This window comes from Pseudomonas sp. B21-059, assembly GCF_026016285.1.
Taxonomy (GTDB): domain Bacteria; phylum Pseudomonadota; class Gammaproteobacteria; order Pseudomonadales; family Pseudomonadaceae; genus Aquipseudomonas; species Aquipseudomonas danubii.
Map to the genome: position 1 here is coordinate 3949217 of NZ_CP087201.1, position 461373 is coordinate 4410589.

The following is a 461373-nucleotide window of genomic DNA, read 5'->3' on the forward strand; positions in this document are numbered from 1 at the left end:
AGACGGGCGCCCCCTCGCGCGGCCCCCAATCAGACCAAACTTTCGGCTCGATCCAGGTTCTCAAAGAAGATGACCCCAACCAGAAAGTCATTGGCGCGGTTATCTTTTACTTCTTCGTCTTCAAGGACAAGGAATCCGCTGACAAGGTCATTAATGTCCTGAACACGCCCGGTCCTTGGGCCGTGGATTGAAAGCGATCACTGCACCTCATATCAAATGAGATGAACGCGCCCTACCGCCCACCACGATACTTACCACCTCTAGGGTAATTGGATTATCCCCTTTAAAGATACACATAAAAAAGGAATAAGACATATGGCAACTACACTTGTTTTAGTCGAACGCACCGATGGTCAACGTCGCAACGTGGCCCTGGATCTGAACGCCTCATTAACGGCAACCCGCGAGGTTCTGACCAGCAAAGAGCTTATGACCTCCGCCGATGATTTTCTTCTCCGCGGCGCCCCGGTCGATCGGGATGACGAAGACGACGTGCACTTGTCGGCCTTGGTCGGCGCCGATGGCTCCGGCACGCTCATGATTGGCGTGGCGTCGACGGGCCTGGAGGATCCGGACAAGACGGTGGACCGTTACAATCATCTCACCACCAGCCAAAAGCTGGCCCTGTTCAACGAGATTGAAATCTATCGGGGCATCACGGCGGCGGAAGACAAGGGGTTTTATCGGACCTTCAAGCCCTGTATCGCCTCATGGAACGCCAACCAGCTCCCCGCGTCGACCAAGCCCACCTACATGAGCGAGAACCGCGTCATATCCACCTTTTCCGAGGTGGGGAACACCTTGGCCCTGACCACTTCCGACAAAAGCTCGGTATCGGTGACAACCCCCATCGGCGGAGGCCAGACCGACTTCTCCTATGCCCAATCCCATACGACGACATCGAAAAAAGTAAAACAGTACCTGCTTGGCAAGTACATGGTGAATAAGGTCGCCCTCTCCCAAGAGCGCGCGAACCTCGTCCTGGTTTCCGATTTCGAAAGCGCCATCGCCACGGCCATCTCGCCAAGCTACGAAATTGACGCCTATGTCAACTTGATCGAAACCTTGAACAGCCGCGGCTACTATGTCGCTCGGACCTTCACCCTGGGCGGCATGCTGGTCAGCGAGGAAAACGCCGAGGTATCGGAATACACGGAATCCCGGTCGGAGGAAAAGGAGTTCTCGGTCGGCTTCAAGTTGGCCATCAAGGGCTTCGGTGGTGGCTCGGACTACACCCATAGCGAAGGCCATGAGGAATCGGAATCGAATATCAGCAAGTACGAGAATACGTCCCTGACCAAGATTGGCGGATCCGTCACCGCGAACACCTATGATGCTTGGACGGAATCATTGAAACCCGCCATCAATTGGGACGTGATCGATCACATGGAACTCTACCCGACCCTGGCGCTTCTCAGGGATATGCGGGTGGCGCGACGTTGCCTGAAATTGATGGATGAATATCATACCTATGATACGGTCAGAAACCGGCAGACGGTGATCGATATTGGCAAGTATACGACCCGCGTGCAGCAGATTCTGTTCACCAACGGGTGATGAACCGCGCCGGTTTTGCCGGGGGCTGATTGCTCTTCGTGAAGGGGGGCTATGGCTGGAGTTTCCAGAGCGGTGCAGTGGTTTGCTTCGGCCTGCGCAGGCGGGATGCTTCCGATGGACCGAAGCACCTCATCTCGCCGCGCTTTGTGTACAGAGCAAGAGCCTTTGCGGGACTTGCAGAAGCATTCTGCGAGGACAGCGGCCGGGTTAGATGTTGACGCATCTGGCCCGACCGCTCCTTTTCACTTCGTTGAAACGATTTCTTTGATGTAGCTCTGGCAGGCCGCCAAAGCGATCAATCCTTGGTCACCGTCTCCGGCGATGGTGACAATTCGTTGAGCAGCCGCTGGGGCAAGTTCGGCTCGCGCTCTTCCATGAACCACGCCGCAGGTGCCGGCGGTGGCTGACATCCCACCGCTACCACCCGAGGCAGCGGTGTTTTCGCCTTGCCCTTCTTGCCGCCGTTGCACTCGACCGTGGTGCTCCACCCGGACTGGGTGAATACCTGCTCGACCGAGTCCACCAGGTACTCGCCATCGAGGCCGACCTTGAAGCCCCGGGCATTGATCATGCGTTCAGCGAATAGATCGGTTCGGCCGGGCATCTCCAGGCGTACACCGGCGGTGCTGCGGTTGAATGCCGCCAGACGGGCCTTGGCGGCCTGCTCGGCAGCGAACTTGTTCGGGTAGATGTGGCGATCGGTGTGCACCGGCGGCAGGCCGTCCGGTGAGTCATCGTTGCCCAGGTCGACGACCCGCAGCTTTCCGCTCTTCTTGTCCTGGTGCTTGGTCTGCACCGCCTTGTGGGTGCTTTTGTCCCCCAGTCGGAACTGATAGCGGCTCACGTCGCGGCGAGTGATGGTGACAGGACCAAGGGCCTTGCCGCTGGCGCTCTGCCCGGCCTGCCGAGGCAGCACCAGCAGCTTGCCGTCGGCCACCTTGGCCGTGCAGTCGTACTGCTTGGCCAGGCGGGTAATGAAGCTGAAGTCGGATTCATTGAGCTGATCGACCCGGGGCACCTTGGTGGTCACCGGGCACACCGGTTGCCAGCCATTGCGGGTCGCCACATCGTGCACGATCTGCTGCAGCGGGACGTTTTCCCAGCTCCCGCTGCGGGTGGTCTTGCCACTACCGCGCATGTCGCTGGCCTTGCCCCGGATCTCGATAGAATCAGGCGGGCCCGTCACCACGACCTCGTCCACCGTGTAGCGCCCAAGGCGGGTCAGTGACTGACCGGTGTAGCCCATGAACACCTCGATGCTCGCGCCCCGGTTGGGCAGCGCCACAGCGCCGTCGCGGTCGTCGATGCGCAGCTCAAACTCGTCAGACTCCATGCCGGGCTTGTCAGAGGTACGCAGGGTCAACAGCCGGTCATTGATCAGTGCGGTGATGTTCTTACCGTCCGCAACGATTCGGAATACAGGCGTCATGCAGTAAACCTCCCTCCTAGGTGACACAGCGACCGGGACTTCTTAGAATCCCCGGCCGCCGTCCCTACAGGAGTTGATAAAGTGAAAAAGATTTTCGGATTGACGCTGTGCCTACTGAGCGCTTCGATGGCCCAGGCAGAGCAGAAACTGCGTGTTATAGACTTGAGTGACGATGCGCCCGTGAGCGCAGAGGCTGCAGAGCGCGGCAGGCAGGCCATTGCAGCCCAAGAAGCCGCCAAGAAGATCAAGCCCAAGGAAGCCCGCGACTTCCTAAAACGTCTCAACAAGACCGTTGAGAAGGGGCAAACCATGGCTGCGTCCGGCACCATGGATGACGAGCAAGCTCGCGACCAGGCCATTGCCCTGAAGAAGCTAAGGGACGAAGCCGATCGCTTTGGAACACTATTTGCCCCCTTCGCTAAATGCCGCTTGGCCGCACTCAATGCCGAAAGCTCCTGGCAAGGAATGATTTCCCAGGACGCCCGGGAGTACTCCAATGACCATATGTCCTACCTATCCGCAGCCAAGGAATGCGCCAAGGCCGCCGGCTAATACCACAGCTGCAGTGCGGCATGGGTCACCGCCAGCAGCTCAGACAGCACGACAAGCACCCAGCCCGGAACGGCTGGGGCTTATCGGCCAGACTCTGATCGGCATACTGTACTAACAAGTGTTGTGCTGATCGAAACGTGAAGTAATTAACTCTCAAGCGCCGCAAACGCCTCACAATTCCATCCCCCATCCTTTTAACGTACCCAGCTATCAAACCTGTCATTTCGTTGATTCGTGAACTTGCGAAACTTGTGCCTACCTGAAGCTCGTCCGACTCCATCCCAAACTCATCCGAGGTGCGTAGAGCTAACAGACGGTCACTTATTAGGACCAGAATATCTCGACCATCGACAACGATCCGAAATATCGAACACATAAGTAAAACTCTAAAAAAGCCCCGCGAATGGCGGGGCTTATTGGTAAAAGTACAAACTAAAATTAGGAGCGCTTTTAAAAATTCATCCAAATCAAGAAAAGTCAAAAATCAGCGCATAGCTTTTATTATAAACAATACTTTAACGAGCAGCTTCTGCGCGACGACAAAAAACTGGCGACCTTTTCAAGTTCTTTTCAACAGCACAATATTCCAAGGCTGACTCCAAGCCAAATCGCCGAAAAGTTATATTATAAGGCAACTCACCTAAATCACCGGTAAGCAACCTCTCATATTCAACATCTTTCATACCATCCAAGTTATACTCCATAATCAACCCGTTAGTATATCTAGTCGGTCCCCCTGGAGCAGATACCTGTAGCTGAGATTGAAATATAACTTTCGAATACTTATCAAGACCTGTGCCTTTAATAGCAACTAGTGCCTTTTTCGTTGAAGAAAACGTTCTCAGAACCCAACCTTCTCCATCATGAGTATATTTCGGCTTATATGTAACTCTAATCCAGTTATCGCCAACAAAAACATCAGCCAGCTCATCACTTGCAACAGTGATCCGATGAATCAGCAGCAATTTGGCTTTCAGCTCATTACTCGCACCGGCAGGATACTCAGGCTCGCTCGCAAGCTTCCTATCAGTTACCCATGACAAAACTCCTACCAATACAGCAATAATTAATATTACCCGCCCTGGGGTTATTATTTTCTTGTTACTCATCAGCAATATCCCTATCCGATCTAAAAAACGGGCGCATGTTACCAACAATGCCTCTGTATTTCCTTCCTTATGCCCAAAGCTGCACCACGGTCTCAGCATCGGCCGGCAAATCCGGCAGCACAATCAACACGCCAGCCCGGAACGGCTGGGGCTCATCGGCCAGCCCCTGGTTGGCATCGAGCACCGCTTCGACACTGCCATTCAAGTGCCCGTAATACTGGTGACACAGGGTGTCCAGCAGATCCCCGTCAGACGTTCTGCATGTCGTCGCCATAGCTCACGAACTCCATTGAAAAGCCCTGCTTACGCGGGATGCCCCCGGCCAGCAGGTAGCTCTGTTCTTCCTCAAGGCTGGTCATGCACCAGGTGCCCAGCACTTCGCCATAGCCCGTGGTCAGGCTCAGCGGCTGCAGCCGTCGCCCGATGCTACGCAGTTTTTGCAACTGACCCAGCCCCCCCCCCTTGAACCCAGGAAACACCCCACCCTTGCGGGTGATCTTGTCGTCGCCCTGCCCCACTGCCTGCTGCGCGATGCTGCGGGTCAGGTGTTCCTGGCCAGCCCAGCGGAACCCCGCCAGACGACGCAATTCTTCAAAGGCTGCAGTGTCAAGGTTGAAGTAGTACGGCTGTCCGCCAGTCTTAAGCGGGTGGATGATCAGCAAGTGCGGGAACGGCTTCACCGCCTCGGCCGCCGGGGTGCCCAAGTTAACGAATGATCCAGTCGGAAGGATGTTGCCCAAGGAAGGACTGACTTGCCCTCCGATCCGGTTGATCGCAGCGCTGGCCTTGGCGGTCTGCTCCTGCAGCGTACCGAGGCGCTACTGGATCTGCCCCACCGCCGTCACCGCCTGGCTGTGCTTAGCCAACACCTCGCCGACAACGGACTGCACGGTGATGCGGCGCAGGGTCCGCTGGAGCTTGGCGCCCATCTCAAGCCCCACAAACGGGATGTTCTCCAGCTCCGAGGCGGCACCGGTAATCTCGCTAATGGCTCCGTTCAGTCGGGTCAGCATCCATCCGCACTGCTGCGGCCCGCCTCCCAATCTGAATACCGCAATGACAGAGCACTCAGACAACTCACAGCCAAAACGCTCAACATCTCACGCTCAATGCAGGGAGATTTTTCTTAAATTCGACGCTAAAACCCGCGATCTGCAGAAGCGATCCAAAAATTTGCGGAAGTGATTGCCCAAATCCCAGACAATAAAAAACCCCGTAGACGTTAATCTAAGGGGTTTTCAAGGATGGAGGCCGAGGTCGGCGAACCGGCGTAGGCGGATTTGCAATCCAGATAAAATTTCATGTTTTTCAGTTAGTTAGTGATAGATCCGTTCCGCAAATGCCAGCGCCTAGAAAGACTGTAACCCACGGCCTACGCGGGTCGTGATTTTGATTGCGGAACTGATTTCACTGCGCCCTTAGCGGTTCAGAGCCCAGTGACAGTCGCAGTCCTCAAGGCTCCTCTACCCCTCCTCCTGAATCCTGCAAGCTCAATCAATCCGATCTGGATATTGGGTCTAGTCACGACGTAACTTCAGTGGGAATTCCGCCATCTGGACGGAACCATTGGGACTGGTTGCGTCGACAGAGGTATGACCGACTTGCGAGTCCCCATTTCAGACCCAAGCGAAGAAGTTTACTTCTATGACAATCTCGGAGGGTAAACCTTCATGGTAAAAGACACGTGCCATAAGCTGATTGAAATGGTTGCTTCCAATTAACGTGCTCCCCCCTCATGGGCCAAGACGGCGCCCCGCAAACTCCATTAGATGACCGACAGGAACCGACCAAAAACAGGAGCTGTAGAGCCCCCCCAACTTGCTATGCTTTCCCGGCGCATATCCTGATCAGCTTTTCAAAGCGGCAATCTCATGATGCCGGCATTACACTGCTGGACTCTGCGCAACTGGAGAAAATCACCAAATTGCCTACTCAAGAATTACTGAAGTAAATTTTCGAGGTGCGTCTTCAATGAAATGGCCACCTCAAAGTTTTTGGATATTACAAATTTATCTAAGACACGATCATCGCACCCACTTTTTTTAACTTCAACTTTCAGAGCCTTATGCAATTTTTTTCCAACTATAGTTTTAGGCCCAATCGCTCCAAGCTGCTCCCATAACTCTTCAGTTATTACACCGCCACCATCTTCGTACAGAGTACGTATAGTCAATTTGCGCTTTTCTTTAAATATTTTTTTCGCGCCTTCTCCACAAGCATCTACAGCTGCATTTAGCCATTTTCTAGCCTGCTCCTCTTCAACCGAAAATACGGAGGCTAAATACTCTGGCTGACAAAAATACGCTTCGGCATCTACAAAATCCGTCACCCAGACACCCACATCTTTAGTGTCATAGCGAGACACCCATAAAGCAACGTCCTGCTCAGTCATAAAGTCTCGATCTCGATGGATTAGCACCTTCATTCCAAAGTTATTATCACCAATAAAACCTTTCAGAAGCGAATTTTTGGGTAAGTTGTCAATGCCAAAACACCTGCACACGGCAACTTGTCTGTACAAGCTAGGCCACTGTCGAAGTATCGAGATTATGGGTTGAGCATCCTCATCCTCGACAAAGAAAAGTATTTTTTTATCGAGGCCTCCCCAGCCAAGCAAGGCCGTGATAACTTCATCATCTTCATTTACAACCTCTCCGTCTCTCAGCCATAACAACTTTGAGCGATGGGACGCTGCCCTTGCTATATTAGGACTATGTGTAGATAAGATCACTTGAATATTGAAGTCTCCGGCCGCACGTTCAAGAGCCTCGATAAGCCTTTCTTGCTTGTCTGGATGGAGGTGAGCATCTGGCTCATCGATCAATAAAAGTTTTGGCCTGAATAGGATGAGGTAAGCAAAAATCTGAACAACCTGTAATATTCCAGTTGCAGCACTTTCTAATGGGCGCTTCTCCACGCCCAATCGTTCGTCCACAAACATTGCGTTGATATGAAAATCTTCGCGTTCATCAAATGCCGTTTCGATCTCGACTCCAGGGTGAACCATCTGAACAAGCTGGCTGAGTTTCTGTATCCGTTGCGCAGCATAGCTGGTATCGTCCTCTCCTGGCTGCCGGCTTGCTAAGTTAAAAAGTACGTTACGTAGCACCCCTCCTGCATCACCGCTAGCGGCCTGCCGTCTGAGGAGGGGCTGAACTAAAATTGTTTCCTTCTCTGCAAGCCCTGCAAGCCCCGGAATATATGCGGTAATTAACTCTGTTCTTTGTTTGAAGGGAGTTACGGCTACGCCGCCATCTATACTCACTGATACACCGCTTCTATTTCTAGCTGCCCATATCTTCACGCTGGCCAAAGAGCTAGCTTCGTCCTCTTTTTCGGAAATTATAAAATTAACGAGAGTAGGATCGCTATCTCTAGCAGAGGAAAGCTCGCTTTTATGAGCAGTTTTGAGTGGCTCGCTGGAGGGGGAATAGTCCAAGCGGTCAAATGAAATAACTTCTGACTGCTTTCTTGGCTCGATGTAGCTTGCAGCTCGGGCAGCCCAATGTATTGCTTGTAGCGCCGAAGATTTTCCAGAGCCGTTCGGACCTACCAGTATAGTTACGTCCGCCAAGGGTAACCTTAAGCTCTTTATCGCCTTAAAGTTTTTAATCTCTACTACTGAAAGCTTCGACCATCGATCTGCCTTAGCGATTTCTTCACTATTGTCACCATTGAATGCTATAAGACTTGAAATATCCGCGGGCTCGGAAACTTCTGCAGGAGATAGGCGCTGCACAAATATTTTCTTTTTTCGCACCTCAACAGAGATCGACTTACTTCCAGCAATACGCAAAGTTGAAGTCTTCTTATTCGACGACGGTCTTTCTCCGCGAGCACTACCCCTCCTGCTAGAGCTTTTCAAGTAGCCTAGAAGAATAATTTTGTCCTGATCTGATACGACATCATTCGCTTCGGTATGATTTAGACCTGCACTAGCCAGTTGCTCGAGAAACCGCTCTACAGAAACCCCAACCTCGTTTGCCAACTCAGCAACTGTAAAATCAGACATAAACAGATAGTTCCATTATTAGTTTATTTGCATCTTGCAGTAATTTCCTAGTATTCAGTGAAATGCATACAGTCTATGAACAAGCGGATTCTTAGCCTTTCGACAATAACCCAGCATCATCGCAGTGTCTAGGCATCAAAAACCGGAGCGAGAGTAGCTTGCATCATACCCACTTGCGCAAAATGTATGAGTTAGTGAGACTCATTGAAGATATGCTCGTCGAACAACTACACGTTGTGGTACTTGGAGATGATCGCTTTGATGGCGTAGATAAGTCAGTCTACTCGCATCATTAAGCCAATTTTTTCCTGAGAGAAAGCGTCGTTCCGAGCTAGCCACCGGTCGATTTTTAACGCTGTTCGCGATTGTCCGAATTGGGTCGAAAAGAAAGAATCATACGCCGATTGTGCTCGGGTATTAACGCAAAAAAGCCCTACAGCCCCGAGAAATAAGGGCTGTAGGGCTTTTTTGACAAAGCTAGAGATAGTGCCACTTGGCATTAAATGGCATTGATTGGCGTACGGATTGCCCCATTTTTGCCCCATGTGGCGGCGATTATGAGTTTGATCCAGTCTGCACGGCTGAATGGCCATGATCCGTATGCCTATCTCAAAGATGTGCTGATGCGGCTGCCCACGATCACAGAAGGGACCGTATCTGGATTGTGGCCGACGCCAACGGCTTCGGACGGGAAAGGCAGCGTTCTACCAGAGACCGCCAGGAAGAGAGCCGAAAAGTCTTCGCGGGGTGTACGCCTGCCCGAGCACTTAACCCTTCTGGGCTTGCTGCCTGGAGGGAGGCACAACCCCGAGTTCAGCGAGTGGTTGATGGACTGGCCATTGCAATGGACAGACATCGCGCCATTGGAAATGGCCAAGTTCCGCGAGTGGCAGCAACAGCTTTTTATGCACTTTCCAAGTGAGGTGGCCGCATGACCACTAACAACGCCCTAAATACAGTTAACGCACTGCAGAGTGAAACACTTGACCAGGACGAACTGCACACCATTACCGGGTTATCAGCTCCCGTCCAAACAAATCCAATGGCTGACCAACAACCATTGGGAGTTTGTTCTGACCGGTGCACGGCGACCCATCGTTGGCCGGGTTTACGCCAGGATGAAGTTAGCTGGAGTTAAACCCTCTGCAGCTAGTGCCGTGACTGAAGTTTGGTCGCTCAACCTTGCGAATGTGAGCTGACCCGTGCGCAAGAGAACCACAGCCAACCGCGACCTGCCGCCACGCATGGTGCGCCGTATCAGAAAGGGCAAGAACGGCCAGATCTGGACGGCGTACTACTACGACGGCAGGGACGCCGCCGGCAAACGCAAGGAGATCCCGCTGGGCACCGACCTCGATCAGGCCAAGGTGGAATGGGCCAGGCTGGAGCACAGAGCACCACCCAAGCCCAACCACCTGATGAGCTACGTGTTCGATCGGTACGAAAAGGAGATCATCCCCGGCAAATCGATCCGCACCCAGTCGGACAACCGCAAGGAACTCAAGCAGCTCAGGAGAGCCTTTGAGAACGCACCTATCGAGTCGATCACCCCCCAGGTGATCGCCCAGTACCGCGATGCCAGAACCGCCAAGGTCCGGGCCAATCGAGAAATCGCCCTGCTCTCTCACGCGTTCACCATTGCCCGAGAGTGGGGCCTGACCGACAAAGCCAACCCGTGCTTCGGCGTTCGCCGTAACAAGGAAAAACCCAGGGACTACTACGCCGGCGAGACCGTATGGAATGCGGTCTACGCCGAGGCAGTGCAGGAGCTGAAGGACGCGATGGACCTGGCCTACCTGACCGGCCAACGCCCCGCAGACGTGCTCAAGATCGCCGCCACCGACCTGAACAACGGCTTCTTACTGATAGGCCAGGGCAAGACCGAAAAACGCCTGCGCCTGCGCCTGGAGGTAGAAGGCGTCCAGTCAGGTTTGAGCGCCTTTATCAAGGATCTACAGGAGCGTAGGAGCATCAACGGCATCAGGACCTCGACGCTGATCACCAACACGTCGGGACTACGAATGAGCCAGCAGATGCTGCGCAACCGCTGGGACGATGCACGGGAGACGGCTGCCATCAAAGCTGCGGCCGGTGGTGATCCGGCACTGGCGTTCAGCATTCGGCAATTTCAGTTCAAGGACATTCGGCCGAAGGCGGCTAGTGAGATTGAGCTGACGCATGCAAGTCGGTTGCTTGGGCACTCGACCGAGGAGATGACCAAGAAGGTCTATCGGCGAGTTGGAGAAATCGTTAAACCTACAAAATAGCCGCGTGCTACCAAGATCATGATTGGAAGCAAACAGCCAGAAGCGGCTGTTCGAAAGTGCTCTTTTATACAAAAATTGCAAGTCAAGGCTGCCGTAGTCTGCACCTCAATGTATCGGCTGTTCGACAGTCAGAACGCCTGCCATCTCAAGCAGTAACTCGCGCACTGCGACTTGGTCTTGCTGCGCAAGAGCGCGATCAACCGAGCAAACAGCGTGAGTGCGCCGCATCTGGTTGGCGTTCCTTGCCAGATTAGTTGCGGCACGGACACGCACTTCCGCAGAAGGAGCGCCTTCGCTAGCGAGCATCTCACGAAACCGAGCCTTGAGCACAGTCATGGCCCCGTGGGTCCCCTCGTCAATCGCCAGGGCGGTCAACGCTTTGATCGACGCTTCCAAAATCCCCCAACCAGTTTCGTGTCTTCCACCCTTCTTTGCCCATGCTATCAAGAGCTTTTGGCATCTTTCATAGAACTCCAAACAGTCCTGCTGATATCCGTTCGAAGCTGCCTCAAAAAGGCTCTCGGTAACGGAGTAGTTTTCGGCAAAAATTACGGATTCCCTATCGTCTGGGAGCCATGACAACATCGAAACAAGCCAGAAAGCATGCCTCCTCAGGTTGTCCCTCAGGTGTTCCGTACAGGCAGGTGCGTTCGATAGTGCGTTCAGTAACTCAGAGATCCCAACAATCCAACCGACGGCATCAAAGGTAAAGGAGGACCGCTTCTGTATGGCAAGCAGGAGAAGCTCCTTCTGCGGGATATAGATCTGATCTGCCCAACTCTCGATATTGTGGATAATTTCGCTGGCACGCACATTGTCCGCGGAAGCTCCCAATAGCTGATTGACCAGCAATTTGAGCCTTTGCAGGAGTGAAGAAGCGCTTGTGCTAGAAAAGTAGGGGCCAAGTGTATTTCGGTGCCTGGAGCCTAGTGGCGTGTCGGGCGTCTCCAGAAATCGTTTCGCTGCTTCGGTCACAGCAGAACGCAATTGGCTTACGGGGTAGCCGAGTTCGTTCTTTCCCTTTACCAACAGGTCATAGGTGAAGTCTGCAAGCTGCTCAAATGCGGTCAGCGTGACTGGTTGATGACTTGTTTTGAGTACGCCGACATAGGAAAGGGATGCGATCTTCTCTGCCATACCGACAATCTCGGTCGGGCTGGTGTGGTCAAGCGAAATTTTTGACGCGCGCCCCATCAATCGGATGCCCTCCATCATGAGGTCAGGCATGTTGTGCGAAATGACGGACTCAATAGCGGACTCCATGTAGCCGGATGCAAGTAGCGCGTGGTGCTTACGCCGGTCTCGGCCCGGATACTCGATCCGCAGATACACTCCATAGAGTCGCTCAATGGCACGCAGCGTGCTTTCCGCCAAACGCTCGTCCCCCCTCGCTAACGCGGCCTGCATCGTTTGCCGAAGTTGCTCTAACGAGGTGTTGATGAAGCCGTCGGTAGAGCCTGGCGTCTCGAAGAAAGGATTGACTCCGACGAAAGTACCGCGCTTCGCTTCGCAATAAGCGACGTTAATCAGCATCATGTGCATGAACGCTGAATCCGTAACCTCGTAGTCGCCCTGTTCCGCGAAGCGCTTTGCATAAGAAATGGCGTAGTGGATCGCTTGCCCCGCGGATACGGTCCAGTATGCGTTGTCTTGGTAAAACCGTGCCTTAGGGGCGTTGAAATGGAATTCTTCGTCAGCGTCAAAGATGGCCGTCTGCCGCTCCTCCCTTATCAGGATTGCGGCTTTGTCTGCCAACCGGCTCCATCTTTGCAAGTCCCGCTGAATCACCCTCGACATGATCGTGAGTTGCTCGATCGGATTAATGAGCTGGAGAGCTCGCCGGTATGCGTAAAGAAACAGCAGTACAATCACGGCGATTCCCCAGATCGCTGTAATGATCGCAGGAATGGCCCAGGTTCCGTCTGGAATCAGCGACGTCCCAGCGACGACTATCGCCGTTAGGAAAGATCCGAGAAACGAACCGAGCAACCTCGTGTCGGAACTTAACTGCCTGAACAAGCCATGCGGCATGCGCTCCACATTAGTCTGCATCGCGAAAACGACGAGCGAGAACGCAATAGCTGCGGCTCCGATCAGCGCTGCTCCTGTGCCGCCCAGCAGACTCCTGAGCGCGGCTAAGCTCTCTTGACTACTGAAATAACCTCCGGCCACGCACTGTAGAAACGGCATCGAGAACACACTAAAAAGCACCGCAGTCAGCAGAGTAAGCACTGCAAACTTCAATCCATGACGCAGCCGCCAGTGTTCCAGTCGGATCTTGAGCTGATGCAAGCGCAGCACATTAGCTGCGTAAGCCTTCTTTAATCGAAGGTGTAGCTTTTGTAGCTTCACCCACTAGTTCCTTGATTTTAGAAACATACATAGACTCCATTCCTCTATCATGGCTGAAGAGTATCTGCTCATTTTGCTGTGAGCGGCGAGTCTGTGAAAACCGAGTCAGAGTGTCTCCCCCAACAATCCGTTGGAGTCTAAGGCGGACAAATTTGGACTTCCACAACTGGCTGAAAGCGGTCGCGCCCAAAAAACGCAATCTGAATGCTGACATGCTTAGAAACTAAGGAAGTTTATGCCAACAAGAGCATTTACTTTTCACTCAATCTAGCCTTGTGCGAGCTCAGCACAAATCCACGCAAGTGGGTCAGTGCTGCCATTTCAGGATCAAGACCACGCAGAGTAGTTGTCCGCTGGCTGCCATCAGGAAGATAAACGACCAAATCGTCTCCTTGAACTATGTAGTAGCTGGTATACGTCACACCCTCATGCTCAAAACTAATTTCTTCTTCCATTTACAGCTCCTGAATTAAAGACTGCTCAACCGTGCGGTCAATATTTCCCTGTCTGCATCATCATCCAGCACATGCATTCTGCGGTGGCAGTTGGGGCAAAGCGCAGCAGTGTTCTCCACCGTATCGGCCCCGCCTTTTACAAGCCAAACAATGTGGTGCGTCTCCAGAAAAGGGGCTCCGTCTTTCTTGTTGAACGGTGCAGCTTCTTGGCACAAGTCACACCGCCCCTTGGATCTGCGCTTGGCATGCTCCGCGACCCAGGCTGAACGTTGATGCTGGATAACTTTGGCACTGCGCTTTCCGACACTGATCCGCCCCTGTCGCCGAGCAAGCGCCTCCACCTCCGCATCACTCAACTTACGAGCCTGCTTCTCCTTCACCTGGTTTAGCTGTTGCAGCGTGGAATCTGGTATGGCCGGCAGAGCACCTGACTTCAGGCGAAGCGGGAATATCCATACAGAGCGCTCCCGCCCCTTAACGTCAGGCTGCCTCTCCTGATAAGGCTCATCAGCCAGCTCCACCTCAGCCATGTAGGTATAGGTTTTAGCAGTGAATACCTCGAACAGATGCACGGATACGCCGTTGGCACGAGACTCATTCAGCGTTCTGTTTTGGTTAAATTCCAGCGACTGATCACCCTGCTGACCCATACCGGTGTAGTGCAGCACATCATTAACCCAGCGATCGTCATAAATGGACGCCACATGGTTCGAAACGATGACGAGGGTGTTAGTACGATTTGAGCGGCGCATCCCACCTTGCGGACTGCATTGAAACAACTGCGTCAGATCGTCGTTATTGAGATTAGAGCCTGGGACTGGAGGAACAAAATTAACCATATGTTCGGATGATCTCTTCAGCAATTGGAACATCAGCAGGAGCAAGGTCGTATTGCAGCAATTCGCAAGGGCTTACCCACTCGACCAGGTCATGTACCTGCAGAACAAATTGGGTGGATTGCAAAACGACGCTGACGGCGATCAGTTCGATCGTGCCGCCGGGATAGGTATAAATCGAAGAAGTGAGAATCTCGCCGGCGTCGGACTCAACACCCAACTCTTCAAGTAGTTCGCGGGTGATACAGTCCTGCGGTGTTTCGCCATGCTCAAGCTTGCCGCCAGGAAACTCCCACATGCCTGCCAGCTTCTGGCCTGGAGCTCTGCGTGTGATAAGAATTTTCCCGCCGAGATGTACGACCGCGGCAGCTACTGGTGCTTTCATAGCGCGATTCCTTATCGCCAAGTCAGAAAGATCCGTAGGAACGAAGGGAAAACATCTTAGCCGAGAACCATCACCAGTCCGCACTCCGAGAAGGGAAATGCTCTTCAGTGCGATGCCAAAAACAGGCGAGTTGCGGAAGTGATCTAAAAAACTGCGGAAGCGATTGCCCAAATCCCAGGCAATAAAAAACCCCGTAGACGTTAATCTACGGGGTTTTCAAGGGTGGAGGCCGAGGTCGGAATCGAACCGGCGTAGGCGGATTTGCAATCCGCTGCATAACCATTTTGCTACTCGGCCCCAAATGTCCAATGCCTGAAAAACAACACTGGCCACATACAAACTAGAACGGTTTTCGAGATCAACCTCATCTCGCAACTCTTTGATTTCTAAAGAGTTTTTCCGTTTCCTCGCTGAGGAATGGTCGCAATTATGGACATGTTTTCCATTCCTGGCAACTCCTATTCGATATTTTTTCTGCCGGGCTGTTTCTACAGGTTTCCGGGCGGGCAAATACGCCTCGAAGTCGCCGACGGGGCTGGATGATTGCATAAATCAAGTCCGATAGCTCGCCCTTGCCTGTTCCTCGCTCACCTACCCGATCGGGTTATGGCGTGTGTGCGGCCGCTCGCGGACAGTAGCGCCAACGGCTCGACCCGGGCTCCTCCCATCAGGTTCAAGGCGGAATTCCAGCATGCGTACAGCATTCCCTGCGGTGTTTGGCGTGGTTCTGATAGTGGCGGCAGCCTGGGTGCAGGCCGAGGAGCCCGCAAGCAAGACGCTGCGGCTGTACAACTGGTCGGACTATATCGGCGAGAACACCCTCGCCGGCTTCGAGAAGGCCAGCGGCATCAAGGTGATCTACGACACCTTCGACTCCTATGAAACCGTTCAGGGCAAGTTGCTGCCCGGGCGCTCCGGCTACGATCTGGTGGTACTCAATGCGGCGCTAGTGCCGCCCTTGATCAAGGCGCAGGTATTCCAGCCGCTGAACAAGCAGTGGTTGCCCAGTTGGCAGAATCTCGATCCCCAGGTGCTGACAAGCCTGGAGAACTACGACGCCGGGGTGCAGTACTCGGCGCCCTATACCTGGGGCAGCAATGGGGTGACCTATAACGTCGACAAGATCCGTGAGCGGATGCCGGACGCGCCCATTGGTTCCCTGGCAATGCTGTTCGATCCCAAGGTGGTGTCGCGCTTCGCTGATTGCGGAGTGACGCTGCAGGACTCGCCCACGGACATTCTGCCGCTGGTGCTGGCCTGGCTGGGGCGCAACCCCAATAGCGCCGAGCCTGCAGATCTCAAGGCCGCGCAAGATGCCTTGATGGCCATACGACCCTATATCCGCAAGTTCGACTCCACCAGCTACCTCAATGGCCTGGCCAATGGCGACCTGTGCCTGAGTGCGACCTGGTCCGGCGATTACGCCACCGCCCAGGCCCGGGCCAATGAAGCGGGGGCACCGGTCAAGCTCGACTATTTCATTCCCAAAGAAGGTTCGCTGATCTGGTTCGACAACTTCTACATTCCCGCCGATGCGCCGAATGTGGCCAATGCCCATGCCTTTATCGAATACCTGTTGCAGCCGCAGGTGATGGCCGAGGTCAGCGACTACATCCGCTATGCCAATGCCAACCTCAAGGCCACCCCGCTGCTCGCTGCCGAGGTGCGTGACAACCCGGCGATCTACCCCGATGCCCAGACCCGGGAGCGACTGTTCACCCAGAAAATCCAGTCTCCCGCCAGCACCCGCCTGATCACCCGCACCTGGAACATGGTGAAGATCGGCAAGTGATCCATGCCTACCCATTCCACGGACGTTGCGTCCAATGGTTCAACCCGAGGTGAAGCCCATGGCCATCCAACCCGAAGCCTTTTTTCAACAGTTCGACGACCCACAACTGGTGGCCGCCGACAAGGCCCATTACATGCACGGCTTTCATATGTTCGACGAGCACCGCGAGCAGGGCTCGCTGAACATCGCTGCCGGTGACGGTGCCTATATCTATGACACCGCCGGCCGGCGCTACCTGGATGCGGTCGGCGGCATGTGGTGCACCAACATCGGCCTGGGCCGCGAGGAAATGGCCGAAGCGATTGCCGATCAGGTAAGGCAGTTGGCCTACTCCAATCCGTTCTGCGACATGGCCAATGTCAGCGCCATCCAGCTCTGTGAAAAACTCGCCAGCCTGGCACCGGGGGACCTGAACCACGTGTTCCTCACCACTGGCGGCTCCACTGCAGTAGACACCGCCTACCGCCTGGTGCAGTTCTATCAGAACAGTCGTGGCAAACATGAGAAGAAGCATGTGATCTCGCGGATCAATGCGTACCACGGCTCGACCTTCCTGACCATGTCCATCGGCAACAAGGCCGCCGACCGAGCTCCCGAATTCGACTTCATGAGCGACCTGTTTCACCACATCTCCTGCCCCAACTACTACCGTGCCCCGGCAGGTATGAGCGAGGCGGATTTCCTCGATTTTCTGGTGGCCGAGTTCGAGGACAAGATCCTCACCATCGGCCCGGACAAGGTGGCCGCCTTCTTCGCCGAACCCATCATGGGCTCAGGCGGAGTGATCATTCCGCCCGAGGGCTATCACCGGCGGATGTGGGAAATCTGCCAACGCTACGACCTGCTGTATGTCGCCGATGAGGTGGTGACCTCGTTCGGTCGCCTGGGCACCTTTTTCGCCTCCCAGGACGTGTTCGGCATGCAGCCGGACATCATCACCACCGCCAAGGGCCTGACCTCGGGCTACCTGCCCCTGGGGGCCTGCATTTTCTCCGAACGCATCTGGCAGGTGATCGGCGAGCCGGGCAAGGGCCGTTGCTTCACCCACGGCTTCACCTACAGCGGGCACCCAGTCAGTTGCGTCGCGGCGCTGAAGAACATCGAGATCATCGAGCGGGAAAACCTGCTGGCCCATGTCGAGGAGGTGGGGGTCTACATGGAGCAACGCCTGCAGACCCTGGCGCAGTTGCCCCTGGTCGGCAATGTACGCTGCAAGCGGCTGATGGCCTGCGTCGAGTTCGTCGCCGACAAGCACAGCAAGAGCCTGTTGCCGGAGGCCCTGAACATTGCCGAACGCATCCACCTGCGAGCCCAGGCCAAGGGCTTGCTGGTGCGTCCCATCGGCCATCTCAACGTCATGTCGCCACCGTTGATCATCACCCGTGCGCAGATCGACGAAATCGTCGATACCTTGCGCGAATGCATCCTCGAGGCTGCAGCCGAGCTGCGCCGTGACGGCCAGTACCTGGGTTGATGAATCGACAACGGGCACCGACAGCACTGCGAATCGGGGTCTTACCCGGCCTGCGCCCGGCAGTTAAACTGCCGGGCATGAGCGCATCTGCCAATCCCCCCAACGCCCCACTCTCCCTCGATGCCCTGCAGGCCTGGCATGCCGGCTTGGCCAAGGCATTCGACAGCGTGGACGATGAGGCCTTCCTCAGCCATCTGGCGGCAGCGCTGAATGCCCTGACCCCCATCGAATCCATGATGATCAGCCTGGAACGCAAAGGCTTGCCACCCCAGTTGCTGCATGAGCAAGGCATTGTCGGCGCGTACCGCGACGAGATCATCAACCGCTATTTCTCCCGCGGCTACCTGCTCGACCCCTTTTGCCTGGCGGTGGAAAACGGTCTGGCGGAAGGTTTCTACCACCTCTCGGAAATCGCCCCGGACGACTTCTTCGCCAGCGAGTACTACAAGACCTACTACCTCAAGACCGGGGGCGCCGAAGACAGTTACTACATCGTCGACCTCGACCCGCACAGCAAGATTTCCCTGTGCATGTTCCAAGGCTTGAGTGGTGCACGCTTCGCCAGCGAACCCTTGGCGCTACTGCGGGCGGTGGAGCCGCTGGTGCGCGAGCTGATCCGTCGTTTCGGCAGTGCCGGCGGCCTGCAGCAACTGGTGCGGCACGCGACTCAGGGTTCGCTGCCGGCCCAGGCACCGGCCGACCTCAACCAACAGATCGAAGCCGCCTTCATGAGCTTCGGCACTCCGCTACTGACGGTGCGTGAACGGGAGATCGCCCACCTGATCCTGCGCGGTCACTCGGTGAAATCCACGGCCAAGGTGTTGGAAATCTCTCCGGAAACCGTGCGCATGCACCGTAAGAATCTCTATACCAAGCTGACCATCAGTTCCCAGGCGGAGCTGTTTTCGTTGTTTATCGACTGGCTGACCCAGCGCCCTCAAGCCCCCGCCCATTGAGCCGACGGGTGTGTCCAGCTCGCCGCCGCCCCGGCAACGCCGTCAGATCCCGGAAATCGGACCAGGGCCTGCACAGCTTGTGCAGGCCCTTTTTTCCTCAGTGCATCAGTGATGCATTCAACGGGCCGCCCAGGCGTTGAAGCGCTGCTCCAGCTCCTCGCCATGGTCGACCCAGAACGCCGCATCCACCGCCCGCGCGCCCCGCAGGTTGGCCTCGTAGGTCGGCAGTTGCTGCTGCACCGCCTCAGGCAACAGGGGCAGTGCCTGACGATGCACCGGTCCATAGGGAATGTTCTGCGAGAACACCTTCTGCGCCTGGGGCTGGCTGGCGAACAGGATGAAATCTTCGGCCAGGGCCTTGTTCGGCGAGCCTTTGACTACCGCCCAGTACTCCGGATCGTACAGGCTCTGGGGCCAGAGGATACTCAACTGCATGCCCTCCTTCTGGGCCATGGCAATGCGTCCGTTGTAGGCCGCGCTCATCACCACATCACCGGCCACCAGCCATTGCGGAGGTTGAGCCCCGGCTTCCCACCACTGGATGTAGGGCTTGATCTGATCCAGCTTGGCGAAGGCCCGGGTCACGCCTTGCGGGGTGTTGAGCACCTGATACAACTGGGCCGGCGCCACACCGTCCGCCAGCAGGGCGATTTCCAGGGTGTACTTGGCGCTCTTGCGCAAACCGCGCTTGCCGGGGAAGTCCTTGAGGTTCCAGAAGTCGGCCCAGGACCCGGGCGCCTTGGCCAGCTTTTGCGGAGCAAAGGCCATGACCATTGACCAGACGTAGGTGGCCACGCCGCACTCGCTCAGGGTGCCCGGGACGAACTGCGCCGGATCACCAAAGCGAGCCAGGTCCAAAGGTTCGAACAAGCCCTCGTCACAGCCGCGCAACAGCTCCGGGCTCTCCACTTCGACCACATCCCAGCTGGTCTTGCCGACATCGACCATGGCCTTGATCTTCGACAGTTCACCGTTGTACTCCCCCGCCACCACCCGGGCCGCCCCGCTCTGGTTGAAGGGTTGGAAATAGGCTTTTTCCTGAGCCTGTTTGGTGGCTCCGCCAAAGGAAATGACGGTGAGGTTCTGCGGTTGGGCCCAAGCCCCGGTGCACAGCAGAACCCACGACAATGCAACGCCGCAACGCAAGGTGTTGGACATAAAACCCATCCTCAAGAAAGCCGGCTCGCCCGCACGAACCCGCACAGCAGGAGCCTGGAAGCGACCGTATTCACGGGCGGTACTGCACCAGGCACTACGAGTCTTGGTCAGCGGTGCAAGGCGCCTGGCAGCACAGGCCAGGTAGCCGGATCGTCACCGTTGCGGGCTCTGTGGCCCCGTTCGCTTGGAGTGTTTGCAACCGGTCCGGGGTGAGCGGACGCGGTCTTGCTCGAATGGCGGTTCATCGCTTGCTCCCTGTTGTTTTTGTAGGAAGAACAAATCGATCGGCAGTGCATCGCCGCAGGCGCCCGTGGCAGTCGGGCAGGCGTATGCAGGGGTTCATTGTTTCCATAACCCGGAACGTTGCGAAACGAGGTTTTTGTGAGGCACAGGCAAGGGAAAAGCTGCTTTGCGGGAAGCTGCTGCAGGTTTTCGCAGGGATCATCAGCCCTGCAGCGAACGCCGCAGGACAGGCAAACAAAACACCCCGCAAGCGCCTAACGCTTGCAGGGTGCAATGGCCGGTCATGTGCCGGCAGGCTTGAGCATCAGTCCAGCACGACCAGCAACCCCGAGATCACCCCGATGCCCATCACCGCGGAGAGCAGCATGCTGCTGGAGACCTCCGTCTCATAGGTCTTGTAGCGCGACGCCAGGATGAAAACGTTAACCGCCACCGGCAGCGCCGCCATGATCACCGCAATCTTGATCAGAAAGTCGCTGAGGCCAAACACATACCGGGCGGAAACGAACACCAGCACCGGCAGCACCACCACCTTCAACAGTGCCAGCGCCAGGGCGTCGCCCTTGATCAGGCTCTGATTGCGATGCACGGCAAAGGCGGCGCCCAGGGCTACCAGGGCCAAAGGTCCGGTGGCGTTGGTCATCTGCGTGGCGAAAATCTGCAGCGGACTGGGCAACTGCCATTGCAGGACAATGAACAGCACGGCCAGCAGCACCGCTAGGATCAGCGGGTTGGTGACAATGGAGCGGGTCGTGGTGAGCAGCACGCGGCCGATATCCGGCTTGGCCTGCACCTCCTGTTGCGCGGTGAGCTCCATGATCAATGCGCCACCCGCCAGGATCACCAGGTTATCGGCCATGGTGATCATCAACGTTGGCAAGGCCGCCTCATCGCCAAAAGCCATGACCATCAGGGGCAAGCCCATGTACCCCACTACCCCCGAGATGGACGACAACCCACGCAGGCCGGCTACGCGCCCATTGCCGCCCCAGATCAGCCAGCCACCTACCGCAGCGATGATGAAGGTCACCAGGCAAGCCAGGTAGTAGGCGCTGAGCAGCCCCCAATCCAGCTCGCCATGGTCCCGAGTGCCCAGGGTCTTGATGAAAATGAAGCATGGCAGGAACAGCCAGAACACGACGCCCACCAGGCCCTTTACCGTTTCCTTGCCGATGACCCCGATCCGCACTATCCAATAGCCGGCGAAGATCATGGCAAACAAGGGCATCACCACCGTAAAGACCTTATCCATGAGCAGCATGCCCCCGAACAATCCACCGTTCGGCATACTGCGCCAGTTGCCGGGGGGTGTAGGTCGAGGCGCGGTAGAAATCCATCACCCCGCCCATGACCCGCCGATAGTGGGACTCGATGTCCTTCATCGAGGCCCGCATCTCCACTTTCAGGCTCTCCACTATGGGCCACAGGTCCGCATCGGCCATCGTCGCCACATTCAGCCCTGCCGTTGAATAGTGTCTCAGGGCCTGGCGAATGGTTTGCGGATGCAGGCCGACATAGTTGACGAAGTAACTCTTCTCATCCTGAGTTTCAAGAAAGTCCGGAATATTCAGAACACCGTAATTGGAAAGTGTTTCCAACTTGCCACTCACCGGCCGATAAACACTGGGCACTTGCAAGAAGGCGTCTTCACACTGATGAGCTGCATCGATCAACTTATCCAGATCAAGTTCACAGGAGCCCAGAGTTATATTATTGGTCTTGCACAACTTGACCACTTGTTCCAAGGGCGCAATACCCGATCTATTGCCAAAACCGGCGAGCGCCCCTTCAACCATCTGAAAGCCCGAGTGAATGGCTTGCATGGTATTGGCAAGGGCCAGTCCGTTGTCGTTATGGGCATGCAGGCAAAACACCAGCCGGGGTAATCCTTGACCAGCTTCGAACACAGCCACTGGGTCACATGGGGCTGCAGCGAGCCCACCGAATCGTTGATCCTGATGATCTCCACCCCCAGGCTGGCAGCCCAGTCGATTTGCCGGCAGATTTCGCCATAGCGCTGCTCAGACACGCCCTGGCGAAAATTATTGAGCACGCTGGCCTTGAATCGGACGGCACCGATGCTGCGGAACGCCTCGATGGCCCGCTCGAACTCCCGCTTGCCCTGTCTGTAGGTGATCATGCCGAAGCTGAACACGGTGTCGGCGATCCACTGGCGATGTTGCTGGCGGGACTGGAAGTTAGCGAAAGCAGTCTCCCAGCAGTTGAGCAGAATGATGAAGGTAGCGCGGGTATCGGCGGGCAGTTCATGGGCTTCCCGGGCCTGATGCAGACGGTCCCAGACCAGCGGCTCTTCAGGCCCGCAGCCCACCACGAAATCTCTCAAACCTGCTGCTGCCATGGACTTGAGAAGCGCCACCTTGGCGTCCACGGAAATGGGAAAGGCCGTGCGTTCAATTCCTTCCCGAAGGGTTTCATCCACTAGATAGGGGACCGAATAATCACGATAGCGAATTCCACTTTCAGCCGTCATTGTCCTGCTCCTTGGCGGTTCGATTATTGTTATACCCACTTAGGTTTAAACCTTGAACAACTCCAATAGCCGCCACACCATATAACACCAACTAAAAAACACAACCCAAGACAATCCTTAAAAAATCCAGAAACAAACAATGACAAATAAACAGAAAAAAGTGCCTTGACACAAACCCCATAAAACAAAAGAAAAACAATACTCCGCTTTAAATAAACACCCGTTTCAACTTCAATATTTCAGCCTGCAAACAACCGACATTTTTCGCACCCACTCCCTCACCTTGAATCCCCCCTTTGCCCGGGCCTGGCCCAACCCAGCCTGCCGGCCACCCTCAGGGAAGGCTAGAATCCCTCCACCTTCCCCATGCGATTCGACGAGACCCGCTCATGAGCTTCGATTTCGATACCCTGCATCCGCGCCAGGGCACCGGCAGCACCAAGTGGAGCCGCTACCCCGAGGACGTCCTGCCCATGTGGGTGGCGGACATGGACTTTGCCGTGGCGGACAGCATTCTCCAGGCCTTGCACCAACGCCTCGAGCACCCGCTGCTGGGCTACAGCGTGGCCCGGGATGAACTGCGCGAAGCCGTGGTCGCCGACCTCTGGAACAAGTACGCCTGGCGCGTGCAGCCCGACGAGTTGATCTTCCTGCCCGGGGTCGAGCCCGGGTTCAACATGGCCCTGCACGCCTTCGTCCAGCCCGGGCAAACAGTGCTGGTACAGACCCCCAACTACCGCCCGCTGCGCATGGCCCCGGACAACTGGCGCCTGGACAAGGTCGAAGTGCCGTTCCAGCTCACCGAGCAAGGCACCTATGTCACCCCCATGGACGCACTGCGCCAGGCCTTGCAAGGTGCTGGGGCGATGCTCCTGAGCAACCCCCACAATCCCTTGGGCAAGGTCTTCCCCCGGGAAGAACTGCAAGCCGTGGCCAACGCCTGCCTGGACCAGGGCGCACTGATCATTTCCGACGAGATCCATGCCCAGCTGTGCTTCGACGGACGCCGGCATATTCCCACCGCGTCCCTGAGCCCGGAGATCGCCCGGCGCACCATCACCCTGATGTCGGCGAGCAAGGCCTACAACATCGCCGGGATGAAGACCTGCTTCGCCATCGTCCAGGACCCGGCCACCCGCCTGGCCTTCAACAACGCCCGCGCCGGCATGGTGGACAGCGTCAGCCCCCTGGGCCTGGAGGCGACCCACGCCGCCCTGACCCACGGCGGCCCCTGGCTCCAGGCGCTGCTCGGCTACCTGCAAGCCAACCGCGACTACCTGCTGCACGCGGTGCAGACCCGCCTGCCGGGCATCCGCATGCATGCGCCCCAGGGCACTTACCTGGCCTGGCTCGACTGCAGCGAGCTGGGGCTGGACGATCCCCACGGCTATTTCCTCAAGGAAGCCAAGGTCGGCCTCAGCGCCGGACTCGAGTTCGGTGACGACTGCGGGCAATTCGTGCGCCTGAACTTCGGTTGCCCCCGTGCCTTGCTGGAAGAAGGCATCCAACGCATGGAGCAAAGCCTGCAGCGACGCTGAGCCAGGCGGCTCGGAACCCTCGCCGGGATCAGGGCCCGACAGCCTCTGTACCGCAGCCGATCAGCGGCTGCGGCCATCAGGTCGACGCAGGCGCCAGCTCAGAAGGACAGCGGATAGCTGACGATCAGCCGGGTCTGGTCGAAGTCACTGCTGAAGCTGCGCCGGGTGGTCGCGTTGTTCAGCCGCAGGTTGAGGTTTTTCAGACGACCGTTTTGCAGGGTGTAGCCCAGCTCGGTGTCCCGCTCCCACTCCTGACCGTCGTTGCCGAACCGGGTCGTGGCACTGTCGCCACGGCCATAGCGCACCATGGCCAGCAACCCGGGAATGCCGGCGGCGGCAAAATCGTAGTCGTAGCGCAGTTGCCAGGAACGCTCGCCGGCATTGCTGAAGTTGCCGTTGAACATGTCGTTGCCCAGGGTCCGTCCACTGCTGCCATAGACCGACATCCACGGGCTGTCACCGCTGACTTTCTGCCATCCCAGGTACAAGGCATGTCCAGCACGGGAGGCAGAAAACAGGCCATAGGCGGTGTGACTGTCGACCTTGCCGATGCGCGCGCGACCCTCCTCGCGGTCGATGAAATAACCCAGGTTGGCCCCCAGCACCCAGTCGCCTACCGGCTGCTTATGCAGCACGTTGAAGTAGCTCTGCCGATAGATATCCTCCAGCTGCGAATGCCAGACACCCAACAGTGTGCGCTGCTGATTGAAGCGGTACTCGGCACCGGCATAGTTGAAACCATCGGACTTCACCCCGGGGGCCGCCCAGGCCGCAAGGTCCTGCATGTCCGAAGAGTCGCGCAGGCTGACCGCACGGTATTGCCCGGCCTGCAGGCCCAGCCCGGAGATCTCCCGGGACACCAGCATCGCCCCGCGAAAGGTCTGGGGCAGCAGGCGTCCGTCGTCATAACGCAGCAATGGAACATCCGGCAGCAACTCCCCCACCTTCAGTTCAGTGGCCGAAATCCGAGCCTTCAAGGCCGCCCCGGCGCGCCCGAAGTTGTCGGCCGCCCGCCCGTCATCGTGCACTGGCAGCAACTGCGAGCCACTGACCCCACGGCCGCTGTCGAGCTTGAGACCGAACAAGCCAATGGCGTCCAGACCAACCCCCACGGTGCCCGGGGTGTAGCCGGAACTGAACTTGAAAATAAAGCCCTGGGCCCACTCCTCCACGTGCCCCTTGGGCGCATCGTGATCGCGAAAGTCCCGATTGAAGTAGTAGTTGCGCAACAGCAGATCGCTCCGGGCGCCCTCGACAAATCCGCTGTCATCGGCCCAGCAAGCGCCACACAGTCCCAGTGACAAAGAGGCCCCGAACAGGGAGCGGCAAAGCATTGGCTGACGGTCGTTCATTATTATTGTTCTCCGTTTTTTTGGCGCAGCCGTACCCCGACAGGCCGTTGCCGGTCTGTGCGTCAAGGATGCGCAGAAAACCCGGCCAGGACGGCCGGGGGTCATTCAGGGCACTGGGTCAGAAGGGGTACTGACGCGGCCGATGCTGCAGGCTGATCCACTGATCCCGGGTGAACTCGTCGATGGCCCAGTCGCCGTTGAAGCGGCCCAGCCCGGAGTTCTTCTCGCCCCCGAACGGCGCATTGGCTTCGTCGTTCACCGGTACATCGTTGATATGGGTCATGCCGGCCCGCACCTGGCGGGCAAAGTTCACCCCGCGCTCCAGGTTGCGGGTAAACACGGCGCTGGACAGGCCGAACTCGCTGGCATTGGCCAACTCCAGGGCATGGGCTTCATCCCGGGCCCGCAGCAGCCCCACCAGAGGCCCGAAGATTTCATTGCGGGCCAGATCCATGTCGGCGCGAACCTCGCCATACACATGGGGCGCCAGCAGGTTGCCGCTGACTCCGCCTTCGTACAGCGGCTCGGCCCCCTCTTCTCGGGCCAGGGCGATCTTGTCCTGCAAGCCTTGCAGTTGTCGGGCATTGATCACCGGGCCGATCACCGTTTCCAGCGATTGCGGATCGCCGACCTTGAGCTGCCTGACCCGCGCCACGAAGCGCTCGGCAAAGGCGTCATACAGCGACTGGTCAACGATGATCCGGTTGATCGCCATGCAGATCTGCCCCTGGTGCAGGAACTTGCCAAACACCGCGGCATTCACCGCTTGCTCAAGGTCGGCGTCGTCCAGCACCACGAACGGGCTGTTGCCTCCCAGCTCCAGGGCCACAGGCTTGAGGTGCTCGCCGCCACTGGCGATACGGCCTATGCCGCGCCCCACCGGAGTCGAGCCGGTAAAGGTGATCAGGGAAGGCACCGGGTGCTCGACGAAGGCATCGCCGATCTCGCTGCCGGCCCCCACCACCACACTGAACACCCCGGCGGGCAAGCCTGCCTCTTCGAAGATCCGCGCCAGCAACAGGCCACCGCACACCGGCGTATCACTGGCCGGCTTGACCACCACCGCATTGCCCAAGGCCAGGGCCGGCGCGATGGATCGCTGGGTCAGGTGCAGCGGGAAGTTCCACGGGCTGATCACCCCCACGACCCCCAGGGCGCTGCGATAGACCCGGCTTTCCTTGCCCGGGACATCGGACTCGACAATGCGCCCATGAACCCGCGCCGGAAACGACGCCGACTCCAGGGTGATGGCCCGCGCCGCGCCCCACTCGGCCAGCGCCTTGATTCGGGTACTGCCGGATTCGCGAATGATCCAGTCGACGATCTCTTCCTGGCGCTGGTCGAAGATCGCCACCGCCCGATGCAGCACCGCCGCCCGCTCCGACGGGCCGAGCGCGGCCCATTGCGGCTGCACTTGCGCGGCTTTCGCGTAGGCGGCATCCAGGTCACTGCGGTTGGCCTGGACCACTTCCAGCAACAACGAACCGTCGAACGGATTGCTCACCGCCAGGGTTTTGCCCGCAGCGCCGATGCGCCAGGTTCCGGCGATGGGTTGCAGATGCAGATCGCAATAGACAGCTTTGGAATCGCTCATGACACACCTCTTCAAATAACAGCAGTCAAATAACAGCAATCAAATACCCCTGTTTGCGGCGGCTGATCCCTCCCCCAACCGCAGGAGCCGGCTTGCCAGCGAAAGCGTCCTCAAGCCCCACACAAGACTCGCGCGCCCTTCGCCAGCAAACCGGCTCCTACATTCGGGCTTCGATCAGGCGCAGCAGCCCGAGCAGGGTTTCGGTGTGGGGCACGGCAATACCGGCCTGCCGTGCCCGAGCCAGCACCTCACCGTTGATCGCGCCGATCTCCGTCGCTCTGCCGGCCAGCACGTCCTGCAACATGGACGGTTTGTGATCCCGGTGATTGGCCATGGCGAACGCCACCGAGTCCAGGCAACGCTGCTCATCCACCGCCACCCCGGCCGCCCGAGCCACCGCCAGCACCTCCAGGACCATGTGCCTGGCCAGGGCTACGCCCTCGGGCGCGGCTCCCAGTTGCCCCACCGTACAACCACTGGCGGCGCACAGGCTGTTCAAGGCGGCGTTGAACGCCACCTTTTCCCAGATCGAGGTCCAGACGTCCCGGTCCACCCGGCATTGCAGTCCCGCGCCATCGAGCACCTGGGCAACCTGGCTGGCGCCCCGAGACGCCCCCCCTTCCAGCCCCAGGACCCGGACCACGCCCTCACCATGGGAGCGCACATGCCCAGGCCCCAACAGATCGGCGGGCCAGTTGGTCATGCCGATCAGCACCCGTTCCCGGGCGACGTGACGGCTGACCGCCTCGGCATTGCCCAGGCCGTTCTGCAAGGTCAGCACCAGGGTTTGCGCGCCGATATGGCCAGCCGCGCTGCGCAATGCACGCTCGGTATGCAGGGTCTTGGTGAACACCAGCAACAGATCCGCGTGCCCGGGGGCCTGCTCCGGACGGCACGCCGCGAGGCCGTCGATGCGCCGGTCGCCGCTATCGGTCTCCAGGCGCAAGCCCTGGCGGCGGATGGCCTCAAGGTGCCGCTCGTCAATATCCAGCAGCCTGACCTTCTGCCCGCTTTCTGCCAGCAGGCCGCCGAACAGCGAGCCCATGGCGCCCGCTCCCAGGATGGAAATATTCATCGAATTGCCCTTCTCAAGATCATTGTTCACCGGCCAGGCCCTCCCTGTGTGGCGAGGCACTCATGCCGCTCCCGGCCTGCGCCGGGGAATGTGCCGACGCACGATCAGCAGGGCGATCAGGGCCAGCACCATCACCGAGCCCAGCAACGTCAGGTAGCCCTGTGCCCCGCCCTGAGTGATCACCGTGGCGCCGGCGAAGGCACTGAGAATCGCTCCAAGGCGGCCAAAGGCCAGGGCCGAGGCGGTGCCAGTGGCACGTACCCCAGTGGGATAGATAAAGGCACACAGGGCATACAAGGTGGATTGCACGGCGTTGACGAACAGGCCATGCACGCCGATGCCGAAAATCAGCAAGCTGGTGTTCTGGTGGATGTCCACCGCCTGCAAAGTGAAGGCGCTGGCCGCGCCCCCGGCGCAACAGATCGCCAGCGGCCAGAACGACCCCCAGCGGGTCATGGCCACCGCGCAAACCAGCGCCCCGATCACCCCGCCCAGGTTGTAGGCGGTGAGGCCGGAGCTGGCCACCGCCAGCGGCAGCCCCGTGGACTGCAGCATGGTGGGCAACCAGCTGAAGGCGCTGTAGACCGCAGTCAGGCACATGAAGAACGCCACCCACACGGCCAGGGTGTCGCGGCCGTAGCCGATGGCGAACAAGGCACGAAAACCGCCCTGCTGCTCGCTCTTCTGCTCCAGGGCATCGGTATAGCGAACGCCCTCGGCCATGGGCCGCCCCATGCGCCCCAGCAAGGCGCTCAACTCACCCCAGCGCTGGGGCCGACGGGCCAGGAAACGTGGCGATTCCGGCAGTGTCGCCAAGAGCAAGAAACCGAAGACGATGGGCAGGCTGCCGCCGAGGAAAAACAGTGTGCGCCAGCCATACACCGGCAACACCTGGGAGGCGAACAAGCCGGCGAGCATTCCGCCCAGGGGCACGCAGACAATCGTGGCGGTCACCGCCAGGGTGCGGCGGCGCGCCGGGGTGAACTCCGCGGTCATGGTGGTGGCACTGGGCAATGCCCCGCCAATGCCCAGCCCGGCGATAAACCGCAGCACGGCCACCGCCAGCGCATCCGGTGCCAGGCCAATGGCACAAGTCGCGGTGCCGAACACAAAGACACTGGCGATCACCGCCATGCGCCGTCCGAACCGGTCGGCGAACAGACCGGCACAGGCACTGCCAATGCCCATGCCGATCAGCCCGGCCGCCACCGCCGGCGCGAAGGCTTCGCGGGTGATGCCCCACTCCTTGATCATCAGCGGTATGGCAAAGCCGATGAGCTGCCCGTCGAAGCCGTCCATGACGATGGACAGCGCGGCCAACAGCACCACGATCTTCTGCATGCGGGTATAGGGGCCCTCATCCAGCAAGGTGCCGATATCGGCGTTGCCGGATACGGGACGCACTGGCAGGGAGGCTCCCCCCAGCACTTGGCTGACGGATGTCGTGTTCATAACCACCTCTTTTTATTGTTGTGGTGTATCCGCAGGCTTTGTACGAAAAGCCTCGATACTCGGTGATGCTGCGTTGAAAACGGCTGGCGCCGCCGGGCCCCGTGCCCGGCGGCGATGGCACCCTCAGGGTTCGATGGTCAGGGTCGGCACCTCGATCAGCACCGGGCGCTTGCCCGCCAGCGCTGCGCTGAAAGCCTCGGCGAATGCCTCACGGGTCGTGGCCTGCACGGCGTGCACGCCATAACCGCGGCCGATGGCGCAGAAGTCCAGGCCGGGCACATCCAGCCCCGGTGCGTCATCGACCTGCAGGACATCGGCGAACCAGCGCAAGGCGCCGTAGGTGCCGTTCTTGAGGATGATGAACACCACCGGAATCTGGTACTGGGCCGCGGTCCACAGCGCGGTGATGCCGTAGTTGGCCGAGCCGTCGCCGATGATGCCGATCACCCGACGTTCGGGGCGGGCCAGTTGCACCCCCACCGCCGCCGGCAGGCCAAAACCCAGGCCCCCTGCCGCCGGAAAGAAATAGCTGCCGGGCTCGCTCATCTCCACCCGCTGCCAGAAGGCGCCCACCGTGGACGTGGACTCCTTGACGTAGATTGCATCCCTGGGGGCCAGCTCGTTGATCACATCGAACACGGTTTCCGGACGCAGCAACCCACCCTGTTCCTGGATCGGCGTTGGCCGCGCCAAGGCCTGGGGCGGCTGGCGATCGCTGTCCGGCAAGGCCCAGACCAGGGCCTGCAGGGTTTCGGCGATGTCCCCCACCAGCGCATCACCCATGGGCGCCCGGGCCGCTTCACCGGCATCGCAGGTGATGTGCAGCAACTGCGTGCCGTCAGGCAGGTAGTCTCCCGGCGCGTACTGGTGATAACGGAACACCGGGGCGCCCACGACCAGGATCAGGTCATGGGCGGCCAGGCAGCGGCTGATGCCGGCAATGGCCGCCGGCAGCACCCCGCGAAAACTCGGGTGGCGAGTTGGAAACGGGCAACGGGACGCGGAAGGCGCCACCCAGGCCGTCATCCGCAGTTTCTCCGCCAACTGCACCGCCAGCGCGTTGCTCTGGCTGCCGTCCACATCCGGCCCCAGCACCAGCACCGGGTTGCGCGCCGCCACCAGACGCTGCACCAGGCTGCGCAGTTGCGCCGCCGAAGGCAGCCCGGCGCTGGCCACCTGGCGCCGCGCCAGGTGCTCGACCCCAGCCGGTGCGGCGCGGGCCCAATCGTCATAGGGAATCGACAGATACACCGGGCCCTTGGGCGCCTGGTTGGCCAGGTGAATGGCCTGGCTCAAGGCCCGAGGCACGTCCTCGGCACAGGCCGGCTCATGGCTCCATTTGACCAGGGGCTTGGGCAACTGCGGCGCATCGACGTTGGCCAGCATCGCCTCGACACCGATCATCGACCGCACCTGCTGGCCGGCGGTGATCACCAATGGGCTGTGGGAGTACCAGGCATTGGTCAGCGCGCCCATGCCATTGCCGGTGCCGGCGGCCGCATGCAGGTTGACGAAAGCCGGCTTGCCACTGGCCAGGGCGAAGCCGTCGGCCATGCCCACGACGGCGCCTTCATGCAGGCCGAGGATGTAGCGAAAGTCTTCGGGAAAGCCCTTGAGAAAGGGCAACTCGTTGGAACCCGGATTGCCGAACACGGTGGTCAGGCCCTGTTGCCGGAGAATGTCGTAGGAGGCGCTATGGACGGTTTGCATAAAGACCCTTGCCGCTGCTTTTTTAGAATTTGAGTGACTCTTGCAGCCGCCGCCAGATTGATCAAATTGATACTATCTCTATCAAAAATAAGACCCGTCTATATCCGTGAGGCACCATGAGCCACATCGATCTGAACCTGATCCGTACCTTCGTCACTCTCTACGAGGCCCGCAGCGTGACCCTGGCTGCCGAGCGCCTGTTCGTCACCCAGCCCTCGGTCAGCTACGGCCTGGCACGGCTGCGGGAGCTGTTCGACGATGCCCTGTTCAGCCGCACCCGCGACGGCATCCAGCCGACCCATCTGGCCGATGAGCTGTACCGGGGGTTCAGTGAGTCCCTGACGCGGATTGAAAATGCCGTGCACAGCACCCGCCGCTTCGACCCGGCCACCACCGAGCGGCGCTTTCGCATTGCCCTTTCGGACCTCGGGGAAATGGGCTTTCTGCCGCTGATCCTCGCGCGTCTGAACCGCGAGGCGCCGGAGGCCGAAGTGGAGGTGCTGCCCTTGCAGGTGGACCAGGCCGGGGACTGGTTGAGCAGCGGCAAGGTGGACGCCCTGATCTGCCGCAAGAACGTGCCCGGGGCCCGCAGCCAGGTGCTGATTCGCGAACGTTACGTGTGCCTGCTCAGCGATCGCCATCCACGGATCGACGAGCTATTGAGCCTGGAGCAGTTCCTCGCCGAGCGGCACATCGCCGTGACCCGGGCCACCGGCCACGGCAGCGTCGAAGACGTCCTCAAGCAGATGAACCTGCAGCGCCGGATCAGCCTGCATGTGCCGCACTTCTCGGTGCTGCCCAAGGTCTTGCCCGGCACCGAGCTGCTGGCGGTACTGCCGGCGCAGATCGCCCGGCTGTTCACCCTGGAGGGCGGCCTGAAACAGCTTGAACTGCCGTTCCCGGTGGGCGAGTTCGAAGTGTCCCTGCACTGGCACCCCAACAGCGACAGTTCCGCCGCCCTGCGCTGGTTCTGCCAGACGGTGGCCGGCGCCATCATCGACGGTCAGATGTGAGCCCAGCACAGGGAATCAACTGCGAAACGGATTAGGCTCCATCAGAACGTCAGGCAGATTTTCCCTAGGTGCGCGCCCGAGGCTTCATGGGCGAAGGCCTTGGCGATCTCGGCCAGGGGGAAGGTGCTGTCGATGATTGGCTTGATCCCCGTCGCCTCCAGGCCACGAATCATCTCCACCTGTTGCTGGCGACTGCCGACGATCAGGCCCTGCAGGCGCTGCTGCTTGGCCATCAGCGCCGCGGTCGGCACCGGTCCGGCCCAACCGGTGAGCACGCCGATCAGGGCGATATGCCCGCCGATACGGCAAGCGGTGATGGACTGCGGCAAGGTGCCCGGGCCGCCGACTTCCACCACATGGTCGACGCCTCGGCCGCCAGTCAGCTTGAGCACTTCGTTGCCCCATTCAGGCTGGGTGCGGTAGTTGAGGGTGTGGTCGGCGCCCAGCTCGCGAACCTTGGCCAGCTTGGCGTCCGACGAAGAGGTGGCAATCACCGTAGCGCCCATGGCCTTGGCCAGTTGCAGGGCGAAGATCGACACGCCGCCGGTGCCCAGTACCAACACGGTTTCCCCGGCCTTGAGCCCGCCGTCCACCACCAGGGCACGCCAGGCCGTGAGACCGGCGGTGGTCAGGGTCGCCGCTTCGGCATGGCTGTAGCCCTTGGGCGCATGGGTGAACCAGTGGCTGGGCTGGATCACCACTTCACGGGCATAACCGTCGACGCCATCGCCCGGGGTGGTGCTGAAGTCGGCGATGGCCGGGCCGCCATCGTGCCAATGGGGGAAGAAGCACGACACCACCGCATCACCGACCTTGAACTCGCTGACGCCCTCGCCCACCGCCTCCACCACCCCGGCGCCGTCGGCCATGGGAATCCGCCCATCGGCGGTGGGCAGCGCGCCGGTGACCACGGCGTAGTCGTGGAAATTCAGGGAACAGGCATGCAGACGCACGCGGATCTGCCCGGCGCCGGGTTGCCCGGGATCGGCCAGTTCCACGATTTTAAGGTTGTCCAGGGATGCCGGCAGGCTGAGCTTGATGGCTTGCATGGGATGCTTCTCCACAGATCGATAATCATCAGGGGGCTAACCCTACCACCAATACCGGCTATCTGTAGCCGCTGCCGAAGGCTGCGAACGGCTGCGCAGGAGACGCAGGTTTTCAGTGCCGCTAGAGGCTCGGCTCGGGACTGCCAAGCAAGGCCCTGCGGGCCTTTGCGCAGCTTCGCGGGCTCAGCAGCGGCTACAACGCTCAGCGAGTTCCGGCGTGCTCCGCCCGCCTGGCTCGCACAAAACACTGCTCGGTCACCGCCGCGCCCCACTGCTCGCCCACCTGCTCCTGCACCAGGACGAAACCCTGTTGCTCATACAGCGTGCGCGCCGCATCCAGACCCTTGAAGGTCCACAAGCGGGTGGCTGTAAAACCCCACTGGTCACAGAACCCCAGGGCCTCGACCAGCAGCCGTCGGCCCAAACCCTGGCCACGCGCCGAATCATCGAGGATGAAGCAACGCAGGATCGCCTCGCCGTCCGCGCCCTCCCCGTCAATGGCGATGGAACCAACAATCCGCTCACCCTGCAGCGCCACCCAGACCTGATTGCGCGGGTTGTGCAAACGTCCCATCAGCTCAGCCATGTCCGCTGCCACCAGGCTTTCAAAGGCCTGGCCGAAACCGGCGCGGGCGGCGTAGTAGCAGGCATGCATTTCGGCAATACGGCCAATCACCCCCGGTCTATAGCCACGAGCGATGGACCAGCACGCGGGCGGCTCGGGCGCCTCGCCCAGGCGCACCGCACGCAGTGCCCGGGCGTAGTCGGCGATGCCCGTCGAGGCGCAAAGCTGCTGGTCCGCGCTCAGGTGCACCAGTGCTGCGGCCACCTGGGCCTGGGCAAAACGGTCGATACCGCTCAGGGTCTGGCGTCCCTGGGCGGTGAGGTGCAGGCGCTTCGAGCGGGCATCCTGTGCATCGGCCTGTTCGCGGATCTCGCCGGCCTCCACCAGCTTGCGCACCAGACGACTGACGCTGGATTTTTCCAGCCCCAGCAGCGTCACCAGATCGCCAGCGGTCAAGGCATTGCCCTGGCCGATCTCCAGCAACGCATGCACTGCCGAGGGCGAGTAGTCGGTGGCGGCCAGGGTGCTGTGCATGAAGCCCAGCTCACGGACCATCTGCCGGGAAGCCTGGCGCAATTGCGGGATGAAACCTGCGGATGGGCTCGACATGAAGGTGACCTCTCTCGTGGAATATTTAGTTGCAACCTACAACTATATGACAGACAAGCCCCGCGTGCTCGGGCCCTGGCCGGCAGCGATAAAAACTTGAGCGCCCACTAATGAGAAGCATTACCATAAACACCCTTTTCGCCCGCCTCGGTCCCGGAACCCCTATCGATGGTGCCCAACTCTTCGCTACAGCACGCCGTGGGCGAGCTCTACGTCCAGCATCACAACTGGGTGGTGCAACTGCTGCGACGCAAGCTCGGTAACCAGGACCAGGCCATGGACCTGGCACAGGACACCTTCCTGCGGATTCTGCGCAGCGAACAACTGCCGGTACTGCGTGAACCCCGGGCCTATCTGAACACCGTGGCCAGCCGACTGTGCGGCCAGTATTTCCGCCGCCAGGCCCTGGAGCGGGCCTACCTTGAATCCCTGGCGCAGTTGGAACCGCAACACCAGCCCTCACCGGAAGCCCGCCTGCTGGTGCTCGAAGCCCTGGACGCCGTGGGTCAGGTGCTGGACGGTCTGGGCCATCGGGTGCGGGACGTGTTTCTGCTGTCCCAGCTCGAAGGCCTGACCTACCCGCAGATTGCCGAGCGCCTGCAGCTCTCGGTCAACGTGGTACAGAAAGCCATGCTCAAGGCCTACCGCCACTGCTATGCGGCGGTGTACCCGGCATGAGCGCCTTTAAGCCCATGGACGATCAGGGCGCGGTGGACCACCGCGTACTGGACCAGGCCCTGGAATGGCTGGTGCTCCTGCAGTCGGGCACCAGCAGCGCCGAGCAACAGGCCGGGTGCCTGGCCTGGCGCCGGGCCGACCCGCAACATGAATTGGCCTGGCAACGCCTGGCCGGACTCGGGCAGGACCTGCGCGACAGCACCCGCAGCCTGCCCGCCGCTCGCACCCGGCAGTTGCTCCAGGCCCGCAGCCACCCTTCGCGGCGCACCTTGCTCAAGGGCGTCGTCGGCCTTGGAGTGGTGGCCGCCAGCAGTTGGAGCGTGCGCGAGCGGCTGCTGTTGCCGCAGTTGTTCAGCGACTACCACACCGCCACCGGCGAACGCCGCCAACTGCAACTGGCGGTCGGCACGGCGCTGCAGCTGGACACCCGCACCACTCTGGATCTTCAGGACCGTGTGCAAGGACCGCAACTACGGCTCAACAGTGGACGCCTGCTGCTGACCCTGGGCAACGCGGCGCCAGTGCGGGTCGTCACCGCCGAAGCCAGGATCCACCTGGCACCGCTGTCGCAGTTGATGGTCAGCGTCGGCTTGCCGGGACACCGCGGCACCCGGGTGCAACTGCTGAGCGGCAGTGCCTCGGTCAGCCTGGGTCAGGGGCCCGGACAGGTCCTGGGCCCGCGCCAGCAGGTGGACATCGAGCAACGCATGAGCCCCGTAACGCCAGTGGCCGCCGCAGCCAGCGCCTGGACCCAGGGCCTGCTGATCGCCGAACGCATGCCATTGGCCGAGGTGATCGCCGAACTCGACCGCTATCGTCCGGGCCTGCTGCGCTGCGCCGCCGAGGTCGCCGGGCTGCGGGTGTCCGGTTCGTTCTCCCTCGACCAGCCGGACGCCAGCCTCAACTTGCTGGCCCGAACCCTGCCCATTCGCATTCAGCGGGTCATGGGCTATTGGGCCTCAGTGACGGCGGCCTGATTTTTTTCCAGGAAGGCGGCAGTTTTTCCAATCTCACGCATCAAGACCAGGGAAGAAGCTGGAAAACAGCTCAGCGCCAACCCTTCCCAACCCATGGACTTTCTTATGCACATCCGCCTCACGCCCCTTGCCGCGGCCCTGCGCCCGTTCCTCATCGGCCTGTCGATCGCCAGCACCAGCCTGCCGCTGCTGGCCGCCGAGGCCAACGCCGAAGTGGCTGACAGCCAGCGCCACGACTACGCAATCGCCCCAGGCAACCTGGATCAGGTACTGGGCGCCTTCGGCCAGCAATCCGGGGCCATGATCGCCGTCGATGCCAGCCTCAGCGCCGGCAAGCACAGCCCAGGCCTGAGCGGCCGCTTCGCCATCGGTGAAGGCCTGCAACGCCTGCTGGCGCCCCTGGGCCTGCAAGCGGTGGCCGAAGGGGCGGGCTATCGAGTGCTCAGGGCCGGCGGCGAACGCGTGGAACTCGGCACCACCACCGTCAGCACCAACCAGTTGGGAACCATCACCGAAGGCTCCGGCTCCTACACCCCCGGCACCATCGCCACCGCCACCCGGTTGGTGCTGACACCCCGGGAAACCCCGCAGTCGATCTCGGTGGTCACCCGCCAGGCCATGGACGATTTCGGCCTCAACTCCATCGACGACGTGATGCGCCATACCCCGGGCATCACCGTGGCCACCTACGACAGTGACCGCACCAGCTACTTCTCTCGCGGCTTTGCCATTCAGAACTTCCAGTACGACGGGATTCCGATCCTGCAGGACGCGCAGTACTCCTCGGGCCACACCCTCACCGACACGGTGATCTACGACCGCGTGGAAATACTCAAGGGCGCCACCGGCCTGCTCACCGGTGCCGGTGGCCCCGGCGGCACCATCAACATGGTGCGCAAGAAACCCACCGCCGAATTCGCCGGGCATATCGACCTGGGGGCCGGTTCCTGGGACAACTACCGCTCGCAGGTCGATGTCAGTGGCCCCCTGACCGACAGCGGCAATGTCCGCGGACGGATGGTCGCCGCCTATCAGGACAAGAAATCCTTCCTTGACCACTACCAGCGCCAGACCAGCGTCTACTACGGCATCCTGGAGTTCGACCTGTCACCGGACACCCTGCTGACCGTCGGCGCCGACTATCAGGACAACGACCCCAAGGGTTCCAGCTGGTCGGGCAGCAGCTCGCTGTACGACTCCAAGGGCAATGCCATCAGCACCTCGCGCTCCTACAACAACGGCGCGAGCTGGAGCCGCTGGTCGCAATACACCCGTACCGCGTTCACCACCCTGGAGCACAGCTTTGCCAACGGCTGGGTGGCCAAGGCCCAGTACAACCACCAGATCAATGGCTACAACGCCCCCTTGGGTTCGTTGATGTCGCCCAATGCCGAGACCGGCATCGCCTCGCTGCTGACCCGCAAGTACACCGGCGAGACCGTCAGCGACAGCGGCGACCTCTACGCCACGGGCCCCTTCGACCTGCTGGGGCGCGAGCATCAGCTGGTGGTCGGGGCCTCGATCTCCAACTCGCACTGGAAAGGCCGGGACTTCACCAGCGCCACCAATCACAACAATTTCTACGACTACTTCAACTGGGACGGGCACAGCCCCAAGCCCGATTGGGGCCGCATCACCAAAAAGAACGACGAGACCACCCGCCAGAGTGCCGGCTACATGACCGCGCGCTTTAGCCTCAACGATGATCTTTCGTTGCTGCTGGGCAGCCGGGTCAACAACTACGAGGTCAGCGGCACCAGCCGGACCAAGGACACCGGCAAGGTCATTCCCTACGCCGGGGTGGTCTACGACCTCGACCAGAACTTCTCCGTCTATGCCAGCTATACCGAGATCTACCTGCCCCAGGACGACTACCGCGACCGCAACGACAAGGTGCTCAAGCCCGACGAAGGCACCAACTACGAGGTGGGCCTCAAGGGCGAGTTCTTCGACGGTCGCCTGAACTCCAGCCTGGCCTACTTCGAGGTGCATGAAGAAAACCGGCCCGTGGATGACCTGGCCTATAACGCCAACCCCACCACCCCCGGGCTGGACTATGCCTCCAAGGGCATCAAGTCCAAGGCCAAGGGTTATGAAGCGGAAATCTCCGGAGAGCTCGCCCCCGGCTGGCAGCTGCAGGCCGGTTACACCCACAAGATCATTCGCGACCAGAGCGGGGCCAAGGTCTCCACCTGGGAACCGGAAGATCAGGTCAACCTCTACACCAGCTACAAACTGACCGGCAGCCTGGACAAGCTGACCCTGGGCAGCGGCGTCCGCTGGCAGGGCACCGGGTGGAAGATACTCAGCAACTACGGCAAGGGCACCGAGGAAAAATTCGCCCAGGACCCTTACTGGCTGGTGGATCTGATGGCCCGCTACCAGATCACCGAGAACGTCTCGGCCACCCTCAACGTCAACAACCTGTTCGACAAGAAGTACTTCACCAACATCGGCTTCTACAACTCGTCGTACTACGGCGACCCGCGGAATGTGATGCTCAGCACTCGCTGGAACTTCTAAAGCAGCCCCTCGTCGTGGCCCGTCCCACCAGCGGCTGGCCACGACGTCTGTTACCCCTCCCCCCGTAGCATTTTCTAACCTTTGCCGCCGACCGCTGCGCTGAAAATGAGTGCCGTCATCCCGGCACATCTGTTAAAAACGCGCTGTCGTCCGTCCTGTGGTGAAGCCCTGCATGTCCCCATCCCTGTCCCAGCGCCTGCGCCGTCGCTGGTTTGCGCTGCTGTGCCTGGCCACACTGATCGTCGGCCTGCCGGTGAGCTGTGCGGTGCTCGAACACAAGGAGCGCCAACTGGTGTTTCGCATCGAGCCGGGCAACGCCGGCTGGTATCGCGGTCTGCCCAGCACAGTGCAGGAACTGCAACTCAAACCGCAAAGCTTCAAGCCCGGACAGAACATCCACGCCTGGTGGTGGCCGGCCAAACGCGCCGATGCCCCGGCGATCCTCTACCTGCACGGCGTGCGCTGGAACCTCACCGGCCAGTTGTTTCGCATCGAGCAACTGCACGCCCTGGGCTACTCGGTGCTGGCCATCGATTACCGGGGGTTCGGCCAGAGCCATGGCGACCTGCCCTCGGAAAGCAGCGTGTATGAAGACGCGCGCGTCGCCTGGGAGCGGCTCAAGGTGCTGCAACCCGATGCCAGCAAACGCCTGATCTACGGCCACTCCCTGGGAGGGGCGGTGGCCATCGACCTGGCTGCCGAACTGGGGCGCAATGCTGCCGCCGAAAAGACCCCGATTGCCGCTCGCGGGCTGATCGTCGAATCCACCTTCACCACCCTGGCCGATGCCGCTGCCGCAGCGACCAAGACCTCGCTGCCGGTACGCTGGCTGCTGTCACAGAAGTTCGACTCCATCGACAAGATCGGCGACATCGGCATGCCGCTGCTAGTGGTGCACGGCCTCAACGACGACTACGTACCGCCGCGCCTGAGCCAGCAACTGTTCAAGGCCGCCCTGGAGCCGAAGAAACTGCTGCTGGTGCCCGGCGGCACCCACAACAACAGCATGCGCCTGGCGGGCAAGGACTACGGCCAGGCGATCAATGCCCTGCTGCGGACCAGGCCGGCGTCCAGCATCGCCGGCCCGGCAGCGGTCACGGTGCCCACTGGCTGAACCTGCAGACCAGGGCTCCAAGCGCTCGCCAGGCAAGGCCCTGTGTACCGAACGCGGCCCGGCCTTTTCGCAGCTTCGCAGGCTCAGCAGCGGCTACAGGAAACCCTCTGTGTAGCCGCTGCCGCAGGCTGCGCAAGGCACCGAAGGGGCCTCGGCGCCCTCAGGATCGCTGCGAGCCTGCGCCAGCGTCTACAAGGCGCTTTGTCCGGCGCTCACTGCCACGCTCGGCAAGGCCGCTGGCGGACACAACGCGTCGCCAATGGTGCGCAACTTCAGGCAGGTTTCCTGGTACTCACTCGCTGGGTCCGACTCGCCCACAATCCCGCAGCCGGCAAACAGGTGCGCCTGGTTGCCGCGAATCAAGGCCGAGCGCAGGGCCACGGCAAATTCGCCATCACCCTCGGCGTTGAGCCAGCCCACCGGGGCGGCGTACCAGCCACGGTCCAGTTGCTCATGCTCGCGGATATACCCCAGGGCCTTGGCCCGAGGCAGGCCGCCCACCGCCGGGGTCGGGTGCAGGGCGTCGACCAGTTGCAGCAGGTCCACCTGGGGCCGCAACCGCCCCAGCACCGGGGTCAGCAGGTGCTGGACGTGGGCCAGGCGGTGCAGTTGCGGCTGCGCAGGAATCTCCAGCATGGCGCAATAGGGCTGCAGCGCTTCGCGCAGGGTCTGCACCACCAGGGCGTGCTCGTGGCGATCCTTGGCGCTGTCCATCAGGCCCTGGCCCAGTTCGGCGTCCTGTTGCTCGTGCTGACCGCGGGCGCAGGTGCCGGCCAGGGCCACGGTGCTCAAGGTGCCCCGGGCCACGCGCACCAGACGTTCGGGGGTGGCGCCGAGGAAGCAACTGTCGCCGCGGCTGAAGGCAAACAGAAAGGCCTGGGGATAGGCCGCCCTGAGGTTCTCCAGCAAGGGGCCGCAGGGAATGCTGCGCGGGGCCCGCAAGCAGACTTCCCGGGCCAGCACCACTTTGCTCAGTTCACCGGCGTTGATCCGGCCGATGGCGCCGGCGACGGTGGCCTGCCACTGCTCGGCGCCCAGGGCGTCGTCGTCCTGCCGGGTGCCCACCGGCACCTGCAGTGACGGTGCATGGGCGTAGCGGACCTGCAGCAGGTTCCATTCCGCCGCAAGGCCGGCAGCGCAATGGGCCACATCGGCGCCCGGCTCGATCCACAGGCTGAACAGCCAGTGCTGCTGTTCGCCTTCGCGCAACAACAGAATCCGTGGCAGCACCAGGGAGGTGGCGACGAACGACTGCCACTGGGTACTGCGCGGCGCCTGGGGATCGAAGGCGAAGCCGCCGCACAGATAAGCCTTGCGCGGGCCGACCTGATGGGCCTGCTCCAGCAGTTGGCGCCAGGCCTGGGTACTGGCGGCAAAGCGCTCGGCGGCCGGCGGGCTGATTTCCTCGGTGCAGCCGAACCCGGCCAGGGCCAGAGCGCCCTGGTCGCTGGACCAGAACAGGCTCTGGCCGAACACCTGACGGTTGGCGGCAAACAGCCGCAGTGGCTCCAGGCGCTCGGCGGCCAGGCTGAACACCACCAGTACCGCGCGACTCTTGCGCCGAGCCTGGGCCTCGCCTTCACGCAGGGCCTGGGTCAGCCCGGACAGGCACGACTCATTCATTACCGACTCCTTGCTCAAGCCCGCGCTGAACGCGCCAGTGGCGCACTTGCTGGGCGATGTTCCAGTGGATGATCTGGGCAAACAGCGGCACCACGAACATCGGGTCCAGGTCCGCCTGCTCCGCCCATTGCTGACGCTGCGGGAGCATCGCCGCAACCCGCTCCGGCGCGGCGATGCTGTCCTGGGTCGGCTTGAATTGCGCGGCCGCCTTGACGTAGGCCAGGCGCTGGCCGAGGGCCTGGATGATCTGCTGGTCCAGGGTGTCGATCGCCCAGCGGATGTCTTCCAGGGCGCTGCATTGCTCGGGGGTTTTCATGTTGATGACTACCAAGGGAAAATTCACGGGGTCGAGGGCCAGCAGTGCCACGGCTGCTCGCCGTGGCCGGCCAGCAGCCGGGTCAGGTGCCGCAGCACTTCGGCCTGCTGCTCGCGCAGATAGAAGTGAGCACCGGGGAAACTCTGGAAGTCGGTGACCTGGGCGCTGACCTCGGCCCAGGCATAGGCTTCGTCCGCATCGACTTCCGGGTCCTGGCCCCCCAGGCACACGCTCAGGGGCAGGTCCAGGGCGCGGCCGATGTCGCCGCGATAGGACTCGATCAGCCGATAGTCGTTACGCAGTGCCGGCAGGTACAGGTCCCGCAGCGTCGGGTCGTCCAACAGGGACGGCGCACCATCGGACAGGCGCCGTACATCCGCCAGCAACGCCTCGTCCGACCCCAGGTGCAGCTCGCTGTGGCGCTGGCGATGGGGCGCCGGGTGTGCCGACACAATCAGGCGCTGAGGGGCCGAGCCTTGCTGCTGCATGCGCCCCGCCACTTCATAGGCCAGGGCCGCGCCCATGCTGTGGCCGAACAGCACCAGGGGCCGGTCCACCAGGTCCGACAGGGCCCGGGTGATAGTGCCCGCCATCCACTCCAGGCTGCCGGGCCAGGTCTCGTTGAGGCGCTCTTCACGCCCCGGGTACTGCACGCTGATCAACTCGATATCGGCGGGCAACCCCGCCCGCCAGTCATTGAAAAAACTCGCGCTGCCCCCGGCATGGGGCAGGCACACCAGCCGGCAGCGCGGCGGTTGCGGCTGCGGGTAACGGCGCAGCCAGGCACTGGGAGCCTTTCTCACAGCACACCCTCCTCTAGCTCGGCCAGTGGGTTACCGACGCTGTGGCCCAGGCTGACCCGGGTGTCCGGCAACCACTGACAGACCTGCTCCAGGCAGGCTTGGGCATCCAGCACCTGGGCCGCGTAATGCAGGCCTTGGGGCAATAGCTGCCAATGCAGCGCGCAAAACGCCGCGACGCTGCCGGTCAACCGCGAACCGTCTCCGGCACGCAACCAGGCACTGGCCTGCTGCGGGCGGCCATCACGCAGGCCGTCGACCTCCACCGCCAGCAGTTGGTATGGCCGCCGTCCGGCGACATCCAGGGCACTGGCCTGGACCAGCGCGGCGATGTTCTGCGGCGTGTTGCGCGCCTCTGGCGCCGAGCCCTGGATACGCTGCAAAGTCGCCGCCAGTTGCCCGCCCTCGAACAGGTTGAAGCCCTGTCCATGGGGCACTTGCAGGTCACTGAACAAGCGCTGCTGCTCGGTGCTCAGGTAGGGATAGGCCTGTACCCCGGCCACCGGCAGCCAGTCCCGTTGCAGAGGCTGCCGGGCGCTGCCCGTGCTGCGCTCCACCTGTCCCTCGCGCCAGCCGCACTGGGCCTGGCCGAAGCCATTGCCCAGGCTCAGCAGGAAGTCCTCGGCGGCCGTGACGGACAGCCGTCCCAGGCCGCCGGCATAGCAGCGCATCTCGTCGACTCGCTGGAAGGACTGCGCCAGCAACCGCGGAAACACCCCCGACAGCCCCGGCAGCATGCCCGCCGACAACAGCACCCGGCGCCCTGCGGGCACTTGACCGGCCAGACGCTCGTGCACCGGGTCGTCGCCGCCCACATCCAGGTAATCGGCGCCCGCCGCCAGCGCGGCCCGGGCCACCCGATCGAGAATCCGGTAGCTGGGCCCGGCGCAGTTGATCACCAGGGTGCAGCCGGCGCAAAAGCTGGCCAGGCTTTGCTCATCCCACAGGTCCAGGGCGCGCACGTCGGCGCACGCCCCCAACTGCTGGTTCAACTGCTCGGCCTGCTGACGGTCGCGTCCGCCCAGGCGCAAGGCAAGCCTGGGTGCCAGCAGTTGCGCCACCTGACGGCCGACGCTGCCATACGCGCCGACCAGACCAATGAGCGCCCCACTCATGCCGCCACCTCGGCGGCGTCGAAGGCCCGGGCCACGGCTTGCACCTGGGGCTGCTGCATGCAACTGAAGTGATCCCCGGGCACATCCACCACCCGCAGTTCGCCCAGGCACAGGGCCTGCCAGTAAGCGCTCATGTCGCGGTGCATGCCCGGCAGCACCTGGACCTCGCCGCTCTGGCGAATGAACAGCAAGTCGCCCTGATACGGCGTGGCCTCATGCAGGGCCACCGCCGCCAGACTGTGACGCAACACCTGCAATTGCTCGCGCAGCCAGTCCAGGTCACTCAACTGCGAACCGGCGTGGCGCATGGCTTCGGCAATCGCCTGCAGGCGCTGCTCGGGGGTCTTCTCTGCCAGGCGCCGCAGACAGGCCAGGGCCGAGGTGCATTGGCCATCGTCGCTCAAGGCCAACAGCGAACCCTGGGGCACCCGTCCTGGGGTCTGGGCCAGGACCCGGGCGATGCTGCGCTCCATGGCCTGCTCGTCCTCGGGATACCCCAGCACCAGCGGATCGGCCTGCATCACCCGGGCGAACACGTACTCGGCCAAGAGGTCGTCCTCGATCATGAACGGCACCCGGTAGCTGCTGATCACGCTCAGCTGCAGCACCTCGATGGAACGCGCCGCCAGGCATGCCGCCAGTTCGGTGGCCAGCAACCCGCCCAGGCAGTAGCCGACGATGCTCACCTGGCGCCGGCCTTCGGCCTGCAGGGTGTCGGCATAGCGCTCGGCCAACCGGCGAATCGCCGTGGCCGGCTCCAGCGCCAGATACCCCGGCACGTCGTTGAGCACCAACCCTTCCAGGGGCGCGTCTTCCCCCAGGGCAGCGAACAGCGCGCGATACGGCGCCAGGGTGCCGCTGCCATCGTGGACGAAGATCCGCGTCGGGCCCTGCACCTTGTCGCTGATGCGCACCAGCGGTGAATCGCCTTGCCCACCCTGCCCGCGCAGGTAGTCGGCCAGGGCCGCCACGGTGGGCTGGTTGATCAACTGCCGCAGCAAGTCGCTCCAGGGCAACTGCCGGGCCTGGGGCAAGGCTTCGCGCAGGCGACCCACCACTTGCGCCACCAGCAACGAGTCGCCGCCCAGTTCGAAGAAGCCCTGCTCGCGGCCCACCGCCGGCACCCGCAACAGGGTCTGCCAGACCTCGGCGATGCTGCGTTCCAGATCGTCCACCGGCGCCGCGCCGCTGTTGACCTGTTGCTCGGGCCCGGCCATGCCGATCCGGGCCAGGGCCTGGCGGTCGACCTTGCCGTTGGCGGTCAGGGGCATCTCATCGAGGATCTGCCAGTCCGCCGGGATCATGTAGTCCGGCAGACGCTGGGCCAGATGGGCACGCAGTGGCTCGGGCTCCAGGGTCTGGCGCTCGCTCTTGAAGCGGGTGATGAACAGGTGCTGACCGATCTGCGACATGGCGTCATCGGCCTTGGGCAGGCACAGCGGGGTTTCGCCCCCGGCCTCCAGCAGCAACTGCTGCCACTGCTCGCGCCGGATGAAGGTGGTGTCCAGTTCCGCACGGAAATCCTCGAACGCGGTCAGGCCTTCCTTGAATTCCATGGAGGCCATGATCTGGTAAGTGTCGCGGGTGGCCTCGATGAAGATCAGCCAGCCGCCCGGGGCCAGCATCTCCCGCAGCCGCGCCAGCACCCGGCTGGCATGCCGCGAGTTGTGCAGCACGTTGGCGCAGAGAATCACGTCCAGGGAGTTGGCGGCCACGCCCTGGGTCCAGTGGTCCTGGTTGAGGTCGAACAGCCCGTAGCTGACCCAGGGATAGGCGGCGAAATGTTCCCGGGCCTCGTTGAGGAAGAACTGCGACAGGTCGGTGAACTGGTAGTTCACCGGCAGGCCGTCCAGGGCCGGGATCAAATCGGCGCTGGTGCCGCCGACCCCGGCGCCGATTTCCAGCAGGCGCAGGCGCTGACCGGCAGGACGCTGGCGGATGATCTCCTGCACCGCGGCGCACACCGCCTGGTTCAGGTACTGGCTGATCAGGTTCTTGCGGTAGGCGCCCTCGGCGGTATCGGTACGGCCCTCGGGGAACAGCAGGTGCAGCGGGTCCAGCTGGTCGCTCATCAGCGCCGGCAGTTGCTCCTGGCTCTCGCGCAGATAACGCAGGACCTCGGCGCCCCAGCCTACGCAAGGCTCCAAGGCTTCGATGCGCTGCCACAGCTGAAGGTATTCCTCGCGCTGCACCCGCAGGTCCGAGTAGCCACCGGACTGCCGGTCATGCTGCACCAGCCCTTCTTGGGCCAGGGCCTGCAACCAGCGCCGGATCAAGCGCTGGTTGCGCGGCGCGACCTCGCTCAAGGCCCACACTTCTTCCAGGGAGTGACGCTGCCCCGCCTGCTGGAACAGCCCGGGACGCTGTAGGGCCAGGCCCATGGACAGCAGCGCGGCGCGCTCGACACAGGCCGACATCTCGCTGACCAGGGCATCGCTCAGGTCACCGCGCACGGCCTGGGCCGCGGCCTGGGTACGCGCCTCCAGCTGCTCCGGCCAGGCCAGCGGCATGTCCCGCAAACTGGCCCGCAGACAGGCCTGCAGCCGCCGTTCGAAGGCCCCTTCGCCTGCGGCCACCACCACCGCGGACTCCACATGGGGATGGCTGAGCAGTGCACTTTCCACCTCCGCCAACTCGATGCGATGACCGCGCACCTTGACCTGGAAATCCTCGCGACCAAGGAACTCGATCAGGCCATCTTCCCGGTAGCGGCCCAGGTCGCCGGTGCGGTACAGGCGCTCGCCGCTGCGAGGGTGATCGACAAAGCGCTCGGCGGTTTTCTCGGCATCCCCCAGGTAACCCAGGGCCAGGCCGCTACCGGCGATGTACAGCTCGCCGGCCACCCCTTGAGGACGGTCGCGGCCCTGCTCGTCGAGGACCATGAAGCGCTGGTTGGCCAGGGGCGCGCCGTAAGGAATGCTGCGCCACTGCGGATCGACCTGGGTGATCGGATAGTAGATCGACCAGATGGCCGCTTCCGTGGCCCCCCCGAGGCTGATCAGCCGCAACTGCGGCAACAGCTGGGCAGCCTCCGCCGGCAGGTTCAGGGGAATCCAGTCCCCCGACAGCAGCGCCAGGCGCAAGGCTCCGGGGGCCATCGACGGCACCGCCTGCAGGTAGTGGGTAAGCATCTGCAATTGCGCCGGCACCGAGTTCCACAGCGTGACCCCGTGCTCCCGGGCACACGCCGCCCAGTGCGAAGGATCGGCGCGGCGTTGCGGGTCGGGCAGCACCAGGGCGCCGCCCACGGCCAGCAGGCCGAAGAGGTCATACACCGACAGGTCGAAGCCCAGGCTGGCCAGGGCCAGGACCCGATCCTCGGCGCCGATGGCAAAGCGCTGGTTGATGTCGACGATGGTATTGAGCGCCGCCTGATGGCTGATCATCACGCCCTTGGGCACCCCGGTGGAGCCGGAGGTATAGATCACGTAGGCCAGCTGCTGCGGATCGATGTCCAGCACCGACAACGGAGCTTGCGCCGCCAGCGGGCCCTGATCGACCTGGATCACCTGGATCACCCGCGCCGGCCAGCACAACTCATCGCTCAACCAGGACTGACTGAGCACCCGGCCGACCTCGGCGTTATCCAGGATCAACTGGCGCCGGGCCTCGGGCTGGTTGGTGTCCAGGGGCAGATAGGCCGCCCCCGCCCGCAGAATGCCCAGCACCGCGATCACCTGCTCCAGGCCCTTGTCCATGCACACCGCGACCCGCTCTCCCGGCTGGCAGCCGGCGTTCAGCAGGGCCTCGGCCACGGCTTCGGCGCGTCCGGCCAGCTCGCCGTAGCTCAGTTGCCCGGCACCCTGGATCAAGGCCACACGCTGGGGCGCAGCAGCTGCCTGACGCCAGAACGGCTCATGCAACCCGCCGGTGGGCAACGGCGCCGCTGTCTGGTTCACCAGCTCGCGTTGCAGGCGCTGGGCCGCCGGCAATTCCAGGCAATCGTCCAGGGTCCAGGCCGAGGGTTCCCGGGCCAGGCGCTTGAGCAGCCGTTCAAAGGTATCGAACAAGTCGTCGAGCAGCGCCTCGCTGAATACCCCTTCGCGAATGTCCCAGTTGATCGCCAGGCCGTTGTCCCGTTCGCTGACCTGGCAATCGATCAGCACCTGGGGCGTCTGGCTGATGCCGAACACCAGCTCGGCCCCTGGCATGAAGGCCCCGCCGCCGCTTTCGCCACCAGCGCCCAGGGTGCTGGTGAAGGCGTACGGCATCAGCGCCGCATCCTGGCCCTTGCGCCGCGCCAGCTCGCGCAGCACTTCGATGCCCGAGCACAGGCGATGGTCCATGTCCTGCCACAGCCGCTCCTGCAACTGCTGGCTGCGCTGGCCGAAACTGCCCCCTTGCAGGGTCTGCACTTCCAGCAGTTCCACCGAGCTGAAATCCCCCACCAAGCGGTCGACCTGAGGGTGCAGGGATAGGCGATTGAGCAGGGTCAGGCTCAGGCAGAAGTGTCCGCGCCGACTCCAGCGGCCCAGGGTTTCGGCATAGGCCGAGAGAATCGCCGCCGACACGCCGACCCCGGCGGCGGCCGCATTCAGGCGCAGGGCGTTGCAGTCCCGCGCTTCCAGGCTCATGGCCCGGCGCTGGAAGCGTGGCCCGGTGGGTGCCCCCAGCAACGGCAGCTCCGGTGCCCCCGGCAGGCTGTCGACCCGCGCCCACCAGTAGTCACGGTCGCGCTGGTAGCGCGGTTGCTCGCGCAGGCGCCGCTCGCCCAGCACGTAGTCGCGGAAGCTGATCTGCGCCGGGGCCGGCAGGGCCTCACCGCGGTACAGCTGCTGCAACTCGGCCAGCAGCATGCGCACGCTCTGGTAGTCGCACACCAGCAGGTCCACCGACAGGTGCAGGCGCGAGGTGTCGCGGCCCTGGCTCACGCACAATTCGATCAAGGGCCATTGCTGAGGCGTGGCGCGGCGCAGTTCCATGCGCTCGCGCAGGGCCTGCAAGGCACTGCCGTCGTCCTGGCTCAGGTCGTGGTTCGCAATGGCGTAATGGGGCACCTGGGGCAGGATGCGCTGGTAGCCCTCCTCCAGCACCACGGCGCGGAGCATCTCGTGACGGGCGATCAGCTGGTTCCAGGCCTGTTCCAGACGCAGCGGGTCGAGGTCCTGCTGGGCGAACTCCAGATAACCGTGACAGGCCACGCCGCCAAAGCTGAAGGCCGTGGTGCGGCCCAGCAGATAGGCCGCCTGCACATCGGTCAGCGGGAAGGGTTCTTCCCGGGCCGGCAGGTCGGCCTCCAGGGTCGGCATCTGCGCCGCCTGCAGCTGTTGCAGCAGCGCGTCCTTGTGTTGCCGAAGTTGCTGCAGGCGCGCGTCGTCCATGACCCCGGCCGGGGCCCGATAACGCAGGCGGCCCTGTTCTTCCCAGAGCTCCACGCCCAGTTGTTGCAGATCCTGTTGCAGTTGCTGCAGCGTCATAACACGCCCTCCACCATTGCGTTCTGAGTGACGGGCCGCTGTTCCCGGCGCGAGGCGAGCAACTGCCCCTGCAGGGCCACGGTGGCCGCGTTGAAAAAGTCCTTGAGCGACAGTTCCAGCTGGAACTGCCGAGCGATGCGTTCGATCAAGCGGGCGGCCAGCAGGCTGTTGCCACCCAAGGCGAAAAAGCCCTGGTGCCGGCCCACCTGTGGCACCTCCAGCAACTCCTGCCAAAGGGCGGCCACGGCCTCTTCCCACTCCCCTTGAGGAGGCTCGGCGCTGTGCGGCGCGATGCCGCGCCGCTGCTCCTGCAGCAGCCACAGCAAGGCCGCGCGATCGACCTTGCCGTTGCTGCTCAGCGGCAGCTCGGCCAGGGTCAGCCAGCTGTCCGGGAGCATGTGTTCGGGCAGCCATTGGCCCAGCCACTGCCGCAGGGCCTGGGTCGAGGGCAGCGGCTCATGGGCCACCAGCACCACCGCCAGCTGCGGCTCGCTGCCGGGCAGCACCAGGCTCAGGGCACGGCTGATGGCCGGGTGGCGCTCCAGGGCCAGGTCGATTTCCGCCAGTTCGATGCGAAAGCCGCGGACCTTGACCTGATGGTCCAGGCGTCCGAGGAACTCCAGGGTGCCGTCGGCCCAGTAGCGACCCTGGTCGCCGGTGCGGTACCAGCGCCCGCCGTCATGCTCGACAAAGCGCTGGGCACTCAGGCTGGGCAGGCCGCGATAGCCCGCGGCAACCCCGGCGCCGCCGATCCACAGCTCGCCGGGCACCCAGTCCGGGCAATCCCGGCCCTGGCTGTCCACCACCCGAAAGCACTGGTTGTCCAGGGGCCGGCCATAAGGGATCGAACGCCAGTGCCCGGGCACCGCGTCCACGTCCTGGCAGTTCGACCAGATCGCCGCCTCGGTGGCGCCGCCCAGGGCCACGAACTGCAGCTCACGCCCCGCCGCCTCTCGCAAACGGCGTGGCAGGTCGAGGCCGACCCAGTCCCCGGAAACCATGGCCAGGCGCAACGACGCCAGGCCGCCAGCGTCCCGTACCTGCAAGGTCAGCATGTCCAGCAGCGCCGGCACCGAGTTCCACAGGGTGACCCGCTGTTCGCGGATCAGGCGCAGCCATTCCTGAGGCTCCTTGCGCAAAGCGTCGGCCGGCAGTACCAGGGCGCCACCGACACTCAAGAGGCCGAACAGGTCGTACACCGACAGGTCGAAATCCAGGGCCGAGACGCCCAGCATCCGATCCTCGGCGCTGACCCGATAACGCCGGTTGAGCGCCTCGATGGTGTTCATCGCCGCCTGGTGCGACAGCTCCACCCCCTTGGGTTCACCGGTGGTGCCGGAGGTGAAGATCACATACGCCAGGGCATCCGCCGCAAGCGGCAAAGGCTGCGCCAGGGCGGCTGCCGGGCGCGCCTGGGCCAGGGTCACCACCCGCAGTGCGGCGAGCCAGATGCCGCCGTCGCGGTGAGCCGTGTCGGTGAGTACCACGCGCACCCCGGCACGCTGATAGATCATGTCGCGTCGGGCCGGTGGCTGCTCGATGCCCACCGGCACGTAGACCGCGCCGGCCGCGAGAATCCCCAGCACCGCGATCACTTGTTCGCGGCCCTTGGGCAGGGTGATCGCCACCGCCTCGCCGGGCTGTACGCCCCACTCCACCAGGGCGCCCGCCAGTTGCAGGGCTTGCCGGGCCAGCTCGGCATAACTCAGCTGGCCCTGGTCACAGATCAGCGCCAGCCGCTCGGGATGGGCCTCGGCCTGCTGGAAGAAACCCTGGTGCAACAGCCGGGCCGGGGTCGCGTGCCGGCAGTCGTTGACCGCGCTGCGCACCCGCTGCTGGTCGGCCGGCAGGGGCAACGGCGCCACCTGTTGCCAGTCATGCTCGCAAAGCCACAGCAGCAGATTGCGATAGGCCTCGAACATCTGCTCCAGCAGGCCCTCGGGGAACAGCCCCTGCACCGCGTCCCAGTTCAGCAGCAGGCCGTCGGCCATGGGGTAGCTCTGGTGATCCAGCCACACCTGGGGCGTCTGCGACAACGCCCAGCCGGGCTCGCCCAGTTGCTGGCGGCAAGTGTCATCGACAAAGGCCGGGCCCAGGTTGCAGGCAAACACCACCGGCGCCCCCTGACCGCCGCCCTGACGCAGGCGCGCACGCTCGCGCAGCACCTCGACCCCGGGCCAGGCGCTGTGGGCGATATCCCGGTGCAACTGAGCCTGCAGCGCCAGGGCCTGCTGGCAGAAATCCAGGGGCTGGCGCTGATCCACTTCCAGCAGCACCAGATTGGAGAAGTCCGCCAGCAGGTGGGGCACGCAAGGGTGCAATTCCTGACGGTTGAACAGCGGCACGTTGAGCAGGAAATGCTGACTGGCACTCCAGCGCCCCAGCACCTGGGCATAGGCGCAGGCCAGCACGCTGGCCAGGGTCAGGCCGTGCTGCCGGCCCTTGTGCTCCAGGGCCTGCAACTGGCCTTTATCCAGGCGCATGGCCAGACGCTGGAAGCGTGGCCTACCCAGTTGCTGCGGCTCCCGGGCCAGGGGCAATTGCGGGCCGTCGGGCAACTCCTCCAGGCGCGGCAGCCAGTAGTCCCGGGCCGCCGCCAGTTGCGGCGCCCGGGCCGCCTGCTCGGCTTTCAGGTAATGGGCAAAGTCCCACTCCAGCACCGGCAGTTGCTGTTCGAGACCGGCATGGATCAGGGCCAGATCTCGCAGCAGGATGCCGATGCTCAGGACATCCGCCACCAGCAGGTCGATGTTCAGGTGCAGACGGCTACGGCCTTCGGGCAGCAGGCTCAGTTGCACATCGAAGACTTCCCCGCTGCTGACCTCCAGGCAGCGGTGCGACAGTTGCTCACGGATCTGCTCAAGGGCCTCGGCGACGCCCACACGGGACGCCTGGCGCAGGTCGTGGACGGTCAGCCCGGGCCAGGGGCTGTGGGGCAGGATGCGCTGGCAGGTTTCATTGATGAAACAGGCCCGCAGCATCGGGTGGCGCTGGCACAGGCGGCGCACGGCCTGCTCCAGGCGCTGGGGTTCCAGGCCCTGGCCATCCAGTTCCTGATACAGGTGGCAACCCACGCCCCCCAGGGGCATGCCCGGATCGCGACCGAACCAGTAGGCCTGCTGCAACGGACTCAGGGCAAAATCGCCGCTCTCCGGGGCGCTGGAAGGGGCGCTGGCCACAGCCTGCAGACGCGGCGCCGCAAGGCCGCGACGGGCCTCGATCAGCGCCCACCAGGCGTCCAGGGTCGGCTGCTGGATGAGTTCGGCAAAACTCAGGGTCACGCCCTCGGCGGCCAGCAACGCCGGCAGGCGCATGATGCTCACCGAATCGAGACCCTGCTCGATCAGCGAAACATCCGCCTCAAGCTCCTCGGGCGCGTAGTCGAGCAGCCGGGCTATGCCCGCGCAGAGGCCTTGGGGTGAATGACTCAGGCCGGCGTGCGCTGGATGAGCGCGTGCCAGTGCTGGGTTATCAGTCATGGTGGACGGTCCTATGGGGTACGGAAGGGGTAGGTCGCAAGCGCCAGCGATTGATCGCCTCGCGCTCGTGGAACAGTTCGCGATAACGGCCGGTAGCCGCCATCAGTTGGGCATGGGTGCCGCGCTGGGCCAGGCGGCCCTGGTCCAGCAGAAGGATCTGCGCGGCATGAGGGGCCAGGGTCGGCTTGTGGGTCACCAGCAGCACCGTGTGCTTGCGCGCCAGTTGCAGCAGGCTGCGGTTGACCCGCGCCTCGCTGATGGCGTCCAGGGCGGCGGTGGGTTCATCCAGCAGGATCAGCGTGGCGTCCTTGAGCATGACCCGGGCCAGGGCCAGGCACTGGCGTTCGCCACCGGAGAGGCTGACACCGCCCTCGCCCACCCGGGTCTGCCAGCCCTGGGGCAGGCGCTGGGCCAGGCGGTCAAGGCCGGTGGCGTGGGCGGCGGCCATCAGTTGTGCCTCACTGGCCTCGGGGCGGCCCAGGCGCAGGTTGTCCAGCAGGCTGGCGGCCAGCGGCGGACAGTCCTGGAACATCAGGGCAATGTCCTGGTCGCGCTGCCGGGCCGAGAGCTGGCGCAGGTCCACGCCCCCCAGCAGGATGGCGCCGCTGCTGACATCGCAAAAGCGCGCCAGCAAGCGCAACAGGCTCGACTTGCCGGAGCCCGAGGCCCCCACCAGCAGGTTCAGGGAGCCCGGTTCCAGCTCGAAGCTGATGTCCTGCAGCAGCGCTCGGCCCTGGCGCACCAGCCCCAGCTCCCGCACCTCGACCCGTTGCCCCTGCGGCGTCTGGGGCTCGCTCGGCTCCGGCAGGGGCGGCAGGTTCAGCAACTGGCACAGGCTGTCCACGCCGTGGCGGGTCTGGCGCAAGGTGGTGCCCAGATTGACCAAGGCACCCATGGGCTCCACCAGGCAAGTGGCGAGCACCGCCAGGGCCAGGTACTGCACGGCCCCGAGACTGCCACCGAGGACCGCGTAGAGCCCGCACAGCAACACAGCGGTGTAGCCGGCCTGGAGCACCACCACCAGCCCCAGGGCCGCCGGAAAAGTGCGCCAATGGGCCCGGCGCTGGGCCTGACGCTGTTGCTGCAAAGCCTCGCCCAGCAGGCTGAAGCCTTCACCGTTGCGCCCGCTGGAGCGCAACAGCGGCTGCTGCCGCAGGAACTCCAGGACCCGCGCCGCCGCTTCGCCGGCCGCCGCTTCGCTGAGGCGCTCGGCCTGCCCGCCCCAACGCACGCCCCAGTGATAGAACAACAGCAGCAGGGGCACACTGGCCAAGGCGGCCAGGGCCATGGAGCGGTCGTAGAAAAACAGCGCCAGCAGCAACGCCAGGGGTGTGAGCAAGGCGTTGGCCATGGGCTGCAGCAGGTGCGCCGGGGCACTCATGATCTGCGCCACGGTGTGGGTCACCATGCGGTTGAGTTCGGCGCCGCGCCGCTCGACGAACCACTCCAGGGGCAGGCGCGCCAACTGCTGGCCGATGCGCAGGTTCAGCGACTGCGCGGCCGCCGCCCCGGCCCTGTAGCCGGCCAGCTGGGCATGGCGGCGCAACCCCAGGCACAGCCCGGCGAACCCGGTAAAAGCCCCAGCCCAGATCCAGGGCGCCTTGCCCGACGCGGCGTCGAAGACCCCGGCAAACGCCATGGGCAGCAAGGCCAGCGCCAGGCCCTGGGCCAAGGCACTGCCCGCCATGGCCAGCAGCGCCCGGCGCAGCAGGCCGGCTTCCTTGGGCTGCAAGCTGCGTAACAGGGCAGCGATCATGACAGGGCCCTCGTCAACGGGGCCGCGCCAAACTGCTCCGCCGCCCACAGCCCGGCATACACCCCCTGCTGATCCAGCAGGGCCTGGTGCCGACCGCACTCGCGCAATTGCCCGCCCTGGAGCACGGCGATCTGGTCGGCGTCCTGAATGCTGCTCAAGCGATGGGCGATCACCAGCACCGTGCGCCCCGCCGCCAACCGCGACAGCGCCTGCTGGATCGCCGCTTCCGATTGCGGATCGCTGGCCGCGGTGGCCTCGTCGAGCACCAGGATCGGTGCCTGGCTGAGCATGGCCCGGGCAATGCCCAGGCGCTGGACCTCGCCGCCGGACAACTGCACGCCGGTGCCCAGCAGGGTGTCATAGCCCTTGGGCAAGGCGCAGATGCGTTCGTGGATCTGCGCGGCCCGAGCCGCCTCTTCGACCTCTGCGAGGCTGGCCTCGGGGCGCCCCAGGCGCAGGTTATCGAGGACGCTGGCGCGCAGCAGACGCACCTCTTGAAAGACAAAGGCCACCTGGCGATACAGGGTCGCGCCGTCCATGTCCCGCAGGTCGACACCGCCGATGCGGATCGCCCCGGCGCTGACATCGGCAAAGCGCGCAAGCAAGGTGGCCAGGGTGGATTTGCCGGCCCCGGAATCCCCCACCAGGGCGGTCAGGGTGCCGGGCTGCAGGCGCAGATCGATGCCCCGCAGCACCTGAGTGCCGTCGGGGTAGCTGAAGTCCACAGAATCGAAGGTCACCAGGGCGCCTTCGGGCTCTCGGGAGAACGCCGGCTGCGCCAGCACCGGCGTGCTCAGTACCGCGCTGATGCGCTGCGCCGCCGCCCGACCCTGGACCAGGGAGTCGGCGCCATGGCCCAGGGCCGCCACCGGCGCCGCCAGGGCCGGGCCCAGCAAGGCAAACGCCAGCAACTGCGCCGGCTGCAACCAGCCGCCGGCAATCAGCGCCACCCCGCCCACCAGCACCAGAGCCAGCACCAGCAGAGGCGAGAGCAGCACTTCGACACTGGCCCCCAGGCCGGCCCAGCGCTCGACCCACTGGGAGAAGAAACGGCCGAAATCCTCTACGGCCTGGAAAAAGTCGTCCTGCACCCGCTCCACCCGGCCAAAGGATTTGACCATGGCGATGCTCTGCACAAAGTTCAGGGTCGCCGTCGACAGCGCGCCCATGGCCGCGCCCAAGCGCTGGCGCTCGGCGTGGTACGCCGGGGTACGCATCACCCGCAGGCGCCACAGCGCAACCAGCGGCGGCGCCAGCACCACCAGGGTCATGGGCAGGCTCACCGTCAACAGGTAGATCAGGCTGGCCAAGGGCACCACCAGGGCCGCCACCAGATTGTTGGGCAGGTGCGCCACCAACTGATGCAGGGCGCCGACATCCTCCAGCAACACCCGCTCGGCGGTTTGCCGCTGCCCATCCAGCCAGGCCAGGGGCACCCGCGCCAGATGGGCAGCGATGCGCTGGCGCAGATGGCGCTGCAGGTCACTGTCGGCCAGATGGGTGATCTGCAACCCCGCCGCCAGCCCCAACAGACGCAGGAGCAAGGCCCCGCCCCCGGCCAGCAGCCAGAAGCCAGCGCGGTCCACGTCCAGCTCACCCGCCAGCAGCAGCGGCGCCAGTTCGGCCACGGCGATCAGCGGCAGCAGGCCCACCAGCGCCGCCAGCACCTGCAGCAGCATCGCCGCCAGCAGACGCCCGCGCACCGGTTGCAACAGTTCAGTCAATCCTGGTTGTTCAGCCACGGGCATCAGTTCCCACCCGGGTTTGGGCCTCAGCACCGAAGTACAAGGCCTGAATGGCCTCACGCAGGTGTTTGCGGCTGACCTTGCCGACCCCGGTCTGGGGAAAGGCCGGGATGAACTCGAAGCGATCCGGCAGCTTGAAGGCCGCCAGGCCCTGGGCCCGCAGATGGCGCAGCAGTTCCACAGCCCGGGGCGCCTGGCCACGGGCAATGACGAAGGCGCAGGTGCGCTCGCCGAGGAAGGCATCGGGCATCGCCACCAGGGCGATGTCGGCCACCGCCGGATGGCTCAGCAACAGGTTCTCCACTTCTTCGGCGGCGATCTTCTCGCCGCCGCGGTTGATCAGGTCCTTGTCCCGCCCTTCCACCATCAGGTAGCCGTCGGCGGTGAGCTGCACCCGGTCACCGGTGCGATAGAAGCCGTCGGCGGTGAAGGCCTGGGCATTGTGCTCGGGATAGCGGTAATAGCCGCGGATGGTGTAGGGGCCACGGGTCAGCAACTGGCCCACCTGCCCCACCGGGACGGGCTGGTCCTGCTCGTCCACCACGCGGATTTCGTCCGCCGGCGACAGGGGCCGACCCTGGGTGTGCAGCACCCGCTGGGGCGGGTCTTGCGGGTCGGTGTAGCAGATCAGCCCTTCGGCCATGCCGAACACTTGCTGCAGGCGGCAACCGAGCACCGGTTCGATACGCCGCGCGGCCTCGAAACTGAGCTTGGCCCCGCCCACCTGCAATAGCTGCAACGACGAAAGACCCCGTCCGCGAGCCTGGGCTGCCTCCATCCAGACCAGGGCCAGGGGCGGCACCAGGGCGGTATGGGTCACGGCTTCGCGCTCGATCAGTTCGAAACAGACCTCCGGGCTTGGCGAGTGGCCGAGCACCACGCGCCCGCCGACCGACAAGGTGCCCATGAACCCCGGGCAGCACATGGGAAAGTTGTGGGCCATGGGCAGCACCGCCAGGTACACGCTGGCACTGGACAAACCGCAGCGCTCGACGCTGGCCCGCAGGTTGTAGAGGTATTCGTTGTGCCGCCGCGGGATCAGCTTGGGAATCCCGGTGGAGCCGCCGGACAACTGGAAGCAGGCCACGGCATCGGCACTCGGCGCCGGGAAAGCCGGCGACGGGGCCGGGTCATACAGGCCATCAAGGGCAGTGAATTCCTCGGCCTCGCCGGCCACTATCACCCACTCCAGGTGCGGATGACCGGCCTTGAGATCCCGGGCCATGGCCCGGTAATCGAAGCCGGCGTCACAGTCGGTGCACAGGTAGGCCCGGGCCTGGGCGAATTCGCAGAAACGACCGATCTCCAGATGCCGGTGCGCCGGCAAAGCGAAGATCGGCCGCACGCCGAGGCGGTACAGGGCAAAGCAGGTTTCGACGAAAGCGCTGCGATTGGGCAATTGCAGGACCACATTGTCCCCGGCCCGCAAGCCCAGGCGGTACAGGCCGGCGGCCAGTTGATCGACCCGCAGGTCCAACTGCCGATAGCTCAGGCGCTGTTCGCCATCGGTCAGCGCCTCGCGCTCGGCAAAAGCCTGGGCCGCCACCCGCAGCAGGTCGCCAAAGGTTTCCTCGCGCCAGTAACCGGCCTGGCGGTAGCGCTGGGCAAACGCCTCGGGCCAAGAGGGGCAATCCTGCAGATCATCGAAAGTGGACATGCTGTCTCCTGAGTTTTTTGACGCAAAAAGCGGCCCTGGACCTGAGGTGCCAGGCCCTTGGAATGAACGGGAAAACGTCGTCAGCGCGGAAGGAAATGAAGCTCCACAGGCGCTCCTGCGGTGCTGTTGCGTGGGGTGTCGTCCATGAAGGGCTGCCGTGCTTGCAAATGAGAGTGATTATTAACCGGCAATTTCCAAGGCCCGGCAATCGGCAGGACATTCGTTTGCGCGGCTTTTTCTTTTGATTGCGCGGCGCGGCCCCGGCAGGCCCTGACAGGACGGGGCTGGAAAGCTAAAGGATAATCATTCTTAATTACAGGGGCGGATTTTCCTGATAGCTTATGGCCTCTTTTTCGGGTTCACAGGGAGTTCGCCATGCTCAGCCCCCACGCTGCGCCGCAGCCTGTCCAAAGGGATTTCACCCTGCAGTTTCCCAATCCGCAGCACGCCGGCACGGCGGCGGTGGTGCCGGAAATCACCTTGTCCACCGGGACTGTGCTGATGGACAGCCAGATGTGGATGCAAGAGCCGCTCTGGCAAGGTTTGAAAATCATCCTGGTGCTCAGCGGCCAGCTCAATTGCCGGGTCGAGGGCCAGCCGGAAGTGGAAATTCGCGGCCCGACCCTGTGCGCCGTGGCCAACCAGGGCGAGCACTGCGGCGACCACCTGTTCGCCCGTGGCGTACCGGTGCGCTACACCACGGTGCAGCTGGACTTCCCGTCGATCCGCAATGCCGGCCTGGAACCCGAGCGCCTGCTGGACCCGCGAGGCGGCGGGCCGATGCTGTTCTGCCAGCCGGCCAGCAAGCCACTGCTGGCCCTGGCCCAGCAAATCTTCACCTGCCCACTGCAAGGCCCGACCCGCTCCTTCTACCTGGGAGGCAAGGCCCTGGAGCTCACCGCCCTGGGGGTCGAGGGCATCCTCGCCCATGCCGAGTCGCGGCCGCTGCAGGACAGCCCCGGCAGCGCGGCGGACATCGAACGTATCCACGCCGCTCGGGACCTGCTGCTCAACTCATTGCAGGACTCGCCGTCGCTGTCGGAGCTGTCGCGTCAGGTGGGTCTGAATCCGCGCAAGCTCACCGCCGGCTTTCGCCAGGTGTTCGGCACCAGCGTCTATGCCTACCTGCAGGAGCAGCGCCTGGGCGAGGCTTACCGTTTGCTGGCCAGTGGCGAGACCAATGTCTCCAGCGCGGCCTATCGGGTCGGCTACAGCCCGGCGCATTTCTCCACCGCCTTTCGCAAGCGCTTCGGGGTTTCGCCCAAGTCCCTGCGCTGAGTCCGGCGCGCTTGCCCTTGACCTTGCCCCGCCGTACCGCAAACGAAAGAAATGATCGCTCAAGCCAAAGTTTTAGGCCCTAACCCATGCTCACAAATGAGATACGTTTGCATTCTCATTTAATCCCCATCACGGAGTGAAGCATGGGCACCAGCGTTGCGCACCGAAACACCTCAGGTTGGCCAGTCGATTCTGCAGTTCCTCGCCCGCCCCTGCGCCGCAGTCCGCTGGCGTGCCTGATCCACGGCCTGGCCCTGGGCCTGTCGTTGACCCAGGCTGGTAGCGCGCTGGCCGCGGACGCCGAGCGCGAGCCGCAGCAGCCGCTGACCCTGGACACCAGCGTGATCAGCGCCACCCAGGTCGACTCCCCTACTGGCCAGCAAAGCGGCTACGTGGCCAAGCGCAGCCTCAGCGGGACCAAGACCGATGCCTCGTTGAGTGAGATTCCCCAGTCGATTTCCGTGATCACCCGCGACCAGATGGATGCCCAGCAGGTGCAGTCGGTGAACGAGGCGCTGCGCTACACCGCCGGGGTGCAGGCCAATACCACCGCCGCCAGCCAGCGTTTCGACACGATCTCGATCCGCGGTTTCGACGTCACCACCGGCATGCTCCGCGATGGCCTCAAGGGCAACACCGCCCAGGCCTGGCCCAAGGTCGAAGCCTATGGCCTGGAACGCATCGATGTGCTCAAGGGCCCGGCCTCGGTGCTGTTCGGCCAGAACTCGCCGGGGGGCGTGGTCAACCAGATCAGCAAGCGCCCGCTGGAGCAGCCCTTCCATGAAGTGCAGATCCAGGGCGGCAGCTTCGACCGGGCCCAGGGCCAGTTCGACTTCAGCGGCCCGCTGGACGATGAGGGGCAGTTCCTCTACCGCCTGGTAGGCCTGGAGCGCGACAGCGGCACCCAGTTCGATCACATCAAGGACGACAAGCAGTACTTCGCGCCCTCCTTCACCTGGAAGCCCAACGACGACACCCGCCTGACCCTGCTGGCCGACTACACCCAGGATGCGTTCGGCGCGCCCAGGGTGTCCCTGCCGGCCCAAGGCACCCTGCTCGGCAACCCCAATGGCAAGCTCAAGCACAACGTCTTCCTCGATGAACCGGGGCTGGACAACGACCGCACCCAGTACTCACTGGGCTACTTGCTGGAGCAGCGTCTGAACGATGTCTGGAGCCTCAATTCCAGCGCCCGCTACGGCCACGTCAACCTGCTGACCAACACCGCCAGCGGCATGTCCCTGGCCCCGGACCTGCGCACCTTGAACCGCGCCGCCTATCGCTTCCGCATCGTCGGCGACACCTACTCCCTGGACAACAACCTCCAGGCCCGCTGGAACCTGGGCAATACGCACATGGTGTCGCTTTTGGGGGTCGACTACCGGCGCACCCGCGAGGACTACTACCTGCGCGGCGGCGCTGCCTCGTCCATCGACATCTACAACCCGGTGCATGGCGGCGTGTTCAACCCCAGCACGCCGTTCACCAACACCGTGCAGCGCGCCGATCAGGTCGGGGTCTACGCCCAGCAGCAGTTCACCTTCGACGAGCATTGGGTGCTCAGCGTCGGTGGCCGCCAGGACCGCTCCAGCGCCCGTACCGATAACCGCATGAACGACAGCGGCAGCAAGCAGAACGACGAGAAGTTCACCTACCGCACCGGCCTGGTGTACCTGGCGGACAACGGCCTGGCGCCGTACATCAGCTACTCCACGTCCTTCGACCCGGTACTGGGCACCAACTTCTACGGCACGCCGTACAAGCCCACCAGCGCCAAGCAATCGGAAGTGGGGGTCAAGTACCAGCCACCGGGGATCGACAGCTACATCACCCTGTCGCTGTTTGACCTGACCCAGGAAAACGTCAAGACCGCCGACCCGGCCCAACGCCTGAACACCCTGCAGACCGGCGAAGTGAACGTGCGCGGCATCGAGCTTGAAGGCAAGGCCAGCCTGGCCCGGGGCCTGGACCTGCTGGCGGCGCTGACCTACAACGACGCCGAGGTGAGCAAGAGCAACAACCCGCAGGAGAAAGGCCAGCGCCCCACCGACACCCCGGAAAAGATGGCCTCGCTGTGGGCCGACTACACCCTGCCCGAAGGCCCGCTCGGCGGCCTCGGCTTTGGCGCCGGCGTGCGCTACATCGGGTCTACCCAAGCCGACGCCGCCAACACCGTCAGCGTGCCCTCCTACACCCTGCTGGACGCGGCGGTGCACTACGACTTCGACAAGCTGATCCCGGCGGCCAAGGGCCTGCGCCTGGCGGTGAACGCCACCAACCTCACCGACAAGCGCTACTACGAAGGCTGCTCGCTGACCAATTGCAGCGCCGGTTATGACCGCAGCGTCATCGCCAGCCTGCGCTACCGCTGGTAAGCCGCCGATGCTGCCCATGCGTGAACTCTGGCTGCGGCTGCATCGCTGGCTGGCCCTGAGCCTGGGGCTGCTCCTGGCGTTACTGGGCCTGAGCGGCGCCTTGCTGGAGCTCAAGGGACCGATCCTGCGCTGGGAGGTCGGTGCAACGATGCTGCAACTGGCCCCCGGCGAGCACGGCACGCGGCTGGAACAGGACGCCTGGATCAAGGCCGCCTCCGACGCCTACCCGCAGTTGCACAAAGTCTTCGGCGCAGCCCCTCCGCGCCAGGGCTTTCTCGAATCGGACAACGTGATCGTCTTCGGTGCCCTCAAGGAGCGTCCCGGCACCGGCATCGCCATGATCGATCCCTACAACGGCGCGCCCCGGGGCTTCTTCGTCTTCGAGGACCTGTGGCTGGCCAAGCTGGTGGCGCTGCACCGCAGCCTGCTGTTGCCGCAGGCCTGGGGCTCGACCCTGGTGCTGGTGTGCGGCCTGGTGCTGCTGGGCTCCCTGGGCAGCGGCCTGTACCTGTGGTGGCCGGGCCGTCGCAGCTGGTGGAAAGCCGCCAGCCTGCGCCCCGGTAGCCAGGGTACCCGGCGCCTGCGCGAATGGCACAACCTCGCCGCCGCGTGGCTGAGCCTGCCCCTGCTGCTGATCGCCGCCAGCGGTGCCTGGCTCGCGCGCCCGGAGCTGTTTGGCTGGCTCACAGCCACGCCGATGGCGGTCAAGCCGCTGTTCTCCGCCGCCCACGGGCATTTGCTGCTGGGCACACCCGGCGCCTGGCTGGCTTTTCTCTGCGGTATTTCGTTACCCCTGCTGTACATCACCGGCCTGTTGTTGTGGTGGCGCAAGCGCCTCGCTCGCCGGGCCGTTCAATCGTTCAAGGAAACCTTACATGACACACCGTGATTTCTTGCGCCGCGCCCAGCGCGGGCTCTTGCTCGGCCTGCTGCCCCTGGGCCTGCTGTGGGCCGCCACGGCCAGCGCCGCGACCCTCACCGATCTGGCCGGACGCCAGGTCCAGGTGCCGGACAAGGTCGAACACATCCTCCTGGGGGAAGGCCGGATGATCTATTCCCTGTCGCTGCTCGAAGGCCAGAACCCCTTCGCCCGTCTCGCCGGTTGGCAAGGGGACTTTCGCGGCCTCGACGTGCAGGGCTACGAGGCCTACCACAAGGCCTTTCCCGAGGCGGACAAGGTGCCGCTGGTAGGCGGCACGTCCGCCGAAACCTTCAGCGTCGAAAAGGCCCTGGCGGTGCACCCGGACCTGGCGATCATGGCCCTGAGCGGCGGCCACGGGCCCAGCCCCGACAGCGAAGCGGTGAAGCAGCTGGAAGCGGCTGGGGTGGCGGTGATCTTCGTCGACTTCAGCGACCATCCCCTGAGCAACACCGTGCCCAGCATGCGCCTGCTGGGCCAAGCCCTGGGCCGTGAACAGCAGGCCGAGGCGTTCATCGCCTTCTACCAGCAGTCCCTGGCCCGGGTCAGCGACACCCTGGCCAAGGCAGGCAAGGTCCAGCAGCCGAAGATCTTCGTCGACATGCTCGCCGGCTTGCAGGATTGCTGCGGCTCCCCGGGCACCGGCAACTTCGGCGAAATGATCAAGCTGGCGGGCGGGCGCAACATCGCCGACGGGCGCATTCCCGGGCCCATTGGCGTGCTCAACGTGGAGTACATCCTTTCCAGCGATCCGGATGTGTACGTGGCCACCGGGGTGTTCGCTGCCGGCCAGGGCGGCGTGACCCTGGGTTATTCCGCCACCCTGCAACAGGCTCGGGACAGCCTGCGCCAGGCCGCCCAGCGCCCGCCGCTGAACGAGTTGCGGGCGGTGCGCGAGGGCAATGTGCATGGCCTGTGGCACATTTTCTATGACTCGCCGGAGCACCTGATCGCGGTCCAGGCCCTGGCCAAGTGGCTGCACCCGGAGCTGTTCAAGGACCTGGACCCGGACCAGACCCGCCGCGAGCTGTACCAGCGCTTCATGCCGATTCCCGCCAGCGGCGTGTTCGCTACGAGCCTGCAACCATGACCCAGGCTGCCACCGACGTGCAGCAGCGCGTTGCCTCAGGGCATTACCAAAGACGCCATGGCCGCCGGGTGCTGCTGTTGTCCGCTCTGGCCCTGGCCTTGCTGCTGTCCCTGGCCCTGGACATCACCACCGGGCCTTCGGGCATGAGCCTCTCGCGCCTGCTGCAGGTGCTCTGGGACCCGGGCTCGATGCCCCGGGTCGAGGCGGTGATCGTGTGGAACGTGCGCCTGCCCTACGCCCTGATGGCGGTGCTGGTGGGTGCCGCCCTGGCCCTGGCCGGAGCGGAGATGCAGACCGTGCTCGACAACCCCCTGGCCAGCCCCTTCACCCTCGGCGTGTCCGCCGCCGCAGCCTTTGGCGCGGCCCTGGCCATTGTCCTGGGCCTGGGCCTTCCCGGGGTGCCGGCGCAGTACCTGATCTCGGCCAATGCCTTCCTGTTTGCCCTGGCCTCGGTGGCCTTGCTCTACCTGCTGGCGCGCTGGCGTGGCTTCGGCGTGGAAAGCCTGGTGCTGTTCGGCATCGCCCTGGTGTTCGCCTTCAACGCCCTGGTGGCCCTGCTGCAATTCGTCGCCACCCAGGACAGCCTGCAGCAACTGGTGTTCTGGACCCTGGGCAGCCTGGCCCGGGCCTCCTGGGAAAAACTCGGGGTGCTGGCCGTAGCGCTGTTGCTATGCCTGCCGTTTTCCCTGCGCCAGAGCTGGGCCCTGACCGCCCTGACCCTGGGCGAGGAACGGGCCCGCAGCTTCGGCATCGACGTCGGCCGCCTGCGCCTGCTGGCGCTGCTGCGCATCAGCCTGCTGTCGGCCCTGGCGGTGTCCTTTGTCGGCACCATCGGTTTTATCGGCCTGATCGCCCCGCACATCGCCCGGCTGCTGGTGGGCGAGGACCATCGGCTGTTCCTGCCGGCCAGCGTGCTCAGCGGCGGGCTGATCCTGTCCATGGCCTCCATCGCCAGCAAGGCCCTGATCCCCGGGGTGCTGGTGCCGGTGGGCATCGTCACCGCCCTGGTGGGCATTCCGTTTTTCATGGCCATCGTCATGCGCAACCGCCGAGGTGTCCTGTGAGCCTTAACGCCCCCTCGACGCCCGGGCTGTGCACAGCCGGCCTGAACATGCATTACGGCAGCCACCAGGTACTGCGCGACGTGAGCCTGCCGCCCCTGGCCCCCGGCACCCTGACCGCGCTGATCGGCCCCAACGCGGCGGGCAAATCGACCCTGCTGCGGGGCATCGCCGGGTTGCAGAAAACCACCGGGCAGGTGCTGCTCGATGGCGTCGACCTCAACCGCCTGCCCCAGGTCGAGCGCGCGCAACACATCGTCTACCTGCCCCAGAGCCTGCCGGAACGCACGCGCCTGTGCGCCTTCGAAGCGGTGCTCAGCGCGGCCATGGCCGGGCATCGCGGTGCCGGCTTCGCCCCCGGCCGACCCAGCGCCGCGGTGCTGCACGGGGTCGAACAGGTGCTCCGGGACCTGGACCTCACCGCCCTGGCCGACCGTCCCATCGATGCCCTCTCCGGCGGCCAGCGCCAGTTGGTGGGGCTGGCCCAGGCCCTGGTGCGCCAGCCTCGGGTACTGCTGCTGGACGAACCCACCAGCGCCCTGGACCTGTACCACCAGTGCCAGGTGGTGGAGGCCATTACCCGGGCCACCCGCGAACGCCAGTTGATCACCCTGGTGGTGGTCCACGACATCAACCTGGCCCTGGGTTTCAGCCAGCAGGTGGTGGTCCTGCACAACGGCCGTCTGGCCGCCGCCGGACCGGCCCTGGAGGTGATCAACCAACAGCTGCTGCGCGACGTCTATGGCGTCGACGGGCGGCTGGAACAGGTGCGCGGTCGACCGCTGGTGATGGTCGACGGCCGCCTGCCCTTTCACTCAGCCCTGGGATAAACCATGACCCACTCACAACAGTTGCCCCTCGACACCCTGGACACGCCCCAGGCCGCCCCGGCCTTCGACCTGCGTCCGCTGTTGGTGGCCAACCTGGCCTGCACCATGGCGATGATGGCCTTTGTCTCGCTGATCGGTCCCATCGCACGGATTCTTGGCCTGGCCACCTGGCAAGCGGGCATGGCGGTGACCGTCTCCGGGGTGATCTGGATGCTCCTGGCCCGGCCCTGGGGCCGGGCCAGTGACCGCCTGGGCCGACGGCAGATCCTGCTGCTGGGCACCGGCGGCTTCACCCTGGCCTTTCTCGCCCTGAGCCTATTCATCGACCTGGCGCTGCACGCCCTGCCCTCGGCCATCCTGGCCTTTGCCGGGCTGCTGCTGGGACGCGGCCTGATCGGGGTGTTCTACGCGGCGATTCCGGTGGGCGGCTACGCGCTGATCGCCGACAACATCGAGCCCGAGCACCGGGCCCGGGCCATGGCCTCGCTGGGGGCGGCCAACGCTTGCGGCCTGGTCCTGGGCCCGGCGATTGCCGCGCTGCTGGCCCGCTACAGCCTGAGCCTGCCGTTCTATGTGCTGGCACTGCTGCCGCTGCTGGGCTTCGCCTTCCTCAAGGCGCGGCTGCCGCGTCAGGAGCTGCACCTCAAGCAACCGCCCAAGTCGGTGAGCCTGACGGACCCGCGCCTGCGCCGGCCGCTGCTGGTGGCGTTTGTCTCGATGCTGTGCGTGGCCATGGCGCAGATCACCGTCGGCTTCTTCGCCCTCGACCGCCTGGGCATGGGTCCGGCGGAGGCGGCGCAGACCGCCGGTGTCGCCCTGACCCTGGTGGGGCTGGCGTTGATTGCCTCGCAACTGCTGGTGCGCAAGCTGGAGTGGCCGCCACTGCGGATGATCCGCGTCGGCGCCCTGGTGGCCGCAATGGGCTTTGCCGCGAGCATCCTCGCCGCTCACGCCTGGGTGCTGTGGCTGGGGTTCTTTGTCTCGGCCGCCGGCATGGGCTGGATCTTCCCCTCCTTCGCTGCCCTGGCCAGCAACGCAGTGGACGCTGCCGAGCAAGGCGCCACCGCCGGTTCAGTCGGTGCCGCCCAGGGCCTGGGGGTGGTGGTCGGGCCCTTGGCGGGCACCCTGATCTACGCGGTGGAGCCGCGCCTGCCCTACCTGCTGGCGGCGTTGCTGTTGTTGCTGGTGGCCTGCTGGCCTGAAACCCGACGCCGCTGACCTTGGCGGGCGAACGGCTTGGGCGGCATTCCGACATAGCGCTCGCAAAGATCTGCAAGACAAAACAGGTTCGGTGGTCGATCGCCAAGCAAGGCCCGCAGGGCCTTTTCGCAGCTTCGCCGGGGCTCAGCAGCGGCTACACATGACAAAGGCAGCGCGGTCCCTGTAGCCGCTGCCGAGCCTGTGGCGAGGCTGCGAAAAGGTCCGCAGGACCTTGCCTGGCAATCTCCCGCCGAACCTCTATCGGCCTCAAGATCGCCGCGTCTGCCAGGTCACAATGCCGTCCGTTCGCAGCCTGCGGCAGCGGCTACACGTTGCTGCGGGCCATGCGCCGCAGGGCCAGGCTGTAGAGCAGCAAGGCCAGGCCCGCCAGGGCGCCGCCCGCCAGCCCGACATAGGCAAAACCCAACTGTCCGCCGACCCAGCTGCCCAGCAACGCACCACCGCCGATGCCGATGTTGTAGATCCCGGAGAACATCGCCATCGCCACGTCGGTGGCGTCCGACGCCAGCACCAGCACCTTGGATTGCAGGGCCAGGCCGAAGCCCATGATCGCCATGCCCCAGACCACGCTCAGCACCACCAGTGACCAGACATGGCCGTTGAGGGGCAACAGCAGGCTCAGGCACAGCGCCAGCAGGGTCACCGCCGTCAGCAGGAAGCCCTGGGGACTGTGGCGGTGCAACCAGCTGAACAGCAGCGAGCCGATGATCCCGGCACCGCCGAACACCAGCAGGATCAGGGTCACCACATCGCCCCCCAGGCCCGCCGCTACCTTGATGAACGGCTCGATGTAGCTGTAGGCGGTGAACTGCGCGGTGACCACCAGGGCCGTCAGCCCGTAGATCGCCACCAGCGCCGGGCGTTTGAACAGCAGCGGCAGGCTGCGCAGGGAGCCGGAGTTCTGGCTGGGCAGCAGCGGCAAGGTGCGGATCAACCACAGCACCAGCAAGCCGGCCATGGCCGCGATCACGCCGAAAGTGGTACGCCAACCCAGGGCCTCGCCCAGCAGGCGCCCCAGGGGAATGCCCAGGACCATGGCCAGGGAAGTGCCGGTGGCCAGCAGGCCCAGGGCCTGCACTTGCTTGCCCGGCGGCGCCAGGCGCACCGCCAGTGACGCGGTGATGGACCAGAACAGGGCATGGGCCAGGGCCACGCCGATGCGGCTGAGCATCAACAGGCCGAAGCTGTTGGCCAGGCTGGACAGCACATGGCTGACGATGAACAGCCCGAACAGCACCGTAAGCAACCGGCGCCGCTCGACGTTGCGGGTCAGCAGCATCACCGGCAGCGAGGTCAGGGACACGATCCAGGCGTAGATGGTCAGCATCAGCCCGACCCGCGCGGTAGGCAGGTCGAAGCTGGCGCCGATGGCGCTGAGCAGCCCCACCGGCACGAATTCCGTCGTGTTGAAGACAAAGGCCGCCAGCGCCAACGCGATGACCGGCTGCCAGTTACCTTGAGGTGTAGCCGCGGAGTTGCTCATGGGCGGGTCGTAATACTCTATCGATGATCGAACAGGTCCAGGACCCGATAAAAATGCACAACCCGGGCCAGGAACCATGACCGGGGGCTGCCCTCTTGCGCAGCTGGCGCGCGGTGTCGCTGCCTGTTTTTTGCGCGACACAGGCTGGCAGGCGCCTGGTCAGTTGCCCTGCGCCGCCTCAAAGACCGTCATGGCCAGCGCCACCCCTTTGAGCAGGCGCGCCTGGGGGACCCCGTCCCGGGCCTGAACCGACAGCCCGTGCAGCACCGTAGAGTAATAATCCCCCAGGGAAGTTGCATCGGTGTGTGCCGGCAGTTCGCCGGACTGCACCGCCGCTTCCAGGCGCTGGATGATGCTCGCGGTACGGGCCCGGCGATGCTCGGCCAGCCACTCACGCACGCCGTCGTTGTCGCTGGAGCAGTTCACCGCCGAGGACACCACCATGCAGCCCTGGGGATGACCGGCCCGGGTGTAGAGCGCCACCGCCTCCTTGAGCATGCGCTCGATGGCGACATAGGCGCTGGCTTCGCCCAGGGCCTGGTCGGCAAAACCGCCCTCGTGGCTTTCATAGAGTTCGATGGCCTCGCGAAACAGCGCCTCCTTGGAACCGAAGGCGGCGTAGATCCGCGCCGAGGCGATCCCCAGGGCCGCCACCAGATCGGCCATGGAGGTGGTTTCAAATCCACGGGCCCAGAACAGCTCAAGCGCTTGGCGCAACGCCTGGTTGCGATCGAATTCGCGGGGTCTTCCAGCCATGGGGGTCGGGTATCTCGTCAGGACAAGGAAACTGACCGGCAGGGGCCGGTCAGTGGGTTGGCGCAAGGCGCCGCGACGAAATGATATTAGATTTGCACCAGCCCCGGCCATTTTCCATGGCCCGGGACCGCCTGCCCTTTCTTCAGTCGGCGCCCTCCTGAAGAAAGGGCAGCAGGTGAGCGAGGAACTCCTCCGGCGCCTCTTCCATGATGAAGTGCCCGCAGTCGGGCACGATGGCGCCACGCAGATCCGTGGCGTGGCCCTGCAGGGTCAGCAAGGGCGCATCGTTGGTGGCGTGCTCGGCGCCAATGGCCAGCACCGGCATTGCCAGCGGTCGCTGCGCGCGCAACTGATTCTGGCGCACGGTCTCGGGAATCGCCCGGTAGTAGGCAAAACCCGCACGCAGGCCGCCCGGCGCCGCGTAGGCCTCGATATAGACCTCGGCGGCCACCGCCTCGCGGCGATGGGACCAGTGATCGAAGATGTAATTCAGGTAGGCCCGCTCGCGTCCGGCGATCAAGGCTTCCGGCAAATCACGCAGCTGGTTGAACATGAAGTGCCAGAGAAAGATGTTCTGCTCTGGCGCGACGAAGATCGGCGGCGCCGCCGCCAGCCCCGGGATCACCGCTTCGGTCAGCGCCAGGCGCTCCACCGCCTGCGGATGATCGCTGGCCAGGGCGTAGGCGATCCACATGCCGACGTCGTGGCCGACCACGCTGTAGCGCTCGAAGCCCAACTGCCCCATCACCTGGTGCAGCACCCCGGCCACATGGCCGGTGTCGTAGCCCTGCTCCGGGCGGTCGGAGTGGCCGCTGCCCGGCGGGTCCACAGCAATGGCCTGGAAGCCCCGGGCAGCCAGGGCCTGGATCACTTCGCGCCAGGCGTACCAGGTCTGCGGCCAGCCGGGAATCAGCAGCACCGGCCGGCCCGTGCCGGCGCTGACACAGTGGATGCGCTGGCCGTCGATGCGCACATAGCGATGGGTCAGGCCGCCAGTGTCGGCCTGGGTGTTGTCGGTGAATGCAGTCATGGGGGTTCTCTTGATGAAGGGTTCAGGCAATGCCGAGCATGCGGTTGATCTGTTGGCGGTCGATCCCGGCCCCGGCGAAGTCGTCGAAGATCCGCTCGGTGACCTGGATCATGTGGCGGTTGATGAACTCGACACCTTCCCGGGCGCCGTCCTCCTGATCCTTGAGGCAGCACTCCCACTCCAGGGTCGCCCAGCCCGGGTAGTCGTATTGCGCCAGCTTGGCAAAGATCCCCTTGAAGTCGACCTGGCCGTCGCCCAGGGAACGGAAGCGCCCGGCCCGCTCGACCCAGGAACTGTAGCCGCCGTAGATGCCCTGGCGGCCGCTGGGATTGAACTCGGCATCCTTGACGTGAAACATGCGGATGCGCTCGTGGTAGATGTCCAGGTAACTCAGGTAGTCCAACTGCTGCAGCACGAAATGGCTGGGGTCGAAGAGGATGTTGCAGCGCGGGTGACGGTCGACCAATTCATAGAAGCGTTCGAAGCTGGTGCCATCGTGCAGGTCCTCGCTGGGATGGATCTCGTAGCACAGGTTGACCCCCTGCTCGTCGCACACATCGAGGATCGGCCGCCAGCGTCGCGCCAGCTCCTCGAAAGCGGCCTCGATCAAACCTTCTGGACGTTGCGGAAAGGGAAACAGATAAGGCCAGGCCAGGGACCCGGAAAAGGTGCCCATGTCACCGAGCCCCAGGCGGCGCGAGGCCTTGGCCGCCAGCTTCATCTGCTCTATGGCCCAGGCTGTTCTGGCTTGGGGATTGCCCCGCAGCGCCTGGGGCGCGAAGTTGTCGCACATTGCGTCGTAGGCCGGATGCACCGCCACCAGCTGGCCGAAGATATGGCTGGTCAGCTCACTGATCACCAGACCCTTTTGCGCCAACTGACCCTTGAGGTCATCGCAGTAATCCTGGCTGTCCGCCGCGGTGGCGACGTCGAACAGACGCGCATCCCAGGCAGGAATCTGCAGTGCCTTGAAACCCAGATCAGCAGCCCACTGGGCAATGCCCGACAGGCTGTTGAAGGGGGCGCTATCGGCACTGAACTGTGCCAGGTGCAGGCTGGGGCCCTTGAGGGTTTTCATCGAATTGCTCCCTATTCTTTGTTGGTCGACAAAGAATAGGGAGCAGCTGTTGCCACGTCAATCATCGGTGTGCGGAAAATGCTTTGGGGGCGGGCTGATCACCGGTAGCAGCTGGCTTGCCAGGGATGGCGCCGTTCTGCAAACGCGAACGCGCCGGGTACATGAACGGGAAGCGCATGGCGCTCTCCACACACTCGCCAGCTCGCACACGTTCAGTTGTTGGTTTCGCCTATCAATGAGTCCTGCGGGCAATAGCCTTCTACAACTGAATGAACAGCACATCATGAATGTGACTAAAGACTCAGTGAAATCAATTCATTACCCCTCAATTAATAGCCCAGCATAAACTGCAGCTCAATGATCGATAGCTTAGAAACACCACTAAGCAAAAGAACCTAGCAATAACATTGGAAAGTACAGAGAACCGATAAATAAACTCAGGTTCCATCTCGGAAACCAGGACGCCATGAACAAAGAGCTTACATTTACCATCAAAAGCATTTGCTTCGACGAAAATTATCACCCCTCCGAAAACACCCGTATCACTACCAATTTCGCTAACTTGGCCCGTGGCAAAAGCCGCCAAGACAACTTGCGCAACACGTTGAAAATGATTGACAACCGCTTCAATGCCTTGGCGCATTGGGACAACCCCAAAGGCGATCGTTACGCTGTCGAACTTGAAATCGTTTCCGTTGAAATGGACATTGATACTGAAAACAGTGGCAACGCCATCCCTTTGATTGAAATACTGAAAACGAACATTTTCGACCGAAAGACCAATGAGCGCCTGGAAGGCATTGTCGGAAACAACTTCTCCTCTTACGTACGAGATTATGACTTTAGCGTTCTGTTATTGAACCACAACAAGGACCAGCCAGAATTCAGCACTCCCGACAACTTTGGAGAGCTGCATGGAAAGCTGTTCAAGCACTTCATCCACTCAAGCGCCTACAAAGAAAACTTTAGCAAACCACCGGTTATTTGCCTCAGTGTTTCCAGCAGCCGAACCTATCATCGGACTGAGAACCAGCACCCTGTCTTGGGTTTTGAATACCAGCAGGATGAATATTCTTTAACCGATGATTACTTCAAGAAGATGGGATTGAAAGTTCGCTACTTCATGCCTGCAAACAGCGTTGCGCCTTTGGCTTTCTATTTCGTCGGCGACTTGCTCAGTGACTACACCAATCTTGAGTTGATCAGCACCATCAGCACGATGGACACCTTCCAGAAGATTTACCGCCCTGAAATCTACAATGCCAATTCTGCGGCAGGAAAATCCTATCAACCAAGTCTGAAGCACCAGGATTACTCACTGACTCGTATCGTCTATGACCGAGAGGAACGTAGCCGCCTAGCTATTGAGCAGGGGCAGTTTGTTGAGGAGAACTTCATCAAGCCGTACCAGGCCATCCTTGAGCAGTGGTCCGCCCATTGCGCTCTTTGACTCATTGAAATCACAAGGCCATTGATGATGAAAAAACTGTTACCCACCTCAACTGCCGGCAGCTTGCCTAAACCCTCCTGGCTTGCACAACCTGAAACACTGTGGTCGCCCTGGAAGTTGCAAGGCGAGGAATTGGTCGAGGGCAAACACGATGCTTTACGTTTGTCACTGCAGGAACAACAACAGGCCGGTATTGATATCGTCAGTGATGGCGAACAAACGCGCCAACACTTTGTCACTACCTTTATTGAACACCTCAGCGGCGTTGATTTTGCAAAACGTGAAACCGTTAGAATTCGTGATCGCTATGATGCGAGCGTGCCAACGGTGGTGGGTGCTGTTGCTCGGCAAAAACCGGTATTTGTTGAAGATGCCAAGTTTTTACGTCAGCAAACCAAACAACCCATAAAATGGGCGCTGCCAGGCCCCATGACCATGATCGACACGCTTTATGACAGCCATTATAAAAGTCGCGAAAAACTGGCTTGGGAATTCGCCAAGATCCTCAATCAGGAAGCCCGAGAGTTAGAGGCTGCCGGTGTGGATATCATCCAGTTTGATGAGCCCGCCTTTAACGTTTTCTTTGATGAGGTGAATGATTGGGGAGTGGCCACCCTGGAAAGGGCCATTGAAGGCCTCAAGTGTGAAACGGCGGTCCATATTTGCTATGGCTACGGTATCAAGGCCAACACAGATTGGAAAAAGACTCTGGGATCAGAGTGGCGACAATATGAAGAGGCTTTCCCCAAGCTGCAAAAATCCAGTATCGATATAGTCTCGCTGGAATGTCACAACTCTCATGTCCCAATGGATCTCATTGAACTCATCAGAGGCAAAAAAGTGATGGTCGGGGCCATTGACGTGGCCTCCAACACCATTGAAACACCAGAGGAAGTGGCCAATACCCTACGCAAAGCACTGCAGTTCGTAGAGGCCGACAAACTCTATCCATGCACCAACTGTGGCATGGCGCCATTAGCTCGTGGAGTGGCAAGAGGCAAGCTAAAGGCGTTAAGCGCTGGTGCAGACATTATCCGAAGAGAACTCTCGAACCCGTGCTGAGCTGAAGCCGGAAATGCTGTGCGGGAGGATTGAAGCAGTGGATTAAAAAGTTACCGGGCTGCTTCAGGCCCTCCTCGACACTTTCGAGCAGCACCCGATATTTAGGACCCTCCATGTCACTTCCCAGAACGGCTATCGAGCCATTGAGCTTTCGCGAAGCGCTCGGGCACTACGCATCCGGTATCACGGTGATTACCTCGCAGGTTGCTGGCGAGCCGATCGGCTTTACCTGCCAGTCGTTTTATAGCGTGTCGATGAGCCCGCCACTGGTGTCATTCAGCGTCATGTCCGGCTCGGCCAGCTATCCCAAGATTCGCCAGGCGGGGCGATTCGCGGTCAATATCCTGTCCGGTGAGCAGGTCAGGATTTCCAACCAGTTCGCTCGCAAAGGCACGGACAAGTGGCATGGCGTCCAATGGCAGGAATCGCCGCTGGGTAATCCGATCATTGCCGGCAGCCTGCATTGGCTGGATTGTGAAATTCACGCCGAACACGCCGCAGGTGATCACCTGATCGTGATTGGTGAAGTGAAAGCGTTGAACCTGCAACAAGCGGCGGCTGCGCAGCCATTGCTGTATTTCAAAGGGCAGTATTGCAACCTCGCAGCCCATGGCTCGGTTTGAAGCCTTGAGCTGCGCGGTGCTCTTTCGCTGAGGGCCTGTTGCAGGCCACTGGCTTGCTTGCAAATCAGACAGACGCGGTTACCGCAGCCTCTTGGCGATAGTGCCGATCCACGACGCCGCCGATAGCCGCCAAACGGCCGCACCTCCCTCCTTACTCTTGTACCGGAATCTGCCGCAACGGCTTCACCGACTTGAAGGAAAAGCTCGAGTAGATTTCCTTTACCGCCGGCAGGGTCTGCAGCACCTCTCGGGCAAATTCGCCGAAGGACTCCAGGTCCTTGGCCAGCACCTCGAGAAGAAAGTCATAGCGCCCGGAGACGTTGTGGCAGGCGATGATTTCCGGGATTTCCAGCAGCCGCTGCTCGAAAGCCCGAGCCGTCTCCCGGGAATGGGACTCCATCATCACGCTGACAAAGGCAGTGACCCCATAGCCCAGCGCCTTGGGCGAGAGGATCGCCTGGTAGCCGGTGATCACCCCGCTCTCTTCCAGCAACTTGACCCGGCGCCAGCACGGCGAGGTGGTGAGGGCCACGCTGTCCGCCAGCTCGGCATTGGTCAGCCGGGCATTGTCTTGCAGGGCAATCAGCAGGGCTTTGTCCGTACGATCCAGGCTCTGGGGCATGTTTTGCCTCTTTATCTTGTTTTTATGATGATTTATTCCAATCAAGTGCTTTTTTTGGAGCCAGATTAGAATTTATTGCGCCGGATTTGAGCATAGCATTAGGGAAAATCCGAGAGTGTTCACCATGAACAATAAAAACAGTGACCTTGGTTTTTCCACCCGAGCCATCCACCACGGCTATAACCCTCAGGAGCATCAGGGCGCGCTGATTCCGCCGATCTACCTGACCTCCACCTTTACCTTCGCCACCACCGAATATGGCGCTGGCTGCTTTGCCGGCGAAGAACCCGGCTACTTCTACACCCGCATCGGCAACCCGACCCTGGCGTTGCTGGAAGCGCGCATGGCGGCCCTGGAAAATGGCGAGGCCGCAGTGGCCTTCGGTTCCGGCATGGGCGCCATTGCCGCCACCTTGTGGACCCTGCTGCGCCCCACCGACGAAATCATCGTCTGCCGGACCTTGTATGGCTGCACCTTCGCGCTCCTGCACCACGGTCTGGCCGAGTTCGGGGTCAAGGTGCGCCATGTGGACATGAGCGATCTGGGCAACCTGCGGGCCGCCATCAGCCCGGCCACACGCATGATCTATTGCGAGTCCCCGGCCAATCCCAACATGCAACTGGTGGACATTGCCGCCGTGGCCGAAATCGCCCGCCAGCATCCGCGCATCACCTTTGCCGTGGACAACACCTATTGCACCCCTTACCTGCAGCGTCCACTGGAGCTGGGGGCCGATCTGGTGGTGCATTCGGCGACCAAATACCTCAACGGCCACGGTGACATCACCGCCGGTATCGTGGTCACCCGCCAGAGCCTGGCGGAGCGCATTCGCCTGCAGGGCCTGAAGGACCTCACCGGCGCCGTGCTTTCGCCGCAGGACGCCTTTCTCCTCATGCGCGGCCTCAAGACCCTGGCCCTGCGCATGGAGCGCCACTGTAGCAACGCCCAGATCATCGCCGAGTACCTGCAAGAGCATCCGCGGGTGCAGTGGGTCGCCTACCCCGGCCTGCCGTCCTTCGCGCAATACAGCCTGGCGCAACAGCAGATGAAATTGCCCGGCGGCATGCTCGCCTTTGAACTCAAGGGCGGCCTGGCCACCGGCAGCCGCTTCATGAACGCCCTGCAACTGTTCAGTCGCGCAGTGAGCCTGGGGGACGCCGAGTCCCTGGCCCAGCACCCGGCGAGCATGACCCATTCCACCTACACCCCGGAAGAACGGGCCGAACACGGCATTGCCGAAGGCCTGGTGCGCCTGTCGGTGGGCCTGGAAGACATCGCCGACCTGCTGGCCGATCTCGCCCAGGCCCTGGATGCCTGTGTCGAACCCGCGGCGCCGCTACCGGCCGTCGAGGCCGTGGCCAGGATCGGCAAGGCCCTTCCTTGAGCCGGGTCAACGCCGTTCCGGGCTGTCCGGTCTACAACCCCGAGTTGCCGATGCGCCGCTGCCTGCGGCGCATCATGCATCCAAGCAACACCCGCAACACCCTTTGAATCGTTACCCACAGGAGTGGAACAACATATGAGTCGTATCAATAACAAAGCCACCCAACTGCTCAGCGCCATGATCCTTGCCGGTCTCGCCTGCCATTCCCTGGCAGCCGACAGCATCCGGATCGGCATCGCCGGGGCCAAGACCGGCCCGGTGGCGCAATACGGTGACATGCAGTTCAGCGGCGCGCGCATGGCCATCGAGCAGATCAACGCCAAGGGTGGCGTCGACGGCAAGCAACTGGTGGCCGTGGAATACGACGATGCCTGCGACCCCAAGCAAGCGGTGGCCGTGGCCAACAAAGTGGTGAATGACGGCGTCAAGTTCGTGGTCGGGCACCTGTGCTCCAGCTCCACTCAGCCGGCGTCCGACATCTACGAAGATGAAGGCATCGTGATGATCACCCCGGCGGCCACCAGCCCGGAGCTGACGGCCCGGGGCTACAAGATGGTGTTCCGCACCATCGGCCTGGACAACGCCCAGGGCCCGGCGGCGGCACGCTACATCGCCCAGCTGAAACCGACCAATGTGGCGGTGCTGCACGACAAGCAGCAGTACGGTGAAGGCATCGCCAGCTCGGTCAAGGACATCCTCGGCAAGGAAGGCATCAAGGTCGCGATGTTCGAAGGCATCAACGTCGGCGAGCGCGACTACTCATCGATCCTGGCCAAGCTCAAGCAGGCCAATGTCGATTTCGTGTACTTCGGCGGCTACCACCCGGAAATGGGCCTGCTGCTGCGCCAGGCCAAGGAAAAGGGCCTGACCGCGCGCTTCATGGGCCCTGAAGGCGTAGGCAACGACTCGATCTCGCAGATCGCCAAGGACGCTTCCGAAGGCATGCTGGTGACCCTGCCCAAGTCCTTCGACCAGGACCCGGCCAACAAGTCCCTGGTGGAAGCCTTCGAAGCCAAGAAGGAAAACCCCAGCGGCCCGTTCGTGCTGCCGTCCTACTCGGCCGTGGAAGTGATTGCCGGGGGCATCGCCGCGGCCAAGAGCGAAGACCCGGAGAAAGTCGCCGAGGCGATCCACAAAGGCACCTTCAAGACCCCCACCGGCGACCTGAGCTTCGACGAGAAAGGCGACCTCAAGGACTTCAAGTTCGTGGTCTATGAATGGCATTACGGCAAGCCCAAGAGCGTAGCGGCAGAAAGCGCCGGGCTGTAAGCCGGTAACGGCGCGCCGCTCCTCCCCGGGGAGCGGCGTCCCGCTGGCGTCAAAAAAAACAATAACCTCAAACAAAACAGGGTCTTAGAGCAAAAAACTTTACTACTCCGCCCCCCCGCAAAAATAATACCCTACTTATCAACTTGGGAATAACCACCCCACAACAGCAACTAAGACCTGTTACCGCAACACTTCAAGCATGCTGTAAATCCGCCAAAACCCAGACTAGACAAGCAATACTTTCGGCGTAGATCGTTAGCACGCTTAGTTACTTGACAATGAACTTACGATTCCGAAAATCCGAACTCAAAAGCCTGCACCCTGCCTGAACATCCCGCCTTCACCCCCGCCGCCGTTGGACATAACGCCCTGAACCGAGCGACAACCAGCAACACTGTGAAAGACTTCCCTCTTGAAATCTCTTAGCCAAATAGTCAACTACCTGCTAATAGACACCCCCTCCGTTAATTACCACCAAACAACTTGAAATAACATTTGCACACTAAATTCACTTTTGTTTATTGTGCGCCTACGCACTTGCTAGCCTATTAGTAAGAGACGGATTCCCGGCGTCAAAAACTTGTTCAAGGAGAAAAGAACGTGGATCCTTTTATCGGAGAAATTCGCTTGTTCCCCTGGGGCTGGGCACCTGAGGGTTGGCTCCCTTGCGAGGGCCAGGTTCTACCCATCAACACCCACGTGGCGCTGGCTTCCCTACTGGGCAGAACCTATGGCGGTGACGGCAGTACGACGTTCGGCCTGCCGGATCTGCGTGGCCGGGTCGCTCTGGGGCAGAACTACAGGGCCTCCACTGTCGATCCGATCATGGATGTGCACGCGCTGGGCACCAAAGGCGGTAGCGAAACCGTGACGATGCCGCAAAACTCGGTGGCAAAGCATAACCACGCCACGCACGTCTCCAACGATCCGGGCAACGATGACCCGGGCGGCAATATTCCCGCTGTCAGCTCGAACACCAAGGGGGTCCCGGCAAAACCGACCTATACCCCGGCAACCGGCACTCTGATCGCCCTCAACAGCGCGACCGTCACCCCAACGCCAGGCATGCCCATGCCGAATGTGCAGCCCTCCATCGTGGGCTATTTCTGCATCGCTACGACGGGCATCTACCCGCCGCGCCAGTAACGGCTGTCTACAGACCCTCAAGCAAGGAAACTGACATGTCTGAAGCTTTCGTCGGAGAAATCCGCATGTTCGCCGGCAACTATGCGCCAGAGAATTGGGCGTTCTGTGACGGTTCGCTGATGCCCATCAGCAACTTCCAGGTCCTCTACTCGTTACTGGGCACCCTGTACGGCGGCAACGGCAGCACCAACTTCGGTCTCCCGGACTACCGTGGCCGGCTCCCCGTGGGCCAAGGCGCCGGCACCGGACTGACCCCAAGGACACTAACGCAGAAGTTTGGCGTGGAAACCGTGACCATGAGGCCGGAAAACACTGCCCCCCACACCCATGGCTTTATGGTGAGCGCCCAAGATGCCACGTCGCCGGTCCCATCCCCAGCCGCAACGGCCAATAGCATGACCTTTGGCAAATTCCCGGGCGCGGGGATCATCACCGGACTGTACAGCGCAGGAACCGGAACATCCGTCACCGTTGCGATGAACCCGCAGTTTCTCGACTCGGCACTGACCCCGAGCGGTGGCGCCACGACCCCCCACAGCAACCTGATGGGTTCGTTGGCGATCAACTACATCATTTGCCTGGTCGGCCTCTATCCGACCCGACAGCAGTGACCCCCTCACTCAATCTGGAATGACCGATCATGGACGCTTTTACCGGTGAAATCAGACTGTTCCCCTACAACTTCGTCCCGCAAAACTGGGCGTACTGCGATGGCTCGCTCATCACCGTCCAGCAGAATCCAGCCCTCTATTCGGTGATTGGCAACCTGTATGGCGGCACTCCCGGACAGAACTTCAATCTGCCCAATCTCAACGGGCGCGTGGCCATGGGGGCCGGGCCCGGCCCCGGGCTGACCGACAGGCCCGTTGGCACGGCCGTGGGAGCCGACCGGATAACCATGGTGGCCAGCAACTTCGCCCCGCATACCCATCAGGTGTTGGCCAAGGACGGCAGCGAATCGGCGGCCGCTCTGGATATTCCCAACAACACCGCCTACCTGGCACAACCGCGCAACGTCCGCCTGTACAACAACACCGCACCAACGGCGACAAACCAGACACTGGCGGCCACCACGGTGGGCGACACCGGTAGCGGCGCAACGTCGACGGCCTTGCGCAACACCATGCAACCCTTCCAGACACTGTCCTACTGCATCTGCCTGGATGGCGAGTACCCGATCAGAAGCTCATGACTCACATCACCGCTCTCCATTTGCCGGCAGGCAACGTGGCTGTACTGCGCAAGCAGAACAGCCATGACCTGGGATTTCTCCAGGCGCTGTACGCCTCACGCCGCTGGGCCGAAGTCAGTGCAGTGCCTGGCTGGAACGACGCCCAGCGCCGGGCTTTCCTGCACTCCCAGGCCGAGCTGCAACGCCAGCATTATGAAAAACACTTTCCCGCCGCGGACTTTCTGATCGTCGAACAGGCCGGCAGCCCGATCGGGCGCCTGTGTGTGCAGTACGCGGCCGACGATGTGCGCATTGTCGATATTGCCCTGCTACCGGACTGGCATGGCCGGGGCATCGGCACCCAGTTGCTGCGCACGGTACTGGCCAAGGCCGACGCCCAGCGTCAGAGCTGCAGCCTGAGCGTCGAACAGGGCAGCCGTGCCCGCCGGCTGTATGAGCGGCTGGGCTTCCGGGCCGGTGCCGACAGTGGCCTGTACACCCAAATGCAGCGTCCCGCGCGGATGGCCGCCCGGGAAGAGATCGACAGTCCCTGAGCATCAAGTAATACCTGCCCCCCAAGGGGCCGGCTGTAGCCGTGCTGTAACCGCTGGACCTTTATCAACACTTACGCTGGACACGACCCTCAAACCGGTCGCAAGGCAGGAAGCCCTCATGAGAACACCGCTGACCGCGCCAGGTAACTGGCTGACACGCCCGCTGATTTCACTGTTTCTGTTGCTGGTCATGCTGAGCATGAGCAGCCAGGCCATGGCGGTTGCCCCCGTGATCACCAACCCGGCCTCCGGCAGCACCTTGCCCACCATCGCGGTGGGTCAGAGCATGAGCATCACCATCAGCTCTGTCGGCGGCACCATGCCCCTGGACCGCTGGGTGGAGTGCGACGCCAACGATCCTGACTACGATGGTGTGACCCCCTGCCTGCCACCGGGCCTGATCCTCGATGCGTCCCCCGGCAGCGCGACCACGGTGTTGCACGGCACCCCGACCACCGCCGGTAACTACACCTTCAGCATCACCCTCAATGACGGCAACAACGATGGCGGGGTCGCCACCTACAACCTGCTGGTCACCAGCTCCGCGACTCCGACCCTGACCTCGGTCACCCCGAACACCGGCAGCACCGCAGGCGCCACCTCCGTCACCCTTACCGGCACCAATTTTACCGGCGCCACAGCGGTGAGCTTTGGCGGGACAGCCGCCACCGGTTACATCGTCAACAACGCCACCACCATCACCGCCACCACCCCGGCCCATGCTGCAGGGGCGGTCAACGTTGCAGTCACCACACCGGGGGGCAGCGCCACCCTGACCAATGGCTATACCTACGCCGTGCCGGCCCCTACCGTCGGCCCGGTCAGCGCCACGGTGGCGGCCAACAGCAGCGCCAACCCGATCACCCTGAGCCTCAGCGGCGGCGCGGCCACCAGCGTCGCCGTGGCCAGCGCGGCCAGCCATGGCACCGCCACCGCCAGCGGCACCAGCATCACCTACACCCCGACCGCCGGTTTCTCCGGTTCCGACAGTTTTACCTACACCGCCACCAACACCAGCGGCACTTCCAGCCCGGCAACGGTGACCATCACCGTCACCCCGCCGACCCTGGCGATAACGCCGACGACGCTGCCCGACGGTACCCAGGGCGCAGCCTACAGCCAGACCCTGAGCGCCACCGGCGGTACCGCGCCGTACACCTACGCGATCAGCGCCGGCAGCTTGCCGGCCGGCCTGAGCCTGAACACCAGCACAGGCGTGATCAGCGGCACGCCGAGCGCCAGTGGCACCAGCAACCTGACCGTCACCGCCACTGACGCCAACAGCGCCACCGGTTCCCGCGCCTACAGTCTGGTGATCAACGGCCTGGCGCCGGTTGCCAACGCCGTCAGCGCCACCGTCGCGGCCAACAGCAGCGCCAACCCGATCACTTTGAACATCACCGGCGGCGCTGCCACCAGCGTCGCCGTGGCCAGTGCAGCCAGCCATGGCACCGCCAGCGCCAGCGGCACCAGCATCACCTACACCCCGACCGCCGGTTTCTCCGGTTCCGACAGCTTCACCTACACCGCCACCAACGCCAGCGGCACTTCCAGCCCGGCCACGGTGACCATCACCGTCAGCGCGCCGAGCATCGTCCTCAGCCCCGGCTCCCTGAGCAACGGCACCGTCGGCACGGCCTACAGCGCCAGCCTCAGTGCTTCGGGCGGCGCCGCGCCCTACAGCTACGCCATCACCGCCGGCACCCTGCCGACCGGCCTGAGCCTGAACACCAGCACCGGTGCAATCAGCGGCACGCCGAGCGCCAGCGGCACCTTCAACCTGACCATCACCGCCACTGATGCCAACAGCGCCACCGGCTCCCAGGCCTATTCCATCACCATCGGCGCCCAGGCACCGGTGGCAGGCGCCGTCAGCGCCACGGTGGCGGCCAACAGCAGCGCCAACCCGATCACCCTCAACCTCAGCGGTGGCGCCGCCACCAGCGTGGCCGTGGCCAGCGCGGCCAGCCATGGCACCGCCACCGCCAGCGGCACCAGCATCACCTACACCCCGACTGCCGGTTTCTCCGGTTCCGACAGCTTCACCTACACCGCCACCAACGCCAGCGGCACCTCCAGCCCGGCTACGGTGACCATCACCGTCAGCGCGCCGAGCATCGTCTTGAGCCCCGGCTCCCTGAGCAACGGCACCGTCGGCACGGCCTACAGCGCCAGCCTCAGTGCTTCGGGCGGCGCCGCGCCCTACAGCTACACCATCACCGCCGGCACCCTGCCGACCGGCCTGAGCCTGAACACCAGCACCGGTGCAATCAGCGGTACGCCGAGCGCCAGCGGCACCTTCAACCTGACCATCACCGCCACTGACGCCAACAGCGCCACCGGCTCCCAGGCCTATTCCATCACCATCGGCGCCCAGGCACCGGTGGCAGGCGCCGTCAGCGCCACGGTGGCGGCCAACAGCAGCGCCAACCCGATCACCCTCAACCTCAGCGGTGGCGCCGCCACCAGCGTGGCCGTCGCCAGTGCGGCCAGCCATGGCACCGCCAGCGCCAGCGGCACCAGCATCACCTACACCCCGACCGCCGGCTTCTCCGGCGCCGACAGCTTCACCTACACCGCCACCAACGCCAGTGGCACTTCCAGCCCGGCCACGGTGACCATCACCGTCAGCGCGCCGACCCTGGTGCTGACCCCAGCCTCCCTCGGCGCCGGTACCGCGGGCAGTGCCTACAGCGCGACTCTTAGCGTCTCCGGCGGCACGGCGCCCTACAGCTACAGCATCAGCAGCGGCAGCCTGCCGGCGGGCCTGAGCCTGAACACCGCCAGCGGCTTGATCAGCGGTACGCCCAGCACCAGCGGCACTGCCAACCTGACCATCACCGCCACCGATGCCAACGGCGCTACCGGCTCCCAGGCCTACTCGATCACCATCGCCGCGGTGGCAATCAGCGTGCCCGCCTCCAGCCAGATCCTCGCTGCGGGCCAGTCGGCCACCGTCGACCTGACCCAAGGCGCCACCGGCGGTCCATTCACCCAGGCCGTCCTGGGCTCGGTCACCCCGGCCTCGGCCGGCCGGGCGAGGATGATGGGCCCGTTCTCGATGCGCTTCGTACCGTCGGCCGCTTTCGCCGGCACCGCGATCGTCAGCTTCAGCCTGCAAAACGGCAGCGGCTCCAGCGCCTCGAGCACCATCACCTTCACCATCCAGGAACGTTCGGACCCCACCAAGGACGCCGAAGTGATTGGCCTGCTCAACGCCCAGACCCGGGCCGCGGAACGCTTTGCCAGCACCCAGATGGACAACTTCAACCGGCGTCTGGAGCAACTGCACCAGATCAGTTGCGACCGCAATTCGTTCAACGCCAGCCTGCGCAAGGAAGGCCGCGAAGTGCCGCTGGGCGAGATCGCCAAGGCCGTCCAGGACCAACTGGGGGCCTCGGCCAACCAGACCGAGCAGGAAAAACGCGAAGCCGCTGCCGCCCTCAAAGACAATTGCCAACAGGATGCCCTGGCGTTCTGGAGCGACGGCTTCGTCAACGTCGGCTCGACCCACGCACGGGGCGCCCGGGACAACAGCTTTACCACCCTGGGCCTGAGCGCCGGGGTCGACTATCGCCTGTCGCCCACGGCCGTTGCCGGGATCGGTTTCGGCTACGGCAACGACCGCAGTGACATCGGCAAGAACCACACCCGCAGCGACGCGGACGCCATCGGCATCGCCACCTACCTGAGCCTGAACCTGGCCCCGCAGGTGTATGTCGACGGCCTGCTGGGCTACAACCGCATCAGCTTCGACTCACGCCGCTACATCACCGGCAGTGCCGATGACTATGCCCGTGGCTCGCGGGATGCCGACCAGTTGTTCGCCTCCCTGACCGCCAGCTACGAGTACCGCCAGGGTCCGTTGTCGCTGACCCCTTACAGCCGCCTGAATGCCAGCACCACCCGCCTGGACGCCTACCGTGAAAGTGGCGGCGGCATTTATGGCCTGTCCTACGACGAGCAGCGCCAGCAGAACTTCACCTCCTACCTCGGCGTGCGCTCGGGCTACGACCTGATGACCCCTATCGGTGTGGTCACGCCCAAGGTCGGCCTGGCCTGGGGCCACAACTTCAGTAACAGCAGTGACTACAAGATGCGCTACACCGACCAGGGCGACGAAGGCACCCTGTACCGGCTCAAACCCGATGCCCTGGACAGCGATTTCGCCAGCCTGGACATGGGGGTGGACTTCAACCTAGGACGCGCCTGGCAACTGGGCGTCTCGTACAAGACCGCCCTGGGCTCGGACGAACGCAACGACACCTTCCGCCTGGGTCTCAACGGTAAGTTCTGAACCCTGGCCACAGATTAGTGGCCCAGGGCTAAACCCCACAGATGGAAATGGCTCCCCTTGAGCCACGACAACAAAACAACACCCCGCCAGAGTCCGACTCTGGCGGGGTGTTGTGTTTTAACAGCGCCGACAAGCGCTCGATCCAGCAGCAGTCCTCAGGCCGTCGGCAGTTGCCCGGCCTCGATTTCCTGGGTCGTGCGCTCCACCGCGCGCCGGGTCTTGTCGATCAACTCATCGATATCACCGCGGGTGGCCACCAGGGCCGGGGCCATGATCATCCGCCCGAAGGTCGAGCGAATGATCACGCCTTCTTCGAAGCCCAGGGTGCGACAGCGCCAGGCGATGTCGTTCTCGTTGGCAAAGCGTTTGCGCGTGGCCTTGTCCTCGGCGAACTGCAGGGCCGCCACCAGCCCGGTGCCCTGGATCTCGCCAATCAGCGGATGCTTGCCGAACACTTCGCGCAGGCATTGCTGCAGGTAGGGACCGGTGTCGTTCTTGACCTGGCTCACCACGCCTTCATCGCGCAGGGCCTTGAGGTTGGCGATGGCCACGGCGGCCGCCACCGGGTGCCCGGAATAGGTCAGGCCATGGGCGAACACCCCGCCCTGCTCCACCAGCACCTGGGCGATGCGTTTGCTCAGCACCAGGCCGCCCATGGGGATGTAGCCCGAGGTCAGGCCCTTGGCGATCGACAGGGTATCGGGCTCGAAACCGAAGTGCTGGTGGGCGAACCATTCGCCAGTACGGCCGAAACCACCGATCACTTCGTCGGCACACAGCAGCACGTCGTACTGGCGACAGATGCGCTGGATCTCCGGCCAGTAGCTGTCCGGCGGGAAGATCATGCCGCCCGCGCCCTGGAACGGCTCGGCGATGAAACCGGCGACGTTCTCGGCCCCCAGTTCGAGGATTTTTTCTTCCAGCTGGCGGGCGCAGCGCAGACCGAATTCGGCGGGCGTCAGGTTGCCTTCGTGGGCGAACCAGTAAGGCTCGTCGATATGCGCCACGTCCGGGATCAAGCCACCCATGTCGTGCATGAACTTCATCCCGCCCAGGGCGGTGGCCGCCAGGGTCGAGCCGTGATAGCCGTTCCAGCGGCCGATCATCACCTTCTTCTGTGGCTGGCCGAGGATCTGCCAGTAGCGGCGCACGCTACGGATCAGCACCTCGTTGGCCTCGGAACCGGAGTTGGTGTAGATGGCGTGGCTGTAGTGCCCCGGCAGCAGGCTGAACAGCAACTCCGACAGCTCCACCACCGCCGGGTGGGTGGTGTGGAAGAACATGTTGTAGTACGGCAGCTGTTCCAGCTGGGCGCTGGCGGCGGCCGCCAGGTCCTTGCGGCCGTAGCCGAGGTTGGTGCACCACAGGCCGGACATGCCGTCCAGGTAGCGCTTGCCGTCGTTGTCCCACAGGTGCAGGCCCTGGCCACGGACGATGACCCGCGGGCCTTCGGCATTCAGCGCCTTCTGGTCGAGAAAGGCATGGATATGGTGCGCGGCGTCGGCGGCCTGGTAGTCCTGGGTACTGCGTTGCGGGGCGTTGTCTGGCTGAGGGTTGGAAGCACTCATGGTCATTCTCCTGCACAGCAAGTGGGTTCAAGGGAAGAGGTTGCAGCGGGCCCCGGTTCGAGGGGCAACAGCGGCTCGGGAACAAACAGTGGCTTGCGCATCACCAGCTTGATCCAGAGCACGGCGATCACCGAGATCACCCCGAGCACCACCCCGGCGCTGCCGAAGATCCGCGCGGTCATCTGCGGCGACGGTGAGACGTGATAGATCGCAAACAGCATGCCGACGATGCCCAGCACCTGAGGCCAGGGGTAGAAGGGTGAACGGAACGGCCGTGGCGCCTCGGGGTAGCGACGCCGCAGGGCGATCACGTCGATGTGCACGATGATGTAGGCCAAGAGCCAGGCCAGGGCCGCGGCCAACAGCAGCAGGCTGATGGAATCCGGGTCCTGGCCCAGCAGCAGGATCGGCAGGCCCGTGAGGGCGGCAATGAACAGCACCGCCACCCAGGGCGTACGGGTGCGCGGACTCAGGCGCTTGAACTGGGGAAAGGCCTGGCCGTTCTGCGCCATGCCGTAGAGCATGCGCGGCAGCGCCGCCAGGGACGAATTGACCGTGCTGCAGGTCGCGGTGATCACCGCGCCCACCAGGAACAGCTTGCCGGCCTCACCGAACACCGAGGTGGCGAAAAGGAAATGCGGCAGCGGGTTGCTCGCCAGTTGCTCCCGGGGAATGCACAGCAGTGCGCCGAGGCAATACAGAGTGATCACCAGGAAAATGATGCTCAGGCCAATGATCATCGAGCGCGGGATATTGCGTTCCGGGTTGCGGGTTTCCTCCACCAGCGGGCAGACGAACTCGGCACCGACAAAGCCCCAGATGGCCATCGCGGCCAACGCCAGCGCCCCCACTTCCATCGGGTTCCAGCCCTGATCCAGCGGCAGTTGCAGATCCGCCTGCGCGCTGCCGATGGCGCCCAGGCCCAGGGTCAGCAGAATCACCACCATCACCACCGCCAGGACCGTCTGCAGCTTGGCGAAGACGTCAATGCCCAGCAGATTGAGCAAGGTGAAGGTGCCCAGCACGCCATAGGCCACCAGCATCGGCGGCAGCGCGCCGGGGTAGACCTTGCCGATGATCAGGTCCAGGAGCAGCAGTTCGGCGGACAGGGCGAACATCGCCACCACCATGTAGCCGGAGAAGGTGGCGAGGATCGCCGGGAAGTGCCCGATGGCCACTTCGGTGTAGCTGCTCAAGCTGCCGGCCCGAGGCACCATCAACGCCAGCTCGGAAAAGGACAGCGCGTAGGTCAGGGCCATCAGATAGGCCAGCAGCAGGGGCATGAAGAAGCCCAGCCCGGCCATCCCCGCCCCTTGCAGCATCAGCACCATCACCCCCTGGGACACCACCAGGCCGACGGCCACCGAGACCAGCGAACCCAGGCCCAGGACCCGGCGCAAACCGCCGCGTTGCAAGGGGCTTGCGGCCCCGATGGAGACACTTGCAGTCATGGCACACACTCCGATTTTTATTGTTGTGGGCCTGCCGCCGAAGCGGCAGGTAAAGACGCGCTCTGACGGCGCGGCACTGGACCTGGCGAGCAGGTCGCAAGGCATGGCTCAGCGCAACTGGAACCAGGTGGTTTTCAGTTGGGTGTACTTGTCGAAAGCGTGCAGCGACAGGTCGCGACCAAACCCCGATTGCCGACCGCCGCCAAAGGGCACGGTGACGTCCAGGGCGTCCACGGTGTTCACCGACACGGTGCCGGCCCGCAGTTGCCGGGCCACCCGGTGGGCACGGTTGAGGTCATCGCTCCACAGCGACGCCGCCAGGCCATAGACGCTGTCGTTGGCCAACGCTACAGCCTGTTCCTCGTGGTCAAAGGCGGTCACCGCCAGCACTGGGCCAAACAGCTCTTCGCGGAACAGGGTCATCTGGCGATCCACGCCAGTGAAAATGGTCGGTTCGATGTAGTTGTCGCTGCCATCGATGATCAGTTGCCGGCCGCCGCACGCCAGCTCGGCGCCCTGCTCCCGGGCGCCCTTGATATAGCCCATGACGCTGGCGGTCTGACGGGCATCGACCATGGCCCCGGCACGGCTGGCCGGGTCCAGGGGATTGCCCGGCCGCCAGTCCCGAGCCTTGGCTTGCAGGCGTTCGACGAACTGGTCATGAATGCTACGTTCCACCAGCAGCCGCGAGTTGGCCGAACACACCTCGCCCTGGTTGAAGAAGATGCCAAAGGCGGCTTTTTCCGCGGCCAGGTCCAGGTCCTGGCAGTCGGCGAACACCAGGTTCGGGCTCTTGCCGCCACATTCCAGCCAGACCTGCTTGAGGTTGGATTGGGCCGAATACTGCATGAAATACTTGCCCACTTCGGTGGAGCCGGTGAACACCAGGCAATCCACATCCGGGTGCAGGCCCAGGGCGCGACCGGCCTCGACGCCCAGGCCCGGCACCACGTTGAGCACCCCTTCCGGCAACCCGGCCTCGAGGGCCAATTCGGCCAGGCGCAGGGCCGAGAACGGCGACTGCTCGGCGGGCTTGAGCACCACCGAGTTGCCCACCGCCAGGGCCGGTGCCAGCTTCCAGGCCGCCATGTCCAGGGGGAAGTTCCAGGGCACCACGGCGCCGATCACCCCCAAGGCTTCACGGCTGATGCTGGCGTGGCTGGTGCGGGCGCCGGGGGCCACCTGATCGTAGAGCTTGTCGACGCTTTCGGCGTACCAGGCGAAGACGTTGGCGGCGCCGGGCACGTCAATGTTCCAGGCATCCATCACCGGCTTGCCCATGTTCAGGGATTCCAGCAGGGCCAGCTCCTCGCGGTGGGCGAGCATCAACTCGGCCAGACGCAGCAGTACCTTCTTGCGTTCCACCGGGGCCATGCGCGCCCAGGGCCCATGGTCGAAGGCCCGGCGCGCGGCGGCCACCGCCAGGTCCACCTCGGCGGCGCCACAGGCGCTGACCCGGGCCAAGCGTTGATTGGTGGCGGGGTTGATGGCATCGAACGTGGCGCCGGACTGGGCGGACAACCGTTGGCCGCCGATCAGCGCCTGGTCAATGAATGTTTGCCGGGCAGCTCGCTGCTGCCAGTAACCGAGATCGAACACGCTGCACTCCCTCGTCGACCGTTGTAACGGCCTGGTTGTTAGGTAGGTAGGGAGGATGGTGCGTCACCGCGAGCGAGAGGAAAAATACTAAAAATATGCTCCGGCACCATGAAAAAGCTCTGTAGCCAAGGCCCTGGGCCGGGCCGCACAAACGCCAACGCCCAGGCCATCCGGGAGATGGCCTGGGGCGTGAAACGGAGCCCGTCAACCGCTGGGCAAGCTCAGGTCGGACGCTCCAGCCAATCCCCCAGGCGCCGCAGCATGGCGTCGCAGGCGTGCAACTGCTCAAGGCTGATGAACTCGTCCGGCTTGTGCCCCTGGTCCATGCTGCCCGGGCCACAGACCACCGTAGGGATACCGGCCTGATGAAACAGCCCGCCCTCGGTGCCGAACGCCACAGTGCCGAACGCCCGCGAACCACTGAGCAGTGCCAGCAGTTCGGCGGCCTCGCTGTCGGCGGCGGTGGCCAGCCCGGGGTAGGCGCTCAAGGGTTGCAGGGCGATCCCGGTGTCGGCCTGTACCGCCTGCATCTGCGGCAGCAATTGGTCTTGGGCATAACGCTGCAGTTCATCCACCACCGCCTGGGCATCGAACTCCGGCAGGGTGCGCACCTCGAAATCGAACTCGCAGTCCGCCGGCACGATGTTCAGCGCCCGGCCGCCCTTGATGGTGCCGGTCTGCACCGTGGAGAACGGCGGATCGAAGCGCGGGTCGTGGTGTTCGGGACGGGCCAGTTGGCCGCCGATCTCCCCCAGCTTGCCGATCAGCCGCGCCGCGTACTCGATGGCGTTGACCCCGTAGGGCGCATAGGCCGAATGACAGGCCGCGCCACGCACCTGGCAACGCATGGCCAGCTTGCCCTTGTGGCCCAGCACCGGGCGCAGTTCGGTGGGCTCGCCGATCAGGCACAGCAATGGCTTGTGCGGGCGCTGCTGCAATCGTTCGAGCATCGGCCGCACGCCCAGGCAGCCCACCTCCTCGTCGTAGGAAAAGGCCAGGTGGATCGGTATGCGCAGCTCTCGCCGGACCAAGCCCGGCACCGCCGCCAGCACCGAGGCGATAAAGCCCTTCATGTCAGCGGTGCCACGGCCGTACAGGCGCCCTTCCCGCTCGCTCAAGACAAACGGCTCGACGCTCCAGGCCTGGCCATCCACCGGCACCACGTCGGTGTGCCCGGACAGCACCACACCGCTGCGATCGCTGGGGCCGATGCTGGCAAACAGATTGGCCTTGGTGCGCTGCGGGTTGTAGATCAGCTCGCTGTCCACCCCATGACTCATCAGGTAGTCGCGGATAAAACCGATCAGCTCCAGGTTGGAGTCGCGGCTGACCGTGGCAAAACCCACCAGCCGCGCCAGCAGCTCGCGGCTCGAATGCTCACTCATTGCCCGGCACTCCGTAGCTGGGCGCCGCCGTGGGGTCCAGTGCCCGGGTCAGGTAGTCCTGCATCTGCGGCCGATAAGCCTGCCAGAGACCGGCCAACTGACCGATGGGGTCTTCATCGGCCCAGTCCACCCGCAGGTCGACGATGGGCCAGGTCAGGTCGTCTACCACGCTCAGCGCCGCCGAGTGCACCGGCCCCGCCTCGCCCCCGGCAGCCATCGCCGCGTGCATGGCCGCCAGCAGGCGCTCGACGAGAATGCCCGGCGTCTGTTCGAACGCCTCGACCATGGCCTCGATCACTCCTGTGCCCGCCAGCAGGTTGCCGGCGGCCACGCATTGTTCGCCCGCCACCGCGTTGTGCAGGCCCAGGGCTTGCTGGCCACTGAACAGCGCCGTGCGCCCCTGGCCGTCGATCACCGTCACCTGGCGGTACTGGCTCCAGCCGTTGCTGCCCAGGGCCTTGTCCAGGGCCGTGCCGGGATCGAGCTTGTGGTTCTCCAGCAGGTCGAGAATCTGCGGCCCCAGGGCCGGCAGGGTCACGTTCTGGGTGGCCACCGCCCCCACTCCCGCTCGCACCCAGGGGCAACGAGCGCCGACGGCGATGCTCGACGAACTGATGGCGATGCCCAACTGGCCGGTTTCGGCACAGCGGCCAACGATGGAAAAAGTCATGGCAACTCCTTGGCCCACTGGGCCTGCATGGACGCTCGACTCGGCGCCGCTGGAAACAACCGCACAGGGGTCACTCGGGAATGACCGCGATCACGTCGATTTCCATGAGCCACTGCGGCTGGCCGAGGGCCGAGACCACCAGGCCAGTGGAAATCGGGAATACGCCCTTGAGCCACTTGCCCACCTCCTGATAGACCGGCTCGCGGTAACGCGGGTCGGTGAGGTAGGTGGTGGTCTTGACGATATGGGACAGGTCGCTGCCGGCTTCTTCCAGCAGTTGCTTGACGTTTTTCATCGCCTGTTCGGCCTGGGCTCGCGGGTCGCCGAGGCCCACCAGCCGACCGTCGAAATCAGTGCCGACCTGACCGCGCACATACACCGTGTTGCCGGCACGCACCGCCTGGCACAGGTCATTGTCCAGGGACTGGTTGGGATAGGTGTCCTTGGTGTTGAACATGCGAATACGGGTATGAGTAGGCATCAGTGGGCTCCCACGCTGTCGAGGTTGTGGATCGGTGTCTCTGGTTGCGCTGAAGTCTGCGTCGAGGACTGCCGGGCTTGGCTGTAGGCCAGGTATTTGCGCTGGGTCGCGATGTGATCGGCGACGTGCTTGGCGTCGTGCCAGACGCCCCAGATAAAGGAGGAACCCCGACGCGACAGCCAGGGCAGGCCGAGGAAATAGACCCCGGGCTCGCGGGACACACCGCGCTGGTGCAGGGGCTTGCCCTGTTCGCTGAAGGTGTCCACCTGCAGCCAGGAAAAGTCCACGGCATAGCCGGTGGCCCAGATGATCGAGGTGATCCCCGCCTCCAGCAGGTCCAGCTGCAGGATCGGCTGCTTCACGCACTGCGGATCAGGGACACGCTGCCGAGCCTCGGGCTCCGGCGGCAGGTCGAGGCCGTTGCGGGCGATATAGGCATCGGCCGCGTCCAGCAGCGCCAGGTAGTTCTCGTCGCCTCGGGCCAGGTTGTCCACCAGGTCAGCCCGGAAGGTCACGCGTTCACCGTCGAAGGCCTGGGTCAGCCCCACCAGGGTGATGCCTTGATGGGCCAGGGCGCGGAAGTCGATGGTCTGGCCGCCGCGGGCACCACTGACAGCAATGGTCACGTGCTCCCGGCCCGGTTTGGCAATCTCCGCATCCCACTCCCCCAGCACCCCGAGCCACCAGCAGAAGTCCCGGCCACGGTAGGCCCGCGGCGGACGGTCATGGGCGCCCACCGACAGGTAGACCTGGCGCCCCGCTCGCTGCAGCTCATCGGCGATCTGCACGCCGGAGGAACCCGCCCCCACCACCAGCACCGCACCCGCCGGCAGTTGCTGCGGATTGCGGTAGGCGGCGGAATGGATCTGCTCAACCCGTGCATCCTTGGGCGCAATCGGCGGAATCACCGGGCGCTGGAAAGGTCCGGTGGCGGCCACCACGCGCTGGGCCTGGATCACCCCCTCGGAGGTCTCGACGGTGAAGCCGGGGCGTCCGACATTGCGCTGCACCTTGCGCACTTCCACACCGGTGCGGATCGGCGCATTGAACTGGCGGGCATAGGCCTCGAAGTAGTCCGCCACCTGATCCTTGGCCGGGAAGGCATCGGCAGGGGTATCGAATTCCAGGCCGGGAAAGCGGTCATGCCAGGCCGGCCCGTTGGCCACCAGCGAGTCCCAGCGTCCGGTGCGCCAGGCCTCGGCGATGCGGCTGCGCTCCAGCACCAGATGGGGCACCCCGAGCTTGCTCAGGTGTTCGCTCATGGCCACGCCGGCCTGGCCCGCGCCGACCACCAAGGTATCCACTTGTATTTGTTCTACGGTCATGTGTGTGTCCTTCTGCAAGACGAAGGGCGTCAGCGCAAGCGCTGGACACCTGGTTCAGAACCCGGGTGTGAGTCGGATGCAGCAGATGGTGCGACAGACGTCGGCGAAGGAAAATGACTAAAAATGTGCTCCCTGGATAAGAAAAAACGAGGCAGCACGAGGGCCTGCGGCCCAGGGTTGCACGAGGCCGGACTGTGATCGGGGACGTCCGGGCGTTAACCCGCGGCCATCAGACTGATCAGTTTGGCCGTTCAGATGATTACCCGGCGAAAATGCATTTCCGTGCTTTCGATCTGCAGGCACTGAGGGCACAATGCCTACCTTTTTGGCTGGCCCTGCCGGAGACCCTGAAATGATCAAGACGCCGTACTACCTCATCGACAAGCAGAAGCTTTTGAGCAACATGCAGAAGATCGCCTACGTGCGCGAGCAGTCCGGCGCCAAGGCCCTGCTGGCCCTCAAGTGCTTCGCCACCTGGTCGGTGTTCGACCTGATGCAGCAGTACATGGACGGCACCACCTCCTCGTCGCTGTACGAGCTCAAGCTCGGCCGGCAGAAGTTCGCAGGCGAAACCCATGCCTACAGCGTGGCCTGGGCCGACGATGAGATCGAGGACATGCTCGCCAACTGCGACAAGATCATCTTCAACTCCATCAGCCAGCTGCAGCGCTTTGCCGATGCCTCCAGCGGCAAGGTCCGCGGCCTGCGGGTCAACCCCCAGGTGAGCAGCTCGGACTACCTGCTGGCCGACCCGGCGCGCCCGTTCAGCCGCCTGGGCGAGTGGGACCCGGCGAAGATCGAAGGCGTGATCGAACAGATCTCCGGCTTCATGTTCCACAACAACTGCGAGAACGGCGACTTCGGCCTGTTCGACCAGATGTTGACCACCATCGAAGAGCGCTTCGGCCACCTGCTGCACAAGGTCGAATGGGTCAGCCTCGGCGGCGGCATTCACTTCACCGGCGAGGACTACGCCCTGGACGCCTTCTGCGCGCGCCTCAAGGCTTTCTCCGAGAAGTACGGCGTGCAGGTCTACCTGGAGCCGGGCGAAGCCGCCATCACCCAGAGCGCGTCCCTGGAAGTGACCGTGCTCGACACCCTGTACAACGGCAAGCACCTGGCGGTGGTGGACAGTTCCATCGAAGCCCACATGCTCGACCTGCTGATTTATCGCTTGAACGCCAAGCTGTCACCAAGCACGGGTGAACATACCTACATGGTGTGTGGCAAATCCTGCCTGGCCGGGGACATCTTCGGCGAATACCAATTTGATCGTCCGCTGGCCATCGGCGATCGACTGTCGTTCATCGACGCTGCGGGTTACACCATGGTCAAGAAAAACTGGTTCAACGGTCTGAAAATGCCGTCCATTGTCGTGAAACAACTCGATGGCAGCATCGACGTGGTGCGCGAGTTTGGTTTCGAAGACTACCTGTCCAGCCTTTCCTGAGCGGACAGACACGAGGAGAAGTAAATAAATTGAAGAAGAATGTTCTTATCATTGGTGCAGGAGGTGTCGCCAAGGTGGTGGCCCACAAGTGCGCGCAGCACAACGACGAACTCGGTCGTATTGCTATCGCGTCGCGCAACATCTCCAAATGCCAGGCCATCATCGACAGCGTCAAGGCCAAGGGCAGCCTCAAACAGCCCGCTGAAATAAAAGCCTTCGCCCTCAACGCGCTGGACATCGAAGCGACCAAGGCGCTGATCCGCGAAACCGAATCGCAGATCGTCATCAACGTCGGCTCCGCGTTCCTCAACATGTCGGTGCTGCGTGCCTGCATCGATACCGGTGTGGCCTACCTGGACACCGCGATCCACGAAGAGCCGGGCAAGATCTGCGAGACCCCACCCTGGTACGGCAACTACGAGTGGAAGCACCTCGAGGAATGCCAGGAGAAGAAAGTCACCGCCATTCTCGGCGTGGGCTTCGATCCGGGCGTGGTCAACGCCTATGCCGCCCTGGCCAAGCAAGAACATTTCGACCGCATTGATTCCATCGACATTCTCGACGTCAATGCCGGTTCCCACGGCAAATACTTCGCCACCAATTTCGACCCGGAAATCAACTTCCGCGAATTCACCGGACAGGTGTGGAGCTGGCAGGACAGCCAGTGGACCAGCAACACCATGTTCGAAGTCAAGCGTACCGACGACCTGCCCGTGGTCGGCTCGCAGAACCTGTACCTGACCGGCCACGACGAAGTGCACTCGCTGTCGAAAAACCTCGACGTGCCCAACGTGCGCTTCTGGATGAGCTTCGGCGAGCACTACATCAACGTGTTTACCGTGCTGCGCAACCTCGGCCTGCTCTCCGAGCAACCGGTCAAGACCGCCGAAGGCCTGGAAGTGGTGCCGCTCAAAGTGGTCAAGGCCGTGCTGCCTGATCCGGCCTCCCTGGCCCCGGGCTACACCGGCAAGACCTGCATCGGTGACCTGGTCAAGGGCACCAAGGATGGCCAGCCGCGCGAAGTCTTCATCTACAACGTGGCTGACCACGAAGAAGCCTACGCCGAGACTGACAGCCAGGGCATTTCCTACACCGCCGGTGTACCGCCAGTGGCTGCCGCCCTGCTGGTCGCCCGTGGCGAGTGGGACGTGCAACGCATGGTCAACGTTGAGGAGCTGGCGGCCAAGCCGTTCCTCAAGGCGCTGGACGTGATGGGCCTGCCGACCCGCATCAAGGACGAGCATGGCGACCGTCCTTGGGACGCCGCCATCTGATCCTGCCCCACCCACAGCGGGCGCCGACCCAGGCGCCCGCTGTTCCCCGCCCTGCAACATCTTTCGTTTGTGCGCCGCTTTTGCATTTCTGTGCGACAGATCCCACATCCGGGACTCCCGCCGCCCTCCTTCGTAGTGTTAGCTTGGGAACGTTTCTGTCTGAAACATCAGACACTTCCCACTCATCACCTGCAAAGGAATGCCCTCAACAATGGATTTTTCTCTCAAGCACCTGGCTGCGGCCACCCTGATGCTCGCCAGCCTGTCCGCGTTTTCCAACGCCGCCCAGGCCAATATCACCCCGCAACAGAGCGCGGCCATCCTCAAGTCCTTCAGTGACCACTCGGTCAGCGACTTCCGTCAGTTCCTCGGCAGCCTGGCCAAGAGCGAAGCGGGCAAGGACGCCAACCTGGGCCCGGCCATCAGCGCCTTTCTCGACAACAAGAGCCTGTCCGCCGAACAGCAGAACGAAATCCATCGCCTGCTGGGCCTCTACGCCCGGGTGAAGTACGGCAAGGCCGCCACCGAGACCCTGCGTGAACTGGTGGCCATTCCCACCTTCAACATCGACGGTGTGCCGCAGTACAAGAACCCCGAGTTTCTCAAGATCGCCGAGAAGATCCAGGGCCTGGCCAAGGCCTTCAACCTGAACTTTCGCAACATCGACAACCGGGTCTACGAGATCTCCCTGGACGGCACCGGCGACGAAGTGGTCGGCATCCACGCCCACGCCGACGTGGTGCCGGTGACCCCGGAAAACTGGGTGCTGGAAGACGGCACCCGCCTCGACCCGTTCAAGGTCACCCTGATCGGCGACCGCATGTACGGCCGCGGCACCGAGGACGACAAGAACGGCATCGTGGTCGCGCTCTACGCCATGAAGATCATCAAGGAAGAGAAGCTGCCCCTGGCGCGCAACTTCAAACTGCTGGTGGACACCACCGAGGAAACCAGCGGCGACGCCATCCCCTACTACTTCGAACGCAACCCGACGCCCAACTACAACCTGGCGCTGGATGGCGGCTACCCGGTGGTGATCGCCGAGAAAGGCTACGGCACGGTGATGGCGACCTTTGCCCGGCGTGCCGCCGAAGGCAAGGGCGCGGAAATGACCGGGCTGACCGGTGGCCTGGCCACCAACCAGATTCCTTCCACCTCGGTGGCCACCTTCAAGACCGACACCCCCGCCGAACTGGTGGCCAGCCTGCAGCAAGCCGGTGCCGCCTATGCCAAGGCCAACGGCGGCAACTTCCAGGTCACCGCCAAGGTGGTGGACAAGGATGTGCAGTTGACCGTCACCGGCGTGTCCGCCCACTCCTCCGAACCCGAGTCCGGGGTCAACCCGGTGGCGCGGATGCTGGACTTCATCAACAGCCTCGACGGCAAGATCGCTCTCAAGCACAACGCGTTCACCGACGGTGCCCGCTACGCCGCCGACAACTGGGGCCTGGACTACCTGGGGAACAAGCTGGGCATCGGTTTCGCCGACGCCTTCATGGGCCCGCTGACCACCTCCCCGACCTTCGTCGGCGTGGATGACAAAGCCTTCAAGCTGGCGGTCAACCTGCGAGTGCCCAAGGGCAAGACCCCGGACGTGCTGAAGGCTGAAATCACCGACAAGCTGGCGGCCTGGAGCAAGAAGACCCAGGTGGCGGTGACGCTCGACACCTCCATCGCCGCACCGATGTACCGCAACCCCGAAGGCGAATGGGTCAAGGCCTTGCTGGCGGTGGCCAGCGAGAACCTGGGCATGCAACACCAGTTCGGCACCTCCGCCGGTGCCACCTCGGTGCATGAACTGCCCAACGGCGTGCAATTCGGCCTGGCGCGGCCCGAAGTCAAGTACACCGGCCACACCGACAACGAGTTCAAGACCGTGGACCAGTTCCTCCTGGACTTGCAGATCGTCACCGAGATGGTCGGGCGTATCGGGCAACTGCCCAAGCTTTGACACACCTGTCGGACCCGCTGCAATGGCGGGTCCGATGACCTTGTTCCGATTGATTGCCCAGCGCCTTCTATACTCCCCTCCCATAAGCCATTCGGCATTTTCCTGTCCATTTTTCCGAACGTCATCAAGGCCCAGCCAAGCGTTTGCGAGGCCGTCAGTGGGTCACGGAGAGTTCAATGAACAAGCTGGGTGTCCTCCTGCTGGCCTGCACCGTCGGCCTACTGGCGCTGCTTGCGCCCCTGTCGCTGTCCCTCTACCTGGCCCAAAGCCAGGGCCGTGAAGCGGTCATGTCCTCGTTGCACGAGGTGGCCAACGACGTTCTGGAGCGTGCCCGCCTGCAGCGCGCGCAGATCAATGCCGCCATCAGCCAGCTCAACCAGCAACCTCCTCAAGCCTTCTGTTCCAGCCAACAGCTCCAAGACATGCACAGACTGGTACTGGGCTATCGCCACATCGTGGGCATGGCCGGCATGGCCGGCTCGACGCTGCTGTGCAACACCCTGCAAGCCCAAACCGAACCCCTGGCGTTGGGCGCTTTTTCGGGCCCGGACCCCAGCGGCCTGCGCTTCTGGAACAAAGTACAACTGCCCGGTCTGCCGGATCAGGTGTTTGCCGTGGTGGCCCGGGACAACTACGCCGCCATCATTCACCCCGACTTTGCCCTGGACCTGCTGAATCAGCAGTCATCGGTGTCCAGCGCCTTCCTGCAAACCCGGCTGCGCAGCATCATCGGCCAGCGCGGCGTGGTGAAGGAGCAATGGGTACAGCGCTACAGCGGCGATGGCAAAGCGCTGGAATTCGAAGATGACGGCTACTTCGTCGTCATTGTGCCGGCGTCCAACAGCGAAACCGCGGCATTGGCCGCCCAATCCTCATCGGTGGTGGCCGAGCGGGTACGGCGCCTCGCGCTGATCATCGCGCCTTTGGGACTGGTGCTGGGCCTGCTGTTGGCCGCTCTGGTCGCCTATCTGGCCCGGCGCCGCCTGTCCCTGAAGGGGGAGTTGCAAGCGGCCTTGGAACGCGACGAGTTTTTCATCGAGTACCAGCCCATCATCGACTTGCACAATGGCCGCTGCGTCGGTGCCGAGGCCCTGGCGCGCTGGCGCACCCAGGGCGGCAAGCTGATCAGCCCCAGTGTCTTCATCCCCATGGCCGAAGCCAACGGACTGATCCAGCGCATCACCGCCCGGGTCATGGAAATCGTGGTGCGCGATGCCGCGGAACTGCTGCGCGCCGATGAACGCCTGCACATCGCCATCAACCTTTCCAGCGAGGATCTGAAGACTCAGGACGCCGAACAGCGCTTGAAGAAACTCTCCGAAGAAGCCGGCATGGGACCGCGCAGCCTGATGGTGGAAATCACCGAGCGCGGCCTGATGGACCCCGACAAGTCCCGCGCCGTACTACTGGCGGTCAGGGCCAACGGTTTCCAGGTGGCCATCGACGACTTCGGCACCGGTCATTCCAGCCTGTCGTACCTGGCCACCTATGAGTTGGACTACCTGAAGATCGACAAGATGTTTGTCGACACCCTGGGCACCGACGCCCCCACCAGCCTGGTGACGATGCACATCATCGAACTGGCCCGCTCCCTGGGCCTGCAGATGATTGCCGAGGGCGTCGAAAATCCGCTCCAGCGCGACATTTTGCGCAAACATGGCGTGCAGTATGCCCAAGGCTGGCTGTTCGGCCGCCCGATGAGCATTCAGCAACTGCGGGAGTTCATCGATCAGCATCCGGGGGATGGGACCGGGGACGTCGCAGAGAGTCAGGCCGCCGGCGGCTTCAACGCCGGGTAGCTGACATCCCGCAGTACCCCGATGTAGCCGCCATAGAGATTCGCCGCAGGCAGCAACTGCCGCGCTGCCAGTTGTTCATGCAGGCGGCGCAAATGGTAGAACGGCACGCGTACATAGAGGTGATGCTCGATGTGGTAGTGAATCCCATGGGGGCCGAAGAAGAAGGTCTGCCCGTTCGGACGCACGATGCTGCGGGCGTTCTGGCTCTGGTCAGCATGAGCGGGCAAGCCGGCGTGCTCCATCAGCGCCCGGACCCGGCCCATCAAGGGCAGCAAAGTGATGGCCGGCAACAACCACAAACCCAGGTAGAGCCAGGGGTGCCCGAACGCACTCAGCAAGCCGAACAGCACGCCGTTGGCCAGCAGCATTGAACAGGTCTCCCAGGACACCTGCCTCGCAGACTTGTCGACCTTGGGCATGATGGTGCGGTAATCACCCCGGGCAAATTTGCAGGCACTGATGAAGTAGCCCACCCCAAACAGGTCCGCCAGCAAGCGCCTGGCCAGCTTGCCCCGAGGCAGCGGGTAGTCCCCCATGCCAAACACCGCCATCACCGGGTCGTCATGCAGCATCGGCTGCCGGTGGTGCTTCAGGTGGCCGGCGCGGTAGGTGGCCATGGAAAGAAACAGCGGGCCAGCCGCCAACAGCTGACCCACGCCATCATTGAGTGCCTGCCGGCGCAGGAGCAGGCCGTGGGCACTCTCATGCATGATCACCGCCAGGGCCAACTGGCTGCGGGCAATGATCAGCGCCGCCAACAGGTAGGTGACCGGGTGCGGCCAGCGTGCGGCACAGACCAACGCGGCAGCGATCAGCAGCCAGTCGGCCAGCAGCGCCAGCATCCCGATCCAGGGCTTGAGGACAAACAGCTCGGCGGCCGGGACAAAGGCCTTGAGCGCCTGATTGTCGCCGGCGCGGGCATTAGGCTGGGACACGGGCATGGGTTCCTTGTCGTTGGGTGGCCAGGGCGCAGGCCAGGGCCAGCAGGAGGCCGCCTGCGACATCCAGCAACGTGTGTTGCTTGAGGGTCAGGGTCGACAGGCAGATCAACAGGCCGGTGATGCCGATCAGCCATTTGCCAGGGTGGGACCAGAGCGCACGGCAGGCCAGGCACGTTACCGCCACATGCAGGCTGGGACAGCCGTTGGACGCCAGGTCCAGCTGCCACATGCGGCTCAGGCGCTGATGCAAAAAGGCATTGTCGAGGTTGCCAAGATCGGGCCTGGGCAAGTGTTCGGGGAACAGCCAGAAACACAGGAGGGCAATGGCGAAAGCCATCCCCGTGGCGTTCTTGAACATCCTGAACGCTTCGGCACTGGCGTAGGTCGCCGCCAGCAGCACGAAGGGAAAGAACAGCACGTACAGCCACCAGGACTGGGCAATGAAAGGAATCCATTCATCCAGCGGCGTGACCCAGGTGTAGCGCGGCGTGATCAGTCGCTGCACGCCGATGAAAATGCTCAGGCCCAGCAACAGGCCCAGCAGCGCAACCAGCGTCTGTCGATAGCTGGCTCTCGGGGTCGGGCTGGGCAAGGGATTGCTCATGGCTGCTCGCTTAGTGGATGCAAGAGTGGATCACGGCCCACAGCGGCGTGTTCACAGGCTGAGCAGGCGGCTGACCCAGGCGTCGATCCGCCCCTGGGCCCGCGCCCGACCGGCAGCCGCTGTCGACTCGGCCCCCGCCGCTGCGGTCAATTGCTGCGCCGCTGCAGCCACCTGGCGGCGAAAATCCGCGGCATCGCCGCGCCAGGTCACCACCCGATGCAGCAGCTGTAGCTGGGCGGCACGCGCCGCATTGCTGGTCTGCTCGGGCTGATCGCTGAGCACCAGGATGATCGGCCGCTGATAGACCCGAGCGATGGACAGTGCCGCCATGCCCGGCGCTGACACTATCAGCCGGGCCTGGGCGGCGCGGCTGGCCCAGTGCGGGTCGACCCCGAGCCAGCCATGGCGCCCGGCATAGCCCTCGCCCACCCGATGCGCGTCCAGGCCGGCGTCCTCCAGGCCCGCACCCAAGGCATCGGCCAGGCTGGGCTCGCTGAAATGCGGATTGAGGTACACCGCAGCCCCGGGGGCCGCAGGTTCCGGCATCACCGCCGCCAGGGCCACCGGAGTCGGCAGGCGATACAGCAACGGCGCCTGGGCGTCGTCCACTTCATAGGCGAAATCATGCTCGATGCGGGCTCGCGCCGCGTTGATCTGGCGGTCGACAATCCAACCGAACAACCGCCCGAACTGCCGCGGCCACATGCCCGCGAAATTGTTCAGCAGTGCCACCTTGAGGCTCGCGCCGTACACGTGCACGACCTTGCGTCGCCATCCCGGCAGCATGCCCATGTACAGCAGCGCCGGATGGAAGGAGTCGTTGATCACCAGATCCACACTGCGCAACCTGCGCCCCAGACGCAGAATGTCCCGCAGCATCCGCCCGGGACGAAACAGGTAATGGGCGACATTGCGATTGGTGGCTTGGCGCAGCATGTTCTGCTCGCTGTCGAACTGCACCGCATAGTGCGTGGACAGCAGCTCGGCCTCGATGCCGAAGCGTTGCAGAAAGTGCTGCCCCTGCTCCGAGGTCGTCAGCACCTCGACCTGGGCCCCCGCCTCGCGCAGGGCATGCACCAGCAACTGCGCACGCATCAGGTGGCCACGGGCATCGGCGGTCGCCAGATAAAGAATCCGTTTACTCATCGGGCCGCGCTGCCCACACCGCCCAGGACCCAACCGGCGACGTACATGGCCAGGGCACCGGTCACGCCGAAACTGACATCCACTGCGCGAATGTCCTTGAGCAACAGGTCCAGGTGTACAAACTCATGGGGCGCGACGATGCGGCGCAAGGTGTTCTCGCACAAGCGCACGTGGGCCTTCTCGTCGGTCAGGACCCGCGACAGCAACGGATACAGCTCATGCCCGGTGCCGATCACCGCACAGTGGCGGCTCAATACCCGCTGGGCCATCTGCTCGGCACAGAGCCCGGTGGCGTAGGCCGGCACCAGCAGGCCATGCTCGAAATGTGCCGCATAGCGATGGGCCAGGCGCTGCCAGCGGCGGATCTTGCGCCGGCTGAGCCAGTCCGGTTCCAGGCGCACCGAGCCGTCGTCGCCCAGGCCGCGCAAAGCGTCGGCAAACAGCGTCACATGGCGACGCTCATCGGCCAGGTGCTGTTGTACCTGACGCTCAAGCCAGGGCGGCGACTGGGGGAGCAAGTCTTCCAGCAGCGTGCGCTCGGTGGCGTCTTCGCCGGCCAGGTACATGCGCAACAACAAGCGCTCCCCGTGGGGGCTACGGTGCAGGCGTCGCAGCGCAGCGCGCTTGATGCGATCCACCAGGCGCGCCTGCACCGCCCCCAGGCCCTGGGCCTGAGGCATGCTCAGGCAGCTGAAGTCCGCCTCGGTGGCGACTGCTTCACCCCCACTCATTGCGCAGGCTGCGGGGCAGTGGCGGATACCGTGGCTACCTGCTGGCTGCGATGCCAGGCCAGGATCAGGCCGATAAAGCTGTCACGCATAAAGGCCGTTCCGGACGCCCCGGCATTGGCAAAGGGTTGTTCATGGCCGTTGTAACGCAGGTAGCCCTTGCCGTTGACCGCCCCCAACTCGAGGACGTCGCGCTTGTTCAGGCCGCGTTGGCGTACCTCCTTGAGCAGAGGACTGTCTTCGAGGCCGAACACGAACAATTGGCGCTGAACCACCCACAACGGAATCTGGCCGCTCAGGGCCTGCAGGTTAAGGTTCCAGGTGCCCGTTGCCAGCAACGCATCCAGTTCGCCAGTGCCCGGTTGCGCCGCGGTGAAGCTGGCACGCATCACCGACTTGGACAGTCGTCCGACACCCAGGCCGATGGTGATGTCGTCGGCCGCCGGGTTCTGAGCATCGCTGGGACGCACGACCACGAAGTAGCTGGCCACTCGTGCGGCGATTGACGGCTGTGCCAGGACCTTGCGCGCCTGCTCGGCGGTGAACAGCACACGCTCGCCGGCGCCTTCACGGACGCTGATCTGATAGGGGTCGAGGACGATGTCGCGGAACTTGCCGCGCACGGGCGAGTGCACATAGGTGTCGGACTTCCACTTCGTGCCCGAGCGCCGCAACAGCACCTGCAGGCTCAGCGGCACGCGCTGGCCATCGGCGGCGATGCCACTGCCGTGCAGCAGCACGTCGCCGATCACCGTCTTGCTGTCATGGTGGTCGTCAGCGCCAATCACGATGGCGTGGGTTTGCGGGTCGACGCTGGCCTGGGCATCTGCCACATCCAGGGCAATCCGGTTGCAGTCGCGGTCGGTGCTGCGGGTGACGGTCGCGCAGCCACTGTCCGAGGCGAAGTGAAACACCCCGCGACCACTGAACTCGGAAGGCGCGGCATTGGCCTGGCCGCTCAAAGCCAGCAATGCCAGGCAGGCCAGGGAGTAGCCGAATGAAGCGAGCGAAGGTGTTTTCATGGGGAAGTCCTGTGGGCACGCAGCCTGCGTGCGACGATACGGCGCGACGGGGGTCAATCCAGGTTGCGGTGATACGACAAGGCTTCACTGTGAGCGGCGCTGCGGCGCCCGACACTGATGCCCATGCCACGCACCACAGCGCCGGCGGTGTCGAGCAACGACATGCCGATGACCACCAGCATCGCCCCAAGACGTCGGAGCCCGCGCAAGGGCGGCAAGTCCTGATGGTTGAGGGCCCGCAGGCTGTAGCCGAGGCGCCCGAGCATCACGCACAGAGGGCCGATCGGACCACTGCGCCCAAGCCATTGCAGCCAGCCCGGCATATAGGCACGGACCAGATAGGGGGTCAGGCCGACGCTGTCACCGCCCCTGAGCCAGCGCAGCTTGAGCACTTCGCCCTGGCTGTCGGGCAGTCGATGCTCGGTATGGGCGCCTGGCGCATAGACCACCGCCACGCCCGCCGCTTGCAAGCGCAGGCCCATGACCTGGCAATGGGCGCGATAGATGCCATCGAGCGGCTCATAGCGATATTGCTCGAAGGTGTCACAGCGAAAGGCCACGTTGTTGGCGTAGAAATTACGCGTGGCGCCGCGGCGCAAGGGGCTGGGGAAGTACATGAAGTCGATGGCGGTCAGGGCACTGCCGGCGACGCTGGGCGCATAACTGGTACGCCCGGCAACCGCCAATGGCGCGTCGTCCTCGGCGAAAGGCACGAGCAACTGCTCCAGCCAATGGCTACAGGGAATGCAATCGGCATCAGCAAAGACCACGTACTGGCAGCGCCCCTGGTCGACCGCGTCGAAACCGACATTCTTGGCATCGTAGTAACCGGTGAGGGTATCGATCTCGACGAAGTCCAGCTCTCGTCCGGCCAGTGCACACAGGGCCTGGCGCGCCACAGGATCGAGGCCATCGTGGGTGATGACCCACTGGGCCAAGCTCTGGGGTGGCAGGCTCTGCAGGGCAAGGCGTGCGATCAGCCGCTTGAGGCTGTTCAAGGCCTCCTGTGCATCCTTGCCGCCACGCAGGTTGTTGGTCTCCAACACCAGCGCGGTATGGGCTGCGATACCCACCAGGCGCTCGCGCCTATCGCTGCCGGGAGGCAGCTGCGACGTCCTGGTTGTCATTGCTTGGCTATCCATTTCACTGAATCTCTGAAAAAAGCGCGGCCACCCGGGGGCGCGACGGGCGCAATCACAGCATTATTCCCGAGATTATTCAAACGCCAAGTGCGCCCCGTGTGATGGCCAACGCAGTCGCTTGCCCCCGCTGCGATTCGAGGCCCCGGATTCTTCAGGAGCACCATTGAAGTGCCCCCCACATAGCCGCTGGAATCTGTCCTGATGGAGCGATTGGATAAGGTATTCTTCGGCACGAATCAGCTATCACTACTCTCGGACACGTTCGAGCGGGCGGAGTCCATGGGCATGAAACAGCATCACCCCGAAGTCTTTCACAAGATCACCATCCTCCTGAAACAGGACGATGACGGTTACCCACCCGTCGCTGCCGAATCCCTTTGGGGCATCAAACAAGGCGAAACGACCTACATCGTCGACAACACGCCCTATTACATTTATGGACTCAGCAAAGGCGACCTGATTGATACGCGACAGGAAAACAACGAGCTGATCGCTACCGTCGTTATTCAACAAGGAGGCCACTCCACCCTCAGAGTCTTCGCTGAAAATGCACAGGACAAAGCCAACATCATCAAGACACTGCAACAGTTGGGTGCCCAGTGTTCAGTGAGTCATAGCCTGTCGCTCTTCTCGGTTGATATAGCGCCAGAGTGCCGCTTCGAACCTATAGACGCCTACCTTTGCTCGATCGCTGACGATGACCAGATTGCCTATGAAGACGCCTGCCTGCAGCATCACGGGATCGACTTCGCACGACAATCGCAATGCTCATCCCTGGCATCGTTACCACGCATGACCCATTGAGCGGTCAGCTCAGCAGAAGGCAAGCGCCACGGCACTCTATGGCCCGGCCTGAGAAGCCGTGACCGTGGCTCATCGATCAGCGCCAGCCCCCCTGCGCTCTTGAACACTTCGACGCCGTTACCCGGCTAACACGCCGCGCTTGCTTTGGGACCGCTCGCGATCAGGCTGGCGCCACACGCGGTCTTCATACCGTCAAGGGCCACTGCAATACCACCGACATCCAACAGGGCACTGCCTTCTGCAATAGGAAACACCCCTTTGCACAACGGGCACGCAACCTTGTGCCCGACACCCGCCATGGGTTTACCGTTCAAGTCGGTCTGGCTGAATGCCTCAATGACAGAACCGCCATGACTGGTACTGTCCCCAAGTCGAATAATGTCCATGTCCACTCCTTAGCGACCTTAAAGGTCATCCATCCAATTGTCCTTGGGCCTCAGCTCGGCCAGAAACTCTTCCAGCGTGTAGTCCTCTTCCACAACCGGCCTCCGCGATGCGGCAGGAGCAACTGGTGCAGGGTTTACCGGGGCGCCGTCGTCACTACTGGCGGTCTGCGGCATCAACCTCACACCAAAATACTGATTAGCCGGTTTTTTTCCCGGTGTCGGCGAGGTGATGGCAATAATCGTCGCCTGATCTTGACGGCGCATGGGCACGACCACGCTGGTATCGGCGTTCAAATAACTGGCCATAGTGGCCAAAGCGATCCCCACGAACGGCGAGGCGGCGCCGGTATCGCCCAGGCGCTGGGTCAGGTCGTAGCCCTCGCGGGAGTCGAGCAGGTCCAGAGAGCTGCGAGCAGCCGTCAGCGCAGGAAGCAATTCGGCCAGTGGCGTGCTGTTCAGGCCGCCGTCGTAGAACACCCGGGCTGCTGGTGTAACGGCATCAGTGGCTTTGCTCCAGCCAGCGGCCAGTTGAGCGGTCAAGGCTTCGCGCTTGAGGCGCTCGCCGTTATCCGGGCGCTGCAGGGAAACCGTGACCGGGCGATGAATCCGGGCCAGTACTGGCAAGGCGTCCCACTGTTCAAAAGCGCGCTCGGTCCAAGGTTGCGGGATGAATTCCGAAGGTTGGAATTCGAAAGCAGGTTTACGCCAGCCCCAACCGGTGAATTCGGGGTCGATCTTGTTCTTGTTGACCTTGGTGAAGGGAGCGTAATAGCGCAGCCACTCGACACGTTCGGGGCGACCGACGACTAGGGCGACCATTGAGTCGGTGAGCTCCCCAGGTTGACGAGGGCCGGTTCCAAGTCCTATTGGCTTATTGCCTTTCGTTGTCAATGACAACGCCATGTTGAAGCCTTCATTGACGTACACCAGCAGCGCCGGGAGGTCTGGGTGCTGTTCGAATAGTTGGAACAGGGACTCCATGACGCCCTCGGGGGTGTCGTTGCAGACAATGCCGTCCTGTAAGTTACGAATACGATGCCAATGTAGTCCAGCAGGGGTTCGCATGTCGTTGACCATCACAGATAAACTCTCTTGAGTTTCTTCGGGCGTAAAGCGTAGTTTGGGGGCTTTTGAGTCCCAACCTCGAACCACAGTGACGGTAGGAATCGGCCATTTCTCCAGAAAGTCCCTGAGCCCTAACTCAAGTGCATCGGCTTCACGTTTTTCAGAGGCCGTGTCTTTGTCGTCAGCAGTGACTGGGTACTTATTTGGATCCATGGGCAAGATACTGCCTACGTGCAGTGACTCCGTTTGCTTCGCACTCTGCTCTTGCAAAGCCTGCCAGGTCTGCCCTTGACGAAATACATCCAGGCTTATGCCGATGCTGAGCACATCCAGGGTTTCTAGACGAGGTGAGGTAGTCGGTGCTTGGTAGCGAGTATCAGCAGACATATCAGCGGTCTTCTTGGTTAGAGGGTAGGCAGGCACGGGCGTCGCTGGGTTGGCAAAACAGCGGGTCAGCGTTAATGGAGATTGCGCGGCCAACGTTGAAAAACTGACCAGCAGCAGGCAGGCAATGCTCAAACTGGTAAATATCGAGCGCATCAGATTACTTCGCCTCCCTGGCGAATAGGCTTGCCAGCTTTTCGCTCCGCCAAGGTCTGCGAGAACACCAAAGAGGGCATGTCGTTCACGACCGTGGTTGGTAGCGTGCCAGTTGTGCGGTACGTCACTGTAGAGACGATCAGATCGCGGTCTTTATCGGTCTCCGCTCGAAGGAAGGTCTGTACAGCTTCGTCTGGAAGATCATTATCTAAATCTGAATCAGCCTGTGCCCTTCCTTTGGCCCGCTTGCTCCTCCAATCCAACCGCCAATCCGCCACCCGACACAAATACGCATAAAACGTCACATCATCCACGCTCTCCCCCGCCCCTATCGCCACGTCATACGCCAGCACTCGCCGGCTATGTTCAGGGTTGTTTGGAATGGCCGAGTGGAAAGACAGCGCCTCTTCGTGCTCCTTGTCCTTGCCGCCACTTTGCAAGCGCATGCGTGCCTCGTAGGGAGTTTCCGAACGCGTCACCAGCACCTTGCCGTCATCGGTCGCTCGGGCGGCAAACACGTGGGTGGTTTCAGATATCTCCTTGCCTTCGTTGAGGGCCTTTTGAACGCTGCCAATGTCGCGTCCGTGCTTGAAGGCGACGGCCTCGTCGATCGCCTCCAGCCGGGTGTGCCGGGTGCTTTCGGGGTCCAGGCTTTATTGCTGATCGCAATCGCGGCGTCGATGGGCGCCAGTTTGTCCTTGATCTGATAGACACCGCTGTTGGAGTCCGCTCCCGGCATGACCACTGTGCCATCGGCGTCAAAGTTGGTTTCAACGGGCACTGGCAATAACGGTGCGGTCAGCATCACCGACTTCCCTTGCTCAAGGGAGGCGCGGGCCACGGACATCTGCTGCAGGCAAGGCAGACCGGTGTCTTCCCAGGTGTCCTCCCCCTGAAGCAGCAATGGGTAGGCATGGGGCGGCGTGTGCAAACCGATCAGTTCCTTTTCGCCACCGCGCTTGCGCAGGGTAAAGATTCGCTGGTGGAAACTCAGCGGTAAGGTCCGGCGCAGGGGCTTGCCATACAGCTGCTCGTCAACGCCCTGCCAGCCGATTCCCTGGACGTTGGCCAGGCCAACGGTCTGGTCCTGCGGGGTGAAATACAGGTAGACACTGCCTCGGTTATCGCGCTCGTTGAAGGCAATGCGCTTGGCGTCAATCGTGGTTTCGCAGGCGCTGCCACCGCTCCAGCCAGGCCCGCCAATAGCGCCATAACCCTGGCAGTTCTTGAGGGCAATACTCGTCAAGGCCGGGTACGGATTGGGCGCTGCGGCAATGAACTTCAGGATCGCGTCAAGGGTCGCCAGGCGGGCCTCGGCCGTCTGCTGCGCGCCGAAGCCCTGAAGCTTCTCCATGTTGGGTTCGCGCAGGCTGTAGGGCGAGTTGATCATCACCACGCCGTCGGCCGGCCGCACCTTGTCTTCATTGAGAAAGGCATGGGCCAATAACGTGATGAGCGTGCCTTGGCTGTGGCCCACCACATTCACCGTGTCGTTGGGGTAGCGCTTGCGGATGATCCTGATCAGCATCGCCAGACGCATCGCCGCCAGCACCATATAGCGGCGTCCAGGCGCGGAGAACAATGGGTGAGTCAGCTCTCCGGCAAACAGATCCAGGGAAATGAAACCAAACAGCTTGCCGTTGAAACCCTTGCCCCACATGTCCGGCAGGTTGGTGGTGGCATTGACGAAGTGCCCACCCTCCAGGGTGCCCGCCTTGTCCAGGCGGTTTCTGTTGCGATCCATCCACTCGCCGTGGGGCGCATCCTTGATGATGTGCCGCTCTTCCTCGCGAAAGCCCCAGTAGAACGGAATGACCACGCTGCGGGCGTCGGTGCCGTTGGACGCCGCGGCGAACTTGCGTCGGTAGTACACCGCGTCGGGGTTGCTGGCCTTGCCCTCATCGTCCTCGGGCAAGCTGTAGCCGGCCGGACGCAGAAAGCCCGGATTGCTCACGCCATTGGGCAGGGTCGGCGACATGTCCAGGCGCTCGTTGAGCCCCTCGCACAGGCCGCGCTCGATGCGCTCGTAGCAGCCGGCAAGGTCGTTGACGCCATGCACCACGATGGTCACGCAGGGCTTGGGCGGCGGCGCGATCAGGTGTACGTCGCCACCGCCCGGCATAGTGATTGCCTGGCCGGTGCAAATGGTCCTGGTGCGAAGCGCGTCGTTCATCGTGCAGTTCCTCCTTGATGGCATCGATAGCGAGCTTCCAGGCCTCGCCACGGGGTTACATCCAATCAATATCAGCGGCGAGACTTACGCTCTTCGGCATTTCTTCGAGCCAGGCAGAGCGTCGGATCCTGGATTTGCCACACGCCGTCGTCTTCTATCACGCAAAACTCCAAGAAGGTGCTAGAGACCGTCTGTTTGTGCCAGCGACTGCGCTCATTGAAGTAAATACCAAGGTTGTAACTGCCTCCCGGCTGCAACGCTTCGGGGTTCATCGTTCTGACAACCGCACCTGGGTAGTCCCCTAACAACACTATTCGGGATTGAATCCACCCATCAGGAAGATCAATGTCCCATAGCGTTTCGTAACACTTGCTGGCGGTCCGACGGCAGAGAAATACATGAGTGATTTCTAGATTTTTGGTGTTGGCCAACAAAAGTCCAAGGTCTGCCACTGGGCGCCCGAGTTCCATCATCACGGGAATATCCGGAGGACGCTTGGACACGGCCTCTGCTACTGATGGCATGAACAACGCAACACACAACGCAGCCCGTATCGAGTACCTCATGATTCAGTACCCAAGCGAAAAATTGTCCAGCACTCGATGAAACTGCGCCTGTGCCTCGATGTATCCCAAATCCGGGCCCTGGTAGTAGTCACGCACATGTCGCCTTGCTGCTCGTTGTTGAACTTCTTGAGCGCTTGCCCTGATAGCCACACCGTTCATTGGCGCGTTCCTTGTTGTTCGGCGATTCTTCGGGCTCGGCAATCTTTCCGGGATAGGACTTGCAAGGCGCCCGTTTTTCTTTCCAGACAAAACTCGGTAACCGTGTTGTCAACGGTCTGCTGATGCCGTCGGCTCCGCTCGTTAAAGTTAATAAAAAGGTTGTAACTGCCTCCTGGTTGTAAAGCCTCCTTTCTGAGCACTCTTACGATGGCTCCCGAATAGTCGCCAAGCAAAGTGATTTCCGGCTGCTGCCAGCCAGCAGGAAGATCAATGTCCCATATCGTTTCAGCGCAGCGCAGCGCAGTAAGGCGACAGAGAAACACATGTGTAATCTCTACATTGTTGGTTCCAGCCAGCAAGGGCCGAAGATCAACAACAGGCTGGTTATCCTTGATCAATACAGGGGTTGCTGGCGGCATTTTGGAAATGGCATGGACAGGCGTTGTAATCAGGACCGTTGTCATGAGTAAAAGAGATAATTGTTTTTTCATGACTTAGTACCCTGCCGGAAAGTTTTTTAATGTGGATGCAAATTTGGCTATCGGCTCAGCTGTCCCTTTAATCATTGCCATAAAGTAGTCGCGGACGATGTCGCCTTGCTGCTCGATATTGAAGTCTTTGAGAGTTTTTCCTGGCTCTAGGTGGTAAGCGTATTGATTGCTTACCAAAAATTGTTTTACCTGTTGATAGGCACCCACTAACAGTACGTTCACTCCGTGTTGGTGTTGCCAGACATGAGTCATTTCGTGAATGAAGAATCCCTGTGATTCCGGCTCCTCAAGGCTCCAGTCGGAAACGCCACGCAAGCTTTCTCCAAAGTAAATATGCCCATTGGGTGAAATGGCATAAGTTGCCCCCTGCCACGGCACATAGTCCTCATCACGCAAGCGCACCTTGTCGTAATCGATAGAGTCGCCAAACACACGTTTCGCCAGAGTGATTTCTCCCTCCGTCAGGGCCCGCCCTTTTTCACTATCCGGTTCGGAGAAAACCTTTGCCACGAGAGCGACCGCTCCCACTGCTGCAGCGGCCGTAACCAGCGGCTTGCTCGAACGCTTCATGCTCACCTTGGCAATACTCATGGCATCTTTCTGCAGCAGCTGCGTTGCGCCTTGCGCATCGGTCACGCCTTCGACGATTTCGCCATTGGCCAGGGTGATCGTGTAGGGCACGTTGGGCATGGCCGACTGACCATCGATCTGTTTGAGCATGAAGCGCCGCTGGGTATCGCCCACGTTGAAGTTCGGCAACTGCGCCGCAAGACTGGCCCCGCCCACGAGGCTGTGCTTGGCCGCCTTGACCGTAAAATTCCCCGGCATGCCCAGCTCGATATTGCCGCCCTTGAGCGTCAGGTAGGCCCCGCCGCACATCAGGGTGATGTGCTCCTTGGCAGACACCAGCACGTGCTGCTGGCCCGCGCTGACCTCCACACTCTGATCCGCCTCCAGGCGAATGCTGTTCTGTTGCGCCTGCAGCAGCATCGGCCCCTGGTGGGTGATGTGGCGCATCTCGCCGCTCTGGGCGAACAGGCCCAGGTCGCTACCGGCATTGACCACGAATTTCTGTCCCGAGGTGAGCTGCTGATTCTGCTGGGCGACGCTGTCGATATGCTCGCCCGCCGCCAGGGTGACGCTCTTGGGCGATACCGCGGCGATGCCCGCCTGGCCACTCAGGGCAATGGCCGGGTTGCCGCCGTTGCTCTGCTGCGACTCGTCGTTGGCGCCATGCCCCAGGTCGCGCACCGCTTCGCTGAGGGTTTTCTGTGGCTCGGTGTCGTGCCCGACGCCTTGATGGTCTTCGGCATAGTCGCCCAGCCCCTTGGCCAGTTGCAGCGCGGCTTCCAGCACCTGGATGGCGGCGCCACGCTGCAGTTGCCCGGCATTGGCCTGCAGTTGCGCTTCGGTGCTGAGCAGCAGCCCTTTGGCCGCGCGCAAGGCGCCGTGCTCGTCGGTGCGCAGTTCAAAGCCTTCGCCACGGGGTGCGCCCCCTTCAGGCCGGGGATGGGTCAGGTACCCCAGGTGCAAGGCGCTGCTGCCGTGGTCGCTCATCAAGGCCGCACTGATCTGCTGGGTGGTGTCATCGATGCGCAGTTCGTTGGCCCGGCTGCCCTTGTGTTCCTTGCTCTTGAGGGTGTTGAGCGTCTTGTGATCCGGCAGGCGGTAGGGCGGCATGTGGCTGGCCCGGTAGGTGCGTCCGGTGATGATCGGCTGGTCACAGTCGCCATCCAGGTAGTCGACTATGACTTCCTGGCCAATGCGCGGGATTGCCATATGGCCCCACTGCGCCCCCGCCCAGTTCTGTGAGACCCGGACCCAGCAGGAGCTGAAGCCGTTGTGCTTGCCCTCGCGGTCCCAGGGGAACTGAATTTTCACCCGGCCATATTCGTCAGTGTGGATTTCCTCGCCTTCCGGGCCTACCACTGTGGCTATCTGCGGGCCGTCAATGACCGGCTTGGGCAGTGGTCTCGGGCGCCATTCGCAGTCCTCGGCAATGATCTGGGCGCTGAAGTCGTAACTCACGCCCATCTCGGCACCGGCAGCCTCCTCTTGCTGGCTGGCGTGCTGTATCCCTTTGTGGATGATGCGCACCGAGCGCCACCAGCGGTTGAAGTCACCCCGTGGGTGCCCGGTCAGTTGGAAGGAAAACCCAGGAATCAACCGCGGATCATCCCCTTCCACCGTCGCCACCCGGGCATCGCGACGATGGCCCAACAGGCGGTTTTGGGTGAAGGGTTGGCCGACGGCGCTGCTCTTGTAGCGGCCTGGGTAATCGTAGCGCTCATAGCGCTGGGCCTGATGCTCAAGGTCATCGCCGAGCTGTCGCTGCTGCTGGTCGAAGGCCGGGCGCTTGAAGCTGTAGTCACGCTGCGTCTGCTCGGCGGTACGCACGTTTTCCGTGTAGCTGAAGGCGTACAGCACCGGTTGCGGGGCATCCCCGGCCGGTTGGGTGGAGTACAGCACCGGCCCGCCCTGGATGCGCTCCTGGACGTACAACTTGTCACCCTGGACCAGGGTGTGGGCGTTGGCATCGTGTTTGAAGAAATAGAACAGGCCTTCCTCGGTGGACAGGCGGTCGAACAGATAGAGGTCGGTATCACCGGCCTGGACGCAGTATTCACGCGGCGCATGCGGGGTGTGGATGTAGGGCTGGTAATCAAGAACGCCGTGCTCGTCCAACACCGACTTGAGGATCTCGGGCACCGTTTTCTGCTGAAAAATACGCCAGTCGGAGCTCAGGGCAAGGCGTGCCAGTTGCGGCTCCACCAGCAGGCGGTAACGGGTGCGGCGAAACCCGGTTTTACCCTGGGTGAAGCTGCTGACCAAGCCGTGGACATGCCGCACCTGCAGGCCGCCCTGCCAGATCGTCAGCAAGGCCGGCTGGTCGAGGATCTGGCCAAAATCGATGGCACCGTTGTCGCTGGCCAGTTCGAGCGTCAGGCGAAAAGGCTCGGACAAGGCTTCTTCCAGGGTGAACTCGACGACCTCGAACGCCACCTGTGCGGTCAGCACGGAAAACGTGAACTGCAAATCCCTTTGGCGCATGACACACATCTCCACTTAGAGAACCATTGGCCTTCCGAGCCCGACGAAAAAGACCGGAACCCTCCCCACTCACGGGCTATCTTCTGCATCGCGACATCCAGCGCGATATCCAGGACGGTTGCGCGCCCAGCGCCTCACGCAGTGCCTGAAGGCCGCCGCTACGTTCCTCCACATTGAAGGCCAACGCCGCTCGCAGGGCGGGCCAGCAATGCCCCGGAAGATGCTTGGGCGCCTGCAGGGTGCGCTCCAGTCGCTGATCACGCGCCTGGGTCGACGGCAAGCCTCGGAAGGGATGCTTGCCAGAGGCCAGTTCAAAGATCACGCAAGCAACGGCATACAGATCGGCAGCGGCCGACAAGGCACCGCCCTCCAGCAATTCGGGGGCAGCGTAGCCCGGCGTCCAGGCATTGAAGCGACTGCGGCTCAAGTGAGGCAGGCCAGGCAAGACACCTACCTCGGCCTGACCCAGGCCGAAGTCGAACAGGCGCACGCCCTCTTCACCGAGCATCACGTTGCTCGGTTTCAGATCCCCATGCAGCACGCCGCGCCCGTGGCTGTAAGCCAGGGCGTCAAGCAGCGGCACGGCCACCTCCTGCAAGGCTGTCCACGGCAGGCCCGTCGGGTGCTCGCAGAGCAGCTTGTCCAGCGTCAGCCCGCGCATCAGCTCCATGGTGATGAACGCACAGTGACATTGGGCATCCACTTCAAAGCTGTGCAAACGCACGATGTTCGGGTGGCGCAAGCGGCGCGTCAGGGCAAACTCGCTATACAGCACCAGGCCCGCATCCGGCGACTCGGAAAACTCCTCGCTCAACACCTTGAGGGCGATGTAGGGGTCGGGGTCGCCAAACTGTTCATGCAGCAGGTCGCGCGCGCGATAAACCGTGCCCATGCCTCCAGCACCGAGCAGCCGCTCAAGACGATAGCGACCCGCCAGCAATCGCGGCAGCGTACCTACCGGCGCAGTTTGCGCAGGTTTGGCTTTGCCACGCTTTCGCGCCCGGCTGCGGCCCTTGCCCCTGGGACGCGCCACGGCAGGCGCAGCAGGTGGGGGTTTGACGAAGGCGAAATAGGTCAGGTCGCCGGCCTCAGCCTCACCGGCCAGGATGCGCTGCATATCGGGCTTCATATCCGTCATTGGCGGATCACCACGGCCGTCAGGTTGTCTCTGGCTGCGCCGCGCAATGCCCCTTCAAACAGGCGCTCCAGGGCAATCCGTGGCGACGCAAGGCTCAGCGCCCGGCCCAAGGCATCTCCGCTAAGTCCTTGGTAAAGACCATCGCTGCACAGCAGAAAAACATCGCCCGCATGGACCTCGAACTCCAGCACATCCAGGGCCAACCGCTCGCTGGCGCCCACCGCACGAGTCAGGGCATTGGCGTCGGGATGAGCACTGGCCTGCTCCGGGCTCATCCGCTGCTCGTCCACCAATTGCTGCCTCAGCGAGTGATCCTTGGACAGTTGATACAGGCACTGCCCACGCCACAGATAACAGCGGCTGTCGCCCGCCCAGATACAGGCCGCGCGGTTGCCTTGCAGCAACAGCGCCACCACGGTGCTGCCAACAATGCTGTCTTGGCGCCCCACACTGACCGTCAACTCCTGGCCAAGGCGCCGGTTGAGCCAGTGCAGGCATTGGCGCAAGTCATTGAGCCGCCCCTCGAAACTGTCATGCAGCGACAGCTCCGCCAGGCTGGCGACAATCAGCTGGCTGGCAACATCTCCGCACTGGTGACCGCCCATGCCATCGGCGACCACCCAGAGCCCCTGCTCCGGGCTATCGAGAAAGGCATCTTCATTGCGCAGCCGCACCTTGCCCGGGTCGGTCCGTGCGGCGCTGCGCCAGGTGCCGGCAACCGACATCAGAGCTGCGCCGGCATACGGAATGAGCGCAGCACGCCCATGTCGAACGGATTCGGCGTGCGCTGGCTCAGCAGCAGATAGTTGGCACGCAAGCCACCCAGCTCAGCCTTGAGTACCAGCACATCACGACCGGTCAGGTATTCGGTCTGCATCAGGTCGAGCAGACGGAACAACGACCAGGGCCCGGTGTTCTTCTCGATACCGATGGGCCGGCCGACCATCTTGTCCAACACCAGGCTGGCACGCCCTTCTTCAGCATCGGTGGGCCACTTGAAGGACATCGGCACAATAGGGCCATGCCGGTATTCCAGTTGCCGGTTGCCAAAACGGAACTCGGCACGACTCACCGCAGGGTCGAGGGTGTAGGGCTCAAGCCTGAACTGCACCTGGGGCTCGGCCGGGTTCTCGGCGAAGAATCCCTGGCGAATCACTTGCGCGGCGACCATCTGCTCAAGGTACGCCTTGTTGATCGGCAGGCTTTGGCCGTCGATGCTGCGCAAGCGGTAGCTACCCGGATCACCACTGACGAAAGGTCGTATGTAAGTGTCGAAGAAGCGCTCGGCGATGCCCTGAGCCTTGAAGAACTCGCGAAAATCGTTGATGGCCACATCGCTGGTGCTATGGGCATTGAACGGATAGCGCTTGCGGATCGCCTTACCGTAGAAACTGTACAGCTCGCTCTGGTATCGCTGGTTGAGGTACTGGTACGAATCATTGAGCACCAGGCGCCAGGCGTCCTCGGCCAGCGTGTTGAACCACAGGCTCACCGGACGCGGCAGGCGCACCGAGGCATTGCGCAGGCTGCTCAGGGCATCGCGCTGGCCGCTCATGCGCGCCTTGGCCATTTCAAAGGCAGCCTGATCAGGCTGGCTGGCCCGCGCCAGGCTGGACAACTGCAGCTGCAGGTCGTTGATTGCCAGCAACGCCGGGGTCAGGTCCGCCGCCGGGCCGTTGTTGTCGTCCAGCAAGCGGTGCAGCGGTTCGAAGCGACGTTGCAGCGCCTTCTTCGCCGTATCCGGCAGACTCTTGGCCAGGGCCTGGCGGGCCTTACCTGCGACAGCGGCCAGCCCCTCGCCCTGCGCACCCGGCGCTGCATCCCCGGCCTTGCCTGCCTGCGCCGTCTCGTCGGCAGGCTCCAGCACGCTCTGGAAGCGGGTGTTCTCCCGGATCTCCACCAGCAATTGCAAGAGCGGCGAGTTGGCCGCGGTCAGACTGGCCAGTTGTTCGGCCCCATCGCCAGCATCGTTGAACGGCGGCAGGCTGACCCGACCCAGGGCTTCGCTCCAGTGGTTGGCGTAGTCGCGAAAGTACAGTTGCTCCAGCTCGACCATCAGCCGACGCAGATCCATGCCACTGATTCCCGAACCTTCGCCCAGCACCCAGTTGTCACGCAGGATATCGGTGACCAGCGCCGTGCCCTGGATCGAAAAATACTGCTGATAACCCTGCTGGGTATAAAAACCCGGGATCACATAGTCAGTGCCGACAAACAGATTGCCTTGTGGCCCCAGGTGCTGGCTCAAACGGTATTGCGGCAAGCTGCGAGCCTGCTCGCGCAGCACTCGGTAGACCACGTTGGCCAACGATTCGCTGCGCAACACCTGACGGGCCTGGCTCACCAGAGCCTCGTTGAGCGGATAGCTGAATGGCAATTGGAGCAGGCGTTCGAAGTGTCCATTCAGACCGTTCTGCAAGGCGCTGTTGCCGGCGTAGCGGCTCGACCATTCTCGCGCCACCCAGTCCTTGAGCAAGGACGGATCACGGCGATCCTGCAGGTTCAGCATCAGATACGCGCGCAAGCTGTTGAGCAGGCGTTCGCGATCGCGCATGTTGGCGCGAACCTGCCCTTCGAGCATCTGCGCAACCCTTGGCAACAGTTGCTCCTGCAACTCACGCTCATAGGCACGCAAGAGCACCGGACGACTGACATCGCCTTGATACAGCCCGACACGCTCATGCAGCGCCACCTCGCCCCCGGGCGCAAAGACCTGGGTGGCCGCATAACGAGTGTCGAGGGGTTTGAGCAGGGCCTGCGCGTCATCCCGCGCACTCAAGGCCGCGCGTTGCTCACTCCAGCTCTGCGCCAGTGAACGCAGTTGCTCCAGGCGCCCGTGGTTGGCCGAGAAGCTCCCGGCCCACAGCATGCCAAACACCGCCAGGGCCGCCAGGGCGCCCACGTACAGGGCGCGCTGGCCCCAGTGAATGCGTCGGCGCTCGCGTTGGTCCAGGCCGGCCAAATCGGCCTCGGGAAAAATCACCCGGCTCAACAGGTGATGAATAAAGCGCGAGCGACCGCCGCGCAGGGTCGGCAGGACGGCAGCCGACATGCCCAGGGTCGCGCCGATACTGGCCGTGTCTTGATCGAGCTGTTCGATCAGGTGCGGCGCACTGGTCAGGTAGAAGCCCCGCAGCTGGCTGGGCCGCTGATAGCGGTTGCCGGTGAATGCCATGTCGACGAACAGGCACAAGCGCTCTCCGATCTGTCCCAATTGGTGTGGGAAGTCGAGAATGCGCCCACGCCGCTGGGTGTCTCGCTCCTGATGCATGCGCATGATCACCTGGCTGTTCAAGCGCCGCAGCAACTCCTCGAACTCCTGGCGAAGAACTGCCACATCGGTGCCGCTTTGTTCCTTGCCAAAGCTGGCGCCGAGTACCTGATCGCTTTCCTCACGGCTCATGTGATCAAAGAACTCGTCAAACCCCGCCAGTTGGTCGGCCTTGCTGAGCACCAGGTAGACCGGGACATCGACATGCAATTTCTGATGAACATCCTGCAAGCGCATACGCACCTGCTGCGCCAGAGTCTCCAGTTCCTGCTCGTCGGCGCTCAGCAGTGCCGCTACCGGAACCGTCACCAGCACACCATTGAGCGGGCGGCCACGACGTCGCTTGCGCAACAGACCCAGCAAGGTGTTCCAGGCACTGGCGTCGACGTCGGCGGCGCCTTGGCTCAGGTAGCGGCCGGCCGTGTCGATCAGCACGCCATGTTCGGCGAAGTACCAGTCGCAGTGACGGGTGCCGCTGGTGTCGCGGGTCAGCTTGCGGCCCATTTTGTTGAGTGGAAACTCCAGGCCCGAAAAGTCCAGCAGGCTGGTCTTGCCGCTGCCTTGTGGACCGAGCAGCAGGTACCAGGGCAGGTCACTGCGCCAACGCTCGCTGCGACCGCGGTACAGGCTTGAGGTCTTGAGGGTGCGCAGCGCGTCCTTGAAGCGCTCATGGAGCTCTTTGTGCTCTTGGTCGATCAACTCGTCGCGCTGCATGCGCTCTTGTCCGGCCTCGCTGTCCTCGACGGCTTTCTTGCGGACACCGGCGCGCCAGCTGACAAAGACCATCGCCAGGCCCCAGATCAGGAACAACGCACTGATGGTCAGCAGACGCGAGGTTGCGCTGGCCCAGAACTTGTTGTCGTTGACGGCCAGTAGCGGCCCGACGAACCACACCAGCAATGCCACACTCAGCACCAACAGCAGCGTCCAGACCCAGGTCTGACGCAGCAAGGCGCCGGCTTTCTTGAAGAAGTTTTTCATCACACGTCCCTGTCTTACTGCTGGGGCTGGACCACCACCGGGTCAAGCGGTTGATACGTCTGCAACAGGCTTTCGCGCTGCTGGCCCAGCACCCAGGCAAACCCCGAGTACATCACCAGCAGGCAAACCACGGTGAACAGCGCAACCATCCACCCCGGCACAATGCGCACCAGGCTGCGACGCTGATCGCCGAGCCCTTCCCAATGTGGCGACAGCTCACGAGGCACATCGCCACGCAGCTGGCGGATCTGCCGGTACAAGGCGTCGCGAATCCCCTCAAGCTCGAGCACGCCGCGGGGAATGACCCGGTACTTGCCCTCGAACCCCAACGACAGGCACAGGTACATCAGCTCCAGCATCGGCAGATGCTTGACCGGGTTCTTCGACAGCCGATCCAGCAGTTGGAAGAACTTTTCGCCGCCGAAGGTTTCGTTGTGAAAGCTGCTGAGCAGACTCATTTGCGACCACTGGCTTTCATTGCCCCAAGAGGTGCTCACCACCGCCTCGTCGACTACGGTGCACAGCACATAGCGGGCGGCCATCACCTGGCTGCTCAGCGCACCGTCCTGCAGGGCTCGCGCGTCGAACTGCCTGAGGCCGGCACTCAGGCGCGTATTGAGTGCACGCAAGTCTTCAGCCGCCTCGCTGTGCTTGAGGCGAACCACTTCCGACAGCAGGTCGGACGCCGCCGCCACGAGCGGGTTGAGGCTGACGCTGAAGGATTGCGCAGGGCCCAGGCGTGCGGCATAGATCATCCGTTCCTCTAACTGCTCGAAACGCGGGGGATCGGCGAAGTCGGTCAGCGGGTTGCGCGCCGGGCCATGCCCAAGGCGGTCAAGCAAAACGGTTTTATCGTCCTGAGGGTGTTCCAGATCCTTGATCATGTCGTTCAGTTCCTGATGGCCCAGAATTTCAGTTCAAGCTCGGCGAACTCACCGGAGACGTGGAAGGCGAAACCGCCCGAACGCTCCAGTTGCGCCAAGTCCTCGGGACTGAGGTCGAGGATGAAATAGGTCTTGTTGGAGTGGAATGCGATCTGTCGCGGCGCCACCGGCAAGGGCCGGACCTTGATCCCCGGCAGATGCAGGTTGACCAGTTGCCGAATGCTTTCCACCGGCCCGACCTTGAGGTGCGACGGCAAGCGATGACGCAGTTCTTCAGAGTCGCAGTTGGCACTGGCCGCAAGCACGAACGAGGCCGACTCCAACAGCTTGTGATCATGCAGCGGCGACACCAGCACCCCGTACTGACGGGCCTGCAGCACCAGTTCGATGGCGTGCTGCTCAAGCACCATCGACAGTACCTGGCGAATGGCGTCCATCAGTTTGCGAAAGCTCGCCCCCTGGTCGCTGTGCTGATAGCGGCTGTCCAGCCGAGGGCGCTTGCTGTCACTGGCGAAAGTCGCCAGCTCCCCGAGCATGACCAGCAGCGAGCGATAGAGCTCCTCCGGATGGACATGTTCAAGATCCAGGTAATGGCGCAACAGCAGTTCGGTGCGGTTGATCAGTTGCAGCATCATGAAGTCGCCCACCTCGGCACCACCGACCTTGCCGTTGGAGCGAATCCGCTCGGCGATGGTGTCCCCCCGATGACTGAGCATGCTGATGATCTCTTTCAGGCACGAAAGCAGATAGGTGCTGGCATGGGTGTGCAGGAAGGTCGGCACGAAATCCGGATCGAGGCTGATCACGCCATCGGAGGTGGCATCCAGCACTTCACAGACTTTCAACTTCACGTAGGCCTGCCCGCTCTGCTGCTCGCCCAGGAGCAGACGGAAGTCCGGACGGGCACAGCTGAGCTGGCTGCTGGAATCATCACCGGCGTTGGAGTCGGCGATTTCCGCCTCGTAGACGATGTAGCGCGCCAGCACATCGGATTGCTCTGCGCGCCGCGCTTCGATGTGGTTGCCCGTGACCAGCGGCAAAGCCAGGTAGACCGGGGTGCTCCCCGTGTTGGGCGGTACATCCAGGGCCAGTGGCTCGGTATCGTCCCCCAGCTCGAACAGGCTGCCGTCCGGCAAGATACCGGAGGCCCGGCTGATCACCAGCTTGCCCATGTTGAGAAACTGCAGATCGATCTCCAGCGCCAGAAATCCCCAACTGTAACTACCCAGCAGCTGGGTACGGGTTTTCATCTGGTAATCGTAGTAACGATCGTTGTGCTGGAAATGCTGAGGCCGCAGCAACATGCCTTCCTGCCAAATGATTTTATGCACGTTCATCAATTGTCATCCGCTTGGGTGGACACATCGTTGCTGTTGCGGATGCCGGACTGGTCGAGGATCAGGCCGACCTCGGTCACCTCCTGCGGGGTGAGCTGCACCACATAACGCCACTGGCTTTCCGGCAAATCACGATAAGCCGCAAGCACGCCGACGAAACGGCTCCCGTCCTCGACCCGCAACTTGAATTCGAGGCTTTCCCCCGGACGCAACTCCAGCTCTTCACTGGCCACCAGATCCGGTGCCAGGGACTCCCTGGCGCGCTCGTAGAGACTGAAGAAGTCGGCGTTCTCGAACGCGACGGGATGCTTGAGTTCCATCAACCGCACCACGATCGGCGACGCACGCCCATTGAGGTCGGGGTTGAGCCGGTCGCTGGCACTGAGCTTCAGGTTCAGCTTGGTCAGGGTCGAATACGGCGACATCGATGCGCAGCCGGTCAACAGCGCCAAGGCCATGAGCAGCATCAGGACCTTGAGTAATGGGTGGGTACGGCGAGACATGCAGGTCATCCTTGATCATCGAGGTGGAGGGTGGAGATCAGGCGGATCTGCTCTTCATAGGCCTGAGCAAAATCCCGCGCCAGCAGGCGCTCGTTCCAGTCGTCGTCCTGACACAGCGCCTGGTGATAGCGGCGGTACGCTCGCCAGCGGCTACCGGAAGTCGCCAGCAACGGTTGCTGGCCATCGCGCTCGAAACGTAGCGTCAGCTGTTGCGGCGAAAAGTGTTCGAGGGTGCTACGCACTGCGGCGCGGCTGGCGCTGAGCAGCGCCACCTGGTGCGCCTGCAGGTCGCGAAAAGCGCGGGAAATCGCCTGCTCGGCAGACAATTGCCCTGGCTTGTGGTCCAGCAGCAGGATGCCCAGTAGCGCTTCGCAATCCACGGCGAACTTGAGCGGGTTCTGACTGTTGCCTTGGGCCGAGGTGAGGGCCAGGCGCAACTCGTTTTTCAGCTCGCTACGGGTTCGCAAGCTCTGCTGCAAGCCCCCCATGCTCTGCTTGAACAGCCCCGCGACATTGACTGCCAAGGCCTCGCGCTGATCGTTATCGAGCGCCTGCAGATCCACCCCCAGGACCGCGCCAAAACGCGCCCAGAAAGCCTCACTTTGGCAGGCCGGCGCCTTGGGCTCGGGTAGCGCCTGCGGCTCGGGGGGGGCCACCAGTTCCGGGACCAACAGGCATTCCCTATCGATGCGGGCATAGTCAGCTCGCTGCCCAGGCTCCTGGTGTGGCACATCAAGCGCGCTCAGCTCGTCAAGCTCTGCCCCACTGTGTTCCTGCTGGTCCAATGCGTTGAGCGGGTCGAGGTCTATGAATGCGTTATCCGGAATGATGCTGCCGGCCGCTTGTGGACGACCGGCTTCAACGGCGAAGGCCTCCGGGGCTTGCACCAGGCGTGCACGGATCTCGAAATCCCCCAGCAGGTAGACACTGCCCTGCTCGATACGCTGGGCTTGGCCCTTGCGCAGACGCGCGCCACTGCCAAGGTCCTGAATACCGTTGCTGCTGGTATCGGTGAGGAAAAACTGGCCATCGCGATAGCTGACCAGCGCATGATGGTTGGACAGATGACGGTTGCTATCCGGAATCTGCCACTCGCAATCCCCTGCCCGGCCGATGGTGCCACCCGCCCGCCTGAAAGTTTTGCTGCTCAAGTCCGCCGGCACGAATTGCTTGGCATTGAGCACTTCAAAAACCAGTTCCATGATGCTGCTCCTTGCGCTCACTTGCCGCGATTGACCGCCTGCGGATCACCCAGCGGGCGATAGGTGTCATCGTTGAATTTGTAATTGCCGCTGCAGGCGCCGAGGCCGACCACAACAACCAGGGTCAAGAGGACGGCTTGCCAGTGACGAACAGACATCAGAAGGTCTCCATAGGTAGACAGTGCACAAAACGCCCTCCCTTGCAGGCGCGCCCAGAAGTACGAAAAACCAGCCAAGGCTGCATGCCTCGCTAGACCACAAAGTCGTCAAGATTGATGTTCAGGCGCCCCAGGCGGTACAGCAGCGTGCGACGGGGCAATCCCAGCTCCCGGGCCGCCAGGGTCTGATTGCCGTCGTTCTTGCGCAGGCAATCGAGCAACAGGTGGCGTTCGACTTTTTCCAACTGCTCGCGCAGGTTCAGCCCCGGCTCTTCGGGCATGACTTCAACGTTCAGGGAGAAATGCTCGGCCATCAGTTCACCGTCTTCACAGAGCAGCACTGCACGCTCCACCAGCCCCTTGAGCTCGCGCACGTTGCCTGGAAAGGCGTAACCGGACAGATGATTGAGGGCCGTCGGCGACCAGCTCACCGGGTCCTTTTGCAGGAAGGCACAGGCCTTGTCGGCGAAATGCCGGGCCAGGTCGAGAATGTCGCCTTCACGCTGTCGCAAAGCTGGCAACTCGATGGGGAACTGAGCCAGGCGGTAATACAGGTCCTCACGGAACTTGCCTTCGCCCACCAGCGCCGCCAGATCGCGGTGGGTGGCGGCGATGATGCGCACGTCGATGGTGTGCGTGTCGTTGGAGCCCAACGGGCGGATCTCGCCGTCCTGCAGGACCCGAAGCAGTTTGGCTTGCAGGGACAGCGGCATGTCGCCGATTTCGTCCAGCAACAGAGTGCCGCCATTGGCCGCATCAAACAGTCCGGGGCGATCGCGGTCAGCGCCCGTGAACGCACCCTTGCGATAACCGAACAACTCGCTTTCCAGCAGGTTTTCCGGAAACGCCGCGCAGTTCTGCACCACAAATGCCTGGGAACGACGCGGGCCGTAATCATGAATGGCACGCGCCACCACTTCCTTGCCGGTACCGGTTTCGCCACGCAGCAACACGGTGTAAGGGCTGTGCAGGACCTTGCTGATCAACTGATAGGCCTGGCGCATCGCCGGACTGGTGCCGATCAGGCCATAACCACTGGTGATGACCTCGGGGGGCAGAAGCGGCGCAGGCTCGCCCGCGGGCAGGCGCAAACGCTGGAGCAACGCCCATTGTCCAAGGACAAACGCCCCCAGTTGGCCCAACGACTGGGCAAAGGCTTGCAGGTCTTGCTGTTGCGGGCTGGCACACAACAGCAAGCCTTCGACAGCCTTGCGCGCGTTGACCAGCGGTACGCATAACAGTGACTGCCACGCAGCGCTGTGCACGGGCAGGAAGCTGGTGTCGTGGAGGCTGTGGTTCAGACCCACCAGGCTCACCACCCGGTTCTGGCACAGGGCAAACTGCAGTAGCTGCTCACCGCTGTAATCGCTCGGCAGGCTGATCACTTCCCGCGGTTGTAAAAGGCCGCCGAGGCATTCAGCGCGCAGTTGCAGGCAGCTATGGGTGGCATCGAGCAGATACAGCTGACTCAGTTCACAGCCAGTGAGCTGTGCTGCGCCTCGCACAAAGTCTTCAAGCAGCACAGCGCCTTCCACCGCCCGGGACAAAGCGGAAAATTGCGCCAGCAGTGCCTCTGCATAGGCCAGCGGCTGCGGCACCCGAGTGAACATGACGCCCACCTCAGGTGAACTCGCAGGCCACGCCACCGCTGCTATCGAGCGTTGCGTACACACGTTTGAGGTTCTCGCCGGTGGCCATGGCCGCCAGCAGGCGGTCGGCCACCAACGGCAGGACGTGCAGGTCGAGCAAGTAGTCGATCAGGCGTGCACCGCTTTCGCTCTGAGTACAGCGTTCGGCCAAGTGATCGACCAACGCCTGGCAGTGGCTGAACTCCAGCTGCCGAGCGTTCAGCCGCTCACCCAGTCGCGCCAACTTGATTTCGATCAGTTCACGCAGCACCGGGCCACTCACCGGGTAGTAAGGCACCACGCGCATACGTGCCAGCAGCGCCGGTTTGAAATGCTTGCTCAATACCGGACGGATCGTCTGCTCCAGGGTGTCGACACTCGGGCGCTCGCCGTTCTCGCATAGCGCGCTGATCCTCTCGCTGCCCAGGTTCGAGGTCATCAGTATCAGCGTGTTGCGAAAATCGATCTCACGCCCTTCGCCATCGTTGGCCACGCCCTTGTCGAAGATCTGATAGAACAGGTTGAGCACATCCGGATCGGCTTTCTCGACTTCATCGAGCAGCACCACGGAGTAGGGTTTTTGCCGCACCGCTTCGGTGAGCATGCCGCCTTCGCCATAGCCGACATAACCCGGCGGAGCGCCAATCAAGCGTGAAACGGTGTGTTTCTCCTGGAACTCGGACATGTTGATGGTGGTGATGAAACGCTCACCGCCATACAGCAGGTCTGCCAGGGCCAGGGCGGTTTCGGTCTTGCCCACACCGCTGGGGCCCACCAGGAGAAATACGCCGACTGGTGCGTCTGGTTTATTCAGGCCTGCGGCCACGGCACGCATCGAACGATCCAGAACCTGTACCGCCTGGTCCTGACCGCGAATACGGGCACTCAGGTCAGTGGCGAAACTCGCCACCTTGGCGTTGTGCTCACGGGCCAGTTGCGCCAGCGGTACGCCGGTCCAGGCGCTGATGACTTCAGCCACCAGGCGTGGACAGACCTCGAAGCTGACCAGCCGCTCCCGGGTTTGCGCATCGCTCAGGGCGCGATGGGTGTCGTTGAGTGCCGACTCCAGCTCCACCACGCCAGGCCCGGCTTGTACATCAGTCTCCCGGCCGGCATCCGGCGAGCCTTCGCTGTCTTGTGTCGAGCGCAGGGGGCTGGCGTCGCGGGCCCTGGCCAATTGCACACGTAACTGCAGCAGGCGCTCGGCCAATGTGCGTTGCTCATGCCAGAGTGTTTCCAGGGCCTGCTGTTGCTCCGCGGCATCGGCCAGCCGCGCTTCCAGGCTGTCCAGGACCTCCTGGTCGATCTTCAGTCCGGCTTCGGCATCGCGCCGCAGAGCCTGGCACTGACGCCGTCCCTCAGCACACTCGCCACGCAGACGCTCCAGACGCTCAGGCGCCGCTGCAAGGCTGATGCGAACCCGGGCACAGGCGGTGTCGAGGACATCGACGGCCTTGTCCGGCAACTGGCGCCCGGCGAGGTAGCGGGCCGAGAGCTCGGCGGCGGCCACCACTGCGTCATCACGCAGGTAGATACCGTGGCTCTTCTCATAGACCTGGGCCAGGCCTCGCAGAATGGTCACCGCCTCGGCAACGGTGGGTTCGTGCAATTGCACGGGTTGGAAACGCCGGGCCAGGGCCGGATCTTTCTCGAAGTATTTTTTGTATTCGCTCCAGGTGGTGGCCGCAATGGTCCGTAGCTCACCGCGGGCCAGGGCCGGCTTGAGCAGGTTGGCCGCATCGGAGCCTCCGGCATTGCCGCCCGCGCCGATCAGGGTATGAGCCTCATCGATGAACAGGATGATAGGTTTGGGCGAGGCTTTGACCTCGTCAATCACCCCTTTGAGGCGCCGCTCGAATTCACCTTTGACGCTGGCGCCCGCTTGCAGCAGCCCCATGTCCAGCGAGAGCAGCTCAATGTCCTTGAGCACGGGCGGTACTTCTCCGGCGGCGATGCGCGAGGCCAGGCCTTCGACGACCGCGGTTTTACCGACACCGGCCTCACCGACCACAATCGGGTTGTTCTTGCGGCGACGGGCGAGGATGTCGACCATCTGCCGGATCGCATCGTCGCGGCACAGCACCGGGTCGAGCTGGCCGTCTCGCGCCTGTTGGGTGAGGTTATGAGTGAAACGCTGCAACAGCGACTCCCCCGCTGCCGCCGGCCCGCCGCCGGAGGTTCGTTGCTGTTGTGACAGGGCAAAATCCTTCAGGCGTTCGATGTCCAGCTTCGCCAGCAACGGCTGGTAGCGACTGCCGGCATAACGCATCGGGTTGCGCAGCAAGGCCAGAATCAAGGCCGCCTGCTCGACCTGGCTTTGACCCAGTTCAAGATTGGCCACCAGCAATGCGTCCTGCAGCCACTGCACCAGTTCCGGAGCGAACACCGGGCTGCGCGAGCCGCTATCGCCGACTTGCGATTGCAGTGCCTCAATCAACTCGCCGGCCTCGACTTGCGCGTCCTGCAACGCCCGGGCAAGCAGACCCTGGGGACGCTCCAGCAAACCCAGCAGCAGGTCTTCGACCAGCACCTTGTTGCCGCCACGGGCGACGCAGCGCTCAGCGGAACGCTCCAGGTCGCGGCGGGTTTCAGCGTCCAGTGCCTGGATAAGTTGTTGCAGGTCTAGGTTGATCATGGGTCATCTGTCCTTAATGAATTTTGCTGCCCAGGGTCACCACGCCGTCGGCCTTTTCATGACCGAGCCAACTGGTCCACCCCAGACGACAAGTGTTCTGTTCACCGATGCACAGTTCGCGGATTTCCTCCTGGCGCAGCACCAGGCGAATGTCGTAGTCCAGCGGATCGCGCAGGGTGAACCGCACCAGCGCGCACAAGGGCTGGTAACCGAATCCGATCGGCAGGAACTCGTGGAAGCGTTGCCAGTCGAGCTGGCTGATATGAATGCGGAACTTGCCGCTGCGGTCGCGCACCCGCTCGCCCAGTACCAGGTCCTCAGCGAGCAGGCTGTTGGCCTGCCCCAGGCAATTGCGCTGCTCGTCGAGAATCTCTACCCGGCGCTCGATGCACTGCTCGATCACCAGGTCTGCGTGCTTGAAGTAGTAGCGCAGCACCGCCTCGATCAGCGCCGCCGAATGGGCGCGCAAGCTGAGCAATCCCAGGTATGGCAGCAAGCGTTTCCAGTTCAGTTCCTTGGCCTTGCGGATCTCTTCGCCACCCAGGCCGATCAAGGCAAACAAATGAGCTGAAAACGGGTCCAGGGCACCACTCTTGAAGCTGGCGCGGTAGCGGTATTTACTCCAGATCGGCAGCATCAGGCGTTGCAGGCGGTGATGGAACAGATCGAGGAAGTTGCGTGTCGGGTTGCCCTCCTCGCCATCGCCCAGGGCCTGCTCGCCATAGAAGGCCGGCAAGGGCGAGCCCGCGCCAAACAACCCGATCAGGTTGAAACGCAAACGTGCACGCATCTGGCCGCGCTCTTCAAAAAACTCCACGCGATCAACATCGCTGCCAGGGAAACCCAGGCTCGGATTGGCCTGGAACTCCAACTGATCGTAGAGTTCCTCTTCACTCAGGTACGGATGGGCATCACGCAAGCGATCGACGACCAACAGTACGGCCTGAAACAGCGAATACTCTCGTATTACCGTGCTCAGTCTGCTTAAAGCAGGGGCTGCAGCCCCATGCGTGGAGCCCATTTGTACACCTCTCCCTGTGTACTTTTTACCCGCAGCTCATGGTAGGAATTGAGACTGGCGTAAAGAGCAAAAAACTCGTTAAGAACCGACGCGAAAACGAACAGGTCGCCTTCACCGATATAGCCTTGGGGATCGATACTCAGCTCGGTGCGCAATCCACGCAGCGGCAAGCCTCGGTGCAGGCGGTCGACGTGCTCGTGACGTATCGACTTGAGCCCGCCCAGCAAACGCTTGCTGACCTTCTCCAGATGCTGGTCGTAGTAGCGTGGCAAGTCGTAGGTTTCGAGGATCACCTTCAACGCATCGACGTTGGCCAGCGACAGATAGTTGAGCGACATGTTGCTGATGAGCTTCCACAGAAAATCGCGGTTCAGCGGCGGCGCGTAGCTCGACGTGACCGGTGTGATATTGCGGAAGCTGAGAAACTCCGGGGTTTCCTCGCACAACTGGTTGATGTCGCCGAGCTTGAGCCGACGCGGCAGGTTCTGGTTGGTGCACATCAGCTCGATCGACAGGGTTTCCTGAGCATCGGTGTGACGGATGCCGAAGCTCAGGTAGGTATCGAGGCCGTCGTGCAGCAATGATGAGCGCTGGCGAATGCTGTAGTGCGGACGGCTGTGGGGCACGTCGAAGCTCGGATCATGCTCGAACGACTCGAAGGGTACATACGCCTGATAACCCAGGCCGCCCGGCTTCCAGCCGGTGACGCTTTCAATGGAAAACACGCCGCAATGTTCCAGTTCGTACTTGGCCGGCAGCAGCAGGTACTCGTCCTGCTTGCCGTCGAGACGAATCGGCAAGGCATCGTGCTTGAACAGGTTGACGATAGGCGTGCAGTAGAGCTTCACGTTGTCCAGTGTCGGACGCAGACGTTGCACCCCACTGTTGCGAATATCGAAGCGCAACTCCAAACCGTGCATGCGCTGAAGGATGTCTTGGGCCAACCTCTGCAGCAGATCCAGACCACTGAGATCGACAAACAGGAACTTATCCTGGAGCGCAAAATACTCCTGCAAATAGCGATAACCGCGGAAGGTATTCAGCGGGTACGGGATCAAGGCCTCTTCTTCAGCAAAGCCCACAGGCTGTACACGATTGCCCGGTATCTTGAAGGACATCCCAACGCCGTTGACTCCGGCCAGCGGCTCGCCGTCCACCCCCAACGGCACCAGCTCGATGCCTTCAAGGTTGCGCAGCAGGCTGAGGTAAAGCATCTGACTGATGTAGCGCTCACCGGCCAGGTGCAGGCGCAGACGCTCCAGGTTCAGTTCACCAATATGACCGTCGCAACTCATTTCCAGACGCAGGCTCAACAGTGCACCGTCACCCTTGACCGAGTAACTCAATGCCTTCAGATCCAGAGGCAGCACATCGGTCGGATAGCAGGTGCGAAATCGGCAGCAGACATCATCGATGGGCTTGCTCTCTACCGGCGTATCTCGCGGTATGCGCTGGGCGGGTCCGGACTGCTGCAGGGGGTCGAACTGCAAGATGCTGAACGCTGGCAATGGCCGCATGTAGTTCGGCCACAGCAGGTGCATCAGCGAGTGGCTCAGCTCGGGCAGTTCGTCGTCGAGCTTCTGGCGCAGACGTCCCGTCAGAAACGCAAACCCTTCGAGCAGGCGCTCCACATCCGGGTCTCGTCCGGCCTCCCCCAGAAAAGGTGCCAAGGCCGGACTGCGCTCGGCAAAACGACGGCCCAGCTGGCGCAGCGCGGTAAGCTCACTTTGGTAGTAGTGGTTAAAGGACATGGGCTCAGTGCCTGGTAGTAAGAGTCATGGATCACTGCGGTGGAACGCGTTGCCAGTAGCCGCGCCGCGTTACCCCACTCTCCAAAGATCCCTGCCGTGTTCGCGGCGCGTACCGGATAGCCAACAAAGGTCGTGGCCTGGGCAGCCAACAACCCGGCTGGCGCAGACTGCGTGGTTTGCTGTCATCGTCGTCTCCTTAACTGACCTTGACTTGCCCGCTGCCATCCAGGCGGGCGGAAAAACTGACCTGACGCTTGATCCCTTCCACCTCAAGCAAGCCTTCAATGCTGAACGCCAGCTTGAGCGGGTCATGATCACGCGGCAGAGAAACAACACGCACCTGACTGAGCCGCGGCTCGTAGGCTTCGATGAAGTGCTCGATGGCCAAGCGGGCCTGGCTCAGGGCATCGTGCAAGCTCAAGCGCATGTCGTTGAGATCGGGCAACCCGTAGTCGGAAAGCGTTTGCACGCTCCCCGCACGGGTGCTGAGCATCTTGCCCAGATGGGCAGCCACCGATGCCATCGCGCCGACCTCGCGGCTCCAGCCGACACGCTGGTCGGCCTCTGCGCTCAGGCGTTCAAACAGGCTGCCGTATCCGCTCATGACCTGGCTCCCGGTTACTCTTTATCCAGTTTGCCAACCAGAGAAAGCGTGAAGTCGGCCCCCATGTACTTGAAGTGCGGGCGCACGTTCAGGCTCACGCGATACCAGCCCGGCTCGCCTTCCACATCGCTGACGATGATCTGCGCAGCGCGCAGCGGACGACGGCCACGGACTTCGGCACTGGGGTTTTCCTGGTCAGCCACGTACTGACGGATCCATTTATTGAGCTCCAGCTCAAGATCGGTACGCTCCTTCCATGAGCCGAGCTGTTCACGCTGCAGCACCTTCAGGTAGTGAGCCAGGCGGTTGACGATCATCATGTAGGGCAGTTGGGTGCCAAGCTTGTAGTTCAGCTCCGCCGTCTTGCCTTCAGCGCTGATGCCAAAGAACTTCGGCTTCTGTACCGAGTTGGCAGAGAAGAACGCGGCGTTGTCACTGCCCTTGCGCATGGTCAGGGAGATGAAGCCCTCCTCGGCCAATTCGTACTCACGACGATCTGAAACCAGCACTTCAGTCGGGATCTTGGTTTCGATTTCACCCATGCTTTCGAAATGGTGCAGCGGCAAGTCTTCCACCGCGCCACCGCTCTGCGGACCGATGATGTTCGGGCACCAGCGGAACTTGGCGAAGCTGTCGGTCAACTTGGTGCCGAACGCATACGCGGTATTGCCCCACAGGTAGTGCTCGTGGTTGTTGGCAACGGTTTCCTTGTAGACGAAGGACTTGACCGGGTTTTCTTCCGGATCATAGGGATTGCGCAGCAGGAACCGCGGCAAGGTCAGGGCAATGTAGCGAGAGTCTTCCGATTGCCGGAAACTCTGCCACTTGGCAAATTGCGGGCCTTCGAAATGATCCTTCAGATCCTTCAGGTCCGGCAGGCCAGTGAAGCTTTCCAGGCCAAAGAAGTTCGGGCCTGCGGCGGCAATGAACGGCGCATGTGACATGCAGGCAACGCTGGAGACGTACTGCATCAACTTCACGTCAGGAGAACTGGGCGACATGAAGTAGTTGGCGATGATAGCGCCGACTGGCTGGCCACCAAACTGGCCGTACTCCGCGGTGTAGATGTGTTTGTAAAGGCCGGCCTGCATCACTTCCGGCGAATCTTCGAAGTCGTCCAGCAGGTCCTGCTTGGAGACGTTGAGGATTTCTATCTTGATGTTTTCACGGAAATTGGTGCGTTCCACCAGTAACTGCAGCCCCCGCCAGGCGGACTCCAGCGACTGAAAGTCTTCGTGGTGGAGAATCTCATCCATCTGCTGGCTGAGCTTGGCATCGATCTCGGCGATCATGCGATCGACCATGGCCTTCTTGACCGGCTCGCCGCTGTTCTGCGGCTTGAGCAGCTCCTCGATGAAGGCTGACACTCCGCGCTTGGCGATATCGTAGGCTTCGTCGTTCGGAGTCAGACGGGTTTCGGCGATGATGCCGTCGAGAATGCTGTACTCGCTGCTCTCGTTGCTTTGGTGTTGCGCGGCACGGGTAGTCATGTGTTGTGGCTTCCTTGTCTGATGGGTCAGGCGTCTGGGGCGGCGGCGTTCAGGCCCAGCTCACCGAGCACGCGAACGCGGGATTCGTCGTCGGCGAGAACGCCTTCGATGGCTTTGCGAAACGCAGGTGCATTACCCAGAGGCCCCTTGAGTGCCACCAAGGCATCGCGCAGCTCCATCAGCTTTTTCAACTCGGGCACCTGCTCTACCAAGCTGGCCGGGTTGAAGTCCTTCATCGAGCTGACCCGCAGACTGACCGCCAGCTCATCAGCGTCACTGTCCTCCTGAAGACGGTTAGGCACGCTGAGCGTCAGACTCAGATCCTGCTTGGCCAAGACTTCGTCGAAGGTCATTTTGTCGATACTGATCGGCTTGCGATCTTCCACCTTGCGTTCATCCGGACGCTGGGTGTAATCGCCGATCGCCAGCAGTTTCAGCGGTAGCTCAATCTCCTCCTGGGCTCCGCCGGTCGCGGGTTTGAAGGTGACGTTGATGCGTTCCTTAGGGGCTACAGAGCCTTCTTTGGCCATGGTCCTTTCCTTGCGATTGTCGGCCCGTGGGCCTATTCGAGTACCACCTCGAGGTCGAGATGGCACAGCCTGCGATAAATCTCTTCCTTGCGTTCTCGCACTGCGTGGTTCTGCGGCAACAACTCACAGCAGCTATGCAGGAGGTGCAGCACTTCCAACGCAAGATCCGGCTCCCAGGCGTGCAAGCCTGAGTTCTGCAATTCTTGATCAAGGGTTTCCAGCTGGGTCTTGGCCAGCTCGTACTTCTTGGCGATGAAACACAGCCGCGCCAGGCTGAAATGCCAGAAGAACCTCACGCGACCGCCACGCGCACTCTGCAGGCCTGGCTTGAGTACTTGCACCGCCGCCTTGAGGCCATCCTTGCGCAGGATCGGCAAGACCTCTTCCAGGGCCTCCTCCCAAATCGGCTGGCTGGAGCTGGCGTCGACCTGACGCGGTGCGCTGGTGGCGGATAGGTGAGGCATGACATGGGCGCTGATCCAGCTTCGAGTGGCCGGATCGGCGAAGGGAGTGCCGTCGTGAAAGCGCAACTCCACCACTCCCGGCAGACGCTGCAGCAAGAGCGCAAAGTGAAATTCGACTTCACGCATGGCCTGATCGGCGTTCAACGCTTGCAAGCACTCCCAAACCATGCGCTGCCCGTCGAACCAAAAGGGTGCCCTGGACAGGCTGGCTTCGAGCTCCAGCAACAAATCAGCGAACTGACCACCGGCAAAGCGTTCCTGGTAAGCCTTGAGTTTGTCCCCTGGCAGCCCTCGCAATGCCGTGACCTGTTCAGCGTTACGCTCCGGGACACTATCGATGGGCAACCACAGCATGGTGCGGTTCAGGCGCAGGGAGCGCATGTCGGTAGCCTTCTGTTTGAGCCACCAGGCGCACAGAGGTCGGGCATGCTCCTGCAGCGCACGCAGGACCCTCTGAGCATCCTTTTCGTTATCGATCGACGAGGCCGATGAGAAGAGCTGGGTCGCTGCCTGCTTGACCTGTGCTACCACCGTGCCGACGGCGCCTGGCTCTGGCTGATGCTCGACGGCACGCTGGATCATGCTCGACAGCCGCCGACAGATGGGCAGCAACAAAGGAGCGTCATCGCCAAGATGCTGGGTCAGTACTGCATCAAGCTTTTCCAGATTCAGCACCAATCGACGAAACAGCGGTAACTGTTCCTTGATCGCGATGTTTTCGCTTAACGCCTGCTCCAGTCGAGGCACCAGCCAACTGATGGCGGCACCACGGGTACGCAGTTTATTGGGGTGGACCTCGACCCAATGCTGTTCACACAGGTACTGCAAGAGGCTGGAACCCGCCAGCAATCCTGCGAAGGACTCGCGCTGATACAGCGCCCAAGTGAGCCAGGCGGCCACCCGCAGATCCTTGGACTGCACACGTAGCAGGTTTTCACTGTTTTCAAGAACTTTCAGCCAGTCGATCTGACCGCTTTCATGCATGGACTGGGCTTTGGCCAGCTCGTTTTCAAGGGCTTCGTATTCACTCGAAAAGCGAACATCCGCGCCCGCAAAACTCTCTTTGGAAATAGAGACTTTGGCGATCTCAAGATAATGAGCAGACAGTTTATTTGAGTAGTTCATCCATGACCTGTTTAAAGCTTTGCCGCAGAACAAATGGCTAGAGCTTTAAAAATATAACCCCTAACCCATAAGTATTAATTTAAGAAAAATCCTAAACTTACGAGAATAATTCCCTTACCGTTTCAATTTTTCCTACAAGCGCACTCCGCGCTAGGACCTTTGTTACCGGCCTTTTCGCTGATGCAGTGCCGTCACGATGCATTGCCACAGATATATACCTCCATTAACCATGCTGTATCAGAAAGTAAAATCGGGGCGAGACAACCTTATTCAGCTAACGGCGCACCGAGAGAGAAATATAATTAGTTCATATTTATCAACAACATAAGAAAATTACTTAGAAACCAAAACACAACCTCCTTTAAAGGTCGCGCCCAACAAGAGGAACACTCGGCTCAAGGTGTAACTCCCTGAAATAGCGGTACAACAGCTTCCAAAAAAATGGAAACTGCTCGGCGATTCATTATGAGAGTGCTGGCTTTGCGTTGTTGTAGCACCGGACATGGGCCATGTTTTTACTTACCCAAAATGGTCCTGATGTGTTGTTTGATCATGGCGTTTGAATGTTGGACGGAGCCCTAGGCCTAAACATCACCGTTCTTAATTGAGGGCAGCTTTTAGGCTCAGAAGTTTCAACTGACTTTACAGACCGGTCTCATATTAGCGTTTGCGCACGCTTTGCCAGGTTGAGCGCCATCTTGCATCCGAGCCAGGCAAGGTGCGGGTCAGGCCTCTCTAAAGCTTAAGGATGAGTCTATGTTCGCGTCAGTCGACACTGCACATTTTGTGCTGTCCATCCCTGCCGTTCGCCACGACTTCAAGGGGCTGGCCTTCAAGGGTTGCGAAGCCATCTGCGAGCTGTATGCGATCCGTATCGAGCTGATTTCGGACAACCCTAGGCTTTGTACGAAAACCCTTGATACTCGGTGATGCTGCGTTGAAAACGGTCTCGTGCGCGAGTCCGATCGGAAGGCTCATTTACACCCCGTAAAGTCGAACGCGACCCCGGCCGTTCCTCGACCGTTTTCGCCTTGCCTGACCTTCGTCTTGAAACTTTCGGACAGAGCCTAATGTCGAGCTGAAAAGCCTACTCAACCAACCGGCGTTCTTGTAGTTCGGCCTGGACGGTGAAGGCATCCACAGCCTGATCAACAATCATCGAAATCGGCGACTGCGGTAAATGCATGACCCGCTATGCCAGCGAGAAACTTGGCCATGAGGCAATCTGATCAGCCGCGCATCGAAAACGCCCTCGGCCTTCCCAGCCAGACCTACAACTTCCATACCAACCAGATCGGCACACCGCAGGAAATGACCGATGTCGGAGGACTCGAGGTGTCGCGCGTACTACAAAGCATGAGGAGAACGTTATCGCAGAATCGGATGGAGCAGAATCTGTGTTTTCAGGGAGGATCACGTTTGGGAAAGAGGACTGAACTATAGAACCTTCAGTAAGACGATCCCGCGGTGGGGCGATTTCCCACGCAAGGTCCGATTGAGTTGATGGGCGGGGATAACCTAAATCGGTATGCGCCGACAACAAACCGTATTCAGCACTTGACCAGATTTGAGCGTTTGAAACGTACTCAATTCTGGACTTAAACGCACTGGATGGTGCTGGATTTGAGTGAAAACCACAGAAACGAAAAAAGGACCCGGAGGTCCTTTTTTCGATCGCAGTAGAAATCAACTGAATTCTACAACGCTATATTTGGAGCGGGAAACGAGACTCGAACTCGCGACCCCGACCTTGGCAAGGTCGTGCTCTACCAACTGAGCTATTCCCGCATCGTCTTGGTGTTGCGCATTCTATAGAAATCCGAATGCGCGTCAAGCCTTTGATTCAAAAATACTTATTTTTTCTCGTTGTCGATTTTCAGATGCGGCCAAGCGGCCCGCAGATACTGCAGCATCGACCACAAGGTTAGCCCCGCCGCTACCAGCAGCAAGGCATAGCCCACCAAGACCCAGAAGCTGAAGTCCGAAGGGTTGGCCAGGAGGATCACCAGCGCCAGCATCTGCGCTGCTGTTTTCCATTTGCCCATATTGGACACTGCCACCTGGGCCCGGGCGCCAAGTTCGGCCATCCATTCGCGCAGTGCCGAAACAACAATCTCGCGGCCGATGATCACGGCTGCCGGCAAGGTCAACCACAGGTTGCCGTGCTCTTGCACCAGCAGCACCAGAGCCACCGCCACCATCAGCTTGTCGGCTACAGGGTCGAGGAACGCGCCAAACGGCGTGCTCTGCTGCAGGCGTCGCGCCAGGTAGCCATCTAACCAGTCAGTGGCAGCCGCGAAGGCAAAGACTGAACTGGCCGCCATGTAGCTCCAGCTATAGGGCAAATAGAACAGCAATATGAAAATCGGGATGAGCAGGACGCGTAGAACGGTGATCAGATTAGGGATATTCATCGGCACAACTGGCTACGAGGTGATTGGGCATTCTACTCGCTGTGCAGGTTTGCATAAATCAACTCTGCGAGCTTTTTACTGATTCCCGGTGCTTTGGCTATCTCGTCGATGCTGGCACGAGACAGTTCTTGCAATCCACCAAAATGTTTAAGAAGGTCCCGCCGACGCTTCGGGCCAACGCCCGCCACCCCTTCCAGGGTCGAGGTACGCCGGGTCTTGCCACGTCGAGCACGGTGACCGGTGATCGCGAAGCGGTGAGCCTCATCGCGGATTTGCTGAATCAGGTGTAACGCCGGTGAGTCGCCTTTGAGGGTGAACTCGTGGGCGGCGTCATTCAGGTACAAGGTCTCGAAACCCGCCTTGCGGGTCGCCCCCTTGGCTACGCCGAGGAGGATAAGGTCCGGTACCGCCAGTTCATTGAGCACGTCGCGAGCCATGGACAACTGCCCCTTGCCGCCATCCACCAGAAGGATATCCGGCAGCTTGCCTTCGCCTTCCTTGAGCTTGCTGAAGCGCCGGGTAAGAGCCTGATGCATGGCCGCATAGTCGTCGCCGGCAGTGACACCTTCAATGTTGTAACGTCGGTAATCGGATTTAAGTGGCCCTTCCGGGCCGAACACCACACAGGAAGCCACAGTCGCCTCGCCGCTGGAATGGCTGATGTCGTAGCACTCCAGGCGCTGCGGTGGCTCGTCCAGGTTCAGAACTTCAGCCAGGGCTTCAAAGCGCGCGGCTACGTGCTGGCGGTTGGCCAAGCGTGCACTCAGAGCCTGTTCGGCATTGGTCACCGCCAGTTGCTGCCAGCGGGCACGGGTGCCACGGACCCGGTGACTGATGGTCAGCTCGCGGCCCCGCAGTTCGTAAATGGCGGCGACCAGCGTCGGAAAGTCTTCGTGCACCACGTTGACGATCAACTCCGCAGGCAGATCGCGCTCAGGACTGCTGACAAAATACTGACCCAGAAAGGCCGACATGACTTGCGCCACGTCTTCCTCGATGCCCACCTGGGGAAAGAAGTTCTTGCTACCCAGCACCCGACCGCCACGCACGCTGATCAGGTGCACGCAGGCGCCACCCGGGTTGACGAAGGCCGCGACCACATCCACATCACCGGTGCCACCTTCCATGCTTTGCTGGTCCTGGACTCGGCGCAGCAGGGAAATCTGGTCCCGCAACTCAGCGGCCTTTTCAAAATCCAGAGTGCCGGCGGCCGCCTCCATGGCACTGGAAAGTTCGTCGGTCAAGGCATTGCTACGACCCTCCAGGAACATGACCGAGTGGCGCACGTCTTCGGCATAGATCTCGGGTTCCACCAGACCGACGCAAGGTGCCTTGCAGCGTTTGATCTGGTACTGCAGGCAGGGCCGCGTGCGGTTTTTGTAATAGCTGTCCTCGCACTGGCGAACCATGAAGGTCTTCTGCAACAGGCTGAGGCTTTCACGAATGGCACCGGCACTGGGGTATGGCCCAAAATACTTGCCCTTGTGCTTCTTCGCCCCGCGATGGATGCTGAAACGCGGAAAATCGCCATCCGAAAGAAACACATAGGGATAGGACTTATCGTCGCGCAAGAGAATGTTGTAGGGCGGCCGCCACTCCTTGATCAGCGTCTGCTCCAGCAGCAGCGCTTCGGTCTCGTTGGCGGTAATGGTGGTTTCGATCTGCGCGATACGCGCCACCAGGGCTGCGGTCTTCGGTGCCTGGCCGGTCTTGCGGAAATAGCTGGACAGCCGGTTTTTCAGATTCTTGGCTTTGCCCACGTAAAGCAGGCGTGCATCGCTGTCGAACATGCGATACACGCCGGGACGGCCACTGCAGGTAGAAAGAAAAGCACTGGGATCAAACAGGTCAGTCATTTCAGAGGCTGGCATCAACCATGCCATGACGAACCGCCAGCAGCGTCAACTCGACATCACTACTGATCGACAGCTTCTCGAAAATACGATAGCGGTAGGTGTTCACGGTTTTCGGCGACAGGCACAACTTGTCGGAGATGATCTGCACCTTCTGGCAACCGACAATCATCAGCGCAATCTGAATTTCCCGCTCCGACAAGGCATCGAACGGGGAATCACTGGAAGGCTGGAACGATTTGAACACCAGTTGCTGAGCAATCTGCGGGCTGATGTAGCGCTGACCAGCAAAAACCAGGCGAATGGCCTGAACCATTTCATTGAGGCCCGCGCCCTTGGTCAGGTAGCCCGCCGCACCGGCCTGCAGCAACCGCGTCGGAAAAGGATCTTCCTCGCAGACAGTCACCGCCACGACCTTGATATCCGGATGACTGCGCAGCAATTTGCGCGTGGCCTCAAGGCCGCCGATCCCGGGCATCTTTACGTCCATCAGGACCACATCGGGCTTCAACTCCCGAGCCTTGAGCAGGGATTCTTCCCCTGACTCCGCCTGCCCGACTACTTGCAGGCCATCGATGTCAGCCAACATTCGTGTAATGCCCGTACGAACGAGATCATGGTCATCGACTACTAGCACCCTAATCAAGCAGACACCTCGCGATTTGGTCTTTATAGGTTGCCGGATACCTTAGCAAAAAGCGACGTACAAACCTAATCACAAGCGCTATATAAAAAACATCGGCAAGCGATAAGAGACGCCGCCAACCAGAAGCAAGAAAACGCTCTGGCTTCAGGGCTCGGCGATCAGGGGCTTTTTGCGCAGACTCTGGATCTACGACAACTCGCCAGGGTCCTGGTCAGACGAAAGATTGCCCTCTGATCGTCCTTGAACAGTACCCTCCAGCAATTTGAACGGTTTTGAACTATGCCCGGTATCCGCATTGCCGCACAAGCCAAGCCAGGCGCGAACTTCAAGGTAAATCGGTTCAACACTTTTCCCACTGGCAGAGGCTCGATCCCGCGCATACCTTCCCACCTCTGGCGGGCTGCAAGAACAGCAAATGGGATTGAACCCACAAGGTTGCGCTCAATTGCCGCAGGAGCCTTCCAGAGGATCTGAGGCGCATGAGCATTCCATCCGCAAAAAGCACTCCTCCTCACCCACCACCTTCAACCCCACCCGCTCGTATAGACGCTGTGCCGGGTTGCCTTTGAACACTGTCAGACGCAACAAGCCCCGCCGCTCCGAGCGGGCCTTTTCCATCACCTGCAACAGCGTCCAGGCTCCGGCTCCCTGCCCCCGCCACGCCTCCAGTACGTGCAACTCACGGATATAGACGGCGCGCAGGTCCCTGCTCAGGCTGACAAACCCCAAAACCTCGGCTCCCGAGCAAATCAAAAGATTCTCGCGACCGCCCCACGCCACATCAAACGCCTCGTCAAGCCACAACAGATCATTGCGAATGTAGTAGCGCAGCATCGTGGAACGCGTCAGATCCCGGGCGAAGGCCAAATCCGCCTCAGCCGCCGGACGCAATTGAAAGGCGCTCATCAACCCGCAACCGCCCGCGCTTCGACCCGCCATTGCCCTCCATCGCGCCGGGCGATCAGCAGCGCTTCGCCGACACCTTCCACAGCACCCAGCAATTGTCCCTGGGCGCCCCAGATTGCGCTGCGCCCGGCACAGGACCAGCCGCCGCTGGGGCCGCCATGGTTGGCCATCAGCACCAGAATCCCGTGGTCCCGGGCATATCCTTGCAACAGAGCACTGTCGACGGCATACCCGCCTTCACTGATCAACACCCCGGCGGCGTAGATGCCGGCGCCAGCGTCCACCGCAGCCTGCACATGGCTGGCATGACAGAAATCCGCGCATACCGCCAAGGCCAGGACCTCATTCCCCAACTGCAACGGCACACCACCGCTACCCGGAGCAAAAAACCGCTCCTCTCCAGGGTGCAGATGCTGCTTGCTATAAACCGCCAGCGAGCCGTCCGCCCCCAGCACCAGTGCGCCAATCAGCACCGGTCCATCGACGGACAAGCGAATCGGCATGCCCACCACCGTCGTCAGCTTCAACTCGCGGGCCAGATTGCGCAGTGGCTGCAGCCGCGGGGAGTCGGGCGGCAGCGCCAGTTCAGCGACCAACTGCGGTTCATAACCAGTCAGGGACAGCTCAGGAAACACCAGCAACTGCACCCCCTGCTGCGCTGCCAACCCCATCAAATGCTGATGTCGGGCCAGATTCGCCGACAAGTCTCCAGCAATGGACACCGATTGGGCGGCAGCGAGGGTCAGCACGGTCATGAACGTTCCTTGGCGAGACAACGAGAGGCAGCGGCGAGTGTGGCATAAATCCTCTCACGGCTTAATCCATGGCTCATTGCATCAGCTTCCATAGAAATTACTGATTGAATCGCGGCCCCGGCCTCTAGTAAGCTCGCCCCACTTCACGGAGAAACTCATGTTGTCCCAGACCCTTTCCCTGCATCGCCACACCGCCAGCGCACTGCGTTCGGTTGCGGCTGCTCGGGTCGACGGCACCAGCGCTCCGGCGAGCTTTTATTTTGGGTATTGGTTTAGCCACTGGCGCGCCTGATACCCAACCGGCGCCCACTTTAACGGGTCGCCTACCAGAGAATTCTCAACCCCCGGTCGGCCTCCCGACCGGGGGTTTTGTTTTTTCAGGCCCAACGTTTTTAACCACGACTTTCAGCAACACACCGAACTTACCGAGGATTTGCCCCATGAACTACGCCACCTATTACCGCTACGACATGTTCTCCACCTGGCGATTTAGCAGCCTCCGCTCGGGACAGCCTGCCGCCTCCGATCGGTCACCTTCCGGTGGCAATTGCACACTTGTGGCCAGTACGGCCAATTGTCGAACACCCCAGTAGGGCCGCGCGCGGGACATCACCCGCCGCCCGCCCAGGAAGACCGAACATGAACTCGTCCGTATCCGCTCTGCCCCTGTCCGCCCAAGTCAGCGCCAACGAAACCCTGACCCAGCGCCTGCCCAGCTCTCTGGAGCTCAAGCAGCAATTGCCCCTGTCACTGGCCCTGAGCCAGCAGGTCGCCAACCACCGCCTGGCGATACGCGCCATTCTCGAAGGACAAGACCACCGCCTGCTGGTAGTCGTCGGTCCCTGCTCCATCCATGACCCGCAATCAGCCCTGGAATACGCCGCCAACCTGGCCCGCCTGGCCGAAGAGGTGAGCGACCAGATGCTCCTGGTGATGCGTGCCTACGTCGAAAAGCCCCGCACCACCGTGGGCTGGAAAGGCCTGGCCTACGACCCGGACCTGGATGGCAGCGACGACATGGCCGGCGGCCTGACCCTGTCCCGGGAGCTGATGCGCGAAATGCTGCGCCTGGGCCTGCCGATTGCCACCGAATTGCTGCAGCCCATGGCCGCCGGCTACTTCGACGACCTGTTGAGCTGGGTCGCCATTGGCGCCCGCACCACCGAATCGCAGATCCACCGCGAGATGGCCAGCGGCCTGGAGATGCCCGTAGGCTTCAAGAACGGCACCGACGGCGGCGTCGCCATCGCCTGTGATGCCATGCGTTCGGCTGCCCACCCCCACCGCCATTTCGGCGTCGACAGCCAGGGCCATCCGGCGATCATCCAGACTCCGGGCAACCCCAACACTCATCTGGTATTGCGCGGCGGCCACAGCGGCTCGAACTACGACCGCCAAAGCGTGGCCCAGGTCCAGCGCGACCTGCACAAGCTGAAGATACCGGCGCGGATCATGGTGGACTGCAGCCACGCCAACAGCGGCAAGGACCCACTGCGCCAACCGGCCGTATTCAACGACGTACTGGAGCAACGCCTGCAGGGCGACACTTCGCTGATGGGGGTGATGCTGGAAAGCCACCTGTTCGAAGGCTGCCAGCCACTGAGCGGCCAGCTGCGCTACGGCGTCTCGGTGACCGACGGCTGCCTGGGCTGGAGCGCGACCGAGCAATTGCTGCGCAATGCCGCGCAACAACTGCAGCACGCACACAAGGTCGCTGCCGTCCCCGCCTGACTGCCCCTGCTGCAGGCACTGGCTTGCCAGCGAAGACGTCCCCAAGAGCAGCGACTTCTTCGCCAGCAAGCCGGCTTCTGTAACACCTGCCGCGCCCGCAGGAGCGTGGCAGCCCGCGAAGGCGCCAGACGGCAACGCCTTGAAGGAACTTTGAGAAGAAATAGCCACCTGAATCCGGTAGGCTCTCAACTTTCTTGAAAGGAGCAACATCCATGGCCAAAGCCACTGCCCGTCACATCCTGGTTGCCAGCGAAGCCAAGTGCAACGAACTCAAAGCCGAGATCGAAGCCGGCGCCGACTTCGCCGAAGTCGCGAAAAAGAACTCCACCTGCCCGTCCAGCCGTGACGGCGGCAACCTGGGCTCCTTCGGCCCGGGCCAGATGGTCAAGGAATTCGATACCGTGGTGTTCAGCGCTCCCGTGAACGTCGTGCAAGGTCCGGTGAAAACCCAGTTCGGTTACCACCTGCTGGAAGTCACCAGCCGCCAGGACTGATCCCCTCGCGACTGCGTCTGCTCAACGGCCCGCCTCCTGGTGGGCCGTTGTGTTTGTGAAAGCGGCTGGCCAGTCACGCGCCGCTAGCGTACAAATCGTGGTCATCGATCACCCGGCTCGTAAGGCTGACAATGCGACTGCTTTTCCCCACCGTGCTTTTCACCGTCCTGTTGCTGGGGGCCACGGGTGCCCAGGCGGCCCCGCAACACGCCATGACCGTCTACGGCGAACCAGCCAAGTACCCCCAGGGCTTCAGCCACTTCGACTACGTCAATCCCCTGGCCCCCAAAGGCGGGACCCTGCGCCGCTCGGCCATCGAGATCGGGCGCTTCGACCACGTTCTGCCTTATATAGACAAAGGCATCGGCGTGTCCCAGCTCGACGGCCTGGTCTATTCGCCCCTGGCCCTGCGCTCCCTGGATGAGCCCTACACCGTCTACGGTCTGGTGGCCGAAAAGATGGAGCGCGCTGAAGACGGCCTGTGGCTGCGTTTCTACCTCAACCCCAAGGCGCGCTTTGCCGACGGCACCGCGATCACCGCCGAGGACGTGCGCTACAGCTATGACCTGCTGATGACCCAGGGCAGCATGCGCTACCGCACCCAGTTCGAAGACGTCAAAGGCGTCACCGTGGAATCGCCACGAGTGGTGCGCTTCGACTTCAAAAGCAATGAAAACCGCACCCTGCCCCTGGATATCGCGACCCTGCCGGTGTTCCCCGAACACTGGTGGAAGAGTCGCGACTTCGCGGGTGGCGGCGGTTACGAAGCCCCCCTGGGCAGTGGCCCCTATCGCGTGGCCAAAGTGGATTCGGGCAACAGCATCACCTTCGCCCGCAACCCCGACTGGTGGGGCAAGGACCTGCCGGTCAGCCGCGGCTTGTACAACTTCGATCATTTCAGCGTCGAGTACTTCGGCGACATCGATGTCGCCCGCCAGGTGCTGCGCGGCGGCGCCTACGACTACAACCGCGAGTTCTCCGCCACCGGCTATTCCATCGGCTACGACAGTCCGGCCCTGAACGACGGCCGCCTGCAAAAGGCCCACCTGGCTCAGTCGGCGCCGCAACCGGCCCAGGGCTATGTGTTCAATCTCGACCGGCCGGTGTTCCAGGACCGCCGGGTGCGCCAGGCCCTGGCCCTGCTCTGGGACTTCGAATGGAGCAACCGGCAGATGATGCGCAACCTCTACATCCGCCAGCAGAGCTTCTTCTCCAACACGCCCCTGGCCGCCCGCAGCCTGCCGGACGCCGAGGAGCTGAAGATCCTCGAACCCCTGCGCGGACAGATCCCCGACGAAGTCTTCACCCAGGTTTTCCAAGCGCCAAAAACCGACGGCAGCGGCGTGATCCGCGACAAGCAACTGCAAGCCCTGGCCCTGCTGGAACAGGCCGGCTGGAAAGCCGAAGGCGACAAACTGGTCAACGCCGAAGGCGAGCCCCTGAGTTTCACCTTCCTCATCACCCAAGGTTCCATCGAGCGCCTGCTGCTGCCCTACAAGCGCAACCTGGCGCAGATCGGCATCAGCCTGAACATCCGCCGCATCGACTCCTCGCAGTACGTCAACCGCCTGATGGCCCGGGACTACGACATGATCGTCACCGGCTACCCGGTGACCACTTCGCCGGGCATGGAGCTGTACAACTACTTCGGTTCGGCGGCGGCCAACGATCCGGGCTCCAACAACTACATGGTGCTCAAGAACCCGGCAGTGGACCGCCTGCTCAACGGCCTGGTGAAGGCCACCAGCCAGCCGGAGATGCTGCGCTACGCCCACGCCCTGGACCGGGTGCTGCAGTGGAACTACTACTGGATCGCCAACTACTACCCGCCCGGCACCTCCACGGTGTGGTGGAACCGCTTCGGCATCCCCAAGGTGCCGGCAAGCAACGACGAAGCCATCGAAAGCTGGTGGGAAGTCAGCAGCACCGCGCTGACCAATGAACAAATGGCCGCCGAGCTGATCCGCCGTGGCAAACCCGGAGGACGCCACTGATGCTGGCCTACATTCTGCGGCGCCTGCTGCTGATCATTCCGACCCTGCTGATCATCCTCCTGGTCAACTTCGTCATCGTCCAGGCGGCCCCCGGCGGCCCGGTGGAACAGGCCATCGCCCGCCTGCAAGGCATTGGTGGTGGCGGCAGCGTCGGCGGCTCCGCCGATGCCATGAGCAGCAGCGGCTCCCGGGCCAGCCGCGGGCTCGATCCCAAGCTGATCCAGGACATCGAAAAACAGTACGGCTTCGACAAGCCGGCCCATGAACGCCTGTGGCTGATGCTCAAGAACTACGCCCAACTGGACTTCGGCAAGAGCTTCTTCCGCGGCGCCACGGTCACCGACCTGATCCTGGAGAAAATGCCGGTGACCATTTCCCTCGGTCTCTGGGCGACCTTGATCACCTACCTGGTGTCGATCCCCCTGGGGATTCGCAAGGCCGTGCACCACGGCAGCCATTTCGACATCTGGAGCAGCACCGCGATCATCATCGGCTACGCCATGCCGGCCTTTCTGTTCGCCATGTTCCTGATCGTGCTGTTCGCTGGCGGCACCTCGCTGAACTGGTTCCCGGTACGCGGCCTGGTCTCGGACAACTTCGAACAGCTAAGTACCCTGGGCAAGATCGCCGACTACTTCTGGCACCTGGTATTGCCGGTCAGCTCCCTGGTGATCGGTGGCTTCGCCACCCTGACCATCCTCACCAAGAACTCCTTCCTCAACGAGATCACCCGCCAGTACGTGGTCACCGCCCGGGCCAAGGGCCTGAGCGAGCGCCGCGTGCTCTATGGCCACGTGTTCCGCAACGCCATGCTGCTGGTGGTCTCGGGGATTCCCCAGGCCTTTATCAGCGTGTTTTTCGCCGGTTCCTTGCTGATCGAGGTGATCTTCTCCCTCGACGGCCTGGGGCGCATGAGCTACGAGGCGGCGGTGTCCCGGGATTATCCGGTGGTGTTCGGTTCGCTGTTCATCTTCACCCTGTTTGGCCTCCTGATAAAACTCATCGGCGACCTGTGCTACACCCTGGTCGACCCGCGTATCGACTTCGCCGCGAGGAATGCCTGATGCTCAAGCTTTCTCCCGTCGCCCGTCGACGCTTGGACCGCTTCAAGAAAAACCGCCGCGGCTGGTGGTCGCTGTGGCTGTTCATCGGCCTGTTCATCCTGACCCTGGGCGGCGAGCTGATCGCCAACGACAAACCCCTGGTGGTCAGTTACCAGGGCTCGCTGTACTTCCCGGTGTTCAAGCGCTACACCGAGCAGGAATTCGGCGGCCAACTGCCGTTCCAGGCCGACTATCGCAGCGATTACGTGCAGCAGCTGATCCGCAAGGACGGTGGCTGGCTGCTGTTCCCGCCGATCCCCTTCAGCGAAGACACGCCCAACTACGACCTGACCCAGCCGGCCCCCAGCCCACCGAGCCAGGTCAACTGGCTGGGCACCGACGACCAGGCCCGGGATGTGGCCGCGCGGGTGATCTACGGCGCCCGGGTATCGATCCTGTTCGCCCTGGCGCTGACCGCCATCAGCGCCCTGATCGGCATCGCCGCCGGCGCCCTGCAAGGCTATTACGGCGGCTGGGTCGACCTCTTGGGCCAGCGCCTGCTGGAAGTCTGGTCCGGGCTGCCGGTGCTCTACCTGCTGATCATCCTCTCGGGCTTCGTCGAGCCGAACTTCTGGTGGCTGCTGGGAATCATGGCGCTGTTTTCCTGGCTGGCTCTGGTGGACGTGGTGCGCGCCGAGTTCCTCCGTGGGCGCAACCTGGAATACGTCAAGGCCGCCCGGGCCCTGGGCCTGAGCGACCGCAAGGTGATCCTGCGGCACATCCTGCCCAATGCCATGAACGCCACCCTGAGCTACCTGCCGTTCATCCTCACCGGCGCCATCTCGACCCTCACCGCCCTGGACTTCCTCGGCTTCGGCATGCCTGCGGGCAGCGCTTCCCTGGGCGAACTGATCGGCCAGGGCAAGCAGAACCTGCAGGCGCCATGGCTGGGGCTGACGGCGTTTTTCACCCTGGCGCTGATCCTTTCGCTGCTGGTGTTTATCGGCGAAGCGTTGCGCGATGCCTTTGATCCACGATCTTGAAGCGGACTGTAGAAATGCCTGACAACCTTATCGAAATCCGCCAGCTCAAGGTCACCTTCGGCGAGCAGACCGTGGTCCGCGACCTGAGCCTGGACATCCGCCCCGGCGAATGCCTGGCCCTGGTGGGCGAGTCCGGCTCGGGCAAGTCGGTGACCGCCCACTCGATCCTGCAACTGCTGCCGCAGACCGGCTGTAGCAGCTCCGGCAGCGTGCGCTACCGCGGCCAGGAGCTGATGGGCTGCGATCCGGCAACCCTGCAAAAACTGCGGGGCAACCGCATCGCCATGATCTTCCAAGAGCCCATGACCTCCCTCAACCCGCTGCACAGCGTGGAGAAGCAGATCGGCGAAACCCTGCTCCTGCACCGGGGACTGGGGGGCAAGGAGGCCCAGGCGCGAATTCTCGAACTGCTGGAACTGGTGGGCATCCAGAAACCCAAGGAGCGACTCAAGGCCTACCCGCACCAGCTTTCCGGCGGCCAGCGCCAGCGGGTGATGATCGCCATGGCCCTGGCCTGCGAGCCGGAGCTGCTGATTGCCGACGAACCCACCACAGCCCTGGACGTGACCGTGCAGCGCAAGATCCTGCTGCTGCTCAAATCCCTGCAACAGCGCCTGGGCATGTCTCTGTTGCTGATCAGCCACGACCTCAACCTGGTGCGGCGCATCGCCCAGCGGGTGTGCGTGATGAAGGCTGGAGAGATCGTCGAGCAGGCCGACTGCGACACCCTGTTCAACGCCCCACAACACCCCTACAGCTGCGAACTGCTGCACGCCGAGCCCGAGGGCCGACCGTTGTGCCGCGACAGCCGCGAAACCGTGCTGGAAGTGAACAATCTCAGCGTTGACTTCCAGATAGGCGGCGGCCTGTTCCGGCGCAAGGAATACCTGCGGGCAGTGGACGACATCAGCCTCAGCGTGGAGCAAGGCAAGACCCTGGGCATCGTCGGCGAGTCCGGCTCGGGCAAGTCCACCCTGGGCCAGGCGATCCTGCGGCTGCTGGATTCCCAAGGCAGCATCCGCTTCCAGGGCCAGGCCCTGGATAGCCTCAACCAGAAGCAACTGCGGCCCTGGCGCAAGCAGATGCAGGTGGTGTTCCAGGACCCCTTCGGCAGCCTCAGCCCGCGCATGTCGGTGGCGCAGATCATCAGCGAAGGCCTGGAAGTGCACAGCCAGTACGACGCCCGCCAATGCGACGAACAGGTGATCCGCGCCCTGGAGGAAGTCGGCCTCGACCCCGGCAGCCGCCACCGCTACCCCCACGAGTTCTCCGGCGGCCAACGCCAGCGCATCGCCATTGCCCGGGCCCTGGTGCTCAAACCGGCGCTGATCCTGCTGGACGAACCGACCTCGGCCCTGGACCGCACCGTGCAGAAACAGGTGGTGGCCCTGCTGCGCCAGTTGCAGGAAAAGTACGGCCTGACCTACCTGTTCATCAGCCATGATTTGGCGGTGGTGCGGGCCCTGGCCCACGACATGATCGTGATCAAGGACGGCCAGGTGGTGGAGCGCGGCGCCAGCCATGAAGTATTCGCCAACCCGCAACACCCCTACACCCAGGAACTGCTGGCCGCCGCCCACCCCGGCTGACCCAAGGGCCCCTTCGCCGGCAAGCCGGCTCCTACACGGGCGAACACATTCACCGCCACCGTAGGAGCTGGCTTGCCAGCGAAGACGTCCGCAAGACCACCACACCGCCCGAGGCCCCCTTCGCCGGCAAGCCGGTTCCTACAAATCGGGCATAATCCCTGCGCCCATTTTCAGGATGCCGCCATGAACGACAGCGAAAGCCTCAAGGATTACCAGCGTGTGCGCCAACTGGCGATCCGTTCGCTGTTCGAGATCATCGAGCAGTCCAGCGAAGGCACGGTGATCGTCGATCGCGACGCCAATATCGTCTGGATGAACGAGCGCTACGCCCGGCGCTTCGGCCTGGAATCGGCGGCCTTCGCCATCGGCAAGCCCTGCGAAAGCGTGATCCCCGGCAGCCTGCTGCGGGAAGTGGTACGCACCGGCCGCCCGATCCTGCTGGACATGCAGGACACCCCCAAGGAACCGCTGGTGGTGATGCGCCTGCCGATCCACGACGCCGCCGGCACAGTGATCGGCGCCATCGGCTTTGCCCTGTTCGACGAATTGCGCAGCCTGTCGCCGATGCTCAAGCGCTACCTGAGCATGCAGGAAGAATTGGCCTCCACCCGCTCTCTGTTGCGGGCCCGGCAGACCAAGTACAACTTCGCCCATTTCATCGGCACCAGCGCCGCCAGCCTGGAAGTCAAACGCCGGGCCCGACGCAGCGCCAGCGCCGAATCCCCGGTACTGCTGCAAGGCGAGACCGGCACCGGCAAGGAACTGCTGGCCCAGGCCATTCATGCCGCGTCGCCCCGAGCCCACAAGCCCTTTGTCAGCATCAACAGCGCGGCGATTCCCGAGGCGCTGCTGGAGGCGGAGTTCTTCGGCACCGCCCCTGGGGCCTTCACCGGCGCCGACCGCAAGGGCCGCGCCGGCAAGTTGCAGATCGCCCAGGGCGGCACCCTGTTCCTCGATGAAATCGGCGACATGCCCCTGCCCCTGCAAAGCAAGTTGCTGCGAGTGCTGCAGGAAAAAGAGTTCGAGCCGGTGGGCTCCAACGAAGTGATTCATAGCGATGTGCGGGTGATCGCCGCCACCTCCTCCGACCTGGAAGCGGCGATCAAGCGCGGCGAGTTCCGGGCCGACCTGTACTACCGGCTCAACGTGCTGCCCATCCAGGTGCCGGCCCTGCGCGAACGCCTGGACGATCTGCCGGCCCTGAGCGAAGGGATTCTCGAAGAGCTGCGCAGCCAGCATGAACTGGATCGCGAAGCCCTGGCCCTGCTGGCGCAACATGCCTGGCCGGGGAATATCCGCGAACTGCGCAACGTGCTGGAGCGCGCGGCGCTGCTCAGCGACGACCTGATACTCAATGCTGCGGACATTCGCGCGGCGATTGGCAGCTTCAGCCCGGTGCAACGCAATGCGGCCCCGGTGCCGGCCGAGTCGCCGAACCAGGACACCTTCGCCGCCGCCCGGGAGCGATTCGATCGGCAATTGATCAGCACCACCCTGGCGCAATGCGCCGGCAAGGTGGATGAAGCGGCCCGACGCCTGGGGCTGGGGCGCTCGACGCTGTACAAGAAGATGGCGGCGCTGGGAATCGCCGAGTCTCAATAACGAGACATAAATCCCGGTTTAGAGATAGCTGCTTTTGTCGCGAGGGGTTTACTCCCACTGGGCCGGACAGTGCCCCCAAACCCTTTGATTGCGGTCTTTCTGATACAACCCGACGGCCAGCCTGGGGAGTGCCGCGCACTCCAGCGGGAGCCTGCACTTTCGACTCACTGTCTCTATTTGGAGAATAAAATCTGGACAACACTCAAAAAAATAAAAAATACTCATATATCTCAATGACTTATCCATTTGGCACAGTTCTCGCTATAACGCTCTCCACACGCAACACCCGACAAAAATAACAATCCTGGAGAGACACACCATGAGTGTGATCATTGCCTTGGCAGCCCTGGCGCTGCTGATGCTGGCTGCCTACCGTGGCTACAGCGTTATCCTCTTTGCCCCCATCGCCGCCCTCGGCGCGGTGCTGCTCACCGATCCCTCTGCCGTGGCGCCCGCCTTTACCGGGGTGTTCATGGAGAAGATGGTCGGCTTCATCAAACTGTATTTCCCGGTATTCCTGCTGGGCGCGGTGTTCGGCAAGCTGATCGAGCTGTCGGGCTTTTCCCGCTCCATCGTCGCCGCCGCGATCCGCCTGCTGGGCACCCGCCAGGCGATACTGGTGATCGTTTTGGTCTGCGCCCTGCTGACCTACGGCGGGGTTTCGCTGTTCGTGGTGGTGTTCGCGGTCTACCCGTTCGCCGCCGAGATGTTCCGCCAGAGCAATATCCCCAAGCGCCTGATCCCGGCCACCATCGCCTTGGGTGCATTCTCCTTCACCATGGATGCGCTACCCGGCACCCCGCAGATCCAGAACATCATCCCCAGCACCTTCTTCAACACCACCGCCTGGGCCGCGCCCTGGCTGGGAGTGATCGGTACCATTTTCGTGTTCTGCGCCGGCATGCTGTTCCTCCAGCGCCAGCGCAACAAGGCGCAGAAGGCCGGTGAAGGCTACGGCACCGAGCTGCGCAACGAGCCGGAAACCGCCGAAGACCTGAAGCTACCCAACCCCTGGCTGGCGCTGTCGCCGCTGCTGCTGGTGGGCATCATGAACCTGCTGTTCACCCACTGGATTCCCCAGTGGTACGGCAAGACCCACAGCCTCAGCCTGCCGGGCATGGCGGCGCCGGTCACCAGTGAAATCGCCAAGCTGACCGCCATCTGGGCGGTGCAGGCTGCGTTGCTGGTGGGCATTGTGATGGTGCTGGTGTGCGGCTACTCGGCGATTCGCAGCAAGCTCGCCGAAGGCAGCAAAAGCGCGGTCAGCGGCGCCTTGCTGGCCGCCATGAACACCGCCTCTGAATACGGTTTCGGTGCGGTAATCGCCTCCCTGCCAGGGTTTCTGGTGCTGGCGGACTGGCTGAAAAACATTCCCAACCCACTGGTCAACGAAGCCATTACCGTGACCCTGCTGGCGGGCATCACCGGCTCGGCCTCGGGAGGCATGAGCATCGCCCTGGCGGCCATGTCCGAAAGCTTCATCAGCGCCGCCCATGCCGCCAACATCCCCCTGGAAGTGCTGCATCGGGTGGCCTCCATGGCCAGCGGCGGCATGGACACCCTGCCCCACAACGGCGCGGTGATCACCCTGCTGGCAGTCACCGGGCTGACCCACCGCGAAGCCTACAAGGACATTTTCTGCATCACCCTGATCAAGACCCTGGCGGTCTTCGTCGTCATCGCCACTTTCTACGCCACCGGCATTGTGTGAGGTATTCATGACCACTCTTTCTGGCAAGACCGCCCTGGTCACCGGCTCCACCAGCGGCATTGGCCTGGGCATCGCCCTGGTCCTGGCCAAGGCCGGGGCCAAGCTGATTCTCAACGGCTTTGGCGATGCCTCGAAGGCCATCGCCGAGGTCGCACAAGTCGGCGGCCAGGTCGGCCATCACCCGGCGGACGTCAGCGACCCGGCACAGATCGCCGAACTGTTCGCCTACGCCGAACGGGAGTTTGGCGGCGTCGATATCCTGGTGAACAACGCCGGCATCCAGCACGTGGCGGCGGTGGAGGAATTCCCCGTGGAGCGCTGGGATTCGATCATCGCCATCAACCTGTCCTCAGTGTTCCACAGCACCCGCCTGGGGCTGCCGGGGATGCGTGCCAAGGGCTGGGGACGGATCGTCAATATCGCCTCGGTGCACGGCCAGGTGGGTTCGGTGGGCAAGGCCGCCTACGTCGCGGCCAAGCACGGGGTGATCGGCCTGACCAAGGTGGTGGGCCTGGAAACCGCCACCAGCAACGTCACCTGCAACGCCATCTGCCCCGGCTGGGTGCTGACCCCGCTGGTGCAGAAGCAGATCGACGACCGGGTAGCGGCCGGGGCTGACCCGCAACAGGCCCAGCATGATCTGCTGGCGGAAAAGCAGCCGTCCCTGGAATTCGTCACCCCGTCGCAACTGGGCGAGCTGGTGCTATTTTTGTGCAGCGAAGCCGGCGCCCAGGTGCGTGGCGCAGCGTGGAATATCGATGGCGGGTGGTTGGCGCAATAACCCCACGCCCTGCATCCGGCATTAAAATCGGTTTGCGTGCAATTCAAGAAAAATAAGAGGCATCCCATGTCCGAAATACTCTGGCAACCCAGCGCCGAGCGTATCAGCAAGACCCGTATGGAAGCCTTCCGGCGCCTGGTCAACCACCGTCACGACCTCAACCTGGCCGACTTTCCCGCCCTGCACCAGTGGAGCATCGACCAGCGAGAAAGCTTCTGGCAGGCCATCGTCGACTTCTTCGAGGTCAGCTTTCACCAGCCCGCTGAATCTGTGCTGCGCGAAGGCCCGCAAATGCCCAGCGCCCAATGGTTTCCAGGGGCCACGCTGAACTTCGCCGAGCACCTGCTCAAGCGCCGGGACGACGCCGTGGCGGTGGTGGCAATTAACGAGAACGGCCAGCGCGAACCACTGACCTACGCCGAACTGGCGGCCCAGGTCGCCGGCCTGCAGCGCAGCCTGCGGGCTGCCGGGGTCGGCCTCGGCGACCGAGTTGCCGCCTGCATGCCCAACACCTGGCAGACCCTGGTGGGCATGCTGGCCAGCACCAGCCTCGGCGCGGTGTGGTCCAGCTGTTCGCCGGATTTCGGCACCCAGGGGGTGATCGACCGTTTTGGCCAGATCGAACCCAAGGTGCTGATCACCTGCGCCGGCTATCGCTACGCCGGCAAGGACATCGACCAGACCGCCAAGGTCAACGAGATCCTTGAGCGCCTGCCGTCCCTGGAGCAGTTGCTCATCGTGCCCTACGCCCGTCCGCAGACGCGGGTCGAGGACTACCGTACCCAGGCCCGGATCAGCCTCTGGGACAACTTCTATCAGCCCGGCGGCGAACCCGAATTCGTCCCGGTGCCCTTCGCCCATCCGCTGTACATCCTCTATTCCAGCGGCACCACCGGGGTGCCCAAGTGCATCGTCCACGGCGCTGGCGGGGTCTTGCTGCAGCACCTCAAGGAACACGGCCTGCACGCTGATCTCGGGCCCGGCGAGCGATTGTTCTACTACACCACCTGCGGCTGGATGATGTGGAACTGGCTGGTCTCGGCCCTGGCCACCGGCGCCAGCCTGGTGCTCTACGACGGATCGCCCTTCCATCCCACCAACGAGCGCCTGATCGACCTGATCGATAGCGAAGGCATCAGCGTCTTCGGCACCAGCCCCAAGTACCTGGCCGCCCTGGAAAAGGCCGGCAGCCGACCGCGCCTCAGCCACCGCCTGGACAGCCTCAAGACCCTACTCTGCACCGGCTCGCCGCTGTCGCCACAGAGCTACGACTACGTGTACCGCGAGATCAAAAGCGACCTGTGCCTGGCCTCGATGTCCGGCGGCACCGACATCGTCGCCTGCTTCCTCGCCGGCAACCCGATCCAGCCGGTGCGCCGAGGCGAGATGCAGGGCAAGAGCCTGGGCATGGCCATCGAAGTGTGGAACGACCAGGGCCAGCCGGTGACCGGCGAAAAAGGCGAACTGGTGTGCACCCGGCACTTTCCGAGCATTCCGGTGAGCCTGTGGCACGACCCGGACCAGAGCAAGCTCAAGGCCTCGTACTTCAGCCTGTTTCCCGGGGTCTGGGCCCAGGGCGACTACGCCGAACAGCTGCCCCATGGCGGCTGGCTGATTCACGGACGCTCGGATGCGGTGCTCAACCCGGGTGGAGTGCGGATTGGCACCGCGGAAATCTACCGCCAGGTGGAGAAACTGGAACAGGTGCTGGAAAGCCTGGCCATCGGCCAGAGCTGGGAACATGACGTGCGGGTGGTGCTGTTCGTACGCCTGCAGGATGGCGTGGTGCTCGATGAGCCGTTGCAGGAGCGGATTCGCCAGGTGATCCGCAGCAACACCACGCCGCGCCATGTGCCGGCGAAGATCCTCGCAGTGACCGACATTCCCCGGACCATCAGCGGCAAGATCGTGGAGTTGGCGGTGCGCAATGTGGTGCATGGCCTGCCGGTGAAGAATACCGACGCCCTGGCCAACCCCGAAGCCCTGGAGCAGTTCCGCGACCGCGAGGAATTGCGCCACTGACGACGGCCAACCACCGCCGGCGCAGCCCTTCGCGACGCAGGACCTGTAGCCGCTGCCGAGCCCGCGAGGCTGCGCAAAGGGCCGCAGGACCTTCAGCGATCTCAAGAGCAGCGCTTCCTGCGACGCAGTGCCGCCCAGAGCGTTCGCAGCCTGCGGCAGCGGCTACAGAGACCGTTCAGCCCCTCTAGACTGGTCATCTGCCGCAAAAGCAGGTGAAAATAACCCCGCCAGAAACACCTACAATCCATCCGTTTGAATATGCACGGCATGTCCATGCGACTTTTCCAGTACGCGAGCCATGACCTTGCCGCGTAACACCGCTGCGCCCAGGACACACCCGAGATGAATGCCCCCCACTCCGGCAGCGAAGCCGCCCACCTGATAGCCCGTCTGGACTGGTCCGCCACGGCCCTCGGTGAATCCGGCCACTGGCCCCAGAGCCTGCGCACCGCCGTGGACATCGTGATCCATTCGCCGATGCCGATGTTGCTGCTGTGGGGCTCCGAGCTGACCCAGATCTACAACGACGGCTTCGCCCTGCTGGCAGGCAACAAGCACCCCCAGGCCTTCGGCCAGCCGGCGCACCTGATCTGGCCAGAGCTGATGGACTTCACCGACCCGGTCTACCGCGCGGTGCTCAACGGCCAGGTGCGCAGCTTCAGCGAGCAGCGCTTCAGCCTGCAACGCAGCGACGGCACTGCACACGACCTGTGGCTGGACCTGACCTACAGCCCGATCCGCGATGAACGCGGCGACGTTGCCGGAATCCTGGTGACCGCCATCGAGACCAACGAGCGCCGGCGCATCGCCCTCGAACTGCAGCAGCGCTCCGACGATAGCCTGCGGGCCCAGCACGAGACCGAGGAGCGCCTGCAACTGGCCCTGGCGGCCACCGATGCGGTGGGCACCTGGGATTGGGACATTGGCGAAGATCGCTTTATCGCCGATACCCATTTTGCCCAGCTGCACAGCGTCGACCCGCAGCTATCCCGACAACTGCCCATCAGTGAGTACCTCAAAGGCGTGCACCCGGAAGACCGGGCCATGGTGGCCCGGAGCATCAAGCACTGCATCACCCAGGGCAGCGAATACGCCGAGGAATACCGCCTGCAACTGGCCGACGGCCAGGTGCGCTGGGTGTTCGCCCGGGGTCGCTGCTACAAGGATCACCACGGCCGGCCGACGCGCTTTCTCGGCGCCGCCCTGGACCTGACCGAACGCAAGCAGATGGAGCAAGCACTGCGCCAGAGCCAGACCGAACTGCAACTGATCATCAACGCCATGCCAGTGCTGATCGGTTATGTCGACCACGAAGAGCGCTTTCGCCTGAACAACAGCGCTTATCTGGACTGGTACGGCCTGACCCCGCAGGAGCTGTACGGCAAGACCATCCGCGAAGTGGTGGGCGACGAGATCTACGCCACCCGCGCCGAGAACATTGCCGCCGCATTGGCGGGCAAGCCTTGCAGCTTCGAAGCCAACTCGCCCCACCGCGACGGCCGCCCGCGCCACGCCCTGATGAAGTACCTGCCCCGCCATGGCGCCGACGGTGCCATCAACGGTTTCTACATTTTCGTCATCGATGAAACCGAGCGCAGACAGACCGAGGAGGCTCTGCGCAACCTCAACGAAACCCTGGAAGAACGGGTCAACCGCCGCACCGAGGCGCTGGCCGCCGTCAACCAGCGCCTGCAAAACGAAATGTTCGAGCGCGAACGCGCCGAGGACGCCCTGCGCCACGCGCAGAAGATGGAGGCTGTGGGCCAGCTCACTGGCGGCATCGCTCACGACTTCAACAACATGCTCACCGGCATCATCGGCAGCCTGGACCTGATGCAGCGCTACATCGACAACGGCCGCAGCGATGAGATCGGTCGTTTCACCGAAGCCGCCATGTCCTCGGCCAAACGTGCCGCGTCCCTGACCCACCGCCTGCTGGCCTTCTCCCGACGCCAGTCCCTGGACCGCCAGCCCCTGGACCCGAACCAGCTGGTGCGCTCGCTGCAGGAGCTGTTCAACCACACCAAGGGCGAACACATCCAGCTGCAGATGCAACTGGCGGACGAGGTGTGGCCGGTAAACACCGATGCCAGCCAGCTGGAAAACGCCTTGCTCAATCTGGTGATCAACGCCCGCGACGCCATGCCCGACGGCGGCCGACTGCTGATCGAGACCGCCAACAGTTACCTCGACGGCAGCGACATCAGCACCCTGGAGCCGGTCAAGGCCGGCGACTACGTGATGCTGGGGGTCAGCGACAACGGCGCCGGCATGAGCCCACGGATTCTGGCCAAGGCCTTCGACCCCTTCTTCACCACCAAGCCCATCGGCCAGGGCACGGGCCTCGGGCTGTCGATGATCTATGGTTTTGCCCAGCAGTCCGGCGGCCACGTGACCATCAGCAGCGAGCCGGGCCAGGGCACCTGTGTGCGCCTGTACCTGCCGCGCCTGCACAGCGCGCCCCTGGAACCGCTGCAACCCACGGGCAGCAGCGAGGCGCCCCAGGCCATGGCCGGGGAAAGCGTGATGGTGGTGGAGGACGACCCGGCGGTGCGCATGCTGGTGCTCAACGTCCTCAGCGAACTGGGCTACCGCGCCATCGAGGCCGAGGATGCACGCAGCGCCCTGCCGTTGCTGGAGTCGCCACTGCGCGTCGACCTGCTGGTGACCGACGTCGGCCTGCCGGGCATGAACGGCCGACAACTGGCGGAAATCGCCCGCCAACAGCGCCCGGGGCTCAAGGTACTGTTCATGACCGGCTACGCGGAAAAGGCCGCCGAGCGCCAGGGCTTTCTGGAGCCGGGCATGGACCTGATGGCCAAGCCGTTTTCCATCGAAGAACTGGCGCAGAAGATTCGCCAGATGATCGGCCGCGAGTCCTGAATTCAGGCATAATCCGCGGCCGCCGATTTCCCGCTACAAGGTCACGCCATCATGAAAGCCCAAGCCCGCCACATCCTGGTGAAAACCGCCGAAGAAGCCGAGCAGCTCAAGCAGCGCATCGCCAAGGGCGAAGCCTTCGACGTGCTGGCCAAGAAATACTCCACCTGCCCGTCGGGCAAGCGCGGCGGCGACCTGGGGGAAGTGCGTCCGGGGCAGATGGTCGGCGCCATTGATCAGGTGATTTTCAAGAAGCCCCTGCGCACCGTGCACGGCCCGATCAAGAGCAAATTCGGCTATCACCTGGTGCAGGTGTTCTTCCGCGACTGACCACTCAAGCCCCGCTCTGTGGGAGCTGGCGTGCCAGCCGAAGCGCCCGCAACCGGCAAAGGCCTGTTCGTCGGCCAGCCGGCTCCTACAACGCGGGCTCCCGGGGAAGCAACGCCCCGGGATGCTGAATCACCCGACTCGCCAATCGATGCCCGGCCTCTGCGGCCTGCACCGGGCTGCCGCCGCGCAAACGACAGGCCAGATAAGCCGCGCTGAAGGAGTCTCCCGCCGCCGTGGTGTCCACCACCTGCGCCACTGGCAGCGCCGGTATCTCATGACTCTCGCCGCCGCAACGCACCAGGCACGAATCCGCCCCGCGCTTGACCACCACCTCGGCAATGTTCGGGTAGGCCGCGAACACGCCATGGGCATAGTCATGGCCAAACAGCGCCTGCTCGTCCTCCAGGGTCAACAGCGCCAGATCCACATGCTCCAGTACCTGCAGATAGGCCGCTCGCGCCTGCTCCACCGAGGCCCAGAGCCTTGGCCGATAGTTGTTGTCAAACACGATCTGCGCCCGACGGATGCGCGCTTCCACCAGCAGGTCAATCAGCTTTTTGCGTCCCACCTCCCCGAGCACCGCCAGGGTGATGCCGCTGAAATACAACACATCGTAATCGCACAAGTCCGCCAGGATCGGCCCCGCCGCCGCGGTGTTGAAGCAGTCTCGTACCGCCGCCTCATTGCGCCAATACAGAAAACGCCGCTCCCCCCGGGCATCGGTCTGAATGCAATACAACCCCGGCAAACGCCCGGGCAGGCGCTGAACCTTTCCCAGGCCGATACCCTCCTGCGCCCAGCTCTGGCACATGGCATCGCTGAAGCTGTCGTAGCCCAGGGCAGTCACGTAATCCACCTGCGCCTGCTGCCCGAGCTCCCGGCACAGATACACCGCAGTGTTCAAGGTATCGCCACCAAAGCTCTGTTGCAGACTGCCGTCGTGACGCTGTTGCAGCTCGATCATGCATTCGCCAATGGCGGCAATGCGCTGCTTCCCGTTCATATTCTTGACCTCCCCTCAAAGCACACACCACCTTGTAGAACCTGGCTTGCCAACGAAAGCGCCCTCAGAGTTGCGCCCTAACCCAGGGTCTGTTCGTCGGCGGGCCGGCTGCTACGTTCAGAAGCAGGTTTCCAGACTCTCGATCACCTGCAGGCGCTCATCCACCAGCAAACCGGTGCGCCACTTGTCGAAGGTCAGGCACGGGTGCGATGTACCAAAGGAAATGATGTCGCCAATACGCAGCTCCACTCCCGGCGCCACGGTGAGAAACGCGTGCTGATCCATCACCGCCGTCACCTTGCACGCCCCCACATCATCACTGGCGCCGGCCTCGGCTCCCGCGCGGTAACGCCGCAGCGGCACCGGCAAGCCAGCGTCATAGGCGACATCGCGCTTGCCCAGGGCCACCACCGCAAACCCCGGCTCCGGCAGCGACTGCACATGGGCCCAGACCTCCATCGCCGGACGCAGGCCTTCGTGCAGATCACTGCGTCGATCCAACACACAGCACTGAGCCTCTTTGTAGATGCCGTGGTCATGGGCGACATAACTGCCCGGACGCAGCACGCTGAGGAAACGCCCCTTGGCGTTATGGGTCTCGAAGGACTCGGCGATCAGGTCGTACCAGGCCGAACCCGAAGCGGTGATGATCGGCCGCTCGATGGCAAACAAACCATCGTTGTGCAGATCCACCGCCAGACGCACCAGGGAATCGGCAAACTGGCGAATGCCACTGATGGCCTGGTCGCCGTGGATCACCCCTTCGTAACCTTCGATACCGCACAACGCCAAAGCTGGCTGCGCCTGGATCGCCTTGGCCAGGGCCAGTACTTCCTGCTCGCTGCGGCAACCGCAACGACCGCCCACCACGCCGTACTCGATCATCACCTTGAGGGTGACGCCACGCTGGGCAAAAAACGCCCCCAGATCGGCCACGTTGTCCGGGTGATCCACCATGCAATAGAAATCGAAATCCGCGTCCGCCAACAGCTCGGCGATCAGCGCCATGTTCGGCGCCCCCACCAGTTGGTTGGCCATCAACACCCGGCGCGCGCCATGGGCGTAGGCGGCGCGAGTCTGTACTGCCGTGGCCAGGGTGATGCCCCAGGCGCCGGCGTCCAACTGCCGCTGAAACAGCGCGGGCATCATGCTGGTCTTGCCGTGGGGCGCCAGCTCGGCGCCGCTGTCACTGACAAACTTCTGCATCCAGCGAATGTTGTGTTCCAGCGCCTCGCGGTGCAGCACCAGGGCCGGCAGGCTGACGTCGCTCAGCAGACTCGCGCCGATAGCAGCGGCGCCCTTTTCCACCAGGGTCAGATTCAAAGCAGAAGACATGTTGGCACTCCTTATCAAGGCGGCTGCGCACAGCCGCGACAAAGTCATCAATCGTTGATACGCCGGGCCAGGCGGTTGGCGCTGTCGATCAGCACCCGGCGATAGTCCTGGTAATGGCTCTGCGCATCGGCCCTGGGCGCGACGATGCACAGGGTGCAGATGCACACCCCGTGCTCATCGCGCACCGGCGCGGCAAAACAATGGGTGAAGGTGTCGGCGACGCTGTCGAAGGAAAAGAACCCCTCCTCGGTGGCCTGACGGATTTCCTTGAGAAAGGTCTCCAGCGGCAGCCGCTCACCATTAGGCAGCATGAAGTCCTGGTCATCGATCATCTCAACGATCTGCTCATCGCTCATATGCCCCAACAGCAACCGCCCGGAAGCGGTCCAGGGGATCGGCGCGTTCTCGCCAATGTCCGAGGTAATGCGGAAATTCCGCTCGCCCTCCTTCATCAGCGCCACGGTGTATTTGCGCCCGTTGAGCAGGCACATCTGCGCGGTTTCCCGGGTCTGGCTGACAATTTCCTGCAACGCCTGATCAGCCTCGCGGCTCAGATCGAAATGGCGCAAATGAGCCTGCCCGAGAAAATACAGCTGGCGGCCCAGATACACATGACCGTCCTTGCCCACCGGCTCCAGAACCCGCCGCTCCAGCAAGGACGCCACCAACTCATAAACCGTGGACTTGGGACTGCCAATGCCCTTGGCGATATCGTTGGGCCGCAGCGGCTGACCGATCTCCTTGAGGAAATCGAGAATATCGAACGCCCGATCCAGGCCCTTGGCCCGGCGCTTGATGCTGTCTTCAGTCATCTACCCACCCCTATGCAAAACACAATTCCTGTAGCCGCTGCCGCAGGCTGCGAACGCCCTGAGCGACACGCCGTCGCAGGGGCCGCAGCGATCTCATCACCCTGCGCCCGCGTTGCGGTCGATCGCAGCCTCGCCCAGGCTCGGCAGCGGCTACAGAAGCGCACTCAAGGCTTCTTCTTGTAGGCCACACAATCGATCTCGACCTTGCAGTCCACCATCATGCTGGCCTGCACACAGGCCCGGGCCGGCGCGTGTTCGGGCTTGAAGTACTCGCCGAACACCTTGTTGAAACTCCAGAAATCCCGCGGGTCTTCCAGCCACACGCCAACCCGCACCACATCCTCCAGGCCGTACCCGGCCTCTTCGAGAATGGCCAGCAGATTGCGCATCGTCTGATGCGTCTGCTCGACGATCCCACCGTGAATGATCTCGCCATCCAGCGCCGGCACCTGGCCGGATACATGCAGCCAGCCATCGGCTTCGACGGCACGAGCGAAAGGACGCGGCTGGCCACCGCCTGCGGTGCTGCCGGTGCCGTAACGGGTGATGCTCATGAGAGATTCTCCTGGTTGAAGGTTGGCCATCTTGACGGCCATGCCCAAGAACGCTGTCCCACTCACCGTGCGTTGCTGCGCAGTCAATACCGCAGAAAACAACGATGGCCTGGAAAACGCCAAGGCTCTAAACAAAGAAACTCCGCCTAAAGAATTCCGCTACAGCGGAATAAAATATGAAATAACGGAATTCGTGCCCGAGTGTGCCATGGAGAACAAAGGAGATAACAGGGGGAATGGCAAAACTTTCCGCAACGAGGAATGAGAGAGTATTAGAAACAGTCGTCAGGCTATGTCAGGCATTTCTGTATTTGCGGAGAGCACGCTCAAGTGACTTGTGACGACGCTCGCCACCCTCTACATCCCGTTGCGTCGCGGCAGCCCGCGACCGGGTTTGGTCGTTCGAATATCCATGTGTTGCACGTGGCGGAACAACAAGCGCTGCAACTGCCGGAGCAGTAACCCAAGGCACAGCCAAGGCTCCCGCTCTGCTTTGCCTTGGCTTTTGATCCTAAGCGCCCCGTTAACCACGATGGCCGAACGCAGGCATTGAGCCGTGGGCTAACCCGGCAGGACGCCGGGTTAGCCGCCATCCGGCCAGGGACGGCCGGTGGCGGCGGCCCACGGATCAATGCCGGAGAGAGGGAATGCCGAGCCTCGGCGAGGCACCGAGTGGAGGGGCAAGACTTTTTGGTTCCTTTTGTGTCGTTTGACAAAAGGGACTCGCCGTAAGGGCGAAACCGCCAGTGGCCACACCCAAAGCAACGGATATGTACACCTGCCAAATCGGGGACTCAGGTTTACGCGCGCCGAAACGCCAGCCGATCGACCGAGAGCAAGCTCCCTCGCCACAGAGCTTGTGTTGCCATGGCTGACAACTGGGTGACAGCGCAGCAACCGCCACCTACAACACCCAATCCATCGGTGTCCTCGATGCCGCTTTCGCTGGCAAGCCAGCGCCTACACAAGAAGCCCCATCGTGGGTGTCACCCCCGTGCCTGACCCAGACTGTTACCCATGTGGGCAAACGACTTCCCCCATGGAAAGCCTGGCACCCACAAGCCATCAATCAAAGTCAGCAACGCACAACACCCACCAAAGATTCCGCGCCCCCTGGCAGGCGACATAGGCAGAAGAAATAGTCGAATCCCTGGTCAACTCAGACCAATCGGAACTATCGAACCGATACACCACCAGCTCGGAAAACGGAGCCGGAAACACCGCCTCCAGCGCCTCATCCACCAACTTCCGAGCGTTGGCCAGGCTCAATCCACGGGTCGCGTGATGACACCCGCCCCGCAGCACCACCGCCAGCAACGAGCCCTCGAACTCATATCGATTCAACACGGAAAAGGGCCCGAACTCAGGCTCGATCTGCCCAATAGCCGTCGACCTGGCGAGGTTGCTGAAACGTTCCAGAAACTCGGCCAGTCGCGTTCTCTCATCCAACGCCTTGATTGAAGGATCTGGCTTGAAGAAGCTGGACACCACCTCGCCGCATTCAGCAAGCACGGCAAGCAGTTCGACAAGGGGTTGCTTGTCGACGACGAACTCGCTGGCACCGGTAAATGGCACTACAGCATCGCGCTTCAGACTTTCATCTTGATTCATGATCGAGCACCCGACTTTGGCCACAAACAGGCAATCACCAGAGCGACTACCGTGCCCTGGGCTTTTGCGGCCGCAGATAAAAACCAGAAATAAGCGCAATCAGCACCAGCATCAACGCCAGGCTGGGATCACCTTTAGGCAGCATGAATTGATAAAGGCCGGCGCCCATCAAGAGCATCGACCCCATGCACAACACAAACCAAACAGCTTTTTTAACCCGCTTCACGATCTGATGACGTCCCTTCCACAGATAACTTCAACGGCACCACTCAAATCGAACAGGCCGGGGGGACGACAATGTATCGGCCGCACTGTTGCACGGCAAACCCGAAAACCATCCCCGCCCCACAGCTCCTTCGTGCTTACGCCTTGAAGGTCAAGATCGGCGAAAACCGCGCCATCACCGATACCGTCCCTTCTTCCACCTGGGAACGAATCACCTGGCCAATTTCCTTGTAGGCCCCTGGCGCCTCTTCGATCATCCGCTCTTCCTTGGTGGTGATGCACTCCACCCCCTGCAAACCGAGGAAAGCCTTGTCCTTCTTGGCCTTGAACACAATCTCGCTGCGCGACATCGAGCGCCCGGCGCCGTGACTGGCCGAACGCAGCCAGCGCTCATTGCCCAGCCCGGTGAGCAGGTAGGAGTCATGCCCCATGCTTCCCGGAATCAGCAGCGGCTGCCCGGCATAGGCCGGTGTCGCGCCTTTGCGATGCACATTGCCGCCCTCTTCGCGCAGCACGATGTTGTGCGGCACATCGACAATCAGCGGCGCTTCGATGCCCGCGCCAAACACTTGCCGGGTACGCTGGCGGACCATTTCCGCGATCAGCGCGCGGTTGGCGTCGGCGTAATGGGCGGCGCTGTGCATGGCCAGCAGGTACTCATCAGCCATCTCGCCGAACAGGGCGAAGATCTTCGAGTCGGGATGCTTGATCCCTTCTGGCCACAGGGCCTTGGCCTTGTCCATCCAGCGTCGCCCCACATAGAAGCCCACGTCCCGGGAGCCGGTGTGAATCATCATCACCACCTGCCCCACGGACAGGCCCTGAGCAAAGCAGGCCTGACGATCCACCAACTCGGTGACCACCTGGATCTCGACAAAGTGGTTGCCGCCGCCCAGGGAGCCCAGGCCCGGGTCGCGGAGGATTTTCCGCGAGCGGTCCTGCAGGGCTTCAGGCGCATAGTCGGCGCTGCCGCGGGCGAACGACGACTCATGCAGGCCCGACAGCTCTCGCTGCAATTGGGCGAAATCCGCCCCGGCGAACAGCCCGATGGGGTCCTGCTGCTGCACCTGGGCCCAGAAGTCACCCAGTCCCGCTTGAAACAGCGCGGTCATGGCCGTTGGGCTGGTGGGAATGTTGCGCGTACCCTCCAGCAAATCACCACGTACCAGGGCGGTCCACTTGGCTTTCTGGGCCATGAACTGTTCGTAGTTCAGCCCCAGCTTGTGCAGGCGCATGCCGCAATTGATGTCGGTGCCGATGGCTTGCGGCACCACCATGTCGTGGCTGGTGACAATCACACTGCCCACCGGAATCGGGCTGCCGGTGTGAAAGTCCGGCGTGGCGCAGGCGCACTTCACTTCACCGCCATGGGGATGGGCGACCTTGGCGAAATCCATCAGTTGGAGGATGGCTTTCTCTTCGATGGCAAAGCTATCGGGCAGCAGCAGATCCACCTTGAGCCCGGCGTCATTGATCGAAGAGATAGAGAGGGAATTGGAATTCAGGCGTTCGATGGCCACCCCGGAACGGGCGAGCTTGTGCTGAATTCTTTTCAGAGGAGTCTTGGTCATTTTCAACTGCTTTTCTTGGACGCAACAAAACAACCACCCTTTTGGTGGCTGGAATTGTCTGGTCAGCAGCGAAACTTAGACGGCGCGGATAATGGGGAATGACGGCGTGGATGTAAAGAGCCGGGGAGCAATTATTTGACGAGGCGCCTGCCTGGCGACGTGACGTCAGCGTGGCTTCGGCCCGCCTTTCCACGGCGTGTAAAACATGCTGGCATGGATCGGCGGCACCTTGCCCTGCTCGAGCGCAAAACCCAGTATCTGCCCTGGATCCTAAGGCCGCTCGCTGGTTGAAAGCCAACGACAATTGCCGGCGATGACCATCGCTCCTCCAAGCCGGCGATTGTCGCCAAAGCTGTAAAAGCTTCTCCAGGTGCCCGGCAAAAACGGGTTACCCTGGCGCTCCCCACCCGCTCATCGCCCCAAGCAAGGAAGCTCCATGACCCGCGCCATCACTATCATCTGCGACAACTTCGCCGACTGGGAAACCGCCCTGATCAACGCCACCGGCCGTGGCTACTATGGCTTCGACTGCCGTTACGCTTCCCCCAAGGGCGCTATCGTGACCTCCATGGGCGGCCTGCGGGTGACCCCGGACCTGGCGTTGGAAGACATTCGTCTGGACGAAGTGGATCTGCTGATGGTTTGCGGCGGGAGCGTCTGGCAAAGCGACAAGGCGCCGGACATCGGCGACCTGCTGCGCGCCGCCCAGGCACGCCACCTTGTGATCGCCGGCATTTGCGACGGCACCCGCGAATTGGCTCGGGCCGGGGTGCTGGACGCGGTGAAGCACACCTCCAATTCGGCGGCCAACCTGCTGGCAGTCGGTTATGCCGGCGCCGCGCACTACCAGGATGTGCCCCACGCGGTAGCGGACCAGCGCGTGATCACCGCTCCAGGCAGCGCGCCGGTGAGTTTCATGGCGCAGATTCTCGGCACCCTGGGCATCAACGACGACAACCTTCGCGCCTACCTCGGCATGCATGCCGCCGAGCACCAGCAGAAGATCTGACCTCTCCCTTGTAGGAGCCGGCTTGCCGGCGAAAGCGATCTCACGGCCGCCTTCGCTGGCAAGCCAGCTCCTACGGAAGGTGGTGGGTGGGGCGGCAGTGCGGGCATGTAGCCGTGGACTATTTCACCAGTCGAAAATCCCGGTGGCCCAACCAAGCCGCAAAGTCCGCGGCGCTGAAAATGCTCTCACCCTCATGCTCGATGATCGCCAGCCCCGCCAGAAATTCGGCATCCCGAGTGTAGGTATGGATACTGGCGCAGAAGGCCACCACGCCATCCAGACGACGGACCAACGCCAGCGCCGCCTGTCCTAGTCGTTGGTGATCCAACTGATCTTTATCCATGGCCGCCAGGCTCAGGATGCCTTCAGGGAGCCATCCAAGCTCCCCGGCCAGCCCGGCATATTCCGCCAGTTCCTCCGGATAGTCGGCCCCCAGCGCGCAAAGCATGGGACTGCCTTCAATAAAGAACGCCCCCCTACCCGCCCAGGGCTGATCTGCAACCTCGGCCAAGCAGGCGCGCACCAGGCTTTCGACCAAGCCATCGATCTTGCGCGGCAACAGCACCCTGACAGTTGGCCCGGACATTGATTGATTTTCTCCAGCGGACCGCCTCCGCATGATAGGGAGCGGCAAGACATGGTGGATTGCATCCGCTTCGATGCCCCGGAGCAGATCACTTCATTCATCGGACCGAGAGCATACAGACAGCAACAGACGTGTACAAAAACCTGTGCCACATTGATGCGACTCAACGCCTGGAGCCATTGACCGCCAACCAGCTCCAGGCATTTGTCCCAAACGCCCTGGCTGGACAAGAGCAGTTCCCGCTGCTTTGATTCAACCTTCGTTCCGATCGCATCGCACCCAAGGAGGGGAACATGCCTTTTAAAGTCGTGATGGTTTTCGGTACACGCCCTGAAGCCATCAAGATGGCGCCACTGGCCAGGGTGCTAAAACACTGGCCAGGTCTGCAACTGCACATTTGCTCCACCGGTCAGCACCGGGACATGCTCAAGCAGGTACTGGACTCCTTCGAGCTGCAAGTCGACAAAGACCTGGAAGTGATGACCCAGGGCCAGTCCCTCAACGGCCTCTCGCAGCAACTGCTGATCCATCTGGATACCACCTTCGAACGCCTGCAACCGGACATCGTCCTGGTGCATGGCGATACCACCACCAGCTTTATCGCCGCCCTCGCCGCTTTCCACCGCCAGTTGCCCATCGGCCATGTCGAAGCCGGGCTGCGTACCGGCAACCTCAGGGCGCCCTGGCCCGAGGAAGCCAATCGGCGCCTGACCGGAGTCATCGCCGACCTGCACTTCGCTCCGACCGCCGAGGCCCGGACCAACCTGCTGCGGGAAAACGTGCCCGCCGACACCATCGAGGTCACCGGCAACACGGGGGTCGATGCGCTGCTGTGGATGCGGCATCACCAGCAACAGACCCAGTGGCGCCCCGCCGCCGATTCGCCCCTGGCGGTGCTGGAACACCAGCGGCGCATGGTGCTGATTACCGGCCATCGCCGGGAGAATTTCGGCGACGGTTTGCACAACATCTGCGAAGCCGTGGCGACCTTGGCCCGGCGCTACCCGGACGTGCAATTCGTGTACCCCGTGCACCTCAATCCGCAGGTGCAGAGTGCGGTCTATGGCGTGCTCTCGGACACGCCCAACATCTACCTGATAGCGCCTCAGGACTATCAGCATTTCGTCTGGCTGATGGGGCGCTCGCACCTCATCCTCAGCGACTCCGGCGGCATCCAGGAAGAAGCACCGGCCATCGGCAAGCCGCTACTGGTACTGCGGGACGTTACCGAACGGCCACCGGAACCAGAGGGCGGCACCGTGTTGCTGGTGGGCACCGACCGCGAACGCATCGTGCACCATGCCAGCGAACTGCTGGACGATGCCGAGCTCTATGCCCGCATGAGCCGAGCACACAGCCCCTATGGCGACGGCCATGCCAGTGAACGCATCGCTCGCCGCCTGTACACCTGGCTGGAGGCAAAAGCCCTGCGTGGCAGGGCATGAATCTGGGCCTGAACCTCTGCGCTCAAGCCACGCAACGGCATAGCACCTTGCAGCGCCAACTCCAGGATTTCTCCCGTCAGGCAGGCACCTGCCGAGACAGCTGGACCTGGGTCACGCGGCGCTCTTCCACCGCCATCACCTGAATGTTCCAGCCCTCCCATTCCAAGCGGTCGCCCTTGACCGGCAGACGGTCCAGCAGGCTCATCACCAGCCCGGCCAGGGTCTGGTAGTCCTCGGTAGGCTCGGCGCCAAAGCCGGTACGCTGGCGCACCTGGGGCAGGTTCAAGGCACCATTGACCAGGAACCCACCCTCTTGCTCCACCACATCCGGCCCTTCGACCTCGCTGGCATCCGGCAGCTCGCCGGCAATGGATTCGAGAATGTCGGTCATGGTCAGGATGCCCATGAAGTCGCCAAACTCGTTGATCACGAAGGCGATGTGGGTCGACGCCTTGCGCATCTGTTCCAGGGCGTTGAGGATCGAAAAACTGTCCAGCAGGTTGATGGTCTTGCGCGCCAGGTGCTCAAGGTTCGGCTCGTTGCCGGCCAGGTATTCCTTGAGCAACTCCTTCTTGTGCACGAAGCCCAGCGGCTCATCCACCGCCCCATCGCGAATCAGCGGCAGGCGCGAATAGGACGAGTGCATCAACTTGGTCCGGATGCTCTCCGGGCTGTCCGTCAGGTCGATGGAGTCGACCTCGGCCCGCACCGTCATCAGCGTACGGATCGGCCGCTCCGCCAACTGCAGTACGCCGCTGATCATCACCCGTTCGCGGCGGTCGAACAGCTCGCTGCTCGGTGCATCACCGTCTTCCAGCAAATCGGCGATTTCCTCACCCACCTCTTCTGCCGCCAGCTTGCGGCCACCCAGCAGGCGCATCACTGCATAGGCCGTGCGCTCACGCATCGGGCGCAGGCCCTGCATGGACTTCTTGCGGCGGGCCCGGGCGATCTGGTTGAACACCTCGATCAGAATCGAGAAGCCGATGGCCGCGTACAGGTAGCCCTTGGGAATATGGAAGCCCAGGCCTTCGGCGGTCAGGCTGAAGCCGATCATCATCAAAAAGCCCAGGCACAGCATGATCACTGTCGGGTGTTCGTTGACGAAACGGGTCAGCGGCTTGCTGGCGACGATCATCACACCGATGGAAACCACCACCGCGATCATCATCACCGACAGATGTTCCACCATGCCCACGGCGGTAATCACCGCATCCAGGGAAAACACTGCGTCAAGCACCACAATCTGCGCCACGATCGGCCAGAACAAGGCGTAGGTCGCACTGCCGGCCCGCTGACTGACATGACCCTCCAGGCGTTCGTGCAGCTCCATGGTGGCCTTGAACAACAGGAACACACCACCGAACAGCATGATCAGGTCGCGGCCGGAAAAGCTCTTGTCGAACACCTCGAACAGCGGCTGGGTCAGGGTCACCATCCAGGAGATGCTGGCCAGCAGGCCCAGGCGCATCAGCAATGCCAGGGACAGGCCGATCAAGCGGGCGCGGTCACGCTGCTCCGGCGGCAGCTTGTCCGCGAGGATGGCGATAAACACCAGGTTGTCGATGCCCAGCACCAGCTCCAGAACAATCAGGGTCAAAAGGCCAAGCCAGGCCGTGGGGTCTGCGATCCATTCCATAACGACGACTCAAGTTCTCCAGAAAATTCAAACGGCCAGGCGCGACGAAGCACCAAGGTGCAGGACAGGTGCAACCTGGGTGACGGGCTGGTCAGTGCGGGAAGTGGCAAAGGCCGGGGACGTGCGGCCGGGAGAATGACTGCCTGAGCGTCTGCGTCTCAATGGGGCCGGATGGCGCGAGAAGTCATGGGGCAAAGCGAAGAAAGAGCGCCGACTGGGGGGCTCCGAGAGCGTGTTCATGCAAGTCCTGAGTGAAAAAACGGATTTGGAGGTTACAGGGGCAGCGGCACTTTTCCCCAGCGGGAAATCATTACAAAAGTTTATCCGCCCCCCCTCAAACCGCCTACACCCGCTCGGCAATCTCGATGAGGTTCAAGTCCGGGTCCCGCAGGTACACCGAGCGGATCGGTCCCGTGGCTCCGGTGCGCGCCACCGGGCCTTCGATGATCGGCCAGTTGACTCGGCGCAGATGGGCAATCACCTGCTCCAGCGGCACGCTGGCGATAAAGCACAGGTCCAGCGCTCCCGGTACCGGCAGGTGGGCCTTGGGTTCGAATTCCTGGCCACGCACATGCAGGTTGATCTTCTGTTGGCCGTACTTGAAGGCCTTGCGCCCGCCGGCAAAGGTTTGCAGTTGCATGCCTAGCACCCGAACGTAAAAGTCCTCGGCGGCCACAGGATCGATGGTGGTCAGTACCAGGTGGTCAAGGTGGTCGATCATCGAGGACGCAGCTCCTGAAGGAATAGAAATAGCCCGGCGGATTATGCTCGCCGGGCGCAGTGCTGAACATGCCGTATCAGGCCGAACGCCGGTACTCGCGCTTGACCTGGTCGATGTAGCGCACCACCGCCGGCGCCTGCTCGAAACGCCGGTAAATCAGCGACAGCCAGGACGACGCCGAACTGCCGCCGATCGGCCGGTACACCACATGGGGCAGGCTCAAATGCCCCACCACCGATTCGGGCACCACCGCCACGCCCTGCCCCAGGGAAACCAGGGCCAGCACCGCCACCAGGCCGCCGGGCTGGGCACCGAGCTTGGGGGCATAGGCCCCCTGGGCCGCCACTTGCAAGGTGCCGCTGATCTGCTCAGGAAGGATGAAGGTTTCATTGAGCAGGTGCTCGGAGGCGATCTGCGGCAGCCGGCACAGCCAGGACTCGGCGGACAGCGCCAGGACAAACCCCTCGGCGTCCAGGCGAATGGCCTCCACGCCGTCGGGCAGGGTCATGGGCGAACGAATGTAGCCGACGTCCAGGCGTCCGTCGGCAATCCGCGCCGGCAGGGTTGCCATCGGACACTCGCGCACATTCAGGCTGACGTCCGGGCAGTCGCGGCTGAAGCTCTGCACCTGCTTCTGCAACAACCCGGAATACACCGCCGAGGCCACATAGCCCAGCTCGATGTGGCCGATCTCTCCGCGCCCGGCGCGCTGGGCGTTGCGCTGGGCGAACTCGAACTGGCGCACCGTGGCTTCGGCTTCCAGGAGCAAAGTGGCACCGGCCTCGGTGAGACTGACCTCGCGCTGCTGGCGCAAAAACAGCCGCGTACCGAGGGTCTTCTCCATGTCCTGGATCTGTCGGCTCAAGGTCGGCGGGGCAATCCCCAGTTGCTCGGCCGCGCGGGTAAAATTGCGCTGCCGGGCCACCGCCAGGAAGTAGCGAAAGTGACGAATTTCCATAAAAGGCATTAGCTCAAAGGTAACGAACTGACCGCCAGCAGCTAACAAAGACCCACAAAGGCCGGGATAAGCTGAGCGGACCTTCACAGTAGAGAGCCTTTGCCATGCGCGTCAAACCCCTGATTCTGGCAATGATCGCCTGCTGCTGCCTGCAGAGCGCCGTGGCCGCAGAGATCCAAGCCAACGTTGCCCACAAAGCAATCCTGCCTTTGAACAGCCCCCCAATCCCGCTCAAGGCCGGCCAGCAAACCACCCAGGCCAAAGGCTGCCCCTGTGCAGTGGTCATCCTCGATGACGGGGTACCGGTGGTGGCGAGCATCGAACTGACAGCACCGTCCATCCTCAGTCGGCGGACAGCGCCATGAGCCGCCTCATCAATCCCCGCCTGACCCTGCTGACTGCTTCCGGGGTCTGCTCGCTGATCGTCCTGGACACCAACATCGTCGCCGTGGCCCTGCCGAGCATCGCCCGCGACCTGGGGGCCAACTTCGCCGATATCGAATGGGTGGTCAGTGCCTACATGCTGGCCTTCGCCGCCCTGCTGCTGCCGGCGGGCAGCCTGGCGGACCGCTTCGGACGCAAGAGGACCCTGCTCTGCGGCCTGGGCCTGTTCATCCTTGCCTCCCTGGGCTGCGGCGCCGCCCCCAACGCCCTGCTGCTCGACCTCGCTCGGGCCCTCAAAGGCGTGGGCGCGGCGCTGCTTCTAACCTCGGCCCTGGCCTCCATCGGCCATACCTTCCATGACGAAGCGGAACGGGCCAAGGCCTGGGCCTTCTGGGGGGCCTGCATGGGCATGGCCATGACCGCTGCGCCCACGGTCGGCGGCTTGATCACCGAATACTTCGGCTGGCGCTGGATCTTCTACTTCAACCTGCCGGTAGGCGCCCTGCTGCTGTGGAGCGTGCTGCGCAACGTGCCGGAATCCCGGGATACCCAGGCGGCGCGCCTGGACCCCTGGGGCAGCCTGGCCTTCAGCGCCAGCCTGCTGTGCCTGATCTGGGGCCTGATCGAAGCCAACCGCATCGGCTGGAGCCACCCAGCCACCTCCACCCGCCTGTTGGCCGGAGTGGCGCTGCTGGGGCTGTTCGTGCTGATCGAGCGCCTGCAACGCCGGCCCATGGTCGATCTGCAACTGTTTCGCCATCCGCGGTTCATCGGCGCCCTGCTGGGCATGTTCGCCTACGCCGGCTGTGCCCAGGTGATGATGACCCTGCTGCCCTTCTACTTGCAGAACGGTCTGGGCTTCTCCGCCATTGCCTCAGGCCTGGGCATGCTGCCCTTTGCCCTGACCATGCTGATCTGCCCACGCATCGGTGCCCGCCTTGCCGGGCGCTACAGCCCCGCCGCCCTGATGGCCGCCGGGCTGACCCTGGTGGGCTGCGGCAATCTGCTCAGTGCCTGGGCGGTGCATGCCGGGGGCTACCTGAGCTTCGCGGCGGCGATTGCCGTGACCGGTGCCGGGGCCGGCCTGCTCAACGGCGACACGCAGAAAAACATCATGGCCTGCGTGCCCCGGGAACGCACCGGCATGGCCTCGGGCATGAGCACCACCATGCGCTTCAGCGCCATCATGCTGGCCATCGGCGTGTTCGGTGCGCTATTGGCCAGCCATACCCTGCAACGGCTGCAAGGCAGCCTCAGCCAGGTGCCCGGGCCTTGGCTGGCCCAGGCGCCGGACATCGCCTCGCGGGTGGTGGCCGGGGATATGCAGGGCGCCTTGGCGAGCCTGCCGGAAAGCACCCGCGCCCTGGTTGAACCCCTGGCCCAGCAAGCCTTTGTCGGCGGTTTCGGGTTGGTACTGACGGTGGCAGGCATTCTCGCCCTGCTGGGGGCCCTGGTGGTGGGCCGGTTGATGCGCAACCCCCTGCCCCAGGCCCAAGGCCTGGTGCTGAAAACCCAATGAAGCATGGGGATGCCGATTGGCTCTCTGGGCCGCCGCCAAGGTGGGCAGCGGCCCGCTGCTTGCAATTTCAGAACAATAAACAAATGGCTTGAACAACAAATGGCCGGCTAAGGTACGGCCTTCAGCAGACGAGGTCAGTGTGAAGCCTACAAACGTGATTGTGGTCGGTGCCGGCATTGTCGGTGCATCCATCGCCTACCACCTGGCCAGACAGGGCGCGCAGGTCACGGTAGTCGAGCAAGCCAGTCCCGGTTCCGGGGTCACTCGCCATTCCTTTGCCTGGATCAACCCACACGGCGAATTCCCGGCAGCCGCTCGGCCGCTGCGCTCCCTGGCGCTGGCGGACTATCGACGCCTGCAGCAGGAGTTGCCCCAGTTGCAGATTCAATGGACCGGAGCACTGACTTATGCCGAAACCGGCCCGGACTCGACAGACACCGATACCCAGGGGCCGATGTCGTCCGCCCATTGGATCGACCGTGACCGGATCGGTGAACTTGAACCCAATCTGCAGGAACTACCGCAACGAGCCCGGTACGCCCACGGCGAAGGCAGCCTCGACCCGGTAGCCACCACCCAGACGCTGCTCGAAGGGGCCCGGGCCCACGGCGCCCGGGTGCTTACCCAGACGCCGGTACAGGGGTTGCTGGTGGAGGGCCGGCGCGTGCTCGGCATCACCACTGCGGCCGGGCCTTACCTAGCCGAGCACATCGTCCTGGCAGCGGGCTGCGCCACCCCTGCCCTGTTGGCGCCCCTGGGAATCCAGCTGCCGGTGCAGGCCTCGCCGTCGATCCTGATCCGCTTCGATGCCCCGCGCGGCCTGGTCAAGACCCTGGTTTCCAACAGCCTGCTGGAGATTCGCGAAGCGGCGGACGGCAGCCTGCTGGCGGCGGAAGACTACATCGACGACAGCGGTCCTCAAGGGCCCGAGGCCATAGCGCAGCAAGCCATGGCCACGATCCGCCGCCTGTTCCGCGGCGCCGAGAAGATAGCCCTGCGCAGCGTTGAGGTCGGTCAACGCCCAATGCCCTGTGATCAGTTGCCGATCATTGGCCCGAGCCAGCAGTGCCTGGGCCTGTACCTGGCGGTGATGCATGCCGGGGTGACCCTGGCGCCCACCGTCGGCCGCCTGGTCAGCCAGGAGTTGCTGCTGGGCCAATGCTCTGCCGAGCTTGCCTCGTGCCGCCCGGCACGTCTGGGCTGACGGGGTTCAGCGGGCTCGTCATCGGGTGTCCGTTCTTCGAATCAAGCCACCCGTGAGCTTGAGCCGGGTCATGACCTGAGTGGCTCAGCCATCCCTGGCTCCTGGTTGCGGACAGCAAAGTCAGGTCCGGAAATTTCAAGCGACTTTCCAGACTCATCCCATATTAGTTTTTGCGCACCCTTTGCTAGGTTGAGCGCCACTTTGCACCCGGGCCAGGTACGGCGCGGGTCTGGCCTCTCTCACGCTTAAGGATGAGCCTATGTTCGCGCCGGCCGACACTGCGCATTTCGTGCTGTCCATCCCTGCCGTTCGCCACGACTTCAAGGTGCTGGCCTTCAAGGGCCGCGAAGCCATCAGCGAGCTGTATGCGATCCACATCGAGCTAGTTTCGGACAACCCCAACGTCGATCTGGAAAGCCTGCTCAACCAGCCGGCGTTCCTGCAGTTCGGCCTCAAGGGTGAAGGCATCCACGGCCTGATCGACGACATCGAAATCGGCGACAGCGGCAAGCGCATGACCCGCTATCACCTGATCCTGCGTCCTCACCTTTATCAGTTGCAGCACCGCCACAACCAACGGGTCTATCAGAACCTGACGGTGCCGCAGATCATTGCCAAGGTGCTCAAGGAACACGGCATCCTCGCCGACCAATACCGCTTCAACATTGCTCCCAAGCCTTCAGTACCCAGGGTGTATTGCGTGCAATACGGGGAGACGGATTTCCAGTTTGTGCAACGCCTGTGCTTTGAAGACGGCATTCACTGGCACCACGAACACAGCCTCGACCAGCACCTGCTGGTATTTTCCGACAACCAGACCGACTACCCGATCCTCGCCACCGCGCGCTATCAGCAAGGCAGTGGCCTGGCCGCCGAAGACCCGGTGGTCAGCCATTTCGCGGTGCGTTTCAGCACCCGCACCAGCCAGGTGGTGCGCCGCGACTACAACCTGAAAAAGCCCGACCCGCGCAGCGCCTCCAGCGGCGCCCCGCTCGATCCGGTGCCCAGCACCCTGCACAGCTGCGCACAGAGCGAGGCGCTACCAATCCTTGAGGACTATCGCTACCCGGGCCGCTACAGCACCGGCGCGGTGGGCCAGCAACTGAGCCAGATCGCCCTTGAAGGCCATCGCACCGATTACCAGTTGGCCAAGGGGCAGAGCGATCTGTCGAGCTTTCGCTGCGGCCATCTGGTCACCCTCAGCGAGCATCCGCGCGGCGAATACAACCAGATGTGGCTGCTGGTCAGCGTTGAGCATGAGGGTCGACAACCGCAGGTGCTGGAAGAGTCGGTCACCAGCGACGAGCGCCACGGCGGCTTTACCCAGGGTTACCGTAACCGCTTCAGCGCCATCCCCTGGGACACCTTCTTTCGGCCGCAAGAGCCCGCCCCCAAGCCCCGCCTGAGCAGCCAGACCGCGCTGGTGACCGGTCCTGCCGGTGAGGAAATCTGGTGTGACGAATTCTCACGGATAAAGATTCAATTTCATTGGGACCGCGAAGGCGAGCGCAACGAGTTCTCCAGCTGCTGGGTGCGGGTGGCCACCAGTTGGGCCGGTGAAGGCTTTGGCCACGTGATCATCCCGCGGATCGGCATGGAAGTGCTGGTCAGCTTTATCGGCGGTGATCCCGAACAGCCCTTGGTGACCGGCTGCGTACCGAACCAGCACACGCCCGTGCCTTATCCGTTGCCTGCAAACAAGACCCGCAGCGTGTTCAAGACCCGCAGCAGCCTGGGCGGCAATGGCTCCAACGAGTTGCGCATCGAGGACAAAAAGGGCGCCGAAGAGATCTACGTCCACGCGGAGAGGGATCAGAACATCGAAGTCGAACACGACGAAACCCACTGGGTGGGACGTGATCGCACCAAGACCATCGACCGCCACGAACGTGATCGCATCAAGCGCAACTGGTCGATCAATGTCGACTGCTTCAAGACCGAGACCATCAACCTGGCCTCTCTGCAAAACGTCGGGCTGGCCAAGATGATGAACATCGGCACGGTCTACAGCCAGAACGTCGGCCTGCACATGAACACCCTGGTGGGAATCAACCAGAGCACCCAGGTGGGCCGTAGCCAGAGCACGGTGGTGGGCACGTCCTACAGCCTCAAGGTCGGCGATGGCAGCGTGCAAAGTGCCGCACCGCCTGCGGGTGAGGAGCCTGCGCCGGAGGCCAGCGGACCAGGATCGAGCATCAAGCTGGACGGTGAAAGCATCACCTTGCAGGTCGGACGCTCGAAAGTGGTGATCACCGATGCCGGGATCTACCTCGACGGACCGGACATTCATCTGGTGGCAGGCAACACGGTCAACGCCGATGCCCCCGCAGACGTGCACCTCAACAGCGGCACCGCACAACCGGCGCCGAACCTGCCGGTGGACGCCGAAACCACCCAGCTCAAAGGCCTGGATGTGACCGATGCCATGCCGCTCTTGATCGACGGTAGCTGGTGATGGGTGTCATCCACATCGAGAACCACACCGGGCTGCCACACCTGCTGTATGAAAAAACCACCCCGGCGGGCGTGCCCATGGACATCCTGGTGATTCGCGGCACCTTTGATTTTGCGCAGGGCTTGGCCATGCCCTTGAGTGCAGATCAGAGCGCGATTGTCCTCGGCGATCGCTTCGATGGACCGATAGCCACTTTTCCCTTGCAGGCGGTGATCGCCGAAGAAGGCGATCTGCTGTTGGGCAAGCCCGGCACCGATGTGCTGCTGCAAGGCAGCGTGCACAGTGCTGAGGGGCAGTGGCGCACGAACTGGCCGGTCGAGGTGCAGGTCGGAGCTGTGCGCAAGAACTTGCAGGTCCATGGTCCGCGCACCGTGCACAAGGGGCTGATGGGCTGGACGCTGAGTGCCCCCGATAAAGTGGAAAAGGTCACGCTGGATTACCGCCTGGCGTTTGGCGGCTGCTTCTACGACCCCGAGCCATCACCCGGGCAGACGCCGATTCCCAGCGTCAGCTACCCCAGCAACACAGCCGGTTGTGGCTGGCTGCCGAGCGCGGCTGAATTGAACACCCTGGAGGCTTCGGTGCGCCAACGCATCGAGGCACAGATCGCGCAGTTGGACAGCCTGCCCGCCCCTCAGATTGAAGACCCAGCACATCCCTACAAAGCCCCCTCGCAGCGTTTGCAGCCCGTGGGCCTGACCGCGCTGGCGCGCTGGTGGCAGCCGCGCGTGGGCTTGCAAGGCACGCTGGACGCGCAATGGTTCGCTGAACGCTATCCACTGCTGCCGGACGACTTCGACCCACGCTTTTACCAGAGCGCCCCGGCCGATCAGGTGGCCGTGCCCTATCTGACCGGTGATGAGAGCGTGCGGCTCAAGGGCTGCCTGAGCGAGGGCGACTACCTCATGCATTTGCCCGGAGTTGCACCGCTGGTGGTGTGTGAAAGCACGGACGCTGAGCCCTTCGTCAGCGTGCCGGTGCTCGACACCCTGCGCCTTGACCTGGACCAGCGCCAGGCCGTGCTGCTGTGGCGCCTGCCCGTGACGGCGGGTATCAGCCAGATAACCATGGCGCTGGTTGGCACCGCCGCGTTGCCAGGGAAGGCTTGAACATGACGGACAGATTGACGATCTCCGACAGCGCCGATGATGCGGCAGCGGAACAACGCTTGATGGATGAGCGCAGGCTCAGTGAGTTGCAGCAGCTGAAAGCTGAGCTGGACGCGCAAAAAGCCGCCGCCACTCAAGCGGTAGCCGCCGAGTCGGCGCCGGTGGATAGGGACGCGGCCGCCACCGCCAAAGGGGGCAGCAAGCGCCACGTCGCCCATGACAGCAGTGAATGGCAAGCCGTGTGCAGTGTGCCGGACTTCTGCTGGGTCGGACCGGTGGTGGTGGCTTTCGACTCGTTCGCGACATTGGACAGACCGGTGCTGGCTTCCAGCGACGTCAAGGCCCGTGGCACCAAGGTCTATCGGCTGGGGGACCTCTTCAATCAGGTCCAGGCCGATGCCGGCGCCCATGTGGTGGCCGGTACCTCGCTGGGCGCGGGCAACGTCAAGCTGCTGGAGGGCCACGGCAACGTCAAGGTCAATGGCCTGCCGCTGGCCCGGCATGACAGCGCCTGCCTGATCAACTGCAACGCCGCCGGTGTAGGCGGCACCCTGGGCAAGATTGTGACAACGGCCCAGTCGGCCACTGCGGCTGCCAGCGAGACGAGTGACCTGGCCCCTCCCGGAGAACGCACCAGCGAACGCCTGCAAGCATTGGAGGCCGAGCGCGAAGCCCTGAAACAGCAGCAACTCGACATCGATGGGCTGGATAAGTACATCGATTTTGACGGCTGGAACAAAAGCGCCGATGAAGGCATCGCCAGCATCAAGCAAGGGGCGGTGCTGGGCTCGACGCCCATGGGTCCGCTGATTGCCCATTACTTTCCGGCGGTAGCGGACGCCGATGCGCAAGTCACTCGTGGCGTGACCGGGTTTGCCAAAGACACGGTCATGGGAATCGGCGAACTGGCCTACACCGGGGCCAAGCATCAAGCCAAGAGCCTGCAGAGCAACTACACCGCCGATGGTCTGCGCGGCCGTGCCTTGGATGCGCAGATCCTCGCGGAGAACATGCGCCTGGGCAACATCACCCCGGGGACTGTCGGAACAAGCATCAGCAACGGAGCCAAGGCCGTGGGTTCTGCCTTGGTCAAACCAGTCACCGATGCCTGGTCCAAGGGCAATCACATCGAGGCCGTGACCCGGGCGGGCGTGGAGATCCTGACCTTGCCCTGGACGCTGTTCAAGGCAGGCAAGGCTGCGGAAGCGGCCAAAGCCGCCAATGCCTTGAAAAACGCCAACCGCACTGAAACCGTCGCCCATGCCGGCGACGGCGTTCACGTCAGACCCCAAGGTGCCGCCCACGGCAGCGCAGAAGACGTGAAAACCGGGAGGACCTCCGACAGCGGCAAAAACTGCGAAACCAGCAAATGCAGTCTTGAAGGCGAGCCGGTGGACGTCGCTACCGGTGACTACCTGCAAACCTGGCCAGTGCTGGAGATCCCCGGCAGCCTCCCGCTGAAACTCTCGCGCCTGTATCGCTCGCGGGCAGACTTTCGCGGGCTATTTGGGTGGAAATGGGCGGACGATTGGTCCCAGCACCTGGTGCTCGATCACCAGCGCATTACCTATCACACGGTCGACGGCAGCACCCTGGACTACGAGGCGCCGGACGACGAAGTCCAGGCCCATAACCGACGTAACGGGCGCTACCTGCTCAGCGGCCAACGTTCGGGCACCTTGCGCCTGTATGACCGCGCGACCCAGCAAACCCTGAGCTTTGCCCACAGCCCGAACCACACTCGCCCCCTGACCGCGATCGAAGACAGCAACGGCAACCGCATCCGCTTTATCTACGGTCCACAGCAGCGGTTGCAGCGCGTCGAACACAGCGACGGCTATCAGTTGCACATCGAGCTCAGCAGCACAGGCCATCTGACAGGCATCACCCTGCACGACGGCGAACAACACCCGCGCCGCTTGCTCAGTTGCCGCTATGAGCAACACAGCATGCTGACCGACTGCGCCAGCCATCAGTTCGGCACCCTGTATCACGCTTACGACAACGCCGGCCACATGACCCAGTGGCACGACACCGACAAGACCCATTTCCACATTGCCTACGACGCCAAAGGGCGAGTCATTCGCACCCATGCCGACAGCGGGCATTACACCGACCGCTTCGAGTACCACGAGGCCAACCGCTGCACCGACTACCACGACGCTGAAGGCGGTAGCAGCCGGCACTACTACAACAGCGACTTCCTGGTGGTGCGCAAAATCGATGCGCTGGGCCACGAATGGCTGACCGAGTGGGACGAATACACCAACAAGGTCGCCACCACCGACCCTCTGGGTCGCACCACCACCTACCGCTACAGCGACTTCGGCGAGCTGCTGACTCAGATCAACCCGGACGGCACCCGGCACACCTTTGACTACAACACCCAAGGCCTGCTGACACGCTACGTCGCCGCCGACGGTGTCACCTGGCAAATGAAGTACGACGCCCAGAGCAACCTCAGCAGCGTCAAAGACCCCGATGGGCGTACCACCACTTACCAACACGGGGCCCATGGCGAGTTGCTGAGCCTGACCTGGCCGGAGGGCACCCAGACCCTTTACCGCTACGACCGCAAACAGCGCCTGAGCGAAATCCAGCAACCGGACGGCCAGATCAGCCGCGTACAGCTGGACACCCTGGGCCGCCCTCTCCAGCAGCAAGACGCGCTGGGCCAGATCACCCGTTATGCCTACCACAGCCAGCACGCCCATCCCCGAGGTTCCCTCAGCGGCGTGACCCTGGCCGATGGCACCGAACAACACTGGGCTTACGACAGCGAACACCGACTGGCCAGCTTCATCGATGGCGAAGGTCATCGCACCCGCTACGCCTACGGCGCCTTCGACCTGCTGGAAAAGCTCACCTACCCCGGCGGGCAAAGCCTGGCCCTGGGCTACGACAGACTCACCCGCTTGACCCGCCTGACCAATGGCGTCGGCGACGTGTATCAATACGCCTACGACAAGGCCGGGCGCTTGATCGCCGAACGCGACTTCGCCGGCACCCTCACCCGCTATTGCTACAACGCCGTCGGTTGGCTCAGCGAAAAACACTGCGCCGACGGCGCCCGCGTGGCCTATCACTACGACATCGCCAGTGCGCGCCTGCTGAACATCGCTCACTACCGGGCCAACGGCGAACTGAGCGAACAGACCGAGTTCAACTACAACGACGTCGGACACCTGATCCGCGTCAACAGCCCGGGCGCCCGTATCGAATACCAACGCGACGCCGTGGGCCGCCTGCTCAGCGAACGCATCAATGGCCGCCTGATCGAACACCAGTACGACCCCGCCAGGGGCATGCCCATCGGCCAGCAAGCCGGTGCCATCGCCGAACAGGCCAACGCCCAGGAAGCCTTCGCCGCGCTGCCCCAGGTGCAGTGGCAGCACGACCGCAATGGCGGCCTGGCGCAACTGCTGATCGCCGGCCATGCACCGCTGCAGATCAGCCGCGACGCCCTGGGCCGCGACATTCAGCGCACTAGCGCCGCCGGCTTCAACCTGCATCAGCACTACAACAGCCTCAGCTTGCTGACCGAGCAAAAGGCCGGCGCAGCAGCGACCTCCTTTGTCGAACGCCACTACCGCTACGACAAAGCCTTCAACCCGATCCAGATCGACGACAACCGCTGGGGCCAGAGCCAGTACCGCTACAACGCCAACCAGCAACTGATCGCCGCCCACCTGGGCCAGGGCCAGCCGCAGCAATGGCTCTACGACAACGCCCTCAACCTGCTCAGCGAAGGGCAGATCCACAGCGCAAAGGGCATGGGCGTCAAGGCCGAGCAAAAAGGCGGGCGCGTGGTCAAATCCGGGGCCAACCGCTACCGCTACGACCCCTGCGGCCGCCTGGCCGAAAAAATCGTCGACCGCCACGGCTTCCGCCCCCAGCGCTGGCAATACCGCTGGAACAGCGACAACCGCCTCACCGACCTCTACACCCCCAACAACGAACACTGGCGCTACGAGTACGACGCCTTTGGCCGCCGCACGCGCAAGTTCAACTTCAGCCGCAGCAACAAACGCAACTCGATCTACGCCCACAGCGAACAACACATCATCGGCGAGGAATACCTGTGGAGCGGCGAACAACTGCTCGAAGCCGCGCCCATCTACGCCGACGGCACCGTCGCCTTCGAACACGCCACCCGCTGGAGCTACGCCCCGGGTGGCATCACCCCGCTGGCGCAACAACAAGGCGACAAACTCTGGTACATCGTCACCGACCACCTCGGCACGCCCCGAGAGCTACTGGACGAAAGCGGCCAACTGGGCTGGAGCAATAGCCCCAACGTCTGGGGCCAGTCACGGCTATGGCAAGCCGCGAATGACGAGTTCGCCAGCAGCAACGTGGTGCCGATCAACAAGACCACCTGCCCGATTCGCTTTCCGGGCCAGTACTACGACGAAGAGAGTGGGCTGCACTACAATCGGCACCGATACTACGATCCGGAGACGGCGCAGTATTTGAGTCCGGATCCGATAGGACTCGCGGGTGGGATTCGGCCGCAGGGGTATGTGGATAATCCGTTGAGTTGGGTTGATCCACTGGGGCTGGCTGGGTGTAGTGCATATAAAGGAAAACTCAGTAGCAAAGCTTCCGAAATGAAGCCATTAGTTAGAGGAAGTAAAGAATGGAATCAAGCGATAAAAGATTCGAAAATCGCTCTTGCTAATGGTGATAAATTCCAGGTTAAAGTGCAGTCAAGTACTGACGCAAAAGCATTTTTACAAGAGTCTCAAGGCAACATGAACCGTTATAAAGCCCATACACAAAGTGCACGTGCTGATGGTATTCCAAAGTACCCTAAAGGTTATGAACAACATATGGGGCCGGAAGGCGGATTCGGCGACTCACCACATATCAAGTGGTACAATAATGAAACGGATGGTCATATTTTCTATGATATACCGAATTAATGATGAAAAATAATTATTCATTTGAGCTTCTTACGAGAAAGGAAATCTACTCTGGCTCGAACAAGAGTGATTTGTTCTTTTCTATGTTGGAGTTAACCAAGTGTGGTACTGTATACCCAGTGGATACGTTTGTCGAGCTGGAAGATAAACTGCCTGACAATCAATATTACATCGCCCACAATCTTGTTTTTCGCAAAGGAAAAAAGGTTTTATTTAATGGTGAATTAGTCGTTTCATACAGGAACGATTTGATTGATTTTTTAGCAAAATCAATCGAAAGCAATGACTTGAGGAATCTATTGATATCACCAGTTTTCGATGAGTCCCCCAGTTATGTTGTATCTATTAATGATGAGTCTTTTTATTTTTTCATATAAACTGTAACCAATAAAATGCCGGTGGATTATTTTACACTTTCCGGCATTTCTATTTATAGCCTTGAAGGATTTAAAATATCCATATGTTTAGTTACTTTTGCCCGATTCACCACCTGACAGGGCATCACGCTGATATCCAGCGGTTGCCCGGTCAGGCAGCTTTGTGTCAGCCAGTCAACGCCGACATGCGGCTGAGCGCCCACCTACAATAATAACCGTTTAATCTCCGCCTCATCGGTGGCAAAGGTAATTATCAGTCCATTCCGGAACTTTTCTATCTTAAATACAGCGCCGGGCGTAAACCCTGCTCTAATAACATCCTCACCATCGATAATCAGCTAGAAAATAAACTCATCGGCGGTGGTGCCTGTTATATTAACGCCGTTCATACATGATCCCCACCTGAATAATTAATCTACCCTGTTCAATATTCACCATTACTGGCTGGCCAGTTAAAAAACCGTGCTACTCCAAACCAATACCCCTTAATAATCAGTTGTGGTGCGGGCTTTTTAGTGCCGCCATTGGGGCAATAACCCCCCCCGGCAATAACGTTCTGCTTTAGCCGATTTATTTATAGCAGCGTCTGACTTAGAATCGTGCTTAGCCATAGTAACTACCTCGTTTAGTTACTTGTGGTGAGCGGGGTTGTTGTACTGAGAACACTTCAATTGGGCCAGGGCCAGCCACAACAGTGGTGCTACGACAACGCCCTCAACCTGCTCAGCGAAGGCCAGATCCACAGCGCCAAGGGCATGGGCATCCATGCCGAACAACAAGGCGGGCGCGTGGTCAAGTCCGGGGCCAACCGCTACCGCTACGACGCCTGCGGCCGCCTGGCCGAGAAAATCGTCGACCGCCACGGCTTCCGCCCCCAGCGCTGGCAATACCGCTGGAACAGCGACAACCGCCTCACCGACCTCTACACCCCCAACAACGAACACTGGCGCTACGAGTACGACGCCTTTGGCCGTCGCACGCGCAAGTTCAACTTCAGCCGCAGCAACAAACGCAACTCGATCTACGCCCACAGCGAACAACACATCATCGGCGAGGAATACCTGTGGAGCGGTGAACAACTGCTCGAAGCCGCGCCCATCTACGCCGACGGCACCGTCGCCTTCGAACACGCCACCCGCTGGAGCTACGCCCCGGGCGGCATCACCCCGCTGGCGCAACAGCAAGGCGAAAAACTCTGGTACATCGTCACCGACCACCTCGGCACGCCCCGAGAGCTACTGGACGAAAGCGGCCAACTGGGCTGGAGCAATAGCCCCAACGTCTGGGGCCAGGCACGGCTATGGCAAGCCGCGAATGACGAGTTCGCCAGCAGCAACGTGGTGCCGATCAACAAGACCACCTGCCCGATTTGCTTTCCGGGTCAGTACTACGACGAAGAAAGCGGCCTGCACTACAATCGGCACCGGTACTACGATCCGGAGACGGCGCAGTATTTGAGTCCGGATCCGCTGGGGCTCGCGGGTGGGGTTAGGCCGCAGGGGTATGTGCATAATCCTTTGAGCTGGGTTGACCCGCTAGGTTTGGCTGGAGATTGTATTGATAAGCCAGATCACGGCGCGGGTAAAAGCTCGAAGAAGTATGGGCACGCTCGAAGTGAACATGGCTCGCAAAGAAAAGCTCAAGAATTGATGGACCGAGCTAAAAACCCTAAAGATCCGAAGCCGCAGGGTCATTTTAGTGAAAATAGAATGATTGAAGAAGCATTTGAAAAAGCCCCAACAACACCTGGAGTTCATGACGTACACGTATCAAAACAATCGAACGCTTACTATCCGGACGGAACAACAAAAACAACAAACATAGTTAGAGCTATAATAAGCGAAAGAAAGGGACCCACTACCGCATACCCTTACGTACTTGGCGATTAAAACATGAAAATTATTTTAGAAATAAAAAACAAAAAAACACCAGGCGAAGCTGATGAGTTCATTGATGAAGAATTAACTCCATTCCAATACCACCTAGAAGAATTAAGGCAATACATTGATGGTGAGATTACTTTAGAGCTGAACAGCAAGCACAAGATATACCTCGACATATACCCTGACCTGACTGTCAATTTCGAAGAAATTGTAGATTCGATTCAAAGGGCAAAGTCAGGATGGATTGGAAAAGATTATATTTGGTTCTGCGAGCAAGGTCGCGACACTTACTTACACTATACAATTGACGAAACCCTAATCGGCCTCTCATATACAGAGGGCAATGAAATCAGCAAAGGCAAAGGAGATAAGCCAGCACCTAGCTTCAAGGTAAAAATAAAAAAAACAAACTACGTGAATGAGTGGGAAAAATTATTCCTACATATCTCAAGATTATTTAAAGAAAAACCAGGAAAAACAATAAAGATGCCATGGCAAAATAAGTTCCGGCAAACTAATAATCATTGACTACGACGCCACACATAAAAACACAAGAACTCAACCCCCTGAAATTTTATATAAATCAATCTGTGAACACAAAGAGCTTATGAATACTATAGCTCTATCTCTATTAGACAGAATAGAAGAGAAAATCTACTGGCGCGACCTCATTCTAAAATCTTAAGGAAATAGATTTTTAATCTTCCCTTAAAATAAGCACAGTTATTTTTACTTAAACCGTTCTATAATCAACATTATATCCAATAGATATCTATCAACCTGACAAAATTAAATAAATGACCTCATCGATTTTGGAGCCAAGTAAAAACACCACCTTACCTTATAGCGATACGACGTGTATCGCAGACGGAAATTATTGAAAAACAACTAATCGACTTGTTGTATTTTTATTTTTGACACCACATAAATAAATTTATAACTATCAGTTCAAGCGTGTACAACATCCAGCGCAGCACCGCCGGCTTCAATCTGCAACAGCACTACAACCACCTCAGCTTGCTGACCGAGCAAAGCCGCGCCCATCTACACCAACGGCGCCATCGTCTTTGAACAGATCCCCCACAAGAACTCCACCCTCCTCGGCCACTCCCTTACCATCCGCCAGCCCCCACCTAAAGAGTTCGTAAAGACTGCCCGGCCGCCACTGACCCAGCCAGGCAAATGCGCTTCAATTCTCCTTGAGCCAAGCCTGAAACGCCCGGAGAAGCCCATGAGTAAGCTTGCCCGCTATCTGCAGGTCGAGGACATCCTCCTCGACGTCAATGTCTCGAACAAACAGCGCCTGTTCGATCAGGTTGGCCAGCATCTTCAAGAGACCCGGCAACTGCCCGGCGATTGGGTCACGGCCAGTCTGTGGCGCCGGGAACTGGCCGCCAGTACCGCCATCGGCGATGGTGTGGCCGTGCCCCATGCGCGGCTCGCCGAGCTCGACAGCATCCATGCGCTGTACCTGCGGCCGCAGACCGCCATGGCCTTTGCCGCCCCCGACCAGCAGCCGGTGAGCGATATCCTCGTGCTGCTGGTGCCCGCCCCCGCCGATCAGCAACACCTGGAACTGCTGGCGGACACTGCCCGGCTATTCTCCAATCCACGCTTTCGTCAGGCGCTGCTGCGGTGCCACGATGCGTCGCAGGTCAAGCAACTGGTTGACCACTGGTAGTCCCCCAAAGGTCCTGGTCCGAGGTGCTGGCCAGGTGGTGGGGCTTCCAGGTCTAAAATGCTCGCCTCAAAAGGCTGCAAGAAGGCCCCGACTGTCCGTTACCAGCATGCGGCCCGAGGCTATTGCCCCGTCACCTTCCTGAAGCGCAGATTGCGCGCCACGCTGCTGGTCAACACGGCACCCTCCTCGGCAAAGCTGATCACCCCCAGTTCACCGGCGCGAAAGCGCTCCGTCGTCAGCGGCTGCAAAGGGTAGCTGTGCTGGCCGATACGTACGTAGAGCTTGCCTTGCCGGGGGTAGACCTTGAGCTGTCCGGGGCTGGTTTGCAGTGCGTAGAGGCCGACATAACGACGAATATCCTCGGGTTTCCAAGCCGAGGCCAGGACGTAGGTCGAGGCCGGGTTGTTGCTGACGATCCGTGCCCCCGGTGCCGCCGCGAGATAGATCGGGATGCCGTCGTTGTCCGCCACCATCAGTTGATCGCTCTGGCGGAGCAACGGCAGGACCTCATGAAAGGTGTCCAGGACAAACCCCTTGCCGGTGCGTTGCAGCTGGAACTGATGACCGAGATCATCCAGGTAGGTGCCGGCCACCAAGGTATTCAAGAACGCCTTGGGCACCGCCTTGATGCTCGGCGGCGGCGCCGGAATGCCCGTGTCCCGGGGCAACCAGGACGGGCCCAGCAGGACATCCAGCAAGCGATGCCCGCGCTCCGACGCCTCCCCTTCCGTGCTGTTGCACAGGACCACAGTGGCCACATCCAGCTTCGGGTACCAGGCCACATCGGTGCTGAAACCGGCCCAACTGCCGCTGTGGGACACCTCTTGCAGGCCCCGATAACTGCGGTTGGCCAGGCCCATGCCGTAATAGCCCGGGTCACCGTCGTTGAAGGGCTCGGTCTGGCGCATCTTCTCCACCAGCGCCGTGCCCCCGACCCGCCCCGTGGACAGGTTGCGCAACCACAGCATCAGGTCCGCCACAGTGCTGTGCACCTGACCGTCGCCGGTCTGTTCCCAGCGGGCGTCCACGGCTTCGGGGCCCTTGGACGGCTCGTCCTGTTCATAGCCCTGGGCCAGGTTCGGCAACTGCACCGGGTACTGATCGACAATGCTCGAGCGACTCATGCCCAGGGGCTCGAACAGATGGGCTCGACTGTAGTCCTTGAGGGGCATGCCGGCGGCTCGCTCGGCGATGCTCGACAACAGTACATAACCGCTGTTGCTGTAGCTGAATTCGCTGCCGGGGGGAAACATCAGGGCGTTCTGCTTGAACAGCAGATCCAGGGCCTGTTGCTGGGTGAAGCGCTGGGTCAGGGGAATCCCCGCCAACTCCGCCAGCAGCATGTAGTCCTGCAGGCCCGAGGTGTGGTGCAGCAGATGACGGATCTGGATGCCCTCGGCATAGGCCGGCAGCTCCGGCACAAAGCGCCGGATCGAGTCATCCAGATCCAGGCGGCCTTGGGCTTCGAGCTCAAGGATGGCAAAACCGGTGAACTGCTTGGACACCGAGGCCAGGTTGAACAGGGTATCGGCCTGGATCGCCCGGCCCGTGGCCAGGTCGGCAGCGCCGTACTCTGCGCTCCAGATCGTTTTGGCGCCGCGCATCACCCCGGCGGCGCAACCGGGCTGGTCAGGCTTGATGTCGTCGAACACCTCGTGAAACGCCAGAGGCTCGGTGGCATGGGCCAGGGGCATCGCGCCCAAAGTGCTGATCAGCAAGGTTGCAAGCATGGAACGCATGGGGGTTTTCCTCTGGTCACGTCGATCCTTCAGGCTCCTTGGGAGGCTCCTCGGAAGGCGCACCAGTATCCCCATGGCAAACATTGGAATCTGTCTGCAGTCAGTGATTTTCTGTGAATAAACGTGCAGGGATATGAGGCGCTGCAGGCCCGGGAACAAAGCCTGCAAAAATGCCGTTATCATCCACCGCTCGAACGCCATCCTCACCGCGTCCCTCGACCCGGCCCCACTTTCACTCGATGGAACCTGCCATGCACCTGCTGTATCCCAGCGACCCGTTCGCCCCCAAACGCCCGGACGAGCACTACCTGGACGAGTACGAGGCGGTGCTGGCCGCTGGCCTGAACGCCTCGCTGTTCTCTTTCGAGGATTTCGAAAGCGGCCGTTTCAAGGCTTCCCCGGCCCTGCCAGCCGACGAGCCAGTGCTCTACCGCGGCTGGATGTTGACGCCCGAGGGCTACGGCGCACTGCTCGAGCACTTGCACGCCAAGGACGCCAAGGAGTTCACCTCCCAGGCCCACTACCGGCACTGCCATCACCTGCCAGAGTGGTATCCGCTGCTGGCCCGGTACACCAGCGAGACCCGGGTACTGGCGCCCGACACCGACTTTATCCAGGCACTGGCAGACCTGAACTGGCCGGGTTATTTCATCAAGGACTACGTCAAGTCGCTGAACACCGGCAGCGGCAGCCTGGTGGATTCGCCGGCAGACATAGCCCCATTGGTAGAGCGCATGCGTCAGTATCGCGGCCAGATCGAGGGAGGCATCTGTGTCCGGCGCCGGGAGGACTACCTGGAGGACAGCGAACGGCGCTACTTCGTGCTCAACGGCAAGGCCCATGCTGCACAAGGCGAGGTGCCGGCACTGGTGAGCGAGTGTGCTGCGCTGATCGACAGCCGGTTTTTTTCGGTGGATGTGGTCTTGCGGGCCGACGGCGTGCTGCGTCTGGTGGAACTGGGAGACGGTCAGGTATCGGACCGCAAGGAGTGGTCGGCGCAGCGCTTTGCCGCCATGCTCGGCGCTGCCGACTGAGCACTGCGCAGCGCAGCAAGCACCGCAGCCCCGCTTCAAAAGCGCCCTCAAGCCCCTGCTGCGCCTGCTGGGGCTGTTCGATCCGCTGCTGCGGGAGATGGTGGAGATGCACTACCTGATCAGCTCGCCGCTGATCCTCGATGACTCGGCCCTGCAAGGCTTGATCGGGCCCATCGCCAAGACGTCCTATGCCGAAGGCGTGCGCCGGGCCTTGCAGGCGGCGCACAACGCCCGACAGCCGTGAAGTCGCCTAGAAGACGGCCACCTGATCAGCGGAGAATTCCAGTAACCGGGGTTCGACTCAACGAGCCGGTGCCGGGGCAATCGCCAGGCGACTGGTGGCCTTGATCTCCCGCAGCGCCAGGCTCGACTGGATCGAGGCGATGCCCGGCTGGCGCCTGAGCACCTGCTCGACAAAATCGCTGTAGCTGTCCAGGTCCTGGGCCAGCACCTGCAACAGGTAGTCGGCGTCACCGGTGATCTTGTGGCAGGCCTGGACCTCGGGCAGACGCATGATCACCGCCTCGAAGTCATCCGGAGTCTGGTCGGAGTGGGTGGCAAAACGCACATGCACGAAGGCCATGATGTCCAGCCCCAGCAGGCGCCGGTCGAGGTTGGCCTGGTAATCCTTGATCACCCCCTCCTCTTCCATGCGTTTGCGCCGGCGCCAGCAGGGGGTGAGGCTCAGGGACAGGCGCTCGCTGAGTTCGGCGTTGGAAATGCTCGCGTCCTGCTGCAACAGGGCGAGGATTGCCAGGTCGGTTTCGTCCAGGGACACCCTTCGAGTCATTTTTTTCACAAGTAGCCACTCAATGGAAAAATATTACCCAAAACTCTAATTCCATCAGAACAAAAAGCAAAGAAGTCGCAGCCATGCCGGAACAAACTATTTGCACCGGACAACAACAATGGATGCGTTCAGCATGCTTACCGTCTTCAGCGAATCCCACCGCCTGCACCACGGCACCGAGTTGAAGGATGGGGTGCTCAAGCCCTCCTTCGAGCAACCCAGCCGAGCCGATACGGTCCGCGACCGGGTCAGGCACGTGGGGCTTGGCGACATCATCGTCCCCCGCCGTTTCGACCGCTCCTGCTACGTCGCCGCCCACAGCGAACGCTACGTGACCTTCCTGGAAAGCGCCTGGAGCGAATGGCGCGCCACCGGCCGCAGCCACGACGCCCTGCCCCTGGTGTGGCCGGTACGCGACCTGGCCAACCAGCAGGTGCCGGAGTTCATCGACGGCAAGCTGGGCTTCTTCGCCATGGATGCCGGCTCGCCCATCACCGCCACCACCTGGAATGCCGTGCGCACCAGCGCCGATATTGCCCTCACCGGCCTGGCGCTGATCGACGAAGGCCAGGACAGCGCCTTTGCCCTGTGCCGTCCGCCGGGCCATCACGCGGCACGGGAATACATGGGGGGCTACTGCTACCTGAACAACGCCGCCATTGCCGCGCAACACGCCGTGACCCGGGGCGCGAAACGCGTAGCGGTGCTGGACGTGGACTTCCACCACGGCAACGGCACCCAGAACATTTTCTACCAGCGTGATGACGTCCTGTTCGTCTCGCTGCACGGCGATCCGGCGGTCTCCTACCCCTACTACTCGGGGTTCGCCGCGGAGCGTGGGGCCGGCGCCGGCGAAGGCTGCAACCTGAACTTCCCCCTGCCCCGAGGCACCACCTGGCAGCGCTACCGGGAAGCACTGATCCAGGCCTGCGCCCGGCTTCGCGAGTTCTCCCCGGAGCTGCTGGTGGTGTCCCTGGGCGTCGACACCTTCAAGGACGATCCCATCAGCCACTTCCTTCTGGAAAGCGAGGATTTCCTCGGCATGGGCCAGGTCATCGCCGGCGTGGGCGTACCCACGTTGTTCGTCATGGAGGGCGGCTACATGGTGGATGAGATCGGCATCAACGCGGTCAATGTGCTCCACGGCCATGCCAACCGCTAATGCACCAGCGTCGCACTGCCCAGCAGTTTTCAACGTTCTGACCGAGAGGGAAAAGACATGACCTTGTTCATCGATGTGGATCACGCAGCGGACCTGTATTCACGCCTGGGCATAGGCCGGGCGATCCGGGAAATGGCCGGCTACATCCAGGCCGACTACCAGCGCTGGCAAGCCTTCGAGAAATCCCCGCGCACCGCCAATCACTCCGCCACTGGCGTCATCGAGCTGATGCCCGCCGACGATGGCCAGCAGTACGCGTTCAAGTACGTCAATGGCCACCCCGGCAATCCCGCCCGGCACCTGCTGACGGTGATGGCTTTCGGCGTGCTGGCCCAGGTCGACAGCGGCTACCCGGTGCTGCTCAGCGAGCTGACCCTGACCACCGCGATGCGCACCGCCGCCACTTCAGCGCTGGTGGCACAATCCCTGGCCCGCAAGGACGCCCGCCGCATGGCGCTCATCGGCAACGGCGCCCAGAGTGAATTCCAGGCCATCGCCTTTCATGAAATGCTCGGCATCAGCGAGCTGCGGATCTTCGACATCGACGTCGAAGCCTCCCACAAGCTCAAGCACAACCTGCAGGCCTGGCCGGGGCTCGAGGTGCGCATCGCCGACTCGGTGGCCGATGCGGTCAAGGGCGCGGACATCGTGACCACGGTCACCGCGGACAAGGCCTACGCCACCATCCTCACCCCCGAACTGATCGAGCCAGGCATGCACCTCAACGCCGTGGGCGGCGATTGCCCGGGCAAGACCGAGCTGCACGCGGACATCCTGCGCAACGCCCGGGTGATCGTCGAATTCGAACCCCAGACCCGCATCGAAGGCGATATCCAGCAGATGCCGGCGCACTTCCCGGTCACCGAGTACTTCCGCATTGCCCAGGGCCTGGCGCCGGGCCGCGAGCATGAGGCCCAGGTCACGGTGTTCGACTCGGTGGGTTTCGCCCTGGAAGACTTCGCGTCCCTGCGCTACCTGCATGACCTGGCACGCCAGCACGGCATCGGCGAGCAGATTCAGCTGGTGCCCACGCCGGCCAATATCAAGGACCTGTACCAGTTGCTGCAACAGCGCCCCGCCCCCCTGGCGACGGCACCACGACGGATCACCGCCGGCTGAAAGAGCGCTCCTGTGGCCCATGAACAGGGAACCGGCCTGGTGCCCCTGTTCACGGGCAATACCTGACCCGGCTGCACCACAACAATCACAGACCGCAGCCCCCCAACGACCTTCCACTGCCAAAACTCGACAACTATAAAATCAAGAGGTTTTGTGATGATTCCAGATACCTTCGGGGCCTGCGAGCACCCGACGCTGCAACGCACCCTGCATAACCGTCATATCCAGCTCATGGCCATGGGCGGCGCCATCGGCACCGGGCTGTTCATGGGCTCGGGCAAGATCATCGCCATGTCCGGCACCTCGATCATCCTGATCTACATGATCATCGGCCTGTTCGTGTACCTGGTGATGCGCGCCATGGGCGAGCTGCTGCTGTCGAACCTGAACTTCAAGAGCTTTGCCGATTTCGCCGGTGCCTATCTGGGGCCCCAGGCGGCGTTCTTCCTCGGCTGGTCCTACTGGCTGAGCTGGAGTGTCGCGGTGGTGGGCGATGCCGTGGTGGTGGGCGGTTTCTTCCAGTACTGGTTCCCCGATGTACCGGCCTGGGTTCCCGCCATCGCCATGATGCTGACCCTGTTCGCCCTCAACGTGCTGACGGTGAAACTGTTCGGCGAGGTGGAGTTCTGGTTCGCCATCATCAAGATCATCGCCGTGGTCACTCTGATCGCGGTGAGCCTGGTGCTGATCGCCACCGCCTTTGTCTCGCCGTCCGGGGTGAGCGCCTCCCTGAACCACCTGCTGGACCGCCAGGCCGCCTTTCCCAACGGCCTGCTGGGCTTCTTCGCCGGTTTCCAGATGGCGATCTTCTCCTTTGCCGGCACCGAGCTGATCGGCACCGCCGCGGCGGAGACCCGCGACCCGCGCCGGACCCTGCCCAAGGCCATCAACGCGATTCCGCTGCGCATCATCCTGTTCTATGTGCTGGCCCTGGCATGCATCATCGCCGTGACCTCCTGGCAGCAGGTGTCGCCGAGCAAGAGCCCGTTCGTGGAGTTGTTCCTGATCGCCGGCTTCCCGGCTGCGGCGGGCATCGTCAATTTCGTGGTGCTGACCTCCGCGGCTTCCTCGGCCAACAGCGGCGTGTTCTCCGCCAGTCGCATGCTCTTCGGCCTGGCGGACCAGGGCAACGCACCACGCGTGTTCAAACGCCTGTCAGGGCATAGCGTGCCGGTGATCAGCCTGGCCTTCACCAGCCTGCTGATGCTGCTGGGGGTGCTGTTGCTGTACGTGGTTCCGGAGGTGATGACCGCCTTCACCCTGGTGTCGACGGTGTCGGCGATCCTGGTGATCTTCACCTGGTCGACCATCCTCGCGTCCTACATCGCCTACCGCAAAAAGCACCCTGAACTGCACGCCGGTTCCCAGTACAAGATGCCGGGCGGCGTGCCCATGGCCTGGTTCGCCCTGGCGTTCCTGCTGTTCGTCCTGGCCTTGCTGGCCCTGCGCCCGGATACCCGCCTGGCCCTGTGCGTGATGCCGGCGTGGTTCGTCTGGCTGGCCATTGCCTATCGCCTGACGGCCGGGCGCAAGGGGCGGACACCAGTGCAAGCGGCGGCGCAATACCGCTGAGGCGCGAGCCTGAAAGACTTGGCCAGGGAGCGGCCCTGTCGGAGCCCGGTCCTGCGTGCAAAAGCATCGACAGAGCCCCCCTCGTCTTGTTCTACTCCCGCCGCCATCGCCGTTGCCAGGGAGTGCTCACATGCAAGTCGCAGGACCCACCTTTGAAGAGGTGTTCAGGAAAAACCTCAAACGCGTCCTCAACTACTGGAGCCAGATCGGCACCGTCATCGGCCTGAGCGCCGCCGCGCTGGGGCTGTTCAGCCTGTACATGTACACCCGGGCCATCGGCCGCACCGACCTGTTCATGGCCTCCATCGATGCCAGATCGGCGCTGGTGGTCTGGCTGGTCATGGTGCTGTTTCTCATGCTGATCTACTTGCTGCTGCTTACGGTCACCACCCTGCTGTTCGGGCTGGCAAACGATGTGTTTCGCAACACTCCAGAACACATGAACGATGTGGTGGTATGGCTGACCTTGCCGGTCCTGGCAGGCTTCCTGACCCTGATCGTGCTCAGCTACTACGTGCATCTGGGTGAGGCACTGGCGTCGCTGATACTGGTGGCGGTGGTGGTACTGGTGACAGCGCTGGTGATGTCACGCCCCGCGTTCAAACGCGTGATCCACAGCAGTCTGGAGAAACACCCCGCTGCGGGCAGGGGCACCTGGGGTGGCCTGTTCGTGACCCTGACACTCTGCCTGCTGGGCACGGTGATCTCGGGGATCTTCACCAGCCTGCTGATCATCAATGCCTACAACAACGAAGTGTCCAATGACTCGCCACACTTACCGGCCTTGTTGAACTTCCTGGGGCTGCTCTTCTCCTTGCTGCCCATCGTGTTCTTCTACTGCAAGGCCGGTAGTCCCTACAAACGGGTCTTCTATGCCCTGATGTGCACCCTGCTCCTGACCGCAGCCTTTCTTCTGGTGCTGCCCGGAGCCATGAGCCAGATCACCTACAAGGCCGCCGGCAGCCTGGATGTGCGTCAGGACGGAATCGAACGATTCGTGCTGCACGATGACCTCGAACTGCATGACCTGGACCCACTGATGTGGAACACCCGCCAGACCTCTGAGCGGCGCCTGGAAGTTCAAGGCTTTCAACTCTTCTCTTTCGGCGAGGCCCTGTTGATCTGCCCCAAGGGGCTGCGCAACCTGGCGCTGAACCAGATGCACCGCTATACCCGCACCTGCATCAGGACCCGCAACAGCGCGGTAACCCGCAAGCCGGCAAAACCGCTGTATGGCCAAAACCGCGCCTGTGCCGGTGCCGCGCCACCGGCGGCATGCTGGAAACCCCAAGGCTCCTGAATCCCCCCAACTGCTGAACCCCCAGGCCGCAGGCTCAGGGCGCCGGGTTGACCATCAACGAGGGTGCCAGGCTGTCTTGGTTCTGCAAGCCAGGAGCGCAGGCGACAAAGTCCTCCTTGCGCAGCACCACCAGGGCAATCAGGGACACCACCCCGGTGGCCACGTAGAAATACCAGGGCGAGGTGATGTCTCCGGTGAGCTTGATCAGCCAGGTGGAGATCAGCGGTGCACTGCCACCGAACACCGCCACGGGAATGTTGTAGGCCACGGCAATCCCGGTGGAGCGGATGCGGGTCGGCAGCAGTTCGCTCATCAGGGCATAGGTCGAGGAGGCGTAGAGTCCGAACAGGATCGCCACCGCCATCAGCGGCCAGAACAGCGTGGCCGGGGTGGCGTTGGGCGCCGACTTGAAGAACCAGTACATGGCCAGGGTGGCCAGGGTGCCGATCACCATCAGGAACGGCTTGCGTCCGTAGCGGTCGGTGAAGGCGCCGCCCAGGGGCATGACCAGCGCCGCCGAGAGGCTGGCGACGAACACATAGAGCAAGGTAGTGCCGCTGTCGAACTTGAGGGTGTTGGACATGTAGGTCGAGGCGAAGGTCAGCACCAGGTAAAAGATCGAGCTGTGCAGGGTGATGATGAAGAACACCAGGGCAATCGAGCGCTTCCACTGCCAGACCTCCCGCAGCGGTGCCTTGGAGGTCTCTCCGGCGTGCACCAGGGCCAGGAACTCCGGGCTGTCTTCGAGCTTCAGGCGGATGTACAGCGAGATGAACCCCAGGGGGCCGGCGATCAGGAACGGAATTCGCCAGCCCCAGTCCTGCATCAACTCGGCCCCCAGGGCCCAGGTCATGCCATTGGCCACGGCGCCGCCCAGCAACAGGCCGAGCACCGCGGTGACCATCAGCCAGCAGGTGGCGAAGCCCCGGCGCCCGGGCCCGGCGTACTCGGAAATGAAGCTGGTGATGGTGCCGATCTCGCCTCCGGCGGAAAACCCCTGCACGCAGCGGATCAGCACCAGGAGGATCGGCGCGGCGATGCCGATGCTGGCGTAGGTCGGCAGCAGGCCCAGCAGGCAGGTGGAACCGGCCATCAGCATCAGTACGGTGATCAGGGTCTTGCGCCGCCCGATCTTGTCCGCCAGGGGGCCGAAGAACAGCCCGCCCAGGGGACGGATGAAAAAGCTCAGGGCAAAGGCCGCAAAGCTCGCCAAGAGGCTGCTGGTGGGGTCATCGGAGACGAAGAACGCCTTGCCGATGTACAGCGCCAGGAACCCATAGACGCCGTAGTCGTACCACTCGATCAAGTGGCCCGAGGTCGCGCCGATAAAGGCCCGGCGCCGCTGGCGCTGGGGGTTGCAAGAGGTCATGTCCATGTTGGGAGACTCCTGTCGTATTGCTGTCCATGGAAAAAATCTTTCAGAGGTCGGCGATGGACCCTGTGGGGTCCTGCAACCACTGGCGCAAGCGGGTCTTGAGAATCTTGCCGTAGCTGTTCTTGGGCAGCTCGCGGCAAAACAGGTATTTCCTGGGCTTCTTGAACGAGGCCATGCGGGTCACGAACCATTGGTTGAGTGCCTGAGCATCGAGGCCGCCTGGGCAGCGCAGCACCACGAAAGCCACCACCGACTCGCCCCACTCGGCATCCGCCTGCCCCACCACGCAGACCTCGAACACCCCGGGATGCTGCATCAGCACCTCTTCCACCTCCCGTGGGTAGATATTGCTGCCGCCGGAAATGATCACGTCCTTGGAGCGGTCCGTGAGGGTCAGCAACCCGCGACTGTCGAGAAAGCCGATATCGCCGGTGAGCAACCAGCCGTCCACCAGGGTCGCCTGAGTAGCTGATGGGTTGTCCCAGTAGCCGTGCATCACCGGGGCCCCGCGCACAGCGATTTCCCCGGGTTCGCCGGGGCCCAGGCGCTGTCCATCGGCATCGACTATCCGCACCTCCACACAGGACTGCGGCCGCCCCACCGAGGCCGCGATTGCGGGCCAGTCGGGGTGCTCGCGGTCGGCGATCTGCTCCCGGGACAGGGCGCTGATGGTCATCGGACACTCGCCCTGGCCGTAGATCTGCACCAACCGCGGGCCGAAGGTATCCAGGGCCTGGCCCAGGTCCGCCAGGTACATGGGGGCCCCACCGTAGACAAGGGTCTTGATCCCCGCGCCGTCATAGCCTTGCTGCCGGGCCTGCTCGACCATGCGCTTGACCATGGTCGGGGCGGCAAACAGGCTGACCTGCCCCAGTTCCTGCGCCAACCCGAACAGCTCCTGCGCATCGAACCCCCGTGACTCCGGCACCACATGCCGGGCCCCGCAGCGCACGTGAATGAAGTTGTAGAGCCCGGCCCCGTGAGACATCGGCGCGGCATAGACCACCGCATCAGTGGCCTGCACCGGGTCCACATCCAGCGGGTAGCACAGCGACATGGCCATCAGGTTGCCGTGCGACAGCATCACCCCCTTGGAACGGCCGGTGGTGCCCGAGGTGTAAAACAGCCAGGCCAGATCATCGTCCCTGCGCGGACAGGGCTCCAGCAGCTCGTGGTCCGGGGCTGGCGCCGGCGCGGGGCTGGCGTAACCGGGCAACTCGCGGCAGTTGTCCGGCAAGTCCTTAAGCTCGAAAGTCCGCCCGCTGTCGGTATAGATCGCCCGAGCCCCGGCGTTGCCGACGATCCAGGCCGCCTCCCGCGGATGCAGCTTGCTGTTGACCGGCACCGCCACCGCCCCGCTCCACCAGATGGCGTAGAGCAGTTCCAGGTAGTCGCAACTGTTCTTCATCAGCAACGCCACCCGCTCCCCCGGGGCGATGCCATGGCCGTGGCGCAACTGCAGGGCCCGAGCCCGGACCCGGGTTGCGAAGTCCTGATAGTCGGCCACCTGGCGGCAGCCCTCGAACAACGCTGGACGCTGAGGCCAGCGTTGAGCCGCATCCAGCAGCCAATGAGCGATGTTCATGCTCAGGTCCTGACCGCTTGCAGGACCGAGGCGTAGTTGGCCACCGCCATCCCGCCCATGTTGAACAGCAAGCCGAACTCGGCACGGGGCACGCCCAGGCCAATGGGCTCGCCGATCAATTGGCGAAAGCCCAGGGCATGCATCGAGACCCCGGTGGCGCCCACCGGGTGGCCCTTGGCCTTGAGCCCACCGGACAGGTTGACCGGCAAACGACCGCCCTGGCGCACGATGCCCTCATCCAGCGCCCGATGGCCTTCGCCCTTGGGCGCCAGGCCCATGGCCTCGTAGATCAACAGCTCGGCGATGGTGAAGCAGTCATGGACCTCGGCGAAGTTCATGTCCCCCAGGCTCACCCCGGCCTCGCGCAAGGCGCCGTGGATGGCCCGCTGCGGGCCGTCGAAGGCGAGGATGTCGCGACTGGCCATCGGCAGCAGGTCATTGACCTGGCTCAGGGAGCGGATCGCCACCTCGCGCCGGAACGAGCGGGCGCGCTGCGGTGACGCCAGGACAATGGCCGCCGCGCCGTCACTGATCAGCGAGCAGTCGGTGAGGCGCAGCGACGGCGCGATCAGCGGATTGCTCTGGGACACATTGTTGCAATGCTCGAAGTCCATCGGCCGATGCATCTGCGCCAGCGGGTTGGCCATGGCATTGGCGTGGTTCTTCACCGCAATCGCCGCCATCGAGGCCAGCGGGCTGTGGTAGCGCTCGGTGTACTGCTGCGCGACCCGGGCAAACAGCTGCGCAAAGCTCAGGCCGGCCTCCTGCGGATCATTTTGGTAACCGGCTCCGGCCAGGGCTTGGGTGACCTCGGCGGTGGAGTTGCCGGTCATCTTTTCCGCCCCCACCACCAGCACCAGTTCAGCGGCGCCGCTGCGGATCGCGTTGACCCCGGCCTGAATCCCCGCCGAGCCCGAGGCGCAGGCGTTCTCGCAGCGGGTGGCCGGTTTGAAGCGCAATTGCGGGTCGGCCTGCAGCATCAGCGAGGCCGGGAAACCGTCCGGCACCAGGCCTGAGTTGAAGTGTCCGAGGAACAGGGCGTCGATCTCGGCGGCGTCAATCGCAGCATCCGCCAGGGCTTCACGAGTGACCTGGACAATCAGGTCCTCGAGGGTCGAACCCTGCAGACGGCCGAAAGACGTGTGGGCAGCAGCAACAATGGATACGGAAGCATGGGTCATGGTGATTTTCTTCTGTGCTTGAAGCGGGCATTCCATACAATGGCGAGCGCCGAAATCAGACGCTAGTTGGGGCAACTACGTACAGCAGTAAGTAGTACCCCGCTCGCCAGAGCGGCGCACCGACTTCCACGAGGCAGGATGCCCCATGACCGTATATGCCCAGCAGCTCCAGGACCTCGAGCGCCTGGCCTTTCAGGTTTCACCCGCACCGCAGTTGATCACCGGGCATCGGCGCATGCTCGATTGCAACCAGGCCTTCCTGCGCCTGTTCGGCTATGAGCGCGAACAGCTGCTGGATCACCTGACCCTGTTGCTGTATCCCTCCCAGGCCGATTACCAGAGCATTGGCGAACGCAGCGAACACTGGCTGCGCAACGGCCAGGGCGCGTCCTACACGGACGAACGCTTTATGCAGCACCGCAACGGCGAAGTGTTCTGGGCCCGGGCCCACGGCTTTTCCCTGACCCCGGACGATCCGTTCGGGCTGATGATCTGGCACTTCGAACGCCTGGACCGGCCGTTGGCGCCGACCGTGCGCCTGACCCCTCGCGAGCGGGAAATTTCCCTGCACATCGTCAACGGCCTGACCTGCAAGGAAGTGGCGCGCAAACTGGCGATTTCCCATCGCACGGTGGAGGTGCACCGCGCGCGCCTGATGAAGAAGCTGCAGGCCAAGAACAGCGCCGAGCTGGTGTCGAAGATCATCTACATCCGTTGAAGCGCCACCCAGCGGCGCCTGCCGCTAAGCCAGCAGCTCGCTGGCGCTCATGCGCAGCAGACGCGAAGCCCCCAGCGTGGTGCCCTGCAGTGATTCACCCGCAAACAGCAGCTGATTGGCAGCGGCCATTTCGGCGCTTCTGTTGGCGACGAGCTCGTAGGTCTTGCGCGGCAGCACCTCGCTCCAGCCGTTTTCAAAGGTGTCGTAGGCAAGGGTCAGCGCGGCGGTGAAGTAGTGCTGGCCGGCCACCGGAACCCGGACCTCTTCACCCTTCTCATCCAGGGCGATGAAGTGGTTGGGCAGGTGTTTCACCCCCAGGCGCTTGAGCACGATCCAGGCCAGGGCCGATGGCACGAAGGCGTTGAGTTTTTCCGCGGCGATGGCCGAGTAGCCACGCGCCTGCAGCAGTTGGACGATGTCGTCCTCGCTGGCCTCGGGGTGGTCGGCCATCAACCCCAGGGTATCGAGTACGCCCTGATGGGCATTGGCGTGATCCAGGCAGCAGCTGCAGTCCGGCGAGTGCGAATCGTCATGCATGATCGGTCGATGATCCCTATCGGTCTTGGTGAGGGGGCGCAGGATAAACCCTGCGCCCGCCTCTCCACCAGCAAGCGCCGGTTACTTGATGACGATGGGGTTCACCGGTGCCCCGCTGCCGCCGACGATCTTCAACGGCGCGGCGGTGTAGAGGAAGGTCCACTGGCCGTCGGCGGCGCAATCCTCGGCCAGGTCTTCGAGCAGCACGATCTCGGTGAAGGCGATCCCCAGGTTGCGCATCAACGCGCAGTGCAGCGGAATCTGCACCCCGGACACCGGGTCGGTGATCACTTCGTTGGCGATGGTGTCGGTCACCAGATTGGGGATTTCCATCTGGTTGAACCAGTCCACCAGTTCGCGACTGTAGGTCAGCCCCGGCTCCACCAGGTCCTTGAAGAACTCGGTCTTGCCGTATTCGTAGAAGGCGCCCATGGAACCGGTGCGGATGATCAGGATGTCGCGCTTCTCGATGGCCACGCCCTGGGCCTTGGCGGCGGCCAGCAGGTCCAGGTGATTGAAGGTTTCGCCGCGGCCCAGGTACTTCTTGCCGCGGTGCCGGGCCATGTCGATCAGCACCGCGCGACCCACCACGCCGCGCTCGGCAATCGGCAGCACGCTGGCCTTGGCCATGCCGCCGACGGTGCTGCTGGCGTCGTAGCCGTTCCACAACTGGTTGTCGTACCAGGCGTGGCCCAGGGCGTCGTACTGGGTCGAGCCCTGCAGTTGCATGAAGATCACGTCGTCGCAGTACTCGGCACCCCCGGTCATGGACGGCTGCTTGCCGGCCTGATAGTGGCTGCGGTCCAGGGTGTTGAAGCGCATCGAGGGGTTGCGCGCCGGCCACATCGGGTCGCCGCCGGGGTGGCCGATCTGCACCTGCAGGGTGAAGGTCTTGCCCTGGCGCACCGCAGCAACACCGCGCAGCACCTCGGCCTGTTGCAGGTAGTTGAGGGCGCCGACCTCGTCGTCCGGGCCCCACTTGCCCCAGTTCTTTGGCAGGCCTTCAAGCAGCTGCTTGGTATTGGGGTGGCTGGTGTTGTTATCGATCCCACACATGTCGAATGCACTCCATTGATTGGGTTGAAACGGGCGAAAATGCCCGCAGGGCCTTGCTTGGGTGATCAACCGTCAAGCCCCGGCGCCCGCTGGAACTTTGCGGCCCTGCGGGCCGTTCGCAGCCTGCGGCAGCGGCTACACCAGCCCGGATTGACACTGGCTGTAGCCGCTGCCGAGCCACGGCGAGGCTGCGAAAAGGCCCGCAGGGCCTTGCCCGGCGATCAACCGTCAACCCCAGGCGCCCGCTGGAACTTTGCGGCCCTGCGGGCCGTTCGCAGCCTGCGGCAGCGGCTACACCAGTCCGGATTGACATTGGCTGTAGCCGCTGCCGAGCCACGGCGAGGCTGCGAAAAGGCCCGCAGGGCCTTGCCTGGCGATCAACCGTCAAGCCCCGGCGCCCGCTGGAACTTTGCGGCCCTGCGGGCCGTTCGCAGCCTGCGGCAGCGGCTACACAAAGCACGGATTACCCGCGGGCCTGGAGGGTTTTACAGATCATCACACGCAACGTCCACCATCCACTTCCAGGCAGGTGCCAGTGATGAACGCGGCTTCGTCGGAGGCCAGGTACAGGCAGGCGTTGGCCACGTCCTGGGGGGTGGAGAAGCGCCCCAGGGGAATGCTCGCCATGAATTTCTGGCGGTTCTCCGGGGTGTCCGGCACGCCCATGAACTCACTGAGCAGGGCCGTGGCGCCGACCACCGGGTTGACGCAGTTGACACGGATGTTGTCCGGCCCGAGCTCGGCGGCCATGGTCTTGCTCATCACTACCACCGCGCCCTTGCTGCCGTTGTACCAGACCAGCCCCGGGCGCGGCCGGATCGCCGCGGTGGAGGCAATGTTGATGAACACCCCGCCGCCCTGACCGCGAAAATGCGGCACGAAGTACTTGGCGCTCAGATAGATGCTCTTCACGTTGACCGCAAACACCCGGTCGAACTCGGCCTCGTCCACTTCCAGCATCGGCCGGTTGCGATGGGTGGTGCCGGCGTTGTTGACCACGATGTCCAGGCCGCCGTAGTGCTCCAGGGTATTGCGCAGCAAGGCGCCAACGCTGGCGTCCTGGGCCACGTTGACCTCGATGAAGTGGGCCTGGCCGCCGGCGGCGCGGATCTCGTCCACCACCCGCTGGCCGCCCGTGGCGTTCATGTCGGCGACGATGACCCGGGCGCCCTGCTGGGCGAAGGTCTTGGCGATGCCCTCACCAAAGCCGGAACCGGCGCCGGTGACGATGGCAGTCTTGTTGGCTAGACGCATGGGAGTGACTCCTGTTTTTGTTGTTATGGGCCGCCGTCGTGGCGGCCATCAGTCGTGACGAATGGCGATGGTCTTCAAGGTGGTGAAACCCAGCAGCGCCTCGAAGCCCTTCTCCCGGCCATACCCGCTGGCCTTGACCCCGCCGAAGGGCAGTTCGACACCGCCACCGGCGCCGTAGTTGTTGATGAACACCTGGCCGCAGCGCAGCTTGTGGGCCATGCGCAATTGCCGCGCGCCGTCGCGGGTCCAGACCCCGGCCACCAGGCCGAAGGCGCTGTCGTTAGCCAGGCGAATGGCTTCGGCTTCGTCCTCGAAGGGCAGCACCGCCAGCACCGGGCCGAACACTTCCTCCCGGGCCAGACGGCTGTCTGGCGGCACATCGCGAAACAGCACCGCCTCCTGGAAATAGCCGCCGTTGCCGGCCTCGGGCACCACCTGCCCGCGCGCCGCCACCGGGATACCGGCGGCCTCGGCTTCGCGGACGAATTCGCGCACCTGGCGCAGTTGCTTCTGATTGATCAGCGGGCCCATGTCCAGGTCCAGCTCCGAGGGCCCGGCGCGCAGTTGGCCAAAGCACTGGGCCAGGCGTTCCAGCAGCGGTTCATAGAGGCTGCGCTGCACCAGCAGGCGGCTGCCGGCGGAACAGGTCTGGCCGCAGTTCTGCACGATGGCGTTGATCAGCACCGGCAGCGCCCGCTCCACATCAGCGTCGGCAAACACGATCTGCGGCGACTTGCCCCCCAGCTCCAGGGTTACCGGGCAATGGCGTTCGGCGGCGGCCTTGGCCACCAGTGCGCCGGTGCCGGTGGAACCGGTAAAGGAGATATGCGCGATGCCAGGATGGGCGCACAACGCGGCGCCGGCTTCGTGGCCATAGCCGCTCACCACGTTGATCGTGCCTGCCGGGAAGCCGACCTTGGCCGCCAGTTCCGCCAGGCGCAGCAGCGACAGGCTGGCGTCCTCGGCGGGCTTGACCACACAGGCGTTGCCCGCCGCCAGGGCGGCGCCGATGCTGCGGCCGAAGATCTGCATCGGGTAGTTCCAGGGAATGATGTGCCCGGTGACGCCGTGGGGCTCGCGCACCGTGAGCACGGTGTAGCCGGCCTGATAGGGCAAGGTGTCGCCATGGAGTTTGTCGGCGGCCCCGGCGTAGTACTCGAAGTAGCGCGCCAGGGCGGTGGCGTCGGCTCGGGCCACCTTCAGCGCCTTGCCGGTGTCCCGGGCCTCGATCTGCGCCAGCTCTTCATGGTGCTCCAGCACTGCGTGTCCCAGGCGGGCCAGCAGGCGCCCACGCTCCAGGGCGCAAAGGCTGCCCCAGGGCCCGTCGAAGTTGTCCCCCAGGGCCCGTTGCGCGGCCTGCACCGCCAGGTCGATGTCCTCGGCGGTGCCCCGGGCGATGTGCGCATAGGCGATGCCGGTGCTGGGGTCGAGTACGGGAATGTCCTCGGCCCAGGACGAGGCTTGCCATTGGTTGTCGATGTAGTGTTCGAGGCTCATGTTCATCAGTTCCTGTTTCCAGCCAGACATTCGGCTATGGCCCGCCCGACTTCCACGGTACTGGCATTGCCGCCCATTTCCCGGGTGCGCGGGCCTTCGGCGAGCACCGTCTCGATGCTGGCGACAATCGCTGCCGCGGCCCGCTGGTAGAGCTCATCCCCCTGCCCCAGGTGCTCGATCATCAGCGCCGCCGACCAGATCTGACCAATCGGGTTGGCCACCCCCAGCCCGGCGATATCTGGCGCCGAGCCATGCACCGGTTCGAACAGCGAAGGGTACAGACGCTCGGGGTTGAGGTTGGCCGAGGGCGCGATGCCGATGGTGCCGGTGCAGGCCGGTCCCAGGTCGGAGAGGATGTCGCCGAACAGATTGGAGGCCACCACCACATCGAACCAGTCCGGGTGCTGGACGAAGTGCGCGCAGAGAATGTCGATGTGGAACTTGCGCGTCTCGACCTGGGGATAGGCCTTGGCCAGCGCCTCCACCCGCTCGTCCCAGAACGGCATGGTGATGGCGATGCCATTGGACTTGGTGGCCGCCACCAGGTTACGCCGGGGACGGCGGCTGGCCAGCTCGAAGGCGTACTTCACCACCCGGTCCACGCCGTGACGGGAAAACACCGACTCCTGCAAGGCAATCTCCCGCGGGGTGCCCTCCCACATCCGCCCACCGACGCTGGAGTACTCGCCTTCGGTGTTTTCCCGCACCACGATGAAATCGATGTCCCCCGGCACCCGTCCGGCCAGCGGGCACGGCACCCCGGGCATCAGGCGCACCGGACGGATATTCACGTATTGGTCGAACTGGCGGCGGATCTTCAGCAGCGAATCCCAGACCGCAATATGGTCGGGGACGATGTCCGGGGCGCCGACGGCGCCGAAGAAGATCGCCTCGTGGTCGCCGATCTGCTCGGCCCAGTCCTCGGGCATCATGCTGCCGTGGGCCTGGTAGTGCTCGCTGCACCAGTTGAAATGATCGAACTGAAGATCGATGCCGAAGCGCCGGCTGACGGCTTCCAGCACGCGCAGGCCTTCGGGAACCACTTCGCGGCCGATGCCGTCACCGGCGATCACCGCGATGCGATGGGGAGGTTTTACAGCGGGATTGATCCTGGACAAGCCGTATCTCCTGGTCTGACGTGTTGTTGTTATCGAGGCAGGTCAAGCGCACGGGCGAGCCCATTCTGGGCACGGGGAAGCGCCCAGGGGAATTGCTCATTGTGGAAACCGCCTTCGCAAAATTCGAAGGCTCGCGGCGCCAAGCTGCCAGGGGGCCGCGACTAGAGCGGCGGCGCCGCGCTGCGATCGCAGTCAGCCAGGTAGTCGAAGAGCTCGCGGCTGGCCAGGGAAGGTTGCTCCCGGCGTCGGCACAGGAACATCTGACGATCGGCCCAGGGGTCGTCGATTTCGATAAAACGCAAGGCCATCTCCTTGCGAAAGATCTGCACCGCGCCCTGGGGCAACACCCCCACGCCCTGCCCGGCGGCGATCAGCCGGCACACCGCCTCGAAGCTGCGCACCTGCACTCGCAGGCGCAGGGGCATGCTCACCGCAGCCGCAGCCTCGGTGATCAACGGAGTGATGGCGGCGTTGTCTTCCAGACCGACGAAGTCGTAGCCCAGCAAGTCCTGGAAGCGCGCATGGCTCATCTTGAACGGATGAGCCTGGGGCACGATCAGGCACAGGCGGTCACGGCAATAGGGCTTGAAGTACAGGTCCCGGGCCTGGGGCAAGGTGGTGACGATGCCCACATCGGCGATGCCGTCGCGCACCGCCAGAAGAATCTCGCGGCTGCGCTCTTCGCGAATGTCCACGCGAATCCCCGGGTGCAGGTCGCTCCACTGGGTCAACTGCCGGGGCAGTTCCTGGCTCATCGCCGAGCTGTTGGCGTACAGGCTGACCCGGCCGGTGGCGCCCTTGGCAAAGTCGGCCAGGTCAGCGTGCATCACATCCACCGCCCGCAGGAGGCTGCGTGCATGTTCGGCCAGGGCCTGCCCCGCCGCCGTCGGCTGCACCCCGGTGGAGGTGCGGGTCAGCAGCGCCACCTTGAAGTGTTGCTCCAGCAGCGACAGACGCCGGCTGGCGGCCGACAGCGACAGGTGCGACTGCTCGGCGGCCCGGGACAGGTTGCCCAGGGTCAGGGCCTTGAGAAACAGCTCGATGGAAGTCAGGTCCGGAGACATGGCGGAGTCCTTGTGCGCAGTGCGTGAAAACTACGCAGTTGGCGCCGCCCTGTCCAACGCTGCTGCGACGCTTCAAGCCCCTCGCAGAGCGCCCCGCCAGCAGGCCCGTATATTGTCCGACAATAATCGTAAAAGCCCCGTATACACAGGCCGAAACATGCACTAATGGCAAACTGGCATTTCGCCAAAACTGGACAATACTGGTCGCGACGGACCTCCCTGTCCGCCTCCCAGCGAAAAGGACTTCAGCATGAAACCTCAAGAACTCGAACTCGATGTCGCGGTGGTCGGTGGGGGTGTGTCCGGCACCTACAGCGCCTGGCGCCTGCAGCATGAACAAGGTGAAAAACTGCGTATCGGCCTGTTCGAATACGGCGACCGCATCGGCGGCCGGCTGTTCAGCATCAACCTGCCGGGGCTGCCCAACGTGGTCGCGGAAGTCGGCGGCATGCGCTATATCCCCGGCCCCACCGGCCATGTGCTGGTAGACAGCCTGGTCAAGCAGTTGCGCCTGCCAAGCCAGAAATTCCCCATGGGCGCGCCGCCCCCGGTGGGCTCGCTGAACAACCTGTTCTACCTGCGGGGCAAGCGCTTTCGTTATCGCGACTTCAAGGAAGCGCCACACAAGATCCCCTACGACCTGGCCTGGTCCGAGCGCGGCTTCGGCCCCGAGGACCTGCAAGTCAAGGTGATGAACTACGTCTACCCGGGCTTCGACCAGCTCAGCCTGTGCCAGCAGATGCAGGTCAAGGTGTTCGGCAAGGAAATCTGGCGCTACGGCTTCTGGGACCTGCTGTACCGGGTCATGAGCAATGAGGGCTACCAGTTCATGAAGGACGCCGGCGGCTACGACGCCAACGTCGCCAACGCCAGCGCAGTCACCCAGCTGCCCGCCACCGAATACAGCGACGACACCGAGTTCCTCACCCTGACCAAGGGTTTCCAGAGCCTGCCCCTGACCCTGGAGGCCAAGTTCCGCAAGCTGCCGGGAATCTTGCCCGGCGCCCAACGCGTGCAGATGAACCAGCGCCTGGTGCAGATCAGCTACGCCAAGGACCGCGACTTCCCCTATCGCCTGCATTTCCAGAGCACCGTCACCGAACAGGGCAGCACCCGGGACATCGACGGCAGCCAGGTGGTCAAGGCGAAGCAGATCATCCTGGCCATGCCCCGTCGTGCCCTGGAGCTGATCGATGCGCCGCTGTTCGACGATCCCTGGCTCAAGGAGAACCTCGGCTCGGTGCTGATGCAGTCGGCGTTCAAGCTGTTTCTGGCCTACGAACAGCCCTGGTGGCGTAGCCTCGGGCTGGTGGCCGGGCGCTCGGTCACCGACCTGCCGGTGCGCCAGGTCTACTACATGGGCACCGAGTGCGAACAGCCCGGCGGCCAGCCGAATCTCAACTCGCTGTTGATGGCCTCCTACAACGACATCGGCACCGTGCCCTTCTGGAAAGGCCTCGAAGGCGGTGCGCCCTTTGTCGGCCATGTGCCGGCCAGCCTCGCCGGGCAGTTGCAAGCCGCAGCAGTGGTGCCCAAAAGCGAGTTCCAGGTCAGCGACGAAATGGTCCGGGTGGCGCAGATGCAAGTCACTCAACTGCATGACCAGGTGGAGCTGCCACGTCCCTATTCGGCGGTCTACCACGCCTGGGATGCCGATCCCTATGGCGGCGGCTGGCACGAATGGAAGGCCAACTACCGGATCGACCAGATCCTGTGCCGCATGCGCAAACCGGTGGCCGACCAGCAGATCCATATCGTCGGCGAGGCCTACTCCATGGGCCAGGGCTGGGTGGAAGGCGCGCTGACCGTGGCCGAGTCGACCCTGCAGGATTTCTTTGGCCTCAAGCGCCCCAACTGGCTGCCCAAGGACTATGCCCTGCTGCCGGTGCCGACCCCGGACGGCTGCACCCTGCCCGGCGACCAGCCGCTGCCCTGCCAGAACTGCGCCAAGACCCTGGACGGCGTCACCCAGTTCGCCTACGAGGGGATCGCCCATGGCCAGCAATGACCCCTTCAGCGTCGCCGACTACCTGCTGACCCGCCTGCAGCAACTGGGCCTGACCAAGGTGTTCCAGGTGCCGGGGGACTACGTCTCGCACTTCATGTCGGCCCTGGACGACTTCGACGGCATCGACGCGGTGGGCGAAGTCAACGAGATGGCCGCCGCCTACGCGGCCGACGGCTATGCCCGTTACACCGGGATCGGCGCGGTATCGCTGCAATACAGCGTCGGCACCTTCAGTGCCCTGAATGCCATTGCCGGCGCCTATGTCGAACGCAATCCGCTGGTGCTGATCAGCGCCAGCCCGTCGGCGCAGAACCGTGACCTGATCTGGTCCCAGGATGTGCTGTTCCACCACTCCACAGGTGATCTGGATGTGGGCCGCAAGGTCTTCGAGCCGGTGACCGTGGCCAGCCTGATTCTTGACGACAGCCTGCGCGCCCCGGCGCTGATCGACGAGGCGCTGGTCAAGGCCATCAGCGAGCGCCGGCCGATCTACCTGGAAGCCTGGCAGAACGTCTGGGGCGAACCTTGCCCGCGCCCTCAGGGCGAACTGCAACCGCTGCCCGCCCGCTGCGACGAGGACTCGATGCGCGCCGCCATCGAGGCCAGCCTGCTGCGCCTGGGCAGCGCCCGCTCGCCGCTGATCATGCTCGGCATCGAGGTGGCCCGCTGCGGCCTGCAGGAGCAGGTAATGCGCCTGATCGAGGCCAGCGGCCTGCCCTTCACCACCAGCCTGGAAGCCAAGACCGTGGTCGACGAAAGTCACCCGCAGTTCATCGGCACCTACGCCGGCACCGCTTCGCGCCTGTGGACCCAGGCTTTCATGCAGGACGTGGACTGCATCCTCGCCCTGGGGGTGATCTTCACCGACGACTACCTGCAACTGCTGAACCAGGACTTCAGCCGGATCATCCTGGTCAACAGCCAACTGGCCCGCACCGGCCTGCAGTACTACCCCCACGTACCGCTGCCGGAGTACGTGCAACGGCTGCTGGGGGCCCTGGGCCTGGACAGCGACTACCCCCTGCGCAACCACGTTCCTGAACCCGCGCGCCCGCCGCTGCTGCAACAGGGCGCACCCGACGATGCACTGGGTTATGACCTGTTCCTGGAGATACTCGACGGTTTTGCCCGGCAACAGAACCTGTGGCCGGGCAGCAGCCTGATCCTCGGTGAAAGCTCGGCCCTGTATGCCGCCAGCAACATCAACGGCCTGCCTCGGGACAGCTTTGTCGCCGATGCCATCTGGGGTTCCCTGGGCCATGAAACCGGCTGCGCCCTGGGGGTGGCCATGGGCAGCGGTCGGCGGCCGATCGTGGTGGCCGGCGACGGCGGCTTCATGATGATCTGCCAGTCGCTGTCGACCCTGGCACGCAACCGGATCAACGCCCTGGTGTTCGTCATGAGCAACGAGGTCTACGCCATCGAACAGGCGTTCGTCGATATCGATGCCTTCGAACCCGGCGGCCAGTTCGCCCCGTTCGACACCCTGCCGACCTGGGACTACCTGGCCCTGGCCAAGGGGTTTGGCGCCGAGGGTTTCAAGGTCTCGACCCGGGCCGGGCTGGAACAGTTGCTGCCGCAACTGCTGCAGATCAAGGACCGCCCGGCGCTGATCCAGGTGGTGATTCCCCGGCAGGACCTGGCACCGCAGATCAAGCGCCTGGCCAAGCCGGACGGCCCGTCGTTCGTCGCCCGTCACAGCCACGACAACGACAACGACAACGACTGAACCCTCGCGCTGCAGGAGCCGGCTTGCCAGCCCACACCTCGGCAAGCCGGCTCCAACCCAGCGTTTCCTGCAAGGAGCAACACAGCATGGACGTCCCCTTCCTGCGCTCGACCCTGGCCGCCGGCCTGCTGCTGGCCAGCGCCAGCGCCCTGGCCCACACCATGAACCACGGCAGCGATGAACACAGTGGCGGCTTCACCCCGGTGCCGCCGGACACGCCCTACCTGCAAGTGCTGCACAAGTGCGTCAGCCCCCAGGACACCGAGGGCGACCAACTGCTCTCGGGCCTGGGCGGCACCCGTTACCCCCTGGTCAGCCTCAAGCAGCCGGAGCAGGTCCAGGCCTTCTACAGCCAGGGCATGGCCCTGCAATACGGTTTCAATTTCTCCGCGGCGATCCGCGCCTTCTACCAGGCCAGCCGCTTCGACGAAGGCTCGGCCATGCCCTATTGGGGCATCGCGCTGTCGGCCAACTCCAACATCAACAGTGTCGCCACCACCGGTTGCAACCAGTTGGCCTACCGCTCGGTTCAGATCGCCCTGGAGCACGCCAGCGCCCGGCTCAAGGACAGCGCCGCACAAGCCACCTTCAGCCAGCGTCAGTTGCAGCGCGAGGTGGACTACGCCAAGGCGCTGCTGAGCCTGTATAGCGAAAAGGACGGCCAGGTCAGCCTTGGCGATGAGGGCAACAAGCGCTACGCCGACGCCATGAAAAAACTGTCGGAAGACTACTTTGACGACCTGGATGCCGCGACCCTGTACGCCGACGCCCTGCTCAGCCGCGACCCGTGGAAATGGTGGGACGGCACCGAGGCCGTATCCAATCAGGTCAAGCCGACCGACGCCGCCTACGAGGCCCTGCAAGTGCTCAACCGGGTGCTGGTCCAGGACCAGCAGCACACCGGGGCCAATCACTTCTACATCCACGCCATCGAGGAATCACCCTTCCCCGACAGCGGCCTGCCCATGGCCAATCGCTTCCGCGACCAGAACCCGGCCATCGGCCATCTGGTGCACATGGCCTCGCACATCTACCAGCGCACCGGCAACAACAACCTGGCCAGCGTGGCCAACTACACCGCCGTCTCGGTGGACCGCGCCTACGCCCATCAGGTCCAGCCGCAAAGCCCCTACGCCTTGCACTACCTGGGGCACAACATCCACTTCCTGACCTGGACCCTGTCCATCGAAGGCCGGCAGAACGAATCCATGAACATGGCCGAGGAACTGGTGGAGAACACCACCCGCTACGCGGCCGTGCCCTTCCTTTGCCAGCAGTACCCCGAAGAGCTCAAGACCAAGAGCGACTACTTCTACGCGGTGCCCTACTACTTCGCCGTGCGCTTCGAGGACTGGGACGCCCTGGCACGGATCGAACCGAAGATCGACGCCGGCCTGGCCACCCTCAACCAGACCTGCCGCGAGGCCAACCAGGGAACGGACAAGCCCTGGCAGGACTTGACCAAGCCCTACACCCAACTGATGAAGGCCTATGCCCTGGCGTACCGGCAACTGAGCGCCCAGAACCTGAACCAGGACCAGGCCCGCGATGCCCTCAAGGGTTTCTGGCAGGCGGTCGCCGCCTCGCCCCAGCCCCTGACCGGCAAGGACGCCCTGCAATATGGCAACAATCCCGCGCTGCAGCTGCTGCGCATCGCCAACCTGACCCTGCTCGACCGCGCCCTGACCCGTGCCGTCGGCCCACTGGATCTCGCAGCCCTCAAAAACCTGGGCAACCAGGTATTCAACAACGCCAAAGAGGGCCTCAACGCTGACCTGCAGGCCCTGACCGGCAATGCCGGCGAGCAGCAGATTGCCGCCTGGCGCAAGGCGGTGGAGGTGCAAGACGCCCTGGCCTACAACGAGCCGCCGGACTGGTACTACACCCTGCGCGAGTCCCTGGGTTATGCCTTGCTGGCGCAGAAACGCTATACCGAGGCGGAACAGGTGTTTCGTGAGGATCTGGCGGGCAACCGCCTCAGCGGCCGCTCCCTCAACGGCCTGAAGCTGAGCCTGGAAAACCAGCCCGGCAAACAGGTCCCGGCGTTGCTCGAAGAACAACTGCAAACCGCCTGGCGCAATGCCACGGTGAGCCCGGCGCCGCGGTTGTAGGCCTGAGGCAAAGGCTACCAGGGGCGGGATCGCAACCGCGGGCGACCCTGCCCCTGGGCAACCTCAGGCAACGACTAGGACAAACCCCGCGGATGACGAGGCCAGGGCCAGTACCAGCGCAAGCCCCGAGGCCGCAACAGGCGTTCGTAGAGCATCCACAGCATGCCCAGCAGCATCAGCGCCACATGCCCCTGCTCCAGCAGCACCGGCAACAGCATCAGCGGCCAGCAGGAACCTACGCACCAAGCCCCGGCGGACAGGCCAAAACCCAGGCAGTCCCTCAGATAGCCCAGGCCAAAGGCACAGATCCGCGGCTGCCGGTGGCACTGGTTCAGGCAATGTTGCTTGAACGGCGAGGCCTGCCAGACCAGGCACAACAGCAACACGGCGAAAAAACCCTGCCACGCACTCAGGCCGAACCACACCCGGACCGCCACCACCAGCCCCATCAGCACCACGCCTGCCAGGCTCCAGACCGCGCCGAAGCCCAGCACGAACAGGGCAACGCCCTGCCAACGCTTGCGCCGCAAGCTACGGTGCCAGACGTAGAGCAAGGGCTGCACCAACAGCAGTGGCAGCATGGCAAGCAGCATCAGCCACCAGCCCTGCAACAATTGCTGCGGTGGATTGAACAGCAACGCCTGCTCGATGCCCCGCCAGCCCAAGGCATAACCGGACAACGACAGGCTGCCGCAGAACGCCGGAATCGACAGCATCGCCGTCGACCCCAGCAACCACCCCCACCCCACCAGGCTGATCAGCAGCAACCAGGGACGCGGGTTCTGGCCCAAGGGTCGCAGGCCACGTAGCACGCCCCTCAACCGCCCAGCCGGGTGAGGCTGACCCGCGCTACCGTGATCTGGTCCTCGGCAGGCACCGCCGCCCTGGACACCAGGCGGATATTCAACTGATCCGCCGAGGTGATACCCCCCAGGTGCAGGGCATCGATGATATCGGTGATCTCGAACACCTCGGTGATGCCGTGCCCGCCGTGCTCGTGGTCGGTACGACTGGCATCGCTCACGCCGAACAACGACAAGACCCCGGCCCGCAGCTCCGGATGCTGAGCCGGATCGGCATCGGCCGGCAGGTTGACATAGACCTCCAGCAACACCGCATCGCTGTTGCCGCGAATATTCTCCAGGTTGAGAAATACCCGGTCCGGCGGCGTGAAGCTGGCCGCGAACAGGTTCGACTTCAGGCTGCTGAACACCTGTTGCGCGCCCTGCTTGTCCAGTTGCACTGAGGTCTGCACCGAGTGCCCGACGATTTCCAGCGGCGCACGATTGGCCCCTATCACTTCTGTTTCCGGTTCCTTGGCCATCAATGCTCCGCTGGCGCTGAAGTTCTGCAATTGATCGGTTGCCAGCCCCAGGCGCTGCAAGCGCTGGTGCAGACGGTTGCCCTGGCTCTTGGCGGGAGCCGTGGTGTCGTATCGATAGTTGAGCCTGGGCGCCAGGGTATCGAGCACCTCCGCCACCTTGAATTTCCATGGTTCGCCATCGACCTGGGGCACGATAAAGGGCCGGCTCAGTTTGTCGGGGCCGTTGTACCAGTTGGACTTGTCGGGGTTGCTGTGCTCCTCGGGGCTGTCCAGCCAGACCTGCCACAAGCGGTCGATATTGGCATGATGCAGCCAGAAGATCGGGTCCAGCGCGGCGGTATTGGGATAGCTCATCAGGCCACGAACCGTATACCGAGAACCGTCGGGAGCGGTTCGCACCTGATCGCGGCCACCGACTTCGGTATGCACGACGTTGTGCGGGCACGACTCCAGGCCGCCTGTGACACCGCTTCTAAGCAGGGTTTTCGGGGTACCGCCAAAGCCGGGCGGGCTGCCTTCGCTGCCGCCCTCGTACCTCGGGTCGTCCAGACAGCCGAGACCGATCAGGCTGCCATCGAGCACGACGTTGCCGTCGCCCAAAAGGCCAAAGCGCTTTTCAACATACAGCGGGTTGGGCCCCTCATTGTTTGGCAGGGTCTTGGCGGCAAAGCACGCGGGCAGGTGCAGGGACTGCTGCCCCTCGTTGTAATTCCAGTAAGGCAGCGCCCAATCCTTGGGACCACCCAGCTGGACGACCACATCGCGGACGATCTGTTCGAAGGACGCCAGGTAACCGCGGTGCCAGGGCAGGAAGAACCAGTTGCCATGCTGGCACTGGTCCCAGTACAGCAGCTGTTCCGCCTCATTGGGCAGTGCCTCACCGGCCTTGAGGTAGCCGTCCATCCTCCACCACGACTCGGAGAATCCGTGAATCGCCGCGAGGAATCGCCAACTGGTGCGATCGGTGATCGGGCGCTGGAGCAGGACGCCAACCGCCCTGGCATACCACAACAGGGTCGGGTCCCAATCGCCGCTCAATTTCCCTACATCACGCCGTATATAAACCATGATTTATCTCCCTGAAAAGGCTCCGTTGCGGAGAGAGCGCTCGCTCCGCTGGCAACGCTAGATCAGGTGATATCAATCTGCCTGCCCGGCCCTGGTAAAAGCGGACCGATGGCAGGCCGTTCGGCGGCTCGGTTCAGCGCCCGGAAAAACGCAGGCGCGACAGCTGGCGCAAGTCGCCTTCCAGGTAATAGTCATCACTCCAGTGGTCGTCCACCGCCAGGGGCCGGACCTGCTTGAGGGCCAACTGCCTGGCGAAGTAGCGAAACCGGTAATGCTCATAGAAGCGCAGCAGTTCCAGGCCGTAGCGATCCGCCAGATCGGTGTCGCCACGGATGATCAGGTAGTTCTCGTCATTGCTCTGGCTGGCGCCGACGCTGAGGTTGTGGCTGCCGCTGATGATCACCGGAGCCTCGCTGGTGAAGTCGGTCACCAGCGCCTTGGTGTGCACCAGCAGGTTACCCCTCTGGCCCTTCAGACCCTCCTTGAGCCAGCCTTCCAGGCCCTTGTTGAGCAAGGCGGTGGCGGCAAACTCGGCGGTGCGATCGGCGTGGAAGCCGGTGATGCGACTGGCCGTGTTTTGCAGGCCATAACGCAGCACATCGTCGTGGGGCTGGCCGAGCAAGGCGTCGAGAATCCTGTCGGGCAAGGCAAAGGCGGTGACGAACAGCAGGTCGCGGCGGGCGCCGTTGATGATGTCGACGAACTCACTGAGATCGCCCTGCCCCCTGCGCGGGGAAAAACCGGCGAACAGCGGCGCATCCGGCTGCATGGGATTGTCCTGGGTCAGCCATTTGCGGGTGGCGCCCACGTCCGTCGGCGCCTGCCAGATCTGCTCGAACACCTGTAGATAGCGCCCGGCAATGTCCGGGTGATCGAGGCTGTGCAGCACATTGGCCTGGCGGTAGACCCCGTTGGCGGTGAAGTTGGTGCTGCCGCAGAGCACCGCTTCGGGCTGACGCTGGCCGGCGGCGTCGAGGCGGCTGAGGACGATGAACTTGTCATGGAAGATCCCGTGGGTCACCCGCCCACGTTTGCTGTGCTCGGGCAGGTGCTGCAGGCTGGCCTGGTTCTGCGTGGTGTCGTCGTCCCCGGGGCCGGCGTGGTACAGCACCCGCACTTGCACGCCACGGTCGAAGGCGGCGTTGACCGCGTCAACGACGGCCTGCAACTGGTACTCGTAGATGGCGATGTCCAGGCTCCAGCTGGCATCCGTGGCGCGCTGGATAAACCCCAGAAGCGCCTCCAGCAGACCGTTTTCCAGCCATTGCCGCGGGGCGTCGGGCCAGGACTCGATGGGCAGTTTCTTGTTGTTGCTGAGCAACGCATCCAGTTCCGGAAACTTGCGCGAGAAGGCCTGGCTGGCGGCCACGGCACGGTTGAAGATCACCTGCTGCCCCGGCGGCTGGCCGTTGTCGGCGGTGATGCTCAGTTCCAGGGCCTCCCCCAGTTGCGGCGCATCGGGGCTGCCGTAGGCCAGATGCACCCGATAGTTGAGGGTGGTGCCGGGGCGGACCGCGTAGTCGGCCCAGCGAAATTTCTGCAGCGGCGCCTGATCGCTGGGGGTGGCGTTGTATTGGGGGAAGGTATGGGTCTTGCCGGGGAAGGTCAGGCTATTGAACAGAAACAGCCAGGGCTTGCTGCCGACCTGCTTCTCGATGGCGAAGCCCAGCAGCCCCTTGCGCCGTGACGCATCCAGATCCATGGCCAGCAACACCCCATTGGTCCCGGCATAGGCCTTGACCCGGAAATCGTCCTTATCGTTACGCACCAGTACCCGCATCGCTTCACTCCTGTGTTGGCGCTGGCAGTGTAGCCGCTGCCGCAGGCTGCGAACGGGCCCGAAGGGCTCGCAGGGGCAGGCTCCGCGTTGTTTCTGGGAAGGATTGGGGGCCTTTGCGCCGACTGCGTCGGCGGTCGCAGCTTCGCAGGCTCAGCAGCGGCTACAGGGTTAGAGGGTTAGAGGATTAGAGGGTTAGAGGCTACAGATCGAGGTGGTGGTAGGCGGCGTTGAGGCGTGTCGCCAGTTCGCGGGCGCGGCCCAGGCGGATCGGGCCGCGTTCAATGTCGAGCAATAGGGTCGGGCAGTTCAGGGGCTGCAACAGCGGCAGGGTTTTCAGGCGGCCGTCGGTGATCAGCAGTACGCGCTGCTGTTCCGCCGGCAGGCGCCGCTGGCGCTGTTCCAGCCACTGGGCCGCTTCGCTCAGGGCTTGTGGCAAGGGCGTGCCGCCAGCAGCACCGAGGCCATCGAGCCAGTGCCGCAGGTCCTTGGAGGCTTTCAGGCCCTGGACCTGCCAGCTCGGTGCGCGGCCACTGGCGGTAAGCAGGGCCAAGCGCGCGCGCTGGCGGTAGGCGTCGTCGAACAGTTGTGCCAGCAAACCCTTGGCGTCGCTCAGGGCGCTGTGGCGGCGGGTCGAGGCCGAGGCGTCGACGATCACCAGCCACAGTTCATGGGGCGCGCGGCTGCGCAGGCGAAACAGCAGGTCTTGGCGCAAGCGCGGCCGGCCCTTGAGCAAGGTGCCGGGCCAGTTGATGGAACCGGCGCGGGCCTCGCGGCCTTTGCCTTGCCGGCCATGATCCAGGTGCCCCGCCCGGGGCTTGGCATCCGCCCCCCGATCAGTGCGGGGACGAATGCCTAGGGCTTTTTTGGCCAGCTGGGCACTTCACGCCGGGCGCCGGTGGGCAACGCCTGGGCCGGCATTTCGCCCCATTGGCCCTGGCCTTCACTGGGGTTGGCGTTGGCTGACGCCGGCGTCTGGGGGCTGGACTCCGATTGCGGCGCACTGGGCGCCGTCTCTCGGCGGCGGTGGCGCAAGGCAAACTCGGCGACCGCGTCGATGTCTTGCTCGGCGATGGCGCTGGCACCGCGCCAGGCGGCGTGGGCCCGGGCGGCTCGCAACCACACCAGGTCGGCGCGCAGGCCGTCGACGCCTGCAGCGAAGCAACGCTCGGTGATCAGCTCCAGGGACAGGTCATCGAGGGCGATGGCCGGCAGCAGCGCTCGGGCCTGCTGGCAACGCTCGCGCAACGCCGTTTGCGCCTCGGCCCATTGGCCGCAGAAGCCCTGGGGATCGCTGTCGAAATCCAGGCGCCGGCGGATGATCTGCCCGCGCTCCTGCGGCGCGGGCTGGCCGCTCAAGGCGACGTTGAGGCCGAAGCGGTCCAGCAGTTGCGGACGCAGTTCGCCCTCTTCCGGGTTCATGGTGCCGATCAGTACGAACTTCGCCGAATGGCGATGGGAAATACCGTCGCGCTCGATCAGGTTGGTGCCGCTGGCGGCCACGTCCAGCAGCAGGTCCACCAGGTGATCGGGCAGCAGGTTGACTTCATCGACATAGAGCACACCACCGTCGGCCTTGGCCAGAACCCCCGGAGAGAACTGCGCCCGGCCTTCGCCCAGGGCGGCGTCCAGATCCAGGGTGCCCACCAGGCGCTCTTCGGTGGCGCCCAGGGGCAAGGTGACGAACTGGCCGCTGGCCAAGAGATCGGCCAGGCCCCGAGCCAGGGTCGACTTGGCCATGCCCCGCGGACCTTCGATCAGCACACCGCCGATCTTCGGGTCGATGGCGGTCAGGCACAGGGCCAGTTTCAGGCTTTCGGCGCCGACCACGGCGGACAGCGGAAAATGGGGGGTGTCGCTCATGTCGGGGTCTCGCTCAAGGGTTGTGCAAACATCAGGGGGTGGCGGCTGCTACAAGTTGCGATCGGCACCGCAGAGCCGTCGCGAAGAGGTTCGGGGCGGTCGCACGTGACGTCGACGTCGTCGGCGTTCGCAGCCTGCAGCAGCGGCTACAGGCTCAGCTGTCTTCTTCAATATCCAGCAACAGGTGCTCCAGGGCTTCACGATAATCGCCGGGCTCTTGCCACAGGCCTCGCTGCTGGGCTTCCAGCAGGCGCTCGGTCATGTCGCGCAGGGCGTGGGGATTATGCTGGCGGACGAACTCGCGGGTCGAGTCGTCCAGCAGGTAGGCGTCCGCCAGCAAGGCGTACTGGTGATCGTCGATCAGCTCGGTGGTGGCGTCGAAGGCGAACAGATTGTCCAGGGTCGCGGCCATTTCAAAGGCGCCCTTGTAGCCATGGCGCTTGACCCCTTCGATCCACTTCGGATTGGCCGCCCGGGAGCGGATCACCCGATTCAGTTCTTCCTTGAGGGTGCGGATCTTCGGCAGGTCCGGCTGGCTGTGGTCGCCGTGGTAGCTGGCAGCCTTGGCCCCGCTGAGGCTTTCCACCGCGGCCAACATGCCACCCTGGAACTGGTAGTAGTCGTTGGAATCCAGCAGGTCGTGCTCGCGGTTGTCCTGGTTCTGCAACACCGCCTGCACCTGGCTCAGGCGGGTGGCGAACTGCTCGCGGGCGGCGGTGCCTTCGTCGTTGCCGCCATAGGCATAGCCGCCCCAGTTCAGGTAGACCTCGGCCAGGTCCTCGCGGCTCTGCCACAGGCGACCGTCGATGGCACCCTGGACCCCGGCGCCATAGGCCCCGGGCTTGGCGCCGAAGATCCGCCAGCCAGCCTGACGCGCGGCCGCGTCCTGCTCCAGGCCGGAGGCGATCAAGGCCTCGCGCTCGGCGCGAACCCTGGCCGCCAGGGGGTTCATGTCCTCAGGCTCATCGAGGGCCGCCACCGCTTGCACCGCTGCGTCGAACAGGCGGATCAGGTTGGCGAAGGCGTCGCGGAAGAACCCGGACACCCGCAGGGTCACGTCGACCCGCGGCCGGTCCAGCAGGCTCAGGGGCAGGATCTCGAAATCGTCCACCCGCTGGCTGCCGGTGGCCCACACCGGGCGCACGCCCATCAGGGCCATGGCCTGGGCAATGTCGTCGCCGCCGGTGCGCATGGTGGCGGTGCCCCAGACCGACAGGCCCAGTTGCAACAGGTGATCGCCGTGGTCCTGCAGGTGGCGTTCGAGAATCAGGTTCGCCGACTGGAAACCGATGCGCCAGGCGGTGGTGGTGGGCAGGTTGCGCACGTCCACCGAATAGAAGTTGCGTCCGGTGGGCAGCACGTCCAGACGCCCGCGGCTGGGTGCACCGCTGGGCCCTGCGGGGACGAAACGCCCGTTCAAGGCGTCCAGCAGGCCACGCATTTCCGCCGGGCCGCATGCGTCCAGGCGCGGCGCGACCACTTCGCGCAAGGCGTCGATGATGACCCGTACCGGCTCCCAGCCCGGCTCATCCAACTGCGCCACCGGGCCCTGGAGCGCGGCTTCGATCAATGCTGCGGCGTACAGTTCCAGGCGTTCGCGCACATCGCCCGCCGTGCGCCACAAGGCATCGCTGAGCTGTCGCAACGGCTGCGGGCGACGCCCGGTCCAGGGTTCGGCCAGGGCGCAGTCCAGCGGATCGAAGCCCAGGTCGAAAGCCTTGGCCAAGGCCCGCAGCAGACTGGCATGAGCGCCCTTGCCATCGCCCCGGGGAATGCGCAGCAGGGCCAGCAGGGTGTCGATGCGCAGTCGGCCGCCGGGGGATTCGCCGAACACGTGCAGGCCATCGCGGATCTGCGATTCCTTGAGGTCGCACAGGTAAGTGTCCAGGCGCGGCAGCCAGATCGCCGCGTCGGCGTCGCTGTCCAGCTGTTCGCCCAGTTGCAACTCACGGTCGATGTGGGTCTCGCGCACCAGTTGCAGGATGTCCCGTTGCAGCTCCCGAGCGCGACGTGGGTCCAGCAGCTGGGCTTCGTAGTACTCGTCCGCCAGCAGCTCCAGGTTACGCAGCGGGCCGTAGGTTTCGGCACGGGTCAGGGGCGGCATCAGGTGGTCGATGATCACTGCCTGGGTGCGGCGCTTGGCCTGGGCGCCCTCCCCCGGGTCGTTGACGATGAACGGGTAGATGTTCGGCAGCGGCCCCAGCAACGCATCCGGCCAGCAGTTCTCCGAGAGGCCGACACCCTTGCCCGGCAGCCATTCCAGGTTGCCGTGCTTGCCGACGTGGATCAGCGCATGGGCGCCGTAGGTCTGGCGCAGCCAGAAGTAGAACGCCAGGTAGCCGTGGGGCGGCACCAGGTCCGGGTCGTGGTAGACCGCGCTGGGGTCCACCTGATAACCCCGGGCCGGCTGGATGCCGACGAAGGTCAGGCCAAAGCGCAGGCCGGCAATCATCATCCGCCCGTCGCGGAACATCGGGTCTTGCTGCGGTGCGCCCCAGCGCGCCAGCACTGCCTGACGGTTGGCTTCCGGCAGGGCCTGGAACATCAGCGCGTAGTCGTCCAGGGCCAGGCTTTGCTGGCACGGGCGCTGGTCGAGGCTGTCCAGATCATTGCTGACCCCGCCCAGCAGTTGCCGGATCAGCTCACTGCCGCTGGCGGGCAACTCGGCCGGCAGCGGGTAGCCTTCGGCGTGCAGGGCCTTGAGGATGTTCAGCGCCGCAGCCGGAGTGTCCAGGCCGACGCCGTTGCCGATGCGCCCGTCGCGGGTCGGGTAGTTGGCCAGCACCAGGGCGATGCGCTTGTAGCCGTTGTCCAGGCGCCCCAGCTCGACCCAGCGCCGGGCCAGTTCGGCGACAAAGTCCATGCGCTCGGGCTGACCGCGATAGCAGACCACGTCCGACTGGCTGCGCTCGCTGCGCCAGGCCAGGTCCTTGAAGCTGATGGGCCGGCTGATGATGCGCCCGTCCAGTTCCGGCAAGGCGATGTGCATGGCCAGGTCCCGCGGGCCCAGGCCTTGCTCGCTGTCGCGCCAGCCGGGTTCGTTGTCCTGGGCGCAGATGGCCTGGATCACCGGAATGTTGCGGCGGAACGGCCGCAGGTGCGGGGCTTCGGGGCTGGACTGGGCAAAGCCGGTGGTGTTGAGGATCACCCCGGCCGCGGTTGCCTCCAGCCACTCTTCCACCTGGCTCAGGCAGCCGGGCTCCTTGAGGCTGGCCACGGCGATCGGCAAGGGGTTGAGCCCCGCCGCCTGCAAGCGCTGGCAGAACAGGTCGATAAAGCCGGTGTTGGCCGCCTGCAGGTGGGAGCGGTAGAACAACAGCGCCGCCACTGCTTGCCCTTGCTGCCAATCGGCCTGCCAGTCGCTGAGAGTGGCCTGGCTCTTGTGCGGGTGGTAAATCGCCGTGCGTGGCAGGGTCTGCGGCTCGCTCCAGGGGTAGTCGCGCCCCAGCAGGCCGCTGGCCAGGCAGCGGTAGAAATTCAGCGCGTTGTCGCGCCCGCCCTGGCGCAGGAACTGCCACAGGCGATCGCGCTCGACGGGGCCCACGGTGCTCAGGTCGCTGAGCTCCGGGTCCGGACGATCGTCCCCCGGCACCAGAATCAGTTGCACCCCGCGCTGGGACAGCTCCACCAGCCGCTCGACGCCGTAGCGCCAGTAGCCGATGCCGCCGTGCAGGGAAATCAGGATCACCTTGGCGTGGCGCAGCACCTGGTCCACATACAGATCCACCGAAGCGTGGTTCTGCACCTGCATCGGGTTGGCCAAACGAAAGCTGGGGTAATCCTCGGGCAACTGCTCGGCGGCATCGGCCAGCAGCGCCAGGCTGGAGTCGCCGCTGCACAGGATCACCAGCTCGGCGGGGGTTTGTCCAAGGTCGGCAATGTTGTCATCCGACACGAAACCGCCGGGCTGGGTCCTGAGCAGGTGCATGGCTTACACGCTGAGGGCGGCGCGCAGTTGCGCTTCGAGTTGGGCGGCGTCCAGTTCCTGGCCGATCAGCACCAGGCGCGTGGTCCGGGCTTCGTCAGCGCCCCACTTGCGGTCGAAGTGCTTGTCGAAGCGCGTGCCCACGCCCTGGATCAGCAAACGCATCGGCTTGTTGGGGATCGCGGCAAAGCCCTTGACCCGCAGGATGCCGTGCTTGACCACCAGCTGGGTCAGGGCGTCCAGCAGCAGGCTTTCGTCGGCCTGGGGCAGTTCGATGGAGATGGAGTCGAAGGCGTCGTGATCGTGATCGTCGTGGTCGTCGTCACCGTCGTGGTGGTGATCGTGGTGGCTGTGGCGACCGTCGATGTGTTCCTCGGAGCCGGCACCCAGGCCCAGCAGTACGTCCAGGGGCAGGCGGCCGCTGCTGGCTTCGATGACCTTGACCGCCGGCGGCAGCTCTTCGGCCACTTCCAGGCGCACCTTGGCCAGGTCTTCGGGGTTGATCAGGTCGGTCTTGTTGAGGATCACCAGGTCGGCGCTGGACAGCTGGTCGGCGAACAGCTCGTGCAGCGGCGATTCGTGGTCCAGGTTGGGGTCGAGCTTGCGCTGGGCGTCCACTTGATCGGGGAACGCGGCAAAGGTGCCAGCGGCCACGGCCGGGCTGTCGACCACGGTGATCACCGCGTCGACGGTGCAGGCGCTGCGGATTTCCGGCCACTGGAAGGCCTGGACCAGGGGCTTGGGCAAGGCCAGGCCGGAGGTTTCGATAAGGATGTGGTCCAGGTCGCCACGGCGCGCCACCAGTTCGCGCATCACCGGGAAGAACTCTTCCTGCACGGTGCAGCACAGGCAGCCGTTGGCCAGCTCGTAGACCCGGCCGCTGGCCTCTTCCTCGGTGCAGCCGATGGAGCATTGCTTGAGGATCTCGCCATCGATGCCCAGCTCGCCGAACTCGTTGACGATCACCGCGATGCGCCGGCCCTGGGCGTTGTCCAGCATGTGCCGGAGCAAGGTGGTCTTACCCGAGCCAAGGAAGCCGGTGACGATGGTGACGGGAAGTTTGGCCAGTGTTTTCATCGGATGCCCCTTGGCAAAGGTGGCGGGCATACGGGACGAGAGCCGCAGCGCAGAGGCGCGCGGAGATTTCGCCACCGGATCACCCCGCCCGGTTGTAGTGAGAATCTGGGATCGAGGCAGGTCTCCTGGCTGGGGGCTTGCCAGTCATTGGACTGGCGGTTTCTGCGCCTTCCCGCAGGCGTTACGAACGCCAATGCAGTGGCCTTGCAGAAATGAAACCCTTCACAGTTGCGGGGGCAGCCGCGGCATCGACCGCGTTCCCTTCTTAGCTTCGACCGCTGGCCGAAGAACCTCGAAGGCGCAAGGCTACGCAGAGCGCGGGGGACGGTCAATCGGCAATACACCGGCATCCGCAATTGACGACGTTACCCCGCCCATGATTTGCTACGCGCCTTGTTACGGGTGCCCTTCACAGGGTGAAACGGGAAACCGGTGAATCACGTGCTTTACTAAAAAGTCGTGACCAGTCCGGTGCTGCCCCCGCAACGGTAAGCGAGCGAAGTGTCAGATCCACTGTGCCAAGGCATGGGAAGGCGACACTTGTCGGCACGGCATGACACAGCCTTGCCCCTCGCAAGCCCGGAGACCGGCCCGCAACACACACATAACAAACCCGCGGTGGGCGGGCGCTGTTGCAAACCCTGCGCGCTCCTCACGCGGGGTTTTCCTGCGCTCCTCCCCCGCCGACACTCCAAAGGGAAGCGCCATGTCGATCATCAGCAGCACCAGCCACTCCGCCAGCAGCACCTCCACCCTGAGCCAGCGCCTGGTGGCCGCCATCGGCGCTTCGCTGCTGGGCGCCTGCCTGGTGTACTTCGCCGGTTTCTCCCATATCGAAGCGGTGCACAACGCCGCCCACGACACTCGTCACAGCGCTGCTTTCCCTTGCCACTGAGACCTGCCGACATGATCAAGCGTATTGCACAAACCGCAGGCTTCAGCGGGTTGCTGGCGGCCTTGCTGCTGACCCTGCTGCAGAGCTTCTGGGTGGCCCCGCTGATTCTGCAGGCGGAAACCTATGAACAGGCCCCGGCCGTGGAGGCTCATGAACACGCCGCAGGCGCCATGGCCGGCCACAGCCACGACGCCGAAGCCTGGGAACCGGAAGATGGCTGGCAGCGGGTGCTGTCCACCACCGGTGGCAACCTGGTGGTGGCCGTCGGCTTCGCCCTGATGCTGGCCGGGCTCTATACCCTGCGGGCGCCCAGCCGCACTTCCCAGGGCCTGCTCTGGGGCCTGGCCGGTTATGCGACCTTCTGCCTGGCGCCGACCCTGGGCCTGCCGCCGGAGTTGCCGGGCACCGCTGCCGCCGATCTGGTGCAGCGCCAGGTCTGGTGGATCGGCGCCGCCGCTTCCACCGCCGTGGGCCTTGCCCTGATCGTGTTCGCAGGCAACTGGCTGCTGAAACTGCTGGGCGCCGCCATCATCGCCGTGCCTCACGTGATCGGCGCACCACAACCGGAAGTGCATTCGATGCTGGCCCCGCAAGCACTGGAGACCCAGTTCAAAATCGCTTCACAGTTGACCAACGCCGCCTTCTGGCTGGCCCTCGGGCTGATCAGCGCCTGGCTGTTCCGGCGCAAGAACACGGATCCGTACTCGGCATGATCGAGGTGCGCGCAGCGTCGACCCTGGTGGTCGGCCTGGGCTGCCAGAAAGGCTGCCCGGCGACCACGCTGCGCGCGCTGCTGGATCAGGTGCTGGAAGCCCATCGCATCGATACGCAGCAGGTTTTCGCCCTGGCGAGCATCGACCTGAAACGGGCCGAGCCCGGACTGCTGGAGTTGGCCGAACAACTGGCATTGCCGCTGACCTGTTTCAGCAGCACGCAGTTGGCGCCTTATGCTTTGCGCCTGAGCCACCGTTCACAGATCGCCTTTGAACGCACCGGCTGCTACGGCGTTGCCGAAAGTGCCGCCCTGGCCATGGCTGAACAGCTGCATCCCGGCCCGGCCAAACTGCTGATCCCTCGTCAGAAATTCGCCCAGGCCACCCTGGCAATGGCCGCTTGCCGGTAAAATCCTCGATAATCCGCCGCCTTGATCATGAGCAATCTTCATTTGAAGCTGGCTCCAGCCCCTTTTTCACAGGACACAGCCATGACTGTCTATTTCATCGGTGCCGGTCCCGGCGATCCGGAACTGATCACGGTCAAGGGCCAGCGCCTGATCCATCGCTGCCCGGTGATCATCTACGCCGGCTCGCTGGTGCCCGAGGCCGTCCTCGAAGGCCACAGCGCGATACGAGTGATCAACAGCGCCGAGCTGCATCTGGAACAGATCATCGAGGCGATCAAGCACGCGCACGACCAGGGTCAGGATGTAGCCCGGGTACATTCCGGCGATCCGAGCCTGTATGGCGCCATTGGCGAGCAGATTCGCTGCCTGCGGGAGCTGGGTATTCCCTTCGAGATCATCCCTGGCGTCACCGCCACCGCCGCCTGTGCCGCCCTGCTGGGAGCCGAATTGACCCTGCCGGATGTGTCCCAGAGCGTGATCCTGACCCGCTATGCGGACAAGACCGCCATGCCGGCCGGTGAAGAATTCGCTAGCCTCGCGGCCCACGGCGCCACCATGGCGATTCACCTGGGGGTCAACCACCTGGAGAAGATAGTCACAGAGCTGCTGCCGCACTACGGCGCCGACTGCCCGATTGCCGTGGTACACCGAGCCACCTGGCCGGATCAGGACTGGGTCCTGGGCACCCTGGCGGACATTGCCGATAAAGTCGCGGCCAAGGGTTTCCGGCGCACGGCGCTGATCCTGGTGGGCCGGGTGCTGGCCACGGACGCGTTCAGCGAATCATCGCTGTACCGCGCCGGGCACGCGCACCTCTATCGCCCCTGACACACACGCTGTGTAGGGGCTGGCTTGCCAGCGAAGGCGGTCTTGGCATCGTGCAAGGCTTGAGGACCCATTCGCCGGCAAGCCGGCTCCTACGGAGGCTTTTTTGCGGGGAGCTGGTTTGCGGGCATAAAAAAACGGCGCTCACGGGGCGCCGTTTTTTGTTCGCAGCGAACGCCTTAGTAGTAGGCGTTTTCTTTCTGCGTGTGGTCGGTGACGTCGCGCACGCCCTTAAGCTCGGGGATGCGCTCGAGCAGGGTGCGCTCGATACCTTCCTTCAAGGTCACGTCGGCCTGGCCGCAACCCTGGCAACCGCCACCGAATTGCAGCACGGCGATGCCGTCGTCAACGACGTCGATCAGGCTGACCTGACCGCCGTGGCTGGCCAGCCCGGGGTTGATCTCGGTTTGCAGGTAGTAGTTGATGCGTTCGTTGACCGGACTGTCGGCATTGACCATCGGCACCTTGGCGTTGGGCGCCTTGATGGTCAGCTGGCCGCCCATGCGGTCGGTGGCGTAGTCGACCACCGCGTCATCGAGGAAACCTTCGCTGAAGGCGTCGATGTAGGCGGTGAAGCTCTTCAGGCCAAGGGCCTTGTCTTCGGGTTTCTCTTCGCCCGGCTTGCAATAGGCGATGCAGGTCTCGGCGTACTGAGTCCCTGGCTGGGTAATGAAGATGCGGATGCCAATCCCCGGGGTGTTCTGCTTGGATAGCAGATCAGCCAGATAATCGTGGGCGGCGTCGGTAATGGTTATGGCGCTCATGGTGGTTCCTCGCAGACGTGGGCGCAGTTTACGCCAATCGACGCCGCTGACAAAGTCCTAGTATTTTTGTCGGGATAGACCTTGGTATAGGGCTTCCCCGGGGCCCGCCAGCGGGCGTCCCGAGGACAGATAGCGGCCCTGTATCAGAGGTTTTCGTAACGGTTCATGTCCATGACTCCGGCCTCGACCGGGTCGACTTCCTGCAGATAACGGGTCTGGTCGTGGAAGTACTGCCAGAACTGCGGATGACTGCGGCGAATCCCCCAGCGATCGACGATCTTCTCGAAGCCGGCGGCGTCCCTGGCCGCTTGCATGGCCTGGACAAATGCCGGCACCTGCTCGCTTGGAACGTTGAACATGAAGTTCGGATAACTGCTGAGAATGCCCGGAAAAATGGTCAGGGTGTCCAGGCCCGGCTGGTAGCGTAGCGACTCGCCCAGCATGAAGGCCACGTTACTGTGGGCGCGATTGCGCAGCATGCTGTAGAACTCGCGCTTGCCGCTCGGGGCCTGGACCCGCAGCAAGGTAGCTTCCGGCAACTGCTCGATGACCTTGAGTCCCGCCGCCGGACGCGACGCCAGGCGGCTCAGGGCCTGATCGGCATCCTGCAACGCCGGGTCGATATTGGGCCGCGAGCAATAGGCACTGTCACAGCGATTGATCGGGTCCGGCTTGGCGTTGAGCTCGCCATAGCGGGCCAGCAACTGATGGGCGAAGTCTTTCTTCGGGTCCTTGGGGTCCAGTTTCAGGGCGCTGCGCTTGTCGTCGTCGATGGACTCGTAATCCAGCCACATCTTGAACTTGCCGCTGTTCTGGTACCAATCGTCAAGGAAATCCTCACGGGTGCCAGCAGGCATCAGGCGCAGGAAGTTCTGCTCGGCACCGTTGCGGATCAGGTCGAAGTACAACCGGGTCTGGGCCTGGTGGGAGACGTTGCCGAACACGTCAAAATTCACCGCCAGCTGATAATAGGTGCGCTCCAGCAGCGGGTAATCGAACAGCCACATCGTCTGCGGCACCTCGCCGATCAGGCCCTTGCTCACCGAAGCACTGTCGAAGTGGCGGAAGATGCTCAGCAGCGCGTTGTCGTTGCCGGCCCACAGGGTCGACCAGCTGGGGGCCGGAGAATCGGCATAGAAGTCGCGGCGCAGGGCTTCGTACTCGTTGCGCTTGTCGCGATAGGACAGCCACAGGCTGAGCACGCTGCCGACATCGTCGTTCTGCCCGGGCATGGCCAACAGCGGTGTGGCTTGGCCGCGATAGGCCGGATCGGTGATGTACAGATCGTGTTCCGGGGCCTGGAACAGCGCCCAGAAGTTGTCGCGGATCACATCGGTGGCGATCTGCCCGCGGCACACCGGGCCACGAATGAAGGTGCGCACGAAGTATTCGGCGTTATCGAGCATGAACTGGTAGCGGGCCTTGGCCGGAATCGCCTCGAAGGTCTCGAACGGATTGGCCCGGCGCCCTGGTCCGTAGCCCGGCAAGGCGCTGACCTGCCAGTCGCCGCTGTAGAACAGGGTCTTGACCCGGGCCATCTTCGCCGCGCTCAGCGGGTAGGTGATGTGGGTCTTGTGCACGATCACCCCTTGCACCGGCCACAGGCGGTAATACACCTGGGTGCCCGGGTCGTCGTTGGGGCGACGGGTGTTGATCAGGTCGATGGGCTGGCCGCTGGGGGTCCGCGAGCGCACCCACTGGAAGAAGTGCCCCGGCTCGCCGCCTTCGAAATAGACATGGGCCAGGAACCAGTGTTCGTAGAGCCAGCGCGCCACCAGGCTTTCCCGAGCGCCGGGGGCGTTGAGCAGGTTCTCCCACTGGGCCACTTGCAGGCTTTCCCGGGCACTGGGGGCCAGGCCCTGCTCGTCGATGGGCGCACCGGAGGCCAACCAGCGTTGCAGGGTCTGGTATTGCTGCTCGGTGAGACCGGTGACCGCCAGGGGCATGCCCTCTTTCGGGTGCGCACCGGCATAGGCGTCGAACTCCGCCGGCTGCGGGCACATGTTCTCCCGGCTCAGGCCCAGGACGATCTCGCTGGGCAACTTGGCATTAGGCTGCAGCGGGGTGCGATGACCGAGTTCGAGCATGCGCGCCATCAGTGCGGCCTGGCTGCCCTGGGCGTCGAGCACCGAAAAAAACCCATGGCGCTGCCAGGCCGCCTTGCCGCTGGCGTCATAGAACAGCCGGGTAGGCGCCTGCGCCTGACTCCGCTCGCCGTCGTACACCGGAATCTTCGAAGCACCGCGACCGGCCCCTTCGCCGCTGCCCAGGTTGAGCTGACAGGCGGAGTCGTAGCAGGCATGACAGGCCACGCACTTCTCGGTGAAGATCGGCTGGATGTCGCGGGTGTAGGAAATCGCCGGAGCCGGACCTTGGGCCATGCACACTGAACTGAGAAGCAGCAGCGCGCTGCTGACGATAAAACGAAACGGCATGTCCCTGGTCCCGAAAGAAAAAACGCCGCAATTCTACCGATCTCGCCCCACGACCAACGTGAGCGATATTCATGTAAAACCCGTACATGCCGCAAATCCATGCAGGTTTGCTATGATCCACGCCCTTCGTTATGGCCCTACCAGGTAGTTCTCATGTCTGATCGCAGTGCTCGCCTCCACGCTCTCCAGCAAGCCCTCAAAGAGCGCATTCTGATTCTCGATGGCGGCATGGGCACCATGATCCAGAGCTACAAGCTCGAAGAACAGGACTACCGTGGCAAGCGTTTCGCCGACTGGCCCAGCGACGTCAAGGGCAACAACGACCTGCTGGTGATCACCCGTCCGGACGTGATCGGTGGCATCGAAAAAGCCTATCTGGATGCCGGCGCCGACATCCTGGAAACCAACACCTTCAACGCCACGCGCATTTCCATGGCCGATTACGGCATGGAAGAACTGGCCTACGAATTAAACGTAGAGGGCGCACGCCTGGCCCGCAAGGTGGCCGACGCCAAGACCCAGGAGAACCCGGACAAGCCGCGCTTCGTCGCCGGCGTCCTGGGCCCGACCAGCCGTACCTGCTCGCTGTCGCCCGACGTCAACAACCCCGGCTACCGCAACGTCACCTTCGATGAACTGGTGGAGAACTACACCGAGTCCACCAAGGGCCTGATCGAAGGCGGCGCCGACCTGATCCTGATCGAGACCATCTTCGACACCTTGAACGCCAAGGCGGCGATCTTCGCCGTACAGGGCGTGTTCGAAGAGTTGGGCGTCGAGCTGCCGATCATGATTTCCGGGACCATCACCGATGCCTCCGGCCGCACCCTGTCGGGCCAGACCACCGAGGCCTTCTGGAACTCCGTGGCCCACGCCAAGCCGATCTCGGTGGGCCTGAACTGCGCCCTGGGCGCCAGCGAGCTGCGTCCGTACCTGGAAGAGCTGTCGAACAAGGCCAGCACCTACGTCTCGGCGCACCCCAACGCCGGCCTGCCCAACGAATTCGGCGAATACGACGAACTGCCGGAGCAAACCGCCAAGGTCATCGAGGAATTCGCCCAGAGCGGCTTCCTGAATATCGTCGGCGGCTGCTGCGGCACCACCCCGGGGCACATTGCCGCCATCGCCAAAGCCGTGGCCGGTTATGCCCCGCGACAGATCCCGGACATTCCCAAGGCCTGCCGCCTGTCGGGCCTGGAGCCCTTCACCATCGATCGCAACTCGCTGTTCGTGAACGTTGGTGAGCGCACCAACATCACCGGTTCGGCCAAGTTCGCCCGGCTGATCCGCGAAGACAACTACACCGAGGCCCTGGAAGTCGCCCTGCAGCAGGTGGAAGCCGGCGCCCAGGTGATCGACATCAACATGGACGAAGGGATGCTGGATTCGAAGAAGGCCATGGTCACCTTCCTCAATCTGATCGCTGGCGAGCCGGACATCTCCCGCGTACCGATCATGATCGACTCCTCCAAGTGGGAAGTGATCGAAGCCGGCCTCAAGTGCATCCAGGGCAAGGGCATCGTCAACTCCATCAGCATGAAAGAAGGCGTCGAGCAGTTCATTCACCACGCCAAGTTGTGCAAGCGCTACGGCGCCGCCGTTGTGGTGATGGCCTTCGACGAGGTCGGCCAGGCCGACACCGAGGCGCGCAAGAAGGAAATCTGCAAGCGCTCCTACGACATCCTGGTCAATGAAGTGGGCTTCCCGCCGGAAGACATCATCTTCGACCCGAACATCTTCGCCGTGGCCACCGGCATCGAGGAACACAACAACTACGCAGTGGACTTCATCAACGCCTGCGCCTACATCCGCGATGAACTGCCCTACGCCCTGAGCTCCGGCGGCGTGTCCAACGTGTCGTTCTCGTTCCGCGGCAACAACCCGGTACGTGAGGCGATCCACTCGGTGTTCCTGCTGTACGCGATCCGCAACGGCCTGACCATGGGCATCGTCAACGCCGGCCAGTTGGAGATCTACGACCAGATCCCACAGCAGCTGCGCGATGCCGTGGAAGACGTGGTGCTCAACCGCACGCCAAACGGCACCGACGCGCTGCTGGCCATCGCCGACCAGTTCAAGGGCGATGGCAGCGTCAAGGAAGCGGAAACCGAGGAATGGCGCAACTGGGACGTCAACAAGCGCCTGGAGCACGCCCTGGTCAAGGGCATCACCAGCCATATCGTCGAAGACACCGAAGAGTCGCGCCTGAGTTTCAGCCGCCCGATCGAAGTGATCGAAGGCCCGCTGATGTCCGGCATGAACGTGGTCGGCGACCTGTTCGGCGCCGGCAAGATGTTCCTGCCCCAGGTGGTGAAGTCCGCCCGGGTGATGAAACAGGCAGTAGCCCACCTGATTCCGTTCATCGAACTGGAGAAAGGCGACAAGCCGGAGGCCAAGGGCAAGATCCTCATGGCCACGGTCAAGGGCGACGTGCACGACATCGGCAAGAACATCGTCGGCGTGGTTCTGGGCTGTAACGGCTACGACATCGTCGACCTCGGGGTGATGGTACCGGCGGAGAAGATCCTCCAGGTGGCCAAGGAGCAGAAGTGCGACATCATCGGCCTGTCCGGGCTGATCACCCCGTCCCTGGACGAGATGGTCCACGTCGCCCGCGAGATGCAACGCCAGGATTTCCACCTGCCGCTGATGATCGGTGGCGCCACCACCTCCAAGGCCCACACCGCGGTGAAGATCGAGCCCAAGTACAGCAATGACGCGGTGGTCTACGTCACCGACGCCTCCCGCGCCGTGGGCGTGGCCACCCAGTTGCTGTCCAAGGAGCTCAAGGCTGGCTTCGTCGAGAAGACCCGGGAGGAGTACGTGGAGGTGCGCGAGCGCACTGCCAACCGCAGCGCCCGTACCGAGCGCTTGAGCTACGCCGCGGCCATCGCCAAGAAGCCGCAGTTCGACTGGGCCGGCTACCAGCCAGTCAAACCGACCTTCACCGGCGCCCGAGTGCTGGACAACATCGACCTCAAGGTGCTGGCCGAGTACATCGACTGGACGCCGTTCTTCATCTCCTGGGACCTGGCCGGCAAGTACCCGCGCATCCTCGAAGACGAAGTGGTCGGTGAAGCCGCTACCGCCCTGTATAAGGACGCCCGGGAGATGCTCGACAAGCTGATCAATGAAAAACTGATCAGCGCCCGGGCGGTATTCGGCTTCTGGCCGGCCAACCAGGTGCAGGACGACGACCTGGAAGTCTACGGCGACGACGGCCAGCCCCTGGCCCGTCTGCATCACCTGCGCCAGCAGATCATCAAGACTGACGGCAAGCCGAACTTCTCCCTGGCCGACTTCGTCGCGCCCAAAGACAGCGGCATCACTGACTATGTCGGCGGCTTCATCACCACCGCCGGGATCGGCGCCGAGGAAGTGGCCAAGGCCTACCAGGATGCCGGCGACGACTACAACTCGATCATGGTCAAGGCCCTGGCCGATCGCCTAGCCGAAGCCTGCGCCGAGTGGCTGCACCAGCAGGTGCGTAAAGACTACTGGGGCTATGCCCAGGATGAGCAGCTGGACAACGAGGCGCTGATCAAGGAGCAGTACAGCGGCATCCGCCCTGCCCCGGGTTATCCGGCCTGCCCGGATCACACCGAGAAGAGCACCCTGTTCGCCCTGCTCGACCCCGAGGCCAGCGAAGGCCGCGCCGGCCGCAGCGGCGTGTTCCTCACCGAACACTTCGCCATGTTCCCGGCGGCTGCAGTCAGCGGCTGGTACTTCGCCCACCCGCAGGCGCAGTACTTTGCGGTGGGCAAGGTCGACAAGGACCAGGTGCAGAGCTACACCGAGCGCAAGGGCCAGGACCTGGCCGTAAGCGAACGCTGGCTGGCGCCGAACCTGGGCTACGACAACTGACCCAGACTCTGTAGGAGCCGGCCCGCCGGCTCCTACACCAGCCCGCCATCACAGGCGACATTGTCTATGCTCTGTTGACACCCAACCGTGTCGAGGGATTTATGGACGATCCAAGCAGCGACAATCAGCCCCCAACCTTCCTGCAGATGCTGCAAAGCGTGCTGGCGGCCGCCTTCGGCGTACAAAGCGGGAAAAATCGCGCCCGGGACTTCAGTCACGGCAAACCCAGTCACTTCATCGTGCTGGGCATTCTCTTTACCACCCTGTTCGTGCTGGTGCTGCTGGGTATCGCCAACCTGGCGATGCACCTGGCGGGAGTCTGAAACGGCGTCAGTGCAGCAGCAGCTGCAAACTGAAGGGATAGCGGTAGCTGTCCGGCTTGCCTTGGGCGGACAGCCCGCGAAAATCGACCCGGGCACCGACCTGATCGCCCAGGCGCATTAGTTGCCGGGCCTGGTCACGGGTCAATGACTGGAACAGCGACAAATGCCAGTCCGGCCCTCCCAGACGTCGGGCATCGAGCCCCAGCGCATCATCATGCAGGGCCACCAGAGCCCAGCCGCCGCTGGTGAAATGTCCGGCCATCAGCACCGACAACTCCCCGTCGATCAATGCCTGCAAGGCTTCGGGCGAACTGTTGAGTCCACTGAACAGCAGATCGCGCCCCGGCTTGCGGCCCAACTCCCGGGCAGCCTGCATGGCCCCCAGAGCCATTTCGTCGTTAGCCGACCAGATCAGTTGCGTCTGTGGATAGCGCTGCAACAGCTGTTGTGCTTGTTCGTGCGCCCGCTGCCGGTTCCATTCGCCATACACGAGCTGGCGCAGACGCACCTGAGGATTTTCCGCCAGGGCCCGGTGCAGCCCTTGCTCGCGCAACTGCGCCGCCGGTGTGACTTTCACCCCGGAAAAGGCCAGCAAATCGATTGTTTGCCCGGCAGGCAAAGGGCCATGCTGGCGCAACAACTCCTTGAGCATCCGATAACCGGCCTCTTCATCGTTGCTCATCATGCTGCCGATCCAATCGGAGTAACTGCTGCGGCTTTGGCGAATCAATGCCCGCTGATCCTCGGTCAGTGGGCTGTTGACGATAAACAGCTTGACCCCGGAACCCTGAGACATGCGCAGGATCTGCGGAGCGACATACTGTTCGTTGACCAATATCAGGTAATCGGGCTTTTGCGCTCGCTGAAACAGCTCCCGAGCCTGATCGAGAGAGTTCTGGGGATTGCGTTCGCCATAGAGAATTTGCAGGTCCATGCCCAGATCCCGGGCGGCTGCCTGCATGAACCGCGAATAACTGACCCAGAAGGTTTCCGTTGAATTACCGGGGTTGAGAAACACCACCGACGTTGCTTGAGCCACCGCCCAGAACGGCAAACTCAGACAAATCACCCACTTGCACAGAACCTTGAACATTGTAAAAAGAGCCCCTGGATTATCCCAGGCAGTATAACTGGCAAATTGCTGGCCAACGGCGGCAAATTGTCCTGATTGTCCGACAATTCGGGCTCTTCTTTTACGCTCGACTACTGGTGGCTGACCCAAAACACGGCCGTACCCACGACCAGTATGATCAGAAAGAGAATGGCCCAAGCATCAACGCTACTGTCACTTTTCCTTACTTTGGTTGGATGGCTCATAGCATCGCCTCTAGTAGATTTTGTCGGTGACTGCTCAAAGACACGACCACAGTTAAGACCAGGATTGTCCCCACCTCAAATGTGGATACTCATATACCCCTACCGTTAGTCGTTTTGGTTCTTTGCATATACTCAAACATCACTTTTGCGCATAACCACAAACTGGTATCGTTCGGCGGCTCCGACCGGAGTGCGCGGCCGTGCGCGCAGATTTGCTTACATGGGTGGGGTTGAGCGAGAACGAAGGCAGGACGAGGTGAAACCGGCGACAAGCCCCGGTCGACGCCAGTCGAAGCAACGTACCGAAGCCGTTCACCGCAGTATTTGCCAAGTGCGCTTTGGCGCCACCTGTAGCCTGAGAACTGGACCTATATGTACGTATACGACGAGTACGATCAGCGGATCATCGAGGACCGCGTCAAGCAGTTCCGTGATCAGACCCGACGCTATCTGGCAGGCGAGCTGAGCGAAGAGGAATTCCGTCCCCTGCGCCTGCAGAATGGCCTTTATATCCAACGTTTTGCCCCAATGCTGCGGGTAGCCGTGCCTTACGGCCAATTGACCTCGCGCCAGGCGCGGATGATGGCCAAGATCGCCCGCGACTACGACAAGGGCTATGCGCACATCAGCACCCGGCAAAACGTGCAGTTCAACTGGCCAGCCCTGGAAGACGTGCCGGACATCCTGGCCGAGCTGGCCACCGTGCAGATGCACGCCATCCAGACCAGCGGCAACTGCCTGCGTAACGTCACCACCGACCAGTTTGCCGGTGTCGCCGCCGACGAGTTGATCGACCCGCGCCCCTGGTGCGAGATCGTCCGTCAATGGACCACCTTCCACCCCGAATTCGCCTATCTGCCGCGCAAGTTCAAGATCGCCATCAACGGCTCGACTTCCGACCGCGCAGCCATCGAGGTCCACGACATTGGCCTGGAGCCGGTGTACAACGCTGCCGGCGAGCTGGGTTTCCGCGTGCTGGTCGGTGGCGGTCTGGGCCGTACCCCGGTGGTCGGCGCCTTCATCAACGAGTTCCTGCCCTGGCAGGACCTGTTGAGCTACCTCGACGCCATCCTGCGGGTCTACAACCGCTATGGCCGTCGTGACAATAAGTACAAGGCGCGGATCAAGATCCTGGTCAAGGCCCTGACGCCGGAAGTGTTCGCCGAGAAGGTCGAGGCGGAAATGGTCCACCTGCGCGGCGGCCAGACCACCCTGACCGAAGCCGAAGTGCACCGTGTGGCCAAGCACTTCGTCGACCCTGACTACAAGACCCTGAGCAACCAGGACAGCGAACTGGCTGCCCTGGATCAGCAGCACCCAGGTTTCGCCCGCTGGCGCGCACGCAATACCCTGGCCCATAAGAAGCCGGGTTATGTCGCCGTCACCCTGTCGCTCAAACCAACCGGCGTAGCGCCTGGGGATGTCACCGACAAGCAGTTCGACGCCATCGCCGATCTGGCCGACCGCTACAGCTTCGGCCAACTGCGCACGTCCCACGAGCAAAACGTGATTCTGGCGGACGTCGAGCAAAGCCAACTGTTCACCCTGTGGGGCGAGCTGCGTGAAAACGGCTTCGCCACGCCGAACATCGGCCTCTTGACCGACATCATCTGCTGCCCGGGCGGTGACTTCTGCTCCCTGGCCAACGCCAAGTCGATCCCGATCGCCGAATCCATCCAGCGCCGCTTCGACGACCTGGACTACCTGTTCGACATCGGCGAGCTGGACCTGAACATCTCCGGCTGCATGAACGCCTGTGGTCACCACCACGTGGGCCACATCGGCATCCTCGGGGTAGACAAGAAAGGCGAGGAGTTCTACCAGGTGTCCCTGGGCGGCAGCGCCAGCCGCGACGCGAGCCTGGGCAAGATCCTCGGCCCGTCCTTCGCCCAGGACGACATGCCCGACGTGATCTCGAAGCTGATCGACGTGTACGTGGAACAACGTACCGAAGACGAACGCTTCATCGACACCTATCAACGTATTGGCATCGACCTCTTCAAGGAGCGCGTCTATGCAGCGAATCATTAAGAACAACGAGGTCATCGACGAAACCTGGCACTTGCTGCCCAAGGACGCGACCCTCGACGGCATCTCCAACTGCGACGACCTGATCGTGCCGCTGGCTCTGTGGCGCGATCACGCCCATGCCCTCAAGGCTCGCGATGGCGGCCTGGGCGTGTGGCTGGATGCGGACGAAGAAGCCGAGGAAATCGGTGACGACGTCGAGCATTTCCAGGTGATTGCCCTGAACTTCCCGGCCTTTACCGATGGCCGCAACTACTCTAACGCCCGCCTGCTGCGTGACCGTTATGGCTACAAAGGCGAACTGCGAGCGATTGGCGACGTGTTGCGCGACCAGCTGTTTTACCTGCACCGCTGCGGCTTCGACGCCTACGCGCTGCGGGCCGACAAGGACCCCTACGAAGCCCTGGAAAGTCTCAAGGACTTCTCGGTGACCTACCAGGCCGCTACCGACGAACCGCTGCCGCTGTTCCGTCGCCGCTAAGCCCTGGCGCCAACAAAAAGCCCTGAACCGGTTTCCCGGTTCAGGGCTTTTTTGTACCTGCTTCCGACCCTGGCGCAAAAGCCGGCTTGCCGGCTTCTGCAAGTGGTGGCTTACCAGAAACGCTGCTGGGTCAGGCGGCTCCACCAGGTCAGCAGCACGCGGTCGATGGAACCGCTGGCTGCCAGCCCGACACGCTCCTGCAAGCTCTTGCGCTCGGCATAGTGCAGGTGGAACACCTCGGCATTCTTGGCTTTGTCCGCCAGGTACTCATCGCTGGTTTTCAGCTCGTCCACCAGCAGCTTCTCCTGCGCCGCCACGCCCAACCAGACTTCACCGGTGGCCACCTCATCAATGGCCAATTGCGGGCGATAGCGGGACACGAAGTTCTTGAACAACTGATGGGTCACATCCAGGTCTTCCTGGAACTTCTCCCGGCCCTTCTCGGTGTTTTCGCCAAACACCGTCAGGGTGCGCTTGTACTCACCGGCCGTCAGCACTTCAAAATCGATGTCGTGTTTCTTCAGCAGTCGATTGACGTTGGGCAACTGGGCCACCACGCCGATGGAGCCGAGGATGGCGAACGGCGCGCTGATAATCTTCTCGCCGATGCAGGCCATCATGTAGCCGCCGCTGGCCGCCACCTTGTCGATGCACACGGTCAAAGGCACCCCGGCCTGGCGAATACGCGCCAGTTGCGACGAAGCCAGACCATAGCTGTGCACCATACCGCCACCGCTTTCCAGACGCAGCACCACTTCATCCTTGGGCGTGGCCAGGCTCAGCAAGGCGGTGATCTCATGGCGCAGGCCTTCGGTCGCCGAAGCCTTGATATCGCCATTGAAGTCCAGCACGAACACCCGGGGCTTGGCCTCGGCCGGTTGTTTCTTCTGTTTCTTCTCGGTCTTGCCCTGGGCCTTGCGCAAGGCCTTGAGCTGATCCTTGTCCAGCAGGCTCTGCTCCAGCCGCTCGCGCAGGTCCTTGTAGAAATCATTCAGCTTGCTGACCTGCAACTGCCCGGTGCCTTTGCGGCGGCCCTTGCTGCGCAGCGCAGCGGCAGTGATCAGCACCACCAGGATGGCGACCACCAGGGTCACGGTCTTGGCCAGAAAACTGGCGTATTCGGCGAAAAACTCCACAGGGACTCCTCAAACATGAACCGCTGCCAACCAGCAGCGCAATGGGCTCAAGCATACCGGCGCGACCGGTCGGCCACCAGTCGCGAAACCTCGTGTTACGAGGCTCCAACAAGCATTTCAAACAAGCGTATGTTTTTTCATTGACAGCTCACTGGCATCCTCATAACCTCGCAAAACTTTCAACGTACCGGGACGACACGGACGTGGGCAGCATCTATTTGATTCGACATGGCCAAGCCTCTTTCGGTGCAGACGACTACGACGTGCTGTCTGCCACCGGCGTGCGCCAGGCTGCCGTGCTCGGCGAGCATCTGGCGGCGCTGGGCGTCAGCTTTGATCGCTGCCTGTCCGGCGACCTGCGGCGCCAGCAGCACACCGCGCAGGCCGCGATGGAACAGATGAGCGCCGCCGGGTTTGACCACCCGCCATTGGAAATCGATTCAGCCTTCAACGAGTTCGACGCCGATGCCATCATCCGCGCCCTGCTCCCAGACCTGTTGCCCCAGGAACCCGAAGCCCTGAACATCCTGCGCAACGCCGCGCAGAACCGCGCCGAGTTCCAACGCATCTTCGCCCTGATCATCCAGCGCTGGCTGGCCGGCACCTACGATCCTCCCGGGCTGGAAAGCTGGCTGGGATTCGTCGAGCGCGTCCAGGGCGGTCTGCAGCGGATTCTCGAAGCAGCGGACAACCAGCACAAGATCGCCGTGTTCACCTCCGGCGGCACCATTACCGCCCTGCTGCACCTGATCACCCGGATACCTGCCCAGCAGGCGTTCGAACTGAATTGGCAAATCGTCAACACCTCGCTCAACCAGCTGAAGTTCCGCGGGCGCGAGGTGTCTTTGGCTTCCTTCAACGGTCATGCCCATCTGCAACTGTTGAAGGCCCCGGAGCTCATCACTTTCCGTTGAGCCCGGCTTACTGTGACCCTTGCTGTAACCACCCATAAAAGGATCGAACCATGACCTCCGTAGCTGACGCCGTACAAGCCATGCAAGCCAAGTTCAACCCAGCTGCCGCTGCCGGCCTGGACCTGGTTTTCGGTTTCCGCATCGATGACTCCAAGCACTTTTCGCTGGTCGTCAAGGACAGCACCTGTGAACTCAAGGAAGGCGAGAACCCAGACGCACAAGTCACCCTGGTGATGGACGGCGAAACCCTGGACGGCATCGTCAGCGGCGAAACCGACGGCATGCAAGCCTTCATGGGCGGCAAACTGCGCGCCGAAGGCGACATGATGCTGGCCATGAAACTGAGCGAGCTGTTCCCAGCCTAAGACCCGCAAGGTCCGGCTGTAGACAAATCCCGCCCCTGTGGCGGGATTTGTCGTTTCTGCACCACGCAACGCCTCTAGCCCGCCGCTTTGCCCTGGGTCAATACCACTGGGCGGCTCAGTCTCCCGGCCGCACGCTTGATTGATCTCGGTCAGCTTGCGCCCCGCAACCCCCATCTACTCTTGCGCCTCCATTGCGGCCAGGGACGGCACAGCCGGAGCCCTTTGCCACACCGCTATCACTCACGGAAGAGTCCGCTTATGCGATCACTGAAGATCATCCTGCTGTCCACCGCCTTCAACGGTCTGACCCAACGGGCCTGGCTCGACCTGCGCCAGGCCGGGCATCGCCCCAGCGTGGTGCTGTTCACCGGTGAAGAAGAGGTCTGCCGGCAGATCGAAGAAGCCCAAGCCGACCTGGTGATCTGCCCCTTCCTCAAGGACCGTGTTCCACAGCAGCTGTGGAGCAACGCCAAGCGTCCGGTGGTGATCATTCACCCGGGGATTGTCGGCGACCGTGGCGCCAGCGCCTTGGACTGGGCCATCAGCAAGGAACTCAAGCGCTGGGGCGTCACCGCGTTGCAGGCGGTGGAAGAAATGGACGCCGGTCCGATCTGGTCGACCCATGAATTCAACCTGCCCAGCGGACTGCGCAAATCCGAGCTGTACAACGGCCTGGTCAGCGACGCCGCCATCCATTGCATCCGCGACGTGGTGGAAAAATTCCGCAACGGCTTCCGTCCTGTGCCCCTGGACTACGACAACCCCGCGGTGCTTGGCCGCCTGCAACCGAACATGAAGCAGTGCGACCGCACCTTCAGCTGGCACGACAGCGCGCAGTTCATCAAGCGCAGCATCGACGCCGCTGACGGCCAGCCCGGCGTCCTGGCCAGCCTCGCCGGCGGTCAGTACTACGTGTACGACGCCCACCTGGACTCACGCACCGGCATGCCCGGGCAACTGCTGGCGGTGCACGACGATGCGGTGCTGGTGGCCTGCGGTGATCACAGCCTGTGGATCGGCTCCCTGCGCCTCAAGCCCCAGCCTGGCGAGGAAACCTTCAAGCGCCCGGCGCGCCACGTACTCGGCGAACGCCTGGCCGATGTACCGGTGCTGGACTGGTCGGTATCCAGCAGCCCGTTCAGCACCGAAGCCTACCAACCGATCCGCTACCGCGAGTCCGGCCGAGTCGGTGAGCTGACCTTCGAGTTCTACAACGGCGCCATGAGCACTGAGCAATGCCAGCGCCTGGTCAGCGCCCTGCGCTGGGCCAAGGCCCGGGACACCCAGGTGCTGCTGGTACGCGGTGGCCGCGGCGCCTTCAGCAACGGCGTGCACCTGAATGTGATCCAGGCCGCCGAAGTGCCGGGCCTGGAAGCCTGGGCCAACATCCAGGCCATCGACGATGTCTGCCTGGAGCTGCTCACCGCCCGCCAACTGGTGGTCAGCGGCCTGACCGGCAATGCCGGCGCTGGCGGCCTGATGCTGGCCCTGGCCGCGGACGTGGTCCTGGCCCGCGCCGACACCGTGTACAACCCGCACTACAAGAGCATGGGCCTGTACGGCTCCGAGTACTGGACCTACAGCCTGCCCCGCGCCGTCGGCCAGGCCATGGCCAAGCAACTGACCGAAGCCTGCCTGCCCATCAGCGCCCTCCAGGCCCTGCAGATGGGCATGGTCCAGGAGATCGGCCCGCGCTGCCCGGACGAGTTCGGCCTGTGGCTGCTGCAACGGGCCAATGGTGTCCTCACCGACCCGCGCTACCAGCACCTGCGCCAGCGCAAGCTGGATGCCGACCCACAGTTGATGCAGCACTGCCGCAACGCCGAGCTGGAAGAGATGCACATGGACATGGTGCAAAACCGCAAGGGCTTCGCCGAGAAGTGCAGCAACTTCGTCTACAAGCGCAAGACCTGCTGCACACCAGAGCGACTGATCGAAGCCTGGGCCAAGCCCCAGGACATCGCCCTGGTGGGCTGATTCACCGCCTGAGCGGCAGGCTTTCAAAGGACCGCCAGGCCACGTACCATTCGCCGCCTTTTGTTGCCGCCCCCAGGGGCGGCAATCGTTTGCAAGGAGGCGAGCATGCAAGACATTCCAGGCCACGCCACGTGGCGCAGCATCGAAGCACAAACCCAGGGCTGGTCCAGCGATCGAATCTTTCATATCGTCGACGAACAAGGCCAACACCTGCTGTTGCGCACCAACGATTCATCCCAGTACGTCAACAAACGCGACGAGTTCCAGTGGACCCAGCATCTGGCGGCAAAGGGCATCGCCATGTCCCAACCCTTGGACTTCGGTCTGTTTGATTCAGGACGCCAGGTTTACTCGTTGTTGTCGTGGATCGAAGGCAAGGATGGCGCGCAATGGGTTGCCGAGCAGCCTGCCGCCGCCTGTTATGAGCTTGGCCTGCAAGCCGGTCAAATACTCCAGCAGATCCACAGCGTTGCTGCGCCTGAGGGCACTGAAAACGCCGAACAGCAGATGCGAGCCATCTACCGTAAAAAGCTCAAACAGTACCGGAGCTGTGGCCACAAGGTGGCCCATGAGCAAGACTTCCTGCAGTTTCTCGAACAGCACTTTCATCTGCTGGCGGACACGCCGCTGGTGTTTCTCCACGGTGACTATCACCTGAACAACATGATCGTGGGCGCCAATGACCAGTTGTCGATCATCGACTTCAACCGCTGCCGTTTCGGAGATCCGGCGCGGGACTTCAATCGGCTGGCGCTGTTTTCCTGCAACCTCAGCAGCGACTTCGCCCGCGGCCAGATCGACGGCTACTGTGCAGGCCATCCCGAGCCGGTTTTTCTCACCCGCATGGCCTTCTACGCCGCGTTTGACAGCTTCTTCAGCGTGCTCTGGGCCATGGCCTTCGGCGAGCAGGAAATCCACGCCAGCCTGCAACGCACACAAGAGGTCTGGGAGGACTTCGCCGGTTTTTCCAGGGATGTGCCTCATTGGTATTGCTGATAGGCGACGCATCCCAGCCTGCTGCCCCAGCTTCCCCCCGTTTGCCTGATAGCAAGAAAGAAAGCCGCTGCCACGATTTCGCCCCGCGCGGATCGCAGAGTTGAAGACACCATTGGAAAAATCTAAGGAAAGACGATGAACGCCAAGGTCAAGAACACAGAAGAAGCCCAGGAAAAGACCGGTAAAAGCCCGATTGCCTGGGGCATGATCGGCTCGGTGATTCTGGCAATCACCACTCCGTTCTTCTATTTGAACGGCAAGGCCTACCACGATGGTTACCTCGGCTACTTTCAGCTGGAAACCTCGATGTTTCCCATGGACACCTCCACCACCTTCGTCAACGCAGTTCTGGCCTGGTATCACGCCATGACCAACGGTTTGAAAGGCGGGTTGGAGTTCATCGGACAACACTGGCTATGGGCCGCAATCGTCTGCGTACTGAGCATCCTGGTGTTCGGCGGCCTCAACTATCTGATCGCCTTGTTCAACAAAAAAATCACTGACAAGAAGCAGTCCGCCAAGCAACCGCAGGCCACCGTTGCCGCCCCCTCCTTCTTCAAGGAGATAGGCAAATGTGCGTTGTACATCTTCATCCCCAGCTACGGCCTGTTTGTGGCGATGTTTTTCATCTCCTTTATCTTGATGATCACCATCACCCCCTTTGTACTGATCGGCAAAGACTCGGCGGCCGAGGATCTGAAAAACGGCTTCAAAGACTCACCCCAAGTGACCGTCAACGACCCGGATGGGCATAAGGGCACTTACCGGGTCATGCAGTGCTCGGCATCCTTCTGTGCGCTCTACGCCGATGGCAAGGCGATCACGGTTCCGATCGCCACGCTGAATTGGGTGGTGTCCGATGTCGCGGAAAAACTGAAGGCGCAGCCAGGGAACTGAAACCCGCCACAGCGCAAGCCTCGGCTTCGACTGAGGCCCCGCATTGAACCTGTGGCGCGCTTGATCCACACTCGCGCTCCTGAGTCCTACAGCAAACTCAGAAAGTCCTGTCCTGCCGGTGCCTTGTCCCGTTCTGGAGTGCATGCCTATAGTCCCGGGTCGTCCTGATGACGAACGGGTTTGGCGACCCGGTGAATGGAACGAAGCAAGGTTCTGGCAGATGAGTCAGGGACTTTGTTAGCGCATGACCGCTTGATGGCGGCTGTGCGTGGGAGACCTTAGGGTCTGTCGGTTCATCCATTCCCGGCTCGCCAACCCGCGTACAGCTGCCACCCTTTTGTTTGGCGACGAATGAGTAGCGGCGCTCACCCCTGAATGGAGTTGGACTCATGAATCGCTACATGCCGATCACCGGCCACGACTGCACCATCCCTTCCCTGCTGATCGATACCCAGGCCCCTGCCGATGTGCTGTACGAAGCGGCCGCCTATCGCATCCGCGCCGTCACTCAACTGCTGGAAAACTTCGCCGCCCGCCCCGACATCCCCGGCGATGCCGTGGTGCTGCAAGAGCTGGCATTGGTTTGCGCCATTCCGCTGCGCGATGGCTGCGATGTACTGGATGTGCTGGGCCGCCAGTTGCAAGCACAGCGTCCTTGACCCCGCGCCGGCTTGCCGGCGAAGAGGCAAGGAAACACGCCGCCCCAGTGCTCACAAAAACGCAACACCACACTGCGTCCTTTGTGATGGTTGGGCTAAGGTGCAAGCGCTACAGTCGGGTCATCAGCAACCCGACTGACGCCCGACACAAGGATGCGTTCGATGACTGATTTGCACGATCTATCCACCACCCAGCTGCTGGCGCAATTCGCCAGCCGCACCCTCTCGCCCCTGGACTATTACGAGCACCTGCTGGCCCATATCGGGCGCTGGGAGCCGCATATCCGTGCGCTCTACGCCTTCGATCCGGAGCAGGTGCGCCTGCAGGCCCGGGCCGCCACCGAGCGCTGGAACAAGGGCGCCCCCAACGGCCCGCTGGACGGGATTCCAGTGACGATCAAGGAGCTGATCGCCACCCAAGGCACGCCGATTCCGCTGGGCAGCGCGGCCACCACGCTGAAGCCGGCGTTGCAGGATGCTCCACCCGCCGCGCGGATGCGTGAAGCCGGAGCGATCATCCTGGCCAAGACCGCGGTGCCGGACTTCGGCATGTTGTCCTCGGGGCTGTCGAGCTTCCACGGCATTACCCGCAACCCCTGGAACACCGCCTGCAATACCGGCGGCTCCAGTTCCGGCGCCGCTGCGGCCGCAGCGGCCGGTTACGGGCCGCTGCACATCGGCACCGACATCGGCGGCTCGGTGCGCCTGCCGGCCGCCTGGTGCGGGCTGGTGGGGTTCAAGCCGACCCTGGGGCGGATTCCCATCGACCCGTATTACACCGGGCGTTGCGCAGGCCCCATGACCCGCAGCGTCGACGACGCGGTGCTGATGATGCGCTACCTGGCCAAGCCCGATGCCCGGGACGCCACCAGCCTGCCGCCCTTGACCAGCGACTGGAGCGATGCGCCGGTGTCGGTCAACGGTTTGAAGATCGGCCTGATGCTGGAACCCGGCGCGGGGCTGCAACCGGAAGGCTTTGTCTGCGCAGCAGTGGAACAGGCCGCGCGGTTGTTCGAAAGCCACGGCGCCCAGGTCCGCAGCCTGGCGCCGATCATGGATCGCGCGCAACTGGACGGCCTGGACCGTTTCTGGCGTGCCCGGCAATGGGCTGAACTCTCGGCCCTGGGTGCCGAGCAGTTCGCCAAGGTACTGCCCTACATCCGCGACTGGGCAGCGCCGGGGGCCGACCTGTCCGGGGTCGAGGCGGTGCTGGGTTTCAACCAGACCTTCGAGATGCGCCGCCGCGCCGCCCAGGTGTTCAGTGAGTTCGACCTGGTGCTCTCGCCGACCAACCAGGTCAACAGTTTTCCCGCCCATTGGCCGTCGCCGAGCAACGACCCGCAGCAACCATTCGAGCACATCGTCTTCACCCTGCCCTGGAACATGGGCGAACAACCGGCGCTGTCGATCAACTGCGGTTTCGCCGCCGATGGCCTGCCCATCGGCCTGCAGATGATCGCCCCGCGCTTTGCCGATCAATGGCTGCTGCAAGTGGCCAAGACCTATGAGAGCTGGCGCGGAGCAATCCACAGCTGGCCGAATCCGCCGTCCCACTGACACACCGAAACTGCCACCTTCACCCCAGCCCCGGGCCCCGCCGCCCGGGGCCTGGGCAACCTATGAATAAAAATTCGAGGGGCCAGTATGCACAGCCAAGCGTCCAATCCATCCGCCACACCCGAGCCCGAAACGCCCAACGCGGCGGGGGGCAAGCGCAGCGTGTTCGCGGTGATCCTCGGCAACGCCGTGGAGTTCTTCGATTTCGGGGTCTACGCCACCTTCGCGGTGATGATCGGCCACACCTTCTTTCCCTCCGACAGCGCCTTTGTCAGCCTGATGCTGTCGGTCACCGCCTTCGGCGTCGGCTTTATCGTGCGGCCTCTGGGGGCCGTGCTGATCGGCGCCTACGCCGACCGCGTCGGGCGCAAGCCGGCGATGCTCCTGACCCTGGTGATGATGGCCGTGGGCACCGGCAGCATCGCCATCCTGCCCAGCTACGAGAGCATCGGCATCGCCGCGCCGATCCTGCTGGTAATCACCCGGCTGATCCAGGGCCTGGCCTGGGGCGGCGAGGCCGGCCCAGCCACCACCTACATCCTTGAAGCCGCACCTCCGCACAAGCGCGGCACCTATGCCTGCTGGCAGGTGGTGGCCCAGGGCGTGGCCGCCATGGCCGCCGGCACCGTGGGCTACACCCTGACCCAGGTGCTGTCGCCCGAAGACCTCAACACCTGGGGCTGGCGCGTGCCCTTCGTGTTCGGCCTGCTGGTGCTGCCAATCGGCATCTACATTCGCCGCAACCTGGCGGAAACCTTCCACGGCCAGGGCGAAGAGGCCAGCACCGGCAGCCTGGTGCGCCAGGTGTTCGGCGAGCATCGCCGGGCCCTGGTGCTGGGGCTGCTGATTCTGTCGGGCAGCACCATCACCCAGTACTTCATCAACTACATGACCACCTTCGCCCTCACCGAACTGAAACTGCCCACCAGCATCTCCATGCTCTCGACCCTGGTGGCCGGCGCGGCGATGGCGGTGTGCGCGATTGCCGGCGGCATGCTCTGCGACCGCTTCGGCCGCCGCACCATCCTCATGGCGCCAAGAGTGGTGCTGTTGCTGGTGCTGTTCCCGGCCTTGCAATTGATGACCGAGCATCCCAGCCCGGCGACGTTCCTGCTGACCCTGGCGGTGCTCTCCGGCTTGCACGGCATGAGCGGCGCGGCGCTGATCGTGCTGCTGGTGGAGAGTTTTCCCAAGGCGGTGCGCTCCACCGGTTTCTCCATCGTCTACGCCTTTGGCGTGGCGGCCTTCGGCGGCACCGCGCAGATCATCATCACCTGGCTGATCGGCACCACCGGCAACCCGATGTCACCGGTGGGCTACCTGCTGGTGGCCAACCTGGTGTGCCTGACCGCGGCCTGGTTCGCCAAGGAAACCCGCCCACAAACACCCGGGTGCAGCCACCCCGGCCAACGGCTCGCAGAAGCCCGCGCCCGCTGATCCCGCTTGGCACTGCCCAGCACTCTTTTGCGCCACCGCGTTTTTCTCTACCCTGCCGGCCGCGCACAGCCGCGGTCGGGCGGTGGCTTGACGCCTTTGATTTGTGGGGAAGCAACATGAAACAGCTCGTACTTTGCGTCCTGGCCATGAGCGCCAGCGGCACACTGCTGGCCCAGGACAACCCGCGCCCGAGCCAGCAGGAGCAAGCGCCGGGATTCATCGAGGGCAGCCACCTGGACCTCAACCTGCGCCACTACTATTCCAACCAGCACACCCAGCGCGACACCTACCTGAGCATCAAGAAGCCCGACGGCATCGAGCGCACCCGGGTCAGGGAAACCTGGGTACAGACCGGCATGCTCAAGTACAGCTCGGGCTACACCCAGGGCCTGATCGGCTTGGGCGTGGATGCGGCGCTGTTCAGCGCAGTCAACCTGGAACGCGGTCACGGCCGGGTGGCCAACGGTGGCGACCGGGTGCTGGTGGACAGCGACGGCGACGCCCTGCCCACCTGGAGCCGCCTGGGCATCGGCGATGTGCGCCTGCGCCTGTCCAACACCGAGCTCAAGGCCGGGCGCCTGATGACTGACAACCCGGTGCTGCGCTACAAGGACAACCGCGCCCTGCCCTCAAGCTTTCAGGGCGTGGGCCTGTACAGCAATGAAACCGACTGGTTGTCGGTGCAGGCCGGCAGTTTCGACCGGGCCATCCCGCGCACCGGCACCGGCAGCGAGCGCCTGACCACCACCTTCGGCAACCGCGCCTACAGCGGCGAGCGCATCAGCTACCTGGGGGCGACCGTCAAACCCGGCCTGGGCCTGGAAGGCAGCCTCTACGCCTCGCGCTTCGAGAACATGTGGGACCAGTACTACCTGGGCCTGACCCACCGCGCCGGAGACAAAAGCCAGCTGGCGCTGAAGACCGCGTTCAACTACTACCACACCCGGGACCAGGGCCAGCAGCGCCTGGGCTACATCGACAACGACGCCTTGAGCCTGGCGCTGACCGGCAGCCATCAGGCCCACAGCCTGACCCTGGCCTGGCAGCAAGTGTTCGGCAACGAGTACTTCGACTATGTCTGGGAGTCCACCGGCAACTACATGGCCAACTCCCTGTACTCGGACTACAACGGCCCCAATGAAAAGTCCTGGCAGTTGCGTTATGACCTGGATTTTGCCGCCTATGGCGTGCCGGGGCTGAGCGCCAGCCTGTGGCACGCCAAGGGCTGGGGCATCGACGGCACGCACTATGATGGTGATCGCGATGGCCGCAACCGCGGCTACAACGTGCGCGGCCTGGACGGCGCCAAGCACAACGAAAACGGCCTGATGCTGGCGTATGTGGTGCAGTCCGGGCGACTCAAGGACGCAGTGCTGCGCACCATCGTCTACAACCATCGCGCCAGCGGCGGGCAGATCGACGGCAGCTACGACGAATTCCGCCTGGTGGGGAATTTCCCGTTCAACCTGTTCTGAAACACGCTGCAGCGCAAGCCCCCGTGGCCGCTGCCGCGGACGCGGCGTTCTCAAGGCCGCCAGAGGTCATTGACGGGAGATCGCCAAGCAAGGCCCTGCGGGCCTTTGCGCAGCCTCGCCACAGGCTCGGCAGCGGCTACAGCAACCCCTGGCAATCCTGTAGCCACTGCCGCAGGCTGCGTACGGCTGCGCAGCAGACGCGGCGATCTCAAGGCCGCCAGCGGCAGCCGGCAGGCGGCCCCCAGGCAACGCGGCCCCTCCTCCAGGCTGTCAATCGACCAGGGCGTAGTGCTGCATCGCCCGGGCAAGCATTTCCTGGCATTTCAGGGTGGCCACCGACAAGGGGCGGTTGCGCACCACGCACAGATCCACGCGGATCCGCTCCAGGTGTTCGTCATCGATCGGCACGGCCACCAAGCCATCCCCCAGGTCCCGCGCCTCGGCATCCACCTGGGGCAGGATCAGCACCGCCGCGCGCTGGCGAGCCAGGCTTTTCTGTACCTCCAGGGAACTGGTGGTAAACACCGGCAGGATATTCACCCCACGCTTCTTCGCCGCACCCTCCAGGGCCTGGCGCACGCCGTAGGCCGAATCGGGAATGGCCAGGGGCTGGCCCTGCAGGTCCTCCAGGCGAATGCTCGGGCACTGGGCAAACGGGTGCTCGGCACTCACCAGCACCCGGTGCCACAGTTGGCAATGGGCGGTCACTTCGACCTCGGCGCGCTCTTGCAGGTAGAAGGCCAGGCCCAGATCGGCCTCGCCGCTGCACAGGGCATCCAGGGTGGCGCCGGCACTGGCGATGACAATGTTGAAGGTGACTTTGGGGTGGGCCCGGTTGAACGCCGCCAGTACCGGCGCCAACACGCTGGAAACGATACTTTCCGACACATGGATGCTGACGTTACCCGCTACCTGGCTCTGCCGGCTGGCGATCACGTCGCGCACCTGATCGAAGCCGCGCAAGGTGGAACTGACCTGCTCGGCCAGGCACTCGCCTTCCAACGTCAGGCGGATGCCCCGCGGGCCGCGCTCGATCAGCGCGGTGCCGAAGAAGTGCTCCAACTGCTCGATCTGCCGGCTCACGGCGGTGGGGGTCACGTACAGCCGCTCCGCCGCCTGGCGCAGGGAGGCACAACGGGCCACCTCGTGAAAATAACGCAACGCTCGTAACTGCATGGTCGCTCGCCCCATCGCTGAACAGATCCGTGAAACACGCAATTACTGCGCCAGAGCACTTGGAATGCCCCGGCGCCCGCCTACAAAATATTGATCTGCACGCCCGCCATGCCTACCCTGCTAAACAGCCGATTGCGCAATGGTACACGAACCACTTCCGGCGCCCCTGCCGACCTGTTGCCAAGGATTTTCCATGACTACGCTGCCCCACACTGCACCGCTAGCCCTGCTGCTCGCAGCCCTGACGCTGCTGAGCGCCTGCTCCAGTGTCACCCGCAAGATCGACCCTGAACCCACCATCACCTCCGCCGGCATCCTGGCCTTTCGCGATATCTGCCTGAAGTCCGCTCCGTCTTTCGCCGGTGCTGAAACCGCCGCCCGGTCCTATGGCATCGTTGAGCTTACCGACGCCGGTTTCGCCAAGATGGGCATGGACCAGGATCAAACCCTGGGGGTCCAGGTCCAGGCCAACAAGGAATGTGCGATCACCACCCCGAGCCAGAACGACAGCTCGCTGACCCAGCAGTTCTTGAGCAGCGTCGGCAAGTTTTCCAGCACACCGGTGGCGCAGAGCGTGCCAGCGCGGATCACCCTCGAGGGCCAGACGTTCATCATCATGCACGATCGCCGTGGTGGTGAAGCCTATGTGATGCTCAAGGCGCCGTAATAGCCTGAACGGCGCCCAGGACCTGTCGCCCCGCCATCCTCAGCCCCGAGCGGCTGAGGACACTGCGCAAACTTCCCACTTGAGTACAGCCCTCATAGACTGCGCGCGCGCCCTGGCAAGAAGCGTCTTGGATATTTACCAGTCGCTTCTTGCGCCAATCTTTTGCCCGTTTTTCTGAACTAACATGCTTGCGCTGTTTACCAAGCCTTCACTCTCTTGGGGTTATGCCGCGCTCTTCGCGGACCTGCAAAACATCGTTGACCCCATGCAAAAGAGTCATTGGGCCTATGACTTCCACAATAAAAGCAGTGACTGCCGAGTGACCCATTTTACGCAACGAGCCCTAACAGCTCTGACCAGGGTTTCTTCCGAGGACCCCATGAAAAAAAGACGCGTGCTTATCGTCGACGACCATCCCATCATCTGCGCCGCGGTCAGCGAGCTGCTTGAAGAGAACGGCTACAAGCCCATCGGTGAATCCTCCGACGGCTTCGACGCACTGGACAAGATTCACAAGCTGCGCCCGGACTACATGCTGCTGGACATTTCCCTGGACAACCTGGATGGGCTGTCGGTCCTGCAACGCATTGCAGTGGACCAACTGGAGGTCAAGACCCTGGTATTCACCGCCAGCCGCGCCAGTACCTATGGCGTGCGCTGCATGCAAGCCGGGGCCATGGGCTTCATCAACAAGAGCGCCGGACTGAAGGAACTGGTCAAGGGCCTCGATGCCCTGGCCGACGGCTACTTGTACTTTCCCAAGGAAGTGCTGGAGATGTACCGGGGAACCGGCCACGACCCGAGCGATGCGCTGAGCAACCTGACCAACAAGGAGTTGGTGGTCCTGCAGTTGCTTGCCAACGGCCACACCAACCTGGAGATCGCCACCAAGCTCAACCTGAGCAACAAGACCATCAGCGGTCACAAGATCAACGTGCTGAAAAAGCTTGGGGTGCGGACCACCATCGAACTGGCCACCATCGCCAGGCAATTGAACCTGATATGAGGAGCGCCGGCCCGCTGCGCAGCTAGCCCTGACGAATCAGCCGCAGCGGCGCGTGGCTCGCGTTCAGTACCTGGAGCAGCGCCTGACCCCGCATCGGCTTGTGGAACAGATAGCCCTGGGCCGCATCGACCCCCAGGCGCTGTAAATGCGCGCGTTGTTTCTCCGTCTCGACGCCCTCAGCCACCAGTTCCAGATTGAGCGAACGCGCCAGCCCCACCACCGCCTCGATGATCCGGGTTTCCTTGAGCCCCAGGGCGTTGGCGACAAAACCCGAGTCGAGCTTGATCTGGCCGAAGGGAATACCCGCCAGGCGCATGATCGACGAGTGACCGGTACCGAAATCGTCAAGGGACAGGCGCACACCGCCTTTGACCAGAACGCTGATGTTTTCGATGCTCTGCATGTCCAGAACCAGAGCCTGGCGCTCGGTGATTTCCAGGGTGACCTGCTTCTTGGGCACACCCGCCTCCTCGACCTGCAGCAGCATCTGGGCGGCAAACTCGGGATCAGTCAGCTGGCTGGCCTCAATGTTGTAGGAGAACACCAGGGCATCACCCTGGGTGTGGGCCTGCAGTTGCCGCTGCAGCATCAGGCCCTGTTGCAACAGGCAGTCGAACAGCTGTCGATGGCGCTCCGGGCTGTCGACCAGATCGAGGAACGACTGCGGTCCCAGCACGCCCCTGTGCGGATGCTGCCAACGGGCCAGGACCTCGGCGCCGGTGATACGCCGGGTCTTCAGGCACACCTGGGGCTGGAAATAGGCAACGATCTGTTGCTGTTCCAGCGCCTGGGCAACATCCAGCTGCGCCCTCCAGTCATTGCTGGCAGGGGCGCGCCGATCGGCCGCCAGTCTGCTGCGCGAGTGATTTTTCACCGTGCGCTTGACGGTCAGCGCCTTGAGCAACAAGCCACTGATCTGCACCGTGTCCAGATCGCTGTAGCTGCCGACGCAATACTTGCCGGAACGCACGCGAAAGTTCGCCAGCCCCCAGCGAATGGGCGCTTCCAGGGCTTCGCACTCGATCATCGAGAAGAAACCGTAGTGTTCGCAGAGCCGGCGCAGGTAATAAATGGCCGTCAGGGAGTGCAGCGAATCGCAGATCACCAGGTCCAGTTCACCCAGTTCCGGTGGGAATTGGGTCCAGTCATTTTCCTGGCTGACCACCTGCACCCGGGCAAAGCCCGAAGCTGCCAATATTCTGGAAAACCGTCGAACGCGAAAAGCGTTCGAACACAGCAGCAGTACGCTCAGCGTCGACATCAAAGCGGCTCCGGAGAAAAAAGCATCCTATCCAAAACAGCTTCAACTGAACTCAGGACACTTCTTAAATTTAGATTGGATATTTCCGATGGTGACCAGTTACTTGCTAAAAGCGGGCAATCGCAGGGGTTAGCGGTAATTGAATATTAAATCAGCACGGACACTTGCCTTGCCCAATAAGGAGAGAGGGAGCATTGGGCGCTGCTGCGCCAATTTTCAGCGACAGGGACGGCGCATTGCCCAAGGACACATTCGTGCCAGCAGCGCCATTGAGATCGCCGACACTCACCAAACAGGTGTTGGCGGTGATCGAGCCGGTGAAGTTGATTTCGCCGTCTGCCGCCATGGCCTGGGCAGCGATACAGCACACAGCGACAGACAGTGCGGACTTGATCAATTGCATTGGTTTTTTCCTATCTCGAGTTTGACGTTTGCCTTGTTCCTCAAGGCCGGGAAAGCCTACAAACGTTAGCTTGTAAATGAGATAGGACGACTCTCGGGCGCTACCGAGAAGGCTCTTGATTGCAAACCGCAGGCCCATCAAGACGTTCGGCCTCGAGCCCCCCGAAAGCCTTGGCCCGAGTGGCCTGCAACAACTAAGAAGCCCGCGCCAGTGGCTTTTTTCGGGGCCGAGCCTGTGCTCTTCATACCCGCGCCGCAGGGGCAATCGCGCTGATATTTCCGTGCAACCACTGCCCCCCGACGCCAGCTGTTACTGGCGATGCCAGATCAGGTTGAGACGCCGGACCTTGGCCGCTCCCAGGACAATCTCCAGCGGCGATCCGAGCGCTGGATACTTCGTGGCGCCCCCCAGGCTGTCAGTAACGGCAACCGGGGGCACGTGAATCACTTGGCCAGGGCGGGATCCGGATCCTGCTGCGGCAGGAACAAACGCGCGGTCAGCCAGCAGGTCATGGCGGCGGCCAGGAAGATCAGCAACAGCGTCACTAGCGGCGCCAACACGGGCATCAGCAACAGCTCCCCTTCTCCTGACTTCGCCAAGCAAGCGCGGATTGCTGATCAGATGAGCAAGCAGCAACACGAAGTTCAGCAGGCCGAGGGCTAACGGATGACATACAAGTCTTCCCGACGGATCTTTTCACTGGCTCTCCGGGCATAACCGGGATCGCTTTGCAGGATCGATGCAAAACGTTCGGTCAGTTGTTGCACATTGGCCTCCAGGCGATCCGGCCTCAAGCTCTGCACATCCTCCAGTTCGCATGCCTCCATGATCAGACTACAGAGCTCGGGCGATAGCCCCTTGTTCTGCAAAATGCTTGCGGTACGCGGCGTGAACAGGATCCACTCGGCCTCCTCCAGGGAGATGGCCTCGGTGCGTAACGACGTCAACAAGCCAATCGCCAGCGTGCACACCAGCCGGGTGGCCTGTTCAGAGCCCAGAGCTTCAACCATCAACGATATTTCCTTCACCGGGTATTACTCCAACCGTTCTTGGTCTTCACGTTGAAGACCTTGCCACTTTCACTCTGGAAATAGTGCACCGAGACACGTGCACCCGCGTTATCGAAACCATCCTTGTACACCTTGCTCCACTTGCCGGGCTCCACCTTGCGCAAGTCAGCCAGCGCCTCCACGTTCTTGACCGCATTGCGGGTGGTTCCTCCGGTGCGCTCCTTGAAGCCCACGGGGTACTCCGGCGCTTTGCGCAGCGAATCATAGACATGCTTGATGCCGCCGCTCTGGCCGGCCCCGCCGCCAACGATACCGCGCTTGATCCCATCCGCCAGCCCCTTGGCGCCACCGCCCGGGGTGAAGAGTTTTGACCTGGGGTCCGCGGCCTCGAGGATGTAGTCGGCAGCCACCACCCCCAGGGTTCCATACTTGTCCCGCTGAGCGTTGGCAATGTAGCGATTGAGCGCGACCTGATTGTTGCCCATGACAAGATACAGATCGGTCAACTGAGCAAACAGGTCGGGCCGGTCCGATTTGCGCAGGTCGCTCATCCATTGCTGATTGGTCCCTTCCTCGGACCTGAGGCGCTCGAATACCGCCTGGCACAGTGTCGGGTTCTGCTGGCAAAGCTGCGGAAACTCCTTGTTCCGGGTCTCATCCAGATTGCGGTAGTAGTCGCGAATGCCGTCGCATTCGGTTTTCGTCGTACAAGCACTCAGCTTGCGGTCTTTCTCGAGTATTTCCTCGTGGAACAGATAGTTGTAGGCCGTGGCCATCTGGGCAATCTGCGCCCCTTTGTCCAGGTCCTTGCCGACTGCCGCAGCTGCCACCAGACCGGTCAATTGTGACAGCGCCAACTGCAGGTCCTTGTTGCCGTCGGCCACGCTCGCCAGTTGGTTGATCAGGGCCTCGTTCAAACCGGCTGCCGCGGCGCCGGTCTTGAAATCGCCGCCCGTGGCTTCCGCCAGCAGACCGCCCATCAGGGCATGGGCGACGATCTTCTCGAGACCGCCATTGGGGAAGCGGACGTTGTCGCCGACCCAGTTGAACCCTGTCGCCATGGCCACGTTGCCCGCCTCGCCGAGCAAGGCCGCACCAAAGTTGTCGCCAAAACTGCCGCCCCCGATCGCCGTGGAGATGCCGCTGGAGATCAGCGCCCGGCCCGTGGTGCGGGTCACGGTGTCGGCCGCCGTGCTCCAGCGGAAGATGTCCTTGGACGGGTTGGCATTCTGCAAGGTCGAGGCCGTGCTGCCCTCGGTGCCCGGGACTGCGGTACCCGCTCCGGCGCTGTCCGCACCGCCGAACCAGTTGGCATCGGCGTACTCGAAGGCACCGGCGGTGAACCCGGCAATGGCGGCGTTTTTCAGGCTGTCGGCGCTGAAGGTTTCCTTGAGTGCCAAGCCCAGGTTGCCCTTGTTGCTGATGGTGCTGCTGACCCCGGTGGTGGCCAGGCTGCCGGCCACCGCCGCCTGGGGCGCTGCCAGGCCAAGGCCCGCCGGGCCCATGGCCAGGGACATCAGAATCGCGACCACCAGCTTGGCCCCCGCGCCGAGGCCCGAGGAGTCGTATTTGAAGCTTTCGTGGATTTCCTTGACCTGGCGCCAGTCGATATCCCCACGCGCCTGGGCGTCCTTCATCCACACCAGGCCCGGATCGGCCTGAACCATGGCATCGATGGTCTGGCTGACCGTCTGCTGGTCGACCTGGCGGATATCGATGCGCATGCCATCGGCCGCCTTGATCAGCAGATTGCCCTGGGCCACCAGGGTGCTCTGGCGCAGGGTTTCATCGGTGCGGCCCTTGCCCTTCATCGAGTACCAGGAGAGATCGCTCTTGCTCTTGGTATGGGTCTCGTCATGCAGGTCCTTGACCCCCTCGAAGGTGATCGCGCCGCCACTGTCCAGGGTCAGGTCCTTGGCGCTTTCCAGCTTGGCCACCTGGTACTTCTGGTCGCCGCCGCTCTTGAGGGTCAGGTCGCCGCCAGTGCTGATCTGGCTGCCAACGTGGGTGACCTGGGTCACCTCGTCGTGGCGCGCTTTCTTGCGCCCCCAACTGCCCTTCTTCTTCATGTCGTACAGCGAGTAGTCGCTGTCCTGGGCGGCCAGCAGTTCCAGGTCGTCACCGGCCACCAGGTAGGCTTCGTTGCCGGCGCTGATGCGACTGGAGATCAGGCTCAGGTCCTTGCCCGCACTGAGCACCACATCGGCCCCGGCAGTGAGAGAAGTGCCGACCTGACGCTCATGATCTTCCTGGCGGGTGACCTTCTTGGTCTTGGAGTAGCTGTGCTGCTCATCCGCGGCCGAGGCCAGGGTCATGTCCCCCACGGCATCCATGGCGATGGTCCGCTTGGCCTCGATCTGGCTGGCGACTGCCGTCAGGTCGCGTCCGGCGCTGACTGCGATGTCACGCCCGGCACTGACGCTGGAACCATGCTGAGTGACGCTTTCGTTCAGGTAACGATCGCGGGTGATTTTGTCGTGCTCCCGGGTCGACGTCAGGTTGACGTCGCGCCCCGCCACCAGGGCGATGTCGGCACCACTGCTGAGCACCCCGCCGACGTTATTGATATCGCGGCCCGCCTGCACACTCAGGTTATTGCCGGCCTCGATCCGCGCCGCGTTGTTGGCGTAGTCCAGGCGCTGGGTGGTGCTCCCAGGGTTACTCTGGAACGTGCTGATGCTGCGCTCGTTGATCACGTCCCCGCCCAGGGCGCGGACCGTCACATCGCGCCCGGCAATGATGCCGCCCGCGCGGTTGACCAGATTGTCCCCGGCCAGCAGGTTGAGGCGCTCGCCGGCCTCGATCAGGCCACCATTGACCAGGTTGTTGCCGGTGGTCGCACTCAGGTTCTCACTGGCACGCAAAGTCCCGGAGTTGACCAGGTCCTTGCCGGCGATCAGGGTCACGTCCCGGCCCTGGACCAGGGCGCCGTTGGCCGCCAGGCGGTTGTTGGCGTTGGCCAGGTACAGCACCGGCACCAGCACCTTCTCGCCGTTCACCTCCTGCTCTTCGAGCCAGACGATGTCGTGGGTCAGGGCCGCCACTTGCTGGGAGGTCAGGGTCACGCCCACCGCGAGGTTGAGCGAGTCCTTGCTGGCGATGGCGTTGTTCATCAGGTACTTGAACATGCCCTCGTCGCTGTTCTGGCCATCGAGGAACCGCTGGCCGGTGCGCGCCGTCACTGCCTGCTGGATCAGCCGCTGCTCATAGAAGCCGTCACCCAGGCGCTTGGCACTCTGGTCCGGGTCATACCCGAGGTTCGACAGCAGATAATCGGAGCTCATGAACTGCTTGAGGTCGGTGAGCAGCGGGTTGGTTTCGATCAGGTATTTGTGGGGATTGCTGCGCACGCTGCTGTCCGGCAGGCCCTGGACCCGGCTGACGCTCTGGTTGCCGGTGCCGCCCACGGGCAGCACGCCCAGCGGCGAGTCCGCCGCCGTCGCGCTGACCTGGACCGCTGCGGTGCGGCCATCGACGCCGGTGGCCTGGTGATCCTGCAGATTCAGCTCACGGGCGCCCAGGGCCACCTGCGGCAGCGGTTGACTGCTCAGGTCCCGAGGGCGGATCGGCTCCGGCCCGGCCTGACGCGAGGTCAGTTCCAGGCTGGCACCGCCCATGTTCCAGCTTTGCGCCGGGCCCGCAGGCTGCGCGGTGCCCCCCTGGCCACTCAAGCGAAACAGCCCGTTCTGCCCCGAAGGCAGGCTGAAGTTCGGCAGGCTCAGGGGATTGACCTGCTGCTGCGCCAGGTCCGGCGGCAGCTGGGAGTTGAGCACCACCATCAGCGGCTTGCTCGCCGCCCCCACGCCGGTGTCCCGGGCGCGATCGCCCACAGCAATGGCGCTCTTGATCACGCTGATGTTGCTGATGTCGTTGGCCGCCGTGAGCCGGGCCTTGCCGCCGGCCTGGATGATGGCCGGCGCGGAGGAAGAACTCAGGGTCGAGGTCTCTACCGGCCGGTCGATGCCATAGAAGATCCCCGGGTTGAACTTGGCCACCAGGGCCGCGAAATCCTGCTGGTTGAAGGCACTGCCCTGGGGGTGCGCCCGATCATAGGCCTGCACGTCACGGGCCAGCTGGAAGAACAGCCCGCGCTTGATCTTGACCCCAGCGCCGACTTCATAGCCGGAAGAACCGGACGCCACCAAGGAGGCCTGGTTGGTGATAGCGCCGCTGGTGATGGTCAGGTCATTGCCTGCCGAGACGGTGCTGTAGCGGTTGAGGAAACTGCTGCTGTTGACCGTCAGGTTGCCCCCCGCATTCAGGGTCGACTGCGGCGAGTCGCTTGTCACCACGCCTTCCACCGTCCGGTAGATAAACACCGGCCCCCGGACCCAACTGGCGCCGCCGCCACAGTGCTGGGCGCAGCGGATGGTCATGCGGCCATCGGTGATCTGCTGGCTGGCCTCGTATTTTTCACGATCGTTGACCAGATCCAGGGCAGCAATATTGATATCGCCACCGCTCTGGATGTTGCCGGAGATGTTCTTCAGGCTTTGGGCCGAGGTGCCGGCCGCCATGCCGGCCACGGTCAGGCCGCCCAGGCTATAGAACTCGCCATAGCTGTTGGTCAGGGTGTTGACGTTGAGGCTGGCGTTCTGGCCGCTGAAGACAAATCCATGGTCGTTGACCAGGGTCGGGGTGGTCAGGCTCAGGCCCTGGGCGCCGCCCAGGGTGCCGGTGTTGAGCACGCCGCCGGCATTTACCGTGAGTGTGGCGTTGGAAGTCAGGCGCCCGGCGTTGTTCAGTTGCCCGCCGATGTTGACCCGGGTATCAGCGCCGCCGGCGATGCTGCCGGCACTGCCCAGGTTCACCTGGGCAGCAGCGAAGGTCATGTCGCCCAGGCTGGACACCCGGCCATTGCCTGAATAGGTGCCGCCGATCTGCAGGTCCAGGCTGCCATCGCTGGCCAGCAACCCGTCGTTGCTCCAGTTGCCGCCCCGGGCCTGCAAGTGCTGGCTGGCCAACAGTTGGCCGCTGGCGGTCTGGGCGAATTGGTTGACGTTGAGGTTCAGGCGTCCGGCCTGGATCACGCTGCTGTTGGTCCAGCTGTCGGCAGTGAGGGTCAGGCCGCCACGGGTGATCAGGCTGCCGCCGGCATTGATCACATTGCCGGTGGCGATATCGAAGTTACCTTCGCCCAGGTGCAGCAGGCTGCCGCCCTGATTGAGGAAACCCGACGCCGCCAGGGTCAGGTCGGTGTTGGCGGTTTCCAGCAGGCCGTTGCGGTTGTCGAACTGGCCACCGATCTGCAGTTCGGTCTTGCCCCCGGTCGCCAGGGCCCGCAGCTTGCCGCCCTGGTTGTCGAGGCTGGCACCTCGCAGGGCCAGGCTCTCGCGGCTTTCAATCAGGCCGCCACGGTTGTTCACTGGCCCCTTGAAGTCCAGGTCGATGTGCTGGCCGTTGATCTGCCCCACACCGTTGTTCAACGAGTGGCCGCTGGCCTTGACTCGCCCGCTGGCGTACAGCCCGCCGTTGCTGTTATCCACCCCCGCGCCACCGGTATCGAGCAGCAGGTCGCCGCCCTTGGCCGCCATGCGCCCGCTACCGTTATCGATCCCGGCCAGGGCCTGCAGGTCCAGGCTCCGGGCCTCGACCTGGCCGCCATGGTTGTTCAGTTGCCCCCTGACACGTGCCTCAAACAGCCCCTTGAGGCTCGACAGCACCCCGCCGCGGCTGTCCAGGTTGGCGCCCTGGATACGCAGGTCGCCGTCTTCGGCGATCAGCTTGCCGCCCTGGTTGTCGATGTCCCCGGTCATGGCCAGGGTCTGGGCCTTGGCGCTCTGGATCGCTCCCTGGGCATTGTTCAGGCTGCCGGCATTGAGACTCAAGCCGGCATCGCGGCTATAGATCAGGCCATCACCCTGGTTGCTCAATTGGCCAGTGGTGGTGACTTGCAGCGCACCGTTGGCGGCCAGGGTGCCGCGATTGCTGTTGTCCAGGCTGGCGCTGAACAGGGTCATCAGGTTCTGGCTGATCAGTTGCCCGCCCTGGTTGTCGATCCGGCTCGAACGCTTGAGCAGCAGCGGACCACTGGCGGCCAGCTGGCCCTGGGCATTGACCAGGGCGCCCAGCAGGTCGAGGGTCACCGCGCCTTCGCTGCGCAGGTTGCCACCCTGGTTGTTCAGGCTGTTGCCGGTGAAGTTCAGGGCGCCCAAGGCGCTGAGGCGGCCGCCTTGGTTGTCCAGGTCGCCGGCGGCGATGTCGAGGCTGGCGCTGCTTTCAATCAGCCCGCCCCGGGCGTTGTTCAAACCGCCACTGCCAAGGATCAGTTGCTGCTCGCCCTTGCTGGTGACGATGCCCTTGTCGCTGTTGTCCAGGCTGGCGGCCTTGAGGGTCAGCCGACCCTGGCTGGCCAGCCCGCCTTGCGCACTGTTGAGCAAGGCGCCGCTGAGGTCGATATTCAGCTCCCCCAGCAGGCTCGACAGGGTGCCTTGCTGGCGGTTGTCCAGGCTGCCACCGCTGAGGTTGAGCCCCTGCCAGCCGGAGACCAGCCCCTGCTGGTTGGTCAGCTGCGCAGCCTCGACCCCTAGCTGCTGCTGGCTGATCAGCGTGCCGGCGCTGTTGTCCAGGTTGCGCCCGGCCAGGTTGAAGCCCTGGGCGCTGGAGATTTCACCTTCGCGGTTCTGCAGGTCCCGCAGGTGGGCGATGCTCAGCACGCCCTGGGTGTTGATCAGGCCCTGGCGGTTGTCCAGGTCCGAGGTCTGTGGTCCGAGGTCGATGCTCAATCCCGTGCCACCCAACAGCTTGCCGCCCTGATTGCCCAGGCCCTTGGCGCTGAGTTGCAAGTGCCCGGCGGACTGGATCAGCCCTTGGTTGTGCAGCGGACCGGCGACCCTCAGGCCCAGGTCGTGGTCGCTGAGTAGCGAGCCGCTGTTGTCCAGGCTGCCGGCATCGATCTGCAGGGCGGCAGCGGCAATCTTGCCCTTGAGCGCGGTCAGCGCGCCGTCGATACGCAGGGTCAGCGCCTGATGGCTGAGCAGTTGCCCGGCGCTGTTGTCCAGGCTTTGCGCCGCCAGCTCGAAGGCCTGCTCGCTGGAGATTTCACCCTGGCGGTTGTTCACCGTGCCCAGGTTGCTCAGCACCAGTGGACCGGGGGCGTTGATGAAGCCGCCCTGGTTGTTCAGCGTGCCGTGATTGAGGTCCAGGCTCAGGGCGGTCTTGCTGAACAGCTTGCCGCCTTGCTGCTGCAGGCCACTGACCGAGGCCTGCAAGGCCTTGGCGCTGCCGATGCTGCCCTGGTCGTTGTTGACCTGGGTCGCGGTAAGGTTCAGTGCATCACCGCTGTTGAGGTTGCCGCCCTGGCTGTTGTCCAGTTCGCCAGTGTCCAGTGCCAGCTTGGCCTTGCTGCTGATAACGCCCTGTTGCTGGTTGTCCAGGCGCGCGCTGGACAGGGTCAGCGCAGCGTCGCTCAGCAGCTTGCCGCCGCGGTTGTCCAGGGCCTCCCGGGCGCTGATCTGCAGGGCGCCCGCGCTGGACAGACTGCCCTGGCGATTGCCGAGGTTGCGCACCTGGATGCCCAGGCCGCCTTCGCTGCTGATGCGGCCTTGATGGTTGTCGAGGTCGCCGGCAAGCGCCAGGTCCAGGCGCTGCAGCCCCACCAGATCCCCGCCCTGGTTGTCCAGGCTCGTGCCGTTGAGGCTCAGGCCCTGGTCCGCGCTAATCAGCCCCAGGCTCTGGTTGATGACCTGGGCCACGGTCAGCGTCAGGTCGCCGCTGGCCAGTACCCGCCCGGCAGCACTGTTGTCCAGGCGCTCGCCGACCAGGCCGATCTGCTGGCTGGACAGCTCACCGCCACGGTTGTCCAGTTGCCCGATGTTCAGGTCAAGCTGCCGGGTCGCCCCCAGCAGGCCGTCCTGGCGGTTATCCAGGGTGCCGGCCTTGAGAGTCAGTTGGGTGTCGGCCAGGATCACTCCGCCCTGGTTGTCGGCCGCCTCGGTGACCTGCAACTGCAGGTCGCCACGGCTGTGCAGCTCACCCTCGCGGTTGTCCAGGCGGGTGCTGCGGCTGTCCAGCGCCGCTGCCGCCATCAGGCCCTTGACGTTGACCAGGGCCTGTTCGATGCGCAGGGTCAGCGCCTGGTTGCTCAGGACCTTGCCGCCACTGTTGTCCAGTTGCCGCGCGTTCAGGTTGAAGGCCTTGGCCCCGGAGATCTCGCCACCGCGGTTGTCCACCTGATCGAGGTTGCGCAACAGCAGTTGCCCGGGGGTGTGAAGATTGCCGCCCTGGTTGTTCAACTGTCCGTGGTTGAGGTCCAGGGTCAGGTCGGCGTTGCTGAACAGCTCGCCGCCCTGCTGATCCAGACCACTGACACTGGCGCTCAGTGCCTGATCGCTGCCGATCCGACCCTGGTGGTTCGTCAGTTGTGCGGTGGTCAGGCGCAACTGCCCGGCGCTGGTGAAGCTGCCGCCCTGGCTGTTGTCGAAGTCTCCGGTGCTCAGGCGCGCGTCGGCCTTGGCGCTGATCACACCCTTGGCGCTGTTGTCCAGGCTGGCGCTGTCCAGGGCCAGGCCTTGCTCGGCGACGATGGCGCCAGCCTGGTTGAGCAGCGCCCCGCTGCTGTCGATGCTCAGGGCCTGGGCGCCGGTCAGGCGGCCGCCCCGGTTGTCCAGGCTGCCCACCTTGAGGGTCAGCAGGTCTTCGCCGCTGATCAGGCCTCGCTGGTTGTCCAGGGCTGCGCTCAGGGTCAGCAGCAAGGGCTGCTGACTCACCAGCTGGCCGCCGCTGTTGTCCAGGCTACTGCCGCTGAGATTCAGACCCTGCTTGCTGAACAGTAGCCCCTGGTTCTGGTTGATCACCCGGGCCACCTTGAGCAACAGGCGATCATCGGCCAGGACCTTGCCGCCGTCGCTGTTGTTCAGCCCCTGGCCGTTGATCTGCAGCTCGCCCCGGCCCGACAGCGCACCGCCACGGTTGTCCACCTCAGCGACGTCCAGGGTCAGGGACTTGAGGGACGCCACCAGGCCTTTGTCGCGGTTGTCCAGGTGCTGGCCTGTGAGGTGCAGGTCACCTTCGGCCACCAGTTCGCCGCCCTGCTGGCGCAGGCTGTCGACCTGGGCCTGCAGGTCGCTCTTGCTGGCGATACGGCCACCGTTGTTGAGCACTTCCCGGGTATTGAGCGCCAGGCCGGAGGTGGCGCTGAGCAGGCCGCCGCTGTTGTCCAGCCGGCGACCTTCTACCGTCACCGCGGCCTGGCTTTCCAGGCGGCCCTTGTCCCGGTTGTCCAGCTCGCGGCTCAGCAGGTTCAGGGCCTGGTCCGCCCGCATCACCCCGCCGCGGTTGTCCGCCGTCTCGCCACTGACCTGCAAGGTGTCGCCGGCGGAAATCCTGCCCTTGCGGTTATCCAGATGCCCGGCCTGTACCTCAACGACTCCGGTGGCCTGGATCAGTCCCTTGTCCTGATTGTCGAGACGCCCGGCGACCTCGGCACTGAGACGCCCCTCGCTGCGCAGATTGCCGGCCTTGCTGTTGTCCAGGGCCCCCGCACGCACCTTCAGCAGGCGCTCCGCCCCCAGGGCCCCGCCCTGGTTGCTGATCTTCCCGCTGGCGCTGATGTCCAGGGTGTCGCCCGCCATCACCAGCCCGGCGACGTTGTCCAGCGAGGTCACTTGCAGGGTGAGTTGGGTCAGGCTGCTCAGCTCACCCTGGTCATTGCCCAGGTGGCCGACATGGGCCTTGAGCTCGCCATCACTGGTGATCAAGGCGTTGTGATTCAGCAGTTGCCCGGCTTGCAGCACCAACGCATCGCTACTGAGCACCCGGCCCTGATTCTGGTTGTCCAGGGTGCCGGCACCGAGCGTCACCTGACGTTGCCCGCTCAAGGTACCGCCCCGATTGTCCAGGGTCTGGGCGGTAGTGATCGTCAGATCGCGGCTGGCGACGATGCTCTTGCCGCGGTTGTCCAGATTCTGGGCAGTAAGGGTGATGTCCGCGTCGGGGTTGCGGCTGTTGTCGGCATTGACCCCGGCCTCGATGATGCCCTGGTTGGTCAACTGGCCACCGCTGTCGAGGCTGATGCGGTCCCGGGCGGCGAGGGTTTTCTGGCTGCTCAGGTCGCCCCGGGTCTGCACCTTGAGCTCGCTGCCGGCGTAGACCGCGCCCTGGGCATCGAGGCTGCCGGCCTTGATCGCCACTGCGCCCTTTTCGGCGGTGGCGTCAGCCATGCGCAACTGGCCGTCGGCATCCAGCTGAATATCGCCGCCACTGGCGATCAATTTGCCGTCGAGTTTGACCCCGACCCCAGCCTCGGTGCCCACCAGCTTGATGGCCCCGGCGTACATGCCGCCCAGGGCTGATGAGTCGATGGCCAGTTGCGGTGCGCCCGCCGGGTTGGCGGTCCGCGCCGTGGCGTTCAAGGTCTTGGCGTCAACGTCGTTGGCCCCGGCGATCACCGCCAGGTGCTGGGCCTGGATCTCGGCGTTGATTTTCGCGCTGCGGGTGATGATTTCGAACTGGTCGATATTGCTCGCGTTGAGCCCCGCGCCTTCAATGGCGACGCTGCCTTGATCCACCTGGTAACGCTGGATCTGGCCGTTCTCGATCACCGGTTTGCCGGTGGTCAGGGTGGCTTTCGGGGTGTTGATGAAGCCGCAGCCGTTGCAGCTCACCCCGTAAGGGTTGGCAACGATGACATGGGCCGATTGCCCGGCCACTTCGGTGTAGCCCTTGAGCTGGCTGGGGCTGCCGCCGTTGACCTCGTTGAGGATCACATTGGCCGCGCGGCCACCCAAATTGGCGTTGCCGAGGATGATCCCCCCCAATTGGGTGGACTGGGTACGGTTGGTGGCGTTGTTGAGGATCACGCCCTGCTGGCCGACGTTGTAATCGCTGAACGTGTTATGGGACAGACCGCTGCCATTGGGCGCGGCAATGTTGACGATGGGCACGCCATTGCCGGCCTGACCCAGTGTGGTACCGCTGCCGTTGACCACGATGCCGTCGGCCATCACCACCAGCGGCTGCCAGAACATCATGTTGGCGAGAATGAATGCCAGGCTGCGCTTGGAAAAGCCGCAGAAAGAGTCACGCGATTGCAGGGCAGCCGAAGGCTGGCGGGCCATAAAGGCGAGTTGGCGAACGTCCATGTCAGTCTCTCAACAATGCAGGAGCAAAAAACCCCAAAGGCCTTCATCCCGAAGTCCCACGGCGAGCGATAATTGATTTCGCGAGGCAAGATCGAACTGGTAATCCATCGATCCGCAGCAGAGAAAAGCGGGTCAAAAGAAACAGAACATCAGCAAAAGTGATATCAATTTGATGGCAAAATACTAAATAGCCACTATTCTGGCGTCAATCTTTCATTCGCCTCGCTACCGCCTCGCCCCCCTTTCCCGCGCCGCTTTTCACCGCCGGTTCGGCTTGATGAATACCGCTCAATCCCACTGTCCATTGGCTGGATAAAGGGTCGACGGCTACGCTGCTGCCCACAAGAACAACAACGGGAAACAGTGCTGTGCGAACCACCACCCAACACTTTCGCGAGCAGTATCGAGCCGCGGTCAGTCCGCGCTACAACCCCTGGCTGCATGGCGGCTTCGTCCTCGCCTACGGCGCGCTGTGCATTGCGGTGCTGTGCAGCACCCTGGAGCGGGTGCAGCCCCTGGAATGGCTGGCGGTGCCGGTGTCGCTGCTGTTCTTCAACCTGTGCATCTACGTGGTGCATCGCTGGCTGGGGCATCACAAGCAGCCTTTCGCCCGGCTGTTCTATGCCCGGCATACCGGCGACCACCACAGTTTCTTCACCCCGGGACTGATGACCTATGAAGGCCGCAAAGACTGGCGGGTGATTCTGTTTCCGGCCTGGCTGATCGTGGTCCACAGCCTGCTGTTCGCCCTGCCCCTGTGGGCGCTGCTGCGCCTGTGGAACGGCAACGTCGCGGCGCTGTTCGCCAGTTGCACCTTGGTCGGCTACCTGGCCTATGAAGTTTTCCATGCCTGCGAGCACTTGCCCGCCAGCCATCCCCTGGCGCGCCTGCCCTGGGTGCGGCAGATGCGCCGCCTGCACGAACTGCATCACCGCCGGGAGCTGATGCAGGAGCGCAACTTCAACATCGTCCTGCCGCTGATGGACTGGCTGTTCGGCACCTTGCACTGGCAACCGGAAGAAGTACCGGCCCCCGCTCCCCTTCCTGACGAGTCCACGCCCATGACCCGCATGCAGCATCAGATCGAGATCCCCCGCAGTGCTGTCGCCACCCTGGCCTACGCCGCCAGCCCACGCTGCTGGCCACAATGGCATCCATCCTCTCTCAAAGTGTTGAGTGACGATGGCCCCCTGTTCGCCGGGCAGGGTTTCGAGGAAGACATCCATGCCGGCGGACGCAGCGGCCACCTGAGCTGGCAGGTCCGGGAGTACCTGCCGGGGCACCGCTGGCGTGCCACCGCCCGGGGCGATCATGGCCTGGAGCTGCAAGTGACCTATGAGTGCCAAGCGCTGACGGGCGAACGCACGCGCTTTGTGCGGACCCTGGAATACCGCTTCGACAACCTGCTGATGCGCCTGGGCAATCAGCTGTTATTCAAACGGCGGATAGAGCGAGAATCCGCCGCGTCATTGCTGGCATTGTGCGAGACGGCCCAACAGGCCATCCCGCTGACAACCACCGCCCCGGCCAGCAGCCCATCCTGAAGCCGACCCTGACAGGAGTCCTTGCATGAATCAGATTGCCCCCCGACGTTTTTCCCCCGGCCGCCTCCTCCTGCTGCTGGTGGTCGCGATCCTGGCGTTCCTGCTACTGGCACCGACCCGGGTCCAGCCGGTGGCCTGGACCCCGGCCCCCGCCCCCTCACTGAGCCAGGGCATCTATGCCGAGAACCACAAGCTCAACGCGGTGCAGCCCGTGGGCGCCCGGGACATCGACGGGCCCGAGGCCCTGCTTCTGGAGAAGGACCAACTGATCACCGGCCTGCATGACGGTCGGGTGATCCAAACCAGCCTCGACGGCAGCGCCCTCAAGGTGCTGGTCAACACCGGCGGCCGGCCCCTGGGCCTGGCCCGGCATCCGGATGGACGCCTGATCATCGCTGATGCCATCAAGGGCCTGCTGGCCCTGGACCCGCAAGGCCAGTTGCAGACCCTGAGCACCGAAGCCAATGGCCTGAAATTCGGTTTCACCGATGACGTGGCGGTGGACGCCGCTGGGCGCTATGCCTATTTCAGCGACGCCAGCAGCCGCTGGGGTTATGGCCACGACGGCGAGGCGGTGATCGAGCATGGCGGCGACGGCCGCCTGTTGCGCTACGACTTCCAGAGCGGCACCACCGAGGTGTTGCTGGAAGGCCTGGAATTTGCCAACGGCATTGCCCTGGGACCGGACGAGGCGTTTGTCCTGGTCAATGAAACCGGGGCCTACCGCATCAGTCGTTACTGGCTCAAGGGCGACAAGGCCGGCAGCCATGACCTGTTCATCGACAACCTGCCGGGGCTGCCGGACAACCTCAGTTTCAATGGCCGGGAGCGCTTCTGGGTGGCCCTGTATGCGCCGCGCAATGCCCTGCTCGATGGCACCGCGGCCTATTCCTTCGTGCGCAAGATGCTGGTGCGGGCCATGACCGTGTTGCCCAAACCGGTGGAAAAGCGCGGCTTTGTCCTGGGCCTGGATACCCAGGGCCGGGTGATTGCCAACCTGCAGGATGGCAGCAGCGGCAACTACTCGCCGATCACCACGGTGCGCGAATATGGAGACGACTTGTACCTGGGCTCCTTGAGTGCCAGCCATATGGCGCGGCTGCCATTGAAGGAGGCGCTGGCGCCTTGAGCGTTAGAGTTGCGGGGAGCCACTGCGGGGGTCAGGGCGGACGAGCCGCGCTAGGAGAAGTCAGGGCGACAAGCCAGGCTGCTAGAAGTTTAGGCGGCAAGCCGCACTGTAGAAGTTAGGGCGACAAGCCGCGCTGCAGAAGTTAGGGCGGCAAGCCGCCCTGGGGGAGCAAGCTCCCTCGCAACGGTTTGGGAGGTCAGGAACGGGCGGTGAGTTTCTCGGAGATCTCATCCTTGATCAGCAGGCGCTTTTCCTTGAGTTTCTTCAGTTCGTCGTCTGCGGCGGCGGCTGCTTCGGCCTTGAGCACCTGGTTGTCGATGCTGGTGTACTTGTCGAACAGCGCATTCAGGTGGGGGTCACTGGCCCGACGCTGTTGAATGTCCTCTTTGCTGCAGCTCAGGTCCTGGTAAAGGTCGTGGATCACCGGCATGGAACACCTCCGTGGTTGATGGCAACAAGGGCTTCATTACGCCCCTGCCAGTGATCAGAATGGGCTTGGCGCCCCGGGTCTGTCGACCGCCAATCAGACCAGCGGTAACCGTTCGTCACGGGCCCCTGTTCTGGATCAATTTCCGGCCAGGGCCTGGGCCAGAAACGCCGCGGTACGGCTGTTGCGCTGCGTGGCCACATGCGCCGGCGTGCCGCAGGCCACCAGGGTGCCGCCCTGGTCGCCCGCGCCCGGGCCGATGTCCATGACCCAGTCGGCCTGGGCCACCAGGCGCATGTCATGCTCGACCACCACCACGCTGTGGCCCGCCTCCACCAGTTTGTCCAACTGTTCCAGCAGACGGTCCACATCCCGTGGGTGCAGGCCGGTGGTGGGTTCGTCCAGCACGTACAGGGTGGCGCCCCGGGCATTGCGTTGCAGCTCGGTGGCCAGCTTGATGCGCTGGGCCTCGCCGCCGGAGAGCTCGGTGGCCGGCTGGCCCAGGCGCAGGTAGTCCAGGCCGATGTCCCGCAGGACTTCCAGGGCGCGGCGAATGCCCGGCTGCTCGGCGAACACCGGCAAGGCCTGCTCCACACTCAGTTGCAGTACCTGGGCGATGTTCAGGCCCTGCCAGGTCACGGCCAGAGTCTCGGGGTGGTAACGGGCCCCATGGCAAGTGGGGCACGGGGCGAAGACGCTGGGCATGAACAGCAACTCGACGCTGACAAAGCCTTCGCCCTCGCAGGCCGAGCAACGGCCCTTGGCCACGTTGAAGGAAAACTGCCCGGCGTCAAAGCCGCGCTCCCGGGCGGCGGGGGTGGCGGCAAACAACTTGCGCACCTGATCGAACAACCCGGTGTAGGTCGCCAGATTGGAGCGCGGGGTACGGCCAATGGGTTTCTGGTCCACCTGCACCAGGCGCTTGATCTGCTCCAGGCCGGCACTGACCCGGCCGCCGCTGCTCTGCGGTTCATCGTCTTCCAGGTCCAGCTGCGGCGCCTCCTCGCCGCCGGCCACCTTACCCAGGTGGGCCCCCACCAGTTCCAGCAGGGCCTGACTCACCAGGCTGGATTTACCGGACCCGGAAACCCCGGTCACGGCGGTGAAACAGCCCAGGGGAAACGCCGCGTCCAGGTCCTTGAGGTTATTGCGGGTGATGCCCTCCAGGCGCAGCCAGCCCCGGGGCTGGCGCGGAGTACGCCGGGCCGGGGCCTGTTCGGCAAACAGATAGGCCCGGGTCTGGGAGGCTTCGACGGCTGCCAACCCGGCTGGCGGCCCGCTATACAGCACCTGGCCGCCGCGCTCCCCCGCCGCCGGGCCAACGTCCACCAGCCAGTCGGCGCGGCGCATGGTCTGCACATCGTGCTCCACCACAAACACTGAGTTGCCCGCGGCCTTGAGTCGCTGCAAGGCCTCGAACAGGGCCTGCGCGTCCGCCGGGTGCAGGCCCGCCGAAGGCTCATCCAGCACATAGATCACCCCGAACAACTGCGACCCCAATTGCGTGGCCAGGCGCAGGCGCTGCAACTCGCCGGACGACAGGGTCGGGGTGCTGCGCTCCAGGGCCAGGTAACCCAGCCCCAGGTCAGTCAGGGTGCTGACCCGTTCCAGCAGATCCTGGGCGATGCGTTGCGCGGCCAGGCGCTTCTCCAGGGACAGGTTGGGGGTATGCCGCACATCCGGCGCGCCACGGTGCTCCGGGGCACCCTGGGCATGGCGCTGCTGGCGCGCAGCCTGGGTCTGCGCCTGGCTCAGCACCTCATCACCGGCCGCCGCCTGCTCCAGGTAGTCGGCCGCCGCCACAGGCCGGAGCACCTCGGCCAGTTGCAGCAACGGCAGGCGCGACAGTTCGCCAATATCCAGCCCGGCAAAGGTCACCGCCAGCGCCTCGCGCTTGAGGCGCTTGCCTGCGCACAGCGGGCACGGGCTGCCGCGCATGAATTGCGACACGCGCTTTTTCATCAGCGCACTCTGGGTGTGGGTGAAGGTGTGCAACACGTAGCGCCGGGCACCACTGAAGGTGCCCATGTAGCTGGGCTCCTGTTGACGCTTTAGGGCTTCGCGGGTCTGCTCCGGCGTCAGCCCGGCGTACACCGGCACCGTGGGGGTTTCCTCGGTGAAGAGAATCCAGTCGCGCTGCTTTTTCGGCAGGTCGCGCCAGGGAATGTCCACGTCGTAGCCCAGGGTCACCAGGATGTCCCGCAGGTTCTGCCCCTGCCAGGCCAAGGGCCAGGAAGCCACGGCGCGCTGGCGGATGGTCAGCGAAGGGTCCGGGACCATGGTCGCTTCGTTGACCTCATACACCCGGCCCAGGCCGTGACACTCGGGGCAGGCACCCTGGGGTGTGTTCGGCGAGAAGTCCTCGGCATACAGCATCGCCTGCCCCGGCGGGTAACTGCCGGCCCGGGAATAGAGCATGCGCACCAGGCTGGACAAGGTGGTCACGCTGCCCACCGAAGAACGCGTGCTCGGCGTACCGCGCTGCTGTTGCAGGGCCACCGCCGGCGGCAGGCCGTCGATCCGGTCCACATCCGGCACCCCCACCTGATCGATCAGCCGTCGGGCATAGGGCGCCACCGATTCGAAGTAGCGGCGCTGGGCCTCGGCGTACAGGGTCGAGAAGGCCAGGGACGACTTGCCCGAGCCGGACACCCCACTGAACACCACCAGGGCATCCCGGGGAATGTCCACGTCGACATTCTTCAGGTTGTGTTCGCGGGCGCCGCGCACCCGGACAAAGCCGGAACTGTGGGTGGGCAGCGTGCTCGTCAGGGGATCACGGGGGGCGTTGCGCGAAGAAGTCATGGACCTGCCTGGAGTCGAAATTCGGGAAGTGTCGCAAACGGCGCGAGCGGCGATCATCACACAACCTGCAGGTGCCGGGGCAAGCCCTGAAGCGGCGGCGCGGAAAGGACTCAGGCCCCCAGCAAGGAGCGCACCATGGCGCTCAGGTCCTCGGGGCCGTAAGGCTTGCTCAACAGATGAGTGTCCGGGCTGAGCTGATGATTGCGCGAAATCATGTCCCGGGTGTGCCCCGAAGTGAACAGCACCGCTATCGGCGGTGCCTGGGTCCTGGCCCAGGTGGCCAGATCGGTGCTCTTGATCAGACCGGGCATCACCACATCGGTGAAGATCAGGTCGACCTTGAGCCCTGCCATCAGCAATTGCATGGCGGCATCGCCATTGGCCGCGGTACGCACCCAGTAGCCCTCGTGCTTGAGCATTTCCACCGCCGCACTGCGCACATCGGCGTTGTCCTCCACCACCAGGATGCGTTCCTGCCCTGTTGGCCCACGCGCCGGGCAGGCCGATGCACGCTGGGCCTCCTGAGCGGCACTGCGGGCGAAATACATCTGCACCCGGGTGCCTTGCCCGGGAAGACTGAGGATGTCGATATGGCCGCCGCTCTGCTTGACGAACCCGAACACCATGCTCAGGCCCAGGCCCGTGCCATGGCCGTCGGACTTGGTGGTGAAAAACGGCTCGAAAGCCTGCTTGAGCACTTCAGGGGACATGCCGCTGCCGCTGTCGGCCACGGTCAGGCGCAGGTACTCGCCGGGGTTGATGTCCTTGCCGGTACAGAAGCTGCGGTCCAGCAGCAGATTCTCCGCGCTGATGCTGATGGTGCCCTCGCCGCCCATGGCGTCCCGGGCATTGATTGCCAGGTTGAGCACGGCGTTTTCCAACTGATTGCGGTCCACATGGATGCACCAGGGTTGGTCGGGCAGTTGCACCTTGATAGCAATGGTTTCACCCAGGGCGCGCTGCAGCAGTTCACCCAGCCCCTCGTACAGATGGCGCGGGTTGTAGATCGCCGGCGACAACGGCTGGCGCCGGGCAAAGGCCAACAGTTGGGCCGACAGCTTGGCCCCGCGCTCCACCGCCGCCAGTGCGGCCCCAGTACGGCGCTGCACATTGGCGTTGTCCGGCTCATGGCGGGCCAGCAGGTGCAAGTTGCCGGAAATCACTTGCAGCAGGTTATTGAAGTCATGGGCCACGCCACCGGTGAGGCCGCCAATGGCTTCAAGCTTCTGTGCTTGACGCAACTGCTCCTCGGCGCTCAGGCGTGCATTGACCTCTTCCAGCACCCGCTGCTCAAGGTTGCGGGTCATTTGCCGCAGATCATCTTCGGCGGCCTGCCGGCGCTGCTCGGAAATCACATGGGCGGTGGTTTCCACGACGATGGCAATGACCCCGGCGGGTGCCTGGTCGTCACCGGCCACCGGGCTGTAGTAGAGGTCCAGCCAGACGTTTTCCGGTTCGCCGTTGCGCAGCAGCACCAGTTCCTTGTTGCGGTAGGACAAGGTGCCGCCACTGAGGCAGGTGTTCATCACGCCGCGATTGAACTCGGCCACTTCCGGCCAGCCCAGCTCCACCGCGCAGCCCAGCAGATAAGGGTGGCGCCCGCCAGCGAACACCGCGTAGGCATCGTTGTAGATCATGTAGCCCAGCGGCCCCCAGAGCATCACCATCGGCACCGGCGAGCCGAGCATCAGTTGCACCGTGCTGCGCAGGCTATGGCTCCAGTGCTGCAATGAACCCAGGCTGGTGACGGACCAGTCGAAGGCACGGATGCGTTCGGCCATCTCGCCTTTCCACCCCTGGCACCCGTGATGATCTGATAAGAACGGCATGAACGGACTCTACGAAAAACGTGATACAGCATGGGTTTTCAAGAGGTTGCGCACAGCCTCCAGAGCCTTTGAGCACGGCCCGGGCGGATGGTTTCACGGTTTTCAGCCCTGGACCGGAAAACCTGGACACGCCCGGTTCAACAGCACTGAAGAGACAGGATAGGCGATCCCGGCCAGTCCAGGAGGACGCCAGCAAGCGCCTCCCAGACAATGGGCGGATTGCCCGCCCGCAAGGACCTCAGTCGGTGCCGTATTTCGGCGAGCGCGGACCGTACAGCAGACCGGTGCGTTGCCCGGCCGACAGCAGGCGCTGGCTGGTGATGCCGGCGATCGGGTGCCCGGCGTCGGTGGAGGTGTTGATGATCTGCTTCACCGCGGCAGTGATCAGCATGCCCACCAGGCCGCCGCTGTTGCCGCTGTTGCCTTCCTCGCTGGAGGCGCGAGCGCTGCCGGTCCACAGGGTAGTGCCGGTCTTGAGATCGACCAGGGTGGCGCTGGCGGTGACCACGGTCTCGCTGCTGATCAGCATGTAGCTGGTGCCGTATTCCTTGACCGTGATGTACAGCCCGGCGTCGGCACCGAAGATCTGGTTGAGCTTGGCCGGCGACAGGCCGTGGATGTCCGCGGGGTTGGTCAGGCCGTTGTGGCGGAAGGTTTCATCCACCACGGCAATCGGCATCACGTAGTAACCGGCTTCGGCCAGGGGAAAGGTCACCTGGGACAGCATGCTGTAGGTGGCCTTGACGTCCGGCGACTCATTGAGCGGCGGCAGCACCAGGATCGACTTCGGCCGGGCCTGCTTGTAGGCCGAATAGTCCACGGTCTTGGGCGCGGCGCAGCCCACCAGCAAGCTGACACTCAACAGGCCCAGGAGGTTGCGCAAGGTGGTGAAGTTCATTGGGCGGCTCCCTGCTTGGCGTTCTTCAACAGAAAGTCCATGTACGAGGCGGACTCGGGGAACAACGCCTTCTCGGTATTGAACTGCTGCACCATCTGGTCATCCTTGCCCAGGCCCGCATAGAGCATGCCCAGGTGGGCGTGGTAACCCGGCGGCACCGCCTTGCCGGTGGACTTGATCTTCTGCAGGTCGCGCTCCAGCGCTTCGACCTGGGCCTCGCGGGCTTCCTCGCCCTTGAAGTATTCGTAGGTCTGGGCCTGATAGGTTTCCCACTGGTACAGCGTCTTCGGCCCGCTGCAACCGGCCAGCAAAACGCTGCCCAGCAAGGCGCCGGCCAGCAGTGGCCGCGCGGTGATGGTCTTGAACATGCTTACGTCTCCCTGTCAGCAATATTGATCAGCGGCCGGGTTTCCAGGCCCCGGTATCGATGGCTTCGACCATGCGGTTGACCGCCTCGCGCATGGCCAGGTCCAGCACCTTGCCGTTGAGGGTCGAGTCGTAGGAAGCGGTGCCGCCAAAGCCGATCACTTCACGGTTGGACAGGGCGTACTCGCCGGCGCCCTGGGTCGAATACACCACTTCGGAAGTGCTGATATTGACGATGTTCAACGCCACCTTGGCGTAGGCCACCTGGGTCTTGCCGCGGCCGAGAATACCGAACAGCTGGTGGTCGCCGGTTTCCTTGCGGCCGAACTCGGTGACGTCGCCGGTGACCACGAAATCCGCGCCCTTGAGTTTCTGCGCCTGGCCCTTGATCGCCGCTTCCTGCTGGATCTCGCCCATGTTGTCGCGGTCCAGCACGTTGAAACGGTTGGTCTGCTGCAGGTGGGTGATGAGGATGGTCTTGGCCTGACCGCCGAGGCGGTCGACGCCGTCGGAGAAAATCCCGCGCATGTAGCTGGAACGGTTATCGAACTTGCCCACCGCCATCGGCACCCGGGCCCCGGTCCACACCTGGCTGGCGCTCTGGACCTTTTCCACCGGCAAGGCACGGGAGCTTTCAGTGGCGCAACCGCTCATGCCCGTCAGCACCGCCAGTGCTGCAGCGGACAACATCAACTTCGAGATCACTCTCACTCTAGGTTCCTTTTTGAGTATCCATTTGGGTGCACCGTGTAGATGCACTTTCGCCCTGCCGTAAGTCTCTGACCCCAGTCTGTGCGGGCTCGAAAAGCATCGGCGGGACGTTCTGAAACTTGATGCAGGGGGCATCATCGGCGGCGATTATGCCAAAGCGCCATCATGCCGAAAAGGAATAAAAAATCATTAGCGTCCACCTGTGATCGCTCGCAAAACCTCGGGCCGGGATCTGTGTCGCCGCTGCCGCAGACTGCGAACGGCTCCGTAGGAGACGCAAAGTCCTGAGATCGCTAGAGACTCGGCGGCAGTCAGCGAAAGTCCCGACTGCGCACGCTGATGCCATCCAGCAACGGGCTCAGATCCGTCAGGCGCCCGGCAATCAGGTGGCGCACTTCACCCACGGTTTCCAGGGTGCCGTCGACCTTAAGCAACTGCGAACCCACCAGTATCCGACGCTGGCGTTCGGCCAGGTCGCGCCAGACCACTACATTGACGTTGCCGAACTCGTCTTCCAGGGTGACGAAGGTCACCCCGCTAGCAGTGCCCGGGCGCTGGCGCCCGGTGACCAGCCCGGCCACGCTCACCGAACGCCCGTGCTCCACCTCCAGCAGTTCCCGGGAACTGCGGCAGCGCCGGGCCTTGAGCTGCGCGCGCAGCAGCGCCAAAGGATGGGGCCCCAGGGTGGTGCCGAGGCTGTGGTAATCGGCCTGCAAGTCTTCGCCGACGCTGGGCCGGGGCAGGCTCACCGGGGCTTCCTCCTGGCGTGGCAGCTCGGCAAACAGCCCCAGTTGCTTCTCCACCCCGGCCACTTCCCAGCGCGCCCGATAGCGATCCCCGGCCAGCGCCCGCAAGGCGCCGGCATCCGCCAGCAGCTCCTGGGCGCGGACATCCAGCCGGGCGCGCTCGGCCAGGTCGGCAATATCGACAAAGGCCCGCTGCTGCCGGGCGCTTTCGATGCACCGGCCGTCCTCCTGGCGAAAGCCCTTGATCATGCGCAGCCCCAGGCGCACGGCCGGCTGCCCGGACAGGCCCTTTTCAGCGCGTCCGGGTTGGGCAGGGAGCGGCTCCAGGCTGCAGTCCCAGTCACTGGCGCTCACATCCACCGGCAGGATCTGCAGACCGTGGCGCCGAGCGTCCTGGAGGATCTGGTCCGGACTGTAGAAACCCATGGGCCAGCTGTTGATCAGGGCGCAGGCGAAGGCCGCCGGTTCGTGGCACTTGAGCCAGCAACTGGCGTAGGTCAGCAAGGCAAAACTGGCGGCATGGGATTCGGGAAAGCCGTAGCTGCCAAAGCCCTTGATCTGCTCGAAGATCTGCGCCGCGAACTCGTCGCTGTAACCGTTCTTGCGCATGCCTTTGCGCAGCCGTTCGCGGTGCGGCTCCAGGCCGCCATGGCGCTTCCAGGCGGCCATGGAACGGCGCAACTGGTCGGCCTCCCCCGGGGTGTAGTCGGCAGCGACAATGGCGATCTGCATCACCTGCTCCTGAAACAGCGGCACGCCCAGAGTTCGCTTGAGCACCGCTTCCAACTTCGGCGACGGATAAGTCTCCGGCTCTTCACGGTTACGCCGACGCAGGTAGGGATGCACCATGCCACCCTGGATCGGCCCGGGGCGGACGATGGCCACCTCGATCACCAGGTCATAGAAGTTCTGCGGCTTGAGCCGGGGCAGCATCGACATCTGCGCCCGGGACTCGATCTGGAACACGCCAATGGTGTCGGCGCGGCCGATCATCGCGTAGGTGGCCGGATCTTCAGGCGGAATGCTGGCGAGGCTGTAGCGCTGGCCGCGGTAGCCGTGGATCAGGTCGAAGCAACGGCGGATGGCGCTGAGCATGCCCAGGGCCAGGATGTCCACCTTGAGCAGGCCGACCATGTCCAGGTCGTCCTTGTCCCACTGGATCACCGTGCGCTCGGCCATCGTCGCGTTTTCCACTGGCACCAGATGGTCCAGGGGCTGCTCGGAAATCACGAAGCCACCGGGGTGCTGGGACAGGTGCCGGGGAAAGCCGATCAACTGCCCGGTCAGGCTCAGGACCCGGCGCAGCACCGGGCTCTCGGGATCGAACCCGGCCTCCTGCAGGCGCTCGACACTGGGCGGCGTATCGCTCCAATGGCCGCAGCAGTCGGCCAGGGCATTGACCTGATCCGGCGGCAGGCCCAGGGCCTTGGCCACATCGCGCACCGCCCCGGCGCCGTGGTAGGTGCTGACCACCGCGGTCAGTGCCGCGCGGTGCCGGCCGTAACGCTGGAACACGTACTGCAGCACCTCTTCGCGGCGCTCGTGCTCGAAATCGACGTCGATGTCCGGCGGCTCGTTGCGTTCCCTGGACAGGAAGCGCTCGAACAACAGGGTCGAGCGATCCGGATCGATCTCGGTGATACCGAGGGCGAAACACACCACTGAGTTGGCCGCCGAGCCCCGGCCCTGGCAGAGAATGTGCTGGCGCCGGGCAAAATCGACGATGTCGTGCACGGTGAGGAAATAACTCTCGTAGCCCAGGTCGCAAATCAGCGTGAGCTCCTTGTCGATCTGCTTCAGCACCTCGGCCCGGGCCCCGGCCGGCCAGCGCCGCAAAATGCCGCGCTGGGTCAGCACCCGCAGCCAGGACCCGGCGTCATGCCCCTCGGGCACCAGCTCCCGGGGGTATTGGTAGCGCAGTTGGCCGAGATCGAAAGCGCAACGCCCGGCGATGGTCAGCGACTCGTCGAGCAGGGTTTGGGGATACAGCCCTTGCAGCACTTCGATGGGCCGCAGGTGACGCTCGCCATTGGCGAACAGGCGCTGCCCGGCCTCGGCCACCGGCAGGTGATGGCGGATCGCGGTCATGGTGTCCTGCAGCGCCCGGCGCCCGCGCACATGCATGTGCACATCGCCACAGGCCACGGCCGGCAGCCCCCATTGCGCGGCCAGGGCCCGCCGCTGTTGCAGGCGCTGGGCATCGTCCTGGCCGCAATGCAGTTCCAGCGCCAGCCACAGGCGCTCGGGGAATATCTGGCGCAGCCAGTGGCCGTGCTCCGCCGCCGGGCCATCGTCCGCCAGCCACAGGGCCAGCAGCCCCGGCAGCGGTTCGGCAAAGTCTTCGCGCAGCAGGCGATAGCTGCCCTTCTCGGCCCGGCGCCGGGCCCGGGTGATCAACCGGCACAGGCCCTGGTAACCCGCCAGGTCCTCCACCAGCAGCACCAGGCGCGGGCCGTCCTCGACCTGCATTTCGCTGCCGATGATCAGCTTGAGGCCACTATCGCGTGAGGCCTGCCAGGCCCGGACAATCCCCGCCAGGGTGCATTCATCAGTGATCGCCAGGGCCTGGTAACCCAAGGCCGCGGCGCGCTGGAACAATTCGGCGGCACTGGAGGCGCCGCGCTGGAAACTGAAGTTGGACAGGCAGTGCAGCTCGGCGTAAGCGCTCATGCGAACCAGCCTTGCAGCAGCAAGGGCCCGGGCTCGCCGACCTGACGATAGGCCCAGCCCTGCTGGCCGGCGCAGGTTTCGATCAGGTAATAGTCGCGGCGCACATCGGCGCCGTCCCACCAGCCGGACTCGATGCGCTCCGGGCCCATGAGAATCCGCACGCTGCCTTCGTTCAGGGCCTGGGGTTCAGTGAACAGCCAGCCAGGACGGCGCAACCCGGGGCTGGCCGGACAGGGGCGCGGATCAGTCTGGGGCTGCCAACTGCGCTCCGGCCGGTGATCGGCGCGATGCCCCAGGCCCTGCACCGCGTCATCCCCCAGGCGGGCCCGCAGGCGTTCGCGCAACTGCTCCCAGGGCAAGTTCTGCTGCGGACGCGGATCGAACAGTTCAGTGTGCTGGGGCACGAACAGCGGCAAGTCCTCGGCCACCAGCCGCAGGTTGCGCACCGGCGCCGGCACCTGGATCTGCTCCAGGCGCCCGCGGGCCAGTTCAAACAGCATCGCCGGATCGCGCTCGGCACTGAGCAACCCCACCGGGATCAGGGTGTCGGCGCCTTCGGCATGTTCCAGGTGCAGTGCGAAACGCTGCACCCCGCTGTCGCGGCCACAGAGAAATGCCGCCAGATCGGCGGTCAGCCGACGCAAGGGGAACAGCAGCGCCTGATGAGACAGCACATCGAAATTCAGCTCGATGCGCAGGTCGAAACGATCCGGCGGCTGATAGAACGCCAGCCCCAGCGGACGCTCGCCGAGCAAGGTGTCCAGGTGCTTGAGCAAGCGGCCGTCAAAACGCCGGGCCAGGCTGGACCGGGGCAGCTCGCGCAGTTGCTCGAAGCTGCGCACCCCCATGCGCGACAGGGCCGTGGCCTGCTCCGGGGCCAGGCCCAGGCGCTCGATGGGCATGGCCCCCAGGGCCTGGACCAGGGCCGCGCAGTCGGCCACCGCCAAGCCGTCATAGGCATTGGCCAGGACCCGGGCCGCCGCCGGGTTGGGCGCGGCGACGATGCGATGACGAAAACCCAGGGCCTGCAACTCCCGGCGCAGGCGCGCCTCCAACTGCGGCCAGGGGCCGAACAGGCCCAGGCTGGACTCGATCTCCAGCACCAAGGTACGAGGGTAGGCAACGCTGACCTGGGAGCTGAAACCGTAGGCCCAGGCGGCCAGAAACTGCTGCCAGTGCTCGATCTGCTGCGGGTCGTATTCGGCGCTGGCAAAAGCCTTGGTCAGGGCCTGGGCAGCGGTCAGCGATTGCCCGGGGCGCAGGCCCAGCTCGCGGGCGGCGCCATTCACCGCCTGGATCACTCGACGCTGCGGGGTGCCACTGAGCAGCGCCAGGGGCGCCTCGGGTTCGGCGCGCTGACGCAACACCGCGTCCAGCGCCAATTGCGGGAACAGAATGCACACCCAACGCATGCCAACCTCAGTGCCCGGCGGGCCAGGCAATAGGCGCCGGATGGGCCAGCCCGCCCCGGCACTTGAGCACCTGCAACTGCACAGGGCGACCCTGCACGCTGATCCTCAAGGCCGCCGGCGAGGGGTTGTGCGCGGCGTCCAGGGGCCGGTAGGCGAAGGCCAGGGTCTGGCCGCTTTCCGCCGCCACCTGCAAGCGCCGCAGGGCGCGGTCGTCGACTTGTTGCGGCCAGCACAGCACCGCGCCGCAACTGCCAGAACGCAGGCATTGCTCGGCGGCCCACAAGGCATCGCGCTCCCCGGCCTGGATGATCGACAGCTGGCGCACATCCACCCCGGCGTTCTGCCAGGCCTGGGGATAGGGCACGAACGGTGGCGCCACCAGCACCACCCGCTCCCCCGCTACGGTCAGCCGCGCCAGGCTCGGCCACAGCAACTGCAGCTCGCCCAGGCCCTGGGCGGCGATGAGGATTTCCGTCAGCGCCGCCTCCGGCCAGCCGCCCGTGGGCAGCACCGCATCCAAAGCAGCATGCCCCGTCGGGTGCAGGCTGACCGGCGCAGCCGCCGGGCGGCCTTTCCACACCCGCCCGCCATTGAACAGGGCATCCAGTGCGACCACGGCGCCCATCAGCCTGGCCTCACCAGACCGCAGAACACACCTTCGATAAACAGTTCGTGGTCGTCGGTAACCTCGATCGGCTGATAGGCCGGGTTGCGCGGCAACAGGCGAATGCCCTGCCCCTTGCGCTCGAAACGCTTGATGGTGACCTCGCCGTCCAGGCGGGCGATCACCGTCTGGCCGTTGCGCACCTCACTGCTGCGGCGCACCGCCACCAGATCGCCGTCGAGGATGCCGTCATCGATCATCGAATCGCCCTGGACCCGCAGCAAATAATCCGGAGTGCGGGAGAACATCCCCGGGTCCAGCCACAACTGACCGTGTATTTCGGCATCGACGCCAATCGGCGCACCGGCGGCCACCCGCCCCAGCACCGGGATCTCCAGCAGCTCCGGGCGCCGCGGCTGATTGAGCAGGCGAATGCCCCGGGCCTGATGGGGGTTGACCTCGATAAACCCGGCCTCGGTCAGCGCCAGCACATGCTTGCGCGCCACGCTGCGCGAGGCAAAACCGAACGACTCGCTGATTTCAGCGAGGCTCGGGGGCTGGCCGTGATCGGCGATGCGTTCGCGGATAAAGGTCAGGATGGCACTGCGGCGGGGAGATAAAGTCGTCATGGAGTACATTTGTACTCCTCTCGGATTTATCTGACAAGAACCGCCAATCAGTCCCGCGAGAAACCAGCGTAGAAGTCGATGAACGCCCGCAGCCAGCGGTCGTCAAACACCCTTCACGGCTGAATCCGGCCGCCAGCCAACGTCCTTCCTCACACGCCCAGCCCAGGAGCACGGCATGCCAACGCGAAACGTTGTCCTCACCGCCCACCAAGAGCAGCTCATCAACAACCTGGTCAAATCCGGTCGCTATCAGAACGCTAGCGAGGTCATGCGCGAAGGTTTGCGTCTGCTGGAACAACGGGTTGCCGAGGACGCGGCGAAAATCGAGGCGTTGCGCCAAGCCACTGCGATCGGTATCGCGGATCTGCAACAAGGACGCTTCAGCCAGGTGCGGGAAGAAAACCTGCAGCAATACCTGGATGAGCTGGGACGGGAAGCGGTCGCCACGGATCAAGAGCAACACTGAGAGGGTCCAGTAGCGGATTTCCAATGCAGCCCGAACCGACATCGTCGACACACTGCGGTTTTCCCAAAGACACTTTGGCGAAGCGGCCCGCGTGACTGGCACCCGCCTCAAGAACGCCTTCGCTGGCAAGCCAGCTCCTACACGGAAATGCCCTGCCCCCCGTAAGAGCCGGCTTGCCGGTGAAGAAGCCCGAAAGGCAGGCGCCCCGGGATCAGCCGCGCCGCAGGATCTGGTCCATCACCCAATCGGTCTTCAGGGCTTCGCTGGCCAGGGCCGGGTGCCGGGTCTGGCCGCGAATATGGGCGTTCATGCCCTGCACGTGATGCCACTGGATGTGCACGGGGTTGTCGATGACCAGGCTCAGGGACTCTTGGGCTTCAAGTTGCAGCGGATGCTCGTCGAACACGGAAAAGCTGATGCGCCCCTGGCTGCCGATGATCTCCACGCGGTCCACCCGGCGGTCGGCGACGAAGTTCCAGGCGCCGCTGCCCAGGGCCCCGCAAGCGAAGCGCCAGCTGGCGCTGACTGCATCCTCGGCGGCATACAGCCCGGCCTGGCGAGAGCTGATGCCGGCCACCTCGACGATGTCGCCCAGCAGGTACTGGAACAGGTCCAGGCCATGGCTGGCCAGGTCGGCGAAATAACCGCCACCGGCAATCTGTGGGTCGGTCCGCCAGTTGGCCGCGCCGCTGCGGTCGGCCTCGGAAGCGGCCTTGCTCAGGCTCCAATGCAGGTGCCGGACCTCACCGATGCGCCCGTTCGCCAGCCATTGCCGCACCTGCGCAAAGCGCGGCAGGGAACGCCGGTAATAGGCCACGAACAGGTGCAGTCCGGCCTGCTCAAAGGCCTGCTGCATGGCCAGGCTCTGCCCGGCATGCAGGGCCATGGGCTTTTCCACGCAGCAATGCTTGCCGGCGGCGGCCACTTGCAGGCCGTAGGCGTAATGGCTGTCGGGGGGCGTGGCGATGTACACCGCGTCCACCTCGGGGTCGTCGATCAGGGCCTGGGCATCGGTGTACCAGCGGGCAATGCCGTGGCGCTGCGCATAGTCGCGCACCGCCTCGGGGCGGCGGCCCATCACCGCCACCAGCGCCGAACCCGGAACCTTGTAGAAGGCCGGGCCGCTCTTGCGCTCGGTGACACTGCCGCAACCGATCATGCCCCAGCGTAAGGTGGGCAGCGACCCGGCCTCGGTGTTCATTTCGGCGCTTGCAGCGCGCGCAGATCGAGCTGACCGTTGTGCAGCGGCGGGCACCAGTAGTAGCCACCGGTGATCGGCCGGCTCATGCGGTACAGGCCGTCGACGATGCCGTCTTCCAGGCCGCTCATGCGCCGCAGCTGGACTTCGAAGGCGTTCAGGCTGTGACCGAAGGCGAGGAACATCAGGCCGCCCTTGTCACCTTCGATCCAGGGCATCGAACGGCGCACCATGAAGGCCTCCGGGGTGAAGCTTTCCTGGGCGGTGCGCTTGACGTGGGCCGATTCCGGGGCATCGTCCAGTTCTTCGTTATCGCTCAGGCGCCGGCCGATGATGTGGTCGCGCTCTTGCTGGTGCATCGCGGCAAAGCCCTTGAAGTCGTGCTGCCACTGCTGGATCGCGGCAAAACTGCCACCGCGCAGGCCGTCTTCACCCTCGGCCAGCGCCGCAGCCACGGCGGCCTCTTCATGAGGGTTCTCGGTGCCATCTTCATAACCGGTCAGGTCGTGACCGCTCTTGTGGCGGAAGGCTTCCTGCATGCCGACCAGACGAAAGGCCGGGGCCAGCGCGACCTCCAGCTCGTTGCTGCGGTGCAGCAGCTCGCCGCGCTCGTCACCGTGCAGCCAGACCCACAGCGCGTGCTGGGTCGAAGGGTTGTCGACGCCGACGCCGGTCAGCGCCGGAAACGCCTTGAGCCCTTGCACCCGAGCGCCCAGGGCCTTGACCAGCGAGGCGCCAAAGCCTGCCACCGCCGTTGCGCCGTCGACCCGTGCCAGCAACTGGTCAAGGGCCTGGGGCAACGCCTCGATGGACTCAAGGGCAAAGAACAGGTGACGGGCCTGGGACGGAACGGGTGCAGCGAGGATGCCGGGCTGGTAGTAACTCATGGGAACTCCTGAATAAAGGCCGCGAGTTTACCGTCCTGAGCTGTCGGCGTCAGCGTCGATACAGACAGGCGCGCAGCGGCGATGCAAGGTCATGGTGAAAATGCCGGGCCGGGATCTGTGTAGCCGCTGCCGCAGGCTGCGAACGGCTCGAAGGGCCGCCAGCCTCTCAAGGCCGCTGGAGGTTCGACGGGCGATCGCCAAGCAAGGCCCTGCGGGCCTTTGCGCAGCCTCGCGGGCTCGGCAGCGGCTACAAGGGCGGTCTTCAATGCAGCGCCGCTTCTTCGCGAAAGGCGCTGGGGCTCAGCCCGGTCCAGCGCTTGAAGGCCCGGCGGAAACTGCGCACGTCGCTGTAACCCACCTCTTCGGTGATGCGTTCGATGGACAGCTCCGGGTTGCCCAAGAGGTTCAGGGTCCGCGCCTGGCGCACCCGCTCCAGCAGGGCTTCGAAGGTCAGGCCGTGTTCGGTCAGGCGCCGGCGCAGGGTGCGCCCGCTCATGTTCAGGTCCCCCGCCACCTGCTCGATATGGCTGCCGGCCCGCAGGTCCCGGCTCAGGGCGCGCTCCACCGCCTGGATCAGGTCCATCTTCTGGTGCACCTGGGCGCTTTCCAGCTCCAGCAGCTTGAGGGCCTGGCGCAGGGCCACCGGGTGATGATTGGGCAAGGGCATCTGCAGCCAGCGAGCCTCGATCACCATGCGCGCGTGCAGGCAGCCGAAGCGGACATGGGGGCCCAGCAACTGCCCGTAGAGCTCGGCGTAGGCCGGCGCGGCATGCATGAACTCAACCCGCAAGGCCTGGAAATCCCTGCTCAGCAGGGCACGGCCATAAATCAGCAGGCTGGCGAAGAACTCTTCCGCAGCAAAGATCTGCACCTCGCCGTAGGGCAGGCGGCATTGCAACTCGACAAAGAACTCCTGGCCCTGACGCCCGAGATCGGCGCTGACGATGGTCCCAGAGGTGTGCTGATGACGGATGCCCAGCTCGAAGGCGTCCCCCAGGGTCCGGCACAGGGACAGGGCATGCCCCAGCAAGCCCAGGGTGCCCAGCACATTGCGGCTGCCGACCCAGAGCCCCAGCCCCTGCTGGGGCAGCGCCGCCAGGGCGCGCTCGATCATCGCCACCGCCTGGCGGTAGGAGATGCGCAGGGTCGGGTCCTGCAGGTCTTCCAGGGTGAAGCCCAGGCCGCGACACAGGCGTTCGGCGCTGATCCCTTTGTCAGTGGCGACGTCCGCCAGGGTCTGCAACAGGAAGGGTGAAACCAGGGCCAGCTGGTCGTGGGGATCGACGGCTTTGATGTGCATGGGTATCGGCTTCCGGGCCGCTTGAGCGGCTGTTTTTATTGTCTGCTACGGCCGGTGCCAAGGCATCACCGACCGCTGCAGCATATCCCGTCCCACGGGGTTTTACGGAGGAATGTAACAAAGCATTGCGGCCTGTCCGACAAAGTTCCCCTCCCTGTCCGCCAATACCCTGCCCCACGCCCGGCCCAAGGCTTATTTCTATGGGGCCTGCGGCGCGCCTGCCGCCGCGCTCCTCACTAACAATAAGAATGAGCCCAACCATGCACCCGACCCGCCTCACTCGCTCTCTGCCCCTGCACCTGGGCGTAGCCCTGGCCACCTGCGCCAGCCTGAATGCCCTGGCCAGCGAATCCGGGGTCGACAACATCGGCCCCGGCACCGACGGCTTCTACGTGCTGCCCCTGAGCCCCGACCAGCTCCCGGAACACATGTTCGCCTTCAACCTCTACTACAACCACTACCAGGCCAAGAAGCTCGACATCAGCGCCTTTGGCGGCAAGGTGCAGGAAGTCAAGATCACCTCCGACGCGATCATCCCGCGCCTGGATTACCTGAGCCCGCTGCGGGTCTTCGGCGGCCGCCTGGGGGGCTACGTGGCCCAGCCCTACCTGCGCCAACAGGTGTCGCTGTACGGCCAGAGCGACCGCCGCGAAAGCATGGGTGACACCACCTTTGCGCCGATCATTCTCTGGGACCTGGGGCCCAGCCTGACCCTGGGCGCGGCCGTGGAAGTGACCCTGCCCACGGGCCAATACGATGCCGAGCGACTGGCCAACACCAGCAACAACTTCACCACCTACAAGCCGCTGTTCTCCATGACCTGGCTGCCCAGCGAACGCACCGAGCTGTCGTTCAAGATCACCTACAGCTTCAACCGGGAAAACCACGCCACCGACTACCGTTCCGGGCAGATCTTCCACTTCGACTACTCGGCCAGCTACCGCCTGACCGACAACCTGAGCCTGGGGCTCAACGGCTACTACCTGAAGCAGACCAGCGACGACAAGCAATACGGCAAGACCGTGACCTTCATGGGCGAGGACGTGAGTGACGGGGTGCGCGGGCAAGTGTTCGCCATCGGCCCGGCGCTGCACCTGCGCTTTCTTGAATACGCCAGCGCCGAAATCCGCTGGGCCAAGGAATTCGACGTGGAAAACCGCCCCGAGGGCGACATGCTCTGGGCCAAGCTGAGCATTCCTTTTGCCCTGTGAAACCCGCGGCAGACTTGAAGCCGCTACGGGTTCGGCGGGAGATCGCCAGGCAAGGCCCTGCGGGCCTTTGCGCAGCCTCGCCAAAGCTCGGCAGCGGCTACAGACGATTGCCGTGCCGCGTTTCGTGTAGCCGCTGCCGCAGGCTGCGAACGGCTCCGAAGGAGACGCAGAGATCGTGAGGCCGCTCGAGGTTCGGCGAGAGGCCGCCAGGCAAGGCCCTGCGGGCCTTTGCGCAGCCTCGCCAGAGCTCGGCAGCGGCTACAGGCGGTTGCCGGACCGCGTTTCGTGTAGCCGCTGCCGCAGGCTGCGAACGGCTCCGAAGGAGACGCGGGGATATTGAGGCCGCTCGAGGTTCGGCGACAGATCGCCAAGCAAGGCCCTGCAGGCCTTTGCGCAGCCTCGCCAAAGCTCGGCAGCGCCTACAGGGCGTGGGATCAGTACACCGGCCAGCGGTCGACGATGCGCCCGCCGCGCAGCGCCAGCAGGTCGCCAAATTGCAGGAGCACCGCTTCGCTCTGCTGCGGACGCAGGAAGACCTGGTCGTCCACCTGCAGGCCCACGGCGCGGGAGCCGTTGACCATCTCCTGGTTGGAGCTGCGACCGAACAGCTGGTTGCTCTGCAAGCCTGCCGGCGATTCGAAATCCGCCAGCCAGTGGCCGCCATAGATAAAGAAAGTCTGGCGCTGGTTGCGGTCCCACCAGGACAACAGCCGCGACTGGTCGTCCAGGGCCGGAATCCGCACCGGCCCGGTGCTCTTGAGCACCGGGGTGGCGATAAAGGCAGCCGGCACATGCTGCTCCAGGGAGGGCAGGTCGTAGTGACTGGGCTTGAGCAGCGCAGTGCCCACCGAGACCTCGCTGCTCAGGCGTTCCTGCTCGTGCCGGCGATAGCTGGGGCTGCCGGCGGTGTTCAGGGTCAGCTCGGCCTGCCACAGCGCCGGGTACTGCTGACGGGTGAAATCGGCAAAGCCGTTGTAGCGCTGCATGACCTTATCGAACAGGCTTTGCGGCGACCCGAGAATCCCCGGTACGCCCATGTCGACAAAGGGGTCGTAGCCCATGAACCCGGCAAACTCCAGGTGCCGGGGGTTGGCGCTGATCAGCGCCAGCATCCGCCCGAGCACGGCGTGGTCCGCCACGCCACCGCGATGCAGCCCCACATCCAGCTCGATGTTGATGCGCATCCGCGTGCCCAGGCCCTGGGCCAGCCCGAGGTATTGCTGCAGGCGTTCGGGGGTATCGAGCAGCCATTGCAGTTGCCGGCGCGGGTCGAACGGGCCCTTGAGCTGCTGGTAGAAGCGCTCGGCGGCGCGGATCGGCAAGGGTTTGCCCAGGAGGATATCGGCGTCGGCAAACACCTCGGCGTCATGGTTGAGAAACGGCTGGTGGAAGGACATCAGGCGCCGGGTGCCGGCACGCTGGGCGATATAGGCCAGGAGCCCCGGCGACGGCAGGGATTTTTCCACCAGGCGCAGGTGCTTGCCGCCGCGCTGCACCGATTGCATGACCACATCGATGTTGTGGTCCAGGCGATCCAGGTCGATCAGCATCACCGGCTGCATCGGCCCGTTGGCCTTGAGCTCGCGATTGAGTTCGGCGAAATACGGGCTGTAGGGCGCTCCCCGGTCGCCGGGCCGCAGCCAGGCACCGACACCGGCCAGCAACACACCGGCCCCCAGGGTGCCGGCCATGAAATGACGACGGTTCATGGGTCTGATCTCCTGTTCACGCCACACCCAGCACCGAGGCCAGGTGGGCGTTGATGAATTTGCCTTGCGGGTCCAGCGCCTGACGCACCTTGGCGAAGGCCGACCATTGCGGGTACAGCCCCTGCAGGGTGCGGGCATTGAGGCTGTGGTGCTTGCCCCAGTGCGGACGCCCCTGGTACTTCCAGAAGATCGGCTCCACCGCGGCGAAGAAGTTGTGGTGATCCATGCTGTAGTGCTGATGCACCGAGATCGAGCAACTGTCGCGCCCCTCGAACATGCTCAGGGGAATGTCGTCGGCCTTGACGTAGCGGTACTCGATGGGAAACCAGGTGCGCAGGTCCTTGTCGCGGATCAGCGCCAGGATCTCCCGCAGGCACTGCGGCCCCAGGTGCGCCGGCACCGAGTACTCCATCTCGTTGAAACGCACGCTGCGCACATTGGCGTAGACCTGATAGGAATCCCCCACCCGCTCATCGAACCGGGCCAGCCAGCGCAGGCTGTTGAGCAGGTGGCGGCGAGTGTCGGGGAAGTCGCTGACGTACTTGTCGAGGTTCTCGATCAGGCTGACGAACTCGTTGCCGCCCTCCTCGGCCGGGTCCCTGGGTGGGGTCGCCGGGTCGTCGGTCTCATTCAGGGCCACCGCCAGGGCGTAGTCGGAATGGGTGACCACGAGCATTTCCCAGTGCTGGTTGTCGCGAAGGTTGTTGGCCATGTCTTCCAGCAGTTCATCGGTCCTGGCGATCCATTGTTTTTCCCGCAGGCGATAGGCGGCGCGGTTCTGCAGGCGCACCCGGGTCGCCACCCCCAGTGCCCCGAGGGACACCCGGGCGGCGTGGAACACCTCGGCGTTGCGCTGGGGATCGCAGTCCAGCACCTCGCCGCTGGCGGTCACCAGTTGCAGCCCGCAGACCTGGGACGAATAGGAGCCAAAGCCGATCCCGGTGCCGTGGGTCGAGGTGGCAATGGCACCGGCCAGGGTCTGGTAGTCGATATCCGCCATGTTCCACAACGCCTGCCCCACCTCCTTGAGCGCCGGGCCCATCAGCGACATCGGCGTGCCGGCGGCGAACTCGGCTTGCAGGGTCTGCGGATCGTGGGCCAGCAGGCCATTGAAATAGGCCAGGGACAGCAAGGTGCCGTCGGTGGGCACCAGGGCGCTGAAGGAGTGGCCGGAACCCACCGGACGGATCTTGCCCGGGGCCTGGCGGATCGACTGGCGCAACTCATCCAGGTCCTTGGGCGCCAGCCGCGCTGCGGGCAGGCAGCTTTGCGCGCCGGACCAATTGCGCCAAGGGATCAGCCGCGGGGGCCGGGCCAGCTCGGCCAGCAGCGGGTTGCTGCACAGCGCGCCGAAGGCGCCGAGGGCACCGGCGCCTTGCAGCAGCCGGCGTCGAGAGAGGTGCATGTGCATAAACGAAGACCTTGTCTTTTTATTGGAATGAATGGCCGGACATGAAGCTGATCAGGGCCAGGAACTGCGCTTCGCTGCACTGCATGCACAGGCCCATGGGCGGCATGCCCTGGTAGCCGTTGATGCTGTGATCGAGCAGGGTCTCGGCGCCCTGGGCCAGGCGCGGGGCCCAGGCCTTGGCGTCGCCGGCCAGGGGCGCACCGGAGGCCGGGTTAGCGTGGCACAGCTGGCAGCTGCTGGCGTAGACCTGGGCCAGGGCCGGGTCGGCCGGGCTCAGACGCGCAGCGTCGAGTGGCGCAGCGTCGAGGCGCACGGCGGCAGGCGGTTCAGCCTCGCCGCAAGCGCTCAGCAGCAGGCCCAGAACCAGGCCCAGGGCGCTGCGAATCAGCAGGCAAGAGGGACGCCGCAACGGGCGCGAACAGGCGGGGGTGACAGTGGGCATCGGTGGTCCTCAGTGCGGCCAGGGCAAAGGGCCCGCCCCGACAACAGAGGCGGCCCCTACTGGGCAACACTAAGACACCCGCCCCCTGGGGTTGAGGGCATTGGCGGCCAGCCAAGGGTGCAGGGTCGGCCAGCCAAGGGAGCTGAGTCGGTCCGCCAGGAGGCTGCCTGGACGGTAACGGACGCACGCCGCCCCCGCGCCTTACTGGATCCGATAGTGGAAGGTGTTGCGCACCGCCGGCACCGTCACCGCCTGGCCATCGATCAGCCGTGGCTGGTAACGGAAAGTCGCCACCGCCGCCAGGGACGGGCGCATGAACAGCGGATGGCAACCGTCGATGACCCTGGGGTTCTCCACCCGCCCCTGGGGATTGACGCTGTATTCCACGGTGCAGTCGCCTTCCAGGTTCTTGTCCAGGGCCCGTTGCGGGTAGTCCGGGGCCTCCTTGCTCAGGGGCTGGTACTGGCGACTGTCGGCCGCCGCCTGGGCCGCCTGCCGGCGCGCGCGCTCGGCGGCCAGCCGCGACTGTTCGGCGCGCTGGGCCTGTGCTTGTTCCTGGGCCACACGTTGCTCGGTATCGCGCTGGCGCTGCTCGGCCTCCAGGCGCTCGCGCTGCTGGCGCTGCTGCTCTTGCAGCTGCTCACGTTTCTTGTCTTCCACCCGCTTGCGCGCCAGGGCCGCCTGCTCCAGCTTCTGCGCCTGCACCTGGGGGTCTACCCGGGGCCTGACCGGCTCCGGCGCAGCCGCGGGCAGTGGCAGTGGCGGTGGCGGCGGCGCCACCTCGGCCAGCGCCGGCAGCGGTTCCGCGGGGGCGGCAGGCGGCGCCAGCATCACCAGTTGGGTGGTCAGTACCGCCGGCGCCTCGACCTGCGGTTTGTCCACCGACCAGCCCAGCACCAGCGCCACCAGCACTCCGGCGTGCAGGGCCAGGGCCAGGCTGGCCGCCAGGCTGTTGCGCCAGAAACCGGATGCCTCGGGCCGCAGGGGCATCGCGGTGGGGTTGTGCATGATCATCGCCGTCATTGCGGGGCCTCGGTCACCAGCCCCAGGTTGTGCACCCCGCCCTGCTGCAACGCCGCCATGGCCGCCACCACGCTGGAATAGGCGGCGTCCTGATCGGCGCGGATGTACACCTGGGTATCGCCGCGCTGGGCAATCACCTGGGCCACCTTGGCGCGCATCTGCTCCAGGTCCACGGCGCTGTCGGTCTGGTGCCGAGTGTCCAGTTCGCTGCCCAGGTTCCAGTAGTAACCACCCTCGGCTTTCACCGACAGAGTGAGGATCTGCTGGCGGCTGTCGGTGGCCAGGGCCTCGCTGGCGACCTTGGGCAATTCGATCTTCACCCCCTGGGTGAGCATCGGCGCGGTGACCATGAAGATCACCAGCAGCACCAGCATCACATCGATGTAGGGCACCACGTTCATTTCCGCCTTGGGTCCGTGCTTGCGTTGCGGCCTGACTAACATCGGCTTGCTCCTTCTCTCAGGCCGCCACGGCCAAGTGGCTCGGGGTGCCCTGCAAGGTGCGGTGCAGGCGCACCTGCAGTTCGTTGCCAAAGGCGTAGTAGCGGGTCAGCAGGGTCTGGCTGCGGGCCGAGAAGCGGTTGTAGGCGATCACCGCGGGAATCGCCGCGAACAGGCCGATGGCGGTGGCGATCAGCGCCTCGGCGATGCCCGGGGCCACGGTGGACAGGGTCGCCTGTTGCACCTGGGACAAGCCGAGGAAGGAATTCATGATCCCCCATACGGTGCCGAACAGGCCGATATAGGGGCTCACCGAACCCACCGTGGCGAGAAACTGCAGGCCTTGTTCCAAGCGGGTTTCCTGTTCGCTGATGGCCACGTACAGGGCCCGCTCCACGCCTTCCAGCACGCCTTCGCCGTTACCGCCGGACTGGCCGCGCAGGTGGCCAAATTCCTGGTAGCCGGCGACGAAGATCGGCTCCACGCCGCCTTCGCCATCAGCCTGCGGGGCCACTTCGCGGTACAGCGGCAGCAGCTCGGGCGCGGCGCGAAAGCGTTGGACGAAGGTGTTGCAGCGGCGTTCACAGGCGCGCAGCACGGCGCCGCGCTGGATGATCAGGTACCAGCTGAGCAGGGACGCCAGGAGCAAGGTCAGCATGACCGCCTTGACCAACAAACTGGCATCGCTGATCAGCCCCCAGATGCTCATGTGTTCGAGTGTGGCCTGCATGGTGAAACTCCTTCTCGGCTGCCCGCCAGGGCTGGCGGGGCTATTCGATGACATTCAAATGACCGGGTGATGACAACCGGCTCAGGGCAGTTTCAGGGCCTGGGTAACCTCGGCCCAGGGCACGAACTTGAAGTTCTGGGTCTGCTCGGGCATGCGCTTTCGCCCGTCCTGGACCACCAGCAAACCCTGGCTCCAAGGCCCGCCGAGGTTGGCCGAGGTGACTTCCAGGCCATCGGTTTCCGAGGCGCCGTCGATCCCCGCCTGGGCGTTGAGGCTGACCCGGAACGCGCCATGGGAGGCGTACGGTGGCTCGGCGTCCAGCACCAGGTAGCTGTCGTTGCCCTGGCTGGAAATCACCAGATAATCCCGAGCGCTGCTCTGATACAGCGCCAGGCCCTCGACATCGGCCTGCAACAGGCCGCCGACCTTGATCACGCTGTGCAGGGTCGCCGGCTGCTCGGGCCGGGCGTCCAGGGCCCAGACGCCAACATCCTCCTCACCGAGGAACAGCCGCTGGCGCTGGTCATCGGCGACACAGCCCTCGGGCTGGCTGGCCACCTTGAACTGGCGCACCAGCTCGCCCTGGGCAATGCCGGACGGTGCACTCAGGCGGTACTGGAGGAAGGTGCCGTCCTTGTCGTTGGCAATGGCATAGAGCTCGCCGCTGGCGGGCTGGAACAGGCAAATGCCGTAGATGTCCTTGAGCGGCGTGGCGATCTCCCCGGCTTCGCGCAACTCGCCGCTGGCGCGGTCAATGGCGAACAGGCTGAGGCTGTTGTGATCGCGATTGCTGGCCACGGCCAGGTCCACGGCCTGCTCGCCGAGCTTGAAGTTGGGGCGCACGTCGACGTTGTTCAAACGCCCCACTGCCAGTTCCTGCAGCAGCTTGCCCTGCAGGTCGTAGGCCAGCAGGCCCTGCTTCTTGTTGGTGCCCAGCACTCGGCTCAGGGACGGCTGCTGCGGGTGGACCCAGATCGCCGGATCATCAGCGGCATCGCCCTGGCGCCCCACCGGCTCGCTCTGCACCGCCGCCTGCACGATGGGCAGTACCGGCGGCAAGGCCATCGGGGTGGCCCGCCAGTTCAACTGGCCCTGGTACAGGCGCCCGTCTTCATCGTCACGCAGAAGCACCTGCAGGCCCTTGGCGCTGGTACGCAGGGCAATGTTTTCCGGCTCCTTGAGGCCGCTCAGGGGCAGCGTGGCCTGGGCGGCCCAGCCCTTTTCCTGTTGCTGATAAAGGTGCAGTTGCGCGGCTTTCGGGTCCAGGCCCAGCACCCCACCCGGCACCAGGGCCATGGCCCCGGCGCTTTTCTTGATCTCGCCGAAAGGCGCGCGTAGGGCCACCGGCTGACGCAGGGTGTCGGCTTCGGCATGGGCCGGGTAGGCCCACCAGCCGACATTCTGTTCATTGACCAGCAGTTGCTGGGCGGCGTCGTCCACCTGGCAGAACTTGGCCTCTGGCGGCAGTGGCAAGCCACGCACCCGCTGCGGCTCGGTGCTCAGTTGTGCGCCATGGCCCACCAGCCATTGCTCGCCCTTGCCCTCCTCGCCCACCAGGAACAGGAACAGGTTGCTGGCCTCGTCGCGGTACAGACACAGGCCGTTGACCGGGTAGTCCCGGGTGGGCAGGTACAGCGGCTGGCCCCAGGTGCGGGTGGCCGGGTCAAGGCTCACCAGCAGCGCTTGCTGACGCTGGTTGTCGAGGCTGGCCACCAGCATTTGCTGGCCGGCGGCGCGGCTGTCCAGGCCGTTGAACGAGCCCTTGAAGCGGGCCAGCTGACGGCCCTGTTCATCCAGCAGCAACAGGCCTTCGCGTTCACTGGCCAGCAACCGGTCGGTGCCCGTGCCCGCAGGCACAAAGCCCAGGCCGGTGACGCCCGAGGTCTGCTCGGCCCAGGGTTTGAGGTTCAGGCCCGGCACGCTGGGGGCGGCCAGGGCCATGCTGCTGGCCAAGGCGACGCCACCGGTCAAGCCAATGCACAGGCCCAGCAGGCGGTTTCTTGCAGTCAATACAGTGCTCATCACAATCCTTGAGTGTGCTGTCGGGCAAGGGCCCGCTACTTAGAAATGGGTGAAGGTCAGGCCGAGCTTGTAGGTCGGGCCGTATTCCTCGTACTGGGCGTTGTAGGAGCGGTTGCCGGTGTAGACGAAGTACGGCTGGTCGGTGAGGTTCTGCGCCTCGAAACTCAGTTGCAGGTGCTTGGTCAGGGCGTACTTGGCGCTGAAGTCGACGAAGGTCTGGGCGTCCACGTGCAGGTCGTGGGCCTTGTCGCTGATGGAGGCCAGTTCATAGAGGTAGGCCGACTTGTAGTTGGCCGACAGGCGCAGGCTGAGCTTGTCGTCTTCCCAGCCGAGCATCAGGTTGCCCACGGTGTCCGACTGGTTGGGCAGGTCGATGTCGCGCTTGCGGTTGACCCCGGCCTTCTGGTCGAAGCCCTCGATGCTCGCGCTGGAGCGGCTGAAGGTGCTGTTGGCGCCCAGCAGCAGGCCGTTCCACGGCGCCGGCAGCCAGTCGAATTTCTGCGAATAGGCCAGTTCCAGGCCGTACAGCTTGGCGCTGTCGCCGTTGGCGAAGGTGTGCGCCTCGGAGAACCCGCTCCAGGCGCCGGTGCCGGCCAGGTCGGTGTTGTAGACGAAGTTCTGGATGTCCTTGTAGAACACGAAGGCCGAGACGCTGCCGGCGCGGCCCATGTAGTGCTCGATGCCCAGGTCCAGGTTGCTCGACTCCAGGGGCTTGAGGTCGGGGTTGCCGAAGGTCGCCTCGTCGCCGTCGATGACAAAGCCCGGGGCCAGTTGGCCGAAGGTCGGGCGCACCACGCTCTTGGTCCAGGCCGCGCGCAGCTGGGTGTTCTTGTCCAGCTGGTAGCGCGCATGCAGCCCCGGCAGCCAGTGCTGGTAGCGGCGTTGGGTGTCGGTGGCGGTGAAGGCGCCGTCGGTGACCCCGGTGCCCTTGGCCTCGAACTCGGTGCCCTCGTAGCGCAGGCCGGCGATGAAGCGCCAGTCGTCGATGTCCAGGGTGTTCATGAAGTAGCCGGCGTTGATGTCTTCGCGGATCTTGAAGTCGTTGACCCGGGATTCTTCCTCGTCGTAGAAGGCCGCCTGATTCAGGCCGCCGATCAGTTGCTTGATGGCGCCGCCGCTGATGCCCGGGCCGAAGCGGCCGAGGGAATAGTCCACGCTGCCTTTCTGGAACTGCCCGAGGTTGAGCTGCTGGTCGGTAAAGCCCAGGGTGTCGAAGTCCTTGTAGACCCAGGCTTCCAGGTCGTTGTCCTTGTTGCGCCGGCTGAGCTTGCCACCGAACTTGAACTGCGCGGCGTAGCCACTCAAGTCATAGTCCCGGGCCAGGTCCAGGCGCAGGTTCTTCTCGGTGTCGGTGGTCTTCTGCTGTTCCCAGTCGACCTTGTCCAGGGTGAAGTTGGCCGGGTCATAGAAACCGGCGCCGATCACCGGGCGCGGCTTGCCGTTGTCGTAGAAGCCGCTGTCGGAAAAATCGCTGTTGCCCTTGAAGGTGGCTCCGGCGATATGCGCCGGGCTGTCTTCGCTGGAGCGGCTGTAGCCGGTCTGGCCGCTGAGGGTCCACAGGCCCAGCTGGCGCTCGCCGCCGAACACGTAGGACTGGATCTCCTGGGTTTCCTCGCGCTGCTTGAGCTTGCGCTTGGCCTCGGCGTCGCCGCGCTCCCCGGCGGCCAGGGGGTCGGCGAACTCGATGCTGGTGGAGTTGCGGGTTTCGCTGTCCTTGTAGCGGCTGTACAGGGTACGCAAGTAGTAGCTGCTGCTGTCGTCGGGCTTGTAGTCGAAGTTCAGGCCGCCACCGGCACGCTCGCGGCTGATGGCGTAGTCGCGCTGCTCGAATTCCTGCAGCTTGGCGCCTTGTTCGAAGTCCCAGGCGCCGCCGGTCTCGACGTTGTCGGAGCCGAAATCGCGTTTCTGCCAGCTCAGGGCCGCGGCCACGCCGAAGTTGTCGACGCCGTCGCCGAGGCTGAAGCGGTTGCTCGCCGCGCCGGAGAATTTCGGGCTGGTCTGGCGGGTGTTCTGGTCGTAGCTGGCCTCGCTGCTGCCGCTGTAGAACAGGCCCTTGTGGTCGAAGGCCGAGAGGCTTTTCACGTCCACGGTGCCGCCCAGGGAGTTGGCGTCCATGTCCGGGGTCAGGGTCTTGATCACCGACAGCGACTGCACCAGCTCCGAGGGCAGTACATCCAGGGCCACGGCGCGGCGCGCGCTTTCCGGCGAGGGCACCAGGGTGCCGTTGATGGTCACGCTGTTGAGGTCCGGGCCCAGGCCGCGGACGCTGACAAAGCGCCCTTCGCCCTGGTCGCGCTCGATGCTGATGCCCGGCAGGCGCTGCGCCGCCTCGGCAACGTTCTGGTCCGGCAACTGGGCCACGCCGTCGGCGTGCACCACGCTTTCGATGCTGTCCGAACGTCGTTGCTCCTTGAGCGCCTGATCGATGCTGGCCGCCTGGCCTACCACTTGCACGTGCTCGGTGGCGGCCGTTTCGGCGGCGCTCAAGCGTTCACTGGCGATGGCCATGGCCAGCGCGGTCAAGGTAAAGCTGACAAGCCCGGGACTGCTGCGCTTGTACATGATGGTCCTCCCCCAAGAGTCCGCTAACGCCGGGCAAGGGGCCCGGCAACTGGGAGGGCACGCTAGGGATGGCGAATGACGGTTCTGTGACAGGGTCGAGCGACGGGTAACGTAAACACCCTTTTGCCCGCAGATCGGTCGGCACAATGAGCTGAAATGACCTGTGATTCAGCGTCTGATAGCAGACTGGGACTGGGCTCGCGACCGTTTGCGCCGCGGCGGCTGCCGGGCAATTGCGGTGGCTGGCTGGAGCAGTCGCGGGCAGGCTTTAGGTGCGCTGCGCACGCCAGTATGAGCAGGCATCCTCGCCACCTAAGGCGAATTCAGCGAGGCTTGTGTCGGCAAAAAAAACGCCACCGGCGTGAGCTGATTCGACCTCTCAGCGGTTTCTCCCGACGTCACCGCACTGTCACAAACATCTGCTGTGCTGGCGCCCTCTCACTCCCGGCAAAAGGATCGCGGCCATGTTCTGCGTGCTCAACCCCCACCGTTGGAAACTGGCCGCGCTGTTGCTGGCGGCCAACGCCGGGCTGCTGTTGCATCTGGCTTGCGGCACGCTGAAACCGGTCAGCGAGTGGCAATGGCTGGACATCATCGGCGAAGGCGGTTCGGCGCTGCTGGCCCTGGTCTGGCTCGCGCTGGTGCTCAAGAGCCGCCCTGCCGGGCGGGTCACCCACTACCTGGCCCTGGGCCTGAGCTGCATTTTCTTTTCCTGGTGGATCGACAGCCTCGACGAGTTCATCCGCCTGCCTCCCAGCATCACCTGGGACCACTGGCTGGAATCGGCGCCGATGCCCATCGGCATGATCCTGCTGACCATCGGCATCTACCATTGGCACCGCGAACAGCTGGCCATCAGCGCGCAGATGGAAAAGAAGGAACGGCTGTTTCGCGAGCACCGCCAGTTCGACAAGCTCACCCCGCTAGCCGGCGCCGACTACCTCAAGCGCGAGCTGGCCGCCAGCCTGCAAGACAGTCGCCGCCAACAGCAGCCCTTGTCGCTGCTGGCCCTGGACCTGGACCACTTCGCCGCGATCAACCAGGACTACGGCCACGCCGAAGGGGATGCGGTGCTGCAAGCCCTGAGCCATGTGCTGCTGCTCAACCTGCGACGCCAGGACCTGCTGTGCCGGCTGGCCGGCGACCGCTTCGTGGTGCTGCTGCCCAACACCGGCGAGAGCCAGGCGCGACTGCTGGCCCTGGAACTGCAACAGGCGGTTCAGGGACTGGCGCACAAGACCCGGCAACACGGCGAGCGCCTGCACCTGGCGGCCAGCACCGCGGTGGTGATGGCCCTGGAGGAGACCCCGGAGGTCCTGCTCAAACGCCTCAATCTGGCCCTGGCCCGAGCCAAGCAGCCCCTGGCGAAAACCGCCTGAGGCGCCATCATGACCGTGAAGACCCACTGGTACGAAGCCGATACCCGCTTCATCCCCGGGCACTATCAACCGGCGGCGCTGATCGACCTGGCGCTGTCGCGGGACATCGACAGCCATCGCCTGCTGCGCGGCACCGGGCTGTTCCACGAGGACATCCTCGCCGGCCAGACCCGTCTCAGCCCGCAGCAGTTCCTGGCGCTGATCGGCAACAGCCGGCGCCTGCTGGACGCCGACGACAGCAGTTTCCTGTTTGGCCAGCGCCTGCTGCCCGGGCACTACGGCGCCGCCAGCCATGCCTTGCGCCATGCCCAGAACCTGCATCAGGCCCTGGACACCCTGGTGCAGCAGCAGGCCCTGCTCAGCCCCCTGCTGAGCCCACGCCTGGTGCTGGATGAGCAGCATGCCTATTGCTACTGGCTGGACAGCTGCGGCGCCGGCGAGCACGGGCGCTTCCTGCTGGAAGCCAGCATGACTTCGCTGGTGGCCATGAGTCAGTGGCTGGCCGGCCAGCGCCTGCCCTGGGAATGCAGCTTCAGCCATGCCGAGCCGCGCTACGTCGAGCAGTACTGGGTGCACCTGGGGGAACAGACCCAGTTCCAGCGCCCCCTGGACCTGATGCGCATTCCTCGGGAATACCTGACCCGGCCCTGGCCCGGCACCTCGGCCACCGCCGGCCAAGTGGCGCGCCAGGAAGCCGCCGAGCACCTGCGGCAGTTGGGGTTTTCCACGAGCTTCCTCGACGCCCTGTACCGCTACCTGCAAGCCAATGTGCGCAGTGCGCCAAGCCTGGAACAGGCGGCCCAGGCCTTTGTAATGAGCCCGGCGACCCTCAAGCGCAAGCTGAGCAAGCACCACAGCGGCTACCAGCAGCAAGTGGATCGGGTGCGCAAACACGTGGCCCTGTACCTGTACCAGATCAAGGGCTGGAGCAACGAGGCAGTGGCCGAGTACCTGAACTTCAATGACCCGGCCAACTTCCGCCGCTCCTTCAAGCGCTGGACCGGCAGCACCCCGACCCTGATCCGGCAGTTGCTGGGCGACAGCTGAAACGTTTAACCTCGAACCATGACCGCGGGTGTGCCAACTGCACAAAGCGCTAAAGCCGCAGGCCATTCAGGCGTATAAACCTTGGAGCGATGGCGCCACTGTCATCCGCGCCGCAGCCATTTCCAACACGGGGTAGAGTCATGACCACAGCCAATGTCCTCAACAACCTGTTTCCTGCTGCCGCCGACATCCCCGAAGCCTATCGCCTGCCCGATCCGGTGGAGCAGCGCGACTACCTGGTAGACGGTGAACTGCGCACCTGGAACGGCCCCCTGGCCCAGGTCCGCAGCCCGATCTACTTGAGCGGCGCCGACGGCGACCAGCAAGTGATTCTCGGCAGCACGCCGCTGCTGGACGCTGATACCGCCCTCACCGCCCTGGACGCCGCCGTGCGCGCCTACGACCGCGGCCAGGGCGCCTGGCCAACGATGCGCGTGGCTGAGCGCATCCAGCACGTGGAAGCCTTCCTGGCGCGCATGCGCGAACAGCGCACAGCAGTGGTCAAGTTGCTGATGTGGGAAATCGGCAAGAACCTCAAGGACTCGGAAAAGGAGTTCGACCGCACCTGCGACTACATCGTCGACACCATCGGCGCGCTCAAGGAACTGGACCGGCGCTCCAGCCGCTTCGAACTGGAACAGGACACCCTCGGCCAGATCCGCCGCGTGCCCCTGGGCGTGGCCCTGTGCATGGGCCCCTACAACTACCCGCTGAACGAAACCTTCACCACCCTGATCCCGGCGCTGATCATGGGCAACACCGTGGTGTTCAAGCCGGCCAAGCTCGGCGTGCTGCTGATCCGGCCGTTGCTCGAAGCCTTCCGCGACAGCTTCCCGGCCGGGGTGATCAACGTCATCTACGGCAGCGGCCGCGAGACCGTCAGCGCGCTGATGGCCAGCGGCAAGATCGACATCTTCGCCTTCATCGGCACCAACAAGGCCGCCAGCGACCTGAAGAAACTCCACCCCAAGCCGCACCGCCTGCGCGCGGCCCTGGGCCTGGACGCGAAGAACCCGGGAATCGTGCTGCCCGATGCCGACCTGGACAACGCGGTCAGCGAGGCCGTTACCGGCGCGCTGTCGTTCAACGGCCAGCGCTGCACCGCGCTGAAGATCCTGTTCGTCCATGAAAGCGTGGTGGAGCGCTTTATCCAGCAGTTCAACGCCAAGCTGCAAGGCCTCAAGCCGGGCATGCCCTGGGAGCCGGGCGTGGCCCTGACGCCACTGCCGGAAAACACCAAGGTCGATTACCTGCACGCCCTGGTGGCCGATGCCCAGGCCCACGGCGCCCAGGTGGTGAACCCCCATGGCGGCGAGTCCCGGGCGTCGTTCTTCTACCCGGCGGTGCTGTACCCGGTGAACCCGCAGATGCGCGTCTACCACGAGGAACAGTTCGGCCCGGTGGTGCCCATCGTGCCCTACCGCGACCTGGACACGGTGATCGACTACGTCCTGGAATCGGACTTCGGCCAGCAACTGAGCCTGTTCGGCAGCGACCCGGCAGTGATCGGCCGGCTGGTGGACACCTTCGCCAACCAGGTCGGGCGGATCAACATCAACGCCCAGTGCCAGCGCGGCCCGGACACCTTCCCCTTCAACGGTCGCAAGAACTCCGCCGAGGGCACGCTGTCGGTGCATGATGCGTTGCGCACCTTCTCGATCCGCACCCTGGTGGCGACCAAGTTCCAGGAGCGCAACAAACAGCTGATCAGCGACATCATCCGCAATCGCGACTCCAGCTTCCTGACCACCGACTACATTTTCTGAAGCGCCTGGCCGGGGCTCGCCACGCGGCGAGTCGCGGCTACTGATTCAGCCACTCATCAGCTATTGGAGAAACCGGTCTGGGCCCGTTCAAACACCTGCGGGGCATCCACCTGCCGCCCTTGCTGCAGCGCCTGCTGCGTCCCCTGCTGGACCCGTACCGGCGCTACCGTCACGCCCGCCTGATCCACGCGGTGCGGGTCGCCCTCGGCCTGATCGCCACCATTCTCCTGACCACCGGCCTCAACCTGCCCCACGGCGAGTGGGCGTCGGTGACCATGCTGGTGGTGATCGGCGGCCTGCAGCACCACGGCAACATCGGCAAGAAGGCCGCCGAGCGGGCCATCGGCACCCTGGTGGGCGCCGGGGTCGGCCTGGTGCTGGTGGTGCAGCAGGCGTACTTCGGCCATCCCTGGCTGACCTACCTGGGCATGTCGGCGGTGTGCGGCTACTTTTCCTACCACGCCATCGGCAAGGGCGGGTATACCGCGCTGCTGGCAGCGATCACCGTGTTCATCGTCGCCGGCCATGGCGACAACCAGATCAGCGACGGCCTGTGGCGCGCGGTGGACATTCTCATCGGCATTGCCCTGGCCCTGGCGTTTTCCTTCGCCATTCCGCTGTACGCGGTGTATTCCTGGCGCTACACCCTGGCCAGCGCCCTGCGCGACTGCGCCCAGTTGTATGGACGGATCATCCAGGGCCAGTCGGTGACCGACGACGAACACCTCAAGCTCCTGGGCCGGGTCAACGCCGCCATGCTGCAACTGCGTTCGCTGATGCCTTCGGTGTCCAAGGAAGTACGGATTTCCATGACCGAGCTGGACGCCATCCAGCGCAATCTGCGGATGTGCATCAGCACCCTGGAGATCCTCGGCAACACCCGCCCCGATGCCAGCGACCGGCAGGCCATGGCGCAGATGCAACTGGCACTCAAGGCCGAGCACCGGCAGATCCGCGTGCAGTTGATCGGCATGGCCCGGGCCCTGCAAACGGGGGGCACCCAGCGCCTGGACAAACCCCTGGAAGGCCATGCCGACAAGGCCCTGGAGGCGCCGGTGTATTCGCCCCTTGACGGTTACCGGCTGCTCACCCGGCAGTTGGCCGCGACCCTGGGCGAAATGCGCCAGCGACTGGCCAAAAGCGCCCGGCACTGGAAGATTTAAAACAACTCGCTAAAGGGAATGAAACGCGCCGCGTCGCCCACCTGCAGGGTGTGGCCTTCAAGGATCTCCACCAGGCCATCGGCCCAGGAGGCTCCCAGCAATACCCCCGAGCTCTGGTTCGGATAGAGCACGGCGCGGCCGTTTTCCAGGCGCGCCCGCAGGTATTCCCGGCGGCTGCCGGCCTTGGGCCAGTTGAAGGCCACGCTGACCGGCACACTCAAGGGCGCAACCTGCTCCACTCCCTGAATCCGCAACAGGTAGGCCCGGGCCAGCAGGCCGAAGGTCACCAGGGCCGAGGCCGGATTGCCCGGCAGGCCGATCACCGGCACCTGGCCGAAGTGGCCCACCGTCAGCGGTTTTCCGGGTTTGATGGCGAGCTTCCAGAACAGCGGTCGACCATCGCTCCTCAGCACCTGGCCCAGGCAGTCGGCATCCCCCGCCGAGACCCCGCCGGTGGTCAGGATCAGGTCCGCGCCGTGCTGCAACTGTTCCAGCCTGAACCGGGTCTGCTGTGGCTGGTCGGGAAGAATCCCGGCGTCGATGACCTCGCAGCCCAGGCTGTCGAGCCAGTGGCGGAGCAAGGTGCGGTTGCTGTTGTAGATGCAACCCGGGCGCATGGGCATGCCCGGTTCCAGCAGTTCATCGCCGGTGGACAGCAACGCCACTCGCGGACGGCGCACCACTTGCAGCTCGGTGCAGCCCTGAGCGGCGGCCACCGCCAGTTCGAAAGGCCCCAGGCGCTTGCCGGCTTGCAACAGCACATCACCGGCCCGGTTCTCCTGGCCTTGGGGACGGATGTTCTGTCCCGGTTTCAGCGCCTGGGTGAAGCGCGCCCGGCCATCCTCCAGCAACTCGACGTTCTCCTGCATCTCCACGCAGTCAGCGCCGGCAGGCACCGGGGCGCCGGTGAAGATCCGCGCACAGGTGCCCGGCTGCAAGGGGTCGCCGGGCTGACCGGCAAAGATCGTCTGTGACACCACCAGTGGCTGGCCGTCCCAGTGCTGCAGGTTGAGGGCATAACCGTCCATGGCGCTGTTGGCCCAGGGCGGCAGGTCCAGGGTCGCCAACAGATCGCTGGCCAGCACCCGTTGCCGGGCATGGTCCAGGGCCAGGGTTTCGCTTTGCGTCAGACGTTGGGTATCGGCCATGGCCAGCAGGCTGGCCAGTGCTTCTTCCAGCGGCATCAAGTGGCCCTGGCTCATCCCCGGGACTCGCAGGCCTGCACCGGCTTGAGGTGCGGCACGAAATTGCACGGCCGATGGCGGGCATCCAGCTGCTCGGCGAGGATGCCTTCCCAGGCGGTGCGGCAGGCCCCGGTGGAGCCCGGTAGGCAACACACCAGGGTGCCGTTGGCCAGCCCGGCCAGGGCCCGGCTCTGTACCGTGGAGGTGCCGATATCGAGGATCGAGATGGCGCGGAACAGCTCGCCGAAACCGTCGATATGCTTGTCCAGCAGGCAACTCACGGCTTCGGGGGTGCTGTCGCGACCGGTGAAGCCGGTGCCGCCGGTGATCAACACCACCTGGATGCGCTCGTCGGCGATCCAGGTCGCCACCTGGGCGCGGATCTTGTACAGATCGTCCTTGAGCAGGTTGCGTTCGCTCAGGGTGTGGCCGGCTTCCAGCAGGCGACTGACCAGCAGTTGCCCGGAGGTGTCCGTGGCGTATTCCCGGGTATCGCTGACCGTCAGCACGGCCATGTTCAAGGGTACAAACAACGCATCCGACTTCACGCTCATGTCATTCTCCGACCGGCAAGATAAAAACCATGGATGCAGGCTAAAGGCCCGAAACCGCGGCTGTCTAATCGTTCTGGCTGACCGGATTATCGAGGCGCTCTATCGTCAACCGCGGTTTGGCGTGGCGGTTGATAAAGCCCATCAATCGGCCATTCAACACTTCCGATTGGACGTGCCCGAAGGACAATGCCATCGTTTGCGCCACCTACTTGATATGCGTCCCGCCATGACCCCGATCCAGCCTGCACCCGCCTGTTCCCTGCCCTGCTCGATCCTGCTGCTGGCCGGTGGCCGCGGCTCGCGCATGGGCGGTCGCGACAAGGGCCTGGTGACCTGGCACGGCCAGCCGCTGATTGCCCATGTGCAGAAGGTGGTGCGGCCCTTCAGCGATGACCTGATCATTTCCTGCAACCGCAACGCCGAGCAGTACCGGCCCTATGCCGATCGTTTGGTGGCGGATGAGCAGGAGGACTTTCCCGGCCCTCTGGCGGGCGTGCTGGCGGGCCTGGCGGTGGCCCGGCATCCCTGGCTGTTGGTGCTGGCCTGCGACGCGCCGCGGATCGACAGCGCGCTGATCCAGGCCCTGCTGGATGCCCGCGCAGCGCACGCCCCTCATCCGCTGATGGTGCGGCAGGCCGGCTACTGGCAACCCATGTTCAGCCTGATTCCCACGGAGCTGGCAGCGAGCTTGCGCCAAGCCTGGCACCTGGGTGAACGCAGCCTGCTGCGGGCCCTGGCACCCCATGGACTGAGCGCCCTGCCCTGCGCCGCGGACGACCCGCGACTGAGCAATTTCAACACCCCTGAACTACTGTCTGAAACAGACTCCGGGCCCTTGGCCTGAACGCCGAAGGTGTGCCCCGAGGGTCTGGCTCGGGAAGACTGAACGTCTTTCCACAGACCGGACACCTGCGTTACTACTGACTCCGATTTCCTCACCACAGGTGCCATTGTGGACATCAAGCAACTCAAGTTTCTCATCGCCCTGGAACAGACCCGACACTTCGGCCAGGCCGCCGCGCGCTGCCACATCACCCAGCCGACCCTGTCCATGCGCCTGCGCAACCTGGAGGACGAACTGGACCTGATCCTGGTGACCCGGGGCCAGCGCTTCGAAGGCTTCACCGAGGCCGGTGAACGGGTGCTGGCCTGGGCCAAGACCCTGCTGGCGGCCCATGACGGGCTGTTCGCCGAAGCCGCTGCTTGTCGCGGGCAATTGGTGGGCAACCTGCGCCTGGGCCTGGTGCCGCTGAGCGGCTTCAACCCCATCAGCTATGTACAGAAGCTGTCGGCGAGCTTTCCCGAACTCAAGTTCAGCCTGTCGTCCGCCAGCTCCGACCGGATCATCGAGGACATCGGCAACAACCAGCTGGACCTGGGGGTCTGCTACCTGGACCACGTCAACCCCAACTACCTGGACTTCTTCGAGATCGGCGAGACCCGGGTCGGCCTGCTCTATGACACCCGGCACTTTCATTTCGAAGGCAGCGAGATGAGCTGGGAGGACGCCGCCGAGCTGCCCCTGGGGATGCTCAGCACCGGCATGCACTATCGCAAGTCCATCGACCTGAGCTTTCGCAGCCGTGGCCTCAACCCGACGCCGATCCTGGAGAGCGATTCCACCTACCAGCTGTTCCAGGCCATTCACGAAGGCTTCTGCTGCTCGATCATGCCGTTGGACAGCGGCCTGGATTCGCCCATCGACAACCTGGCCTTTATCCAGCTGCCGGATGCCAGCGTGCTGGCGCCCCTGGGCCTGGTGATGCGCAAGACCGAGCCGCGCTCGGCGATTGCCGAAAAGTGCTTTGCCGAAGCCAGGAAACTCTTTGCCATCAAGGGCGAATGAACGCCCCCGGAGCCAGCGTGCCCCGGAGTGAATCGACTGTATTGAGGTGTCGTCATGGTTTGCCGTATCGAACAATCGGAGCAACAGCCCGAGGCCAATGCTCCGGCGCCCGCGCCGCAGCGCGTGACCTATCGCGAATACAGCCCCGAGGGCGGGGTGGCCGAGGCGCCGCTGGCCGCGGAGATTGCCCTGGCCATCACCTACAACGGCCTGAGCCAGGCGGTGATGATGGTGTCTCCCGGCAACCTGGAGGATTTCATTCGCGGCTTCAGCATCACCAACGACATCGTCAGCGACCTCAGCGAAATCTACGACATCCGCCTGAGCCACTTTCCCCAGGCCTGCCAGGCCGATGTGCAGATTTCCAGCCGGGCCTTCTGGGCCCTCAAGGACCATCGCCGGCAAATGGCCGGAACCAGCGGCTGCGGGTTATGCGGCGTGGAAGCCCTGGAACAGGCGCTGCCGCAACTGCAGAGCCTCGAACCTTCATCGCTGCCCCCCGCCGAGCATCTGCAGGGCCTGCGCGAGCGCATCGAACAGGCCCAGCACATGGCCCGCAGCAGCGGCGCCCTGCATGCGGCGCTGTATTTCGACGAACAGGGTGAAGTGCGCCTGTGCCAGGAAGACATCGGCCGCCACAACGCCCTGGACAAGCTGATCGGCGCCCTGCTGAACGCCGGGATCGATGGCCGCACGGGGTTCACCGTGGTCACCAGCCGCTGCAGCCTGGAGTTGATCCACAAGGCCGTGCGCGCCCGTCTCGGCACCCTGGTCAGCCTCTCCGCGCCTACCGCACTGACCGTGCAATGGGCCAACAAGCACCACCTGAACCTGATTCACGTGCCCCACCGCAACGCCCCGCGGATCTACAGCCCGGTGTAAATGCACAACGCCGGATGACAGGCATCCGGCGTTGTTCCCCACCTTTCCTCAAGCCTCACTCACCGGCATAAGCTCAACGTTCTGCCGCTCAACGTTCTGCAACCCAACGTTCGGCAGCCCGCCGGTCGCTCTCGCGTCCGTCGATCCAGCGTTCGCCGCCGGGGGTGACTTCGCGCTTCCAGAACGGGGCGCGGGTCTTGAGGTAATCCATGATGAAGGCGCAGGCCTCGAAGGCGGCTTGCCGGTGGGCACTGGCCACGCCGACAAAGACGATGGGCTCGCCCACCTGCAGCAACCCTACCCGATGCACCAGGCTCACCCGGTTCAGCGGCCAACGCTCCCGGGCCTGTTGCACGATGCCCTGCAGCGAGCGCTCGGTCATGCCCGGGTAGTGTTCCAGGTACAAGCTCTGTACCGCCTCCCCCAGGTTGAGGTCGCGCACATAACCGACAAAGGTCACCACCGCGCCGACACGGCTATCGCCGGCCTGCAGGCCGACGCTGAGTTGATCAAGGTTGAAGGCCTGGGTCTGCACCTGAACGCTCATGCCTCAGCCCCCGGTCACTTGAGGAAAGAAGGCGATTTCATCGAAGTCCTCGATGACCGCATCGAGCTTGCACAGGTCCTGGTTCAGCGCGCACATCAGGCTGCTTTCCCCCAGCACCGTGGCCCAGGTTTCACCCCGGGCCATCAGCAACTGGCGCACGTCATCGACGGTGTGCAGGTCGGCGTCCAGGGGCAGTTTCTCGCCGCCGCTGCCCAGCTGTTCGCGGTAGCGGGCAAAGTAATTGACCAGAATCATTGCGTTTCTCCAGCGATGAACAGCCCTGATTTGCCGCCCTGCTTCTTCAGCAGTTGCAGGCCCTCGATGACCATGCTCCGGTCCACCGCCTTGCACATGTCGTAGATCGTCAGCGCCGCCACGCTGGCGGCGGTCATGGCTTCCAGCTCGACCCCGGTGGCGCCGTTGAGCCGGCAGCAGGTGGTGATCCGTACCCGGTCCGGCGGCAGCGCTTGCAGTTCGACGCGGATGCCGCTGAGCAGCAGCGGATGACACAGGGGAATCAGTTCGTAGGTCTTCTTCGCCGCCATGATCCCGGCGATGCGCGCCACGGCGAACACGTCGCCCTTGGGATGGCCGTTGTCCTGGATCAGTTGCAGGGTCGCCGGGAGCATGCGCACCCAGGCCTGGGCCTGGGCTTCGCGCTCGGTTGCGGCCTTGCAGGTGACATCCACCATGCTGGCCCGGCCCTGGGCGTCCAGGTGAGTGAGTTCGTTCATGTGCAACCTCGGATAAAGACAGTGGATCAGCTCAGGACATAGTCCACCGGCACCAGGGCCGGCGGCAGTTCAGTGGCCCCCAGGGCGTCGAGAATCTCGCGTTCGAGGGTGCGCACCAGGGCGTCCATCGGCAGGTCGTTCTCGTCGTGGCCAAAGGGGTCTTCCAGCTCGTCGCCAATGGCGTCCAGGCCAAAGAAGGTGTAACTGACGATGGCGGTGAAGATCGGCGTCAGCCAGCCCAGGGGCTCGGCCATGGCAAAGGGCAAGAGGATGCAGAACATGTAGCTGGTGCGGTGCAGCAGCAAGGTGTAGGGGAACGGCAGCGGCGTGCCCTTGATCCGCTCGCAGGTGGTTTGCGCGGCGGTGATCCCGGACAGCAGATTGGCGATCAGCAGGTAGCGCCACTCGCTGATCACGCCCGAAGTCGCCAGGGCCGAGCACTGGCGCGACACCTGGCGCAGGATGCTGTCCGGCAGGTTCGGCGTCCGGGCCGCCGGCCAATGGCTGAGCCAGGTGCCTGCCGCGCTGAGCTCGTCTTCCTGGCGCAGCCGGGCCTTGAGGGCGTGGGCGAAACCGCACAGGTCCCGCAGGATGCTGCTGCGGGCCTGGGCATCGCCGAGCACCTGGGTTTCGCGGATCAGCGAGCGCACCTCGGTGAGCACCGCGCCCAGGGCCTTGCGCCCTTCGTACCAGCGGTCGTAACAGGCGTTGTTGCGAAAGCTCATGAAGATCGACAGCGACAGCCCGAGCAAGGTGAAGGGCGTGGCGTTGACCTTGGAAAAGTATGCCGGGTGCAGGGTTTCGATCAGCACGATGGCCGAGGCCAGCAGGGTCACCAGCAGACTGCGCAGGGCGATGCGCTTGGCAATCGAGCCCTTGAGGGAGATCAGCACGCTGATCAGGTTGGGTTTGGATCTGACGATCATCGGGGCACGGCCTGTAAAGCAAAGAAGGCGGAGATGGCGGACCGATCAGCCGCCGGTCATGTTCATGAAACGCACCACCTGGACCTCGTCGTTGAGCTCGAAATGGTGGCGATAGGGCTTGAGCTTCATCGCCTCGACAATGGCCCGCTGCAGGTGCTCGGCGTCGCCGGGATGGGCGCGCAGCACGGCCTTGAGGTCCACCGAGTGTTCGTTGCCCAGGCACAGCAGCAAGCGCCCTTCCACTGTCAGCCGTACGCGGTTGCAGGTGCCGCAGAAGTTGTGGCTGTGGGGCGAGATGAAGCCCAGGCGGATCTGCGGCGCCTCGGCCAGGCGCCAGTAGCGCGACGGCCCCTGGGTCGACTCGGCGGACTCCATCAGGGTGTAGCGCTCGGCGATCCGCTCACGGACCTGGGCGCTGGAAAAGAACGCATCGCTGCGGCTGTGCTCGCTGATGCTGCCCAGGGGCATCTCCTCGATAAACGAGAGGTCCAGGCTGCGGTCGATGGCGAACGCCACCAGTTCGTTGATCTCCTGGTCGTTGCGCCCTTTCATCACCACGCAGTTGAGCTTGGTGCGCGCAAAACCCGCAGCGTTGGCCGCATCGATGCCGGCGATGACCTGGGCCAGGTCTCCGGTGCGGGTCAGTTGGCGAAACAGCTTCGGGTCCAGGCTGTCGAGGCTGATGTTCAGGCGCTTGAGCCCGGCCTCGAACAGCGGCGCTGCCAGCTTGCCCAGTTGCGAGCCATTGGTGGTCATGCACAGCTCCCGCAGCCCCGGCAATTGCCCGATGCGCTCGCACAGTTGCACCACCCCGGGACGGATCAGCGGCTCGCCACCGGTGAGGCGGATCTTGCGCGTACCCAGGGCGACGAAACGCTGCGCCAGCTGGTACAGCTCTTCCAGGGTCAGGATGCGTTGGCGCGGCAGAAACTGCATGTCCTCGGCCATGCAATACACGCAACGAAAATCGCAACGATCGGTCACCGACATACGTAAATAGTCGACCCGTCGAGCAAAGCCATCCACCAATACTTGATCTGACATAACAGCCTCTTTCGACGGATTCGACTTATAGGTCTTAGTTGTAGTTCTCGGCCAAAAACGACCGTTAAGGAGTTGTTGCCGGCAAGACTAAGAGCAATTAAAAGTTGCGTCCAATCGCTATTTACGACTGATTGATCGATGCACTCTATCAACGAAAAAACCGCCCGCAATCAGCAACAGTAATTCAACTCAAATCATTGATTATCATGACTTTTAATTCGTGATAGAGGCTTTCGATCAGCCGGTCATTAATTGCGATTAGACAGCCCATACAGGCGCCGAATAGGCTTTATTCGTGGCCCATGAAACGGGCCCTATAAGTGACTCCGTTGCCCCAAACAGATCCGAACTTAAACGGCTTCACCACAAAACCGCATTTAGCCTGTGCAGTAAAACAATCACTGACATTGATTCATTGTCGGGCGGTTGCCTGCGTGCGCTGTATTGGAGAAATATCATGAGCGAAGTTGATCGATATAAACCCTACAAGGGGGCGGCCGCCGGTTGGGGGGCACTGATCGCGGTGACCAGGAACTGGCTGGGCAGTGAAAACGCCTTCAAGAACATCCGCGCCATGCTCAAGACCAACCAGAACGGCGGCTTCGACTGCCCGGGCTGCGCCTGGGGCGAATCGCCGGAAAACGGCATGGTCAAGTTCTGCGAGAACGGCGCCAAGGCGGTCAACTGGGAAGCCACCGGGCGCCTGGTGAACCCGGCCTTCTTCAACAAATACACGGTCTCGGCCCTGGCCGCGCAGAGCGACTACTGGCTCGAATACCAGGGCCGCCTGACCCACCCGATGCGCTACGACGCGTCCCAGGACCGCTATGTGGAAACCACCTGGGACGAAGCCTTCGAGCTGATCGCCAGCCACCTCAAGGGCCTGGACTCGCCGAACCAGGCGGAGTTCTACACTTCGGGCCGGGCCAGCAACGAGGCGGCCTATCTGTATCAGCTGTTCGTGCGCGCCTATGGCACCAACAACTTTCCCGACTGCTCGAACATGTGCCACGAGGCCAGTGCCGTGGGCATGTTCGAAAGCGTTGGCGTGGGCAAGGGCACGGTAGTGTTCCATGACCTGGAGCAAGCCGATGCGATCTTTGTCATCGGCCAGAACCCCGGCACCAACCACCCACGGATGCTGGAGCCGCTGCGCGAGGCGGTGAAACGCGGTGCCCAGGTGATCTGCTTCAACCCGCTCAAGGAGCGCGGTCTGGAACGCTTCCAGCATCCGCAGCACCCGCTGGAGATGCTCACCAACGGCTCCGAGCCCACCTCCTCGGCCTACTTCCGCCCGGCCCTGGGCGGCGACATGGCGGCCTTTCGCGGCATCGCCAAGTTCCTCCTGCGCTGGGAGCGCGAGGCCCTGGCCAACAATGGCGAAGCGGTGTTCGACCGGGCCTTTATCGCCGAGCACACCTCGGGCCTGGACAGCTACCTGGCCGAGGTCGATGCCACGTCCTGGAACCACATCGTCGAGCAGTCCGGGCTGACGCTGGCCGACATCGAGCTAGCGGCGCGCATGTACCGCAAGGCCAAGCGCGCAATCATGTGCTGGGCCATGGGCCTGACCCAGCACACCCATTCGGTGCCGACTATCCAGGAAGTGATCAACGTGCTGTTGCTGCGGGGCAATATCGGCCGCCCCGGCGCCGGCCTGTCGCCGGTGCGCGGCCACAGCAACGTGCAGGGCGACCGCACCATGGGCATCAACGAACTGGCGCCCACCGAGCTGCTGGATGCCCTGGAAACGCGCTTTGGCTTCAAGCCGCCACGGGAGCACGGGCACAACACAGTGATGGCGATCTCGGCCATGGAACAGGGCCGGGCCAAGGTGTTCATCGGCCTGGGGGGCAACTTCGCCCAGGCCACCCCGGACACCCCGCGCACCCACGCCGCCCTGCGCAACTGCGAGCTCACTGTGCACATTGCCACCAAGCTCAACCGCAGCCATCTGGTGACCGGTCGCGAGGCGCTGATCCTGCCGTGCCTGGGCCGCACCGATATCGATATCCAGGCCAATGGCCCCCAAGGCATCACCGTGGAAGACACCTTCAGCATGGTGCACATCTCCCATGGCCAACTGAAACCCAAGTCGCCGCACCTGCGCTCGGAACCGGCAATCATTGCCGGCATCGCCAACGCCACCCTGGGCCAGCACCCCATCGACTGGCTGTGGACCATCGAAGACTACGGACGCATCCGCGACCTGATCGCCGACACCATCCCGGGGTTCGAGGACTTCAATCTCAAGCTGCTGCACCCCGGCGGCTTCCACCTGGGCAACGACGCCACCCAGCGGCGCTGGAACACCGCCACCGGCAAGGCGCGCTTCATCCCCAGCGTGCTGCCCGAGCACCTGATCAGTGCCGGGGTGCGCAAGCTCAAGGTCAAGCCGGACCTGATCCTGCAGACCATGCGTTCCCACGACCAGTACAACACCACCCTGTATGGCCTGGATGACCGCTATCGCGGGGTCTACGGCATGCGCGAGGTGCTGTTCGCCAACGAACAGGACATTCGCCAGCTGGGTTTCGAGCCGGGGCAGAAGGTCGACATCGTCTCGCTATGGGACGACGGCCGGGAGCGTCGGGTCAGCGGTTTCACCCTGATCGCCTACGACATTCCCGCTGGCCAGTCCGCCGCCTACTACCCGGAAACCAACCCCTTGGTGCCCCTGGAAAGCTATGGCGACCGCACCTACACGCCGACCTCCAAGTTCATCGCCATCCGCCTGGAGCCGGCTGCGGCCAGCAACCTGATCCAGTCCGTCGGCGTGTGACCCAGCCTGGGGCGGTGCGACCACCACCCCAGCCTTCACCCGCACAGCGCCCCTGCCCCCGCCGCGAGCCCACGGGTTCGCGACGGCCGCGCAGTGCCTGCTCGGGCATCAAGCCATTACGAGGGTATCGTCATGTTTCATCTACAGGCGCTCGACCTTGCACGCATCCAGTTCGCGTTCACGGTCTCGTTCCACATCATCTTTCCCGCCATCACCATCGGCCTGGCCAGTTTCCTGGCGGTGCTCGAAGGGCTGTGGCTCAAGACCCACAACAGCACTTACAAGGACCTGTATCACTTCTGGTCGAAGATCTTCGCCGTCAACTTCGGCATGGGCGTGGTCTCCGGGCTGGTCATGGCTTACGAGTTCGGCACCAACTGGAGCCGCTTCTCGGACTTTGCCGGGAGCATCACCGGCCCCCTGCTGACCTACGAGGTGCTGACCGCGTTCTTCCTTGAAGCGGGCTTTCTCGGGGTCATGCTGTTCGGCTGGAACCGGGTCGGCCGCGGGCTGCACTTCTTCGCCACGGTGATGGTGGCCATCGGCACCCTGATCTCGACCTTCTGGATTCTCGCCTCCAACAGCTGGATGCAGACGCCCCAGGGCTTCTCCATCGTCGATGGGCGGATCATGCCCATGGACTGGCTGGCGATCGTCTTCAACCCGTCGTTCCCCTTCCGCCTGGCGCACATGGCGATTGCTGCGTTCGTCGCCACGGCGTTCTTCGTCGGATCAAGCGCCGCCTGGCACCTGCTGCGGGGCAACAACACGCCGCCAGTACGCAAGATGTTGTCCATGGCGCTGTGGATGGCGCTGATCGTGGCGCCGATCCAGGCGGTGGTCGGTGACGCCCACGGCCTCAACACCCTGGAACATCAACCGGCAAAAATCGCCGCTATCGAAGGCCACTGGGAAAACCACGGCAGCGAACCCTCGCCCCTGGTGCTGTTCGGCATTCCCAACATGGACGGCGAAAAAACCGACTACGCCGTGGAAGTGCCCTACCTGGGCAGCCTGATCCTGACCCACAGCCTGGACAAACAGATCCCTGCACTCAAGAGCTTCCCCAAGGAAGACCGTCCCAACTCGGCCATCGTGTTCTTCAGCTTCCGCATCATGGCCGGGCTGGGCATGTTGATGATCCTCACCGGGGTGCTGGGCCTGCTGTTGCGGCGTAACGACGCGCTGTACCGCAACCGCCTGTTCCTGCGCCTGGTGCTGTGGATGGGCCCCACCGGCCTGATCGCCATGCTGGCGGGCTGGATCACCACCGAAGTCGGGCGCCAGCCCTGGGTGGTGTACGGCCTGCTGCGCACCAGCGACGCCGCGTCCAACCACAGCGTGACCCAACTGAGCATCTCCCTGGCGCTGTTCGTGGTGATCTACTTCTCGGTGTTCGCGGTGGGCATCGGCTACATGATGAAGCTGGTGCGCAAGGGCCCGCAGCCCCACCACGAGCACCCGCCGACCCACCCTGTCGGCCAGGAGCCAACGCCGCGCCGTCCACTGTCCGCCATCGCCGAGACCTTTGCGTCCAGCGACCACCACCACTGAAACAAGGGATATCGACATGACGATTCAAGGCATAGACCTGTCGTTGATCTGGGGCGTGATCATTGCCTTCGGGGTGATGATGTACGTGATCATGGACGGCTTCGACCTGGGGCTGGGGATTCTCTTCCCGCTGATCCCCGATGCCCGGGAACGGGACGTGATGATGAACACCGTGGCCCCGGTCTGGGACGGTAACGAGACCTGGCTGATCCTCGGTGGCGCAGCGCTGTACGGTGCCTTTCCCCTGGCCTACTCGGTGATTCTCGAAGCCCTGTACCTGCCGCTGATCTTCATGCTGGCGGGGCTGATCTTCCGCGGCGTGGCCTTCGAGTTCCGCTTCAAGGCCAGCCCGCAAAAACGCCACATCTGGGACTGGGCCTTTATCGGCGGCTCGCTGCTGGCGACCCTGTGCCAGGGCATCGTGATCGGCACTTACATTTCCGGCATCCCGGTGGTCAATCGCCAGTTCGCCGGCGGTTCCCTGGACTGGCTGGCGCCCTTCCCGCTGTTCTGCGGCCTGGGTCTGATCGTGGCCTATGCGCTGCTGGGCAGCACCTGGCTGCTGGTCAAGACCGAAGGCATGCTCGAAGCGCGCATGCGCCACTACACCCGGCCTCTGGCGTTCGCGCTGATGGCCGTGGTGGCGGTGTTGTGCGTCTGGACCCCGCTGCTGCACCCGGAGATTGCCACCCGCTGGTTCAGCCATGCCCATATCGTGATCTTCAGTGCGCTGCTGGTGCTGGGCCTGCTGGCGTTGTGCGGACTGCTGGGCACCTTGCGCCAGCATCATTCCCACTGGCCCTTCGTGTTCACCCTGGTGCTGGTGTTCCTCGGCTACATCGGCCTGGCGTTCAGCATCTGGCCGAACATCGTGCCGCCGTCCATCAGCCTGTGGGACGCGGCATCGCCCCTGTCCAGCCAGTTGTTCATCCTGATCGGCACCCTGTTCATCCTGCCGATCATCCTGATGTACACCTGCTGGAGCTACTACGTGTTCCGCGGCAAAGTGAGGATTGGCGATGGCTACCATTGATCGAGCAAAGCCCCTGACCAGCCAGCCCTGGCACCGGCAAGTGGCGCAGTTGAGTCTGCTGTTCTTTGGCCTGGTGCTGATGCTCGCCTGCAGCGGTGCACTGATGCTGGAGCTGGCTCATGGATAAGGTCACGACCCAACCTGCGCAACCGGCACCCGGCTGGCAGCGCCTGCTGTGGATGCTCGGCATCTGGCTGGCCAGTGTGATCGGCCTGGGGCTGGTGGCCGGCCTGTTGCGGCTGCTGATGCAGGCCGCCGGAATGCACAGCCACTGAGGATGGGTATAACGCCTGGAACCCCGACCCGCAGCAGCGTGCCGGGGTTTTGCCGTTTACTGGCCGGCTGCAGCGCGCTCGGCCAGGTCTTCCAGCAGATCGGCAGATGGCACGAAGAACAGCCCGCCGGTGACCGCCGTACTGAAATCCAGCAGGCGATCGTAGTTGCCCGCCGGGCGACCGACGAACATGTTCTCCAGCATCTGCTCCACCGGCCGTGGCGAGCGGGCGTAGCCGATGAAGTAGGTGCCGAATTCCCCGGCGCCCGGACGGCCAAAGGGCATGTTGTCGCGCAGGATCTTCACTTCCTCGCCGTTCTCTTCCAGGGTGGTCAGGGAGCTGTGGGAACAGCTGGGTTTGACTGAATCATCCAGCTCGATATCCGCCAGCTTGGTGCGGCCGATGATGCGTTCCTGAGCCTCCACCGTCAGCTCGTTCCAGGCCGCCATGTTGTGCAGGTACTTCTGCACCAGCACGTAGCTGCCATTGCAGAACGGCGGGTCCTCATCGCCGATCAGGGTGAAATCCACGGCCTCGCGGCCTTCCGGGTTCTCGGTGCCGTCGACGAAGCCGACCATGCTGCGCATGTCGAAATAACGAAAGCCCTGGACCTCGTCCACCACCTTGACCGCATCCCCCAGAGGCTTGAGCAGTTGCGTGGCCAGTTCGAAGCACAGGTCCATCTGCTCGGCGCGGATGTGCAGCAGCAGGTCGCCCGGGGTGGATGGCGCGCGGCGCCCTTCCACACCCACTTCACGGAAAGCGTGCAACGCAGCCGGACGCGGGCCGCCGAACAACCGGTCCCAGGCACTGGAGCCAAAACCGCAGACACAGGACAGATTGCCCCCCGGCACGCGCTTGCCCACCGAACGGGTCAGGGCGGCGACATCGGCGCACCACTCACGCACGGTTTTCGCCGCGCTGGCGCCGGGGGCCAGGGTGGCGACGATAAAGATGGCGCTACGGGTGATGGGGTTGCAGATGGCTTGCGGCTCGGGCTTGCGCTCGGCCAGGGAGTAAGGCTGGGTCATTATGGCTTCCACAGGCTGCGGTCGGAAAAATCACCGACAGGAAAATAGCAGATTGTGGCCGTGGCGAGGGCGCTTGCTGCCGCTGGAAGGCTGGCGTGAAACCCTTTGCAGGCCCCCGCCCAGCGCCCCCCGCGCTCATTGCAAAACGCTGCGCCGACGCTTGAGGGTCCAGCCCTGCTGCATGCCGGCGGCGGCCAGCAGAATCGCGCCGACGCCCACCCATTGCAGCAGGCCCAGGCGATGCCCGAAGGCCAGCCAGTCGACGAAGATCGCCGCAATCGGATAGATGAAGGACAAGGCCCCGGTCAACGCCGTCGGCAACTTCTGGATCGCCCCATACAACAGCACGTACATCACCCCGGTATGCACGATGCCCAGGGTCAGCAGGCTGGCCCAGGCCGTGGCCTGCTGGGGCGGTGCGCCGAGGTTGGCCCAGGGCGCCAGCAACAGCACCCCGGTGCACACCTGGATCAGCGCGATCAGGTGTGGCGGCGTGCCGCTCAGGCGCTTGATCAGCAGCGCGGCAAAGGCGTACAGCAAGGCGGCGCCCAGGGCCAGGGCGATGCCCAGCAGGTAGTCGTTGCCGGTTTCGCCCTGGGTGCCGTGGGCGCTGACGATGGCCAGCATTCCGGCAAAGGACAGGCACAGCCAGAACAGCTTCTGCGGGGTGATCTTCTCCCCCAGGAACAGCGCCCCCAGGGCCACCAGGATAAAAGGCTGGACGTTGTACACCGCGGTGCCGATGGCGATCGAGGCTCGGGAATAGGAGCCGAACAACAGCACCCAGTTACCGACAATGGCCACGCCGCTGAGCACCGCCAGGATCAGCGCACGCTTGGTCAGAATGTTCTTACGAAGAAAACCGAAAGCGCCACAAATAAGTAGCAAAGTCCCGGCGCCGAACAGGCAACGCCAGAACACCACGTCCAGCACCGGTTGCCCGGACACCAGGACGAACCAGCCGATGGTTCCGGAAATCAGCATGGCGGCGGTCATTTCCAGCGAGCCGCGGCGCGTCAGTGCATCCATCATCAATCTCCTCTAACAGTGGCCAAATTATGCCCAGCGCAACCAGCCCATCGCCAGTTCAAAACCTAGGCTAGACTCAATCAAGGCCTTTTTTATCAAGGCAAAACAGCCATCCTACCTAACGAGATCGCCATGCTTGATGCCATCGACCAGGCACTGATCAGTGCCCTGATGCAGGACTCCCGCCGCTCCCTCAAGGCCCTGGCGCAGATCAGCGGGCTATCCGCCCCCAGCGTTGCCGAGCGCTTGAAAAGATTGGAAGAACGCGGCGTGATCAGCGCTTATACCTTGGAGATCGATCCAAAACTTCTTGGCTACCAGTTGCAGGCCATCGTCCGCATTCGCCCCTTGCCGGGCAAACTGCAGGAAGTGGAACGGCAGATCCTGGCGATTGCCGAGTTCACCGAATGCGACAAGGTCACCGGTGACGACTGCTTTATCGCCCGCCTTCAAGTGCGCTCCATGGAACAGCTGGACAGCCTGCTGGACCGCCTCAACCATTTCGCCGAAACCAACACCGCGATCATCAAGAAATCGCCGATCAAGCGGCGTTTGCCCCCCCTGGATTAAGACCGTGAATTGGGCGTCTTCACCCCAGAAAAAGCCCCTGGAACAAGCAAGAAATTTCCCTCTGGAGCGGCCGTTCTAGAGGCGTTTCTTACAAAAACTTACCCGACTTCTAGGCCGCTTTTCAGAAAGCTTCCCATCAGACATAAGACGATTCTTAAAATCCCCCAGACGTCTTTTTGGCGTCAATTTCAGTGATACCCTGCGAATCCTCTGACGACCCCACTAGCAAAATGCCTGCTCCTTTGCGGAAGCTGCGCATTGTTGTGGGCTCATGCCTGTCGAAAAGCCGAGTACAAGAACCCATGCCGATCCGCGTCCAGATAGCCGATGACCATCCCTTGACCCTGATTGGGATTCATACCCTGCTGGAAAACCGCGCCGAACTGGAAATCGTTGCCCAGGCCCACAGCGTGGAAGCCTTGTTGGAAAACCTGCAGCGCCAGCCCTGCGACCTGCTGCTGACCGACCTGATGATGCCCGGCGGCGATCAGGTGGATGGGATTCGTCTGATCAGGCGACTGCGTTCACGCTACCCGGAGTTGGCCATCGTGGTGATCACCATGCTCGACAACCCGGCGCTGATCAGCAGCCTGCTCAAGCTCGGAATCCAAGGCTTGGTGAGCAAGCGCGGTTTGCTCAACGACCTGCCCAAGGCGATTGCCGCCCACCCGCGGGCACCTTTCGTGTCACCGTCGATCCAGCATCTGCTGGACACCAGCACCGCCTTGCATGGCAAGCCGCTGCTGCAGCCCGAGCAGTTGTCGGCCAGAGAGATCGAGGTGCTGCGTCTGTACGGCACCGGCATGAGCATCGGCGCCATCGCCCAACACTTGTGCCGCAGCAAACAGACCATCAGCACGCAAAAGAGCAGCGCCATGCGCAAGCTAGGCCTGGACACCTCGGCCAGCCTGTTTCTGTACATCCAGGAACACGGCCTGAGCTGAGCTGTCCTGAAAAATTCTGGAGCTTCCCCCCTATGCCCCTGATTTCCCGCCCCCCCCAATTCTGGAGGCTGATACGTGTCTGCCTGCTGTTCAGCTTCATGGTGCTGGTCAGCCTGTTTTTCAGCCTGCCCGCGCACTGCGCCACGTCGCAAGAGCCTGGCAACCCGTCGTTGACCCGACTGCTGGACATGCGCAGCGCCCTGCCCCACAAGGTGCTGCGGGTAGCAACCATCGTGCCCCCTGAGCGGCCTCTGGAAAGTGCCGGCAACCAGGTGCTCAAAGTGATCTCCGACGAGTACCTCAAGCTCATCGGCAAGCAGCTTGACCTGCGCTTTGAGTACATCGAACTGGCCTCGCCCCAGGACGCGATCCGAGCCCTGCTCGAACACCGTATCGACCTGCTGCCACGGGCCACCGCGCTTGAAGCACGGACCCCCGGCCTGTCCCTCAGCCGCGCGTACCTGAACAACCAGCCGATCATTGTCGGGCGCATCAACGACAAGAGCCTGCCACCGGACCTGGAAGACAAGCGGGTGCTGGTACTGGACAACTACCTGGACCTCAAGACCGTCAGAAAGACCTATCCACGGGCCGACGTCAGCGGCGTGCACACCACCGCCCTGGCCCTTGAGCAACTGGCAGGCAAACAGGCCGACGCCTTTATCAGCGACCGTTTCCGCACCACCCTGTACATGCAGGCCCGCCCGGATCTGCGGCTGCACAGCAAGTTTTCTGCGCAATTGCCCGACGCCGGCTTCGCCTTCGCCGTGCGACGCGAGGATGCCACCCTGCGGGCACTGATCGACTACGTGCTCAACGCCATTCCCGAGGAGCACAAACGCCAGATCCAGAACCAGTCGAGCCAGGAGCCCTTTCCCTTCGCGCCGACCGAGTCGTTTTCCCTGACCCCCAGCGAACTGAGCTGGCTCACCGCGCACCGGCAGATCAATCTGTTGGTGGAAGAAGCGCCGCCCTACATCTACCGCAATGCCGAGGGCCAATGGGCCGGACTGAGCATCGATATCCTGCGCACCCTGGCCGACTCGTTTCGCCTGCAACTCAACATCCTGCCCAGTCGTTCCAGGACCGATGACCTGGAACAACTGGCCGCCGGCAACGCCGATCTGACCACCCGCGACCTGGGTCTGCCCGACAATGCCCGGGGCATCGGCCTGAGCCAGAGCTACGGCACTCGCAACTGGGCCTTTGTGGTGCGCCATGGCGACAGCTCCCCCAGTTCCCTGGACGCCATGCTGGGGCGACACCTGGCGCTGCCGCGCAACCACCCGCTGCTCGAACACCTGAAACAGCGCTACCCGGATATCCATCTGGTGCTCACCGACGATCATCGCCAGGCCCTGAACCTGGTGCTGCAACGTGAGGTCGACGCCACCCTGGATACCCCGGTGGGCACCGAGGCGTTGTCCGGTTCCGGGCTGCAGTTCGGCCTGGCCTTCGACGCCCTGCCCGCCCCCCATCGCTTTGCCGTGGCCCCAGGTTCCAGAGAGTTGCTGAGCGTGCTCGACAAGCTGCTCGATTCCATGGCCAGGAATCCGCAAAGCGACATCCAACTGATCGCCGAACAACACTCCAGCACCGCGCTCTGGAGCTGGGTCGTCGAACAGGCCTGGCATGTGGGTGTGGTGATCCTGATCATCTTCGTGCTGTCGCTGATCTGGAACTGGCGCCTGAAGATCCAGGTGCGGGAAACCATCTGCGCGCAGACCCGCCTGCAGGACAAGCTGGCGTTTCAGTTCTCCCTGCTCAATGGCCTGCCGACACCGCTGTATGTCTGCGACCTGGACGGCCGGTTGAGCACCTGCAACCGCGCCTATGAAGAGTTCTTCGCCACCTCCCAGGAACAGGTCGAGGGCTGCCTGCCCACCGAGCAGCCGAACATGCCGCGCGAGTTCGCCGAGGTGCTGCAAGAGGAGCATCAACTGCTGCTGGCCAATCACCGGCCCCGCTTTCTCGACACCAGCCTGTGGATCAACGAGCAGCAATTCTGCCTGTACCAATGGCTGGTGCCGTTCTACAACGCGCGCGGAGTCCTGCAAGGGTTGCTGGGGGGCTGGCTGGACATCTCCGAGCGCAAGAACCTGGAACTCAAATTGCGCGAGGCCAAGCAGGTTGCGCAAAAAGCCAGTGCTGCCAAAAGCGAGTTCCTCGCCTCCATGAGCCACGAACTGCGCACCCCGCTCAATGCCCTGGTCGGTCTGCTGGAACTGGAGACCAGCGCCAGCCAGGCGCCCTCGCACAATCTGCGGGTTGCCCAGCAATCGGCGACCTCGATGATCGACCTGATCGGCAACATCCTGGATCTGGACAAAATAGAGAGTGGCCTGATGCAACTAGCGCCCCACCCCACCGCCCTGGAACCCCTCTTGGCCAACGGTCTCGGGCTGTTTGCCGTGCAGGCCCGGGAGAAACGCCTGCAACTGAACTTCGACTATCAGGCCAGCCCCAACCGGCTGTACTGGGTCGACTCGCTACGCCTGCAGCAGATTCTGCACAACCTCTTGAGCAATGCCTTGAAGTTCACCGACCGCGGCCACATCCAGGTCACCCTGCGCGAAACCCATGTACAGGACAGCAACAGCCTGCTGACCCTAAGTGTGCGCGATACCGGCATCGGCATTCCCCTGGCCAATCAGGCGGGGATTTTCGAGCCCTACCGCCAGGCCACCGCGCGCACGGCACACCTGTACGGCGGCTCGGGACTGGGCCTGAGCATCTGCCATCAGCTGGTGCAATTGATGGGGGGCCGCATCTGGCTGGAAAGCGAACCCGGACAAGGCTGCTGCATTCACGTCGAACTGCCGGTGAGCTGGCAGACGGCGAACGCGGAAGTGGCGGAACAACCGGAGGTGAAACCGATCACCGGCAAAGCCTTGCGGGTGCTGGTGGTGGACGACGTCTCCACCAATGGCCTGGTGCTGACCTTGCAGCTGGAGCGCATCGGCCACGTTGCAGAACACGTCAGCAGTGGCGAAGAAGCCCTGCAGTTACTGCGCCACCGCCACTACGACGTGTTGATCAGTGACTGCAACATGCCGGGCATGGACGGCTACAGCCTGGCCCGTGCGGTGCGTGAAGCCGAACAACAGAGCGGTGCCCCGCCGCGCCTGATCGTCGGCTACACCGCCAGCGCCCTGAGCAACGAAGCGACCCAGTGCTCCAACGCCGGGATGAACGATCTGATGATCAAGCCCGTGACCCTGGCCCGGCTGCAGGAAGTACTTGGCAGCCACACCGGCGCTGGCGAAGAGCGGGTGCGCGCCTTCGACATCGACCACCTCAGGGACCTGGGGGAAAACAGTCCGACCCTGCACCGGCGCATCCTCAACGAACTGACCAAGAACCTGCAGCAGGAAATCGCCGAACTGCGCACCTGCGTCCTGGCCAATACCCCGCACCTGATCAACGACCTGACCCATCGCCTGAGCGGCGTGGCCTGCCTGATCAACGCGCAGGACATGGCCAGAACCTGCGACGCCCTGAGAAAGGTCGACGTGACCCATCTGCCGTCCGTGCGCAACTGCCAGCAAGCGCTGCTCAACGCCATGGAGCAGGTTTACGAAGAGGCCCGCAAGCAGCTGGCCAGCCTGCGCGAAGCGCCCGACGCCGACAGCCCGCCTCTGCCCCAGACACCCCAGGTCCAGGGCTAGCCTCCCTGAGGCGGACGCCGGGGCGCCGGGCTGCGCGCCCCGGCCCGGCACTGCCGCCATTCTCGTACTTGTCTCATTCAACCGCCGACCCCGCCTGCCTAACCTTGCGCCGGCTTTCGAGTACTGACAGTCAATGGCGCCAGACTCCCGGTGAGTCGCTACGCCAGCTCTCGATTGCTTGTTGAATCCAATAACGTCCAATCAGGGAACAATCGATGATCACGCGGCATACCCTCCATTCATTCCTCAAGCTTCCGCTGGCGATGGCCATCGGCCTGGCGGCACTCAGCGCGCAACAGGCGGCGGCGCACGGTTACATCGAAAAACCGAAATCCCGCGCCTTCATGTGCAGCAACCTGGGTGGCAACCTGAACAGCAACTGCGGCGGCGTGACCTACGAGCCGCAGAGCGTCGAATACCTGGCCAACGGCAGCCGCGACGGCTACCCGAGCACCGCCCAGGCCTGCCACGGCGAGTTCACCAAGTGCGGCCCCGCAGATGGCACCATTGCCGCCGGTGGCCTGCGCAACTTCGCCGGCCTCAACGAACAGACCGCCAACCGCTGGACCAAGGTCAACATCAAGCCCGGACTGAACACCTTCGACTGGCGCTACACCGCGGTGCACGCCACCCGTAACTGGCAGTTCTACATCACCAAGAAAGACTGGAATCCCAACCAGCCGCTGACCCGCGACTCGTTCGAACCGGTGCCACTGCTGACCGACAACTGGAACAACACCCTGCCGACCAAGACCGGCGGCACCACCAGCCACAAGGTCAACATTCCGGCCGACCGCAGCGGCTACCACATCGTCCTCGGCACCTGGATGGTGGGCGACAACACCAACACCTTCTATCAGGTGGTGGACGTGAACATCGAGAACAGCGAAGTCGCGCCTTCGAACTGGAAGAACATCGGTGCCGTTCAACCCCAGGCCCTGAGCATCGGCGACAAGGTCATGACCCGGGTGTTCAACGACCAGGGCGAACTGTCGGCCAAGCAGATCACCCTGAACATCGACAGCGCCGAACTGGCCAAGGACAGTATCTGGCCCAAGGCCCTGGCCGAAAAGGTCAACCGGGCCAAGCTCGGCTATCAGATCGGTGAGCTCAACGACAAGGACCAGGTGGTGCCGCAGTTCGGCAAGAACAGCATCTTTGTCGACAAGAACAGTGACATCAACAGCGTGCTGATCGCCAAGGAACAAGCCGCCAAGCCGGGCGAACTCAAGGTCACCGGCATGCAGTCCGAGTACAGCCTCAAGGACGGCAAGGTCGACCTGCACTTCAACGCCATCGCTCTGAACGGCGACTTCACCATCACCGCCAGCGTGCTCAATGCCAAGGGTGAAACCGTCGCTCACCAGCAAGCCGACAGTGGCAACAATGCGCCGCACTTCAGCCTCGCGCTCAAAGGCCTGACAGCGGGCCAGTACGATCTGGTGGTGCTGGCCACGTCGAAGAAAGGCGAGCTGCTGCAACAGACCATCAGCTTCAACCTCAAGGCCGAGCCGGTGGTCGAGGAAACCCCGGGCGGTGGCGGCAATGATGGCGGCACCACCCCCGAGACCCCGGCCAAGTACGACCACGTGTTCCCTGAGGGCTTGAAGGCCTACAAGGCCGGCACACGGGTGCTGCAACCCAAGGACGGCAAGACCTACCAGTGCAAGCCGTTCCCTTATAGCGGCTACTGCGTGCAGTGGAAGGCCGGCGCGACTCACTACGAGCCGGGCATCGGTTCTCACTGGGAAATGGCCTGGACCCGCCAGTAATCCTGCAACTCCCCAGTTGCTCCTTGGGGCGTGACGCGCAAGCGTCACGCTCATTTTTTTTCCCGTCGGCTCGCGTGCGCAAGGCCGCAAAGGCTCACTCGACGTGCCGCGCCAGCCCTCGCCAGATCCGGCAAAAAACCTGTTCTAGAGCCTTCCGACTCTCGTACTCGTCCCATGTGAACACCCTGGAGCAGCACGTAGCCTGTGCTCGCTGGCAAGGCTGCCGGAGCAGCGGACATCACGGGTGTCCCTGTGCCCCATCACCGGCCCCTCGCAGCGCTTCAACACTCATTTTTTAATTGCTCAAGGCATACACCATGATCAACTCCAACCGGACTCGCTCCTTCCTCAAGCTGCCAATCGTCATCGCCATGGCGACGGCGGGACTGGCCGCCCAGCAAGCCTCCGCCCACGGTTATATCGAGAGCCCCAAGTCCCGCGCCTTCATGTGCCATTCCGATGGCGGCAGACTGAACGTCAACTGCGGCCCGGTGATGTACGAGCCACAAAGCACCGAGTACATCGGCGTGCCTGGCCGTAACGATCTCGAACACTTTCCAAGCAACGCCCAGGCCTGCACCGGCGACTTCAAGGTATGCGGCCCGGCCGACGGCACCATCGCCGCCGGCGGCCTGGTGCGCTTCTCCCCGATCAACGAGCAGAGTGCTACCCGCTGGGCCAAGACCACCATCAAGCCGGGCCCGCAGAACTTCACCTGGCACTACAAAGCCGGTCACGCCACCCGCTACTGGCAGTTCTACATCACCAAAAAAGACTGGAATCCGAACCAGCCGCTGACCCGCGACTCGTTCGAAATGACCCCACTGCTGGATCAGCCATGGCCGTCTGGCACCGTCCCGGCCCCGGCCAACGGCGAAACCCATCACACCGTGAACATCCCGTCTGACCGCTCCGGTTACCACGTGCTACTGGCCACCTGGAAAGTCAACGACACCGACGCCACCTTCTACAGCGTGGTCGACCTGAACATCGACAATGGCGAGGTCATCCCGTCGAACTGGAACACCGTGGGCGCGGTACAACCTGAAGCCCTGAGCATCGGCGACAAGGTCAAGACTCGCGTCTTCAACGCACAGGGCGAGCTCAACGCCAAGCAAGTGGTGCTGAACATCGATAGCGCCGAACTGGCCAAGGCCGACGTCTGGCCGCACGCGCTGGCGAAGAAGGTCAATGCCGCCAAGCAGGGCTACCAGATGGGCCTGCTCAACGACAAGGACGAAGTGGTGCCGAATTTCGGCAGGAACGAAATCCTGGTCAAGAAAGGCAGCGACATCGTCAACGTGATGATCGACAAGGAACAGGCCGCCAAACCGGGCCAGCTGTCGATCACCGGCATGCAGACCGAATACACCCTGAAAGACGGCAAGACCGAACTGCACTTCAACGCCATCGCCAAGGGCGGCGACTACACCGTGAAGGCCACCGTGCTCAACGCCAAAGGCGAAAGCGTGACCTTCCAGCAAGCGCCGGCCGGCAACACCCCGCACTTCTCCATCCCGCTGAACAATGTCAGCCCCGGGGTCTACGACCTGGTGGTCGTGGCCACCTCGAAGAAAGGTGAAGTGCTGCAAGATGGCGCCCGCTTCACCCTCAAGGCCGAAGCCGGCGGTGGTGAAGGTGGCAACGAAGGCGGAAACGGCGGTGAAGGCGGCGCCAAGTACGACTACGTGTTCCCCAATGGCCTGAAATCCTACAAGGCCGGCACCGTGGTCCTGCAACCCAAGGACGGCAAGACCTATGAGTGCAAGCCAGGCGCCGTCGCCGGCTGGTGCACCCAGTGGACCAGCAGCGCCAATGCCTACGAGCCGGGCGTAGGTTTCGCCTGGCAGTCGGCCTGGAACGTCAAGTAACTCAATCGCGTCAACCACCCGAGCGTGGCGCCACGGCGCCACGCTCCTTGTTAGCGGTCAAGCCCCCCCATGAGCTCAACCCCCTATTCAAGAACCCATGTGCTGCTGCACTGGCAGGGTGAAAACCTGCCCAGGCGCATGTGCTTATGAGCGCCCTTCGCCTCTCACTTCGCGCTGGCCTGCTGGTCGGCGCCTTGTCGTTTCTGGCGGCCTGGCTGACTTGGCTGGCCTACAGCAGCTGGCAGTTCCGGCAAAGCCTGAACCCGGCGAGCCTGCAGGCACCCTCCGTCGCGCCGCCGACGCCCCGGGCCCAGCCCGACCCGCAAGCCATCGCCCGGCTGTTCGGCGTGCAGTTGCCGGAGCATTCCAGCGACCTGCCCCGGGTGCCGCTGAACCTGGTGGCCAGCCTGGTGGCCGGGCAACCGGAACAGTCCCGGGCCCTGATCGAATCGCCCGAAGGCCGCCGCTTCTATGGCATCGGCGAGCCCCTGCCCGGCGGTGGCAGCCTGCGCCAGATCGGCACCGACCAAGTGCGGGTGCAACGCTTTGGCGAGGAACTGATCCTGAGCCTGCCCCAGCACGAAACGCCATTGCTGACCCCGCAGGACCAGGACACCGCCGCGGCCCAACCCCATCCACAGCCAGGCAGCGGGAGCCTGCTGCAACCGTCTCTGCAACCCCCTGGAGCATCATGAATCGAGCATTTATCGCCGGGTCCCTGCTGACCCTGGGCACCCTGATCAATCCCGTGTACGCCACGGAAAAAACCACCGCGGCCCAGCAATGGACCCTGAACATGAAGGACGCCGAGCTGCGCGACCTGGTCAACGAAGTGGGCCAGATCACCGGCAAGACGATGATTCTGGACCCGCGCCTGAACGGCAAGGTCACGGTGCAGTCCAGCACCGCCATGGATCAGCAGGGCATCTACTCGCTGTTTCTCACCGCCCTGCGCAGCCAGGGTTTTGTCGCCATGGACCAGGGCGACCGGGTGCTGATCCTGCCGGTGGCCGAAGCCAAGACCAAGGCCCACGCCGAGCCCAGCGGCGCCAGCGAAGAGTTCGTGACCCAGGTCATCGAACTGAACAACGCCAACGCCAGCGAAGTGGCCAGCGCGGTGCGCCCGCTGGTGGCCGCGGACGCCTACATGGCACCTTCCACCACCTCCAACGCCCTGGTGATTTCCGACAGCGCCAACAACGTCGAGCGGGTGCGTATGGTGATCAACGAGCTGGATAACGCCGGTGGCCGGCAGTTCAGCATCGTGCAGCTCAAGCATGCCTGGGCCACCGAAGTGGCCAAGACCCTGACCGACAGCCTGGCCGACAGCAACAGCGCGATGACCAGCGCCAAGGCCATTGGCGACTCGCGCAGCAACCGCCTGATCCTGGTGGGCCCGGCGCCGATCCGCCAGCAGATGCAGCGTCTGGCGCAAAGCCTGGATGTGCCGACCAATGTCGGCGACACCGCGCGGGTACGCCGCCTCAACCACAGCGATGCGAAGAAGCTCGAAGAACTGCTCAGCGGCATTGGCAAGCGCATGGAATCCGGCAACCGTGGCAGCGACAGCCAGAAACCCGACAGCCCAGTGCTGGTCAGCGCCGACACCAGCCAGAACGCCCTGGTGCTGATGGCCTCGCCGGCCCAGCTGGCGACCTTCGAAAGCATCATCAATGAGCTGGACCGGCCCCGGGCCCAGGTGCTGGTAGAAGCGGCAATCGTCGAAGTCAGCGGCGACATCAACCAGGCCCTGGGCGTGCAATGGGCCGGCAACCGCGGCAAGCTGTCCGCCGCTGCCAACTTCAATAGCGCTGGCCTGTCCATCGGCACCCTGCTCAACAGCCTGCAGGACGAAAAGCGCCCGAACCTGCCCGATGGCGCGATCATCGGCATCGGCGGCAGCAACTTCGGCGCGCTGATCACCGCACTGTCCAGCGACTCCAACAACAACCTGCTGTCCACCCCGAGCCTGCTGACCCTGGACAACGAAGCGGCGGAAATCCTCGTCGGCCAGAACGTGCCGTTCCAGACCGGCTCCTACACCACCGACACCGCCGGTGCCAGCAACCCCTTCACCACGGTGGAACGCAAGGATGTGGGGATCACTCTCAAGGTCACGCCGCATATCAATGAGGGCAACTTCCTGCGCCTGAATGTCGAGCAGGAAAGCTCTGAACTGGCCGCCGCGCCGCCGGGCATCAACACCAGCGACGTGATCACCAACAAGCGCTCGGTCAAGAGCACCATCCTGGCCAACGACGGGCAGATCATCGTCCTCGGCGGGCTGATCAAGGACAACGTCAAGGTCCAGGTCAGCAAGGTGCCGCTGCTGGGGGACATTCCCTGGGTCGGCCGTCTGTTCAGCAGCAGCAAGGAAGTCAACGAGAAGACCAACCTGATGGTGTTCCTGCGTCCAACCCTGCTGCGCAACGCCGCCAGCACCGAGCAGATGAGCCAGCACAAGTACAACAACATGCGCTCGCTGCGCAGCCCGGACGGCAAGACCGGCGGCCAGTTGCCTGCTGACGCCAACCGCCTGTTCGACGCCAACCGCCAGGGCGATGCGGGCCTGATCGACATGCGCGCCCCCGGCGCCCAGCGGCAACCATGATCGCCACTGCCGAAGACGCGCGTCTGGCCTTTGCCTACGCGCGCCGCCACGGTGTGGTGCTGGACCATCAGCCGGACGGCGCGGTGCTGTATTGCCGCGCCAGTACGCCGTTGTCGGTGGTGGCCGAAGTGCGCCGCTTCAACGGTGCGCTGCTGCGCAGCGAGGTGCTGGACGACGAGGCCTTCGCCCAGCGCCTCGCCGCTCACTACCGCGACGGGCAGAACGGCGCCAAGCAGGTGGCCGACGGCCTGGGCGAACAGTTCGACGAAGAGTTCGATCTCAACAGCCTGGCCGAGCAACTGCCCAAGACCACCGACCTGCTGGAACAGGAAGATGACGCGCCGATCATCCGCCTGATCAACGCGATCCTCAGCGAGGCGGTCAAGAGCAAGGCCTCCGACGTGCACCTGGAAGCCTTCGAAGAACACCTGTCGGTGCGCCTGCGGGTCGACGGCCTGCTGCGTGAAGTGCTGCGCCCGCGCCGCGAACTGGCGACCCTGCTGGTGTCGCGGATCAAGGTCATGGCCAAGCTGGACATCGCCGAGAAGCGCATCCCTCAGGACGGCCGGATCGCCTTGCGCATCGCCGGCCACGAGGTGGATGTGCGGGTCTCTACCCTGCCCTCCAGTCATGGCGAACGGGTGGTGATGCGCCTCCTGGACAAACAGGCCGGGCGCCTCAATCTGAGCCACCTGGGGATGAACGAGACGGTGCGCCAGCGCCTGGAAATCGCCCTGCACAAACCCCACGGCATTCTCCTGGTCACCGGCCCCACCGGCTCCGGCAAGACCACCACGCTGTATGCCGGGCTGGCCAGCCTCAACAGCCTGGAGCGCAACATCCTGACCATCGAGGACCCGGTGGAGTATCACCTCACCGGGATCGGCCAGACTCAGGTCAACGCCAAGGTCGACATGACTTTCGCCCGGGGCTTGCGGGCCATCCTGCGTCAGGACCCGGACGTGGTGATGGTGGGCGAGATCCGCGACCGCGAAACCGCGGAAATTGCCGTGCAGGCTTCCCTCACCGGACACCTGGTGCTCTCGACCCTGCACACCAACAGCGCCATCGGCGCGGTGACCCGGTTGGTGGACATGGGCATCGAACCCTTCCTGCTCTGCACCTCGCTGCTGGGGGTATTGTCCCAGCGCCTGGTGCGCCTGCTGTGCCCGGAGTGCAAGGAGCCCCACAGCGCCGATGCCGCCGCCTGCGAACGCCTGGGGCTGAGCGCCGACGCAGCGCCGCAGTTGTACCGACCCAAAGGCTGCAGCGCCTGCCAGCACTCGGGGTATCGCGGGCGCCGGGGCATCTATGAACTGGTGCTGTTCGACGACACCTTGCGCCAGCTGATCCACACCGGCGCCGGCGAGTACGAACTGCTGGAGCATGCACGCAAGCACAGCGCCAGCCTGTTCGACGACGGCCAGGCCATGGTGTTGCAAGGGCAGACCAGCCTGGAAGAACTGCTACGCGTGACCCAGAGGGACTGATCATGGCCGCTTACGAATACCTGGCCATGTGCGCCGCCGGCAAAAAATCCACCGGCGTGGTGGAAGCCGACAGCCCGCGCCATGCCCGGCAACTGTTGCGCGAGCGCCAGCTGGTGATCCTCAAGGTCAGCGTCGCGCAGAGCAAGCGCGTGCTTGGCAAAGGCTTGCTGCAGGTGTCCGGCGGCGGCTTGAGCAGCGCCGAACTGGCCTTGCTCACCCGCCAGTTGTCGACCCTGGTCCAAGCCGCCCTGCCCCTGGAGGAGGTGCTGGCCGCGGTCGCCGCGCAGTGCGAGAAACAGCGGATCAAGAGCATGCTCCTGGCCATCCGCTCCCGGGTCCTGGAGGGCTATAGCCTGGCGGTGGCCCTGGCGGCCTACCCGCGGGCCTTCCCGGATCTGTACCGGGCCACGGTGGCCGCCGGCGAACGCTCCGGACACCTGGGTCAGGTGCTGATGAACCTGGCCGACTACACCGAGGCCCAGCAAGCGGCCCGTCAGCAGATCCAGCTGGCCATGCTCTACCCGAGCATCCTGATGCTGGCGGCCGTCAGCATCGTCGGCTTCCTGCTGGGCTTCGTGGTGCCCGATGTGGTCAAGGTGTTTATCGACAGTGGCCAGGAACTGCCGCTGCTGACCCGCGGCCTGATCGCCAGCAGCGCCCTCCTGCAGGACTATGGCCTGCTCATGCTGCTGGTGATAGCGGCCCTGGTCCTGGCCGCCCGCGGCGCCGTCCGCAACCCGGCCACCCGCGAGCGCTGGCATGCCCTGGTACTGCAACTGCCGCTGCTGGGCCGGCTGATCCGGGCCAGCAACTGCACGCGTTTTGTCAGCACCCTGGCGATTCTCGGACGCAGTGGCGTGCCACTGCTGGACGCCCTGTCCATCGCCAGCGAAGTGGTGGCCAATCAGAAAATTCGTACCGGTCTGAAAGACATTGTCCGGGGGGTACGCGAAGGTATCAGCCTGACCCGGGCCCTGGAACTCAACGGCAGTTTCCCACCGATGATGCTCTACATGATCGCCAGCGGTGAACGCTCCGGCGAGCTGGACAGCATGCTCGAACGCGCCGCCAAGCAGCAGGAAGAACAACTGGCCAACCGCATTGCCTTGCTGGTGGGCCTGTTCGAACCGGCCATGCTGGTGTTCATGGGCGCCTCGGTGCTGATCATCGTGCTGGCGATCCTGATGCCGATCCTCAGCCTGAACCAATTGATTACCTGAATGCGGAACCCCCTACGTGCAGACTCAGAACAAACAACGCGGTTTTACCCTGATTGAAATCATGGTGGTGGTGGTCATTCTCGGGGTCCTCGCGGCCCTGGTGGTGCCCCAGATCATGAGCCGTCCCGACCAGGCCAAGGGCGCCGCCGCCCAGAGCGATATCAAGGCCATTGCCATGGCCCTGGACATCTACAAGCTCGACAACCACCAGTACCCCAGCAGCCAGCAAGGGCTCGAAGCTCTGGTCAGCAAGCCCAGCGGCAACCCGCCGGCACGCAACTGGAACCCCGACGGTTACCTCAAGCGCCTGCCTATCGATCCCTGGGGCAATGCCTATCAATACCGCGTGCCAGGCGCCCGCGGCACGGGCTATGACCTGTTCTCCTTTGGCGCCGACGGCAAGCTCGGCGGTGACGGCCTGAACGCCGAGATCGGCAACTGGGACCGCTGAGCGGTGCAACGCTCCCACGCCAAGGGCTTCACTCTGGTCGAAGTACTGGTGGTGGTGCTGATCATCGCCCTGTCCGCGGGCATGATCGGCCTGATCAACCCCGACTCCGCCAGCCGTCAGGCGCGCCGTGAAGGCGATCGCCTGCTGGCGCTGCTGCAACTGCTGCGCCAGCAGGCGGTGTTGAGCAACAGCGACTACGGCCTGCGCATCGAACCCGACGCCTACTCCGTACTGCGCCTGGATGAACAGGGGCAGTGGCTGGCCGACCGCGACTGGCGGGCCCAGAGCCTGCCCGACAACCTGCGCCTGCGCCTTGAGGTTGCCGAAGCCGGCCCGGCCCTGGGCCAAGCGGTTAGTCACAGCGCCCTGCCCCAACTGCTGGTGCTGTCCAGCGATGAAACCAGTGCCTTCACCCTGTGGATCGAGCACCGCAACACTCCGTTGCTGACCCTGTCCAGCGACGGCATACAGGAGCCTCGACTTGAAACCTCGAACTGAGCAGGGTTTTACCTTGCTGGAAGTCATGGTGGCGCTGGCGATTTTCGCCACGGTGTCGATTGCGCTGTTCAGTGCTATTCAGCATGTGGCCATCAACAGCGGCAATCTGGCCGAACGCACCCAAGCCACTTGGATTGCCGACAACTACCTGAATGAACTGCGCAGCGGCATGCAGCCGCGCACCCTTGGGCGCCAGCAACGGCAGGTCGAGTTTGGCGGGCGCAACTGGTGGCTGTTCAGCGAGATCGAAGCGGCCCCGGACTCGCGGTTGCTCAAGGTCAACCTGCGGGTCTCGGCCGAGCAGGACCCGCAACGGGCCCGGCAATACAGCCGCGCGCAACTGCTGGGTTACATCGAGGCCAACCCATGAACCAGCGCGGCTTCACCTTGCTGGAAGTGGTGGTGGCCATCGCCATCTTCAGCCTCCTGGGGTTGGCGACCTATCAGTTGCTGGATCGGGTGATGCGCAGCGACCAGCGCATCCAGAACCAGGAACAGCAGTTGCGCCACCTGCAACGGGCCCTGAGTCTGCTGGAGCGTGATCTGGTGCAAGTGCAGCGTCACGCCCTCAAGGACGACCACAGCCATAGCCAGGCGCTGATCAGCCAGCATCAGGGGCTGCGCCTGCTGCGCGGCGGCTGGCGCAACCCCCTGGACGCTCCGCGCAGCGATCTGTTGCAGGTCAATCATCGCTTGAGCGACGGCGCGTGGATTCGCGAAACCCAGGGCCTGGAACGAGACAGCCTCAGCCAGGTGCAACCCTTGCTCAGTGGGGTCGAGCTGATCCACTTGCGCTTCATCGACGCCCTGGGCCAGCCCCATGACAGCTGGCCCATCGGCAGCGAGGCCCTGAGCCTGCCGGCCGCCGTGGACATTGAGCTGAGCGCGCCCGGCTTCCCGCATATCCGCCGGGTCATTCTGCTGCCCGGCGGCGCCGAAGTGGACGAGGACGCACCCCGTGAATAAGCCTCGTGCACAGCGCGGCGTTGCCTTGCTCAGCGTGTTGCTGATCACCGCGCTGGTGACCCTGGTGGTGAGCAATATGCTCGCCCGCCAGCGACTCAGCCTCGCCAGCAGCAGCCACCTGGTGCAACACCAGCAGCTCTGGCAACTGGCCCTGAGTGGCGAAAGCTGGGCCCGTAGCCAGTTGCAGGAAGATGCCCGCAGCGAAGGCGGCCTGCTGGTGACCCATCTGGGCCAGCATTGGGCCCGACCGGCCCCGGCGTTCCCGATCGAGGGTGGCAGGATTGCGATCCAGATCGTCGATCTGGGCGCGCGCCTCAACCTCAACAGCGCGCTGGTGCAGGACGATGTCATCCCCCGTGCCCGCTACCAGCGGCTGCTGGCCCTGGCCCAGATCAAGCCCCACGACCCGGCGGCGCTGTCGCGCCCTCTTGATCGCCTGGGCCGCCCATTGCCCCTGAGCGACATCAGCGAGCTGCGACAATTGCCGGAAGTCGACCGTGACACCCTGCAACGCCTGTCGCCACTGGTCGCGGCCTATGAACAAGCCCACATCAACCTCAATACCGCCAGCGCCCTGGTGCTGGCCAGCATCGAAGGCATCGACCTGCCGACCGCCCAGACCCTGGCCCAATCGCGCCCGAGCAAGGGCTATCCCACGGTCGCCGCGTTCCTCGCCAACCCCATGCTCCAGGGCCGGGACATTACCCCTCGCGGGCTGAGCGTCAACAGTCGCCAGTTCCGCGCCACCATCGACGTTGAACTGCATGGCCGACGCCTGCGCCTGGTCAGCGACCTGCGCGTCATGAACGCTGAACAGGTCCGGGTGCAACAGCGCACGCTGCTCCCCGGACCGTCCAACGCCCATCTGCTTACCGAGTAACCATTGATGAGCCATTGGCTTTACCTTTCGCCCCATACCACCGGCGACACACCGTGGCGTTGCCACTGGTGGTCAGCCGGCAGCACGCCCCAGCAAGGCAGCCTGGAACAGGCCGCCGAACACCTTCGCGAGCATGGATTTGTCCTGCTGCTGCCGATGGAAATGGCCAGTTTTCATCAAGTCAGCGTCCCGGCCCGCAGCGGTCGCTGGTTGCGCCAGGCGCTGCACAGTGCCCTGGAAGAACACTTGATCGACGACGTCGAGCACTTGCACATGGCCCATGGCCCGTTGCGCGAGCGACGTCACTGCTCGGTGCTGGTCATCAATCGCGAGCGCCTGCAGCGGTGCCTCAAGCGCCTGGCCGAACACGGACTGCAACCGTCGCGCATGCACATCGATGCCGACTGTCTGCCCCAGGACCGGCCACGAGCCCTGGCCTGGGACGGCCGCTGGCTGTTGGGCGGCAGCGCCCCACTGCGCCTGACCCTCAGCGACCAGGAGCTCGGTGACCTGAATCGGTTGGTGCCGGACGGGCTGCTCTGGCAAGGCGCCCAGGCCCCAGGCATCGACGGCCTGGAACCGCAGCACTGGCAGGCCGAGGAGCAGCCTTGGCAAGTGCTCAGCCAGGGCAGCCTGCAGGCAATCGACCTGTGCCAGGGCCAATTCCAGCGCCGCACCCGCAAAGCGAGGCCCTGGCGCCTGGCGCTACTGGTGCTGGCGATTGCCGGCGGCGCCCATCTGCTGCAGAACATCGGGCACCGGCTGTACCTGGAGCAACGCAGCGATCAGTTGCACGCCGCCAGCCAGAGTCTGTGGCAAGAACGCTTTGCCGATGAACCGGTTACCGCCGATCTGGCGCGTCAGGTGCGGCTCAAGCAACGCCAACAGGTGCAGGAAACACCGGGCGTAGCCCTGCGTCTGTCGCAACTGGCGGAGCAATGGGTCGCCAGTGGCGGCGCGCTGTCGATGATCCAGCGTCTGGATTACCAGGCCGAGGAAGGCTGGAGCCTGCAAGTGAGCGCCCCGGCCTTTGCCGATCTGCAAATGCTGCGCGAGGGCCTGATCAACCAGGGCCTGAGCGTCAGCACCGACTCATCCGTGCGGGACGCTCAAGGCGTCTCCGCGCGCTTTCAAATCAAGGAGTAAGACGTGAATCCATCCAGCGCCACGACTCCGACCAGGACCGCCCTGGCGAACCCACTCCGACAACGCTGGCAGCGTCTGGCAAAGCGCGAACAACGGGCAGTACAAGCCCTGGTGGTCTTCGCTGGCCTGACCAGTCTCTATCTACTCTGGCAACCGCAACAACAGGCTCTGGCCCTGGCCGAGCAACGCTATACCGAGGAAACGCAATTGCTTTTAGATCTACAACGGCTGCCCGTCAGCACCTCCGCACTTCGTGGCCCAGTCATTTCCGGTGATGCCCTGCCGGGCATGCTGGCACGCTCCAGCAGCCAGGCCGGGCTCAACCTGGAACGCATGGACCAGGAGGATGAAGGACGGGTCAACCTCAGTCTGGAGGGGCCTCTCAACGGCCTGATCACCTGGATCGACCAGTTGGAGCAGCAGCAAGTCGCCGTGCTGTCGTTCTCCATCGAGGTCAACAAGGACGCCATGGCCAGCGCACGCTTGCAGCTGCACAGCCCTTGAAACCTTGTCACGCTTGAAACCTGGACAACAAAAAGCCCGCCGAAGCGGGCTTTTTTTATTGGCTCAACAACCGGATTCAGTCATCGCGGCCCATGATGCCGAACAGCTGCAGCAGGCTGACGAACAGGTTGTAGATCGATACATACAGGCTGATGGTGGCCATGATGTAGTTACGTTCGCCGCCATGGATGATGGCGCTGGTCTGGAACAGGATGCACACCGAGGAGAACAGCACGAAACCGGCGCTGATCGCCAACTGCAGACCGCTGATCTGGAAGAACAGGCTGGCCAGCACGGCGCCCATCAACACGAAGAAACCAGCGGTGATGAAACCACCGAGGAAGCTCATGTCCTTGCGGGTGATCAGCACGTAGGCCGACAGACCGCCAAACACCAGCGCCGTCATGGCGAAGGCCGAACTGACCACTTCAGCGCCGCCCTGCATACCCAGGTAACGGTTGAGGATCGGGCCGAGCAAAAAGCCCATGAAACCGGTCAGGGCGAAAGCCGAGACCAGGCCCCAGGCCGAGTCACGGAGTTTGTTGGTGAGGAAGAACAGACCGTAGAAGCCGATCAGCACCACGAAGATGTTCGGGTAGCCGACGCGCATCTGCTGCGCCACATAAGCCATGACACCACTGAACGCGAGGGTCAGAGCCAGCAAGCCATAAGTGTTGCGCAGGACGCGGCTAACCTCTAGCTGCTCGGCCTGCACGCCGTTGTTAACTGCGTAATCCTGTTCGCGCATGGCGACACTCCTGTTGGGGGAAACATTTAGTGGCAAGGATGATAACAGAGGCTCTGTAACTCGCGATGCAGAGAGTTTGACAGTGTGTTTCATTCGGGTATTATGGCGCCCGCAATGCGATCTGGAGGTGTGGCCGAGTGGTTTAAGGCAGCGGTCTTGAAAACCGCCGACTGTAACAGGTCCTAGAGTTCGAATCTCTACGCCTCCGCCAAATCTCAACGAGAAAGCCCTGATTTTTCAGGGCTTTTCTGTGTCTGGCGTTTGGCATTCCTGGCGCAGTGATGCATGGCGTTTCCGCATCTTTTCGCTGATTTCCGCAACTCAACACCCTTCTAAGGCGTTCTGCCTGACATCATTGTGTAAAAATTCAGCAGCAATATTCCGCATACAAAGCGTGCTTTTTTTCCGGCTGCCACCTAAGGCAGCTTTTTTTGCCCGCAGGTTTTGGGAGCCGCTTTGCCAGATTGACCAATTGGACCTCAGCCTTTTGCAGTGCTGTAGCGGCAGCAGACAACCAGACCTGCTTCAGAGGCCGCAGGTCGGTTTCAATCTGAGCTTTTTGACACCACTGGTAATGGTCATGCCAGGCGCCCAATGCCGACTGCAATTCCTTGAGAGCCCTGGCTGACTTTTTTGACAGTGGAGACAGTTCGGGGAAGGCCTCCGTCAGATAACGGGTCCGCTTGACCAGTATTCTCAGCTCGTGGCGATCATATTGGGAGTCATCCACGGCAGCATGCAATCGGTCGATCTGCTTGCGAAGCGCCGTCTTAATTTGCGTCTCAATACCTTTCAATTCGCCATTGGCTTCAATCAAGCGAAAGCTTGATGGCCATTTATCCAGCCGAACCAAGAGGCTCTTGATGGACTGCCCATTGAGAATGCTTTCGTAGCTTGAATCCAATCGAGACGCCCTGGTTTGCGCCAGCCCGGCAAACCCCCTCTCCTGAAGCTCCAGGATCATCACTTCCAGATCCCGGGCCGGGGTCATTTCTCTGCCGACCTCTGCCGCCGCGTCGTTTAACGCAGCCACTTCATTCAATAAACGAAATGGCTTCAGCAGGCTTCTAATCTTCCTGACGGCTATTCTGAGATCGTGCAAAGCCTCATTGTCGGTACGACACTCCAGGCGTGCCTGCGCGTGATAAAGCGCAACTTGGAGGGTCAATATCTCGGCCACAAACTTGTTCACAAATGACATTCAGAGCAGCCTCGTCGAGAGATTGCTGGGTTAGATCAAGCAACGACCTTAAGCACGTCCTTCATGTGCGAACGACAACGAGATAGGCCAAGTGCAACGAACATTTACCTTAGCCTACTATTTGATTTCATTTTCATGACGGGTCGCTTGCGCCCCATAACTGCCACAAGCCCAGTGCGCTGTCTTTCTCCTATGCCGGTCCTTGCAGGTGTCGGTATCCAGCCGCTTGAATGAAATCAGCCAAGTGCCAAATCTCTCCATTCGCAGCCCATAAACCATCTTTGACTTCATCAAGGATGATAGAAGTCATGATGATCCGTTGATCGCCGGCTGCTCGCGCCTGGCTGACAGCCTGATGCAAACGCTTCACATAGTCGCTTCGCATCGCCTCATTCAACACGCCGTCAGGAACCTTGACCTGCACGATGCAGGGAATGGCCTGAGCGCTGATATCCATCGCGCCGCATGTCCAGGCGCCTGCAGACACTTCATCAATGAGCGTCCAACACAGCCCCTGTTGACGAGGATCATCGCCGATTTGTTCGACTGCCACGGCCACTTTCGTAACCTCTTCGCAAAGCCGTGCCCGTTGCTCGGGAGAAAAAGAACCTTGGGGCACTTTGATCAGAATATTTGGCATACCGGTTAACGCTCGATGAAATGGAGGCGTCATTAAGCCTGTCATGCAACACTGCAACCAGAGACCGATTTGACATCTTTCATGCATAATCAGCCAATGAACGACTTCACGATTTTGGTCGCCAATGGCGCCTTCGCCTCCAGTGTCGCCCTGACTCTGGACATCCTTTCGACAGCAGCCGTAATCGCTCAGCGACAAGGCACTGCCGTACCACGCTGGGAGATCTGCGGGGTGGACACCGATTGCGTGACACTCGGCCACGGCATGCAAATTGCCGTTCAGCCATTGACCACTCGATTCGATGACCGCTCTTGCTGGATTATCCCCGGCATCGGAGTCGCCGATGCCCTTTCACTCGAACACCGATTAAAACAGGCGGATATTGCGCTGTTGATTCCGGCACTACTCTCCCACGTGCAATCAGGGGGCGACGTAGCCGCATCCTGTTCTGGGGTATTCGTCCTGCAGGCTGCGAACCTGCTCGCCGGGCACTGTGTGACCACTTCCTGGTGGCTGGCCCCCTTGCTCCGGCAGTGGGCACCTGAGTGCCAGGTAGATGCCGATCGCATGGTCATCATCGACCCGCCGTTGATCACTGCGGGCGCAGCACTGGGTCATAGTGATCTGATGTTGCATCTTCTGCGAAGCCGCTTCTCACCTGCTTTGGCGGATGCCGTTGCAAGGGCGCTACTGATAGATGGCAGGCAACTACAATCGCCTTTCATGGTTCCGGCAATGATGGCTCAGGGGAACGAATTGATCGCACAGTTGACGGCCCATATTGAAGACTCGCTACCAGCGACTATCAGTGTCGGTGCACTCGCCTCCAGCTTTGGTTTGTCAGAACGGACCTTGTCTCGACACGTCCACAAGGCAACCGGTTATAGCCCGTTACGGCTGATCCAACGCGTCCAGGCCAATAAAGCCCGAGAACTGCTGGCAAACAGTAAATATTCAATCGACACCATTGCCGAACACGTCGGATACAAAGACGCCACCTCCCTGCGGCGACTGATGAAAAAGATGCTGAACGCAACACCACGGCAATTGCGCTAGCGGCCATGGCGAACTGTTTTCAATCCAACTGTCCGATTTGGAGTGCGACTCGAACAGCTCGCTTGTTCATAATCACCAACGAGAGGGCGGGAAATGTTCACGCAATGGCCAAAATCTACCGACTACCAAGCGGTCGCACGAAAAAAAAAGATACGTTAAGTCGCTGGCAAAGATAGTGCCCTTCCCCCAAAAAATTCGTCACTTTTGAAGAGATTCAGCGCAGCTGTCGGCATTTCAGCAGCGCTTTTTTACTGAACTCAATCGTAATTACTATAGAGCGCATAGAAAAACAGGCATTGAGTTCTTCAGCGACTACAATGAAAAAATAGAACACTCACCACTTGTCACGCCTCGGCATTACAGCACTTAAAAACAATCCTTATCCTTCGCTCCTATTAATGGATCATGTATGAAGATTGAAATACTTAAACAAGCAGTTATGGATTCGCGAGACGGGATCACCATCTCCGACAACTGCATTGACGACAATCCGTTGATATTTGTAAACCCTGCTTTTGAGCGGATGACCGGCTACTCATCCGAAGAAATCACCAACATCAACTGTCGATATCTACAAAGAAACGACAGAGATCAACCTGAACTGGAGCTTATTCACGACGCTGTAAAAAAAGGCGAGTACTGCCTTGTAACCTTGCGAAACTACCGCAAGGATGGAACCATGTTTTGGAATGAGTTAAGCATATCGCCAATCCATGATGAGAACGGGACTGTCACTAACTTTATCGGCATCCAAAAAGATGTAACATCGAGGGTGATAATACAGCAGCAACTTCGCGACGAGCATCAGTCTCTCGAGGAAATGAAAATACACTTCGAGCAACTGTCCATAAAATACGGGCTCACGGGAATATACAATCGCCGTTTTTTTGATACACAGTTCGAAATCCAATGGAAAATTGCCTGCCGCAATGGCGACTCATTGACTCTTGCCATGATTGATATTGATCACTTCAAATCCTTCAATGATATTTATGGGCATCAAGCGGGTGATGAAGCGCTCATACGCGTCGCTGACAGTTTGAATAAATCCTTTCAGCGTGGCTCTGACTTTGCAGCCAGGTATGGCGGCGAAGAATTTGTAATCCTGTCCAATGGCATGACCCAAGAGCAAGCCTCTCTGTACGTCAAAACACTATGCCAACGAGTTCGGGATCTAAAAATACCGCACGCCGCCTCCAGCACGGGATACTTAACCATAAGCATCGGTTTTTCAGTTCATACATTTGGTCCGCTACACCCGTCTAACGTATTACTGGCTCAAGCCGATAAAGCGCTCTATGCAGCTAAAAAACGCGGCAGAGACCAATCATTTAGTCTCTAGGCTCTGTAGCAAAAACTGGCATTTGCATCACCCGCCTGTCGATAACCCATCGAAACGCCTGGACGCGCTTCCTTCATTTGTCCAGATTCAGTAGTTCCTGCATCCGTGAGCCAATGATTCCTCGCAACCACGCAGCATGAAACTCCATTTTTTCCAGAGAAGTACCCTCAGCCAATCGATATACGAACTCCTTGTCCCTCGGTCCCTGACACACGACACTCAAATGGCCATCGCGGTCATAACTGGCGAGCACGTAAGGGCAGATGCAAATAATGTCGCTAAATGGCACCTGCACTTCGGTGGGCTTACGACCGCGACGGGTGACAGTGAGGGTCAGCAGTTGCTGGTTTTCGTCGAACGTGAAGGCCAGCACTCTAGGCGCAGAGAAGATCCACGCAAAGACCAGCCCCATGAGCACAACAGAACCACACAGGAACTGGATGAGCAACGACGTTGTGAGGCTAGACCCATCGCTGCTCGGTTCACCTGGCATCGCTTCGAAACCGAGAAGGAGCAGTATCGTCAGCACTAAACCCGGCAACAACCCAAGCACCACAAAGCAGAAACCCAAAATGGCCGCACCCGTGCTTCCAATGGTCAGTAAGTCCGGGCCGCGATGCCAGATAGGTGAGTGGACGGCAGGGTTTTCAGTACTTGGCGCGGCTAGAGGCGTTGCGACAAGCTGAGGTGGGCTTTGACGATGCATCTAGCAGACTCCAGGTTTTGCAGCGCAGACGGTACCACTACAACCAGATGGCCAGGTCCAGGATCATCGGATTTTTTCACTGCGGTTATTGATCGATGCTCTCCCCAGAACCCAGCCCTTTCATATCCCATATGACCGCAGACACGCTATGAATAGCGTCATTCCTCTCTTCAAGGCTCGGGACGCAAGTAGTCAAATCAAGGACCGACTCAAGAAAGTTGTTGAGCACTGCCTTGCTGATAGCAAAATAGTATCTAGACTTCAGGGCGCTTCACCTGCATTGACTGGCAGTTCTAGTTAGGTTGTATGGAACAACATAACGACTGTAAGCATTGGATAGCAGTCAATAGCCAGATCAACTAAACCTCAATCTAAAAGGAATATAGAGATGGGTATTACCGTTACCAACAAATCATCGAAAAAGATTGAAGTCTCGATCAACAAATGGGGCAGCGACGGCGACACCACCTTCTTTGGAGTCGACAGCGGCAAGCAGGAAAGCTGGGACCGATCGGACGACCGTGGCTTTGTGCTGTCCCTGAAAAGAAACGGCACCCAGGCGCCTTACTATGTACAGGCCACGAGCAAGATCGAAGTTGATAGCAGCACCGTGAAAGACCACGGTGAGACTATTCACCCGGTTGCCTAAGGCACTAACAGCAGCCAAGGCTGCCGTCGGCGGCCTTGGCTCAACGTTGATAAGTTGCAACTCCCCTGAGCCCACTTTCGGCCCTCAGTTCGACAGGCCGTACTAATCATCAATTGCTAAGTGAACCTCGACGCGAAACAACCTGGCGCGACCATCCGGCGCCTGCCTTGCTGCGAAGCAAAAAAAACCGGCGAATATTCGCCGGTTTTCATCCCTCGCCGCTGCAGAGGCCTTGAGCGCCCCCTGCCCCACCTTCGTATCAATGCGGCGCGTTCAGGGTCAGGCGCATCTGGCGGTTCACATCCTTGTACAGCAGGTAGCGGAAGCGACCCGGGCCACCGGAGTAGCAGGCCTGCGGGCAGAACGCGCGCAGCCACATGAAGTCGCCGGCCTCAACCTCGACCCAATCCTGGTTCAAGCGATACACCGCCTTGCCTTCCAGAACATACAGGCCGTGCTCCATGACGTGGGTTTCGGCAAAGGGAATAACACCGCCCGGCTCGAAGTTGACGATGTTGACGTGCATGTCGTGACGCATGTCGCTCATGTCGACGAAACGGGTGGTGCTCCAGCGGCCTTCGGTGTCAGGCATCACCCGCGGCTCGATGTCCTGCTCGTTGGTGACGAACGCGTCCGGGTAAGGCACGCCGTCGACTTTCTGGTAGTGCTTGCGGATCCAGTGGAAACGCGCTTCGGTGCCGCTGGTATTGCGCAGCTTCCAGTCGGCGCCCGGTGGGATAAAGGCATAGCCGCCGGGCTTGAGGACGTGCACCTGGCCTTGCAGGGTCAGGTTGACTTCGCCTTCGACGACAAACAGCACGGCTTCGGCGTTGGGGTCCTGCTCGGGCTTGTCGCTGCCGCCGTTGGCGCCCACTTCCACGATGTACTGGGAAAAGGTTTCGGCGAAACCCGACAGCGGACGGGCGATGACCCACATGCGCATGTTGTCCCAGTGCGGCAGGTGGCTGGTGACGATGTCACGCATCACGCCCTTGGGGATCACCGCATAGGCTTCGGTGAACATGGCGCGGTCGGTGAGCATTTCGGTCTGCGCCGGGTGCCCGCCGTGGGGTGCGTAATAAGTGGTTTTGGACATGGAGACTCTCCTCATTGTTGTTTTGCTGCCCCGCGCAGCAGCGCCGCCGGGGTGAACAAATCTGCGGAGCGACGCGTCAGGCAATGCTGCGGATCGCTGCTGACCATCACGATATCCAGCGTCGCTTTCATGCACAAATTAAATACCGAACTACGGCACATTCATTTATCGAATGCCAAGCGGATTCAGCCACGGGTGTCCTGGGCCAGCACCCGTGACAATACCCGCGCCAGCTCCTTGACCATGGGATCGGCAGCCGGACGGTGCAGCAGCGCCACCTCGAACACATCCACCGATGGCAGCCCGATGCTTTTGGCCAGCACCTCATGCCCCGCCGTCACCGCCCGCAGCGGCAGCAGGCCGATGCCCATGCCATCGGCAATGGCCGACTGCAGGCCACTGAGACTGGAGCTGGTGAAACTGATGTGCCAGCGCCGGCCGATGGTTTCCAGGGCATTGATCATTTCATCGCGATACACCCCGCGAGGCGGGAAGGTGACGATGGGCAACGGGTCGAGGTCGATGCAGGGGTTTTTCGCACTGTCCACCCAGCGGGTCTTCTCGGGCCAGCACGCCACGGCCTCACGGCTGTTGCGCAATTGCTTGAGCACCACCAGATCCAGTTCGCCACGGTCATAACTGCCACTCAGGTCGCGGCTCATGCCGCTGGTGACTTCCAACTTGACCTGGGGGTAGCGCCGGTTGAACGCCGCCAGTTGCTCTGTGGTGCGCCCCGCGGCGAAATCGTCCGGTACGCCGATACGCACCGTCAGCGCCACCGTGGCCCCGGACAGTGCCTCGAGCATCTCGTCGTTCAGCGCCAACAGCCGCCGGGCATAGCCCAGCAAGGTCTCGCCGGCATCGGTGGGCAGCACGTCGCGGTTGCCGCGTTCCAGGAGCCGATGCCCGGCCATGTCTTCCAGGCGGCGAATCTTCTGGCTGACGGTGGACTGGGTCGAGTGCAGGCGACTGGCGGCCGTGGTGAAGCTGCCGCAATCGGCCACCGTGACCATGGCGCGCAGCAAGTCGAGGTCGAACAGGCGGCTATTGGGTTTCTCAATATCGCTCATGCAGGTATCTGTTTTCTGAATGCGAGGGTTCTTTCTACCGGTTCTTGCCCAGGGAGACAAATCCATGCGATGGCAGTGGATATGCCATCATGCGCCACCACCGCTCCCCCATCCGAGAAGGACATCAGGATGCAGTTCATCCCGCTAGTCGATGCCGATCCCGCCACTCAGGCCCATGTACGCACGCTGCGCAACCAGGAACAGGTGCGCAAGTACATGTACACCTCCCATGAAATCAGTGAACAGGAACACCAGCGCTGGCTGAGTTCCTTGCAGGGCAATCCGGCCCAGGCAGTGTTTGTCGTCATGGACGAAGGCCAGGCCCTGGGCATCGTTTCGCTGAATGCCATCAATGCCCGACAGAAGACCGCCGACTGGGCGTTCTACCTGGACGCCAAGCAGCAAGGCAAAGGCCTGGGCAGCCTGATCGAGTTCTGGATGCTGGACTACGCCTTCACCGAAGCCGGTCTTGAAAAACTCAACTGCGAGGTGCTGGCCTGCAACCCTGCCGTCATCAACATGCATTTGAAATTCGGTTTCCAACAGGAGGGGTTGCGGCGCCAAAACATTCTCAAGGATGGCCAACGCATGGACGTGGTCCTGCTGGGCATCACCAAAGCGGAGTGGCAGAGCAAACGCCCGACGCTTGAGCCCCTGATCGCCCGCCTCGGCAGATAAGCCGCCAAGGCGCCCGACGGTGCTTGCCACGTATCGGGCGCCCTGTCCTGGACAGGAGCAAGCGGCGGATCAGCCCTTGTTGCGGTTTTTCGCCCCGCCCTGGCGCGCCTTGAAGCGAGGGTTGGATTTGCAGATCACGTAGATCCGCCCGCGACGCTTGACGATCTGGCAGTCGCGGTGACGGTTCTTGGCTTCTTTGAGGGAGGACAGGACTTTCATGGGAGAGGCTCCTTGGGGCGATCTTAAAATGTAATAACATATCTTATTTGCAAACAAGAATAATTATCAACATCAAATCAAGCCCTCCTGGAAAGAAGGTTCAGCTGGCGGCCTAGAGCATTGGCTCTAAAGATCAGCGCAAAGCGGTCGTTATCTTTTATTCACCCCACTCAAGGATGCAGTGACATGGAAATAAACAACCGTCCCCTCCCGCCACTGACCGCCGGCGGCTCCCAGCCCGGCATCAAGCTGCCTGACTCGGGCAAGGTGCTGACCCCTCCGCCCCTGACGGCGGAACAGAAAGAGGCGCTGGAAAAACTCAGAGACAAGGCCAAGGAACAGCCTCAGCCACCGGTCACGGTCACGGCGCCAAAAACCTCATTGATCGACGAAGTGGTCTGATCCGCGCTCCCCGGATGGCCACGGCCGTGCCTTGGCCACAGGCAAAAAACACCGGGCAGGTGACCAAACCTGCCCGGTGCCCGACGACCTGTCGTGTTGCTGCAATCGGCCTCAGCCCAGACTGTTGAGGCACACCACCTTGGGCTGGGTCATTTCCTCATAGGCGAAACGCACCCCCTCGCGGCCCAGGCTGCCGTACTTGAAGCCGCCAAACGGCATGGCATCGAAACGGTAATCGGACGAATCGTTGATCATCACCCCGCCCGCCTCGATCCGCCGCGCGGCGTCCATGGCGGTGCGCAGATCGTTGGTGAAGATCCCCGCATGCAGGCTGTATTCGGGCTGGTTGGCCAGTGCGATGGCCTGATCCAGATCGTCGAACGGCTGCAAGACCACCACTGGCGCAAAGACTTCGTCCTGCCACAGGCGACTGCCATGGTCGACATTCTCCAGCACCGTGGCGGCGTAGCAGGAACCCCGGCGCTGATGCCCGCAGAGCAGCCGCGCGCCCTGCTGTAGCGCTTCATCCACGACCTTCTGCGCGTTCTGTGCCGCCTGCAGGCTGATCATCGGCCCGATATCCGTGCTGTCGGCCAATGGGTCGCCACTGACCTGCTCCCGGGCCAGGCGCACAAAGGCCTCGCGAAACGCCTCATAGATCGAGGCCTGGACCAGCAGGCGCTGGGTGCCGATGCAGTTCTGCCCCGCCGCCCAGAACGCCCCCGACACGCAGCTCTGTACCGTGGCCTGCAGATCACAATCGGCCATGACGATCACCGGGGCATTGCCTCCTAGGTCCATGGCCAGCTTCTTCAGGCCGGCGCTGCGGGCGATCTGCTCACCGGTGACAAAGCCGCCGGTGAAGGAAATCATCCGCACCTCGCGCGCCGCCACCAGGGCCTTGCCCAACTCCGCGCCGCCGGTGGCCAGGGTCACCACCGAAGCCGGCAGCCCGGCATCGCGCAAGTAGTCCACCAGCTTGATCGCCGACAGCGGCGCCAACTCCGACGGTTTGAGAATCACCCCGTTGCCCCCGGCGATGGCCGGGCCCAGCTTGTGCGCCACCAGGTTCAGCGGATCGTTGTAAGGGGTGATCGCCAGAATCAGCCCCAGAGGTTCGCGAGAGAACCAGCCCTGGCGGTTTTCCGAGCCTTCATAGGCATCGAACGGCAGCACCTCGCCGGCATTGCGCTTGGCCTCTTCCGCCGACAGCTTGAGGGTATTGACGCAACGTTTGACCTCCTTCTGCGCCTGCTTCAGGGTCTTGCCCGCTTCGTCGACGATCAGCCGGGCAAAATGCTCGGCGTCGCGCTCGATGTTCAAGGCCGCCCGCTCCAGAATCCTCGCCCGCTGATAACGCGGCAGCGCAGCGCAGTCCTTTACGCCCTCGCGGGCCTGCTGCAACAGGTACGGTACGGCACCGGCCTCAAGGCGTGGCACCGCACCAATGACGCGGCCATCGAAAGGGCTGCAGACGTCAATCGAATCGGCGACCGGCGCCAGGCGTGACAGATTCATGGGCAGGCTCCTAGCGGCTCGAGCGCGACTGGTGGATGTGGATGATGTCCGAGAGCAAGGCAAAGGCGGTCTCGATACGCCCGGCGCCCGGCCCGGACACCGTCACCGCGCCCAGCAGTTCGGTGTTGAACGACACCGCGTTGATCGCCCCGGAAATACCCGCCAGCGGATGGGCCAGCGGCAACAACCGCGGCTCGACGCTGGCCTGCAGCGAACCATCGGCCAGGCGTTGGGCCGAACCGATCAGCTTCCAGCGCGCACCCTCGGCCCGAGCCTGCTCCAGGTCCGCCGCCGTCAGGCCGGAGATGCCCCGGCAGCTGACATCGCTGACGGTCAACTGTGCACCGAGCAGCTCATTGGCCAGGATCACCACCTTCAAGCGCACATCAAAGCCTTCGACATCCGCCGTCGGATCAGCCTCGGCATACCCCAGTGCCTGAGCCTCGGCTACTGCCTCGGCAAAGCCCAGTCCGCCCTCCATGCGGGTCAGGACGAAATTCGAGGTGCCGTTGAGAATGCCCTCGAACCCCAGCAGCTCGCTGCCGGCCAGGGACTGCTGGGCCAGGCGGATCACCGGAGTGCCGCTCATCACCGCGCCTTCGTACTCGAACGCCGCCTGATTACGCTGGGCCAAAGCCTTGAGCTCGGCGCCGTGCAAGGCAATCGGCCCCTTGTTGGTAGTCACCACATGCTTGCCCTGCTCCAGGGCCCAGCGGCAGAAAGTCGTGGCCGGCTCGCCGTCCACCGGATTGGTGAAGGTGGCCTCGGCAATGATGTCGGCGCCAGAGTCCTTGATCACCTGCTCGTTGAGCGCCTCCACCTGGCCGCCCGGCAGTTGCGCCAAAGCGCCTTTGGTCGCTGGCAGCTGACTCAGCAGGCCGGCGTCCAGCCCCTGCGGAGCAACGATAGAGCCGAGGAACAGATCGCTGATGCCGACGATTTTCAAACTGAAACCCAGCTGTTTTTTCCATGCCTGATTGCGCTCGGCAATCAATTGCGCCAGGGCCCGATTGACCCCGCCGAAGCCCACCAGGGCAATGTTGTATTCAGTCATTTTTGTTGTGTTCCATCCGGGTTGAGAAGCTGATGGACACAAGGTTAGGGGGCTGGCCCGGGCAGTGAAATATGCCGTTTTGCTGTATTTGCTGAGCATTTTGCCCAGCGCCCGTGACAGCTGCCGAAGGCTGCGCTCACAGGCGCTGGCTACGCAAAACCCGCAACCAAGGCTGCCCCTGTAGCCGCTGCCGAAGGCTGCGATCGGCTCCGCAGGAGACGCCAAACCTGGCGGTGCGGCCCATCAGGACAACACACAGGGTTCCATTCATCGCAACATGCTGATTGACGGCGCAGGAAGGCCCTTCGGCCCTTTTCGCAGCCTCGCCAAAGGCTCGGCAGCGGCTACAGGGATTGCTGGGGCTATAGATCGTGTAGCCGCTGCCGAAGGCTGCGAACGGGCCTTGGGCCCGCAGCGCCCCCACCAACGCTGAAGCCCCTTCGGGCCTTTTCGCAGGCTGCGCCAGCGGCTACAGGAGGCCAGAAGATCCGGCTCTGCGCTCAGGCCACAGAGGACAAAACAAAGGACGTCACGGTGTTTTCCACCCCGGGCAAGGCGGCGATGTCATTCCACACCCGGTGCACCCGCTCCGCACTGGCGGCGCTGACCCGCACCAGTACATCGAACTCGCCGCTGAGCACTTCGCACTGGACGATCTCCGGCATCGCCCGCAAGGCCTGCAATACCTCGGCGCCGCGCATGCGGTCGTAGCGGTAGACGAAGATCAGCGCATTGATCCGGGTCTCCGCCCCGCGCCCCTCGCCCAGGCGAATGGTGTAGCCCTGGATCGCGCCGTCGCGCTCCAGGCGTTCGATGCGCTGGCGCACGGCATTGCGCGACAGGTTGACCTTGGCCGCCAGCTCGGCGTGGGCGGCCCGGGCATTGAGGGTCAGTTCGGCCAGGATGCGCTCGTCCAGAGGATCAAGAATCCGCTTCATGGGCTCACCTTGCAACGGCCCATCACCAGGACTCCAGGCAGTGCAGCAGCGCGCCAAAGTCATCCGCGGCCAGCCTCTGCCACTGCAGCGTCGAAGGCGGTGCCACCGGCTCCTGCGGTAAGCCGGGGATGCCCAGCGAGCTCAGCAGGCGCGCCGACTTGGCCGGTGCAATCTCCCCCAGGGTGACCATCGGTGCCACCAGGCTGCGGCGGTACAGGCGCGCCGCCAGGACGCCGGTGGCGGCATGGGGATCAATGACGTAGCCGGTGTCCCGGTACAGGCTGACGATCTCCTTGCCGGTCTCTTCATCACTGACCGAATAGGAGTCGATGATCATCCGCGCCTGCAGCCAGGCCTCGTTGTCCAGGGTCATCTCGCCGCTGTCCTCGAAGCCCTGCATCAGCGCCGCCACCGCCTGCGGGTCCTGGCCATACAGTTCCCAGACCAGGCGCTCCAGGTTGGCGAACAGCGACAGGTCCATGGCCGGCGACAGGCTCTGGCTAGCCTGCCCCCGAGAATACTGGTTCTTCAGGAACAGTTGGTGCAGGGCGTCATTGCGGTTGGTGGCCACGATCATCTGGGTGATGGGCAGGCCCATTTTCTGCACGATGTAGCCGGCATAGACCTCGGCGAAACTGGCCGCCGGTACGCTGAAGCCGATGGGCCGCTGGCCCCCGCCCAGTTGCAGCACGGCATGGAAATACAGCACCAGCTGGGCCATGACCCCGACCCAGTTGCTGGAGTTGAAGCCGATCACCTCGTGCTCGGCCAACGGCCACTGGCGCAGCAAGCGGCTGACCAGGGTCTGGCAATCATCGAAGCTGCCCTCCACAGCGAAGCGCCACAGGCCCGGGTGGTGCGCCGCCTGCAACTGCCGCCCCTGCTGTTCCGGCACGCCGTGCTGCGGATAGAACACCAGCACTCGCGTCTGCGGGCAGTCCTTGAAGGCCTCGATGGCCGCCAGCCCGGTGTCGCCATTGGTGGCCCCCACCAGCACCCCACGCCGCTGCCGGCGCTGGAGAAAGTAGCCCACCAGTTGAGCCTGCAGGCGTGCGGCAAAGTCCTTGGCCGAACCGCTGGGGCCATGAAACAGCTCCAGCAGCCATTCGTTGCGATCGATCTGGCGCAGCGGCGCCACCGCGCGATGGCCAAAACCGCTGTAGGCCTGGCCAAGCAGATGCTTGAAGTCGGCCTCGGGCAGGCTGTCGCCGACAAAGGGACTGAGCACGCGAAAGGCCAGTTCGGGGTAATCCAGGGTCGACCAGTTGGCGATTTCCTGGGGGCTGAAACTCGGCAGTTGCTGCGGCACATAAAGCCCGCCATCGGCAGCCACGCCGGACAGGACCACGGTTGCAAAATCCACCTGCTCGGTGGCACTGCGGGTACTCACATAACGCATGCTTGGCTCCGGCCAGTCATTTGTAGCGATGGGCCTGCTCCACCAGCCAGGTGGAAAACTTCAGCGCATCGGGGTGTTGCTCGGCGTCAGCGCCGCGCACCAGATAAAAGGATTCGCTGGCCTCGATACGCTGCTCGAAGGGCTCCACCAGACGCCCGTCGGCCAGCATTTCAGCAACCATCGAGGAACGGGCCAGGGCCACGCCCTGGCCCAGTTCGGCCATGCGCAGGGTCGAGATCAGGGTGTCGAACTGCATGCCCCGGGACGAGTCCACGCCACTGGCGCCAGCGCGCTTGAGCCAGTAGCCCCAGCCCTCCTCATAGCCCAGTACATGCAGCAGTTGATGCCGGGCCAGATCGTCCGGCACCTGCAGCGGCAAGCGCGCCAGCAAGGCCGGGGCGCAGACCGGGAACAGGCTGTCCCAGGTCAGGCGCTGGGCCACCAGCCCCGGCCAATGACCTCGGCCCCAGCGGATCTCCATGTCGTCCTCGCCGTCCAGTTCCTTGACCCAGATATTGCTGATGTAGCGCAGGTCCACCTGGGGCTGGGCCTGCTGGAAGGTCACCAGCTTGGGCGCCAGCCAGTGGACGAAGAACGCCAGGCTGCCGCGCACCTTGATCGGCCGGTGCTGGTGCTGGCCGAAGATCTCGTTGGTGCCCACCGCCAGCCGGGTAATGGCGTCCTGCACCACCGGCAGGTAGGAGCGCCCTTCCTCGGTCAGGTCCAGGCCCCGGGGCAGGCGCTTGAACAGCGCCACCCCGAGGTGGCTTTCCAGTTGGCGGATCTGCTGGCTCACCGCACCCTGGGTGAGGAACAGTTCCTCGGCGGCGTGGGTGAAGTTCAGGCAGCGGGCGGACACTTCGAAGGCGCGCAGCCAGTTCAGCGGGGGCAAGCTTTTCTGCTTCATGGCCTGACTCTCATGGACACCCTGGAGACCGCTCCCGTTCTTCAGCCCTGAAGGGCATCGGACGAGCGTGCCAGAGGTGCCAGGGCCAGGCGCCGCTGGCGGCTACTGCGGGTAATGTAATACACGAAGTAGCACCAGGCGATGAAGGGCACACCGAAGTACAGGGCCACCCGCTGCTCGGGATCGAAGCCGATGCCGACACAGGCCAGGGCGCAGCAGAACAAGGCCCCCAGCGGCACCCAGGGGTAGCCGCGGACACGGAACTTGAGCTCGCGCACATCACCGCCATTGGCCACGTAGTGACGGCGGAAGGCGATCTGGCTGGCGGCGATGCTCATCCACACCACCACCACCGCCAGCCCGGAAATCGACACCAGGGCCAGGTAGATGGTGTCCGGGGCGAACACACTGCTGAGCAACGAGGCCGCACCGCCGGCCATGCTCACGATGATCGCGTTGAGCGGCGTGCCCATGCGGGTCAGGGCCGAGAACTGCTTGGGCAGGTGGCCCTGGTCGCTCAGGGTCCAGAGCATCCGCGAGGCGGCGTACAGCCCGGAGTTGGCGGCGGACAGCAGCGCGCTGATGATCACGAAGTTCATGATGTCCGCCGAGTACGGAATGCCGATGTAGGTGAACACCGTGACGAACGGGCTTTCCACCAAACCGGCCTGCTCCCGGGGCAACAGGGTGGCGAGGACGAAGATAGTGCCGACGAAGAAGATCGCCAGGCGCAGCACCGTGGTGCGGATCGCCCGTGGCACATTGCGTTGCGGGTCGCGGGTTTCACCGGCGGCAATGCCGATCAGCTCAGTGCCGGAGAAGGCGAAGGACACCGCCAGCAGGGTCATGGCAATCGGCATGAAGCCGGTGGGGAACAGCCCCTCGCGGGTGAAGTTGCTCAAGCCGATGCTGTGGGCCTGATCGATGTTCAACAGGCCCAGGATTGCCCCGCCACCCACCACCAGGAACACCAGCACGGTGATCACCTTGACCAGCGACAGCCAGAACTCGGTCTCGGCGAACAGCCGCACCGAGACCACGTTCGACAAAAACACCACCAGGGCGAACAGCGCGCTCCAGATCCACACCGGGGTGTCGGGAAACCAGCGGGTCATGAGGATACCGGCGGCGGTGAATTCCGAGCCGATGGCCACGGTCCAGGTCAGCCAGTACAGCCAGGCCACGGTGTAGCCGGTGCCAGGGCCGAGAAAGCGCGTGGCGTAGGTGCTGAAGGAGCCGGTCTCGGGCATCTGCACCGCCAGCTCGCCGAGGCACATCATCACCATGTACACCATCAGCGCGCCGATGATGTAGGCGATCACCGCGCCCAGCGGGCCGGCCTGGTTCACCGTGTAGCCGGAGGTGAGGAACAGCCCGGTGCCGATCACCCCGCCGAGGGCGAGCATGACGATGTGCCGGGTCTGCATTTCTTGCTTGAAGCCGCCGCGCAAGTCGGCCTGTTGTTCTTGTAGGGACATGATGGTTCTCATGAAAGTTGTCAGGGCAAGTCTCAATTTCTGCGACTGTGGAAATGGGCAGAAAACAAATCGGATGCCACCAGGTTTTTATTGTTATTCCTCTTCATGAAGCCCCCACGGGCTGCCTTGCTGTGGGGGTGTTGCGCGCTCTTTCAGTGGGCGACCTCGGCCCGGGCATTCAGGGAAGGGACGGCGTCGGACGCCGGGTTGTGCTTGAGGGATTGGCGCAGCCAGGCAAAAGCCTGTTGCAGGTCGGCCAGCAGGTCATCGGTATCTTCGATGCCCACCGAGATCCGCACCAGGCCTTCGGAAATGCCCAGGGCCTGGCGCTCTTCCAGGGTGTTCTCCACATGGCTGGTGGTGCGCGCCGGGCCGTAGATGGTTTCCACCGCCCCCAGGTTGCCGGCGCAGTGGGCGTAGCGCAGGCGTGGCAACAGTTGCTTGACGCTGTCCATGCCGCCCACCAGGACAAAACTGACGATGGCGCCGAAACCGCGCATCTGCGCACAGGCCACAGCGTGGTTCGGGTGGCTGGGCAACCCTGGGTAATTCACCGCTTCCACCAGCGGCTCGTTGAGCAGGAACTGCGCCAGTTGCGCCGCGCTGTGCTGTTGCTGACGCATGCGCAGGGCCAGGGTCTTGATCCCGCGGATGATCAGGTAGGCCGAGAACGGATCGAGGCTGGCGCCGTTGATTTCCCGGTAATGGCGCACCTGGCTCATCAGCGCTTCGCTGCCGCAGGCCACGCCACCGAGCACGTCGCCGTGACCGCTGAGGAACTTGGTGGCGCTGTGGATCACCACGTCCACGCCCAGGGCCAGGGGGTTCTGATTCAGCGGCGTGGCAAAGGTGTTGTCCGCTACCACCAGGGCGCCGACCTTCTTCGCCGCACTCACCAGACGCTGGATGTCGACGATCTTCAGGGTCGGGTTAGTCGGGGTCTCCAGGTACAGCAGGTCGCAACCCTGGGCGATCTCGGCTTCGATCTGCTGCTGGTCGAAGGTTTCGCAGAGGGTCACGGCCACGCCCATGCGCGGCAGGAACTCTTCGAAAATCTTGTTGGTGCCGCCGTAGCTGTCCTTGGTCGACACCACCCGCTGGCCGTGGCGCAGGAAGCTGTAGAGCACGCCGCTGATGGCTGCCATGCCGCTGCTGAAGGCCACCGCCGACTCGGCGTTTTCCAGGTCCCGCAGCTTGGCTTCCAGGGTTTCCACCGTGGGGTTGCTCATGCGGCTGTAGATAAAGCCCGGGGCCTTGCCCAGGGCCACGTCGTACCATTGGTCGATGTCGTCGTAGCCATAGGCGGCGCTGGCAACAATCGGCGTTTGCGTGGCGTTGTAGGGATGACGGATCTGCTCCCCGCCCCAGACCACGCGAGTGGCGGTCCCGGGATTTTCCAGCCCTGTGCGTTCAGGTTTTTTATTCATTGCAACGGCTCACCATAGAGGGCGCGCGGCCTCTTGCCGCGCTGGATCTGGTGGCCAATATAGAGAAAAGCCCAAGCCCCGAGAAACGATGTTATCGGGGCCAAAGGGGCGTTTTTTTTAATGCCTCGTCGGCCGGAAAAACACCCATCGCACGGAGATTTTCAAGCCGCCCTTGCGCGCCGGCCATGCACCTTGCGAAGCTGACGACCGCCTGATCGAGCGCCCCACACCACCACCAGGAACGGCCATGAACCGCACCGAGCACCTGGGCCTGATGGCCCGCTACAACCAATGGATGAACGCCAAGCTGTACAACGCCGCCATGAGCCTGCCCGAGGGACAGATCGTCCTGGACCGCCAGGCGTTTTTTCGGCTCGATCCTCGGCACCCTCAATCACCTGCTGGCCGGTGACACCATCTGGCTCAAGCGCTTTGCCCAACACCCGACGCAGCATCCGGCGCTGGCCCCGCTGCAGCAGGTGGCCCTGCCCCAGGACCTCAAGACCCTGCTGTTCCCAAACCTCGACGGGCTCTGGCAGCAGCGCCAATGGCTGGACCAGTTGATCCTCGACTTCAGCCAGTCCCTGAGCGACGCCGACCTGGACAGCAGCCTGCATTACACCAACACCCGGGGCGTGGTCGCCGAGCGCAATGTGTATGCCCTGCTGGTGCATTTTTTCAATCATCAGACCCATCACCGGGGCCAGGCCAGCACCCTGCTGACCCAAGCCGGCGTGGATATCGGCGATACCGATCTGCTGCTGTTGATTCCATCAGCGCTCTGATCGGGCGCCGATTATTTGTTCGAGCCTATCTAGCGTGTGCCCCTGGCTTCTGCGACGATGCGCGCGGCAAAAATCTGCTCGCTAAGGAATGGCATCATCAAAGCCCTCAACGCTGTACTTCTGTTGTCCCTGCTGTCCCTGACGGGCTGCGGCACCCTGATCGCCCGCACGCCCAACGCCCATAGCGGCTACGACTACTACAAAGGCACCCAGGCCAATATCGAGCTGCTGACCATGCGTGGCTCCAGTGGCTACGACGGCTACGCCACGGTCTTCTGCTGGGTCAGCATCGTCTGCCCGGTGGTGGCCATCGTCAGCCTGCCGGTGGATGCCGTGGCCGACACCGCGCTGCTGCCCTATGACGCGATGAGTCACTGATTCGCGCCCGACCCTGTTTCGCCCCTGCGTGGAAGCCCGATCATCCGAATCCTCCATTACCTGTTGTTGCTCAACACCCTGCTGCTGTCCGGCTGCGGCACCTACATGACTCGCGGCAATGCCCTGGACTTTCGCGACGACCGCTACTACCGCAGCGTCAAGACCAACGCCCAAGTGCTCACCGGCTATGACATGGGCTACGCACGCATGATCACCGGCGGCTGCTGGGTGACGGTGGTGTGCCCGATCCTGCTGGTGGCCAGCCTGCCCCTGGATGCGGCGCTCGACACCGTGCTGCTGCCCTACGACGCGTTCCAGCCGGAGCGGCCCAAGCGCAACAGGCACGTGAAGAAGAAGGAGATTCCCGAGGAAGAGCTGCCGGCATTGCCCATCAGTGCCGAGGTGCAAGACCCAACGGCCCACACCCCGCCCATCACCCCGCAGGCTGATTGACCCCCTTCAGGCGGGCATGCGCCGTGCCTTGGCGCAACCGGGCTACGCCTGATCCGACGCGCACAGCGCTGCCCTGCGCTGCTCCAGGCAGCAGCGCCGCCCCAGCCGATCCACCTGCGGGCGACCGAACAGATAGCCCTGCCCCCACTCGCCACCACAGGCGGTGGCCAGGTTCTGGTCGCTGCCCGTCTCCACCCCTTCGATGATCACGCACGGCGCCAGGGTCTTGCACAGCTGCACCAGGTGGCTGAGGGTCTGGGCGCTGTTGAGTTCGCCACGGGCACGCTGGATGTAGCCCTTGTCGATCTTGACGATGTCCGGCCGGGTCTGGCGAATGAACTCCAGGGTGCCCAGGCCCGCGCCGAAATCGTCGATGGCCACCCGGCAGCCCATTTCGCGCAGGCACAGGACGAATTCGCTGGCCGCCTCGATGCTCGGCGGCGTGGCGCTTTCGGTGATCTCGATCACCAGTCGCGCAGCCACTGAAGGTGAGTCGCGCAGCACCTGCAGAATCGGCAACCAGAAGCCGTCGATGATCGCGCTCTGGGCGGAAATGTTGCAGCCCAGGCGCAGGCGTTCATCACGGTGCAGCGCCTCGATCACGCAGCGCACCACGCTGTGATCGAGCTCGCGCATCAGTTGGTGTTTTTCCAGCAGCGCCAGAGGATAGACTTCGCCGCCCTGGGCATCGATGTGGCGCAGCAAGCCTTCGTGGTACAGCACCCGGCTGCTGTCGGGCAGCCACACCACCGGTTGGAACGCCAGCATCAGGCGGCCCTGGGCCAGTTCACGATAAAAGTCTCTGACGCTTTGCATGACAACTCCCCGGGCAAGACAACGGCACCCTCGCGGCGAACCGGATGCGACGCGCTGGCCGTCACCCTTCCCAAGGGCCCTGGCCGAGCATGATCGACCCTGGCACAGGCCTTGAGGAAGTGTTCCTGGATACCTTTCGCTTGTCCTCGGAAACGCGCGGCACTGCCGAATCGTCTGTGGCCCCGTGTTTATTGCAATCATGCCAATGGCCTCTCCGATATCACTTAGCCATCAGTCCAGGAAGACCTATGCATAGAATGACCAGCGCCAGCTTTCGGGTGCTTGCCGATGTCATGAATGAGGGCGGCGCCCACGTCGAAACCTTGCTCAAGCAATTGGGCAGCAGCCTGCGGGATGTGTATGAAAACCCCAAGGGCGTGAGGCTGGAACTGGTCTATCAGGTGATACAGGAAGCCGTGCGCCGCACCGGCAAGCCGGACCTGGGCCTGCTGGCCTACAGCAAGGCCCATCCGGCCAACCTGGAGGCATTGGGCTATGCGGTGATGTCCTGCGCCACCCTGGGCATCGCGCTGCAACGCCTGGTGGATTACCACGCGCTGATCAGCAACGGCTTCTGCATGTGCCTGGAACGCAAACCGCAGATGCTGACCCTGATCGGCTTCGACGTGGCCAGCGAACCCTCGATGATGCCCCGGGCCTTTATCGACGCCGGCGCGGCCCAGACCCTGGGCCTGCTGCACTGGCTGTTGCCGCAGCACAAACTGCGGCCCCTGGCGGCCACCTTCACCTACGAGGAGCCGCTGGACACCGGGTCACTGCGCCAACTGCTGGGAGACAACCTGCAGTTTTGCGCGCCCTACAACAGCCTGTCCTTCAGCAGCCAGGATTGCGCCATTGCCCTGCCCACCGCCGACCCGGCCCTGGATGTGCTGCACCTGGAGTACGCGCGCAATCGCCTCAACCTGCTGCACAACGGTTCGATGACCGCCCGGGTCCGCCGAGCGCTGTCCGAACGCCTGGCCCAGGGCGCGCCGAGCGACCTGCCGAACATTGCCCAGATCGTCGGGGTCAGCACCCGCAGCCTGCAACGCCGCCTGGGACACGAAGACGTGCATTTCTCCGCCTTGCTGGACGAAGCCCGCTTGATGCTGGCCCACAGCTTCCTGCGCAACTCCATGCGCAGCGTCAAGTACATCGGCGCGCTATTGGGCTTTCGCGACCAGAGCAGCTTTCACAAGGCCTGCCTGCGCTGGTTCGGCATGACCCCGGGGCGCTACCGCGAGCAGTGAGCTGCGGGAACGACAACGCCGAGCGAAAGCTCGGCGTGAAGGGAACGCAAGGTGGATCAGTGAGCGGCCAGCTGCGGCTGGACTTCCGGCATGGCCGAGGAGTGATGGTTGAGGATCTTCCACTGGCCATCGATACGCTCGTACAGGAAGGTGTAGCGCGCCTGGACCTTCTCGGCCTTGCCCGACGCATCGGTCAGGGTGAAGGTGTAGACGCCGCTGTCCAGGGCGGCATCGGGGCCCAGGTGACGGATTTCACGGTAGTTGATCTGCCCCACCGGCTTGGACGCCAGGAAGTGCTCGAAGTAGTCCTGGATCTGTGCGTGAGTGCTGCGCACCTGGTTCGACACGGTCGGCTGCAACACCGCGTTCGGCGCATACAGGCTCACCACCGACTGCGGATTGCCGGTCTGCAGGGCGCTGTTCCAGCGGTCGAACAGGCCGGCGATCTCACGGTCCTGGGCCGCTTGCGGCTGCTCGGCAACGGCGCTATAGACATAGGGCTTGACCTCGGCGGCCACCGCCAATGGAGCGGTGAAGGCAAAAAACAGGGCCAGGGCAGTGGTTTTCAGTTTCATACGATTTCTCCAGTGGGTTTCAATGAGCCACACTTTGCCCATCGCCGTCCCCCGCGCCATCGGCCAACTGGAGCTTTTGGCCTATGCCATTTGGCAGATAGGCGTGACGTGCAGCAGCGGGTCTAATGCCCGCTTTTGTTCAACAGCAGCGCCGCCACACTGGAGCCCCGCCATGTCCACCCCATCCTTCGACCCCGCCAGCGCCCTGGCCCTGCGCAGCCAGTATCGACAGTCCCAGAGCCGCGCCGCGCGCCTGCGGCTGCTGGTGGACACCGGCCAGGAGCTGCTGCAACTGCCCCCCGAGCAGATGCGCCAGCGGGTGGTGCAACGGGCCTGTGCCTTTGCCGCCATGGACCACGGGCTGCTGCTGGAATGGGCCGAAGACGGTGTGATCCACACCCGCGCCGCCCAGGGCCATGAAGAACGCCTGCAAGGCCTGCGCGCCCTGGCCGATCACCCGCAGTGGCCGGAGCCGCCGCCGACCCCGGACAGCGCCGTGCTGCGCGTGCTCTTGCACCGCGCCGACGGCCGGGCCTTCGGCGCCCTGCTGCTGGCCAACAGCGTGCCCATCAGCCCCCCGGACAGCGAAGACCTGGAATCCCTGCAACTGCTGGCCACCCTGCTGGCCGCGCACCTGGAAAACCAGCGCCTGCTGCGCGACCTGCAAGCCCGGGAGCGCAGCATGTCGGAACTGGTGCAGCGTCTGTTCAGCGCCCAGGAAGACGAACGCAAGCGGGTCGCCTATGACCTGCACGACGGCCTGGCGCAAACCCTGGCCGGACTCCATCAGCGCCTGCAGGGCTTCGCCGGGCGCTGTCCGCCGTTGTCCGCCGAGCTGCAGCAGGACCTGCAGACCATCCTGCAACTGGCCCAGGGCTGCGTCGGCGAGGGCCGGCAGCTGATCGGCGGCTTGCGCCCTCACGTGCTCGACGACTTCGGCCTGCTGCGGGCCATCGACCGCGAGGCCGACCGCCTGCGCGACGCCGGTCTGCTGGTGTACTGGGGACAGCGCGCGCCGCAGCGCCTGCCCGACGCGGTGGAAATCGCCCTGTTCCGCATCGCCCAGGAAGCCATCAACAATATTCTCAAACACGCCCGGGCCTCGCAGGTGCACCTGAGCCTGGCCCTGGAGGACGGCCAGGCGCTGCTCGGGGTCAGCGACGACGGTTGCGGCTTCATCAGCTCGCCGGCCCCGGTGGCCGAACAGTTGGGTCAGGTCGCCATGCACGAACGCGCCCATCTGCTGGGCGGCTACTTCAGCTGCGACAGCCGGCCCGGCAATGGCACCCGGCTACTGGCCCGGGTTCCCGTCCAGCCTTTGGAGCCAGCGCTATGAGTACGCTGATACGCCTGGTCCTGGCGGACGATCATGAAGTGACCCGCACCGGTTTCGTCGCCCTGCTGGCGGGCAATCCGGAGTTCGAAGTGGTGGGCCAGGCCAGGGACGGTGAAGAAGCCCTGGCCCTGTGCGAACAACTGCGCCCGGACATCGCCATCCTCGACATCCGCATGCCGCGGCTCAATGGCCTGGGGGCCGCGCGCCTTCTGCAGCAGCGCCAGCCCGAGGTCAAGGTGGTGATCTTCACCATGGACGACAGCCCCGATCACCTGGAAGCGGCCATGACCGCCGGCGCCGTGGGCTACCTGCTCAAGGACGCCAGCCGCGACGAAGTGATCGGCGCCCTGCAACGGGTGGCCCAGGGCGAGGAAGCCCTCAACAGCGCGGTCAGCGCGCGCCTGCTGCGGCGCATGACCGAACGCGGCAACGGCCAGGCGCCTCAGGTCCAGGCCCTGACCGCCCGCGAGCGCCAGGTGCTGGGGCTGGTGGCCGGCGGCTTCAGCAACCGCGAGATCGGCGAAAAGCTCGGCATCACCACCGGCACCGCCAAGGCCCACGTCGAGCGGGTGATCGGCAAGCTCGGCGCCTCCGACCGCACCCAGGCGGCGGTGCGCGGCATTGCCCTGGGGCTGGTGACCCAGCCCAGCGGGCAGTGGCCATGAACCTGCGCAGCGCCCGGCGCTGGGCCGACCTGCCGCTGCGGGGCAAGGCGCTGGTGGTGATCTCCCTACCGCTGGTGATCCTGCTGCTGTCGCTGGTGCTGATCTACAGCGCCGAACGCCAGACCGCCCGCGCCGAAGAAGACGTACGCCGGGTGCTGCTGGTGCAGGGCGACATCCAGACCGTGCACACCCTGCTGGCCGAGGCCGCGGCCAGCGTGCGCGGTTACCTGCTGACCCGCAGCGAGGACTTCCTGCCCGCCTACCTCCAGGCCCGCCCGCAGATTGAAGCCGCCTTGCAACGCCTGGACCGCAACGTGCGCGACACGCGCATGCGCGAGTACCTGCACACCATCACCCCGTTGATCCAGACCAAGCTCGAAGGCCTGGTGGCCCTGCGCAACGGCAGCCGCGACGACAGCGCCACGGTGACCGCGATCCTCATCGACAACAAGCAGGTGCTGGACGTGCTGCGTGAACAGATCAGCGCCATGCGCATCCACGAGGACGCGCTGCTGGCCGAACGCACCGCGGCCGCGGCGGCAACCCGCATGCGCCTGCTGTTCGCCACCCTGCTGGCCGCCGGTTGCGGGCTGTTTGGCGCCATCGTTGCGGTGCTGCTGCTGTCCCGGGGCATCGTCACTCGGGTGCAGCAGGTCCAGGGCAACGCCCAGCGCCTGGCCCTGGGTCAGCCGCTGCTACCGCAAGCCCCGGAGCTGGATGAAATCGGCCAGCTGGGCACGCGCCTGGTGGAAGCCGGGCAACTGCTGGCCGAGCGCGAGCGCGCCCTGCGCGACAACGAAGAACGCCTGCGCCTGATCATCGACGGGGTCAAGGACTACGGGATCTTTGCCCTGGACACCGCCGGCATGGTCACCACCTGGAACTTCGGTGCCGAACGGATCAAGGGCTACCGCGACCAGGAAATCATCGGCCGCCATTTCTCCCTGTTCTACCTGCCGGAAGAATGCCCGCAGCACCCGGACATGGCCCTGCGCGAAGCCACCGCCCACGGCCACTACATGGAAGAAGGCTGGCGCTGCCGCAAGGACGGCAGCCGCTTCTGGGCCAGCGTGGTGATCACTGCGCAATACGACGCCAGCGGCGCCCTGCGGGGGTTTTCCAAGATCACCCGGGACATCACCGACCGCCGCGCCGCGGAAATCGCCCTGGGCACCGCCCGCGAAGAAGCCGAAAGCGCCAGCCGTGCCAAGAGCGAGTTCCTCTCGCGCATGAGCCACGAACTGCGCACCCCGCTCAATGCCATCCTCGGCTTCGCGCAACTGCTGGACATGGATTCCAGCGCCGGCCAGCGGCCCCAGGTCGGGCATATCCTGCGGGCCGGCCAGCACCTGCTGGCGCTGATCAACGAGGTGCTGGACATCGCTCGCATTGAAGCCGGGCGCCTGCCGCTGAACGTCGAGCCCATGCCCCTGGCGGCGGTGCTGCATGAAGCCCTGACCCTGGTGTCGCCGATGGCCGCCGACGCCGGCATTCACCTGGCACCGCTGCCGGAACTGCCGGTGGACAGCGGGGTGATCGCCGACCGCCAGCGGCTGATCCAGGTGCTGCTCAACCTGCTGTCCAATGCCATCAAGTACAACCGCAGCGCCGGCCAGGTGAGCATCGAGGTGGCGATCAACGGAGCGCGCCTGCGTATCAGCGTCATCGACACCGGCGGCGGCATTGCCCCTGATCATCTGGAGCGCCTGTTCAAGCCGTTCGAACGCCTGGATGCCGACCCCAAGGTCGAAGGCACCGGCCTGGGCCTGGCCCTGAGCAAGAGCCTGCTGGAAATGATGGACGGCGACCTCAGCGTGCAGAGCACCCTGGGCAGCGGCTGTCGCTTCAGCCTGGAGCTGCCCTTCGTGCGCCTGCCCGATGCCCCCGCCGCAACGCCTTTTGCCGCTCCGGCACTGAGCCTGCCGACGCCCCAGGCGCCGGCCCGGCACCAGGGCAAGATCCTCTGCATCGAAGACAACCTGCAAAGCCTGGCGCTGATCGAAACCCTGCTGCAGCGCCGGCCGGGGATTCAGTTGCTGTCGAGCATGCAGGGGCAGATGGGCCTGGATCTGGCCCGCCAGCACGCACCGCAGATGATCCTGCTGGACGTCAACCTGCCGGACCTGCAGGGCCTGGAAGTGCTGCAACGCCTGCGAGCCTCCGCCATCACCGCCACCACACCGATCCTGATGATTACTGCCGACGCCAGCGAGCTGACCCAGCGCACCCTGCGAGAAGCCGGGGCGACGGCGATCCTCACCAAGCCGATCCATGTACCGGCGTTCCTTGCCCACCTCCAAGCCTGCCTAGCGGAGCCCGTATGACTGCCGATATGCGCATCCTGATTGTCGACGACCAACGTCCCAACCTCGACCTGATGGAACAACTGCTGGCCCGTGAAGGGTTGCACAACGTCCTGAGCAGCACCCAGCCGCTGCGCACCCTGGAACTGTTCAACAGCTTCGAGCCGGACCTGGTGATTCTCGATCTGCACATGCCCGAGTTCGACGGCTTTGCGGTGTTGGAGCAACTGAACCGGCGAATTCCGGCCAACGACTACCTGCCCATTCTGGTGCTCACCGCCGACGCCACCCGCGACACCCGCCTGCGGGCCTTGGCCCTGGGCGCCCGGGACTTCATCAGCAAGCCGCTGGACGCCCTGGAAACCCTGCTGCGGATCTGGAACCTGCTGGAAACCCGGGCCCTGTACAAGACCCTGCGCACCCTGGTGCCGCCGGAGCGCATCGAACTGCTGCGCCCATCCAGGGCCTGACCTGCCGCGCCGCCGCACCATGCGGTACCTTGCCGTACTGCCGCACCTGCCGCATCGTCGCACCCTGTAGCCGCTGCCGCAGGCTGCGATGGGCTGCGCAGCAGACCCAAACCGGCTTGCTGATGTAACGCAGCGGCCGCTTCGCGACCGTTCGCAGCCTGCGGCAGCGGCTACAGGAATCGCGGGGTTTCAGAGGTCGCGGAAGAACTCGCCGGGGGTGGCATCGAACTGCTGGCGAAACGCGGCGATAAACGCCGAGGTCGAGTCATAGCCACAGGCCAGCGCAACATCGGTAACCCGCTCGCCCTGCTCCAGCGGGGTCAGCGCGCCGAGCAGGCGCAGACGCTGGCGCCAGGCACGGAAGGTCAGCCCGGTGTCCTTGAGAAACAGGCGGCTGAGGGTCTTCTCCGTGACCCCGAGCTTCTGGCTCCATTGCCCCAGGGTGGTCGGCTGCTCCGGGTGCGCCTGCAAGCTGCGGTAGATCGCCCGCAAGCGCGGGTCCAGGGGCAGCGGCAGCATCAGGTCCAGTTGCGGCGCGGCGGCCAGCTGGTCCAGCAGCACCTGGGCCAGGCGCCCGTCGGCGCTGTCCTCGACATACTCCACCGGCAATTCGCTGAAGGCGCGGATCAGCTCCCGCAGCAGGCTGCTGACCGCCAGCACCTGGCAGCTGTCTGGCGCCGCCCAGGTGGTAACGCTGCAATCGAGGTACAGGCTGCGCATCTCGGTGCGCGGCGAGCTGAACACCCGGTGCGGCACCCCGGCGGGAATCCATACTGCGCGCTGCGGCGGAGCGATAAAACGCCCGGCGCTGGTCTGGATCTCCAGCACCCCGGCAATCGCGTAGGACAACTGCACCCAGGGGTGGCTGTGGCGCCGGGTCAAGGCGCGGTTGGGCAAGGATTCAGTGCGCCCGTACACCGGTCGCGGCAGACTCGGCAGCCCGGGAATACTGCGGCGGACGATTTTCTCATGTCCTTTAGGCGGCATTAATGGGCTCCTTGGCGTTAGTCGGTAAATTCCAGCCACGTTAGAGTCGCCCCACCGCACTTGGCAACCCCCGGATGATCCCGCTATGACTCGCTCGCGTCTTTTGCCCGACAACTTCACCCTGACCCTGATCGGCGTGGTGCTGCTGGCCAGCTTCCTGCCCGCCAGCGGCCAGGTGGCGGTCGGCTTCGGCTGGCTGACCAATATCGCCATCGGCCTGCTGTTCTTCCTCCACGGCGCCAAGCTGTCGCGCGAGGCGATCATCGCCGGAGCCGGCCACTGGCGCCTGCATCTGCTGGTGTTCAGCCTGACCTTCGTGCTCTTCCCGCTGCTGGGGCTGGCGCTCAAGCCGCTGCTGTCGCCGCTGGTGGGCAACGACCTGTACCTGGGCATGCTGTATCTGTGCGCCCTGCCGGCCACGGTGCAATCGGCCATCGCCTTCACCTCCCTGGCCCGGGGCAATATCCCGGCGGCCATCTGCAGCGCTGCGGCGTCCAGCCTGTTCGGGATCTTCCTCACCCCGCTCTTGGTGACCCTGCTGCTGAACGTGCACGGTGAAGGCGGCTCGACCCTGGATGCGATCCTCAAGATCAGCGTGCAGTTGCTGCTGCCCTTTATCGCCGGGCAAATTGCCCGACGCTGGATCGGCGCCTGGGTCGGGCGCAACAAGAACTGGCTGCGTTTCGTCGACCAGGGCTCGATCCTGCTGGTGGTCTACGGCGCCTTCAGCGAGGCGGTGAACGAAGGCATCTGGCAGCAGATCCCGCTGTGGGAACTGGGCGGGCTGCTGGTGGCCTGCTGCATCCTCCTGGCCCTGGTGCTGCTGGCCTCGAGCTTTCTCGGCAAGCTGTTCGGCTTCGACCAGGAAGACCGCATCACCATCCTCTTCTGCGGTTCGAAAAAGAGCCTGGCCACCGGCGTGCCCATGGCCCAGGTGCTGTTCGCCGGCAGCACCATGGGCGTGCTGATTCTGCCCTTGATGCTGTTCCACCAGATCCAGCTGATGGTCTGCGCGGTGCTGGCCCAGCGCTACGCCAAGCGTCCGGAATCGGTGGCCGAGCTGATGGGCCAGGTCGACCCGTAACCTTTCCTGCAAGGCGGCCCGGCAACTGGCCGGGCCTGCGCGCAGATGGTGATGAAGCGTGCGCAATGGCATGATGCCGCGGCGAAAATCATCAAGGACCGCTGATGTTTCCCCATCGAATTCAAGCCCCCAGCCAGGCCGACCTGGAACTGCAGGTTAGCGCCCGCCTGGAGGCCGATGACCAGGCCCAGGTCATCGTCCAGTTCGCCAAGGCCGAACAGTACGACGGCGAACTGCTGAGTCAGCTCGACACGCTCTGCGCCCGTTTCGGTGAACGCCTCACCGTGCGTTTCTATAGCCATTACCCGGGCAGTGCGTTTGATGCCCGGGTGTTGCTGGTCCTGCCCCATGTGCAGTCCCTGAGCCTGGACTGCCTCGACACCCTGGATCACTACAAGGCCATCGGTCGCCTGCCCCTGCTTCGGGAGTTTGCCCTGCAGGTGATCAGCGCCGACCTGCCCGGGCTGCTGGCCCTGCCCAACCTCAAGCACCTGCAACAACTGCGGCTCTCCCTGGACAAGGGCCCCGCCATCGACCTCGCGCCCATCGACCAGATGCCCGACCTGCACCAGCTATCCATCAGTGTGCAAAGCCACAACCTGGACGTCCTGAGCCAGTGCCCGAACATCGCCACCCTGAACTTGCACCGCATGCCGGCCAAGACGCCCCTGGGCATGGTGGCCCGTATGTCCGGCCTGCACAGCCTGTCGGTGAGCTTCGGCAGCCGCGAGGGCATGCCGGAACTGCGCAACCCGTACGTTAAGGAACTGGATATCCTGCGGGTCCGTGGCCTCAACCGCCTGGACCTGGACGGGTTTCCACAGCTGCAAGTGCTGCAGATCGAGGATCAGGCGCAATTGAGCCGGCTGGCGCTGGGCGACACTGCGCATCTGCGCAGGCTGCGCTTGGCCAATCTCAAGGCCTTGAAGGAACTCAGCGGCCTGAACACCTCGAACATCGCCGACCTGCGCATCATCAAGGCCCCACAGATGGATCTGCTGACACTGATCGACAGCCAGCTACCGCCCAGCGTCCAGCACCTCAAGCTGCTCAGTGGCAAACGCGCCGTGGACAAACAGCTCGAAGCCCGACAACAGCAACTGGGCATCCCTGAACCCTGCGGCCCGTTCTAACCGCCGCCCTGTCGTAGGAGCGCGCTTGCTCGCCGAGGACGTCAACGATAACCCGCACTCACCGGGAATAGGCGGCGCTTTGGAAAGCATCGCGAGCAAGCTCGCTCCTACAGATGGGCATTAATCTGACCGTTCCACCTATTCGGACCTGATAAGGAGATCCCATGTCCTTTGTTCCCCGCTTTACCGAACTGCTGCTGACGCACCTGCAACAGGAAGAACGCCAGCGCATTCTCAAATCGATTGTTGTCAGCGTCGCTCCGGAACTGTGGCTGAGCCTGGAATCGGCGGCATTGCTGGACATCAATCGCGAGCATTTCGGCCTCGGCGGCCAGTTGGATGAACGCGACGACTACCGCCCCAGCCACATCAGCGTTCCTCGCTGCAACGTCCCGCGCTGGCTGATCGCCGCCGAGCGGCGCAAGGTGGATATCTGGGTCGAGGACAGCTACGGCGAAAAGGCCTCGACCGCCATCGAGTTCAAGGTGGTGCACAACAACAAGAACGCCCATTCAAAGATCTGGGAAATCCGCAAGGACCTGGTCAAGCAGATACCCCGCACCAGTCCCGATGAGCGCATCGAGCGCTGGGGCATCGTGCTGCTGAGCTACTCACGCTTCTACAGTGACCAGCAAGGCAACTACAGCTATGGCAAGTTCGACAGTTGCCAGGCGTTTCTCGACGCTTTCGAGAATGGCCTGAACGACAACAACGAGTGGTACGCCGACGCACCGGAGCTGGAACTGGAGATGAAACCGACCCAGATAACCAATCTGGACAGCGCGAATTACATCGAACCTGGGAAAGGCTCGGGGGTGTATCTGGCACTGGTCCGGTGCAAGGCCTGAGGCTTGCCTGCAGAGCCCAAACCGCTGCGGTTTACCCACACCGCCGTGGAGCGCATCAGTGCTTCGCGGCTGTGCTAACGTTCGCCAACGTCCCGGCTTGAAACCCTGCCCATGTCCATCACCGACAACCTCCTGGCCTTCACCTTCGCCACTACCCTGCTGACCCTGACCCCGGGCCTGGACACCGCCCTGGTGCTGCGCACCGCCACCGTGGAAGGCAAGCAACAGGCGCTACGCGCGGCGCTGGGGATCAACGCCGGTTGCCTGCTTTGGGGCGCGGCCGTGGCTTTCGGCCTGGGGGCCTTGATTGCGGTGTCGGAACTGGCCTTCAACCTGCTGAAATACTGCGGCGCGGCCTACCTGGCCTGGCTGGGGCTGAACATGCTGTTGCGCCCACGCCGCTCGTTTGCTCCGGCAGACGCAGACGGCAATCCCGGGGCCAACTGGTTTCTCAAGGGCATGCTGGGCAACGTGCTCAACCCCAAGGTGGGGGTTTTCTACGTGTCCTTTCTGCCGCAGTTCATTCCCCAGGGACAGCCGCTGGTGCTCTGGACCTTTGGTCTGGTGAGCATCCACGTGGTGCTGGGGCTGATCTGGTCCCTGCTGCTGATTGGCGCCACCCGCTCCCTGAGCGGGGTGCTGCAGCGGGAAAAGGTGATCCAGTGGATGGACCGCACCACAGGGATGATCTTCGTGCTGTTCGCGGCTCGCCTGGCCTTGAGCAGGCGTTGAACATCGCTCCCCTCAAACCTCAGCCAGCACCGCCCCACGCTCTTCCAGCAACTTCACAAAACTGCTCAAACTCTGGGACACGGTGCCGCGCCGCCAGACCAGCCAGGTGCGCAGGAAGCGAAAGCGCGGCGACAGCGGCCAGACGCTGACCGTGGCGCAGCCGGGCATGCTTTCCAGCATGCTGCGGGGCATCAGCGCCAGCCCGGCACCGGCGCTGACGCAAGCCAGCATGCCGTGGTAGGACTCCATTTCGTGGATCTTGCCCGGCACCGCGGCGTCCTGGGTGAACCAGCTTTCGAAGTGATGACGGTAGGAACAGTTGGCGCGAAAGGCGTAGATGCTTTCGCCGTTGACCTCCCGCGCTCGGGTAATCGGCGCGTGCCCCAGGGGCGCAATCAGCACCATTTCTTCCTCGAACACCGGCAGCCCTTCCAGGGCAGGATGGCGCACCGGGCCGTCGACGAAGGCCGCCACCAGACGCCCGGAGAGCACGCCTTCGATCATGGTCCCCGAGGGGCCGGTGGACAGGTCCAGTTCGACCTTGGCGTATTGCTGGTTGTAGGCCGCGAGCAAGGCCGGAATGCGCACCGCCGCCGTGCTTTCCAGGGAACCCAGGGCAAACGGGCCCTGGGGTTCCTCGCCGGCCACGGTCAAGCGGGCTTCGGCCACCAGGTCGAGAATGCGCCGGGCGTAGTCGAGGAAGTTCCACCCGGCGGGTGACAGGCGCAGGCGGCTCTTCTCGCGGATAAACAACTCCACCCCCAGGTCCTGCTCCAGTTGCTTGATCCGCGTGGTCAGGTTCGACGGCACCCGGTGGATCAATTGCGCGGCGGCGCTGATGCTGCCCTGCTCGGCAACGGCCTTGAAAATTTCCAGCTGGACCAGATCCACTTCATTCTCCAAACGTGAACGACTAACTTAATATTATTCAGTTTTCAGCAAAGATCCAGCACCGTAACCTGCCGTCATTCCCACCCAGCAGGACGGTGCCATGAGCCTTGTTTCCAGCCATACCCACGCCTTGTCGATCAACCCCGCCACCGGCGAGCAGATTGGCGCCTACCCCTACCAGTCCGAAGCGGAACAGGACGCCACCCTGGAGCGCGCCGCCCGCGGTTTCGCCCAGTGGAAACGCCAGAGCGTCGCCGCCCGCGCCGCGCACCTGACGGCACTGGCCCAGGCCCTGCGGGACAACAGCGAGGCCATGGCACGGATGATCAGCCTGGAAATGGGCAAGCCCCTGCCCCAGGCCCGCGGCGAAATCGAAAAATGCGCCCAGCTGTGCCTGTGGTACGCCGAGCACGGCCCGGCCATGCTGGCCCCGGAAGCGACCCTGGTGGAAAACAACAAGGCGCGCATCGAGTACCGCCCCCTGGGCCCGCTGCTGGCGGTGATGCCGTGGAACTTCCCGATCTGGCAGGTGCTGCGCGGCGCGGTGCCGGCACTGCTGGCCGGCAACACCTATGTGCTCAAACACGCCCCGAACGTCATGGGCAGCGCCTACCTGCTGCTGCAAACTCTGCAGCGCGCCGGCTTCCCTGAAGGGGTGTTCGAGCTACTCAACGTCACCCCGGACGGCGTGTCCCGCGCCATCGCCGACCGCCGCATCGCCGCCGTGACCCTCACTGGCAGCGTGCGCGCCGGCAGCGCCATCGGCGCCCAGGCCGGCGCTGCGCTGAAGAAATGCGTGCTGGAACTGGGCGGCTCCGATCCCTTTATCGTGCTCAACGACGCCGATCTGGACGAAGCGGTCAAGGCCGCAGTGATCGGCCGCTATCAGAACACCGGCCAGGTCTGCGCCGCCGCCAAGCGCCTGATCATCGAACAAGGGGTGGTCGCGGAGTTCACCCGCAAATTCGTCGAAGCCACTCGTGCCCTGGTGATGGGCGACCCGCTGGCCAGCGACACCTACCTCGGCCCCATGGCCCGCTTCGACCTGCGCGACGAGCTGCACCAGCAAGTCCAGGCGACCCTGACCGAAGGCGCCACCCTGCTGCTGGGGGGCGACAAGGTCGTAGGCGCCGGCAACTACTATCAGCCCACAGTGCTGGCGGACGTCACCGAGCAGATGACCGCCTTCAAGCAGGAACTGTTCGGCCCAGTGGCCGCCATCATCAGCGCCCGGGATGCCGAGCACGCCCTGGCACTGGCCAACGACAGCGAGTTCGGCCTTACCGCGACGATCTTCACCCAGGACCTGGAACGGGCCCGGCAGATGACCGACGAACTGGAAACCGGCGGCGTGTTCATCAACGGCTACAGCGCCAGCGACCCTCGGGTGACCTTCGGCGGGGTGAAAAAAAGCGGCTTCGGTCGCGAGCTGTCGCACTTCGGCGTGCGCGAGTTCTGCAATGCGCAGACGGTGTGGCTGGATCGGCGTTAAGGCCGGGTACGGGGCTTGAGCCGCCGGCCAGGCCCTGATGCCAACGGACATTCAGCACTGGCGAGGGGGCTGACACCCTCTGCGCCAGTTCTTGATTGAGCGGCCTGGCTTTAGGCAGCGCAATGCCCTGATTCGCTCAGCGAGTCGCCCACCCTGCTCAGCGAAACTAAGCCCGATCTTGCTGTTTTTTCAGAATTTTCTTGAAGCCCTGCCTGCCCCGACCTTTCTATGATGTTTCTTTTTGATATCACCCGAGGTCCGGCATGTGCGCACCCGCTCAAAAATTCATCGTTCGCCTGCCTGGTGAGCTTCACACCCAAGTCAAGCGCATCGCCAAGCAGGAAAACCGCAGCATGAACAATGAAATCGTCGACCGGCTGGAAAAGTCGCTGGTCGCCACCGAAGTCCGTAGCCACGACAAGAAACTCATCAACATCCTGCTGGGCAAGATTGCAACCCTGGAACAACAGATCGAATCCCTGCAAATGAACGCCCCTGAACCTGACCGGTAACGCCGTTTCTTTTCATGCATCAGGGCCGCCCCCCTCGGTAACCTGAGCCAATCCCTCTCCCGCCTTTACCCCCGCGCCGCAGCTTGTATGATGGCGCCTGCCCGACAGCACCCAGCGGCAACCGCCAGGCCCTTGCCTGATGCCCGCAGGGCTCCCGCGCTGTTCCTCACTACACACTCAGGTCGACGATCGTAGCCTTCTCAGGAACCTCCCCCGGCTTCTGCCATGGGGACCGCGTCGCCTTCTAGGATTGTTCATGAGCCGGACTCACCCGACGCCCCTCACACGCGCCAGCTCCACAGGATTGCCTTTCAACCGCCTGACCCTGGGCCTGTTGCTGGCCGGTAGCCACGCGGTGGCCAACGCCAGCGGCACCCAGTTACCGACCCAGACCGTCAGTGGCGAAGAGCAATACGGCTATCGCGCCGACAGCGCCTCGGTGGGCGGCTTCAGCGAAACACCGCTGCTGGACACCCCGGCCTCCATCAGCGTGATCAACGAAGAGCTGATCAAGGACCAGCAGGCCCGGCTGCTCAGCGACGTGCTGAAGAACGACGCCTCGGTGGGCCAGAGCTACGCGCCGGTGGGCTACTACGAAAACTTCGAGGTGCGCGGCTTCTCCCTGAACGCGGCCAGCAGCTACAAGATCAACAACCGCACCATCACCGGCGAACAGAACGTCGCCCTGGAAAACAAACAGCGGGTGGAACTGCTCAAGGGCCTTTCCGGCCTGCAAAGCGGGGTCAGCGAACCGGGTGGCTTGATCAACTACGTGACCAAGCGGCCCACGGATATCCGCTCGGTGACCGTCTCCACCGACGATCGCGGCAGCGGTTACCTGGCCACCGACGTCGGCGGCTGGTTCGGCAGCGAACAGCAGTTCGGCCTGCGCGCCAACCTGGCCCATGAAGACCTGCACTCCTATGTCGAGCACACCAACGGCCAGCGCGACTTCGCCTCCCTGGCCTTCGACTGGAACATCAGCCCCGATGCCCTGCTGCAACTGGATATCGAATACCAGAACAAGCAACAACGCTCGGCACCGGGCTATCAACTGCTGGGCGGCTCCAGCCTGCCCCACCACGCCTCGCCGAAAAAACTCCTGGGACACCAGAGCGGCTCAAAGCCGGTGACCAATGAATCGCTGAACATCGGCGGCAGTTTCGAATACCGCTTCAACGACGACTGGAAGGGCAACCTCAGTGCGTCGCGCAGCAAGGTGGTGATCGATGACTACAGTTCGTTTGCCTGGGGCGGCTGCACCACCGGCTGCATCAATGCCAACGGCAACTACTTCAGCCCGGAAGGCAACTACGACATCTACGACTTCCGCAGCCCCGACGACACCCGGCGCAACGATGAAGTGCAGGCGGTGCTCAACGGTCGTTTCGACACCGCAGGCCTGGGCCATGAGTTGAGCGTGGGGACCAGTGCATTTCGCCGCGTGGTGGACCGGCGCGAGTCCATCAATCAATGGGTTGGCACGGGCAATATCCAGAGCGAGCCGGAAAACTTCGACCGCTACAACGGCGCCCTCAACGACACCCACAAACGCCTCGACAGCCGCCAATACGGCCTGTTCCTCAGCGACCGCATCAGCTTCAACGAACAGTGGCAGACCGTCATCGGCGGACGCGAAGTACGCCTCGACGAAGAGAGCTTCGACAAGGACGGCGTGCGCGATCGCCACACCCAGCGCTATGTATTCCTGCCCCAGGCCGCGTTGATCTACAAACCGATCAGCGAACTGTCGCTGTACACCCAATACAGCAAGGGCCTGAGCCTGGGTGGCCAGGCCCCCTGGTTCGCCAGCAACAGTGGCGACACCCTGGCCCCCACCGTCTCCCGCCAAATCGAAACCGGGATCAAATACGACTGGCAGCGCATGAGTTTTACCGCCGCCCTGTTCCAGATGCGCCAGGCCTACCAGTACTCGCGCCCCGACGCTGCCGGCGGTTTCACCTACGTCCAGCAGGGCCAGCAAAAGAACACCGGCCTGGAGCTCTCCGCCAACGGCTGGGCCACCCAGCGCCTGCAGATTGCCGCCAGCGTCGCGGCGATTCGCTCCCGGGTCGAGGACACCGGCACCCCGGCCTACGAAGGCCACCAAACCCTCAACGTCCCCCGCCTGCGGGCCAGCCTCCAAGGCGACTACGCCCTGCCCTGGCTCGACGGCCTGGCCCTGCTGGGCGGCATGCAATACAGCGGCAGCAAGTACGCCGACCGCCAGGGCAACGTCGCCACCGGCGCCTACGCCATCTTCAACATCGGCAGCCGCTACAGCACGCGCATTGATGGCTACGAAACCGTGTTCCGCCTGACCGTGGACAACCTGTTCGACAAACGCTACTGGCGCGATGCAGGGGAATACATGGGCGACGACTACCTGTTCCAGGGCGCGCCGCTGACGGCGCGGTTGAGTGCTTCGGTGAATTTCTGATGCAGACGGCCCCTTCCTACCTCTACCGTAGGAGCCGGCTTGCCGGCGAAGGCGTCCTCAAGACCGCCCTCGCCAGCAGAAAGCACACCCAAATGCAGACCCGCCCCACAGAACGGCCGCTGTAGCACTACCGGGTGCTGACTTGATCGCTTACTTGGTCGGTTTGTTGGGTGGCATGCCCAGGCCCCGGGGAAGATCAGCAGTCCAACCACCAGTTCAACAGCGTCTCGTCCTCATCGTCGTCGAGGTTTTTATAGACATTGGCGTAGTACCACTCGATCCCGGTTTGCTCGCGGAAGCGATCGAACACCGCATTGATAGGGTCCATGCCATTCCTTGCAGGAACAGCAAATGACAGGTTCCCTTCGAACAGCCCATCCAGGGTTCCGCCCAGCTCACCAGCGACCTCGTTTTCAAGTTCACTGATCACCGTCGGATCAATGTAATCGGCATAGATCTGAATGCAGAAATTCCCGCCCCGCTTCAGCACTTGCGCCGGAGCATCGGGATTGCGGATTGAAACGATATCGCCCCGCGCCAGGTTCTGTGCCAGCCCCGGCGAGGACAGCAACTCGTAGGTATGCTCATCGATCTGCCGCGCCAGCAACTCCTCGCGAACGGCGCCATCGTCATCGGCCATGTACACCTGGATCAGCACAGGGGATTGCTTGTCATCCATACGAGGCTCCGCAGTTTCCAGGTTCAACACCTGATCCTTGTTCTATTACCCAACGCTTCCATCCCCTGCCTCAAGGCAACGGCTCAAAACGCCCACTGCCCGCATTCCACGCAAACCCCGGCAACTTGCAGTCCTGAAAGCCAATCCGCAGTTGCTCCCCCTCAGCCTGCACCTGCAAGGTATCCACCCCCAGGTTGCGACACCCCGGCGCCGCAACCGCCAGGCTCTGCAGCAACTTGCCACTGGCCTTGTCCATCACCTCCACCGTCGTGATCCGCCGATCACTACCCGGCATCGGCACCTGGAAATACCAGCGTTTGGTGGAAGCACTCTGCAACAGCGTGGTGACCGGCTGCGGCCACGAGCGATCCGAATCCACCAGGCCCACCAGCTTCAGCGCAATGGGCAAGGTCTTGCCCGTGCGATAACTGGTCCAGGTGCCGCGCACCTGCTCCTGCTGGCGGGAGTTCAGCAAGTCATTGAACTGCAGACGCGCCACCGGCAAGCCCTGCTCGTCCAGCTCATCCATGGCCAGCGTCTTGTTGCTGTAGCTGAAGGTCGGCTTGAGGCGGATCGGCGTGCGATAGCGCTGATAGGCATAGGTGCCCTGGTAGACCGCATTCTGGCTACCCAGAGTCAAGACAACCGCCTGCTTGCCCAAGGTCCCCTCATACACCCCGTGGGACGCCTGCGCCGGCAACAGCCACAGCGCCAACACCAGCACCATCAGCCCACGAGCAACATCAAACCCACGCATCAGAAACGCTCCTCGCCCGACGACAGATATTCCAAACGCTCAGGGGTGATCACCCGGTAATAATCCCAACGCCGAGTGCGCTTGTCGTAGTTGATGAAGTCCTGCTTGCTGAACTCCATCTGGCCACTGGGGGAAAAGCGCAGATCACCCTCCACCGCGAACTGCTCCAACTGCGGATGACGCCGATAGGTCCGCAGATCCCGGCTGTACAGGTAATACTGCGTGGGCGAGCACCACACCCGGCCATCCGCCTCGCCCACGCGATAGCCCTGGACCTGAAAATCCATCCGCGCCTCGGCATGAAAATGCCCGAAGGTCAGCGTCCTGGTGCCCACGGACGACAGACACCACTGCCCGCTAATCTCCTGCACCCGCTTACCGGTGGCCCGGCTGATCACCCGGATACTGTCCACCTGCGCCACCTCCTCCCCGGCCTTGCGCGCGGCATGCACACTGAAATAGAAATCCCGATCGAACACCGGCTGCAGCAACTCCCCCTCAAACGCCTGCCGCTGACTGTCGCCAAAACGTGTCACCCGCTGCAACTGCAACGGCTGCTGCGTGCCCGTACGCAAATCCACCAGACTGCCCTGCAGCGCCTCCGCCCCCTCGGCGAAAGGCTGCAACGACACCGCCGTCGCCGGCAGGGTCGGGTTGTCCATGATGTTGATCAAGAGCGCGGAGCCAGGGTGGAAAGGGGTGGATTCCAACGCCATGGGCAAGCGCTCGGACTCGGAGAACCAATAGCCGGACATACCGCCGCCGTATTGGGAGTCGTAGGTGAGCGCCAGTTCAACCGGCGTGTCGCCGAGGGTGCCGCGGTAGGTGGTGGTGGGGTTGGCTTGGGCGGTTGGGGTGAGGAGCCCGAGGCCGAGCAAGAGTGCGGCGGTCAGGCGGAACAGGAGCTGTTGCAGGTGACGCTGTTGGCCAGCCCTTGTTTGCGAACTACTGCCAATGGGCTGGGTCATGCCTGCGTTCCTTGCGGTGGGGAAAAGGGGGGCAGGATAGCAAAATCGATTGAAGGTCAGATGGTTTTGCCAAGGTCACTCTATAGCCGATATCCACCTTGCTGGTTTCAAGCACCTTGTGTGTAGCGGATCGATAAAACAGTAACCCCTTACGCGCAAACCAGACCTGCCTTACAGCGCTGCCGTTGTACCAAAGAAATGCCCTGCCTACAGTTTCAGACTTGATGAAAAGCCCTACCGGCCTCCATCCTGATACTTCGTTCCCCGGCCCTCTCGGCAATCAAAACCCGCACTGATCTGAAACCCCAGAAAGAGGCCACATGACCGACTCTCGCCCCCTCTCGCTGACCACCCCACCCGTTGGCTACAGCGACTGGCTGGCGGAGTTGAAAACCCGTATTCACCAAGCGCAGCAACGTGCCATGCGGACAGTGAACCGCGAGTTAGTCGCACTCTATTGGCACATCGGCCACGACATACTCCAACGCCAGAACCGCGAAGGCTGGGGTGCCAAAATCATCGAACGACTGGCTCAGGACTTGCGTGCAACCTTCCCCGATATGAAGGGTTTCTCCCGCGCCAACCTGATGTACATGCGCGCCTTTGCCGAGGCCTGGCCCGATTCTGAAATTGTCCAACAGGCTGTTGGACAATTGCCGTGGGGCCACAATCTGCTGCTGATCACCAAGCTGAAAGCTCCACAAGAGCGCCTGGTCTACGCCCAACGGGCCGTTGAATACGGCTGGTCCCGAAACGTGCTGGGCATGCACATCGAGACTCGCTTGCTGGAGCGTGAAGGCATGGCACAAACCAACTTTTCAACGCAGTTGCCGACCCCAAACTCGGACCTGGCCCAACAGCTGTTGAAAGACCCTTATGTATTCGACTTTCTCGATGTGAGCCGGGAGGCAAACGAGCGCGATATCGAACATGCCCTGGTACAGCATGTCACACGATTTCTGCTGGAATTAGGGGCAGGTTTTGCCTTTGTTGGTCGGCAAGTGGCACTGGAAGTGGGTGGAGAAGACTTCTTCATCGACCTGCTTTTTTATCACCTCAAACTGCACTGCTATGTGGTCATCGAACTGAAATCTGACAAGTTCAAACCTGAACACCTGGGCCAGTTGGGCTTCTACCTGACAGTCGTGGACAGCCAGATAAAAAGCCGGAAAGACGCCCCCAGCATCGGTTTGCTGTTGTGCAAAAGCAAAAACAAGGTCGTGGCGGAGTACGCATTGCGTGACAGCGCCAAACCCATGGGCGTAGCGGAGTATCAACTGAGGTCGGCGCTACCGGCGGAGTTGCAATCGACCTTGCCTAGCATCGAGCAGATAGAGCAGGAATTGGCTGAGCATTGAGTGGTGACAAGCATTGATGTAGCGGGATAGAAGGTGGGGCCGGCGTTACAAGAAACCCGCAAGCCATTGGTTATGTACAGCTATCAGTGGACTGGCTCATGTCGGATACTCCTAGTTGTAGGGGAAAGGGGCGCTAGATAGCAAAGTCCCCTCTCCCTGAAGATCGTTAGATAACAACTAACTCCAAAAACCCTAGAACCACCCCTCACAAAGTTTTTCCGTTTGGTCGAGAATCATCTGCGCGGCATCCTCGGCCTTGTCGGGCGGGTACTTGTAATGACGTAAAATCCGCCGCACCAAAATCCGCAACTTAGCCCGCACACTCTCGCGCCGGCTCCAATCGACACTGACATTGGCGCGCAAGCTCGCCGTCAGCTCATGAGCAATTTTCGCCAAAATCTCATCGCCCAGTTCACGCACCGAGGCTTCATTGGTAGCCAGGGCATCGTAAAACGCTAACTCATCCTCATTGAGCCCAAGCTTCTCGCCACGCTTGCTGGCAGCGGCAAATTTCTTGGCCATCTCGATCAACTCTTCGATCACCTGAGCCGTTTCGATCGAGCGGTTTTGGTAGCGCTTGATGACATTGGCGAGCAGCTCGGAGAACTTCTTTTCTTGGACCAAGTTGGAGCTGTAGCGGCTCTTAATTTCACCTTCGAGCAAGCGTTCCAGCAGCTCTACCGCAAGGTTCTTCTCCGGCAGGTTGCGTACATCGGCAAGAAAAGCCTCATCGAGCAGGCCGATATTAGGCTTGTCCAGCCCCACTGCTTCGAAGATGTCCACCACATCCCCAGAGACCACGGCATTACCGATGATCTGGCGAATCGCCAACTCACGCTCTTCATCGGTTTTCTTCTGCTGACTGACATCGCGCTTGATCAAAATCACCTTGATCGCTTGGAAAAAAGCCACCTCCTCACGCACTGCCTTGGCTGCATCCAAAGTGCAGCACAAGGTGAACGCCTTACTCATGGCCAGCGCGTTGTCAGCAAAACGCTTCTTACCGTCCTCCAAACCCAACACATGGTTGGCGGCTCCCGCCAATAGCTTGTGGCCTCCGGTTAGAAAATCGCTGTAATCAAAACCGTGCAACAAGCTGCGCAGGACATCGAGCCGCTCCTCCAACACCGCGTAGGCTTCATGAGCATCCACCGTTGGGCGCCCTTTGCCCTTGCTGCCGGTGTATTCCTTAAGCGCCGCTTTCAACTCGTTGGCGATACCGATGTAGTCCACCACCAGGCCGCCCTGCTTGTCCTTGAATACTCGGTTAACCCGGGCGATGGCCTGCATCAGGTTGTGGCCCTTCATCGGCTTGTCGACATACAGCGTATGAACACAAGGCGCATCGAATCCGGTCAGCCACATATCCCGGACGATCACCAACTTGAGCGGATCGAGGGGATCTTTGAAGCGTTTTTCCAGGCGCTTTTTGACCTGGCCAGAGTAGATATGCGGCTGCAACAAGGCCTTGTCCGAAGCGCTGCCGGTCATCACGATCTTGATCGCGCCTTTCTCCGGGTCTTCGTGGTGCCAGTCAGGGCGCAGGGCAACGATTTCGTTGTACAGATGCACACAGATTTCGCGGCTCATGGCGACCACCATGGCTTTGCCGGGCATCTGCCCCATGCCGACCAGCCCCAGATTGCGCTCCTCAAAGTGCGTGACCATATCCGCCGCCACGCTGTGAATACGCGGCGAGGCGCCCACTACCTTTTCCAACGCAGCCCAGCGACTTTTCAAGCGTGACTGTTGCTCGTCTTCTTCATCTTCGGCCAGCTCATCTACCTGATCGTCGATGTGCGGCAGTTCGCTTTCTTTCAAGGACAGCTTGGCCAGGCGTGACTCGTAGTAGATGGCGACGGTGGCGCCGTCTTCTGTGGCCTGCTGCATGTCGTAAACATGGATGTACTCACCGAACACCGAACGGGTATCGCGGTCTTCGCTGGACACCGGAGTGCCGGTAAAGGCCACGAATGTAGCGTTCGGCAGTGCATCGCGCAGGTGCTGGGCATAGCCCACTTCATAGCGCGCCCGGCTGTCTGCTGCCTGCAGGCCAGCGGGGGCTTTGAGCTCGGCATTAAAGCCGTATTGAGTGCGATGAGCCTCGTCGGCGATAACCACGATATTGGAGCGCAGGGACAGCACCGGAAAGCTGTCTTCATCCACGCCTGGCATAAACTTTTGAATGGTGGCGAACACAATGCCGCCACTGGGCCGGTTGGCCAGCTTGGTCCGCAGATCACCACGGGACTCCACCTGAACCGGCTGTTCCCGAAGCAAATCCTGAGACAGGGAGAACACCCCAAACAGCTGGCCGTCCAGATCGTTGCGGTCGGTGATGACCACAATGGTGGGGTTCTCCATCGCCGTTTCCTGCATCACCCGAGCGGCGAAGCAGGTCATGGTGATGCTCTTGCCCGAGCCCTGGGTGTGCCAAACCACACCGCCCTTATGGCTACCGCCAGGACGCGAAGCCACGACCACCTGCTGGATGGCGGCGCGCACGGCATGGAACTGGTGATAACCGGCAATCTTCTTCACCAAACGGCCGTCATCTTCGAACAACACAAAATAGCGCAGGTAATCGAGCAACATCTCTGGCGCCAGCGCACCACGGACTAAGGTTTCAAGCTCACTGAATTGCCCCAGCGGATCGAGGGTTTCACCGTCGATGGTGCGCCAGTTCATAAAGCGCTCGATGTCTGCCGACAGCGACCCCATTCGAGCTTCAGTACCATCGGAAATCACCAGGATTTCGTTGTACTGGAACACGTCCGGAATCTGCTCCTTGTAGGTCTGAAGCTGCTCAAAGGCTTTACCGATATCTGCGTTTACGTCAGCCGGGTTTTTCAACTCCAACAAGACCAGCGGCAACCCGTTAATGAACAAGATGATGTCCGGCCGACGAAGTTTTTTCGGCCCTTGGATGCGGAACTGATTGATGGCCAGCCAATCATTGGCTTTGACCTCAGCCCAATCGATCAAACGCACGAAATCGCCGCGGGTTTCGCCGTCCTTCTGGTACTGCACCGGTACGCCACTGACCAGTAGGCGATGGAACAAGCGGTTGGCCGAAAGCTGCACTGGCAAACCCAATTCCAGCACCTGCTTAAGGGCATCTTCACGGGCTGCCAATGGCACCTTGGGATTGAGCTTGGCCATCGCACTGCGTAAGCGCTCTACCAACACCACTTGCCGGTAATTATCACGCTCAGGGTGTTCTCCGTCGTGGGCGATATCTGGCCCGTACAAACGGGTGTAACCCACCTCTTCCAGCCAGCCGAGGGTTTCCTGCTCCAGTTGGTCTTCGGTCATTACGGCATTAGTCCCTTATCAATCCTCGACATTGGCCAGCAGCAGGCTGCCCAATTAAGTCGCTTCCCCAACCTCACAGGCGGGTCATCTAGTTATTGGCCACCCACGTCGCCCCTTGTGCAGTCAATCGGTACTTCTGTGCCGGGCTGCGTGGCGAATCGGGGTGAGTCATTTCGATCAACCCGGCCACTAATGCCGGGTTCAAGTAGTTGTTACGGAAGGTCGGGCGATGGGCCAATTGCAACTGCTGCATCAGCTCTCCCGCTTTCAGGGCAACACCGCCACCCAGCACGTGGAGCAGGCGGGCTACTTGGTCGCTTACTTGATCGGTTACTTGGTCGCTTTGGCCACAATCGAGCAAGGCCTGGTGCAAGGCTTGCAACATGAACTCCACAAAAGGCGTGGCCTCGCTGCGTTGATCCGCGGTACTCAGCGCAGCGTAATAAGCCTCTTGCTGCTCGCGAATCACCGTCTCCACGGGCAGCCAGGCCAAAACGGGACGCCATAGACTAAGAATCAGCGTTTGCCACAAGCGCCCCATCCGCCCGTTGCCATCGGCGAACGGGTGGATGAACTCGAATTCGTAGTGAAAGACACAGCTCGCCAGCAGTGGGTGCAGATCCGTGCTGGACAGCCAACTGAGCAGGTCGTCCACCAAGGTGGGTACACGGCTAGCCGGCGGGGCCATATGCACCAGCTTATGCTCGCGATAGATACCGACCCCAGCACGGCGAAACTGCCCGGCATCGTCGATAAGCCCGTGCATCAACAGGGCATGAGCCTCCAGCAAATGCTCGCGCAACGCCGGGCGCCAGCCAGGCATGGCCTCATAAGCGGCAAAAGCATTACGCACTTCCTGGATCTCCCGGGGCAGGCCTAATACCCGCCGCCCCTCCAGAACGGCCGTCACCTGCTCCAGGCTCAGCGTGTTGTTCTCGATGGCCAGCGAAGCTTGGATAGTGCGAATGCGATTACCCCGTCGCAGCTGCGGCGTCAGGACTGCCTCATGCCGCGCCGACAACCGCCCCACCTGCTCGCTGATCTGCGCAACAAGCACGAGCATGGTTGGGGTCAGGGTCAACGGCGGCTGATAGCGGCTCATGGGCTAGGCCACCGCTCGACCAGAGGCTTGGGACTGCTCACGCAGAGGCCTCCCATTCTTTGGCGGTTAACTCGCCGGTTTGGTGGAAGCGCCGAACACGTCCGAGGAACTCGGCAAAATCGCCATTTTCTTCGCTGAGGCGGTTGCACATGTCCCAGTCGATATCACTGCGTTCCCGCGCTGGAATCAGAATCTGGCTTTCCGTGGGGTTCTCCACATCCAATTGGATCACCCCAATGCCATGGGCAGCGGCGAGCATACGCAGCTCTTTGAGCGTGCCATCGCCTTCCACCGTAGCAGCCACCAAGTAGCCAAAATGCGCCCAGGAGGAATTGGACACCGTCTGGAAAAAACACTTGCGGGCATTGGAGCGGTTGAGCAGCAACTTGACCTCGAACGACCACAACCGAGCGCGTCGCTCACCCAATACACGAACGCACTCACGCACATCCGCCGTCCAGTCGGCGGTCAGGTTTTCCAGCCCGACCAGATCCGGGTGCAGCCATTCATTGCCACCGCTGCCGGCGCGGTTGGAGGAGCGCTTTTCGTTGATACGCATGGCATTCACGCACTGCTCTTCTGAAAGCAGGTACCGCGCCAGCAAGGGATAGAGCGCGTGCTCACGTAACCGCGAGGACTCGGGCAATTCTGTGATTTCGGGTGAGAGGCCCTCCGCCGCCGCGACCTCGGCATTGGCGTCCAACTCCGACCAGTAATAGTGACGTGGCCGGCCTTCTGTGGTTTTCAGCTGCGGGTGCTGCTTTTGCCAGCGAGGACGCGAGCCCGCGATTTCGGCCGCCAGTTGCTGTACAAGGTCAGCGTCGGTCTGAATATGGCTGCCGCTGCCGGCTTTCTTGACTGCACATTCGGCGGGGAACTGCTCGAATATCCACTGCGCCAGTTCACGGGCGGTGTGTTGGGTGTCGGGCTGGCTTTGCAGGCGTTCGATGACGCGTTCGCGCAGGTTAAGAGCCATGTTAGATAGCCTCCGACAGGATCTTTTCCGTAGCGGCTGTCGCTTCTGGTAGGCGCAGTTGGCCGGAGATTAAACGGGGTAGAAGGGTGTCGCGGAGCTGGGTGAGGGTGTGGGCTCGCTGTTCATTACCGAAAATCATCTGATGAATCGGTTCAACAATACTATTGAACTGCTCAATAATCGCTTTCGGTGGATAAACAATATGAAGGCGCTTTAAGTCAGCCACAGTGACATGACCAAGTCCAGTTGTCTGTTTGTTACGCGCAAGCTCAGCAAATACCGGCTTTAGATTTTTAAGTACCTGGAGAACAAAAGAACGATCAATAGGGTCATGCGGCAAAACACGAAATATATGCTGATTAAGTAGAGCCGGCTCATACCCCCAAACAAAAGTATCAATGGAGGTATCTGGATTACCAGACCAAGAAAAAAGGATATCACCTGTATCAATTAGATACTTAGCTGGCATATCAATATCTGAAAATGCTGTTTGCGAGGTAACGCCTGACTTCAGCTCCGCAATCTTGATGATTGGTAATCCGCGACGTTCCGAATTAGGTTCAAACGTTTTATAAGCAGCTCCGTTAATGTAAGAAGCCATTTCATAGATAGGTCGCGTAGTCCACCCCATAGGTACCAAACCTAGATCGGATTCATCAAAACTATTGGGGAATAATGCTGAAGTAGCAGCGTCCAAACCCTCAGGCTCAAGCCCTTCTGCCTTGAGCCGCACAGGGTCAAAATCGACAAACCAAGACTTGAAAAATGCTCGAGCGACAGCCTCTAGAGTGGAGTTTGTTTCACGCAACAGGGAAATTCGCTCAGAAATAGCAAAATAGTAATCCCCAATAAACTCCTGCCTTTCTTGATCAGGCACAGGAATATTTAATTTATTAAAATCCCCTTTCTTAAAGTGAGGAATCATACTCCCAACGTGCATATTATCAATTTGAGCCTGAACAATCGAAGAGCGCAACACAGCAAAAAGATACTTTGGATAGATCTTGGACGAGTCCGCTCTAACGGCAACCATATCCTGAGCAATGCAAAAACCCACAGGATCTGGAACCCAATTTGTCCTACCTGGACTGCCTTTACAGACAAACAAAATATCGCCCGGCTTTGGATGCCCTCGAAACCAAGTCCGATAAGTTTCGTCATCTACAAATCGCACTGTTTCACACGCAGGGTATAGCGAGTTATTACTAATACAATTCGTTGCAATCAGGGGTATTCCGGAGTCACCAACCGGACAGGTTCTACCTCTATTATCAACAATCGATAACAATAATTCTGTAAACGGAATCCATTCAAAACTCATAACCCAACCCTCCAAGTTTCTGGCGGATCAATTGGTCGAGTTCCTCTCCTTTGACCATCTGCTCTCCCAATAAGACAGTAAGGCTCTGCATTTTTTCAGTAAAATCTTGATCATCTTCTTCCACTACCTGCGCCCCCACATAGCGCCCAGGGGTAAGCACATGTTGATGTTCAGCGATCTCAGCTAAAGTCACGCTGCGGCAGAAACCAGCGACATCAGAGTACTCAGTAATATCACCGCCTATATCCAACGGTTCGCCGCGCCAGTTAGCCACGGTCTGAGCAATACATTCGATGTCGCTATCGAGCAGCTCAATCTGCACTCGACTGATATTTTTACCTAGCTTACGTGCATCTATAAACAGCACCTCGCCAGGACGAGTAGCTTTCTTTTTCGTGAGGAACCACAAGCAAGCAGGGATCTGTGTGTTGAAAAATAACTGACCAGGCAGTGCAATCATCACTTCCACTACATCCGCCTCGACCATGGCCTTACGAATGTCACCTTCAGTGTTCTGATTGGAGCTCATCGAGCCATTGGCCAAGACAATACCGGCACGACCGCTTGATTTGAGGTGAAAAAGCATATGTTGCAGCCACGCGAAGTTAGCGTTGCCCTGCGGTGGCGTGCCGTACACCCAGCGCGGGTCACCGTCCAAGCTGCCATGCCACCAGTCGCTGATATTGAATGGTGGATTGGCCAGCACAAAGTCTGCGCGCAGATCGCTGTGTTGGTTACGGATAAAGGTGTCGGCTGGCTCTTTGCCGAGGTTGAAGTCAATGCCACGAATTGCCAGGTTCATTGCCGCTAGACGCCAGGTAGTCGGATTGGACTCCTGGCCATAAATGGAGACGTCACCCAATTTTCCACCGTGAGCCTCAATAAACTTTTCCGACTGCACAAACATGCCGCCCGAACCGCAGCATGGGTCGTAGACCTTGCCATGATGCGGGTTAAGCACCGCAACCAAGGTTTTAACGATGCTGGCCGGCGTGTAGAACTGCCCGCCTTTTTTACCTTCGGCACTGGCGAATTGACCAAGGAAGTATTCATACACCTGGCCCAGCAGATCGCGAGCCTGGTTGGCGTCGCCACCGAAACCGATGGTCGATATCAAATCGACCAACTCACCAAGCTTGCCGTCCGGCAACTGGGCACGGGCGTAACGCTTGTCGAGGATATTTTTCAGGCTAGCGTTTTCCGCTTCGATGGCGGCCAATGCTTCATCAATACGTTTGCCAATATCGACCTGCTTAGCAGCAGCGCGCAGTGACTCCCAACGCGCCACTTCCGGCACCCAGAACACGTTGACTTCGGTGTAGTAGTCACGCTCTTCCAGCTCTTGGGCTAACAGTTCGGCGTCGTCGCTGCCCAGGTAGTAATCATCGTTGGCATCGGTAAAACGACGCTTCAGCTCGGCACTCCGGCCGGCGAAGCTGTCGGAGATGTACTTGAGAAAGATCAAACCGAGAACGATGTGCTTGTACTCGGCGGCGTCCATATTGGCGCGCATCTTGTCGGCGGTGGCCCACAGGGTTTTTTGTAGGTCTTGCAGCGTGTTGTTGGTGGTCTTGACCGCTGCCTTGGCTTTACGTCCTGGCTTTTTTTTAGCCGGTTCAGCCTCCAGGCCTTCGGGGGATTCGTTTGGTGTGTAACGCGCTCGGGCTTCGTTCAATGCTTGCTCGGCGAGGCTGATAGCAGCCTGTTTGCCAGTCTTTTGATCCGTCATGGACAAATTCCTACCTTCAACGCAGATGAGTTGCGCAACAAAAATGAAAAACCAACCCCTGAGGCTGGTTAAAGATGGACTGCATGATACCGGGCTGATGGCTTTTCGTCAGAACCCAGGCTTGAGTCGGCGAAAAATCACGAGGCGTCGCAAAAACTTCCCGTCCTTCGATGCCCAATGTAAGGCCAGTCCCTTTCTATTAAGCGACTTTTCCTAGAGAATCCAGACCGCTTGCGCCTGTGAAAGCAGCTGTCTAGGCTCGGTTCATCACTGCATATCAGTGATCGGGTTTAGCAGCTCGAAACATCACATTGGGCGCATCGACGTCACCTGTTGGCAGAGTTTTTCTTCTGCTTTTTATGGTGGCTGTGCGCAGGGCACCTTCGGGTGCGCCGGTTTCCAATGTGACCGGTCTGCTAACCTGCGTACAGCTGCCACTCCTTCGTTTAGCAGCGATCGCTGGCAGCTCCATTCACATTGGAGATGCACCATGAAAAAGCTCGTTCCCGATCCGCCCATGTCCTTGCCTGGGCAATTCAGAACCCCCGAACACGATATCGACACCCAGCGCATTCGCTTGGCCTTGGCGGCGCATAGCGCTGAAACCTCGATCCTCAACAACCTGAAAGACACCGTGTCTACGTCCGTAGGTCATCAATCCATGTTCAGTGTCCGCCCCGGCATCAATGCCGAAGAAGCGTTGGTGCATGTGTCGTTGCTGCTGGACTGTGCGGTACAGGTCAGCGATGAAATTACCGAGCGCGCCAGCGGTGTGGAGCGTGGGTTGATTTGGTCGATGATCCATTCGGTGGAGATGGCTAGAGCAGTGGTGGATTCGTTGCTGGATGCAAATAAGCCGACCGAAGCCTCGGTAACGGATTAAACGCCACGCAGATGTAAGACAAGAAAACGGGGTAAGGCGTGACTTACCCCGTTTTCCATCACAGCTCTACCCGCACAATTATTGCTCACCGATCACAAGCAACACATCGTCGATATACCGCCCTTCAGCACCATGGGTGCCATTACGCAAATACCCAGGAATCATCTGCTGAAACTCAGTACGGTCGGCGGGAAGGAACTCAAGCAAAGCCTCCAACATCGCGGGCCTCAGCAATCGTTGATTAGCCGGCACATCTGGCAAGTTCGGCCGAATAACATTTTCCTCCAGCCATACCAGCTTCTCTCGCAAGCTGTAGTTACCCTCAAGGGTAATGCTCTCAGCGTGCTCTCGTTGCTCATCGGCCACTTGTTGGCTTGAAAGCTCCTCAGACTCTTCCTTGGCCTCTTCTACTTTTTCCACCGGTTCGGTTCGTAACCGCGCCAGTTCCTGAAGAATGGGTTCAATCTGCACCCGGGCATTGCGGAACCAGTCCACTGACCAAATACGACGAATATTCCAACCCAACTGCTCCAATACACTTTGGCGCAAGCGATCACGGTCTCGCGCCGACTTCGCTGAATGATAGGCCGCGCCATCGCACTCAATTCCCATCAAATAGCGGCCTGGTTGCCCGGGATCACGTACCGCCAGATCGATGAAGAATCCGGCTACACCCACCTGGGGCTCACATTGATAGCCGTGGCGCGCCAGCATCTCAATAACAGCGACCTCAAAATCACTATCCGGTGCTCGCTCAGTTTCCTTGATATGGGGCATACGACCAGATTCAGCAAAGTGCAGAAAATCTCGCAGTGCCTGCACGCCACGACTGGAAGTACTGGTCACCAGTACATCGCTCGACCCAAACGAGGAAAATACCTGCATGCGCTTCTTGGAACGGGTGTACAGCACGTTCAAACGCCGCCATCCGCTGGCACCGTTAATAGGACCGAAACGCTGTGGTACGGTACCGCCTACTTCCATCGGACCATAAGTACCAGAGATGTAAATTACATCGCGCTCGTCACCTTGAACGTTTTCCAAGTTCTTGATAAACAGCGGCTCACCCAGGCTTTGATTGCGATCCAGCGCGACTTGTAGCTGGGGACTTTGCTTGGCAAGTAGCTCAAGCATCCTCTCGATCTGCTCAGCTTGCTTGACGTTCATTGCCACCACCCCCAAGGATTCATCAGGGCGATGAATCACATGGTGCTCGATAGCCTTGGCGACTACCTCCGCTTCTTCGATATTGCGCTGTTCAACAAAGCGTCCACGGGGAACCCTTACAAACTTAACCCCGAACTCTGCGGACTCACGATGAGGCGAGGGATAGACCACCAAGTTGCTTTCATAGAAAGCTTTGTTAGAGAAGGCAATGAGGCTCTCGTGACGTGAACGGTAGTGCCAACGTAGACGACGCAGTTTGAACAACGGCATCGCCGCTTCCAAAATGCTTTCCGAGTCTTCGGCCAATGAAGCATCCGCATCGTCGGCATCCGAGTCGCCCCCATTACGGGAGAAAAAGTTAGTCGGTGGCAGCTGTTTTGGATCTCCTACAACTACCAACTGTTTGCCACGCGCAATACTGCCCAACGCCTCCTCCGGACGCATTTGAGAGGCTTCGTCCATTACGACCAAATCAAACTCGATATGCCCAGCCGGCAAGTATTGAGCGACAGCCATTGGCGACATCATGAAGCAGGGTTTGAGACCCTGTAGCGCTTCCGCTGCACGATTCATCAGGCTACGAATCGGTACGTGTCGAGTTTTTTTCTCAGCCTCACGCTGCAATAACGCCAATTGCGTAAAGTCCCTGACCGCGCCATGACTATTGCCAGCAGGAACGCTGTTCTGACTTATACGTGACGAAACCTGCTCACGCTGCAGACGCTTGAGTTGCTCGTCAATCTCAGCAAAACGCGTACGAATAGCCTCCTGCTCCTTGCCCGAGAACTGTCCTAATGCAGGATCAAGCTCAAGGATTTTTAACGCCCAGCTATCAAGAAGACCAAGCAAACAGGCATCGATACAGCGCTCAGACTCCAATTGTTGCGTTTCGATTGCTTCGACTACAGTCTCGAAACCCAGCTCAACCAAATGCGAACGCAAACGGCGGTATTCAAACCAATGGTCAAGCAAGTCAGGGTTTTGCGCGGCCCAGGCTAATCGATCAGCCATAGGCTCAAAGTCAGCTGTTTCAACGGACTGCCACCACTGACTACCCACAACCGCAGCGCTTTGGAAAAATGCTTCCTGTGCTAGCTGCCAAGACTCCACGACCTTGGAGAGCACTGCGCCTTGTTGATGCCAATGAAGTATGAGTTCCTCAGCTTCCTTAGGTGTGCAGGCGGTTAGCTGCGGAATGAGGATGTCTCGAATCGGTAAAGCCAAAATCGGCTGGACGAAAGCAACAGTGTGCCGCCAGGTGGTCAAGCGAGGGCGCGCAGCCGAAAGGTTGTCTATCCGAGGGAGTTCCTCACCTAGCAGGCAGGTTTGCAGAACAGCATCACTTTGCAGTGCTGTCGAACGGGACTGCCAACTTTCCACGGCCTGAATCAACTGAAGCAACCGCCCCATAGTGGGCGCTTCTTCGCTAATCACAGGTAACAGCGAACGCAGCGGGATCCCAACATCCCTGACAAGGCGAACATACAGGCCCTGTGGGGCAAGTAAGTCCTCTGAACGTAAGTCATGACTGTCGAAAGGCAACAGGTCTTCCAGGTCCAGGCAATGCTCAAGTACATCGAGCAAATAGGATTCGAGCTCAGCACTATCGCCAGAAACCCCAGCTAGTAACTCCCCATCAGTTTTAAGCAGATACTCTGCTATCCAGACCTTTGCACCGAATCCACGTCCGCACTCAGCCCGCAACGTTTTGTACCAGCCTCGCAAGCGTTTGAGTGAGTCGACCGGCGTATCCAATCCTTGAAAATGCTCGCCCAACTTATCACTGAGAACTTTGTTGTCATTGAGTTGAGCGTGTTTTTTCAGGTAGGCAATTGCATCAGGTAGGACCGGCTGTAACTGCTTTAATTTGATGCCTGGCCGTGCCATGGCCATAACTTCATTTTTTGCTGAGCGCCATTGCCCCTTGAACCAACGAAAGAGTGATTTATCAGCCAGAACCCGACTCAAATCCTCAAGCCGCGTATAGCTAGGCAAGCGATCTAGAGTGAAGTGATCCGCAGTTTGCTCCTGCAGTTTCTTGATAGCTGGAACTTCGATATCCAGTTCTGCAATGACTTCATCCAAAGCCTCATCTTCAAAGCGCTTATGCCGAAGAGAAACCAGATCCGCCGGCATTGCTGTGAGCATTTGCAGAAACAGAACTAGCTGTTCGATACCAGTGAAGTCGCTTCGTAACCCCTCAACCGTAGCTCCCTCCTGCAACAACTGAATCAGCCGCTGAACCCGCGGCGCTAACTCCAATAGATCCTCTGCTTCTTCGATTACATCCAGCAGGGCGTTGAGGGAGAGTGCTTCATCAGCATTGTGCAAACGTATAGCTGCACTGGCCTGCTTTACAGCCGCTATCGCTGCCCCAGAACTGATGACGTCGGCTCGCAGAGAGCGAGTCAAAGTCGTCTGCTGATCCAACAACGAATCCATTCCCTGAAGCCAAAGCCTCAATGCCTCGCATGACTCTATATCCAACCGCCCTAACAGGTCCCAATCCTCATCACCTTTAGGCAATGCGAGTACTGGAATTGAAGCGGCCAAAGCGCCTAACTGATCTGGGCTGTAGGCTTCCAAAACAACCGCCTGTAGCTGCAGTGACAATTGAGGACGAAGAGCAGCCAAACGGCTGAGTGCCTGCTGGGCATGAGACAGATGCTCTAGAAGCGCAGAACGCTCGGCACCTACCAATCGAGTCTTTGTACTGCCAAACCAAGGATGGGTTTCCAACCTGCCTGCCTGACCAGCCTCTTCGGCGGTCTTGCGATAAATATGAGCATAAAAACCGGCTTGCTCTTGCAAGTGCTCTTTGTCGATTTTCGCCTCTGACTGCGGATGCAGATCAGAAGGTCTGATCGTTAGCGCTTCACGCAAACGAGTCGCCTGCATCAGCACTTCATGAACGGTCATACCTGACTCTTCAAAAGAGGCATGCAGATGATGTACGTGTTTATTCAGCTGCTGCTTCAATCGCTCATAGTTGGCAATCAGATCCGCCAGCTGCTTGGGTGAGCAAAAAACACCGCTGTTCTGGATTCGCTGCCGGATGCTATCGATGACTGAGCTCTTTTGACTCTTATGGCTGTGCAGCTCTAAACAAAAATCGCCCAGACCAGCCCTGGTCAGGCGGCTTTTTACCACTTCGAGTGCGGCACGCTTCTCGGCAACAAATAACACCTTTTTACCTTGAGCCAGCGCCGCGGCAATCATGTTAGTGATGGTTTGGGACTTACCCGTGCCCGGCGGCCCTTCAATCACCAAGTCATCACCCCGAATTACATCTATCAAGGCGCTGTGCTGAGAGCTATCAGCATCGTCAATTAGCGGGAACTGTTGGTGGACTTGCTCAATCTCGTCAATTGAGTGCTCAACGCAAAACGCACCCTGTTTTCCTGACGAGTTGGCCGGTAAGCCGTCCATTCCTGTTAGTCGCTGAACCAGGCCATGATCCAACAGTGACTGCTCTTTCCACCGACCAGGATCAAGGTCGAGATACATCATCAACTTGCCAAACTCGAACAAGCCAAGAGATGCATAACGATGCACCTTCCAATCAGGCTTAATCTTCAATACAGTTTCAACGATGCGCTCGAAGTACTCCTCAGGCGTGCTGTCATCGGTGATTCGTGGCAACGCGATACCAAAGTCGACGCGAAGTTTTTCACGCAATGACAGGTTGGTAAGAATGTCCTCACCGGTTGGATGGACGCGGTACTCGAATGTTGCAGTTTGGGGGTTGAGTTTACCCTTCTCCAAATTGACTGGCACCAGCATCAATGGCGCTAAACGGCTGCTGTCTTTACCTGCTACCGACTCATCCCACTCTAGAAAACCGAGTGCCAGATAAAGGATATTCGCCCCCGTCTCCTCCAGAGCCGATCGTGATTGGGCGTGCAAAATCTGTAATCGTGATTCCATCTCTGCAGGGTAATAAAGCGTCTGAATTGCATCATCAGAATGCTTGCCTGATCTGCTGTTCTCTGAAGGCAGCGGAAGTTCATAACTTGTGGCCATCCCCAGAATCTGTGCCCAAGCTTCCGCTGTTGGCTGTTTCTTCAGCTCAACAACAGCCCCTGTCTTCTCGTCTAACTTTAAAAAACCATGGGTAAGCAGCTGCCTCTCGGTAGGCTCAGGGACTGCGGCGAACCGCATGGATTTTTCATCTGCCAAAGACTCAAACAAATGGTCCGGCAGCTCATCAATAATCCGAACGAAGCGCTTGGAGCGTGCATGTGAGAAGTTCAACAGTCGATTACGGGCACTGAGATCAAGAAGCCTGCTACGTAGTTTCTCCAAACTATCGGGTATCTCACTTGGAGGAGTATCAAGGTCATCCCAGTCCGCAAGTGGCTCAGACTCAGCGGACTTGGCATGCTCGTTCGCTTCAGCATCGAACCGATAAACCGAGCCCCCGCGACCGGCCCCCTTATTGAGCACCCCCTTTGCAATGAGCTCATCACGGAGGCTCCAATACTCCTCCTCAGAGACAGAGAAATTTTGCAGTTCCGCCCGTCGATCAATCCGATCTCTCAGTGACTTATTGCCAACAGCCGTGCCGTCCGCTGGGACTAGCTCCAATATCCATTGACGAACAAGTTCATGGCGTTGGGTAGCCAAAGATTCAGGGCCTGAGTTCACGTCGATCACCGCTAATGTGTTGGGGCAACTGCCTTATGAATTTTTCCTGAGCACGGTAAACCGATGCTCAGCTTCAGCTGGCCGCGATAACAAGAGAGGCTTTGGGGGGACGCTACCGATATTTCAGAGCGTTCGAGATGCCATCCTTGGAAAACAACGGTCTGCTTGGAATTTGATGGCCGTCACAATATCCAGCACACGAAGCCAGGTAAAGGCAAAGTGCCGCCACGTTATCGTTTTCCTCACTTCGTCGACGATTGGTCGTTCACTTTAACGTCCCATAATTGATGCTAAAGCACCCGCCCTGGCTCATCTCTGCTGTTTAAGCATCTGGCTTTAGTACTCAGTCAGAGGCTAAATGCAATGCTACGTTTGTACATAAAAGAGAAAATAACGATTCAGCAAAGCTGTATTAACGAACATTCCGATAAAGCATCAACCGCGCCCCCTCATGCATCCCCGGGTCAACTCCAGCAACCGTTCAAACTCCTGCGGATGCTCCTGCGCCACATCCTCTCGCGGGGTATTCGACGCCAAATCATGCAAAGTCGCGCCACTGCCGTCGTGCTGCATCTGCAACAAAAAGTCCTTGGTCACGCCGCCAATCACCGGGAAGGTCCCTTCCCTCAATACCAGCGGCACCACCCGCTCCCCCTCCGGCGCGGGCTGTTGAATGTCCCGCCCCATGGCGCCATTGGTGAAGGGCATCCCGGCCATGCCAGCTACGGTGGGCAGCAGGTCGGCGAGGCCGACGGCTTCTTCGATCACTCTGGGCTGCAACATCCCCGGGGCATGGATCAGCAGCGGTACGTTGTTGCTTTCCAGCCCCAGCTGTTCAAAGGCGGGGGCCATGTGGGGGATCTGGCTGATGCGGGTGTTGTGGTCGCCGAAGAACACGAAAATCGTGTTGTCGTAGTAGCCCCCCGCTTTGGCGATCTCCATCAGCCGACCGATGTTGAAGTCCAGCAGGCGCACGGCGTTGTATTGCTCCAGGCTGCGGGAACCGGCGGCCTGGACTTGTTCCAGAGGCAGGTCTTGAACTTGGAAGCCGTCGTTGTCCTTGGGGATGGTGAAGGGGCGGTGATTGCCGGAGGTTTGCAGGTAGGCAAAGAACGGTTGGTCCTGGGGGATGGCGCGCAGCAGGCGGTCGCTTTCCTTGAACAGGTCGAGGTCGGAGATGCCCCAGACGTCCACCTGGGGCGATTGCCAGTGGCTTTCGTCGTACAGGCGCACGTTGTCGATGCTCTGGCGGATCAGGCCGTTGATGTTGGCCCAGCCGGCGTTGCCGCCGATCAGGTAGAGCTTGTGGTAGTCGCTGAAGGCGTTGATCAGGCTGTGTTGCCGAGTGATCAGGGGCTGGCGGGTGGCGGTCTCTTGGCGGGTGACGTCGGGCACACCGGTGATGCTGGCCCACACGGTTTTGGCGGTGCCGGTGACCGGGACGTAGAAGTGTTTGAAGAACCAGCTCTGGCTGGCCAGGCGGTCGAGGTTGGGGGTGGGGTTGAGCGGGTTGCCGTAGGCGCCCACGGCGCTGGTGCCGAGGGATTCGAGCATGACGAAGATGACGTTGGGCGGCCGGGGGCGGTCGATGCGGTATGGCTGCACGTCTTGTTGGCGGGTGAAGCTCAGGCGCTGCGGGTCCGGGTGGTCGACGCCGAGGTAGCGGGCCAGGGCCGGATAGTGTTGGCGCACTTGGGCTTCGTCGTACTGGGCTTGGCCGGCCTTGAGGGTGTCGTAGAAGAACAGCACGGGGTTGAGGCCCAGGGCGGCGATCTGGCTGTTGCCGGAGAAGTAGGCATCGCTCCAGCGCAAGGGCACGGGGTTCTCCAGGTTGAGGTTTTCTACCCGGCCCAGCAGGGCGAGGAACACGGCGGCGATGCCCAGGGCGCTGACGCTGGCCAGGGACCAGCGGCCCAGGGGTTGCGCCGGGCGGTCTAGGGTCAGGCGTTCCAGGCGCAGCAAGGCGTAGCACCACAGGCTCAGGGCGCTGCCCCAGGCGAGGACGATCCACAGCACCGGGTAGCTTTCCCAGAGCATTTGCTGGGAGATCTGTGCGTCGTCCAGGTAGCGCAGCACCGTGGCGTTGATGCGTACGCCCAGGTAGGCGTAGTGGCCGAAGTCGATGATGTACAGCAGCCCTACCCCGCCCAGCACCAGCAGCAGGTAGGCCCGGGCCAGCCAGCGCAAAGTTGGCAGGCGCAGCAGGTTCCAGCGCGGCAGCCAGGCCAGCAGGGCCAGGGGCAGCAGTATCAGCAAGGTCAGGCGCAGGTCGAAGCGCAGGCCGATGCCGAGGGTCTGGAGGATGGCCTCGCGCTGGTCGGCGGCGCTCAGGTCCACCCCGGAAAAACCCACGGCGAACAGCAGCCGCAGCAGTGCCAGCAAGCCGAATACCAGCCCGATTGCGCCCACGCCGTAGCGCAGGCGGCGTGATTGCAACCCGCCCATCATTGACCTCTGTCTGGTGTTGTCGAAGGCCGCGGCGCGGCCTGTTGGTTTACCCGGCAAGGGGCTGCCCGCGGCTGCGCTGGGTGACGCGGCGCCACAGCCACAGCAGCAGCCCGCCGCTGCCGGCGATCAGGCAGTAGCCCGCCAGCAGTGGGTCCAGCAGGTAGTCCCAGTAGTTTTCCGAGGGCTTGAGGCGCAGGGCAAAGGCCAGGGTCCCGGCTGCCAGCATCAGTACCCCCAGCAGGTTGCGCTGCCACAGCAGCACCAGCGCCGCCAGGCCCATCAGCACGATCATCGGCCGTGGGTTGTAGCCCCAGCGGTAGGGGTCGAGGTAGGTCAGGCCCAGGGTCGCGGGGTACAGGCTCAGGGTCAGGCCGATAAACAGCAGCAGGACCTGCACCCGGTGTTTGGCTGGCAAGGGCGCAATCACCCCCAAGTGCCGCAGGCTGACCCAGCCCAGCAGCACCAGGGTGCTGATGGCCAGATCATCGGTGAAGCTGCGCACATAGGCCGCCAGCGGCAGCTGGTTCAGTGGAATAAAGCTGACCAGCGCCAGCACGGGCAGCAGCCAGGGCCGCCAGGGCGCGGTCAGGCGCAGGCTGCCAAGCAGCACAAAGCCCAGGAGGATAAAACTCAGGTGGGCTTGCCATAGCGACATCATCACAAGCGCTCCGCCAGCCACGCCGCGTTGAAGCTGACGTGCTTGATAAAGGTGTTGTTCCAGGAATAGACCAGGTGGTACAGGCCGTCCGTCCCGCGGCTGAAGTAGGGGTATTCGTACTCGAAGTCGCAGCCCTGGGGCTTGCACACCCGGTAGTCGAGGTTGCTCAAAAAGCGCTGTTCCAGGGGCAGGCGCCGGGCGCCGCTGGAGGCGCGGAAACCTTCGCCGATGATGTCCTTGTAGGCCTCGTGGGAAAACGGCTGGCCCAGGGGGTCGGGGGACTGGTCCAGTTCCACCAGCGGGCGCCATTGGCTAAGGCCGGCGTCGGTGCCGTACAGGCTGAGTTTGAAGCGCCCGTCCTGCAGGTCGTTGAGGGCCACCAGCAGGCCCTCATCGTCGGTGCCCACCGCCGCCAGGGACGAGTTGGGGTTGGACGGTTGCAGCGGATAGGGCTCGCTCCAGGTCTGCCCGGCGTCTTCGGTGCGGCTGGCCAGGACCTTGTGGTGGGTGTCGCCGGCGTAGCGCAGCATGGCCACGGCGCGGCGTTCGTCCAGGGGCACGATGGTCGGTTGCAGGGAATGCTTGCCGCGGCTGATGCGGAATTTGTCGATCACCGCGCCATCGGCGCTCAGGTACAGATACTCGGCGAACTTGCCCATGAACTCGTGGTACACCGGCAGGCCGATCGAGCCGTCGGCATGGAACACCGGCGCGGCGCGCACCAGGGTGCTGATGTTGAAGAACGGCGAGGTCACCAGCTGTCGCGGCGCCGACCAACTGCGCCCCAGGTCGTCGGAAACCATCAGGTTGATGGCGCTGGTGGCCCAGCCGCCCACCGACACCGAGACGTAGAACATCCACAGGCGCTGATCCGGGCCCAGGGCGATCACCGGGTTGCCGAGCTTGCGGATATAGCGCCCGGTGCCAGCGCGGGTCGATTCGCGGGTGGCCAGCACCTGCTCGGCGCCCCACTCGCCAGTCTTGGCGTCAAAGCGTGCGCTGCGCACCTGGACGTCGGCGGCGCCTTCCCGGGAGCCGGCGAACCACACGGCCATCAGGTCGCCGCCGGGCAAGGCGGTCACCGAGGACGAATGCACGAAGTCATCCAGGTCCGAGGAGACGAAGCGGCTGTTGTATTGCGGCGTACTGTTGGTCGTAGCCGTATCGCTGCTGACCACAGCCTGGGCAAACGGCGCCAGCTGATGGGGAGGATGGCTGCGCCAGGCGGCGATAAAGACGGCGGCCAAGAGCAGGCTGCTGCAGATGAAGCTCAGGCGAAAGGACAGCGCACGCATACAGGAGCCCGTGGCAAATTCTGGGTGGGGTACAAGGGAAAAACCATTAGTGCCGATCACTGTCCGGCAAGGGTCGGCGGCGGCCGGTGAGCATCGACAACGGCAGGTTGTCGCGCACTTGGAAGCTTTCAAAAATCGCCGCGCACATATGCAGCAGCACCAGCCCCAGCAGCACATCGGCGCTGGTTTCGTGCACCTGCAGCGGCCAGTCGGCGCCCCACAGGGCATCGACCTCTTCCATCAGAAAACCGCTGATGCCGATCAGCAACAGCGCCAGCAGCATCAGCAGCATCACTAAGGCCCCGAGGGGTGAATGCCCCAGGCGATGCTCGGGGCGCCCGGCCAGCAGCGAGCGCAGATGCCCCGCCAGCCGGGCCCGGGTCGGCCAGAAGTCGGACCAGCGCGCACTGCGCGGCCCGACAAATCCCCACAGCGTGCGCAACAGCAGCCAGGCCATGGCGTAGTAGCCGAGCCAGACATGCCAGTCGTCACCGGCTTCATTGAAGAAGTAGTTGCCGATAAAGACCCCGGCGATGGACAGGTGAAACAGTCGCACCAGCGGGTCCCACAGCCGCAGGGAAGCGTGCGGCATCAGCCTTTGATCTCGGTCTTCACCGCTTTGCCGGTGACCGGGTCGTGGTAGATCTCGACCTTGCGCTGGTCCTTGTCGAAGCCGTAGATCTCGTAGCAGTTGCCGTCAGTGACCTTGAACTTGCTGATCTGGTAGCCCTGGGCCTTGAGCTGGTCCTGGAAGGCTTGCGGGTCTTGCCATTGCGAACGTTCGGCGGTGGTGCATTGCGGGCCGGCGATGGCCAGGGGGCTGGCGAGAACCAGGGACAGCAGCAGGACTTTGCGCATAGATAAACGCTCCGGTAATGGGGGAGATTGCACTGTGCAAAACCAAGCTTAGTGAAAGCTTAGTTGGCAACGCGCGGTAACATTTTCCCCACCAAAAACCCCTGCCGACGGACCCTGGCCGGCGTCATCATGCGCCCCTTCCCTGCCCCCTCGCCCGACCGAGAACCACCCATGCGCCTGCTGCTTGTCGAAGATGATCGTGCCCTCGGCCAGGGCATCCGCGTGGCGCTGAGCGCCGAAGGCTACACCCTGGACTGGCTGCAGGACGGCGCCAGCGCCCTGCACGCCCTGCGCACGGAAAGCTTCGACCTGTTGCTGTTGGACCTGGGCCTGCCGCGGCTCGACGGCCTGGAGTTGTTGCAGCAATTGCGCGCCGCCCAGCAGGACCTGCCGGTGCTGATTCTCACCGCCCGCGATGGCACCGCCGAGCGCATCGCCGGGCTGGATGCCGGGGCCGACGACTACCTGGTCAAGCCCTTCGATGTCGAGGAATTCAAGGCCCGGGTCCGCGCCCTGCTGCGCCGCAGCCAGGGCCGTGCCCAGCCGCTGCTGGAACATGCCGGCATCCGCCTCGACCCGGCCAACCAGCAGGTGCACTACCAAGACAACGAAGTGGTGCTGACGCCCATGGAATACCAGTTGCTGCACCAGCTGATGGTGCGCCCAGGCAAAGTGGTGACCCGCGAGCGCCTGTCCCGGGCGCTGTACGGCTGGCAGGACCGGGTCGAGAGCAACACCCTGGAAGTGCTGATCCACAACCTGCGCAAGAAGCTCTGCAGCGAGCTGATCCGCACCGTGCGCGGCGTCGGTTACGTGCTGGCGCTCAAGCCATGAACTCGGTGCGCACGCGGATTCTGCTGCCGGTCCTGGTCCTGGTGTTGCTGGGGGATTTGCTGATCAGCTGGCTGGTGCTGCGCGACAGCCACCATGAAATCGAAGAGGTCTACGACGCCCAGCTGGCCCAGAGCGCGCGCCTGCTGCAAGGGGTGCTGCGCCAGCGCGACCCGGCTCAAAAGCCGGACGCAGCGGACTGGGAGCGCCTGCACCAGGCCTTCGACCAGGCCATGAGCCGGGTCGGCGTGGACGGCGCCGCCCACCCTTATGAAACCCGCCTGACCTTCCAGGTCTGGCGCGACGACGGCCAGTTGCTGATGCGCTCCGCTGAGGCCCCGCTGCTGGAGGCACCGCCCACCACCCTGGGCGCACACGACATCCTGGAAAACGGCAAGGACTGGTGCGCCTTTCTGCTGGCCGACCCGCAACAGGGCTTGCTGATCTGGGTTGGCGAGCGCGATGACATCCGCCAGGACCTGATCCAGCGCATCGTGCGCCATACCCTGTGGCCGACCCTGATCGGCGTGCCGCTGCTGGCGCTGCTGATCTGGCTGACCATCGGCTGGGGCCTGGCGCCACTGCGGGCCATGGCCCGGGCCATTCGCGGGCGCAGCAGCGACACCTTGCAGCCGCTCGGGCTCAAGCCCCTGCCCCAGGACCTGGAGCCGATGCAGACCGCCCTCAACCAGTTGTTGGCGCAGATCGACAGCCTGCTGGAGCGCGAGCGACGCTTTATCGCCGACGCCGCCCATGAACTGCGCACGCCCCTGGCGATCCTGCGGATTCACGCGCAGAACGCCCAGAGCGCCGGCAGCCCGGAGCAACGCCAGGAAGCCCTGGACTTTTTGCTGAGCGGCGTCGACCGCGCCACCCGCATAGGCAGTCAGCTGCTGACCATGGCGCGCATCGAGCCTCAGCTGAGCAACCCGCGCCTGAGCCGCATCGACCTCAGCGCCCTGGTGCGCGAAGAGCTGGCGGAGCTGACGCCTTTGGCCCTGGAGAAGGATGTTGAACTGGTGCTGGAAGGTGACGAAGGCTGCCTGATCGACACCGACCCGGTGGCTTTGGCCATTGCCCTGCAGAACCTGGTGACCAACGCTCTGAACTTTGCCCCCGCGGGCAGCGAGGTGCGGGTCGGCCTGCGGCCCCAGGCCGATGGCGCGATGCACCTGTGCGTGGAAGATGCCGGGCCCGGCATCAACGAAGAGGAGCGCGGGCGTTTGCTGGAGCGCTTCTACAGCCAGGGCAATGCCCATGGCGCCGGGCTAGGGCTGGCGATTGTGCAGATGATCGTCAGCAAGATCGGTGGCCGTCTGGAGCTGCGCAATCGGCCTGAGGGCGGGTTGTGTGCGTTGTTGTTGCTGGGGCCAGCGCTTTAGTCGGCGGCGCGAAGGGCCTATCCTGTGCGCCGCTCGGGAATGAGGATGGTCTGGCGGGCGTCTTCGCTGGCAAGCCAGCTCCTACACAAGCACGCACCATCCCCCGTAGGAGCCGGCTTGCCGGCGAGGGCGATCTCGCGGCCCCCTGCCAGCCGCATGAAATGACAATCAAGGAGATACCCATGGCCATGCCGGAACGGCTGAAACCAACACCACCGATGCCGAAAACAAATGCGTTGATGAAGGACCTGCTGGAGCAGATCCTCGACCGGATCTGGGACAACCAAGGCCGGGAAAGCCCCGAGATCAATGCGCTGATCCAGCAGTGGAACAGCCACGCCGGCCGGCCCTTCGAGTTCCACGAGTTTCTCGTGATGCACAGCCATACCAGCGCGGAGAACTTTCTGCGCACCGCCTTTCATCAGAAGCGCTACGTTGATGACCTGAGCTTCGACGAAGCGTGCGCCGTGGCGGATTTCATCTGCCAAGGCGAGGGCACGGAGTCTGATACGGACTACGCCCTGAGCCTGCTGGAAACCAACTTCCCCGAGGCCAATGCCTCGGACCTGATCTTCTGGCCCAACGCGTGGTTTGACGATGAAGACCTGTTGCATATCGAGCTCAGCTCGGCGCAGATCATCGGCTATCTGATGGCGAAGTCTTCGCGGCCTTTGCAGGACGCGCCGCCCATCACCCTGCCCTATGCCATTCCCCAGAACAGGTCATAGCGCCGCTTGGGCCGTCTCCACCCAGTGCTCGGCTGTGGCCATGGGTGGCAGCGGCCTTAGTCCGCTTCATCCCCGGCTCTTTTTCTTCGATCGCCCCGCGCGCCCGTCATATTCCGGGCGGCCCGACACCACCAGCCCGAAGAAGTAGGGATCAGCCCCTGTGTCTTCCAGCTGTCCGGAAGATTTGTTGTGCACTTCGATCACTGAAAACAGATCGACAAGACGGTCCTGGATCTCTTCGATTTCCGCCGCTTTGAGCGTAACCATCGCGCTGTACTTGAATGATCCGGACACATTGAAATATTCGCTTTGCTCGGGCTTGGTCAACGATCGGTCGATCTCGTGACGCAGGAACCGGTCCTTGAGCGCCAGGGCCTCTGCGGTTCTGGGCATTCTCAAGGTCGGGGCATGGCGCACGAAGGGTGACTGCGGGGTGCTGCGCTCCTTGGCCACAAGGCTCAGGAAGGCTTCGGTACGCGCGTCGTAGGCCAGGCCGAGCTGCTGGCACACCGCCTGGATTTCGGCCACCGAGGCGCTGTCCACCATGTACAGATAGGTCATCAACGGCAGCAGTTCGAAGTGTTCCTTGAAGGCTGCAATGATCTCTTCGGTGACGATGAACTCACGTTCGTAGCGGCTCAAGCTCAAGGCGCGGCGCAGTAGCTTGGAGTCGTGCTCGCGCACCTCGAGCATGGCGGAAAGATCCTTGACCTCCACCCCTTTGCCAAACAGCATTTCGTGCACGGGGGCCGGCAACAAGTCGCGAAAGTAATGCCAGTAGTAATCGAAGCTCGACTTGCTGGCGGGGACGATGCCCAGTTGGTCATGCAGTTCGACGGCTGACTCAAGGCTCAGGTGCTTGCGCCCTGCCTCGACGTCCCGGTAGTGGTTGGCGGAAAACGGAATGTTCACGGTTTCCAGAAAAGTTGAAATCTTCAGGTGGCCGCTTTCGAGGCGCAACTGGGTGAGAAACGCGCCAAAGGCCTGCTGGTTCTCCGACATTTATTCAGCCTCTACCGCGAACGAGACAGCAACCCGGGTGGTGTTTTTCCTGATTTTCATGCTGGCAGTGACGGCCCCTATCTCTCGCGTATTGCCGACATGCACGCCGCCACAGGGGATTGACCATTCGCCGCATTGCCACCAGCGATAGCCTGGACCTTTGCCGGTATCGGCCTGGGTTCTGACGGCATGACCGGCCGCGCAAAAGCGATTCAACTCTTGTGTCGCACGCTCAAGGCTCTGCTCATCGAACTCGCCCATGAACTCATAGTGGTTTTCCCCGCCCTGGTCATTCAACGGCGAGCGGACCGGGTGTGGAATCGAGCGCCCCAGCGTCTGCTCCAGCAGGCAGTGCATCAGGTGCATGGCCGAATGAATGCGCATCTGCTGATAGCGCAGGGACCAATCCAGGGTCGCCGTCACCCTCTGCCCCGGCACGAGTGATTGCAACTGCCCGAACCCGGCGTCATCCAGCTTCAGGTAATGCCTGATCTCGTCGTCCTTCCTTTTGGTGGTGGTGATCTCGATCACCTGCGGCACATCACCGGCCCCGGGTTCGCTGAGGGTCAGCAGCCCCCGATCCCCCAGTTGGCCGCCGCCCTGGGGATAGAACACCGTCTCGCTCAATAGAGCGAAGGGCGCACCCGAATCGTCCCGTTCAAGCCGGTGGATCTGGCATTGCACGGTTTGCAGGTAGGGTTGCTGGTGAAACAAAGGAAGGGTTGGGTTCATGTATGCCTCGCGTCCTTGAGCATTCACGGCCGGCCGGGGATTCCCATGAATAGCCGTTGCCTGTGTGGTGCATTGAGAACCATCTGCCGATAAAAATTCAACCCTTGGATTAATAATAAATCCATAGGATTAATTTTCGGCGCACACAATCCCCAACCTACCTCTCGTGCGCAAGCCAACCCAATACGCGATTACCGTAAGAGCCGGCTTGCCGGCGAAAGCGATCTCGCGGACGCATTCGCCGGCAAGCCGGCTCCTACAGGTCGGTCATTCAGCAGGAGGTTGCTCCTCAGCCCTGGTCGCCGCCGCCCACCGGCAGCACTGTGCCGGTGATGTAGGAGGCTTCGGCGGAGGCCAGAAACAGGATGGCTGCGGCTTGTTCGTCGACGCTGGCGTAGCGTTTCATCAGGCTGCTGTCGAGGGTCTGATCGACGATCTGCTGGTACCAGACTTGCTCCTCGGGGCTTTGTTCAGCGCTGTTGCGCGGAATGCGCCGCGGCGGGGCTTCGGTGCCGCCCGGAGCGGTGGCGTTGACCCGCACGCCACGGCCGGCGGTTTCGAAGGCCAGGCAGGCGGTGAGCGCGTTGATCCCACCCTTGGCCGCACCGTAAGGCACGCGATTGAGGCTGCGGGTGGCGATGGACGAGACGTTGACGATGGCCCCGCTGCCCTGCTCCAGCATCTGCGGCAAGGCGGCGTGGCAGCACCACAGAGTGGGGAACAATGAGCGACGGACTTCGGCTTCGATCTGCGCGGGCTCGTAGTGTTCGAAGGGCTTGGCCCAGATGGTGCCGCCGACGTTGTTGATGAGGATGTCGAGGCGGCCGAAGTGGGCGATGGCCGCCGCCATGATTCGGCTGCATTCGCTGTACTGCTCCAGGTCGGCGGACAGGGCCAGGACCGGGTAGCAGGGGCTCAGTTCGGCGGCCAGTTCGAAGACCAGTTCGGAGCGGTCCACCAGCACCACGCGAGCGCCCTCTTCGGCCAGGCGTTCGGCAACGCGACGGCCGATGCCTTGGGCGGCGCCGGTGACCAGGGCGACTTGGTTGTGGAAACGGTTCATGGAAACCTCGTGAATGCAAAAAGATGGAGAGAACGCCACCCGACGTAGGAGCCGGCTTGCCGGCGAAGAGGCCCTTGAGCCTAGCAGCGCTCTTGTGGACGCCTTCGCTGGCAAGCCAGCTCCTACAGCGGCGAGGCGTCCTTCAGGCAGCGCTGGCGGCAAATTTCTCGTAGTAGAAATTCGCCGGGGCGATGCCCTGCTCGCGGATGAACTGGCTCACCGCCTCGACCATCGGCGGCGGGCCGCACAGGTACACGTCCACATCACCCTGGTTGAGGTGCGCCGGTTCGATGTGCTGGGTCACGTAGCCCTTGCGCGGGTAGTGGCTTTCAGGGTTGGCCACGCAGGCGCTGAAGCTGAAGTGGGGGATGCGCGCGGCAAAGTCTTCCAGGCGATCCAGTTCCACCAGGTCGAAATCGTTGGTCACGCCGTAGATCAAATGCAGCGGATGCTCACTGCCCTGCTCGGCAATTTTCTCCAGCATCGCGGTGAACGGCGCCAGCCCGGTGCCGCCGGCCAGCAACAGCAAGGGCCGGCGAATATCCCGCAGGTAGAAGCTGCCCAGGGGCCCGGCCAGGGTCAGGCTGTCACCGGCTTTGGCGAGACCGGTGAGGAAGCTGCTCATCAGGCCGCCGGGCACATTGCGGATCAGGAAGCTGACCTCGCCGTCGCGCTGCAGCGAGCTGAAGGAATAGGCCCGGGTTTGTTCGCTGCCGGGCACCCCGAGGTTGACGTATTGCCCCGGCAGGAACGCCAGCTGGCTCAGGGCTTCACCCTTGATCGACAGGGCAATGGTGCTGTCGGACAGCTGGCGCACCGCGCTGATGTTGGCCTGAAAGATGGCCTGCCCGGCGCGGCAGACCTGGGACGAAGCCGGCACCCGCACCACGCAATCACCGAGGGCGCGCATCTGGCAGGTGAGGACAAAACCCTGCTCGGCCTCATCGGCGCTCAGAGCGTCTTCGATGTAGTCCTCCCCCAGCTCGTAGCGCCCGGCTTCGGCAAAGCACTTGCAGGTGCCACAGGCGCCGTCGCGGCAGTCCAGGGGGATGTTGATGCCTTGGCGGTAGGCGGCGTCGGCTACGCTTTCGCCCGGGTTGGCGTTGACGAAACGGGTGACGCCGTCTTCGAAGTTGAGTGCGATTTGATGGCTCATGGCGGTCGCCTCAGAGGTGGTAGATATCGACGACCTGGCGAACGTAGTCGTTCTTCAGGATGACTTTCTTGGCCAGGATCAGCGGGTTATCGCCGCGCACATCCAGGGTGTAGAAGCTGCAGCCGAAGTAGCTGTCCACGGTCTTGTAGCGAAAGCTCAGGGTGTGCCAGTTGAAGCGCAGCTTGCACAGGCCGTCGCCCTGCTCCAGCAGCTCGATATTGCTCAGGTTGTGGGAGGTGCGGGTGTCGGGAATGCTGGCGCTGGAGCGCTCGGTCTTGATGCGGAACACCCGGTCTTCCAGGCCGCTGCGGTTGCCGTACCAGATCAGCGAGATTTCCCGCTGCGGGTCTTCGGTCAACTGGTCGCTGTCGTCCCAGGAGGGCATCCAGAAGGTGGCGTCCGGGGCGTAGAGCTCCAGCCAGCTGTCCCAGTCCTTGTCGTCCAGGTAGCGGGCTTCGCGGTACAGAAAATCGCGCACGGCATCGTAGGAAATATTCATTGCACGGCCTCCACATCGATCTGCCGTGAGGCTTCACGCTCCAGGGCCGCGAGCAGGGTTTGCTGCCAGTACTTGTGCTGCATCACGAACAGGCCCTCGTCCTCGGTGCGCACGCCGCTGAGGATCGGCTGCAGGTCAATTTCTTTCGCTGCGTCGTCCGCACCCTGGACCCAGTGCTCGGCGCCGCGGGACATGTCGTTCCAGGCTGTGTTGCTGCCCTGGTAGCCGAGTTGGCAGGAGCGGAATTCCTCCAGGTCGTCCGGGGTGGCCATGCCGCTGACGTTGAAGAAGTCCTCGTACTGGCGGATGCGCCGGGCCCGGGCTTCGTCGCTCTCGCCCTTGGGCGCGATGCAGTAGATGGTGATTTCGGTGCGGTCCACGGAGATCGGCCGGGCAATGCGGATCTGCGAGCTGAACTGGTCCATCAGGTAGAGGTTCGGATACAGGCACAGGTTGCGCGAGTTCTCGATCATCCAGTCGGCCCGGGCCTGACCGAAGTCCCGGGCCAGCTCGTCGCGGCGTTCGTAGAGTGGGCGGTCCTCGGGGTTGGACCAGCGGGTCCAGAGCAGCATGTGGCCCTTGTCGAAGGAGTAGAAGCCACCGCCCTGCTTGGCCCAGGTGCCGGCGCTCATGGTGCGGATGTCTTCCCCGGCCTCGCGCTGCTTGCGCTGGTTCTGGGTGGCGGCGTAGTTCCAGTGCACCGAGCTGACGTGGTAGCCGTCGGCGCCGTTCTCGGCGGTGAGCTTCCAGTTGCCTTCGTAGATGTAGCTGGAAGAGCCGCGCAGCACTTCCAGGCCGTCGGCGGACTGGTCGACGATCATGTCGATGATCTTCGCCGACTCCCCCAGGTGCTCCACCAGGGGCAACACGTCGGGGTTGAGGCTGCCGAACAGAAAGCCGCGATAGGACTCGAAGCGCGCGACGCGGGTCAGGTCGTGGGAGCCTTCGCAGTTGAAGCTGGCCGGGTAGCCGGCGGCGGCCGGGTCCTTGACCTTGAGCAGCTTGCCGGTGTTGTTGAAGGTCCAGCCGTGGAACGGGCAGGTGAAGGACGCCTTGTTGCCAGTCTTGTGCCGGCAGAGCATGGCGCCGCGATGGCTGCAGGCGTTGATGAAGGCGTTGAGCTCACCGTTCTTGTTGCGCGCGATGAACACCGGCTGCCGGCCCATGGTGGTGCTGTAGTAGTCGTTGGGGTTGGGGATCTGGCTGTCGTGGGCCAGGTACAGCCAGTTGCCTTCGAAGATGTGCTGCATCTCCAGATCGAACAGCCGGGGGTCGGTGAACATCTCCCGCTTGCAGCGGTAGACGCCCTGGTCGGGGTCTTCTTCAAGCAGGGAATGCAGGTATTCGGGTCGCAGGGACATGGCCGCCGCCTCCATTGTTTTTATTCAGGCAGGGCCATGCTAGGGCGGGCTTGGAACGGGCAATAGCCAATGCGTGCAGACCTGTATCCGTTTTCTGCAGATTGCTCTGTAGCCGCTGCCGCAGGCTGCAAACGGCCCGAAGGGACGCAAGGATCTCAAGGCCGCTGGAAGTCCGGCTGGCGATCGCCAGGCAAGGTCCTGCGGACCTTTTCGCAGCCTCGCAGGCTCGGCAGCGGCTACAGGGGCGTGTAGCCGCTGCCGCAGGCTGCGAACGGCCCGAAGGGACGCAAGGATCTCAAGGCCGCTGGAGGTTCGACTGGCGATCGCCAGGCAAGGTCCTGCGGACCTTTTCGCAGCCTCGCAGGCTCGGCAGCGGCTACAGGGGTATGTAGCCGCTGCCGCAGGCTGCGAACGGCTCCGCAGGAGGCGCAGGGATCCCAAGGACGCCGAAGGTCTGCCGGATGATCGCCAGGCACAGGTCGGAACGGATGCCCATAGCGGGGCGGGCCGGTCAGTGGCGACGCTTGAGGGTGTCGGAGGGCAGTTCGCCATATTGCTGGCGGTAGCTTTGGGCAAAACGCCCAAGGTGCAGGAAGCCGAAATCCAGGGCCAGTTCGGTGACGTTGCGCACCGGGCTGTACGGGTCGCTGAGGCAGGCGTGCACCCGTTGCAGTTTCTGCTGGCGGATGTAGTTCTTCGGCGTGGTGCGGGCATTGCGTTCGAACAGCGCGTACAGCGAGCGCAGGCTCATGCGCGCCTGTTGCGCCAGTTCTTCGCAGCCGATGTCGTGCTTGAGGTTGCGTTCGATGTAGTCGGCAATCCGTTCGAAGGTCGCCGCCGAGGCGCTCAGGGTGCCGCGCTGGACGTTGGTCTGCATCAGGCCCAGCAGTTTGCCCACCAGAATGTGCGCGTAGTGCTCCTGGACCTTGGGCATGCTTTCCAGGGCTTCGGCTTCCTGGCATAGCAGGCTCAGCAAGGGGATGAAGCCTTCCAGTTCCTGCAGTTGATAGCGCTGGCGCAGAAAGCGCACGCCCTGCCCCGGGTACTGCCAGCGCTGTTCCTGGCAGGCAGTTTCCAGCAAGCGGGTGGGAATCTTGATGATGAATTTTTCGCAGTCGTCGGAATAGGTCAGGTCCACCGGGTCGTCGGGGTTGATCAGCAGCAGTTCCCCCGGGGTGAAGTAGTGTTCCTGGCCACGGCCGCGCCACAGGCAGTGACCCCGCAGCAGCACTTGCAGGTGGTAGATGCTTTCCAGGGCCGGCGAGGTGACGCGCACGCTGCCGCCGTAGCTGATGCTGCACAAATCCAGGCTGGCCAGGGCCCGGTGCTGCAGGCTGGCCTGGGGCTGGCCGGCACGCGGTAGGCGGATGCAGTGGCTGCCCACGTGCTGATTGACGTAACCGGACACGGCATGGGGATCGGCTTGAACAAACACGCGGCTGCGTTCACTCAACAGATGCATTTGCATAATCGGGTCACTCTGATTGTTCTTGTTGGGGCTGCACCGCGCGGTGGCAGGCCGCGCAGGCAGGCAATCACGCAAGGTCAAAAAGCCCGGGCCGACAACGACAAAAGCCACGGGCCGCACAAGGCGTCCGTGGCTCGGTCTTGCCGTGCTGGAGTCAGGCCTCCAGGGCACGCACCCGTTCGTGGCGCTGCTGCTCTTGCGGCTGGGCCGAAGACTGCAGGGTGAAGTCGAAGTGAATTTCCGCGAAGCGGCCACTCACGCCCAGTTCCTTGGCCCGGGCCTGGTCTTCGCTGAAGGTGATCTTGGCGATCAGCTCGTCGCGGGTGGCATAGGCGAAGTCGTCGTGCAGGTACGGGTCGCCGTCCAGGTTGATCTGGGTGGTCAGGTGGCGATGGTCATCGGCCGAGATGAAGAAGTGGATGTGCGCCGGGCGCTGGCCGTGACGCCCCAGTTGATCCAGCAGTTGCTGGGTCGGGCCTTCCGGCGGGCAGCCGTAGCCGGACGGCACGATGCTGCGAAAACGGTAGCGGCCCTCGGCGTCGGTGACGATGCGCCGGCGCAGGTTGAACTCCGACTGGCTGCCGTCGAAGTAGGAATAGGTGCCGCCGGTGTTGGCGTGCCAGACGTCGACAATGGCGCCGGCCAGGGGTTCGCCGGCAGTGTTGGTCACTTGCCCTTGCATGAACAGCACCACGCCCGGGTCGAGGCCGTCGTCCAGGCGCGCTTCACCCTGGCTCAGGGGCGCGCCGGCCACGTACAGCGGGCCTTCAATGGTGCGCGGGGTGCCGCCGGTCTTGCCGGCCTGTTCGTCGGCGGCGTCCATCAGCAGGTCCAGGTAGTGTTCCAGGCCCAAGCCCGCGGCCAGCAGGCCGGCTTCCTGGCGGGCGCCGAGGACGTTGAGGTAGTTGACGGCTTTCCAGAATTCTTCCGGGGTGACGTTCAGGTCTTCGATGATGTTCACGGTGTCCCGCAGGATGCGGTAGACGATGGCCTTGGCCCGAGGGTTGCCGCCTTCGGTGAACTGGCCGCTGGCTTCTTCAAGAAAGCGTTGGGCGCTGGCAGTCTGGGAAATTCTGACGTTCATGATTAATCCTCATCTTGTATTTATTAGAGTGGTGAACGGGCTGATGCGAACTCAGCGGTCATCCTCATGAATGGACGAAGGATGCCTGCACAGGGCGTTAACTTCGATGGCCATGTACGGGTACAGCGGCAATTGCATCAGGGTGTCGTGCAGTTCCTGCACGCTGTCGACGTCGAACACGCTGTAGTTGGCGTACAGCCCGGCGATGCGCCACAGGTGACGCCACTTGCCTTCGGCCTGCAGGCGCTGGGCCAGGGCCTTTTCCTCGGCTTTCAGTTGCGCGGCGCGCTCGGGGTTCATGTCGACCGGCAGGTTCACGGTCATTTTCACGTGGAATAGCATGCAGCCCTCCTCAGGTGTGATGCAGCACGGGGGTGGTTTTGTCGCGACGGAAGAACGCCAGGCGCTCTTCGTCCAGGCTCAGGCCGAGGCCCGGTGCCCGTGAGACATGCAGGTGGAAATCCCGGTACACCGGCGGCTCGGCGAGGATGTCCTCGGTCAGCAGCAGCGGGCCGAACAGCTCGGTGTCCCAGCTCAGTTTGTTCAAGGTCAGGAAGGCGTGGGCCGAGGCCAGGGTGCCGATGCCGCCTTCGAGCATGGTGCCGCCGTACAGGCCGATGCCCGCCGCCTCGGCAATCGCCGCGGTGCGCAGGGTGGCGCGGGGGCCGCCGTTCTTGGCGATCTTCAGGGCGAACACCGAAGCAGCGCCTTCCCGGGCCAGGTTGAAGGCGTCTTCCACGCATTCGATGGATTCGTCGGCCATGATCGGCGCCGGGCTGCTGGCATTCAGGCGCACCATGCCGGCGCGGTTGTTGCGGGAAATCGGTTGCTCGATCAGGTCGATGCCGTTGCCGCCGAGGATGCGGCAGGCGCGCAGGGCCACGGCTTCGTCCCAGGCCTGGTTGACGTCGACCCGCACGCTGGCGCGATCGCCCAGGGCCTTCTTGATGGCGATCACGTGAGCCAGGTCGCGGTCCACTTCACCGGCGCCGATCTTCAGCTTGAAGATCCGGTGGCGGCGCAGGTCGAGCATCTTCTCGGCTTCGGCGATGTCCTTGGCGGTGTCGCCGCTGGCCAGGGTCCAGGCCACCGGCAGCGCATCGCGTACGCGGCCGCCCAGCAGTTCGCTGACCGGCAGGCCGAGGCGCTTGCCCTGGGCGTCGAGCAAGGCGCTTTCGATGCCGGACTTGGCGAAGGTGTTGCCGCGGATGCTCTGCTCCAGGCGCAGCATGGCGGCGTTGATGTTGCTAGCGTCCTGGCCGATCAGCAGCGGGGTGAAGAAGCGGTCGATGTTGGTCTTGATGCTGTCCGGGCTTTCGTTGCCATAGGCCAGGCCGCCGATGGTGGTGGATTCCCCCAGGCCTTCGATGCCGTCGGCGCAGCGCAGGCGGATCAGCACCAGGGTCTGGTTCTGCATGGTGTGCATGGCCAGCTTGTGGGGGCGAATGGTCGGCAGATCGACGATGATCGTTTCGATCGATTCAATGGCAGAAGCGTGCATGTCCATACCCGTGAGGTTCTTGAAGTTCTGCGCTCGATTCTGTCCCGGCTTTTTCCGGGGTTCCAATATAGAATTGGTCTGGCTTGATACCTTAAAGGTATGCATATCTCTACAGGGGAGCTGTCATGGAATTGCGTCATCTGCGCTACTTCCAGGTGCTGGGGGAAACCCTCAATTTCACCCGCGCCGCCGAACGCCTGCACATCGCCCAACCGCCTTTGAGCCGGCAGATCCAGCAGTTGGAGGACGAGTTGGGGGTGCTGTTGCTGGAACGCAGCCGACCGCTGCGCCTGACCGCCGCCGGGCGGTTTTTCTATGAACATTCCAACCGGGTGCTGGAGCAGTTGGGCAAGGTCTGCGACAACACCCGGCGCATTGGCCTGGGGCACAAGACCTGGCTGGGCATCGGTTTTGCCCCCTCGACCCTGTACGGCGTGCTGCCGCAACTGATCCGCCGCCTGCGCAGCAACGAAACCCTGGAGCTGGAACTGGGATTGTCGGAAATGACCACCCTGCAACAGGTGGAAGCCTTGAAGGCAGGACGCATCGACATCGGCTTCGGGCGGATTCACATCGACGACCCGGCCATTGTGCAGAGGGTGCTGACCGAGGACCGACTGGTGGTCGCCCTGCCCGCCGGCCATCCCTTGCTGGGACAAGAGGTGAGCCTTGAGCAACTGGCCAACGAGCCCTTCGTGCTGTATCCGGCCAACCCGCGCCCGAGCTACGCCGACCATGTGATCGCGCTGTTCAGTGCCCGCGGCCTGAACCTGAAGATCGCCCAGTGGACCAACGAATTGCAGACCGCCATCGGCCTGGTGGGCGCCGGCATCGGCATCACCCTGGTGCCGGCCTCGGTGCAGGTGCTGCATCGCGACGACATCGGTTTTTGCCCGCTGCAGGAACCCGAGGCCACTTCGCCAATAATCCTCAGCCGCCGGGTCGGCGAGCCGTCGCCGGGGCTCACCCACTGCCTGCACCTGATTGCCCAGTTGCGCAGCGAGATCGGTCGCGAACAGCCCGTGGTCAGCTGACTCGGTGCGGGTGCAGTAGGCCCCCGTCAAAACCACTGCTACACCCCGCCCTGCGGGGATTACACTGCGCCCGATGTGATGGAAAAAACTCTGGAATCGACCATGGAAGTCTCAAGAACCCAACTGATCCTGCGCCGCGCCGCCGCCTTCATGCTCGACCAGGTGCTGGCGCTGGCAGTGTATGTGCTCCTGTCGCTGAGCCTGCACGGGGTGCTGGCGTTGCAGCCGGTCAGACGCTTGCTCGACCTCGAGCAACAGACGGCGCTGGAGCCCTACCTGCACTCAATGCTGTTCATGCTGGTCTGGCCCTTGTACTTCGTGGCCTGGGAGTATTTCTTCAAGGGCCGCACGCCCGGCAAGTGCGCCCTGGGCCTGGTGGTGATCAACGCCGCCGGGACGCCGCCGACGCTGATCCAGGTACTGATCAGAAGCGCCACCCGCCATCTGGAGGCCGCGTTCGCCTTTGTCCCGCTGATGGCCTGCGCGGAATCAAGCCGCTGCCAGCGAATAGGCGATATGCTCGCCCGCACCTACGTGATCCCGCACAAGGATCTGCAGCAGATACGCAGTGAAATGCCAGAACATCCCCTGTCCCGGGCTTGATGCCTGAAGACTGCCCGTTCCCCTCAAGGAGCCCCGATGCCCGCCGATGCCCTGCACCACGAAATAGCCTTGGAAAGATTTCTCGCCGCCCGCCCCGAACTGCGCGAAGCCCTGGACAAGCTCAATCCGCTGGAGGCCCAGGTCAAGGGCGAGACGCCCGAGCAGTACCGCAACGAACGCCTGCATGAAGCCTTTGAAGCCGAAGCCGAGCGCCTGGGGCTGTTCGCCTGGGAGTTGAGCCTGCAACTGACCGCCGCCAGCCCCGAGGAATTCCACGCCCAGCGCCTTGAAGTGCACAGGGAAGTGGCGGAAATGGCCGGCATGCCGTGGGATGAATACTGCGCCCTGCATCCTCTCGATCCACAACCTTGACCCGCACGCGTCCCCCGTAGTCCCTGTTCAGGAGAACCGACGATGTTGCCTTCGACTTCCACCCAATCGGCCAGCGCCTCCCTGCAGCACACGCAGAAATGGCGTGGGCGGGTCGGCCTCGGGCTGGTGGCTTGCCTTTCGGTGCTGGCTGGCATGACCGACGCCATCGGCTTCATGGCCACTGGCGATTTCGTGTCCTTCATGAGCGGCAACACCACGCGCATGGCGGTGGCCATCAGCAATGGCGAGCTGGGCCTGGTGCTGCGCCTGCTGCTGTTGGTGGCGACCTTTATCGTCGGTAACGCCCTGGGCGTGGTGGTCAGCCGCCTGGCCGGGCACCGCGCCCTGCCCTTGCTGCTAAGCATCGGCGCATTGCTCTGCGCGTCCGCCGCCTGGCCCTTCGAGCAGCATCTGCCGGCCCTGCTGGCGGCCATTATCGCCATGGGCATGCTCAATGCGGCAGTGGAGGAAGTGAACGGCCTGCCCATTGGCCTGACCTATGTCACCGGGGCCCTGTCGCGCTTTGGCCGTGGGCTGGGGCGTTGGATGCTCGGTGATCGGCGCAACGGCTGGCGAGTGCAACTGGTGCCTTGGAGCGGGATGTTCGCCGGAGCGGTGCTGGGTGCCCTGCTGGAACAACACCTGGGGCTCAAGGCGCTGTATGTCAGCGGGTTGTTTGCAGCGTTGCTAGGGGTGGCGTCATTGAAGATTCCGCGCCGCTGGCAACTGGGCTACAAGACCCGCTGACCTGTACTTCCATCAGTCGAACAGACCGCCGCTGTCGGTATCGATGACGATCGATGACAGGCTGATGTGCCGCGGCCGGGTCAGGGCGAAGACCACCGCTTCCACCACGTCGCGGTTGGTGCCCTGCTCGCCCTTCTGTCGTGCCGGAACCTGCTGCCAGGCCGGGTCCAGCGGCGAAATGTCCTCCAGATACGGCGGATGCACACACAGCGAGCGCACCGGCGTGCCCTTGAGCACCTGGCGCAGACCGTCGGCCAGGGCCAGTTGCCCGTGCTTGGCCGCGTAGAACGGCAGCGACACGCTGTGCAGGGGTGCATTGGGCAAGCCGCTGATGGAGCCGATGGTGACGATGTCCGGACGCGTGGAGGCCTTGAGCGCCGGCATCAGGCCCTGGGTCAGGAGGAAGGTGCCCGTCAGGGCCGCATCGATCACTCCGGTGACCTCGGCCGCGCTGTGGGGCTGCTCGCTGGCCTCCAACCACATGGCACCGTTATTGATCAGAATGTCCACCTGGGGCTGGCGCACATGAATCTCCGCCAGGGCCGCCTTGACGCTGTCGCTGTTGGCCAGATCCACCACCACGCAATCGGCAGCCTGGCCGGTGCGCGTCTCGATGGCCGCACTCACCTGCGCCAGGGCCTCGGCATTGCGCCCACAGAGAATCAGCTTGCAGCCCAGGTCCGCCAGACTGATGGCCAGTGCCGCGCCCAAACCACGACCGGCACCGGTGACCACCACCACCGCCGAATTCAAATCCATCATCCCTTGCTCCTTGTCCCAGGTTGATTGAAGGCGCGAGTCTATCCCTGGTTGCTGCTTCAGGGCCCGGGCAAAGCTTTACCCGATATGTCCTGGGCTCCCGGAGCCAGAGCCTTCGGGGCGAAAGGGGTTTAGCCGATCCAAGGAGAAAGCTTTATCATGGCCGCAGTTTTATCCATCGAGTCCGTCATGAAGTTCGCCATCGCCCTGTTCTCCGCCGCTCACGCGCCGTCCTCGCGCCGCGCCCTGCTGTTCGCCCAGGCGGCGCTGGCAGGCGGGCATGAGATTGTCCGGCTGTTTTTCTACCAGGACGGCGTCTACAACGCCGCCAACAGCATCGTCACGCCCCAGGACGAACAGGACATGCCCCGGGAATGGCGCGAATTTATCGAGCAGCATCAGCTCGATGGCGTGGTGTGCATCGCCGCGGCCCTGCGCCGCGGCGTGTTGAATGCCGACGAAGCCCAGCGCTATCAGCGCACGGCGGTGAGCGTCGAGGCGCCGTGGGAGCTGTCGGGGCTCGGGCAATTGCATGACGCGGTACAGGCCGCCGACCGCCTGATCTGTTTTGGAGGGGCGTGAGATGGCCAAATCCCTGTTGTTGATCAGCCGTCAGGCGCCCTGGTCCGGCCCTGGTGCCCGGGAGGCCCTGGATATCGTCCTGGCCGGCGGCGCCTTCGACCTGCCGATCGGCCTGCTGTTTCTCGACGATGGCGTGCTGCAACTGGCGCCGGGGCAAAAGGCTTCCTTGCTGCGGCAAAAGGACCTGAGCGCCAACCTGCAGGCGTTGTCGCTGTTCGGCGTCGACGAACTGTTTGCCTGCAGCGCCAGCCTAGCTGCTCGTGGCCTGGACCCGGCAACCTTGAGCCTTGACGCGGTACAGCTGCTCAACGCCCCGGAACTGGCCGGGATCATCGACCGTTTTGACCAGGTGATTACCCTCTGATGTCGACCTTGCACGTGTTGTCCCACTCGCCCTTCACCGACACCCGCCTGAGCAGTTGCCTGCGTCTGCTGGGCAGCGCCGATGGCCTGCTGCTGTGCGGTGATGCCGCCTATGCCCTGCAGCCGGGCACCACTCTTTACGGCGAACTGGGCGCCCGCAGCGGCTTGAAGCTGTATGTGCTGGAAGAGGACTTGCAAGCCCGGGGCCTGGAGCTGCCGACCTGGGCCCGTGCGGTGGATTACCCGGGCTTCGTCGAGCTGTCGATTGAGCATGACAAGGTCAACACCTGGCTATGAGTACCCTGACTGTGGGCGCTCGCGCCATCGAACTGGACAAGGACGGTTACCTGGTCAACCTCGACGACTGGTCCGCCGACGTGGCCCAAGCCCTGGCCGCCAACGAAGAGCTGGAGCTGAGCCCGGAACACTGGGAAATCCTCGAACTGCTGCAGGGCTTCTACAAGGAGTTCCAGTTGTCCCCGGCCACCCGCCCGCTGATCAAGTACACCGCCCTCAAGCTGGGCCCGGACAAGGGCAACAGCCTGCACCTGAACCGTCTGTTCAAAGGCACTCCCGCCAAACTTGCCGCCAAGCTGGCGGGCCTGCCGAAGCCGACCAATTGCCTATGAACGATTTCGCCCCCCTGCTCACCCAGACCCCGCAAGAGCACCCGTTCGCCCAGTTCGTGCGCATCCTTGGCAAGGGCAAGCGCGGCGCGCGCAACCTGACTCGCGAGGAAGCCCGGGAAGCCATGGGCATGCTGCTGGACGGCAAGGTCGAGGACACCCAGCTCGGCGCCTTCCTCATGCTGCTGCGGCACAAGGAAGAAAGCCCGGAAGAGCTGGCGGGCTTCACCGAGGCCTTGCGCGAACGCCTCAACACCCCGGCCATTGCCCTGGACCTCGACTGGCCGACCTACGCCGGCAAGAAGCGCCACCTGCCCTGGTACCTGCTTGCGGCCAAGTGCCTGGCGCAGAACGGCGTGCGCATCCTGCTCCACGGCGGCGGCGCCCATACCGCCGGGCGCCTGTACACCGAACAGTTGCTGGAGCCCCTGGGGATTCCCCTGTGCCGTGACTGGCCATCGGTCGGCAAAGCACTGGACCAGGGCAACCTGGCCTTCATGCCGCTAGGCGACTGGGCGCCCCAGCTGCAACGGATGATCGATTTGCGCAACATCCTCGGCCTGCGCTCACCGATCCACTCCCTGGCGCGCATTCTCAATCCCCTGGGCGCCCGTTGCGGCCTGCAGAGCATCTTCCACCCCGGCTACCAGGCAGTGCACCGCGATGCCAGCGGCCTGCTGGGGGACAACGTCATCGTGATCAAGGGCGACGGCGGCGAGATCGAGATCAACCCGGACACCACCAGCCATCTGTACGGCAGCACCGGTGGCGTCAGCTGGGACGAGGAATGGCCGGCACTGTCGGCACAACGCCATGTGAAACCGGCCAGCCTGGAACCCGAGCACCTCCTGGCGCTGTGGCGCGGTGATGTTGAGGACAGTTACCCGCAACTGGCCCTGCTGGCGACCATGGCCCTGGCCTTGCGCGGCTTGGGCACGCCGCGAGAGCAGGCCTTCGCGCTGGCCCAGCAGTATTGGGATGCCCGGGACAGATCGATTTAATCGATCAAAACCGCCCACGCTTTGCGCTTTTTGTTCGAACCCAGCGGCATAGACTGCACTCCAACGCGAAATAGCTGAGGAGCATTCAATGGGACTGCTGATCGATGGGCGCTGGCATGACCAGTGGTACGAAAGCGGCAAGGACGGCGCCTTCCAACGGGAACAGGCGCAACGCCGCCACTGGGTGACCGCCGATGGCAGTCCCGGCCCCAGTGGCGAAGGCGGCTTTGCCGCCGCGGCCGGGCGCTATCACCTGTATGTCTCCCTGGCCTGCCCCTGGGCCCACCGCACGCTGATCCTGCGCAAGCTCAAAGGCCTGGAACCGCTGATCGACGTCTCGGTGGTCAGCTGGCTGATGCGCGAGCACGGCTGGACCTTCGACAGCGCCTTCGGCTCCAGCGGTGATGCGCTGGATCACTTTGATTTCATGCACCAGCGTTATACCGCCGACAGCGCCGACTACACCGGTCGCGTCACCGTGCCGGTGCTGTGGGACAAGCAGCAACAGCGCATCGTCAGCAACGAGTCGGCGGAGATCATCCGCATGTTCAACAGCGCCTTTGACGGCCTGACCGGCAATGACCTGGATTTTTATCCGCAGCCATTGCGCGCACGCATCGATGAACTCAACGCACGCATCTACCCCGCGCTGAACAATGGCGTGTACCGCGCCGGGTTTGCCACTTCACAACAGGCCTATGAGACGGCGTTCGATGATGTCTTTGCCGAGCTGGACGCTTTGGAAGCGTTGCTGGGTAAACAGCGCTACTTGGTTGGCGAGTATCTGACTGAAGCCGATGTACGGCTGTTCACCACGCTGATCCGTTTCGATGCGGTGTACCACGGCCACTTCAAGTGCAACCTGCGGCGGATTGCCGATTACCCGAACCTGTCGAACTGGCTGCGGGAGTTGTACCAGTGGCCGGGGATTGCCGAGACGGTGGATTTTGCCCATATCAAGGGGCACTACTACGCCAGCCATAGCACCATCAATCCGACCGGAATTGTGCCAAAGGGGCCGCAGCAGGACTTCAGCCGCGCACATGATCGGCAACGGTTGAGCGGACAAGGGGTTTGGTGCAGGGGTTGAGAACGCTTTCGCTGGCAAGCCAGCTCCTACATCGATCCTGTAGGAGTCGGCTTGGCGGCGAAGCTTTTCAGACCTCGGACTGAGCGCCTTCGAACCAGGCCAGCTTCTCGCGTAGCTGGACCACTTCGCCAACGATCACCAGGGTCGGCGCGTGCACTTCGTGCTCCGCCACCAGCGTCGGCAGGTTGGCCAGGGTGCCGGTGAAGACTCGCTGGTTGCTGGTGGTGCCCTGCTGAACCAGGGCCGCCGGCGTGTCGGCGCTGCGCCCGTGCTTGATCAGTTGCTCGCAGATGGTCGGCAAGCCCACCAGGCCCATGTAGAACACCAGGGTCTGGGCCGGTGCCACCAGGTCGCTCCAGGGCAGGTTGCTGGTGCCGTCCTTGAGGTGACCGGTGACAAAGCGCACCGACTGGGCGTAGTCGCGGTGAGTCAGGGGAATCCCGGCATAGGCCGAGCAACCACTGGCCGCGGTAATCCCCGGCACCACCTGGAATGGAATGCCGTGGGCCGCCAGTTCTTCGATCTCTTCGCCGCCACGGCCAAAGATGAACGGATCGCCACCCTTGAGCCGCACCACGCGCTTGCCTTGCCGGGCCAGGTTCACCAGTTGCTGGTTGATCTGCTCCTGAGGCACGGCATGATTGGCGCGGCGCTTGCCAACGTAGATGCGCTCGGCATCGCGGCGGCACAGGTCGAGAATCGCCGGTGCCACCAGACGGTCGTAGAGCACCACGTCGGCCTGTTGCATCAGGCGCAGGGCGCGAAAGGTCAGCAGGTCCGGATCACCCGGGCCCGCGCCCACCAGATACACCTCGCCCGGCGCATGAGGCGCCTTGCCGGCAATCTTGGCCTGCAACAGACGTTCGGCTTCCGCACCCTGCCCCGCCAGTTGGCGATCGGCGATAGGACCCTGGAATACGTCCTCCCAGAACGCCCGGCGCTGCTGCACATCCGGAAACAGGCCTTTGACCTGTGCCCGAAAACGCGCCGCCAACCCGGCCAGTTGGCCATAAGTGGAGGGAATCCAGGTTTCCAGCTTGGCCCGGATCAACCGCGCCAGCACCGGTGCATCGCCGCCGCTGGAGACCGCGATGACCAGCGGCGAACGGTCGACGATAGCGGGAAAGATCACGCTGCACAGGGCCGGCGCGTCCACCACATTGACCGGGACGCAACGCCGATGGGCATCGGCGGAAACCTGGGCATTGAGGGATTCGTCGTCGGTGGCGGCGATGATCAGGGTGCAGCCGTCGAGGTCGGCCTCGACATACCCGCGCAGCAGGGACTCACCGCCGCTGGCGACGATCAGTTCCTGCAATTGCGCTTCTATTTCAGGTGCGACCACTCGCAGCTGCGCACCGGCATCGGCCAGCAGACGGGATTTGCGCAAGGCAATCTCCCCTCCACCGACCACCAACACACGACTGCCGCGAAGGTTGTGAAACAGCGGCAGATATTCCATTTAGCCGATGACCTCAAGGCCGCCCATGTAAGGCTTCAGCACGTCCGGCACACGGATCGAGCCGTCGGCCTGCTGGTAGTTCTCCAGCACCGCCACCAGGGTGCGGCCCACGGCCAGGCCGGAACCGTTGAGGGTGTGCACCAGCTCCGGCTTGCCGGTTTCCGGGTTGCGGAAGCGTGCCTGCATGCGACGGGCCTGGAAGTCGCCGCAGTTGGAGCACGAGGAGATCTCGCGGTACTTGTCCTGGCTCGGCACCCAGACTTCCAGGTCGTAGGTCTTGACCGCGCTGAAGCCCATGTCGCCGGTGCACAGGGCCAGTACGCGGTACGGCAGTTGCAGCAGTTGCAGGACCTTTTCGGCGTTGGCGGTCAGGCCTTCCAGGGCTTCCATCGAAGTCGACGGCTCGACCACCTGGACCATCTCGACCTTGTCGAACTGGTGCTGGCGGATCATGCCGCGGGTGTCGCGGCCCGAAGCACCGGCTTCACTGCGAAAGCACGGGGTGTGGGCGACGAACTTCAGCGGCAGTTGCTTCGGATCGAGGATCTCGCCGGCCACGATGTTGGTCAGGGACACTTCGGCGGTCGGGATCAGGTACAGATCGGCTTCGCCTTCGCGAGTGATCTTGAACAGGTCTTCCTCGAACTTCGGCAGCTGGCTGGTGCCCACCAGGGCCGGAGCCTGCACCAGGTACGGGGTGTAGGCCTCTTCGTAGCCGTGCTCGCCGGTGTGCAGGTTGATCATGAACTGCGCCAGGGCGCGGTGCAGACGGGCGATAGGGCCGCGCAACAGGGCGAAGCGCGCGCCGGACAGCTTGGCCGCGGTTTCAAAATCCAGCCAGCCGTGGGTTTCGCCCAGGGCCACGTGGTCCTTGATCGGGAAGTCGAAGGTGGTCGGGGTGCCCCAGCGGCGCACTTCAACGTTGCCGTCTTCGTCTTCGCCGACCGGCACCGATTCGTGAGGCAGGTTGGGAATGCCGAACAGGATCGAATCCAGTTCGCTCTGGATGTTTTCCAGCTCCACCTTGCCGGTGCTCAGCTCGTTCCCCATGCGCTCAACGTCGGCCATCAGCGGGGCGATGTCTTCGCCGCGTTGCTTGGCCTGGCCGATGGACTTGGAGCGCGCGTTACGTTCAGCCTGCAGTTGCTCGGTGCGGGTCTGCACGGTCTTGCGCTGTTCTTCCAGCGCTTCGATGCGTGCCACATCCAGGGCAAAGCCGCGGGATGCCAGACGATCCGCTACGTCCTGGAGGTTGCTACGTAACAGTTTGGAATCGAGCATGTCGTTCTCTCGTTTATCAAAGTTTGGTCAAGGACAGGCCGGCCCAGGTAGCAAGCAGCCCGCCGAATACGCTCAGTGCCGCATAGCCCAGGGCCAGCGCCACTTGTCCGCTTTCCAGCAGACGCACGGTATCCAGTGAAAAGGATGAAAAAGTCGTCAGGCCACCGAGGAAGCCCACTATCAAACCGGCACGCACTTCGATCGGCACTTCCGGACGGACCAGGAACAGTCCGTAAAACACGCCGATCAGCAGGCAGCCCACGATATTAACGGCCAGCGTCGCGGTATAGAAGTGCCGCGGCCAATTGGCGTTGATCCAGTTGCCCGTGGTGAAGCGCAACAGGGTACCGGCCACGCCGCCGGCGGAAACTGCGAGGATCAGGGGGATCAAGGTTTTCTCCGCTGCAGGGGGCTGGCCCGGTCCAGGGCGGCCAGGTGCTTGAGCTTCTCGCCGATCTTCAGTTCCAGGCCACGGGGCACCGGCTGGTAGAGCGGCAAGGGTTCGAGTTCTTCGGGAAAGTAATCTTCACCGGCGGCGTAGGCATCCGGCTCGTCGTGGGCGTAGCGGTACTCGTCGCCGTAACCCAACTGCTTCATCAGCTTGGTCGGGGCGTTGCGCAGATGGATCGGCACTTCCAGGGAACCGTGCTCGGCAGCGGCGCGCATGGCGGCCTTGAAGCCCATGTACACGGCGTTGCTTTTCGGCGCGCAGGCCAGGTAGGTAATGGCCTGGGCCACCGCCAGCTCGCCTTCGGGGCTGCCCAGGCGCTCCTGCACATCCCAGGCCGCCAGGCACAGGCTCAGCGCCCGCGGGTCGGCGTTGCCGATGTCTTCGCTGGCCATGCGCACCACGCGCCGGGCCAGGTACAGCGGGTCGCAACCGCCATCAAGCATGCGTGCAAACCAATACAGGGCGCCGTCGGGGTTGGAGCCGCGCACGGATTTGTGCAACGCGGAAATCTGGTCATAGAACGCCTCGCCGCCCTTGTCGAAACGGCGGCGGGTATCCCCTAACAGGCTTTGCAACAGATCGACACTGATCTCGCCGCCGTCTTCGGCCAGGTCCGAGGCGTTCTCCAGCAGATTGAGCATGCGCCGGCCATCGCCATCGGCCGCCGACAGCAGCATCTGGAAACCTTCGTCGCTCAGGCGCAACTGGCGCTTGCCCAGACCGCGTTCTTCGGTCAGGGCGCGCTGTACCAGGGTGCCCAGGGCCGCTTCATCCAGGCTCTTGAGCACATAGACCCGGGCCCGGGAGAGCAAGGCGTTGTTGAGTTCGAAGGACGGGTTTTCCGTGGTGGCGCCGATAAAAATCAGCGTGCCGTCTTCCACGTAGGGCAGGAAGGCATCCTGCTGGGACTTGTTGAAACGATGCACTTCATCGACGAAAAGGATGGTCCGCCGCCCGTATTGCCCGGCCTGCTGCTTGGCGATTTCCACCGCCTGGCGGATCTCCTTGACCCCGGCCAGCACCGCCGAGACGGTTTCGAAGTGAGCATCCGAGACTTCCGCCAGCAGCCGCGCCAGGGTGGTCTTACCCACTCCCGGAGGGCCCCAGAAGATCATCGAATGCAGGGCACCCTGCTCCAAGGCCTCACGCAGCGGCTTGCCCCGAGCCAGCAGGTGCTGCTGACCGACGTACTCGTCCAGGTTGGTCGCACGCAAGCGTGCGGCCAGTGGCTGGGCGATCGGGGCACTACGAAACAGGTCCATGGACTACCTTCGAAACCTTGCGGTTGCGGCTGCTTACTCTTGGATCACATCGGCACCCTTGGGGATGTCGAACTTGAACTTGGACGCCGGGATCGCTTCGTTGGCCTTGACCCCGGTGAACAGGATATTGGTGCGCTGGCCGACGCTGTCGATCAACTGCATGTCGTTGATCATGCCGTTGCGGAACGACAGGCGCAGGCTGTCGAACAGGGTGTCGCGGGTTTTCGGCTTGAGGGTGAAGTCCATCACGCCACCGGCCTCCTTGGAGGTGATGTCGAAGCTTTCGCTGATCTTCGACACGTCACCGGACAGCAGCAAGGCTGGGGTCTGGGTCAGGCGCTGGTCGAGCTTCTTGATGGTCACCTGCTCCAGGTCCGGGTCCCACAGGGAAACTTTCTGGCCGTCGGAAACCATCAACTGTTCTTGTGGCGCATCGGTGTGCCAGTAGAACAGGCCCGGGCGCTGCAGGGACATCTCGCCGGCGGTTTCCTGCAACTGGGTGCCGCTGCCGTCCAGGGTCAGCTGGGAGAAACGCGCGGTCAGGGTCTGGGACTTTTCCAGCAACTGGGTCAGGCGGGCCACATCTTTGGGGTCGGCGTGGGCCGACAGGGAGGTCACAGCCAGTACCGGCAGCAGCAACATGCGAATCAGGCGCATGGAATTCCTCATAAATTGGATGGGTATGCGAGCGGCGTGGCATCACGCCGCTGAAAACGAAACAGGGATCAGTCGCGCATCGGGCCCGGCGCCAGCACTTCGCGGGAGCCGTTGGTGTTCATCGCCGTCACCACCCCGGCCATTTCCATGGCTTCGATCATCCGGGCAGCGCGGTTGTAGCCAATCTTCAGCTTGCGCTGTACCGCCGAGATCGAGGCCCGGCGGCTTTCCAGGACGAACTGCACGGCTTCGTCGTAGAGCGCGTCAGCTTCCGGATCATCACCGTCGCCACCGCCGCTACTGCCTTCGAAACCGCTGCCCGCCTCTTCGACACCGTTGAGGATGTCGTCGTTGTATTCCGGCGCGCCCCGCAGCTTCCAGGCCTCCACCACGCGGTGCACTTCATCGTCGGAGACGAAGGCGCCGTGGACGCGAATCGGCAGACTGGTGCCCGGTGGCATGTAGAGCATGTCACCGTGGCCCAGCAGCTGTTCGGCGCCGCCCTGGTCGATGATGGTCCGCGAGTCGATCTTGCTCGACACCTGGAACGCCATGCGGGTCGGGATGTTGGCCTTGATCAGGCCGGTGATCACGTCCACCGACGGCCGCTGGGTCGCGAGAATCAAGTGGATACCGGCGGCCCGGGCCTTCTGGGCGATACGGGCGATCAGTTCTTCAACCTTCTTGCCGACAATCATCATCATGTCGGCGAATTCGTCCACCACCACCACGATGGTCGGCAGCTTGGTCAGCAGCGGCGCTTCGTCGTGGATGCTTTCGCGGTTGTACAGCGGGTCCGCCAGCGGCGTACCGGCTTCAATGGCTTCCTTGACCTTGGCGTTGAAGCCCGAGAGGTTGCGCACGCCCATCTTGGCCATGAGCTTGTAGCGGCGCTCCATCTCCGCCACGCTCCAACGCAGGGCGTTGGCCGCGTCCTTCATGTCGGTGACCACCGGGCACAGCAGGTGCGGAATGCCTTCGTAAATCGACAGTTCGAGCATCTTCGGGTCGATCATGATCAGCTTGGCGTCTTCCGGGCCGGACTTGAACAGGATCGACAGGATCATCGCGTTGACCCCCACCGACTTACCGGAACCGGTGGTACCGGCCACCAGCAGGTGAGGCATTTTCGCCAGGTCGGTGATGATCGGCTTGCCGCCGATGTCGTGACCCAGGGCCAGGGTGACCGGGGATTTGAAGTTGTCGTATTCCGGCGTCGAGAGCACTTCGGAGAAGCGCACGATCTGCCGGTCTTCGTTGGGAATCTCGATGCCCACGGTGGTCTTGCCGGGAATCACTTCCACCACCCGCACGCTGGTCACGGCCAGGGAGCGGGCCAGGTCCTTGGCCAGGTTGGCGATACGGCTGACTTTCACCCCGGCCGCCGGCTGGATTTCGTAACGGGTAATCACTGGGCCGGGATGGATGGAATCCACCGCAACTTCGACGCCGAATTCCTTGAGCTTGATTTCCAGCAGATGGCCGACGGCCGCCAGGGATTCGGGGGAGTAATTGAGCTGTTTCTTTTCCGCCGGATCGAGGATCGAGATCGGCGGCAAGGTGCCTTCCACCGCGCTGTCGACGAACAGCGGTGCCTGCTTCTCTTTCTGCACGCGCTTGCTCGGTTCCGGCGCCTTGGTGACCACAGGAGTGATCACCGGCGGCACCTGCTTCTCGCGCTCGGACATGTGCTTGCTCAAGGCCTGTTCGCGCTCGATAAGACGCTCCTTGACCTTGGCCTGCTCGCGCTTGTCGGCAATGCTCGGGGACACCACCTCATCGACCCGGGCATCCACTTCGCGCAATTGCGCCACCAGTTGCTTGCGCTCGACGCGAGCATCCCACCAACGATTGGCGGCGCTCTGGAACAGTTCGAACAGGTCAAGTGTGATCTTGCCTGTGACGTCCATCACCTTGAACCACGACAGGTCGGTGAACACCGTCAGGCCGAACAGGAACAGGGCAATGAACATCAGGGTACTGCCCTGCACGTTCAGTGCATTCTTGGCCAGGTCGCCCAGGCTCTCGCCCAGAGCACCACCGGCACCGGCCGGCAGGCCCGTGGCAGCATGGAAGTGAATATGTGCCAAGGCAGCGCCGGACAGCACCAGGAACACCAGGCCAATCAGCCGCCAGGAAAACAGCCAGCCGCTCCACTGCCAGGGTTCATGGCGCTGGCGGAAGATCTGGTAAGTCTTGATCGCCAACAGCAACGGGAAGATATAGGCGAAGTAACCCAACACCATAAACAGGATATCGGCGCTGTAAGAGCCTGCCGGACCGCCGAAGTTCTGCACATCTTCGATCTTGCTGTTATGACTCCAACCCGGATCATCTTTACCGTAGGTCAGAAGTGCCATCATCAAGAACAGGCACAGGGCTCCAATGGCGATCAATGCACCTTCCTTGAGCCGGTAGTGCAATTGCTGACGCCAGAGCGGAACAACAGGTTTAGGTGCTGCGGTGGATTTCTTCAAAACGCGTCTTTTCCTGCGCCATAAGCGCGTCCAACGGGTGATTGACTACAAGATACTGCTCAATCCGAGCAGGTAAATAAAGTTGACCGGCGTAACTGGGGCTACTTTTAACACTCTGCCCCTTGCTTCTGAAACGGTGCAATTCTGAATAAGCCTGGTACATCGTCGTATTGTACGGGTTTGTTCACACCATGCCACGTCAGAACAGTCTGTTAAGCATAGCCAATTGCGTAATACGCACTGTTCAATTGGAGCATGCATTCTCTTTTGTGACAAAGGCTTATGAGGTGTTTTTATGAACCAAGCGAAGCATTCACGCCTGATCATTCTGGGCTCTGGCCCTGCCGGTTACAGCGCCGCCGTTTATGCCGCGCGTGCCAACCTCAAACCGACAGTGATCACCGGCTTGCAAGCCGGTGGCCAACTGACCACCACCACCGACGTCGACAACTGGCCTGGTGACGTCGAAGGCCTGACCGGCCCGGTGCTGATGGAGCGCATGCAGAAACATGCGGAGCGCTTCGACACCCAGATCGTCTATGACCACATCCACACCGCTCAGTTGCAGCAACGGCCGTTTATCCTCATCGGCGACAGCGGCACCTACAGTTGCGACGCGCTGATCATCGCCACCGGCGCGTCGGCGCAGTACTTGGGCCTGCCATCGGAAGAAGCGTTTGCCGGCAAAGGGGTTTCCGCCTGCGCCACCTGCGACGGCTTTTTCTATCGCAATCAGGTGGTGGCCGTGGTGGGTGGTGGCAATACCGCCGTTGAAGAGGCCCTGTACCTGTCCAACATCGCCAAGGAAGTGCACTTGGTGCACCGCCGCGACAAGCTCCGCGCAGAGAAAATCCTCCAGGACAAACTGTTCGACAAGGCCACCAACGGCAATATCCGCCTGCATTGGAACCAGCATCTGGACGAGGTGCTGGGTGATGCCAGCGGCGTGACCGGCGCCCGCCTCAAGGACAGCCACAGCGGAGAAACCAAGGATCTGGCACTGGCTGGAGTGTTTATCGCCATCGGCCACAAGCCCAATACAGAGCTGTTCCAGGGGCAACTGGAGATGCGTGACGGCTACCTGCTGATCAAGGGTGGCAGCGAAGGCAATGCCACCGCCACCGGCATCCCGGGAGTATTCGCCGCCGGCGATGTGGCCGATCACGTCTACCGCCAGGCCATTACGTCCGCCGGTGCCGGCTGCATGGCAGCTCTGGATGCAGAAAAATTCCTCGACGACAACTAAGCCCTCGCCCTACGCTTGTGGCGGGCCATCATCGGCCCGCCACCGCCCTCCCCTGCCGTAAGTCTGGATGCCATGCTGACCTGGTTACAACGCAACAAGCTTGATTTCCCCCCATTGGAAAAGGCCATGCGCGAGCCCAACGGGCTGCTGGCTGCGGGCGGTGATCTGTCCGCCGATCGCCTGATTCAGGCCTATCGTCACGGCTGCTTCCCTTGGTTTTCCGAGGGTCAACCGATCCTCTGGTGGTCCCCCGACCCACGCACCGTGCTACTGCCGGACGAGCTGCATGTCTCCCGCAGCCTGGGCAAGCTGTTGCGCAAACAGCGCTATCAAGTGACGTTCGACCAGGACTTCGCTGCGGTCATCAGCGCCTGCGCAGCACCTCGGGCTTATGCCGACGGCACCTGGATCAGCGAGGCGATGCAACAGGCCTATTTGCAATTGCATCAGCGCGGCTATGCCCATTCGGTGGAAGTCTGGGATCAAGGCATGTTGGTGGGAGGGCTATACGGCCTGGCCATGGGCCAACTGTTTTTTGGCGAATCGATGTTCAGCCGTGCCGACAACGCCTCGAAATTCGGATTCGCCACTCTGGTACAGCATCTGAAGGAGTGGGGATTTGTATTGATCGACTGCCAGATGCCTACCGAGCATCTGCACAGCCTGGGTGCACGCTCCATTTCCCGACCCGAGTTCGCCGACTACCTCGCGCGTCACCTGGATCAGCCGAGCCGCGCCATATGGGTTTCCTAGGCGGGTTTGACGGCTGTGGCTTACACTTAATTTCAAAGCTTATTCCGAGGGTTGACTCATGACCGAGTTGGCGCGCCTGAAGTTTTATGCCACTCAACCCCATTCTTGCAGCTACCTGCCCGACGAACAGGCCACCACCTTGTTCCTCGATCCCAGCCAGCCCATGGACGTGCATGTCTACGCAGATCTGTCGGAAATGGGGTTTCGTCGCAGCGGCGATCACCTGTACCGCCCCCACTGCCAAAACTGCAACGCTTGCGTCCCGGCGCGCATTCCAGTGGCGCAGTTCCTACCCAATCGTCAGCAAAAACGCATTCTCAAACGCAACAGCGACCTGAGCGTACAAGCGGCCAAACCTGGCTTCAGCGAAGAGTACTTCGACCTTTACCAACGCTACATCGAGCAACGCCACGCCGACGGCGACATGTTCCCCCCCAGCCGCGACCAGTTCTCGACCTTCCTGGTGCGTGACCTGCCGTTTTCCCGCTTCTACGAGTTCCGCCTGGAGGGGCGCCTGCTGGCGGTGGCCGTTACCGACCTATTGCCCAACGGGCTTTCGGCGGTCTACACCTTCTATGAACCCGATGAAGAGCGCCGCAGCCTGGGGCGCTACGCGATCCTCTGGCAAATCGGCGAAACCCTGCGCCTGGGGCTGGACGCGGTGTACCTCGGCTACTGGATCAAAAACTGCAAAAAGATGAACTACAAGACCCAATATCGCCCCATAGAGCTGCTGGTTAACCAGAGATGGGTGATCCTCAACTAGAAGGTCTTGGCTTAAACCCCACTTTTCGGGCACAATGCACGCCGCTTTTGCCTGGCGCAGTTGCACCGGGCCATTCATTGGACACCGAGGGCTTTACTGCATGTCGAAAGAAGACAGCTTCGAAATGGAAGGCACTGTCGTCGACACCCTGCCCAACACCATGTTTCGTGTGGAGTTGGAAAATGGGCACGTCGTAACCGCGCATATTTCCGGCAAGATGCGCAAGAACTACATTCGTATTCTTACCGGTGACAAAGTGCGCGTCGAGCTGACGCCCTATGACTTGAGCAAAGGGCGCATCACTTACCGCGCTCGCTAAGCAAGTCAATACAAGACGCCCGGTTATGCCGGGCGTTTTTGTTCGTCGGCAAAAAACTGTTCAACCCCCAGATAGCACAAAGGCACCCTCCGGTGCCTTTGGCGGTACTGCTGCGTTACGCGGCCATCAAGCCATTTCCGCCGTGGTCTCGAAATCGAAGGTCAACTCGCCATCCTTGATGTCGATGTGTACCACACCGCCATGATCGGACAATTCGCCAAACAGGATCTCCTCGGCCAGGGGACGTTTGATCTTGTCCTGGATCAAACGCGCCATCGGGCGTGCACCCATGGCCACGTCGTAACCACCGGCGGCCAGCCAGCTGCGAGCGGCATCGGTCACTTCCAACTGTACGCGCTTGTCTTCCAACTGCGCTTGAAGCTCGGTAAGGAACTTGTCCACCACGCTCTTGATCACTTCGTGACTCAGGCGACCGAACTGGATAATGGTGTCCAGACGGTTGCGGAACTCTGGCGTAAAGCTCTTCTTGATCACTTCCATGGCATCGGAAGAGTGATCCTGATGAGTGAAGCCGATAGAGGCTCGCGCCGCGGTTTCAGCACCGGCGTTGGTGGTCATGATGACGATCACATTGCGGAAATCCGCCTTGCGCCCGTTGTTGTCGGTCAGGGTGCCGTGATCCATCACCTGCAGCAGCAGGTTGAAGACTTCCGGATGCGCCTTCTCGATTTCATCGAGCAGCAATACGCAATGCGGCTGCTTGGTGATCGCTTCGGTCAGCAAGCCACCCTGGTCGAAACCGACATAGCCGGGAGGCGCACCAATCAAGCGCGATACGGTGTGCCGCTCCATGTACTCGGACATGTCGAAGCGCACCAGCTCGATACCCATAGCCTTGGCCAACTGCCGAGCCGCTTCGGTCTTGCCGACACCGGTAGGACCGGCAAACAGGAACGAACCCACCGGCTTGTCCGGAGACTTCAGGCCCGCACGGGACAACTTGATGGCGGTAGACAGCGAATCAATCGCCGCATCCTGGCCAAACACCGTCAACTTGAGATCGCGTTCAAGGTTGCGCAGCAGCTCTTTATCGGAGCTGGTGACATGCTTGGGCGGAATACGGGCAATTTTCGCCACGATGTCCTCGACCTGAGCCACCTCGATGCGCTTCACGCGCTTCTCGGCCGGTTGCAGACGCTGGTAGGCACCCGCTTCGTCGATGACGTCGATAGCCTTGTCCGGCATATGCCGGTCATTGATGTAGCGCGAGGCCAGCTCCGCTGCGGCGCGCAGGGCTTCATCACTGTATTCGATGCTGTGATGCTGCTCGAAACGACCTTTGAGACCGCGCAGGATGCCAATGGTGTCCTCGACCGAGGGCTCGGACACATCGACCTTCTGGAAGCGCCGAGCCAGGGCCCGGTCCTTCTCGAAGATGCCACGAAATTCCTGGAAGGTGGTCGAACCGATGCAACGGATATCACCCGAGGACAGCAGCGGCTTGAGCAGGTTCGAGGCATCCATTACCCCGCCGGAAGCCGCACCGGCACCGATGATGGTATGAATCTCGTCAATGAACAGAATCGCCTGAGGACGCTTCTTCAATTCGCCCAGCAACGCCTTGAAGCGCTTCTCGAAATCGCCACGGTATTTGGTACCCGCCAGCAACGCCCCGAGATCCAGGGAGTAGACAACGCTGTTGGCCAACAGGTCTGGAACCTGATTATCGACAATGCGCTTGGCCAAGCCTTCGGCAATGGCGGTCTTGCCCACACCCGCTTCACCTACCAATAACGGATTGTTCTTGCGTCGACGAGCGAGGATCTGCGCAACGCGCTCCACCTCCTGCTCGCGACCCACCAACGGATCAATCCGCCCTTGACGGGCCAATTCATTGAGGTTGCTGGCATAGGCATCCAGAGGATTGCCCGAAGAAGACGACTCACCACCCTCTTCGTCCTGCATATCCTGTTCACCTTCAGAATGATCACCATGCCCAGGCACCTTGGAAATGCCATGGGCGATGTAATTGACCACATCGATACGGGCAACGCTCTGCTGTTTCAGCAGGAACACGGCCTGACTCTCTTGCTCACTGAAGATTGCCACCAGCACATTGGCGCCGGTGACTTCACGCTTGCCCGAGCTCTGTACATGAAAGACAGCACGTTGCAGCACACGCTGGAAACCCAGGGTTGGCTGAGTCTCGCGATCCTCGTCGTGCACAGGAATCAGCGGCGTGGTGGAGTCGATGAACTCCTGCAGGTCGTGCTTGAGTTTGTCGAGGTTTGCTCCGCAGGCACGTAAAACGGTGGCGGCGGCCTCATTATCCAAAAGAGCCAACAGAAGGTGCTCGACGGTCATGAATTCATGACGCTTCGAACGGGCCTCCTTGAAGGCGAGATTGAGGGTGACTTCGAGCTCGCGGTTTAACATAGCTTCACCTCATACCCAAGTGGTCGGCGTTAACCGTCCTTCTCGATTTCACAGAGTAGCGGATGCTGGCTTTCCCGGGCGTACTGGTTGACCTGCATGGCCTTGGTCTCGGCGATGTCGCGGGTAAACAATCCACACACTGCCCGCCCTTCGGTATGGACGGCCAGCATGACCTTGGTCGCCAGCTCGCGATTCAGGTTAAAAAACATCTCGAGCACTTCGACGACGAAATCCATCGGGGTGTAGTCATCGTTGAACAAAACCACCTTGTACATCGGCGGCGCCTGTAACGCAGGCTTAGCTTCCTGTACAGCCAAGCCAGCGGAATCGTCGTCGTGCAAGTCCGGGCGATCCTGATTGAATGTTAGTCGAATCTGGCTGATTGCATGCATGGAAAGAAAGGTTCGTCAGTTGTGCAAATACAGTGGTGGGGGCGCCCTGGACGGAATTCAACTCCGACTGCCGGGTCACCTTGACTATCGGCAAAACGGTGTTACAACCAATAGGGCCCACATTGGGTAATAAACGTCCGCGGCGTCAACCTTTTTACCAAGTTTGGCGGCGGATGAACTGGATGATACTCCAGTGATGGAGTCTGTTGCAGAGGGATATGAGTATGGCTAGCGGTAAGGTCAAGTGGTTCAACAATGCCAAGGGCTATGGCTTTATTAATGAGGAGGGCAAGACTGACGATCTGTTTGCCCATTACTCGGCCATCGATATGGATGGCTACAAGACCTTGAAAGCCGGGCAGGCAGTGAGCTTCGAGATCATCCAAGGCCCCAAGGGGCTGCATGCAATCAAAATCAGCGCCTTGAAGGTACCCGGCGAAATCGTCACCGCCGAGGTCCAGACCGAAAGCGCCCTGAGCTGATTCATCCAACATCCAGTCATAAAAAACCGGCCGACTCAAGGGATTGAGTCGGCCGGTTTGCTTTCAGCCCAAATTCGCTTACATGTGCGAGATCAGTGCATCACCGAATGCCGACGAAGACAGCAGGGTCGCTCCCTCCATCAGACGCTCGAAGTCATAAGTCACGGTCTTGGCCGAGATGGCGCCGTTGGTGCCCTTGATGATCAGGTCGGCCGCTTCGGTCCAGCCCATGTGGCGCAGCATCATCTCCGCGGAGAGAATCAGCGAACCCGGATTGACCTGGTCCTTGCCGGCATACTTGGGCGCGGTACCGTGGGTCGCTTCGAACATGGCCACGGTGTCAGAAAGGTTGGCACCCGGAGCGATACCGATACCACCCACTTCCGCCGCCAGGGCGTCGGACAGGTAGTCACCGTTGAGGTTGAGGGTGGCGATCACATCGTATTCGGCCGGGCGCAGCAGGATCTGCTGGAGCATGGCGTCAGCGATAGCATCCTTGACGATGACGTTCTTGCCTGTTTTCGGGTTCTTGAACTGCATCCAAGGACCGCCGTCCAGCAGGGTTGCGCCGAACTCTTCAGCCGCCACTTCATAGGCCCACTCTTTGAAGGCACCTTCGGTGAACTTCATGATATTGCCTTTGTGGACGATGGTCAGCGAGTCGCGGTCGTTATCCACTACATACTGCAGCGCCTTGCGCGCCAGACGCTTGGTGCCCTGCAGGGAAACCGGCTTGACACCGATGCCGCAGTTTTCGTCGAAACGGATCTTGGTGACGCCCATTTCTTCTTTAAGGAACTTGATGACCTTGGTGGCTTCTGCCGTACCGGCCTTCCACTCGATACCGGCGTAAATGTCTTCGGAGTTTTCACGGAAGATGGTCATGTCCACATCGCCAGGCTTTTTCACCGGGCTGGGCACGCCTTCGAACCAGCGCACCGGGCGCAGGCACACATACAGGTCCAACTGTTGACGCAGGGCCACGTTCAGGGAACGGATGCCACCACCGACCGGAGTGGTCAGCGGGCCCTTGATGGAAACCACGTAGTCCTTTACCGCGTCCAGGGTTTCCTGAGGCAGCCAGGTATCCTGGTCGTACACTTGAGTCGCTTTTTCCCCGGCATACACTTCCATCCAGGAAATCTTGCGTTCGCCGCCGTAAGCCTTCTTAACCGCAGCATCGACAACCTTGATCATGACCGGGCTGATATCAACACCAATACCGTCGCCTTCGATGAAAGGAATAATCGGGTTGTTAGGAACATTGAGAGAATGGTCTGCGTTGACGGTGATTTTGTCGCCGACTGCTGGAACCTGAATCTTCTTGTATCCCATGCTGAACTCCGTTGTGTGGATTGAACATCTGGCTGCGTTCGAGCGTAACCCAGTTGAATCTGGACGGGAACCTCATGTTCCACCCATATGCCGTGAAAGCTGTACAGTCCGCGGCCTACAAGCCTGAAAGCAAAGGGAAAAGTGCCAAAATCGAGCACCTCGAGCGACTCTACGCCTACCCCCCGCCTGCGACCTTTAGACCAATGGACGAGAACGGGCTCCTATGAAGCATCGGCGTTTTGCTAGCTACCTATGTATAATGCCGCCGCTGACCACAGAGTCACGACGGCCGAACGCTCTGCTACCGAAAAAAACAAGCCGAGAATGGCCGCCCAAAGCCGGGTTGTTACCGCAGCCCACCCGCTTGACGCTCGACTGATGCACCCAACATCACCGCGAAGAAACCTCGACATTCGGCTCATGGATGACCTTTGAACGAAAGCGCTTACCCGGCGCACCTCGAGTTTCTGCGCACGCTTTAGCAAAGAAGAGAGTTAATCCGAATATGCCCACCCGCTCGAAGATCATCTACACCTTCACCGACGAAGCCCCGGCCCTCGCCACCTATTCCCTGCTGCCTATCGTAGAAGCCTTCACCGCTTCGGCTGATATCGCCGTGGAAACCCGCGACATCTCCCTGGCCGGCCGCATCCTCGCCAGCTTCCCTGAGCAGTTGGGTGCCAAAGCGGTACCGGACCACCTCGCCGAACTGGGCGAACTGGCCGTTACCCCGGAAGCCAACATCATCAAGCTGCCGAACATCAGCGCCTCGGTACCGCAACTGCAAGCCGCGATCAAGGAACTGCAGGCCCAGGGCTACGCCCTGCCGGACTATCCAGAAACCGTGACCTGCGACGCCGACAAAGACGCCAAGGCGCGTTACGACAAGGTCAAGGGCAGCGCCGTGAACCCGGTTCTGCGTGAAGGCAACTCCGACCGCCGCGCTCCGCTGTCGGTGAAGAACTACGCGCGCAAGCACCCGCACAAGATGGGCGCCTGGGCCAAGGACTCCAAGTCCCACGTTGCCCACATGAGCAACGGCGACTTCTACGGCAGCGAAAAAGCCGCCCTGATCGAAGCCGCAGACAGCGTCAAGATCGAACTGATCGCCCAAGACGGCACAGCCACCGTCCTGAAAGAAAAAACCACCGTGCAAGCCGGTGAAATCCTCGACTGCGCCGTGATGAGCAAAAAGGCCCTGCGCACCTTCATCGCCGCTGAAATCGAAGACGCCAAGAAGCAAGGCGTACTGCTGTCAGTGCACCTCAAAGCCACCATGATGAAGGTCTCCGACCCGATCATGTTCGGCCAGATCGTTGCCGAGTTCTATCAGGACGCCCTGAGCAAGCACGCCGCCGTCCTGCAAGAAATCGGCTTCAACCTGAACAACGGTATCGGCGACCTGTACGCCCGCATCAAGGCCCTGCCGGCCGAGCAGCAAGCTGCGATCGAAGCCGACATCCAGGCCGTCTACGCTGCCCGCCCTGCCCTGGCCATGGTCAACTCCGACAAAGGCATCACCAACCTGCACGTGCCGAGCGACGTGATCGTCGACGCCTCGATGCCGGCCATGATCCGTGACTCCGGCAAGATGTGGGGCACCGACGGCCAGCTGCACGACACCAAGGCAGTGATCCCGGATCGTTGCTACGCCACCATCTACCAGGCCGTGATCGAAGACTGCAAAGCCAACGGCGCGTTCGATCCGACCACCATGGGCAGCGTGCCGAACGTTGGCCTGATGGCGAAAAAAGCCGAAGAGTACGGCTCCCACGACAAGACCTTCGAAATCAAGGCTGATGGCGTGGTTCGCGTGACCGACAGCCAAGGCAAGCTGCTGCTGGAGCAGAAAGTCGAAGCCGGCGACATCTTCCGCATGTGCCAGACCAAAGACGCGCCGATCCAGGACTGGGTCAAGCTGGCAGTCAACCGTGCTCGCGCCAGCAGCACCCCAGCGATCTTCTGGCTGGACCCGATGCGCGCCCACGACGGCGTGATGATCGAAAAAGTTCAGGCCTACCTGAAAGATCACGACACCAGCGACCTGGACATCCGCATCATGTCCCCGGTTGAAGCCATGAAGTTCACCCTGGCCCGCACCCGTGACGGCAAGGACACCATCTCGGTGACCGGCAACGTACTGCGCGACTACCTGACCGACCTGTTCCCGATCATGGAACTGGGCACCAGCGCCAAGATGCTGTCGATCGTGCCACTGATGAACGGTGGCGGCCTGTTCGAAACCGGCGCCGGCGGTTCGGCTCCGAAGCACGTGCAACAGCTGCTGGAAGAGAACTTCCTGCGCTGGGACTCCCTGGGTGAGTTCCTGGCCCTGGCCGCTTCCCTGGAGCACCTGGGCAACACCTACAACAACCCGAAAGCCCTGGTACTGGCCAAGACCCTGGACCAGGCTACCGGTCAGTTCCTCGACAACAACAAGTCGCCATCGCGCAAAGTCGGCAACATCGACAACCGCGGCAGCCACTTCTACCTGGCGCTGTACTGGGCACAAGCCCTGGCCGCCCAGACCGAGGACACTGCCCTGCAAGCACAGTTCAGCACCCTGGCCAAGACCCTGACCGAGAACGAAGCGACCATCGTCGCCGAGCTCAACGCCGTACAGGGCAAGCCTGTGGACATCGGTGGCTACTACAGCGCCAACCCTGAGCTGGTGAGCCAGGCCATGCGCCCGAGCGCCACTCTCAACGCGGCCATCGCTGCGCTGGTGTAAGCACGAGCGAACACACGAACCCCGGCCCCGCGCCGGGGTTTGTGCTTCTGGAGTCCGCAGGAGCCGGCCTGCCGACGAAACAGACAGCGCTCGCTTCGCCGGCAAGCCGGCTCCTACAATGCTCACCCTTTATAAAGGAGTGCCTTTATGGAATGGCAACCGCATATCACTGTCGCCACCATCGTCGAGGACCAGGGCCGCTTCCTGTTCGTCGAGGAGTACTCGGGCGAACAGGCCGTGCTCAATCAGCCCGCCGGGCACCTGGATGCCAATGAAAGCCTGCTCCAGGCGGCCATCCGCGAAACCCTGGAGGAAACCGGCTGGGACGTGGAGTTGACCGGCGTGGTCGGCATCTACCTGTACACCGCCCCCAGCAACGGCGTGACCTACCAGCGCGTGTGCTTTGCCGCCAAGCCGCTGCGCCATCATCCGGACTATCAACTGGACGACGGCATCATCGGCCCACGCTGGCTGAGCCGCGAGCAACTGCTGGAGCAACGGGCCAACTGGCGCAGTGAACTGATCCTGCAGTGCCTGGACGACTACCTGGACGGCCAACTGCACAGCCTGGCGCTGATCCGACCAATGCTTTAACCGCAGTTTTAGCCTTGCAGGCCTCAGCCTGTTAGAATCGCGTCCTTTTTCAAGACACCCATTGAATTCCTATGCGTGATCCAGCCCCTTCTGACACCCAAAAGAAGCGCGTCATTGTCGGCATGTCCGGCGGCGTGGATTCTTCCGTTTCCGCCCTCCTGCTGATGGAGCAGGGATACCAGGTGGAAGGCCTGTTCATGAAGAACTGGGAGGAAGACGACGGAACCGAGTACTGCACCGCCATGGACGACCTGGCGGATGCCCAGGCCGTGTGCGACAAGCTTGGCATCAAGCTGCACACCGCCAACTTCGCCGCCGAGTACTGGGACAACGTGTTCGAGCACTTTCTGGCCGAGTACAAGGCCGGTCGCACGCCGAACCCGGACATCCTCTGCAACCGCGAAATCAAGTTCAAGGCGTTCCTCGACTACGCCATGATGCTCGGCGCCGACCTGATCGCCACCGGCCACTATGTGCGCCGCCGCGACATCGACGGCCGCACCGAACTGCTCAAGGGCCTGGACCCGAACAAGGACCAGAGCTATTTCCTGCATGCCGTTGGCGGCGAGCAGATCGCCAAGACCCTGTTCCCGGTGGGCGAGCTGGAAAAACCCGAAGTACGCGCCATCGCCGAGAAACACGACCTGGCTACTGCAAAGAAGAAAGACTCCACCGGCATCTGCTTTATCGGTGAGCGGCGCTTCAGCGACTTCCTCAAGCAATACCTGCCGGCCCAGCCCGGCGAGATCAAGACCACCGAAGGTGAAGTCATCGGCCGCCACCACGGCCTGATGTACCACACCATCGGCCAACGCCAGGGCCTGGGCATCGGCGGCCTGAAAGACGCCGGCGAAGAGCCGTGGTACGTGCTGATCAAGGACCTGGAGCACAACGAGTTGATCGTTGGCCAGGGCAACGATCACCCCTGGCTGTTCTCCCACGCCCTGCTGGCCTCCGACATCTATTGGGTCAACCCTATCGACCTGAGCCAGCCACGGCGCCTGACCGCCAAGGTGCGCTACCGCCAGAGCGACCAGCCCTGCACCCTGGAAAAGACCGCCAACGGCTACCGCGCCACCTTCGACGACCCGCAACGCGCCGTAACTCCCGGCCAGTCGGTGGTGTTCTACGACGGTGAAATCTGCCTCGGTGGCGGCGTCATCGAAGTGGCCGAACCCTGGAGCAGCAAGGACGTCCGTCCATGAGCCCGATTCAGGAGCAACTGACGGCACTGGGCGGCGTATTCCTCGCAGCAGTGCTGGTGGATCGTATTGCCAAGACAGGTCAAGTCAGCGAAGCGGCCTTGAGCTGCATGCTCGGCAGCCTGCTGATCCGTGATCCGAAGGACACCCTGGAAGTCTATGGCGGCGACGACATCAACCTGCGCGAGGGCTACCGCGCCCTGATCGGCGCCCTGGAGCGCGACCCCAGCACGCTGCAACGCGAGCCGCTGCGCTACGCCTTGTCGATGCTTGGCCTGGAACGTCAGCTGGCCAAGCGCGAAGACCTGCTGGAAACCATCGGCAAGCGCCTGCCGCAGATCCAGTCCCAGGTCGAACACTTCGGCCCGGCCCACGAAAACGTCATTGCCGCGTGCGGCGGGCTGTACCAGGACACCCTGAGCACCCTGCGCCAGCGCATTCAGGTACATGGCGACATGCGCAACCTGCAGCAACCGAGCAATGCCTCGAAAATTCGCGCCCTGCTGCTGGCCGGCATTCGTTCCGCACGCCTGTGGCGCCAGTTGGGCGGCCATCGCTGGCAACTGGTGATCAGCCGGCGCAAATTGCTCAAAGAGCTTTATCCATTGATGCGCAGCAGCTGAGCTGCGCCTGATTTTTCAAGAGCTGCGCGTAAGACGCTGGTCAGTTGGCAACGGACCTGCGGATATTTTCATGTATGATACGCGCCCCATTTCGTTGCCCGACTGTCCGAGAACACCCCATGCAGCTCTCTTCGCTCACTGCGGTTTCCCCTGTTGACGGCCGCTACGCCGGCAAAACCCAGGCCCTGCGCCCCATTTTCAGCGAATACGGCCTGATCCGTGCTCGCGTCCTCGTTGAAGTGCGCTGGCTCCAGCGCCTGGCCGCCCACAGCGCCATCAGCGAAGTGCCGGCGTTCTCCGCCGAAGCCAACGCCGTCCTCAATGCCCTGGCAGAGAACTTCTCCCTGGAGCACGCCGAGCGTGTCAAAGAGATCGAACGCACCACCAACCACGACGTCAAGGCCATCGAGTACCTGCTCAAGGAACAAGCCGCCAAGCTGCCTGAGCTGGCCAACGTCAGTGAATTCATCCACTTCGCCTGCACCAGCGAGGACATCAACAACCTGTCCCACGCCCTGATGCTGCGCGAAGGCCGTGATGAAGTGATGCTGCCGCTGATGCGCCAGACCGCCAACGCCATCCGCGAACTGGCGATCCGTTTCGCCGAAGTGCCGATGCTGTCGCGTACCCACGGTCAGCCGGCCTCGCCGACCACCCTGGGCAAAGAGCTGGCCAACGTCGTGTACCGCCTGGAGCGTCAGATCGCTCAGGTCGCCGCCGTGCCGCTGCTGGGCAAGATCAACGGCGCCGTGGGCAACTACAACGCCCATCTGTCGGCCTACCCGGACATCGACTGGGAAGCCAACGCCCGCGCCTTCATCGAAGACGAACTGGGCCTGGCCTTCAACCCCTACACCACGCAGATCGAGCCGCACGACTACATCGCCGAGCTGTTCGACGCCATCGCCCGCTTCAACACTATCCTGATCGACTTCGATCGCGATATCTGGGGCTACATCTCCCTGGGCTACTTCAAGCAGCGCACCATTGCCGGCGAAATCGGTTCCTCGACCATGCCGCACAAGGTCAACCCGATCGACTTCGAAAACTCCGAAGGCAACCTCGGGATCGCCAACGCCCTGTTCCAGCACCTGGCGAGCAAGCTGCCGATCTCCCGCTGGCAGCGCGACCTGACCGACTCCACCGTCTTGCGCAACCTGGGCGTGGGCTTCGCTCACAGCGTGATCGCCTACGAAGCCAGCCTCAAAGGCATCAGCAAACTGGAGCTCAACGCCCAGAAGATCGCTGAAGACCTGGACGCTTGCTGGGAAGTCCTGGCCGAGCCGATTCAGACCGTGATGCGTCGCTACAACATCGAAAATCCGTACGAAAAGCTCAAGGAACTGACCCGCGGCAAGGGCATCAGCCCTGAAGCGCTGCAGACTTTCATCGACGGGCTGGACATGCCGGCCGCGGCCAAGGCCGAGCTGAAGCAGCTCACCCCGGCCAGTTACATCGGCAATGCCGTGGTCCAGGCCAAGCGCATCTGACCGACTGCTCGACCTTTTGACGCCCGGCCGCGCCGGGCGTTTTTATTCCTGCTAGAAAAGTAAACTTTTTCAATAGGTTACAAATGAATCCTGACATTCCACTTCAACTTCTGGGCGGCATCACTGCACGGGAATTTCTGCGTGACTACTGGCAGAAGAAGCCCCTGCTGATCCGTCAGGCCCTGCCTGACTTCGAAAGCCCGATCGAACCTGACGAACTGGCCGGCCTGGCCCTGGAAGAAGAAGTCGAATCGCGCCTGGTGATCGAGAAAGGCGAACGCCCCTGGGAGCTGCGTCGCGGCCCGTTCGCCGAAGACGAATTCAGCAAGCTGCCGGAGCGCGACTGGACCCTGCTGGTCCAGGCCGTGGACCAGTTCGTCCCGGAAGTCGCCGAGCTGCTGGAGCACTTCCGCTTCCTGCCGAGCTGGCGCATCGATGACGTGATGATCAGCTTCGCCGCACCGGGCGGTAACGTCGGCCCGCACTTTGACAACTACGACGTGTTCCTGCTGCAAGGCCACGGCAAGCGCAACTGGAAGATCGGCCAGATGTGCGACTCCGAGAGCCCGCTGCTGCAGCACGCGGACCTGCGCATCCTCGCCGAATTCGAAGAGACCGAAAGCTGGGTCCTGGAGCCGGGCGATATGCTCTACCTGCCCCCACGCCTGGCCCACTACGGTGTCGCGCTGAACGACTGCATGACCTACTCGGTGGGCTTCCGCGCCCCGAGCGCCGCTGAAGTGCTGACTCACTTCACCGACTTCCTCGGCCAGTTCCTGCCGGACGAAGAGCGCTACACCGACGCCGACGTGCAGCCGGCCAGCGACCCGCACCAGATCCAGCAGGATGCCCTCGATCGCCTCAAAGGCCTGCTGGCCGAGCACATGAGCGACGAACGCCTGCTGCTGACCTGGTTCGGCCAGTTCATGACCGAGCCACGCTACCCGGAACTGGTGGTCGGCCCGGAACTGGAAGAGGACGACCTGCTGGGCAGCCTGGAACAGGGCGCTATCCTGATCCGCAATCCAAGCGCGCGCCTGGCCTGGTCGGAAGTCGATGAAGACCTGTTGCTGTTCGCCAGCGGCCAAAGTCGCCTGCTTCCCGGTAAACTGCGCGAGCTGCTGAAAATGATTTGCGCCGCCGACGCCCTGCATATCGACAACCTCGGCCCTTGGCTGGCGGATGAAGATGGGCGCGGCCTGCTGTGTGAACTGGTCAAGCAAGGGAGCCTGGGGTTTGCCGATGAATAAGATTCACGTACGTGTCGCAGACTGGCAAAAGGATAACGCCGAGATCCGGCGCATTCGTGAAGCAGTGTTCATTGCCGAGCAATCGGTTCCGCCCGAGCTGGAGTGGGATGCCGACGACGACAGCGCGGTGCACTTTCTGGCCTGCGAGGGTGATTTCCCTATCGGTACCGCGCGCCTGCTGCCGGACGGCCATGTCGGCCGGGTCTCGGTACTCAAGGACTGGCGCGGCCTCAAGGTCGGCGATGCGCTGATGCGTGCAGTGATCGACGAAGCCGAGAAGCGCGGCCTGAAGCAACAGATGCTCAGCGCCCAGGTCCAGGCCACGCCGTTCTACGAGCGCCTGGGCTTCTCGATTGTCAGCGAGGAATTCCTCGAAGCGGGAATCCCCCACGTCGACATGGTTCGCGGCGCCTGACCGACAAGCCCCAGCGGCAATGGCCAGAGCGAACGCCCCGCCATCCCCTTGCGCCTACCAGGCGCAAGACCAGGATGCCGGGGCGTTTTGCCGTCTAGGATTCAACTTGCCCCACCCAAAGCCGACAAAGTGTCAAACTCAAGGCTTTACGCCAGCTACTCGCGGAGATAACGGATATGTCCCTACGCACCTTGCTCACGACGCTGCTGCTGACCTTCAGCTGCTCGGTCATGGCCGCCACCGAGATCGTGCCCCTCAACAACCGCACCAGCGCCGACCTGCTGCCGGTGGCGCAGAATTTTCTGGGCAAGGACGGCAAGGTCAGCGCCTATGGCAACCAACTGATCGTCAACGCCGAGCCGGGCAAGATCGCCGAACTGCGGGCCTTCATTGCGCAACTGGATACCGCTGCCAAGCGCCTGCTGATCACCGTCGACACCAACGAGAACAACTTCCAGGACAACCAGGGTTATTCGGTCAATGGTGCACCGCAAACGCGCATCATCAATCGCAGCACCGAGAGCCGCGATGGCGGCATCCAACAGGTCCAGGCCAGCGAAGGCGTGCCGGCGCTGATCCAGGTTGGCCAGAGCGTGCCCCTGACCACCACCCAGACCGATCCTTACGGTCGCCTGCAAAACCAGACTCAATACCGCAACGTCACCCAGGGCTTCTACGTGACAGCCAGCGTCACCGGCGAGACCGTGCACCTGAGTATCAGCACCAACCGCGACCGCATGAGCCAGGAACGCCCTGATGTAGTGAACGTGCAAAGTACCGACACAACTGTCAGTGGGCGCCTCGGCGAGTGGATCACCCTGGCCGGGGTCAATCGCCAGACCCAGGCCGACAAGCAGGCCCTGGGCCGCAGCTACTCGACTCAAGGACGGGATGACATGACCTTGCGCGTCAAGGTCGACGCCTTGGACTAAAGCACCAAAAACTGACTGATTAGTCGTATTAGACCAAAGATGTAGTGCCATAAAAAAAGCACTACAAAACATTTGACGAGCCAAAAAACCGCGGGCATGATGGCCTCGCTCCCGCTAATCAGGGGCCCTGGCAAGGGCCTTCGGATCGCCGCTCTAACCTACCCACCTGAGCCGATTCGTGTCTGTACTGCCCACAAGGTGTGTTTGACGAGATTGCGACTGGAACGAAGTTGTCCCGAGGGACGGAAGCGTATTTAGGTCGATCGGCAACACACTGATGGAACGCACCAAGGCCCACGACGCCCGCATGCGCACCGCAGCTCGCCTTCACCTGCTCACTCTCCCCTCGAGCCCATCGTTCACCCGTCGCCATCCCCGCCAGACCCGACTGGACCGCCTAAGCTTCCTGGTCAGCGAGCAGCCTTCCACGCAACGTTACGACGCGTGATCGGCGGAGCCGGAATTCTCCAACCAAGAACGACTTTTTACACAAGACGCGACGAGGTTTATCTCCATGGCACTGACACGCGAACAGCAAATTGCAGCCCTTGAAAAAGACTGGGCTGAAAACCCGCGCTGGAAAGGCGTGACTCGCACTTATTCCGCTGCCGACGTGGTCCGTCTGCGTGGTTCGGTCCAACCCGAGCACACCCTGGCACGCATGGGCGCCGAGAAGCTCTGGAACCTGGTCACCCAAGGTGCCAAGCCGTCCTTCCGTCCTGAGAAAGATTTCGTCAACTGCATGGGCGCCCTGACCGGCGGCCAGGCTGTTCAACAGGTCAAAGCCGGCATCCAGGCAATCTACCTGTCCGGCTGGCAAGTGGCTGCGGACAACAACTCCGCCGAATCCATGTACCCCGACCAGTCGCTGTACCCGGTGGATTCGGTTCCGACCGTGGTCAAGCGCATCAACAACTCGTTCCGTCGTGCCGACCAGATCCAGTGGAAAGCCGGCAAGAATCCGGGCGACGACGGCTACATCGACTACTTCGCACCTATCGTAGCTGACGCTGAAGCCGGTTTCGGCGGCGTACTGAACGCCTACGAGCTGATGAAGAGCATGATCGAAGCGGGCGCCGCCGGCGTTCACTTCGAAGACCAGCTGGCTTCCGTGAAGAAGTGCGGCCACATGGGCGGCAAGGTGCTGGTTCCAACCCAGGAAGCCGTACAGAAGCTGACCGCTGCCCGCCTGGCGGCCGACGTTGCCGGTGTACCGACCATCATCCTGGCCCGTACCGACGCCAACGCTGCTGACCTGCTGACTTCGGACTGCGACCCGTACGACCAGCCGTTCGTGACCGGCACCCGCACCCAGGAAGGCTTCTACAAAGTAAAAGCCGGTCTGGATCAAGCGATCGCCCGCGGCCTGGCTTACGCTCCGTACGCCGACCTGATCTGGTGCGAAACCGCCAAGCCGGACCTGGACGAAGCTCGTCGCTTCGCCGAAGCAATCAAGAAGGAATACCCGGACCAAATCCTGTCGTACAACTGCTCGCCTTCCTTCAACTGGAAGAAGAACCTGGACGACGCCACCATCGCCAAGTTCCAGCGCGAACTGTCCGCCATGGGTTACAAGCACCAGTTCATCACCCTGGCCGGTATCCACAACATGTGGCACAGCATGTTCAACCTGGCGCACGACTACGCCCGCAACGACATGACCGCCTACGTGAAGCTGCAAGAGCAGGAGTTCGCTGACGCCGCCAAAGGCTACACCTTCGTGGCGCACCAGCAGGAAGTGGGCACCGGCTACTTCGACGACATGACTACCGTGATCCAGGGTGGTTCGTCCTCGGTAACTGCTCTGACCGGTTCCACCGAAGAAGAGCAGTTCCACTGATTCCAGGCCTCGCGCCTTGATCGAGCGGCCAATGCAGGCCCGGTAAAAACAACTGCATTGCTGTACAACTGACGCCCCGACTGGTTCGGGGCGTTTTTTTGCCCGCCAAACCTGCAGCAGCCAGCTTGCCGGCGAACCGCTCCCCTGCGGCCCCCTCAAAAACCTCGAGGCGCCCGGCCCCTGCAAAAAAGCTCGCCAAACATTGATCCAGAGCGGTGTTACCCAGAGCGAAACAGGTTAAAAGGTGCGCCCCTGCTACTTGCAGTAACAGGGATATAACAAACAACTTTCCCACTCCCCGAAGGAAAGCAGATTAAAACAACACCTAAACAATATTGATTATCATTTAGCCGCTATAACTTTCGTTGCAGCTGCAACAAAACATAATTAACAAAACCTCCCCTAATGCCCACAGGCCGCGGCTTACGGGGCTACAGGGGTGAGCTATGTCCTTATTACGATAAACAATTTCGCTTTAGAAATTTTACTTGCCCGGTGTTTAGCCATAAAATCAGCGCGATTGATTGCGCTGCGACATATCGTCACTGCTTTATTTCTTTATCAAGCTCAGAGACTCTTGCTCTCTGTTAAGGATTACCAGCATGCCCGAAGCGACAGGACTCATGGCCCACAACTGGGGCTTTGCCATTTTCCTTCTGGGTGTTGTCGGCCTTTGCGCCTTCATGCTCGGCGTCTCCAGCCTCCTCGGGTCAAAAGCCTGGGGCCGCAGCAAAAACGAACCGTTCGAGTCCGGCATGCTACCTACCGGTGGCGCCCGCTTGCGGCTCTCAGCCAAATTCTATCTGGTCGCGATGCTCTTCGTGATCTTCGATATCGAAGCCCTCTTTCTCTTTGCCTGGTCTGTGTCCGTCCGCGAAAGCGGCTGGACCGGATTCGTCGAAGCTCTCGTTTTCATAGCAATTCTGTTGGCAGGTCTTGTCTACCTTTGGCGAGTGGGGGCTCTTGACTGGGCTCCGGAAGGTCGTCGTAAGCGGCAGGCGAAGCTAAAACAATGAGGCTTTGGCGATGCAATACAATCTCACCAGGATCGACCCCGATGCTCCTAACGATCAGTACCCGATCGGCGAACGGGAAACCGTTTCCGATCCGTTAGAGGATCAGGTCCACAAAAACATCTTCATGGGCAAGCTGGAAGACGTGCTGAGCGGCGCGGTCAACTGGGGGCGTAAGAACTCCCTGTGGCCGTACAACTTCGGTCTGTCCTGCTGCTACGTGGAAATGACCACTGCCTTCACGGCGCCCCACGACATCGCGCGCTTTGGCGCCGAGGTTATCCGGGCATCGCCGCGTCAGGCGGATTTCATGGTTATTGCCGGCACCTGCTTCATCAAGATGGCGCCGATCATCCAGCGTCTCTATGAGCAAATGCTCGAGCCTAAATGGGTTATCTCCATGGGTTCGTGCGCCAACTCCGGTGGCATGTACGACATCTACTCCGTAGTTCAGGGGGTGGACAAGTTCCTGCCCGTGGACGTCTACGTACCTGGCTGCCCGCCCCGCCCTGAAGCGTTCCTGCAAGGCTTGATGCTCTTGCAAGAATCCATTGGCCAGGAGCGTCGCCCACTTTCCTGGGTCGTCGGTGATCAAGGCGTGTACCGCGCCGAAATGCCGTCGCAAAAGGAGCAGCGCCGCGAACAGCGTATTCAGGTCACCAACCTGCGCAGCCCTGACGAAGTCTGATCCAGATCTGTTCTGACAAAGAAACGACACTGGCTTCACTCTTTACGTTGACCGAAAGCGATAAAAAACCATGACTACAGGCAGTGCTCTGTACATCCCGCCTTATAAGGCTGACGACCAGGATGTGGTTGTCGAACTCAATAACCGTTTTGGCCCTGAGGCGTTCACCGCCCAGGCCACCCGCACCGGCATGCCGGTGCTGTGGGTTACCCGCTCCAAACTCGTTGAAATCCTGACCTTCCTGCGCAACCTGCCCAAGCCGTACGTCATGCTCTATGACCTGCATGGCGTGGACGAGCGCCTGCGCACCAAGCGTCAAGGCCTGCCGAGTGCCGATTTCAGTGTGTTCTACCACTTGCTGTCGATCGAACGTAACAGCGACGTGATGATCAAAGTGGCCCTGTCCGAAGGCGATCTCAGCCTGCCGACCGTCACCGGTATCTGGCCCAATGCCAACTGGTACGAGCGTGAAGTCTGGGACATGTTCGGCATCGACTTTGCCGGTCACCCTCACCTTTCGCGGATCATGATGCCGCCGACCTGGGAAGGTCACCCGCTGCGCAAGGACTTCCCGGCCCGCGCCACCGAGTTCGACCCGTTCAGCCTGACCCTGGCCAAGCAGCAGCTGGAAGAAGAAGCCGCACGCTTCCGTCCGGAAGACTGGGGCATGAAGCGTTCCGGTGCCAACGAGGACTACATGTTCCTCAACCTGGGCCCGAACCACCCATCGGCCCACGGTGCCTTCCGCATCATCCTGCAGTTGGACGGTGAAGAGATCGTCGACTGCGTTCCGGACATCGGCTACCACCACCGTGGTGCCGAGAAGATGGCCGAGCGTCAGTCCTGGCACAGCTTCATCCCTTACACCGACCGTATCGACTACCTCGGCGGGGTGATGAACAACCTGCCGTACGTGCTCTCGGTCGAGAAGCTGGCCGGCATCAAGGTACCGGAGAAGGTCGACGTCATCCGCATCATGATGGCCGAGTTCTTCCGCATCACCAGCCACCTGCTGTTCCTGGGTACCTACATCCAGGACGTCGGTGCCATGACCCCGGTGTTCTTCACCTTCACCGACCGCCAGCGTGCCTACACCGTGATCGAAGCCATCACCGGCTTCCGCCTGCACCCGGCCTGGTACCGCATCGGCGGCGTCGCCCACGACCTGCCCCGCGGCTGGGAAAAGCTGGTCAAGGACTTCGTTGAATGGCTGCCCAAGCGCCTCGACGAATACACCAAGGCCGCCCTGCAGAACAGCATCCTCAAGGGTCGGACCATCGGCGTTGCCGCCTACAACACCAAGGAAGCCCTGGAATGGGGCGTCACCGGTGCCGGCCTGCGTTCCACCGGCTGCGATTTCGACCTGCGCAAGGCTCGTCCGTACTCCGGCTACGAGAACTTCGAGTTCGAAGTTCCACTGGCGGCCAACGGTGACGCCTACGACCGCTGCATGGTTCGCGTCGAGGAGATGCGCCAGAGCATCAAGATCATCGACCAGTGCCTGCGCAATATGCCGGAAGGCCCGTACAAGGCGGATCACCCGCTGACCACGCCGCCGCCGAAAGAGCGCACCCTGCAGCACATCGAAACCTTGATCACGCACTTCCTGCAGGTTTCGTGGGGCCCGGTGATGCCGGCCAACGAATCCTTCCAGATGATCGAAGCGACCAAGGGCATCAACAGTTATTACCTGACGAGCGATGGCGGCACCATGAGCTACCGCACCCGGATTCGCACCCCAAGCTTCGCCCACCTGCAGCAGATCCCTTCGGTGATCCGCGGCAGCATGGTCGCGGACTTGATCGCGTACCTGGGTAGTATCGACTTCGTTATGGCCGACGTGGACCGCTAAGCATGAACAGCACGCTTATCCAGACAGACCGTTTCGCCCTGAGCGAAACCGAGCGCTCGGCCATCGAGCACGAGATGCATCACTACGAAGACCCGCGCGCGGCGTCGATCGAAGCCCTGAAGATCGTCCAGAAGGAACGTGGCTGGGTGCCGGACGGCGCGGTCTACGCCATCGGCGAGATCCTTGGCATCCCCGCCAGCGACGTTGAAGGCGTGGCGACGTTCTACAGCCAGATCTTCCGTCAGCCAGTGGGCCGCCACATCATTCGCGTCTGCGACAGCATGGTCTGCTACATCGGCGGCCACGAGTCCGTGGTCAGCCAGATTCAGAGCGAGCTGGGCATCGGCCTCGGCCAGACCACCGCCGACGGCCGCTTCACCCTGCTGCCGGTGTGCTGCCTGGGCAACTGCGACAAGGCCCCGGCGCTGATGATCGACGACGACACTTTCGGCGACGTACAGCCTGCTGGCGTGGCCAAACTGTTGGAGGGCTACGTATGACCCTGACCTCTTTCGGCCCTGCGAACCGCATTGCGCGTACCGCAGAAACCCACCCACTGACCTGGCGTCTGCGTGACGACGGCGAGCCTGTATGGTTCGACGAGTACCAGGCCAAGAACGGTTACGCGGCGGCCCGCAAGGCTTTCGCCGACCTGTCCCAGGACGATATCGTCCAGACCGTCAAGGATGCCGGCCTCAAGGGTCGCGGCGGTGCGGGCTTCCCCACCGGCGTGAAGTGGGGCCTGATGCCCAAAGACGAGTCCATGAACATCCGCTACCTGCTGTGCAACGCGGACGAAATGGAACCCAACACCTGGAAGGACCGCATGCTGATGGAGCAACTGCCCCATCTGCTGATCGAAGGCATGCTGATCAGTGCCCGCGCACTGAAAACCTACCGCGGCTACATCTTCCTGCGCGGCGAATACACCACCGCCGCCAAGCACCTGCGGCGTGCCGTGGAAGAAGCCAAGGCCGCAGGCCTGTTGGGCAAGAACATCCTGGGCAGCGGTTTCGATTTCGAGCTGTTCGTCCACACCGGCGCCGGGCGTTACATCTGCGGTGAAGAAACCGCACTGATCAACTCCCTGGAAGGCCGTCGCGCCAACCCACGCTCCAAGCCGCCCTTCCCTGCGGCCGTAGGCGTGTGGGGCAAGCCGACGTGCGTGAACAACGTCGAGACCCTGTGCAACGTGCCGGCGATCATCGGCGACGGCGTGGAGTGGTACAAATCCCTGGCCCGCGAAGGCAGCGAAGACCACGGCACCAAGCTGATGGGCTTCTCCGGCAAAGTGAAGAACCCTGGCCTGTGGGAGCTGCCCTTCGGCGTGACCGCACGCGAGCTGTTCGAAGACTACGCCGGCGGCATGCGCGACGGCTTCAAGCTCAAGTGCTGGCAGCCAGGCGGCGCCGGTACCGGCTTCCTGCTGCCAGAACACCTGGATGCGCAAATGTATGCCGGCGGCATCGCCAAAGTGGGCACCCGCATGGGTACCGGCCTGGCCATGGCGGTGGACGACAGCATCAACATGGTGTCGCTGTTGCGCAACATGGAGCAATTCTTCGCCCGTGAATCCTGCGGCTTCTGCACCCCTTGCCGTGATGGCCTGCCATGGAGCGTCAAACTGCTGATGGCTCTGGAGAACGGCCAGGGCCAGCAAGGCGACATCGAGACCCTGCTGGGTCTGGTGGGGTTCCTCGGCCCAGGCAAGACCTTCTGTGCTCACGCACCGGGTGCCGTGGAGCCGTTGGGCAGTGCCATCAAGTATTTCCGTCCAGAGTTCGAAGCCGGCATCGCGCCCACCAGCGCCGCCGTCCCGCCTCTGGCCCGACCGATCGTAGTCGGCGCGTAACGCTTAGATGAGGGCGCAGGGTCCGTGCCCTGCGCTCGACGTGCGATGACGCCGTGAACGGCTGTGTTGATTCGCACGCATAACAAGATTCCATTAGCCACGCCCGCTGACACCGGGCCAACGAAGAACTTTGAACCATGGCCACTATCCACGTAGACGGCAAAGCGCTCGAAGTCGATGGGGCGGACAACCTGTTACAGGCTTGTCTGTCACTAGGCCTCGACATCCCTTATTTCTGCTGGCACCCCGCTCTCGGTAGCGTCGGTGCCTGTCGCCAGTGCGCGGTCAAGCAGTACACCGACGAGAACGACACCCGTGGTCGTATCGTCATGTCCTGCATGACCCCAGCCACTGACAACACCTGGATCTCCATCGACGATGAAGAATCCAAGGCCTTCCGCGCCAGTGTTGTCGAGTGGCTGATGACCAACCACCCCCACGACTGCCCGGTCTGTGAGGAAGGCGGTCACTGCCACCTGCAAGACATGACGGTGATGACCGGCCACAACGAGCGCCGTTATCGCTTCACCAAGCGCACCCACCAGAACCAGGACCTCGGCCCGTTCATTTCCCACGAAATGAACCGCTGCATCGCCTGCTATCGCTGCGTGCGCTTCTACAAGGACTACGCCGGCGGCACCGACCTGGGCGTCTACGGCGCCCACGACAACGTGTACTTCGGTCGCGTTGAAGACGGCACCCTGGAAAGCGAGTTCTCCGGCAACCTCACCGAGGTCTGCCCGACCGGTGTGTTCACCGACAAGACTCACTCCGAGCGCTACAACCGCAAGTGGGACATGCAGTTCTCGCCGAGCATCTGCCATGGCTGCTCCAGCGGTTGCAACATCTCCCCGGGCGAGCGCTACGGCGAGCTGCGGCGCATCGAGAACCGCTACAACGGTTCGGTGAACCAGTATTTCCTCTGCGACCGTGGCCGTTTTGGCTACGGCTACGTCAACCGCAAGGACCGTCCGCGCCAGCCACGCCTGGCCGATGGCACCCAGCTGACTCTGGACCAGGCGCTGGACCAGGCGGCCGACCTGCTACGCGGTCGCAACATCGTCGGTATCGGCTCGCCTCGCGCCAGCCTGGAAAGCAACTACGCCCTGCGTGAGCTGGTCGGTGCCGAGCACTTCTACAGTGGTATCGAAGCTTCTGAACTGGAGCGCATCCGCCTGGTTCTGCAGGTTCTGAACGACAGTCCGCTGCCGGTTCCGAACATGCGCGAGATCGAAGACCACGATGCCATCTTCGTCCTTGGCGAAGACCTGACCCAAACCGCCGCACGCATGGCCCTGGCCCTGCGCCAGTCGGTCAAGGGCAAGGCCGAGGAAATGGCCGACGCCATGCGCGTCCAGCCTTGGCTCGACGCCGCCGTGAAGAACATCGGCCAGCACGCGCTGAACCCGCTGTTCATTGCCAGCCTGGCTGAAACCAAGCTCGACGACGTGGCCGAGGAGTGTGTACACGCCGCTCCAGACGACCTGGCGCGCATCGGTTTCGCCGTGGCCCACGCCATCGACGCCAGCGCCCCTGCCGTGGAAGGCCTGGACAGTGAAGCCCTGGAACTGGCCAAGCGCATTGCCGACGCTCTGCTGGCGGCCAAGCGCCCACTGATCATTTCCGGTACCTCCCTGGGGTCCAAGGCGCTGATCGAAGCTGCGGCGAACATCGCCAAGGCCTTGAAGCTGCGCGAGAAAGCCGGCTCCATCAGCCTGATCGTGCCAGAGGCCAACAGCCTCGGCCTGGCCATGCTCGGTGGCGAATCCGTGGACGCGGCCCTGCAGACGGTGATCGACGGTAAGGCCGACGCCATCGTGGTGCTGGAAAACGACCTGTACACCCGCACCGACGCAGCCAAGGTGGATGCCGCACTGAACGCGGCCAAGGTGGTGATCGTTGCCGATCATCAACAGACCGCCACCCTTGAGCGTGCACACTTGGTGCTGTCGGCGGCCAGCTTCGCCGAAGGCGATGGCACCCTGGTCAGCCAGGAAGGCCGCGCCCAGCGCTTCTTCCAGGTCTTCGATCCGACCTACCTGGACGCCAGCATCATGGTCCACGAAGGCTGGCGCTGGCTGCACGCCCTGCGCAGCACTCTGCTGAACAAGCCGGTGGACTGGACCCAGCTGGACCACGTGACCGCTGCCTGCGCCGCGAGCACCCCGCAACTGGCTTCCATCATCGACGCAGCACCTTCCGCAGCGTTCCGTATCAAAGGCCTGAAACTGGCCCGCGAACCGCTGCGCTACAGCGGCCGTACCGCCATGCGCGCCAACCAGAGCGTGCATGAACCGCGCACCCCGCAAGACCCGGATACCGCCTTCGCCTACTCCATGGAAGGTTACTCGGGCTCCGCCGAACCGCGCTCGCAAGTGCCGTTCGCCTGGTCGCCGGGCTGGAACTCGCCGCAAGCCTGGAACAAGTTCCAGGACGAAGTCGGCGGCCATCTGCGTGCCGGTGATCCGGGTACTCGCCTGATCGAAAGCCAGGGCGACCGTCTCAACTGGTTCTCCAGCGTACCGCGGGCCTTCTCTCCGGCTCAGGGCACCTGGCAAGCGGTGCCGTTCTATCACCTGTTCGGCAGCGAAGAGAACTCTTCGAAAGCCGCTCCGGTACAGGAACGCATTCCGGCGGCCTACGTGGCCCTGGCCAAGTCCGAAGCCGATCGCCTGGGTGTCAACGACGGTGCCCTGCTCGCGGTGAACGTAGCCGGCCAGACCCTGCGTCTGCCACTGCGCATCAACGAAGAGCTGGGTGCTGGCCTGGTGGGGCTGCCTGCCGGTCTGGCGGGGATTCCTCCGGCGTTCTTTGGCAAATCCGTTGACGGTCTGCAGGAGGCGGCGCAATGAGTTGGTTTACCCCTGAAGTGATCGACGTGATCCTGACGGTCGTCAAGGCCGTCGTGATCCTGCTGGCGGTGGTAATCGCCGGTGCGCTGCTGAGCTTCGTCGAACGTCGCCTGCTGGGCTGGTGGCAGGACCGTTACGGTCCGAACCGCGTTGGCCCGTTCGGCATGTTCCAGATCGCCGCCGACATGCTGAAGATGTTCTTCAAGGAAGACTGGACCCCGCCGTTTGCCGACAAGGTGATCTTCACCCTGGCACCGGTGGTCGCCATGTCCGCCCTGCTGATCGCCTTCGCGATCATCCCGATCACCCCGACCTGGGGCGTCGCGGACCTGAACATCGGCCTGCTGTTCTTCTTCGCCATGGCGGGCCTGTCGGTCTACGCGGTGCTGTTCGCCGGCTGGTCGAGTAACAACAAGTTCGCCCTGCTGGGCAGCTTGCGGGCTTCGGCCCAGACCGTGTCCTACGAAGTGTTCATGGGCCTGGCGCTGATGGGCATCGTGGCTCAGGTCGGTTCCTTCAACATGCGCGACATCGTCGAGTACCAGGCGCAGAACCTGTGGTTCATCATTCCGCAGTTCTTCGGCTTCTGTACCTTCTTCATCGCTGGCGTGGCCGTGACTCACCGTCACCCCTTCGACCAGCCGGAAGCGGAGCAGGAACTGGCCGACGGTTACCACATTGAATACGCCGGCATGAAATGGGGCATGTTCTTCGTTGGTGAGTACATCGGCATCATCTTGATCTCGGCACTGTTGGTCACCCTGTTCTTCGGTGGCTGGCACGGTCCGTTCGGCATCCTGCCGCAACTGTCCTTCGTCTGGTTCGCCTTGAAGACCGCGTTCTTCATCATGCTGTTCATCCTGCTGCGCGCCTCTATCCCGCGCCCGCGTTATGACCAGGTGATGGACTTCAGCTGGAAATTCTGCCTGCCGCTGACCCTGATCAATTTGCTGGTGACCGCTGCGCTTGTGTTGTTGAACACGCCTGCGGGCGCGGTTCAGTGAGGATTTGACCCATGTTCAAATATATTGGCGACATCGTTAAGGGTACTGGTACCCAGTTGCGCAGCCTGGTGATGGTGTTCGGTCACGGCTTTCGCAAACGCGACACCCTGCAATACCCCGAAGAGCCGGTGTACCTGCCGCCACGCTACCGTGGCCGTATCGTCCTGACTCGCGACCCCGATGGCGAAGAGCGTTGCGTAGCCTGCAACCTGTGCGCCGTGGCCTGCCCTGTGGGTTGCATCTCGCTGCAGAAAGCTGAAACCGAAGACGGTCGCTGGTACCCGGACTTCTTCCGCATCAACTTCTCGCGCTGCATTTTCTGCGGCCTCTGCGAGGAAGCCTGTCCGACCACCGCAATCCAGCTGACACCGGATTTCGAGATGGCCGAGTTCAAACGTCAGGACCTGGTTTACGAGAAAGAGGATCTCTTGATCTCCGGTCCCGGAAAGAACCCTGACTACAACTTCTATCGTGTTGCAGGTATGGCCATTGCCGGTAAGCCAAAAGGCTCCGCGCAGAATGAAGCCGAGCCGATCAACGTGAAGAGCTTGCTGCCTTAAGGAAGAACGATGGAATTCGCTTTCTATTTCGCATCAGGTGTTGCCGTTGTTTCCACGCTGCGCGTGGTCACCAACACCAACCCTGTGCACGCCCTGCTCTACCTGATCATTTCGTTGATCGCCGTGGCCATGACCTTCTTCAGCCTCGGCGCACCGTTCGCCGGTGCCCTGGAAGTGATCGCCTACGCCGGCGCCATCATGGTGCTGTTCGTGTTCGTGGTGATGATGCTCAACCTCGGCCCGGCCGCGGCCCAGCAGGAGCGCATCTGGCTCACGCCCGGCATCTGGATCGGCCCGGTGATTCTCGCCGCCTTGCTGCTGGCTGAACTGCTGTACGTATTGTTCAGCCACCAGAGCGGTGCCGGTATCGGTCAAACCACCGTCGACGCCAAGGCCGTGGGCATCAGCCTGTTCGGCCCTTACCTACTGGTGGTCGAACTCGCCTCGATGCTGCTGCTCGCCGCAGCCGTCACGGCGTTCCACTTGGGCCGCAACGAGGCGAAGGAGTAACACGATGCCTACTATCCCTCTCGGTACTATCCCGATGGAACATGGCCTGGCAGTTGCCGGCATCCTGTTCTGCCTCGGTCTGGTCGGCCTGATGGTCCGCCGTAACATCCTCTTCGTATTGATGAGCCTGGAAGTGATGATGAACGCCTCGGCATTGGCCTTCATCGTTGCGGGCGCCCGCTGGGCGCAACCGGATGGACAAGTGATGTTCATCCTGGTGATCAGCCTGGCAGCCGCCGAGGCCAGTATTGGCCTGGCGATCCTGCTGCAGCTGTACCGCCGCTTCCACACTCTCGATATCGATGCAGCCAGCGAGATGCGCGGATGAACCTTCTCTTTCTGACTTTCGTATTCCCCCTGATCGGTTTCCTGCTGCTGTCGTTCTCCCGGGGACGCCTCTCGGAAAACCTCTCGGCCCTGATCGGCGTCGGCTCCATTGGCCTATCGGCCATCGTGGCCGCCTACGTGATTTGGCAATTCAACGTCGCGCCGCCCGAGGGTGGTCACTACACCCAGGTGCTGTGGCAGTGGATGTCGGTGGACGGTTTCGCGCCGAACTTCGCCCTGTACCTGGATGGTCTGTCCGTGACCATGCTGGGTGTGGTGGTGGGCGTGGGCTTTTTGATCCACCTGTTCGCGTCCTGGTACATGCGCGGTGAAGCCGGCTACTCGCGCTTCTTCGCCTACACCAACCTGTTTATCGCCAGCATGCTGTTCCTGGTGCTGGGCGATAACCTGTTGTTCCTGTACTTCGGCTGGGAAGGCGTGGGCCTGTGCAGCTATCTGTTGATCGGTTTCTACTACAGCAACCGCAACAACGGTAACGCCGCACTCAAGGCCTTTATCGTCACCCGTATCGGCGACGTGTTCATGGCCATCGGCCTGTTCATCCTGTTCCAACAGGTGGGCACGCTGAACGTCCAGGAACTGCTGGTGCTGGCACCGCAGAAATTCCAGGCCGGCGACTTCTGGATCACCCTGGCGACCCTGATGCTGCTGGGCGGCGCCGTGGGTAAATCCGCGCAACTGCCGCTGCAGACTTGGCTGGCGGACGCGATGGCCGGCCCGACCCCGGTTTCGGCACTGATCCACGCCGCGACCATGGTCACCGCCGGCGTCTACCTGATCGCCCGTACCCACGGTCTGTTCACCCTGGCGCCGGAAGTCCTGCACCTGGTAGGCCTGGTGGGCGGCGTGACCCTGGTACTGGCCGGCTTCGCCGCGCTGGTGCAGACCGACATCAAGCGGATCCTCGCCTACTCCACCATGAGCCAGATCGGCTACATGTTCCTGGCCCTGGGCGTTGGCGCCTGGGACGGTGCGATTTTCCACCTGATGACCCACGCCTTCTTCAAGGCCCTGCTGTTCCTGGCTTCCGGTGCGGTGATCGTTGCCTGCCACCACGAGCAGAACATCTTCAAGATGGGCGGCCTGTGGAAGAAACTGCCTCTGGCCTACGCCAGCTTCATCGTCGGTGGCGCCGCCCTGGCGGCCCTGCCTCTGGTGACCGCGGGCTTCTACTCCAAGGACGAGATCCTCTGGGAAGCCTTCGCCAGTGGCAACCATGGCCTGCTGTACGCCGGTCTGGTGGGTGCGTTCATGACCTCGCTGTACACCTTCCGCCTGATCTTCATCACCTTCCACGGTGAAGCCAAGACCGAAGCCCACGCCGGCCACGGTATCTCCCACTGGCTGCCGCTGGTGGTGCTGATCGTGCTGTCCACCGGGATCGGCGCGATGATCACTCCGCCCCTGCATGGTGTACTGCCGCTGAGCGCCGGTCATGCCGGTGGCGAAGCCAAGCACAGCCTGGAAATCGCCTCGGGCGCCATCGCCCTGGCCGGTATCCTGCTGGCCGCCCTGTTGTTCCTTGGCAAGCGTCGCGTTGTGACCGCCATCGCCAACAGCGGCATCGGGCGTCTGCTCTCGGCCTGGTGGTTCGCCGCCTGGGGCTTCGACTGGATCTACGACAAACTGTTCGTCAAGCCATACCTGGCCATCAGCCATGTACTGCGCAAGGACCCGCTCGATCAAACCATCGGTTTGATCCCGCGTATGGCCAAAGGGGGTCACAACTCCCTGAGCCGTACCGAGACCGGTCAACTGCGTTGGTACGCCGCCTCGATGGCAGCCGGTGCCGTGCTGGTCATCGGCGCCATTGTGCTGGTAGCGGTCTGATATGAACCTTGCGAACTTGCGAAAGGAATTGAGCCCGTCATGATTCTGCCTTGGCTAATCCTGATCCCCTTCATCGGCGGCCTGCTGTGCTGGCTGGGTGAGCGCTTCGGCGCCACCCTCCCCCGCTGGATTGCGCTGTTGACCATGACCCTGGAACTCGCTCTCGGCCTCTGGCTGTGGGCCCACGGTAACTATTCATTTGCTCCGGCGCCTGGCGCCGATCCAACTTGGGCCATCGAGTTCAAGCATGTCTGGATCGAGCGCTTCGGCATCAACGTGCACCTGGCCCTGGACGGCCTGTCGCTGTTGATGATCCTGCTGACCGGCCTGCTGGGTATCCTCTCGGTACTCTGCTCCTGGAAAGAGATTCAGCGTCACGTGGGCTTCTTCCACCTGAACCTGATGTGGATCCTGGGCGGTGTGGTCGGCGTGTTCCTGGCGCTGGACCTGTTCATGTTCTTCTTCTTCTGGGAAATGATGCTGGTGCCGATGTACTTCCTCATCGCGCTCTGGGGTCACAGCTCGGCAGACGGCAAGAAAACCCGGATTTACGCAGCAACCAAGTTCTTCATCTTCACTCAGGCTTCCGGCCTGATCATGCTGGTGGCGATCCTGGGTCTGGTGCTGGTCAACTTCAACAACACCGGGGTGATCACCTTCGATTACGCCCAGTTGCTGAAGACCAAGATGTCCACCGCCACCGAGTACATCCTGATGCTCGGCTTCTTCATCGCCTTCGCGGTGAAGCTGCCCGTGGTGCCGTTCCACTCCTGGCTGCCTGACGCTCACGCCCAGGCACCGACCGCCGGTTCCGTGGACCTGGCGGGCATCCTGTTGAAGACGGCGGCCTACGGCCTGCTGCGTTTCGCCCTGCCACTGTTCCCCAACGCCTCGGCAGAGTTCGCACCGATCGCCATGACCCTGGGTCTGATCGGGATCTTCTACGGCGCCTTCCTGGCCTTCGCCCAGACCGACATCAAGCGTCTGATCGCCTTCTCCAGCGTTTCCCACATGGGCTTCGTGCTGATCGGTATCTACTCCGGCAGCCAGCAGGCCCTGCAGGGCGCGGTGATCCAGATGCTGGCCCACGGTGTTTCGGCAGCCGCGCTGTTTATCCTCAGCGGCCAGCTGTACGAACGCACCCATACCCGCGACATGCGTGAAATGGGCGGCCTGTGGTCGCGTATCGCCTACCTGCCGGCCATCAGCCTGTTCTTTGCAGCCGCTTCTCTGGGCCTGCCGGGCACCGGTAACTTTGTCGGCGAGTTCCTGATCCTGATCGGCACCTTCGTCAGTGCGCCATGGATCACCGCGATCGCGACGTCCGGCCTGGTGTTCGGCTCAGTCTACTCGCTGATCATGATCCACCGTGCCTACTTCGGCCCGTCCAAATCGGACGCGGTGCTGCACGGCATGGATGCTCGCGAACTGATCATGGTGCTGGGACTGGCGGTCCTGCTGATCTACATCGGCGTGTACCCGCAACCGTTCCTCGATACCTCTGCCGCCACCATGCATGGCGTGCAGCAATGGCTCAGCACCGCCTTCACTCAACTCGCTTCGGCCCGGTAAGAGCGCTATGGACTTTACGATTCAACACTTTATAGCCCTGGCGCCGCTGCTGATCACCAGCGCCACCCTTGTGGTGGTGATGTTGGCGATCGCCTGGCGGCGCAACCACGCCCAGACCTTCCTGCTGTCGGTGGCCGGTCTGAACCTGGCATTGCTGTCGATCTTCCCGGTGCTGAAAGTGGCACCCCTGGCGGTCACCCCGCTGTTGCAGATCGACCAGTTCGCCTGCCTCTACATGGCCCTGATCCTGGTGGCCACCTTGGCCTGCGTCACCCTGGCCCACGCCTACCTGGGCGACGGCAGCAGCGGCTACCCGGGCAACCGTGAAGAGCTGTACCTGCTGATCCTGCTGGCCGCCGCCGGTGGCCTGGTGCTGGTCAGCGCGCAGAACCTGGCCGGCCTGTTCATCGGCCTGGAGCTGCTCTCGGTACCGGTCTACGGCCTGGTGGCCTATGCCTTCTTCAACAAGCGCTCCCTGGAAGCCGGCATCAAGTACATGGTGCTGTCGGCCGCCGGTTCGGGCTTCCTGTTGTTCGGCATGGCCTTGCTCTACGCAGAAGCCGGCAGCCTGAGCTTCAGCGGTATCGGTCAAGCCCTGGCCGCCACCGGGTTGCCAAGCCCGCTGGCGCAACTGGGCCTGGGCATGATGCTGATCGGCCTGGCTTTCAAGCTGTCGTTGGTACCGTTCCACCTGTGGACCCCGGACGTCTACGAAGGCGCTCCAGCTCCGGTGGCGGCCTTCCTGGCCACCGCCAGCAAGGTGGCGGTGTTCGCAGTGCTGGTGCGTCTGTTCCAGCTCTCGCCAGTGGCCAGCAGCGGTGTCCTGAGCAACGTGCTGACCGTGATCGCCATCGCCTCGATCCTGGTGGGCAACCTGTTGGCGCTGACCCAGAGCAACCTCAAGCGTCTGCTGGGTTACTCGTCCATCGCCCACTTCGGTTACCTGCTGATCGCCCTGGTGGCGAGCAAGGGCCTGGCCATGGAAGCCATCGGCGTGTACCTGGTCACCTACGTGATCACCAGCCTTGGCGCCTTCGGTGTGATCACCCTGATGTCTTCGCCGTACAAAGGCCGTGATGCCGACGCCCTGTACGAGTACCGCGGCCTGTTCTGGCGCCGTCCGTACCTGACCGCCGTCCTCACCGTGATGATGCTGTCCCTGGCCGGTATCCCGCTGACCGCGGGCTTCATCGGCAAGTTCTACATCATCGCTACCGGTGTCGAAGCGCACCAATGGTGGCTGGTCGGTTCCCTGGTCATGGGCAGCGCCATCGGCGTCTTCTACTACCTGCGAGTGATGGT

373 protein-coding genes, 3 tRNA genes, 7 pseudogenes and 2 riboswitches (2 of these 385 only partly in view) are annotated in these 461373 nt (G+C 62.7%); of the genes and pseudogenes, 186 read left to right on the forward strand and 197 right to left on the reverse strand.

Annotation, left to right across the window (positions count from 1 at the left end; all coding sequences use genetic code 11):
• Nucleotides 1–191, forward strand: partial view of a hypothetical protein gene (locus LOY69_RS17485; RefSeq protein ID WP_102882562.1) — the end only. 889 nt of this gene lie to the left of the window's left edge; only the last 191 of its 1080 coding nucleotides appear in the window; its start codon lies off the left edge, out of view; its stop codon occupies nucleotides 189–191.
• A gap of 124 nt (nucleotides 192–315) precedes the next feature.
• Nucleotides 316–1557 carry an MAC/perforin domain-containing protein gene (locus LOY69_RS17490; protein ID WP_174395196.1) on the forward strand — a complete coding sequence of 414 codons (1242 nt, stop codon included), beginning with the start codon at nucleotides 316–318 and terminating at the stop codon, nucleotides 1555–1557.
• A 439-nt stretch (nucleotides 1558–1996) separates the two neighbouring features.
• Here LOY69_RS17490 and LOY69_RS17500 read toward each other — a convergent pair.
• Nucleotides 1997–2986: pseudogene (locus LOY69_RS17500) on the reverse strand (phage late control D family protein); the annotation flags it as partial.
• An 81-nt stretch (nucleotides 2987–3067) separates the two neighbouring features.
• On the opposite strand from LOY69_RS17500, the gene LOY69_RS17505 reads away from it, so the two are divergent.
• A complete protein-coding gene (locus LOY69_RS17505) occupies nucleotides 3068–3538 on the forward strand; it encodes a hypothetical protein (protein ID WP_265073301.1) in 471 nt (156 codons plus the stop codon).
• A gap of 515 nt (nucleotides 3539–4053) precedes the next feature.
• Here the strand turns inward: LOY69_RS17505 and LOY69_RS17515 are convergent.
• The 4 genes and pseudogenes from LOY69_RS17515 to LOY69_RS17530 form a co-directional block, all read right to left on the reverse strand.
• Nucleotides 4054–4647 carry a hypothetical protein gene (locus tag LOY69_RS17515; RefSeq protein ID WP_146036716.1) on the reverse strand — a complete coding sequence of 198 codons (594 nt, stop codon included), beginning with the start codon at nucleotides 4645–4647 and terminating at the stop codon, nucleotides 4054–4056.
• A gap of 67 nt (nucleotides 4648–4714) precedes the next feature.
• Nucleotides 4715–4921, reverse strand: coding sequence for a tail protein X (locus LOY69_RS17520; RefSeq protein WP_102882559.1), 207 nt, complete (start codon nucleotides 4919–4921; stop codon nucleotides 4715–4717).
• Nucleotides 4896–5746: pseudogene (locus tag LOY69_RS17525) on the reverse strand (phage tail protein). Before LOY69_RS17525 ends, LOY69_RS17520 begins: the two are co-directional and overlap by 26 nt.
• 840 nt (nucleotides 5747–6586) lie before the next feature.
• A complete protein-coding gene (locus LOY69_RS17530; protein WP_265073302.1) occupies nucleotides 6587–8659 on the reverse strand; it encodes a translation initiation factor IF-2 N-terminal domain-containing protein in 2073 nt (690 codons plus the stop codon).
• Between the two features lie 548 nt (nucleotides 8660–9207).
• On the opposite strand from LOY69_RS17530, the pseudogene LOY69_RS17535 reads away from it, so the two are divergent.
• The 3 genes and pseudogenes from LOY69_RS17535 to LOY69_RS17545 all read left to right on the forward strand — a co-directional run.
• Nucleotides 9208–9330: pseudogene (locus LOY69_RS17535) on the forward strand (transposase domain-containing protein); the annotation flags it as partial.
• A gap of 260 nt (nucleotides 9331–9590) precedes the next feature.
• Nucleotides 9591–9858, forward strand: a pseudogene (locus LOY69_RS17540) (DUF4224 domain-containing protein).
• Between the two features lie 3 nt (nucleotides 9859–9861).
• A complete protein-coding gene (locus LOY69_RS17545) occupies nucleotides 9862–10926 on the forward strand; it encodes a tyrosine-type recombinase/integrase (protein WP_265073303.1) in 1065 nt (354 codons plus the stop codon).
• Nucleotides 10927–11031: 105 nt separating this feature from the next.
• Here LOY69_RS17545 and LOY69_RS17550 read toward each other — a convergent pair whose 3' ends face one another.
• From LOY69_RS17550 to LOY69_RS17570, 5 genes are all read right to left on the reverse strand, one after another.
• Complete coding sequence (locus tag LOY69_RS17550; RefSeq protein ID WP_265073304.1) at nucleotides 11032–13278, reverse strand: hypothetical protein; 2247 nt, start codon at nucleotides 13276–13278, stop codon at nucleotides 11032–11034.
• Nucleotides 13279–13529: 251 nt separating this feature from the next.
• Nucleotides 13530–13733: a hypothetical protein gene (locus tag LOY69_RS17555; RefSeq protein ID WP_265073305.1), complete on the reverse strand. Its 204-nt coding sequence runs from the start codon at nucleotides 13731–13733 to the stop codon at nucleotides 13530–13532.
• Between the two features lie 14 nt (nucleotides 13734–13747).
• The gene (locus tag LOY69_RS17560) at nucleotides 13748–14617 is read right to left on the reverse strand and encodes an HNH endonuclease signature motif containing protein (protein ID WP_265073306.1); all 870 of its coding nucleotides are present in this window, start codon (nucleotides 14615–14617) and stop codon (nucleotides 13748–13750) included.
• Nucleotides 14565–14954: a (deoxy)nucleoside triphosphate pyrophosphohydrolase gene (locus LOY69_RS17565; protein WP_110652726.1), complete on the reverse strand. Its 390-nt coding sequence runs from the start codon at nucleotides 14952–14954 to the stop codon at nucleotides 14565–14567. Before LOY69_RS17565 ends, LOY69_RS17560 begins: the two co-directional genes overlap by 53 nt.
• A gap of 223 nt (nucleotides 14955–15177) precedes the next feature.
• Nucleotides 15178–15251 (reverse strand) — tRNA-Cys (locus LOY69_RS17570).
• 394 nt (nucleotides 15252–15645) lie between these two features.
• Between LOY69_RS17570 and LOY69_RS17575 the strand changes: the two genes are divergently transcribed.
• The 3 genes from LOY69_RS17575 to LOY69_RS17585 all read left to right on the forward strand — a co-directional run bounded on the left by LOY69_RS17575 (nucleotide 15646) and on the right by LOY69_RS17585 (nucleotide 19176).
• On the forward strand, nucleotides 15646–16746 hold the full coding sequence (locus tag LOY69_RS17575) for a polyamine ABC transporter substrate-binding protein (protein ID WP_265073307.1): 1101 nt from the start codon (nucleotides 15646–15648) through the stop codon (nucleotides 16744–16746).
• A 58-nt stretch (nucleotides 16747–16804) separates the two neighbouring features.
• Nucleotides 16805–18220 (forward strand): aminotransferase, encoded by a 1416-nt coding sequence (locus LOY69_RS17580; protein ID WP_110652769.1) that lies wholly within the window; start codon nucleotides 16805–16807, stop codon nucleotides 18218–18220.
• Between the two features lie 77 nt (nucleotides 18221–18297).
• A complete protein-coding gene (locus LOY69_RS17585; RefSeq protein ID WP_265073308.1) occupies nucleotides 18298–19176 on the forward strand; it encodes a helix-turn-helix transcriptional regulator in 879 nt (292 codons plus the stop codon).
• A gap of 117 nt (nucleotides 19177–19293) precedes the next feature.
• On the opposite strand, the gene LOY69_RS17590 is transcribed toward LOY69_RS17585, so the two are convergent.
• The 4 genes from LOY69_RS17590 to LOY69_RS30605 form a co-directional block, all read right to left on the reverse strand.
• The gene (locus LOY69_RS17590) at nucleotides 19294–20334 is read right to left on the reverse strand and encodes an ABC transporter substrate-binding protein (protein ID WP_110652729.1); all 1041 of its coding nucleotides are present in this window, start codon (nucleotides 20332–20334) and stop codon (nucleotides 19294–19296) included.
• A gap of 547 nt (nucleotides 20335–20881) precedes the next feature.
• A complete protein-coding gene (locus LOY69_RS17595) occupies nucleotides 20882–21829 on the reverse strand; it encodes an AEC family transporter (protein ID WP_110652770.1) in 948 nt (315 codons plus the stop codon).
• Entirely contained in the window at nucleotides 21822–22400 is a 579-nt protein-coding gene (locus LOY69_RS30600) for a hypothetical protein (protein WP_413787128.1), read from the reverse strand. Before LOY69_RS30600 ends, LOY69_RS17595 begins: the two co-directional genes overlap by 8 nt.
• Nucleotides 22283–23068 (reverse strand): hypothetical protein, encoded by a 786-nt coding sequence (locus LOY69_RS30605; protein WP_413787129.1) that lies wholly within the window; start codon nucleotides 23066–23068, stop codon nucleotides 22283–22285. Before LOY69_RS30605 ends, LOY69_RS30600 begins: the two co-directional genes overlap by 118 nt.
• A gap of 389 nt (nucleotides 23069–23457) precedes the next feature.
• On the opposite strand from LOY69_RS30605, the gene LOY69_RS17605 reads away from it, so the two are divergent.
• Nucleotides 23458–24606 (forward strand): MalY/PatB family protein, encoded by a 1149-nt coding sequence (locus LOY69_RS17605; RefSeq protein WP_265073309.1) that lies wholly within the window; start codon nucleotides 23458–23460, stop codon nucleotides 24604–24606.
• Between the two features lie 98 nt (nucleotides 24607–24704).
• Here LOY69_RS17605 and LOY69_RS17610 read toward each other — a convergent pair whose 3' ends face one another.
• The 5 genes from LOY69_RS17610 to mdlC all read right to left on the reverse strand — a co-directional run bounded on the left by LOY69_RS17610 (nucleotide 24705) and on the right by mdlC (nucleotide 31789).
• Nucleotides 24705–25958 (reverse strand): OprD family porin, encoded by a 1254-nt coding sequence (locus LOY69_RS17610; protein ID WP_265073310.1) that lies wholly within the window; start codon nucleotides 25956–25958, stop codon nucleotides 24705–24707.
• Between the two features lie 118 nt (nucleotides 25959–26076).
• The gene (locus LOY69_RS17615) at nucleotides 26077–27552 is read right to left on the reverse strand and encodes an aldehyde dehydrogenase family protein (protein WP_170003641.1); all 1476 of its coding nucleotides are present in this window, start codon (nucleotides 27550–27552) and stop codon (nucleotides 26077–26079) included.
• A 157-nt stretch (nucleotides 27553–27709) separates the two neighbouring features.
• Nucleotides 27710–28627, reverse strand: coding sequence for a ketopantoate reductase family protein (locus LOY69_RS17620; RefSeq protein ID WP_102880253.1), 918 nt, complete (start codon nucleotides 28625–28627; stop codon nucleotides 27710–27712).
• Between the two features lie 60 nt (nucleotides 28628–28687).
• Entirely contained in the window at nucleotides 28688–30079 is a 1392-nt protein-coding gene (locus tag LOY69_RS17625; RefSeq protein WP_265073311.1) for an MFS transporter, read from the reverse strand.
• 123 nt (nucleotides 30080–30202) lie between these two features.
• Entirely contained in the window at nucleotides 30203–31789 is a 1587-nt protein-coding gene (gene mdlC, locus LOY69_RS17630; protein ID WP_102880222.1) for a benzoylformate decarboxylase, read from the reverse strand.
• 116 nt (nucleotides 31790–31905) lie between these two features.
• On the opposite strand from mdlC, the gene LOY69_RS17635 reads away from it, so the two are divergent.
• Nucleotides 31906–32802 (forward strand): LysR family transcriptional regulator, encoded by an 897-nt coding sequence (locus tag LOY69_RS17635; protein WP_102880221.1) that lies wholly within the window; start codon nucleotides 31906–31908, stop codon nucleotides 32800–32802.
• Nucleotides 32803–32843: 41 nt separating this feature from the next.
• Here the strand turns inward: LOY69_RS17635 and LOY69_RS17640 are convergent, their stop codons facing one another.
• Entirely contained in the window at nucleotides 32844–33851 is a 1008-nt protein-coding gene (locus LOY69_RS17640; RefSeq protein WP_110596549.1) for a zinc-dependent alcohol dehydrogenase family protein, read from the reverse strand.
• Nucleotides 33852–34053: 202 nt separating this feature from the next.
• Nucleotides 34054–35025 (reverse strand): GNAT family N-acetyltransferase, encoded by a 972-nt coding sequence (locus LOY69_RS17645; protein WP_170003653.1) that lies wholly within the window; start codon nucleotides 35023–35025, stop codon nucleotides 34054–34056.
• A gap of 168 nt (nucleotides 35026–35193) precedes the next feature.
• Between LOY69_RS17645 and LOY69_RS17650 the strand changes: the two genes are divergently transcribed.
• The 4 genes from LOY69_RS17650 to LOY69_RS17665 all read left to right on the forward strand — a co-directional run bounded on the left by LOY69_RS17650 (nucleotide 35194) and on the right by LOY69_RS17665 (nucleotide 40317).
• Nucleotides 35194–35703, forward strand: coding sequence for a sigma-70 family RNA polymerase sigma factor (locus LOY69_RS17650; protein WP_265073312.1), 510 nt, complete (start codon nucleotides 35194–35196; stop codon nucleotides 35701–35703).
• Nucleotides 35700–36680: a DUF4880 domain-containing protein gene (locus tag LOY69_RS17655; RefSeq protein WP_265073313.1), complete on the forward strand. Its 981-nt coding sequence runs from the start codon at nucleotides 35700–35702 to the stop codon at nucleotides 36678–36680. The genes LOY69_RS17650 and LOY69_RS17655 overlap by 4 nt, the downstream gene beginning before the upstream one ends.
• Before the next feature lie 105 nt (nucleotides 36681–36785).
• Nucleotides 36786–39203, forward strand: coding sequence for a TonB-dependent siderophore receptor (locus tag LOY69_RS17660; RefSeq protein WP_170004672.1), 2418 nt, complete (start codon nucleotides 36786–36788; stop codon nucleotides 39201–39203).
• Nucleotides 39204–39375: 172 nt separating this feature from the next.
• Nucleotides 39376–40317 (forward strand): alpha/beta hydrolase, encoded by a 942-nt coding sequence (locus LOY69_RS17665; RefSeq protein WP_265073314.1) that lies wholly within the window; start codon nucleotides 39376–39378, stop codon nucleotides 40315–40317.
• A 189-nt stretch (nucleotides 40318–40506) separates the two neighbouring features.
• On the opposite strand, the gene LOY69_RS17670 is transcribed toward LOY69_RS17665, so the two are convergent.
• The 9 genes from LOY69_RS17670 to LOY69_RS17710 are packed head-to-tail and all read right to left on the reverse strand — an operon-like array spanning nucleotide 40507 to nucleotide 58225.
• Nucleotides 40507–41940 carry an isochorismate synthase gene (locus tag LOY69_RS17670; protein ID WP_265073315.1) on the reverse strand — a complete coding sequence of 478 codons (1434 nt, stop codon included), beginning with the start codon at nucleotides 41938–41940 and terminating at the stop codon, nucleotides 40507–40509.
• Nucleotides 41933–42256 carry an isochorismate lyase gene (locus LOY69_RS17675; RefSeq protein WP_265073316.1) on the reverse strand — a complete coding sequence of 108 codons (324 nt, stop codon included), beginning with the start codon at nucleotides 42254–42256 and terminating at the stop codon, nucleotides 41933–41935. Before LOY69_RS17675 ends, LOY69_RS17670 begins: the two co-directional genes overlap by 8 nt.
• A 23-nt stretch (nucleotides 42257–42279) precedes the next feature.
• Entirely contained in the window at nucleotides 42280–43059 is a 780-nt protein-coding gene (locus tag LOY69_RS17680) for a thioesterase II family protein (protein ID WP_110652742.1), read from the reverse strand.
• The gene (locus LOY69_RS17685; protein ID WP_265073317.1) at nucleotides 43056–44171 is read right to left on the reverse strand and encodes a saccharopine dehydrogenase NADP-binding domain-containing protein; all 1116 of its coding nucleotides are present in this window, start codon (nucleotides 44169–44171) and stop codon (nucleotides 43056–43058) included. Before LOY69_RS17685 ends, LOY69_RS17680 begins: the two co-directional genes overlap by 4 nt.
• Nucleotides 44168–49588: a non-ribosomal peptide synthetase gene (locus tag LOY69_RS17690; RefSeq protein WP_265073318.1), complete on the reverse strand. Its 5421-nt coding sequence runs from the start codon at nucleotides 49586–49588 to the stop codon at nucleotides 44168–44170. The genes LOY69_RS17685 and LOY69_RS17690 overlap by 4 nt, the downstream gene beginning before the upstream one ends.
• Entirely contained in the window at nucleotides 49585–53067 is a 3483-nt protein-coding gene (locus LOY69_RS17695; RefSeq protein WP_265073319.1) for an amino acid adenylation domain-containing protein, read from the reverse strand. Before LOY69_RS17695 ends, LOY69_RS17690 begins: the two co-directional genes overlap by 4 nt.
• A complete protein-coding gene (locus LOY69_RS17700) occupies nucleotides 53060–54823 on the reverse strand; it encodes an ABC transporter ATP-binding protein (RefSeq protein WP_265073320.1) in 1764 nt (587 codons plus the stop codon). The genes LOY69_RS17695 and LOY69_RS17700 overlap by 8 nt, the downstream gene beginning before the upstream one ends.
• Entirely contained in the window at nucleotides 54820–56571 is a 1752-nt protein-coding gene (locus LOY69_RS17705; RefSeq protein WP_265073321.1) for an ABC transporter ATP-binding protein, read from the reverse strand. The genes LOY69_RS17700 and LOY69_RS17705 overlap by 4 nt, the downstream gene beginning before the upstream one ends.
• Nucleotides 56558–58225, reverse strand: a complete 1668-nt coding sequence (locus tag LOY69_RS17710) for a (2,3-dihydroxybenzoyl)adenylate synthase (RefSeq protein ID WP_102880208.1) — start codon at nucleotides 58223–58225, stop codon at nucleotides 56558–56560. The genes LOY69_RS17705 and LOY69_RS17710 overlap by 14 nt, the downstream gene beginning before the upstream one ends.
• 375 nt (nucleotides 58226–58600) lie before the next feature.
• On the opposite strand from LOY69_RS17710, the gene LOY69_RS17715 reads away from it, so the two are divergent.
• From LOY69_RS17715 to LOY69_RS17745, 7 genes are all read left to right on the forward strand, one after another.
• The gene (locus LOY69_RS17715; protein ID WP_102863102.1) at nucleotides 58601–59503 is read left to right on the forward strand and encodes a helix-turn-helix domain-containing protein; all 903 of its coding nucleotides are present in this window, start codon (nucleotides 58601–58603) and stop codon (nucleotides 59501–59503) included.
• A gap of 143 nt (nucleotides 59504–59646) precedes the next feature.
• Complete coding sequence (locus LOY69_RS17720; RefSeq protein ID WP_265073322.1) at nucleotides 59647–61878, forward strand: TonB-dependent siderophore receptor; 2232 nt, start codon at nucleotides 59647–59649, stop codon at nucleotides 61876–61878.
• 16 nt (nucleotides 61879–61894) lie between these two features.
• Nucleotides 61895–62767 (forward strand): PepSY-associated TM helix domain-containing protein, encoded by an 873-nt coding sequence (locus tag LOY69_RS17725; protein WP_265073323.1) that lies wholly within the window; start codon nucleotides 61895–61897, stop codon nucleotides 62765–62767.
• Nucleotides 62754–63887, forward strand: coding sequence for an ABC transporter substrate-binding protein (locus tag LOY69_RS17730; protein ID WP_123394425.1), 1134 nt, complete (start codon nucleotides 62754–62756; stop codon nucleotides 63885–63887). The genes LOY69_RS17725 and LOY69_RS17730 overlap by 14 nt, the downstream gene beginning before the upstream one ends.
• Entirely contained in the window at nucleotides 63884–64951 is a 1068-nt protein-coding gene (locus LOY69_RS17735; RefSeq protein ID WP_265073324.1) for a FecCD family ABC transporter permease, read from the forward strand. Before LOY69_RS17730 ends, LOY69_RS17735 begins: the two co-directional genes overlap by 4 nt.
• Nucleotides 64948–65778, forward strand: coding sequence for an ABC transporter ATP-binding protein (locus LOY69_RS17740; protein ID WP_258379482.1), 831 nt, complete (start codon nucleotides 64948–64950; stop codon nucleotides 65776–65778). The genes LOY69_RS17735 and LOY69_RS17740 overlap by 4 nt, the downstream gene beginning before the upstream one ends.
• A gap of 3 nt (nucleotides 65779–65781) precedes the next feature.
• Nucleotides 65782–66996, forward strand: a complete 1215-nt coding sequence (locus LOY69_RS17745) for an MFS transporter (protein ID WP_265073325.1) — start codon at nucleotides 65782–65784, stop codon at nucleotides 66994–66996.
• A gap of 307 nt (nucleotides 66997–67303) precedes the next feature.
• On the opposite strand, the gene LOY69_RS17750 is transcribed toward LOY69_RS17745, so the two are convergent.
• From LOY69_RS17750 to LOY69_RS17765, 4 genes are all read right to left on the reverse strand, one after another.
• Nucleotides 67304–68482, reverse strand: a complete 1179-nt coding sequence (locus LOY69_RS17750; RefSeq protein WP_102880201.1) for a sugar transporter — start codon at nucleotides 68480–68482, stop codon at nucleotides 67304–67306.
• Between the two features lie 159 nt (nucleotides 68483–68641).
• Complete coding sequence (locus LOY69_RS17755; RefSeq protein ID WP_102880200.1) at nucleotides 68642–69238, reverse strand: TetR/AcrR family transcriptional regulator; 597 nt, start codon at nucleotides 69236–69238, stop codon at nucleotides 68642–68644.
• Between the two features lie 142 nt (nucleotides 69239–69380).
• A complete protein-coding gene (locus LOY69_RS17760; RefSeq protein WP_110596531.1) occupies nucleotides 69381–70268 on the reverse strand; it encodes an alpha/beta fold hydrolase in 888 nt (295 codons plus the stop codon).
• A gap of 22 nt (nucleotides 70269–70290) precedes the next feature.
• Nucleotides 70291–71346, reverse strand: coding sequence for a sugar phosphate isomerase/epimerase family protein (locus LOY69_RS17765; protein WP_265073326.1), 1056 nt, complete (start codon nucleotides 71344–71346; stop codon nucleotides 70291–70293).
• 466 nt (nucleotides 71347–71812) lie between these two features.
• Between LOY69_RS17765 and LOY69_RS17770 the strand changes: the two genes are divergently transcribed.
• From LOY69_RS17770 to LOY69_RS17780, 3 genes are all read left to right on the forward strand, one after another.
• A complete protein-coding gene (locus tag LOY69_RS17770) occupies nucleotides 71813–72796 on the forward strand; it encodes a DUF1852 domain-containing protein (protein WP_170004820.1) in 984 nt (327 codons plus the stop codon).
• Nucleotides 72797–72823: 27 nt separating this feature from the next.
• Nucleotides 72824–73858, forward strand: coding sequence for a methionine synthase (locus tag LOY69_RS17775; protein ID WP_170004818.1), 1035 nt, complete (start codon nucleotides 72824–72826; stop codon nucleotides 73856–73858).
• Between the two features lie 113 nt (nucleotides 73859–73971).
• Complete coding sequence (locus LOY69_RS17780; RefSeq protein WP_110596527.1) at nucleotides 73972–74481, forward strand: flavin reductase family protein; 510 nt, start codon at nucleotides 73972–73974, stop codon at nucleotides 74479–74481.
• A 151-nt stretch (nucleotides 74482–74632) separates the two neighbouring features.
• Here LOY69_RS17780 and LOY69_RS17785 read toward each other — a convergent pair whose 3' ends face one another.
• Nucleotides 74633–75103 carry an Lrp/AsnC family transcriptional regulator gene (locus LOY69_RS17785; protein ID WP_102863087.1) on the reverse strand — a complete coding sequence of 157 codons (471 nt, stop codon included), beginning with the start codon at nucleotides 75101–75103 and terminating at the stop codon, nucleotides 74633–74635.
• 124 nt (nucleotides 75104–75227) lie between these two features.
• Between LOY69_RS17785 and LOY69_RS17790 the strand changes: the two genes are divergently transcribed.
• The 7 genes from LOY69_RS17790 (at nucleotide 75228) to LOY69_RS17820 (ending at nucleotide 84924) form a co-directional block, all read left to right on the forward strand.
• Nucleotides 75228–76487 carry a methionine gamma-lyase gene (locus tag LOY69_RS17790; RefSeq protein WP_265073327.1) on the forward strand — a complete coding sequence of 420 codons (1260 nt, stop codon included), beginning with the start codon at nucleotides 75228–75230 and terminating at the stop codon, nucleotides 76485–76487.
• 135 nt (nucleotides 76488–76622) lie between these two features.
• On the forward strand, nucleotides 76623–77756 hold the full coding sequence (locus LOY69_RS17795; RefSeq protein WP_123394434.1) for a branched-chain amino acid ABC transporter substrate-binding protein: 1134 nt from the start codon (nucleotides 76623–76625) through the stop codon (nucleotides 77754–77756).
• Nucleotides 77757–78356: 600 nt separating this feature from the next.
• On the forward strand, nucleotides 78357–78902 hold the full coding sequence (locus LOY69_RS17800) for a phage tail protein (protein WP_102880193.1): 546 nt from the start codon (nucleotides 78357–78359) through the stop codon (nucleotides 78900–78902).
• Between the two features lie 35 nt (nucleotides 78903–78937).
• Nucleotides 78938–79513, forward strand: a complete 576-nt coding sequence (locus tag LOY69_RS17805) for a phage tail protein (RefSeq protein WP_265073328.1) — start codon at nucleotides 78938–78940, stop codon at nucleotides 79511–79513.
• A gap of 29 nt (nucleotides 79514–79542) precedes the next feature.
• Nucleotides 79543–80094 carry a phage tail protein gene (locus LOY69_RS17810; protein WP_102880191.1) on the forward strand — a complete coding sequence of 184 codons (552 nt, stop codon included), beginning with the start codon at nucleotides 79543–79545 and terminating at the stop codon, nucleotides 80092–80094.
• On the forward strand, nucleotides 80091–80627 hold the full coding sequence (locus tag LOY69_RS17815; RefSeq protein ID WP_102880190.1) for a GNAT family N-acetyltransferase: 537 nt from the start codon (nucleotides 80091–80093) through the stop codon (nucleotides 80625–80627). The genes LOY69_RS17810 and LOY69_RS17815 overlap by 4 nt, the downstream gene beginning before the upstream one ends.
• Nucleotides 80628–80745: 118 nt before the next feature.
• Nucleotides 80746–84924 (forward strand): putative Ig domain-containing protein, encoded by a 4179-nt coding sequence (locus LOY69_RS17820; protein WP_265073329.1) that lies wholly within the window; start codon nucleotides 80746–80748, stop codon nucleotides 84922–84924.
• Between the two features lie 155 nt (nucleotides 84925–85079).
• Here LOY69_RS17820 and LOY69_RS17825 read toward each other — a convergent pair whose 3' ends face one another.
• The 7 genes from LOY69_RS17825 to LOY69_RS17855 form a co-directional block, all read right to left on the reverse strand.
• Nucleotides 85080–86492, reverse strand: a complete 1413-nt coding sequence (locus LOY69_RS17825) for an aspartate aminotransferase family protein (RefSeq protein WP_102863080.1) — start codon at nucleotides 86490–86492, stop codon at nucleotides 85080–85082.
• A gap of 2 nt (nucleotides 86493–86494) precedes the next feature.
• A complete protein-coding gene (locus LOY69_RS17830) occupies nucleotides 86495–87943 on the reverse strand; it encodes an APC family permease (protein ID WP_265073330.1) in 1449 nt (482 codons plus the stop codon).
• Nucleotides 87944–88051: 108 nt separating this feature from the next.
• The gene (locus LOY69_RS17835; RefSeq protein ID WP_265073331.1) at nucleotides 88052–89542 is read right to left on the reverse strand and encodes an aldehyde dehydrogenase; all 1491 of its coding nucleotides are present in this window, start codon (nucleotides 89540–89542) and stop codon (nucleotides 88052–88054) included.
• Nucleotides 89543–89763: 221 nt separating this feature from the next.
• The gene (argE, locus tag LOY69_RS17840) at nucleotides 89764–90927 is read right to left on the reverse strand and encodes an acetylornithine deacetylase (RefSeq protein ID WP_102880185.1); all 1164 of its coding nucleotides are present in this window, start codon (nucleotides 90925–90927) and stop codon (nucleotides 89764–89766) included.
• Nucleotides 90920–91597: a DUF1028 domain-containing protein gene (locus LOY69_RS17845; RefSeq protein WP_102880184.1), complete on the reverse strand. Its 678-nt coding sequence runs from the start codon at nucleotides 91595–91597 to the stop codon at nucleotides 90920–90922. The genes argE and LOY69_RS17845 overlap by 8 nt, the downstream gene beginning before the upstream one ends.
• A 70-nt stretch (nucleotides 91598–91667) precedes the next feature.
• A complete protein-coding gene (locus LOY69_RS17850) occupies nucleotides 91668–92078 on the reverse strand; it encodes a RidA family protein (RefSeq protein ID WP_011061806.1) in 411 nt (136 codons plus the stop codon).
• Nucleotides 92078–93403, reverse strand: a complete 1326-nt coding sequence (locus LOY69_RS17855; RefSeq protein ID WP_265073332.1) for a flavin-containing monooxygenase — start codon at nucleotides 93401–93403, stop codon at nucleotides 92078–92080. Before LOY69_RS17855 ends, LOY69_RS17850 begins: the two co-directional genes overlap by 1 nt.
• Before the next feature lie 352 nt (nucleotides 93404–93755).
• Here LOY69_RS17855 and LOY69_RS17860 point away from each other — a divergent pair, with 352 nt between their 5' ends.
• The 4 genes from LOY69_RS17860 to LOY69_RS17875 all read left to right on the forward strand — a co-directional run bounded on the left by LOY69_RS17860 (nucleotide 93756) and on the right by LOY69_RS17875 (nucleotide 99877).
• Complete coding sequence (locus LOY69_RS17860; RefSeq protein ID WP_102863074.1) at nucleotides 93756–94853, forward strand: carboxynorspermidine decarboxylase; 1098 nt, start codon at nucleotides 93756–93758, stop codon at nucleotides 94851–94853.
• 29 nt (nucleotides 94854–94882) lie between these two features.
• A complete protein-coding gene (locus LOY69_RS17865; protein ID WP_102863073.1) occupies nucleotides 94883–96127 on the forward strand; it encodes a saccharopine dehydrogenase family protein in 1245 nt (414 codons plus the stop codon).
• A 211-nt stretch (nucleotides 96128–96338) separates the two neighbouring features.
• Nucleotides 96339–98078 (forward strand): dipeptidase, encoded by a 1740-nt coding sequence (locus tag LOY69_RS17870; protein WP_265073333.1) that lies wholly within the window; start codon nucleotides 96339–96341, stop codon nucleotides 98076–98078.
• A gap of 176 nt (nucleotides 98079–98254) precedes the next feature.
• Nucleotides 98255–99877 (forward strand): EAL domain-containing protein, encoded by a 1623-nt coding sequence (locus LOY69_RS17875; protein ID WP_110596520.1) that lies wholly within the window; start codon nucleotides 98255–98257, stop codon nucleotides 99875–99877.
• Here the strand turns inward: LOY69_RS17875 and LOY69_RS17880 are convergent.
• From LOY69_RS17880 to LOY69_RS17905, 6 genes are read right to left on the reverse strand one after another with little or no spacing between them, the layout of a single operon-like run.
• Nucleotides 99847–100812 carry a fatty acid desaturase family protein gene (locus LOY69_RS17880; protein WP_265073334.1) on the reverse strand — a complete coding sequence of 322 codons (966 nt, stop codon included), beginning with the start codon at nucleotides 100810–100812 and terminating at the stop codon, nucleotides 99847–99849. The two genes, LOY69_RS17875 and LOY69_RS17880, sit on opposite strands and share 31 nt — an antisense overlap.
• Complete coding sequence (locus tag LOY69_RS17885; protein ID WP_213665427.1) at nucleotides 100799–101422, reverse strand: phosphatase PAP2 family protein; 624 nt, start codon at nucleotides 101420–101422, stop codon at nucleotides 100799–100801. The genes LOY69_RS17880 and LOY69_RS17885 overlap by 14 nt, the downstream gene beginning before the upstream one ends.
• A gap of 51 nt (nucleotides 101423–101473) precedes the next feature.
• Nucleotides 101474–102568 (reverse strand): hypothetical protein, encoded by a 1095-nt coding sequence (locus LOY69_RS17890; RefSeq protein WP_265073335.1) that lies wholly within the window; start codon nucleotides 102566–102568, stop codon nucleotides 101474–101476.
• Nucleotides 102565–103299 carry a diiron oxygenase gene (locus tag LOY69_RS17895; RefSeq protein ID WP_265073336.1) on the reverse strand — a complete coding sequence of 245 codons (735 nt, stop codon included), beginning with the start codon at nucleotides 103297–103299 and terminating at the stop codon, nucleotides 102565–102567. Before LOY69_RS17895 ends, LOY69_RS17890 begins: the two co-directional genes overlap by 4 nt.
• Nucleotides 103296–104318, reverse strand: a complete 1023-nt coding sequence (locus LOY69_RS17900; protein ID WP_170004638.1) for a hypothetical protein — start codon at nucleotides 104316–104318, stop codon at nucleotides 103296–103298. The genes LOY69_RS17895 and LOY69_RS17900 overlap by 4 nt, the downstream gene beginning before the upstream one ends.
• A gap of 53 nt (nucleotides 104319–104371) precedes the next feature.
• Nucleotides 104372–105445 (reverse strand): glycosyltransferase, encoded by a 1074-nt coding sequence (locus LOY69_RS17905; RefSeq protein WP_265073337.1) that lies wholly within the window; start codon nucleotides 105443–105445, stop codon nucleotides 104372–104374.
• 216 nt (nucleotides 105446–105661) lie between these two features.
• Between LOY69_RS17905 and LOY69_RS17910 the strand changes: the two genes are divergently transcribed.
• Complete coding sequence (locus tag LOY69_RS17910; RefSeq protein WP_265073338.1) at nucleotides 105662–106264, forward strand: DUF4265 domain-containing protein; 603 nt, start codon at nucleotides 105662–105664, stop codon at nucleotides 106262–106264.
• Nucleotides 106265–106389: 125 nt separating this feature from the next.
• Here the strand turns inward: LOY69_RS17910 and LOY69_RS17915 are convergent, their stop codons facing one another.
• The 22 genes and pseudogenes from LOY69_RS17915 to tssA form a co-directional block, all read right to left on the reverse strand.
• Nucleotides 106390–106650 carry a PAAR domain-containing protein gene (locus tag LOY69_RS17915; RefSeq protein ID WP_265073339.1) on the reverse strand — a complete coding sequence of 87 codons (261 nt, stop codon included), beginning with the start codon at nucleotides 106648–106650 and terminating at the stop codon, nucleotides 106390–106392.
• Nucleotides 106651–106668: 18 nt separating this feature from the next.
• Complete coding sequence (locus LOY69_RS17920) at nucleotides 106669–108255, reverse strand: DUF2875 family protein (protein ID WP_320110040.1); 1587 nt, start codon at nucleotides 108253–108255, stop codon at nucleotides 106669–106671.
• A pseudogene (locus LOY69_RS17925) lies at nucleotides 108255–110428 on the reverse strand (DUF3274 domain-containing protein). Before LOY69_RS17925 ends, LOY69_RS17920 begins: the two are co-directional and overlap by 1 nt.
• A 71-nt stretch (nucleotides 110429–110499) precedes the next feature.
• Nucleotides 110500–110931: a hypothetical protein gene (locus LOY69_RS17930; RefSeq protein ID WP_265073340.1), complete on the reverse strand. Its 432-nt coding sequence runs from the start codon at nucleotides 110929–110931 to the stop codon at nucleotides 110500–110502.
• 218 nt (nucleotides 110932–111149) lie between these two features.
• A complete protein-coding gene (locus tag LOY69_RS17935; RefSeq protein WP_265073341.1) occupies nucleotides 111150–111644 on the reverse strand; it encodes a hypothetical protein in 495 nt (164 codons plus the stop codon).
• Nucleotides 111645–111647: 3 nt separating this feature from the next.
• A complete protein-coding gene (locus LOY69_RS17940) occupies nucleotides 111648–114695 on the reverse strand; it encodes a type VI secretion system Vgr family protein (protein WP_265073342.1) in 3048 nt (1015 codons plus the stop codon).
• Nucleotides 114696–114771: 76 nt separating this feature from the next.
• Entirely contained in the window at nucleotides 114772–115833 is a 1062-nt protein-coding gene (locus tag LOY69_RS17945; protein ID WP_265073343.1) for a serine/threonine-protein kinase, read from the reverse strand.
• A complete protein-coding gene (locus LOY69_RS17950) occupies nucleotides 115830–116558 on the reverse strand; it encodes a PP2C family protein-serine/threonine phosphatase (protein ID WP_265073344.1) in 729 nt (242 codons plus the stop codon). Before LOY69_RS17950 ends, LOY69_RS17945 begins: the two co-directional genes overlap by 4 nt.
• A complete protein-coding gene (gene tssM, locus LOY69_RS17955; RefSeq protein ID WP_265073345.1) occupies nucleotides 116558–120085 on the reverse strand; it encodes a type VI secretion system membrane subunit TssM in 3528 nt (1175 codons plus the stop codon). The genes LOY69_RS17950 and tssM overlap by 1 nt, the downstream gene beginning before the upstream one ends.
• Before the next feature lie 14 nt (nucleotides 120086–120099).
• A complete protein-coding gene (gene icmH, locus LOY69_RS17960) occupies nucleotides 120100–120969 on the reverse strand; it encodes a type IVB secretion system protein IcmH/DotU (protein WP_102881486.1) in 870 nt (289 codons plus the stop codon).
• A gap of 5 nt (nucleotides 120970–120974) precedes the next feature.
• The gene (tssK, locus tag LOY69_RS17965) at nucleotides 120975–122306 is read right to left on the reverse strand and encodes a type VI secretion system baseplate subunit TssK (protein ID WP_102864956.1); all 1332 of its coding nucleotides are present in this window, start codon (nucleotides 122304–122306) and stop codon (nucleotides 120975–120977) included.
• On the reverse strand, nucleotides 122306–122809 hold the full coding sequence (gene tssJ, locus LOY69_RS17970; RefSeq protein ID WP_110596737.1) for a type VI secretion system lipoprotein TssJ: 504 nt from the start codon (nucleotides 122807–122809) through the stop codon (nucleotides 122306–122308). Before tssJ ends, tssK begins: the two co-directional genes overlap by 1 nt.
• A gap of 5 nt (nucleotides 122810–122814) precedes the next feature.
• Nucleotides 122815–124011, reverse strand: coding sequence for a type VI secretion system-associated FHA domain protein TagH (tagH, locus tag LOY69_RS17975; RefSeq protein WP_265073346.1), 1197 nt, complete (start codon nucleotides 124009–124011; stop codon nucleotides 122815–122817).
• 17 nt (nucleotides 124012–124028) lie between these two features.
• Complete coding sequence (locus tag LOY69_RS17980) at nucleotides 124029–124169, reverse strand: type VI secretion protein (protein WP_102864953.1); 141 nt, start codon at nucleotides 124167–124169, stop codon at nucleotides 124029–124031.
• A 92-nt stretch (nucleotides 124170–124261) separates the two neighbouring features.
• Complete coding sequence (locus tag LOY69_RS17985) at nucleotides 124262–125779, reverse strand: sigma 54-interacting transcriptional regulator (protein ID WP_110653591.1); 1518 nt, start codon at nucleotides 125777–125779, stop codon at nucleotides 124262–124264.
• A 10-nt stretch (nucleotides 125780–125789) separates the two neighbouring features.
• On the reverse strand, nucleotides 125790–128432 hold the full coding sequence (tssH, locus tag LOY69_RS17990; protein ID WP_265073347.1) for a type VI secretion system ATPase TssH: 2643 nt from the start codon (nucleotides 128430–128432) through the stop codon (nucleotides 125790–125792).
• Between the two features lie 13 nt (nucleotides 128433–128445).
• Nucleotides 128446–129453, reverse strand: coding sequence for a type VI secretion system baseplate subunit TssG (gene tssG / locus LOY69_RS17995; protein ID WP_110596733.1), 1008 nt, complete (start codon nucleotides 129451–129453; stop codon nucleotides 128446–128448).
• Entirely contained in the window at nucleotides 129417–131204 is a 1788-nt protein-coding gene (tssF, locus tag LOY69_RS18000; RefSeq protein WP_102881491.1) for a type VI secretion system baseplate subunit TssF, read from the reverse strand. The genes tssG and tssF overlap by 37 nt, the downstream gene beginning before the upstream one ends.
• Nucleotides 131205–131400: 196 nt before the next feature.
• Nucleotides 131401–131808 (reverse strand): type VI secretion system baseplate subunit TssE, encoded by a 408-nt coding sequence (tssE, locus tag LOY69_RS18005; RefSeq protein ID WP_265073348.1) that lies wholly within the window; start codon nucleotides 131806–131808, stop codon nucleotides 131401–131403.
• A 14-nt stretch (nucleotides 131809–131822) separates the two neighbouring features.
• Nucleotides 131823–133298 (reverse strand): type VI secretion system contractile sheath large subunit, encoded by a 1476-nt coding sequence (gene tssC, locus LOY69_RS18010; RefSeq protein ID WP_102864949.1) that lies wholly within the window; start codon nucleotides 133296–133298, stop codon nucleotides 131823–131825.
• Nucleotides 133299–133324: 26 nt separating this feature from the next.
• Nucleotides 133325–133828 (reverse strand): type VI secretion system contractile sheath small subunit, encoded by a 504-nt coding sequence (gene tssB, locus LOY69_RS18015; protein ID WP_102864948.1) that lies wholly within the window; start codon nucleotides 133826–133828, stop codon nucleotides 133325–133327.
• 32 nt (nucleotides 133829–133860) lie between these two features.
• A complete protein-coding gene (tssA, locus tag LOY69_RS18020) occupies nucleotides 133861–135417 on the reverse strand; it encodes a type VI secretion system protein TssA (RefSeq protein WP_110596732.1) in 1557 nt (518 codons plus the stop codon).
• 756 nt (nucleotides 135418–136173) lie between these two features.
• Between tssA and LOY69_RS18025 the strand changes: the two genes are divergently transcribed.
• Complete coding sequence (locus LOY69_RS18025; protein ID WP_250330849.1) at nucleotides 136174–136347, forward strand: hypothetical protein; 174 nt, start codon at nucleotides 136174–136176, stop codon at nucleotides 136345–136347.
• A gap of 782 nt (nucleotides 136348–137129) precedes the next feature.
• Here LOY69_RS18025 and LOY69_RS18030 read toward each other — a convergent pair.
• The 6 genes from LOY69_RS18030 to LOY69_RS18055 form a co-directional block, all read right to left on the reverse strand.
• Nucleotides 137130–137205: transfer RNA gene (locus tag LOY69_RS18030), tRNA-Gly, on the reverse strand.
• Between the two features lie 65 nt (nucleotides 137206–137270).
• On the reverse strand, nucleotides 137271–137831 hold the full coding sequence (gene pgsA, locus LOY69_RS18035) for a CDP-diacylglycerol--glycerol-3-phosphate 3-phosphatidyltransferase (protein WP_060839891.1): 561 nt from the start codon (nucleotides 137829–137831) through the stop codon (nucleotides 137271–137273).
• A gap of 32 nt (nucleotides 137832–137863) precedes the next feature.
• Entirely contained in the window at nucleotides 137864–139687 is a 1824-nt protein-coding gene (uvrC, locus tag LOY69_RS18040; RefSeq protein ID WP_102864946.1) for an excinuclease ABC subunit UvrC, read from the reverse strand.
• Between the two features lies 1 nt (nucleotide 139688).
• Entirely contained in the window at nucleotides 139689–140330 is a 642-nt protein-coding gene (gene uvrY / locus LOY69_RS18045) for a UvrY/SirA/GacA family response regulator transcription factor (protein ID WP_011061841.1), read from the reverse strand.
• 441 nt (nucleotides 140331–140771) lie between these two features.
• Nucleotides 140772–141236: a GNAT family N-acetyltransferase gene (locus LOY69_RS18050; protein ID WP_265073349.1), complete on the reverse strand. Its 465-nt coding sequence runs from the start codon at nucleotides 141234–141236 to the stop codon at nucleotides 140772–140774.
• Nucleotides 141236–141991: a carbon-nitrogen hydrolase family protein gene (locus LOY69_RS18055; RefSeq protein WP_265073350.1), complete on the reverse strand. Its 756-nt coding sequence runs from the start codon at nucleotides 141989–141991 to the stop codon at nucleotides 141236–141238. The genes LOY69_RS18050 and LOY69_RS18055 overlap by 1 nt, the downstream gene beginning before the upstream one ends.
• Nucleotides 141992–142630: 639 nt before the next feature.
• Between LOY69_RS18055 and LOY69_RS18060 the strand changes: the two genes are divergently transcribed.
• From LOY69_RS18060 to LOY69_RS18115, 12 genes are all read left to right on the forward strand, one after another.
• A complete protein-coding gene (locus tag LOY69_RS18060) occupies nucleotides 142631–143722 on the forward strand; it encodes a 3-deoxy-7-phosphoheptulonate synthase (RefSeq protein ID WP_265073351.1) in 1092 nt (363 codons plus the stop codon).
• Between the two features lie 212 nt (nucleotides 143723–143934).
• The gene (locus tag LOY69_RS18065; protein ID WP_007924449.1) at nucleotides 143935–144216 is read left to right on the forward strand and encodes a peptidylprolyl isomerase; all 282 of its coding nucleotides are present in this window, start codon (nucleotides 143935–143937) and stop codon (nucleotides 144214–144216) included.
• 131 nt (nucleotides 144217–144347) lie between these two features.
• Entirely contained in the window at nucleotides 144348–146210 is a 1863-nt protein-coding gene (locus LOY69_RS18070) for an extracellular solute-binding protein (RefSeq protein ID WP_265073352.1), read from the forward strand.
• Nucleotides 146210–147274 carry a microcin C ABC transporter permease YejB gene (locus LOY69_RS18075; protein WP_102864941.1) on the forward strand — a complete coding sequence of 355 codons (1065 nt, stop codon included), beginning with the start codon at nucleotides 146210–146212 and terminating at the stop codon, nucleotides 147272–147274. The genes LOY69_RS18070 and LOY69_RS18075 overlap by 1 nt, the downstream gene beginning before the upstream one ends.
• Nucleotides 147274–148296, forward strand: coding sequence for an ABC transporter permease (locus tag LOY69_RS18080; RefSeq protein ID WP_102881500.1), 1023 nt, complete (start codon nucleotides 147274–147276; stop codon nucleotides 148294–148296). The genes LOY69_RS18075 and LOY69_RS18080 overlap by 1 nt, the downstream gene beginning before the upstream one ends.
• A gap of 14 nt (nucleotides 148297–148310) precedes the next feature.
• Nucleotides 148311–149885 carry an ABC transporter ATP-binding protein gene (locus tag LOY69_RS18085; protein ID WP_110596726.1) on the forward strand — a complete coding sequence of 525 codons (1575 nt, stop codon included), beginning with the start codon at nucleotides 148311–148313 and terminating at the stop codon, nucleotides 149883–149885.
• 183 nt (nucleotides 149886–150068) lie between these two features.
• A complete protein-coding gene (locus LOY69_RS18090; RefSeq protein WP_110653574.1) occupies nucleotides 150069–151487 on the forward strand; it encodes a sigma-54 interaction domain-containing protein in 1419 nt (472 codons plus the stop codon).
• Between the two features lie 319 nt (nucleotides 151488–151806).
• Nucleotides 151807–153198 (forward strand): GntP family permease, encoded by a 1392-nt coding sequence (locus tag LOY69_RS18095; RefSeq protein ID WP_102881503.1) that lies wholly within the window; start codon nucleotides 151807–151809, stop codon nucleotides 153196–153198.
• A 7-nt stretch (nucleotides 153199–153205) separates the two neighbouring features.
• Nucleotides 153206–153979, forward strand: coding sequence for a 3-hydroxybutyrate dehydrogenase (gene hbdH / locus LOY69_RS18100; protein ID WP_123394467.1), 774 nt, complete (start codon nucleotides 153206–153208; stop codon nucleotides 153977–153979).
• Nucleotides 153980–154045: 66 nt separating this feature from the next.
• Nucleotides 154046–156001 (forward strand): acetoacetate--CoA ligase, encoded by a 1956-nt coding sequence (locus LOY69_RS18105; RefSeq protein ID WP_265073353.1) that lies wholly within the window; start codon nucleotides 154046–154048, stop codon nucleotides 155999–156001.
• A 342-nt stretch (nucleotides 156002–156343) separates the two neighbouring features.
• On the forward strand, nucleotides 156344–158884 hold the full coding sequence (locus LOY69_RS18110; protein ID WP_110596722.1) for a PAS domain-containing sensor histidine kinase: 2541 nt from the start codon (nucleotides 156344–156346) through the stop codon (nucleotides 158882–158884).
• 51 nt (nucleotides 158885–158935) lie between these two features.
• A complete protein-coding gene (locus LOY69_RS18115; protein ID WP_011061856.1) occupies nucleotides 158936–159211 on the forward strand; it encodes a peptidylprolyl isomerase in 276 nt (91 codons plus the stop codon).
• An 85-nt stretch (nucleotides 159212–159296) separates the two neighbouring features.
• Here the strand turns inward: LOY69_RS18115 and LOY69_RS18120 are convergent, their stop codons facing one another.
• The 4 genes from LOY69_RS18120 to LOY69_RS18135 form a co-directional block, all read right to left on the reverse strand.
• Nucleotides 159297–160214, reverse strand: a complete 918-nt coding sequence (locus tag LOY69_RS18120; protein WP_123394470.1) for a sugar kinase — start codon at nucleotides 160212–160214, stop codon at nucleotides 159297–159299.
• A gap of 117 nt (nucleotides 160215–160331) precedes the next feature.
• A complete protein-coding gene (locus LOY69_RS18125; RefSeq protein ID WP_265073354.1) occupies nucleotides 160332–161549 on the reverse strand; it encodes an amino acid deaminase in 1218 nt (405 codons plus the stop codon).
• A gap of 47 nt (nucleotides 161550–161596) precedes the next feature.
• Nucleotides 161597–162361, reverse strand: a complete 765-nt coding sequence (locus LOY69_RS18130) for an IclR family transcriptional regulator (protein ID WP_102881510.1) — start codon at nucleotides 162359–162361, stop codon at nucleotides 161597–161599.
• 164 nt (nucleotides 162362–162525) lie between these two features.
• A complete protein-coding gene (locus tag LOY69_RS18135; protein ID WP_102881511.1) occupies nucleotides 162526–162915 on the reverse strand; it encodes a RidA family protein in 390 nt (129 codons plus the stop codon).
• Nucleotides 162916–162946: 31 nt separating this feature from the next.
• Between LOY69_RS18135 and LOY69_RS18140 the strand changes: the two genes are divergently transcribed.
• Nucleotides 162947–163180 (forward strand): hypothetical protein, encoded by a 234-nt coding sequence (locus LOY69_RS18140; RefSeq protein ID WP_265073355.1) that lies wholly within the window; start codon nucleotides 162947–162949, stop codon nucleotides 163178–163180.
• 800 nt (nucleotides 163181–163980) lie between these two features.
• Here LOY69_RS18140 and LOY69_RS18145 read toward each other — a convergent pair.
• The 3 genes from LOY69_RS18145 to LOY69_RS18155 all read right to left on the reverse strand — a co-directional run bounded on the left by LOY69_RS18145 (nucleotide 163981) and on the right by LOY69_RS18155 (nucleotide 166322).
• Nucleotides 163981–164526, reverse strand: a complete 546-nt coding sequence (locus LOY69_RS18145) for a hypothetical protein (RefSeq protein ID WP_265073356.1) — start codon at nucleotides 164524–164526, stop codon at nucleotides 163981–163983.
• 46 nt (nucleotides 164527–164572) lie between these two features.
• Complete coding sequence (locus LOY69_RS18150; RefSeq protein ID WP_265073357.1) at nucleotides 164573–164752, reverse strand: hypothetical protein; 180 nt, start codon at nucleotides 164750–164752, stop codon at nucleotides 164573–164575.
• Nucleotides 164753–164888: 136 nt separating this feature from the next.
• The gene (locus LOY69_RS18155) at nucleotides 164889–166322 is read right to left on the reverse strand and encodes an RtcB family protein (protein WP_102881514.1); all 1434 of its coding nucleotides are present in this window, start codon (nucleotides 166320–166322) and stop codon (nucleotides 164889–164891) included.
• Nucleotides 166323–166758: 436 nt separating this feature from the next.
• On the opposite strand from LOY69_RS18155, the gene LOY69_RS18160 reads away from it, so the two are divergent.
• On the forward strand, nucleotides 166759–167331 hold the full coding sequence (locus LOY69_RS18160; RefSeq protein ID WP_110653748.1) for a type 1 glutamine amidotransferase family protein: 573 nt from the start codon (nucleotides 166759–166761) through the stop codon (nucleotides 167329–167331).
• A gap of 118 nt (nucleotides 167332–167449) precedes the next feature.
• Here LOY69_RS18160 and LOY69_RS18165 read toward each other — a convergent pair whose 3' ends face one another.
• Nucleotides 167450–167917, reverse strand: coding sequence for a DUF6368 family protein (locus LOY69_RS18165; protein ID WP_102881516.1), 468 nt, complete (start codon nucleotides 167915–167917; stop codon nucleotides 167450–167452).
• A gap of 293 nt (nucleotides 167918–168210) precedes the next feature.
• Between LOY69_RS18165 and wecB the strand changes: the two genes are divergently transcribed.
• A complete protein-coding gene (gene wecB, locus LOY69_RS18170; protein WP_265073358.1) occupies nucleotides 168211–169362 on the forward strand; it encodes a non-hydrolyzing UDP-N-acetylglucosamine 2-epimerase in 1152 nt (383 codons plus the stop codon).
• A gap of 76 nt (nucleotides 169363–169438) precedes the next feature.
• Here wecB and LOY69_RS18175 read toward each other — a convergent pair whose 3' ends face one another.
• The 3 genes from LOY69_RS18175 to LOY69_RS18185 form a co-directional block, all read right to left on the reverse strand.
• A complete protein-coding gene (locus tag LOY69_RS18175; RefSeq protein WP_265073359.1) occupies nucleotides 169439–171001 on the reverse strand; it encodes a TerC family protein in 1563 nt (520 codons plus the stop codon).
• A 343-nt stretch (nucleotides 171002–171344) separates the two neighbouring features.
• Entirely contained in the window at nucleotides 171345–171722 is a 378-nt protein-coding gene (locus LOY69_RS18180) for a VOC family protein (protein ID WP_159897823.1), read from the reverse strand.
• 76 nt (nucleotides 171723–171798) lie between these two features.
• The gene (locus tag LOY69_RS18185) at nucleotides 171799–172680 is read right to left on the reverse strand and encodes a LysR family transcriptional regulator (RefSeq protein ID WP_170004105.1); all 882 of its coding nucleotides are present in this window, start codon (nucleotides 172678–172680) and stop codon (nucleotides 171799–171801) included.
• A 104-nt stretch (nucleotides 172681–172784) separates the two neighbouring features.
• On the opposite strand from LOY69_RS18185, the gene LOY69_RS18190 reads away from it, so the two are divergent.
• The 9 genes from LOY69_RS18190 to LOY69_RS18235 all read left to right on the forward strand — a co-directional run bounded on the left by LOY69_RS18190 (nucleotide 172785) and on the right by LOY69_RS18235 (nucleotide 188217).
• Complete coding sequence (locus LOY69_RS18190) at nucleotides 172785–173045, forward strand: hypothetical protein (protein ID WP_265073360.1); 261 nt, start codon at nucleotides 172785–172787, stop codon at nucleotides 173043–173045.
• The gene (locus LOY69_RS18195; RefSeq protein ID WP_265073361.1) at nucleotides 173042–174583 is read left to right on the forward strand and encodes an MFS transporter; all 1542 of its coding nucleotides are present in this window, start codon (nucleotides 173042–173044) and stop codon (nucleotides 174581–174583) included. Before LOY69_RS18190 ends, LOY69_RS18195 begins: the two co-directional genes overlap by 4 nt.
• Nucleotides 174584–174722: 139 nt before the next feature.
• Nucleotides 174723–175787 (forward strand): NAD(P)/FAD-dependent oxidoreductase, encoded by a 1065-nt coding sequence (locus tag LOY69_RS18200; RefSeq protein WP_265073362.1) that lies wholly within the window; start codon nucleotides 174723–174725, stop codon nucleotides 175785–175787.
• A 259-nt stretch (nucleotides 175788–176046) separates the two neighbouring features.
• Nucleotides 176047–178242 carry a type VI secretion system tip protein VgrG gene (locus tag LOY69_RS18205; RefSeq protein WP_265073363.1) on the forward strand — a complete coding sequence of 732 codons (2196 nt, stop codon included), beginning with the start codon at nucleotides 176047–176049 and terminating at the stop codon, nucleotides 178240–178242.
• A complete protein-coding gene (locus tag LOY69_RS18210) occupies nucleotides 178242–179351 on the forward strand; it encodes a DUF2169 domain-containing protein (protein WP_265073364.1) in 1110 nt (369 codons plus the stop codon). Before LOY69_RS18205 ends, LOY69_RS18210 begins: the two co-directional genes overlap by 1 nt.
• 2 nt (nucleotides 179352–179353) lie before the next feature.
• Nucleotides 179354–184276: an RHS repeat-associated core domain-containing protein gene (locus tag LOY69_RS18215; RefSeq protein WP_265073365.1), complete on the forward strand. Its 4923-nt coding sequence runs from the start codon at nucleotides 179354–179356 to the stop codon at nucleotides 184274–184276.
• Between the two features lie 1048 nt (nucleotides 184277–185324).
• Nucleotides 185325–186542 (forward strand): RHS repeat-associated core domain-containing protein, encoded by a 1218-nt coding sequence (locus tag LOY69_RS30390; protein ID WP_320110041.1) that lies wholly within the window; start codon nucleotides 185325–185327, stop codon nucleotides 186540–186542.
• 3 nt (nucleotides 186543–186545) lie between these two features.
• Nucleotides 186546–187064, forward strand: coding sequence for a hypothetical protein (locus LOY69_RS18230; RefSeq protein WP_265073366.1), 519 nt, complete (start codon nucleotides 186546–186548; stop codon nucleotides 187062–187064).
• A gap of 703 nt (nucleotides 187065–187767) precedes the next feature.
• A complete protein-coding gene (locus LOY69_RS18235) occupies nucleotides 187768–188217 on the forward strand; it encodes a PTS sugar transporter subunit IIA (RefSeq protein ID WP_170004087.1) in 450 nt (149 codons plus the stop codon).
• 119 nt (nucleotides 188218–188336) lie between these two features.
• Here LOY69_RS18235 and LOY69_RS18240 read toward each other — a convergent pair whose 3' ends face one another.
• Complete coding sequence (locus LOY69_RS18240; protein ID WP_265073367.1) at nucleotides 188337–189956, reverse strand: serine hydrolase domain-containing protein; 1620 nt, start codon at nucleotides 189954–189956, stop codon at nucleotides 188337–188339.
• 251 nt (nucleotides 189957–190207) lie between these two features.
• On the opposite strand from LOY69_RS18240, the gene LOY69_RS18245 reads away from it, so the two are divergent.
• Nucleotides 190208–190990 carry an ATP-grasp domain-containing protein gene (locus LOY69_RS18245; RefSeq protein ID WP_265073368.1) on the forward strand — a complete coding sequence of 261 codons (783 nt, stop codon included), beginning with the start codon at nucleotides 190208–190210 and terminating at the stop codon, nucleotides 190988–190990.
• Complete coding sequence (locus LOY69_RS18250) at nucleotides 190962–191234, forward strand: hypothetical protein (protein WP_249735673.1); 273 nt, start codon at nucleotides 190962–190964, stop codon at nucleotides 191232–191234. The genes LOY69_RS18245 and LOY69_RS18250 overlap by 29 nt, the downstream gene beginning before the upstream one ends.
• A 57-nt stretch (nucleotides 191235–191291) precedes the next feature.
• Here LOY69_RS18250 and LOY69_RS18255 read toward each other — a convergent pair whose 3' ends face one another.
• Nucleotides 191292–191780 carry an Lrp/AsnC family transcriptional regulator gene (locus tag LOY69_RS18255; RefSeq protein WP_170004083.1) on the reverse strand — a complete coding sequence of 163 codons (489 nt, stop codon included), beginning with the start codon at nucleotides 191778–191780 and terminating at the stop codon, nucleotides 191292–191294.
• Between the two features lie 133 nt (nucleotides 191781–191913).
• Here LOY69_RS18255 and LOY69_RS18260 point away from each other — a divergent pair, with 133 nt between their 5' ends.
• The 4 genes from LOY69_RS18260 to LOY69_RS18275 all read left to right on the forward strand — a co-directional run bounded on the left by LOY69_RS18260 (nucleotide 191914) and on the right by LOY69_RS18275 (nucleotide 196933).
• A complete protein-coding gene (locus LOY69_RS18260) occupies nucleotides 191914–192942 on the forward strand; it encodes a histone deacetylase family protein (protein WP_213665560.1) in 1029 nt (342 codons plus the stop codon).
• Nucleotides 192943–192999: 57 nt separating this feature from the next.
• Nucleotides 193000–194061, forward strand: a complete 1062-nt coding sequence (locus tag LOY69_RS18265; RefSeq protein ID WP_265073369.1) for an ornithine cyclodeaminase — start codon at nucleotides 193000–193002, stop codon at nucleotides 194059–194061.
• Between the two features lie 156 nt (nucleotides 194062–194217).
• Nucleotides 194218–195633: an amino acid permease gene (locus LOY69_RS18270; RefSeq protein WP_110596709.1), complete on the forward strand. Its 1416-nt coding sequence runs from the start codon at nucleotides 194218–194220 to the stop codon at nucleotides 195631–195633.
• A gap of 130 nt (nucleotides 195634–195763) precedes the next feature.
• Nucleotides 195764–196933 (forward strand): hypothetical protein, encoded by a 1170-nt coding sequence (locus LOY69_RS18275; protein WP_265073370.1) that lies wholly within the window; start codon nucleotides 195764–195766, stop codon nucleotides 196931–196933.
• A 34-nt stretch (nucleotides 196934–196967) separates the two neighbouring features.
• Here the strand turns inward: LOY69_RS18275 and LOY69_RS18280 are convergent, their stop codons facing one another.
• Genes LOY69_RS18280 through LOY69_RS18290 form a run of 3 tightly spaced genes read right to left on the reverse strand, consistent with a single transcriptional unit; the run spans nucleotide 196968 to nucleotide 201074 of the window.
• Nucleotides 196968–198308: an MFS transporter gene (locus LOY69_RS18280; RefSeq protein WP_102881531.1), complete on the reverse strand. Its 1341-nt coding sequence runs from the start codon at nucleotides 198306–198308 to the stop codon at nucleotides 196968–196970.
• Between the two features lie 43 nt (nucleotides 198309–198351).
• Entirely contained in the window at nucleotides 198352–199893 is a 1542-nt protein-coding gene (locus LOY69_RS18285) for a class I adenylate-forming enzyme family protein (protein ID WP_265073371.1), read from the reverse strand.
• Between the two features lie 2 nt (nucleotides 199894–199895).
• Nucleotides 199896–201074, reverse strand: coding sequence for an acetyl-CoA acetyltransferase (locus LOY69_RS18290; RefSeq protein WP_265073372.1), 1179 nt, complete (start codon nucleotides 201072–201074; stop codon nucleotides 199896–199898).
• A 145-nt stretch (nucleotides 201075–201219) separates the two neighbouring features.
• On the opposite strand from LOY69_RS18290, the gene LOY69_RS18295 reads away from it, so the two are divergent.
• On the forward strand, nucleotides 201220–201792 hold the full coding sequence (locus LOY69_RS18295) for a LuxR C-terminal-related transcriptional regulator (RefSeq protein ID WP_102881534.1): 573 nt from the start codon (nucleotides 201220–201222) through the stop codon (nucleotides 201790–201792).
• 24 nt (nucleotides 201793–201816) lie between these two features.
• Here the strand turns inward: LOY69_RS18295 and LOY69_RS18300 are convergent, their stop codons facing one another.
• The 6 genes from LOY69_RS18300 to LOY69_RS18325 form a co-directional block, all read right to left on the reverse strand.
• Complete coding sequence (locus tag LOY69_RS18300; RefSeq protein ID WP_265073373.1) at nucleotides 201817–202329, reverse strand: hypothetical protein; 513 nt, start codon at nucleotides 202327–202329, stop codon at nucleotides 201817–201819.
• Between the two features lie 81 nt (nucleotides 202330–202410).
• Nucleotides 202411–203385, reverse strand: a complete 975-nt coding sequence (locus tag LOY69_RS18305) for a cyclase family protein (RefSeq protein WP_110653276.1) — start codon at nucleotides 203383–203385, stop codon at nucleotides 202411–202413.
• A gap of 495 nt (nucleotides 203386–203880) precedes the next feature.
• Nucleotides 203881–204639: an SDR family oxidoreductase gene (locus LOY69_RS18310; RefSeq protein WP_265073374.1), complete on the reverse strand. Its 759-nt coding sequence runs from the start codon at nucleotides 204637–204639 to the stop codon at nucleotides 203881–203883.
• Nucleotides 204640–204687: 48 nt separating this feature from the next.
• The gene (locus tag LOY69_RS18315) at nucleotides 204688–206166 is read right to left on the reverse strand and encodes an aldehyde dehydrogenase family protein (protein ID WP_265073375.1); all 1479 of its coding nucleotides are present in this window, start codon (nucleotides 206164–206166) and stop codon (nucleotides 204688–204690) included.
• The gene (locus LOY69_RS18320) at nucleotides 206142–207254 is read right to left on the reverse strand and encodes a tartrate dehydrogenase (protein WP_170003497.1); all 1113 of its coding nucleotides are present in this window, start codon (nucleotides 207252–207254) and stop codon (nucleotides 206142–206144) included. Before LOY69_RS18320 ends, LOY69_RS18315 begins: the two co-directional genes overlap by 25 nt.
• Before the next feature lie 161 nt (nucleotides 207255–207415).
• Nucleotides 207416–208318, reverse strand: a complete 903-nt coding sequence (locus LOY69_RS18325) for a LysR family transcriptional regulator (RefSeq protein WP_265073376.1) — start codon at nucleotides 208316–208318, stop codon at nucleotides 207416–207418.
• 250 nt (nucleotides 208319–208568) lie between these two features.
• On the opposite strand from LOY69_RS18325, the gene LOY69_RS18330 reads away from it, so the two are divergent.
• The 3 genes from LOY69_RS18330 to LOY69_RS18340 all read left to right on the forward strand — a co-directional run bounded on the left by LOY69_RS18330 (nucleotide 208569) and on the right by LOY69_RS18340 (nucleotide 214166).
• Entirely contained in the window at nucleotides 208569–210326 is a 1758-nt protein-coding gene (locus LOY69_RS18330) for a flavin monoamine oxidase family protein (RefSeq protein ID WP_102864893.1), read from the forward strand.
• Nucleotides 210313–212055: a thiamine pyrophosphate-binding protein gene (locus tag LOY69_RS18335; protein WP_265073377.1), complete on the forward strand. Its 1743-nt coding sequence runs from the start codon at nucleotides 210313–210315 to the stop codon at nucleotides 212053–212055. Before LOY69_RS18330 ends, LOY69_RS18335 begins: the two co-directional genes overlap by 14 nt.
• 86 nt (nucleotides 212056–212141) lie before the next feature.
• Nucleotides 212142–214166 carry a hypothetical protein gene (locus tag LOY69_RS18340; RefSeq protein ID WP_265073378.1) on the forward strand — a complete coding sequence of 675 codons (2025 nt, stop codon included), beginning with the start codon at nucleotides 212142–212144 and terminating at the stop codon, nucleotides 214164–214166.
• A gap of 74 nt (nucleotides 214167–214240) precedes the next feature.
• Here the strand turns inward: LOY69_RS18340 and LOY69_RS18345 are convergent, their stop codons facing one another.
• From LOY69_RS18345 to cobW, 7 genes are all read right to left on the reverse strand, one after another.
• Nucleotides 214241–214978, reverse strand: a complete 738-nt coding sequence (locus tag LOY69_RS18345) for a DUF2182 domain-containing protein (protein ID WP_265073379.1) — start codon at nucleotides 214976–214978, stop codon at nucleotides 214241–214243.
• Between the two features lie 5 nt (nucleotides 214979–214983).
• Complete coding sequence (locus tag LOY69_RS18350) at nucleotides 214984–216558, reverse strand: tyrosinase family protein (RefSeq protein WP_265073380.1); 1575 nt, start codon at nucleotides 216556–216558, stop codon at nucleotides 214984–214986.
• A gap of 133 nt (nucleotides 216559–216691) precedes the next feature.
• Complete coding sequence (locus tag LOY69_RS18355) at nucleotides 216692–218338, reverse strand: phospholipase D-like domain-containing protein (RefSeq protein ID WP_102881546.1); 1647 nt, start codon at nucleotides 218336–218338, stop codon at nucleotides 216692–216694.
• A 199-nt stretch (nucleotides 218339–218537) separates the two neighbouring features.
• Complete coding sequence (locus LOY69_RS18360; RefSeq protein WP_110596696.1) at nucleotides 218538–219137, reverse strand: vWA domain-containing protein; 600 nt, start codon at nucleotides 219135–219137, stop codon at nucleotides 218538–218540.
• A gap of 53 nt (nucleotides 219138–219190) precedes the next feature.
• Complete coding sequence (locus LOY69_RS18365) at nucleotides 219191–220198, reverse strand: ATP-binding protein (RefSeq protein ID WP_110596695.1); 1008 nt, start codon at nucleotides 220196–220198, stop codon at nucleotides 219191–219193.
• A gap of 154 nt (nucleotides 220199–220352) precedes the next feature.
• Complete coding sequence (gene cobN / locus LOY69_RS18370) at nucleotides 220353–224126, reverse strand: cobaltochelatase subunit CobN (RefSeq protein ID WP_265073381.1); 3774 nt, start codon at nucleotides 224124–224126, stop codon at nucleotides 220353–220355.
• 3 nt (nucleotides 224127–224129) lie between these two features.
• A complete protein-coding gene (cobW, locus tag LOY69_RS18375) occupies nucleotides 224130–225200 on the reverse strand; it encodes a cobalamin biosynthesis protein CobW (protein ID WP_102881550.1) in 1071 nt (356 codons plus the stop codon).
• A gap of 97 nt (nucleotides 225201–225297) precedes the next feature.
• Nucleotides 225298–225510: riboswitch (cobalamin riboswitch) on the reverse strand.
• A gap of 73 nt (nucleotides 225511–225583) precedes the next feature.
• Nucleotides 225584–225810: riboswitch (cobalamin riboswitch) on the forward strand.
• Nucleotides 225811–225906: 96 nt separating this feature from the next.
• Between cobW and LOY69_RS18380 the strand changes: the two genes are divergently transcribed.
• The 4 genes from LOY69_RS18380 to cobM all read left to right on the forward strand — a co-directional run bounded on the left by LOY69_RS18380 (nucleotide 225907) and on the right by cobM (nucleotide 228046).
• Nucleotides 225907–226095 carry a CbtB domain-containing protein gene (locus LOY69_RS18380; RefSeq protein WP_060839964.1) on the forward strand — a complete coding sequence of 63 codons (189 nt, stop codon included), beginning with the start codon at nucleotides 225907–225909 and terminating at the stop codon, nucleotides 226093–226095.
• A gap of 11 nt (nucleotides 226096–226106) precedes the next feature.
• A complete protein-coding gene (locus LOY69_RS18385) occupies nucleotides 226107–226808 on the forward strand; it encodes a CbtA family protein (protein ID WP_102881551.1) in 702 nt (233 codons plus the stop codon).
• Entirely contained in the window at nucleotides 226805–227218 is a 414-nt protein-coding gene (locus tag LOY69_RS18390; protein ID WP_102881552.1) for a cobalamin biosynthesis protein, read from the forward strand. Before LOY69_RS18385 ends, LOY69_RS18390 begins: the two co-directional genes overlap by 4 nt.
• Nucleotides 227219–227299: 81 nt before the next feature.
• Nucleotides 227300–228046, forward strand: a complete 747-nt coding sequence (gene cobM / locus LOY69_RS18395) for a precorrin-4 C(11)-methyltransferase (RefSeq protein WP_102864881.1) — start codon at nucleotides 227300–227302, stop codon at nucleotides 228044–228046.
• Between the two features lie 176 nt (nucleotides 228047–228222).
• Here the strand turns inward: cobM and nfuA are convergent, their stop codons facing one another.
• Nucleotides 228223–228807, reverse strand: coding sequence for a Fe-S biogenesis protein NfuA (gene nfuA / locus LOY69_RS18400; protein WP_102864880.1), 585 nt, complete (start codon nucleotides 228805–228807; stop codon nucleotides 228223–228225).
• A 143-nt stretch (nucleotides 228808–228950) separates the two neighbouring features.
• Entirely contained in the window at nucleotides 228951–231242 is a 2292-nt protein-coding gene (locus LOY69_RS18405) for a fatty acid cis/trans isomerase (protein ID WP_110596691.1), read from the reverse strand.
• Nucleotides 231243–231395: 153 nt separating this feature from the next.
• Here LOY69_RS18405 and metH point away from each other — a divergent pair, with 153 nt between their 5' ends.
• A complete protein-coding gene (gene metH, locus LOY69_RS18410; protein WP_265073382.1) occupies nucleotides 231396–235106 on the forward strand; it encodes a methionine synthase in 3711 nt (1236 codons plus the stop codon).
• A gap of 101 nt (nucleotides 235107–235207) precedes the next feature.
• Complete coding sequence (locus LOY69_RS18415) at nucleotides 235208–235429, forward strand: DUF2970 domain-containing protein (protein ID WP_102864877.1); 222 nt, start codon at nucleotides 235208–235210, stop codon at nucleotides 235427–235429.
• 7 nt (nucleotides 235430–235436) lie between these two features.
• On the opposite strand, the gene LOY69_RS18420 is transcribed toward LOY69_RS18415, so the two are convergent.
• Nucleotides 235437–236522: an ABC transporter substrate-binding protein gene (locus tag LOY69_RS18420; protein ID WP_170003515.1), complete on the reverse strand. Its 1086-nt coding sequence runs from the start codon at nucleotides 236520–236522 to the stop codon at nucleotides 235437–235439.
• 596 nt (nucleotides 236523–237118) lie between these two features.
• Here LOY69_RS18420 and LOY69_RS18425 point away from each other — a divergent pair.
• The gene (locus LOY69_RS18425; RefSeq protein WP_102881556.1) at nucleotides 237119–238777 is read left to right on the forward strand and encodes a nitrite/sulfite reductase; all 1659 of its coding nucleotides are present in this window, start codon (nucleotides 237119–237121) and stop codon (nucleotides 238775–238777) included.
• On the forward strand, nucleotides 238761–239255 hold the full coding sequence (locus LOY69_RS18430; protein WP_016966421.1) for a DUF934 domain-containing protein: 495 nt from the start codon (nucleotides 238761–238763) through the stop codon (nucleotides 239253–239255). Before LOY69_RS18425 ends, LOY69_RS18430 begins: the two co-directional genes overlap by 17 nt.
• A gap of 110 nt (nucleotides 239256–239365) precedes the next feature.
• Here the strand turns inward: LOY69_RS18430 and sohB are convergent, their stop codons facing one another.
• Nucleotides 239366–240391 (reverse strand): protease SohB, encoded by a 1026-nt coding sequence (gene sohB, locus LOY69_RS18435; protein WP_102864875.1) that lies wholly within the window; start codon nucleotides 240389–240391, stop codon nucleotides 239366–239368.
• Between the two features lie 203 nt (nucleotides 240392–240594).
• Here sohB and LOY69_RS18440 point away from each other — a divergent pair, with 203 nt between their 5' ends.
• The 9 genes from LOY69_RS18440 to LOY69_RS18480 all read left to right on the forward strand — a co-directional run bounded on the left by LOY69_RS18440 (nucleotide 240595) and on the right by LOY69_RS18480 (nucleotide 250668).
• The gene (locus LOY69_RS18440) at nucleotides 240595–241305 is read left to right on the forward strand and encodes a histidine phosphatase family protein (protein ID WP_110653261.1); all 711 of its coding nucleotides are present in this window, start codon (nucleotides 240595–240597) and stop codon (nucleotides 241303–241305) included.
• Nucleotides 241306–241355: 50 nt separating this feature from the next.
• Complete coding sequence (locus tag LOY69_RS18445; protein ID WP_011061945.1) at nucleotides 241356–241670, forward strand: SCP2 sterol-binding domain-containing protein; 315 nt, start codon at nucleotides 241356–241358, stop codon at nucleotides 241668–241670.
• 258 nt (nucleotides 241671–241928) lie between these two features.
• A complete protein-coding gene (locus LOY69_RS18450) occupies nucleotides 241929–243647 on the forward strand; it encodes a hydrogenase maturation protein (RefSeq protein ID WP_265073383.1) in 1719 nt (572 codons plus the stop codon).
• Nucleotides 243648–243752: 105 nt separating this feature from the next.
• A complete protein-coding gene (locus LOY69_RS18455; RefSeq protein WP_265073384.1) occupies nucleotides 243753–244643 on the forward strand; it encodes an aminoglycoside phosphotransferase family protein in 891 nt (296 codons plus the stop codon).
• 135 nt (nucleotides 244644–244778) lie between these two features.
• Entirely contained in the window at nucleotides 244779–245540 is a 762-nt protein-coding gene (locus tag LOY69_RS18460) for a hypothetical protein (RefSeq protein WP_110653259.1), read from the forward strand.
• 389 nt (nucleotides 245541–245929) lie between these two features.
• Nucleotides 245930–246199 (forward strand): hypothetical protein, encoded by a 270-nt coding sequence (locus LOY69_RS18465; RefSeq protein ID WP_102881562.1) that lies wholly within the window; start codon nucleotides 245930–245932, stop codon nucleotides 246197–246199.
• Between the two features lie 162 nt (nucleotides 246200–246361).
• A complete protein-coding gene (locus tag LOY69_RS18470; protein WP_265073385.1) occupies nucleotides 246362–247756 on the forward strand; it encodes an amidase in 1395 nt (464 codons plus the stop codon).
• 87 nt (nucleotides 247757–247843) lie between these two features.
• The gene (locus LOY69_RS18475; protein ID WP_265073386.1) at nucleotides 247844–249193 is read left to right on the forward strand and encodes a citrate-proton symporter; all 1350 of its coding nucleotides are present in this window, start codon (nucleotides 247844–247846) and stop codon (nucleotides 249191–249193) included.
• Between the two features lie 116 nt (nucleotides 249194–249309).
• A complete protein-coding gene (locus LOY69_RS18480; RefSeq protein WP_265073387.1) occupies nucleotides 249310–250668 on the forward strand; it encodes an OprD family porin in 1359 nt (452 codons plus the stop codon).
• Between the two features lie 270 nt (nucleotides 250669–250938).
• On the opposite strand, the gene LOY69_RS18485 is transcribed toward LOY69_RS18480, so the two are convergent.
• Nucleotides 250939–251844, reverse strand: a complete 906-nt coding sequence (locus tag LOY69_RS18485; RefSeq protein WP_265073388.1) for a LysR family transcriptional regulator — start codon at nucleotides 251842–251844, stop codon at nucleotides 250939–250941.
• A gap of 193 nt (nucleotides 251845–252037) precedes the next feature.
• Here LOY69_RS18485 and LOY69_RS18490 point away from each other — a divergent pair, with 193 nt between their 5' ends.
• Together LOY69_RS18490 and LOY69_RS18495 are read left to right on the forward strand one after the other, a co-directional pair.
• Nucleotides 252038–252511 carry a hypothetical protein gene (locus tag LOY69_RS18490; RefSeq protein ID WP_102881567.1) on the forward strand — a complete coding sequence of 158 codons (474 nt, stop codon included), beginning with the start codon at nucleotides 252038–252040 and terminating at the stop codon, nucleotides 252509–252511.
• Between the two features lie 379 nt (nucleotides 252512–252890).
• Nucleotides 252891–253517 (forward strand): response regulator transcription factor, encoded by a 627-nt coding sequence (locus LOY69_RS18495; protein WP_102881568.1) that lies wholly within the window; start codon nucleotides 252891–252893, stop codon nucleotides 253515–253517.
• Nucleotides 253518–253539: 22 nt separating this feature from the next.
• Here LOY69_RS18495 and LOY69_RS18500 read toward each other — a convergent pair whose 3' ends face one another.
• The 5 genes from LOY69_RS18500 to LOY69_RS18520 form a co-directional block, all read right to left on the reverse strand.
• Nucleotides 253540–254778, reverse strand: a complete 1239-nt coding sequence (locus LOY69_RS18500; RefSeq protein WP_102881569.1) for an EAL domain-containing protein — start codon at nucleotides 254776–254778, stop codon at nucleotides 253540–253542.
• A 151-nt stretch (nucleotides 254779–254929) separates the two neighbouring features.
• Nucleotides 254930–255181, reverse strand: coding sequence for a hypothetical protein (locus tag LOY69_RS18505; RefSeq protein WP_265073389.1), 252 nt, complete (start codon nucleotides 255179–255181; stop codon nucleotides 254930–254932).
• Between the two features lie 443 nt (nucleotides 255182–255624).
• A complete protein-coding gene (locus tag LOY69_RS18510) occupies nucleotides 255625–255747 on the reverse strand; it encodes a hypothetical protein (RefSeq protein WP_258379770.1) in 123 nt (40 codons plus the stop codon).
• Between the two features lie 93 nt (nucleotides 255748–255840).
• Entirely contained in the window at nucleotides 255841–256191 is a 351-nt protein-coding gene (locus tag LOY69_RS18515) for a DUF3969 family protein (protein WP_110596681.1), read from the reverse strand.
• A 14-nt stretch (nucleotides 256192–256205) separates the two neighbouring features.
• Complete coding sequence (locus LOY69_RS18520) at nucleotides 256206–267272, reverse strand: DUF637 domain-containing protein (protein ID WP_265073390.1); 11067 nt, start codon at nucleotides 267270–267272, stop codon at nucleotides 256206–256208.
• 368 nt (nucleotides 267273–267640) lie between these two features.
• On the opposite strand from LOY69_RS18520, the gene LOY69_RS18525 reads away from it, so the two are divergent.
• The gene (locus LOY69_RS18525) at nucleotides 267641–268816 is read left to right on the forward strand and encodes an SRPBCC family protein (protein ID WP_265073391.1); all 1176 of its coding nucleotides are present in this window, start codon (nucleotides 267641–267643) and stop codon (nucleotides 268814–268816) included.
• Nucleotides 268817–268841: 25 nt separating this feature from the next.
• Nucleotides 268842–269945, forward strand: a complete 1104-nt coding sequence (locus tag LOY69_RS18530; protein ID WP_265073392.1) for an SMP-30/gluconolactonase/LRE family protein — start codon at nucleotides 268842–268844, stop codon at nucleotides 269943–269945.
• 196 nt (nucleotides 269946–270141) lie between these two features.
• On the opposite strand, the gene LOY69_RS18535 is transcribed toward LOY69_RS18530, so the two are convergent.
• From LOY69_RS18535 to lexA, 10 genes are all read right to left on the reverse strand, one after another.
• A complete protein-coding gene (locus LOY69_RS18535; RefSeq protein WP_102864849.1) occupies nucleotides 270142–270375 on the reverse strand; it encodes a DUF465 domain-containing protein in 234 nt (77 codons plus the stop codon).
• A 135-nt stretch (nucleotides 270376–270510) separates the two neighbouring features.
• Nucleotides 270511–273177, reverse strand: a complete 2667-nt coding sequence (locus LOY69_RS18540) for an excinuclease ABC subunit UvrA (RefSeq protein ID WP_265073393.1) — start codon at nucleotides 273175–273177, stop codon at nucleotides 270511–270513.
• 110 nt (nucleotides 273178–273287) lie between these two features.
• Entirely contained in the window at nucleotides 273288–275006 is a 1719-nt protein-coding gene (locus tag LOY69_RS18545) for an ATP-binding protein (protein ID WP_265073394.1), read from the reverse strand.
• Between the two features lie 238 nt (nucleotides 275007–275244).
• Nucleotides 275245–275904, reverse strand: coding sequence for a DUF799 domain-containing protein (locus LOY69_RS18550; RefSeq protein ID WP_102864846.1), 660 nt, complete (start codon nucleotides 275902–275904; stop codon nucleotides 275245–275247).
• Nucleotides 275901–276272 (reverse strand): DUF4810 domain-containing protein, encoded by a 372-nt coding sequence (locus tag LOY69_RS18555; RefSeq protein WP_102881584.1) that lies wholly within the window; start codon nucleotides 276270–276272, stop codon nucleotides 275901–275903. Before LOY69_RS18555 ends, LOY69_RS18550 begins: the two co-directional genes overlap by 4 nt.
• 28 nt (nucleotides 276273–276300) lie before the next feature.
• The gene (locus tag LOY69_RS18560) at nucleotides 276301–276960 is read right to left on the reverse strand and encodes a CsgG/HfaB family protein (protein ID WP_110596672.1); all 660 of its coding nucleotides are present in this window, start codon (nucleotides 276958–276960) and stop codon (nucleotides 276301–276303) included.
• Nucleotides 276961–277292: 332 nt separating this feature from the next.
• Nucleotides 277293–280397 carry an error-prone DNA polymerase gene (locus tag LOY69_RS18565; RefSeq protein WP_265073395.1) on the reverse strand — a complete coding sequence of 1035 codons (3105 nt, stop codon included), beginning with the start codon at nucleotides 280395–280397 and terminating at the stop codon, nucleotides 277293–277295.
• Nucleotides 280394–281809, reverse strand: a complete 1416-nt coding sequence (locus LOY69_RS18570) for a Y-family DNA polymerase (protein WP_213665594.1) — start codon at nucleotides 281807–281809, stop codon at nucleotides 280394–280396. The genes LOY69_RS18565 and LOY69_RS18570 overlap by 4 nt, the downstream gene beginning before the upstream one ends.
• A gap of 7 nt (nucleotides 281810–281816) precedes the next feature.
• Nucleotides 281817–282434: a translesion DNA synthesis-associated protein ImuA gene (imuA, locus tag LOY69_RS18575; RefSeq protein ID WP_265073396.1), complete on the reverse strand. Its 618-nt coding sequence runs from the start codon at nucleotides 282432–282434 to the stop codon at nucleotides 281817–281819.
• Nucleotides 282434–283051, reverse strand: coding sequence for a transcriptional repressor LexA (gene lexA, locus LOY69_RS18580; protein ID WP_265073397.1), 618 nt, complete (start codon nucleotides 283049–283051; stop codon nucleotides 282434–282436). The genes imuA and lexA overlap by 1 nt, the downstream gene beginning before the upstream one ends.
• A gap of 166 nt (nucleotides 283052–283217) precedes the next feature.
• Between lexA and LOY69_RS18585 the strand changes: the two genes are divergently transcribed.
• Entirely contained in the window at nucleotides 283218–283508 is a 291-nt protein-coding gene (locus LOY69_RS18585) for a type II toxin-antitoxin system ParD family antitoxin (protein ID WP_213665595.1), read from the forward strand.
• Between the two features lie 211 nt (nucleotides 283509–283719).
• On the opposite strand, the gene LOY69_RS18590 is transcribed toward LOY69_RS18585, so the two are convergent.
• The 3 genes from LOY69_RS18590 to LOY69_RS18600 form a co-directional block, all read right to left on the reverse strand.
• The gene (locus LOY69_RS18590) at nucleotides 283720–284709 is read right to left on the reverse strand and encodes a Gfo/Idh/MocA family protein (protein WP_413787130.1); all 990 of its coding nucleotides are present in this window, start codon (nucleotides 284707–284709) and stop codon (nucleotides 283720–283722) included.
• Nucleotides 284706–285593: a Dyp-type peroxidase gene (locus LOY69_RS18595; RefSeq protein ID WP_102881592.1), complete on the reverse strand. Its 888-nt coding sequence runs from the start codon at nucleotides 285591–285593 to the stop codon at nucleotides 284706–284708. Before LOY69_RS18595 ends, LOY69_RS18590 begins: the two co-directional genes overlap by 4 nt.
• 262 nt (nucleotides 285594–285855) lie before the next feature.
• Entirely contained in the window at nucleotides 285856–286893 is a 1038-nt protein-coding gene (locus LOY69_RS18600; protein ID WP_102881593.1) for an AraC family transcriptional regulator, read from the reverse strand.
• Between the two features lie 260 nt (nucleotides 286894–287153).
• On the opposite strand from LOY69_RS18600, the gene LOY69_RS18605 reads away from it, so the two are divergent.
• Nucleotides 287154–288104, forward strand: coding sequence for a transporter (locus tag LOY69_RS18605; RefSeq protein WP_265073398.1), 951 nt, complete (start codon nucleotides 287154–287156; stop codon nucleotides 288102–288104).
• 434 nt (nucleotides 288105–288538) lie between these two features.
• Here the strand turns inward: LOY69_RS18605 and LOY69_RS18610 are convergent, their stop codons facing one another.
• From LOY69_RS18610 to LOY69_RS18645, 8 genes are all read right to left on the reverse strand, one after another.
• Nucleotides 288539–289744, reverse strand: coding sequence for a DSD1 family PLP-dependent enzyme (locus LOY69_RS18610; RefSeq protein ID WP_181430903.1), 1206 nt, complete (start codon nucleotides 289742–289744; stop codon nucleotides 288539–288541).
• A gap of 85 nt (nucleotides 289745–289829) precedes the next feature.
• A complete protein-coding gene (locus tag LOY69_RS18615) occupies nucleotides 289830–291158 on the reverse strand; it encodes a D-arabinono-1,4-lactone oxidase (RefSeq protein ID WP_265074910.1) in 1329 nt (442 codons plus the stop codon).
• An 85-nt stretch (nucleotides 291159–291243) separates the two neighbouring features.
• Nucleotides 291244–291666 carry a c-type cytochrome gene (locus LOY69_RS18620; protein ID WP_258010380.1) on the reverse strand — a complete coding sequence of 141 codons (423 nt, stop codon included), beginning with the start codon at nucleotides 291664–291666 and terminating at the stop codon, nucleotides 291244–291246.
• 201 nt (nucleotides 291667–291867) lie between these two features.
• The gene (locus LOY69_RS18625) at nucleotides 291868–292689 is read right to left on the reverse strand and encodes an energy transducer TonB (RefSeq protein WP_102881596.1); all 822 of its coding nucleotides are present in this window, start codon (nucleotides 292687–292689) and stop codon (nucleotides 291868–291870) included.
• Entirely contained in the window at nucleotides 292686–293132 is a 447-nt protein-coding gene (tolR, locus tag LOY69_RS18630; RefSeq protein ID WP_102881597.1) for a protein TolR, read from the reverse strand. The genes LOY69_RS18625 and tolR overlap by 4 nt, the downstream gene beginning before the upstream one ends.
• Before the next feature lie 16 nt (nucleotides 293133–293148).
• The gene (gene tolQ / locus LOY69_RS18635) at nucleotides 293149–293859 is read right to left on the reverse strand and encodes a protein TolQ (protein WP_102881598.1); all 711 of its coding nucleotides are present in this window, start codon (nucleotides 293857–293859) and stop codon (nucleotides 293149–293151) included.
• An 81-nt stretch (nucleotides 293860–293940) separates the two neighbouring features.
• Nucleotides 293941–295881 carry a phytase gene (locus tag LOY69_RS18640; RefSeq protein ID WP_110596663.1) on the reverse strand — a complete coding sequence of 647 codons (1941 nt, stop codon included), beginning with the start codon at nucleotides 295879–295881 and terminating at the stop codon, nucleotides 293941–293943.
• Nucleotides 295882–295920: 39 nt separating this feature from the next.
• Nucleotides 295921–298443, reverse strand: coding sequence for a TonB-dependent receptor (locus tag LOY69_RS18645; RefSeq protein ID WP_110596662.1), 2523 nt, complete (start codon nucleotides 298441–298443; stop codon nucleotides 295921–295923).
• Nucleotides 298444–298907: 464 nt separating this feature from the next.
• Between LOY69_RS18645 and LOY69_RS18650 the strand changes: the two genes are divergently transcribed.
• From LOY69_RS18650 to LOY69_RS18665, 4 genes are all read left to right on the forward strand, one after another.
• Nucleotides 298908–299822: a GGDEF domain-containing protein gene (locus LOY69_RS18650; RefSeq protein WP_110596661.1), complete on the forward strand. Its 915-nt coding sequence runs from the start codon at nucleotides 298908–298910 to the stop codon at nucleotides 299820–299822.
• 9 nt (nucleotides 299823–299831) lie between these two features.
• The gene (locus LOY69_RS18655; protein ID WP_110596660.1) at nucleotides 299832–300869 is read left to right on the forward strand and encodes an AraC family transcriptional regulator; all 1038 of its coding nucleotides are present in this window, start codon (nucleotides 299832–299834) and stop codon (nucleotides 300867–300869) included.
• Between the two features lie 140 nt (nucleotides 300870–301009).
• Nucleotides 301010–302635, forward strand: coding sequence for an NADP-dependent glyceraldehyde-3-phosphate dehydrogenase (locus LOY69_RS18660; protein ID WP_123394537.1), 1626 nt, complete (start codon nucleotides 301010–301012; stop codon nucleotides 302633–302635).
• Between the two features lie 122 nt (nucleotides 302636–302757).
• The gene (locus LOY69_RS18665; protein WP_180988475.1) at nucleotides 302758–303798 is read left to right on the forward strand and encodes an FUSC family protein; all 1041 of its coding nucleotides are present in this window, start codon (nucleotides 302758–302760) and stop codon (nucleotides 303796–303798) included.
• Here the strand turns inward: LOY69_RS18665 and glp are convergent.
• Nucleotides 303795–305000 carry a gephyrin-like molybdotransferase Glp gene (gene glp, locus LOY69_RS18670; RefSeq protein WP_110653248.1) on the reverse strand — a complete coding sequence of 402 codons (1206 nt, stop codon included), beginning with the start codon at nucleotides 304998–305000 and terminating at the stop codon, nucleotides 303795–303797. The genes LOY69_RS18665 and glp overlap by 4 nt on opposite strands.
• A complete protein-coding gene (gene moaB, locus LOY69_RS18675; protein ID WP_110653247.1) occupies nucleotides 304997–305536 on the reverse strand; it encodes a molybdenum cofactor biosynthesis protein B in 540 nt (179 codons plus the stop codon). Before moaB ends, glp begins: the two co-directional genes overlap by 4 nt.
• A gap of 226 nt (nucleotides 305537–305762) precedes the next feature.
• On the opposite strand from moaB, the gene mobA reads away from it, so the two are divergent.
• The 3 genes from mobA (at nucleotide 305763) to fdhD (ending at nucleotide 308264) form a co-directional block, all read left to right on the forward strand.
• Nucleotides 305763–306380, forward strand: a complete 618-nt coding sequence (gene mobA / locus LOY69_RS18680; protein WP_265074911.1) for a molybdenum cofactor guanylyltransferase MobA — start codon at nucleotides 305763–305765, stop codon at nucleotides 306378–306380.
• Nucleotides 306381–306488: 108 nt separating this feature from the next.
• Nucleotides 306489–307382 (forward strand): LysR family transcriptional regulator, encoded by an 894-nt coding sequence (locus LOY69_RS18685; protein ID WP_102864827.1) that lies wholly within the window; start codon nucleotides 306489–306491, stop codon nucleotides 307380–307382.
• A gap of 54 nt (nucleotides 307383–307436) precedes the next feature.
• Complete coding sequence (gene fdhD / locus LOY69_RS18690) at nucleotides 307437–308264, forward strand: formate dehydrogenase accessory sulfurtransferase FdhD (RefSeq protein WP_102881607.1); 828 nt, start codon at nucleotides 307437–307439, stop codon at nucleotides 308262–308264.
• A gap of 88 nt (nucleotides 308265–308352) precedes the next feature.
• Here the strand turns inward: fdhD and moaE are convergent, their stop codons facing one another.
• Genes moaE through moaA form a run of 5 tightly spaced genes read right to left on the reverse strand, consistent with a single transcriptional unit; the run spans nucleotide 308353 to nucleotide 311515 of the window.
• Nucleotides 308353–308811 carry a molybdopterin synthase catalytic subunit MoaE gene (gene moaE / locus LOY69_RS18695; protein WP_213665600.1) on the reverse strand — a complete coding sequence of 153 codons (459 nt, stop codon included), beginning with the start codon at nucleotides 308809–308811 and terminating at the stop codon, nucleotides 308353–308355.
• A gap of 3 nt (nucleotides 308812–308814) precedes the next feature.
• Nucleotides 308815–309066 (reverse strand): MoaD/ThiS family protein, encoded by a 252-nt coding sequence (locus LOY69_RS18700; RefSeq protein ID WP_102864824.1) that lies wholly within the window; start codon nucleotides 309064–309066, stop codon nucleotides 308815–308817.
• Nucleotides 309063–309545 (reverse strand): cyclic pyranopterin monophosphate synthase MoaC, encoded by a 483-nt coding sequence (gene moaC / locus LOY69_RS18705; protein ID WP_102881609.1) that lies wholly within the window; start codon nucleotides 309543–309545, stop codon nucleotides 309063–309065. The genes LOY69_RS18700 and moaC overlap by 4 nt, the downstream gene beginning before the upstream one ends.
• A gap of 26 nt (nucleotides 309546–309571) precedes the next feature.
• Complete coding sequence (locus LOY69_RS18710; RefSeq protein WP_102881610.1) at nucleotides 309572–310471, reverse strand: bestrophin family protein; 900 nt, start codon at nucleotides 310469–310471, stop codon at nucleotides 309572–309574.
• Between the two features lie 45 nt (nucleotides 310472–310516).
• Complete coding sequence (gene moaA / locus LOY69_RS18715; protein ID WP_265073399.1) at nucleotides 310517–311515, reverse strand: GTP 3',8-cyclase MoaA; 999 nt, start codon at nucleotides 311513–311515, stop codon at nucleotides 310517–310519.
• Nucleotides 311516–311972: 457 nt separating this feature from the next.
• On the opposite strand from moaA, the gene LOY69_RS18720 reads away from it, so the two are divergent.
• The 5 genes from LOY69_RS18720 (at nucleotide 311973) to LOY69_RS18740 (ending at nucleotide 317159) form a co-directional block, all read left to right on the forward strand.
• Complete coding sequence (locus LOY69_RS18720) at nucleotides 311973–314297, forward strand: FdhF/YdeP family oxidoreductase (RefSeq protein WP_265073400.1); 2325 nt, start codon at nucleotides 311973–311975, stop codon at nucleotides 314295–314297.
• Between the two features lie 132 nt (nucleotides 314298–314429).
• Nucleotides 314430–315851, forward strand: a complete 1422-nt coding sequence (locus LOY69_RS18725) for a cytochrome ubiquinol oxidase subunit I (RefSeq protein ID WP_265073401.1) — start codon at nucleotides 314430–314432, stop codon at nucleotides 315849–315851.
• A gap of 16 nt (nucleotides 315852–315867) precedes the next feature.
• Complete coding sequence (cydB, locus tag LOY69_RS18730) at nucleotides 315868–316884, forward strand: cytochrome d ubiquinol oxidase subunit II (RefSeq protein ID WP_102881614.1); 1017 nt, start codon at nucleotides 315868–315870, stop codon at nucleotides 316882–316884.
• Nucleotides 316871–317011 carry a hypothetical protein gene (locus LOY69_RS18735; protein ID WP_185073633.1) on the forward strand — a complete coding sequence of 47 codons (141 nt, stop codon included), beginning with the start codon at nucleotides 316871–316873 and terminating at the stop codon, nucleotides 317009–317011. Before cydB ends, LOY69_RS18735 begins: the two co-directional genes overlap by 14 nt.
• Nucleotides 317004–317159: a DUF2474 domain-containing protein gene (locus LOY69_RS18740; RefSeq protein WP_102881615.1), complete on the forward strand. Its 156-nt coding sequence runs from the start codon at nucleotides 317004–317006 to the stop codon at nucleotides 317157–317159. Before LOY69_RS18735 ends, LOY69_RS18740 begins: the two co-directional genes overlap by 8 nt.
• Before the next feature lie 56 nt (nucleotides 317160–317215).
• On the opposite strand, the gene LOY69_RS18745 is transcribed toward LOY69_RS18740, so the two are convergent.
• Together LOY69_RS18745 and LOY69_RS18750 are read right to left on the reverse strand one after the other, a co-directional pair.
• Entirely contained in the window at nucleotides 317216–318190 is a 975-nt protein-coding gene (locus tag LOY69_RS18745; protein ID WP_110596651.1) for a Dyp-type peroxidase, read from the reverse strand.
• A 135-nt stretch (nucleotides 318191–318325) separates the two neighbouring features.
• Entirely contained in the window at nucleotides 318326–319219 is an 894-nt protein-coding gene (locus LOY69_RS18750) for a DMT family transporter (RefSeq protein WP_102881617.1), read from the reverse strand.
• Nucleotides 319220–319351: 132 nt separating this feature from the next.
• On the opposite strand from LOY69_RS18750, the gene LOY69_RS18755 reads away from it, so the two are divergent.
• The 16 genes from LOY69_RS18755 to gspM all read left to right on the forward strand — a co-directional run bounded on the left by LOY69_RS18755 (nucleotide 319352) and on the right by gspM (nucleotide 337810).
• Complete coding sequence (locus LOY69_RS18755) at nucleotides 319352–319789, forward strand: Lrp/AsnC family transcriptional regulator (protein ID WP_102881618.1); 438 nt, start codon at nucleotides 319352–319354, stop codon at nucleotides 319787–319789.
• 302 nt (nucleotides 319790–320091) lie between these two features.
• Nucleotides 320092–320733, forward strand: coding sequence for a response regulator transcription factor (locus LOY69_RS18760; protein WP_102881619.1), 642 nt, complete (start codon nucleotides 320092–320094; stop codon nucleotides 320731–320733).
• Nucleotides 320734–320765: 32 nt separating this feature from the next.
• The gene (locus LOY69_RS18765; RefSeq protein WP_265073402.1) at nucleotides 320766–324401 is read left to right on the forward strand and encodes an ATP-binding protein; all 3636 of its coding nucleotides are present in this window, start codon (nucleotides 320766–320768) and stop codon (nucleotides 324399–324401) included.
• A gap of 215 nt (nucleotides 324402–324616) precedes the next feature.
• Entirely contained in the window at nucleotides 324617–326173 is a 1557-nt protein-coding gene (gene gbpA / locus LOY69_RS18770; protein WP_265073403.1) for an N-acetylglucosamine-binding protein GbpA, read from the forward strand.
• 317 nt (nucleotides 326174–326490) lie between these two features.
• On the forward strand, nucleotides 326491–328044 hold the full coding sequence (gene gbpA, locus LOY69_RS18775; RefSeq protein WP_170003127.1) for an N-acetylglucosamine-binding protein GbpA: 1554 nt from the start codon (nucleotides 326491–326493) through the stop codon (nucleotides 328042–328044).
• A 146-nt stretch (nucleotides 328045–328190) separates the two neighbouring features.
• Complete coding sequence (locus tag LOY69_RS18780) at nucleotides 328191–328739, forward strand: type II secretion system protein N (RefSeq protein WP_102881623.1); 549 nt, start codon at nucleotides 328191–328193, stop codon at nucleotides 328737–328739.
• Nucleotides 328736–330655 (forward strand): type II secretion system secretin GspD, encoded by a 1920-nt coding sequence (gene gspD / locus LOY69_RS18785; RefSeq protein WP_110652777.1) that lies wholly within the window; start codon nucleotides 328736–328738, stop codon nucleotides 330653–330655. The genes LOY69_RS18780 and gspD overlap by 4 nt, the downstream gene beginning before the upstream one ends.
• Nucleotides 330652–332145, forward strand: a complete 1494-nt coding sequence (gspE, locus tag LOY69_RS18790) for a type II secretion system ATPase GspE (protein ID WP_102881625.1) — start codon at nucleotides 330652–330654, stop codon at nucleotides 332143–332145. The genes gspD and gspE overlap by 4 nt, the downstream gene beginning before the upstream one ends.
• 2 nt (nucleotides 332146–332147) lie before the next feature.
• The gene (gene gspF, locus LOY69_RS18795) at nucleotides 332148–333365 is read left to right on the forward strand and encodes a type II secretion system inner membrane protein GspF (RefSeq protein WP_265073404.1); all 1218 of its coding nucleotides are present in this window, start codon (nucleotides 332148–332150) and stop codon (nucleotides 333363–333365) included.
• Between the two features lie 16 nt (nucleotides 333366–333381).
• A complete protein-coding gene (gspG, locus tag LOY69_RS18800; RefSeq protein ID WP_102864804.1) occupies nucleotides 333382–333816 on the forward strand; it encodes a type II secretion system major pseudopilin GspG in 435 nt (144 codons plus the stop codon).
• Between the two features lie 3 nt (nucleotides 333817–333819).
• The gene (gspH, locus tag LOY69_RS18805) at nucleotides 333820–334314 is read left to right on the forward strand and encodes a type II secretion system minor pseudopilin GspH (RefSeq protein WP_265073405.1); all 495 of its coding nucleotides are present in this window, start codon (nucleotides 333820–333822) and stop codon (nucleotides 334312–334314) included.
• The gene (gspI, locus tag LOY69_RS18810; RefSeq protein ID WP_249735684.1) at nucleotides 334298–334684 is read left to right on the forward strand and encodes a type II secretion system minor pseudopilin GspI; all 387 of its coding nucleotides are present in this window, start codon (nucleotides 334298–334300) and stop codon (nucleotides 334682–334684) included. Before gspH ends, gspI begins: the two co-directional genes overlap by 17 nt.
• Nucleotides 334681–335280, forward strand: coding sequence for a type II secretion system minor pseudopilin GspJ (gene gspJ, locus LOY69_RS18815; protein WP_265073406.1), 600 nt, complete (start codon nucleotides 334681–334683; stop codon nucleotides 335278–335280). The genes gspI and gspJ overlap by 4 nt, the downstream gene beginning before the upstream one ends.
• Nucleotides 335273–336160: a type II secretion system minor pseudopilin GspK gene (gspK, locus tag LOY69_RS18820; RefSeq protein ID WP_170003121.1), complete on the forward strand. Its 888-nt coding sequence runs from the start codon at nucleotides 335273–335275 to the stop codon at nucleotides 336158–336160. The genes gspJ and gspK overlap by 8 nt, the downstream gene beginning before the upstream one ends.
• A gap of 6 nt (nucleotides 336161–336166) precedes the next feature.
• Nucleotides 336167–337306 carry a type II secretion system protein GspL gene (gene gspL, locus LOY69_RS18825; protein WP_110652780.1) on the forward strand — a complete coding sequence of 380 codons (1140 nt, stop codon included), beginning with the start codon at nucleotides 336167–336169 and terminating at the stop codon, nucleotides 337304–337306.
• A 3-nt stretch (nucleotides 337307–337309) separates the two neighbouring features.
• Nucleotides 337310–337810: a type II secretion system protein GspM gene (gspM, locus tag LOY69_RS18830; RefSeq protein WP_242553876.1), complete on the forward strand. Its 501-nt coding sequence runs from the start codon at nucleotides 337310–337312 to the stop codon at nucleotides 337808–337810.
• A 76-nt stretch (nucleotides 337811–337886) separates the two neighbouring features.
• On the opposite strand, the gene LOY69_RS18835 is transcribed toward gspM, so the two are convergent.
• Nucleotides 337887–338558, reverse strand: coding sequence for a Bax inhibitor-1/YccA family protein (locus LOY69_RS18835; RefSeq protein ID WP_011062013.1), 672 nt, complete (start codon nucleotides 338556–338558; stop codon nucleotides 337887–337889).
• Nucleotides 338559–338681: 123 nt separating this feature from the next.
• Here LOY69_RS18835 and LOY69_RS18840 point away from each other — a divergent pair.
• Nucleotides 338682–338769 (forward strand) — tRNA-Ser (locus tag LOY69_RS18840).
• A gap of 156 nt (nucleotides 338770–338925) precedes the next feature.
• Here the strand turns inward: LOY69_RS18840 and LOY69_RS18845 are convergent.
• On the reverse strand, nucleotides 338926–339759 hold the full coding sequence (locus LOY69_RS18845) for a CHAD domain-containing protein (RefSeq protein WP_265073407.1): 834 nt from the start codon (nucleotides 339757–339759) through the stop codon (nucleotides 338926–338928).
• 190 nt (nucleotides 339760–339949) lie between these two features.
• Nucleotides 339950–340399 (reverse strand): tautomerase family protein, encoded by a 450-nt coding sequence (locus LOY69_RS18850; protein WP_102881713.1) that lies wholly within the window; start codon nucleotides 340397–340399, stop codon nucleotides 339950–339952.
• Between the two features lie 96 nt (nucleotides 340400–340495).
• Here LOY69_RS18850 and LOY69_RS18855 point away from each other — a divergent pair, with 96 nt between their 5' ends.
• Together LOY69_RS18855 and LOY69_RS18860 are read left to right on the forward strand one after the other, a co-directional pair.
• Nucleotides 340496–341455 carry a GlxA family transcriptional regulator gene (locus tag LOY69_RS18855; RefSeq protein WP_265073408.1) on the forward strand — a complete coding sequence of 320 codons (960 nt, stop codon included), beginning with the start codon at nucleotides 340496–340498 and terminating at the stop codon, nucleotides 341453–341455.
• A gap of 409 nt (nucleotides 341456–341864) precedes the next feature.
• On the forward strand, nucleotides 341865–342797 hold the full coding sequence (locus tag LOY69_RS18860; RefSeq protein ID WP_265073409.1) for a diguanylate cyclase: 933 nt from the start codon (nucleotides 341865–341867) through the stop codon (nucleotides 342795–342797).
• Nucleotides 342798–342870: 73 nt separating this feature from the next.
• Here LOY69_RS18860 and LOY69_RS18865 read toward each other — a convergent pair whose 3' ends face one another.
• The gene (locus LOY69_RS18865; RefSeq protein WP_265073410.1) at nucleotides 342871–343503 is read right to left on the reverse strand and encodes a hypothetical protein; all 633 of its coding nucleotides are present in this window, start codon (nucleotides 343501–343503) and stop codon (nucleotides 342871–342873) included.
• Nucleotides 343504–343891: 388 nt separating this feature from the next.
• Here LOY69_RS18865 and LOY69_RS18870 point away from each other — a divergent pair, with 388 nt between their 5' ends.
• Complete coding sequence (locus LOY69_RS18870) at nucleotides 343892–344152, forward strand: hypothetical protein (RefSeq protein WP_102881716.1); 261 nt, start codon at nucleotides 343892–343894, stop codon at nucleotides 344150–344152.
• Between the two features lie 259 nt (nucleotides 344153–344411).
• Here the strand turns inward: LOY69_RS18870 and LOY69_RS18875 are convergent, their stop codons facing one another.
• The gene (locus LOY69_RS18875) at nucleotides 344412–345248 is read right to left on the reverse strand and encodes a bifunctional allantoicase/(S)-ureidoglycine aminohydrolase (protein ID WP_102881717.1); all 837 of its coding nucleotides are present in this window, start codon (nucleotides 345246–345248) and stop codon (nucleotides 344412–344414) included.
• Between the two features lie 185 nt (nucleotides 345249–345433).
• Entirely contained in the window at nucleotides 345434–346318 is an 885-nt protein-coding gene (locus LOY69_RS18880) for a LysR family transcriptional regulator (RefSeq protein ID WP_265073411.1), read from the reverse strand.
• 129 nt (nucleotides 346319–346447) lie between these two features.
• On the opposite strand from LOY69_RS18880, the gene pseH reads away from it, so the two are divergent.
• The gene (gene pseH, locus LOY69_RS18885; RefSeq protein ID WP_102881719.1) at nucleotides 346448–346996 is read left to right on the forward strand and encodes a UDP-4-amino-4,6-dideoxy-N-acetyl-beta-L-altrosamine N-acetyltransferase; all 549 of its coding nucleotides are present in this window, start codon (nucleotides 346448–346450) and stop codon (nucleotides 346994–346996) included.
• Nucleotides 346997–347065: 69 nt separating this feature from the next.
• On the opposite strand, the gene ykgO is transcribed toward pseH, so the two are convergent.
• On the reverse strand, nucleotides 347066–347215 hold the full coding sequence (ykgO, locus tag LOY69_RS18890; RefSeq protein WP_011062095.1) for a type B 50S ribosomal protein L36: 150 nt from the start codon (nucleotides 347213–347215) through the stop codon (nucleotides 347066–347068).
• A gap of 186 nt (nucleotides 347216–347401) precedes the next feature.
• On the opposite strand from ykgO, the gene LOY69_RS18895 reads away from it, so the two are divergent.
• Entirely contained in the window at nucleotides 347402–347617 is a 216-nt protein-coding gene (locus tag LOY69_RS18895) for a hypothetical protein (RefSeq protein ID WP_060844058.1), read from the forward strand.
• A 111-nt stretch (nucleotides 347618–347728) separates the two neighbouring features.
• Here the strand turns inward: LOY69_RS18895 and LOY69_RS18900 are convergent, their stop codons facing one another.
• The 7 genes from LOY69_RS18900 to LOY69_RS18930 form a co-directional block, all read right to left on the reverse strand.
• Nucleotides 347729–349135 carry an aldehyde dehydrogenase family protein gene (locus tag LOY69_RS18900; protein WP_110652787.1) on the reverse strand — a complete coding sequence of 469 codons (1407 nt, stop codon included), beginning with the start codon at nucleotides 349133–349135 and terminating at the stop codon, nucleotides 347729–347731.
• A 10-nt stretch (nucleotides 349136–349145) separates the two neighbouring features.
• A complete protein-coding gene (locus LOY69_RS18905) occupies nucleotides 349146–350189 on the reverse strand; it encodes a homoserine dehydrogenase (RefSeq protein ID WP_265073412.1) in 1044 nt (347 codons plus the stop codon).
• 500 nt (nucleotides 350190–350689) lie between these two features.
• The gene (locus tag LOY69_RS18910; RefSeq protein WP_102881724.1) at nucleotides 350690–351127 is read right to left on the reverse strand and encodes an Lrp/AsnC family transcriptional regulator; all 438 of its coding nucleotides are present in this window, start codon (nucleotides 351125–351127) and stop codon (nucleotides 350690–350692) included.
• A gap of 22 nt (nucleotides 351128–351149) precedes the next feature.
• A complete protein-coding gene (thrC, locus tag LOY69_RS18915) occupies nucleotides 351150–352526 on the reverse strand; it encodes a threonine synthase (RefSeq protein ID WP_265073413.1) in 1377 nt (458 codons plus the stop codon).
• 16 nt (nucleotides 352527–352542) lie between these two features.
• The gene (locus LOY69_RS18920; protein WP_110652790.1) at nucleotides 352543–353433 is read right to left on the reverse strand and encodes a LysR substrate-binding domain-containing protein; all 891 of its coding nucleotides are present in this window, start codon (nucleotides 353431–353433) and stop codon (nucleotides 352543–352545) included.
• A 41-nt stretch (nucleotides 353434–353474) separates the two neighbouring features.
• A complete protein-coding gene (locus LOY69_RS18925) occupies nucleotides 353475–354911 on the reverse strand; it encodes an amino acid permease (protein ID WP_102881727.1) in 1437 nt (478 codons plus the stop codon).
• A 152-nt stretch (nucleotides 354912–355063) separates the two neighbouring features.
• A complete protein-coding gene (locus LOY69_RS18930; RefSeq protein WP_265073414.1) occupies nucleotides 355064–356338 on the reverse strand; it encodes a cystathionine gamma-synthase family protein in 1275 nt (424 codons plus the stop codon).
• A gap of 247 nt (nucleotides 356339–356585) precedes the next feature.
• Between LOY69_RS18930 and LOY69_RS18935 the strand changes: the two are divergent.
• From LOY69_RS18935 to LOY69_RS18945, 3 genes and pseudogenes are all read left to right on the forward strand, one after another.
• Nucleotides 356586–357123, forward strand: a pseudogene (locus tag LOY69_RS18935) (DinB family protein).
• Between the two features lie 57 nt (nucleotides 357124–357180).
• Nucleotides 357181–357501, forward strand: a complete 321-nt coding sequence (locus LOY69_RS18940; RefSeq protein WP_265073415.1) for a YceK/YidQ family lipoprotein — start codon at nucleotides 357181–357183, stop codon at nucleotides 357499–357501.
• 63 nt (nucleotides 357502–357564) lie between these two features.
• Nucleotides 357565–357954, forward strand: coding sequence for a YceK/YidQ family lipoprotein (locus LOY69_RS18945; RefSeq protein ID WP_249735689.1), 390 nt, complete (start codon nucleotides 357565–357567; stop codon nucleotides 357952–357954).
• 42 nt (nucleotides 357955–357996) lie between these two features.
• Here LOY69_RS18945 and LOY69_RS18950 read toward each other — a convergent pair whose 3' ends face one another.
• Nucleotides 357997–358770, reverse strand: coding sequence for an EAL domain-containing protein (locus tag LOY69_RS18950; RefSeq protein ID WP_102881731.1), 774 nt, complete (start codon nucleotides 358768–358770; stop codon nucleotides 357997–357999).
• 248 nt (nucleotides 358771–359018) lie between these two features.
• On the opposite strand from LOY69_RS18950, the gene LOY69_RS18955 reads away from it, so the two are divergent.
• Nucleotides 359019–360020, forward strand: coding sequence for an AraC family transcriptional regulator (locus tag LOY69_RS18955; RefSeq protein WP_102881732.1), 1002 nt, complete (start codon nucleotides 359019–359021; stop codon nucleotides 360018–360020).
• 56 nt (nucleotides 360021–360076) lie between these two features.
• On the opposite strand, the gene LOY69_RS18960 is transcribed toward LOY69_RS18955, so the two are convergent.
• Nucleotides 360077–360595, reverse strand: coding sequence for an SgcJ/EcaC family oxidoreductase (locus tag LOY69_RS18960; RefSeq protein ID WP_047305201.1), 519 nt, complete (start codon nucleotides 360593–360595; stop codon nucleotides 360077–360079).
• Nucleotides 360596–360767: 172 nt separating this feature from the next.
• On the opposite strand from LOY69_RS18960, the gene LOY69_RS18965 reads away from it, so the two are divergent.
• Genes LOY69_RS18965 through LOY69_RS18980 form a run of 4 tightly spaced genes read left to right on the forward strand, consistent with a single transcriptional unit; the run spans nucleotide 360768 to nucleotide 365369 of the window.
• Complete coding sequence (locus LOY69_RS18965) at nucleotides 360768–361931, forward strand: sensor histidine kinase (protein WP_123394560.1); 1164 nt, start codon at nucleotides 360768–360770, stop codon at nucleotides 361929–361931.
• On the forward strand, nucleotides 361928–362596 hold the full coding sequence (locus LOY69_RS18970) for a response regulator (RefSeq protein ID WP_102881735.1): 669 nt from the start codon (nucleotides 361928–361930) through the stop codon (nucleotides 362594–362596). The genes LOY69_RS18965 and LOY69_RS18970 overlap by 4 nt, the downstream gene beginning before the upstream one ends.
• Nucleotides 362593–364920, forward strand: a complete 2328-nt coding sequence (locus LOY69_RS18975; RefSeq protein WP_253164723.1) for an ATP-binding protein — start codon at nucleotides 362593–362595, stop codon at nucleotides 364918–364920. Before LOY69_RS18970 ends, LOY69_RS18975 begins: the two co-directional genes overlap by 4 nt.
• On the forward strand, nucleotides 364917–365369 hold the full coding sequence (locus LOY69_RS18980) for a response regulator (RefSeq protein ID WP_102881737.1): 453 nt from the start codon (nucleotides 364917–364919) through the stop codon (nucleotides 365367–365369). Before LOY69_RS18975 ends, LOY69_RS18980 begins: the two co-directional genes overlap by 4 nt.
• 189 nt (nucleotides 365370–365558) lie before the next feature.
• On the opposite strand, the gene LOY69_RS18985 is transcribed toward LOY69_RS18980, so the two are convergent.
• Nucleotides 365559–366356, reverse strand: a complete 798-nt coding sequence (locus LOY69_RS18985; RefSeq protein WP_102881738.1) for an AraC family transcriptional regulator — start codon at nucleotides 366354–366356, stop codon at nucleotides 365559–365561.
• 85 nt (nucleotides 366357–366441) lie between these two features.
• On the opposite strand from LOY69_RS18985, the gene LOY69_RS18990 reads away from it, so the two are divergent.
• The 4 genes from LOY69_RS18990 (at nucleotide 366442) to LOY69_RS19005 (ending at nucleotide 370153) form a co-directional block, all read left to right on the forward strand.
• On the forward strand, nucleotides 366442–367440 hold the full coding sequence (locus LOY69_RS18990; protein WP_265073416.1) for a bile acid:sodium symporter family protein: 999 nt from the start codon (nucleotides 366442–366444) through the stop codon (nucleotides 367438–367440).
• 104 nt (nucleotides 367441–367544) lie between these two features.
• Nucleotides 367545–368573, forward strand: a complete 1029-nt coding sequence (locus LOY69_RS18995) for a hypothetical protein (protein WP_265073417.1) — start codon at nucleotides 367545–367547, stop codon at nucleotides 368571–368573.
• A gap of 164 nt (nucleotides 368574–368737) precedes the next feature.
• Nucleotides 368738–369421 (forward strand): hypothetical protein, encoded by a 684-nt coding sequence (locus LOY69_RS19000; RefSeq protein WP_265073418.1) that lies wholly within the window; start codon nucleotides 368738–368740, stop codon nucleotides 369419–369421.
• A 111-nt stretch (nucleotides 369422–369532) separates the two neighbouring features.
• Complete coding sequence (locus LOY69_RS19005) at nucleotides 369533–370153, forward strand: LysE family translocator (protein WP_265073419.1); 621 nt, start codon at nucleotides 369533–369535, stop codon at nucleotides 370151–370153.
• Nucleotides 370154–370165: 12 nt separating this feature from the next.
• On the opposite strand, the gene ptrR is transcribed toward LOY69_RS19005, so the two are convergent.
• The gene (ptrR, locus tag LOY69_RS19010) at nucleotides 370166–371044 is read right to left on the reverse strand and encodes a putrescine utilization regulator PtrR (protein ID WP_102881744.1); all 879 of its coding nucleotides are present in this window, start codon (nucleotides 371042–371044) and stop codon (nucleotides 370166–370168) included.
• Between the two features lie 100 nt (nucleotides 371045–371144).
• Here ptrR and LOY69_RS19015 point away from each other — a divergent pair, with 100 nt between their 5' ends.
• The 3 genes from LOY69_RS19015 (at nucleotide 371145) to LOY69_RS19025 (ending at nucleotide 375488) form a co-directional block, all read left to right on the forward strand.
• The gene (locus LOY69_RS19015; RefSeq protein ID WP_265073420.1) at nucleotides 371145–372536 is read left to right on the forward strand and encodes an aldehyde dehydrogenase family protein; all 1392 of its coding nucleotides are present in this window, start codon (nucleotides 371145–371147) and stop codon (nucleotides 372534–372536) included.
• A gap of 263 nt (nucleotides 372537–372799) precedes the next feature.
• Nucleotides 372800–373048 (forward strand): Arc family DNA-binding protein, encoded by a 249-nt coding sequence (locus tag LOY69_RS19020; RefSeq protein WP_110652799.1) that lies wholly within the window; start codon nucleotides 372800–372802, stop codon nucleotides 373046–373048.
• A 256-nt stretch (nucleotides 373049–373304) separates the two neighbouring features.
• Nucleotides 373305–375488 carry a TonB-dependent siderophore receptor gene (locus LOY69_RS19025; protein WP_265073421.1) on the forward strand — a complete coding sequence of 728 codons (2184 nt, stop codon included), beginning with the start codon at nucleotides 373305–373307 and terminating at the stop codon, nucleotides 375486–375488.
• Between the two features lie 196 nt (nucleotides 375489–375684).
• On the opposite strand, the gene LOY69_RS19030 is transcribed toward LOY69_RS19025, so the two are convergent.
• The 3 genes from LOY69_RS19030 to LOY69_RS19040 all read right to left on the reverse strand — a co-directional run bounded on the left by LOY69_RS19030 (nucleotide 375685) and on the right by LOY69_RS19040 (nucleotide 377892).
• On the reverse strand, nucleotides 375685–376167 hold the full coding sequence (locus LOY69_RS19030) for a DUF4265 domain-containing protein (RefSeq protein WP_265074912.1): 483 nt from the start codon (nucleotides 376165–376167) through the stop codon (nucleotides 375685–375687).
• 70 nt (nucleotides 376168–376237) lie between these two features.
• Entirely contained in the window at nucleotides 376238–376924 is a 687-nt protein-coding gene (locus LOY69_RS19035) for a hypothetical protein (protein WP_265073422.1), read from the reverse strand.
• Nucleotides 376924–377892: a hypothetical protein gene (locus LOY69_RS19040; protein ID WP_265073423.1), complete on the reverse strand. Its 969-nt coding sequence runs from the start codon at nucleotides 377890–377892 to the stop codon at nucleotides 376924–376926. Before LOY69_RS19040 ends, LOY69_RS19035 begins: the two co-directional genes overlap by 1 nt.
• Before the next feature lie 320 nt (nucleotides 377893–378212).
• On the opposite strand from LOY69_RS19040, the gene LOY69_RS19045 reads away from it, so the two are divergent.
• Nucleotides 378213–379250 carry a PDDEXK nuclease domain-containing protein gene (locus LOY69_RS19045; RefSeq protein ID WP_265073424.1) on the forward strand — a complete coding sequence of 346 codons (1038 nt, stop codon included), beginning with the start codon at nucleotides 378213–378215 and terminating at the stop codon, nucleotides 379248–379250.
• A 192-nt stretch (nucleotides 379251–379442) separates the two neighbouring features.
• On the opposite strand, the gene LOY69_RS19050 is transcribed toward LOY69_RS19045, so the two are convergent.
• From LOY69_RS19050 to LOY69_RS19070, 5 genes are all read right to left on the reverse strand, one after another.
• Entirely contained in the window at nucleotides 379443–382565 is a 3123-nt protein-coding gene (locus LOY69_RS19050; RefSeq protein ID WP_265073425.1) for a type I restriction endonuclease subunit R, read from the reverse strand.
• An 88-nt stretch (nucleotides 382566–382653) separates the two neighbouring features.
• Nucleotides 382654–383667 (reverse strand): Fic family protein, encoded by a 1014-nt coding sequence (locus LOY69_RS19055; protein WP_265073426.1) that lies wholly within the window; start codon nucleotides 383665–383667, stop codon nucleotides 382654–382656.
• A 37-nt stretch (nucleotides 383668–383704) separates the two neighbouring features.
• Nucleotides 383705–384643, reverse strand: a complete 939-nt coding sequence (locus LOY69_RS19060) for a COG2958 family protein (protein ID WP_265073427.1) — start codon at nucleotides 384641–384643, stop codon at nucleotides 383705–383707.
• Nucleotide 384644: 1 nt separating this feature from the next.
• Nucleotides 384645–385964, reverse strand: coding sequence for a restriction endonuclease subunit S (locus LOY69_RS19065; RefSeq protein WP_265073428.1), 1320 nt, complete (start codon nucleotides 385962–385964; stop codon nucleotides 384645–384647).
• Entirely contained in the window at nucleotides 385954–387693 is a 1740-nt protein-coding gene (locus tag LOY69_RS19070; protein ID WP_265073429.1) for a type I restriction-modification system subunit M, read from the reverse strand. The genes LOY69_RS19065 and LOY69_RS19070 overlap by 11 nt, the downstream gene beginning before the upstream one ends.
• A gap of 490 nt (nucleotides 387694–388183) precedes the next feature.
• Here LOY69_RS19070 and LOY69_RS19075 point away from each other — a divergent pair, with 490 nt between their 5' ends.
• Nucleotides 388184–388576, forward strand: coding sequence for a DUF3077 domain-containing protein (locus LOY69_RS19075; protein WP_265073430.1), 393 nt, complete (start codon nucleotides 388184–388186; stop codon nucleotides 388574–388576).
• Nucleotides 388577–388654: 78 nt separating this feature from the next.
• Here LOY69_RS19075 and hhe read toward each other — a convergent pair whose 3' ends face one another.
• The 6 genes and pseudogenes from hhe to LOY69_RS19105 form a co-directional block, all read right to left on the reverse strand.
• The gene (gene hhe, locus LOY69_RS19080) at nucleotides 388655–394399 is read right to left on the reverse strand and encodes a DUF4011 domain-containing anti-phage protein Hhe (protein WP_265073431.1); all 5745 of its coding nucleotides are present in this window, start codon (nucleotides 394397–394399) and stop codon (nucleotides 388655–388657) included.
• A 403-nt stretch (nucleotides 394400–394802) separates the two neighbouring features.
• Nucleotides 394803–396835 (reverse strand): annotated as a pseudogene (locus tag LOY69_RS19085) (LTA synthase family protein).
• 49 nt (nucleotides 396836–396884) lie between these two features.
• On the reverse strand, nucleotides 396885–397496 hold the full coding sequence (locus LOY69_RS19090; protein WP_102881755.1) for a hypothetical protein: 612 nt from the start codon (nucleotides 397494–397496) through the stop codon (nucleotides 396885–396887).
• Entirely contained in the window at nucleotides 397496–398791 is a 1296-nt protein-coding gene (locus tag LOY69_RS19095) for a sialidase family protein (RefSeq protein WP_265073432.1), read from the reverse strand. The genes LOY69_RS19090 and LOY69_RS19095 overlap by 1 nt, the downstream gene beginning before the upstream one ends.
• 46 nt (nucleotides 398792–398837) lie before the next feature.
• Nucleotides 398838–399383 (reverse strand): cytochrome b/b6 domain-containing protein, encoded by a 546-nt coding sequence (locus LOY69_RS19100; protein ID WP_265073433.1) that lies wholly within the window; start codon nucleotides 399381–399383, stop codon nucleotides 398838–398840.
• Nucleotides 399383–399649 carry a PepSY domain-containing protein gene (locus LOY69_RS19105; RefSeq protein WP_060840094.1) on the reverse strand — a complete coding sequence of 89 codons (267 nt, stop codon included), beginning with the start codon at nucleotides 399647–399649 and terminating at the stop codon, nucleotides 399383–399385. Before LOY69_RS19105 ends, LOY69_RS19100 begins: the two co-directional genes overlap by 1 nt.
• A gap of 171 nt (nucleotides 399650–399820) precedes the next feature.
• Between LOY69_RS19105 and LOY69_RS19110 the strand changes: the two genes are divergently transcribed.
• From LOY69_RS19110 to LOY69_RS19120, 3 genes are all read left to right on the forward strand, one after another.
• Nucleotides 399821–400483, forward strand: coding sequence for a response regulator (locus tag LOY69_RS19110; RefSeq protein WP_019092959.1), 663 nt, complete (start codon nucleotides 399821–399823; stop codon nucleotides 400481–400483).
• Entirely contained in the window at nucleotides 400480–401862 is a 1383-nt protein-coding gene (locus LOY69_RS19115) for an ATP-binding protein (RefSeq protein WP_123394591.1), read from the forward strand. Before LOY69_RS19110 ends, LOY69_RS19115 begins: the two co-directional genes overlap by 4 nt.
• A 182-nt stretch (nucleotides 401863–402044) precedes the next feature.
• Entirely contained in the window at nucleotides 402045–402590 is a 546-nt protein-coding gene (locus LOY69_RS19120; RefSeq protein ID WP_265073434.1) for a hypothetical protein, read from the forward strand.
• A gap of 66 nt (nucleotides 402591–402656) precedes the next feature.
• Here the strand turns inward: LOY69_RS19120 and LOY69_RS19125 are convergent, their stop codons facing one another.
• The 10 genes from LOY69_RS19125 to LOY69_RS19170 all read right to left on the reverse strand — a co-directional run bounded on the left by LOY69_RS19125 (nucleotide 402657) and on the right by LOY69_RS19170 (nucleotide 412456).
• Entirely contained in the window at nucleotides 402657–403592 is a 936-nt protein-coding gene (locus LOY69_RS19125) for a hypothetical protein (protein WP_265073435.1), read from the reverse strand.
• The gene (locus LOY69_RS19130; RefSeq protein ID WP_265073436.1) at nucleotides 403593–404324 is read right to left on the reverse strand and encodes an alanyl-tRNA editing protein; all 732 of its coding nucleotides are present in this window, start codon (nucleotides 404322–404324) and stop codon (nucleotides 403593–403595) included.
• A 289-nt stretch (nucleotides 404325–404613) separates the two neighbouring features.
• Complete coding sequence (locus LOY69_RS19135) at nucleotides 404614–405387, reverse strand: 1,6-dihydroxycyclohexa-2,4-diene-1-carboxylate dehydrogenase (protein WP_265073437.1); 774 nt, start codon at nucleotides 405385–405387, stop codon at nucleotides 404614–404616.
• 142 nt (nucleotides 405388–405529) lie between these two features.
• Nucleotides 405530–406543, reverse strand: a complete 1014-nt coding sequence (gene benC, locus LOY69_RS19140) for a benzoate 1,2-dioxygenase electron transfer component BenC (RefSeq protein WP_265073438.1) — start codon at nucleotides 406541–406543, stop codon at nucleotides 405530–405532.
• A 10-nt stretch (nucleotides 406544–406553) separates the two neighbouring features.
• On the reverse strand, nucleotides 406554–407042 hold the full coding sequence (benB, locus tag LOY69_RS19145; protein ID WP_265073439.1) for a benzoate 1,2-dioxygenase small subunit: 489 nt from the start codon (nucleotides 407040–407042) through the stop codon (nucleotides 406554–406556).
• Nucleotides 407039–408403 carry a benzoate 1,2-dioxygenase large subunit gene (benA, locus tag LOY69_RS19150; RefSeq protein WP_265073440.1) on the reverse strand — a complete coding sequence of 455 codons (1365 nt, stop codon included), beginning with the start codon at nucleotides 408401–408403 and terminating at the stop codon, nucleotides 407039–407041. The genes benB and benA overlap by 4 nt, the downstream gene beginning before the upstream one ends.
• 511 nt (nucleotides 408404–408914) lie before the next feature.
• The gene (locus tag LOY69_RS19155) at nucleotides 408915–409871 is read right to left on the reverse strand and encodes an AraC family transcriptional regulator (RefSeq protein WP_265073441.1); all 957 of its coding nucleotides are present in this window, start codon (nucleotides 409869–409871) and stop codon (nucleotides 408915–408917) included.
• A gap of 154 nt (nucleotides 409872–410025) precedes the next feature.
• Nucleotides 410026–410955: a catechol 1,2-dioxygenase gene (gene catA / locus LOY69_RS19160; RefSeq protein WP_102881766.1), complete on the reverse strand. Its 930-nt coding sequence runs from the start codon at nucleotides 410953–410955 to the stop codon at nucleotides 410026–410028.
• A gap of 51 nt (nucleotides 410956–411006) precedes the next feature.
• Nucleotides 411007–411297: a muconolactone Delta-isomerase gene (catC, locus tag LOY69_RS19165; protein WP_016966965.1), complete on the reverse strand. Its 291-nt coding sequence runs from the start codon at nucleotides 411295–411297 to the stop codon at nucleotides 411007–411009.
• Nucleotides 411298–411307: 10 nt separating this feature from the next.
• A complete protein-coding gene (locus tag LOY69_RS19170; protein ID WP_265073442.1) occupies nucleotides 411308–412456 on the reverse strand; it encodes a muconate cycloisomerase family protein in 1149 nt (382 codons plus the stop codon).
• Nucleotides 412457–412581: 125 nt separating this feature from the next.
• Here LOY69_RS19170 and LOY69_RS19175 point away from each other — a divergent pair, with 125 nt between their 5' ends.
• From LOY69_RS19175 to LOY69_RS19190, 4 genes are all read left to right on the forward strand, one after another.
• On the forward strand, nucleotides 412582–413490 hold the full coding sequence (locus LOY69_RS19175) for a LysR family transcriptional regulator (protein WP_102881767.1): 909 nt from the start codon (nucleotides 412582–412584) through the stop codon (nucleotides 413488–413490).
• Nucleotides 413491–413592: 102 nt separating this feature from the next.
• A complete protein-coding gene (locus LOY69_RS19180; protein ID WP_265073443.1) occupies nucleotides 413593–414093 on the forward strand; it encodes an RDD family protein in 501 nt (166 codons plus the stop codon).
• A gap of 36 nt (nucleotides 414094–414129) precedes the next feature.
• Entirely contained in the window at nucleotides 414130–414465 is a 336-nt protein-coding gene (locus tag LOY69_RS19185) for a DUF6388 family protein (protein WP_110596116.1), read from the forward strand.
• Nucleotides 414466–414507: 42 nt separating this feature from the next.
• A complete protein-coding gene (locus tag LOY69_RS19190) occupies nucleotides 414508–415212 on the forward strand; it encodes a YoaK family protein (RefSeq protein WP_265073444.1) in 705 nt (234 codons plus the stop codon).
• 12 nt (nucleotides 415213–415224) lie between these two features.
• Here the strand turns inward: LOY69_RS19190 and LOY69_RS19195 are convergent, their stop codons facing one another.
• Complete coding sequence (locus tag LOY69_RS19195) at nucleotides 415225–415974, reverse strand: SDR family oxidoreductase (protein ID WP_102881771.1); 750 nt, start codon at nucleotides 415972–415974, stop codon at nucleotides 415225–415227.
• A gap of 186 nt (nucleotides 415975–416160) precedes the next feature.
• Here LOY69_RS19195 and tusD point away from each other — a divergent pair, with 186 nt between their 5' ends.
• From tusD to LOY69_RS19225, 6 genes are all read left to right on the forward strand, one after another.
• Nucleotides 416161–416553: a sulfurtransferase complex subunit TusD gene (gene tusD / locus LOY69_RS19200; protein WP_123394598.1), complete on the forward strand. Its 393-nt coding sequence runs from the start codon at nucleotides 416161–416163 to the stop codon at nucleotides 416551–416553.
• Nucleotide 416554: 1 nt separating this feature from the next.
• Nucleotides 416555–416917, forward strand: a complete 363-nt coding sequence (tusC, locus tag LOY69_RS19205) for a sulfurtransferase complex subunit TusC (RefSeq protein ID WP_102881773.1) — start codon at nucleotides 416555–416557, stop codon at nucleotides 416915–416917.
• The gene (tusB, locus tag LOY69_RS19210; RefSeq protein WP_115580489.1) at nucleotides 416917–417213 is read left to right on the forward strand and encodes a sulfurtransferase complex subunit TusB; all 297 of its coding nucleotides are present in this window, start codon (nucleotides 416917–416919) and stop codon (nucleotides 417211–417213) included. The genes tusC and tusB overlap by 1 nt, the downstream gene beginning before the upstream one ends.
• Nucleotides 417210–417545: a TusE/DsrC/DsvC family sulfur relay protein gene (locus LOY69_RS19215; RefSeq protein ID WP_179600769.1), complete on the forward strand. Its 336-nt coding sequence runs from the start codon at nucleotides 417210–417212 to the stop codon at nucleotides 417543–417545. The genes tusB and LOY69_RS19215 overlap by 4 nt, the downstream gene beginning before the upstream one ends.
• Nucleotides 417542–418543, forward strand: coding sequence for a glycosyl transferase family protein (locus tag LOY69_RS19220; RefSeq protein WP_102881775.1), 1002 nt, complete (start codon nucleotides 417542–417544; stop codon nucleotides 418541–418543). The genes LOY69_RS19215 and LOY69_RS19220 overlap by 4 nt, the downstream gene beginning before the upstream one ends.
• Nucleotides 418544–418631: 88 nt before the next feature.
• On the forward strand, nucleotides 418632–419633 hold the full coding sequence (locus LOY69_RS19225; RefSeq protein ID WP_102881776.1) for a glutathione S-transferase family protein: 1002 nt from the start codon (nucleotides 418632–418634) through the stop codon (nucleotides 419631–419633).
• Between the two features lie 67 nt (nucleotides 419634–419700).
• Here the strand turns inward: LOY69_RS19225 and cysG are convergent, their stop codons facing one another.
• The 6 genes from cysG to LOY69_RS19255 all read right to left on the reverse strand — a co-directional run bounded on the left by cysG (nucleotide 419701) and on the right by LOY69_RS19255 (nucleotide 427223).
• Nucleotides 419701–421095: a siroheme synthase CysG gene (cysG, locus tag LOY69_RS19230; protein ID WP_102881777.1), complete on the reverse strand. Its 1395-nt coding sequence runs from the start codon at nucleotides 421093–421095 to the stop codon at nucleotides 419701–419703.
• On the reverse strand, nucleotides 421096–422376 hold the full coding sequence (gene serS / locus LOY69_RS19235) for a serine--tRNA ligase (RefSeq protein ID WP_102881778.1): 1281 nt from the start codon (nucleotides 422374–422376) through the stop codon (nucleotides 421096–421098).
• Nucleotides 422377–422392: 16 nt separating this feature from the next.
• Nucleotides 422393–422767, reverse strand: coding sequence for a fluoride efflux transporter CrcB (gene crcB, locus LOY69_RS19240; protein ID WP_265073445.1), 375 nt, complete (start codon nucleotides 422765–422767; stop codon nucleotides 422393–422395).
• The gene (locus LOY69_RS19245) at nucleotides 422764–424089 is read right to left on the reverse strand and encodes a replication-associated recombination protein A (RefSeq protein ID WP_110596121.1); all 1326 of its coding nucleotides are present in this window, start codon (nucleotides 424087–424089) and stop codon (nucleotides 422764–422766) included. The genes crcB and LOY69_RS19245 overlap by 4 nt, the downstream gene beginning before the upstream one ends.
• Nucleotides 424090–424122: 33 nt before the next feature.
• Nucleotides 424123–424746 (reverse strand): outer membrane lipoprotein chaperone LolA, encoded by a 624-nt coding sequence (lolA, locus tag LOY69_RS19250; RefSeq protein ID WP_102881780.1) that lies wholly within the window; start codon nucleotides 424744–424746, stop codon nucleotides 424123–424125.
• A gap of 68 nt (nucleotides 424747–424814) precedes the next feature.
• Nucleotides 424815–427223 carry a DNA translocase FtsK gene (locus tag LOY69_RS19255; protein ID WP_102881781.1) on the reverse strand — a complete coding sequence of 803 codons (2409 nt, stop codon included), beginning with the start codon at nucleotides 427221–427223 and terminating at the stop codon, nucleotides 424815–424817.
• Between the two features lie 295 nt (nucleotides 427224–427518).
• Between LOY69_RS19255 and trxB the strand changes: the two genes are divergently transcribed.
• From trxB to infA, 4 genes are all read left to right on the forward strand, one after another.
• Nucleotides 427519–428469, forward strand: coding sequence for a thioredoxin-disulfide reductase (gene trxB, locus LOY69_RS19260; RefSeq protein ID WP_102881782.1), 951 nt, complete (start codon nucleotides 427519–427521; stop codon nucleotides 428467–428469).
• Between the two features lie 72 nt (nucleotides 428470–428541).
• Nucleotides 428542–429222: a leucyl/phenylalanyl-tRNA--protein transferase gene (gene aat, locus LOY69_RS19265; RefSeq protein ID WP_102881783.1), complete on the forward strand. Its 681-nt coding sequence runs from the start codon at nucleotides 428542–428544 to the stop codon at nucleotides 429220–429222.
• Between the two features lie 58 nt (nucleotides 429223–429280).
• On the forward strand, nucleotides 429281–429988 hold the full coding sequence (locus LOY69_RS19270; RefSeq protein ID WP_102864730.1) for an arginyltransferase: 708 nt from the start codon (nucleotides 429281–429283) through the stop codon (nucleotides 429986–429988).
• A 100-nt stretch (nucleotides 429989–430088) separates the two neighbouring features.
• The gene (infA, locus tag LOY69_RS19275; protein WP_002553999.1) at nucleotides 430089–430307 is read left to right on the forward strand and encodes a translation initiation factor IF-1; all 219 of its coding nucleotides are present in this window, start codon (nucleotides 430089–430091) and stop codon (nucleotides 430305–430307) included.
• A 126-nt stretch (nucleotides 430308–430433) separates the two neighbouring features.
• On the opposite strand, the gene clpA is transcribed toward infA, so the two are convergent.
• Nucleotides 430434–432704: an ATP-dependent Clp protease ATP-binding subunit ClpA gene (gene clpA / locus LOY69_RS19280; RefSeq protein WP_102864729.1), complete on the reverse strand. Its 2271-nt coding sequence runs from the start codon at nucleotides 432702–432704 to the stop codon at nucleotides 430434–430436.
• A gap of 29 nt (nucleotides 432705–432733) precedes the next feature.
• The gene (clpS, locus tag LOY69_RS19285; RefSeq protein ID WP_011062173.1) at nucleotides 432734–433096 is read right to left on the reverse strand and encodes an ATP-dependent Clp protease adapter ClpS; all 363 of its coding nucleotides are present in this window, start codon (nucleotides 433094–433096) and stop codon (nucleotides 432734–432736) included.
• Between the two features lie 224 nt (nucleotides 433097–433320).
• On the opposite strand from clpS, the gene cspD reads away from it, so the two are divergent.
• Nucleotides 433321–433578, forward strand: a complete 258-nt coding sequence (gene cspD / locus LOY69_RS19290; protein ID WP_102864728.1) for a cold shock domain-containing protein CspD — start codon at nucleotides 433321–433323, stop codon at nucleotides 433576–433578.
• Between the two features lie 78 nt (nucleotides 433579–433656).
• Here cspD and icd read toward each other — a convergent pair whose 3' ends face one another.
• Nucleotides 433657–434913 (reverse strand): NADP-dependent isocitrate dehydrogenase, encoded by a 1257-nt coding sequence (gene icd / locus LOY69_RS19295; RefSeq protein ID WP_102864727.1) that lies wholly within the window; start codon nucleotides 434911–434913, stop codon nucleotides 433657–433659.
• Nucleotides 434914–435418: 505 nt separating this feature from the next.
• Here icd and LOY69_RS19300 point away from each other — a divergent pair.
• The 22 genes from LOY69_RS19300 to nuoN form a co-directional block, all read left to right on the forward strand.
• Nucleotides 435419–437644, forward strand: a complete 2226-nt coding sequence (locus LOY69_RS19300) for an NADP-dependent isocitrate dehydrogenase (RefSeq protein ID WP_265073446.1) — start codon at nucleotides 435419–435421, stop codon at nucleotides 437642–437644.
• A 147-nt stretch (nucleotides 437645–437791) separates the two neighbouring features.
• On the forward strand, nucleotides 437792–438238 hold the full coding sequence (locus tag LOY69_RS19305; protein WP_102881785.1) for an NUDIX hydrolase: 447 nt from the start codon (nucleotides 437792–437794) through the stop codon (nucleotides 438236–438238).
• A gap of 71 nt (nucleotides 438239–438309) precedes the next feature.
• Complete coding sequence (mnmA, locus tag LOY69_RS19310) at nucleotides 438310–439443, forward strand: tRNA 2-thiouridine(34) synthase MnmA (protein WP_265073447.1); 1134 nt, start codon at nucleotides 438310–438312, stop codon at nucleotides 439441–439443.
• The gene (gene hflD / locus LOY69_RS19315; RefSeq protein ID WP_025126594.1) at nucleotides 439440–440063 is read left to right on the forward strand and encodes a high frequency lysogenization protein HflD; all 624 of its coding nucleotides are present in this window, start codon (nucleotides 439440–439442) and stop codon (nucleotides 440061–440063) included. The genes mnmA and hflD overlap by 4 nt, the downstream gene beginning before the upstream one ends.
• Before the next feature lie 119 nt (nucleotides 440064–440182).
• Nucleotides 440183–441553, forward strand: a complete 1371-nt coding sequence (gene purB / locus LOY69_RS19320) for an adenylosuccinate lyase (protein ID WP_265073448.1) — start codon at nucleotides 440183–440185, stop codon at nucleotides 441551–441553.
• Between the two features lie 83 nt (nucleotides 441554–441636).
• Nucleotides 441637–442803, forward strand: coding sequence for a cupin domain-containing protein (locus tag LOY69_RS19325; protein WP_102864722.1), 1167 nt, complete (start codon nucleotides 441637–441639; stop codon nucleotides 442801–442803).
• Nucleotides 442796–443218: a GNAT family N-acetyltransferase gene (locus LOY69_RS19330; protein ID WP_102864721.1), complete on the forward strand. Its 423-nt coding sequence runs from the start codon at nucleotides 442796–442798 to the stop codon at nucleotides 443216–443218. Before LOY69_RS19325 ends, LOY69_RS19330 begins: the two co-directional genes overlap by 8 nt.
• Before the next feature lie 176 nt (nucleotides 443219–443394).
• A complete protein-coding gene (locus tag LOY69_RS19335; protein ID WP_102864720.1) occupies nucleotides 443395–444150 on the forward strand; it encodes a secretin N-terminal domain-containing protein in 756 nt (251 codons plus the stop codon).
• A 514-nt stretch (nucleotides 444151–444664) separates the two neighbouring features.
• The gene (gene aceA / locus LOY69_RS19340; protein ID WP_025126589.1) at nucleotides 444665–445990 is read left to right on the forward strand and encodes an isocitrate lyase; all 1326 of its coding nucleotides are present in this window, start codon (nucleotides 444665–444667) and stop codon (nucleotides 445988–445990) included.
• Between the two features lie 602 nt (nucleotides 445991–446592).
• Entirely contained in the window at nucleotides 446593–447006 is a 414-nt protein-coding gene (locus LOY69_RS19345; RefSeq protein WP_011062185.1) for an NADH-quinone oxidoreductase subunit A, read from the forward strand.
• 10 nt (nucleotides 447007–447016) lie between these two features.
• Entirely contained in the window at nucleotides 447017–447691 is a 675-nt protein-coding gene (locus LOY69_RS19350; protein WP_011062186.1) for a NuoB/complex I 20 kDa subunit family protein, read from the forward strand.
• A gap of 70 nt (nucleotides 447692–447761) precedes the next feature.
• A complete protein-coding gene (gene nuoC / locus LOY69_RS19355; protein WP_102864719.1) occupies nucleotides 447762–449543 on the forward strand; it encodes an NADH-quinone oxidoreductase subunit C/D in 1782 nt (593 codons plus the stop codon).
• 2 nt (nucleotides 449544–449545) lie between these two features.
• Nucleotides 449546–450043: an NADH-quinone oxidoreductase subunit NuoE gene (gene nuoE, locus LOY69_RS19360; protein ID WP_011062188.1), complete on the forward strand. Its 498-nt coding sequence runs from the start codon at nucleotides 449546–449548 to the stop codon at nucleotides 450041–450043.
• A complete protein-coding gene (gene nuoF / locus LOY69_RS19365; protein WP_102864718.1) occupies nucleotides 450040–451395 on the forward strand; it encodes an NADH-quinone oxidoreductase subunit NuoF in 1356 nt (451 codons plus the stop codon). Before nuoE ends, nuoF begins: the two co-directional genes overlap by 4 nt.
• Nucleotides 451396–451532: 137 nt before the next feature.
• A complete protein-coding gene (nuoG, locus tag LOY69_RS19370; RefSeq protein ID WP_213665649.1) occupies nucleotides 451533–454247 on the forward strand; it encodes an NADH-quinone oxidoreductase subunit NuoG in 2715 nt (904 codons plus the stop codon).
• Nucleotides 454244–455251, forward strand: coding sequence for an NADH-quinone oxidoreductase subunit NuoH (gene nuoH, locus LOY69_RS19375; RefSeq protein ID WP_102864716.1), 1008 nt, complete (start codon nucleotides 454244–454246; stop codon nucleotides 455249–455251). Before nuoG ends, nuoH begins: the two co-directional genes overlap by 4 nt.
• Nucleotides 455252–455262: 11 nt before the next feature.
• Nucleotides 455263–455811, forward strand: a complete 549-nt coding sequence (gene nuoI / locus LOY69_RS19380; protein WP_003223795.1) for an NADH-quinone oxidoreductase subunit NuoI — start codon at nucleotides 455263–455265, stop codon at nucleotides 455809–455811.
• A gap of 9 nt (nucleotides 455812–455820) precedes the next feature.
• On the forward strand, nucleotides 455821–456321 hold the full coding sequence (gene nuoJ / locus LOY69_RS19385) for an NADH-quinone oxidoreductase subunit J (protein WP_102864715.1): 501 nt from the start codon (nucleotides 455821–455823) through the stop codon (nucleotides 456319–456321).
• A 4-nt stretch (nucleotides 456322–456325) separates the two neighbouring features.
• Nucleotides 456326–456649, forward strand: a complete 324-nt coding sequence (nuoK, locus tag LOY69_RS19390) for an NADH-quinone oxidoreductase subunit NuoK (RefSeq protein WP_016964784.1) — start codon at nucleotides 456326–456328, stop codon at nucleotides 456647–456649.
• Nucleotides 456646–458499, forward strand: a complete 1854-nt coding sequence (gene nuoL / locus LOY69_RS19395) for an NADH-quinone oxidoreductase subunit L (protein ID WP_110652833.1) — start codon at nucleotides 456646–456648, stop codon at nucleotides 458497–458499. Before nuoK ends, nuoL begins: the two co-directional genes overlap by 4 nt.
• 39 nt (nucleotides 458500–458538) lie before the next feature.
• Nucleotides 458539–460071 (forward strand): NADH-quinone oxidoreductase subunit M, encoded by a 1533-nt coding sequence (nuoM, locus tag LOY69_RS19400; protein WP_011062195.1) that lies wholly within the window; start codon nucleotides 458539–458541, stop codon nucleotides 460069–460071.
• Nucleotides 460072–460078: 7 nt separating this feature from the next.
• Nucleotides 460079–461373 carry the 5' portion of an NADH-quinone oxidoreductase subunit NuoN gene (gene nuoN, locus LOY69_RS19405; RefSeq protein WP_015636299.1) on the forward strand. Its footprint extends 169 nt past the window's final position, so 1295 of the gene's 1464 nt are visible here — the first part of the coding sequence; the start codon lies at nucleotides 460079–460081; the stop codon falls past the right edge of the window.

What these genes read in the sequence shown, in the direction of transcription:
- LOY69_RS17490 (WP_174395196.1), top strand. Translation starts at nt 316, where the DNA reads ATGGCAACTACACTTGTTTTAGTCGAACGCACCGATGGTCAACGTCGC.
- LOY69_RS17515 (WP_146036716.1), bottom strand. Translation starts at nt 4,647, where the DNA reads ATGAGTAACAAGAAAATAATAACCCCAGGGCGGGTAATATTAATTATT.
- LOY69_RS17520 (WP_102882559.1), bottom strand. Translation starts at nt 4,921, where the DNA reads ATGGCGACGACATGCAGAACGTCTGACGGGGATCTGCTGGACACCCTG.
- LOY69_RS17530 (WP_265073302.1), bottom strand. Translation starts at nt 8,659, where the DNA reads ATGTCTGATTTTACAGTTGCTGAGTTGGCAAACGAGGTTGGGGTTTCT.
- LOY69_RS17555 (WP_265073305.1), bottom strand. Translation starts at nt 13,733, where the DNA reads ATGGAAGAAGAAATTAGTTTTGAGCATGAGGGTGTGACGTATACCAGC.
- LOY69_RS17565 (WP_110652726.1), bottom strand. Translation starts at nt 14,954, where the DNA reads ATGAAAGCACCAGTAGCTGCCGCGGTCGTACATCTCGGCGGGAAAATT.
- LOY69_RS17575 (WP_265073307.1), top strand. Translation starts at nt 15,646, where the DNA reads ATGCGTACAGCATTCCCTGCGGTGTTTGGCGTGGTTCTGATAGTGGCG.
- LOY69_RS17580 (WP_110652769.1), top strand. Translation starts at nt 16,805, where the DNA reads ATGGCCATCCAACCCGAAGCCTTTTTTCAACAGTTCGACGACCCACAA.
- LOY69_RS17585 (WP_265073308.1), top strand. Translation starts at nt 18,298, where the DNA reads ATGAGCGCATCTGCCAATCCCCCCAACGCCCCACTCTCCCTCGATGCC.
- LOY69_RS17590 (WP_110652729.1), bottom strand. Translation starts at nt 20,334, where the DNA reads ATGTCCAACACCTTGCGTTGCGGCGTTGCATTGTCGTGGGTTCTGCTG.
- LOY69_RS17595 (WP_110652770.1), bottom strand. Translation starts at nt 21,829, where the DNA reads ATGGATAAGGTCTTTACGGTGGTGATGCCCTTGTTTGCCATGATCTTC.
- LOY69_RS30600 (WP_413787128.1), bottom strand. Translation starts at nt 22,400, where the DNA reads ATGCAAGCCATTCACTCGGGCTTTCAGATGGTTGAAGGGGCGCTCGCC.
- LOY69_RS30605 (WP_413787129.1), bottom strand. Translation starts at nt 23,068, where the DNA reads ATGACGGCTGAAAGTGGAATTCGCTATCGTGATTATTCGGTCCCCTAT.
- LOY69_RS17605 (WP_265073309.1), top strand. Translation starts at nt 23,458, where the DNA reads ATGAGCTTCGATTTCGATACCCTGCATCCGCGCCAGGGCACCGGCAGC.
- LOY69_RS17610 (WP_265073310.1), bottom strand. Translation starts at nt 25,958, where the DNA reads ATGAACGACCGTCAGCCAATGCTTTGCCGCTCCCTGTTCGGGGCCTCT.
- LOY69_RS17615 (WP_170003641.1), bottom strand. Translation starts at nt 27,552, where the DNA reads ATGAGCGATTCCAAAGCTGTCTATTGCGATCTGCATCTGCAACCCATC.
- LOY69_RS17620 (WP_102880253.1), bottom strand. Translation starts at nt 28,627, where the DNA reads ATGAATATTTCCATCCTGGGAGCGGGCGCCATGGGCTCGCTGTTCGGC.
- LOY69_RS17625 (WP_265073311.1), bottom strand. Translation starts at nt 30,079, where the DNA reads ATGAACACGACATCCGTCAGCCAAGTGCTGGGGGGAGCCTCCCTGCCA.
- mdlC (WP_102880222.1), bottom strand. Translation starts at nt 31,789, where the DNA reads ATGCAAACCGTCCATAGCGCCTCCTACGACATTCTCCGGCAACAGGGC.
- LOY69_RS17635 (WP_102880221.1), top strand. Translation starts at nt 31,906, where the DNA reads ATGAGCCACATCGATCTGAACCTGATCCGTACCTTCGTCACTCTCTAC.
- LOY69_RS17640 (WP_110596549.1), bottom strand. Translation starts at nt 33,851, where the DNA reads ATGCAAGCCATCAAGCTCAGCCTGCCGGCATCCCTGGACAACCTTAAA.
- LOY69_RS17645 (WP_170003653.1), bottom strand. Translation starts at nt 35,025, where the DNA reads ATGTCGAGCCCATCCGCAGGTTTCATCCCGCAATTGCGCCAGGCTTCC.
- LOY69_RS17650 (WP_265073312.1), top strand. Translation starts at nt 35,194, where the DNA reads ATGGTGCCCAACTCTTCGCTACAGCACGCCGTGGGCGAGCTCTACGTC.
- LOY69_RS17655 (WP_265073313.1), top strand. Translation starts at nt 35,700, where the DNA reads ATGAGCGCCTTTAAGCCCATGGACGATCAGGGCGCGGTGGACCACCGC.
- LOY69_RS17660 (WP_170004672.1), top strand. Translation starts at nt 36,786, where the DNA reads ATGCACATCCGCCTCACGCCCCTTGCCGCGGCCCTGCGCCCGTTCCTC.
- LOY69_RS17665 (WP_265073314.1), top strand. Translation starts at nt 39,376, where the DNA reads ATGTCCCCATCCCTGTCCCAGCGCCTGCGCCGTCGCTGGTTTGCGCTG.
- LOY69_RS17670 (WP_265073315.1), bottom strand. Translation starts at nt 41,940, where the DNA reads ATGAATGAGTCGTGCCTGTCCGGGCTGACCCAGGCCCTGCGTGAAGGC.
- LOY69_RS17675 (WP_265073316.1), bottom strand. Translation starts at nt 42,256, where the DNA reads ATGAAAACCCCCGAGCAATGCAGCGCCCTGGAAGACATCCGCTGGGCG.
- LOY69_RS17685 (WP_265073317.1), bottom strand. Translation starts at nt 44,171, where the DNA reads ATGAGTGGGGCGCTCATTGGTCTGGTCGGCGCGTATGGCAGCGTCGGC.
- LOY69_RS17690 (WP_265073318.1), bottom strand. Translation starts at nt 49,588, where the DNA reads ATGACGCTGCAGCAACTGCAACAGGATCTGCAACAACTGGGCGTGGAG.
- LOY69_RS17695 (WP_265073319.1), bottom strand. Translation starts at nt 53,067, where the DNA reads ATGACTGATAACCCAGCACTGGCACGCGCTCATCCAGCGCACGCCGGC.
- LOY69_RS17700 (WP_265073320.1), bottom strand. Translation starts at nt 54,823, where the DNA reads ATGATCGCTGCCCTGTTACGCAGCTTGCAGCCCAAGGAAGCCGGCCTG.
- LOY69_RS17705 (WP_265073321.1), bottom strand. Translation starts at nt 56,571, where the DNA reads ATGCCCGTGGCTGAACAACCAGGATTGACTGAACTGTTGCAACCGGTG.
- LOY69_RS17710 (WP_102880208.1), bottom strand. Translation starts at nt 58,225, where the DNA reads ATGTCCACTTTCGATGATCTGCAGGATTGCCCCTCTTGGCCCGAGGCG.
- LOY69_RS17715 (WP_102863102.1), top strand. Translation starts at nt 58,601, where the DNA reads ATGCTCAGCCCCCACGCTGCGCCGCAGCCTGTCCAAAGGGATTTCACC.
- LOY69_RS17720 (WP_265073322.1), top strand. Translation starts at nt 59,647, where the DNA reads ATGGGCACCAGCGTTGCGCACCGAAACACCTCAGGTTGGCCAGTCGAT.
- LOY69_RS17725 (WP_265073323.1), top strand. Translation starts at nt 61,895, where the DNA reads ATGCGTGAACTCTGGCTGCGGCTGCATCGCTGGCTGGCCCTGAGCCTG.
- LOY69_RS17730 (WP_123394425.1), top strand. Translation starts at nt 62,754, where the DNA reads ATGACACACCGTGATTTCTTGCGCCGCGCCCAGCGCGGGCTCTTGCTC.
- LOY69_RS17735 (WP_265073324.1), top strand. Translation starts at nt 63,884, where the DNA reads ATGACCCAGGCTGCCACCGACGTGCAGCAGCGCGTTGCCTCAGGGCAT.
- LOY69_RS17745 (WP_265073325.1), top strand. Translation starts at nt 65,782, where the DNA reads ATGACCCACTCACAACAGTTGCCCCTCGACACCCTGGACACGCCCCAG.
- LOY69_RS17750 (WP_102880201.1), bottom strand. Translation starts at nt 68,482, where the DNA reads ATGAGCAACTCCGCGGCTACACCTCAAGGTAACTGGCAGCCGGTCATC.
- LOY69_RS17755 (WP_102880200.1), bottom strand. Translation starts at nt 69,238, where the DNA reads ATGGCTGGAAGACCCCGCGAATTCGATCGCAACCAGGCGTTGCGCCAA.
- LOY69_RS17760 (WP_110596531.1), bottom strand. Translation starts at nt 70,268, where the DNA reads ATGACTGCATTCACCGACAACACCCAGGCCGACACTGGCGGCCTGACC.
- LOY69_RS17765 (WP_265073326.1), bottom strand. Translation starts at nt 71,346, where the DNA reads ATGAAAACCCTCAAGGGCCCCAGCCTGCACCTGGCACAGTTCAGTGCC.
- LOY69_RS17770 (WP_170004820.1), top strand. Translation starts at nt 71,813, where the DNA reads ATGAACAAAGAGCTTACATTTACCATCAAAAGCATTTGCTTCGACGAA.
- LOY69_RS17775 (WP_170004818.1), top strand. Translation starts at nt 72,824, where the DNA reads ATGAAAAAACTGTTACCCACCTCAACTGCCGGCAGCTTGCCTAAACCC.
- LOY69_RS17780 (WP_110596527.1), top strand. Translation starts at nt 73,972, where the DNA reads ATGTCACTTCCCAGAACGGCTATCGAGCCATTGAGCTTTCGCGAAGCG.
- LOY69_RS17785 (WP_102863087.1), bottom strand. Translation starts at nt 75,103, where the DNA reads ATGCCCCAGAGCCTGGATCGTACGGACAAAGCCCTGCTGATTGCCCTG.
- LOY69_RS17790 (WP_265073327.1), top strand. Translation starts at nt 75,228, where the DNA reads ATGAACAATAAAAACAGTGACCTTGGTTTTTCCACCCGAGCCATCCAC.
- LOY69_RS17795 (WP_123394434.1), top strand. Translation starts at nt 76,623, where the DNA reads ATGAGTCGTATCAATAACAAAGCCACCCAACTGCTCAGCGCCATGATC.
- LOY69_RS17805 (WP_265073328.1), top strand. Translation starts at nt 78,938, where the DNA reads ATGTCTGAAGCTTTCGTCGGAGAAATCCGCATGTTCGCCGGCAACTAT.
- LOY69_RS17810 (WP_102880191.1), top strand. Translation starts at nt 79,543, where the DNA reads ATGGACGCTTTTACCGGTGAAATCAGACTGTTCCCCTACAACTTCGTC.
- LOY69_RS17815 (WP_102880190.1), top strand. Translation starts at nt 80,091, where the DNA reads ATGACTCACATCACCGCTCTCCATTTGCCGGCAGGCAACGTGGCTGTA.
- LOY69_RS17820 (WP_265073329.1), top strand. Translation starts at nt 80,746, where the DNA reads ATGAGAACACCGCTGACCGCGCCAGGTAACTGGCTGACACGCCCGCTG.
- LOY69_RS17825 (WP_102863080.1), bottom strand. Translation starts at nt 86,492, where the DNA reads ATGAGTGCTTCCAACCCTCAGCCAGACAACGCCCCGCAACGCAGTACC.
- LOY69_RS17830 (WP_265073330.1), bottom strand. Translation starts at nt 87,943, where the DNA reads ATGACTGCAAGTGTCTCCATCGGGGCCGCAAGCCCCTTGCAACGCGGC.
- argE (WP_102880185.1), bottom strand. Translation starts at nt 90,927, where the DNA reads ATGAGTGAGCATTCGAGCCGCGAGCTGCTGGCGCGGCTGGTGGGTTTT.
- LOY69_RS17845 (WP_102880184.1), bottom strand. Translation starts at nt 91,597, where the DNA reads ATGACTTTTTCCATCGTTGGCCGCTGTGCCGAAACCGGCCAGTTGGGC.
- LOY69_RS17850 (WP_011061806.1), bottom strand. Translation starts at nt 92,078, where the DNA reads ATGCCTACTCATACCCGTATTCGCATGTTCAACACCAAGGACACCTAT.
- LOY69_RS17855 (WP_265073332.1), bottom strand. Translation starts at nt 93,403, where the DNA reads ATGACCGTAGAACAAATACAAGTGGATACCTTGGTGGTCGGCGCGGGC.
- LOY69_RS17860 (WP_102863074.1), top strand. Translation starts at nt 93,756, where the DNA reads ATGATCAAGACGCCGTACTACCTCATCGACAAGCAGAAGCTTTTGAGC.
- LOY69_RS17870 (WP_265073333.1), top strand. Translation starts at nt 96,339, where the DNA reads ATGGATTTTTCTCTCAAGCACCTGGCTGCGGCCACCCTGATGCTCGCC.
- LOY69_RS17875 (WP_110596520.1), top strand. Translation starts at nt 98,255, where the DNA reads ATGAACAAGCTGGGTGTCCTCCTGCTGGCCTGCACCGTCGGCCTACTG.
- LOY69_RS17885 (WP_213665427.1), bottom strand. Translation starts at nt 101,422, where the DNA reads ATGAGCAATCCCTTGCCCAGCCCGACCCCGAGAGCCAGCTATCGACAG.
- LOY69_RS17890 (WP_265073335.1), bottom strand. Translation starts at nt 102,568, where the DNA reads ATGAGTAAACGGATTCTTTATCTGGCGACCGCCGATGCCCGTGGCCAC.
- LOY69_RS17895 (WP_265073336.1), bottom strand. Translation starts at nt 103,299, where the DNA reads ATGAGTGGGGGTGAAGCAGTCGCCACCGAGGCGGACTTCAGCTGCCTG.
- LOY69_RS17900 (WP_170004638.1), bottom strand. Translation starts at nt 104,318, where the DNA reads ATGAAAACACCTTCGCTCGCTTCATTCGGCTACTCCCTGGCCTGCCTG.
- LOY69_RS17905 (WP_265073337.1), bottom strand. Translation starts at nt 105,445, where the DNA reads ATGACAACCAGGACGTCGCAGCTGCCTCCCGGCAGCGATAGGCGCGAG.
- LOY69_RS17910 (WP_265073338.1), top strand. Translation starts at nt 105,662, where the DNA reads ATGGAGCGATTGGATAAGGTATTCTTCGGCACGAATCAGCTATCACTA.
- LOY69_RS17915 (WP_265073339.1), bottom strand. Translation starts at nt 106,650, where the DNA reads ATGGACATTATTCGACTTGGGGACAGTACCAGTCATGGCGGTTCTGTC.
- LOY69_RS17920 (WP_320110040.1), bottom strand. Translation starts at nt 108,255, where the DNA reads ATGCGCTCGATATTTACCAGTTTGAGCATTGCCTGCCTGCTGCTGGTC.
- LOY69_RS17935 (WP_265073341.1), bottom strand. Translation starts at nt 111,644, where the DNA reads ATGAAAAAACAATTATCTCTTTTACTCATGACAACGGTCCTGATTACA.
- LOY69_RS17940 (WP_265073342.1), bottom strand. Translation starts at nt 114,695, where the DNA reads ATGCGCCAAAGGGATTTGCAGTTCACGTTTTCCGTGCTGACCGCACAG.
- LOY69_RS17945 (WP_265073343.1), bottom strand. Translation starts at nt 115,833, where the DNA reads ATGACGGATATGAAGCCCGATATGCAGCGCATCCTGGCCGGTGAGGCT.
- LOY69_RS17950 (WP_265073344.1), bottom strand. Translation starts at nt 116,558, where the DNA reads ATGTCGGTTGCCGGCACCTGGCGCAGCGCCGCACGGACCGACCCGGGC.
- tssM (WP_265073345.1), bottom strand. Translation starts at nt 120,085, where the DNA reads ATGAAAAACTTCTTCAAGAAAGCCGGCGCCTTGCTGCGTCAGACCTGG.
- icmH (WP_102881486.1), bottom strand. Translation starts at nt 120,969, where the DNA reads ATGATCAAGGATCTGGAACACCCTCAGGACGATAAAACCGTTTTGCTT.
- tssK (WP_102864956.1), bottom strand. Translation starts at nt 122,306, where the DNA reads ATGAACGTGCATAAAATCATTTGGCAGGAAGGCATGTTGCTGCGGCCT.
- tssJ (WP_110596737.1), bottom strand. Translation starts at nt 122,809, where the DNA reads ATGTCTCGCCGTACCCACCCATTACTCAAGGTCCTGATGCTGCTCATG.
- tagH (WP_265073346.1), bottom strand. Translation starts at nt 124,011, where the DNA reads ATGGAACTGGTTTTTGAAGTGCTCAATGCCAAGCAATTCGTGCCGGCG.
- LOY69_RS17980 (WP_102864953.1), bottom strand. Translation starts at nt 124,169, where the DNA reads ATGTCTGTTCGTCACTGGCAAGCCGTCCTCTTGACCCTGGTTGTTGTG.
- LOY69_RS17985 (WP_110653591.1), bottom strand. Translation starts at nt 125,779, where the DNA reads ATGTTCACTCGGGTGCCGCAGCCGCTGGCCTATGCAGAGGCACTGCTG.
- tssH (WP_265073347.1), bottom strand. Translation starts at nt 128,432, where the DNA reads ATGATCAACCTAGACCTGCAACAACTTATCCAGGCACTGGACGCTGAA.
- tssG (WP_110596733.1), bottom strand. Translation starts at nt 129,453, where the DNA reads ATGGGCTCCACGCATGGGGCTGCAGCCCCTGCTTTAAGCAGACTGAGC.
- tssF (WP_102881491.1), bottom strand. Translation starts at nt 131,204, where the DNA reads ATGTCCTTTAACCACTACTACCAAAGTGAGCTTACCGCGCTGCGCCAG.
- tssE (WP_265073348.1), bottom strand. Translation starts at nt 131,808, where the DNA reads ATGAGCGGATACGGCAGCCTGTTTGAACGCCTGAGCGCAGAGGCCGAC.
- tssC (WP_102864949.1), bottom strand. Translation starts at nt 133,298, where the DNA reads ATGACTACCCGTGCCGCGCAACACCAAAGCAACGAGAGCAGCGAGTAC.
- tssB (WP_102864948.1), bottom strand. Translation starts at nt 133,828, where the DNA reads ATGGCCAAAGAAGGCTCTGTAGCCCCTAAGGAACGCATCAACGTCACC.
- tssA (WP_110596732.1), bottom strand. Translation starts at nt 135,417, where the DNA reads ATGAACTACTCAAATAAACTGTCTGCTCATTATCTTGAGATCGCCAAA.
- LOY69_RS18025 (WP_250330849.1), top strand. Translation starts at nt 136,174, where the DNA reads ATGTTCGCGTCAGTCGACACTGCACATTTTGTGCTGTCCATCCCTGCC.
- pgsA (WP_060839891.1), bottom strand. Translation starts at nt 137,831, where the DNA reads ATGAATATCCCTAATCTGATCACCGTTCTACGCGTCCTGCTCATCCCG.
- uvrC (WP_102864946.1), bottom strand. Translation starts at nt 139,687, where the DNA reads ATGACTGACCTGTTTGATCCCAGTGCTTTTCTTTCTACCTGCAGTGGC.
- LOY69_RS18050 (WP_265073349.1), bottom strand. Translation starts at nt 141,236, where the DNA reads ATGAGCGCCTTTCAATTGCGTCCGGCGGCTGAGGCGGATTTGGCCTTC.
- LOY69_RS18055 (WP_265073350.1), bottom strand. Translation starts at nt 141,991, where the DNA reads ATGACCGTGCTGACCCTCGCTGCCGCCCAATCGGTGTCCATTGCTGGA.
- LOY69_RS18060 (WP_265073351.1), top strand. Translation starts at nt 142,631, where the DNA reads ATGAACTCGTCCGTATCCGCTCTGCCCCTGTCCGCCCAAGTCAGCGCC.
- LOY69_RS18065 (WP_007924449.1), top strand. Translation starts at nt 143,935, where the DNA reads ATGGCCAAAGCCACTGCCCGTCACATCCTGGTTGCCAGCGAAGCCAAG.
- LOY69_RS18070 (WP_265073352.1), top strand. Translation starts at nt 144,348, where the DNA reads ATGCGACTGCTTTTCCCCACCGTGCTTTTCACCGTCCTGTTGCTGGGG.
- LOY69_RS18075 (WP_102864941.1), top strand. Translation starts at nt 146,210, where the DNA reads ATGCTGGCCTACATTCTGCGGCGCCTGCTGCTGATCATTCCGACCCTG.
- LOY69_RS18080 (WP_102881500.1), top strand. Translation starts at nt 147,274, where the DNA reads ATGCTCAAGCTTTCTCCCGTCGCCCGTCGACGCTTGGACCGCTTCAAG.
- LOY69_RS18085 (WP_110596726.1), top strand. Translation starts at nt 148,311, where the DNA reads ATGCCTGACAACCTTATCGAAATCCGCCAGCTCAAGGTCACCTTCGGC.
- LOY69_RS18090 (WP_110653574.1), top strand. Translation starts at nt 150,069, where the DNA reads ATGAACGACAGCGAAAGCCTCAAGGATTACCAGCGTGTGCGCCAACTG.
- LOY69_RS18095 (WP_102881503.1), top strand. Translation starts at nt 151,807, where the DNA reads ATGAGTGTGATCATTGCCTTGGCAGCCCTGGCGCTGCTGATGCTGGCT.
- hbdH (WP_123394467.1), top strand. Translation starts at nt 153,206, where the DNA reads ATGACCACTCTTTCTGGCAAGACCGCCCTGGTCACCGGCTCCACCAGC.
- LOY69_RS18105 (WP_265073353.1), top strand. Translation starts at nt 154,046, where the DNA reads ATGTCCGAAATACTCTGGCAACCCAGCGCCGAGCGTATCAGCAAGACC.
- LOY69_RS18110 (WP_110596722.1), top strand. Translation starts at nt 156,344, where the DNA reads ATGAATGCCCCCCACTCCGGCAGCGAAGCCGCCCACCTGATAGCCCGT.
- LOY69_RS18115 (WP_011061856.1), top strand. Translation starts at nt 158,936, where the DNA reads ATGAAAGCCCAAGCCCGCCACATCCTGGTGAAAACCGCCGAAGAAGCC.
- LOY69_RS18120 (WP_123394470.1), bottom strand. Translation starts at nt 160,214, where the DNA reads ATGAACGGGAAGCAGCGCATTGCCGCCATTGGCGAATGCATGATCGAG.
- LOY69_RS18125 (WP_265073354.1), bottom strand. Translation starts at nt 161,549, where the DNA reads ATGTCTTCTGCTTTGAATCTGACCCTGGTGGAAAAGGGCGCCGCTGCT.
- LOY69_RS18130 (WP_102881510.1), bottom strand. Translation starts at nt 162,361, where the DNA reads ATGACTGAAGACAGCATCAAGCGCCGGGCCAAGGGCCTGGATCGGGCG.
- LOY69_RS18135 (WP_102881511.1), bottom strand. Translation starts at nt 162,915, where the DNA reads ATGAGCATCACCCGTTACGGCACCGGCAGCACCGCAGGCGGTGGCCAG.
- LOY69_RS18145 (WP_265073356.1), bottom strand. Translation starts at nt 164,526, where the DNA reads ATGAATCAAGATGAAAGTCTGAAGCGCGATGCTGTAGTGCCATTTACC.
- LOY69_RS18155 (WP_102881514.1), bottom strand. Translation starts at nt 166,322, where the DNA reads ATGACCAAGACTCCTCTGAAAAGAATTCAGCACAAGCTCGCCCGTTCC.
- LOY69_RS18160 (WP_110653748.1), top strand. Translation starts at nt 166,759, where the DNA reads ATGACCCGCGCCATCACTATCATCTGCGACAACTTCGCCGACTGGGAA.
- LOY69_RS18165 (WP_102881516.1), bottom strand. Translation starts at nt 167,917, where the DNA reads ATGTCCGGGCCAACTGTCAGGGTGCTGTTGCCGCGCAAGATCGATGGC.
- wecB (WP_265073358.1), top strand. Translation starts at nt 168,211, where the DNA reads ATGCCTTTTAAAGTCGTGATGGTTTTCGGTACACGCCCTGAAGCCATC.
- LOY69_RS18175 (WP_265073359.1), bottom strand. Translation starts at nt 171,001, where the DNA reads ATGGAATGGATCGCAGACCCCACGGCCTGGCTTGGCCTTTTGACCCTG.
- LOY69_RS18180 (WP_159897823.1), bottom strand. Translation starts at nt 171,722, where the DNA reads ATGATCGACCACCTTGACCACCTGGTACTGACCACCATCGATCCTGTG.
- LOY69_RS18185 (WP_170004105.1), bottom strand. Translation starts at nt 172,680, where the DNA reads ATGGAAATTCGTCACTTTCGCTACTTCCTGGCGGTGGCCCGGCAGCGC.
- LOY69_RS18190 (WP_265073360.1), top strand. Translation starts at nt 172,785, where the DNA reads ATGCGCGTCAAACCCCTGATTCTGGCAATGATCGCCTGCTGCTGCCTG.
- LOY69_RS18195 (WP_265073361.1), top strand. Translation starts at nt 173,042, where the DNA reads ATGAGCCGCCTCATCAATCCCCGCCTGACCCTGCTGACTGCTTCCGGG.
- LOY69_RS18205 (WP_265073363.1), top strand. Translation starts at nt 176,047, where the DNA reads ATGTTCGCGCCGGCCGACACTGCGCATTTCGTGCTGTCCATCCCTGCC.
- LOY69_RS18210 (WP_265073364.1), top strand. Translation starts at nt 178,242, where the DNA reads ATGGGTGTCATCCACATCGAGAACCACACCGGGCTGCCACACCTGCTG.
- LOY69_RS18215 (WP_265073365.1), top strand. Translation starts at nt 179,354, where the DNA reads ATGACGGACAGATTGACGATCTCCGACAGCGCCGATGATGCGGCAGCG.
- LOY69_RS18230 (WP_265073366.1), top strand. Translation starts at nt 186,546, where the DNA reads ATGAAAATTATTTTAGAAATAAAAAACAAAAAAACACCAGGCGAAGCT.
- LOY69_RS18235 (WP_170004087.1), top strand. Translation starts at nt 187,768, where the DNA reads ATGAGTAAGCTTGCCCGCTATCTGCAGGTCGAGGACATCCTCCTCGAC.
- LOY69_RS18240 (WP_265073367.1), bottom strand. Translation starts at nt 189,956, where the DNA reads ATGCGTTCCATGCTTGCAACCTTGCTGATCAGCACTTTGGGCGCGATG.
- LOY69_RS18245 (WP_265073368.1), top strand. Translation starts at nt 190,208, where the DNA reads ATGCACCTGCTGTATCCCAGCGACCCGTTCGCCCCCAAACGCCCGGAC.
- LOY69_RS18255 (WP_170004083.1), bottom strand. Translation starts at nt 191,780, where the DNA reads ATGACTCGAAGGGTGTCCCTGGACGAAACCGACCTGGCAATCCTCGCC.
- LOY69_RS18260 (WP_213665560.1), top strand. Translation starts at nt 191,914, where the DNA reads ATGCTTACCGTCTTCAGCGAATCCCACCGCCTGCACCACGGCACCGAG.
- LOY69_RS18265 (WP_265073369.1), top strand. Translation starts at nt 193,000, where the DNA reads ATGACCTTGTTCATCGATGTGGATCACGCAGCGGACCTGTATTCACGC.
- LOY69_RS18270 (WP_110596709.1), top strand. Translation starts at nt 194,218, where the DNA reads ATGATTCCAGATACCTTCGGGGCCTGCGAGCACCCGACGCTGCAACGC.
- LOY69_RS18275 (WP_265073370.1), top strand. Translation starts at nt 195,764, where the DNA reads ATGCAAGTCGCAGGACCCACCTTTGAAGAGGTGTTCAGGAAAAACCTC.
- LOY69_RS18280 (WP_102881531.1), bottom strand. Translation starts at nt 198,308, where the DNA reads ATGGACATGACCTCTTGCAACCCCCAGCGCCAGCGGCGCCGGGCCTTT.
- LOY69_RS18285 (WP_265073371.1), bottom strand. Translation starts at nt 199,893, where the DNA reads ATGAACATCGCTCATTGGCTGCTGGATGCGGCTCAACGCTGGCCTCAG.
- LOY69_RS18290 (WP_265073372.1), bottom strand. Translation starts at nt 201,074, where the DNA reads ATGACCCATGCTTCCGTATCCATTGTTGCTGCTGCCCACACGTCTTTC.
- LOY69_RS18295 (WP_102881534.1), top strand. Translation starts at nt 201,220, where the DNA reads ATGACCGTATATGCCCAGCAGCTCCAGGACCTCGAGCGCCTGGCCTTT.
- LOY69_RS18300 (WP_265073373.1), bottom strand. Translation starts at nt 202,329, where the DNA reads ATGCATGACGATTCGCACTCGCCGGACTGCAGCTGCTGCCTGGATCAC.
- LOY69_RS18305 (WP_110653276.1), bottom strand. Translation starts at nt 203,385, where the DNA reads ATGTGTGGGATCGATAACAACACCAGCCACCCCAATACCAAGCAGCTG.
- LOY69_RS18310 (WP_265073374.1), bottom strand. Translation starts at nt 204,639, where the DNA reads ATGCGTCTAGCCAACAAGACTGCCATCGTCACCGGCGCCGGTTCCGGC.
- LOY69_RS18315 (WP_265073375.1), bottom strand. Translation starts at nt 206,166, where the DNA reads ATGTCTGGCTGGAAACAGGAACTGATGAACATGAGCCTCGAACACTAC.
- LOY69_RS18325 (WP_265073376.1), bottom strand. Translation starts at nt 208,318, where the DNA reads ATGTCTCCGGACCTGACTTCCATCGAGCTGTTTCTCAAGGCCCTGACC.
- LOY69_RS18330 (WP_102864893.1), top strand. Translation starts at nt 208,569, where the DNA reads ATGAAACCTCAAGAACTCGAACTCGATGTCGCGGTGGTCGGTGGGGGT.
- LOY69_RS18335 (WP_265073377.1), top strand. Translation starts at nt 210,313, where the DNA reads ATGGCCAGCAATGACCCCTTCAGCGTCGCCGACTACCTGCTGACCCGC.
- LOY69_RS18340 (WP_265073378.1), top strand. Translation starts at nt 212,142, where the DNA reads ATGGACGTCCCCTTCCTGCGCTCGACCCTGGCCGCCGGCCTGCTGCTG.
- LOY69_RS18350 (WP_265073380.1), bottom strand. Translation starts at nt 216,558, where the DNA reads ATGGTTTATATACGGCGTGATGTAGGGAAATTGAGCGGCGATTGGGAC.
- LOY69_RS18355 (WP_102881546.1), bottom strand. Translation starts at nt 218,338, where the DNA reads ATGCGGGTACTGGTGCGTAACGATAAGGACGATTTCCGGGTCAAGGCC.
- LOY69_RS18365 (WP_110596695.1), bottom strand. Translation starts at nt 220,198, where the DNA reads ATGAGCGACACCCCCCATTTTCCGCTGTCCGCCGTGGTCGGCGCCGAA.
- cobN (WP_265073381.1), bottom strand. Translation starts at nt 224,126, where the DNA reads ATGCACCTGCTCAGGACCCAGCCCGGCGGTTTCGTGTCGGATGACAAC.
- cobW (WP_102881550.1), bottom strand. Translation starts at nt 225,200, where the DNA reads ATGAAAACACTGGCCAAACTTCCCGTCACCATCGTCACCGGCTTCCTT.
- LOY69_RS18380 (WP_060839964.1), top strand. Translation starts at nt 225,907, where the DNA reads ATGTCGATCATCAGCAGCACCAGCCACTCCGCCAGCAGCACCTCCACC.
- LOY69_RS18385 (WP_102881551.1), top strand. Translation starts at nt 226,107, where the DNA reads ATGATCAAGCGTATTGCACAAACCGCAGGCTTCAGCGGGTTGCTGGCG.
- LOY69_RS18390 (WP_102881552.1), top strand. Translation starts at nt 226,805, where the DNA reads ATGATCGAGGTGCGCGCAGCGTCGACCCTGGTGGTCGGCCTGGGCTGC.
- cobM (WP_102864881.1), top strand. Translation starts at nt 227,300, where the DNA reads ATGACTGTCTATTTCATCGGTGCCGGTCCCGGCGATCCGGAACTGATC.
- nfuA (WP_102864880.1), bottom strand. Translation starts at nt 228,807, where the DNA reads ATGAGCGCCATAACCATTACCGACGCCGCCCACGATTATCTGGCTGAT.
- LOY69_RS18405 (WP_110596691.1), bottom strand. Translation starts at nt 231,242, where the DNA reads ATGCCGTTTCGTTTTATCGTCAGCAGCGCGCTGCTGCTTCTCAGTTCA.
- metH (WP_265073382.1), top strand. Translation starts at nt 231,396, where the DNA reads ATGTCTGATCGCAGTGCTCGCCTCCACGCTCTCCAGCAAGCCCTCAAA.
- LOY69_RS18415 (WP_102864877.1), top strand. Translation starts at nt 235,208, where the DNA reads ATGGACGATCCAAGCAGCGACAATCAGCCCCCAACCTTCCTGCAGATG.
- LOY69_RS18420 (WP_170003515.1), bottom strand. Translation starts at nt 236,522, where the DNA reads ATGTTCAAGGTTCTGTGCAAGTGGGTGATTTGTCTGAGTTTGCCGTTC.
- LOY69_RS18425 (WP_102881556.1), top strand. Translation starts at nt 237,119, where the DNA reads ATGTACGTATACGACGAGTACGATCAGCGGATCATCGAGGACCGCGTC.
- LOY69_RS18430 (WP_016966421.1), top strand. Translation starts at nt 238,761, where the DNA reads ATGCAGCGAATCATTAAGAACAACGAGGTCATCGACGAAACCTGGCAC.
- LOY69_RS18445 (WP_011061945.1), top strand. Translation starts at nt 241,356, where the DNA reads ATGACCTCCGTAGCTGACGCCGTACAAGCCATGCAAGCCAAGTTCAAC.
- LOY69_RS18450 (WP_265073383.1), top strand. Translation starts at nt 241,929, where the DNA reads ATGCGATCACTGAAGATCATCCTGCTGTCCACCGCCTTCAACGGTCTG.
- LOY69_RS18455 (WP_265073384.1), top strand. Translation starts at nt 243,753, where the DNA reads ATGCAAGACATTCCAGGCCACGCCACGTGGCGCAGCATCGAAGCACAA.
- LOY69_RS18460 (WP_110653259.1), top strand. Translation starts at nt 244,779, where the DNA reads ATGAACGCCAAGGTCAAGAACACAGAAGAAGCCCAGGAAAAGACCGGT.
- LOY69_RS18465 (WP_102881562.1), top strand. Translation starts at nt 245,930, where the DNA reads ATGAATCGCTACATGCCGATCACCGGCCACGACTGCACCATCCCTTCC.
- LOY69_RS18470 (WP_265073385.1), top strand. Translation starts at nt 246,362, where the DNA reads ATGACTGATTTGCACGATCTATCCACCACCCAGCTGCTGGCGCAATTC.
- LOY69_RS18475 (WP_265073386.1), top strand. Translation starts at nt 247,844, where the DNA reads ATGCACAGCCAAGCGTCCAATCCATCCGCCACACCCGAGCCCGAAACG.
- LOY69_RS18480 (WP_265073387.1), top strand. Translation starts at nt 249,310, where the DNA reads ATGAAACAGCTCGTACTTTGCGTCCTGGCCATGAGCGCCAGCGGCACA.
- LOY69_RS18485 (WP_265073388.1), bottom strand. Translation starts at nt 251,844, where the DNA reads ATGCAGTTACGAGCGTTGCGTTATTTTCACGAGGTGGCCCGTTGTGCC.
- LOY69_RS18490 (WP_102881567.1), top strand. Translation starts at nt 252,038, where the DNA reads ATGACTACGCTGCCCCACACTGCACCGCTAGCCCTGCTGCTCGCAGCC.
- LOY69_RS18495 (WP_102881568.1), top strand. Translation starts at nt 252,891, where the DNA reads ATGAAAAAAAGACGCGTGCTTATCGTCGACGACCATCCCATCATCTGC.
- LOY69_RS18500 (WP_102881569.1), bottom strand. Translation starts at nt 254,778, where the DNA reads ATGTCGACGCTGAGCGTACTGCTGCTGTGTTCGAACGCTTTTCGCGTT.
- LOY69_RS18505 (WP_265073389.1), bottom strand. Translation starts at nt 255,181, where the DNA reads ATGCAATTGATCAAGTCCGCACTGTCTGTCGCTGTGTGCTGTATCGCT.
- LOY69_RS18510 (WP_258379770.1), bottom strand. Translation starts at nt 255,747, where the DNA reads ATGCCCGTGTTGGCGCCGCTAGTGACGCTGTTGCTGATCTTCCTGGCC.
- LOY69_RS18515 (WP_110596681.1), bottom strand. Translation starts at nt 256,191, where the DNA reads ATGGTTGAAGCTCTGGGCTCTGAACAGGCCACCCGGCTGGTGTGCACG.
- LOY69_RS18520 (WP_265073390.1), bottom strand. Translation starts at nt 267,272, where the DNA reads ATGGACGTTCGCCAACTCGCCTTTATGGCCCGCCAGCCTTCGGCTGCC.
- LOY69_RS18530 (WP_265073392.1), top strand. Translation starts at nt 268,842, where the DNA reads ATGAATCAGATTGCCCCCCGACGTTTTTCCCCCGGCCGCCTCCTCCTG.
- LOY69_RS18535 (WP_102864849.1), bottom strand. Translation starts at nt 270,375, where the DNA reads ATGCCGGTGATCCACGACCTTTACCAGGACCTGAGCTGCAGCAAAGAG.
- LOY69_RS18540 (WP_265073393.1), bottom strand. Translation starts at nt 273,177, where the DNA reads ATGACTTCTTCGCGCAACGCCCCCCGTGATCCCCTGACGAGCACGCTG.
- LOY69_RS18545 (WP_265073394.1), bottom strand. Translation starts at nt 275,006, where the DNA reads ATGCCGTTCTTATCAGATCATCACGGGTGCCAGGGGTGGAAAGGCGAG.
- LOY69_RS18550 (WP_102864846.1), bottom strand. Translation starts at nt 275,904, where the DNA reads ATGAACTTCACCACCTTGCGCAACCTCCTGGGCCTGTTGAGTGTCAGC.
- LOY69_RS18555 (WP_102881584.1), bottom strand. Translation starts at nt 276,272, where the DNA reads ATGTTCAAGACCATCACCGCGCGGCCACTGCTGGCCGGCGCCTTGCTG.
- LOY69_RS18560 (WP_110596672.1), bottom strand. Translation starts at nt 276,960, where the DNA reads ATGTTGTCCGCTGCAGCACTGGCGGTGCTGACGGGCATGAGCGGTTGC.
- LOY69_RS18565 (WP_265073395.1), bottom strand. Translation starts at nt 280,397, where the DNA reads ATGAGCGCTTACGCCGAGCTGCACTGCCTGTCCAACTTCAGTTTCCAG.
- LOY69_RS18570 (WP_213665594.1), bottom strand. Translation starts at nt 281,809, where the DNA reads ATGCGTTGGGTGTGCATTCTGTTCCCGCAATTGGCGCTGGACGCGGTG.
- imuA (WP_265073396.1), bottom strand. Translation starts at nt 282,434, where the DNA reads ATGGGCGCCGTGGTCGCACTGGATGCCCTGTTCAATGGCGGGCGGGTG.
- lexA (WP_265073397.1), bottom strand. Translation starts at nt 283,051, where the DNA reads ATGTACTCCATGACGACTTTATCTCCCCGCCGCAGTGCCATCCTGACC.
- LOY69_RS18585 (WP_213665595.1), top strand. Translation starts at nt 283,218, where the DNA reads ATGCCAACGCGAAACGTTGTCCTCACCGCCCACCAAGAGCAGCTCATC.
- LOY69_RS18590 (WP_413787130.1), bottom strand. Translation starts at nt 284,709, where the DNA reads ATGAACACCGAGGCCGGGTCGCTGCCCACCTTACGCTGGGGCATGATC.
- LOY69_RS18595 (WP_102881592.1), bottom strand. Translation starts at nt 285,593, where the DNA reads ATGAGTTACTACCAGCCCGGCATCCTCGCTGCACCCGTTCCGTCCCAG.
- LOY69_RS18600 (WP_102881593.1), bottom strand. Translation starts at nt 286,893, where the DNA reads ATGCACATCAAAGCCGTCGATCCCCACGACCAGCTGGCCCTGGTTTCA.
- LOY69_RS18605 (WP_265073398.1), top strand. Translation starts at nt 287,154, where the DNA reads ATGCACCCGACCCGCCTCACTCGCTCTCTGCCCCTGCACCTGGGCGTA.
- LOY69_RS18620 (WP_258010380.1), bottom strand. Translation starts at nt 291,666, where the DNA reads ATGCCCACTGTCACCCCCGCCTGTTCGCGCCCGTTGCGGCGTCCCTCT.
- LOY69_RS18625 (WP_102881596.1), bottom strand. Translation starts at nt 292,689, where the DNA reads ATGACGGCGATGATCATGCACAACCCCACCGCGATGCCCCTGCGGCCC.
- tolR (WP_102881597.1), bottom strand. Translation starts at nt 293,132, where the DNA reads ATGTTAGTCAGGCCGCAACGCAAGCACGGACCCAAGGCGGAAATGAAC.
- tolQ (WP_102881598.1), bottom strand. Translation starts at nt 293,859, where the DNA reads ATGCAGGCCACACTCGAACACATGAGCATCTGGGGGCTGATCAGCGAT.
- LOY69_RS18640 (WP_110596663.1), bottom strand. Translation starts at nt 295,881, where the DNA reads ATGAGCACTGTATTGACTGCAAGAAACCGCCTGCTGGGCCTGTGCATT.
- LOY69_RS18645 (WP_110596662.1), bottom strand. Translation starts at nt 298,443, where the DNA reads ATGTACAAGCGCAGCAGTCCCGGGCTTGTCAGCTTTACCTTGACCGCG.
- LOY69_RS18650 (WP_110596661.1), top strand. Translation starts at nt 298,908, where the DNA reads ATGTTCTGCGTGCTCAACCCCCACCGTTGGAAACTGGCCGCGCTGTTG.
- LOY69_RS18655 (WP_110596660.1), top strand. Translation starts at nt 299,832, where the DNA reads ATGACCGTGAAGACCCACTGGTACGAAGCCGATACCCGCTTCATCCCC.
- LOY69_RS18660 (WP_123394537.1), top strand. Translation starts at nt 301,010, where the DNA reads ATGACCACAGCCAATGTCCTCAACAACCTGTTTCCTGCTGCCGCCGAC.
- glp (WP_110653248.1), bottom strand. Translation starts at nt 305,000, where the DNA reads ATGAGCCAGGGCCACTTGATGCCGCTGGAAGAAGCACTGGCCAGCCTG.
- moaB (WP_110653247.1), bottom strand. Translation starts at nt 305,536, where the DNA reads ATGAGCGTGAAGTCGGATGCGTTGTTTGTACCCTTGAACATGGCCGTG.
- mobA (WP_265074911.1), top strand. Translation starts at nt 305,763, where the DNA reads ATGACCCCGATCCAGCCTGCACCCGCCTGTTCCCTGCCCTGCTCGATC.
- fdhD (WP_102881607.1), top strand. Translation starts at nt 307,437, where the DNA reads ATGGTTTGCCGTATCGAACAATCGGAGCAACAGCCCGAGGCCAATGCT.
- moaE (WP_213665600.1), bottom strand. Translation starts at nt 308,811, where the DNA reads ATGAGCGTTCAGGTGCAGACCCAGGCCTTCAACCTTGATCAACTCAGC.
- LOY69_RS18700 (WP_102864824.1), bottom strand. Translation starts at nt 309,066, where the DNA reads ATGATTCTGGTCAATTACTTTGCCCGCTACCGCGAACAGCTGGGCAGC.
- moaC (WP_102881609.1), bottom strand. Translation starts at nt 309,545, where the DNA reads ATGAACGAACTCACTCACCTGGACGCCCAGGGCCGGGCCAGCATGGTG.
- LOY69_RS18710 (WP_102881610.1), bottom strand. Translation starts at nt 310,471, where the DNA reads ATGATCGTCAGATCCAAACCCAACCTGATCAGCGTGCTGATCTCCCTC.
- moaA (WP_265073399.1), bottom strand. Translation starts at nt 311,515, where the DNA reads ATGTCAGATCAAGTATTGGTGGATGGCTTTGCTCGACGGGTCGACTAT.
- LOY69_RS18720 (WP_265073400.1), top strand. Translation starts at nt 311,973, where the DNA reads ATGAGCGAAGTTGATCGATATAAACCCTACAAGGGGGCGGCCGCCGGT.
- LOY69_RS18725 (WP_265073401.1), top strand. Translation starts at nt 314,430, where the DNA reads ATGTTTCATCTACAGGCGCTCGACCTTGCACGCATCCAGTTCGCGTTC.
- cydB (WP_102881614.1), top strand. Translation starts at nt 315,868, where the DNA reads ATGACGATTCAAGGCATAGACCTGTCGTTGATCTGGGGCGTGATCATT.
- LOY69_RS18735 (WP_185073633.1), top strand. Translation starts at nt 316,871, where the DNA reads ATGGCTACCATTGATCGAGCAAAGCCCCTGACCAGCCAGCCCTGGCAC.
- LOY69_RS18740 (WP_102881615.1), top strand. Translation starts at nt 317,004, where the DNA reads ATGGATAAGGTCACGACCCAACCTGCGCAACCGGCACCCGGCTGGCAG.
- LOY69_RS18745 (WP_110596651.1), bottom strand. Translation starts at nt 318,190, where the DNA reads ATGACCCAGCCTTACTCCCTGGCCGAGCGCAAGCCCGAGCCGCAAGCC.
- LOY69_RS18750 (WP_102881617.1), bottom strand. Translation starts at nt 319,219, where the DNA reads ATGGATGCACTGACGCGCCGCGGCTCGCTGGAAATGACCGCCGCCATG.
- LOY69_RS18755 (WP_102881618.1), top strand. Translation starts at nt 319,352, where the DNA reads ATGCTTGATGCCATCGACCAGGCACTGATCAGTGCCCTGATGCAGGAC.
- LOY69_RS18760 (WP_102881619.1), top strand. Translation starts at nt 320,092, where the DNA reads ATGCCGATCCGCGTCCAGATAGCCGATGACCATCCCTTGACCCTGATT.
- LOY69_RS18765 (WP_265073402.1), top strand. Translation starts at nt 320,766, where the DNA reads ATGCCCCTGATTTCCCGCCCCCCCCAATTCTGGAGGCTGATACGTGTC.
- gbpA (WP_265073403.1), top strand. Translation starts at nt 324,617, where the DNA reads ATGATCACGCGGCATACCCTCCATTCATTCCTCAAGCTTCCGCTGGCG.
- gbpA (WP_170003127.1), top strand. Translation starts at nt 326,491, where the DNA reads ATGATCAACTCCAACCGGACTCGCTCCTTCCTCAAGCTGCCAATCGTC.
- LOY69_RS18780 (WP_102881623.1), top strand. Translation starts at nt 328,191, where the DNA reads ATGAGCGCCCTTCGCCTCTCACTTCGCGCTGGCCTGCTGGTCGGCGCC.
- gspD (WP_110652777.1), top strand. Translation starts at nt 328,736, where the DNA reads ATGAATCGAGCATTTATCGCCGGGTCCCTGCTGACCCTGGGCACCCTG.
- gspE (WP_102881625.1), top strand. Translation starts at nt 330,652, where the DNA reads ATGATCGCCACTGCCGAAGACGCGCGTCTGGCCTTTGCCTACGCGCGC.
- gspF (WP_265073404.1), top strand. Translation starts at nt 332,148, where the DNA reads ATGGCCGCTTACGAATACCTGGCCATGTGCGCCGCCGGCAAAAAATCC.
- gspJ (WP_265073406.1), top strand. Translation starts at nt 334,681, where the DNA reads ATGAACCAGCGCGGCTTCACCTTGCTGGAAGTGGTGGTGGCCATCGCC.
- gspL (WP_110652780.1), top strand. Translation starts at nt 336,167, where the DNA reads ATGAGCCATTGGCTTTACCTTTCGCCCCATACCACCGGCGACACACCG.
- LOY69_RS18835 (WP_011062013.1), bottom strand. Translation starts at nt 338,558, where the DNA reads ATGCGCGAACAGGATTACGCAGTTAACAACGGCGTGCAGGCCGAGCAG.
- LOY69_RS18845 (WP_265073407.1), bottom strand. Translation starts at nt 339,759, where the DNA reads ATGTCATTTGTGAACAAGTTTGTGGCCGAGATATTGACCCTCCAAGTT.
- LOY69_RS18850 (WP_102881713.1), bottom strand. Translation starts at nt 340,399, where the DNA reads ATGCCAAATATTCTGATCAAAGTGCCCCAAGGTTCTTTTTCTCCCGAG.
- LOY69_RS18855 (WP_265073408.1), top strand. Translation starts at nt 340,496, where the DNA reads ATGAACGACTTCACGATTTTGGTCGCCAATGGCGCCTTCGCCTCCAGT.
- LOY69_RS18860 (WP_265073409.1), top strand. Translation starts at nt 341,865, where the DNA reads ATGAAGATTGAAATACTTAAACAAGCAGTTATGGATTCGCGAGACGGG.
- LOY69_RS18865 (WP_265073410.1), bottom strand. Translation starts at nt 343,503, where the DNA reads ATGCATCGTCAAAGCCCACCTCAGCTTGTCGCAACGCCTCTAGCCGCG.
- LOY69_RS18870 (WP_102881716.1), top strand. Translation starts at nt 343,892, where the DNA reads ATGGGTATTACCGTTACCAACAAATCATCGAAAAAGATTGAAGTCTCG.
- LOY69_RS18875 (WP_102881717.1), bottom strand. Translation starts at nt 345,248, where the DNA reads ATGTCCAAAACCACTTATTACGCACCCCACGGCGGGCACCCGGCGCAG.
- LOY69_RS18880 (WP_265073411.1), bottom strand. Translation starts at nt 346,318, where the DNA reads ATGAGCGATATTGAGAAACCCAATAGCCGCCTGTTCGACCTCGACTTG.
- pseH (WP_102881719.1), top strand. Translation starts at nt 346,448, where the DNA reads ATGCAGTTCATCCCGCTAGTCGATGCCGATCCCGCCACTCAGGCCCAT.
- ykgO (WP_011062095.1), bottom strand. Translation starts at nt 347,215, where the DNA reads ATGAAAGTCCTGTCCTCCCTCAAAGAAGCCAAGAACCGTCACCGCGAC.
- LOY69_RS18895 (WP_060844058.1), top strand. Translation starts at nt 347,402, where the DNA reads ATGGAAATAAACAACCGTCCCCTCCCGCCACTGACCGCCGGCGGCTCC.
- LOY69_RS18900 (WP_110652787.1), bottom strand. Translation starts at nt 349,135, where the DNA reads ATGAATCTGTCACGCCTGGCGCCGGTCGCCGATTCGATTGACGTCTGC.
- LOY69_RS18905 (WP_265073412.1), bottom strand. Translation starts at nt 350,189, where the DNA reads ATGACTGAATACAACATTGCCCTGGTGGGCTTCGGCGGGGTCAATCGG.
- LOY69_RS18910 (WP_102881724.1), bottom strand. Translation starts at nt 351,127, where the DNA reads ATGAAGCGGATTCTTGATCCTCTGGACGAGCGCATCCTGGCCGAACTG.
- thrC (WP_265073413.1), bottom strand. Translation starts at nt 352,526, where the DNA reads ATGCGTTATGTGAGTACCCGCAGTGCCACCGAGCAGGTGGATTTTGCA.
- LOY69_RS18920 (WP_110652790.1), bottom strand. Translation starts at nt 353,433, where the DNA reads ATGAAGCAGAAAAGCTTGCCCCCGCTGAACTGGCTGCGCGCCTTCGAA.
- LOY69_RS18925 (WP_102881727.1), bottom strand. Translation starts at nt 354,911, where the DNA reads ATGTCCCTACAAGAACAACAGGCCGACTTGCGCGGCGGCTTCAAGCAA.
- LOY69_RS18930 (WP_265073414.1), bottom strand. Translation starts at nt 356,338, where the DNA reads ATGAATAAAAAACCTGAACGCACAGGGCTGGAAAATCCCGGGACCGCC.
- LOY69_RS18940 (WP_265073415.1), top strand. Translation starts at nt 357,181, where the DNA reads ATGCGCGCGGCAAAAATCTGCTCGCTAAGGAATGGCATCATCAAAGCC.
- LOY69_RS18950 (WP_102881731.1), bottom strand. Translation starts at nt 358,770, where the DNA reads ATGCAAAGCGTCAGAGACTTTTATCGTGAACTGGCCCAGGGCCGCCTG.
- LOY69_RS18955 (WP_102881732.1), top strand. Translation starts at nt 359,019, where the DNA reads ATGCATAGAATGACCAGCGCCAGCTTTCGGGTGCTTGCCGATGTCATG.
- LOY69_RS18960 (WP_047305201.1), bottom strand. Translation starts at nt 360,595, where the DNA reads ATGAAACTGAAAACCACTGCCCTGGCCCTGTTTTTTGCCTTCACCGCT.
- LOY69_RS18965 (WP_123394560.1), top strand. Translation starts at nt 360,768, where the DNA reads ATGTCCACCCCATCCTTCGACCCCGCCAGCGCCCTGGCCCTGCGCAGC.
- LOY69_RS18970 (WP_102881735.1), top strand. Translation starts at nt 361,928, where the DNA reads ATGAGTACGCTGATACGCCTGGTCCTGGCGGACGATCATGAAGTGACC.
- LOY69_RS18975 (WP_253164723.1), top strand. Translation starts at nt 362,593, where the DNA reads ATGAACCTGCGCAGCGCCCGGCGCTGGGCCGACCTGCCGCTGCGGGGC.
- LOY69_RS18980 (WP_102881737.1), top strand. Translation starts at nt 364,917, where the DNA reads ATGACTGCCGATATGCGCATCCTGATTGTCGACGACCAACGTCCCAAC.
- LOY69_RS18985 (WP_102881738.1), bottom strand. Translation starts at nt 366,356, where the DNA reads ATGCCGCCTAAAGGACATGAGAAAATCGTCCGCCGCAGTATTCCCGGG.
- LOY69_RS18990 (WP_265073416.1), top strand. Translation starts at nt 366,442, where the DNA reads ATGACTCGCTCGCGTCTTTTGCCCGACAACTTCACCCTGACCCTGATC.
- LOY69_RS18995 (WP_265073417.1), top strand. Translation starts at nt 367,545, where the DNA reads ATGTTTCCCCATCGAATTCAAGCCCCCAGCCAGGCCGACCTGGAACTG.
- LOY69_RS19000 (WP_265073418.1), top strand. Translation starts at nt 368,738, where the DNA reads ATGTCCTTTGTTCCCCGCTTTACCGAACTGCTGCTGACGCACCTGCAA.
- LOY69_RS19005 (WP_265073419.1), top strand. Translation starts at nt 369,533, where the DNA reads ATGTCCATCACCGACAACCTCCTGGCCTTCACCTTCGCCACTACCCTG.
- LOY69_RS19015 (WP_265073420.1), top strand. Translation starts at nt 371,145, where the DNA reads ATGAGCCTTGTTTCCAGCCATACCCACGCCTTGTCGATCAACCCCGCC.
- LOY69_RS19020 (WP_110652799.1), top strand. Translation starts at nt 372,800, where the DNA reads ATGTGCGCACCCGCTCAAAAATTCATCGTTCGCCTGCCTGGTGAGCTT.
- LOY69_RS19025 (WP_265073421.1), top strand. Translation starts at nt 373,305, where the DNA reads ATGAGCCGGACTCACCCGACGCCCCTCACACGCGCCAGCTCCACAGGA.
- LOY69_RS19030 (WP_265074912.1), bottom strand. Translation starts at nt 376,167, where the DNA reads ATGGATGACAAGCAATCCCCTGTGCTGATCCAGGTGTACATGGCCGAT.
- LOY69_RS19035 (WP_265073422.1), bottom strand. Translation starts at nt 376,924, where the DNA reads ATGCGTGGGTTTGATGTTGCTCGTGGGCTGATGGTGCTGGTGTTGGCG.
- LOY69_RS19040 (WP_265073423.1), bottom strand. Translation starts at nt 377,892, where the DNA reads ATGACCCAGCCCATTGGCAGTAGTTCGCAAACAAGGGCTGGCCAACAG.
- LOY69_RS19045 (WP_265073424.1), top strand. Translation starts at nt 378,213, where the DNA reads ATGACCGACTCTCGCCCCCTCTCGCTGACCACCCCACCCGTTGGCTAC.
- LOY69_RS19050 (WP_265073425.1), bottom strand. Translation starts at nt 382,565, where the DNA reads ATGACCGAAGACCAACTGGAGCAGGAAACCCTCGGCTGGCTGGAAGAG.
- LOY69_RS19055 (WP_265073426.1), bottom strand. Translation starts at nt 383,667, where the DNA reads ATGAGCCGCTATCAGCCGCCGTTGACCCTGACCCCAACCATGCTCGTG.
- LOY69_RS19060 (WP_265073427.1), bottom strand. Translation starts at nt 384,643, where the DNA reads ATGGCTCTTAACCTGCGCGAACGCGTCATCGAACGCCTGCAAAGCCAG.
- LOY69_RS19065 (WP_265073428.1), bottom strand. Translation starts at nt 385,964, where the DNA reads ATGAGTTTTGAATGGATTCCGTTTACAGAATTATTGTTATCGATTGTT.
- LOY69_RS19070 (WP_265073429.1), bottom strand. Translation starts at nt 387,693, where the DNA reads ATGACGGATCAAAAGACTGGCAAACAGGCTGCTATCAGCCTCGCCGAG.
- LOY69_RS19075 (WP_265073430.1), top strand. Translation starts at nt 388,184, where the DNA reads ATGAAAAAGCTCGTTCCCGATCCGCCCATGTCCTTGCCTGGGCAATTC.
- LOY69_RS19090 (WP_102881755.1), bottom strand. Translation starts at nt 397,496, where the DNA reads ATGATGTCGCTATGGCAAGCCCACCTGAGTTTTATCCTCCTGGGCTTT.
- LOY69_RS19095 (WP_265073432.1), bottom strand. Translation starts at nt 398,791, where the DNA reads ATGCGTGCGCTGTCCTTTCGCCTGAGCTTCATCTGCAGCAGCCTGCTC.
- LOY69_RS19100 (WP_265073433.1), bottom strand. Translation starts at nt 399,383, where the DNA reads ATGCCGCACGCTTCCCTGCGGCTGTGGGACCCGCTGGTGCGACTGTTT.
- LOY69_RS19105 (WP_060840094.1), bottom strand. Translation starts at nt 399,649, where the DNA reads ATGCGCAAAGTCCTGCTGCTGTCCCTGGTTCTCGCCAGCCCCCTGGCC.
- LOY69_RS19110 (WP_019092959.1), top strand. Translation starts at nt 399,821, where the DNA reads ATGCGCCTGCTGCTTGTCGAAGATGATCGTGCCCTCGGCCAGGGCATC.
- LOY69_RS19115 (WP_123394591.1), top strand. Translation starts at nt 400,480, where the DNA reads ATGAACTCGGTGCGCACGCGGATTCTGCTGCCGGTCCTGGTCCTGGTG.
- LOY69_RS19120 (WP_265073434.1), top strand. Translation starts at nt 402,045, where the DNA reads ATGGCCATGCCGGAACGGCTGAAACCAACACCACCGATGCCGAAAACA.
- LOY69_RS19125 (WP_265073435.1), bottom strand. Translation starts at nt 403,592, where the DNA reads ATGTCGGAGAACCAGCAGGCCTTTGGCGCGTTTCTCACCCAGTTGCGC.
- LOY69_RS19130 (WP_265073436.1), bottom strand. Translation starts at nt 404,324, where the DNA reads ATGAACCCAACCCTTCCTTTGTTTCACCAGCAACCCTACCTGCAAACC.
- LOY69_RS19135 (WP_265073437.1), bottom strand. Translation starts at nt 405,387, where the DNA reads ATGAACCGTTTCCACAACCAAGTCGCCCTGGTCACCGGCGCCGCCCAA.
- benC (WP_265073438.1), bottom strand. Translation starts at nt 406,543, where the DNA reads ATGAGCCATCAAATCGCACTCAACTTCGAAGACGGCGTCACCCGTTTC.
- benB (WP_265073439.1), bottom strand. Translation starts at nt 407,042, where the DNA reads ATGAATATTTCCTACGATGCCGTGCGCGATTTTCTGTACCGCGAAGCC.
- benA (WP_265073440.1), bottom strand. Translation starts at nt 408,403, where the DNA reads ATGTCCCTGCGACCCGAATACCTGCATTCCCTGCTTGAAGAAGACCCC.
- LOY69_RS19155 (WP_265073441.1), bottom strand. Translation starts at nt 409,871, where the DNA reads ATGCAAATGCATCTGTTGAGTGAACGCAGCCGCGTGTTTGTTCAAGCC.
- catA (WP_102881766.1), bottom strand. Translation starts at nt 410,955, where the DNA reads ATGAACGTCAGAATTTCCCAGACTGCCAGCGCCCAACGCTTTCTTGAA.
- catC (WP_016966965.1), bottom strand. Translation starts at nt 411,297, where the DNA reads ATGCTATTCCACGTGAAAATGACCGTGAACCTGCCGGTCGACATGAAC.
- LOY69_RS19170 (WP_265073442.1), bottom strand. Translation starts at nt 412,456, where the DNA reads ATGCACGCTTCTGCCATTGAATCGATCGAAACGATCATCGTCGATCTG.
- LOY69_RS19175 (WP_102881767.1), top strand. Translation starts at nt 412,582, where the DNA reads ATGGAATTGCGTCATCTGCGCTACTTCCAGGTGCTGGGGGAAACCCTC.
- LOY69_RS19180 (WP_265073443.1), top strand. Translation starts at nt 413,593, where the DNA reads ATGGAAGTCTCAAGAACCCAACTGATCCTGCGCCGCGCCGCCGCCTTC.
- LOY69_RS19185 (WP_110596116.1), top strand. Translation starts at nt 414,130, where the DNA reads ATGCCCGCCGATGCCCTGCACCACGAAATAGCCTTGGAAAGATTTCTC.
- LOY69_RS19190 (WP_265073444.1), top strand. Translation starts at nt 414,508, where the DNA reads ATGTTGCCTTCGACTTCCACCCAATCGGCCAGCGCCTCCCTGCAGCAC.
- LOY69_RS19195 (WP_102881771.1), bottom strand. Translation starts at nt 415,974, where the DNA reads ATGATGGATTTGAATTCGGCGGTGGTGGTGGTCACCGGTGCCGGTCGT.
- tusD (WP_123394598.1), top strand. Translation starts at nt 416,161, where the DNA reads ATGAAGTTCGCCATCGCCCTGTTCTCCGCCGCTCACGCGCCGTCCTCG.
- tusC (WP_102881773.1), top strand. Translation starts at nt 416,555, where the DNA reads ATGGCCAAATCCCTGTTGTTGATCAGCCGTCAGGCGCCCTGGTCCGGC.
- tusB (WP_115580489.1), top strand. Translation starts at nt 416,917, where the DNA reads ATGTCGACCTTGCACGTGTTGTCCCACTCGCCCTTCACCGACACCCGC.
- LOY69_RS19215 (WP_179600769.1), top strand. Translation starts at nt 417,210, where the DNA reads ATGAGTACCCTGACTGTGGGCGCTCGCGCCATCGAACTGGACAAGGAC.
- LOY69_RS19220 (WP_102881775.1), top strand. Translation starts at nt 417,542, where the DNA reads ATGAACGATTTCGCCCCCCTGCTCACCCAGACCCCGCAAGAGCACCCG.
- LOY69_RS19225 (WP_102881776.1), top strand. Translation starts at nt 418,632, where the DNA reads ATGGGACTGCTGATCGATGGGCGCTGGCATGACCAGTGGTACGAAAGC.
- cysG (WP_102881777.1), bottom strand. Translation starts at nt 421,095, where the DNA reads ATGGAATATCTGCCGCTGTTTCACAACCTTCGCGGCAGTCGTGTGTTG.
- serS (WP_102881778.1), bottom strand. Translation starts at nt 422,376, where the DNA reads ATGCTCGATTCCAAACTGTTACGTAGCAACCTCCAGGACGTAGCGGAT.
- LOY69_RS19245 (WP_110596121.1), bottom strand. Translation starts at nt 424,089, where the DNA reads ATGGACCTGTTTCGTAGTGCCCCGATCGCCCAGCCACTGGCCGCACGC.
- lolA (WP_102881780.1), bottom strand. Translation starts at nt 424,746, where the DNA reads ATGCGCCTGATTCGCATGTTGCTGCTGCCGGTACTGGCTGTGACCTCC.
- trxB (WP_102881782.1), top strand. Translation starts at nt 427,519, where the DNA reads ATGAACCAAGCGAAGCATTCACGCCTGATCATTCTGGGCTCTGGCCCT.
- aat (WP_102881783.1), top strand. Translation starts at nt 428,542, where the DNA reads ATGCTGACCTGGTTACAACGCAACAAGCTTGATTTCCCCCCATTGGAA.
- LOY69_RS19270 (WP_102864730.1), top strand. Translation starts at nt 429,281, where the DNA reads ATGACCGAGTTGGCGCGCCTGAAGTTTTATGCCACTCAACCCCATTCT.
- infA (WP_002553999.1), top strand. Translation starts at nt 430,089, where the DNA reads ATGTCGAAAGAAGACAGCTTCGAAATGGAAGGCACTGTCGTCGACACC.
- clpA (WP_102864729.1), bottom strand. Translation starts at nt 432,704, where the DNA reads ATGTTAAACCGCGAGCTCGAAGTCACCCTCAATCTCGCCTTCAAGGAG.
- clpS (WP_011062173.1), bottom strand. Translation starts at nt 433,096, where the DNA reads ATGCATGCAATCAGCCAGATTCGACTAACATTCAATCAGGATCGCCCG.
- cspD (WP_102864728.1), top strand. Translation starts at nt 433,321, where the DNA reads ATGGCTAGCGGTAAGGTCAAGTGGTTCAACAATGCCAAGGGCTATGGC.
- icd (WP_102864727.1), bottom strand. Translation starts at nt 434,913, where the DNA reads ATGGGATACAAGAAGATTCAGGTTCCAGCAGTCGGCGACAAAATCACC.
- LOY69_RS19300 (WP_265073446.1), top strand. Translation starts at nt 435,419, where the DNA reads ATGCCCACCCGCTCGAAGATCATCTACACCTTCACCGACGAAGCCCCG.
- LOY69_RS19305 (WP_102881785.1), top strand. Translation starts at nt 437,792, where the DNA reads ATGGAATGGCAACCGCATATCACTGTCGCCACCATCGTCGAGGACCAG.
- mnmA (WP_265073447.1), top strand. Translation starts at nt 438,310, where the DNA reads ATGCGTGATCCAGCCCCTTCTGACACCCAAAAGAAGCGCGTCATTGTC.
- hflD (WP_025126594.1), top strand. Translation starts at nt 439,440, where the DNA reads ATGAGCCCGATTCAGGAGCAACTGACGGCACTGGGCGGCGTATTCCTC.
- purB (WP_265073448.1), top strand. Translation starts at nt 440,183, where the DNA reads ATGCAGCTCTCTTCGCTCACTGCGGTTTCCCCTGTTGACGGCCGCTAC.
- LOY69_RS19325 (WP_102864722.1), top strand. Translation starts at nt 441,637, where the DNA reads ATGAATCCTGACATTCCACTTCAACTTCTGGGCGGCATCACTGCACGG.
- LOY69_RS19330 (WP_102864721.1), top strand. Translation starts at nt 442,796, where the DNA reads ATGAATAAGATTCACGTACGTGTCGCAGACTGGCAAAAGGATAACGCC.
- LOY69_RS19335 (WP_102864720.1), top strand. Translation starts at nt 443,395, where the DNA reads ATGTCCCTACGCACCTTGCTCACGACGCTGCTGCTGACCTTCAGCTGC.
- aceA (WP_025126589.1), top strand. Translation starts at nt 444,665, where the DNA reads ATGGCACTGACACGCGAACAGCAAATTGCAGCCCTTGAAAAAGACTGG.
- LOY69_RS19345 (WP_011062185.1), top strand. Translation starts at nt 446,593, where the DNA reads ATGCCCGAAGCGACAGGACTCATGGCCCACAACTGGGGCTTTGCCATT.
- LOY69_RS19350 (WP_011062186.1), top strand. Translation starts at nt 447,017, where the DNA reads ATGCAATACAATCTCACCAGGATCGACCCCGATGCTCCTAACGATCAG.
- nuoC (WP_102864719.1), top strand. Translation starts at nt 447,762, where the DNA reads ATGACTACAGGCAGTGCTCTGTACATCCCGCCTTATAAGGCTGACGAC.
- nuoE (WP_011062188.1), top strand. Translation starts at nt 449,546, where the DNA reads ATGAACAGCACGCTTATCCAGACAGACCGTTTCGCCCTGAGCGAAACC.
- nuoF (WP_102864718.1), top strand. Translation starts at nt 450,040, where the DNA reads ATGACCCTGACCTCTTTCGGCCCTGCGAACCGCATTGCGCGTACCGCA.
- nuoG (WP_213665649.1), top strand. Translation starts at nt 451,533, where the DNA reads ATGGCCACTATCCACGTAGACGGCAAAGCGCTCGAAGTCGATGGGGCG.
- nuoH (WP_102864716.1), top strand. Translation starts at nt 454,244, where the DNA reads ATGAGTTGGTTTACCCCTGAAGTGATCGACGTGATCCTGACGGTCGTC.
- nuoI (WP_003223795.1), top strand. Translation starts at nt 455,263, where the DNA reads ATGTTCAAATATATTGGCGACATCGTTAAGGGTACTGGTACCCAGTTG.
- nuoJ (WP_102864715.1), top strand. Translation starts at nt 455,821, where the DNA reads ATGGAATTCGCTTTCTATTTCGCATCAGGTGTTGCCGTTGTTTCCACG.
- nuoK (WP_016964784.1), top strand. Translation starts at nt 456,326, where the DNA reads ATGCCTACTATCCCTCTCGGTACTATCCCGATGGAACATGGCCTGGCA.
- nuoL (WP_110652833.1), top strand. Translation starts at nt 456,646, where the DNA reads ATGAACCTTCTCTTTCTGACTTTCGTATTCCCCCTGATCGGTTTCCTG.
- nuoM (WP_011062195.1), top strand. Translation starts at nt 458,539, where the DNA reads ATGATTCTGCCTTGGCTAATCCTGATCCCCTTCATCGGCGGCCTGCTG.